The 383,263-nt window shown below is 41.4% G+C and carries 288 protein-coding genes, 1 tRNA gene, 1 other RNA gene and 1 riboswitch (1 of these 291 only partly in view); of the genes, 142 read left to right on the top strand and 148 right to left on the bottom strand.

From position 1 onward, the window contains the following. Positions 1-207: 207 nt before the first annotated feature. From FHW89_RS04475 to FHW89_RS04460, 4 genes are all read right to left on the bottom strand, one after another. Positions 208-2,121, bottom strand: a complete 1,914-nt coding sequence (locus FHW89_RS04475; protein WP_172333774.1) for a long-chain fatty acid--CoA ligase — start codon at positions 2,119-2,121, stop codon at positions 208-210. 256 nt (positions 2,122-2,377) lie between these two features. Then, positions 2,378-2,974, bottom strand: coding sequence for a short chain dehydrogenase (locus FHW89_RS04470; protein WP_172333773.1), 597 nt, complete (start codon positions 2,972-2,974; stop codon positions 2,378-2,380). A 305-nt stretch (positions 2,975-3,279) separates the two neighbouring features. Beyond that, positions 3,280-4,311 (bottom strand): family 43 glycosylhydrolase, encoded by a 1,032-nt coding sequence (locus FHW89_RS04465; RefSeq protein WP_172333772.1) that lies wholly within the window; start codon positions 4,309-4,311, stop codon positions 3,280-3,282. A 19-nt stretch (positions 4,312-4,330) separates the two neighbouring features. Continuing rightward, positions 4,331-8,323, bottom strand: coding sequence for a two-component regulator propeller domain-containing protein (locus tag FHW89_RS04460; RefSeq protein ID WP_216650467.1), 3,993 nt, complete (start codon positions 8,321-8,323; stop codon positions 4,331-4,333). Positions 8,324-8,516: 193 nt separating this feature from the next. Between FHW89_RS04460 and FHW89_RS04455 the strand changes: the two genes are divergently transcribed. The 9 genes from FHW89_RS04455 (at position 8,517) to FHW89_RS04415 (ending at position 22,736) form a co-directional block, all read left to right on the top strand. Then, positions 8,517-11,762, top strand: a complete 3,246-nt coding sequence (locus FHW89_RS04455) for a TonB-dependent receptor (protein ID WP_253952158.1) — start codon at positions 8,517-8,519, stop codon at positions 11,760-11,762. A gap of 24 nt (positions 11,763-11,786) precedes the next feature. Further along, on the top strand, positions 11,787-13,694 hold the full coding sequence (locus FHW89_RS04450; RefSeq protein WP_172333771.1) for a RagB/SusD family nutrient uptake outer membrane protein: 1,908 nt from the start codon (positions 11,787-11,789) through the stop codon (positions 13,692-13,694). Positions 13,695-13,718: 24 nt separating this feature from the next. Continuing rightward, positions 13,719-14,420 (top strand): DUF3823 domain-containing protein, encoded by a 702-nt coding sequence (locus tag FHW89_RS04445; RefSeq protein WP_172333770.1) that lies wholly within the window; start codon positions 13,719-13,721, stop codon positions 14,418-14,420. A gap of 91 nt (positions 14,421-14,511) precedes the next feature. After that, entirely contained in the window at positions 14,512-16,353 is a 1,842-nt protein-coding gene (locus tag FHW89_RS04440; protein ID WP_172333769.1) for a glycoside hydrolase family 2 protein, read from the top strand. A 13-nt stretch (positions 16,354-16,366) separates the two neighbouring features. Further along, positions 16,367-18,439 carry a beta-L-arabinofuranosidase domain-containing protein gene (locus FHW89_RS04435; RefSeq protein WP_172333768.1) on the top strand — a complete coding sequence of 691 codons (2,073 nt, stop codon included), beginning with the start codon at positions 16,367-16,369 and terminating at the stop codon, positions 18,437-18,439. Positions 18,440-18,447: 8 nt separating this feature from the next. After that, complete coding sequence (locus FHW89_RS04430) at positions 18,448-19,482, top strand: family 43 glycosylhydrolase (RefSeq protein WP_172333767.1); 1,035 nt, start codon at positions 18,448-18,450, stop codon at positions 19,480-19,482. A 5-nt stretch (positions 19,483-19,487) separates the two neighbouring features. After that, on the top strand, positions 19,488-20,633 hold the full coding sequence (locus FHW89_RS04425; RefSeq protein WP_172333766.1) for a sialidase family protein: 1,146 nt from the start codon (positions 19,488-19,490) through the stop codon (positions 20,631-20,633). A 6-nt stretch (positions 20,634-20,639) separates the two neighbouring features. Next, positions 20,640-21,716 (top strand): cellulase family glycosylhydrolase, encoded by a 1,077-nt coding sequence (locus tag FHW89_RS04420; protein WP_172333765.1) that lies wholly within the window; start codon positions 20,640-20,642, stop codon positions 21,714-21,716. A 33-nt stretch (positions 21,717-21,749) separates the two neighbouring features. Continuing rightward, complete coding sequence (locus tag FHW89_RS04415) at positions 21,750-22,736, top strand: glycoside hydrolase family 43 protein (RefSeq protein ID WP_172333764.1); 987 nt, start codon at positions 21,750-21,752, stop codon at positions 22,734-22,736. A 92-nt stretch (positions 22,737-22,828) separates the two neighbouring features. On the opposite strand, the gene FHW89_RS04410 is transcribed toward FHW89_RS04415, so the two are convergent. Beyond that, a complete protein-coding gene (locus FHW89_RS04410; RefSeq protein WP_172333763.1) occupies positions 22,829-25,681 on the bottom strand; it encodes a TonB-dependent receptor in 2,853 nt (950 codons plus the stop codon). Between the two features lie 655 nt (positions 25,682-26,336). Between FHW89_RS04410 and pckA the strand changes: the two genes are divergently transcribed. Continuing rightward, on the top strand, positions 26,337-27,935 hold the full coding sequence (gene pckA / locus FHW89_RS04405; RefSeq protein ID WP_172333762.1) for a phosphoenolpyruvate carboxykinase (ATP): 1,599 nt from the start codon (positions 26,337-26,339) through the stop codon (positions 27,933-27,935). 174 nt (positions 27,936-28,109) lie between these two features. Here the strand turns inward: pckA and fbp are convergent, their stop codons facing one another. After that, the gene (gene fbp / locus FHW89_RS04400; protein WP_172333761.1) at positions 28,110-29,144 is read right to left on the bottom strand and encodes a class 1 fructose-bisphosphatase; all 1,035 of its coding nucleotides are present in this window, start codon (positions 29,142-29,144) and stop codon (positions 28,110-28,112) included. 165 nt (positions 29,145-29,309) lie between these two features. Continuing rightward, entirely contained in the window at positions 29,310-31,205 is a 1,896-nt protein-coding gene (locus FHW89_RS04395; RefSeq protein WP_172333760.1) for an AAA domain-containing protein, read from the bottom strand. Between the two features lie 173 nt (positions 31,206-31,378). On the opposite strand from FHW89_RS04395, the gene FHW89_RS04390 reads away from it, so the two are divergent. The 11 genes from FHW89_RS04390 (at position 31,379) to FHW89_RS04340 (ending at position 48,958) form a co-directional block, all read left to right on the top strand. Next, positions 31,379-31,654: a hypothetical protein gene (locus FHW89_RS04390; RefSeq protein WP_172333759.1), complete on the top strand. Its 276-nt coding sequence runs from the start codon at positions 31,379-31,381 to the stop codon at positions 31,652-31,654. A gap of 201 nt (positions 31,655-31,855) precedes the next feature. Beyond that, positions 31,856-32,058, top strand: a riboswitch (cobalamin riboswitch). A 117-nt stretch (positions 32,059-32,175) separates the two neighbouring features. Continuing rightward, complete coding sequence (locus tag FHW89_RS04385) at positions 32,176-34,239, top strand: TonB-dependent siderophore receptor (protein WP_253952157.1); 2,064 nt, start codon at positions 32,176-32,178, stop codon at positions 34,237-34,239. Between the two features lie 9 nt (positions 34,240-34,248). Beyond that, positions 34,249-35,388: a YncE family protein gene (locus FHW89_RS04380; protein ID WP_172333758.1), complete on the top strand. Its 1,140-nt coding sequence runs from the start codon at positions 34,249-34,251 to the stop codon at positions 35,386-35,388. Positions 35,389-35,412: 24 nt separating this feature from the next. Then, positions 35,413-36,369: a cell surface protein gene (locus tag FHW89_RS04375; protein ID WP_172333757.1), complete on the top strand. Its 957-nt coding sequence runs from the start codon at positions 35,413-35,415 to the stop codon at positions 36,367-36,369. A 31-nt stretch (positions 36,370-36,400) separates the two neighbouring features. Further along, positions 36,401-37,546: a DUF5074 domain-containing protein gene (locus tag FHW89_RS04370; protein WP_172333756.1), complete on the top strand. Its 1,146-nt coding sequence runs from the start codon at positions 36,401-36,403 to the stop codon at positions 37,544-37,546. A 24-nt stretch (positions 37,547-37,570) separates the two neighbouring features. After that, positions 37,571-38,671: a DUF5074 domain-containing protein gene (locus tag FHW89_RS04365; protein WP_172333755.1), complete on the top strand. Its 1,101-nt coding sequence runs from the start codon at positions 37,571-37,573 to the stop codon at positions 38,669-38,671. Positions 38,672-38,943: 272 nt separating this feature from the next. After that, on the top strand, positions 38,944-40,926 hold the full coding sequence (locus tag FHW89_RS04360) for a response regulator (RefSeq protein WP_172333754.1): 1,983 nt from the start codon (positions 38,944-38,946) through the stop codon (positions 40,924-40,926). A gap of 127 nt (positions 40,927-41,053) precedes the next feature. Beyond that, on the top strand, positions 41,054-42,265 hold the full coding sequence (locus FHW89_RS04355) for an efflux RND transporter periplasmic adaptor subunit (protein ID WP_253952156.1): 1,212 nt from the start codon (positions 41,054-41,056) through the stop codon (positions 42,263-42,265). A 36-nt stretch (positions 42,266-42,301) separates the two neighbouring features. Beyond that, a complete protein-coding gene (locus tag FHW89_RS04350; protein WP_172333753.1) occupies positions 42,302-45,469 on the top strand; it encodes an efflux RND transporter permease subunit in 3,168 nt (1,055 codons plus the stop codon). 22 nt (positions 45,470-45,491) lie between these two features. After that, positions 45,492-46,898, top strand: a complete 1,407-nt coding sequence (locus FHW89_RS04345) for an efflux transporter outer membrane subunit (protein WP_172333752.1) — start codon at positions 45,492-45,494, stop codon at positions 46,896-46,898. A 383-nt stretch (positions 46,899-47,281) separates the two neighbouring features. Then, entirely contained in the window at positions 47,282-48,958 is a 1,677-nt protein-coding gene (locus FHW89_RS04340; protein WP_172333751.1) for a lectin, read from the top strand. A gap of 233 nt (positions 48,959-49,191) precedes the next feature. Here FHW89_RS04340 and FHW89_RS04335 read toward each other — a convergent pair whose 3' ends face one another. Both FHW89_RS04335 and FHW89_RS04330 read right to left on the bottom strand, forming a co-directional pair. After that, entirely contained in the window at positions 49,192-49,518 is a 327-nt protein-coding gene (locus FHW89_RS04335) for a multidrug efflux SMR transporter (protein WP_172333750.1), read from the bottom strand. A gap of 77 nt (positions 49,519-49,595) precedes the next feature. Continuing rightward, positions 49,596-50,159, bottom strand: coding sequence for a cyclic nucleotide-binding domain-containing protein (locus FHW89_RS04330; RefSeq protein ID WP_172333749.1), 564 nt, complete (start codon positions 50,157-50,159; stop codon positions 49,596-49,598). Positions 50,160-50,362: 203 nt separating this feature from the next. Here FHW89_RS04330 and FHW89_RS04325 point away from each other — a divergent pair, with 203 nt between their 5' ends. Genes FHW89_RS04325 through FHW89_RS04315 form a run of 3 tightly spaced genes read left to right on the top strand, consistent with a single transcriptional unit; the run spans position 50,363 to position 55,145 of the window. Beyond that, complete coding sequence (locus tag FHW89_RS04325) at positions 50,363-51,616, top strand: sugar MFS transporter (RefSeq protein WP_172333748.1); 1,254 nt, start codon at positions 50,363-50,365, stop codon at positions 51,614-51,616. Continuing rightward, a complete protein-coding gene (locus FHW89_RS04320; RefSeq protein ID WP_172333747.1) occupies positions 51,609-52,463 on the top strand; it encodes an ROK family protein in 855 nt (284 codons plus the stop codon). Before FHW89_RS04325 ends, FHW89_RS04320 begins: the two co-directional genes overlap by 8 nt. 15 nt (positions 52,464-52,478) lie before the next feature. Next, on the top strand, positions 52,479-55,145 hold the full coding sequence (locus FHW89_RS04315; RefSeq protein WP_172333746.1) for a glycoside hydrolase family 2 protein: 2,667 nt from the start codon (positions 52,479-52,481) through the stop codon (positions 55,143-55,145). Positions 55,146-55,498: 353 nt separating this feature from the next. Here the strand turns inward: FHW89_RS04315 and FHW89_RS04310 are convergent, their stop codons facing one another. The 4 genes from FHW89_RS04310 to FHW89_RS04295 all read right to left on the bottom strand — a co-directional run bounded on the left by FHW89_RS04310 (position 55,499) and on the right by FHW89_RS04295 (position 59,729). After that, the gene (locus FHW89_RS04310) at positions 55,499-56,458 is read right to left on the bottom strand and encodes a zinc-binding alcohol dehydrogenase family protein (protein WP_172333745.1); all 960 of its coding nucleotides are present in this window, start codon (positions 56,456-56,458) and stop codon (positions 55,499-55,501) included. A 110-nt stretch (positions 56,459-56,568) separates the two neighbouring features. Next, complete coding sequence (locus FHW89_RS04305; RefSeq protein ID WP_172333744.1) at positions 56,569-57,138, bottom strand: cyclic nucleotide-binding domain-containing protein; 570 nt, start codon at positions 57,136-57,138, stop codon at positions 56,569-56,571. A 34-nt stretch (positions 57,139-57,172) separates the two neighbouring features. Next, positions 57,173-58,522: a Gfo/Idh/MocA family protein gene (locus FHW89_RS04300; RefSeq protein ID WP_172333743.1), complete on the bottom strand. Its 1,350-nt coding sequence runs from the start codon at positions 58,520-58,522 to the stop codon at positions 57,173-57,175. Between the two features lie 139 nt (positions 58,523-58,661). Further along, the gene (locus FHW89_RS04295) at positions 58,662-59,729 is read right to left on the bottom strand and encodes an aldose epimerase family protein (RefSeq protein WP_172333742.1); all 1,068 of its coding nucleotides are present in this window, start codon (positions 59,727-59,729) and stop codon (positions 58,662-58,664) included. A gap of 352 nt (positions 59,730-60,081) precedes the next feature. Between FHW89_RS04295 and FHW89_RS04290 the strand changes: the two genes are divergently transcribed. Next, complete coding sequence (locus FHW89_RS04290) at positions 60,082-61,164, top strand: phosphotransferase enzyme family protein (RefSeq protein WP_253952155.1); 1,083 nt, start codon at positions 60,082-60,084, stop codon at positions 61,162-61,164. An 83-nt stretch (positions 61,165-61,247) separates the two neighbouring features. Here FHW89_RS04290 and FHW89_RS04285 read toward each other — a convergent pair whose 3' ends face one another. From FHW89_RS04285 to FHW89_RS04270, 4 genes are all read right to left on the bottom strand, one after another. Then, the gene (locus FHW89_RS04285) at positions 61,248-62,810 is read right to left on the bottom strand and encodes a RagB/SusD family nutrient uptake outer membrane protein (RefSeq protein ID WP_172333741.1); all 1,563 of its coding nucleotides are present in this window, start codon (positions 62,808-62,810) and stop codon (positions 61,248-61,250) included. An 18-nt stretch (positions 62,811-62,828) separates the two neighbouring features. After that, positions 62,829-66,221 carry a TonB-dependent receptor gene (locus FHW89_RS04280; RefSeq protein WP_216650466.1) on the bottom strand — a complete coding sequence of 1,131 codons (3,393 nt, stop codon included), beginning with the start codon at positions 66,219-66,221 and terminating at the stop codon, positions 62,829-62,831. A gap of 232 nt (positions 66,222-66,453) precedes the next feature. Then, entirely contained in the window at positions 66,454-67,551 is a 1,098-nt protein-coding gene (locus FHW89_RS04275) for a FecR family protein (protein WP_172333740.1), read from the bottom strand. Between the two features lie 113 nt (positions 67,552-67,664). Continuing rightward, positions 67,665-68,258 (bottom strand): RNA polymerase sigma factor, encoded by a 594-nt coding sequence (locus tag FHW89_RS04270; RefSeq protein ID WP_172333739.1) that lies wholly within the window; start codon positions 68,256-68,258, stop codon positions 67,665-67,667. A 448-nt stretch (positions 68,259-68,706) separates the two neighbouring features. Here FHW89_RS04270 and FHW89_RS04265 point away from each other — a divergent pair, with 448 nt between their 5' ends. Next, positions 68,707-69,453, top strand: a complete 747-nt coding sequence (locus FHW89_RS04265) for a hypothetical protein (protein WP_172333738.1) — start codon at positions 68,707-68,709, stop codon at positions 69,451-69,453. After that, a complete protein-coding gene (locus tag FHW89_RS04260) occupies positions 69,410-69,814 on the top strand; it encodes a hypothetical protein (protein ID WP_172333737.1) in 405 nt (134 codons plus the stop codon). The genes FHW89_RS04265 and FHW89_RS04260 overlap by 44 nt, the downstream gene beginning before the upstream one ends. Positions 69,815-69,895: 81 nt before the next feature. Here FHW89_RS04260 and FHW89_RS04255 read toward each other — a convergent pair whose 3' ends face one another. Beyond that, entirely contained in the window at positions 69,896-70,420 is a 525-nt protein-coding gene (locus tag FHW89_RS04255; RefSeq protein ID WP_172333736.1) for a hypothetical protein, read from the bottom strand. Between the two features lie 172 nt (positions 70,421-70,592). On the opposite strand from FHW89_RS04255, the gene FHW89_RS04250 reads away from it, so the two are divergent. The 3 genes from FHW89_RS04250 to FHW89_RS04240 all read left to right on the top strand — a co-directional run bounded on the left by FHW89_RS04250 (position 70,593) and on the right by FHW89_RS04240 (position 73,596). Continuing rightward, positions 70,593-71,465: a hypothetical protein gene (locus FHW89_RS04250; RefSeq protein ID WP_172333735.1), complete on the top strand. Its 873-nt coding sequence runs from the start codon at positions 70,593-70,595 to the stop codon at positions 71,463-71,465. A 57-nt stretch (positions 71,466-71,522) separates the two neighbouring features. Continuing rightward, positions 71,523-72,863 carry an FAD-binding protein gene (locus FHW89_RS04245; protein WP_172333734.1) on the top strand — a complete coding sequence of 447 codons (1,341 nt, stop codon included), beginning with the start codon at positions 71,523-71,525 and terminating at the stop codon, positions 72,861-72,863. Positions 72,864-73,269: 406 nt separating this feature from the next. Beyond that, the gene (locus tag FHW89_RS04240) at positions 73,270-73,596 is read left to right on the top strand and encodes an HTH domain-containing protein (RefSeq protein WP_172333733.1); all 327 of its coding nucleotides are present in this window, start codon (positions 73,270-73,272) and stop codon (positions 73,594-73,596) included. A 201-nt stretch (positions 73,597-73,797) separates the two neighbouring features. Here the strand turns inward: FHW89_RS04240 and FHW89_RS04235 are convergent, their stop codons facing one another. Then, positions 73,798-74,292 (bottom strand): ester cyclase, encoded by a 495-nt coding sequence (locus FHW89_RS04235; RefSeq protein ID WP_172333732.1) that lies wholly within the window; start codon positions 74,290-74,292, stop codon positions 73,798-73,800. A gap of 314 nt (positions 74,293-74,606) precedes the next feature. Here FHW89_RS04235 and FHW89_RS04230 point away from each other — a divergent pair, with 314 nt between their 5' ends. Together FHW89_RS04230 and FHW89_RS04225 are read left to right on the top strand one after the other, a co-directional pair. Beyond that, positions 74,607-75,557, top strand: a complete 951-nt coding sequence (locus FHW89_RS04230) for a DUF6268 family outer membrane beta-barrel protein (RefSeq protein WP_172333731.1) — start codon at positions 74,607-74,609, stop codon at positions 75,555-75,557. Between the two features lie 43 nt (positions 75,558-75,600). Next, entirely contained in the window at positions 75,601-75,849 is a 249-nt protein-coding gene (locus FHW89_RS04225) for a hypothetical protein (protein WP_216650465.1), read from the top strand. A 66-nt stretch (positions 75,850-75,915) separates the two neighbouring features. On the opposite strand, the gene FHW89_RS04220 is transcribed toward FHW89_RS04225, so the two are convergent. Further along, a complete protein-coding gene (locus FHW89_RS04220; RefSeq protein WP_172333730.1) occupies positions 75,916-76,308 on the bottom strand; it encodes a nuclear transport factor 2 family protein in 393 nt (130 codons plus the stop codon). Positions 76,309-76,545: 237 nt separating this feature from the next. On the opposite strand from FHW89_RS04220, the gene FHW89_RS04215 reads away from it, so the two are divergent. Continuing rightward, complete coding sequence (locus FHW89_RS04215; protein WP_172333729.1) at positions 76,546-77,169, top strand: RNA polymerase sigma-70 factor; 624 nt, start codon at positions 76,546-76,548, stop codon at positions 77,167-77,169. A gap of 5 nt (positions 77,170-77,174) precedes the next feature. Here FHW89_RS04215 and FHW89_RS04210 read toward each other — a convergent pair whose 3' ends face one another. Both FHW89_RS04210 and FHW89_RS04205 read right to left on the bottom strand, forming a co-directional pair. Continuing rightward, positions 77,175-78,404 carry an RNA polymerase sigma factor gene (locus FHW89_RS04210; protein WP_172333728.1) on the bottom strand — a complete coding sequence of 410 codons (1,230 nt, stop codon included), beginning with the start codon at positions 78,402-78,404 and terminating at the stop codon, positions 77,175-77,177. A gap of 221 nt (positions 78,405-78,625) precedes the next feature. Further along, a complete protein-coding gene (locus FHW89_RS04205; RefSeq protein WP_172333727.1) occupies positions 78,626-78,979 on the bottom strand; it encodes a YciI family protein in 354 nt (117 codons plus the stop codon). Positions 78,980-79,135: 156 nt separating this feature from the next. Here FHW89_RS04205 and FHW89_RS04200 point away from each other — a divergent pair, with 156 nt between their 5' ends. From FHW89_RS04200 to FHW89_RS04170, 7 genes are all read left to right on the top strand, one after another. Next, positions 79,136-80,338 (top strand): FecR family protein, encoded by a 1,203-nt coding sequence (locus FHW89_RS04200; RefSeq protein ID WP_172333726.1) that lies wholly within the window; start codon positions 79,136-79,138, stop codon positions 80,336-80,338. A 269-nt stretch (positions 80,339-80,607) separates the two neighbouring features. Then, the gene (locus FHW89_RS04195; protein WP_172333725.1) at positions 80,608-83,466 is read left to right on the top strand and encodes a TonB-dependent receptor domain-containing protein; all 2,859 of its coding nucleotides are present in this window, start codon (positions 80,608-80,610) and stop codon (positions 83,464-83,466) included. Positions 83,467-83,477: 11 nt separating this feature from the next. Next, positions 83,478-84,617: a hypothetical protein gene (locus tag FHW89_RS04190; protein WP_172333724.1), complete on the top strand. Its 1,140-nt coding sequence runs from the start codon at positions 83,478-83,480 to the stop codon at positions 84,615-84,617. Positions 84,618-84,763: 146 nt separating this feature from the next. Further along, entirely contained in the window at positions 84,764-86,230 is a 1,467-nt protein-coding gene (locus tag FHW89_RS04185) for a DNA/RNA non-specific endonuclease (protein WP_253952154.1), read from the top strand. Positions 86,231-86,397: 167 nt separating this feature from the next. Then, positions 86,398-87,567: a glycosyltransferase family 87 protein gene (locus FHW89_RS04180; protein WP_172333723.1), complete on the top strand. Its 1,170-nt coding sequence runs from the start codon at positions 86,398-86,400 to the stop codon at positions 87,565-87,567. A 315-nt stretch (positions 87,568-87,882) separates the two neighbouring features. Further along, on the top strand, positions 87,883-88,860 hold the full coding sequence (locus tag FHW89_RS04175; protein WP_172333722.1) for a glycosyltransferase family 2 protein: 978 nt from the start codon (positions 87,883-87,885) through the stop codon (positions 88,858-88,860). Then, on the top strand, positions 88,841-89,656 hold the full coding sequence (locus tag FHW89_RS04170) for a polysaccharide deacetylase family protein (protein WP_172333721.1): 816 nt from the start codon (positions 88,841-88,843) through the stop codon (positions 89,654-89,656). The genes FHW89_RS04175 and FHW89_RS04170 overlap by 20 nt, the downstream gene beginning before the upstream one ends. 14 nt (positions 89,657-89,670) lie before the next feature. On the opposite strand, the gene FHW89_RS04165 is transcribed toward FHW89_RS04170, so the two are convergent. After that, entirely contained in the window at positions 89,671-91,140 is a 1,470-nt protein-coding gene (locus FHW89_RS04165) for a two-component regulator propeller domain-containing protein (RefSeq protein WP_172333720.1), read from the bottom strand. Between the two features lie 268 nt (positions 91,141-91,408). Between FHW89_RS04165 and FHW89_RS04160 the strand changes: the two genes are divergently transcribed. The 7 genes from FHW89_RS04160 (at position 91,409) to FHW89_RS04130 (ending at position 99,478) form a co-directional block, all read left to right on the top strand. Further along, on the top strand, positions 91,409-92,233 hold the full coding sequence (locus tag FHW89_RS04160; RefSeq protein ID WP_172333719.1) for a hypothetical protein: 825 nt from the start codon (positions 91,409-91,411) through the stop codon (positions 92,231-92,233). A 106-nt stretch (positions 92,234-92,339) separates the two neighbouring features. Beyond that, entirely contained in the window at positions 92,340-93,587 is a 1,248-nt protein-coding gene (locus FHW89_RS04155; RefSeq protein WP_216650464.1) for an MFS transporter, read from the top strand. A gap of 3 nt (positions 93,588-93,590) precedes the next feature. Then, positions 93,591-94,868: an arsenic transporter gene (locus tag FHW89_RS04150; RefSeq protein WP_253952153.1), complete on the top strand. Its 1,278-nt coding sequence runs from the start codon at positions 93,591-93,593 to the stop codon at positions 94,866-94,868. 501 nt (positions 94,869-95,369) lie between these two features. Then, a complete protein-coding gene (locus tag FHW89_RS04145; RefSeq protein WP_172333718.1) occupies positions 95,370-95,924 on the top strand; it encodes a ferritin-like domain-containing protein in 555 nt (184 codons plus the stop codon). Between the two features lie 75 nt (positions 95,925-95,999). Continuing rightward, positions 96,000-96,449, top strand: coding sequence for a PA2169 family four-helix-bundle protein (locus FHW89_RS04140; protein ID WP_172333717.1), 450 nt, complete (start codon positions 96,000-96,002; stop codon positions 96,447-96,449). A 452-nt stretch (positions 96,450-96,901) separates the two neighbouring features. Next, positions 96,902-98,185: a paraquat-inducible protein A gene (locus FHW89_RS04135; RefSeq protein WP_253952152.1), complete on the top strand. Its 1,284-nt coding sequence runs from the start codon at positions 96,902-96,904 to the stop codon at positions 98,183-98,185. Then, complete coding sequence (locus FHW89_RS04130) at positions 98,186-99,478, top strand: paraquat-inducible protein A (RefSeq protein WP_172333716.1); 1,293 nt, start codon at positions 98,186-98,188, stop codon at positions 99,476-99,478. It begins immediately after the preceding gene. Positions 99,479-99,641: 163 nt separating this feature from the next. On the opposite strand, the gene FHW89_RS04125 is transcribed toward FHW89_RS04130, so the two are convergent. Continuing rightward, a complete protein-coding gene (locus FHW89_RS04125) occupies positions 99,642-100,094 on the bottom strand; it encodes a xanthine dehydrogenase family protein molybdopterin-binding subunit (protein ID WP_253952168.1) in 453 nt (150 codons plus the stop codon). A gap of 213 nt (positions 100,095-100,307) precedes the next feature. On the opposite strand from FHW89_RS04125, the gene FHW89_RS04120 reads away from it, so the two are divergent. Next, a complete protein-coding gene (locus tag FHW89_RS04120; RefSeq protein ID WP_172333715.1) occupies positions 100,308-100,676 on the top strand; it encodes a hypothetical protein in 369 nt (122 codons plus the stop codon). A 305-nt stretch (positions 100,677-100,981) separates the two neighbouring features. Next, positions 100,982-101,425 (top strand): RNA polymerase sigma factor, encoded by a 444-nt coding sequence (locus tag FHW89_RS04115; RefSeq protein ID WP_172333714.1) that lies wholly within the window; start codon positions 100,982-100,984, stop codon positions 101,423-101,425. Between the two features lie 645 nt (positions 101,426-102,070). On the opposite strand, the gene FHW89_RS04110 is transcribed toward FHW89_RS04115, so the two are convergent. Continuing rightward, on the bottom strand, positions 102,071-102,346 hold the full coding sequence (locus tag FHW89_RS04110) for a hypothetical protein (RefSeq protein WP_172333713.1): 276 nt from the start codon (positions 102,344-102,346) through the stop codon (positions 102,071-102,073). 74 nt (positions 102,347-102,420) lie between these two features. Beyond that, a complete protein-coding gene (locus tag FHW89_RS04105) occupies positions 102,421-103,173 on the bottom strand; it encodes a hypothetical protein (protein ID WP_172333712.1) in 753 nt (250 codons plus the stop codon). 688 nt (positions 103,174-103,861) lie between these two features. Here FHW89_RS04105 and FHW89_RS04100 point away from each other — a divergent pair. The 7 genes from FHW89_RS04100 (at position 103,862) to FHW89_RS04070 (ending at position 111,690) form a co-directional block, all read left to right on the top strand. Further along, a complete protein-coding gene (locus tag FHW89_RS04100) occupies positions 103,862-104,539 on the top strand; it encodes a hypothetical protein (protein ID WP_172333711.1) in 678 nt (225 codons plus the stop codon). A 680-nt stretch (positions 104,540-105,219) separates the two neighbouring features. After that, entirely contained in the window at positions 105,220-106,476 is a 1,257-nt protein-coding gene (locus tag FHW89_RS04095; RefSeq protein WP_172333710.1) for an ATP/GTP-binding protein, read from the top strand. Continuing rightward, positions 106,457-107,050, top strand: coding sequence for an RloB family protein (locus FHW89_RS04090; protein WP_253952151.1), 594 nt, complete (start codon positions 106,457-106,459; stop codon positions 107,048-107,050). Before FHW89_RS04095 ends, FHW89_RS04090 begins: the two co-directional genes overlap by 20 nt. Before the next feature lie 290 nt (positions 107,051-107,340). Then, positions 107,341-108,582: a hypothetical protein gene (locus tag FHW89_RS04085; RefSeq protein ID WP_172333708.1), complete on the top strand. Its 1,242-nt coding sequence runs from the start codon at positions 107,341-107,343 to the stop codon at positions 108,580-108,582. 7 nt (positions 108,583-108,589) lie between these two features. Next, complete coding sequence (locus FHW89_RS04080; RefSeq protein WP_172333707.1) at positions 108,590-109,798, top strand: HNH endonuclease; 1,209 nt, start codon at positions 108,590-108,592, stop codon at positions 109,796-109,798. Beyond that, on the top strand, positions 109,785-111,125 hold the full coding sequence (locus FHW89_RS04075; RefSeq protein ID WP_172333706.1) for a cyclic GMP-AMP synthase DncV-like nucleotidyltransferase: 1,341 nt from the start codon (positions 109,785-109,787) through the stop codon (positions 111,123-111,125). Before FHW89_RS04080 ends, FHW89_RS04075 begins: the two co-directional genes overlap by 14 nt. A gap of 10 nt (positions 111,126-111,135) precedes the next feature. Continuing rightward, complete coding sequence (locus tag FHW89_RS04070) at positions 111,136-111,690, top strand: mobilome CxxCx(11)CxxC protein (protein WP_172333705.1); 555 nt, start codon at positions 111,136-111,138, stop codon at positions 111,688-111,690. Positions 111,691-112,004: 314 nt separating this feature from the next. Here FHW89_RS04070 and FHW89_RS04065 read toward each other — a convergent pair whose 3' ends face one another. The 7 genes from FHW89_RS04065 to FHW89_RS04035 form a co-directional block, all read right to left on the bottom strand. Then, the gene (locus FHW89_RS04065) at positions 112,005-113,225 is read right to left on the bottom strand and encodes a site-specific integrase (RefSeq protein WP_172333704.1); all 1,221 of its coding nucleotides are present in this window, start codon (positions 113,223-113,225) and stop codon (positions 112,005-112,007) included. Positions 113,226-113,591: 366 nt separating this feature from the next. Beyond that, positions 113,592-113,678: transfer RNA gene (locus FHW89_RS04060), tRNA-Ser, on the bottom strand. A gap of 116 nt (positions 113,679-113,794) precedes the next feature. Beyond that, on the bottom strand, positions 113,795-114,775 hold the full coding sequence (locus FHW89_RS04055) for a YihY/virulence factor BrkB family protein (protein WP_172333703.1): 981 nt from the start codon (positions 114,773-114,775) through the stop codon (positions 113,795-113,797). 10 nt (positions 114,776-114,785) lie between these two features. Further along, the gene (locus FHW89_RS04050) at positions 114,786-115,193 is read right to left on the bottom strand and encodes a thioesterase family protein (RefSeq protein WP_172333702.1); all 408 of its coding nucleotides are present in this window, start codon (positions 115,191-115,193) and stop codon (positions 114,786-114,788) included. After that, positions 115,193-116,248, bottom strand: coding sequence for an endolytic transglycosylase MltG (mltG, locus tag FHW89_RS04045; RefSeq protein ID WP_172333701.1), 1,056 nt, complete (start codon positions 116,246-116,248; stop codon positions 115,193-115,195). Before mltG ends, FHW89_RS04050 begins: the two co-directional genes overlap by 1 nt. 145 nt (positions 116,249-116,393) lie before the next feature. Next, the gene (locus FHW89_RS04040; RefSeq protein ID WP_172333700.1) at positions 116,394-116,699 is read right to left on the bottom strand and encodes a rhodanese-like domain-containing protein; all 306 of its coding nucleotides are present in this window, start codon (positions 116,697-116,699) and stop codon (positions 116,394-116,396) included. After that, positions 116,683-117,474: a PASTA domain-containing protein gene (locus FHW89_RS04035; protein WP_172333699.1), complete on the bottom strand. Its 792-nt coding sequence runs from the start codon at positions 117,472-117,474 to the stop codon at positions 116,683-116,685. The genes FHW89_RS04040 and FHW89_RS04035 overlap by 17 nt, the downstream gene beginning before the upstream one ends. 280 nt (positions 117,475-117,754) lie before the next feature. Between FHW89_RS04035 and FHW89_RS04030 the strand changes: the two genes are divergently transcribed. The 3 genes from FHW89_RS04030 to FHW89_RS04020 all read left to right on the top strand — a co-directional run bounded on the left by FHW89_RS04030 (position 117,755) and on the right by FHW89_RS04020 (position 120,681). Continuing rightward, positions 117,755-118,738 (top strand): D-alanine--D-alanine ligase, encoded by a 984-nt coding sequence (locus FHW89_RS04030; protein WP_172333698.1) that lies wholly within the window; start codon positions 117,755-117,757, stop codon positions 118,736-118,738. Positions 118,739-118,933: 195 nt separating this feature from the next. Then, positions 118,934-119,569, top strand: coding sequence for an ABC transporter ATP-binding protein (locus FHW89_RS04025; protein WP_172333697.1), 636 nt, complete (start codon positions 118,934-118,936; stop codon positions 119,567-119,569). Further along, complete coding sequence (locus FHW89_RS04020; protein WP_172333696.1) at positions 119,569-120,681, top strand: hypothetical protein; 1,113 nt, start codon at positions 119,569-119,571, stop codon at positions 120,679-120,681. The genes FHW89_RS04025 and FHW89_RS04020 overlap by 1 nt, the downstream gene beginning before the upstream one ends. 171 nt (positions 120,682-120,852) lie before the next feature. On the opposite strand, the gene FHW89_RS04015 is transcribed toward FHW89_RS04020, so the two are convergent. Then, complete coding sequence (locus FHW89_RS04015; protein ID WP_172333695.1) at positions 120,853-121,275, bottom strand: thioesterase family protein; 423 nt, start codon at positions 121,273-121,275, stop codon at positions 120,853-120,855. A gap of 367 nt (positions 121,276-121,642) precedes the next feature. On the opposite strand from FHW89_RS04015, the gene rpsO reads away from it, so the two are divergent. From rpsO to FHW89_RS03980, 7 genes are all read left to right on the top strand, one after another. Further along, entirely contained in the window at positions 121,643-121,921 is a 279-nt protein-coding gene (gene rpsO, locus FHW89_RS04010; protein ID WP_166086991.1) for a 30S ribosomal protein S15, read from the top strand. 129 nt (positions 121,922-122,050) lie between these two features. Then, positions 122,051-124,183, top strand: a complete 2,133-nt coding sequence (gene pnp / locus FHW89_RS04005) for a polyribonucleotide nucleotidyltransferase (RefSeq protein WP_172333694.1) — start codon at positions 122,051-122,053, stop codon at positions 124,181-124,183. Positions 124,184-124,351: 168 nt separating this feature from the next. Continuing rightward, complete coding sequence (locus tag FHW89_RS04000; RefSeq protein ID WP_090468044.1) at positions 124,352-124,624, top strand: hypothetical protein; 273 nt, start codon at positions 124,352-124,354, stop codon at positions 124,622-124,624. 260 nt (positions 124,625-124,884) lie between these two features. Next, positions 124,885-125,166 carry a GIY-YIG nuclease family protein gene (locus FHW89_RS03995; protein WP_172333693.1) on the top strand — a complete coding sequence of 94 codons (282 nt, stop codon included), beginning with the start codon at positions 124,885-124,887 and terminating at the stop codon, positions 125,164-125,166. Positions 125,167-125,414: 248 nt separating this feature from the next. Next, positions 125,415-126,083, top strand: coding sequence for a ribulose-phosphate 3-epimerase (gene rpe / locus FHW89_RS03990; protein WP_172333692.1), 669 nt, complete (start codon positions 125,415-125,417; stop codon positions 126,081-126,083). Positions 126,084-126,267: 184 nt separating this feature from the next. Next, positions 126,268-127,335, top strand: coding sequence for a 3-phosphoserine/phosphohydroxythreonine transaminase (gene serC, locus FHW89_RS03985; RefSeq protein ID WP_172333691.1), 1,068 nt, complete (start codon positions 126,268-126,270; stop codon positions 127,333-127,335). 93 nt (positions 127,336-127,428) lie between these two features. Continuing rightward, on the top strand, positions 127,429-128,379 hold the full coding sequence (locus FHW89_RS03980; protein ID WP_172333690.1) for a D-2-hydroxyacid dehydrogenase: 951 nt from the start codon (positions 127,429-127,431) through the stop codon (positions 128,377-128,379). A 301-nt stretch (positions 128,380-128,680) separates the two neighbouring features. Here the strand turns inward: FHW89_RS03980 and FHW89_RS03975 are convergent, their stop codons facing one another. The 5 genes from FHW89_RS03975 to FHW89_RS03955 form a co-directional block, all read right to left on the bottom strand. Further along, complete coding sequence (locus tag FHW89_RS03975) at positions 128,681-129,007, bottom strand: hypothetical protein (protein ID WP_172333689.1); 327 nt, start codon at positions 129,005-129,007, stop codon at positions 128,681-128,683. A 59-nt stretch (positions 129,008-129,066) separates the two neighbouring features. Next, positions 129,067-130,467 (bottom strand): MBL fold metallo-hydrolase, encoded by a 1,401-nt coding sequence (locus tag FHW89_RS03970; protein WP_172333688.1) that lies wholly within the window; start codon positions 130,465-130,467, stop codon positions 129,067-129,069. A 102-nt stretch (positions 130,468-130,569) separates the two neighbouring features. Then, positions 130,570-132,402: an ABC transporter ATP-binding protein gene (locus FHW89_RS03965; protein ID WP_172333687.1), complete on the bottom strand. Its 1,833-nt coding sequence runs from the start codon at positions 132,400-132,402 to the stop codon at positions 130,570-130,572. Between the two features lie 67 nt (positions 132,403-132,469). Then, the gene (locus FHW89_RS03960; protein ID WP_253952150.1) at positions 132,470-132,991 is read right to left on the bottom strand and encodes a hypothetical protein; all 522 of its coding nucleotides are present in this window, start codon (positions 132,989-132,991) and stop codon (positions 132,470-132,472) included. Position 132,992: 1 nt separating this feature from the next. Continuing rightward, positions 132,993-133,769: an S-adenosyl-l-methionine hydroxide adenosyltransferase family protein gene (locus FHW89_RS03955; protein WP_172333686.1), complete on the bottom strand. Its 777-nt coding sequence runs from the start codon at positions 133,767-133,769 to the stop codon at positions 132,993-132,995. A 100-nt stretch (positions 133,770-133,869) separates the two neighbouring features. Between FHW89_RS03955 and FHW89_RS03950 the strand changes: the two genes are divergently transcribed. From FHW89_RS03950 to FHW89_RS03935, 4 genes are all read left to right on the top strand, one after another. Then, positions 133,870-134,829 (top strand): PhoH family protein, encoded by a 960-nt coding sequence (locus FHW89_RS03950; RefSeq protein WP_172333685.1) that lies wholly within the window; start codon positions 133,870-133,872, stop codon positions 134,827-134,829. A gap of 148 nt (positions 134,830-134,977) precedes the next feature. Beyond that, positions 134,978-135,922 (top strand): phosphoribosylaminoimidazolesuccinocarboxamide synthase, encoded by a 945-nt coding sequence (locus FHW89_RS03945; protein WP_172333684.1) that lies wholly within the window; start codon positions 134,978-134,980, stop codon positions 135,920-135,922. Positions 135,923-135,976: 54 nt separating this feature from the next. Next, the gene (locus FHW89_RS03940) at positions 135,977-136,354 is read left to right on the top strand and encodes an STAS domain-containing protein (protein WP_172333683.1); all 378 of its coding nucleotides are present in this window, start codon (positions 135,977-135,979) and stop codon (positions 136,352-136,354) included. A 22-nt stretch (positions 136,355-136,376) separates the two neighbouring features. Then, a complete protein-coding gene (locus FHW89_RS03935) occupies positions 136,377-137,291 on the top strand; it encodes a ribonuclease Z (protein ID WP_172333682.1) in 915 nt (304 codons plus the stop codon). A 215-nt stretch (positions 137,292-137,506) separates the two neighbouring features. On the opposite strand, the gene FHW89_RS03930 is transcribed toward FHW89_RS03935, so the two are convergent. Both FHW89_RS03930 and FHW89_RS03925 read right to left on the bottom strand, forming a co-directional pair. Further along, positions 137,507-138,451 carry an MlaD family protein gene (locus tag FHW89_RS03930; protein WP_172333681.1) on the bottom strand — a complete coding sequence of 315 codons (945 nt, stop codon included), beginning with the start codon at positions 138,449-138,451 and terminating at the stop codon, positions 137,507-137,509. Positions 138,452-138,534: 83 nt separating this feature from the next. Beyond that, positions 138,535-139,446: an N-acetylmuramoyl-L-alanine amidase gene (locus FHW89_RS03925; protein WP_172333680.1), complete on the bottom strand. Its 912-nt coding sequence runs from the start codon at positions 139,444-139,446 to the stop codon at positions 138,535-138,537. 52 nt (positions 139,447-139,498) lie between these two features. Between FHW89_RS03925 and FHW89_RS03920 the strand changes: the two genes are divergently transcribed. Genes FHW89_RS03920 through FHW89_RS03910 form a run of 3 tightly spaced genes read left to right on the top strand, consistent with a single transcriptional unit; the run spans position 139,499 to position 144,985 of the window. Beyond that, a complete protein-coding gene (locus FHW89_RS03920) occupies positions 139,499-142,219 on the top strand; it encodes a putative LPS assembly protein LptD (protein ID WP_172333679.1) in 2,721 nt (906 codons plus the stop codon). A gap of 5 nt (positions 142,220-142,224) precedes the next feature. Further along, positions 142,225-143,460, top strand: coding sequence for a competence/damage-inducible protein A (locus FHW89_RS03915; RefSeq protein WP_172333678.1), 1,236 nt, complete (start codon positions 142,225-142,227; stop codon positions 143,458-143,460). 55 nt (positions 143,461-143,515) lie between these two features. After that, positions 143,516-144,985: a dihydrolipoamide acetyltransferase family protein gene (locus tag FHW89_RS03910; RefSeq protein WP_172333677.1), complete on the top strand. Its 1,470-nt coding sequence runs from the start codon at positions 143,516-143,518 to the stop codon at positions 144,983-144,985. A gap of 60 nt (positions 144,986-145,045) precedes the next feature. Here the strand turns inward: FHW89_RS03910 and FHW89_RS03905 are convergent, their stop codons facing one another. The 6 genes from FHW89_RS03905 to argB form a co-directional block, all read right to left on the bottom strand. Beyond that, positions 145,046-146,392, bottom strand: coding sequence for an ankyrin repeat domain-containing protein (locus FHW89_RS03905; protein WP_172333676.1), 1,347 nt, complete (start codon positions 146,390-146,392; stop codon positions 145,046-145,048). Between the two features lie 26 nt (positions 146,393-146,418). After that, entirely contained in the window at positions 146,419-147,597 is a 1,179-nt protein-coding gene (locus tag FHW89_RS03900) for an ankyrin repeat domain-containing protein (protein WP_172333675.1), read from the bottom strand. A 94-nt stretch (positions 147,598-147,691) separates the two neighbouring features. Then, positions 147,692-150,427, bottom strand: coding sequence for a prolyl oligopeptidase family serine peptidase (locus FHW89_RS03895; RefSeq protein WP_253952149.1), 2,736 nt, complete (start codon positions 150,425-150,427; stop codon positions 147,692-147,694). Positions 150,428-150,901: 474 nt separating this feature from the next. Beyond that, entirely contained in the window at positions 150,902-152,278 is a 1,377-nt protein-coding gene (locus FHW89_RS03890; RefSeq protein WP_172333673.1) for an aspartate kinase, read from the bottom strand. A 187-nt stretch (positions 152,279-152,465) separates the two neighbouring features. After that, on the bottom strand, positions 152,466-153,284 hold the full coding sequence (gene proC / locus FHW89_RS03885; RefSeq protein WP_172333672.1) for a pyrroline-5-carboxylate reductase: 819 nt from the start codon (positions 153,282-153,284) through the stop codon (positions 152,466-152,468). Continuing rightward, entirely contained in the window at positions 153,281-154,126 is an 846-nt protein-coding gene (gene argB / locus FHW89_RS03880) for an acetylglutamate kinase (RefSeq protein ID WP_172333671.1), read from the bottom strand. Before argB ends, proC begins: the two co-directional genes overlap by 4 nt. A gap of 201 nt (positions 154,127-154,327) precedes the next feature. On the opposite strand from argB, the gene FHW89_RS03875 reads away from it, so the two are divergent. After that, entirely contained in the window at positions 154,328-155,632 is a 1,305-nt protein-coding gene (locus FHW89_RS03875; protein WP_172333670.1) for an NAD(P)/FAD-dependent oxidoreductase, read from the top strand. A 33-nt stretch (positions 155,633-155,665) separates the two neighbouring features. On the opposite strand, the gene FHW89_RS03870 is transcribed toward FHW89_RS03875, so the two are convergent. The 12 genes from FHW89_RS03870 to FHW89_RS03815 all read right to left on the bottom strand — a co-directional run bounded on the left by FHW89_RS03870 (position 155,666) and on the right by FHW89_RS03815 (position 165,869). Then, positions 155,666-156,613: an N-acetylornithine carbamoyltransferase gene (locus FHW89_RS03870; protein WP_172333669.1), complete on the bottom strand. Its 948-nt coding sequence runs from the start codon at positions 156,611-156,613 to the stop codon at positions 155,666-155,668. A gap of 23 nt (positions 156,614-156,636) precedes the next feature. Further along, positions 156,637-157,770: an aspartate aminotransferase family protein gene (locus FHW89_RS03865; protein ID WP_172333668.1), complete on the bottom strand. Its 1,134-nt coding sequence runs from the start codon at positions 157,768-157,770 to the stop codon at positions 156,637-156,639. A gap of 61 nt (positions 157,771-157,831) precedes the next feature. Beyond that, positions 157,832-158,830: an N-acetyl-gamma-glutamyl-phosphate reductase gene (gene argC, locus FHW89_RS03860; RefSeq protein ID WP_172333667.1), complete on the bottom strand. Its 999-nt coding sequence runs from the start codon at positions 158,828-158,830 to the stop codon at positions 157,832-157,834. Then, positions 158,808-159,206: a cupin domain-containing protein gene (locus FHW89_RS03855; protein ID WP_172333666.1), complete on the bottom strand. Its 399-nt coding sequence runs from the start codon at positions 159,204-159,206 to the stop codon at positions 158,808-158,810. The genes argC and FHW89_RS03855 overlap by 23 nt, the downstream gene beginning before the upstream one ends. A gap of 10 nt (positions 159,207-159,216) precedes the next feature. Beyond that, entirely contained in the window at positions 159,217-160,437 is a 1,221-nt protein-coding gene (argG, locus tag FHW89_RS03850) for an argininosuccinate synthase (protein WP_172333665.1), read from the bottom strand. 116 nt (positions 160,438-160,553) lie between these two features. Further along, positions 160,554-161,201, bottom strand: a complete 648-nt coding sequence (locus FHW89_RS03845) for a GNAT family N-acetyltransferase (protein ID WP_172333664.1) — start codon at positions 161,199-161,201, stop codon at positions 160,554-160,556. Between the two features lie 697 nt (positions 161,202-161,898). Continuing rightward, a complete protein-coding gene (locus FHW89_RS03840; protein WP_172333663.1) occupies positions 161,899-162,330 on the bottom strand; it encodes a hypothetical protein in 432 nt (143 codons plus the stop codon). A 161-nt stretch (positions 162,331-162,491) separates the two neighbouring features. Continuing rightward, positions 162,492-163,448 carry a YpdA family putative bacillithiol disulfide reductase gene (locus FHW89_RS03835; RefSeq protein ID WP_172333662.1) on the bottom strand — a complete coding sequence of 319 codons (957 nt, stop codon included), beginning with the start codon at positions 163,446-163,448 and terminating at the stop codon, positions 162,492-162,494. A gap of 113 nt (positions 163,449-163,561) precedes the next feature. Further along, positions 163,562-164,035: a PaaI family thioesterase gene (locus FHW89_RS03830; RefSeq protein WP_172333661.1), complete on the bottom strand. Its 474-nt coding sequence runs from the start codon at positions 164,033-164,035 to the stop codon at positions 163,562-163,564. 409 nt (positions 164,036-164,444) lie between these two features. Further along, an RNA gene (ffs, locus tag FHW89_RS03825) (signal recognition particle sRNA small type) lies at positions 164,445-164,543 on the bottom strand. A gap of 113 nt (positions 164,544-164,656) precedes the next feature. After that, the gene (locus FHW89_RS03820; protein WP_172333660.1) at positions 164,657-165,232 is read right to left on the bottom strand and encodes a 2'-5' RNA ligase family protein; all 576 of its coding nucleotides are present in this window, start codon (positions 165,230-165,232) and stop codon (positions 164,657-164,659) included. Positions 165,233-165,242: 10 nt separating this feature from the next. Next, positions 165,243-165,869, bottom strand: coding sequence for a 2'-5' RNA ligase family protein (locus FHW89_RS03815; RefSeq protein ID WP_172333659.1), 627 nt, complete (start codon positions 165,867-165,869; stop codon positions 165,243-165,245). Positions 165,870-165,941: 72 nt separating this feature from the next. On the opposite strand from FHW89_RS03815, the gene dinB reads away from it, so the two are divergent. Next, positions 165,942-167,126 (top strand): DNA polymerase IV, encoded by a 1,185-nt coding sequence (gene dinB / locus FHW89_RS03810; RefSeq protein ID WP_172333658.1) that lies wholly within the window; start codon positions 165,942-165,944, stop codon positions 167,124-167,126. 111 nt (positions 167,127-167,237) lie between these two features. Here the strand turns inward: dinB and FHW89_RS03805 are convergent, their stop codons facing one another. From FHW89_RS03805 to FHW89_RS03795, 3 genes are read right to left on the bottom strand one after another with little or no spacing between them, the layout of a single operon-like run. Then, complete coding sequence (locus FHW89_RS03805; protein ID WP_172333657.1) at positions 167,238-167,525, bottom strand: hypothetical protein; 288 nt, start codon at positions 167,523-167,525, stop codon at positions 167,238-167,240. 4 nt (positions 167,526-167,529) lie between these two features. Then, complete coding sequence (locus FHW89_RS03800) at positions 167,530-167,820, bottom strand: DUF1360 domain-containing protein (RefSeq protein WP_172333656.1); 291 nt, start codon at positions 167,818-167,820, stop codon at positions 167,530-167,532. Then, positions 167,817-170,096: a hypothetical protein gene (locus tag FHW89_RS03795; protein WP_172333655.1), complete on the bottom strand. Its 2,280-nt coding sequence runs from the start codon at positions 170,094-170,096 to the stop codon at positions 167,817-167,819. Before FHW89_RS03795 ends, FHW89_RS03800 begins: the two co-directional genes overlap by 4 nt. Before the next feature lie 363 nt (positions 170,097-170,459). Between FHW89_RS03795 and FHW89_RS03790 the strand changes: the two genes are divergently transcribed. Genes FHW89_RS03790 through FHW89_RS03780 form a run of 3 tightly spaced genes read left to right on the top strand, consistent with a single transcriptional unit; the run spans position 170,460 to position 173,426 of the window. Continuing rightward, positions 170,460-171,680, top strand: coding sequence for an acyltransferase family protein (locus tag FHW89_RS03790; RefSeq protein WP_172333654.1), 1,221 nt, complete (start codon positions 170,460-170,462; stop codon positions 171,678-171,680). 18 nt (positions 171,681-171,698) lie between these two features. After that, positions 171,699-172,724, top strand: coding sequence for a sensor histidine kinase (locus tag FHW89_RS03785; protein ID WP_172333653.1), 1,026 nt, complete (start codon positions 171,699-171,701; stop codon positions 172,722-172,724). Positions 172,725-172,727: 3 nt separating this feature from the next. Further along, positions 172,728-173,426: a LytTR family DNA-binding domain-containing protein gene (locus tag FHW89_RS03780; protein ID WP_172333652.1), complete on the top strand. Its 699-nt coding sequence runs from the start codon at positions 172,728-172,730 to the stop codon at positions 173,424-173,426. A gap of 2 nt (positions 173,427-173,428) precedes the next feature. On the opposite strand, the gene FHW89_RS03775 is transcribed toward FHW89_RS03780, so the two are convergent. Genes FHW89_RS03775 through FHW89_RS03760 form a run of 4 tightly spaced genes read right to left on the bottom strand, consistent with a single transcriptional unit; the run spans position 173,429 to position 175,617 of the window. Continuing rightward, positions 173,429-173,953: a GNAT family N-acetyltransferase gene (locus tag FHW89_RS03775; RefSeq protein ID WP_172333651.1), complete on the bottom strand. Its 525-nt coding sequence runs from the start codon at positions 173,951-173,953 to the stop codon at positions 173,429-173,431. Between the two features lie 17 nt (positions 173,954-173,970). Then, a complete protein-coding gene (locus FHW89_RS03770) occupies positions 173,971-174,561 on the bottom strand; it encodes a hypothetical protein (protein ID WP_076373348.1) in 591 nt (196 codons plus the stop codon). Then, entirely contained in the window at positions 174,548-175,045 is a 498-nt protein-coding gene (locus tag FHW89_RS03765; protein ID WP_166086900.1) for an RNA polymerase sigma factor, read from the bottom strand. Before FHW89_RS03765 ends, FHW89_RS03770 begins: the two co-directional genes overlap by 14 nt. 44 nt (positions 175,046-175,089) lie before the next feature. Beyond that, positions 175,090-175,617 carry a hypothetical protein gene (locus tag FHW89_RS03760; RefSeq protein WP_216650462.1) on the bottom strand — a complete coding sequence of 176 codons (528 nt, stop codon included), beginning with the start codon at positions 175,615-175,617 and terminating at the stop codon, positions 175,090-175,092. 152 nt (positions 175,618-175,769) lie between these two features. Between FHW89_RS03760 and FHW89_RS03755 the strand changes: the two genes are divergently transcribed. The 6 genes from FHW89_RS03755 (at position 175,770) to FHW89_RS03730 (ending at position 179,999) form a co-directional block, all read left to right on the top strand. After that, complete coding sequence (locus FHW89_RS03755) at positions 175,770-177,143, top strand: dicarboxylate/amino acid:cation symporter (protein WP_172333650.1); 1,374 nt, start codon at positions 175,770-175,772, stop codon at positions 177,141-177,143. A gap of 66 nt (positions 177,144-177,209) precedes the next feature. After that, the gene (locus FHW89_RS03750) at positions 177,210-177,593 is read left to right on the top strand and encodes a four helix bundle protein (RefSeq protein WP_172333649.1); all 384 of its coding nucleotides are present in this window, start codon (positions 177,210-177,212) and stop codon (positions 177,591-177,593) included. Positions 177,594-177,633: 40 nt separating this feature from the next. Beyond that, on the top strand, positions 177,634-178,137 hold the full coding sequence (locus FHW89_RS03745) for a hypothetical protein (RefSeq protein WP_172333648.1): 504 nt from the start codon (positions 177,634-177,636) through the stop codon (positions 178,135-178,137). Positions 178,138-178,211: 74 nt separating this feature from the next. Beyond that, complete coding sequence (gene rplU / locus FHW89_RS03740; protein ID WP_090467954.1) at positions 178,212-178,520, top strand: 50S ribosomal protein L21; 309 nt, start codon at positions 178,212-178,214, stop codon at positions 178,518-178,520. A gap of 50 nt (positions 178,521-178,570) precedes the next feature. Then, entirely contained in the window at positions 178,571-179,005 is a 435-nt protein-coding gene (gene rpmA / locus FHW89_RS03735; RefSeq protein ID WP_172333647.1) for a 50S ribosomal protein L27, read from the top strand. A gap of 130 nt (positions 179,006-179,135) precedes the next feature. Next, positions 179,136-179,999, top strand: a complete 864-nt coding sequence (locus FHW89_RS03730; RefSeq protein ID WP_172333646.1) for a DMT family transporter — start codon at positions 179,136-179,138, stop codon at positions 179,997-179,999. Between the two features lie 105 nt (positions 180,000-180,104). On the opposite strand, the gene FHW89_RS03725 is transcribed toward FHW89_RS03730, so the two are convergent. The 5 genes from FHW89_RS03725 to pbpC form a co-directional block, all read right to left on the bottom strand. Beyond that, the gene (locus FHW89_RS03725) at positions 180,105-181,079 is read right to left on the bottom strand and encodes a polyprenyl synthetase family protein (RefSeq protein ID WP_172333645.1); all 975 of its coding nucleotides are present in this window, start codon (positions 181,077-181,079) and stop codon (positions 180,105-180,107) included. Between the two features lie 106 nt (positions 181,080-181,185). After that, positions 181,186-183,321: a ribonuclease R gene (rnr, locus tag FHW89_RS03720; RefSeq protein ID WP_172333644.1), complete on the bottom strand. Its 2,136-nt coding sequence runs from the start codon at positions 183,319-183,321 to the stop codon at positions 181,186-181,188. 188 nt (positions 183,322-183,509) lie between these two features. Next, entirely contained in the window at positions 183,510-185,222 is a 1,713-nt protein-coding gene (locus FHW89_RS03715) for an ABC transporter ATP-binding protein (protein ID WP_172333643.1), read from the bottom strand. Then, positions 185,223-185,939: a 3'-5' exonuclease gene (locus tag FHW89_RS03710; protein ID WP_172333642.1), complete on the bottom strand. Its 717-nt coding sequence runs from the start codon at positions 185,937-185,939 to the stop codon at positions 185,223-185,225. Positions 185,940-186,063: 124 nt separating this feature from the next. Next, entirely contained in the window at positions 186,064-188,457 is a 2,394-nt protein-coding gene (gene pbpC / locus FHW89_RS03705) for a penicillin-binding protein 1C (RefSeq protein WP_172333641.1), read from the bottom strand. A gap of 84 nt (positions 188,458-188,541) precedes the next feature. Between pbpC and FHW89_RS03700 the strand changes: the two genes are divergently transcribed. Continuing rightward, positions 188,542-189,267 (top strand): glycosyltransferase family 2 protein, encoded by a 726-nt coding sequence (locus FHW89_RS03700; RefSeq protein WP_172333640.1) that lies wholly within the window; start codon positions 188,542-188,544, stop codon positions 189,265-189,267. Here FHW89_RS03700 and FHW89_RS03695 read toward each other — a convergent pair. The 5 genes from FHW89_RS03695 to FHW89_RS03675 all read right to left on the bottom strand — a co-directional run bounded on the left by FHW89_RS03695 (position 189,238) and on the right by FHW89_RS03675 (position 202,905). Further along, positions 189,238-190,011: a 4'-phosphopantetheinyl transferase superfamily protein gene (locus tag FHW89_RS03695; protein WP_172333639.1), complete on the bottom strand. Its 774-nt coding sequence runs from the start codon at positions 190,009-190,011 to the stop codon at positions 189,238-189,240. The genes FHW89_RS03700 and FHW89_RS03695 overlap by 30 nt on opposite strands. 7 nt (positions 190,012-190,018) lie before the next feature. Further along, a complete protein-coding gene (locus tag FHW89_RS03690) occupies positions 190,019-194,047 on the bottom strand; it encodes a non-ribosomal peptide synthetase (RefSeq protein ID WP_216650461.1) in 4,029 nt (1,342 codons plus the stop codon). Between the two features lie 2 nt (positions 194,048-194,049). Further along, positions 194,050-200,670 (bottom strand): polyketide synthase, encoded by a 6,621-nt coding sequence (locus FHW89_RS03685; protein ID WP_172333638.1) that lies wholly within the window; start codon positions 200,668-200,670, stop codon positions 194,050-194,052. A gap of 142 nt (positions 200,671-200,812) precedes the next feature. Beyond that, positions 200,813-201,985 carry a glycosyltransferase family 2 protein gene (locus FHW89_RS03680; protein ID WP_172333637.1) on the bottom strand — a complete coding sequence of 391 codons (1,173 nt, stop codon included), beginning with the start codon at positions 201,983-201,985 and terminating at the stop codon, positions 200,813-200,815. Further along, positions 201,982-202,905, bottom strand: a complete 924-nt coding sequence (locus FHW89_RS03675; RefSeq protein WP_172333636.1) for a glycosyltransferase family 2 protein — start codon at positions 202,903-202,905, stop codon at positions 201,982-201,984. Before FHW89_RS03675 ends, FHW89_RS03680 begins: the two co-directional genes overlap by 4 nt. 207 nt (positions 202,906-203,112) lie before the next feature. On the opposite strand from FHW89_RS03675, the gene FHW89_RS03670 reads away from it, so the two are divergent. Then, the gene (locus tag FHW89_RS03670; RefSeq protein ID WP_172333635.1) at positions 203,113-204,252 is read left to right on the top strand and encodes an acyltransferase; all 1,140 of its coding nucleotides are present in this window, start codon (positions 203,113-203,115) and stop codon (positions 204,250-204,252) included. A gap of 46 nt (positions 204,253-204,298) precedes the next feature. Here the strand turns inward: FHW89_RS03670 and FHW89_RS03665 are convergent, their stop codons facing one another. The 12 genes from FHW89_RS03665 to FHW89_RS03610 form a co-directional block, all read right to left on the bottom strand. After that, positions 204,299-206,956 carry an amino acid adenylation domain-containing protein gene (locus FHW89_RS03665; protein WP_172333634.1) on the bottom strand — a complete coding sequence of 886 codons (2,658 nt, stop codon included), beginning with the start codon at positions 206,954-206,956 and terminating at the stop codon, positions 204,299-204,301. A gap of 61 nt (positions 206,957-207,017) precedes the next feature. Then, entirely contained in the window at positions 207,018-208,205 is a 1,188-nt protein-coding gene (locus tag FHW89_RS03660; RefSeq protein ID WP_172333633.1) for a glycosyltransferase family 2 protein, read from the bottom strand. Positions 208,206-208,235: 30 nt separating this feature from the next. Further along, complete coding sequence (locus FHW89_RS03655) at positions 208,236-209,447, bottom strand: glycosyltransferase (protein WP_172333632.1); 1,212 nt, start codon at positions 209,445-209,447, stop codon at positions 208,236-208,238. A 1-nt stretch (position 209,448) separates the two neighbouring features. Next, positions 209,449-210,795, bottom strand: coding sequence for an oligosaccharide flippase family protein (locus FHW89_RS03650; RefSeq protein ID WP_172333631.1), 1,347 nt, complete (start codon positions 210,793-210,795; stop codon positions 209,449-209,451). Positions 210,796-210,798: 3 nt separating this feature from the next. Then, the gene (locus FHW89_RS29050) at positions 210,799-211,413 is read right to left on the bottom strand and encodes a DapH/DapD/GlmU-related protein (protein WP_172333630.1); all 615 of its coding nucleotides are present in this window, start codon (positions 211,411-211,413) and stop codon (positions 210,799-210,801) included. Between the two features lie 4 nt (positions 211,414-211,417). Next, positions 211,418-212,923, bottom strand: coding sequence for an O-antigen ligase (locus FHW89_RS03640; protein ID WP_216650460.1), 1,506 nt, complete (start codon positions 212,921-212,923; stop codon positions 211,418-211,420). Positions 212,924-212,950: 27 nt separating this feature from the next. After that, positions 212,951-213,088: a hypothetical protein gene (locus FHW89_RS03635; protein ID WP_172333628.1), complete on the bottom strand. Its 138-nt coding sequence runs from the start codon at positions 213,086-213,088 to the stop codon at positions 212,951-212,953. 54 nt (positions 213,089-213,142) lie between these two features. Continuing rightward, the gene (locus FHW89_RS03630) at positions 213,143-215,308 is read right to left on the bottom strand and encodes an AAA family ATPase (protein WP_172333627.1); all 2,166 of its coding nucleotides are present in this window, start codon (positions 215,306-215,308) and stop codon (positions 213,143-213,145) included. 2 nt (positions 215,309-215,310) lie between these two features. Beyond that, the gene (locus FHW89_RS03625; protein ID WP_172333626.1) at positions 215,311-215,991 is read right to left on the bottom strand and encodes a TolC family protein; all 681 of its coding nucleotides are present in this window, start codon (positions 215,989-215,991) and stop codon (positions 215,311-215,313) included. 5 nt (positions 215,992-215,996) lie between these two features. Next, entirely contained in the window at positions 215,997-217,085 is a 1,089-nt protein-coding gene (locus FHW89_RS03620; RefSeq protein WP_172333625.1) for a sugar transferase, read from the bottom strand. Next, positions 217,066-217,452 (bottom strand): response regulator, encoded by a 387-nt coding sequence (locus tag FHW89_RS03615; protein WP_172333624.1) that lies wholly within the window; start codon positions 217,450-217,452, stop codon positions 217,066-217,068. Before FHW89_RS03615 ends, FHW89_RS03620 begins: the two co-directional genes overlap by 20 nt. Positions 217,453-217,819: 367 nt before the next feature. After that, positions 217,820-218,212 carry a VOC family protein gene (locus FHW89_RS03610; RefSeq protein ID WP_172333623.1) on the bottom strand — a complete coding sequence of 131 codons (393 nt, stop codon included), beginning with the start codon at positions 218,210-218,212 and terminating at the stop codon, positions 217,820-217,822. Positions 218,213-218,461: 249 nt separating this feature from the next. On the opposite strand from FHW89_RS03610, the gene FHW89_RS03605 reads away from it, so the two are divergent. Further along, on the top strand, positions 218,462-219,160 hold the full coding sequence (locus tag FHW89_RS03605; protein WP_172333622.1) for a uracil-DNA glycosylase family protein: 699 nt from the start codon (positions 218,462-218,464) through the stop codon (positions 219,158-219,160). Positions 219,161-219,172: 12 nt separating this feature from the next. On the opposite strand, the gene FHW89_RS03600 is transcribed toward FHW89_RS03605, so the two are convergent. After that, positions 219,173-219,472: a hypothetical protein gene (locus tag FHW89_RS03600; RefSeq protein ID WP_172333621.1), complete on the bottom strand. Its 300-nt coding sequence runs from the start codon at positions 219,470-219,472 to the stop codon at positions 219,173-219,175. 223 nt (positions 219,473-219,695) lie between these two features. Between FHW89_RS03600 and FHW89_RS03595 the strand changes: the two genes are divergently transcribed. Beyond that, positions 219,696-220,373 carry an MgtC/SapB family protein gene (locus FHW89_RS03595; protein ID WP_172333620.1) on the top strand — a complete coding sequence of 226 codons (678 nt, stop codon included), beginning with the start codon at positions 219,696-219,698 and terminating at the stop codon, positions 220,371-220,373. Positions 220,374-220,606: 233 nt separating this feature from the next. Here FHW89_RS03595 and FHW89_RS03590 read toward each other — a convergent pair whose 3' ends face one another. From FHW89_RS03590 to FHW89_RS03575, 4 genes are all read right to left on the bottom strand, one after another. Beyond that, the gene (locus tag FHW89_RS03590; protein ID WP_216650459.1) at positions 220,607-222,775 is read right to left on the bottom strand and encodes a glycoside hydrolase family 3 N-terminal domain-containing protein; all 2,169 of its coding nucleotides are present in this window, start codon (positions 222,773-222,775) and stop codon (positions 220,607-220,609) included. Positions 222,776-222,796: 21 nt separating this feature from the next. Beyond that, positions 222,797-226,114, bottom strand: coding sequence for a SusC/RagA family TonB-linked outer membrane protein (locus FHW89_RS03585; RefSeq protein ID WP_256367749.1), 3,318 nt, complete (start codon positions 226,112-226,114; stop codon positions 222,797-222,799). Positions 226,115-226,328: 214 nt separating this feature from the next. Then, complete coding sequence (locus tag FHW89_RS03580; RefSeq protein WP_172333618.1) at positions 226,329-227,411, bottom strand: FecR family protein; 1,083 nt, start codon at positions 227,409-227,411, stop codon at positions 226,329-226,331. Positions 227,412-227,462: 51 nt separating this feature from the next. After that, the gene (locus FHW89_RS03575; protein WP_172333617.1) at positions 227,463-228,110 is read right to left on the bottom strand and encodes an RNA polymerase sigma-70 factor; all 648 of its coding nucleotides are present in this window, start codon (positions 228,108-228,110) and stop codon (positions 227,463-227,465) included. A 179-nt stretch (positions 228,111-228,289) separates the two neighbouring features. On the opposite strand from FHW89_RS03575, the gene FHW89_RS03570 reads away from it, so the two are divergent. Further along, on the top strand, positions 228,290-229,720 hold the full coding sequence (locus FHW89_RS03570; protein ID WP_172333616.1) for an alpha-L-fucosidase: 1,431 nt from the start codon (positions 228,290-228,292) through the stop codon (positions 229,718-229,720). Between the two features lie 137 nt (positions 229,721-229,857). On the opposite strand, the gene FHW89_RS29095 is transcribed toward FHW89_RS03570, so the two are convergent. Further along, positions 229,858-229,905, bottom strand: a complete 48-nt coding sequence (locus FHW89_RS29095; protein ID WP_371742421.1) for an SEC-C metal-binding domain-containing protein — start codon at positions 229,903-229,905, stop codon at positions 229,858-229,860. On the opposite strand from FHW89_RS29095, the gene FHW89_RS03565 reads away from it, so the two are divergent. From FHW89_RS03565 to FHW89_RS03550, 4 genes are all read left to right on the top strand, one after another. Continuing rightward, positions 229,891-232,482 (top strand): glycoside hydrolase family 2 TIM barrel-domain containing protein, encoded by a 2,592-nt coding sequence (locus tag FHW89_RS03565; protein ID WP_371742420.1) that lies wholly within the window; start codon positions 229,891-229,893, stop codon positions 232,480-232,482. The genes FHW89_RS29095 and FHW89_RS03565 overlap by 15 nt on opposite strands. Positions 232,483-232,495: 13 nt before the next feature. After that, entirely contained in the window at positions 232,496-234,790 is a 2,295-nt protein-coding gene (locus tag FHW89_RS03560; protein ID WP_172333614.1) for a family 20 glycosylhydrolase, read from the top strand. Between the two features lie 9 nt (positions 234,791-234,799). After that, positions 234,800-236,902 carry an alpha-L-fucosidase gene (locus FHW89_RS03555; RefSeq protein WP_172333613.1) on the top strand — a complete coding sequence of 701 codons (2,103 nt, stop codon included), beginning with the start codon at positions 234,800-234,802 and terminating at the stop codon, positions 236,900-236,902. 73 nt (positions 236,903-236,975) lie between these two features. After that, a complete protein-coding gene (locus FHW89_RS03550) occupies positions 236,976-239,249 on the top strand; it encodes a GH92 family glycosyl hydrolase (RefSeq protein ID WP_172333612.1) in 2,274 nt (757 codons plus the stop codon). 85 nt (positions 239,250-239,334) lie between these two features. Here FHW89_RS03550 and FHW89_RS03545 read toward each other — a convergent pair whose 3' ends face one another. The 6 genes from FHW89_RS03545 to FHW89_RS03520 all read right to left on the bottom strand — a co-directional run bounded on the left by FHW89_RS03545 (position 239,335) and on the right by FHW89_RS03520 (position 252,512). Further along, the gene (locus tag FHW89_RS03545) at positions 239,335-240,885 is read right to left on the bottom strand and encodes a VCBS repeat-containing protein (RefSeq protein ID WP_172333611.1); all 1,551 of its coding nucleotides are present in this window, start codon (positions 240,883-240,885) and stop codon (positions 239,335-239,337) included. A gap of 5 nt (positions 240,886-240,890) precedes the next feature. Then, a complete protein-coding gene (locus tag FHW89_RS03540; RefSeq protein WP_172333610.1) occupies positions 240,891-242,228 on the bottom strand; it encodes a vanadium-dependent haloperoxidase in 1,338 nt (445 codons plus the stop codon). Further along, a complete protein-coding gene (locus FHW89_RS03535) occupies positions 242,228-245,536 on the bottom strand; it encodes a VCBS repeat-containing protein (protein WP_216650458.1) in 3,309 nt (1,102 codons plus the stop codon). Before FHW89_RS03535 ends, FHW89_RS03540 begins: the two co-directional genes overlap by 1 nt. Positions 245,537-245,660: 124 nt before the next feature. Continuing rightward, the gene (locus FHW89_RS03530) at positions 245,661-247,250 is read right to left on the bottom strand and encodes a SusD/RagB family nutrient-binding outer membrane lipoprotein (protein WP_172333609.1); all 1,590 of its coding nucleotides are present in this window, start codon (positions 247,248-247,250) and stop codon (positions 245,661-245,663) included. Positions 247,251-247,255: 5 nt separating this feature from the next. After that, on the bottom strand, positions 247,256-250,453 hold the full coding sequence (locus FHW89_RS03525; protein ID WP_216650457.1) for a SusC/RagA family TonB-linked outer membrane protein: 3,198 nt from the start codon (positions 250,451-250,453) through the stop codon (positions 247,256-247,258). Between the two features lie 397 nt (positions 250,454-250,850). Next, positions 250,851-252,512 (bottom strand): murein L,D-transpeptidase, encoded by a 1,662-nt coding sequence (locus FHW89_RS03520; RefSeq protein WP_172333608.1) that lies wholly within the window; start codon positions 252,510-252,512, stop codon positions 250,851-250,853. Positions 252,513-252,926: 414 nt separating this feature from the next. Between FHW89_RS03520 and FHW89_RS03515 the strand changes: the two genes are divergently transcribed. From FHW89_RS03515 to FHW89_RS03505, 3 genes are all read left to right on the top strand, one after another. Continuing rightward, the gene (locus tag FHW89_RS03515) at positions 252,927-253,574 is read left to right on the top strand and encodes a redoxin domain-containing protein (protein WP_172333607.1); all 648 of its coding nucleotides are present in this window, start codon (positions 252,927-252,929) and stop codon (positions 253,572-253,574) included. A gap of 25 nt (positions 253,575-253,599) precedes the next feature. Further along, positions 253,600-254,217, top strand: a complete 618-nt coding sequence (locus tag FHW89_RS03510; protein WP_172333606.1) for a carbonic anhydrase — start codon at positions 253,600-253,602, stop codon at positions 254,215-254,217. Positions 254,218-254,308: 91 nt separating this feature from the next. Then, positions 254,309-255,751 carry an NAD(P)/FAD-dependent oxidoreductase gene (locus FHW89_RS03505; RefSeq protein ID WP_172333605.1) on the top strand — a complete coding sequence of 481 codons (1,443 nt, stop codon included), beginning with the start codon at positions 254,309-254,311 and terminating at the stop codon, positions 255,749-255,751. Positions 255,752-255,862: 111 nt separating this feature from the next. On the opposite strand, the gene FHW89_RS03500 is transcribed toward FHW89_RS03505, so the two are convergent. Both FHW89_RS03500 and FHW89_RS03495 read right to left on the bottom strand, forming a co-directional pair. Next, positions 255,863-257,413, bottom strand: coding sequence for an alpha-N-arabinofuranosidase (locus tag FHW89_RS03500; protein ID WP_172333604.1), 1,551 nt, complete (start codon positions 257,411-257,413; stop codon positions 255,863-255,865). A gap of 139 nt (positions 257,414-257,552) precedes the next feature. Beyond that, the gene (locus tag FHW89_RS03495; RefSeq protein WP_172333603.1) at positions 257,553-258,140 is read right to left on the bottom strand and encodes a TlpA disulfide reductase family protein; all 588 of its coding nucleotides are present in this window, start codon (positions 258,138-258,140) and stop codon (positions 257,553-257,555) included. Between the two features lie 107 nt (positions 258,141-258,247). On the opposite strand from FHW89_RS03495, the gene FHW89_RS03490 reads away from it, so the two are divergent. Continuing rightward, positions 258,248-258,823: a sugar O-acetyltransferase gene (locus tag FHW89_RS03490; RefSeq protein ID WP_216650456.1), complete on the top strand. Its 576-nt coding sequence runs from the start codon at positions 258,248-258,250 to the stop codon at positions 258,821-258,823. Between the two features lie 36 nt (positions 258,824-258,859). On the opposite strand, the gene FHW89_RS03485 is transcribed toward FHW89_RS03490, so the two are convergent. Next, positions 258,860-259,270 (bottom strand): DUF6691 family protein, encoded by a 411-nt coding sequence (locus FHW89_RS03485; protein WP_172333602.1) that lies wholly within the window; start codon positions 259,268-259,270, stop codon positions 258,860-258,862. A gap of 1 nt (position 259,271) precedes the next feature. Continuing rightward, positions 259,272-259,931, bottom strand: coding sequence for a YeeE/YedE family protein (locus tag FHW89_RS03480; protein ID WP_253952148.1), 660 nt, complete (start codon positions 259,929-259,931; stop codon positions 259,272-259,274). Positions 259,932-260,074: 143 nt separating this feature from the next. On the opposite strand from FHW89_RS03480, the gene FHW89_RS03475 reads away from it, so the two are divergent. The 11 genes from FHW89_RS03475 (at position 260,075) to eutC (ending at position 274,567) form a co-directional block, all read left to right on the top strand. Next, the gene (locus tag FHW89_RS03475) at positions 260,075-261,010 is read left to right on the top strand and encodes a hypothetical protein (RefSeq protein ID WP_216650455.1); all 936 of its coding nucleotides are present in this window, start codon (positions 260,075-260,077) and stop codon (positions 261,008-261,010) included. Between the two features lie 27 nt (positions 261,011-261,037). After that, on the top strand, positions 261,038-262,591 hold the full coding sequence (locus FHW89_RS03470; protein ID WP_172333601.1) for a phosphatase PAP2 family protein: 1,554 nt from the start codon (positions 261,038-261,040) through the stop codon (positions 262,589-262,591). Positions 262,592-262,711: 120 nt separating this feature from the next. Next, positions 262,712-263,527 (top strand): hypothetical protein, encoded by an 816-nt coding sequence (locus tag FHW89_RS03465; RefSeq protein ID WP_172333600.1) that lies wholly within the window; start codon positions 262,712-262,714, stop codon positions 263,525-263,527. A 100-nt stretch (positions 263,528-263,627) separates the two neighbouring features. After that, a complete protein-coding gene (locus FHW89_RS03460) occupies positions 263,628-264,092 on the top strand; it encodes a RidA family protein (RefSeq protein WP_172333599.1) in 465 nt (154 codons plus the stop codon). 121 nt (positions 264,093-264,213) lie between these two features. After that, the gene (locus FHW89_RS03455) at positions 264,214-265,410 is read left to right on the top strand and encodes a D-TA family PLP-dependent enzyme (protein WP_253952147.1); all 1,197 of its coding nucleotides are present in this window, start codon (positions 264,214-264,216) and stop codon (positions 265,408-265,410) included. Between the two features lies 1 nt (position 265,411). Continuing rightward, entirely contained in the window at positions 265,412-266,485 is a 1,074-nt protein-coding gene (locus tag FHW89_RS03450; RefSeq protein WP_172333598.1) for a dipeptidase, read from the top strand. 401 nt (positions 266,486-266,886) lie between these two features. Beyond that, complete coding sequence (locus FHW89_RS03445) at positions 266,887-269,484, top strand: glucosidase (protein WP_172333597.1); 2,598 nt, start codon at positions 266,887-266,889, stop codon at positions 269,482-269,484. A gap of 473 nt (positions 269,485-269,957) precedes the next feature. Continuing rightward, entirely contained in the window at positions 269,958-270,890 is a 933-nt protein-coding gene (locus FHW89_RS03440; RefSeq protein ID WP_172333596.1) for a sugar phosphate isomerase/epimerase, read from the top strand. 166 nt (positions 270,891-271,056) lie between these two features. Next, positions 271,057-272,403, top strand: a complete 1,347-nt coding sequence (eat, locus tag FHW89_RS03435; RefSeq protein ID WP_172333595.1) for an ethanolamine permease — start codon at positions 271,057-271,059, stop codon at positions 272,401-272,403. Positions 272,404-272,427: 24 nt separating this feature from the next. Then, on the top strand, positions 272,428-273,810 hold the full coding sequence (locus FHW89_RS03430) for an ethanolamine ammonia-lyase subunit EutB (protein WP_172333594.1): 1,383 nt from the start codon (positions 272,428-272,430) through the stop codon (positions 273,808-273,810). A gap of 1 nt (position 273,811) precedes the next feature. Beyond that, positions 273,812-274,567, top strand: coding sequence for an ethanolamine ammonia-lyase subunit EutC (eutC, locus tag FHW89_RS03425; protein ID WP_172333593.1), 756 nt, complete (start codon positions 273,812-273,814; stop codon positions 274,565-274,567). Between the two features lie 117 nt (positions 274,568-274,684). Here the strand turns inward: eutC and FHW89_RS03420 are convergent, their stop codons facing one another. The 10 genes from FHW89_RS03420 to FHW89_RS03375 all read right to left on the bottom strand — a co-directional run bounded on the left by FHW89_RS03420 (position 274,685) and on the right by FHW89_RS03375 (position 286,091). Beyond that, a complete protein-coding gene (locus FHW89_RS03420) occupies positions 274,685-275,206 on the bottom strand; it encodes a DUF4251 domain-containing protein (protein ID WP_172333592.1) in 522 nt (173 codons plus the stop codon). Positions 275,207-275,346: 140 nt separating this feature from the next. Beyond that, positions 275,347-275,958, bottom strand: coding sequence for a YdeI family protein (locus FHW89_RS03415; RefSeq protein ID WP_172333591.1), 612 nt, complete (start codon positions 275,956-275,958; stop codon positions 275,347-275,349). 115 nt (positions 275,959-276,073) lie between these two features. Further along, a complete protein-coding gene (gene htpG / locus FHW89_RS03410; protein WP_172333590.1) occupies positions 276,074-277,957 on the bottom strand; it encodes a molecular chaperone HtpG in 1,884 nt (627 codons plus the stop codon). Positions 277,958-278,408: 451 nt separating this feature from the next. Further along, the gene (locus FHW89_RS03405; protein WP_172333589.1) at positions 278,409-278,987 is read right to left on the bottom strand and encodes a thioredoxin family protein; all 579 of its coding nucleotides are present in this window, start codon (positions 278,985-278,987) and stop codon (positions 278,409-278,411) included. Between the two features lie 10 nt (positions 278,988-278,997). Continuing rightward, the gene (locus FHW89_RS03400; protein ID WP_172333588.1) at positions 278,998-279,576 is read right to left on the bottom strand and encodes an NADPH-dependent FMN reductase; all 579 of its coding nucleotides are present in this window, start codon (positions 279,574-279,576) and stop codon (positions 278,998-279,000) included. Positions 279,577-279,707: 131 nt separating this feature from the next. After that, positions 279,708-280,919 (bottom strand): MFS transporter, encoded by a 1,212-nt coding sequence (locus tag FHW89_RS03395; protein ID WP_253952146.1) that lies wholly within the window; start codon positions 280,917-280,919, stop codon positions 279,708-279,710. A gap of 149 nt (positions 280,920-281,068) precedes the next feature. Further along, the gene (locus FHW89_RS03390; RefSeq protein ID WP_253952145.1) at positions 281,069-281,545 is read right to left on the bottom strand and encodes a GNAT family N-acetyltransferase; all 477 of its coding nucleotides are present in this window, start codon (positions 281,543-281,545) and stop codon (positions 281,069-281,071) included. A 128-nt stretch (positions 281,546-281,673) separates the two neighbouring features. Continuing rightward, a complete protein-coding gene (locus tag FHW89_RS03385) occupies positions 281,674-283,080 on the bottom strand; it encodes a PLP-dependent aminotransferase family protein (RefSeq protein WP_172333586.1) in 1,407 nt (468 codons plus the stop codon). Between the two features lie 316 nt (positions 283,081-283,396). Then, on the bottom strand, positions 283,397-284,746 hold the full coding sequence (locus tag FHW89_RS03380) for a PAS domain-containing sensor histidine kinase (RefSeq protein WP_172333585.1): 1,350 nt from the start codon (positions 284,744-284,746) through the stop codon (positions 283,397-283,399). Beyond that, positions 284,736-286,091, bottom strand: coding sequence for a sigma-54 dependent transcriptional regulator (locus FHW89_RS03375; RefSeq protein WP_172333584.1), 1,356 nt, complete (start codon positions 286,089-286,091; stop codon positions 284,736-284,738). Before FHW89_RS03375 ends, FHW89_RS03380 begins: the two co-directional genes overlap by 11 nt. A 339-nt stretch (positions 286,092-286,430) precedes the next feature. On the opposite strand from FHW89_RS03375, the gene FHW89_RS29090 reads away from it, so the two are divergent. The 19 genes from FHW89_RS29090 to FHW89_RS03280 all read left to right on the top strand — a co-directional run bounded on the left by FHW89_RS29090 (position 286,431) and on the right by FHW89_RS03280 (position 323,293). Further along, the gene (locus FHW89_RS29090) at positions 286,431-287,684 is read left to right on the top strand and encodes an HlyD family efflux transporter periplasmic adaptor subunit (RefSeq protein ID WP_172333583.1); all 1,254 of its coding nucleotides are present in this window, start codon (positions 286,431-286,433) and stop codon (positions 287,682-287,684) included. A 119-nt stretch (positions 287,685-287,803) separates the two neighbouring features. Beyond that, entirely contained in the window at positions 287,804-288,481 is a 678-nt protein-coding gene (locus tag FHW89_RS03365; RefSeq protein WP_172333582.1) for an ABC transporter ATP-binding protein, read from the top strand. A gap of 221 nt (positions 288,482-288,702) precedes the next feature. Then, on the top strand, positions 288,703-291,132 hold the full coding sequence (locus tag FHW89_RS03360; RefSeq protein ID WP_172333581.1) for an ABC transporter permease: 2,430 nt from the start codon (positions 288,703-288,705) through the stop codon (positions 291,130-291,132). A gap of 53 nt (positions 291,133-291,185) precedes the next feature. After that, on the top strand, positions 291,186-293,585 hold the full coding sequence (locus FHW89_RS03355) for an ABC transporter permease (RefSeq protein WP_172333580.1): 2,400 nt from the start codon (positions 291,186-291,188) through the stop codon (positions 293,583-293,585). Between the two features lie 24 nt (positions 293,586-293,609). After that, positions 293,610-295,976, top strand: a complete 2,367-nt coding sequence (locus tag FHW89_RS03350; protein ID WP_172333579.1) for an ABC transporter permease — start codon at positions 293,610-293,612, stop codon at positions 295,974-295,976. Positions 295,977-296,052: 76 nt separating this feature from the next. After that, a complete protein-coding gene (locus FHW89_RS03345; RefSeq protein ID WP_172333578.1) occupies positions 296,053-298,413 on the top strand; it encodes an ABC transporter permease in 2,361 nt (786 codons plus the stop codon). Between the two features lie 95 nt (positions 298,414-298,508). Continuing rightward, positions 298,509-300,932 carry an ABC transporter permease gene (locus tag FHW89_RS03340; protein WP_172333577.1) on the top strand — a complete coding sequence of 808 codons (2,424 nt, stop codon included), beginning with the start codon at positions 298,509-298,511 and terminating at the stop codon, positions 300,930-300,932. A 91-nt stretch (positions 300,933-301,023) separates the two neighbouring features. Further along, a complete protein-coding gene (locus tag FHW89_RS03335; protein WP_172333576.1) occupies positions 301,024-302,058 on the top strand; it encodes a DUF4097 family beta strand repeat-containing protein in 1,035 nt (344 codons plus the stop codon). 231 nt (positions 302,059-302,289) lie between these two features. Beyond that, positions 302,290-304,713, top strand: a complete 2,424-nt coding sequence (locus FHW89_RS03330; RefSeq protein ID WP_172333575.1) for an ABC transporter permease — start codon at positions 302,290-302,292, stop codon at positions 304,711-304,713. A gap of 59 nt (positions 304,714-304,772) precedes the next feature. After that, positions 304,773-307,250, top strand: a complete 2,478-nt coding sequence (locus tag FHW89_RS03325) for an ABC transporter permease (RefSeq protein WP_172333574.1) — start codon at positions 304,773-304,775, stop codon at positions 307,248-307,250. A gap of 134 nt (positions 307,251-307,384) precedes the next feature. After that, a complete protein-coding gene (locus FHW89_RS03320; protein WP_172333573.1) occupies positions 307,385-307,792 on the top strand; it encodes a GNAT family N-acetyltransferase in 408 nt (135 codons plus the stop codon). 264 nt (positions 307,793-308,056) lie between these two features. Further along, on the top strand, positions 308,057-310,474 hold the full coding sequence (locus tag FHW89_RS03315) for an ABC transporter permease (protein ID WP_172333572.1): 2,418 nt from the start codon (positions 308,057-308,059) through the stop codon (positions 310,472-310,474). Between the two features lie 15 nt (positions 310,475-310,489). Next, positions 310,490-312,844: an ABC transporter permease gene (locus FHW89_RS03310; RefSeq protein ID WP_172333571.1), complete on the top strand. Its 2,355-nt coding sequence runs from the start codon at positions 310,490-310,492 to the stop codon at positions 312,842-312,844. Positions 312,845-312,889: 45 nt separating this feature from the next. After that, entirely contained in the window at positions 312,890-315,283 is a 2,394-nt protein-coding gene (locus tag FHW89_RS03305; RefSeq protein ID WP_172333570.1) for an ABC transporter permease, read from the top strand. Between the two features lie 59 nt (positions 315,284-315,342). Continuing rightward, positions 315,343-317,721, top strand: a complete 2,379-nt coding sequence (locus FHW89_RS03300) for an ABC transporter permease (protein ID WP_172333569.1) — start codon at positions 315,343-315,345, stop codon at positions 317,719-317,721. 42 nt (positions 317,722-317,763) lie between these two features. Continuing rightward, complete coding sequence (locus FHW89_RS03295; protein WP_172333568.1) at positions 317,764-320,136, top strand: ABC transporter permease; 2,373 nt, start codon at positions 317,764-317,766, stop codon at positions 320,134-320,136. Positions 320,137-320,383: 247 nt separating this feature from the next. Then, a complete protein-coding gene (locus FHW89_RS03290; RefSeq protein WP_172333567.1) occupies positions 320,384-321,061 on the top strand; it encodes an ABC transporter ATP-binding protein in 678 nt (225 codons plus the stop codon). A gap of 10 nt (positions 321,062-321,071) precedes the next feature. Further along, complete coding sequence (locus tag FHW89_RS03285) at positions 321,072-322,505, top strand: TolC family protein (protein ID WP_172333566.1); 1,434 nt, start codon at positions 321,072-321,074, stop codon at positions 322,503-322,505. Between the two features lie 185 nt (positions 322,506-322,690). Then, the gene (locus FHW89_RS03280) at positions 322,691-323,293 is read left to right on the top strand and encodes a porin family protein (protein WP_172333565.1); all 603 of its coding nucleotides are present in this window, start codon (positions 322,691-322,693) and stop codon (positions 323,291-323,293) included. 293 nt (positions 323,294-323,586) lie between these two features. Here the strand turns inward: FHW89_RS03280 and FHW89_RS03275 are convergent, their stop codons facing one another. The 6 genes from FHW89_RS03275 to FHW89_RS03250 all read right to left on the bottom strand — a co-directional run bounded on the left by FHW89_RS03275 (position 323,587) and on the right by FHW89_RS03250 (position 335,020). Further along, positions 323,587-329,187: an alpha-2-macroglobulin gene (locus FHW89_RS03275; protein WP_172333564.1), complete on the bottom strand. Its 5,601-nt coding sequence runs from the start codon at positions 329,185-329,187 to the stop codon at positions 323,587-323,589. An 81-nt stretch (positions 329,188-329,268) separates the two neighbouring features. Next, complete coding sequence (locus tag FHW89_RS03270; RefSeq protein WP_172333563.1) at positions 329,269-329,673, bottom strand: hypothetical protein; 405 nt, start codon at positions 329,671-329,673, stop codon at positions 329,269-329,271. Between the two features lie 96 nt (positions 329,674-329,769). Then, positions 329,770-332,157, bottom strand: coding sequence for a type I DNA topoisomerase (gene topA, locus FHW89_RS03265; RefSeq protein WP_172333562.1), 2,388 nt, complete (start codon positions 332,155-332,157; stop codon positions 329,770-329,772). A 196-nt stretch (positions 332,158-332,353) separates the two neighbouring features. Then, positions 332,354-333,442 carry a tRNA 2-thiouridine(34) synthase MnmA gene (mnmA, locus tag FHW89_RS03260; RefSeq protein WP_172333561.1) on the bottom strand — a complete coding sequence of 363 codons (1,089 nt, stop codon included), beginning with the start codon at positions 333,440-333,442 and terminating at the stop codon, positions 332,354-332,356. A 285-nt stretch (positions 333,443-333,727) separates the two neighbouring features. Further along, positions 333,728-334,591 carry a DUF3800 domain-containing protein gene (locus FHW89_RS03255; RefSeq protein ID WP_172333560.1) on the bottom strand — a complete coding sequence of 288 codons (864 nt, stop codon included), beginning with the start codon at positions 334,589-334,591 and terminating at the stop codon, positions 333,728-333,730. Positions 334,592-334,600: 9 nt separating this feature from the next. Next, complete coding sequence (locus FHW89_RS03250; RefSeq protein ID WP_172333559.1) at positions 334,601-335,020, bottom strand: hypothetical protein; 420 nt, start codon at positions 335,018-335,020, stop codon at positions 334,601-334,603. Between the two features lie 27 nt (positions 335,021-335,047). On the opposite strand from FHW89_RS03250, the gene FHW89_RS03245 reads away from it, so the two are divergent. After that, complete coding sequence (locus FHW89_RS03245) at positions 335,048-335,209, top strand: hypothetical protein (protein WP_172333558.1); 162 nt, start codon at positions 335,048-335,050, stop codon at positions 335,207-335,209. Between the two features lies 1 nt (position 335,210). Here the strand turns inward: FHW89_RS03245 and FHW89_RS03240 are convergent, their stop codons facing one another. Together FHW89_RS03240 and FHW89_RS03235 are read right to left on the bottom strand one after the other, a co-directional pair. Beyond that, the gene (locus FHW89_RS03240; protein WP_172333557.1) at positions 335,211-335,507 is read right to left on the bottom strand and encodes a DUF2622 domain-containing protein; all 297 of its coding nucleotides are present in this window, start codon (positions 335,505-335,507) and stop codon (positions 335,211-335,213) included. Between the two features lie 60 nt (positions 335,508-335,567). Next, the gene (locus tag FHW89_RS03235; RefSeq protein ID WP_172333556.1) at positions 335,568-336,293 is read right to left on the bottom strand and encodes a hypothetical protein; all 726 of its coding nucleotides are present in this window, start codon (positions 336,291-336,293) and stop codon (positions 335,568-335,570) included. Positions 336,294-336,441: 148 nt separating this feature from the next. Between FHW89_RS03235 and FHW89_RS28930 the strand changes: the two genes are divergently transcribed. After that, the gene (locus FHW89_RS28930; RefSeq protein ID WP_256367748.1) at positions 336,442-336,570 is read left to right on the top strand and encodes a hypothetical protein; all 129 of its coding nucleotides are present in this window, start codon (positions 336,442-336,444) and stop codon (positions 336,568-336,570) included. Positions 336,571-336,806: 236 nt separating this feature from the next. Here the strand turns inward: FHW89_RS28930 and FHW89_RS03230 are convergent, their stop codons facing one another. Together FHW89_RS03230 and FHW89_RS03225 are read right to left on the bottom strand one after the other, a co-directional pair. Beyond that, positions 336,807-337,862 carry an IS110 family transposase gene (locus FHW89_RS03230; RefSeq protein WP_172333555.1) on the bottom strand — a complete coding sequence of 352 codons (1,056 nt, stop codon included), beginning with the start codon at positions 337,860-337,862 and terminating at the stop codon, positions 336,807-336,809. Between the two features lie 328 nt (positions 337,863-338,190). Beyond that, on the bottom strand, positions 338,191-339,021 hold the full coding sequence (locus FHW89_RS03225) for a hypothetical protein (protein WP_172333554.1): 831 nt from the start codon (positions 339,019-339,021) through the stop codon (positions 338,191-338,193). A gap of 105 nt (positions 339,022-339,126) precedes the next feature. Here FHW89_RS03225 and FHW89_RS03220 point away from each other — a divergent pair, with 105 nt between their 5' ends. Next, a complete protein-coding gene (locus FHW89_RS03220; protein ID WP_172333553.1) occupies positions 339,127-339,342 on the top strand; it encodes a helix-turn-helix transcriptional regulator in 216 nt (71 codons plus the stop codon). Between the two features lie 13 nt (positions 339,343-339,355). Next, positions 339,356-339,895, top strand: coding sequence for a hypothetical protein (locus FHW89_RS03215; RefSeq protein ID WP_172333552.1), 540 nt, complete (start codon positions 339,356-339,358; stop codon positions 339,893-339,895). Here the strand turns inward: FHW89_RS03215 and FHW89_RS03210 are convergent. Continuing rightward, the gene (locus FHW89_RS03210) at positions 339,870-340,166 is read right to left on the bottom strand and encodes a SusD/RagB family nutrient-binding outer membrane lipoprotein (RefSeq protein ID WP_172333551.1); all 297 of its coding nucleotides are present in this window, start codon (positions 340,164-340,166) and stop codon (positions 339,870-339,872) included. The genes FHW89_RS03215 and FHW89_RS03210 overlap by 26 nt on opposite strands. Positions 340,167-340,619: 453 nt before the next feature. Here FHW89_RS03210 and FHW89_RS03205 point away from each other — a divergent pair, with 453 nt between their 5' ends. Continuing rightward, on the top strand, positions 340,620-341,540 hold the full coding sequence (locus tag FHW89_RS03205; protein WP_172333550.1) for an IS982 family transposase: 921 nt from the start codon (positions 340,620-340,622) through the stop codon (positions 341,538-341,540). Between the two features lie 780 nt (positions 341,541-342,320). Here the strand turns inward: FHW89_RS03205 and FHW89_RS03200 are convergent. Both FHW89_RS03200 and proB read right to left on the bottom strand, forming a co-directional pair. After that, the gene (locus tag FHW89_RS03200; protein ID WP_172333549.1) at positions 342,321-343,568 is read right to left on the bottom strand and encodes a glutamate-5-semialdehyde dehydrogenase; all 1,248 of its coding nucleotides are present in this window, start codon (positions 343,566-343,568) and stop codon (positions 342,321-342,323) included. Between the two features lie 5 nt (positions 343,569-343,573). Beyond that, on the bottom strand, positions 343,574-344,653 hold the full coding sequence (gene proB, locus FHW89_RS03195; protein WP_172333548.1) for a glutamate 5-kinase: 1,080 nt from the start codon (positions 344,651-344,653) through the stop codon (positions 343,574-343,576). A gap of 716 nt (positions 344,654-345,369) precedes the next feature. On the opposite strand from proB, the gene FHW89_RS03190 reads away from it, so the two are divergent. Further along, entirely contained in the window at positions 345,370-348,324 is a 2,955-nt protein-coding gene (locus FHW89_RS03190) for a TonB-dependent receptor (RefSeq protein ID WP_172333547.1), read from the top strand. 312 nt (positions 348,325-348,636) lie between these two features. Here FHW89_RS03190 and FHW89_RS03185 read toward each other — a convergent pair whose 3' ends face one another. The 8 genes from FHW89_RS03185 to FHW89_RS03150 form a co-directional block, all read right to left on the bottom strand. Further along, complete coding sequence (locus tag FHW89_RS03185) at positions 348,637-349,347, bottom strand: phosphoadenylyl-sulfate reductase (protein ID WP_172333546.1); 711 nt, start codon at positions 349,345-349,347, stop codon at positions 348,637-348,639. 1 nt (position 349,348) lies between these two features. Further along, on the bottom strand, positions 349,349-350,857 hold the full coding sequence (locus tag FHW89_RS03180) for a TSUP family transporter (RefSeq protein ID WP_172333545.1): 1,509 nt from the start codon (positions 350,855-350,857) through the stop codon (positions 349,349-349,351). Positions 350,858-350,881: 24 nt separating this feature from the next. Beyond that, on the bottom strand, positions 350,882-352,972 hold the full coding sequence (locus FHW89_RS03175) for a nitrite/sulfite reductase (protein WP_172333544.1): 2,091 nt from the start codon (positions 352,970-352,972) through the stop codon (positions 350,882-350,884). Positions 352,973-353,249: 277 nt separating this feature from the next. Then, positions 353,250-354,743, bottom strand: a complete 1,494-nt coding sequence (locus FHW89_RS03170) for a hypothetical protein (protein WP_172333543.1) — start codon at positions 354,741-354,743, stop codon at positions 353,250-353,252. Between the two features lie 99 nt (positions 354,744-354,842). Next, entirely contained in the window at positions 354,843-355,277 is a 435-nt protein-coding gene (locus FHW89_RS03165) for an Rrf2 family transcriptional regulator (RefSeq protein WP_172333542.1), read from the bottom strand. A gap of 137 nt (positions 355,278-355,414) precedes the next feature. Then, the gene (locus tag FHW89_RS03160; RefSeq protein WP_172333541.1) at positions 355,415-355,726 is read right to left on the bottom strand and encodes a SelT/SelW/SelH family protein; all 312 of its coding nucleotides are present in this window, start codon (positions 355,724-355,726) and stop codon (positions 355,415-355,417) included. Further along, entirely contained in the window at positions 355,723-356,127 is a 405-nt protein-coding gene (locus FHW89_RS03155) for a VOC family protein (protein WP_172333540.1), read from the bottom strand. The genes FHW89_RS03160 and FHW89_RS03155 overlap by 4 nt, the downstream gene beginning before the upstream one ends. Next, entirely contained in the window at positions 356,124-356,954 is an 831-nt protein-coding gene (locus tag FHW89_RS03150) for an MOSC domain-containing protein (RefSeq protein WP_172333539.1), read from the bottom strand. Before FHW89_RS03150 ends, FHW89_RS03155 begins: the two co-directional genes overlap by 4 nt. Positions 356,955-357,181: 227 nt before the next feature. On the opposite strand from FHW89_RS03150, the gene FHW89_RS03145 reads away from it, so the two are divergent. Together FHW89_RS03145 and FHW89_RS03140 are read left to right on the top strand one after the other, a co-directional pair. Further along, positions 357,182-358,891 (top strand): GMC oxidoreductase, encoded by a 1,710-nt coding sequence (locus FHW89_RS03145; RefSeq protein WP_172333538.1) that lies wholly within the window; start codon positions 357,182-357,184, stop codon positions 358,889-358,891. A 157-nt stretch (positions 358,892-359,048) separates the two neighbouring features. Next, positions 359,049-359,762 (top strand): ThuA domain-containing protein, encoded by a 714-nt coding sequence (locus FHW89_RS03140; RefSeq protein WP_172333537.1) that lies wholly within the window; start codon positions 359,049-359,051, stop codon positions 359,760-359,762. 102 nt (positions 359,763-359,864) lie between these two features. Here the strand turns inward: FHW89_RS03140 and FHW89_RS03135 are convergent, their stop codons facing one another. The 4 genes from FHW89_RS03135 to FHW89_RS03120 all read right to left on the bottom strand — a co-directional run bounded on the left by FHW89_RS03135 (position 359,865) and on the right by FHW89_RS03120 (position 363,799). Further along, positions 359,865-361,124: a nucleoside permease gene (locus FHW89_RS03135; protein ID WP_172333536.1), complete on the bottom strand. Its 1,260-nt coding sequence runs from the start codon at positions 361,122-361,124 to the stop codon at positions 359,865-359,867. A gap of 182 nt (positions 361,125-361,306) precedes the next feature. Next, positions 361,307-361,909 carry a bifunctional nuclease family protein gene (locus tag FHW89_RS03130; protein ID WP_172333535.1) on the bottom strand — a complete coding sequence of 201 codons (603 nt, stop codon included), beginning with the start codon at positions 361,907-361,909 and terminating at the stop codon, positions 361,307-361,309. A 26-nt stretch (positions 361,910-361,935) separates the two neighbouring features. Continuing rightward, entirely contained in the window at positions 361,936-362,913 is a 978-nt protein-coding gene (locus tag FHW89_RS03125; RefSeq protein ID WP_172333534.1) for an electron transfer flavoprotein subunit alpha/FixB family protein, read from the bottom strand. A gap of 148 nt (positions 362,914-363,061) precedes the next feature. Continuing rightward, the gene (locus tag FHW89_RS03120) at positions 363,062-363,799 is read right to left on the bottom strand and encodes an electron transfer flavoprotein subunit beta/FixA family protein (protein ID WP_172333533.1); all 738 of its coding nucleotides are present in this window, start codon (positions 363,797-363,799) and stop codon (positions 363,062-363,064) included. A gap of 60 nt (positions 363,800-363,859) precedes the next feature. On the opposite strand from FHW89_RS03120, the gene FHW89_RS03115 reads away from it, so the two are divergent. Further along, positions 363,860-364,186: a tetratricopeptide repeat protein gene (locus tag FHW89_RS03115; RefSeq protein WP_371742419.1), complete on the top strand. Its 327-nt coding sequence runs from the start codon at positions 363,860-363,862 to the stop codon at positions 364,184-364,186. Between the two features lie 175 nt (positions 364,187-364,361). Next, entirely contained in the window at positions 364,362-365,561 is a 1,200-nt protein-coding gene (gene chrA / locus FHW89_RS03110; RefSeq protein ID WP_172333531.1) for a chromate efflux transporter, read from the top strand. A gap of 106 nt (positions 365,562-365,667) precedes the next feature. On the opposite strand, the gene dnaB is transcribed toward chrA, so the two are convergent. Beyond that, positions 365,668-367,233 carry a replicative DNA helicase gene (dnaB, locus tag FHW89_RS03105; protein WP_172333530.1) on the bottom strand — a complete coding sequence of 522 codons (1,566 nt, stop codon included), beginning with the start codon at positions 367,231-367,233 and terminating at the stop codon, positions 365,668-365,670. 308 nt (positions 367,234-367,541) lie between these two features. On the opposite strand from dnaB, the gene rlmB reads away from it, so the two are divergent. Then, positions 367,542-368,309: a 23S rRNA (guanosine(2251)-2'-O)-methyltransferase RlmB gene (gene rlmB, locus FHW89_RS03100; protein ID WP_172333529.1), complete on the top strand. Its 768-nt coding sequence runs from the start codon at positions 367,542-367,544 to the stop codon at positions 368,307-368,309. Positions 368,310-368,421: 112 nt separating this feature from the next. Here the strand turns inward: rlmB and FHW89_RS03095 are convergent, their stop codons facing one another. Next, positions 368,422-369,507 (bottom strand): mannose-1-phosphate guanylyltransferase, encoded by a 1,086-nt coding sequence (locus tag FHW89_RS03095; RefSeq protein ID WP_172333528.1) that lies wholly within the window; start codon positions 369,505-369,507, stop codon positions 368,422-368,424. 246 nt (positions 369,508-369,753) lie between these two features. Between FHW89_RS03095 and recQ the strand changes: the two genes are divergently transcribed. Continuing rightward, positions 369,754-371,946, top strand: a complete 2,193-nt coding sequence (gene recQ, locus FHW89_RS03090) for a DNA helicase RecQ (protein WP_172333814.1) — start codon at positions 369,754-369,756, stop codon at positions 371,944-371,946. Between the two features lie 63 nt (positions 371,947-372,009). Here recQ and FHW89_RS03085 read toward each other — a convergent pair whose 3' ends face one another. Both FHW89_RS03085 and FHW89_RS03080 read right to left on the bottom strand, forming a co-directional pair. Next, on the bottom strand, positions 372,010-373,911 hold the full coding sequence (locus tag FHW89_RS03085; RefSeq protein WP_172333527.1) for an OmpA family protein: 1,902 nt from the start codon (positions 373,909-373,911) through the stop codon (positions 372,010-372,012). 39 nt (positions 373,912-373,950) lie between these two features. After that, positions 373,951-374,574, bottom strand: a complete 624-nt coding sequence (locus tag FHW89_RS03080) for a 7-carboxy-7-deazaguanine synthase QueE (protein WP_172333526.1) — start codon at positions 374,572-374,574, stop codon at positions 373,951-373,953. Positions 374,575-374,770: 196 nt separating this feature from the next. Between FHW89_RS03080 and FHW89_RS03075 the strand changes: the two genes are divergently transcribed. From FHW89_RS03075 to FHW89_RS03065, 3 genes are read left to right on the top strand one after another with little or no spacing between them, the layout of a single operon-like run. Then, complete coding sequence (locus FHW89_RS03075) at positions 374,771-375,535, top strand: hypothetical protein (protein ID WP_172333525.1); 765 nt, start codon at positions 374,771-374,773, stop codon at positions 375,533-375,535. 31 nt (positions 375,536-375,566) lie between these two features. Next, positions 375,567-375,896, top strand: coding sequence for a Rieske (2Fe-2S) protein (locus tag FHW89_RS03070; RefSeq protein WP_172333524.1), 330 nt, complete (start codon positions 375,567-375,569; stop codon positions 375,894-375,896). Between the two features lie 46 nt (positions 375,897-375,942). Then, a complete protein-coding gene (locus tag FHW89_RS03065) occupies positions 375,943-377,547 on the top strand; it encodes a Na+/H+ antiporter (RefSeq protein WP_172333523.1) in 1,605 nt (534 codons plus the stop codon). 88 nt (positions 377,548-377,635) lie between these two features. On the opposite strand, the gene FHW89_RS03060 is transcribed toward FHW89_RS03065, so the two are convergent. The 5 genes from FHW89_RS03060 to FHW89_RS03040 form a co-directional block, all read right to left on the bottom strand. Further along, positions 377,636-378,517, bottom strand: a complete 882-nt coding sequence (locus FHW89_RS03060) for a bifunctional 5,10-methylenetetrahydrofolate dehydrogenase/5,10-methenyltetrahydrofolate cyclohydrolase (RefSeq protein WP_166086643.1) — start codon at positions 378,515-378,517, stop codon at positions 377,636-377,638. 103 nt (positions 378,518-378,620) lie between these two features. Then, entirely contained in the window at positions 378,621-380,408 is a 1,788-nt protein-coding gene (gene lepA / locus FHW89_RS03055) for a translation elongation factor 4 (protein WP_172333522.1), read from the bottom strand. Positions 380,409-380,454: 46 nt separating this feature from the next. Beyond that, positions 380,455-382,101: a hypothetical protein gene (locus FHW89_RS03050; protein WP_172333521.1), complete on the bottom strand. Its 1,647-nt coding sequence runs from the start codon at positions 382,099-382,101 to the stop codon at positions 380,455-380,457. Positions 382,102-382,312: 211 nt separating this feature from the next. Beyond that, on the bottom strand, positions 382,313-382,774 hold the full coding sequence (locus FHW89_RS03045; RefSeq protein WP_172333520.1) for a hypothetical protein: 462 nt from the start codon (positions 382,772-382,774) through the stop codon (positions 382,313-382,315). 100 nt (positions 382,775-382,874) lie between these two features. After that, positions 382,875-383,263, bottom strand: the final stretch of a protein-coding gene (locus tag FHW89_RS03040) for a sigma-54 dependent transcriptional regulator (protein WP_172333519.1). 991 nt of this gene lie beyond the right edge of the window; only the last 389 of its 1,380 coding nucleotides appear in the window; its start codon lies off the right edge, out of view; it ends in the stop codon at positions 382,875-382,877.

Raw genomic sequence — 383,263 nt, 5'->3', positions numbered from 1 at the left:
ACCAAGGTATCGGCGGAAAGAAACCTATCGATATGGTCGCCCTAAACAACAAAAAATAATAGCTAATTCTGTTACCGAATTACCTAACCCTTACAGCAATGACGTAGTGGGTAAACAAAAAGAGACACATGTTATGTGTCTCTACAAATAATATCATTAAATGATTATTTAATCAACGCCATCAGCGTAATCAAAAAAATCAGCGGTTTAGTCAGCTTCTGTTTCCTGCAAATACATTTCGTCAATATCTGCGGCGTATTTCTTTTCGATCACTTTGCGCTTGGCTTTCATGGTTGGGGTTATCTCGCCATCGTCCATGCTGAAGGGGTTACGTTTTACTTTAAATGCCTTGATGCGTTCAAACTTGGCGAGTTCGTTGCTTAGCTTGCGCAGATCCTGGCCAATCCAATCAACCAGTTCCTTATCTTCAATAAACACATCCCGCTGTTCAAAAAACGCGTCCTTGAGGCCAAAAGTTTCCTGCATGGTTTCGCGCGATGGTACAATGATGGCAGTGATATATTCGCGTTTATCGCCCACTAAAAATATCTGTTCAATTTTAGGGCTTTTCAGATAGGTGTTCTCAACCGGGGTAGGGTAAATATTTTTGCCATAGGCATTCACAAGCATGTTCTTCAAACGATCGGTTATCTGCAGGTTGCCACGATAAAACCTGCCGATATCGCCGGTATGGAACCAGCCATCCTTATCAATCACGGTGGCGGTTTCCTCGGGTTTGTTCCAGTAACCTTTCATTACACAATGCCCGCGCACAATGATCTCGCCTTCTTCCGATTGCAGGTCTTCCTTAAAGTTTTCGTGCGTTTGTATGGTATAAATATGCTGCGTTTCTACATTTTGAATAGCCACCTCAATACCCGGAATAATACGGCCTACGGTGCCATATATTACGCGGTGATATTCGGTAACGGCCATAACCGGCGATGTTTCTGTTAAGCCAAAACCTTCCAGTATCACAATACCCAGGTCGCCAAAAAACTCGCCAATATTGCGCGGCAATGCGCCGCCGCCTGATACCATAAATTTCAACCGACCGCCGGTTTTTTCCTTGATCTTGCTGAATACCAGCTTTTCTGCAATTTTATGCTGATTTTTTAAAACGATACCTGGCTTTTTACCGGCTTCCTGAACCAGGCGGTATTTTTTACCTATCTCCAGTGCCCAAAGGAATATCTTTGATTTTACGCCTCCGGCAGATGTACCGTTTTTGATGGCCTTATCATGTATGCGTTCCAACAGTCGGGGCACGCAACATAGTACGGTTGGTTTAACCTCGGCCATATTTTTGGCCAATAGTTCCAGGCTTTGCGCAAAGGCTATGGTGCAACCTTTCGACAGACAAATATGATAAGTAGCCGTCCGCTCAAACACGTGTGATAGTGGCAGGAACGACAGGAACAGGTCTGTTTTTTCGATATACGGGATCTGGATCAAACTGTTGATCACGTTTTGGGTAAGGTTATGATGCGTCAGCATAACCCCCTTAGGGATACCCGTAGTTCCCGAAGTATAGATCAAACAGGAAATATCGGTAGTTAAAATGGCTTCGCGTGCTGCTGCTATAGCGTGTTTGTATTGCTCAACCAACGCCAGGCCTTCCTGTATCACCTGGTCAAAGCCAACAACGCCGGCATTCAGGCTTACTTTATCGCTGTGTTTTTCAAAATCCTCAAAAGCCGGTATAATGCGGATCAGCGACTCGCAGTTATTAGCCACTCTTAAAACTTTGCGCAACAGGAAAGGGTTGCCCACCAAAATGGTTTTTGCACCCGAATCATTCAGGATATACTCAATCTCGCTTTCGCTAAGTGTAGGGTAGATGGAGGTATTTACGGCACCTATTTGTTGCAGAGCCTGATCATAATAAACATAATCCGGCCCGTTCTCAATAATGAGCGACAGCCGGTCGCCTTTTTTTACACCCATATGCAGGAACCAGGCGGATATAGCGTCAATCTTTTCTAATGCCTGTCTGTAGGTGATTTCAACCCAGGTATCTTTTACCTTATGCATTAAAAAAGTATGACTATCCGGATGTACATTGGCTACAACGTTGCGTATAAAGCCGGGAACAGTTGACGATGTAATTAACTGGCTCATTAAATTAAAAAGGATTTACAGACATCAAACTTATGTTTTTTAAACCTAAAACTCAAATGAAATGCTGCATATCCCCACTTTTGGGGAGAGGGGAAATACTTAATACGTCATTGCGCAGCGTGGACAACCGACCAATGGGAGCTCATTAATGCCTCAAAAAAACAATTAGAAACATTAATAATCTCCTCGCGTTCTCATGGATAGGAATAGCTACGCGATTGCCACATCGTTCCTTCTCGCAATGACATATGTTATTTTACCAAACCTGTATCACCTGCCCGGTTAAAGCGCCAAATACGCTTTTGTAATACGCGTTGGATACTTTATCCATAGTTACGGGGATATGGCCCGGGAAATAAGGGAAATAGCCTGGAGCGTCTTCCACCACACCAGCACTGATGGCGTTGATGCGTACGTTATTTTCCAATTCAATGGCGGCAGATTTGACAAAAGAATTGATGGCCCCGTTCACTGCGCTTAGGTTGGCGCCAAGCACAATAGGATCATCGGCCAGTATACCTGAGGTTAACGTGAACGATCCTTTGGGATTGATATGATGCTGACCGATAAGCACCAGGTTTACCTGTCCCAGTAATTTGTTTTGCAAACCGATGTCAAAATCTTTGGCAGTCATGGTTTTAAGCGGACCGAAATGCGCGCTGCCGGTAACACTCACCAAGGCGTCGAAACTGCCTGTTTGTTTGTAAAAGGCTTCGATAGATTCGCTGCTGGTGATATCCACCTGTATATCGCCGCTTTTGGAGCCCGCGGTAATGATCTCATTTTCGCCGCGAAGGGCTTCTGTTACTTTTTTGCCTATAGTGCCGCTGGCACCTACAATAATTATTTTCATACAGGATGATGTGTTTGTTTTTAAGAATTAGCGGTTTGGGTTTAAATATAAAATACTGCAGTTTAAGGATAAAGTTTGAAAGAAAAATGATAGGTGTGTCAAAAAAATAAACTGATAAAAAATAACGTCATTGCGTAGCGTGGTAATCCCCAATTAGCAGGTGCGCTCTGTAAGTAGGGGATTGCCACGTCGTTACTCCTCAGCAATGACGCGCGGATGGAGGTGTATTGTAGGAGAAAAAGGGGTGGCCTCTGGCTAAGCGTGGGCCGGGTGAGAGAGATGTGACTTAACCTTATAAAAAGTTTTTACTCGGCAGGCACAGGTAGAGGTTCTCCCGTTTTTAGGGGCACACCAAGATTTGGCAAACCATCTTTATTCCAGGTAAATTTTTGCGCCCGCGGCGAGCGGTCGTGCCCGCAGCCCTGACCGGGTTTGGAGTTGGCATGGTATAAGATCCAGTCCTCTTTACCATTTGGCGATTTGAAAAAAGAATTGTGTCCCGGTGCGTAAACCCCATTCTCTGGCGATTGTTTAAAAACCGGCTCCGGCGATTTTTTCCAGGAGTCGGCATCAAGCAAATTACTGTTGGCACTCGTACTGAGCATGCCCAGGGCGTAGTAGTCTGTCCAACAACCGCTTGCTGAGTATATCAGGAACAGTTTGTTGCCATGTTTGAGTATTTCGGGACCCTCGTTTACGTTTACATGGGCTGGATTTTTATCATCGTGCAGGTCACCATATTTTTCCCAGGGATACTGGGGACTTGATATTTTGACCCTTTGACTGCTTACGGTACAAGGATCTTTCATTTTGGCTATATAAATGTTCTGCTGACCGTTGGTATCGCCTTCCCATCCGGCCCAGATCAGGTAAAGCTGCCCCTTGTTCTCAAACACAGAACCATCGATGGCCCATTTGTTGGTACTGTCGCCAATTTGGCCTTTAAATGTCCATTCGCCCTGTAGCGGGTCGGAAGAGGCATTTTCCAATACATACAGGCGGTGATGGTTGTTGTCGCCATCGTCAGCAGCAAAATACATGTACCATTTGCCCTGTAAAAAATGGAGCTCGGGAGCCCATAGTTCTTTAGAATGTGTTGTGCCTGTGGGCGGTGTCCAGATCACTTTTTTCTCGGCTTTGTTCAAATCCGGCATACGTTTAGTTTTCCAGATCACCAGGTTGTCCCCGGTTGAATTGGTATAGTAATAATAACCATTGTGGTAAATAACCCACGGATCGGCACCGGATGGTAGCAGCGGATTAGTAAAAGTATTTTGAGCCATACAGGCCGATATACTAAGTATGAAAAGACAAAAAGTAAAGGATAACTTTTTCATATATAATAAGATGCAATGTTTAATTAACCGACCTGGTTTTAAGGTTTTTTTTGTTTTGCTGATATTCGGTAGGGGTGGTGCCAAATTGTTTCAGGAAGTTACGCCCCAGGTGCGATTGCGAACTGTAACCCACCATGGCAGCTACTTCGTATATCTTGTAATCGCCGTCTTCCAGTAGTTTGGCCGCGGCTTTTAACCGGGTAATGTTGATGAGCTCATTGATGGTTAAGTTTGATATGGCTTTTACTTTACGATATAGGGTGGGTTTGCTCATGTTCATTAAACCTGCAATTTGCTCTACATCAAGTTCGGGGTTTTGGATGTTTTTGATGATGGCTGCGTTAAGCCTGTCCAGGAAGCTTTCGTCTGGTTTGGAGTAAGCCATAGTATTGATACCAGCCAGCGGTGAGCTTGCAAAATGTTCCCGTATCTTATTGCGATTAATGAGCAAATTAGCCACCTGCACCTGCAAATGTTCGGGCGAAAAAGGCTTTTCGATATAGGCATCGGCACCTACTTCGAGTCCTTCTATCTTGCTTTGCAGGGTGTTTTTGGCTGTGAGCAGGATGATGGGGATATGGCTATGGTCAAAGTTGGTTTTTATTCTCTTGCATAGCTCAAAGCCATCCATCACTGGCATCATCACATCACTAATGATAAGCTGAATGCTCTCAATTTCGATCATATCCAGCGCTTCCTGACCGTTCAGTGCTTTGATTACCGAATATTTCTCGCTCAGGTCGTCCGAAATAAAATCAAGTATTTCGGGGTTATCATCGACTAAAAGTATAATTGGTTTCATAAAATCAAGATCCTCCTCTCTGGTTTTATCAGTTAGTTCATAATCATCGGGTATATTGTACAGGTCAAACTCCTCGTCCTGGTGTACGGGCAGGGTGAGCAAAAATGTGTTCAGATCATCTACTGGTTTGCTGAGCACCAATACGCCTTTATGCAGCTCGGCAAGTGAGCGCGAAAGAGAGAGGCCGATACCGGTACCGATCTGCTTTTCAGACTCCTTAAGACGGAAGAATGGCTCAAATATTTTCTCGCGCATCTCATATGGAACTATGTGGCCGTTATTACTGATCTCGAGCGAAAAAGTGCTTTCATCGGGTTGCAGGTCAAATAACTCTATTTCGACCACTGAACGACCGTACTTGATAGCGTTATTAATGAGGTTGCTTATTATTTTGGTAAAGGCCTCGATGTCAACATAAGCATATAGATTTTTTACCGGATGTTTAAATTCATACTGAATACTCTTTTGTTCGGCCATTGGTTTAAACCGCAAAAAAGTATCGGCAAGCAACTCGGTGATATCAGCTTTAACAAAACTAAGACTGAAGCCGTTGGTCTCGGTTTTCCGGAAATCCAACAGTTGATTGGTCAATTCCAGCAAACGATCGGTGTTTTTTTCCATGATCTGCAGGTTGTTCTGTATCTCCGGAACGCTGCCAGCTTTTTTAATTACCTTTTCCATTGGCCCTTTAATGAGGGTAAGCGGAGTACGTATTTCATGAGCAACATTCGTGAAAAATTCAATTTTGGCATTGTATATCTGTTTTTCCTTATCGTTCTCCAATATTTCGATAAGCCGTTTATTCTTGTCGCGGGTTTTAATGTGATACTGTCTCAATATGTAATACATGGCCAACAGTATCAATAACATATAAATCATATAAGCCCAGATACTTTCCCAAAATGGTGGAGTTATGGTGATATCGAGTCTGGTTTCTTTGGCCAGCCATTGCCCGCTGTTATTGGCCGCTTTAATAATAAAGGTGTAACGCCCGGGCTGTAATTGCGTGAAGTATACTTTGCGGTTGGTTTTCAGGAGGGTCCAGCCTTTATCAAGTCCCTTCATCATATACTTATATTGGGTCATCTCTGGCGAAGGGTAGCTCAAAGCCGCGAAATCAATACTGAATGATGATTGGTTATGGTTAAGATTGAGTTGTTTGGTGCAGATGATTGACCGGTGAAGTAAAGAATCGCTGCCGTTAACAGAGATTTCCTGGTTGTGTATCTGTATCCCGGTGATATATACAGGCGCTACAAAATCGTTCTTTTTAAACTGCGATGGATTAAAGCTAACCATACCTTTTACACAGCCAAAATACATGGTGCCATCGGTATCTTTAAAAGCCGAGTTGTAGTTAAACTGATCGCTTAATAAACCGCTGGCCTTGGTATATATCTTGATGCCTTTAGTAGGGATATTTAAACATACTAACCCCCGAGTGGTGCTTATCCATAGGTTTTTATGATCATCTTCCAATATCCGGAACGCGTAATTGCTGGGGAAGCCGTTGCTGAGATCGTAAAATTTAAAGGTTTTTTGTGTAAGGTTATAGTTCCATAAGCCCAAGCCTTCCGTTGCGAACCAGAGTTGATGATCGCTGTCTTCAAAAATACCGTTGACGGTGCTGTTGTTCAGCGCATTGGTTACGCCTTGTGCATCTTTTAGTTTGTAACCTGAATTTTTGTCCGGATCATAAAAATAAACACCATCATGTACTGTGCCCACCCATATTTTTCCATTATGATCCTCGGTAATACTGTAAATAAAATCATGAGTTGGTACCCCGCTGATCTGTGTAAAGTCTTTGGTAAGGGTATTATACCTGTAGAGCCCCTGGGTTGTACCCACCAGGATAAGTCCTGAGCGTGTTTTACAGAAGGTAATAACGAAATTACTTTTGAGCATGTTTGCTGCATTGCCTGCCAGGTAATACCTGATCACCTTACCGCTGGGGATATCCATAATATTTAATCCTCGTTCCAGCGTACCAATAAAAAGCTCGTTATCATTAGCTATTAAGCCATGTATATTGGTGTTTGATATAGTGTTTTTACCGCCGGGATAATAATGTGTCCAGGTATGTTTATCAGGGCTTAACTTGTTTAACCCATTGTCTTCCGTACCCATCCACAGGTTGCCATATTGATCTTTTGTTATTTCGCGTACTACATTGCCCTGCAGGCCTGTTTCGTCAGATCCGGGATAGAACTTGTTGAATGTGGAGTATTGTTTAGGATAATAATTTACCCCGCCAAAATATGTTCCTGCCCAAAGACCACCTTCTGAGTCTTTGTAAACCGTATAAACAGCATTATCAGAAATGGAGTAGGGATCATTAAATTGTTTTTTCAGGTTGGTAAAGGTATTTTTTAGGTCGTCATAAATAAATATCCCCGATTCTGTGGCTATCCAGAATTCATGATCATTATACTTTATAAAATCACGTACATATATTTCGGTTTTATTAGCGTTGTAGGTTAACAGGTCGCGGTACGTGCCATTTGTACAATCAAATTGTTTAATGCCCTGATTGGTAGTGCCGATAAATATTTTGTTGCCCGACCCATATATTTTCTCGATAAATTTTGAAGCAACGGGCGGCGAGTTTTTGAATACACTATAACTACTGAAAGAGCCTGTGACAGTATCCAATTTTTCCAGGCTGCCTGCTGTGGATGACACCCAAACATCACCAGATTCATTAACAGCCACAGAAGTAGCGTCAAAATGTTGAAATAGCTTGTAATCAATTATTTTACCTGTGTTTTTATCATACTTCATCAACGCCGACCGGGAAACAAACCAACAGTTATAAAACCTGTCTTTTGCTATGTATCTGATAGCGTTGTTGTTTGATGTGAGATGTATAAAACTTTCTGTTTGAGGATTGTATTTATCGAGGCCATGATCTGTACCTACCCAGAAACTGCCATCCTTATCCAGGCAAAGGGTATGCACCATATTGCCCGAAATGCTTTTTTTATCCTTAACATCATGCCTGAATGTTTTGAAAGTATAGCCGTCAAAGCGGTTGAGCCCGTCCTTGGTTCCAAACCACAGAAAGCCGCGTTTGTCCTGCGTAATGCAGTAAACGGTGTTGTTTGATAACCCCTGTTCTACCTGGTAATGCCTGAAATAATATGATTGTGCACAGCAGATATTAAACGAAAGGAGTAATAATAAAGAAGCTAAAAATACAGGTTTCAAAATCGTTCAGTAAGCAAATATAACCATTCTCGGCAAGCGTTTTCATTGTGGTAGAAAATGATACGTTTTGACTAATAATTGATATGATTTGGTTAATAGATGCGGGCTAAAATGCTTTTTCTTTACAGTATGATTTAAATATGTCAAACCTACATTTTAAATCAAAACACTTAACCAATTAAATAAATCATTTATGAGAAAATTTTTACTACTCAAACAAGTAGAGTACTTCCGCTTGCAATGGCCACCCAGTAAATGGGGCCTACAATTGGCATTAGTTGCTTTTTTCTTTATGTTTTACCTGCTTGTCCCATCTTCTGCATCGGCGCAGAATAAGTTCAAGGTGATAGGTACAGTAACAGATACCACGGGCGAAGTGCTTACGGGTGTTGCTATCCGCGTTCAGGGAACGCAAGTGGGGACAACTACCGATATCAAAGGAAAGTTTACCCTTAATGTTCCTGATGCTAACGGTACTTTAGTGCTGAGCTACATAGGCTTTGTATCAACAGAGGTGCCGATAAACGGTCGTTCTGTTATTAATGTAAAACTTAAAGCAAATAACGCAGCCTTACAAGAAGTGGTAGTAACCGGTTACGGCACGCAGAAAAGAGCATCTATAACAGGCTCAATAGCCAGCGTTACCAGTAAAGACATTGAAAGGGTACACGGCGGTTCAACCGTTAGTACTGGTTTAGCCGGTAAAATACCCGGCGTAACCTTTAAGCAGGCCGAAGGACGCCCCGGGGCCAGCGCCAGTGTTCAGATCCGTAATTTGGGTGCCCCCTTGTATGTAATTGACGGAATTCAACAGGATGAAGGTCAGTTTAATAACCTGGCGCCAAATGATGTGGAAAGTATTTCGGTGTTAAAGGATGCATCAGCTGCTATTTATGGTGTGCGCGCCGGTAATGGTGTTGTGGTTGTAACTACCAAAAGGGGTTCTGGCGAAGGCCGTATCAATGTCGACTCCTACCTGGGTTTTCAATCCTGGGACAGATTCCCCAACGTACTCACCAACTCTTATGACTATATGAAAGCCCTGGCCGCGGCACAGGTAATTACCAATGGCAGCACCTCCATCACCGATGCCGAGTTGGCAAAATACAAAGCAGGTACTGAGCCAGGATATCAGAGTTTTAACTGGAAACCGTTTGTATTAGCAAATTCGGGTGCACCACTAAACTCTTTCCATGCCGATTTTACCGGTGCTGGTGATAGAGTAACGTATTATGTGGCTGGTACCCACCTTACCCAAAATTCGCCCGCCGGTGCCGAATATCTTTTCAGGCGTACCAATATCCAGTCAAACGTAAAGGCAAGGGTAGCTGCCGGCCTTTCGGTAAGTATGAATATTAACGGCAGGATAGAAACACGTGAAAATCCAGGTGTTCCGGGTGGCGATGACTATGTACTGGCCAAACTGGGTATATTGGAAAATACGCCTTTGGATCGTCCTTATGCCAATGATAATCCTGCTTATTTAAGAGATAATGGTCCGCATACCGAGGCCAATTACGCGTTTTTAAATGATAAGCTTTCCGGTATCTGGCACCAGGACTGGCGCGTATTACAGACCAACTTTGAGGCCGAGTATATCATTCCGGGCATCAAGGGCCTTACCGCAAAGTATGACTATTCTTATTACTATGCTGATGAGTTACTCAACAACCATGAGTACACTTACAATGCCTATACCTATAATCAACAAACCGGTAACTATGATATAACCCACGCCGTTACCAATCCATGGCGTGAGCGTGAGCAACGTAAAGAGCTCAATACTACCACTCAGCTGCAGTTAAGCTATAATAACACTTTTGGTAAAAGCACCATTGGTGCAACATTGGTTAACGAGCGTATCCACAAAGAGCACCTGAGGAACTGGCTGCACGCTAACCCTATCTCCAATAACCTGCCATTGATCTATTTCCCAACCATGGATCAGTACCAGGATAGTGATGATTCTGAGGCTCGTATAGGTTATGTGGCCCGTTTTAATTATAACTATGACAATCGCTATTATTTAGAAGCATTGGGCAGAAGAGATGCATCATACCTGTTTGACCCTGCTCATCGTGTAGGTTATTTCCCGGGCGTATCCGTTGGATGGAGAATCACCAACGAGGGTTTTATGAAAAAGCTGCTGGGTGATAATAGCGTGCTGAATGATTTGAAGTTCCGTGCATCATATGGTGTATTGGGTGACGACAGAAGCCCGTATGACGCAAGTGGAAATACGCCTATTGTAACTCCATATGCTTATTTACCAGGTTATAACTATGCAAATGGGGCTGCTGGTAATGTGGCCATATTGGATGGTAATCCGGTTTCCACCTCAATTAATAAAGGCGTGCCGATCACTAACGTATCCTGGATGAAAAGTAAAATATTTAACGTAGGTGCCGATTTTAGTCTCTTGAACAATAGGTTAACCGGTGCGGTAGAGTATTTTAAAAGATCACGTACCGGCATTGTTGGAACCGATTATAGTGTGGTTCTGCCGGTGGAGGTGGGCTTTGGTTTGCCAGGCATCAATGAAAACAGCGACTCACAGCGCGGAGCTGAGATCTCCCTGGCTTACAACAATAAAATTGGTGAAGTAAGCTACAACATCAGCGGAAACTTTTCTTACAGCCGTAAAAAAACAGGTATTTATGCTGATACTCCTTTTGGCAACTCGCTTGATGAGTATTTCCGTTCACAAAATAATCGTACGGCCAATATTTTTTGGGGATACCAGGTTATAGGACAATTTACATCGGCCGAACAGATCAATGGTTACAAAGTGAATGAGGACGGAAAAGGTAACAGCACCGTATTGCCGGGCGATTTAATCTATAAAGATCAGAATGGTGATGGTAAAATTGACGGTAACGATGCCCGCCCAATTGGTTATGGCTTAGGATCGCAGCCTAATACGAACTTTGGTTTCTCACTGGGACTTGGTTATAAAGGATTTGACTTTCACGCCGACTTTTCTGGTGGTTCTGGCTATTCCTGGAACCAGAACTGGGAATCAAGATGGGCCTTCCAGAATAATGGTAACTTAAACACCATTTTCCAGGATAGCTGGCACCTGAGCAACCCTAACGACGTGAACAGTGCCTGGGTGCCTGGTAAATATCCGGTAAACCGGAACAACGTAGGCTTTACTCATTATGATTATGGCGATGGTCAAAATGCGGTTAATTCAACTTTTTGGCTGCATAATGTAAAATACTTAAGAGCACGGACAATTGAAATAGGTTACTCTTTACCCAAAGACCTGTTAGCGAAGGTGAAAATTAAAAGGGCGAGATTTTATGCCAATGTGTACAACCTGTTTTCTATAGACAACCTGCGCCAATACGGAGTTGACCCGGAAGTTAATGACGATAATGGTTTGCAAACACCCCAAAGCAGGGTTTACAATTTTGGTGTTAACCTAACCTTTTAATACAAACATTAAGTAAAATATTCAATGAAAAAGATATTCACGATAGCTATGATCTCTGTACTGATAGGTGCTGAGTCATGCAAAAAAGATAGCGATTTTTTAAATGTGCCGCCAAAATCGGTGGTCACCACTGATGTGGTTTTTTCTGATCCGGCGCTGGTATTATCTGTATTGGGCGATCTGTATAACAGAGTGCTTGATTTTTCGAGCCTGGATGCCGGCTGGACAACTTTTGCCGATTTTGGAGAATCATTCCCCTCAGATAATGGTTTTTACAACATTGTTCAAAACAGGAGCTGGGGTTACGGCACATGGGGTACCTGGGACTACGGATATGTTCGCGATTTGAACTTGTTTATTGAAAACGTAACCGCTTCAACCAAACTACTAGCTGCTGATAAAAGCAGATTTTTGGCCGAAGGCCGTTTTTTACGTGCCAGTTATTATTTTGAAATGGTTAAGCGAATGGGTGGTGTGCCTTTGATTACACAATCGCTTTCTTATGATAACAGTGGTAATGTAAGTTCTTTACAATTTCCAAGAGCAAAGGAGTCAGATATTTATGATTTTGTGATCAGCGAAGCCGAAGCCATCAAAGGTTTGTTGCCATCTGATCCGACCGAAAAATCAAGAGCAACCAAGGCTGCTGCACTGGCTATGGAAGCAAGAGCTGCATTATATGCAGGTTCTATAGCAAAATATGGCGCTTCAACACCGCAGGTTTCGCTTTCAGGCGGTGAGGTAGGTATTCCATCAGGCATGGCTACAGGCTATTATACCAAAGCTCTGGCAGCAGCTAAAGAGATCATCAACGGTTCGGCCGGATCATACAAACTTTACCAGGTATTGCCCAATCTTTCAGATAATTTTGCAGCTATATTTCTGGATAAAAGTAGCGTAAACCAGGAATCAATATGGGTTGAGGATTTTAAAGCATTGGCCGGTAAGGTACATTCATTTACCACCAATGATCAGCCTTATTCTGTATCAGACGAGGCTTCAGACGCTGGTCGTTTAGATCCTTCCTTGAACTTGGTACAATCATTTGAAAAGCTGGATAACACCTTTGCTCCGATAGCCACTAAAGACGGTTCCGGAAACCCGATCTATTATGCAGATCAGCAGGATCCGTTTGCAGGCAGGGATGCCCGATTGGCAGGTACCGTAATGCTGCCACATTATTTCTGGAAAACTGCTTATATCGATATTTGGGGTGGATATTTGCTGTCTAATGGCAATATCATCAGCAGCGATGATGCTACACACTATGCCGCATTGCCTGGTACAACAACACCAATACAGGTAGTTGGTAAAGATGGTCCTACACCTACCGGTGAACCACTTCGTACCCAAACCGGATTTTATGTCCGCAAATATCTTGATCCGGCAACAGGTTCGGGCCGTAGAGGTCGTCAAAGTGATGTTAACTTTATCCGGTACCGCTATGCCGAGGTGTTATTAAATGCCGCTGAAGCTGCTGCCGAACTGGGTGATTTCGCCACAGCATCAACCTATATGAACCAGGTACGCTCAAGGGCGGGTTTAACAACGCCTATCGTTTTAAACGCGTCTAATTATTTTGATAGGGTAGTGCATGAGCGCCGTGCCGAACTTTCATTTGAGGGCCATGTGCTTTTTGATATGAAACGCTGGAGAATAGCCACCAAAGTTTGGGACGGAAATCCACAAAGTTTGGCAGATCTGACCAGTAATATTGGCTCTGCAACCAAGAGAAATACGCAGCCATGGGGCCTGTATCCGTACAAATATTACAGCCCAGGTAGCCCGAACGATGGTAAATGGGTATTCAGGGAAGTATTGCCATCGCCGGTAACGGGTGTACTTACTTTCAAATTGGGTAATTATTATTCGCAGATCAGTGATGCTATCATTTCTGCTAATCCAAAGATCAAGAGACAGCCAAATCAATAAGCATATTATTATAATTCAAAGATCATGAAAATTAAATTTCATCACATAGCTATGTTTATCCTCATGCTTTCGGCGGCAGGCTGTAAGCTGGATAATGTTAAACCTCCTTCAATTAAGCTTACCGGGCAGTTAATGTACAAAGGCTCGCCCATTGGGGTTGAGTACAACCAGGTTCCTTTTCAGCTTTATCAAACAGGGTATAAAGGCAATACACCCATTACCGGTACATTTGACCAGGATGGTGCCTACTCCGTATTGACCTTTAGTGGTAATTATAAATTTACCATTCAGCCGGGGCAGGGGCCTTTTCAATGGAAAGAGCTCCCGTCAGGTGGAAGGGATACGATCAATATTGCGCTCACTGGTGATCAGACTGTAAATATCGAAGTAACGCCTTACTACATGGTCAGGAATGCACAAATAGTAGCGGCTAATGGTAAAATAAACGCCAACTTCAGTATCGAAAAAATAATTACCGATGCCACGGCTAAAAACATACAAACGGTGAGTTTATTTGTAAATAAAACACAGTTTGTATCACCAAGTGATAATGCTGCAAAAGTTGATTTGGATGGTGGTGCTATCACCGATCTGTCAAACTTGTCATTAAGCGTAAATATACCTTCATTTCCGGTAACACAGAATTATGTTTATGCCCGCGTAGGCATCAGGATAGCTGGGGTAGAGGATATGATATTTTCGCCGGTAGTTAAAGTATCTTATTAATTACAATTTAAAGGGGCCAAACATTGTGGTGGCCCCCTTATATTTATAAAATAAATCTTAGTTCTATATACCATACATCTGCTTATCCCTGATGAAAAAACTGAATTTTTGCGCATCTTTTTTAATTTTAACCTCCCTCTCGGCCGGAGCACAACAAAACGACTGGCACCTCATCAAAGACAGGATCACCACGCCCTGGGCCGAAAAGGTTGACCCAAAAGCACCATTACCGGAGTATCCGCGACCTCAATTGGTACGCCCCAACTGGCAAAATCTGAATGGCCTGTGGGACTATGCCATAGTACCCAAAGCAACTACAGGGCCGGCTAAATATGAAGGCAAAATACTGGTTCCTTTTGCTGTGGAATCGGCATTATCAGGTGTAGGCAAAACGGTAGGCAAGGATAGCATGTTATGGTATAAAACAAACATTACCCTCGATAAAACCCTCAGAGGGAAAGATGTTTTACTGCATTTTGGCGCTGTCGATTGGCGTACCGAAGTATTTGTAAACGGTAAAAGCGCCGGTGTGCACGAAGGAGGTTTCGATCCTTTTACCTTCAATATAACCCCTTATTTAAAAGGCGGTTCAACGCAAGAAATTAAAGTAAGTGTTTGGGATCCTACGGATGATGGTCCGCAGCCGCGTGGCAAACAAGTTAAAAAACCCGAAGGTATCTGGTACACCCCGGTTACTGGTATCTGGCAAACCGTTTGGCTGGAAGGTGTAGCCAAAACGCATATCGACGCTACCAAACAAACACCCAATATTGATGAGCACACCCTTTCGGTTTCGGCCCAAGTTTCCAACAGTCAGCCTGGCGACAAATTAAAGATCAGTGCCTGGGATGGCCAGACACAGGTTGATGAAAAGATAGTAGATGCCGGTGCAACCGCAGTATTGGATATTAAAAATGAAAAATTATGGTCGACTACCGATCCTTTTCTATACGATCTGCGCGTAGCCGTTATCCGTAACAATAAACCGGTTGATGAAGTAAAAAGCTATTTCGGCATGCGCAAAATATCATTAGGCCCCGATGCCAATGGCGTACAGCGTATGTTGTTAAACAACAAATTTGTATTTGAATACGGTCCGCTTGATCAGGGTTGGTGGCCAGATGGTTTATATACCCCGCCAACTTACGAGGCTATGAGCTTTGATATTAATAAGCTAAAAGCCATGGGTTTTAACATGATCCGTAAACATATTAAAGTAGAGCCCGCCCGTTATTATGCCTATTGCGATAAAACCGGCATGCTGCTTTGGCAGGATATGCCGAGCGGTGATTTGGGTAACCATTGGGAAAACCGCCCGGGTGTTTATGACAGGGCAACCGATCAGCAGCGCACGCCGGAGTCTGAAGGCTATTACCGCAAAGAATGGAATGCTATTATCAATGCCTTATACAACTACCCATGCATCGTAGTGTGGACGCCGTTTAATGAAGCCTGGGGGCAGTTTAAAACAGTAGAGATCACCGAGTGGACAATGAAAAAAGACCCATCGCGCCTGGTGAACAGCGCCAGCGGTGGCAATTTTTATGCTACCGGTAATATTGTCGATCTGCATAACTATCCTCATCCGGCTATGCCTCGTGCCGAGATCTTCGGTAAAACGCAGGCCGTGGTATTGGGTGAGTTTGGCGGCTTGGGTTGGCCGGTAGAAGGTCATACCTGGCAAGCCAATAAAAATTGGGGTTACCAGAATTTTAAAAATGGCGATGATCTGTTTAAAAAATACGCCACGTTTACCGATAGATTACAGGAGCTGATCAAATTAGGCTTATCAGCTGCGGTATATACTCAAACCACCGATGTGGAGGGGGAAGTAAACGGCTTTATGACCTATGACCGCAAAGTGATCAAAATGCCGGTGGAGTCGCTGCAAAAAGTAAATAGCAAGTTGTACGATCCATCTTTAGTAAAATAAATAACCGCTGATTATGCGCTTTAAAAACAAAATAAACGCTGTTAAAAAAGGATTTTATTTCACCACTGCGCTTGTATGCTCGGGTATAGTAGCAACGGCCCAAACAGGTGTGAAAGCGACTGCAGTAGCCAAAGTTGATAATGGACAAGTCAATGCTTTTTACATCAATAACCGCGCACCGCTGCAAAAGCAATATTTTACCAAATTACCCGTTGGGAGCATCAAAGCAGGAGGCTGGCTAAAGAAAGCGCTGGAGCTGCAGCGAGACGGCCTCACGGGCAATCTGGGCGAGATCAGTATCTGGCTATCCAAAACCAATAATGCCTGGCTCAATAAAGAGGGTAAAGGTGAGTATGGTTGGGAGGAACTTCCGTACTGGTTAAAAGGCTATGCCGATATCGGTTATATGCTGAACGATAAAAAGATGATTGCCGAGGCCAAATTCTGGATAGACGCGGTACTGAACAATCAACGGGATAACGGCGATTTCGGTCCGGCGAGGACAAACAAGGGCAACCGTGATCTGTGGACAAACATGCCGATGCTCTGGTGCCTGCAATCATACTATGAATACAGCAAGGATCCGCGGGTTATCCCGTTCATGACCAAATATTTCAAATATGAGCTGTCGATTCCGGATGATCATTTTTTAGAAGATTATTGGGAAAATAGCCGCGGCGGTGATAATATGCTTAGCGTATACTGGTTGTATAACCGTACCGGCGATAAATTCCTGCTCGACCTGGCTACCAAGCTCGACAGGAACACTGCCAATTGGCGGCAGACTAACACCCTGCCCAACTGGCACAATGTAAACGTGGCTCAGTGTTTCCGTGAACCGGCTACCTATTATCTGCAAAGCCATGACCCTAAGGATCTGAATGCCACCTATAACGACTTTAAACTCATCCGCACCATCTACGGACAGGTACCCGGCGGTATGTTTGGCGCCGATGAAAACGCCCGTAAAGGCTATGACGATCCGCGCCAGGCGATAGAGACCTGCGGTATGGTGGAGCAAATGACATCAGACCAAATGTTGCTGGGTTCAACCGGCGATACTTTCTGGGCGGAGAATTGCGAAGATGTAGCTTTTAATACTTTCTCTGCGGCTTTCATGCCCGACTACCGTTCGCTACGCTACTTAACTGCACCGAATATGGTGGTGAGTGATAGCAAAGACCACCACCCTGGCATATCTAACGAGGGGCCTTTTTTAATGATGAACCCCTTTAGTAGCCGCTGCTGCCAGCATAACCATGCGGCAGGCTGGGTTTATTACGCCGAAAACAGCTGGATGGCCACTCCGGATAACGGTCTTGCCGCACAGCTGTATACGCAAGGAGAGGTAAACGCTAAAGTAGGTAACGGTACACAAGTAAGCTTGACAGAAACCACCAGGTATCCATTTCAAGATCAGGTGGATTTTGCAGTTACTACGTCTAAACCAGTAAGTTTTCCATTGTACCTGCGCGTTCCTGAATGGAGCAAGGGCGCAAGCGTAAAAGTAAATGGCGTTGCCGTACCTGTAAACGCTGTTGCCGGGAATTATATAAAGATCAATAAAGCCTGGAAAAACGGCGATAAAATAACCCTGCATTTACCTATGCAACTCAAAGTTCGCGAGTGGGCGGCCAATAAGAACAGTGTGAGCATAAATTATGGGCCGCTTACTTATTCACTCAAAATTGACGAGCAGTATACCAAACAAGATGGCCGGAAATCAACCCAGGGCGATTCGCACTGGCAAGCCAGTGCCGATCCGCAGAAATGGCCCTCGTATGAAATTCATCCGGCATCAGCCTGGAACTACGGCTTGGTGATCGATGAACAGCACCCGGAAAAATCTATCGAGATCGTCCATCGTAGCTGGCCGAAGGACAATAATCCTTTTACCAATGCCAACGCGCCTATTGAACTGAAGGCAAAGGGACGTCAAATTTCGGGTTGGACGATAGACCAGTATGGATTGTGTGGCGTGTTGCCTCAAAGTCCGATAAAAACGGATAAGCCAGTATCTGAATTAACGCTGGTGCCTATGGGTGGCGCAAGGTTAAGGATTTCATCATTCCCGGTTGTAGAATAGTTGACAAAATGAAGTTAAAAGGCCTTCTGATATTAACAGTCCTGACTTTGTTATCGATTGATAGTAAGGCCCAGAATAACCCGGCTATAACTCATCAGCCGCCATCACCGCTTTACCGTGACCCGGTATATGACGGTGCTGCCGACCCAGTATTGGCTTATAACCATACCGAGAAGGAATGGACGATGCTGTATACCCAACGTAGGGCCAATGTGGAGTCGCCGGGTGTGGCCTTTTGTTATGGTACGGCCATCGGAGTAGCTACTTCTAAAGATCACGGTCATATCTGGGTTTATAAAGGCGCGTTAAATCTGGAGTTTGAACAAGGGCAAAATACCTTTTGGGCTCCGGATGTGGTTTATGAAAACGGCACCTATCATATGTTTGTGGTTTATATCCGGGGCGTTTACAGTCAATGGGGCGGCGATTCGCACCTGGTGCATTATACTAGCAAGAATTTGTGGGACTGGAAATATGTTGGACTATTGAATCTGCCCGATCATAACATTATCGACCCTACACTTATCAAATTACCCGATGGTAAATGGCACATGTGGTATAAAGATCAGAAGCTGGGCAGCATTACCATGACGGCCGAAAGCACCGATCTGGTCAACTGGAAAGCTGACGATAAACCGGCCATTGGAGGTAAAGCACATGAGGGACCTAAAATTTTCCAATTCAAAAACTATTACTGGATGATCACCGACGAATGGCATGGTCAGCGGGTTTATCGTTCCAATGATGCGAAAACCTGGGAGCGACAGGGGCTCGTGCTGGATACACCGGGACATCGCCAGGAGGATACACCTACCGGCGCCCATGCCGATGTAGTGATATCCAATGATCATGCTTACATTATTTATTTTACCCATCCCGGCCGGAAAATGCACCAGGATGATGGAGGGTTCGATAAGGACGGAACATATTCCTATTCATCCAAACGAACTTCAATACATGCCGCAGAACTTGAATTTACCAATGGCACGCTTACCTGTGATAGGGATAAACCATTTAATTTTTGGCTCGACGATATCAAATAATGATCATGAAACAAACATTCGCCTGGTTGATTTTGCTGTTTATCCCGTTGGTGTCGATGGGGCAGATGGGCCTCGTGTGGGATCAGTCGACGCTAAAACAAGTGGCACCGCTATCTGGTAACAAGAGCGCCAACTATGCCCGTATGATACAGCTGCATAATGGTAACCTCCTGTGCGTGTATGAAAGCGATGGCGGCGTGGAGTGTACGCAAAGTCATGATCTGGGTAAAACCTGGCTTAAACCGGTGATTATAGCTTCCACAATTAGCGGTGTAAGTATGGCTGTGCCGGAGATATTGGAATTAAAAGATCATTCGTTGCTGGTGTCTTATAATCCGCGCCCTCATAAAATAAATGATAGTTGGGATACCACTAAACATTTTGCCATCCGCACCAAAAAAAGCTACGACGAGGGCAAAACCTGGCGCGATGAACGGTTGATATACCAGGCCAGCTATCAGTTCGAGGATGGCTGCTGGGAACCAGTGCAAATACAGCTGCCCAACGGCGAAATTCAATTGTACTTCTCTAATGAGGGGGTTTATACACATTCCAACGAACAAAATATATCTATTTTCCGGTCATCTGATAATGGCTTAACGTGGACTCAAAAACCAGAGATAGTTTCCTTTACGCCGGGTCACAGGGATGGTATGCCCGTGCCCATTATACTAAAAGGGACAAAAGAAATCTTGTTTTCCATTGAAGACAATGCAGATCGCCAGTTTAAGCCATCCATTATCCGTAATAGTTTTAGCCAAAACTGGCAAAAAACGGTAGGCGCTAACGATCCTGAACGTACTTATGCCTTAACACCCAGGCTACCCGATACCGTTTATGCCGGGGCGCCATATCTGCGTCAATTACCAGGCGGCCAAACGGTTTTATCCTACCAGAGCACTTTTGGCAGGAACGGCAACTGGGAGTTGGCCTGCATGCAGGTAGCTGTAGGCAATAGTGAGGGCAGGGATTTTTTGAATACAGCTACCCCATTTAACGTCCCACTAAATAAACGTGGATTATGGAATTCATTATGTGTACTTAACGATGGCAGCATTATCGCCCTTACCTCAACCGATGCTTATAATAATTATACAGCTATTTGGATGATCAAAGGACATTTAATCAATAAAAAAGCACTTATTAAATAATAACACATGCAAAACAAACTGAAATTACTGGTCATCGCATCGATCATCCTGCTCCATGTGGCGGCTTCGGCACAGCAAAAGACTCCGGCACAGGTATGGTCGGCACAAAAGGCAAAAACATGGTACGCGAAACATCAATGGTTGGTGGGTAGCGATTTTATACCCAGCACAGCCATCAATCAGTTGGAAATGTGGCAGGCCGATACTTTTGATCCCAATACCATCGACAAAGAGTTGGGCTACGCGCAAGGTATAGGTATGAATGTAATGCGTGTGTTTTTACACCACCTGGCCTGGCAGCAGGATCCCGAGGGCTTTAAAAAACGCATGGATCAATACCTGGCTATTTCCAGCAAGCACGGTATTCAAACCATGTTTGTATTTTTTGATGATTGCTGGAATAAGGAACCCAAAATAGGGAAACAACCCGAGCCAAAGCCGGGTATCCATAATTCAGGTTGGATGCAGGATCCTGGTCAGCCGGCTTCTGAGGATGCCGCCAATTTTCCCGCGCTCGAAAAATATGTAAAAGACGTGTTGAAACGTTTTGCAGCCGATAAACGCATATTACTATGGGATCTGTATAACGAACCCGGCAACTCTGGCAAAGGCGATAAATCCTTACCCTTATTAAAATCTGTTTTTAAATGGGCAAGAGCTATAAATCCAAGCCAGCCGGTAAGCGCGGGTGTATGGAGCTGGGGGTTGGAAACCCTGAACCAGTACCAGGTAGCCAATTCGGATGTGATCACCTATCATGATTATACTCCAGAGGCTGATCATTTAAAAACAGTGCAGTTTTTGAAAATGTATGGTCGCCCGTTGATCTGTACCGAGTATATGGCGCGTCCGCGCAATAGTTTGTTCAGCACGGTATTGCCCATGTTGAAGAAAGAAAATGTTGGGGCTATTAACTGGGGTTTTGTATCGGGCAAAACCAATACCATTTATGCCTGGGATACGCCGATACCGGATGGCAGTGAACCCAAACTATGGTTCCATGATATTTTTCGCAAGGATGGATCGCCTTACAAGCCGGAAGAAACCGAACTGATTAAAAACCTGACGGGGAGAGGGAAGTGATTTGTGGATGTGTAGATTACAGATGTGCAGATTATGATGAAAATAAAGCTTAAATACCTATTCCTTTTATTAACCGTAGTTTGCTTGTATACGAGGGGGTATGCACAGCAAACAACTGCAAGTAAAATTCATGTAGTATTGGATCGGGATTTTCCCGATCCAACGGTTATTCGCGTTGGGTATACCTATTATGCTTATGCTACCCAAGGGATGAGCAATGGCAAAATGATGAATATACAGGTAGCTTCCTCGGCCGATCATGAGCATTGGAAATATGAGGGTGATGCATTACCGCAGAAACCTAAATGGGCGTCAAACACACAAAGCTTTTGGGCGCCTGATGTGTTTTTTGATGCCCGGCTAAAAAAGTTTGTCATGATCTTTTCTGCTGATCCCGATGAACTGACCGGTAAATGCCTTGCTGTTGCCTATGCTGACAACCCGCTGGGCCCATTTACAGATAAGGGTGAACCGCTGCTGCGCGGATCGAGTTTTCATTGTATAGACCCCAAAGGTTTTGTCGACCCAAAAACGGGTAAGCACTTTTTGTACTGGGGCTCGGATTTTGAACCTTTACGTGTTCAGGAAATGACGGATGATTGGTCGGCTTTTAAACCGGGCACGAACGCCACCGCCATTGTATACCCGGGTAAGGACAAAACCTACAGTAACCTGGTTGAAGGTTCCTGGCTCGATTATGATAAGGGCACTTATTACCTGTATTACTCCGGCGATAATTGCTGCGGTGCCAAAGCCAATTATGCAGTTATGATTGCCAAAGCCGATAAACCAGAAGGCCCTTTTATCCGCCTGGGAGAAAGTAACGGATCTCTGAACAGTGTAATACTGGAAAAAGACGAAGTCTATACCGCGCCGGGCCACAACTCTATATTTCAGGACGAAAAAGGTAAAAGTTTTATAGCTTATCACGCTATTGAAATAGCCCATAAAGAAAAAGGCCGGGTCATGTGTATCAGTCCGGTTCAATATCGAAATGGCTGGCCTGTGGTGGGGAAATAATGGGGAAATGAAAAGAGACGCAAATATGCGTCTCTACAGAAAAGAAAATGTAGAGACGCATATTTGTGTCTCCAGAATGTGTCTTTATTCTGCTAAAAAGTATAAACCACCTTGCCAGATAAAAACCTGCCGTTGAAACCAAATTGGGATACGGCGCGGCTATACACAAAGTGACCGTTTGACGTATTATCACGACCATTGGTGTAATTCTTTGTGGGATCGCCGCTTAGGTTGTGCTCATTATCGCGTGGGTCTATATAGTTTTTATCCGGGTAAACATCAAACAGGTTGTTGGCGCTTATGGTAACCCCCAATTGTTTGATCACTTTATAACTTATCGCCAGATCTGTCACCCATTTGCCGGAGTAGGTTTGATCCATCTGTAAAGGCAGGTTATTGGTCGGAATGGTCGGATCAACCGAATTGAGGTAGGTTACCTTGCCGAAATAAACCGATCTTAACGAAAAATCGAACTTTTTGATGTTATACAAAGCGCTCAGATTGATCTTACTGGCCGGTACCGACGATTCAAAACGCGAGCGCTCCGTACGGTCGAACAGTTTGCCCTTTAAGGCCGCATTACCCTCTATAATGTCCGAACCTTGTATCGAACGTACTTTGGTCTGGTTAAAGTTAGCCGCTGCCGAAAGTGTTAAAGTGCTGGCCGAATTGATGCTGATCCTGTCGGCCAAAACAATATCCAAACCTTTGGTACGGGTGGAGATAGCATTGGTGAAAAACTGTACGCTGTTGATCTGGCCGTTAGGGTCAACTGTATTCAATATCTCGGCCACGGCGGGTGTAGCCCGGGTAAACTGGCTCGAGAACACGATACGGTCTCGGATATCTATCTGGTAAGCATCTATCGTAAATGTAAACCCAGATGTAATCTTACCGGCCAAGCCTAAGCTATACGATTTTGATTTTTCAGGTTTCAATGATCCCACGCCAAATTTCCGCACAATGGGATTGTCGTTATTCACGGTTAATACCTGGGTAGGGTTGCCGCTCACAAACTGTGTACTCTCATTATTAAAATACCGCTGGGCTAATGACGGAGCCCTGAAACCTGTGGCGATGGCACCACGGATGGACAATTGATCGATCACTTTTACTTTACCGGTGAATTTATAAGAGAAGTTTGAACCAAAGTCGCTATAGTGCTCATAACGGCCTGCGGCTTCTAACATTACACGCGGGCCAAATTCTGCCTCGTAGTCGGCATATAAACTTTGGTTATTTCTTGATTTGTCTATAGCATTGCTGGGCTTAAAGCCTGGAAATACCTGTGCGCCCGCAGCAGCCGGAGTAGTACCCACTAATCTGCCCGGGATGCCCTTTGAAGGCTGACCGAAGGAATAAGATAATTCCTCACCGGGTTTTATTTCATAATTGTCAATGCGGTACTCGGCACCGTAAGCCATATTTAATGAGGTAAGGAAACCGGTAAAATCGTACTTGCGCGAAACATCAAGGTTAACCGTGTTTTGCTTAAAGATCAGTTCACCCGCTTTGAATGAAGTAGGGCTGGTGCCTATCGGTAATGAGGCATTCAGGGTATGATCAATGGTGTAGCTCAGGTTGTTTTCGCCAAAGGTATTGCTCAGGTCATAGGTCCAGTTGCTGAGTTTTCCTTTAATTCCACCACTTGCCGAGATATCATTGATAGAAGTATTGATAAAGGGCAAAAAACCATCGGGATAAATAGTAGCGTCGATCTGGGTAAACTGGTTTGGTAGACGAATAAATCCTGCTGCCGACCCTGTTTTATGTGTGTAACCCGTTGCGAGGTAAACACTGGCCCAATCGGCTACACTATATTGGGCGTTGGCAAAGCTTCCGAAATTTTTGGAGTGGGAGTTCCCAACCATCATATTATCGCGGTTAAAGCCATCAGCTTTAGCTTTGGCGTCATCGGCGGCTTTAATGCCCGCAAAACGGGTTTCAAAATCGGCCTCAGACTCATTGGCTCCTTTAGTAGGCAATGCCGAATAGATCAAAGGGTGGGTGTCCAGGCCTCCGCGATTGGTTGCCCCACGATCGAGGTATTGGGCGGCTACGTTCACAAAACCTTTCCCGTTCAAGTCCCAGCCTTTGCTGCCGTCTATCTGGTAGGTTTTGCCATCGGTATAGGTATTTCCATTTGTTGATGTGGCCGACTGTCCGTAGCTGGACGATATCACCAATGGAGTAACTTTCTTCAATACAATATTGATCACCCCGGCAATAGCGTCCGATCCGTATTGGGCGGCCGCACCATCGCGCAAAACCTCTATGTGGTCAATAGCAGCGAGTGGGATAGAATTCATATCGGTACCAACGGTACCACGGCCAAAGGTGCCATTGATATTTACCAAAGCGGTGGTATGGCGCCGTTTGCCATTCACCAGTAACAATACCTGGTCGGGCCCCAGACCCCTTAACGATGCCGGGTCGATGTGGTCGGTACCATCAGCCACGGTTTGCCGGTTGGAGCTGAAGGAGGGGGCTATATAATTTAATACCTGGGTAATATCCGTTTGCGGAAAGCTGCGCATCTCTTTTGCCGAAATCACATCTACCGGTACCGGCGATTCGATATTGGTGCGCGGTTTGGTTGATCGTGAACCAACTACCGCCACCTCATTAAGCGCGTTGCTCAAAGGTTTGAGGCTAAAATCAAGTGTCTGGGTACCACTGGTAATGGTTACATTGGTGGTTTGGGTTTCGTACCCGATGAAGGAAACTTTAAGCTGATAACTGCCCTGTGATATTTTGAGGGAGTATTCACCTTTTTCGTTTGACGAAGTACCTTGCGAAGTGCCCACAACCGAAACACTTACACCCGGCATGGTTGCGCCGTTTGCCGCATCGGTTATTTTTCCTTTAATGCCCTGGCCAAATAATATATTAGTGCTGGCCAATAACACCAATAATAATGAAGTTTTAATGTACAGAATTTTCATAGTTAATAAGATTTGCGTTTAATATAGCGATTTGTATCAAAAAAATACATTATAGTTATGGTTAATTAATTATAAATCAATTTTATTGTTGCTGTTTGTAATAATTATTATTAAATAGTACAGGTATAGAAGATAGATAAGGCTGTACCAGATATGTTGTTTGCTGTGAGGGATTTATAACACGTTTATACCCAAAATACCTCGTTCCTGTACTTTATTTTTTTGTTGCGGATAGATTTTGCTGCTTTGGGTAATAAATAAAAGCCAAATTGAAAAAAAAGCTATCTCTATCCCTTTATTGGAAATGCCAGCTCATCGGCTGGTCGGTGGCTGCGTTGTATTGGGGGTATACTGGTATCACCGGGACGCTCGCCGTTATTATAGCTCAAGCGATGACGTATGAACTAGCTTATAAAAAGGACGGAAATATTAAAAATTCACGAAAATGGCCATTTTTGACCTATTTCTGTCAATATTACATGTATAAATATTTCGGAAATAATTCCTTGCTGAATTTGCTGATAACCCCCTGATTAGTAGGTTGAATTATCTTAGTGTATTGAATACAACTATTTGATTATCAGCTATTATATATTTTGAATTGCGTCTTTGTAGTCTTAGTTTTGCCCCAAACCAATAACAAAATTAATGTGATATGGGACAAATCACTGATAAAAAAACAAGCTTACAAACGGAATTTCCTGAGCTGAACAAGGCCCAGGAAATTCACTATCAATTATCACCGGATGATTTGATAAAAGTCGCCCTGGAACGCAAAGAAGGCTATTTAACTGATCATGAAGTGTTAGCTATCGACACCGGTGAGTTTACCGGCCGCTCGCCAAAAGATCGTTTTATTGTAATGGACAGTGTGACAAAAGATACCGTTTGGTGGGGTGATATTAATATCTCGGTGGATGTGGAAGTGTTTGATAGTCTGTACACTAAGGTGATGGCTTACCTGTATAACAAACCTGTTTTTGTACGTGATGCTATGGTCTGTGCCGAAAAAGATAGTCGCCTTACCTTACGCGTGATTACCGAAACAGCCAGTCAAAATCTGTTTGCCTATAACCTGTTCCTGCGTCCGGATGGGGTTATTAATCCGGAATGGACGATCGTGTCAGCGCCTGGCTTTAAGGCCGATCCGGCTGTGGATGGTACCCGTCAGCATAATTTTTCAATCATCAACTTTACCCGAAAAATTATCCTGATAGGAGGGACGGGTTACACCGGCGAGATCAAAAAAGCGGTATTTGCCGTGTTGAATTTCCTTTTACCTCGCCAAAACATTTTGCCCATGCATTGTGCCGCTAATAAAGGTGTGGATGGTGATACGGCCATCTTTTTTGGTTTATCGGGTACCGGGAAAACCACACTCTCTGCTGATCCTGACCGACAGCTGATTGGCGATGATGAGCATGGCTGGGGCGAAAATTCGGTATTTAACTTTGAAGGGGGCTGTTATGCTAAAATAGCCGGACTGACCGCCGAAAAAGAGCCGCAGATATATCATGCGATGCAGTCTGGCGCGCTTCTGGAAAATATTTGTTTTAAACCCTGGTCAAAAACGGTTGACTTTGATAACCTGTCCAAGACAGAGAATATCCGTCTTTCGTATCCGATGCATTTTATCAGCAACGCGATAGAACCGGCAATCGGTGATATCCCGAAGAATATATTTTTCCTTACGGCCGATGCTTTTGGCGAGCTGCCTCCAATTTCTAAATTGACTAAGGAGCAGGCCATGTATTATTTTCTTTCGGGCTATACGGCTAAAATTGCCGGAACAGAATATGGTATTAATGAGCCCGAGGCTACTTTCTCTGCTTGTTTTGGCAGGGCATTTCTGCCCTTACATCCCACTAAATACGCCGAAATGCTGGGCGAAAAACTGGATAAGTACCCACTGAATGTTTGGCTGGTGAATACCGGCTGGACAGGAGGATCATACGGTACAGGCGAACGTATTAAGCTGAGTTATACTCGCGCTATGATCAAGGCCGCACTCAAAGGTCAACTGAATGACGTAAGTTATCAAAAGCTACCCATTTTTGATCTAATGATACCGGAAAGCTGTCCCGGTGTGCCATCGCAGATACTGAACCCCGCAAATACCTGGGCCGACTCTTATGATTACGAGGAAACAGCTAGTCACCTGGCTGAACTTTTCCGTAAAAACTGCAGCCAGTATAAGGGCTTTTCTGATGGAATGCTTTGCTCTGTTGGTCCCAACATTACAGCTGTTGGATAATAAATAATTGTGTTTCGTTTTTCAAATAACAAAGACCCGGCAAATTGCCGGGTCTTTTGGTTTAATGTTTCTCTTTAATATGGTTTGTCATCCTGAGCGCAGCGAAGGATCTATTCAGCGGCATTTCTATCGTATAATAGATTCTTCGCTGCGCTCAGAATGACAATTTTTTACTTACCCCGCCAAATCCATACTTATTTCCTCTTCCACGGCATCGGCCATAAACTCTTCGGCCTTGAGCACCATTTGCTCGGAGCCTATAAAAATAGGGGTACGCTGGTGCAGGGAAGTGACATCCAGTTCCATGATGCGGTTTTTACCATCTGTGGCCCTGCCACCAGCTTGTTCAATAACAAACGACATGGGGTTGCATTCGTAAACCAGTCGTAATTTACCGCCTGGGGTAGCCGCTGTAACCGGGTAAATGAATATACCACCCTTGATCACGCTGCGGTGCAGATCAGCTATCATAGAACCCACATAACGTGAACTGTAGGGGCGGTGAGTAGCTTCATCCTCTACCTGGCAATATTTGATGTATGATTTTACTCCTTGCGGGAAGTGCACATAGTAACCCTCGTTGATAGAGTAGATAATACCCGTTTTAGGTATTTTCATATCCGGGTGCGACAGGCAGAATTCGCCTATGGATGGATCCAGCGTAAAGCCGTTAACGCCCTTGCCTGTGGTATAAACCAGCATGGTTGAAGTACCGTAGATCACATAACCCGCGGCAACCTGGTTTACGCCTTTTTGTAAAACATCCGTCAGCGTTGCCCGGCCGCTGGTGCTTTGCCTGCGGTATATAGAAAAAATAGTACCCACTGATACGTTTACATCAATATTAGACGAACCATCCAATGGGTCAATAGCTACAATATATTTGGCATCCAGGGATACATCGGTATCCAGCATTACAATCTCTTCATTCTCTTCCGATGCTACAATGCAGCACTCCCCGCCACTTTTAAGGGCTGTTATAAATTGCTCATTGGCGTAAATATCCAATTTTTGCTGACTTTCGCCCTGTACGTTGGTACTGCCTGCTTCTCCCTGCATATCCATTAAACCTGCTTTGTTTACCTCGCGGTTAACAATTTTTGCCGCGATACCTATATCGCGCAGCAAACGCGAAAGCTCACCTTTAGCGTACGGAAAATCCGCTTGTTTTTCAATGATAAATTGCCCTAATGTTTTTGCTTGTGCCATAGGCTTAGTGTAATTTTTACGTATTAATTTGTTGTTGGTTTGCTGACAAGATAATCATAAAAAAGCCTAAAATGAAACAATTTGGCAATATTTATCGTCGATAACGATTGCGTAACTGGATTTGATAGTGTAAAAATGGCTACTAAAAGGTGTTAGCAAGGTGTATTATTCACCGGCATATGTCCAGGCACTTTCATAGGCATCCAGGCGTTCGGTATAGTCGATAAGATCGGCATAAAATGGCAGCCTGGTAAGGGTGGAACTGTCCCCTATAACTACCAGTTTCTTCCGGGCGCGGGTCAAGGCTACGTTCATCCGGCGGATATCTGAAAGGAAACCGATCTCGCCTTCGGAATTACTCCGCGTCATGCTGATATAAACCACATCGCGTTCCTGTCCCTGGAAACTATCCACCGTGTTTACCGAAATATAACTGCTGTAAGGAAGTAAATCAGGATGGGCAGCCAGCAACTCATTCAGCACCCTGATCTGTTCTTTATAAGGCGCGATAATAGCAATAGAAGGGAAATTGTCGGTGCTATTTAAATTGCTAACCAGCTTATTAAGGTGCTTTAATAAAAACACGGCCTCTTCGGGGTTGGCTACGCTGGTGCCCTGCTGCTGTTCATCAAAACCACAGCCCGCGGTATCTACAAAAGATACAGGCATATCTCCGGGGAAAAGCAAACGCTGCGCTACAGAAGTATGTGCTTTCAGTTTGCTCTGGTAAAACTCTGCTGATGAAAAGCCCATGATATCCTGATGCATACGGTATTGTTCTTCCAGTAATACTACAGCTTCTGGATGCAGGGATGCACATTTTTCGAGCAGGGTAGTGCTCAGTCCATTTTTGGCCGCCTCTGCCGATTTGATCGTCGGTGGTAGCTGGCAATGGTCACCCGTCAGTATTACTTTTTGCGCTTTTAGTATAGGGATCCAGCAGGCGGGTTCCAATGCCTGACCGGCTTCGTCAATCACTACGGTATCAAACCTTACATCGCGTATGGTATAGTGATTTGCGCCCACCAGTGTAGCGGTGATCACCTGGGCTTTACTCACCAAATCGTCAACTATGTGCTGCTCGGAGGCGGCCACATCCTTCATGATCTTATGCGCTTCATTAAACAAGGCCTTGCGTTGGTCGCGCTCTGCTTTGCCAAAGCTGCGTTTGTATTTGTGGGCCATGTCCTTGTAAGCACTGGCCTGTTTTTTGAGTTTTTTGATCTCTTTGTTATCGTCATGTTCGGCAATCTTGCTGTCGAGCGTTAAGGACAACAGTTTTTCGGATACCCGGGCCGGATTACCGATGCGCAATACATTTAGCCCCTCGGCTGTTAGTTTCTCGCTGAGCAGATCAACCGCGGTATTACTTGGAGCCACAACCAAAACCTGTTTTTTATTTTGCCCGATAAGCGCTTTAATAGCCTGTACCAGAGTAGTGGTTTTACCCGTGCCCGGCGGCCCGTGAATAACGGCCAGGTCTTGCGCCGAAACTATTTTATTAACCGCCTCTGTCTGCGACTCGTTTAAGCGTGGAGCGGAAACAGGGGCGGTAGTATTAAATACAGGAGCTTTCTCGCCCGTAAGGATCTGGATCAAGCGTCCTTCCTGTGGCTTTACGGCTATGGCCGAAGCCTGTTTAAGGGCATTCTGCATTTCGTCGTAACTATTGTTATCAAAAAGCAGATCGATGCCGAGTTTGCCGTCGCGGGTCCAATCTGGCAGTTCGTCGGTATATAGGGTGATTTTTAGGCGGTCGCCGCCCTGGTAGGTGATGGTGCCTTCCGCACGGTCGGTCTTTGGATCGTGATTGGAGAACAGGGCTGCAGGTACTCCAAAACGCAACTGGTGAGCCAGGTCCTTATGTGTAGTTCGTTCAACCTCTACATTGATATAATCGCCCCGGCCGGGCTCGGTTCCACGAATGGCTATAGGATACCAGCTAAGTCCTTGTGCCCGGCGGTCGGCAGCTGATGAGTTTTCGGTTAGTTTAAGATAAGCGTTACGGTCCTCCTCTTTTTCTTTATTCAGCAGATCAAGGAGCCTTTTGAAATAATCCATTGCCTGCAAAGGTAGAGATTTTTGGGAGTAAGGATTTGGGGAACTTTCGGGAGCAAAGAGCAAGGATTTTGCGAATAACGATTCTTGGAGTAAGAAACTATTTTCAAAAATTGTAAGGGACTGTTATGCAGAACGACTAACTCTATAGTATAAATCTAAAATAGGGGAGGAATATGGATGAATTGACAAAAATAGCGTACAACTGTCGCAAAGCCACTCGTTTAATTGAGAAGAAGCTGATTGACCACTTAACACTTCGCGAAAAGCTGGAATTGAAGATCCACCTGGCCGGCTGCTCGGTATGCAGGGTGTTTGAACAGCAAAGCTCCATGATCAATAAAATGGTGTGCGAGCTGTTCCATCCGGCAAAGATCAGCGAATTGAAGCTGGATGATGAGTACAAAAAGCAATTGCAAAAACGTATTGAAGAAAAACTGAACAAGCATTGAGATAAAAATTTACAAAATAAAAAATTTAGATAATTAATATAAGCTATAGATTTTCAACTATATAAATTTTATAATTGAATGAAAGCTTTATTGTTTTGCTCCGCATGATTTTCGTTGATGAATTAGGTATGGTATCCTGTTTGAAAATTATGCTATCTATGCGGCATACCAAAACATCAAAGTCCTTGTGCTTTTTATTTCTATATTTGCCTCGCTTTTGGTTCCCCAGGCCTTTATGATTTGGGGATTAAAAGGGAATCCGGTGTAATTCCGGAACTGTCCCGCAGCTGTAAGCTCTGTTAACCGCTATCCATTCTATAGCCACTGTTTCGATATGATCGCGACGGGAAGGCCGGGTAAGCGGGGAGTAAGTCAGAAGACCTGCCATTGCATGATATGTATTCATAGCTTTCGGGGATTGAAGCTGGAATGAAGATACCTCACGTTGTTGCGTATTTCCATTGATGGTACCCTGTTGGCTGTTTGTTTAATTTTTTCACGAACAGAACGTATTGCAACACTTGTACAAATATTTGTGCTTCCCGATTTTTTTTATTTGCCTTACAGCGGTATGGGGCCTGTTTTGCGGTAATGCTAAGGCGCAGGTGGCGGATACCAGTCGCCATAAACCTGCAGCAGATACTGTCAAAAGTCGCCATCTGAAAGAGGTTTCCGTTCGTGCAGGCCGGATTTCTTCGCGTAATACTTCGGCAACACCACTGCAAATACTCAAAGGAGCGGAGCTGGAAAAGCTGAATAGCTTTTCGGTGGCCGATGCCATCCGTTATTTCTCAGGTGTGCAATTGAAGGATTACGGCGGCGTAGGCGGTCTCAAAACCATTAATGTGCGCAGTCTGGGTAGTAATCATGTAGGTGTTTTTTATGATGGTGTCGAATTTGGCAATTCCCAAAATGGCCAGGTTGACCTGGGTAAGTTTTCGCTGGATAACATTGATGAAATAGCCCTTTACAATGCGCAAAAGGGTACCATATTTCAGTCGGCCAAGGGCTTTGCCTCCGGGAGCGCTATTTACCTTACCTCGCGTCAGCCGCATTTTGAGGATAGTAGCCGTTCTGCTGGTAAAGTGAGTTTTAAAACCGGTTCATCAGGTTTGGTTAATCCGTCATTCTTTTGGCAGTATAAGCTGAGTGATAATACCTACAGTACCTTCAGTACAGAGTTTGTACATGCCAATGGCCGCTACAAATTCCGTTATACTAATGGTGTTTATGATACTACAGCCGTGCGGCAAAACAGCGATATCACCGCGCAACGGGTAGAGCTCGGGCTAAATGGAAAGCTGCCGGATAGTAGTAAATGGGCAGTTAAAGGGTATCTGTATAATTCGGCAAGGGGATTACCGGCCGCCATTGTATCCAATAAATTTGATTCGGATGAGCGCTTGTGGAACAGGGATATCTTTATGCAATCTACCTACAACAAAAATTTTGGCGACAGGTACAGTCTGATGCTTAGTGGTAAGTATGCCAATACTTTCAGCCATTATACCAATCCCGATATCACCACAACTACCGGGCTGTTAAATGATCGTTATTATGAACATGAACTTTACTTTTCGGTAGCTAATAAATACAAGATCAATAAGTTTTGGGATGTGGCGGCCTCGGCAGATTATGAGTGGAGTACCTTGCACATCACCGAGAATGATTCGGCTAAATATAAGTTTGCACCGCCTATTCGTAATCAACTGTTAACGGCCTTGGCCACCGAATTGCATTTTACCCGGTTTAACTTACAGGCTAATGTGCTGGGTACTTTTGTTCGGGACAAAGTTCCGGTTGAGGCTAATTCAGATAATAAAACCGAGTATACACCCGCATTATTGTTTTCATGGCAACCCACAGAAAGCCCTGATTTTAGGTTGCGTGGTTTTTATAAGAGCATTTTCAGGCTGCCAACTTTTAATGACCTGTATTACACTTTTGTAGGTTACGCTACGGTAAGGCCAGAATTTAACAAGCAGTATGATCTGGGCTTTACTTATAACCGTACACTGCATCAGCAAACGCTGGTCTACTTCGCGATACAGGCCGATGCTTATTACAACCAGGTAAGGGATAAAATAGTGGCGGTACCGGGAGCCGATCTGGGTCGGTGGTCTATCATTAACCTGGGTAAAGTACATATTAAGGGGGCCGAGGTAAACGCGCAGGCTACGTGGCAATTATGGGGTAGTGTGCTATTGAATACCGGCATTTCATACACCTATCAACAATCGGTGGATGTAACTGATAAAACTGATCTCAACTATAATCAGCAAATACCTTATACCCCTGTAAACAGCGGTTCGGTACTGATAGGCGCTGAGTGGCATAAACTGGCCTTCACCTATAGCTATATCTATACCGGCGAAAGATATAATCAAAAATATCATGAAGCGGCCAATTATATGCCGCCGTGGTACACGCACGACATAGGGTTTACCTATGCCACAAAGCTCAATAGCCACAAGCTTAAACTTACTGCCGAAATCAATAACCTGCTTAATCAATATTACGACGTGATATACAATTTTCCCTTGCCGGGGCGCAACTATCGCTTCACCATAAGTTCAACATTTTAAGCATTTGCCATGAAGAAAATAAATCACATGAAATATCTGCTGCTCGGATGCATTATTCTGAGCTACAGCGCCTGCCGGAAAGATGCTAAACCCATCCCAGAGCAGGATAAGTCCTTGTTGCCCCCCGATCCCACAGCTGTGGTTAAAGGCTTCTATTTGCTTAATGAGGGTAATATGAATATTAATAAGGCTTCGCTTGACTACCTGGATTATACTAGCGGGCAGTATCGCCGTAATATTTACAATCAAACCAACCCGGATGTTACCAAAGGTTTGGGCGATGTGGGTAATGATATTGGCATTTACGGTTCAAAGGTATATGTAGTGGTTAACGTATCCAACAAGGTGGAGATTTTGAACGCGAAAACCGGTAAACGGATCTCGCTCATCAATATCGATAACTGCCGTTACGTAACCTTTCATAATGGCAAAGCCTATGTGAGTGCTTACCTGGGTAAAGTAGGCGATCCCAAAGCGCCGAATGGCGCTGTTAATGAGATAGATACTTCTACACTTCAGATCACACGCAAGGTTACCGTTGGCCGCCAACCCGAAGAGATGGCCATAGTAGGCGAAAAGCTGTATGTAGCTAACTCAGGCGGTTATAGTCCGCCAAATTATGAGCGTACGGTTTCTGTTATCGACCTGCCTTCATTTAAGGAGTTGAAACGCATAGATGTGGCCATCAACCTGGATAGGGTAAAGGCTGATAAATACGGCGATATCTATGTAACCTCCCGCGGCGATTATTATAGCATTCCCTCCAAGTTATTTGTAATTGACACCAAAACAGACCAGGTTAAAAAGCAATTTGATTTTGGCGTAAGTAACCTTTGGATTGATGGTGATATCGCCTATATGTATGGTTACGAATATAATTACAACACCAACTCAAATACCACCACCTATTCCATGCTTAATGTAAAAGATGAAACCGTATTGAATACGAAGTTTATTACCGATGGCACCGAAACCCAGATCAAGGTTCCCTACGGTATAGCTGTAAACCCGGTAACTAAAGAAGTATTGGTTACTGATGCTAAAGATTACGTTACACCGGGAACGCTGTATTGCTTCGATCCGTCGGGAAAGAAAAAATGGTCGGTAGTGGCCGGGGATATACCGGCCCATTTTGCATTCGCTTATTAATACTTACATAAACTGATCAATAAAATGAAATTGAACCTTAATCTTTACCAAGTTTTTCTCCTGTCGGTCATCATTGGTGTCGCCCTGCTGTCATCCTGTAAAAAGGATGTACAAATAGTTGAGAAACTGCGGGTTGATACAGTTATTAAACGCGATACTGTAGCTCCACCCGAGCCTCCGGGCTCACCTATCAGGCCTGTAACGGCTTCCAGTAACCCCTATGTAACCGCACTTTTTGATTTTAAGCCCGCTCCGGGCCAATTTATCAATACCACTCTTGGCGATTCAACAGCTGCCAAAGGGGTATTAAGAGGTACTCAGGGGCTGGTTTCATTAGGAGCCTGGGGCGGTTATATTGTACTGGGATTTGACCATACCGTTTTGAATGTACCCAATGCCAATGACCTGATTGTTTTTGGTAATCCTATACCTAACATATTTGCCGAGCCCGGCGTGATATGGGTGATGGATGATAAAAATGGTAACGGCAAACCGGATGATACCTGGTATGAACTGAAAGGCAGCCAATTTGATCATGACGGATATGTGCGCAATTACCAGGTAACTTATACCCGCCCGGCAAATGATGCTGATGACATACCATGGACAGACAATCAGGGCGGTGCCGGCTTTGTAAAAAGGAACCAATATAACACGCAGCCCACTTATTTCCCGGGATGGGTAAATGGCAGAACGCTTACTGTAACCGGAACTTTGTTACCCTCAACTAATATTGACGATAGCAACCCGCAATATATCACAAGCAGGCCTTTTGATTTTGGCTATTCTGACAGTACTTATGGCGGCGATAAGGTTGATATTTCCAACGCTATTGATAAGGACGGAAAAAGAGTGAAGCTGAAAGGTATCGATTTTATCAAAGTGCAAACCGGGGTGCTATATGATATGGGGTGGCTTGGAGAACAATCAACCGAAGTTTGCGGTGCCGCCGACCTTAGCATAGTGAAATTAGATCAATAAACAATCTGTATAAATAACCAATCAACACACCATGAAAACAAAAAGATCTACCCTTATTAAGTTGCTACCCTATATTGTCCCTGTATTATTGATGGGAATGGTAAACTCCTGTAAAAAAGATGCGGCGAACATTACACCAAATACTAATCAGGTAAACAGCAAATTGCAAGTGCGTGGCACAGGTAAATATGATAACGGCTTTTTCCTGATCAATGAAGGATGGTATGCACACGGTACTGGAACGGTAAGCTTTTACGATTTTGGTACTGGCGTGCTCAGCGACAGTCTGTTTACCAAAGAAAACCCGGGTAAGAACCTGAACCCAACCAGCAGCACCTTACAGTACGGTACTATTTTTAACGACAGATTATACCTGGTAAGTAAAGTTGGAGGCCCCCTGGTAGTGGTCAATCCGCATACTTTACAGGAAATAAACCGTATTGCCGCCAAAAGTGGTAATGACTTCAGGGCTTTTGTGGGTATTGATGCTAACAATGGCCTGGTGAGTACCAATTCGGGTATTTTTCCTATCAATCTGCAAACATTGGCTTTGGGTACCAAATTAAATGGCGTAACCGGTCAGGTGGGCGATATGATCAAAGCCGGTAATTATGTTTTTGTACTATCAGCATCAAGCGGAGTGATCGTATTGAATGCTTCTAATAATTCGGTGGTTACATCTACCTCTGTTGCTGGCATGTTATGCGCGTTTGCCAAAACCCCTGACGGTGCTGTTTGGTCCGCCGGTGGCACACAACTGGTGCGCATTGATCCAGCTACTTTGGTTATACAAACCATTACTGTGCCGTTTTCCATATACGGCTCATGGGCGGCCTGGCATCCGGGTTCTATCGCTGCTTCTACTACCGAAAACGCCATCTTTATAGCCAAAAACGCTACATTTTCTGGTGGTACACAGATTTATAAGTATACCTCAAACAACAGCGCTTCATTTACTACGCCATTTATCACCGTGCCAACAGGCAGAGAGTTGTATGGTTCGGGTGTAGGTTATGATCCTGCACATAACCAGGTTATTGTTAATACGGTACACTCCGGTTTTACCACTAACTATGGCTTTAATGACCTATGCTTTTATAATGCCTCAACAGGAGCATTGATCAATGATATCGCTTATACAGGATATTTCTTTCCTTCTATAGCGGTATTTCATTAATTCTTTATATCACAAACAATAAGCATGAAAAATAAACTCACCATAAAAAAGCTATCAACATATCTTATTCCGGTATTGTTAATGGCCACTATCGCTTCCTGTAAAAAGGATCACGATGTTAAAATAGCGCCTCCGGGTAAATATGAAAACGGTTTCTTTATAGTAAATGAGGGCTGGTATGGTCACGGTACGGGTTCCGTAAGCTTTTTCGATTACGCAAAAGGGACTTTAACCGATAGCATATTTACCAAAGAAAACCCCGGTAAAACACTTCTGCCAGCTACTTCATCATTGGAGTTCGGTACGGTTTATAATCATAAATTGTACCTGTTATCAAAAGCAGGCGGTCCCCTGGTGGTAACTGATGATATGTCGCTTAAAGAAACGGGCCGTATAGATTCTGCTGGTAGTAACGATTGGCGGGCGTTTGTCGGCATCGATAATAATACCGGTTTAGTGAGTACAGGTGATGGTATTTATCAGCTTAATCTGCAAACGGTTAAACTGGGTACAAAGATCAGCGGTGTGAGCGGCGAGGTAGGTGACCTGATCAAAGCAGGTAATTATGTATTCGCGCTATCACAATCGGCCGGGGTAGTGGTACTAAACGCCTCTAACTATACCATTGCTAAAACTATTCCTGGCTTAGAAGTAGCATTCGCCCGTAGCAAAGATGGTGCTATATGGGCGGCAGGCGGCAACCAGTTGGTGCGTATAGACCCCGCAACGCTTGATGTACAAAATATCACTGTGCCATTTACTGTTAATGGTTCATGGGGTGCTTGGCATCCAGGCTCCATTGCAGCCTCTACCACCGAGAATACTATTTTCCTGGCTAAAAATGGCCCATATAGCGGTGGTACCGAAATCTATAAATATACCCCAGGCAATAGTACTTCATTTACCACTCCTTTTATAACCGTACCAGCCGGCAAGGAATTGTATGGCGCAGGTTTGGCTTTTAATGCCAAATTGAATCAGTTGGTAGTGAGTACGGTAAAATCCGGGTATGGTATTAACTACAGTGTAAACGACCTGTTTTTTTATGATGCATCAAGCGGATCTCAAACTAAGGATATCCCCTATACAGGCTATTATTTCCCGGCTACCTTCGTATTTCATTAATATTTAAATAAGTATAGTTCTGTTTATAAAAGAAGGCCACCGGTAGGAGGCCTTCTTTGGTTTTGTGTTTATAGATTTGCCTGTTAATAGCAGGTTTTTATAGTGAATAAAATGAACTGTTCTGTAATTTATGAATAGAAATAACAATTTAGTTTAAATTACTTTTAGAGGTTAAAACATGGAACGCTTATCACGGCATGCAGTCATTCTTTTTAGTGAAGTGGTTTAGGGATATTCCGATCGCGAAGAAATTATATTTTACTATAGGTATAATGGCTTTTCTGATTATAATAGAGTTATTTACGCTTAGTTTTGCCATAAAAACACTCTCGGCAGTTAGGTCATATGTTGGCGGGGAGGGGCTTTGGTCAAAGGCGCAAAAAGATGCTTTATCCCATTTAAAAGTCTACGCTTATTCACACAATGAACAGGATTATCAGGCTTTTCAGCAATTTTTAAAAGTTCCACTGGGGGATGGTGCAGCTCGTACTGCCCTTGAAAGAATGCCTCCAGATTACGATGCAGCCCGATTAGGTTTCCTGGAAGGTCGTAATCATCCGAATGATATTGACGGTATGATTAAATTAATGCTGCGGTTTAATCAGGTGAAATATCTAAAGCAGACCATTTTTTATTGGAAAAAGGCCGAGGGAGTATTGATAAAGCTGATCCCCGTGAGCAAGCAACTACATGATAAAGTGCTATCCGGAACTACAACTGCATTAGAAACTCAACAGTTTTTAGAATACATTTCTGCAATCGATGCCGAGTTTACGCCAATGGAAGATGGCTTTTCCTATAGTTTAGGTGAAGGGTCGCGATGGTTTGAAAGCCTTGTACTTAAAATTCTAATTGGTTTGGCATTTACTGTTGAACTAACGGGGATACTGATCGCTATATCTATAAGCAATGGTATGCAAAAAGGCATTAAAGAAATTATCTCCGGGGCTAAAAAAGTGTCAGAAGAGGAGTTTGATACCCGGGTAAAAGTTTATTCAAAGGATGAAATTGGTATTTTGGCAACCGCCTTTAACCAAATGACCGATAAATTGGAGCATACTATATACGAGTTGAAAAACGCCAAGGTTAAAGAGCGCCGGCAACTGGAAAGGGCAGAGGCATCTGAAAAAATTAAGCAGGTGTTCATTGCCAATATGAACCATGAAATTTTAACGCCGATGAATGCTATTATGGGTTTTGCCGGCTTGTTGCAAGAATCAGAAATGAATACCGAGCAAAAAGAGTATATCAGGGCTATTATGAAATCGGGTGAGTTTTTAAAAGGTTTGCTTAATAATATTCTTGACCTATCGAAGATTGGATCTGGCAACGTACAATTGGAAAAGCAGCCTGTAAGCATTCGTGATGTAGTGCACAACGCGGTGGCTATGTTAAAACCGGAAGTTAATAAAAAAGCGCTGGCAATAAATTATCGCATTGATACAGACGTTCCGTACCTGGTTTTGGGCGATGAGATGCGTTTAAGCCATATATTATTAAACCTGCTTTCCAACGCGGTGAAATTTACCACTAAAGGTTCTGTTTTGGTGGAGACATACGTTATTGACGATACCGAGGATGTGATTTGGATAGGTTTCAGTATTCAGGACACCGGTATAGGTATCCCCGCAGAAAAGCAGGATAAAATATTTGAAAGCCTTGACCAATTCAGGCAAAATAAGGGGTTAGGCGGTATTGGCCTTGGATTGAGCATGGCCAAACACCTGGTCGACCTGCATGGCGGGGATATATTTATCAAAACCAGTACACCCGAAGGCTCCGATTTCAGGTTTTTGCTTCCTTTTGACAAATATGCGGTAATTGCTGAACAATCAATAACTCATAATACACCGGATAGCTGCATACCGGAAAATGAAACGAAAAATACCCGGGTACTGGTTGCAGATGATAATCATTTGAATCAGTTGCTGATCATTAAAGTATTGGAAAAGCGTGGTTATTTTGTTGATGCTGTTGATAATGGAAAACAGGCATTGGAGAAATTACAGCAGAATCATTACGATATTATACTGATGGATCTGGATATGCCCCAATTAAATGGCTATGAGGCAACCGCGGCGATCAGAGGCGAGGATAATGGCAAAAATACTATTCCCATTATTGCGATAACCGCCCATGCCACCCGGGAAGTAATGGAAAAGTGTATCGATCATGGCATGAACGATTTTGTGGCAAAGCCTTTTGACGCGCATGATCTTGACCAAAAAATAAAAGCCATTTTAATCGACGTCTGATCTTTACATCTGCGCGATTTTAAAATAAGCTGTAACATTAACTATATTTAACAGTCAAAAAACCTAATTAATGCCGTATTTAGCGGCGTAAATCCTTACGCGCTATATTTTCACGATTATTTTACTTATGATGCTTTTAAAACCTTTCTGCAAAACTTACTATGTACTTTCGCCTCAGAATAGGGCTGTATTTTTTACCGCTGCCTTACTGGCAGCTATATTTAGTTCCTGCGGGAATAAAAACAAACAGGCAGCCGGCGGGCAGGAAGGAGCACAGGTGTTGGATTATAAAGTACTTACCCTTCAGCCACGGTCGGCTACTTTAAATGTGGATTACCCGGCAAGTATCCAGGGGCAACAGAATATCGAGATCAGACCCAAAGTAGATGGTTACGTAGAAAAAATATACGTAGACGAAGGTTCTATCGTAAAAAAGGGCCAATTGCTTTTTAAGATCAATGCCCCGCAATATGAGCAGGATGTACGTACCGCGCAAGCAGGTATTAAAACAGCGGAGGCCGATCTGAGCCTGGCCAAAATGCAGGTAAATAAAGTAAAACCCCTGGTTGAAAAAGATATCATCAGTCATTACGAGCTGGAATCGGCAGAATATACACAGCAGTCAAAAGCAGCCGCTTTAGCACAAGCAAAGGCTGCGTTGGTAAACGCGCAGGTTAATTTGGGATATACTACCATAACCAGTCCGGTAAATGGCGTTATTGGTTCGCTGCCTTATAAATTGGGTAGTTTGATAACCAGTACCACAACAGATCCTTTAACTACAGTTTATAACACCTCCAATATTTACGCCTATTTCGCGCTGAACGAAAAACAATTACTTGATTTTAGCAAGGATAGCGCAGGTACAACCTCCTTCAAATCAAAATTAAGCAAACTACCCAATGTGCTGCTTATACTTCCTGATGGTACTACTTACGAGCATACAGGCCGTGTTGAAACGGTGAACGGATTAATTAATACCGCTACAGGCGCTGCCAATGTACGTGCCGATTTTGTAAATCCACGGGGTATTATCCGTAGTGGCAGTAGCGCTTCGGTTAGAATCCCCAACACGATTAAATCGGGTTTGCTGGTACCACAAAGAGCCACTTATGAACTGCAGGATAAACGCTTTGTTTACTTGGTTGATAAACAGAACAAGATCAAGAACGTAGCTATTCAGGTGATGGATAACACCGCTGGTCAGTTTTACGTAGTTACCGACGGTTTGCATGCCGGCGATAAAATAGTGCTGGAAAGCGCCAATAATTTGCCGGATGGAACCACCATAAAAGTCAATCCGGTTAGTGAGGCATCTGTTTATGGCAACCTTAAATAGTGGAGTTTAATTTATCAATCCTGTTAAAGCAATTGTATGCTTAAAAAATTCATAGAACGCCCGGTATTATCAACTGTTATATCCGTTTTACTGCTGATACTGGGTATACTGGGCCTTATTAACTTGCCAATTTCACAATACCCGGATATAGCGCCGCCAACGGTAAACGTGTCTGCTTTTTATAATGGCGCTAATGCCGATGTGGTACTTAAAAGCGTGATCATCCCGATGGAAGAGCAGATCAATGGGGTGGAGAACATGACCTACATGACTTCGTCTGCCTCTAATGATGGCTCTGCATCGATCACGGTATACTTTAAAGTAGGTACCAATCCTGATCTGGCCGCGGTGAACGTGCAGAACAGGGTATCAAGGGCAACCAGTTTATTGCCGCTGGTTGTTACGCAATCGGGTGTTACGGTGGCCAAAAGCCAGAGCAGCAACCTGGTTATTTTTTCCTTATACAGTGACAATAAAACGTACGACGAAACCTTTTTGCAAAACTATGCCAAGATAAACCTGGTGCCGCAAATACAACGTGTAACCGGTGTGGGTACCGCTGAAGTGTTTGGCTCCCGGGATTATTCCATGCGTATCTGGCTAAAACCGGATGTGATGTCGCGATATGGTTTAGTGCCTGATGATATTACCGATGTGCTTAACGAGCAGAATATAGAAGCTGCGCCAGGTAAATTCGGCGAAAACAGCAATCAATCTTTTCAATATGTGATCAGGTACAAAGGGCGTTTACAATCTGCCGCTGAGTTTGGCAACATGATCATTAAATCGGTGGGCAATGGGCAATTGCTGCGGTTGAATGATGTGGCCCGGGTTGAATTAGGCTCGCTGGATTATTCGTTTCATATCATTACTGATGGTAAACCATCAGTAGGTGTGGCCATTAGCCAAACGGCGGGATCAAACGCCCGCGATGTGATCAATGAATCAAAAAAGATCCTGGATGCGGCTGCCGAAACCTTTCCTAAAGGAATGAAGATCGCTTACCTGGTTGATGCCAATGAGGTTTTGGATGCCTCGATAGAAAAAGTGATCAGCACACTCATTGAAGCATTTATATTGGTATTTATCGTAGTGTTTGTGTTCCTGCAGGATTTCCGGTCTACACTGATCCCGGCTATTGCGGTTCCGGTAGCTATTGTGGGTACTTTCTTTTTCCTCAACTTATTTGGCTTTACTATTAACCTGCTCACCTTATTCGCATTGGTGCTGGCCATCGGTATTGTGGTGGATGACGCCATTGTGGTGGTGGAAGCCGTACACGCTAAACTCGATATAGGCTATAAGTCGGCCCGAAAAGCATCTATTGATGCGATGAGCGAGATATCAGGCGCTATAGTTTCCATTACATTGGTGATGTCGGCAGTGTTTCTACCGGTAACTTTCATATCTGGCTCTACCGGTGTATTTTATAAGCAATTTGGTATTACGCTGGCAGTAGCTATTATGTTATCGGCCATCAACGCCTTAACGCTTAGTCCGGCTTTGTGCGCCCTGTTCTTAAAACCGCACGAAAAAGGCACCAAGAAGCATGGTTTTATCAATCATTTCTACGTGATATTTAATACCGCTTTTGATGCGGTAAGCGGTAAGTATAAAAAGTCGGTAGGGTTCCTGGCGCATAAAAAGTGGATAGCGGTAGCCGCCATAGCCGTATTTGCTTCTGTTCTTATTTACCTGATCAAAACCACGCCATCCAGTTTTGTGCCTAATGAAGACCAGGGCGTTGTATTCGCGGCTATTAGTCTGCCCCCGGCATCGTCCATGGAACGCACAGATGCGGTTGCCAATAAGATCGATAGCATTGGACATACCTTTCCGGCTGTGGTGAGTACCTTGAAACTGGTTGGGTTTAACTTTATTGCAGGTAATGGCAGCGCTTACGCCATGGTGATCATGAAACTGAAAACCTGGGATAAGCGTAAATCAAAAAGCGACAGCCAGGAAGGTATTATTGGTCAGCTTTATGGCAAAACCAGTGGAATGCGGGAAGCTAATGTGTTTTATTTTTCGCCACCAACCTTAAATGGCTTTGGTAACAGTGATGGTTTTGAGTTTCAGCTGCAGGATAAAGGCGGGCATACCGTGAATGAATTGTTTAAAGTAAGTAACGACTTTATAGCGGCCCTTAGCAAGCGCCCCGAAATTCAAAGCCTTAATTCATCCTTCAACCCCAATTTTCCTCAATACCAGGTTGATGTTAATGTAGCCAAATGTAAAGAAGCCGGTGTAACGGTAAATTCGGTATTGAATACGCTGCAGGGGTACTATGGCGGTTTATATGCTTCTAACTTTAATCAATTTGGTAAACAATACCGTGTAATGGTGCAGGCCGATTATGATTACCGGGCTACGGAGGCAGGTTTAAGCAAAATATTTGTACGCAACAGCGCGGGTACGATGGCGCCTATAACTTCCTTTATTTCATTGAAAAGAGTATTTGGGCCTGAGTCTATTTCACGATTTAACCTGTTTACGGCCATATCCGTTTCGGGCCAACCTAAGCCGGGTTTTAGTACGGGCGATGCCATCAAGGCCATTAAAGAGGTTGCTTTGGAGAGCCTGCCTGCGGGTTATGGTTATGAATTTTCCGGTTTAACGCGGGAAGAGTTAACCGCAGGCACGCAATCGGCTTATATATTTATGCTTTGCCTGGTGTTTGTGTACTTTTTATTAAGCGCCCAATATGAAAGCTATATTCTGCCTTTCGCGGTATTGCTCTCCTTGCCTGTCGGTTTGTCGGGAACTTACCTGTTTGCCAAGATATTCGGTATCGAAAGTAACATTTACCTGCAGATCTCCCTTATCATGCTCATTGGTTTGCTGGCCAAAAATGCCATCCTGATTGTTGAGTTTGCTTTGGAAAGACGACGAGCGGGTATGGAACTGATACCAGCAGCTATTGCAGGTGCCGAAGCCCGTTTACGCCCCATCCTGATGACCTCCTTTGCTTTTATATTTGGTATTATGCCTTTGATGTTTTCAACAGGAGCAGGGGCTAATGGCAATAAATCTATAGGTACAGGGGCAGTGGGTGGTATGTTTGTAGGAACCATATTTGGGGTGTTTGTGATCCCGGTGTTGTTTATCATCTTCCAGCATTTGCAGGAAAGGGTAAGCGGCCCACCGAAACAAGATAATGACGACGATGAGGATGAAGCGGTTGAACTCAAACCCGCTCATTGATCCATCAATTAAAAACATCGCCATGAACAAAAATTGTTTAAAATATATATTACTATTTGTCTCGCTTTCGGGAGTGCTGCTGTCCTGCCGCGTTACCAAAAGCTATAAACGCCCGGATGTAAATACTGAAGGTCTTTATCGCGGTAGCCAGTCGACTGATACGACCACCATGGCCTCGATGCCCTGGCAAAACCTTTTTGCGGATACTGTATTGAGATCATTGATACAGGAAGGCTTGAACAATAACCTCGATCTGAAAACCGCGGTACAAAAGATATTGGAAGCGCAGGCAACCCTGCGCCAAAGCAAAGCCGCCTTTCTCCCCAGCTTAAGTGGCAATGTGAGCGTTACCCGGTCAAAACAATCGCAAGCCGGGTTGAATTTCCCGGAAGGTATCGACATCAATACCCTCACTACCACCTATCAGGCCAATTTAAGTACTTCGTGGGAGGCCGATATTTGGGGTAAACTAAGCAGCACCAAAAGAGCCGCCCTGGCCAGTTTTTTACAAAGTGATGCCGCCAAAAGAGCGGTGCAAACCCAGCTGATAGCGGATATTGCCAATAACTATTTCAGCCTGTTGGCTCTGGATAAGCAATTGGAAATTACTCAGCAAACGCTTAAAAACCGGATTCAGGATGTGGAGACCATGAAGGAGCTCAAAAAAGGGGCCGTGGTTAATGGCGCGGCTGTGGTGCAGAGCGAGGCTAACCGTTATGCCGCCGAAGTATCTATTCCTGACATTAAACGCAGCATTCGCGAGACGGAGAACGCACTGGATATTTTACTTTCGAGGGGCCCGGGCCCAATTACCCGCAGTACATTAGCCGATCAAAAGGTAACCACCGAACTGCAAACGGGTATCCCTACACAATTGCTAACCAACCGCCCGGATGTGCAGCAAAGTGAATATGCTTTCAGGGCGGCCTTTGAGAATACCAACCTGGCGCGGACTTATTTTTACCCGTCATTTACCATAACCGCTTCCGGAGGTCTCTCAAGCTTGACTTTGAAAGATTTTTTTGACAAATCAATATTTTATAACGCAGTGGCTGGTATAGCGCAACCTATTTTTAACCAGGGTATCAATAAAGCCAGATTACGTACCGCCCAGGCACAACAGCAGGAGGCTCTGAATAGTTTCCAGAAAACATTGTTGGTAGCCGGACAGGAAGTTTCCAACGCGCTTTATGCTCATGAAACCGCTGTTGAAAAACAGGATTCCCGCAGTAAACAAATCATCGCACTGCAAAAATCGGTTGACTATACACAGGAGTTATTACGTTACAGCTCAGCAACAAACTATACCGATGTATTAACCTCCGAACAAAACTTATTGGCAGCGCAACTTAGTGGCGTGAGCGACAGGTTGCAGGAATTGCAAGCCATTGTGAATTTGTACCGTGCTTTGGGTGGTGGATGGCGGTAATGTAAACTGCTGTTTTCTAAAAAAAAATAAAAGGCCAGGCTTTATAAAGTCTGGCCTTTTTTATGGGTAATTATTGAGTGCTTATTATATTTTACTTTTCATATATATAGCTTATAGGTTTCTTAATAAGCTATATAAAATTCCTTTAACTTAATTAATAATCTATAATAGTTTAAAAATTAAGTATTTATTAAGCTTTTTTTAATATCCTTCCGCTTATTTTATGCTGATAACCAATTTATACCGGTATGCTTTTTCTAGAAGTTTCCGGTTTATTTAACCTTAATATCTATGAAAAAATACGTTTTTATGCCCCCTTAGGGATGGCTATGTCTAATTACAACTATTAACTACTATCAAACCAATTATTAAACACGTAAATTATGAAACTAAAAAATATTAAAGCTATATTTTTATTGGCCTTATTTGGCATTATAAGCTTAAGCAGCTGTAAAAAAGGTTTAGACAGAAACTCAGCTAGTGCATTGGCTGGAAAAAACAAAAGTACATTTGCCTCACCTGTTGGTGATGTGGTTGGGAAGATCACTGTAGGCTACCAGGGATGGTTTGCCGCTATTGGCGACGGTTCGCCTATTAATATTTGGTGGCATTGGGCACCGAATGCGGGCCAGGCGCCATCAACAAACAATATCGGTATCAAATCATGGCCTGATATGCGCGAGTATACCAGCTCTTATCAAACTGGTTTTGCCAATTTAAATAATGGAACACCCGCAAAATTATTCTCATCCTTTAATGACCAAACTGTAAATGTACAGTTTCAATGGATGCAGCAAAATAATATTGATTGCGCCGCGCTGCAACGTTTTAATCCAACAGGTGGGGAAGGCCCGGTTCGTGACGCGATAACGGCTAAGGTAAGAACTGCCGCTGAAGCTACTGGTCGCAAATTTTATATCATGTATGATATCACCGGCTGGACAAACATGCAATCAGAGATCAAAACCGACTGGACAAATAAAATGTCGGCGTATACTTCGTCATCGGCCTATGCCAAACAAAACGGCAAACCGGTAGTATGTATCTGGGGATTGGGTTTTATGGATGCTAACCACCCATTTTCTTCGGCTGTTTGTTTGGATGTGATCAATTGGTTTAAAGGCCAGGGCTGCTACGTAATAGGTGGTGTACCAGCTTCATGGCGAGATACCAATGCTACCGATATCCAGCCCAACTTTTTACCAACCGCTACCGCGTTGAACATGATATCGCCATGGATGATCGGTAAAATAGGTAATATCAGTGAAGCCAATAACTTCTATAACGATCATCAGGTGGGCGATCAGGCTTATTGTAATGCCAATGGTATCGATTATCAACCATGTGTATTGCCGGGCGACCTGCAATTACGTCAGCGCGCACACGGCGACCTGATGTGGACCCAGTTTTATAACCTGATCCGTGGTGGCGCACAGGGTCTGTACATTTCGATGTTTGATGAATACAATGAAGGTAACCAGATTGCTAAAACAACAGAAAATTCATCCTTTGTTCCGGCCGGTTCCAACTTTTTATCATTGGATGAAGATGGTACCGTATGCTCTGCCGATTACTACCTGCGTTTAACGGGCGATGGTGGCAGGATGTTGAAAGGACAAATTCCTCTTACCTCAATACGCCCGACAGCGCCTGTTGTAGGTGGTAGCAATCCGGTTACGCCTCCCTTTGGGCAAACAGTAACCATTAAAGGTTCAAACAATCAATATGTAAGTTCTGAAAACGGTACACAGGCTATGAATTGTAACCGCCCTGCGGCACAAGGCTGGGAGCAGTTTACTATTGTTAATGCGGGCAACGGAAAGGTTGTTTTGCAAAATTCAAGCAAATATGTGTCCTCAGAAAACGGTACTCAAGCTATCAACTGTAATCGTACCGTTATTGGCCCATGGGAGCAGTTTGATTGGGTTGTGAACTCAAACGGTACTATTTCTTTTAGAGGCAACAACGGCGCTTATATTTCAAGCGAGGGAGGCACTGCGGCCATGACCTGCACCCGTACAACTATAACCGCAACAGAGCAGTTCCGGATAAACCAATAAGGTTCATAAAACTCCAACTGTCATTTAGAACGAACGGCATTGCACAAAGCGATGGGGTGAGGAGAAATCTTATACAACATGTTTCTGAATGGCTTATCGTATAAGATTTTTCGCTGCGCTCAAGAGATAGTTTCTCCTCGTACCTCGTTCGAAATGATAATCTGATTTTCTTATCCCAACCCATAAGAAAACAAAACCGGCGACCATATCAGGTCGCCGGTTTTGTTTTATGCTTACTCGGCAACAAATTTAAGCCCGATTACGGAGATGATGAGGGTGCTCATGAAAAACAAGCGCCAAAAGTTGGTTGGGTCTTTAAATACCAGGATTCCTACCAATACTGTACCTACAGCACCGATGCCCGTCCAAACAGCATAGGCTGTACCTATAGGTAAGGTTTGTATGGCTTTGATAAGGAGTACCATGCTCAGGGTCATGGTGATAAAAAATCCGGTATACCAAAGGTACATTTCGGTACCTGTTGTTACTTTGGCTTTGCTTAAACATGAGGCAAAACCCACTTCGCAAAGACCTGCGATGATTAATATGATCCAATTCATTTTATCTTATATTTATTTCGACTGTAAAGTTCCGGAGTATAAACAGCCTAAAAATTAACATAGGATAAATAATATAGTTACCTGATTTTGGATCTTATACGGCTTAAACTCACCTGTGTAATGCCCAAATAAGAGGCTATATGACACAATTGCACCCTTTGCACAAGATCGGGATTGTGGGTGATTAGCTCCTGGTATCTGTCGGCTGCCATGCTGAATTGGCGGGAGATCAATCTTTCTTCTACCTTGATCAGTTCGGTTTCGGCAAAGCGGCGGCCCCAGTTGGCAATGTGAATATCCTCGGCAAACAGTTTTCGTAGATCACTGGTTTTGATGCGGTATAAATCACAATCTTCCAAAAGCTCAATATTTTCGTAACCGGGTTTATTATCTACATAATTTTTCATCGAGATAATGGTATCACCTTCCCGGCCAAACCAGAAGGTAACCTCGGTGTCGTGCTGAAATAAATAAGCACGTACGATACCTTTTTTTAAAAAATAAACGTTCCGACTGATTTTATCAACCTCAAATAAAATGCGCCCTTTAGGTAAAGTGATTTCCTCAACCAACTGTTTCAGCTTCTGCGCGGAGGTTTCAGGTACAGGATAAATTTGATTGATAATTTGTTCAATGCTCACTTTAGCAATTATTAATTATAAATATTAACCTTAGGCTTGAGGGTATTTGCCCCTACAATTGTCCTTCTTATGCCGTTAAAAACCAAACGGAACTTTTATTATAAAAGAATATCAATAACATTGTCCAGAGCCATCGATCCTGTTTATATAATAGTTTGTAAATTTTAAAAACGTAATTATAACAAAACCTTTATTCTTAACCAATGAAACGTAACTACTACATTGTAGCCCTGATCATGCTCATCTTTTTTGTGATCTCCTTTTTAACCAATGTGATCGGTCCGCTGATTCCGGATATCATCAAAGTATTCCATCTAAGTTACACATTGGCGGGTGTACTTCCTCTGGCATTTTTTATAGCCTATGGCGTAATGTCGGTACCATCGGCTATTATGCTCGAAACATTTAAGGAGAAAAAGATCATGGTGGCGGCATTTGTGGTGGCTTTTTTAGGTTCGCTTTTGCTGGCTATGGAGCCTAATTACCTCAGCGCTATTATTTCCTTGTTCCTGATTGGCTGTGGTATGGCTATGCTGCAGGTGGTGATCAATCCGCTGCTCCGAACATCTGGTGGCGAGGAGAATTACGCCTTTACCTCGGTATTGGCACAATTGATATTTGGGCTCGCTTCTTTTCTGAGCCCGCTGGTTTATTCTTATATGGTTAAAGCTTTAAAAGAAAACAATAGCGGCGGTATCGTGGGCTTGTTACATTCGTTGGTGCCTGAAAACCTACCCTGGATCTCTTTGTATTGGCTTTTTACAGTGATATGCCTGGCGATGGTTATTCTGCTGATATTAACCAAATTCCCCAAGGTTGAACTGAAAGAAGATGAGCAGGTAGGCTCCTTGCAAACGCATTTTGACCTATTTAAGCAACCTATCGTTATCCTGTTTTTGGTAGCCATGTTCTGCTATGTGGGCACGGAGCAGGGCATCGCTAACTGGATCTCCCAGTTTCTGAAAACCTATCACGATCTTGACCCTCAAACCAAAGGAGCAGATACCGTAGCCTATTTCTGGGGACTGATGACGGCAGGCGGCATCCTGGGCCTGTTTCTGTTGAAGATAATGGACAGCCGTAAAGTGCTCATCAGTTTTACCATACTGGCGTTAGTATGTTTAACTGCGGCTTTGTTTGGGCCAACCGGTGTGGCTTTGATCGCCTTTCCGCTGGTAGGTTTCTTTGCTTCGGTGATGTATCCTATTATATTTTCACTGGCACTTAATTCTATCAATAAAGATCACGGTTCTTTTGCAGGCTTGCTGGTTACGGCCATTATCGGCGGAGCTATTATACCACCTGTTATCGGTTTGCTGGGTGATGCTTTTGGCTTGCGCGCTGGTATGTTCTTTTTGTACATCACCCTTGGTTATATATTAAGCGTAGGCTTTTGGGCAAAACCGCTCATTACCAATAAAACCATCGACATCAAAAAGAAAACTACTCATGAATAATATCAAAGTAATAGGGATAGACCTGGGGGCTACCAATATCCGCGGAGCAATTGTAAATGATAACTCCTTGTCGGCTATCGTATCGCAAAAAATAAAAAGCGATGGTTCTGTTGAAGATGTGATGAATGATATATACCAGGTGGTTGACACTCTGTTAAAAAACGATCAGGTAGCCGCCATTGGTATTGGTGTACCCAGCGTGGTTGACGTTGCTGAAGGTATTGTATATGATGTGCAATACATTCCATCGTGGAAGGAAGTGCATTTAAAACAGTTGATGGAAACACGTTATGGCATACCTGTGTATGTAAATAACGATGCCAATTGCTTTGCTGTAGGCGAATATTATTTTGGCAAAGGGGGCAATGTAGATTCGATGATCGGTTTAACGCTGGGTACGGGTTTAGGCGCTGGTATCATGATCAACAAACGATTGTACCCTGGTTTTAACTGCGGAGCTGGTGAATTTGGTTTGTTTCCGTACCTGGATAACATACTGGAATATTATTGCAGCGGCTCGTTCTTTAGCAATGTGTATGGCTTAGATGGCGTGCAGGTTTTTGAGGATGCCAAAAAGGGGGATGAGCAGGCATTAAAACTATATGCAGAGTTAGGTAAACATATTGGCCATGCTATAAAACAAGTGATGTATGCTTATGATCCGCAGCTAATTGTACTGGGTGGTTCTGTACGGTATGCCCATGCGTTTTTTCAGCAAACGATGTGGGAAGAGATCAGAACATTCGCCTATACCAAAACTGCCGAACGGATCAGGGTAGAGGTATCGGGACTGGAAAACAGCGGCATCATAGGTGCCGCGGCTTTGTATTACGATAATCAACAATAAACTATACTTCTTATCATGAAAAAATTCATACTTACGCTCATTTTACCCTTGTGCTTTCAACAGGCATTCAGCCAGGCCAGACAGGAAAGTTTTCAGCTTATACTGAAGGACGACTGGAAAATGCAATCAGCAGTGACCGATGTGGCACCGGCCGACAAAATCTCCAAAGAAAATTACGATACCCAAAACTGGTATAAAGTAAGCGTGCCTACTACCATCATAGCCGGCTTACTGGCCAATAAAGTTTATGATTTTGACCCATTTATGGGACGCAACTTAAAAAAGCTCAATGATCCTAAACTGGATAAACCCTGGTGGTTTCGCCGGGAGTTTACCTTGCCTGCTGCCGAAAACGGTAAAAATGTAATCCTGCGATTGCATGGCATCAATTACAAGGCAAACGTATGGCTAAATGGTGTAAAAATTGCCGATTCGACCCAAACCAAAGGGCCTTTCCGCATCATTCAGCTGGATGTAACCAAACACATCAATTATACCGGCAACAATGTGCTGGCCCTGCAAATAACGCGACCATTTACACCCAACAAAGCCAAAGGTGACCTGGCCATTGATTATGCCGACTGGATCCCTTATCCACCCGATTATAACGGTGGTATTGTGAACAATGTGGAGATCAAAACCTATGATAAAGTAGGGGTGCAGTACCCACTGGTAACCACTCGTTTTGATTTGCCGTCATTGGCCGTAGCGCATTTATATGTGGATGCTCAGGTAACCAATTATACCAATACCGCGCAGGATGCCGTGATTAAAGGGCAGATCAACAGTGACGTAAGCTTTGAACAAAAAGTACACCTGCTGCCTCACGAATCAAAAAACGTGAACTTTAGTCCGGAGGTGTATAAACAGCTCAATATCAAAAATCCGCGTATCTGGTGGCCCTGGCAATATGGTAAGGCCGAACTGAATAGGGTTGAATTATCCGCAGAGGTAGGAGGTAAGGTAAGTAACAGCCTTTGGGAGAAATTCGGCATCCGCCAGATGGATTCTAAACTGATCGACAATGAATCGCGTGAGTTTATTGTGAACGGTAAACCTATTCTGATCCGCGGTGCGGCATGGTCGCCGGATATTTTTCAGCGCCGTTCGCCTGAAAGGCAAGAGCAGGAAGTGAGGCTTGTGCGGGATATGAATATGAATATCATCCGCTCCGAAGGTAAAATGGAAGATGATAATTTTTATGATCTGTGTGATCAGTACGGTATGCTGGTGATGACCGGCTGGATGTGCTGTGGCGTATGGCAACACCCCGAGCACTGGGACACAGCCGAACGCAAGGTAGCCATGGCATCTGACAGCAGCGTAATGTACTGGCTGCGCAACAAAGCCAGCCTCATGGTGTGGCTCAATGGCAGCGATATGCCGCCAACCGATACCTCTGTAGAGCGTGATTACCTGAAGATTGAGAAAACGTTGAAGTGGCCAAATCCGACATTATCTACGGCTAATGAAACCAAATCGAAAGTATCCGGCTATAGTGGTGTAAAAATGGCTGGCCCTTATGAATGGGTACCACCTATATACTGGGAAACCGATGCTACGCACAAATTTGGAGGCACCTGGAGTTTTGCTACAGAAATATCACCGGGCCCGTCTATCCCTCCGTATGAAAGTTTGATCAAGTTTATCCCTAAAGACTCCCTGTCGACCAGTTCGCCGGCGTGGTTATACCATTGTGGTACAGGGTCATTTGGCACTACGAAAGTGTTTGATAAGGCGCTTTCAAACCGTTATGGAGAATCTACATCAATCAAAAACTACATAGCCAAGGCACAAGCGCAAAACTATGAGGCACACCGCGCCATGATGGAGGCCTATGGTTTTAAAAAATACAATACCGCCACAGGAGTAGTGCAATGGATGCTGGCCAACCCGTGGCCCGGGTTGATTTGGCATACTTATGATTATTACCTGTACCCGGCAGGCACCTACTTCGGCATGAAAAAATCTATGGAGCCATTGCATGTGATGTATTCCTACAAATCAAATGAGGTAGGTGTTATCAACTCTTACCCGGAAAAAATCACAGGTTTACAAGTAAAAGCTACGATTTACAATATTGATGGTACGGTAAAGTTTACCAAAACCGCCCCGGTAAGTATTGAAGCTGATGCCTCGAAAGTGGTATTTGCCCTGCCCGCTATTACCGGATTGTCACCTGCTTATTTTGTGCGTTTGCAGTTAAGTGATAGTCAGGGTAAGGTAGAAAGTATTAACTGGTACTGGCTATCGCAAAAACAGGAAGTACTGAACTGGAAAAAATCAAACTGGTACACCACGCCGGAATCTGCCTATGCCGATTATACTGCTTTACAACAGATTCCGAAAACGGCACTTAAACTGGGCCATGTTCAGGAAGCTGCCCAAGGCGATAGTACCACGCATTCGGTTACCATAACCAATAACGGCAAAGCAGTGGCCTTTTTTGTGCATCTGCGCGCTTTGAAAGGTAAGGATGGTGATGATATACTGCCGGTGATATTCAGTGATAACTATATTTCGCTGGCGCCGGGCGAAACAAGGGTGATCAAATGCACTTACAGCAATAAAGATGCGGCGGGTAAAGCGCCCCACTTCCTGACCTCGGCCTGGAATATCGATACCGGTAAGAGTAAGGGTGATGAACAGGTTGGTTTTGAGGAAGGCTTGCCGGTAAATTAGTTTTAACAACATAGTTTGTCATTCTGAGGGTAGCGAAGAATAATCTATCGGCTAGCGGTTAGGTCGTAGGATAGGTCTTCGTTCCTCAGGATGACAAGTTAATGAATATCCCACCTTGCGCTCGTTTGTAACGAGTGCTTAACCTGGGTTTGCGTTTAAAACGCAAGAGCGATGCAATTGCTGCTCCACAATAAGCACTCGTTACAAACGAGTGCAAGTAGATAAAAAGAGTGTAAGTAGAAAATATAAAATTTGTCATTCTGAACGGAGTGAAGAATCTATTGACCAGCGGTAAGGTCGTAGAACAGATCCTTCGTTCCTCAGGATGACAAATTGAATGGACTGGACAAAAATCACATCGTAATCACTACCCGTTTACCCTGCGCATCCTGCTGCCAGGCTTCGGCTACATCTTTTAAAGGTATGGCCAGCGTATCGATAGATAGTTTTCCTTCCGCGGCCAGCTTGAATACTTCGGGTAGTATCTCGGTTTGGATCTTGACGATGATCTCTTGTGAAACGCTTCCACCACCAGCACCGGTAAGCTCAATAGCGGTGCTACGCAGGATAGAGGCAGGAAGATTAATAGCAGGGCCGGCCATTTCGCCAACCTGCACATAACGGGTGATATGATCAACCGTGGCATTCAAATCGTGCCCGGCCAAAGTGCCTAACAGCAGCTCGGCGGGTTTACCCCATAGGTAGTCGATAACTACATCAAACGGACTTTTAGCTGCTTCTGCTTTAATAGCTTGTTTAACGTCGTCGTCAGGTTGGTTGAGGGAGATGGTTGCATCAGCACTTAGATTATCTAAAGCCCGTTGATTACGACCAATGGCGATAATCCTGCCCGCACCTAAATGGCGGGCTATCTGCACGGCCAGTTTTCCGGTAATGCCGGTGGCGCCTAATATCAATACGGTATCACCTTTCTTTAATTTGCCTTTGTATGCTAATGATAACCATGCTGATATGGCCGGGTTAGGTATAGCTGCCGCGGTAATGTTATCCAGTTTATCGGGTACCGGAACGTACCAATTTTTGTTAATCAGCGCTTTTTCGCTCATCATACCTGTGGCCGATCCAGCGTATACACGAGTGCCGTTTGCTAACACACCTACACCGTCAACCCCAACTATTACCGGGTAGTTCTCGTGCTTATCATAATGCGTGCCCTTGGCTCGTGCTTTATCCAGATTTTTGATACTGGCGGCTTTAATTTCAATAATTTGTTCGTGTTCGGAGGGGATGGGCTCTGCAAAATTTGCATATTGAGGAGTTTCTCCTGCCCGATATAATACTGCTGCTTTCATTTCATTTGTTATTTGTTCAACAAATTTCGGCAGCCAGCTGTGGGCCTGCGATAACATTTGTTAATAAATGAAAAGGTGCTTTTTGATTCAGTAATTCACTAATTCAATAATTACCTAATGACTGCGTTACGGATGCGGCTTAGCGAAACCGAGGTAATACCCAGGTAGGAGGCGATGTAATGTTGTGGTATGCGCTTAATGATATGTGGTTTTTCTTTGAGCAGGGTGAGGTAGCGTTCCTTGGGCGTGTATTTGATGAACGACATGAAATGGGTCATGTAATTGATTTGCCTGTCCAGCATCACATCGGCCAATCGTTCCCGCACCTCCGGAATGGCATTGAGCTCGCTCATCATCTCGTTATAATCCTTTTTGTGGATCCAGTGAAGTATGCAGGGCTCTATAGTTTCCAGCGTGACCAGGCTTGGCGTGCCTTTCCGGAAACTTTCAATAGATGATACCGCTTCCTGTTCAAAAAAGAACTGGAAGGTTACATCCTTACCTTTATTGTTGAACCATACCCGCAAGCAGCCCTTTTCAATATAATAGGCTTTTTTGGATACATCCCCCTCGTGCAAAAGGATAGTTTTTGCAGGAACTTCAAGGCGATGGTAAAGCTTCTCATACTTTTCCCATGAGCCTTGAAGTTGTGGTAATAATTTTTTAAGCTGATCAAACACAGCTCAAATTACTGAATTTTTTATGAAAACAAGCTTAAAAGCCGCTATCGTCTAAAGCGAATGTGTTTTTACGGTCTTTCCATTTACCTTTTGTAAAATCGGGGAACTCCAAAGTCTTGCCCTCTTTTACCGATTGGGTTGATAGGGGAGCTATTACGCTCATAGTAACCGAATCGTACACATCAATAGGCGTTTGGCGTTTGTGTTTTATCGATTCGATAAAGGCATTAAATACAAACCAGTCCATACCGCCATGCCCGGCGCCTGCGGCTTCGGCATCGTGTTTTTTCCATAACGGGTGATCATATTTTTCAAACCACTCTTTCGCCGGATCCCAGCTATCATCCTCTTTTGATTTATGATCGATATAGATGGATCTGTTTACATCCATCCAGATACCTTTAGTACCCTGCACCCGGAAACCAAGCGAATAAGGACGAGGTAAATGTGTATCGTGCGATAACAGAACGGTTTCGCCATTGGCACAGTTGATCATGGTGGTGGTTACGTCGCCATTTTTGTAGTTGATCTTGGCATTTGGATGGCCCGGCGAAAGCTCCTCTACATAAGCAGCCAAACCACGCGCCTTTGAACTGAATGAAACCAGGCTGGTAAAACGGTTACCGCTGTTAATATCAATATAATGCATTACAGGGCCGGCGCCGTGGGTAGGGTACAGGTCGCCGTCACGGTCGATGTTAAACTGGGTGCGCCATTGGGCTTCGCTTAGTGCTTTTGTGCCGTATTCCACACCTTTACCACCATAGCGGCCTTTACCATCATTAAACAACACATCGCGCAGGTTGTGTTGATAACCGCCTTCCAGGTGCACCAGTTCGCCAAATAAACCCTGCCTAACCATGTTTAAAGCGGCCATTACATCCCGGCGGTAGCATACGTTCTCCAATGTCATGTAAGGGATACCTGTTTTTTCGGATGTTTTAACAATGGCCCAGTGCTCATCAACAGTTAAACCGGCAATTACTTCGCAACCTACATATTTGCCTGCTTTCATGGCATCAATAGATTGCTGGTAGTGAAACTGCCATGGTGTAGCTATAATTACCGCGTCAATATCATTCCTTTCCAGTAGTTTTTTGTAAGCATCCAAACCGCCGGTGTACTCTTTAGCTGCGGGCCGGCCTTTTTTGGCCAAAAAGTCCCGGCAGATACTTAGTGAATGTTCCTGGATATCGCATATGGCAACAATCTCTACATCGTCGCGCAGGGCGCCTTCAGAAATATGGCTCATGCCGCGGGCACCTACACCAATATAACCAAGCCGTACTTTGCCGTTATCCTTGGCAAATAAACTACCTGTTGGCAGTATGGTAAACCCGGCGGCAGCTATCGCGCTGCTTTTTACAAATGTTCTTCTGTCCATTTATGTTATTGTTTGATAATGATTTATTAATGTGAACTAATGGTTTGGTTACCACCATCTATCGGGATTGAAGTTATTGATCATATTTCTAAAAACAACAGATCACACACCTCAAATACGCCGCAAACGTTTGATAAGCTTAGCTATTTATCCCAAATTCAAAAATAGTACGACTCTTAAACTCTTCGCCCGGATTTAACTGCGTACTGGGGAAATGGTGTTTGTTTGGTGCATCCGGATAATGCTGGGTTTCCAGGCATAATCCGCTTCTGAACGGATAGCTGCTATTTTGTTTACCGATAATGGTTTCGTCTAAAAAATTACCTGTATAAATGTGTATGGCAGGTTCGGTAGTAAAAACGTTTAATGTTCTTTTGCTGCCAGATTCAAAAACGGTTGCCGCTAATTTTAACTCATCGGAGTCCTGCTTTTTTACCACCCAGGAATGATCATATCCACGGCTTAATACCAGCTGGGCGTTATCCTCATTAATGCGCTTGCCAATAGCAGTTGGTTCTGTAAAATCAAAGGGTGTGCCGCTTACCGGGGTAAGTGTGCCCTCGGGTACCTGCATGGCATTTACGGGCAGGTAATCTGTTAAAGGCAACATGAGTTGATGATCCAGGATAGACCCGGCATCGTGTCCGGCTAAATTAAAATAAGCGTGTTGTGTTAAATTGATCAGGGTTGATTGATCGGTTTTGGCTGCAAAATCAACTATAAGCTGGTTTTGGTTATTTAGCGTATAGGTAACTAAAGTAGTGAGATTGCCCGGGAAGCCTTCCTCGCCATCGATGCTCAGATATTCCAGTATCACACCAACTCCATCTTCATTAGTGAAAGATTTTGATTGCCATACTTTTTTATTAAAGCCCACCTTGCCGCCATGATGATGGAAACCGCCGTCTTTAACTGTAAGTTGATATGATGTACCGTTTATTTCTACTTTACCACCGGCTATCCGGTTAGCAAAGCGGCCTACCACAGTGCCAATATAAAACTGATCGTCGATATAGCCCTGCAGATCATCATATCCCAGTACAACATCGGCCATATTGCCCTGATTATCCGGAACGGATAAAGACTGTATAGCAGCACCAAAATTGGTTATGGACGCTTTTATGCCGTTATCATTGCTTAGTTCGTAAAGGAATATCTGGTGACCGTTATACTCGCCCCAATTTTTTTGGCTGATGGTGTATTTCATGTGATCATATGTTTAAATAGAATAATGGAAATTAGTGTTTTCATAGGTAGGGCAGCACAGAAAATTGCACAAAATACTACGCAAACGTTTGCAATAGGCACATCATACCAAATGTTCGCATCGGTTCTGTCTTTTTTGATGTGAGCGATGAAAATAATACTTCATCCTGTACTGTTAATTCTTCTGAATAACGTTAACCGGTAATATTTTATCATATTGTCGTTATGAATATTGTTGCTTTTTGTAATGACCTTTTGTTAAGGTGATTAGCTTGTGTAAAATAAAGAAGCACAAACGTTTGCGCATGTTTTTTCATCAGTAATTAATTACGTTTGACTAAAATTTGCCTTAAATGATGCTTAACCAGATCCTGGAACTATACGGACTCGATGCCAATAACTATATTATAAAAAGCTTTGGTGCGGGGTTGATTAACCATACCTGGAAGGTTAGCGGGCCAAAAAATTATATCCTTCAGCGTATTAATCCGTACGTTTTTAAAAATCCGGAAGCCATTGCAGAAAATATGGCTCTGTTGGCAGATCATCTTAAACAAACTGCACCCGATTACCTTTTTGTGGCGCCAATACCCACCCTGACAGGCGATCGTTTGGTTGAAATAAATAACAAAAAGGAGTATTACCGGCTTTTTCCTTTTATTGATAACTCGGTAACCATAACCGAAATTAAAAATCAGCAGGAAGCCTTTGAGGCCGCCCACCAGTTTGGGAAATTTACCTATTTGCTGCGTGGTTTTGACTTGGATAAACTGCATTATACTTTGCCCCGGTTTCATGATCTTAAATTACGGTTCGACCAATTTAAAGAGGCTTGCTCCACTGCAGGGGCCGATAAATTGGCTGTAGCCGCTGCTGCTATTAATGATATTTATAAGTACCAAGGTATATTATTTACCTATATGCAACTGATCGACCGCCAGTTGCTGCCCTTGCGGGTGATACATCATGATACCAAGATCAGTAATGTGTTGTTTGATCAGGATCATAACGGTTTGTGTGTGATCGACCTGGATACGGTGATGCCGGGGTACTTTTTGAGCGATGTTGGTGATATGCTGCGTACCTACCTTTCGCCAGCCAACGAAGAGGAACGTGATTTTTCAAAGATCCAGATCAACGAAGAATGTTTTTATGCTATTTATAAAGGATATATTTCGGCTATGGGTTCAGCCCTGACTCCTGTGGAGAAGGAATATTTTACTTACTCGGGCAAATACATGATCTATATGCAGGTGCTCCGGTTCCTGACCGATTTTTTAAATGACGATATCTATTATCACACCACCTATCCATTGCAAAACCTGGTAAGGGCGCAAAATCAGTTGGCCCTGTTAGAGCAATTCATCAAATCGGAAAAACGGTTCAAGAAATTTATTGAGTACTTTAGCTTTAAGCACAATAATATCGTGAACTGATGCCGCGACTAATTATCGCATAGCAAAAGAGGCTGTTCCCAAAAATGGAAACAGCCTCTTTTATTTTGATCTGTGATTTTGGATTAATGATAACCCGGATTTTGATCTTGTGGTGTTATTTCGGTATTCAGCTTTAACTCAGTGTCTGGTATTGGATAAAGCGCGTTAAATGCCTGGATGGTTCCGGATTGGGCCGTCCATTTATTATATTTTTTAACACGGTCAACAAAAGTACCTGTACGGAGTAAATCAATACGACGCCAGCATTCCGCGAAAAGTTCACGGGTACGCTCGTCCATGATATTGGTACGGAAATCGGCCTGCGACATTGCGCCCCATGCTTTATCGCCCGGCAGTGTACCGCCCCAGGCGCGTGCCCGTACCTGGTTAACCACGGTAACAGCTTCGCCTGTTCTGTTCAGCTCATTTAAACATTCGGCATAGCATAATTTAATATCGGCTAAACGCAGTATGGGCATATCTTTACCTGAGTTGTACATGTTGTTGTACCCCAGACCGCTATGGGTATCGGTACGGAAATCCTCATATTTTTTTATGTGCGGTTTTAGCTCATCAAAATCATTGCCCAAACCTTCCCATGAAATAATGTCGAGCGTTGGCGTAACGCCATAATAAGTAAAATCATAACGGATGCTTTCGTTACGGCGCACATCGCCATCTTCCCATATACCACCATTGGCAACGGTTTCATAGGCATGTATTGTTGGAACTATCTTGTCGTAGCCCGAGTAATAACAGCCATCGCCAAAGGTGTTCTGTACCGCGCGCGAGCCTATCTGGAATTGTACTTTATTATTGTTGGGAGATACCGGGCTATATTGAAATTCGAATATCGATTCGGCCGTGTTGGGTTTGTTATAGTCCCACAGATCGGCATAAGGTACCAGGCTGTATCTGCCCATCATTTTTTCAAAGCAGTCACGGGCTTTGTCAAAATCGCGCAAGCCGGTTGACACCGGAGCCGACATGTAAGCTTTACCCAGCATAGCCAGGGCTGCCCCGCTTGTTGCCCTGCCTGCGGCATTTTTGTCCGGACAAAAAGCCGCGGCCTTAGTTAAATCGGCGATAATAAATGTCCATACATCTTTAAGCGGCTGGCGTTTAAAACCCAGTTGCGATTCGCGGCTCAGGTCCCTGATGGGTATTTCGCCCCAGTACATGGCCAGCTCATAGTCAATAAAGCCACGGATGAAACTGGCTTCACCTACAATGCCTGCTTCTACAGAGCCTGCCTGCAGTGTAGGTTTATCAACCCCGTTAATGATTTTGGCTGCCTCATTCACCAGGGGCCAGCGAAGGTTCCACTGAGTTGTTACCTGGCCTTGCAGCGAGTTCAGGTTGCCGTCGTACCTGTCCAATCCACCTTTGGAGGCATCGCTTTTCATTTGATAGGCACCTTGTTGGGTTTCGTCGGTACCCATCATCAAAACGGTTCCCTGCTCATCTACACGGTTATTTAACCAGCTGGCATATACGCCTTTCAAGCTGGTTTGTACCAGGCCTATATCTGAGTATACCTTACTTTCGTCCAGTTTGGTTAAACTATCCTCTTTCAGGAATTTTTTGCAGGAAGCCGAACATATTACTGTTCCTGCAATGCATATATTTATAATGGTTTTTTTCATGATCTTTTGCATTGAAGTTTAAAATCCAAAATTTACCCCAAGAACAAATGTCCGTACCGGTGGATAACCGTAATCGCCGGTTTCCGGATCAAGGCCTTTGTATTTTGTAATACAGAACAGGTTTGAACCTGTAGCATAAATCCGTACGCGGTTGGCATGCCAGCTGTTTAGTAGTTTTTGAGGCAGGTTATAGCCTAAAGTCAATGCCGATAAACGCAGATACGAGGCATCCTGAATGGCATAGTCCAGATCGGACGGGTTGTACCGGTTGTAACTGGTATTGTCAATTACGCGGGGAATATTGGTATTGGTGTTGGTTGGTGTCCAGCGGTTTAACAGATCGGTTGAAGCCATGCTTGAACCCACGCTGTTGATCAGACCTTCATAATAACCGCTGATCTTTTTGGCGCCATGCGAGTAAACAAACACCGCGTTTAAAGTTATCCCCTTGTAAGAAACATCGGTTGCAAAGCCACCGTAGTATTTCGGATCTTCGTTACCAACAATCTGGAGGTCGTACTGGTTAACAATACCATCTTTAACACCATTAGGGCCCGAAACATCCAGCGCGAACAAATCGCCCAGACCTACTGTTTTACCATTGTAGTTAAGGCCCTGCCACTCAGCGCGGTTTGATTCCTGCGCTATACCGCCCGAACGAAGGGTATAGATACCGTGCAGCGGCTGGTTAACAAATAAATTGCCTTCACGCTGTATGGTGCTGCCAGATATGTTATAGATCTGCTGGGCATTACCATATAATTGTTTTACCGTGTTTTTGGCAAAAGATATATTGCCGGATAATGACCAGTTCCAATCTTTACTTTTAACTACCTGACCGCTTAATGAAAGATCGACGCCTTTGTTATTTACACGACCCACGTTTTGCAACTGATGCGTATAGCCGGTAGTGGTGGCCAGTTGACGATCAAGCAGCAAGTTATCATTATTGATGTAAAACGCGTCGGCAGTAACAGACAGGCGCGAGTTCAGGAAAGCCATATCCAGGCCAAGGTTGGCTTGTTTTTGCCGTTCCCAGGTCAGATCTGGATTGCCCTTCAAACCATCGTTAGCTAACAGCGCGTTGTTGTTGTTAACTTTTGAACCATACAACGTCTGGAAAGCATAATTGGTTATATCCTGGTTACCCACAACGCCATAACCCACACGCAGAGCCAATTGGTTAAATATTTTCTGCTGTTTCATGAAATCTTCTTTAACAACATCCCATTTTACCGAAGCTGATGGGAAAATACCATACTGATGTCCCGGCGCAAACCTGGATGAACCGTCATCACGTGCGGTAGCAGTCACGAAATACTTATCATCAAAGCTGTAGGTAAAACGAGCGATCACCGAAAAGATGGAGTAAGCGTAAAAGGTTGATCCTATGGTTGTTTTGTCCTGGGCGGCCGCACCATTCAGGTCATAGTATAACAGGTCGTTGCTGGCGAAACGGTCGCCTTGCGCCAAAGTATAATCGGAGGTGCGTTTGCTGGCACTTGTACCCAACAACGCGGTGATGCGGTGCCTGGAATTAAAGGTTTTGGTATAAGTAGCGGTATTATCCCATTGCCAGTACAGGTCATTCCAGCGTTCGGCTTTGGCCCGTGCATCGCCATTGTAATTCCGGATAGCTTCCTGGATGTTGTTTGGTGTAAACGTAGAGTAGCTTTGCTGCCCGTAATCAACAGAAAAGGTTGAACGTATATCCAAACCCGGTATCGGGTTTACATTGATAAAGTTTGATGTTGACAGGCGGTTGCGGTTTTGCCTGCGGGTAATATCAAGCGCGTTGAACGGGTTAAAACTATTGTTGCTGTTTTGACCAAGCGCACGGTAATACACGGTTAAGTAATTAGGCGTATATCTGGTAGCTGCAGCACGGTACGGATCATAATTTAAAAGTGGGTTGGCATTAATGGCCTGGTTGTACGCATCGTCATCGGGCAGATGATCGTCAGTACGGGTAAAGCCGGTATTGGTGCCAATTTTTAACCATTTTTTAACCAGGTAATCCGCATTAAAACGACCACTATATTTGTTTTGAGTTAAGGTTTGTATAATCCCTTTTGTACCGGCATAGCCCAAACTCAGGTAAAATGAGCCTCTTTCGGTACCACCTGCAAAGCTTAAAGCATGGTTTTGCTGATAGCCGGTCTGCGAAATAGCTTTAAGCCAGTCGTAGGTTTTACCGCTGTTATAAGTATCAAATTCTTGTTGTGAGAAAGCTAAGTTGGTTTTAAGCAAGGTATTGTTAATGTAATCCTGTCTGTTGGCGTTAGGATTATCTTTGATGTAACCGTTAGCATAGGCATCCACGCGTAAATCAAATAACTGTTGGGCACTCATGGTTTCGGGCCTGTTGGCATAGTTAGAGAAGCCGGCCCAGGCATCATAGCTAATGGTACCATCGCCAGGTGATTTTTTGCCTTTTTTGGTGGTGATAACCACAACACCATTGGCACCACGCGAACCGTAAAGGGCAGTAGCCGAAGCGTCTTTCAATATGGATACCGTTTCCACATCGTTCATGTTGATGGAATTAAAGCCACCAAGGTTGTTTTCCATGATCAAACCGTCTACTACATAAATAGGGGTTGAGCCGGAGTTGATGGTGTTGGTACCACGGATCTTGATCACGGGGTCGTCGCTTGGTTTGGAGCCGCCACCTATAAATACGCCAGCCACACGACCCTGCAAGGCGCTGCTAACATTGGTAACTGTGCGTTCCTGTAACGTTTTGGAATCTACGTTACTTACAGAGCCGGTAAGGTCGCCTTTTTTGAAGGTTGTACCTACCACTACGATTTCGGCAAGGCTGTTATTCGATGTTACCAGGGTAATTTTCAGAGGCTCGGTTGTGGCAAGTACTTCTTTGGTTTCAAAACCTATAGCGGTGAAAACCAATGCTGTGCCCGGGCTTACATTTAGTGAAAAGTTACCATTAATATCTGTAACGGTTCCGGTTCTGGTACCCTTAATGGTTACCGTAACACCAGGAACTGCCAAACCTTTATCATCCTTAACATTACCCGTAACAGGAGCCTGGTTCATATCCAGGTCGGCTCGTTTGTTAACCACTGTGGGAGGGTTGTTTTTGATGATGATCACGTCGCCCGAAACTTCATAAGCCAGGTTAAGCGGCGTAAACAGATCGGTTAACACGTTGCCTAAGGTTTTTTCTGTAAACGAGGCGTTAACCTTTTGATTATCATTGATCAGTGCCGGGCTAAACACAAAGTTAATATGGTATTTTTCTTCCAGCCTTTTAATTACTGTTTTTAACGCGGTGTTATTTTCGCTTACCGTGATCTTTGTATTTAAAATAGCCTGTGCCTTACTATCTTTTGCAATTGCGCTTCCTAATAATGAGAGACTTAATGTTAACTGTAAAAATGTGATCTTCATTATTTTTACGAGTATAGGTTTATATTTCATAAATTTGGTTAGAGTTAATGATTCGTTAATAACTTGACAAAAAAGCCCCGCTCAACCTTTGCAAGAGGTTACAGTAAATGAGTATCCATCATTTGTGGGGCTAAACATTTGGACCGGCAGTACCGCAAATATTGCCGGTTTGTTTTTTAGGTGGGTTTAAGTATTTCTTTCTCTCATCATATTCAATAGGTTTAATAATAGGTTAATTGGTTGGTATAGGGTTTGGGTTTTGACCGTTGATAATAATGCGGCCATCAATAAATTGGCAGGTGGCATTAATAGCCTTGCATATCAGTTTAACTTTTTCGTCAAGCGGCCTGTCAGAAATAGATATGGTAAGGCTGATGCTGCCCAATTTGGCTTTATCGTATTCAATGTTTACATCGTAATCCTTATTTATCCGGTCGATAACTGCTGATAAGGGAGCGTTATCGAATGTAAATTCTTTTTGCGCCATTTCTTTTGACAGGGTCAATGGAATAGCGAGTGTTTCTTTTTTAAAGCTTAACTGTTTATCAGCAACGGTTACCTGTTGGTTTGGCGTAAGAATAACCTCATGTTGGCGTTTACCCTCTTTGGTTACTTCCTTTTGATTGTAAACCAATACTTTGCCGGTATTTACCACCACTTTAAAATTTTGGTTGTTGCGCCTGCTTGTTACGGTAAAGCTGGTACCCAATACCTGCACTACCATATCGTGGCTATGCACCCGGAAAGGCATCTGTGGATTTTTGTGTATCTCAAAAAAGGCTTCTCCATCTAAAAAAACCTCTCTTTTATCATGAAATGAGCGCAGGTATTTTAATCCGGAGCCTGGTTTTAAAACGGCAAGACTGCCATCACTCATGCGCACCAGTTTTGATTTTGGGGTATGATTGATCACCTGTAAAAACGGATCGGCTTGAGAGGAAACAGGTTGACGATACTTCTTAAAAAACAAAAAGCCTGCACCGGCAACCAATATCACCGTAGCTGCAACACGAAACCAACCGGTTTGGTAAAACCGTTGTTTGATCACAGCGGGCTCATATTGTTCAATAGCTTGCTGGTAAATGTTTGTTGCCATAGCGTTTACCTCGGCATTAGTCAGCTCTTCCGTTAAAGGGTTAACCCTTATAGCCAGGATAATGGCGCGTGCCTGATCGACGGTCTTCTTTCTGCCGGGGTTTTCAGCAAGCCATTGCTCCCAGAAAGCCTGGTGGTGTGGCTGGTTTTTTAAAACCCAGTCAATAAAAAAATCGTCATGCAAAAAGTCTTCGACTTCGTAATTCGTATAGTTGGTCACCTGGAACAGATTCAATTGGTTATTACCCTATATATTCCGAAAAGGCTGAATATTACCCTCCTAAGGGATAAAAAAATGGAAGTTTTTTGTGAATTTGTTATAACTGTCTGATAAACAATTGTATAATTTTACAAATTCAGGTTCGAAAAGGCGATGATCAGCACAACCCATTCGGCCCTGAAGTTTTTATAGGCCTTTTGCAACAGGTTATGAACCGATTGTTTGCTGATTTCCATGATCTGTGCGATGTTATCAAAGTCAAGGTTCTCATAAAAACGTAAGTACATGATCTCGCGCTGGCGCGGGGGCAGGGCGTTTAGTACCTGTTGAATCCTGGAGCTTAAGGTTATGGTTTCCAGGTCGATTATCATTTTTGATTCGATATTGAATTCAACCAGGAACTCATAGCTTTCGTCGAGTGCCTCGCTCCGGTTCCATTTAGATTGTTCGCGGAATATCCTGAGGCGGATGGCTTTAAATAAATACCATTTTACAGCAGGCGTGGGGCTGATGCGCAGCCTTCGGTTCCATAACTCCAGGAACACATCCTGGATACAATCTTTTAGAAAATCTTTGTCCTGATAAATGCGGTAGCCGTAGTTAAAAAGAGGCTTGGAATATTTTTGTATAAGCTGGGTATAGGCCACTTCATCGCCATCCCTAAACAGATCCCAAAGCTCGGAATCATCAGCAGTAAATAGCTTATCGTTATTGGGGGCCATTTTGGTTATACACTTATAAAAGCATCTTCAATTTACACAATTCAGTTTAAACCGAAGATGAAAATAAAGGCAAAGTTATTCAAAAGTTAATTAACCCTAAGGTTTTGAAGCTTAAACCCGTGAAAAAAATGTTCAAACAAATAAACCAAGACCCAAAAACAACCTGTAGGTTTAAACTTAATCAAAGGTTTAAAAATACAGGCATCTACACACTAACCATTTTATCAAAATAATATCTAAATTATCGCACCCAAACTCTACCCTTTATCATGACTACAACTATTGCCGAACCCGTTTACTGGTCAGCCCAAAAAAAAGCCGGATTTCGCTTTGTGTTAATCTTTCTTCTAAGTTTTTTTTTTTTAATCCTAACGGAGCTTATCCAAATCCGGTTGTTGGACTGCTTACGGAAACTCAGCACAGTTTTATCATCTGGTTTGCAAAACATGTGCTTAACCTGGCCAGACCGATCACCGCATTTACGGATGGCAGCGGCGATACACGGTATGATTATATTATGCTGCTGTTGATATTTACCTTGTCAGTAATAGCCGCCATTATATGGACCTTGTTGGATAGAAAAGCACGCAACTACAGTAAACTGTATTACTGGCTTACCGTAATTGTACGTTTTTATTTAGGCATCATGATGCTGGAGTACGGCTTTGTTAAAGTTATTAAATTGCAATTTCCAACACCCTCCCTCGTCAGATTATCGCAACCTTACGGTGATTCATCCCCTATGGGATTAGCCTGGACGTACATTGGTTACTCTACCGGCTTTAATTACTTTGCTGGCATAGCCGAGGTTACTTGCGGTTTATTGTTGTTTTTTAGACGCACATCGCTTTTTGGGGCGCTTTTAGGGGTGGTGGTAGCTGGTAATATCATGGTTATCAATTATTGTTTTGATGTGCCGGTTAAGCTGTTATCAACCGCGTTGGTCGTGATGAGTATATTTCTGCTGCTGAGTGATGCGGAGCGTCTTATCAATGTTTTCTTTTTAAATAAAACAGCCTTACCCGCCAGTCTTTCGCCACACCGGTTTAAAAAACGATGGAAAAATATTAGCCTTATTGTAATTAAATACCTGATCATCATCTACGTACTTGCCGGAAATATTACCAATGATATAAAGATGGCATCCTTGTATGGCGAAAAAGCCAAAAAAACCGCTGCTTTATGGTATTTATAACGTGGAAAGTTTTATACGCAATCAGGATACCGTGGCTCCGCTTGCCACTGATACTACCCGGTGGAAACGGCTGATTATCAGCAACAGCAATAGCGCGCAGATTAAATTAATGAACGATACCAACAGGTATGTGGGTTTTAAAGTAGATACTCAAATACATTATGTTGTTATCAACACCGTTACCGATACATCGGATAAGTTTTACTTCACCTATACACAACCGCGCCCCGGTGTTTTGCTGTTAAAAGGAAAATGGATGGAAGACTCTTTGAAAATTAAACTTAACCGTTTTGACGAAAAGCAGTTTATGCTGATGCGCAGAGGATTTCACTGGATAAACGAATATCCGTTTAATAAGTAAATGTATGGTTCCATTACCTATTACCCGGATATCCGTGTGTAAACTATCTTGCGTATTTCAAATTCGAGTTAATTGCGGGGCTTAATGAGTTGGCTCGCCTGCCGATAAAAGGATACCTTCATGCGCATTCTCTACACCATTGGCAAAACCATTGTGATTGATGAACATCTTTTCGTTCTCGATCATAAAATGAGCGCCATCAACCTTAAAATTACCTTTGATGGTGATTACCGCGTCGGGATGTTGTACGCCAATTTCGTTAACTATATGACTGCCTAAACCATGAAATTCATGCTCATTTAACTGGTATACATCCAAAACCGGCTCATGATGTCCTGTTTGAAACACCCAAACCCGGTTAGCATCCGTTTCCACATGCACAGTTGATGGGCCACTTTCCAGCCTGTTGCCGCTTATTTTGATGACTTCGCCGGATAGGGTAGTGATATTGGCATCGATAACGAGCGATTGATCTTCCGAGCCCCGTTCGTGCTTATAAAATGAGAGTACCTTTAAAAATTCGGTGCTTTTATCACCGTCTGTGTAGGTCAGGGTGTTTTGGCGGCTTAAAAATATGCTGGTGCCAAAAATAAATGCATGTTTCATAATGGTAACTTGGTTTAATTTTGATTACTTACTTAACGTATGCTGCAGCTCAAATGTTTTAATAATGAGTAACTTATATATGAGCTTTATGGCAAAGTAAAATTGAGCTTCCTACCAAAACTCCTACCTTCTTTATTGTACAATTTTGCCTGTATATTTTACACTCATTAGCATGGATTTTATTCAAAAAATATTGCAATACTATCATACCGAATCAAGGCATGGCTTTACCGGCGCGGCATTTGGCGTATTACTAATAATAGTCGGGTTATTGTTTTGGCGTTTTTCCAAACCGCTATCTTTATTAAAGGGAATATCACTGCCTTTGCTTGTTATTGGTCTGGTGATGGGCATCGGTGGTTTTGGCGATGGTTACGTAACCCAGAAAGCGCTGCCCCAAAAGTTGCGTTTATACCGGGAGAACAAACAAGCTTTTTTTAAAGAAGAGGTTCCGAAGGTTGAACGCACCCACCATTCCTGGCTGCGTATCAGGATAGTTTGGAGTGTGCTGGCATTTGCAGGTGCCTTATTGCTTTTTACGGTGAAAAAGAGTTATTGGATAGGCGTGGGTCTGGGGGCTTTGCTCATGGGCATTATCGGGAACGTGGAAGAGGCTATTTCCATGCGCTTTAACGAACGTTATTACCGGGAAGTATTGCAAGCCGCCAAACCTCAGATGATCACACAGATACAGAAAACAGAACCCCGCGCACTTATACTTATACAGGTTCAACCCCTGGCAAACAAACAAAATGTCACTGTTAAAACCGGGCAAAACGAACAGCCAAAAATAGAAAGAGATACGTTGATGCACTTGCAGTCTCCTTTAGTGAGAGATATCATTGCCCTAAGCAGATCATTTGAAAGATCGACTGAGGTTTTAGACATCAATGTGATAACTGATCATGCAAAAGAATTTGACGAGGGAGAAGCCACTAAGCCGGGGAAAAAGAAAAAGCTACTCGATTACTACCGTTCCGATCTTATCCGGGCGAATAATGTATCAGCAAAACATTGCTGGTTGGGCAAAAAGTATCTTGATTGAAATGCTATTGATTCTTGATTTTTAGGGGTACATTGTGGTAACCAATTATGCCGCGCTATGAAAAGAAAAACATTTATTCAATTAAGCACTACCTTAATGGCTACACCGTTACTATCATCATTGGAGGGCTGGGCTCAGGCTCCGCGATTAAAAAACTGGGCTGGTAACCTAACCTACAGCACCAATCATGTATTTTACCCCAAATCGGTTCAGGAAGTTCAGCAACTGGTTAAAAAATACGATAAACTGAAGGTGCTGGGTACCAGGCATTGTTTTAATACCATTGCAGATAGTAAGGACAACCTGCTCTCGACCAAAGAGCTCAACAAAGTGATAAGTCTGGATAAAAAAGCCCATACTGTTACCGTTGAAGGAGGCATCAAATACGGCGAACTGGCACCATACCTGCATAAAGAGGGTTTTGCACTGAATAACCTGGCCTCTTTGCCGCATATTTCTGTGGCGGGATCAATCACCACAGCTACGCATGGCTCGGGTGTAAAAAATGGTAATCTATCCAGCGCGGTTACCGCCCTGGAAATTGTAAAGGCCGATGGCAGTATTGTTCACTTATCTAAAGCAGCGAATCCTGAAAAACTGAACGCTGCCGTGGTAGGTCTTGGTGCGCTCGGGGTGGTTACCAAAGTTACCTTACAGATAGAGCCCACCTTTATGATGCAGCAGCGGGTGTTTACCCAAATGCCCATGGCGCAGGTTAAGCAAAACTTTGAAAAAATAGTATCTGCCGGTTATAGCGTGAGTTTATTTACCGACTGGCAGCACGACAGCATCAACGAGGTTTGGATAAAAAGCCGTATCGGTAGGGATAAAGATCATAACGGCCCCGAATTTTATGGCGCCAAAGCCGCCACCAAAAATGTGCACCCCATTATCGCGCTCTCTGCCGAAAACTGTACCGAGCAAATGGGCGTTCCCGGACCCTGGTATGAGCGCTTGCCACACTTTAAAATGGGTTTTACCCCCAGCAGCGGTAAGGAACTGCAATCTGAATACTTTGTGCCGATGAATCACGCAGTAGAAGCCATAACCGCTATAGCGCGTTTAGGTAAGCAGATAGGGCCGCATTTGTTTATCACCGAGATCCGTACCATTGCTGCCGACCAGCTGTGGATGAGCCCCTGCCATAATCAAACCTCAGTTACCATTCACTTTACCTGGAAACAGGAAACAGCGGCCGTGATGAAACTATTACCACTGATTGAAAAGGAACTTTCGCCGTTTAACGCCCGTCCACACTGGGGCAAAATATTTACCATGGCGCCCAAAGTACTGGAATCGCGCTATGAAAAGCTCAATGATTTTAAAAAGCTGGTGGCCGAGTTTGATCCAAAAGGAAAGTTCAGGAACGACTTCTTGAGTAAGGAGATATACGGGTAGGGGGAAGATGACAATAAAGGGGTGTCATGCTGAGCTTGTCGAAGCATGGTGGGAAGGCCTCTGCGCACGACCCTTCGGCAAGCTCAGGGTGATAGGCCACTTTTGTTCCCTTAGGGTCTCCTGAAAGGGACCCTGAGGTTCGCCGTCTGGCAATTCAAAACACAGGGTCCTCTCCGAGAGGCCCTGTGGGGACATTAAAGAGATTTGGAGTTAAGACTTTTGGAGTAAGGATAAAAGGAATAAGGAGCAAGGATCTTTTCTTTGTTCCCAAAATCCTTTTTCCTCAAAGTCCTTATTCCCCAAAGTCCTACAATCCCCAAAGTCCCATAGTCCCCCAGTTCTAAAAATCCTGCTGACATACTGCTGTCACGGCGCTGCACCAGTTTTGTATAGCAATACAAACCAAATGAACAGGACAGACAGGTTATTGGAGGTACTGGCCGTTTTACAAACCCAAAAGGTGGTAACGGTTGATTACTTAAAAGAAAAGTTCCGCATCAGCACGCGTACGCTTTACCGCGATATCCAATTGCTTACCGAACTTCGGATAACTGTGCAATATGAAAACGAAAAAGGTTGTTTTATCCTGAAAGGTTACCGCGAGCCAACGCGGGAAATGCCTGTTGGCATCCGGGATATGGGCCAGGTTTCCCAAAGCATCATCCTGATACCCGATCATTTGAAAAATGATGTTTTAGCTTTATTGTCGGTCAGCAAGAATGACGCAAAATAGCAGAGCAAAAATCAACTGCTTTTTGTTTAAGTGGATTTCAAAATTTAATACTTTTTAAAATTTAAAAACGCATCAAAATCGCCTTGAAATTTGTTAAAAGCGTTAAACTTGGACTTTTTTGAGTGATTTTTAATCTTTTTTAGCCCGTTTTTGAGCGGAAATTTGTTAAAATTTAAGGTTTAAAAAGTTTTTTGACGCACTTTATTTGACCACCCCGAGTTGTTTCATCATGGCCAGCTCGTCGGTTACCCGCCAGTGTTCTGTGATCTTTCCGTTCTCAATTTTTTCAATGTTGATCTGATTAACTTCTACATGCTTCCCGGTAGGCGCTATCCCGAATAAGGTGCCTGTTTGGGTTCCGGTCATAACTACACGCGCAACGGCTCTGTTGTTGGTTACAATAATGTCTTTTATTTCATAATGCAAGTCCGGAAATCCCGCACGTATGGCCGTAATTATAGGTTTTAATCCTGCAGGGCCTTTCGGAGGGTTAGGTGTTGATGGGGTGTGGTTGATATAATTCTTGCTTAAAATACTGTCCAGCACGTTCAACCGGCCCTTGTTCCATGCCTCGTTAAAATAGGTTTGGATGATCTGTTTGTTCCTGTTCTCAGTTGTACGATCGGTTACTGAAGTGGTCTGGGTACAAGCCGCGAACAATAAGGGTAGTAGTATGGAAAATCGATAATGTTTCATAGCTTATTTAAAATAAAACACAAAGGAATAAACTACTCACCAAAAATTTATGAATGTAGTTTCATGGTTTTTTGAATCTGCCTAGATCATAGAAATGTCATTTACGGAAAATAATTTACATATAGGCTAAGGGTAAAGGGGAAATAGCCTGACTGTATATCAGAATAATTTTCATGAAGAGTAAGGGTAAATGTACCTAAGCGTGTTTCAAGAGAAATATGAATTAAAAAACAACATCAAACTGTATGCAGGGAAGGATCCACCAGGTAGCCAGTTTGGCAAACAAATCATTTAAAATAACCCCATAACAACTCATGAAAACTAAGATCTTGTCTTTAATTGCGATAACTACAGTATCATTCTCCCTATCGACGCAGGCACAGCAAAGCACACCCGTAGAAGAGGGTGTGTCAGCACCCATAACTACGGTTCCGAATTTGGGTTCCTTTGAAGCCGACTATACCTATTCTCCCTTTAAAATCAATGGTAAAGACCTGAATATACAGCAAGTAAACGGAAATCTTACTTTGCCCTTATACAGCAAAATGCAAAACGGAAAAGTTGATTTTTTACTAGCAGGAGTAGGGTATAGCGGCCTGTTTCTTTCTGGCATGGGCAATCAGTTTGGCGGCGATAATTTTCATGCCATTTCGGTTCCCCTTACTTTTCAAAAGGCATTTTCGCCAAAATATGCCTTGCTCATTTCAGCGGTACCAACACTATCTTCTGATCTGAAGGATATCTCTGGTGATGATATGCTTTATACCGGAGTGGCAATGTTAAAGATCAGGAAATCAGCTAAATTTACTTACTCAATAGGGGTAGTTTATTCAAAACAGTTCTTTGGTTCAGTGCTTGTTCCGGTATTTGGCATCGACTGGAACATTTCCGACAAACTAAGCTTATCAGGAACAATCCCGGTTTCTGAAAAATTGAACTATAAGCTATCCAAAAAAAGTAATCTCGGCTTCAGCGGCGATTTTGGCATCGGTGGAGGTACTTACCGTTTGTCAAAAAAGATGAACTCCGATTACTTCCAGGCACAGCAATTCAAGGCTTCGCTATACTACAATTATGCGCTGGCCAAGAATTTCTCGGTAGAGGTGAGTGCCGGGTATAATGTTGTCCAAAAGCTCGATCTGTATGATAAAGATCAAAAAGTTAACTGGGTACCGTTTAACAATCTCGACAAACGGGGAGCTCCTTTAACCGAATTAAAGAAAACAGGTGTGGCGGTATCAACAGGTATTAATTACCGGTTTTAAAAACTATCCCTCAAACTATACAATTTATCCTAAAAATAAAGGAATGATGATTAAACAGGCATATGCACCAAGAATGACAGATACTATGGTAGAAGTTTTTAAAACAGATGTTCAAAATGTTGATCAATCGGTTAAGCTTATCCGCAAACTCAGGCAATATATTCCAGGTATCGAAATAAACTTTGATCTGGAAGATTGTGATCGCGTTTTACGAATTGAGGGGGAGCATGTCCCAGTGCCCAGAGTCATCAAACTGATGAATAATAACGGATATTATTGCGAGCTTTTATAAGCAGATCATTTATATATAAAATCCACCCGGTTGTTTGGGTGGATTTTATTGCTTTGTACCGACTGATCAATGCCGTGATCCCAGATCACTGTCTTTCGGGTCACCGCTTATTTGGCGGGTAAGTTCGTTGCAATAATTTATCTGCCCATCCTGAATGTGAAATTCAGCTATCACCTGAACCTCGCCTGTATTACCTTCTTTAGTAGTCGCCTTCACCCGGTGATTGGTGAAAACAATATCATTATCCTGGGCCATGGAATCAAAAACTAAAGTCATGGATGCTATGGCCTCTTTAAGTACTTTAATATGTTTGATGAACTCATTAAAGTGCAGCGTTTTACCGTCTACATATTGTACGTAATCAGTACTAAAATAGCGCTTTACGATCGTTTCGTCATAACCCGGTTTCTCAAAAATGTTTTGAAATATTTCCTGAATTAACTTTTTATAATCTTTCATTAACTTGTTGTTTTATAGTGCAAATCAACAGCAAAAGTCCTTGTAATGAAATGGAAGATAGCGGGGAACTATTGGATTATACACGGTGATTTCTACATCGATGGTGCAGTTTTATTTAAAGTTTGCAACTGAAAAGTTACCGTAATGAAACTATTTATTAACCCGAATTTAACTTAAATTGAACACGTAAAGTTCAACTTTGAACCGGGTATTTATGATGAGCCAGTAATGGCGTAAATGATGCTCATAAATTATTTCTGCAACGGATGGATGAGTATTGTAAAAGGAATATTTACGCACAAAAGTGAGTCGGTTGGATCGATTGAAGAAATAGATCTGGATGTTCTTTTTAAAGAGCATTATGACAGGCTGGTATATTTTTCTTTTCAATTGGTTAAGGATAAAGATCATGCGGAAGATATTGTCCAGGATGCATTTATAAAATATTGGCACCACCGTGATACGGTAATGCAGGACAATATAGCCGTTAAGAATTTCCTGTACAGCACCGTTCGTAATGCAAGCCTTAACAGCATCAGGCATAATAAAGTGGTGGAGGGTTACATACAATACTACGGAAATACGGAGCCCGAAGAACCACCTGTAATTGAAGCCATCATCACCGCCGAGGCTATGGCCGAGATCCACGCCGCTATCCATGCGTTACCGGATAGCCATCGATCCATATCTATCATGGGTTATTTTGATGGTAAAAAGAACCAGGAAATAGCCGATGAGCTCAATATGTCTATCAATACGGTAAAAAAGCAGAAACAAAGGGCCCTGGAACTGCTCCGGGTAAAACTTTCGCCCGAGTTATTTACCTGGTTTACATTAGCCCTGCTTACTTTCAGGAAATAATCTTACTACTGTAACTGTTCAAGCTTTTTCTGGATCACTTGTTTACTGGCTACGGTTCTGGCAATAGACAAAGCCGTCTCAAAATTGGCTTTTGCTTGATCATTATCAATACCAGTATAAAGCTCACCCAATAGGGTAAAATAAAATTGGTTATCTGTTAGCTTTAGTTTTTCGGCTTCCACAATCGCCTCGGCTTTACTGTTGGCTTTTGATAAGGCAAATGTGCGGTTGAGCGCGGCAATGGGGGAGTAGGCTACTTGTAATAAACGGTTATACAACTGCAGTACCTTTTCCCATTTTTCTTTGGTATCGTTCTTTTGAGTGCTCCAATAAGCTATGCTAGCTTCAATATGGTATTTGGAAAGGGTGTTGCCGGTTGTGGCGCATTTTAAAAAATAAGCGCCTTTACTAATCAGTTCCGCGTTCCAAAGATCAACATCCTGATCATCGTATAAAATATGTTCACCATTCTCACCCTCGCGGGCATCAAAACGTGAAGCATGAAAACACATTAAAGATAGCAGGGCATTTACCGGTGGTTTGTTGGTACTACTGTTCTCGATCAGCATATAACATAAACGCATAGCCTCAAGGCAAAGCTCTTTACGTAAGGTTTGATGTTGACTAACGGAATAATAACCCTCACTAAATAACAGGTATATAGTTGTTAATACATTTTCAAGTCGCTCATCAATTTCGGCAGGGGCAGGTAGTTCAATTTTTATTTTTTCGGTCCTGATTTTTTCTTTAGCTCTGAATAAGCGTTTGTTGATGGTTTCCTTATTGGTTAAAAAAGCCTCGGCAATTTCGTCAATGCCAAAACCGCAAAGAATACGCAACGATAAGCCAATCTGCGCTTCGGGAGATATGGCCGGGTGGCAAATGGCAAACATCATCTGTAACTGGCTATCGTTGATGTTTTGTGGCGACAGATCGATGTCCAACTCATGAAATTCAGGAGCAGCAGTTCTTACTTCTGGCGATACCTTGCTTTCAAAAACGGTATTGCGCTGCAGATGATTTTTAGACTTGTTTTTGGCCACATTGTATAACCATGCAGTTGGATTGGGCGGAACGCCATGAAAACTCCAGGTTTGTGCCGCTGCTAAAAAGGTATCGCTGGTAATATCTTCGGCAGTTTCCATTTGGTCAAAGCCAAACCGGCGGCAAAGTACAGCTACTATTTTCCGGTATTCGGTTCTGAACAAGTGTGGTATGAGTTCCTGTTTTTGCATGGTAAGATGAGCGTTGGATTGACTCAATTAACCCAAAAGTGGGTTTACACAATTTTCTTAAAAAAATTCATAACTAATTTATTATCAATTATATAAGTCAATGTTAATCGTAAATTGTGTAAACCCATGTAAACCCACTTTTTGCATAAATATCACCGGCTTAACCTCAATGCGTAGGTGATGCAAAACCAGTAACGGTTTGATAATTTGGCCTCAATAATTTAATGGATACCGTCGCGCCGGGCTATCCTGCGCACCTCTACACTATTACCATCACCTTGTAATACCGGGCTGCCTTTAGCAAACTCTACCGCTTCTTCCACAGAATCGGCTTTTACAATAATGTATCCTCCGATGGTTTCCTTGATCTCGCCGAAAGGGCCATTAGTAACCACATTATTGTGCCAAACTACCCTGGCGTCATCAAAAGGTAAACCGGTGCCGCTGCTGAATTTATTTTGTGCCGCGATGCCACCTATCCAGTCCATCGTTTGTTTCATCCAAACCTCAATCTGCTCAGGTGAAGCTACTTTACTACCATCCTCGTGCCTGAAAATTAAAATGAATTCGTCCATTGTTTCAAATTTTAATCGTTAATAAATATATGAATTACACCTGCATATCAAGCGAATAGACCCAAATTGGACACCAGGTAAAAAATAAATAAATTTTTTTGATGACCTCTTTATCCTTTTTAAAAACAAGGGTGTCTTTATATACGAAACGGAAATATGAATAATTACCAACCCTATTTTGATCTGGGTAAGCTGATCGCGAAATATCTGCGAAAGGAGCTTACCACCGAGGAGAAAGACCAACTGGAGCAATGGCTTCAAGCAGATACACGCAACCAGGAATTATTCAGAAAACTAACCGATGAAGTTACAATTGATTCGGAATTGGAAACCTTTGAAGCAAACGATAAGGATAAAGCGTGGCAAAATATTGTAAAAAAAACGGGGTTTAAAAATATCACCCGTAAAAAAACTGCCGCCAAATTGTGGCCCTACGCGGCAGCTATAATCGTATTAATAGCTTCAGCTATTACATTAACCAGATATTTTAATACATCAGGTGAGCAGAAGATGGCTATTAAGCCGCAGAAAGACCTTCCGCCCGGAAGCAATAAAGCTATTCTGACATTGGCCGATGGATCAAAGGTTGTTTTGGATGATTCCAAACAGGGAAAAATAGCCAATCAGCAAAATATTATCATTACTAAAGATAAAAGCGGAGAGTTGGTTTATCAGGCTGCTGAATCCGCTAAACCAAAAGAATTACCGCAATTTGAAAAAGTAGTGATGAATATGCTGGCCACACCACGCGGTGGTCAGTATCAAATTGTTTTACCTGATGGTACCAGGGTTTGGCTAAACTCGGCCTCGTCGTTAAAATATCCTGCAGCATTTGTTTGTAATGAACGTAGGGTTGAACTTAACGGAGAAGCCTATTTTGAAGTAAGTAAAGATCCCTCAAAACCTTTTTATGTAAAAACCGCTACTCAAACGGTCATGGTTTTAGGTACGCATTTCAATATTAACAGCTATACCGATGAAGCGGCTACCAAAACAACACTGCTGGAAGGTAGTGTAAAAGTTACCGGGAATGCAACCGGAGCAAGCGCCAAACTTAAACCAGGAGAACAGGCGGTAAATACAATAAACGCTATTGAAGTAAAGGAAAATGCAGATATAGATGAGGCGGTGGCCTGGAAAAACGGCAAATTCCTTTTCCGTAATACCGATCTGCATACCATTATGCGCCAATTATCCAGGTGGTATGATGTAGATGTGGAATACCAGGGCAATGTGGTACAAAAACATTACCGGGGCCGTATTTCGCGGAATGTACCGGTGTCAGAGATATTTCAAATATTAAAAACAAGCGGCATAAACTTCACAATTGACGGGAGGAAGATTATAGTAAGATCATAAAGCCTGATAACGGCAGCCGGCAAGGTCGGTTAACCGGGTTAGGTCCATAAAAAAAGCCGGAAAGTGTTACGAGCACCTCCGGCCGGAGTAATGGGCTGACCATATAAAATCATATTGACTAAATACACTTTTTACTAAACAACCCAAACAAAAGTATGGATTTTTCTACATTTCCTGCGCCCGTATGTGAAGGCACGCGGGTAAATAAAATTAATAAGATTACCAATTGTTTTTCCCGGATAAATCCGGCTACAAAAAGGAAATTTATTATGCGGATTAAACTTATCACAGCTTTACTTTTTGCCGTATGCCTTCATCTGAGCGCCGCGAGCTTTAGCCAAAGCATTACCCTTTCCGAAAAGAATGCCAGTATCGAGAGCATCTTAAATAAAATAGAGCAGCAAAGCGGCTATGATATTTTTATGCAAACAGAATTGGTAGCCAACAGCAACAAAGTATCACTTAGCGTGAAAAACCTGGCGTTAACCGCGGTATTGGATAAGGTGTTCAAAGGCCAGCCAATTACCTATGCTATAGTTGGTCACACCATTGTTGTTAAAGAAAAGCAATCGGGCAAACCAGTATCAGCGGCTAATCAAGCTATGTTAGCCTCTGTGTATACGGGTAAAGTAGTTGATGCCGACACCAAAGAACCGCTTATCGGTGCCTCTGTTGGTGTAAAAGGCGGCGGCAAAGCCACCTCAACCGGCCTTAATGGTGATTTTAAGCTAAAATTAGGTGATGACGATACTAAAATACTGGTGATTTCCTACATCGGCTATGTCACACAAGAAGTGCCAATTACCGGTAAAAATGATCTGGGCCTGATCTTACTAAAATCCAGTGCCAATGCCATGAAAGAGGTTGTAGTAACCGGCGATCTGGCTATTGATCGTAAAACACCAATAGCGGTATCAAGCATCAATCAACAATATATTGAAGAAAAATTGGGCGGCCGTGATATTCCGCAATTGTTGCAAAGTACACCAGGCATAATGGCTACAGCGCAGGGTGGTGGTTATGGCGATTCTCGTATCAGTATCCGTGGTTTTTCAAGTGGTTCCAAGAAAGGTAACGTTGCCCTAACCATTAACGGTATTCCTGTTAATGACATGGAAAACGGTTCTATCTTTTGGTCAAACTGGTCAGGTCTTACCGATGTAACCAACTCTGTGCAGGTACAACGTGGTTTAGGGGCTTCAAAAATTATCGTTCCGTCATTTGGCGGTACCATTAATATCACCACACGTACAACAGACGCAGAAAAGGGTGGATATATTTCACAAACTATTGGTACCAATAATTACGAAAAAACAGCAGTGTTGGTATCAACCGGTTTAAATGCCAATGGTTGGGCCGCTACTTTTCAGGGTAGCAGAACCAAAGGGGATGGCTATGCTGATGGATTGAATTTTTTAGGTTACAATTACTTCTTTAACCTGTCAAAAGTATTAACTCCGAGTCAAACCTTATCTTTTACAGTGATGGGTGCAACTCAAACCCATGGTCAGCGTCCAGAACGTCCATTAACTGATTACGCTGGTGCTCCACAGGGAGTTAAATGGAATTATGACCTGGGTGTAAAAGATGGTAAAAAAATAAATCCTTATAACAACTTTTTCAGCAAACCGGTATTTTCATTAAACCATAACTGGGTTATCAACGAAAAGTCGAGCCTGTCTACCGTATTATACGCAACATATGGTACTGGTGGTGGTGGTGCAATAGGGGCGTCTGCCACCGGTACCGCTGTACCCCCAAGAGTGAGTAATTTTTACTCTCCTTTTGATTTTGATGCCGTGCAGAAAAGTAATGCCGCTAACCCGGATGGTTCTGCCTCAACATATTTGTATGCGGCACATAATGATCATGCCTGGTATGGTTTAAGAAGTACTTACACCACTACATTTGGTAATTATTTGAACCTTTCTGCCGGTTTAGATTTAAGATATTATAAAGGCACCCACTACGAGGAAGTTAAAGATCTGTTAGGTGCTGATTACGTGTATGATCCATATACTGCAAGCCAGGCAGCCGGTAGCCGATCTGGGGATATTAACAATCCAAATCATCGTGCAGTAGTTGGTGATAAAATTGATTACTACAACAAGGACTATGTGATGTCTGGAGGGGCGTATGCACAAGCAGAGTATGCAAAAGACGACTTTTCGGCATTTATAACCCTATCGGGTTCAGGAACCGGCGATAAGAGGGTTGACTTATACAACTATCTGAACAGCGACCCCGCACAATCAAGCCGGTATGTTAACTTCCTGAGTTATCAGGCCAAAGCTGGAGCAAATTACAACCTGAACGATCAGATGAACGTGTTTGCTAACATTGGTTACATTACCAAGCCACCTTACTTTGATAACGTATTCCAAAAATTCACTAATTCCATTAACACCGGAACTGTAGATGAAAAATTATTCAGCTACGAATTAGGCTACCAGTTTAAAACATCGGGCTTTTTAGCTAAGTTGAACCTGTACCGTAGTGCATATAAGGATGAGGCTTTTTCATCTTCGTTTACCGATAATGCTACTAACCTGATATATAGTGTTAACATATCCGGGGTTAGTGAAATGCACCAGGGAGCTGAACTGGAATTATCATATCAGCCAATTAAGGCAATAACGTTGCATGGTATGTTCTCTTACGGCGATTGGTACTACACCAAAAACGCAGGTCCGGCTACCGTATTTAATAACCAGCAAAAGGCTATCGGTACCGTTAAGGAAGTATTAATAAAAGGAATTAAAGTAGGTGATGCAGCGCAAACCACAGCGGCGTTTGGCTTAGATATTAAAGTTTTACCTGATTTAAAACTGGGTACAAACTATTACTTCTACGGTAATTACTATTCAAGTTTCAATTTTGCCAATATTACCAGCCCGGGAGTACAACCATATAAAATACCAAACTATTCTTTATGGGACCTTAACGCTTCCTTTAAGTTTAAGATTGCTGGTTTAGATGCTTCATTAAATGGTAATGTAAATAACCTGTTAAACACCAAGTATATAGCCGATGGATATGACGCAGCTGCTACCGGCTCACCAGCTAATCTGAGCGTGTATTATGGTTTGCTCAGAACATTTACTACTGGTATAAAAGTTAAATTTTAAAAAGAAACTTCATGAAAAAGATATATAGTTTAATTGCTTTTATAGCTGTAGTACTAACAGCTTGCCAAAAGCAGCCAAACATAAGCCCCGCAACATATACCAAGGCCATGAGCCTTACCCTGGCACAAGCAGATTATAAGTTGTTGGATACATCAAAATATCCTTCTAAATCATATAATTTTAAGTCAATTGCCGACGCAAATACCTATATCCCACAGATTTTAAATGCAAAAGAGCCTCAATTGGGCAATGGTTCAACTGCAATTGTTACTTTTACACTTGCTCCATTATCTATTGTTTTAGCCGATTCAACCAACGCGAATACAGCTTATACGCTTACTAAGGACGACTACACTCTGTTACCAGGCAACAAGTTTACCGACTTCAGCACAGCTCAAATACTAAGCTGGCTCCCTTACAAGTATACAAGTCCGGTAGCTAATCAATTGGCGGTATTGAGTTATACCTATTTTGAGTCGGGCGCTACTCCAAGTTCAGGTGTGCCAGCTACGGATGCATTTTTATATTTGAATGGCGCATGGCAAAAAATTTATCGTGTTTCTGCAGCTCAATATGCATCTGTGGGGCGAGGAAACAATAATTGGTTTATTGCTTCAGACTTAGGTAACAACACTATCCCATCTTATATCAATACCTTTTTAAAGGCTGATCCGCTAGTTTCAACAACGGTTAAAAAAGGCGATGTTAAATATGTGAACTATCGCTATTTAACTACTTATCAAAAGGTTATAGCACTTACTTATGATGGTGCAAATTGGGTAATAAATGCTACACAATCAACTGCATCATTTCTGAAAAACAATGGCGCATGGATACCAGATCCTACGGTATATTTGACCCTATCATCCGCTGATTATACCTTTATAGGAACCACAACCGCCGGCACCGCAGCAGCGAGGGCAAACGTAGCACAATATAAAGATTTCAATATCAGTGCTTCTACAGATGCTACATATTGGAGCGATACAGACCTAAATAACGCATTTATAGCTCTATTAGCAAATAAATACACCAGCCCTATCAAGGATCAGATATTTAACGTTACTTATGCGGTTTATAAATTTGGTGCTATATCAAATGCCACCAAAACATTTACCTACAATGGATCTGCTTTTGTAATTAAAAGCTAAAATATACTGGCAATTATACTTCAGGAGCATGGTTTACACATGCTCCTGATTTTACTCCTCTATTCATATCACTCTTAGTATAATTTTTTCATGGGCATCTATGTCATGGCCATGCTTTGCTATTATCTATCACACAAAAACAAATAATGATGAAAATTCAAAACTTACTGCTGGGCTTTACTTTGGTATTAACCATGGCAAGCTGCTCAAAAAAATCAACAGACATGCCGCCCACCACCTCGGGCGATACAACAAAAACTACACCTCCACCACCTGTAATTCCGTCTTATAGTATCACTGAAACCTTTGAGCAGGGTAAGAAGACCGCTTATGCCGCCGCTGATATAACTTTACTTACCGGCAGCTGGAATTTTAACGATGCATTGATTGGGAATACGGCACCCGATGTAAAAGATGGTCTTGCATCTGTACGTCTGCGTGCCGGAGATATTGCCATGAATTTTGATATTAATGGTATTGATACCTTGCTTATTAAACATGCCAAGTACGGTTCTGATCCTGTTTCTGTATGGCAATTATTAATGTCTGCTGATGGCGGCAAAACTTATACGCAGATTGGAAAGGATATCAATGAAAACAATACAAAATTGGTTACTGATACTTTCAAAGTAACAGTAACCGGTAAAGTACGTTTTGAAATCAAGAGAACGGGAACCACCACAAATAACCGTGTCAATATTGACGATATTACCTTTAAAGGTGAAGGCGACCCAGGGATTGTTGTAGGTACCCCCGATAACGGTGGTGATGACGGCGGTGGTTCACCAACAGCACCTGCATCTACTCCAAGGGACGTAACAGCGGGTACAGACGCTCCGCCGTCAACCGGCGACAATAGCGATCTGCTATTTGGTAACCCCTCAAACGCGCAAAGCAGTACATCGTCTATGGATAACTACCTTATCGATCAGAAATATTATACCGAATCATACAATGCCACCAAAGGCGAGCCGAATTGGGTGAGCTGGCATTTGGATGCTACAAATATCACTGGTGCTTCAGATCGGTTGAATAATTTCGCGGGCTGGGCCAGCTTGCCTGCAAATTGGTATATGGTTAATGATAATGCCTATTCTGGCAGCGGGTTTGACAGGGGGCATAATTGTCCTTCGGCTGATCGTACCAGTTCGGCTAATGCTAATTCGGCTACTTTCCTGATGACTAATATGATACCGCAGGCGCCAAATAACAATCAGCATACCTGGGCCAATCTGGAGAATTATCTTCGAGAGCAGGTAGTTTTAGGTAACGAGGTATATATCATTATGGGCAGCTATGGTACCGGGGGGGCCGGCTCAAACGGTTCGGCTACTACCATAAACAATGGCCATGTTAATGTGCCAAGTAATGTATGGAAGGTGGCGGTTATTATACCAGTTGGTGATAATGATTTGGGCAGGGTAACCAGTTCAACAAGGGTTATCGCTGTAAATACACCTAATATTAACACTACCAATAGCGACTGGACAAAATATATCGTAACCGTGAAAGATATAGAACTGGCAACGGGTTACGCTTTATTATCAAGCTTGCCGGCAAATGTACGGGCAGCCTTGGAAGTAAAATTAGATGCAGGTACTCCTGGGTCTTGATATTTTACCAATTAATAACAGGAGCCACTCTAAATGGGTGGCTTTTTTTGTTAATTGTAAATTTAATTCTTTGTAAAATATAAATGTAATGAGAGTTTCGTCAAATCAAACATAAAGTACGAGTAATGTGGTTGTTTTGTATATTCGCAACCCAATACCCCTGTTTTATGCAAAAAATAACTAAACTTATCTACAATAAGCCCTTTGTGTTTTCTTTATGGTTCGGGTTAAGTTTCCTGATCGTCCTTAAAGGAATTTTAACCCACCAGGTATTTAATAACTATTTGGTATTCAAATACAATTTTATAAATACTATTCATCAGCATAATCTTTATACCTATCAACCAGAACATTTTTACGATCTTAATCATTATGGTCCTGTATTTTCTATAATAATCGCACCATTCGCGTTGATGCCCGATAGTATAGGTGTTTTGCTGTGGGTAATGTTTAATGCTTTTATATTGTTTAAAGCCATACAACGGTTACCCATTAAAGAAAATCAGTATGTAATTATTTTGCTGATCTGCGCACATGAATTAATGACAGCATCTGCTAATGTGCAAAGTAACCCCATGATAGCCGGGTTAATTATTTTAAGTTTTAGTTTTATCAAAAGGAAACAGGACTTTTGGGCCGCCCTGATGATAGCTATTGGAACCTTTGTGAAGTTATATGGGATAGTAGGGCTTGCCTTCTTTTTCTTTTCAGAAAATAAACTAAAATTTATTGGAAGTTTTCTTTTTTGGTCGGTAGTGTTATTTGTATTACCTATGCTTATTTCATCGCCAACCTTTATCATTCAAACCTATCATGACTGGTACAATGATCTGGTGGCCAAAAATGCCCATAACCAGGGATCTGATCTTCAGGAAATATGCGTTATGGGATTGATCAGAAATATATTTAATTATCAAGGACTAAAGAATATATATGTTATAGCGCCAGGGCTGATGCTCTTTATGCTCTCTTATTTAAGGCTTAAAAGCTTTAAATTGCGACAATATCAATTACTTATCCTTTCGTCTGCCTTAATATTCGCTGTTATTTTCAGCAGCTCATCAGAGTCATCAACTTATATTATCGCTTTTACTGGTGTTGCTATCTGGTACATAAATTTAAATAGGCCAGTTACCCGGTATGAGGTATTTCTATTGATCTTTGCTATTATACTAACCAGCTTTTCCCCATCAGATCTTTTTCCACGATTTATCAGAACGGAGTATGTTGCCCCATACAAACTCAAGGCTCTGCCATGTTTCCTGATCTGGCTAAAAATAGTTTATGAAACCTTAACAAGGGACTTTTCAAAGCCAGAACAGCTTAAATCTGTATAAGCTGTTGACATTGTGGTACATCAGAGCTCTGGTGAATGTTAATATGTTTACAATTCTATGGCTAATTGTAGATGATTTTATGGTTAAATCATTATTAATTATTTATGTTTGTAACAGCAAAGTTACACCCGTAAAGTAAGAGTATTTTCTTTTTTTAATGTGTTATACTTTTTATTCAAATGGAGTTGTAGCATTGTTGCTTATTTCTTCGTATCATGTTTGTTACAGAAGGATTGATTAAAAAATTATAAGAGTAAACCTGACCAATATAGTATTTAGTTACCTGTCACAATTTAAAGCCCCTATTAAAATAACATGACATTCGTTATAAAAAAGAAAATATCGGTAATTATACCATCCCACAATGAAGAAAAAAATATAAGTTATTTAATTGAACAGATCAATGAAACATTGAGTCACTCAAATTATGACTATGAATTAATTTTTGTTGATGATGGGAGCCGTGATAATACCTTAAATGAGATAAAATTTAATGCTCAACTGCATACTAATGTTTTTTATATAGAGCTTTCAAAAAACTTCGGGAAAGATCATGCGCTTAAGGCGGGTATTGCAATGGCTCACGGTGATGCCGTAATAACCATGGATGCCGATCTGCAGCATCCCCCGCAGTTAATATTAAAAATGTTAAAATATTGGGAAAATGGTTATGACATTATATACACTTATAGGCAAAACAGTAACCCGCACGCTAAAGCTTATCAGAAAGCCACTTCAAAGCTGTTTTATAAAGGCATAAATATGCTTTCAGATATCAAACTGGAAAATGGCACCGCCGATTTCCGGTTAATGGATGAGAAAGTGGTAAAGCAGTTAAAACTGATTGATGAATATGAAATATTTTTCAGAGGGATAATCAAATGGGCTGGTTTCAAACAGATTGGTATTCCTTATACACCATCTAAAAGGCATACCGGCGAAGCCAGTTACTCTTTCTTTAAACTCGTTAAACTTGCAGTAGGCAGTATTATGGCGTTTAGCGCCCGCCCCTTATATTTAGTTACAGGTATAGGTTTGTTTTTTTCGGCTATGGCTATATTATACATTCCGTATGTATTGTTTAGCTACTTTGCCGGATATGCCGTTTCTGGCTGGGCTTCGGTAATAGCCACTGTAGCTTTTTTTGGTGGTTTGCAACTATTGGTATTAGGCATAATAGGGGTTTATGTGGGTAAAATATTTATGCAGTCAAAACACCGCCCTAATTATATTATTCGTTCAACAAATCTTCTAACCGTCAAAAATGTAAATAATGATTTTATTGGGGTTTGACGTTGAGGAATTTGATTTGCCTTTAGAATTCGGTCGGTCAATATCTTTTGATGAGCAACTATCGATCTCTACTAATGGCACAAATTCAATTTTGGAGTTACTCAGATCCGCAAACATACGGGCTACCTTTTTTTGTACCGCGAATTACGCGCTTCACAAACCAGATGTGATTGCTAAAATTGTAAACGAGGGGCATGAAATAGCATCACATGGCTATTATCATTCCGATTTTAAACCAGAGCATTTAAAACAATCCAAAGAGGTACTCGAGGATATTTCGGGTGTTGAAGTAAGTGGCTTCCGTATGGCAAGGATGATGCCTGTAGATGAAGCTGAGATAAAGAACGCCGGATATATTTACAATTCATCTATTAACCCTACCTGGCTACCCGGGCGTTATAATAATTTTGATAAGCCACGTACCTGGTTTTATGACAATGATGTTTTACAAATTCCGGCTTCGGTATCACCATTGATCCGTTTTCCGCTTTTTTGGTTAAGTTTCCATAATTTACCTTTGCCGTTGATCAAGCTAATGAGCGCAGCCACGCACCGTAAAGATGGGTATCTGAACCTTTATTTCCATCCATGGGAGTTTACCAATCTGTATCATAAAGAAAAATATGGTTTGCCACGCTATATATCCAGAAACTCCGGAGAGCCATTTATAAATCGGATAAAAAATTTTATAGCGTGGGCACAATTAAAAGGATATGAGTTTTCCAGAACGGATAACTTTGTATCTTCGATAGCAAATAAACATGCCGTTATAAAAAAGCTTACACCGGCGTCATAACAGCCCGCACGCTTTTATCTCCTCTTTTTGATCCTTAGTAAACCATTAGCTGTAGCCGCGTAGAGAACACCTTTGGAATCCTGGGCCAATTTATTTATGGTATAACCAGGCATAGGCGTATTATTGTTGTGATAGTTTTCCCAGCCATCTTTCAAATTAAACCTTACCAGTCCCGATTGCTCAGTAGCGATCCACAAAACATGTTCATACTTGTCATACAACATGTCGTTAACGTGGTTTGATGGCAAGCCGGAATTTTTATCCGTATAATGAAGCCAGGTTCCATTGGGCCTCAGCACTGCTATGCCTTCTTTGTCATCATCGCCCGGAGTTGCGTTGCAAGCGGTTAATGAGAAATACAAATTACCCGACTCATCTTCCGTAGCATTAGAAATATAGGTGTTTTTCAGAGGAGTGTTGGAGGTGTTATAAGTAGTTGGCACATTGTGATCAAGCATGATGCAACCCTTTGATGTGCCTATCCACAAACGTTTCCTGCTATCTTCATAAACATAATTAACATTGTTAGAGGGTAATAGCGGAATTGTTTTTTTATTCAGCACAACAACCTTATCCTGTCTTAAAACAACTAATCCGGCTTCTGTAGTGAAAAGAAGGTCACCGTGGCGGTTGTTTAAGATACGGATAGCTCCCGGAGTTACAAACTTCTTAAAATCAAAGATCTGCCACCCTGCATCACTGTACTTGTACATCTTATTATCAACGTATACCCATTTGTTATTATCCTTATCTACATTGATATCCATTACCGCTGTTTCGGCAGTAAATGGGGAGTTGAATTCGTTGATCGGATTAAAGCTTTGACCATCAAAGCGTGTCAACCCCTTAATGGTAGTATACCATAACACATCAGTTTTATCTACAATGCAGGTTTTGCTGATGTTATCCGGCAGCGGAGAGTTATACTTGGTCCAGGTGGTGAATTCATAAGAGTTCAAAGATGGATTGGTATAAGCAACTGTTTTGTTATAAATAGTTGGATCACCTGGTGGCTTTAGTTCGCTTAAATCCATTCTTTGCATTTGAGCAGATATTCTCCCGTTCGCAAATCGGAAGATCACGTTAACTGATGCGGAAACAGTCTTGCCATTTACTTTGGCGGCTCGCCATATATTACCATTCAGATACCTGATCAGTTCTGCTGTTAAAGGGCCGTTTGTAACATCGGTATGGCTCAATACACAACTGAAACCAGATGGCTCAACCAATACCTGGAAAGAGATTGATCCAAAAGCATCTTTCAAAATATATTTACGATTGATTTGATCACATATATAATCAAGTGTAAACTGATCACAGGTTGCTTTGGGATCGCCACAATCCATGCAAAAATTGGCCGCATTACATATATCTATTTTTTCTAAAAACAGATTTTGCGCAAAGAGCGGTACCGGTGCAAGTAAAATAAACAGGGTGATAAAGGATAACTTTCTAATTTTAAGTGGGTATAAGAATGCCAGCATTATGTTATAAATTAAAGAAAGCAAACTCAAACCACCAAATAAATATTAGTTAAATTATGTTAAACAAAAATATGAGGCGGTTAATGTTTTACAAACGTATAACAGCACACAGGCAGAAAAAGTATTTTGAACACATTTAATGACTTAAACATATTAGAAAATATTGCTAATTTTAGTGCCATTCATCATAACCTGTAAAGCTTCTGATAGTGGTTTTTTAAACAAAATCAATCATTAAGCCTTGGGTTATCTCAATACTTGTTTCTATATGAAAAGATACGTTTTATTATTCCTTTTACTCAGCTCTTTTTCTGTGTATGCTCAAAATACTATCAACAATTATAAATATGTTGTAGTGCCTGAGAAGTTTAGCTTTCTGAAACAAAAAGATCAGTATGGGTTAAACACTCTGACCAAAGGTCTTTTAGCGGAGAAAGGCTTTACTGTTTATTTTGATAATGCAGAATTGCCAAGTGAAATAGCAAATAATAAATGCCAGGCACTGAATGTTGACCTGTTAGAAAAAAATACCATGTTTACTACCAGTGTTACGCTTTTATTAAAAGATTGCCAGGGTAATATAGTTTTTAAGTGCAAAGAGGGTAAAAGCCGAGAAAAGGAATACCGGGTTTCTTATAATCTGGCCCTAAGAGAATCCTTTACATCATTAGATGCAGTATCATATGCTTATAACGGTGGCGTTAATACACCAGTGACACAGTCAACAGCTACCACAGCTGCTCCTTCGTTAACGGCTGTAAACACAACTACCCAGCCAGCAATTGCTGCATCACCTGCAGTTGTTTCAACTGTTGCTGCAACTGCTAATGCAACTACCGCAGCAAAACCGGCACAAGCAGAAACAAATCAGCCCACCGGAACTTTATATGCCCAGGCTATAGCCAACGGATATCAATTAATTGATACTACACCCAAAATAGTTTTAACCCTTACTAAAACTTCAGTTCAGGATTATTTTATAGCAAGCAATGGAACTTCTAACGGCGTGGTACTAAAAAAGAACGATAGCTGGTTCTTTGAATACTATAAAGATGGCAAGCTTGTTTCAGAAAAACTGCTGGTTAAATTTTAGCCCATCTTAATTGAAGAACACTTCATAAGGGGAATAGCCATCGATGTTTTGTTTAATATAATTTAAACCCAAACATTGATGATCAAATGCTGTTGAAACTTGCAGCATGAACAAACAGTCCTCCCGCTATATTGATAAAAAAGTTATTCCGGCACTCCAGGCCCTTAATTTTTTTATGGCTGATATGCAGGCCGGTATTGGCCCTTTCTTGGGTATATTTTTATTAGCCCATGGATGGAAAAGCGGTTTAATAGGCTCTGTAATGACCATAGGCGGCGTTGCCGGCATGTTAATGACTGCGCCTGCAGGTGCACTGATCGATGCGACAAAACGTAAGCGCATGTACGTTGTTATCCCTGGTGTTTTTACCATTATTGCTTCCGGAGTAATTTTAATATCTCAAAATTTCTGGCTGATAAGTATATCTCAGGTAGCTACCGCTATAGCAGGAGCGGCAATTGGGCCTGCAGTAATTGGCATTACACTGGGTATTGTAAAACAATCCGGGTTCAATCGTCAAAATGGCTATAATCAGGCTTTTAACCATGCAGGTAATGTAGTAGGGGCCGGATTATCGGGTTATTTGGGTATGAAGTTTGGCATGCCTGCAGTGTTTGGACTCGCAGCCATCTTCGGAATGTTATCTATTATATCTATATCGTTGATACCTGCTAAAACAATTGATAATGATGCCGCCCGGGGTTTAAGAAAGGAAACAGCAATGGCTGAAAAAGCCAGTGGCCTTAAAACCCTGCTTACTTGCAAACCTCTTTTAATCCTCGCCGGGGCGCTTGCGGCATTCCATTTAGGCAATGGGGCAATGCTGCCTCTCTACGGAATGGCGGCTGCGGTAAACAATCAGGGAAATCCTATTATGTTTGTAGCTATGACTATTGTTATTGCACAATTATCCATGATTGGAATGTCGGTGATAGCGATGCGAATGGCAGCTAAAAACGGTTATTGGTTAGTAATGTTAATCTCTTTTTTAGCGCTTCCGGTTCGCGGTTTTATCGCGGCCCATATGATTAGTCATGTGGGGTTATATCCGGTACAAATACTGGATGGCGTTGGCGCAGGTTTACAAAGTGTGGCAGTACCAGGTCTGGTGGCTCATATTTTGAATGGTACGGGGCGTATAAATATTGGACAGGGCGCTGTAATGACTATCCAGGGACTTGGCGCCTCGCTTAGCCCTGCCATAGGTGGATGGATAGCTCAAAGTATGAACTTTAGCGCGGCTTTCCTGGTTTTGGGGAGTTTTGCGGTAATGTCTATATTTTTATGGCTGATGTTCTCTAAAATAATAAGAAAGGCTTGTGTTGTTAAACCTGTTATTGCAGCCAGCCTTTAAAACATGATTACATTTGTCGGCAAAACACACGCTCTTATGGCTCATTATATTATCTGGATTGTTACTTTTTTAGCTATATCGGGCGTTATTATCCGACCATTTAAAATACCGGAAGCTGTTTGGGCTGTATCTGGTGCTGTTCTGCTGGTTGTACTACAGCTCATTTCACCCGCGGATGCTTTTTTAGGAATTACCAAAGGTACCGACGTTTATTTGTTTTTAATGGGTATGATGCTATTAGCCGAAACAGCCCGGGAGGAAAAACTTTTTGACTGGCTGGCTGCCCATGCCACGCAGATGGCTAAAGGATCATCAACCCGCCTTTTTTTTTTAATTTACCTGGTTGGCATTGTTGTTACCACGTTTTTATCCAATGATGCTACGGCTGTGGTATTAACACCTGCAGTAGCTGCTGCGGTAAAGGCGGCTAAGGTTCAAAAGCCACTTCCTTATCTTTTAATTTGCGCCTTCATTGCCAACGCCGCTTCTTTTGTGCTGCCCATATCAAATCCTGCCAACCTGGTTATTTACGGAGATCATATGCCGCCATTACTACTGTGGCTGTCACAATATATTATACCTTCGATAGTTGCTATAGGCATAACATATCTGATGCTTTACTTGACTCAGCGAAACGCCCTAAAGCAGAAAATTGAAACCAATATTCTAATACCCATACTCTCGGAAGGTGGTAGAACAGCGATTTTTGGTATTGTTGGTACTGCTGTGATCCTTCTGGTAGCTTCGGCCTTAAATATTCAGTTGGGATTCCCTACAGCGGTTACTGGAATAATCACCTCAGGTATTGTGATCATCAGGGCCAGGAAAAATCCATGGATAGTTGTAAAAGATGTGTCCTGGAGTGTACTTCCATTGGTAGCGGGACTTTTTGTACTGGTTGAAGCCCTCAGCAAAACGGGTGTAATTCAAGTGTTGAATATTCTGTTGCACCAAAATGCACAAAATGCAGTTAACCAAACCGCCTGGGGAACTGGTATTGTTATTGCCTTTGCCTGCAACCTGATGAATAATTTGCCTGTGGGGCTTATAACGGGTAGTGTTATACAGGGCGGTCATATACCTGACATCATCAAAAGTTCTGCTTTAATCGGTGTCGATTTGGGTCCTAATCTTTCGATAACCGGCTCCCTCGCTACGATCTTATGGCTGGTAGCCCTGCGTAGGGAAGGGCAAAGCGTGAGCGCCTGGGCTTTCCTGAAACTTGGATTTTTGATCATGACCGTAGCGTTATTGTTTACCCTGGCATCGCTATGGATATGATCTTTAAGCTCTAATGTTTATGGGATGAGTTGTATTTACTTTTTCGGCGACAGGATGCCTGGGTAAAGAATACCATCGGTTTTTAACTTAAGGTTGATTAGGGGTGCTATATCTTCCAGCCCCATTAATGGCAATATCGTTCCTGGTTTTATTCCCCGGCCAAACGCTACAAAACCAGTCTGGATTTTCGGGCTGCATGTATCAATACTTCATTTAAATCAACCATCATCATTTGATTTTAAGTTTTACTCATTGCCCCGTAGCTGAGCAACACCATAAACGGCAAACCATCGGTACTATAGATTTCAATCTTTTCATAAATTTTAATATAGCAGCTTACTGGGCGGGACGGGATTTATTTACTACAAAGAAATGAACCTTAATGTTTGATTATTTAATTAAAAAATAAATAATTTACTAATTAATAAAAAAATAACAACTCAATTAAAACTTTAGTCTGTTATTAAGGTTGTTAAAGAACATCTTATAAAACAACATCCTATGACAACTTTAACAGAAAACAACGGCACAAAGACCACGATTGGCAAAAACGGAAAAATGAAGAACTCAGAATTTCATGAATTCTTTGTAGACGAACTGAAAGATATTTACTGGGCCGAAAAACACCTGGTCAAGGCGTTACCAAAAATGAAAAAGGCGGCTACAAGCCCAGAACTGGCCGCAGCTTTTGATAAGCATACACAGGAGACCCAAACGCATGTAGACACTTTGGAAAAAGTATTTGGATTACTAGGTGAAAAAGCGGTAGCAAAAAAATGTGATGCTATGGCAGGTTTAATTGAAGAAGCTAATGGCATAGTAGAAGATACGGAAGCAGGAACCCTGATTCGCGATGCAGGTCTGATCCTGGCCGCACAAAAAGTGGAGCATTATGAGATCGCTACCTATGGAACACTTAAAGCTTTCGCCGGTAGTATGGGACATACGGAAGTGGCGGCATTATTAGGTAAAACACTGGAAAATGAAAAAACGACGGATCATGCATTGACCGGGCTTGCAGAAACCTCCATCAATGAACAGGCCGTCTCTGAATAGGATCAACCATCGCGCTTAGAGATAATAAGATAATAGATAACATAAATGATGATCAATAATAATTAATAAACACTCATGGAAACTACAGAGAAAACAACCGACATATTAAATGACTTGATTGAGATCAACAATGACCGCGCCGCAGGATTTGAAAAAGCTGCTGCAGATCTGAATGATGAAAACATTGATCTAAAAGCTACTTTCGATCAATTGGCACAGCAGAGCCGTACAAACGTAACCGAACTGGCAGCCGCGGTAGGTAGAAATAATGGCGACCCGGAAACAGGCACCAGTGTGTCAGGCTCATTACACCGTGCCTGGATCGACGTAAAAGCTTTATTTGGTGGCAGTGATCGTAAAAGCATACTTGAAGAATGTGAACGTGGTGAAGATGCTATAAAAAAAGCCTACCGTGATGCACTGACAGAAACTGAACTGGAGCCAGAAGCTCGTCAGTTAATACAAACTCAGGGACAAAGTATTAACGCAAGTCATGATACGATTAAAGGTTTAAGGGATATGTAAATCCTACAAATCATCAATTTGAGTAAAAGCCGCGCCTTGAACAGTGCGGCTTTTTGAAAAATAAGTAAATATAAATGCCTGAACATGTGTAGTTCAAACTTATTGCGCATAAAGGATACAATTTTCTTTAAATCCTCGCTATCAGAAAGGTATATTATATAACTATTCTTGGAAAGAGTTTACGGAAACGTTCCATTCCGCGAACCTGTAAATCTTGTCCGAAAAAAAATACAGAAAGAGCAATTAACGTTCCTTTTCATTCATGAAAAGGCAATGGCATGATATTGTATGATAGGTAATTAAACCTAATAGTATGGAACCATTTTTTTCTATTCAGGCATCTTTGCTATTGAAAACGCAAATTGACAATCGCTTTAAAAGCGACGCGGCCGGACGGTATAGTTACAAAAATTAGTCGCCTGATTTATCACATTTTGAAAACACAAAATCGTTTGCCAAAACTACTTTTAATCCTGGGTCTTACTGTTTTGCTGGGCCTGGAAGGTTTTTTTAGCTGGCGGCTACATGAGCTATCGGCAAAGCAGGAAACCATCAAGTTCGACCATTCCACCGTTAATAATATATCCTACGGTTTATTGTCTGTAGATCAATGGCGCGACGAAGTAGCGGGCATCGTGAACCGGCAGGTAAAACATTTCCAATTGACATCCAAACAAAAAAAGGAGCTGCAGACTGAAGTTGAATCTGTGCTTTACGCCCTCATTAATAAAGCCGAAGCTATGGTGGAGAAAAAACCTCAAAGCCTGGTCGGAAAAATTCGCAAGGCTGCCATAAAAACCTTCGTTAAAACAGATAAGATCAAGGCGCAGGTTCCTGATTTAGCCCGATCGATCATCACCAAGGCAGACAATCCCAACCAAAAGACCAAACTGAGCAACCTGGCGATGGGTAAATTTACCCAGTTGCAGCATACCGAAAGCATAGACAGTACATTGCGGGCCAATCATGCCCTGTTTGATAACATGTACCATAAATATGGGGTGCACTCTAAAGAACAGCTGAATCAAAAACTGGATGACTTACTACAGGCTGTCCGTGTGGAAATGTACCGTTATTGCTTTTTTATGCTAGCCTGCATACTGGCTGTTCTGGTACTGTGGTGGGTATTGCGTAAGCGTACCGAACTGCACGGCACGCTGTTTATACTTTCGTTATTATTTGCATTTGTATTACTGGCAGTAGGGCTGAGCGCTTCGATGATTGAGGTGGATTGCCGTATTAAAACGCTTGATTTTGTGTTGCTTGGCGAGCACGTTTCCTTTAAAGATCAGGTATTGTTTTACGAAAGTAAGAGCATTTTGGGTGTAGTAGAAGTATTGGTGAAACAACCGGCCATTGATTCTATTGCGGTAGGTATACTTATCCTTTGTTTTAGTATCCTCTTCCCGGTCATGAAACTTAGTTCCACGGGTATCCATTTGCTTAGCAAAAGAAAGCTGGCCGAGAACCGCGTGATCAAATATTTTGCTTTTCAATCCGGAAAATGGAGCATGGCCGATGTTATCGTTATCGCTATATTAATGACTTATATCGGTTTGAACGGCTTGTTAGACAAACAACTCGCTATGCTCAATATTCGCGGTGATGACCTGACGCTCATCACGACCAATAACACGGCATTGCAGCCTGGATATATCATTTTTATCAGCTTTGTATTGTACGGGTTGATCTTATCTACTATTCTGAAATATATAACACCCTATAATGCTCACTAAATGAAGTACACCATTTTAAATATAATTGTACTTATCGGGCTTAGCCTTTTGTTAAGTGGTGCGGTTTATTCGGGCTATCGCCTGGCAGGGGTTTCTGCCGAGCGGGAACAGGTTAAGGAAGATTATAGCTTATCCAATAGTGTTTCATTCGGCTTATTTTCTATAGATCAGTGGCGAGACCGTATTACCGATGTGCTAAGCAGCCAGATACAGGATTTTCATATAACAAAAGCGCAGCAAAAAGATCTGCTGGTGATGGTGGAAAAGCAAATGCATGAACTGATTAGCAAAACCGTAGCTGAGATCAATCAGCCTCAGAAGGGGCTAGGGGGCAAGTTGAAAAAACTGGCCTTCAATACGCTGGTCGACTCGGCCGAATTACAAGCGCAGGTAAAGCCCTTCGCTAAAACCGTTGTTGCTAAAATAAGCAGCCCTGAAAGCGAAAAGCGGCTGAAAAACATTGCCGGAAGCAAGGTTAACCAGTTGACTAAACAGATCTATGACAGTGTTAGTGTAGCCAATTACACTGTTACTAAATATGTGTACAAAAAATATAAGGTATCTAATCCGGTTGCTTTTAACCAGCGTATAGATCAAAGGCTTTCTGCGTTGAAAATACAGCTTATACAATATGTATGTATCATGCTGGGTTGTGTATTATTGGCTCTATTACTGTGGTTTAGTTTGCGAAAGCAGGTGCATATGCAAACGCCATTATTTGTTTTCGCGTTGATTTTTGCCATGGTGATGTTGATAACAGGTAGCCTGCTGCCTGTAATAGAGGTGGATGCGCGTATCCAATCGCTGGATCTGGGGCTGCTAAATGGTAAGGTGGAATTTAAAAACCAGGTGCTGTTTTATCAAAGCAAAAGTATCCTGGGGGTGGTTGAAACATTAATCGCTCAGTCCAAACCAGATGCTATCGTTGTTGGTATACTTATTCTGCTGTTTATCCTCATTCTACCCCTCCTGAGGCTTATCGCCAAAGGGATTTATGTGCTTAGTCCCCAAAAGTTTGGCGGCAATGGCATAGTTCGTTACCTCACATTCGAATTGGGTAAATGGGATATGTCAGATGTAATGATAGTTGGTATGTTAATGACTTATATCGGTTTAAATGGTATTTTAAAAAGCCAGCTGTCGAACCTCAATATTCACAGCGAATCGTTAAATGTAATAACCTCAAATGGAACCTCGTTACAGCCGGGCTATTTTATTTTCGCAGGCTACGTTTTTTTCGCAGCCCTGCTATCTTATATTTTAAAACGTGTTTCACCCCATGATGGGTTATGAATTAATTTCGATAACAAAAGCCCGCAACCCGGCTGTTTTTCCATTCCGAAATTCCCACACGCCGCAGTAAGCATAGTGTTTAATATTACCCTTTTGTCCTTTCGGTGTCAGGCAGCTCCATAGACTTGTATAATCATATTGACTTCCTTCATCGGTCAATACTTCATACTAATTTATCTGGCGTCAATGGCAAGTCTCTTAATCTTTTCCCCGTTGCATTGAATACGGCATTGGCAATCGCTGCTGATACACCTGTGATACCAATCTCCTCGGCACCCCCTGCTCCAATGGGTGAAATATGCGGGTCGGGTTTGCCAATAAAATGCACATCGATTAGCGGAACATCCAGATGAACAGGGATGTGATAATCCGCCAGGGTGCGTACCACCGGGTTGCCCCAAAGTTTATCATATTCTGTCGCTTCCATCAAAGCCGCGCCTATTCCAAAAATTACACTCCCAATGATCTGCGAACACGCCGTCTTTTCATTCATGATGCGGCCCACATCCATTACGCTGGTAAAGCGTTTTACGCGAATTGTTCCAAAATCCTGATCCACCCATACTTCGGCAAACTGCGCGCCGAAAGATTGAAATGTATATTGTTTAACATCCAGTGCAGGTACAAGGATAAATCTTCAACTACAATCGCCCTCAAAAGTTAGCGTATTCCTCTCGATACAGATAAGGTACTATAGAGAATATCTTTAATAAGATGCCCTTCAAGCTTTATCAATAAATATTTTAAAATTATTTCATTTTTATCTGGGCCATAGGTTAGACTCAGCGGTCTATATCTTTTACAAGGAAATTTCAGTGCTTTTCCAATTATGACCAAAGAGCAAATAAAAGCCATATTACTAAAATATGAGTCGGGAACCTGTACAAAAAGTGAAAAGGCCTTGCCCAAAACCTGGTTTTTAAAACAATGGGTAGAAAATCTGCCTACATCCGATGAGGTGGAGGATGATCGTGACGCCATTGGAGCCGCATTGAATAAAAAAGTTCAGCCTCATATCTGCGGCCTTACTTTACCTTGTATTGTTGCTGTAGCCCCGATCATTTTGTGCTTATCCTTCGGCCGTTATTTCGTGTTGCAGAAACCTGTTAAGGCAAAGTGTTTTAGACTAACCAGCACAAGCAATTATAGCGTATTGAGCTCAATGTCAAGCTTTTCAGAAATAAATGCTGTGAAATAGAAAAGGTAAAATATAAAAATAAAACCGAGAGATGAAGGATTTATGCTTTCGGTTCAAAGAGATAATCAAAGGGGAATCTTGATTATAATAGGTTATAATGGTTAAGGAGCCCCGAAGGGGCTCCTTTTTAAGCAATAAGCAACTGGGCTTATCCTGAAACAGTGGCTGGTAGTGTAAAATATCTTCTTAATAGATGTTGTTGGATTTTTAAAGGCGAAAACTGATACGGATAATGAACAAGAATCAGGGATAGTCGGCCTGATGTGCAATTTATTGCTATTTGATTTTTATAAATTATTAATTAGGTGAGGCACAGTTTTTTAACAGACGAAGAATTATTATCTCTCTTAAAGGGTGGCGATCAGTTTGCGTACACCGAAATTTATAACCGACATTATAATGTTGTTTTTCGTTTTGTTCGTAAATACTTAAGATCATCCGAATTGGCCGCCGATATTAGCCAGAATGTTTTTTTAAAATGCTGGGAACAAAGAGAGCAATCTGTACTTATCAGGGAGCCTGCCTCATGGTTGCTTACCATTGCCAAAAGGCAGGCCATCGATTTCCTTAGACGGGCATCGGTAGAACAGACAGCATTAAGCACAATTCTGGCCAGTTATCCAACTCATCAGAATAAAGCAGAAGAGGATCAGTTCAGTCTTGATTATTGCGATTCGAATTTTGAACTACCTGATCCAACTTCACACACATATCCACTAACGTATACATTGTTTTCCTGGTCAACTTAGACAAATAATTCACTTGGTCTTCTTAGATGATGCTCCTGATTAAATATAATAAATTCCTCTACCTTTTTCGGGTTCTTTCGGACCAGAAACGCGGTTTTTATTTTGAACAAAACTGCCACGATTTTGCCACGACCTTTTGAATATTTTTGTTGTTTTTGAGCAATTGATGAAAATAAAAAACCCTGTAAATCACTGATTACAGGGTTTTCCTCATTTTTGATGAAGTATTCAGCGGAGAGCTAGGGTTCAGAACCATGTGCCTCTACGCGCTGGAAATGCGGTTTTTAGTGTCTTTTTTTGAAAAGACTCTACGAATGACGCAGTTCCTTTTGTTCTATTCCCTCAACTCCAAACAGGGTTTTTGAACCTTGTTTTTTATGTGCTGATAGTCAGTACGTTACATTTCTCAAGTGTTCCTTACTCTACGTATAACGCATTAGCAAGTTACTCTAATTGTTAAGTCTAAGATAAAAACATTTTTTTTGATTTTAAAATCATTTTCAATTTCAAACGACTTAGTGTAGGCATCATTATTTCTGACGCAGGTTTTGAAAGTGTTGCCCATTTAGCTCATATGTTCAAAGAAAATACAAAATTTCGCCGGTGACGCTGAAAGCCGCAAAACCGGTTAAGCGGAAGTGTAAGTCACATACGGCGATAGGTCTTTCCTGTTATAATATTACTTAGGCGTTTCAGGTTTGAAATGCATAATTGCTTTCCGATGGCCGCGACGTCGTGGCCATCACTTGCAAGTGCGCGAATTTTCGTCACCTGTTCTTTGGATAAAGCATTAGCTCTGTTACCAACAGATTTTGCATAGAATTGATCGTCCTGCCACAGCTTTTTAATGTATGGGTTGTTTATACCTTTGCGTGAAATATTGCCGAAATAAGAAACCTGGAAACCACGACAGGTCTTCATTCCTTCTCGGGCGCCTTCCGGCAGCTTAAATACTCCCAGTTCCTCGAGCCCTTTAAAGCCCCCGGGGATGGTATTTAAAGAGTTATTCCCATAATATATTTATCCACCATCCATTCTTCCCATTGCATAGCCCCTTCGTGGGTATGGTTTAAAGCAAGTAGTTCGGAATTTAACATGACGTGCGCATCACCCTGGTATTTTCGCCATTCCTGGTGGAATTTATTTTTACTTTCTTTTTCGCTTTTTCGGAAATGCTCAGCCATCCGCTTTAACCATCCGCGTTTGGTAATACCGCAATAGTACAGTTCATGTCGGTCTAAAGGCATCCCGTCAGGACCTAAAAAAGTGATAAAATGACTGTAGCATTGATAGCCGTCTGTAGGATCGCCGAAGCCAGGCATGACTGCTTGTAGCGGAATGTGAACTGCCCAGGTGGTGCCAAATTTATTTTTAACTACGATATGTAAAACCACACGCCGATCTTCATATGGTCGCTCCACTTCATTTTCAGCAGTATAGTCCAGCATGGTTATGGAAAGGTTTTGCTTTTCAGCGTCTACGTCCATACGAAAATCAGTATCGATCTTTGCGAATTCACTAGTTTGCCAGTCTCTGTTCAATGAGACGTTATGCATCAGTAAATCCACTGGAAGCGTATAACCTTCTTCACAGAGATGGTTGAGGTAATTATCGAGAAATTTAGTGAGGCGTGTTGAGTTGATTGGTAAGTTTTTTCCGAGCAGGGCAAGTACGTAACTCTCCTTGATAAACTTCATATACCCCATAACATTACTTTTTTGATGTCCTGATAGTTTATTTGTTTCCAAATCCTAATTAAAGCATTGCAGGTTTAACGACCATCTTGTGGAGTTCTTTTTTGCGTAGATTTTACACGACAATGCATACCCCGCCTATATCCCTGCAAGTAGTTATTTGTCTTCCATAAAATGGGAGCATCGACTAACTCAAACAAAGATTAAAACAGAAAAAAACGGCAAAACTCAAAAAAAGCGCGGAAAATGTGTGAACAGTGTTCCCAAAACGACGAAAACGCCCGTCAAAAAACATTTTTTTAAAATTTTGGCGATTTTTTCTGTGTAGCCTGTATACCGGGACCCTGCACTTGGACTTTCCCAAGACGGATAAAGTAGTCAATCTCCGTTTTTCCCCGGCCCGCGATTTTTCGTTTTCGCTTGCATCTGTCGTGAGTTGTTTATGGCGGTAGTCAGCGCTCACACTGTTGGCGGTTTATATAGACTTTTTACGTGTTGTTTTTGCTTCGGCTCCCGCCGCTATGCTATTGCCTTTTCAACACAGAAAACAAAAGGCGAATTAGTTGACGATTCAACCTCATAAAGATACATCACGTAATTTTATAATACTAATTATGTTAGTAATTAACGTGGATGTTAATAAAATGCAATAAAAAACCACGTTTATTCTTTGTATCTTTATGTATATTAAAAAACTAATTATGAATTAGTTAAGTTGTTTAAATCAGTAAATTTATAAATAATGATAAATAAATTAGCATTAAAGAAATTAGTGGAGTTCGGAAGGCTCTCGGAAAAAAGACAGGCCAACTTCGCTAGTCAACTTAAAATACCAAAAATTGCCGCACCAACCGATGGCGGAGGTGATTATTGGAAAAGGAGCACGAGTGGCTTAAGTAATGCTTTTAAGGACAATGATAATGCAAGAATTGCTGAAAAAATTGAGGCTGTCGTGAGTGTATATCAATCAGCGACTAATAGGCTGACCAAGAAGATGTACGAAAGAAACCTCGAAATACTGCATAATTATACGAATTTCGATTTTACAAAATTGCGCCCTGCGGGTGACCTGAATTTTTTGACCAAATCAAAGGAGCTTTTAACGATAGATGATGTGCCTTTACAAATTTTACCCCACCACGTTTTTACTTTTGGCAAAGGTGAGACTGTCAAAGTAGGGGCAATTTGGTTTGTTGCCTGGCTTGAAAAGTTCAGTAAAGAAGATTTGGGAATTTATGCCGAGGCCCAATTTAATTATTTATCGAAGGTCTATGCTAAGCAGTATGAAATAGATCCGCGTTATTGTTTAACCGTCGATATTTTAACCATGGAAGCGGTAAGCTATAATGATATCCTACAAGGAGAAATCAAATCGCGGCTGCAATCCTCGGTCGATTCGCTAAACAAATATTTGAATTGACCAATCATATGAGGGAGTAATATCCGTTTGACGCATTTCTGCCTTCTTTAGATTGTTTATGCTACGGTTGAATAATAATTTAATTTCAGTTGTTGAGGGATTGGGCTGATCTACCGTTGTTTGTGGATATTCAAACTGTAGTTTTTTCTATCTGTAGAATTTACCTAGTGCCAAGTATTCAGAAAGTTGGCGTTCTGTCGCACTAGGATGTCTTTAAATTCGCCCATTACTAAATAAAATTAATTGCCAAGAACTCGCTCTTGCCAGGTCAAAACGAGCAATCATCGAAAATAATTTCAGTAAAAATGTCGGTCACAGCTATCTTTCAAATGCATGTCAACAATGCCACACCTAGTTATTTTTTGCATCTTTTAATTGTTTATTTATATGTAAATATTTGAAAATTAATTATTTATGATTTAACGATCAATTTTTGTCACTAAATTTTTATAACATTTAAAAGATAATTAGACACTAACAAAAAACGCGTTTAAAGCTTTTTAAGACATTAAATCACTAAAATAACAGATTAAAAATATAAATTTGCTTTTTTTAGGTAAATAATATATTTATTTCGGATTTATTGCTTTGAATTGTCGATTCTTTTTCGTAATTTTGAAAAAAAATTAATCATGTTAATATCATTCGCAGTAACCAATTTCAGATCCATCAGCACACGTATGGAAATGACCACGCTCAAAACAGGGTTGAAAGGGTTAGAATCGAATTACTTTAAAAGCCATAGTAAAAAGAGCCTGCTTAAGTCGGCTGTGATCTATGGCCCAAATGCTTCCGGCAAGACCGGCTTTTTAACTGCACTGAATGCTTTGAACTTTTTGGTACTTAAATCAGCGAGCTTTAAGGCCGACGAGGACATGGGTGCCTACGAGCCGCACTTATTGGATAAGCATTATGCCAGTCTGCCTGTAACTTTTGAATTGAGTTTTGTTAATCAATTGCAGTATGACTATATCGTTTCTTTCAATGAACATCAAGTAGTTCAGGAAGAGCTTTACTATTATCCTGCGAATTCCCGCAGTTTGCTTTTCGCCCGTCAGGCCGGAAAGGATATCAAGTTTGGGGACTATTATAAAGGGCCTAAAAAAGCCCTTGAAAAGCTTTTGATGCCTAATCAGTTGTTTCTTTCCAAGGCTGTCGAAAACAATGCAGATGATATCTTATTAAAGGCATTTCGCTTCTTTACATTGGGGTTACGTGTCTTTCCGATGATTGAAGCTTATCACGAGCATAATTTGACCATGCTTTATGCAAAACGACTTGCAGAGGACAAGGATAAAAAATTCAGGGATCGCTTTAATGCTATGATCTGTGCGTTGGATACGGGTATAAGTTCGGTTACGGTAGAAGAGGTAGACTGGAATGATTTCAAATTCCCTGGTAATATGCCGGAGGATGTAAAAAAACAATTCCAAGAAGACTACAAATATGATGTCCGTACACAGCATATGGTGTTCGAAAACAAGGAAAGGGTCGGATTCGATTCTTTTGATATGCGACAGGAGTCAGCGGGTACTAAGAGTCTTTTTGTAATGGGTGGGATTATCTTGGATGCATTGGCTACGGGGCGTGTATTAGTGGTTGATGAGTTTGAAAAAAACCTTCACCCGAACATTACCGGTTTCCTGATTCAGTTATTTCATAATCCGGCAATCAACAAAAAGAACGCACAATTGATCTTTGCCACACATGATATCTCTCAGCTGTCCAACGACCGCTTCCGCAGGGATCAGGTATGGTTCAGTCAAAAAGACGAATACGGGAGTACCGAATTGATACGGTGTTCAGATATTCCAGGAATTCGTTTAAGTGCGCCGTTGGATAAATGGTATGCTACCGGTCGTTTAGGGGGTACGCCGATTATCAACGACGTAGATTTTTTAATTGAAATGCAGGGGGATGACGAGACTGAAAGTTAATAAAAGGATCTTGATCTTATGTGAAGGGATGACGGAGTACATTTATGCCCGTGCCCTTCAGAAGGAACTGCCACGCAATTTGCAGCGCTCAGTTGCTATTGAGATTTTTTATCAATCCCAGAATGATCCCAAAAGCCTGACAACGGAAGCGCGTAAAAGGGTTAAGCTGGCCGCTAAAGACCGAAATAATTATGATGCGGTCTGGTTGTTCTTTGATAACGACCGCTGGCCTCAGTTAGCGGAAGCGTTCGGAGTCATCCGGAAAGACGGTTTTCACATCGCCTACACATCGATCTGTATCGAACACTGGTTCATCTTACATTTCGAAAATTGTGGCAGAGCGTTCCAAAATGGCGAAGAAGCGAGGCAATATTTGATTAGGTTATGGCCAGGTTATCACAAGACCCGCAGCAATGCCTATGAAGAGCTAAAAGCAAACTTGCCCGCCGCGATTGAGCGGGCAAACCGGATCAACCAAAACCAGGAGGAAGGGATAGCAATTCATGAGCGTAATCCTTACTTCACGATGCAATACTTGATCAGCTATTTCGAACAATTAAAAGCGGAAGAATAAAATGAAATAAGTTAATAAAATAGAAAGATAATATCAGGTTTGACCTATCATAAAAGAGCCCGGGAGTGTGGTAGCCCCGAGCCTTTTAAAATTGATAGATCATTCGCACAAGGTGAATTGAAACGAATGAAAGAGGTCTAGCGTCCTCAGCTTGTATTTTAACGCACAAAAGTAGAAAAAGTTACTTTTAAAGCAAGTAAATTCAATAATTCCTTCTTTTTTCTTGTGACGGTGTCCGGGCGGCTGATTCCCGGTGACGTAAGTAACACAGTTAAAAAGGAGGAATTTTTATGTCCGAAAGATTTACACAAAAACCGGTCATCATGGATGATGCCCTGAGCACCGGAAAACTTAAAGTAAGCCAGTTGATGACACTGGTTGAAAACCATCCCTATTGTGCAGCAATCGCCGATATTTTTAAAACGGAGGATGCCAAAGACGAATGGATCATTGTTGATCATATAGACACCGTTTTCAAGCGGTTGAAATACATCAATGAGCATTTTGAGCGTTTTGCGATCAAAGCGCAAACTAAACACATCAGTATCCGGGAAAGCGCTACACCCGTGGCTGACCTGAGCAATCCGCACCCGTTGATCTTCAATTTTGATGAGTATATCTTGGGTAAGGATATGAATAACGATCTGGATTGCTTTGCGATCTACGATGCTAAAAACAGTTATTTCGATAACTATGATATGGCTAAATATGCTAACAAGTTATACAAGATCGGGCTTGGGGCTCTAGCGCAATATAATTTGGGCTATTTTAAGGATCTGGCCACGAATGACCGCCGCTATAACAAATTGAAAAGTTACCGTTTAGTTAGTAACAACGGCCAGCTATTTCTGAGAGGAATTACCTCAGTAGATAAATATTTCGAATACGGGGTCGATTTTACGTTCGTAGTTGCCATGCTAACTCTACATAGAGATATGCAGCAACATACAGGTAATGAATACCAAATTACCAGCGCCGGGGTTTCTGAATCGAAACTGGAGTTGTTTGTGGCTGATAAGTTTACGAAAGATGCCGGCGAGTTCGGCAAAGTCGGATCAGCGCTGGCCATTTCAACCAATGATCTTGGACAGGGATCGCTTAATTTTACCAAAATCTTTCGCGTAGGCGGACGGTTGCATAACGGCATCTACTTATTCCCGAATAAGGAAAAGACCCGAAAGCATAAGCTGCAAATATCACACTCGACAGGTGTACAAAAAGTACTGACTTATTTACATGAGGTCGGCTTAATGTTGAACGATACCGATGAAACCATCGACGAACTGAAAAATATTAAAGGCATTAAAACGCCGGATGAGCTGCGCGCTCATATCGAGCGAAAGATTACCAGTCCTAATAGCGCTTTTAAGAGCGTACAAGCACTCAAAGATATTTTCAAGCCGAAGATCGATAATCAGGTCAAAGGTTTTGTAAAGCTGCTGGAGATGTGTAACAAAGCCGAAGAATTGGATATTGATTATGATCTGAAGGAAAAATTGCGCTACATCATTTCTGACATTCTATTAAAATAATATGGAGATGGCTGAACTAGAAGAAGATCAGATAACCTTAACAAACTATACGGTATCGAAACGCCCGTCTATTAAGATCGAAGACCGCTTTAGGCTTTGGGTTCGTTCGGGTGGCCGTTGCGCGATCTGCAACAAATACCTCTTAGATCTGACTTATGAGGTAAACGTCGGGGAAATGGCCCACATCGTTGGCTGGAGTAAGGCTAAAAACTCACCGCGCGGTGAGGCTAAAACGCCGTTGGACGAGCGTAATGATGTCAATAACCTCGTATTACTGTGCGCTGAACATCATAAAATCGTTGATACAAAAGCACTGTTGGAAGAGTTTACGATTGAACGCCTGATTATGCAAAAGGTCAAGCATGAACAGCGAATATTTCATTTGACAAGTCTAAATGCCGATGCCGAAAGTGTTGTTTTGCGTATGCTAGGTGGTATCCGCGGCGTAAACGTAGAAGTCAGTAAAAAGCATGTCCGCGATGTCGTATTCAAGAGTGAAGAAAAATTTGCGATGTATATGGATAGTTTCGATCGTCATGGCATTGAGATCGACCTGCATACTCTTGGCGAGCCAGAGGAAGCCTGGGATGCTTATTGGCAGATGGGGCAAACGATCATAGACAGAAGCTTGAGGCCGTTAACGGATGGGATCCAAAAAGGCACTATCCGACACTTATCAGTATTTGCACTAAGCCGGATACCATTACTGACTTACTTGGGATACAAATTGGGTGACAAAGTGCCTGCATCATTCTATCAGAAACAACGCGGAACCTCGGAAACATGGGCATGGTCAACAGATGAACCGGAGGTGCAGTTCGAAATCAATTATCTGAAGAAACACGAATCAAATAAGCTAAGCTTAGTACTTTCGATTAGTGGCAGTATTCCATTAGCCGATTTACCAGAAGCCTCAAAGTCGGGTAGTAATATCTATGAGATTCGCCCAATCGGAGTGACGCCTCACCGCGACATTTTTACTAATCGCAAGTCACTGGAGAATTTTACTGTGGTTTATCATCGGTTTTTAAGTGAACTGGAAAAAGACCATAAGGCCTCCCGCAACATTGATTTCTTCCCGGCAATCCCGGTAACTGCTGCCATCGCTTGTGGCAGAGGGCTTATGCGTGATGTACATCCCGCCATCACTATTTACGACCGAACTGCCAATGGCTATCGGTCATCACTGAAAATTAATAATAATGAAATTAATTGAGTACTTTAAAAATTTCTTGGATAAGGAAGTAAATTTAAATAGCAGCAGGATTTCTATTCTTGACGATCGTACAGAAGCCATTACCAAGGTTCTGCAGGACAGTGAGCTTTTAGAAGATCACTTCCTGGACGTAATTCCGCAAGGTTCTTATGCGCACAAAACGATCATCAAGCCTGTTAGGGTAACAGATGAATTCGATGCGGATGTTTTGTTTTACATGGAAGAATTTTCTGACTGGGAAGCCTGCGATTACGTTGAAAAACTCTATCAATTATTCCGGGATAACAGCACCTATCGCGACAAGGTTGGCCGGAAGACTCGTTGCGTAACGATTGACTACGCCAACGATTTTCATATTGATGTGGTGCCATTTTTAGAGCGCCACGGAAAAAAATATGTGACTAATAGGAGAGATAATACTTTTGAACTAACTGATCCAGAAAAATATACAGAATGGCTGGACGAACGCAACCGCATCACCAAACATCATTTTGTTAAAGTGATTCGTTTGATCAAATATTTAAGGGATTATAAGCGTACATTCTCCATTAAGTCGATCGTTCTGAACGCACTTTTGGGAGAACAGGTAAATGATGCCGCGCTGCTGCAAGATCCTAATTGCTATAATGATATACCAACCACGCTGTACACCATCATGAGGAAACTCAAAGCGTACGTTGAAAGCTACCCCACGATGCCGACCATTAATGATCCCGGAGAAACCGGTGAGAATTTTGGTGACCGCTGGGATCAAGATGGCTGGGCCAACTTCCGTACGAAAATGATCTATTATAGTGATAAAATAACTGATGCCTACGAAGAGGCCGACAAAGAAAAAAGCCTTCAAAAGTGGCAACTCATCTTTGGTACAGAGTTTAAAAAACCTGAGCAAAAGGTCGATGCCAGCGTTCAAAATAACAACCGTGGTTTAGTAAGCTTCAATAATACCGAACAACAAATTGCAGACCTTGGTTTTCCGCTCCGTATCAATCCTGTATACAAACTTCGTATGATGGGCCGCGTCGGAAAAAAAGCAGGCCATCGTCATTATGATCTGCCCACCCAGGGAAATCGGGTAGGTAAGCAACGCGATCTTTTTTTTGCGATCAAACAATGCACAGTGCCGCTGCCATATCAAATTTATTGGAAAGTGCTTAACCGTGGTGACGAGGCATTGAAGCTTAATAATGTTCGTGGGCAGATACACGAAGGTAAAGACAGTCACTATGAAGTCACCCAGTTCCGCGGCAACCACTTCGTCGAATGTTATATTGTTAAAGACGTCATCTGCGTTGCCAAAGACCGCCAGTCAGTGATCATTATCTAAATATTTAAACATGAATGTAAAAATTGAACAAACTAAAATAAATGCATTGTCCGCCAAAATTCTTCACCGAAAAAGCAAGGGTAAACTGGAAGGACTGAATAACTTTTTCCTGATATTGACAGTAATTGTGCCTATATTGTTTATAGTAGCTTTATATGTGTCCAAAGGTACCAGCTATGAAAACCTGATTAACATAGTCAGTTTTGCTTTGTCCGTTGTTCTAATTGCGGTAGCCGTTTTATCATTGATTTGGGGAGTAAGCGATAAGATTGTCGTACACAAATTGGGAATGAAAAACAATATTTACATTGCCAACGAATGCGATAATGTTGCACAATCTACAGAAGCTGAGCTTACTTGGTTTTTCAGATACGTCTCTGAAATGGACTTGCAGGATAATGATACCTTTTCAAAAATCTCCGATGATGAACGTCAAACAACTTACCGGGAAGCATTAAAAGAATTTGACCCAGGTAATTATTCTATTGTCTGCCCGGTTTGTAAAAGCTCACCTTGGGAATTTAAGAAAGGTAATTGTCAACTTTGCGGAAATACTAAAAAATAATTACATGATACAAAAATTTTTACTTTGGTACAACGCCCTAACAGAGGCGCAACAAAAAGAGATATTAGATTATATCTTCAACAATCAGATTAAATCCCTTAATGAAGGTCTATATACAGGCCCTTCGACAAGATTGGAAAAAGGTCTATTTACCGGGCCTTTGAGTTCACAAAATGGATGCCCTACTTGTAAAAGACCTTTTTAATAAAATATCATTAATATTCTAGGATGACAGTCAAGTGTAGACAAGTAAAGCGCAACCTTGCACTTTACTTGTTTACTAAACGAGCCATTACCAAAAAGTAATAACTAATTTAAACCTTCTCCAACTTCCTTTTCAATAATTTCATATCCTTACTGATTTTCACATCAAGGACTTTGGCATAATGCTGTGTCTGTTTTAGTGACTTATGTCCCAGCATTTTTGATACTGTTTCCATTGGTACGCCGTTGGTGAGAGTGACAGTAGTGGCAAAAGTATGTCTGGCAGTATGGAAAGTTAGCTTTTTATATATACCAGTCACATCAGCAATCTCCTTTAAGTAAGAATTCATTTTCTGATTAGTTAAGATGGGTAGAAGAGTGCCCGTGGTTAAGCATTTGGGATGATTGTTGTATTTATCAAGAATAGCCAGCGCATTCGGAAGTAATGGAAGTCTTGTGCTCGATTTAGTTTTTTGCCTAGTTGTGATGATCCATTTATCGCCATCTATACCAATCACAATATCGGTAATGCGAAGTTTGTAAACATCACTATATGCTAGACCGGTATAACAACTAAAAAGGAATATGTCCCGTACATGTTTTAGCCTTTGCGTGTCGAATTGTTTATTCCTTATCCTGATCAACTCATCTCCGGTTAAGACTACTGGTACCACCTCATCTCGTTTTGTTCTAAAACCTAAAAACGGATCTTTGGCTAGCAACCCTTTTTGTTGACACTCCAAGATTATTTTTTTGAAATTCCCTAGGTATTTGACAGCAGTGTTATTTGCACAATTCCTCTCCGTTTTAAGCCAGAATAGAAATTGGGAGATGAAATCGTAGTCTAAACTTTTAAGCTCCAGGTCTTCTTTTTTATACTTCCATTTGATGAAGTTTTGTACATGGTCGCAGGCTGTTCTGTAGCGGGTTAATGTGGCGGGAGCAATCTCCCGGCCTACTAAAGCTTTAATTTGCTTATTATGGCGCACAAAGGCTTCTACAATGAAATACTTTTTTTCATTGTTTCCAGTCAATACATCTTTAATGTTGTCGGCGGTTAATGCTTTATTACTTTCCAGTAGTATGGATTTCGCCCGATAAACCTTAACAGAAATCAAATCTAAATAAGAATTCAATTCTTTCGCTTCTTCGCTGATACCAGTTGTCCTGCTTAATTGTGCGTTCCATTGATCAGGTATCCATTGTCTTTTGGTTGATATTTCCCGACGCTCTCCGTCTACCGTGATCCGTAGATAAATATATCTGTTTTCATTTTTTCGATTTTTGGTTTGCTTTAAATAATAAAGCAAACCGAAGCTTTTTTCTAACATGTGTTCTTTTTAAATGTCCGCAAATTTGTCAAGGGTTATATTGAATTAAAAGAACAGGTATTTTACATTTCTTAAATCTCAATTCATGGATACTAATTGAGATATGAGGGACACTTTATTTAATCAGTTTTGCTATTGTAAATAGACTTGGTGCGTCATTTTTGGGGCTAAAAAACGCTCCAAAAGACGCTCATGAGTTTTGGGATTTTATACGAGTTTTGTTATTCTCTAACAAACTCTAAAAACAAAAAACCTCTAATTAGCGAAATTAGAGGGTTTTTGTTTTCTCAAAGTTAGGTTCGATATCAATGCATGTAATTGAAAAAGCCCTGTAAATTATTGATTTACAGGGCTTTTTATTTTCAGCGGAGAGCTAGGGATTCGAACCCCAGGAACCTTTCACAGTTCAACAGTTTTCAAGACTGCCGCAATCGACCACTCTGCCAGCTCTCCGGCGACAAAAGTACAAATCTGAAGCGGATTGCCAAATCTGAAAATGATTTTTTTTCATTTTATTTACATATCCTTAATAAGCTTTTGATAGCCAGTTTATTAATTTTATAAATTGCTTATAAATTGCCTGTTTTTTTGCTTCGGAAGGTGTTATAACGCGGTTTTTCGATGCGAATGTTGCGTTTTGAAAGCTCAATACTGGCGTTTAATTCAAATCCGATGAGCAAAATTAGCGAATTGAGGTACATCCAGATCATCACTACGATGATGGTTCCGATGGAGCCATACACTTTATTGTATGATGAAAAATGGTTTATATAATAGGAGAACCCTATTGAAGTTAATATGGCTAAGCCTGTTGCCAGAACAGAGCCCGGGTTAATGAACTTCCATCTTTTTTTGTGAGCTGGCCCATATCGGTATAAAATGGATACCGTTACAAAAAATATGATGATGATCACTACCCAGCTCAACAGCAAACCGAGTAAGGAGTACAGCCAGATAATGCTTTTACTAATTAAATGCCGCCTAATGAATTTGATGGCTGTTTGCCCGGCTACAAGTATACCTATGGCTATAACAAGGGCAAAACTGATAGCAATGGTAAGCAGTAGCGCCACGCCTCGTCTTTTTATCCAGCTGCGCCTGTCTTTGAGCAGCGATGATTTATTAAAAGCCTTCATCAGGTTGGTTACCCCATTGGTGGCAAAATACAGCGTAGATAGGAAGCCTAAGGATAATAATTTGCCATTCTGGTTCTTGATGATATCGATGAGGGTGTCCCTGAATGCCAGATAGGCGTTGGTAGGTAAAATGGTGGATAATATCCGCAATAACTCAACCTGGAAGTGATCTATAGGTATGTAAGGTATCAGCGTACACAAAAATATCGTTGCCGGAAATATAGCTAACATAAAGCTATAAGCCAATGAAGAGGCGCGGTTAACCAGCGAACTGTTGGCGATCTCTTTGTAAAAAAAGACAATAACCGTATACAGTGGCAAAGGACGAAAACCTGGCAGGATGATAACTTTTGTCCAGTCAACAAAGTACCTGTAAAAACCAAACCGGAGCAAAAAATGATGCAGCCATCTCATTAAACCAAATCTACTTAAAAAACGGTACTAATTTATCAATGAAATCCTGCGGTGGTAAGCAGGGGCGGTTTGTTTTCATGTTGATGAATACCAGCAATGTTTCGCCCTGGTTGATCAGTTCGTCTTTGGGATTACTCAATTCATACCGGAAATGGATACGGATACCCGGCATTTTATCCATGATCACCTTTATGCTGATTTCTTCATCATATAGGGCTGGTTTAAGGTACTTGCATTTTAGCTCCAGTACGGGCATCATAATGCCCGACTCTTCCATACCCCGGTAGGTTAAACCCAGGCTGCGCAGCATTTCTACACGGCCAACCTCATAAAACTCGGCATAGTTGCCATAATACATATAGCCCATCTGGTCGGTTTCGCCGTACCTGACACGTATTTTAGTGGTATGCTCAAACATTAGCGCTTGATATTTCGCTCGTTAAGGGCTTGCTGAAATTTACGCGCGTTCACCAAATGGTCGCTTACATTGGTAGCAAAAGCATGATAGCCCGAAAAATCGGCCTTGGCGCACATATAGATATAATCACTTTTTTGATAGTTCAGCACTGCTTTTACTGCAGCAACAGATGGCATCATGATAGGGCCGGGAGGCAAACCATTATGCAGATACGTATTGTATGGTGAGTTGTATGACAGATACCTGGTGAGTACCCGCTTGATAGTAAAATCGTTTAAAGCGAAGATAACTGTAGGGTCGGCTTCCAGTTTCATGCCTTTTTTTAGCCTGTTCAGGTACAAACCGGCTACGGCTGGCATTTCGTCATCATGCAGGGCTTCAGCGTCAACAATAGAAGCTAAAATAGACACTTCGGGCAGGCTTAAATTAAGTGCGGCGGCCTGTTGTTTACGCTCCGGAGTCCAGAATTTTTGATAATTCGCGTACATCTTTTCGAAGAACTTATCGGGTGATGTATTCCAATACAACTGATAGGAATTGGGCATAAACATGGCGTACACATTATCAGTAGTAAAACCATATTTAGACACGTAGCTGGCAGAATCCAGCAGGTTGATGATAGCTGTTGAATCGGGCTCGATCTTTTTAGATACAAAACCGGCAAACTGCTCTTTTTGCCTTAAACCGTGAAACTCCAGCTGTACAGGTTCCTGTGTACCAGATGCCAGCATATTGATGAGCTTGCGATTGCCCATACCCTGGCGCAGGTGGTAACGACCCGGTTTTACGCGTTTAGGATAGTTCATGTTTACCGCCGCCCAATTAAATGAGGCGGTGTCTTTCACCAGATCCTGCTCTTGTATGGTTTTTAATACCTGATCATAAGTGGCGCCGGTATGTATATACAGGTATTCCTGTTTGCCCGTAACGTTGGGGCCAAAGTACTTCAGATAATAATTGAAACCGGTAAAGCCCAGCAGTACAATAATAACGAGCACCAGGGCTATGATGAATTTTTTGAGTATACCCTTTGACGGCGCTTTCTGTTCAGTCATGATAAATAGATTTTTATTGAGTCAAGATATAATTATAGAGTCAAGATACAAGAGTCAGGAATCAAGATAAAAAAACTTTCTGGTTGTAATATTCCTATCGAAAACAAATTGATTTTATTAATTATTGACTCTTGTATCTTGATTCTTACTTTTTTAGTTTTTGGAGGGCTATCAATCCGCCGCTTAAATTTTTAACATCAAGATAACCATTTTGCTGCAATATAGTTTGTGCCGTTTTGCTGCGCAAACCAACTTTGCAGATAACGATAATCTCGTCTGTTTTGTTGTAGTCCCAATCCTGAATGCTTTGCTCCAGCCGGGGTAATGGTATATTGAGGCCACCTATATTATAGGTATGATATTCCATTGCCCCGCGTACATCTACCAGGTTCAGATGCTCGCCATTATTTAGGCGAGCCAACAACTCGGTGGCATTAATTTGTTGGGGCATCGGGTGTTTTGGTGCCTTGTGTTACCGTTAAGTTAATGCGTGTACCAATGCTGGCTTTACTGGCCGAATCGGTTTTCATAGGATACTGCGATACCACAACCACGTTAGTGGAGTCGGTAATGGTTCCCTGGTAAGTAATGGTACCAATAGTAAGACCGGCACCTTTAATGGCAAAGCGTGCGGCATCCAGATCAAGTTTAACCAGCTCCGGAATCTCCACTTCGCTGGCGCCTTCACCATCGCCCAAAACCAGGTCGATGCGTGAGCCTTTTGGTATTTTGGCGCCGGCTTTGATCACCTGGCCACCAAAACGAACTTCCAGGATACGATCACGCGCGATATCGGAGCGATAAGTAGTATCGCCAATTTTCAGGCCATAGTTTGACAAGGTTGCTACCGCTTCGCGATAACTGCTTTGTTCCAGATCGGGCAGTGAAATATTAGGGGCCTGCAGGGTAACCATGGTCAGGTAAATAACCCTGCCTTCTTTTACGTTTGTGCCCGCGTCAGGATCTTGCTCTACAATGGTTCCGGGGGCTACATCCTGCACATAAACCGAGTCGATCTTATAATCAAAACCTTGCTCTTTTAATGTGGCTGTGGCCCTGTCTATCAGCAACCCCTTGAGTTTTGGTACAGGTATGCCTGCTCCATGGTGGGTATAATATCCGAGGCTGTAGAATGCTATTAAAACGATGACTATTACCGAAATAATAGCCATGATGATGTTATTGCGAAATGATTTTGTTTTTAAGTAAGCCCCAAACTTGCTCATTGGTATTTGCTTCAAATTAAGTATCAAACATAGTAATAATTTCGGATTTGGCTATGTAGAAAGTCCGAAAGTCGGGAAGACCGCGAAGTCAGGAAGTTTTATAGGAACAGATTATTAGTCATGGAATTCAGTGATTTTTATAAAAATTGTGGTTCATTATTTAATTATTTAGTTTAAAGATTTTACTTTCGGGCATTACTGATTTTTCGATTCTACATTACGTTAAACATTTTACTTTCGGACTTACGGTCTTTTCCGACTTCCGGACTAACAAGCAATTATGACAACTAAAAATATAGCCCTTTTGGCCGGTGGTTTTACCGGTGAATATGAAGTATCTATCAATAGCGCCAGGAACATAGCGAGCACTTTGCCAGCCGAAAAATATAGGATTTATACTTTATTGATCAAGCGTGACAGGTGGTTTTATGAATCGGAAAATGGCCCGGTTGATGTAGATAAGAACGATTTTACCATTACGCTGAATGGCGAAAAGATCAAATTTGATTTCGCGTTTATTACCATACACGGCACCCCCGGCGAAGATGGTAAACTACAGGGCTATTTTGATATGCTGCGCATACCTTATAATACTTGTGATGCCACCACATCGGCCATCACCATGAATAAGGCTTATACCAAAACATTGGTAAACGGGATACATGGCCTGCATACAGCTCATTCGATGCGTTTGTTTGAAAAGGATATGCATGATGTGGCTATTATTGCCGCTACACTGAAGTTTCCATTGTTCATTAAACCCAATAATGGTGGCAGCAGTGTGGGTATGAGCAAGGTTTATAATGTAGCCGGTTTACCCGATGCATTAAAAAAAGCTTTTCATGAAGATCAGCAGATATTGGTGGAAGAATTTATCAAAGGGCGTGAGTTTAGCATTGGCATAGCCCGTCTGCATGGTAAAATAACAGTTCTGCCTGCCACAGAAATCATTACTTCCAAAGACTTCTTTGACTATGAGGCTAAGTATACCTCGGGCGTAACGGAAGAAATAACCCCGGCCGACCTTACCGCGGAGCAAAACGAACGGATAGCCAATATTGTGACCGAAGTATATAGCAGGCTGAATTGTAAAGGCATGGTACGCATAGATTTTATTTTACTGGAAGGATCAAACGATTTTTATTTTATCGAAGTAAATACAACTCCCGGCCAATCAGCTGCCAGTCTGATCCCGCAGCAGGTAAGAGCTGCCGGTATGGATTTGGGTGAGTTTTATAGCGCTTTGATAGAAGGAGCGATTTAAGAGATTTCGGAACTCGGATGTTCGATTTGGGATTTATTCGGGGATGATTAAAAAAAGAATATTCTAAATCTTCAAATCATTGAATTTTTAAATCCGAAATCGAACATCCGAATTCCGAAAGTAAAAATATAGTAGAGACGCATATTTGCGTCTCTTTTTTGTAACAAAGGTTCATGATTCATTATCAAATCACCAATGTTAAAGTTCCAAAATTTCAAAAAACTATACGGAGGTTTCCCGGCATTGAAGGTTGATGAACTCGCCATCGAACCAGGTATTTACTGGATAAAAGGCGTAAATGGCTCGGGTAAAAGTACTTTGCTCAAATCCATAGCTGGTACATTATCCTTTGAGGGCGATATATTGCTCGATAACAGCATCAGCATCAAAAAGCAACCCGTGGAATACCGGAAACTGGTAAACTTTGCAGAGGCCGAACCCGTATTTCCGGAGTTCTTAACGGGTAAAGAGTTGATCGCTTTATTTGCTCAAGCCAAGGACGCGCAAGCAGGGCAGGAGCAGCATTATATCGATACTATGCAGATGCGGGCTTATGTAAACCGGCCGGTCGGTACATATTCCAGTGGGATGCTCAAAAAGTTATCGCTGGTGCTGGCTTTTATGGGGCGACCCAAGCTCATTTTGTTGGATGAGCCATTGATCACCATTGACACCGAATCCTTAAAAATACTCAATACCTGGATAGCCGAACGCTATAAGCAGGAAGGAACGAGCTTCCTGCTATCATCGCACCAGGCACTTGAATATGCCGAACTACCCAAAGCCCGCGAATTATTGGTAGAAGACCAAACCCTTAAATTTATAGCCTGATGCAACAACCATTGACCAAAGTACTGCTCAAAGTATTTGCCGGTGGTTTTTACCAGGTGCATGCCGGGATATTGTTTGTTGTGTTTTTTATCATGGTGGGTACAGTGCCAGGCAATATGCTCATCACTTACCATAAATCGTTAATGCTGGCCATGACCAGTAGCCCGGTGATGCTGGCTTTGGTAATAGGGGTCTGGCTCATCTATATTTTTAAAAGCTGGCATTACGTTGGTACACAGATTTTTGCACCTGATAAACAATTCCTGTTTTATAGTAGTACTTCATTGAGCAGATCAGAACAGCGTAAAAGCTGGTATTATACACAAGCTGGCATTTTAACCCCAGTTATTATTTACGCGTTGCTGGCCGTTGGGGTAGGGTTGGCGCATCGTTTTTATATACTACCCTCGGTGATCTTATTATTTTTAACCGTTATGATCTGGTTCAGCGCGGTGATATATACCCGCTTGATAAATGGAATGATTGATGGCAGCAAACAATCGTTTTTGCTCAGATGGAGCAGTAAATGGCGCAAACCTTATTTCAGCCTGTATATCTATCATGTTTTTGATGATAAAAAGGTGCCTTACTTTATTACCAAAGGTTTATCATGGCTTATTATTAGCGGGGTATTTTATTTGTTTGCCGATGTAAGTACCGATACCAGGGTGGCAGGTATAGCTATACTGGCAGTGATCACCGCTCATGCTGTGCTGATATTTGAAGAACGTCGCTTTGAAGAAACCAAACTAAGCTTTACACGCAATTTACCCTATAGCCGGTTCTGGTTATTCTTAAACTTTGCGGGTGTTTATTTCTTTTTGCTGCTGCCCGAAAGTGTTTGGCTTTTCAGTCGGTTTCAACCGCTAATGGCTGTTGAGCTATTGCTGGCTGGTTTAAGCACAGCCCTGCTGTTTCATAGCCTGCTTTATTGGTTTGGCCTCAATATGGATAAATATCTGCAATGGATCCTGGGCCTGTTCATAGTACTGTTCTGGGTAATTATGTTCCGCCTGCTTTGGGTGCTGATCCCGCTGAATCTGATCATCGCTTACTTGTTTTTCTACAATAACTATTATAGATATGAAGGAGTCGTGAGTCGTGAGTCGTGAGTCGTGAGTCGTGAGTCGTGAGTCGTGAGTCGTGAGTCGTGAGTCGTGAGTCGTGAGTCGTGAGTCGTGGTAAAATTGATGAACAATTTAGTAAAAAATCCGGTAACCCTTTAATTAGGTGAATCAAGGTTCAGACAAAAACTCACCGCTATCCACTCACTATTCACAATATTATATCAAATAGTGCTCAATCACATCCTGCGGGATCTTAGCTCCTCGGCCTGTAGCCATATCAATCATCACGTAATCAAAATAGCCGTCGCAGCTTATTTTGCCGGTACTTTTATTAGTAATAGTGAATTGCACCCGGCAGCCTTTTTCGTTAATAGATTCAATGCCTGTTTTTACAACAAAATAGTCGCCCATAGCCAGGGGGCGTTTATAATCTACATGGGCAATGCGTATCACCCAGCCAAAACCCCGTTCCATGAATTTTTCCATGGCCATACCGTAGCAGCGTTCCATCTGATCGTACCGGGCAGCCAGCACATAATCAAAATATTTGCTGTTATGCACATGCTGAAACATGTCAATATCATCAGGGCGTACGCGAAGTTCTGTTTCAAAGGTGCTATATTGGGCAGGAGTATTCATTAGGCAAATATAGTTGATTAGGTTGATTGAGTTGAATTGCTGGTTTCTTAATTACCCCCATTCACGCTTAGGGATTGCAGCGGATACCGGCCGAACCTAAGGCCCGCAGGCGTATGAGCGGAAAGCCCGGGCCGCAGGCAACGCACCTGGTAGGTCAAAAGTTAAAATTCAAAAATCAAAAGCTTTGCCCGGAAAAATATAAAGGCGACCTTTTGAATTCATTACCCTGGTAAGAAAAAATTAAAACCTTTGTTGTTAGAAAAATATAAAAATAGCCTTTTGAATTTTGAATTTTAACTTTTGAATTTAATACCTATCTTTGCACCCACAATTAATTAATCATTCACGCTTTAATATTATTCAAGTAATGTATTTAGGTAAAGAAGCAAAGGCAGAGATCTTTGCAAAACACGGTAAATCAGCTACAGACACAGGTTCTGCAGAAGGACAGGTAGCCTTATTCACCACCCGTATCGCTCACTTAACCGGGCACTTAAAAAATAACAAAAAAGACTTCTCTACTCAATTATCACTTCAAAAATTGGTAGGTAAACGCCGTGCATTGCTGGCATACCTTTACAATAAGGATATTGAAAGGTACCGTGCTATCATCAAAGCGTTACAGCTTAGGGATATCATCAAATAAGTTTTTCAAGTTTTTCATAAAAAGCCGTCCGCAATATTCGGATGGCTTTTTTACTTTTGAACAAATATTATACACACATAAAAACCGATGCGTTCCGAAAGATGAAAAGCGCATCACAACAAAAACAAGATGAGTTTAAACGTAATTAAAAAGGTTATCGATTTAGGTGACGGCCGCACCATTGAGATCGAAACCGGTAAATTGGCCAAACAAGCTGATGGTTCTGTAGTAATTAAAATGGGTGATACCATGTTATTGGCTACCGTAGTATCATCGCCGGAAGCGAAAGAGGGAGTTGATTTTTTACCCCTTTCTGTTGACTACCAAGAAAAATACGCTGCCACTGGTCGTATACCAGGTGGTTTTTTACGCCGCGAGGCTCGTTTATCAGATTATGAGGTGTTAATCTCCCGTTTGGTCGACCGTGCTTTGCGTCCTTTATTTCCCGAAGATTATCATGCTGATACCCAGGTGATGATCACGTTAATATCTGCCGATAAAGATATTATGCCAGATGCTTTAGCTGGTTTAGCAGCATCTGCAGCTTTATCTGTTTCTGATATCCCTTTTAATGGCCCTATCTCTGAAGTTCGTGTAGCTAAAATTGATGGGCAGTTAGTAATCAACCCAACCCTGAGCCAATTAGAAAACGCGACTTTAGAATTTATCGTTGCTGGTTCTGAGCATGACATCAACATGGTTGAAGGTGAATCAAAAGAAATTCAGGAAGCTGAATTGGTTGAAGCCATCAAATTTGCGCACACTGCTATTAAATTACAATGTTTAGCTCAAAAAGAGTTAACCGCCGAAGTTGGTAAAACTGTAAAACGTACTTACAGCCATGAGCATAGCAACGAAGACTTGAAAAAAGCTATCTACGCCGCTACTTACGACCAGGTTTACACTATCGCTTCTTCTGCATCTGCAAAAGACGAGCGCGGTGTTAAATTTAAAGAAGTTCGCGATGCTTATATCGAAACCTTAGGTGAGATTGATGACGTTACTAAGTTCCTGGCCAAAAAATACTACCACGATGTAGAGTATGATGCTATCCGTAACCTGGTATTAGACGAAGGTAAACGTTTAGACGGTCGTACAACTACCCAGATCCGTCCGATATGGAGCGAAGTTGGTTATTTACCATCTGCTCACGGTTCGGCTGTATTTACCCGTGGCGAAACCCAATCATTAACTACCGTTACCTTAGGTGCTAAGGATGATGAGCAAATGATTGATGGTGCGTTTATCAACGGCTACCAGAAATTCCTGTTACACTACAATTTCCCTGGTTTCTCAACTGGTGAGGTTCGTCCTAACCGTGGTGCTGGTCGCCGCGAAATTGGTCACGGTAACCTGGCTATGCGTTCATTAAAACAAGTATTGCCTTCTGAAGACGAAAACCCATACACTATCCGTATCGTTTCTGATATCCTGGAGTCAAACGGTTCGTCGTCAATGGCAACAGTTTGTGCCGGTACATTGGCGCTGATGGATGCTGGTGTAAAAATTAAAGAGCCTGTATCAGGCATCGCGATGGGATTGATCACCAATGAAATGGGTACTAAATACGCTATCCTTTCTGATATTTTGGGTGATGAAGACCACTTAGGTGATATGGACTTTAAAGTAACCGGTACTAAAAACGGTATCGTTGCTGTACAAATGGACTTGAAGATCAACGGCTTGTCATACGAAGTGTTAACCAACGCTTTGAACCAGGCTAAAGATGGTCGTTTACATATCCTTGGCGAAATGGCTAAAACCATTACCCAGCCACGTGAGGATTACAAACCACACGCTCCGCGTATTGTTACCATTAAAATCGACAAAGAATTTATTGGTGCAGTTATCGGGCCCGGTGGTAAAATCATCCAGGAAATGCAGCGCGAAACAGGTGCAACTATTTCTATTGAAGAAAAAGACAACCAGGGTATCGTTCAGGTATTTGCCGATAACAAGGCTTCTATCGATGCCGCTCTGTCACGTATCCGCGCTATCGCTTCAAAACCAGAAGTGGGCGAGATATATGAAGGTAAAGTAAAATCAATTATGCCGTTTGGTGCATTTGTTGAAATTATGCCGGGTAAAGATGGTTTATTGCACATTTCTGAGATCGATCATCGTCGTATCGAAACGATGGATGGTATATTCCAGATTGGCGATGAGGTAAGAGTTAAATTGCTTGATGTTGATAAGCAAGGAAAACTAAAACTTTCCAGAAAAGTATTATTGCCGAAACCAGAAGCCCCAAAGGCTAATTAATTATTGAATTGAATAACAAAACCCTCGTAACGAGGGTTTTGTTATTTAGCCTGTTTTGTTTATGATTTTTTTGAAAAAAAATTAAAACAAAACAGGCTAATTTGAACTTTAGTAAAGTTGAGAGATTGCTGATAACACCATTAAGTCCGATCCTGCTTGAGAGAAAACATGACTTCTTCTACTAATGATCCTTTAGATTTTCTAAATAACAATCCGCATGGGATACAGTCGGGCGCACAGACCGATCTTGTGCAGTTGTTGTTATATGAGATCATCAGGGTAAAAGATCTCATCGTATATTACGACTCTATTCCCAATGGAGGCGGTCAATTAGGTTCATCTATCCTTAACGAACTGGTATCCGAAGCCTACAGCTCCCTGGTTAATTACGATACCGTGCTCATGAAGAAATACTACGACCTGTTGCTTAACTGCGATTAAGCCGCCCGGGCTTCCTGAAGGGGGAGTTTTTGAATTACATTTTTTTTCTTAACCTTTTTGTCATTCTGAACGCAGTGAAGAATCTATTCTATACCTTTTCTTCCGGCTTGCCTAGTTCGCTAATAGATCCTTCGTTCCTCAGGATGACAAACTTTTAGAGTTGTAATCTAAAAATATCCTTGTCATTCTGAACGCAGTGAAGAATATATTGTACGCCATATTTCTTTAAATAAGTGCAAATTTGTAGATTCATCTGCAAGATGCGCCAGTATAACTTTTTTACTTACATCCTTACAAATTATAATAAAACGGTATTATACACTGGTGTAACTAATGATTTAAATCAAAGATTATACGAACATTATTTTGGCATTGATCAAGCTGAAAGTTTCACCTCAAAGTATAAATGTTATTATCTCGTATGGTTTGAGCGACACCAATTTATAAATCATGCAATTGAACGTGAAAAGGAGATTAAAGGCTGGACGAGGGAAAAAAAGATAAAATTAATTGCCCAAGAGAACCCGAACTGGACTTTTTGAACGAGGAAATTATGGAATGGCCTCCTGTATTTATTGGCTAAACTATAACCTAAAAAATTTTTGTCATTCTAAGCGCAGCGAAGAATCTATTCTACGCTTTTCCTGTGGTTTGCATGGTTTGTTAATTGATCCTTCGGTGCGCAGGATGACAACTGGAGAGAATATTCCCTCTGTTCCCTCCCCAAAAAACTTTACATAAATTTTATAACTCTCCCTTTTGAGGGCCGTGGGGATTATTATATTTGCATATGAACCATCTGATAGCACCATCAATTTTAGCTGCCGATTTTGCCAACCTGCAACGCGATCTGGAAATGATCAATAAAAGCGATGCTGATTGGGTGCATGTTGATATTATGGATGGTATGTTTGTACCCAACATATCATTTGGTTTCCCGGTGGTTAGCGCTACCAAAAAACATGCCACCAAGTCACTGGATGTTCACTTGATGATTGTGGAGCCCGATCGTTATCTAAAAGCTTTTAAAGATGCCGGCGCCGATGGCATCACGGTACATTATGAAGCTTGTCAGCATTTGCACCGCACCGTGCAGGCTATTAAAGAGCTTGGCTGCAGGGCAGGAGTGGCCCTTAACCCACATACCCCGGTTACTTTGCTGCAGGACATCATTGCCGATCTTGATCTGGTACTCATCATGTCTGTAAACCCCGGTTTTGGTGGGCAAAAATTTATCGACAATACCTACAAAAAACTCCACGACCTGAAAGCGCTGAGCCGCGATAAAAATCCAAACCTGTTTATTGAGGTTGACGGTGGTGTTGATCAGCATAACATCCAAAAACTGGTTGATGCAGGTGCCAACGCGCTGGTTGCAGGCAGTTCTGTGTTTTCGTCGGCCGACCCGTCGGCTGCCATATCTCACCTTAAATATCCCGAAAAGTTATTACAATCGTAATAAATTCTACGAACCCGGTAGGATAAATTACAAATTTGCAATCAAAAGGCCTTTTGTTGATTAATTGTATATTTTTTCAAAAAATGCAAATAATCTCTATATATTTTGTCAAATTAATTAACTTCGGCCCAACTAAATACGAAGTTCCTAATCGTGTATTCAGAACCTACAATTTGTTAACTATATGAAACATAATTTTGGTGCCGGACCCGGCATTTTACCTCAGGAAGTTTTAAAACAAGCTGCTGAGGCAGTAATTGATTTAAATGGTATAGGATTGTCATTATTGGAGATCTCACACCGTTCAAAAGAATTTGAAGCAGTTTTAGATGAAGCTGTTAGTTTGGTGAAAGAGTTATTCAGCGTTCCTGAGGGTTATTCGGTTCTGTTTTTACAGGGAGGTGCCAGCACACAGTTTGCTTTGGTTCCTTATAACCTGTTGCCGTCAACCGGTAAAGCCGCCTACCTGGAAACAGGTGTTTGGGCAAATAAAGCTTTAAAAGAGGCTAAATACTTTGGCGAGGTTGAAATTGTAGCTACTTCAAAAGAGAGCAACTTTACTTACATTCCTAAGAATTATACTATTCCTGCGGATGCCGCTTATTTCCACATTACTTCAAACAATACCATTTACGGTACGCAATTACAGGAGTTCCCTAAATCGCCTATCCCGTTGGTTTGTGATATGTCGTCAGATATTTTCAGCCGCAAAGTTAACGTTGCTGATTTTGGTTTGATCTACGCCGGTGCTCAGAAAAACATGGGTCCGGCCGGTGTAACCCTGGTGATTGTAAAAGATGATATTTTAGGCAAGGTTGATCGCAAGATCCCGTCTATGTTTAACTACCAAACACAAATTGAAGGTGGTTCTATGTACAATACGCCTCCATGCTTTGCCATCTATGTTTCAATGTTAACCTTAAGGTGGTTAAAAGGTAAAGGCGGTGTTGCTGCCATTGAGCAGGAAAACATCACCAAAGCACGCGTATTGTATGATGCTATCGATGCTAACCCGCTGTTTAAAGCAGTGGCTGCTCCGGAAGATCGCTCTAACATGAACGTATGCTTTGTAATGGAGAATCCTGAGCTGGAAAAACCTTTCCTGAAATTATGCGACGAAAGAGGCATAGTAGGCATCAAAGGTCACCGCAGTGTAGGTGGTTTCCGTGCTTCCATTTATAATGCATTGCCATTAAGCAGCATTTTGGTGCTGATTGATGTAATGAACGAGTTTGCAGAAAGTAATAAATAATTTAGTGAATGGTGAGTGGAGAATGGTGAGCAGTTTACCGCTATTCAACCATTCACCGCTCACTACTCACCACTCACCACTCACACAAAAGACATGATCAAAATATTAGCTAACGATGGTATAGATCCAATTGGAAAAAAAATGCTGGAAGATGCAGGATTTTTTGTTGATACCAACAATATACCTCAGGATGAATTGCCTGAAAAATTAAAAAATTACGATGCCATCACCGTGCGTAGCGCAACCAAGGTACGCAAGGCATTAATTGACGCTACTCCAAACCTGAAACTGATTGGTCGCGGTGGTGTTGGTGTTGATAACATTGATGTTGACTATGCCAAAGAAAAAGGCATCGGCGTGTATAACACTCCCGCTTCATCTTCATTATCAGTAGCCGAATTGGTGTTTTCAAGCCTGTTTGGCGGCGTTCGTTTTCTGTATGACAGCAACCGCAAAATGCCGGTTGAAGGTGGTACCAAATTCAACGATCTGAAAAAAGCTTATGCGAAAGGTATCGAACTACGTGGTAAAACATTAGGTATTGTAGGTTTTGGCCGTATCGGTCGCGAGGTAGCCAAAATTGCTATCGGCGTAGGTATGGAAGTGTTGGCTTATGACCTTTTTGAATTTAACTCCGAGCTTGACATCGTTTTGGGTGGTGGTACAACCGTAAAGGTTTCTGTAAAAAAAGCTACACTTGACGAAGTGATCAAAACAGCTGATTTTATTACGCTGCATACCCCATTTATTGACAAAGCCCTTTTAGGCGCCGAAGAACTGGCTCAAACCAAAAAAGGTGTAGGTCTGGTGAACATTTCACGTGGCGGCTTAATTGACGAGCTGGCCCTGATCGACGCCTTAAACAGCGGACAGGTTTCATTCGCGGCATTAGACGTATTTGACAATGAACCAACTCCGCGCGAAGAAATACTGAAACACCCTAAAATTTCCCTTACCCCGCACATTGGCGCCGCCACCAACGAGGCTCAGGAACGCATAGGTGTTGAATTGGCCAGTTTGATTATTGACCATTTCAAAAAATAAAAAGTAAATACGAGGTTTACTGTTTAACGCAAATAGCCGGGATCAGCAATGGTTCCGGCTATTTTGTTTTTATGGCCGATTGAAGACGGGGCATTTCGATAGAGCATGAAGGGGTGAGAGTGAGGATGAAAGAGAAATCTTCTGCAGTAAATTAATACTTTTTAAAATTTTAAAAGCCGCCCAAAATCGTGTGAAAATTTGTTTAAAAGTGTTAAACTCGGGGGTTTGAAACAATTTTTGAATGTTTTACCTCGTTTTTGAGCAGAAAAGTGTTAAAATTTAAGGTTTAAAAAGTAAAGATTTAATTTCCAACCCCAACGTATTTGATAAACTCAACGGGATGTTTTCGGGAAACCAGGAGCCGTATTTTGGAGTCGACTTTTAAGCTGTCGGTATTACTTAAAGAGAAATGATTGTTGATTATTTGCCCATCATAATCATATTGAACATCTATTTCCGTTCTGTCGATCTTGGGGTGCTGAAAACCGGTAACTTTTGCAACAACAAGTATGCTGTCTTTGAATGCTTTTTCCTGTCTTAAATAACCGTAAGCAACTATAATAAAGGCAAGGCAAAAAATAACCCGGCTCAGTTGCATTTTGTTCTTAAAGTTTGATAAGGGTGCCATAGTTTATTGGGCTTATCTATGAAAATAGTTTGATGATCAATAATACGTATTTCCCTGGCTTAAAGTGTATAAACCACGTTTTTCTCTGGTATTGTTACAATATAGCCATTCTGCTCCAGGTCGTTAGCCAGTAACTGCATACTTTCGGTTTCTCCATGTACCAGGAAAACGTTTTTGAGTTTCGATTTGTCCTGTTGTTTTACGTTCTCCATCAGGTCGTTATGATCGCCGTGGGCGCTCAGTACGTCGGTTTGTTTGATGGTGGCATAAACGGCCAGTTCGCGATCTTTTATGTGTACTATGGAGTCGCCACGCAGCAAACGGTGCCCTAAAGTACCTTTGGCACAGTAGCCTATAAAAAGGATGGTGCAGTAATAATTCTGGACATTATAAAACAGGTGATCCTGGATACGGCCGCCCTCCAGCATACCAGCAGAAGAAATGATGATGCAGGGCTCATAATAATTGGATATCTGGCGACTATCTTTCAAATTCTCTACATAAGTAAGGTTTTCGAACTCAAATTCATCGCCCTTGTCCTTGTAAAAATCCTGGGCATCCTGATTAACCAGGCTATGGTACTTTCTGAAAATGCCGGTTGCCATGGTGGCCATTGGACTATCCACAAACACTTTAACCGGTGGTAGCAAGCCTTCGCTGAAGATCTTGTTGAGGGAGTACACCAATGATTGGGTACGGCCGATACTGAACGCAGGAATGATCAACCGCCCTTGTTCTTTGACACAGGCTTTATCAATAACCTCTATGAGGGTTTGCTCAACCGACTTGTCTTTAGTGTGGTAGCGGCCTCCATAGGTCGATTCTGTGACCAGGTAATCAACCGGTGGCAACTCCTGTGGATCATTTAATACCGGGTAGTTTTTGCGACCGATATCCCCGGTGAAGGCAATGGATTTTTCTTCACCATTTTCTGTAACACGCAGGACCGCTGCTGCTGCACCTAGTAAATGTCCAACAGGTATAAAAGTAAGCTCAATATTGCCATTGATACGGAAAGGCCGGTTAAAGCCGATGGTCACAAAACGGTCTACAGTATCCATCACGTGCTTTTGTAGGTAAAGTGGCTGTGGACCTCCGCCGGTATTGAATTTGCCCTTGCCGCGTTTCCTGTAGCCTTTGCTGGCCTTATTCATGAAGATACTAACAGAATCGAGCAGTAATAATTCGGTGAGGTCGGCGGTAGGCGGGGTACACAGGATCTGGCCGTTAAAGCCCATTCTGATGAGTGTAGGCAGATTGCCCGAGTGATCGATATGCGCGTGGGTTAATATCACCACGTCGATCTCTTCAGGGCGAAAAGGGAAATTCTCGTTATCTTGTATGTTGCGGTCTTTCTCGTAATCTAACCCGCAATCCACTAAAATCTTATATCGGTCAACCTCCAGCAAATGCATGCTGCCGGTTACCTGACGGGCTGCCCCGTGTATGGTTAATTTCATTTTTATAGGTCGATGGACTATGGACGATAGACCATAGTCTCTGCAATTCTTTACTGTTGTAATATATTAAAATAATCGCTATGGTCTATGGACTATCGACCATTAACCATTCTGCGCGTCAAATTGTAATTGGTTCAGGTAGCGGTACAAACCCTGCTCATTGCTGATGAGTTCCAGGTGATTACCACATTCAATGATCTCGCCTTTTTCCAGTACAATGATCTTATCAGCTTCACGAATGGTTGATAAGCGGTGAGCTATGATGATGGACGTACGATCCTTCATTAATTCCTCCAGAGCTTCCTGTACCAGGCGTTCTGATTCGGAATCCAATGATGAGGTAGCCTCGTCCAGGATCAATATTGAAGGATTTTTAAGCAACGCCCGGGCTATAGCGATACGTTGGCGCTGACCACCCGATAATTTAACACCACGTTCGCCCACCACGGTTTCGTAGCCTTCGGGGAAAGAGGTAATAAACTGGTGAGCATTAGCACGTTTGGCAGCTTGGATAATATCTTCTTTAGATGCACTCAATCGGCCATAAGCAATGTTTTCTGATATCGTTCCGCCAAAAAGCATCACATCCTGGGGAACTATGGCTACCTGGTTACGGATATCAGTGATAGAAAAATCTGAAGCTGGGCGACCATCAAACAAAATATTTCCACTTTGTGGATGATAGAATTGCAGTATCAAGGATGCCATGGTTGATTTACCCGAACCACTCGGCCCAACAATAGCCACTTTTTGACCAGCCGCCGCATCAAAGGAAATGCCCTTTAAAACGGTAAGCTCCGAACGGGAAGGGTAGGCGAACACCACGTTGTCAAAAGCAAGATTGCCTTTGATTTTTTGATCTACCTGGTTGTTATTTTCAATCATTTGTATGTTTTCGCCTTGTTCGGCCAGTATTTCCAGTACGCGTTCGCTTGCGCCAACAGCTTTCTGTAAATTGGCATAAAGGTCTGGAAAAGTGCCCATAGCGGCGCCTACGAATATAGAGTACATGATAAACGTAGTCAAATCACCCACCAGGATCTCATGGTTGCTCACCAGTACCGATCCATACCATATCACACCTACGAAGGTGCCGAACAAACAAAACACGATAAAGGATGCAAATATCCCGCGAAATTTGGCACCTTTTACGGCTATATTCACAACTATACGCAAAATTTTGTCATAGCGGGTAGCTTCATAAGCTTCGTTCACAAAAGCTTTTACGTTGGCGATGCCTTGCAGGGTTTCTTCAACAATGGTATTTGATTCAGCCAGCCTGTCCTGCGCCTGGCGTGATAGTTTGCGGATATATCTTCCGAAAAACACAGCAAAACCTACCAGGAAGGGGAGGATAGCCAGTAAAGCCAGGGTTAATTTTATCGATACCACCGCTAATAAAATAACACTGCCTACCATGATCACCAATTGCCTGATGATCTCGGCAAAAGTAGTGGTTAAAGTATCCTGGATCTGTGACAGATCGGCTGAGATGCGGCTGTTCAGTTCACCAACACGGCGATTGGCGAAAAAGTTCATGGGCAGCGTGATCAGCTTAAAATAGGTATCACGACGGATATCGGCCAATGATTTTTCGGCGACCTGTACAAACCAAACTACCCGGAAAAAGGAAACAAAAGCCTGACCGAATAGCAACACAAAACCAGCAATGGCGATGGCATTAAGACTATGGGGTAAATAACTGTTTGGGTATTTACCTTGCGCGGCATCTATTAAAGCGCCCAGAATTTTAGGAAATGCAAGGCCCACCAGGCTGGATATGAACAAAAATATCAATCCTGCTATAAATTTGCCCCGGTAAGGTTTAATGTAATTGAGTAGCTTACGGATGTTTTGTATGCTCTGCCTGTTTATTTTTGCTTTGGGTAATTCTGCTTCTGCTTTAGCGCCACTATTCAGCCGTCCTCTTGCCATGTATGTATTTAAATTCTAAACTCTAAGTTCTAAACCCGGGATAAAGTACCGGCTCCAATCCGCAAAATTACACCTTAACTTTACTTTTTCTGCTTATCAGAAATAAAATTGACGCAATCATGAGAACAATGATCAAAATATAGATGCGTTGCATGGTGGCAGCTCGCTGAGCATCTGCTTTTAACGCTACATTTTGCTGCCTTAATTTGCTGATCAGGTTAACGTAGTTCTGGTTAATGGTTTCGGCCTCTTTGGAGTGATTCTGGATCTGCCTTTGCTGAAAGGCGCGGTATTCCAACAGGATCTTTAACTCTTTGTAAATGTTATCATCGGTCTTCACAATATCCATCAAAATATCATTCGACCGGCGGATATCCCCCTTGGTTTGAAAGCCAAATATCCCGGTATGCTCACTAAGGCTTTGGCTGTACTGGCCAAACCGTACTTTGCGCATATCCAGCATGCTGTTTATTTTTTTTCGCTGTAGCTGATAAGCGATGGAATCGGCACTGATCTGTGTATTGGTTTGCGCCACTAAATCAGTAAACAAAAAAAGGACAATGCAGAGCGACAGGATTTGTTTCATCATACTATTGAAATTCAATGATTACCTTATCATTCAAATTTAAACCCAGCAAACCACTGGCATTGCCCTTATTAATGGCTATCTCCAGGTGATCGCTTATCCCAAACAGACACAACTTTTCGCCAACAGGCACTTCATTATAATGCCAGCTCAGGTGATTGATGGTTTCGTTGCGTTTAAAGTTCAATACAAATTTTCGCCCCTGTTGTACGCTATTGAAAAATTCCTTGGTAATGTTGGTGATCACGTTTTGAAATGAATCAATATAGATCACCACGCCCTTGATCAGGTTTTTTTCGATAACCGGTTGCAGGTTCATCTTATTTTCGATATCCTGTACCGGGATACCTATCTCGCTGAGCTTGCCGCCTTTGGCCAGGTGGCATGCTGCTTTTACAAAAATATCGGCCAGTGGAAAATGCAAAAATTTAAGATCCTGCATAATGTTTATTTCCACGATCTCTTCGGGCGTTTCCTTAAACATCAATGAAAAAATGCCATTATCGGCCCCCACAAAATAGTGGTTTTTATATTTTACAGCCAAAAATTTGGTGTGGTCGTTATAAACGGTATCGATACCAATAAGGTGCACCGTACCATCGGGAAAGTAGTAAAAACTGTTTTTCAGGATAAAGGCCGCTTGCTGCACATCAAACGCGGCAACGTTATTGGTAATGTCAACAATATTCACTGTAGGCAACAATTTGTAGATGCTGCCTTTTAATGCAGCCTGGTAAATATCTTTATCGCCCAAATCAGTAGTTAATGTTATTATTGCCATTAATTTTATAATATTTATTGCTAATCTTGTAGTAGCATTTGAAGCTACAAATATTCAATTTTTAATTCATAAAAATCCGTAACTAAAAATCAAATTAGTATTGAACGAGCTAAAGCTATCTATTGAAAATGTAAATCCGGCAGTATTGTGGGGGCCAAATAATGATCATTTTGAGATCATTAAGAAACAATATCCTAAGCTTAAAATAGTTGCACGTGGCAGCGAAGTTAAAATTCTGGGTGATGATCACGAACTGAATATTTTTCAGGAAAAATTCGATCACCTGCTACAACACGTAGAGAAGTTCGAAAACCTGAATATTACCGACCTGGAGCGCATCCTGGGTTCCAAAAATACTAACGCGCCAGCGGCTGATCCGTCGGCGGATAAATTTGCCAGCGGCGAAGTGATCGTTTTTGGACCCAACGGCGTAATGGTTAAAGCCCGTACAGCTAATCAGCGCAAAATGGTTGATTGCATCAATAAAAGCGATATACTTTTTGCCATAGGGCCCGCCGGTACCGGTAAAACCTATACAGCTGTAGCTTTGGCGGTAAGGGCACTCAAAAACAAGGAGATAAAAAGGATAATCCTGACCAGACCTGCGGTTGAAGCAGGGGAGAACCTTGGATTTTTACCGGGCGACCTGAAAGAAAAGATAGATCCGTATCTGCGACCTTTGTACGATGCGCTTGATGATATGATTCCGGCCGAGAAACTGAAGTTTTACCTGGAGAACCGTACCATCGAGATAGCACCGCTGGCATTTATGCGTGGCCGTACACTTGACAATTGCTTTGTGATATTGGACGAGGCACAGAACGCTACCGATATGCAGCTCAAGATGTTTTTAACCCGTATGGGGCCATCGGCCAAGTTTATTGTTACCGGCGACGTTACCCAGATTGACTTGCCTAAAAAACAACAGTCGGGCTTGCATACCGCCCTGCGCATATTAACAGATATTAAAGGAATAGAGATTGTTTACCTGAGCGGCGAAGACGTAGTAAGGCACAAACTGGTACGTAAAATACTGGAAGCTTACGGGGATATACAATAAGGTTTTAGTATCAAGTAGTTTAGTTGGTATCAAGTAACTAGTATCAAGTATCAAGATTTTTGATCCCTGTATTGATTATTTGAAGCTGAAGTTAAACGCAAGCAATGTACTTGCTACTTGATACTAGTTACTTGATACTAAAAAAAGAATGAACGCGATAAAAGAAACACATTTTAACTTACCCGGCCAAACTAACTACTACAAAGGCAAGGTTCGTGATGTTTATACGATTGATAATAAATTCCTGGCTATGGTGGTTACCGACCGCATATCAGCTTTTGATGTGGTGCTGCCAGAGCCTATCCCTTACAAAGGACAAGTACTTAACCAGATAGCGGCCCGATTTTTAGAAGCTACTGCTGATATTGTACCCAACTGGGTAATAGCTGTACCCGATCCGAGTGTTACCATCGGACGCATTTGTGAGCCTTTTAAAGTAGAAATGGTCATCCGTGGTTATTTGGCAGGCCATGCCTGGCGCGAATACAGCGCGGGTAAAAGACAGGTTTGCGGCGAAAGTTTACCCGAAGGCTTAAAGGAGAACGATATACTGCCTGAGCCCATCATAACACCAACCACGAAGGCATCTGTTGGTCATGATGAGGATATATCCAGGGCCGAGATCTTGAAGCAAAACATTGTTTCGGCTGATGACTACGCCCAACTAGAAGCATATACCAAGGCTTTGTTCAAACGCGGAACCGAAATAGCTGCTAAGCAAGGACTGATATTGGTTGATACCAAATATGAGTTTGGAAAAGTTGATGGCCAGATATACCTGATCGATGAGATACATACACCCGATTCCTCACGATACTTTTATAAAGAAGGTTATGAAGAGCGCCAGCAGAAAGGAGAGGCCCAGAAACAGCTTTCAAAAGAATTTGTGAGAAAATGGCTGATTGAGAATGGTTTTCAGGGTAAAGATGGCCAGGTAGTGCCGGTTATGACCCCTGAAATTGTAAAATCAATCTCAGAACGGTATATTGAACTATATGAGCAGATTATTGGTGAAGTATTTGTAAAGTCTGACAATGACAGCGTGCTTAACCGGGTTGAAACCAACATTAAAGCCGCTTTAACAAATTTGTAGTTTTTTAATTACCCGTAAAATTATCATATCTTAGCTTTCTAATTATTAATAAGAATGAAATTTACTGTCGATAAGCACGAGAAATATATTTTAGTGAAGCTTAATGAGTCAAAATTGAACTCATTGGTTACACCTCAATTGAAATCCGAGTTGATATTGATCAATACTGAAGGTCAGCGAAATATAATTCTTGATCTTTCACAGGTAAAATTTGCAGATTCTTCTGGCTTAAGCAGCTTGCTGGTAGGTCACCGCTTATGTAAAAATGCTACGGGATTATTTATCCTGGCAGGCTTAAATGACGCGGTATCCCGTTTGGTAACCATATCGCAATTGGATAATGTACTGAACATTGTGCCTACAGCCGAAGAAGGTATCGATCTTATTTTTATGGAAGAGATTGAAAAAGAGCTGAAAAAGGAAGCGAGATAAGGTGTATGATTGTTTACCCTGTATGAAATTTGAGGTAACAATATTGGGTAGCAGCTCAGCGACCCCTATTTTTAACAGAAATCCTACTTCACAGGCGCTCAATATCAACGAGCGCCTGTATTTAATTGATTGCGGCGAAGGTACCCAACAGCAAATGTTACGTTTTGATGTTAAGGCGAGCCGTATTGATCATATATTCATCAGTCATCTTCACGGCGATCATTACTTGGGATTGATAGGCTTACTATCGTCTATGCACTTGAATGGTCGTAAAAAAGCCTTGTATCTTTTCGGCCCAGCTCACTTAAAAGAGATTATTGACCTGCAGTTTAAGTATTCAGAAACAGTACTGCAGTTTCCGCTGGAGTTTACAGCAATTGACGCTCAGAAATCTGAAGTGATCGTCGATAATAGCGATGTTGTTGTAGAAACTATTCCGCTGGATCATCGTATTGCCTGTACCGGTTTTCTTTTTAAAGAAAAGAAGCGTTTACGTAAATTAATAAAGGAAAAAATTGAGGCTTTGAGTATACCCGTGGAGTATTATTCGGCCCTTAAAAGGGGAAATGATTATACATCGGCAAGCGGTGAAGTATATAAAAATGAAAGCCTGACCATCGATTCCCAGATCCCAAAATCATACGCGTATTGCTCAGATACATTATATAACGAGCAGTATTTTGAACAGATCAGCAACGTTACGATGCTTTATCACGAGGCTACCTTTTTAAATGATATGTTGGATAGGGCTAAAGATACCCACCATACCACAGCTTTACAGGCAGCAGAAATCGCCTTAAAAACCAAAGCTAAAAAACTGCTGATCGGACACTTTTCTGCCCGGTATAAAACCCTGAACGAGTTGCTTGACGAGGCCAGAAGTGTTTTCCCGGAAACAGAACTGGCTATTGAAGGGAAAACATTCCCGATAGAATAAGAGGCAAGATATCAGCGTCAGGAATCAAGCCTGGATATAGCAAAAAAGTGGGTTTACATGTAAACCCACTTTTTTGTATGTTTTTTATATTAACGCATTGATTATCAATTATATATATATAGATGTAAACCCTAAAAAGTGTAAACCATGTAAACCCACTTTTTAGCGCATATTTGCCGTCTTGATTCCTGAATCTAACTTTTTGATTCAAAAACTTAATCTTTTTTACCGCCAAAAACCGAGAAGCTTACATAACGTTTTGGATGTGCTTTCAGGTCGATGAACAGATTGTTGAGGTTATTGGATGCATCGGTAAGGTTTTTATACATCTTGTCGTCGTTCATCAGTAAACCTAATGATCCCTGACCATTGTTAATCTTAGCAATGGTAGCCTGTAGGTCGGCCATGGCCTTATTGGCATTATCTAATGTTTGTTTGATGTTGGCAGATGCAATATCATTGCTCACCTTTTCAAAATTGGCGGTCATGCCGTTTAAGTGGGTGGTGCTGGTTTTCAGGCTTCCTGATACCACTTCGGCATTAGTCAGGATACCATTAATATGGCCAGATTGAGAAGCTACCAGGTTATCAATCTTTTTAGTAGTACCTTCCAGCGTTTGCAGCGAATTAGCAATGCTCATAAAGCTGCGATCAACGTTTTTCTGGAAGTTAGGGTTTAATATTTTATTGATAGCCGCTAATGATGAGTCCATTTTTGTGATCAGCATTTCGGCTTTTTTCTGTATAGGCTGCAGGCTTTCGGCCAGGCTTCCTTGTATGTCGGCTTTTAAGGTGTCTTTATCTTCTGCAGCAACTTTACTGTTTCCTAGCTCAAAAACAATGGCTTTACTACCCAAAAGATCGGTACTGGATAATTTAGCCAGGGTATTGTTGGGTATAACATAATCCGGGTCGATCTTAAACTCTACGATAGTATGCCCATCTGGCTGCAATTTCATGCTTGAAACACGTCCAATCTGAAAACCGTTAACTAACACAGGCTTTGCCAAAGCAAGACCTTCCACACTTCTGTAAACGGCGTAATATTTATTAGAACCCGAAAAAACATCGTTGCCACGCAAAAAACTATATCCTAATATCAGTATAGTAATAGCTATGGCTGTAAGAGCTCCTATTTTTGTTTCGTTTGAGATTTTCATTAAGTAGTTGTTTTCGGGTTAATTTGTTTCTTCTATTTTAGATCGTTGATGTGATGTTATATAACAGGTAAAGCTAAACTATATTATTTTGAAACCTGCTCAACCTCGTTTTTAAAATTTGTTAAGGCCCGTACAATCGAGTTAACAATAGCATTTTGCCCATCCTCCGAATTTAGATATGCCTCGTCATCAGGGTTATTAATATACCCGGTTTCTACCAAAACAGATGGCATGGAACTATGACATAATACATAAATACTTTGGTCTCTTATACCTTCGCTCGGTCTGCCGTCTGTTTCAACAAATTCTTTGTTGAGTAATGTTGCCAGATTGATACTTTGCTGCCTGAATTTTCTTTTATACTCGTTTGTTAAAATAATAGTTATGGGGTCGTTGGGATCTAAAGCTCCTCCATCAAGTTCAGATTCACCCTCAACCTGATTCTTTTTGATCTCATTTTCTGCCTCTCTTGTGCGTTTTAATGCATAAACCAATAATAACACACCTTTACCAGAACGATCGGGAACCAAACTTGTTTTATAAACCGGTTTATGATGTTTAGTACCTACTCTTCTGCTTACGCGTCTATCCGATAAAGAATTACAATGTATCGAAATAAAAACATCACCTTTATTTTCATTGGCAATTTCGGCACGCCGCTCAAATGAAACATCATCTTCGGTGCTGCGTGTAAGTACTCCTTTTACACCTGGTATATCTTTTTCTACCGCTTTTTGCAATTTTAACGCGATGGCAAGCGTTACATTCCTTTCAGTAGAATATTCGCCTGATGCGCCATGTGAAAAGTGACCTACATTACTGGAAGGTTTACCCCCGTGGCCGGCATCAATAATAATAGTTTTGAGTTTAAAACCAGTGTTATTTATAACCGTATCTTTTTTTATGAAACCATAAGATGTGACCGGAAAATATGAAAGGAGTGCCAGCAATACCGATAAACTATAAATCAATCTTTTCAATGCCCTATTTTTCATTATTTTTGAACGCTGTTAACTTTATCTGCAAAAATACTATTCATAATCAATTTTGAAATCCACAACCTTCTTTTTTCTGCTTGCGATTATTTTAACGGTGAGTGTATTTTCTGCCGAAAGCAAAAATACATATAAAGGCTATAGCAGCAAACCTGTTATCGATACTATTATAAAACTGGATACCATTAAGGACAAGAAATTGCTTAAAGGCAAAAAGAACACACGCAACTCATCATCCAAAAATACCCCTGCTAAAACTGATACCACTCAAAAGAAAGCTGATATAGAGTCTGAGGTAAAAGCTGTTGCGGAAGATTCTACCCATGTAGATAATGAACACAATATTTTATATTTATATGGCCGTGCCCGGGTTACTTATGAGGACTTTGAACTTGATGCCGATTTTATCCGCGTTGACCAAAAAAACCACATCATATTCGCCCGTGGAAGTATTGACCCTCGTACGCACCGTTATGTAGGCCGACCTATCTCCAAGCAAAAGACAGAAAAGCCAGTGTCATCTGATTCGTTGTTATTCAATTACGAAACCAAAAAAGGAAAGCTATATAACCCGGCTTCAGAACAGGAGGGTAATTTTATATCCGGCGGGCAGGCAAAAAAGTTAAATGAAACTGAAGTGGCCTATCGTAATGTGATATTCAGTACCTGTGATCTCCCATATCCGGAAACCCATTTTGGTGTGGTGATAACCCGGGGTATTGGCGAGAAAAACAGGATCATCTCGGGCCCGGCATATCTGGAGATCGAGGGAATACCTTTGCCTCTGGCTATTCCGTTTGGATTTTTTCCAAAGCCCAACCAACGAACATCGGGTGTCATATTGCCTACTTTTGGCGAAGATCAGCAACTTGGATTTAAGCTCTCCAACTTCGGATATTATTTAGGGTTTAATGATTATATAGACCTTACCACCACAGCTACCGTGTATTCTAAAGGATCGTACGAATTAAATAGCGTTATGCGTTATTTAAAACGATATAAGTACACAGGAAACCTGGCATTAAGCTTTGGATCACACAACTATGGCTTGCCAGGTGACCCTGCCACAAAAGACATTCATATTGACTGGACGCATTCCCAGGATCCTAACGCTAACCCGGGTTCTACTTTTAGCGCATCTGTAAACGCGGGTACTTCCGGATTTTTCAGGAATACAAGGGGAACTGTTAACGTAAATACCATAGCAACGAGCAGCTTGCGTTCAAGTATATCCTATGGTAAAACATGGGCGGGTACACCATTCAACTTAAGTGTTGGATTATCGCACAGCCAGGATATTGCTAATAAAACAATTACTTTAGAGTTGCCAACAGTTGCCTTTGGAATGTCGTCCATAAATCCGTTTGATTCCAAGGATAGGGTTGGCGAGCAAAAATGGTATCAGAAAATTACGGTGAGCTATAACATGACAGCCACCAATAAGGTAAATAATATACCTGAGGCTGAGCTTTTCAAAAGCGAGACCCTTTCAAAGCGTCTGCAAAATGGTTTCCAGCACCAAATACCTGTTAGTTTAGGTCTTAACGTATTGAAATACTTTCAGTTTAATAGTAGCATTAACTATACAGAACGCTGGTATTTTCAAAGTATCACCAAAAGATTTGAACGGGGGAGCATCAGTAATTCAGATCAGCTGATTACTGATACCATCCCCGGTTTTAAACGCTCTGGCGAATACAGTATTAGTACGGGCTTATCTACCAAATTATATGGGCAGATCAATTTTAAACATGGTAATTTAAAGGCAATAAGGCACGTTATGACGCCTTCTATAAGTTTTGGTTACCGTCCCGATTTTTCAGACCCAAGTTTTGGGTATTATAAAACCGCAGTGAGTAATGCTACCATACCTTATCCATACGCGTCGCAAAAATATTCTATTTTTGATGGCGCTGTTTATGGAGGACCTTCTCCGGGTAAGCAAGCTGGGCTTAATTTTAGTCTCGATAATACGATAGAAGCCAAAGTAAAGGCTAAAAGTACCGATACATCCGGTACAGACAGGAAGATCACCATTTTGCAAGGTTTATCTTTCTCCACCTTTTACAATTTCGCAGCGGATACCATGAAGCTTTCGCCCATAACCTTTTCCGGGCATACCGCTATCTTTAATCAAAAATTGAGCATTAGTTTTCAGGGTACCTTTAATCCATACGTAACCGTAGTTCGCGACTCTATTCAAAATAATAACATAGTAAGATATAGTCAGCTTATCAACCGTTATAGCTGGCAAGACGGTAAGTTTCCGCAATTGGCAAACGTGGGTATATCTATGAGCGGTAGTTTAAATTCAACAAAGGCGGCAGCACGTGGTACCCCGGGCGCAGTGAATGGCCTGGCTAACCTTACGCCAACGCAGTCCCAGCGTTTGGCCTTAGTTAACAGTGACCCGAATGCTTATGTTGATTTTAATGTGCCTTGGAATATTAATTTCAACTATAGTTACAGTTACACCAACTCGTTAAATACGGTTAGTACAAGTAACACCGTTCAGATAAGTGGAGACGTTAATGTTTCGCCTAAGTGGAAGGTGCAGTATTCAACCAATTATGATATTAAAGCGGGTAAATTGGGAAGCGCAACATCATTTTCGATCTATCGCGACCTGCATTGCTGGGATCTTTCCATACAATGGATCCCTTTTGGTTATTTGAAATCATATAATGTTACCTTGAAGGTAAAATCAACTATATTGCAGGATCTGAAACTGAGTAAGCGAAATGATTATACCAACAGTGGAACTTTTTACTAATTGAAATGCTGGCAGAAATTATAACTATAGGCGACGAAATACTTATAGGTCAAATTGTAGATACCAATTCGGCCTGGATGGCTACAGAATTAAATAAGATAGGAATACGCGTAAAACAAATATCATCGGTATCTGATGATCGCGAACATATCCTTAAAGCATTAGCTGAGGCTGCAAATCGTGTAGACATTGTTTTTATTACAGGAGGTCTGGGGCCAACCAAGGATGATATAACCAAAAAAACTTTAGCCGAATATTTTGGTGTTGAACTGATAGAAGATCCTGATACACTTGAACATGTGAAGGGGATTTTTGCCCGGTTTAACAGGCCTATGATTGAGGTGAATAGATTACAGGCTTATGTACCGGCGAATTGCAAAGTGATCTTTAATCAGAATGGTACTGCGCCAGGTATGTGGTTTTATGAAAATAAGGTCACCTATATATCTATGCCGGGTGTACCTTTCGAGATGATGTACATGATGACAGAGCGGGTACTGCCACAGATAAAAGAGCTTTTTCAACTGCCTGTTATTATTCATAAAACTATTTTAACCGTTGGGGTAGGGGAATCTTTTTTAGCTGAACAGATCGCTGATATTGAAAACGACTTACCGCCACACATCAAATTAGCCTATTTGCCTAAATTAGGCATAGTACGCCTGCGCCTGAGCGCCTTTGCTGATCATGAGGCCGGTTTGCAGGAGCAGGTTGATCAGTTTGCCAAACGGATCATTGAACGTATTGGTGACGCCTATGTAATAGATCAGGATATTACCCTCGAAAAATCTATCTTGAATAAAATGGAAGCCAAGGGGCTTACCTTATCTGTGGCCGAAAGTTGCACTGGTGGATATCTTTCACATTTGTTCACGCAACATCCCGGTTCATCGACTGTGTTTTTGGGTGGTGGGGTAACCTATGCTTATGAACTAAAGGAAAGTGTTTTGGGGGTAAAGCACCAAACGCTCCTTGATTTTGGCGCGGTAAGCGAGCAAACGGTAAAAGAAATGGTTGAAGGCGCATTAAAAAATTTTAAATCGGATTTTGCGATTGCCATAACCGGCATTGCGGGGCCAGATGGAGGTACCGAAACTAAACCTGTTGGTACTGTGTGGATTGCGGTTGCGGGCAAACAAAAAATGTTGATAAAGAAATACACATTCGGAAATAAACGCATTCAAAACATCGAAAGAAGCGCTATAACAGCGTTATCAATGTTGAATACTTTACTCACATAAATTGTAAATTACTGATCGAAATCCCTAATTTTGGAAAAGAAACTATAATTTTAGCATGGCCAAATACCAACTGTTATTGCCAAAAATGGGTGAAAGTGTTGCAGAAGCAACTATAATTAAATGGACAAAAAATCCAGGAGATCATATAGACGCGGATGAAGCAGTAATGGAGATAGCAACAGATAAAGTTGACTCAGACGTTCCATCTCCTGTGGCTGGCAAACTTGTTGAACAGCTCTATAAAGAAAACGATGTTGTTCAGGTAGGATCAGTAATCGCGATTATTGAAACTGACGAAGCTAATTCAAGTGAGCCGGTAGTTCCGGCAACTACGCAACCTTTAGAAGAAACCAAACCAATCGAAGAAACGGCACCAACCCAGCTTGCCGCCCCAATAGCCGAGACAGCAGAACAGCCTGCTGCAGAAGCCGAGATTGCTTCTATACCTGGTTTGGATCAATTAACTAAAGCCAATGCTGCTACAGAGCCTACCGTATTTAAAAGTGAAGGTCGCTTTTACTCACCTTTGGTAAGAAATATTGCCAGCCAGGAAGGTATCAGTACCGACGAGCTGGATAAAATACCCGGAAGTGGTTCAGAAGGCCGTTTAACAAAAGATGATCTTTTGAATTATCTCCAGCATAAACAAAAATCAGCTCCTGCTCAAAAAACAGAAGAACCGGTACAACAACAGGCTCCGGTATCAGTTAGTGCTCCTGTAACAGCAAGTGCTTATACACCTCCTCCTGTAGCGGCACCAGTTGCGCAACCGGTTAAAGGAGAAGAACAACAAAGACCAGCTGCATCTGTATCGGGTGCTGATGAGGTTATTGAAATGGATAGGATGCGTCGTTTAATTGCCGATCATATGGTGATGAGCAAGCAAACCTCTCCTCATGTTACTTCATTTGTTGAGGCCGATGTTACCAACCTTGTGTTGTGGCGCGAGAAGGTAAAAAACAGCTTTGAAAAACGCGAAGGGGAAAAAATAACCTTTACACCAATCTTTATCGAAGCTGTTGCAAAAGCCATTAAAGATTTCCCGATGATCAACATTACCGTAAATGGTACCCAGATTATCAAAAAAGCAGCTATTAACATCAGTATGGCTACTGCTTTACCAAGTGGTAACCTAATAGTTCCTGTAATTAAAAAAGCCGATGAGCTAAATCTGCTGGGTATTACCAAAGCGGTAAATGATCTGGCCAACCGTGCCCGTGTTGGTAAGCTGCAACCCGATGATGTAAAAGATGGTACTTTTACCATTACCAATGTGGGTTCATTTGGCAATGTAATGGGCACACCTATTATTAATCAGCCACAGGTTGCAATTCTGGCTGTAGGCGCTATCAGGAAGAAGCCTGCTGTGATCGAAACAAAAGAAGGAGATATGATTGCTATCCGTCACATGATGTTCCTGTCGTTATCATATGATCACCGTGTGGTTGACGGTGCTTTGGGCGGGTCATTTGTACGCCGTGTGGCCGACTATCTCGAACAGTGGGATCCGAACAGAGCGATATAATTTAATTTATATAAACGCAAAAAGCCGGGTATTGCCCGGCTTTTTGCGTTTATTGGAGAATCATCCCTTTAATATTTTAGCCTTTTCGCCGTCGAACTCTTCCTGCGAAAGAATTCCTGCATCCAATAGTTCTTTTAAATCCAAAAGAGCTTGTTTTTTACCCGCCATATCATTTTTAGGGGCGGCCTGAATCGGCTCTGTCGCCTTAGCAAAATCTGAATTTGTGCCATTGGCCGGACTTGCCTTTAATAAAAGTTCCGTTATTTCATTGTAACCTTTAATGTTGGAGTAATCAATTGCCTTTTGCTCTTTGGCATTTACTATAGAAGCATCTGCATTGTTTTCGAGCAATAGCTTCACCATATCTTTTTTGCCGTTTGCCGCAGCATAATGCAATGCACTATTCCCACTTTCATCCTGCACATTAATTTGAGCGCCCTTATCCAGCAGTAACTTGATCATGCTTATATGACCACTTTTTGCTGCCACATGAATTAAGCTTTCGCCCCCGTAATTGTAGGTGTTACTTAGTGAAAAATTACTGTCAGAAGCCAGGTTGTTGGCGGTTTCAACCCAATCAAGGTAGGAGTACATCGAGTCGGTAGTGTCATTTACCGGTTTTGCATAATTAACATCAACGCCGTTGTTTAAAAACAGTTCAACGATCTCTTTTTGATTATTTGAGCAAGCATACCAAATTGGCGATAGTCCATTTTTTGAAGCCACAAAAACATTCGCACCTCTATCTACCAATAATTTAGTGAGCATGCGGTTGCTATCGTAACAACTTATTAAAAGGGCCGATTCGCCTGCATGGTTCACGTGGTTAATATCTGCTCCATTATCAAGCAAAAGCTCTACTATGGGGATGTTTTTTGATTTGGCCGCATACAACAGTGGTGAATTCCCTAATTTATCAGTCGTATTTATATTGGCTCCCTTGCTCAATAAAAGCTTTACAATTTCGCGGTTACGCCAGCCAGCAGCCACTAGTAATGGTGTTTCTGCCTCATTATTTTCTATATCTACATCGGTTGCTGTTTCTAAAAGTTTCTCTAAAATCTCAATCTGCGCATTGAGGGCGGTTAAATGTAACAGACTATTGCCTTTAAAATCTTTAATTGACGTATTTGCACCCTTATTTAAAAGGTACAAGGCTGTTTGTTTCTGCTTCTGTAATAGGGCAAAATAAAAAGGAGTTTCCCCGGCATGATCTTCATAATCCAGCACAGCGCCTTCATCAATTAATATTTTAACCAGATCCAAAAAGCCTTGGTGTGCCGCGTAATGCAGCGCCGTACGGCCTTTTTCGTCGGTATATTTTACATCAACTTCTTTGTTTTGTAATAAGAGCTCAGCAATTTTTCTTTTCCCGCTTTCGCAGGCTATGATAAAAGACATGGACATATTTAGGTAGATTTAATAGTTCAAGATTAAGCATTCTGCTCGTTTTTCATCAGGAGTTCAACCGTTTTAATCTTCAGGTTATCGTCAGATGCAAGCATTAAAGCGGTTTGATCTTTATTATTGGTGATACTGGCATCTGCGCCATTCTCCAATAGTAATTTTACTTTTCTATAGGTTTCTTTAGCTTTTCGCTCCTCATAGTTAACATTATAGGCGCAAACTTTATGCAGCAGGGTATTACCCTCATTATCCTGCCGGTTAATGTCTAAAACTCCGGTATCAATAATGGTTTCTAAAACTGCAGGATCTTTTTCGGCAATCAGGTTAACAGGGGTAGCAGGATTTTGGTAATACAGACTTTCCTGGTACAAATCGGCTCCGTCATGGATCAATTTGGATAATAATTCAAGCGTGCTTTCTGATGGGCCGGTTATCATCCTCATGTATTCAAACAGCAAACTTACCTGGTTTTTATTCAACAAATCAAACTGTGGACTATCGTATTCGCGCAGTTGATTATACAAACCTAAATTTTGCTGATGGACCACAGCATAGAAAAAAGCGGTATTGCCATCTTTATCTATATGATTCGGATCCGCGCCATTTTGCAATAACAGGTCGATGTATTCCTTCCTGTTGCGTTCAATGGCGGCTATCAATGGCGTTTTCTTAACAATATTGGCATCATTGATATCCAAACCTTCATTAATAAGCAAAGACAAATAGGATAATGAAAGCTCAGGATACCGTGAATAAGTATTAATAACCTGGTGGAGCAAATTTTCCTCCGCGTTATTTTTAAAGTTTATATTGCAACCGGCCTCGATCAAAATTTTGATGTGCTCCAGTTTGGCGAAATTTTCAAAGAAATAACTCAATAGCGTTTTAGTCGAAACCTCATCATTTATACTATCGAATTTGGTCATGAAATTCCTGAGAAAATAGCTGGACTCACTATCGTCAGATAAATTGCGAATTATGCTTGCAAAGATGCTTTTATCGAAACTATCATACTCATAAATGTCTGTTTCTATGGTTTTATCTTTTACAAAATAGTTCAGTATTTCAAATTGTTTGTCCCGAAGCAGTTTGTCGAAAATTTGGGATTTATTAAAGTCGAAGATCGTTTTTGGGAGTTTTTCACCGTTTTTTATGGATTCCAGGGCAGAGGCATAGTCGCCAGATTGAAGCAGTTGTTCCAGCATAAATTAAGTTTTCTGCCATAGCCTCAACATTTATACCAAATTACCATTGTTAGCCAACAGTAATTTGATAGTATGTTAAAGTGGAAAAGACAATTTATTTTACCAGTTCAAAACCCCAGTCTTTTCCTTTGTCGACAGCAGGTACACCTTTAGCCATCCAAACAGGCAGTGGAGCACCTTTTAAAAAGTGGTCAAAAAACTGCTGCTCGCGTATGGTGATGTCTTTGCGATTTTGTCTTAGCACCAGGTTATGCGCTTCGCCATTGTATTGTAAAAGCCAAACAGGTTTACCGAGGCGGCGTAAGGCCGTAAACATTTCTATACCCTGGTACCACGGCACGGCGCCATCTGCGTCATTGCTCATGATCATTACCGGTGTTTGCACTTTAGGGAGCTGAAATAATGGTGAGTTTTCGATATATAATTCCGGCTTTTCCCACAGTGTCGCGCCAATGCGACTTTGGGTTTTTTCATATTGAAATTGCCTGTTTACACCCGATTCCCAGCGTATACCACCGTAGGCCGATGTCATATTAGCTACGGGAGCGCCTGCCCATGCGGCTGCATACATATTGGTTTGTGTTATCAGGTAGGCTACCTGGTAACCTCCCCAGCTTTGCCCCTGAATACCGATATGGGCCGCATCCACCCAAGAATTCTTTTTAAGTGCTTCTACGCCCGAATTGATATATTCAACCGCTGATGCGCCGGGGTGACCGGTTTGATAGCTGATATCAGGTGCGAAAACCAAATAGCCATTACTCACAAAGTAGGATATCGGCAAACGGGAAGGAGTAGGGGCCGGAGCGATGTAGTTAAAAAGACCCTCCGATAGTTTTTCATAAAAATATACGATCATCGGGTACTTTTTTGCCGGATCAAAATCTTCGGGCTTATACAAAATACCCTCAGATTTGAATCCCTTTGGAGTTGTCCATTTCACCAGTGAAGCCGTTCCCCAGTTGTATTCCGATTGTTGGGGGTTGATATCGCTTAGTTTAGTTTCTTTTTTCAGATCGGTTGATACATACAGATCCGGTGGAAGCTCATAACTGGCTTTGGTGTAAATGTAGGCGTTGGCATTTTTAGCTTTCAACAGATCACCATAACTTACCGGGTTCATATTAACCTTTTCAGGAATAGCATTACTCTCGGGGTATTTGGTATAATAACCCCATTGTTTATTTACTTCATTTTGGGTTTGCAGCCACATCTGTTGCTTTAACGGAATATACTTTTGTTCAGGGTCTGTAGCGTCGTATCGGATGATCAATTTGTTTTTACGACCTATACCGTTGGTGAAGCTGGTTACAGCCCCTGTAGCCGGATCTATCTTCCAGATATCATATCGGTCGTATATCAAAAATGCTTTGTCGCCCTGCAGCCAACCGGCCATCCCATAATCCGGTGCAAAATCGGGAACGTCATTCAGTTCATCGCCCATTTTTGTGCCGATGGTGGCCGTGAGATTGCTTTTTTGTCCGTTAGCAATAGTATAACAAAACCAGTTTTGCTGTTCCAGATCAAACCAGATCACATATTTACCGTCGGGGGATATGCGGTACCTCGCCCTCGAACCCGCGTTGATGAGGCGTTTGTTACCACTTTTGGTATCAATCAAAATAGCCTGTTGTTTGGTGCCGCCTTGCCATTGTGCTTGTATGCGGGCTCCTGTATCAGTTACGCCCAAAACATAGCGGGCATCTTTATTTTCGGCCACCAGTACTTCCTGCACGGCCTTACTGCCCAATTGTAAGAGTTTTGGCTCAGCCTCATTGGGTTTTATTACCGCCAGATAGCTGCGTTTTAATTCTGTTTGCAGGTTTTTTAGCTGCTGTGGCTGCAGATAATCGTCTTTATAATTCCAGATATCCAGCTTCGCTACTTCAAAATCAACAATAGTAGTATCGGCAGGTTTGGGAATTGGGGCAGTTCCAAAAAATAAATTACCGCCGCTTTTGCTGAAATAAACCTTGCCATCGCCGCTTACCACCCAATGCTCTGGAATGCCTTTTGCCCCGGCCTCTGCTACAACCGCCGCGCTGTCGCGGGTACTGGTATAATAATAGAGTTTAAATGGTTTAACCAGTGCTTTTTCCGGATTCTTTTCAGCTGTGAAAGCCAGCTGTTTTCCTTCATCATCAATCGTAATATTGCGGTAATTACCCCGACCAGTACTAATAGCCTTAAGTGCGTTTTTATCAATATCATACACATACATACCCGATTTAACATCTTTCTGCTTTGCAGGCGCGGTTACGGCAAATGCCAATAACTTTCCGTTTTTGCTTAACTGGTAATCGGTGGCGTATTTGAATGTACGTGTTGTACCAGCGCCCCCCAATTTACTCACTGTTAAATCGGAGCCTTCATGTGTTGTGGGGGCAATAGTTGCACTTACAGCCTTCTTTGAAGTATCATTAGGCAGTGGTTTCTTAACTGTATCAGCGCTGGCCAGATAAGCTACAACAGCGGCATTTGCCGATAATTTAAACGATCGGATAGCCGGTACTTTGGTTATGGATTGTGAACCGAGTGTAATAATACCCATCGTATCCTTTGGAAAATCGGCCTGTTTTTTCTTCTTGATTTTAGCTTCGCGAATAGATTTATAAAAAGGTCTGATCAGGAAAGTAACAAACCTGGAGTCGCTACTAAAAGTGGCTGTATCGGCACGTGGTACCCTTATTTTAGCGGTATTAGTTGTATTGGTGATCACCAGTTCGGCATCGCCCTGTTGTGGTTTTATGACGTAAAATATCCATTTGCCATTATTGCTGATGTGCTGGTTGCTGATGCTTTGCCATCCATCAAAAACAGAATTGTCCAAAGGTTTTTTTGCAGCTTTTTGGGCGGATACACTAAGAAAACAAAAAGATGAAAATAACAGGAGTAGGGCTTTACGCATAGGAAACTTAAGTAAGAGTTAAATATGCTAAAAACAGGGCATTTATAAAAATTCAGCCACAGGAAAGTTACAATAGGATTTGAAAATAAGGTTGGTAAAAGCCCGGATCCATTAATTATAATGCTTGTTAGGTGAGTTATTTTGTGATAAAAAGTGGGTTTACACGGTTTACACTTTTTTATGGTTAACATGAAGTTAAATATTTGATAATCAATTTATTGTTTTGAATTTATATCGAATAATGCCTTAAAAGTGTAAACCCACTTTTATAACAAAAGGGGGGCTTCGGGAGACCACAAGGTGACTGTGAAATATAAAAAAAGAGACACATATGACGTGTCTCTTTAACCTGCCTTAAATGTAGAGACGCGTCGCATGCGCCTCTTAATAGGTAGCTTATATCATTGCTTTATTTAAAGCTTTAATGGCTTCTTTAAAGTCTTCGCGGGCTACCAGGAACTGGATGTTAACCTTGCGCAGGGCAAAACCACAGCTCTTAATATTGATACCTTTTTGAGCCAATGCTGTAGCCGATTTAGCCAGTAAACCCGGCTGATCCATATTGGAGCCAATAAGGCAAACCATAGCCATTTTTTCTACAGTTACTTTCTCATAGTCGTTTTCAAGATCCTGTATCAGTTTTTTATTAAAATCCTTATCCCATATCACTATCGAGATACTATTGGCGCTGGTGGCCTTAAAAGTGTAGCTCACGCCAAATTTATAGAACAGCTGCATGATATGGAAGTCGGTACCCACATTACCCACCATCGATGGGTCATAAATATCGATCATCAGCACGCGCTCGGTACCTGTAATTACTTCAACCCGTTTTTTGTCGCAAATGTACTCGCGGGTTATGAGTGTACCAGGGTGCTCTGGCTGGAAGGTGTTTTTGATCCTGAGGTCGATATCATGAATTTCCAGGGGTTTTGATGCCTTGGGGTGGATGGCTTCCATGCCCACATCTGCCAGCTGATCGGCCACATCATAGTTGGTATTACCTACGGGGAAGCAATTTTCCACACCAACCAGTTCAGGATCGGCCGTGCATAAATGATATTCTTTATGGATAATGGCCTCCTCCGGTTTAACGGCCACCGCTATTTTGCTAAAAGTAACCTCCGAGTATCCGCGGTCAAATTCGCGCATGATACCTTCGGTGCCTTTGGTGTAACCGGTTACAATAGTGATGGTATTCTCAAAATCAATATGTTGCAGGTCTTTCTTTATGCGTTGGTCGATGGTGAACGAGCGGTGGTCATGAAAGCCGCTCAGATCAACAAACGTGGCATTGATACCCATATTTTGCAGGATATTGGTAAAGTTAAATGCTGAGTGGCTTTCGCCGATTGATGCCAGGATCTCGCGGGCAGCCAGCAAAACGTCGTCTTTATTTACATAGCCCGAAGCCAGGATGTTGGCTATGTTTTCCAGATAAGTCTGCGCGTCTTTAAGGCGTTGCTCAATAAATTTATCGGCCTCGGCAATGTTTAATCCAAGGCTTTCATAACTTTTATTGATCTGCTTTAACTTTACTATAAGGGCCTTAAGCGGCTTATGAAAATCTTTATAAGTCGCCAGTTTATGGTAAACACCCGGCGCACCGGTTTTTTTGTTTTCGAGCAGGAGATTGGTTACCCCTGAAAAGGCCGATACGACAAAGATGCGGTTGTACAATTGTTGTCCGGAACGTTCAAATAGGATGATGTTTTTGATCACATCATTTAAGGCGGTCATAGAGGTACCACCGATTTTTTCGACTGTTAACATTTTTATAAATAAACGCTTTTAGCGCATGGGTGCCAAAACTGTACCATCGGTAAAATAATGGCTTTTTAGTTGATATGGCGCGTTCAAAGAATTGTTTTTTAGATGGTTATATTTTCTGTGCTAATTAAGCAGATATATCATATTGATACACCTGTTATCAAAATAAAAGATATTTTTTACGATATAATTATTCATCCTTCTTGTAAAGGTCGCCTGCCTTTTCGGCCGAAAGCTTAATGCCTTTGATCATGGCCGAGCTGAAGCCATTGTGCTCCATTTCATTTAAACCTGCAATGGTACATCCACTTGGCGAAGTAACCTTATCAATTTCCTGCTCGGGGTGTGATGCCAGCTGCAGCAGCAGATCGGCAGCGCCCTTAGCTGTTTGAGCGGCCATTTTTAAAGCATCATGTGCATGGAAGCCTATTTCGGTACCACCTTGCGATGCCGCACGGATAGAACGCAGGAAAAATGCTATACCACAGGCACAAAGCGCGGTTGCAGATGTCATCAGTTCCTCGTTGATCTGGATGCTCATTCCCACAGTATCAAAAAGCGACTTTACCAGGTTTATATTTTTATTGGTACCATTATCGGTAGCTATACAGGTCATGGAATGGCCAATAGCTATGGCTGTATTCGGCATGGCCCTGATTACCTGTACGTTCAGATCGAGCTGCTGGCGAATATCATTACAGGTAACCCCGGATATTACGGAAATGATCAATTGCTTTTCGGCTTTTATAGCAGGCTTTATTTCATCCAGTAGTTTGTTAAGTTGTTGGGGGAGTACGGCCAACACAATAATGTCTGCCTTTTTTACCGCTTTGATATTATTGTCGGTAGTGTGATATCCTAATTGAGCGTAATCAGCCAGGGCCGATACATTACGACGGGTGAGTGAAATTTGCTGGGATTTGCAAATATTTGCTTTGACCAATCCTTTGGCTAATGACAGCCCTATGTTACCAGAGCCTAAAATGGCTAAATGCTGTGATGAATTCATGCGTTTTTACTTAAACGTGTTCCAAATGGTTTATTTTCTTTTAATTGTCCCAGGTCGTCAGATTTACCTATGATCACTGCCTTAACACCGCATGCAATGGCGGTAAAAGCGTTATCAAGTTTGGGCAACATGCCGCTGTGTATAATGCGCTGGATCTTTAATTCTTCGTAACGTATCGGATCAATTTCCCTGATTAGCGAATCTTCATCATCAATATCCTGAAGTACACCCTTTTTCTCGAAGCAATAAATAAGTGTGGTTTCGTACAATGATGACAGTGATACGGCAAGTGCCGAGGCAATGGTATCGGCATTGGTATTTAATAATTGCCCTTCGCCATCATGCGTCAGCGCACAAAAAACGGGAGTGAAGCCAGCCTGCATTAAGCGACTTATATTTTCGGGGTTGATGGAATTTTCATCAATATCGCCTACAAAGCCATAATCAATGGTTTTTACCGGGCGTTTTTTGGCCTTGATAAAATTACCGTCGGCACCTGTTAAACCGATAGCGTTATTGCCAAAACGCTGTAGTTGTGCCACAATGTTCTTATTGATCAGGCCGCCGTATACCATGGTTACCACTCTTAGGGTTTCAATATCGGTAATACGCCTGCCATCAACCATTCTGGCTTCGATGCCTAACTCTTCGGCAATTTGGGTAGCAACTTTGCCTCCACCATGCACTAATATTTTAAAACCATCCAGCCCTTCAAAATCTTTCAGAAAATGATACAGATTTTCGGAATTATCAATTACGTTTCCTCCAATTTTTATGATGTACAGGCTTTTATTGCCTTGTAACTGGGCAGAATTTGTTGAAACTGTATCAATTTTGTCCATTATAATAGTAATATAACCCTCTTGATGTTAAATTCCTATTAAATCAAACAGGAATCTGCTAAAAATATGAATTTATAGCGTATTTTATTCAAAAAATGTTAAAAAATGATTAATCCATTATCAGTGTAACTTTACAATTTGATTATGAAATAATTAGTAATATTGAGATTTTAAGGCATTAAACTTGCTTAAAGCTTTTATATGGATCAAAAAAAAGGTACTAAACCCCGTGTGGTTATTATAGGTGGCGGATTTGGTGGGTTGGAATTAGCCAAAAATCTTAAAAAAGCACCGGTAGACGTGCTTTTACTGGATAAGCATAATTATCACACTTTTCAGCCTTTATTGTACCAGGTGGCTGCGGGAGGTATTGCTGCTGATTCGATAGGTTTCCCTATTCGCCGGATATTTACAAGACAGAATAACTTCAGGTTTGCCCTGGCCGAAGTGGAGCGCGTAAATCCGGAAAATAATACATTGACTACCAATATTGGTACTATTTACTTTGATTACCTGATCATCGCAACGGGTTCAAACACCAACTTTTTTGGAAATAAGGAAATAGAGCATTTTGCTATGCCGATGAAAAATATCCCGGAAGCATTGAACCTGCGCAGCTTGATTCTGCAAAACCTGGAAATGTCGTTAATAGCCAAAGATCCCGAGGAGAAAGCTGCTTTAATGACATTTGTGGTGGTAGGAGGTGGCCCGACAGGTGTTGAACTTTCAGGTGCTTTGGCCGAAATGCGTCAGTTGATACTCATGAAAGATTATCATGGCCTGCGTAAACACAGCATGAAAGTTTACCTGGTTGAGGGCAAGCCCGAATTGCTGGCCGCGTTTTCGCCGGGCGCATCTGCAAAGGCCAAGAAGTTTTTGTTGGATATGGATGTAACCATTTTTAATAGTGTACACGTGCAAAGCTATAATGGTACAGAGCTTAAGATTGATGATGGTACCACCATACTCACCAAAAATGTATTATGGGCAGCAGGTGTAAAAGGGGAGGTGCCACAGGGAGTGCCTGAAACGTCTATCACCAAAGGCAATCGTATCCAAACAGATGGAATTGGTAGAGTGAATGGTTATGTTAATATTTTTGCGATAGGTGATGTATCAGCAGTAATTACTACGGATACACCAAACGGACATCCGGGCGTGGCACAGGTAGCTATACAGCAGGGGAGGCATCTGGCTAAAAATTTAACCCGTATTATTAATGGCAATGGAGAAACTACTGTACCGTTTAAGTATAATGATAAAGGGTCACTGGCTACTATTGGCCGGAATAAGGCCGTAGCTGATATCGGCAGCATTCACTTGCAGGGATTTATTGCCTGGGTAATATGGGGAGTGGTGCACATTATGTCATTGGCGGGCTTTACCAACAAGGGTACCATATTTTTTAGCTGGGCTATATCCTATTTTACCAAGAATAGCGACAACCGCTTGATCATCCGTTATTTTGATATTGAAACCCGGGCCATTGATCCAGAGCCTAAGTAAATCAATACCAAAATAAAACAAATGCCGGAAAGCTTATAAACTTTCCAGCATTTGCTTTAATACAGCCTGTGCAGCCCAAACGCGGTTGCCGGCTTCGTGTACCACTACGGAGTTTGGTCCGTCCAATATTTCATCCGAAAGCTCCAGATTACGGCGTACGGGTAAGCAGTGCATTACCTTAGCATCATTGGTGATCTTTAACTTTTCGTTGGTCAGCATCCATTCCTCGTGCTTACCCAGGATGTTGCCATAAGGCTCATAAGCCGACCAGTTTTTGACATAGATAAAATCCGCTCCTTTTAATGCTTCGTCCTGGTCATAAGCAATGTTTGCGCCCTGGGTAAAGTCGGTACAAAGTTCATAGCCTTTGGGCTGTACGATGGTAAAATCAACATCAGCTTTGCACATCCACTCAGCGAATGAATTAGGTACGGCCTGTGGTAGTGGCTTGATATGCGGTGCCCAGGTTAATACCACTTTTGGGCGCGCCGTAGTTTTTAATTCTTCGATAGTGATGAGGTCGGCCAGGCTTTGTAACGGGTGACGCGTGGCCGACTCCAGACTTACCACCGGTACTTTACAAAACTGTACGAACTTGTTGAATATCATTTCACTATAATCCTCTTCGCGGTTCCTTAAACCAGGGAACGAACGTACACCGATAATGTCTGCATACTGCCCCATAACGCCCGCGGCTTCGCGGATATGCTCTACCGTGCTGCCATCCATGATCACGCCGTCACGAAGCTCTAAAGCCCATCCTTCCTTATCGATATTAAGCACCATCACATTCATGCCCAGGTTAAGAGCTGCCTTCTGCGTGCTCATGCGGGTACGCAAACTTGGATTGAGGAATACCAGTGCCAGGGTTTTGTTTTTACCCAGATCCTGGTTGGCATACGGATCTTGTTTTAGCTGCAAAGCTTGCTTTACAAGTGCATTGATATCGGTAACATCATTTACAGAAGAGAATAGTTTCATTAGCCCGGATATTTAATAGCGAATTATTGGTTTAAAACATTTACAAAAGCCTCTAAAAATCTGTCGGCGTGTGCTTTGGTCAAATTTAAAGCAGGTAATAACCGTACTACGTTTGGTTTAGCTTCACCTGTGAAGATGTGGTGCTTGAACAGCAAATCCTTGCGTGCGTTTGATAGCTCCTCAGGTAATTCGATACCGATCATCAGGCCCCTGCCACGTACTTCTTTAACCTGCTCCAGTTTCTTAAGTTCCTTGATCAGGTATTCGCCAATGGTTGAAGCGTTTTGTAACAGGTTATCCTCTTCTATTACTTCCAGTACGGCTAAACCTGCGGCACACGCCAGGTGATTTCCGCCAAAAGTGGTGCCCAGCATACCATAAGCCGGTTGTATTTTTGGTGAAATAATGATACCACCCACAGGGAAGCCATTACCCATACCTTTAGCCATGCTATAGATATCGGCATTTACACCGGCAAAATCCTGTGAGAAAAATTTACCTGTACGCCCGTAACCACATTGAACCGAATCGGCAATGAAAACAGCGTTATGCTGATCGCACAATGAACGGATCTTTTGCAGAAAACTTTCGGGTGCTACCTGTATGCCGCCAACACCTTGTATGCCTTCAATAATAACAGATGATATTTCATTTCCATGACCGGCAAAGGCTTGTTCTAATGCAGCTTCATCCGCCCATGGTAAAAATATTACGTTATCTGTTTCATTAATTGGGGCTACGATCTTAGGATTGTCGGTAACGGCGACCGCCAAAGAGGTACGACCATGGAACGCTTTGGTAAAAGCGATCACTTTTTTCTTGCCATTATAAAACGAAGCCAGTTTTAAAGCGTTCTCGTTGGCTTCGGCACCGGAATTACACATAAACAATTGGTAATCATCCTTGCCGGATACTTTACCTAATTTAGCTGCTAATTCTTTTTGGATAGGGATTTCGATAGAGTTAGAGTAAAAACCCAGTTGGTGTAACTGATCCTCCAAACGTTTTACATAATGCGGATGGGTATGACCGATAGATATTACGGCATGACCGCCATACATATCCAGATATTCAGTACCATGATTATCATAAACCAGGCTGCCCTGGCCTTTTACTATATTGATTGGGTTAACAGGATATACGTCGAATAAATTCATTTTTGAAAAAGATAATAGATTAAAAACTTAAATTAAACAGTGCTGTAATTGTGGCGAAAGCTTAAAAAGCGGTCGCCTTAAGTCGTAGCCCTGCGCGCTCATCTAAGCCAAATAACAAATTCATGTTTTGCACTGCCTGGCCCGAGGCGCCTTTAAGTAAATTATCCAGTATGCTGATGATTAATAGTTTACCCTCGTGTTTGCTCACTTGAATAAAGCACTTGTTGGTATTTACAATCTGTTTCAGATCGATGTTTTTATTGGTTACATGGGTAAAGGGATGGCCTTCATAATAGCTTTTATACAATTCCAACGCTTTTTCCTCACTCAGATCGCTATCAGTATAAATAGAGGCTATAATACCACGGGTAAAATCGCCACGATAAGGTATAAAGTTGATGGCTTTGTTAAAATCGCCCTGTAATTGCTTTAACGATTGACCGATCTCATTTAAATGCTGATGGTTAAATGCCTTATAAACAGACAGGTTATCATTACGCCAGGTAAAGTGCGATGTAGGCGCCAAACTCTGACCGGCACCGGTTGAGCCGGTTGTGGCTGCTACGTGTACCTCGCTATTTAATAAACCTTTTGAGGCCAGGGGTAACAAGCCTAATTGTAAACAGGTAGCAAAGCAACCTGGATTAGCAATGTTATCGGCGGTTTTTATGGCTTCACGGTTTAATTCCGGTAATCCATACACAAAGCTTTTATTTTTGAATTTTGAGCTTTGAGTCAATCTAAAATCCTGACTCAGGTCGATTATTTTGATGTGATCAGGAATAACGGTTGATTCCAAAAACTTCTTAGCATCACCATGGCCAACACACAGGAAAAGCACATCTATAGCAAACGACAATTCGCCGGTGAAACGCAGGTTGGTATCGCCAAAAAGGTCGGTATGAACTTCATGAACATAGTTACCTGCGTTGCTATTGCTATTTACAAAAGCTATCTCTACATCGGGGTGGTTGATGAGTATACGCAGCATTTCGCCACCTGTATATCCCGCACCGCCGATAATGCCCGCGCGTACCTTATTTGATGTTGATCCTGTCATTGTTGGTTGATGGATAAGAGTATAAAATAAATTCCAGATCGCTCCGGTCGTTATTACTGATAAAATGCTTTTGACCGGGTAATATCTCTATTCCCTGTTCTGGTTTTAATTCGGTAACGTTACCATCTATATTGAAAGTAGCCCGCCCTTTTAAAATAAAGAATACCTGTGTAGCTTTTTCGTGGTAATGCAATTGCTCGGCAGTATCCGGTGGCATTAATTCCTGCTTAACAGACAATGCTTCGGTGTCAATAAAAGTCCAGCCGTGGCAATCATCACCCCAATTATAATGCTCAAGGCATTCGCCCTTAGAGAAAGCCCCCCGACCCCCTAAAGGGGAAGTTTGATCAACTGTTTTATTTTGAGTACTGTCCATTTATATTTTGTTAAGCATTATTTGCTCCCCCTTCAGGGGGCTGGGGGGCATTAACTTTATGATAGATCATAACCTGGTTGCCGAATATTTTCGAGAATCCTTTAACATCCTCGCCAGACCATGAATTATTCATTTCGCCATAGCTGCCAAATTTGTTTGACATCAGATCGTGATCTGACTCGATACCTACTACCTGGAAGCGATACGGGTGCAATTGTACAAATACCTTGCCGCTTACGTTTTGCTGGGTATCTGTTAAAAATGCCTCCATGTTACGCATGATAGGATCGTGGAACTGTCCTTCGTGTAGCCAGTTACCATAGAAAGCAGACAACTGATCTTTCCAGGTCAGCTGCCACTTGGTCAACACATGCTTCTCTAAAGTATGGTGCGCTTTGATGATCACCATTGGAGCGGCGGCTTCAAAACCTACGCGACCTTTAATACCGATAATGGTATCACCTACGTGAATGTCTCTGCCAATACCATAGGGCTGGGCAATAGCTTGTAAAGCCTGGATAGCTTTTGTTGGGTGATCATATCTTTCCTTGTCGATGCCAATCAACTCACCTTTTTCAAAAACAAGTTCCAGGTTTTTTACTTCCGATTCGGTAACCTGGGTAGGCCAGGCCTCTTCAGGTAATCCTAAATTAGAGGTAAGGGTTTCTTTACCACCTACCGATGTTCCCCAGATGCCTTTGTTGATAGAATATTTGGCTTTTTCAAAGTTCATATCAACACCATGTTTTTTCAGGTATTCAATCTCTTCCTCGCGGCTGAGTTTCAAATCGCGGATAGGGGTGATGATCTGTACTTCGGGAACCAGGATGTTGAAGATCATGTCAAAACGTACCTGATCGTTACCGGCACCAGTACTGCCATGCGCTACAAATTCGGCACCTATTTCTTTGGCGTAGTTAGCAATAGCAGTTGCCTGGCTTACACGCTCGGCACTTACCGAAAGGGGATAAGTGTTATTTTTTAAAACATTACCATAAATCAAAAAGCGAACACAGGTATTGTAAAAGTTTTTGGTTTCATCAACCACATGGTGCGAGGTAACCCCCATTTTGTAGGCACGTTCTTCTACTCCTTTTAATTCCTCGTTGCTAAAGCCACCGGTATTTACAATAACGGAGTGAACTTCGTAACCAAGATCCTGTGTTAAATATATGCAGCAAAATGAGGTGTCTAATCCGCCGCTATACGCTAATACTACTTTTTTCTTCATCGTTTTTTGAGCTTAAAGCTAAAAGCGGAAGGCTTAAAGCTTTTTCTTTTCAATTTATGTGTATTTGTTATTATAAATTCATTTTGCTTTAGGTATTTCACCCTTCGCCTTTTACCTTAATCGTTATCGTGATGGATCCTTTTCTTAATGGCATTTTCAATACGCTCAAGCAAGGTAGCCTTGTGGGTGATCCTTTTCATTTTCTCCTCATCCTGTTTTTGTTTTTCGGCAGGATCAAACAGCATAGCGGTGCACATGCAGTTTTTACGCTCTTTGCTCATCAAAATATCGTAATTGACACAACTTTTGCAGCCTGCCCAAAAGTTCTCGTCCTGGGTAAGTTCAGAGTAGGTAACCGGTTCATAGCCTAATTCGGAGTTAATCTTCATTACGGCCAAACCTGTGGTTAAACCGAATATTTTAGCTTCCGGGTATTTAGTTCTGGAAAGCTGGAAAATGCGGTGTTTAATAGCTTTGGCTAATCCTGCTTTACGGAATTGTGGATTAACAATAAGCCCCGAATTAGCCACAAAATCGCCGTGGCTCCAGGTTTCAATATAGCAAAAACCTGCCCAGGTGCCATCCTTATGCAGGGCTATAACTGCTTTGCCTTCCAGCATTTTATTAGCAACATATTCGGGCGAGCGTTGGGCTATACCAGTGCCCCTGGCTTTGGCCGATTCGGCCATTTCAACACATATTTGAGGCGCATAATCTACATGTTGTGCAGTAGCAACCTGAATATCAAAATCTTGTATGGTCATTAAAATAGATATTACCGTTAAATTAATTGGCTTTTTAAGCCTTAATAATTAGATGGTTTTTAAAAGAATAAGTTTAAATACTTTATTCTTTAGCGGTGGTTTTGTTACAGGGAATTAATTCAAACCCGTGGCATATAGGGCCTTCGTCGGGGAGGGCAGCATAAAAAAACAGTTGAAACCAAAGCAGCGGCAGCCGGAGCAAATGTTGCTCTTATTGCGGGCTTATTTAAGCTTTGTAGATTCATTTTTTTGTGGTATTACTGTGTTTTTAATTTGGGTGCAAATTATTGCATAAAATTTTACTTATGCAAGAAAAAAATGATTTAATAACGTTAAGATTATATTCGGTTTTTTGAGGTGGCGGTTTCAGCCTTTAAAGACCAATGATTCGATGGCATACCCACCAACTTTTTAAACCTCAGATTTTAACATTTTTTTGATCAAAAACAGGGCGAAAAACCTCAAAAATCTTTGAAAAAATATAGAAGCTAACACTTTTAACAAATTTTTAGACACTTTTCGCGGCTTTTTAAAACTTTAAAAAGTTTTAAAAAATTAGTCTAATATTTAGGTCGACTTTCTTTTAACTCAACGGCCCGGTTCTCCTTATTGGAGAACCGGGCCGTTGGCAGGTACAAGAATGCGTTGGTTTTCGCTCAGAAGAAGGGGAGCAGATAGTTTTGACGGCTCCTATCATTTACTTTTTCTCTTCAAACTTATCCAACACAAATCTTAACTTCTTATTGGAGTCATCTACTCTTTCGGCAGTTAGGGTAACTTTTCCGTCTTTACCTTCAATGGTGAGGATGTAGTCTTTTTCGCCGTTTCCATCTTCATCACTGATGGTGGTTTTGATCACTGATTTGCCCTCCTTAAATGGTGTTTTCCAGTCACAGGTGTTTGATTTGATAGTCCCGGTAAGCGTTTGTTTCCCGTTTTCGATATTAACGGAAATGTTTTTGTCGATTATTTCAATAACCGTTTGCTCATCGACAGCCCTCTCCAGGTTGTTACTGCCATCCAGATGTTCGGTTTTTGAGGTTACCAGATTTAATTTCTTGTCGCATTGTGCCAGGCAAGCGGCACTGCCCGCTAATAGCAACAGCAGGGCGATAATGGTTGATTTCATGGTTTTTGCTTTATTTAATTTGAAACTTAAATAAAGATAGGTGTTTTAAATAGTATTATGCAATACATAGTACTATTTTATGAAAATAAAATTCTTAATTATTTGATAATGAATAAGTAAATTATTTAATTGAAGTGTATAGTTAAAAAATAAACGCCTGATTAACGCTTAGCCACGATATCATTGATGATCATATCGGCGTGGATACGCGAATTTTCGATAAACCATAGATGAGTATCTAAGCCGCCGCAAACTACACCGGCAAGATACAGGCCCGGCAGGTTGGTTTCCATAGTTTCGGAGTTGTACCGCGGAATGAATTTATCATCAGACAATACAATCCCCAGTTTCCGGAGGAAATCAAAATTGGGTTTATAGCCCGTCATGGCCATTACATAATCATTGGGAACGGTTACCAGTCCGTCGGGTGTCTGGATATCTACTTCGTGCTGGCGAATGGCCTGAAGGTTGGAATTAAAATATGCCTTGATGCTGCCTTCCTTAATGCGGTTAATGATATCGGGCCGTACCCAGTATTTTACCCGGCTGCTTACTTCGCTGCCACGGATCACCAGGGTAACTTCGGCGCCTTTACGATAGGTTTCGAGCGCTACATCAATAGCCGAGTTGCTGGAACCTACCACCACCACTTTTTGCAGGGTGTAGAAATGCGGATCCTGGTAATAGTGTTTTACCTTGGGCAAATCTTCGCCCGGGATATCCAGGTTAACTGCGATATCATAAAAACCGGTGGATAGGATTACCCTTTTTGCCTGATAGGTAGCTTTGCTGGTGGTTATGGTATAAGAGCCGTTGTGTAGGGTAACATTGGTTACTTCCTCAAATAGGTTAATGGGCAGGTGATTGGAAAGCGCTACGCGGCGATAATACTCCAAAGCATCGGCGCGGGTTGGTTTGTTGTGCACGGTTACAAAAGGTACCCCACCGATCTCCAGTTTTTCTGAGGTAGAAAAGAAGGTCATGGTTGATGGATAGTTGTACAATGAGTTAACCAGGCAGCCTTTTTCGACAATAACAAAACTTAAACCGGCTTTTTGAGCAGCCAAACCGCAAGCCAAACCAATGGGGCCGCCACCTATAATGAGTATATCGAGCATGTTGCGAAGATAGGCAGTTTGAGGTTTTGCAGGAAGTAATATCGAATAATGAATTTTGAATGACGGATATCGAAGTAATTATACCAGCGTGCTGCGGTGATAACCCCCATCAATTAGCGCCCTGCTGCCTTATCCTCGTAAAGTGTCATCACGGTGCTTGTGGCCATGGCTACCACCTTGTCTTCTTCGTTTTTTACTTCACATTTATAATGGGTTATGGTTTTACCGCTTTGTAAAGGTGTAGCGGTTGCCCTTAATTTCGATTTCCATACAGGCCGGTAAAAGTTTATTTTTAACTCTATGGTGGTAAAGGACTGACCTTCTTTCATCAGGGTGGAGTGCGCTGTGCCGATGGCAGCATCGGTCAGTTCGCAGATCAATCCGCCGTGGACTGTGCCTTGCTGGTTGCCATGGATCAAGGTATCGGCGTCAATCTCAACGGTGGCGGTTCCATGATCTACAGCTGCTATACGGATAGCTAATGTTTGCGATATGGCTGTGGGGTACCTCACAATAGTTTCCATATCGGGGGTAAGGGTACCAGCTAACAGGTGTTTTAAGTATTCTAAAACTGGAATCTTAGGCATGATGTAATTTTGTATTGGTGAGCAAAACTAATTACAATACGGCTCAATTAAAATATACGGTTTGTCAGGATTTGGCCATAATAGATAGGGGGAGAATAATGAATAATGAATAATGAATGTTAAATGTTGAAGGGGAAATCATTATTCTGTTTAGCTAAACGTAAAAGATCTCTCCTGACGCCTCGTTCGGGATGACAGTTGATTATAATACAATAGTTAAATCCCTTTTGTCATGCTGAACGGAGTGAAGTATCTATATTACAACTAACATAGTGAAGAAGATCCTTCGTTCCTCAGGATGACAATTGATTTTAGAAAGAAGTGGGGATGGTTCGACATTAGGTATTGGATGCTCTATATTTATCGAACCGGGAATATATGGAGGTTTTTCCAAAAATTAGGGCACAAAAAAGGGTAAGCTACTTTTATCGCGCCGCTCAACTCTCTACCCTTGCTGTGTTCCCACCCTGGGGGAGTTCAAGAGGAGCTGGCCGTAAAAGACTTACCCCGGCGCAAATATAGAAAAAGGTTTGTTTATGGTTAATAAATTGTTAAAAAAGATAACTGATTATCGTTTAGGTAATTATCCCCCAATGTGCCACTAATTGATCCCGACAGCGGCTAAGCCGCCAGAGGTTTTTTGCGAAAAGGGATCGTTTTATGCACTTTATACCGATCATTTTTGTTGTCGATTTCCTTTTCCAGTATAGTTAAACAATCAGCTAAAAAGGTATCCAGATATTCCATTTCCTGAAAATAGGGCCATAATTTGTTAAATGAAGCTACCGGTATATTCCGGGCTATGGTAAGATGAGGGGTGATTCTCCTGGTTTTCATTCTTAAAGCACCTTTAACCTGGTTAAACCAGTCCTCGGTTATTTTATCCAAATCTACTTTGGCGTATATGGTTCGGAAATGGGGACCGTGCTTAAAAAAGTCAAATCCATTAATTTTAAGCTTATGCTGTGGTATGGTTCGCACCTTAAAGCCCACCATTTCATAGAAAGGAGTGAGGAGCAAGGGTTTTAATGTAAGCTGATGAACCTCGTCCCTAAAAGATTCGATGGTGATGTGTGCCCGCGCGTACATCCCCGGAAACTTCCCGATGCGTTTAACACATTCCTGTTTAAATAAGCCAACTTTTTTATCCACGTGCTCTGGAGGGGAAATAACGGTAAGATAATCTCTGTTGTTCATGACTATGTGTTTAAAAAAGGTTTATCTGATCTATTTGGTTATCGGCTGCTGCCTGTCGGCTCATAATAGCTTCGGCGGTATTGGCTGCGGCTTTTTTGTTTTTAAATTCAAAAATTTTAAACGGCCGCCATTGTGGCTCATGGGCAAATGTTTCGCGTTTAAGCATAACCAGCTCATTTACCCAAAAAGGTTCCACCAGCTTTTTATGACGGAAATTTGGCCATAAGCGTTCAAAATCGGACCCGGCAACGTCGCGGACTACTGTTATGTGGGGTACGATAGCTTTGCGGATGCTCAGCTTTCTTTTAAGCTGGGTTAGCCATTCGTCAACAGCAGGGGTGATCCTGATGTGGGCGTAAATGGTCATGCGGTTATGCAGATGCTGGAAAACCTTAAAACCATCTACATGCAATAAAGCGGGCGGCAGCTCATTCAGGCTTTTCTCCATCCGGATTAAATTGGTTTCGGCCATAAAGGGCTTTTGCCTCTCCAGGTGGTGAACCGAAATGTGTGCCGGTGAATCCATGCTTTTATAATTGCCAATTAATTTAGCGGAGGCTTTTTTATAGCGGGCAATTTCGTGCTTTATAGCCTCTGGAGGCGAAAGCAGGAATAAATAGTCTTCATACATGTACATGGCAGCTGGTTTTGATGAAACAAAAATGCTAATATTTTTAGTAAAATACTAAATTTATTTTCATATTTGTGCATGGATGTTAAGCGGCATATTGTACATATCGACCTTGATTCCTTCTTTGTATCCGTAGAGCGCAAGTTTGACCCCAGCCTGATAGGTAAGGCGGTGATCATTGGCGGCTCGGTGGACAGGGGAGTGGTATCCTCATGCAGCTATGAAGCGCGGGCTTATGGTGTACACTCGGCCATGCCTACCCGGCAGGCGGTAAAGCTTTGTCCGCATGCTATTGTGCTTCATGGCAGCCATGGTCGCTATTCAGAAGCCTCACGCGAGGTTACCCAGATCATCCATGACTCGGTACCGCTTTATCAAAAAACATCTGTTGATGAGTTCTACATCGATTTAACGGGTATGGAGCGTTTTCATGATTGTTACCAGATTGCCAGCAACCTGCGCCAAAAAGTGATCCGCGAAACCGGTTTGCCTATTTCTTTTGGAATGGCATCGGGTAAAACCGTAGCCAAAATGGCCACCAACCAGGCCAAACCCAACGGACAGCTATATATAAAGCATGGCGAAGAGCTGGCATTTTTGGCACCACTGCCTATCGGTAAAATACCGGGCCTGGGCGAAAGCACTTGTCAAAAAATGTATCAATATGGTATTGAAAAGATCGGCGACCTGCAGCGTACCAATATCCGTTTTCTGGAGGCTGTTTTTGGTAAGGCTGGAAAATATTTATGGGAAAAGGCCCATGGGATTGATCATAGTGAGATCGTTCCGCATAGCGACCGTAAATCGATATCAACAGAACATACCTTCGGCAACAATGTGAACGATCCGCGTACGTTGGAAAATATTCTGGTATCTATGACCGAGGAGTTATCCGGCAAATTGCGCCGGGAAAATAAGCTATCCTCCTGCATGGCCATCAAGATCCGCTATGCCAATTTCGAAACCCACACACAGCAGCAAAAGATACCGCTTACTGCTGCCGAGCATATCCTGATCCCAGGCGTTAAAAACCTACTCAAAAAAGCCTGGAACCAACATCGCCCCGTGAGGTTGATAGGCGTGAGACTAAGCGACCTGTGTACCGGGAGTTACCAGATCAATTTATTTGAGGACAACGAAGAGCAGATCAGACTTTACCAGGCTATGGACAAGATTAATTTTAAGTTTGGCGATAAAACCGTTTGCCGCGCCGCCGGCATGGAAATAGGCACACGTAATTTTAACCCATTTATGAGAGGGTGATAATGAGAACCAAGATATTAGAGTCAAGAACCAAGAAAATTATAACCTGCGATAGCTTTAGAGGCATTTATGCACATCAACAATAAATGTTTTTTGCCTTGATTCTTGACTCTAATATCTTGATTCTTGATCAGGACTCGTGACTTTGAGCTCCCTTTCGGCCATAAAGGCAAAAGAATCGCGGTAGTCAACAGATAGCTTATCGCCTTTGAATTTAAAGTGGTATGGAGTCCCGGTGCCAATGCCTTTAATGGTTAACTGGTTGTTGCCCGTATACTCAAACCAGCGGGAGGGTTGATCTGTAATTGCACTTGATGTATGCACTTCTGCTTTGGGTGAGCTTTGAACGGTTTTTTCTTCCCTGAGCCAGGCTTGTCTTTTTTTTCCGCAGCAATTCATGTTGTTATTGGTTTTTATCGGTTAATTTAAACAGGAGGCACGCTGCGCCCGAGAGCGCCAGCCAAACGATGATACCTTGCAACCATTGGTTACTCAGTAGTACAGCAAAAGGGATGGCCACCCACATGCTGAGGCAATAAAAGCAGTCGAGCAGGTCTCCGAAGAAACCCTGCCCGAAAAGCTTTCTGAATTTGATCACGATATCAAATGGCCCATCTTCCTGCGAAAACAGGTGCGAGATGCGCCAAATGGCCAGCGTGCAAATTATAAAACCGGTGACGTTAACATCTGTCATGGATTAAGGCGCTCCATCATAATTTGTGAATAAGCATTGTATGGCCCCGAATTACCTGTATTATAACCATTGGTGACCCTTTGACTAGCAGTTAAACCAAAGGAATATATGGTAAAGTATTCTCCGGTTTTGATCCAGCCATCGCCAACGGGCCGTGGTTGTATCTGTGCGCTCACCAGGCCGGGATTACTGTAATCGTCTTGTGTACCTTTGTAACCAGGGCAGGCATCATGAACATTTGATGGATTTGATCCTCCTGGAAATGTATGTGAGCCGATAATGGTAAAATCGCCCTCGATATTGGCATTCAGATCAAGCTCTGTTCCCGGGCATCTTCCCATGGTTAAGCTGTAAGTATCCACAAAGCCATACGGATCATTGGCTTCAAATGAAAATACCATAGGTGTTTTTAGCTGTGCGTCGGTAAGGCGATACAATCCGCAGCCACCGCTTACAATAGTATTGTCATTCAATATGGCGCCAGTCATCTGGAATTGCAGACCTTTATTATGGATATACAGCGCGATCAGGTCGGTAGCGTTGGTTACGTGAGCGCCAGCGGCATCATAGCCATCTACCCGTACATAAAATGTACCAGGTGTGGTTATACCCGCTATCACATCATAAAGTGCGGTATTGAGCTGCATGTACCTGTCGAAATTGGAAAACTCCCAGTCAACGCCATCTACAAATATTTGCCGCTGGATGTTCATATAAGCCGGAACCGCGCCATTTAAAGTTCCGCCCACAGCTGGATAAAACGGACCTACATCGTCGCCGATATAATTGGGCTGGTTACGTTTGGAGAATTTTGGATGCTTATAATTCTGACTTACATAAGTCCATCCCGATGTTCCGGCGCGGTTAACACGGATAGTGTACCATCTGATTTTGTTATCAATGGCGCTTTTGGTAGCATCATACATACAACCCCGCATATCGATAGTGCCGTTCCAGGCGGCGCACTCTACATGAAAGCCAGCAAGGGAACTATTAACCGATATTACCCCGTTTGATTCCAGGTAATTGGAATCCCCATAACGGCGCAGTGAAGCTGTGGATGTGGAAGCCAGAGTATTCTGGTTACCACCAATGAAAACATTACCTAAGCTGCCGATGAGGTTGCCATTAAAGCAGGCCGATGAAACATGTACCGTTGATTCCGGTAAACACAGGTCTATCCTGCGCAGGTTTTGAATATTGTAGTAAGGTGCGCTTTCATACAATACCTGGTATGGCGAATAGCCTGTTACTTTTACGATAATATCTGGGTACAATACCGTGTTGATATCTTCGCCCGGGCCTACGTCCGATGCATCTTCCAAACCTGGGAAGGTCATATCAAAACTAAAGCGGAAGATATAATTCCCGTTCATGTCGGTAATGGTATCGCCAAGTAAACGTCTGTCGCCGGTCCCGGTATAGGCACCACCGAGCAGTTCGGAACCGGTACGGTCATACTCCTCAAAGGTGAGGGTTAAATTGGAACCCGGGCCGCTTAGGCAATACCTGTACAAGCCACCGATATTTTTAGCCAGTGAAATGTTTTCTGCCGACTGTGCCAATATTTGTTTGGAAGCTACAGCAGGAGTAGAAGAGACCAACTGAAAATTACTGGCCGCGAATGCAGAAACGCTTTCGTCTGCTGCTTTTAGATTCCTTTTTGTTTCCACAGGAGCACTCCTGGTATACTGTAACGCGGTATTAGCTTGTGTGGCTTCGTTGGTTAGGTCAAAAACTATCGGTTTAAAGTATGGCGCCGGATCGGGTGGATTAACCGGGCCGGGTATACGCTCAGGATAATACTTATTGATATAATCCTTGAGCAGCGGGTTCTTTAATGCCTGTAACAGTCCCGGATAGGTATCGATCACATATGGGAACCTGCGGCAAGGATTAAAGATGCATGAGCCGCTGTAAAGTGTTACATTACCGTAAACAATAAAATCGTTGATGTTTACCGGGGCTGAACAGGTGAGCACCAGGTCGTCAAAATCGGTATCGTTACCCGCATCGTTCGATTGAATATCAAAAACATAGTTACTCCCTACCTGGTGCGGAAAGGTGAGTTTGGTTTCTGATGCCTGGAACCCTGTACCCGGATCGTTTTGAATAATAATAGACCATTGGCTCCCGGTTACAAAAACAGAGGTACCTGGTGTGCCCGGATGAGTGCCATTGGCTGATGTAGCGCCTTGTACCACAAAACGCTGTGGAAAAGCGGCCCCTTTTGATTTTACGGTAACTGTCCAGTTACCTTGCATTGCAATTATCATAGCTATTGGTTTTAATTGAGCTTACTCTTGGTTCGGATTTTCGGCTTACTCCACTGCTTATTACTAATTGGTACTGAAGCGACAGGGATGCTGTTAGGGCCGGCATTCGCTTGCGGTTGTATTATTATTCATAAAATGTTAATACACTTAGGCTGATGTAAAATTAGGTGCACGCTACAAGAATCAGGTTAGTATTTATACGTAATATGGCGAGTAGTTTTACCCGAAATACGTGCGGTATCAACGTCAAAGAAGTGAGGTGTTCTCGTCTTTTTTACCATTGGTCAAAGGGTAAATACCATTTGTCAAACTGATTTTATTACGTAGTTGGAGAGGGCTTTCTTTGAATAAAAAAGAAACAAGATGGAAACCACACAACGTCAAACCTACCTGGATTGGTTAAGGATTTTATCCATTGCCGGGGTATTATTCTTTCATTCGGCTATGCCCTTTGTTAGTGAAGATGGCTGGCATATCAAAAACGCGGAAACCAGTAACCTACTCATGGAGTCGAACCATTTTTTACACCTTTTTCGTATGCCGCTGCTCTTTTTTATATCAGGTACGGTGAGTTACTATATGATGCAGCGGCGGTCGACCTTAAGTTTTATTGGTTTACGTTTTCGCAGGTTGTTTATTCCGCTGCTGGTAGGCATATTTATCATTGTTCCACCGCAGATCTACATGGAACGCTTGGCGCATGGTTATAAAGGCAGTTTTTGGGATTGGTACCCGAGTGTATTTAATTTTGTACCCTATCCAAAGGGCGGTAGTTTCAGCTGGCATCACCTGTGGTTTATTGCCTACCTGTTTATTTATGACCTCATATTTGCTCCTGTATTTGCCTGGATGATATCGCCTAAAAGCGATGTATTTAAACAAAAGCTTGCCGTGTTGGCCAAAGGTAAATGGGCATACCTGTTAATGCTGCCTGGTATAATCTGGTTTACTTTTACCAGTTGGGACTATCCCGAAACAAACGATCTGATACATGATGGCAGTTATTTTGTTTATTGGTTGTTTTTTCTGCTGGCTGGCTTTGTTTGCAAATTACAACCTAAACTAATGGACAGTTTGGAGCGTAACCGCCGGTTTGCTTTAACCATAGGTTTTTTAACCCTGGTGATGTGGGAGGTTATGAGGTGGAATAAAATAGAACCGCAGCATGAAGAAAACTGGCCATTTCATCATATACTGTTTTCTTATGCTTTTACCGCGCTAAGGCCTATAATAGCATGGGGTTGGGTTTTGGCATTAGTTGGTTATGGTAAACATTATTTTAACCGCAGCCATAAGGTGTTAAATTACTTAAACCAGGCTGTATATCCATTTTACATACTACACCAAACAGTAATTGTTCTGATTGTTTATTATATTGTACAGCTACGAAATGAAAGTATCTTGTCCAAATATATTTATACTGTAGGCATCACCTTTTTTGTAAGTGTGTTAATTTATCATTTACTGATAAGGCCCTTTGCTTTAATGCGGTTCCTGTTTGGCATGAAACCCAAGGATAAACCCAAACCTGTAACAGAGGTGCCTATAGGGGAAATAAGATCAGCCGCAACAATTTCTGCCTGAAATTTATAACTTAACGATATGAAATTTTTCCGGAAATATATTTTCCCTGCGTTGTATGGTTTGCTCATATATTTTACGATCAGGGCGCTGAATGATATTGTGATTGACATTGAGTTCTGGAAACGTTCATGGGCTCTGAATTCACTTGAGATAAGCCTGAGCATATTAGTGGGATATTTGGGGATTGCTCTTTTTGAATGGTTGTTTCGTTATTTTGATAAAAAAGGAAGTGTTCAGTTAAGTTATAAAAGTTTGGTACGGGAACTGCTCATTTTTGTACTGGCTAATCTGATATTGATAAACTTGATATTTACCCCTATGGCTGCTTTTACTGATGACGGCCTTTCATGGGCAGATGCGGTAGATATCAACTTAATCCCCACGCTATATGCCATAATTTATTACGGAATAACGCGTACTAACACCTGGTTAAGGGCCTATGTAAATAATCAAATGCAATTGGAAAAACTAACCAATGATCACCTGGAAACCGAGCTGAAGTTTCTGAAAGCGCAGTATCATCCTCATTTTTTATTCAATGCCCTGAACACCATTTACTTTCAGATGGATGAGGATGTTGCCGGAGCTAAAAAAAGTACGGAGCTGCTATCGAGCTTGCTGCGGTACCAGCTTTACGATCAGCAACAACTGGTACCCATAAAACAAGAGTTGGAATACCTGCAAAACTACATCGAACTACAGAAGATAAGGGCAAGCCAAAAAATGCGTTTGAGCGTGTTTTTTGACGAAGAGCTTGCCGATCAGCTGGTATACCCTTTACTTTTGCTGCCGCTGGTAGAGAACGCTTTTAAATATATTGGTGGTGATTATAAAATTGATATTTCGGCTACTACCATTGAAAAAGGAATGCTATTTAAAGTATATAATGATGTACCTGCAACCATGAAGATAGCGGATAACTATAGTGGCATCGGGCACGAAAATTTAAAACGCCGGTTGGAGCTCCTTTATCCAAACAAACACCGGTTGATAGCCGGTGGTAAGGCCGGTAGTTATATTGCACAATTAGAATTAGAATTTTAGAACATGAGCCAGATCAGTTGTATTATTACCGATGATGAACCTTTTGCGCGGAAAGGTTTAGAAGGTTATGTGAAAAAAGCAGGCTTTTTTGACCTGAAAGCCCAATGCGAGGATGCCATGGAACTGGGGGCTGTACTGGCTCAGCAACCGGTGGATCTTTTATTTCTGGATATACAAATGCCGCACCTGACTGGTGTAGACTTTATCAAATCGTTACCCGACCCACCTAAAGTGATCTTCACTACGGCTTTTAAAGAGTACGCTACCGATGGCTTTGACCTGGACGTACTTGATTATTTGCTGAAACCTATACCATTTGAACGCTTTATGAAAGCTGCTTACAAGGCAAAGGATTATTTTGAATTGCGCAACAGCAATATCAAAAAAGCTGATTACCTGTTTGTAAAAAGCGAGGGTAAACTGGAGAAGGTGATATTTAACGATATATTGTATATCAAAGGGTTGGAGAACTATGTAGAGATCCATTTCCCCGGCCGGAGGATCATTACCCATAGCACACTAAAAGCATTGATGGAAAAACTACCTCAACAGGTGTTCTTACAAACACATAAATCGTTTATTGTATCCACCCCAAAAATTACGGCTATTGAGGGTAATATGTTGCATATCAACCAGCATCAGGTGCCTATAAGCAGGCAATTGCGGGAGCAGGTGATGTTCTCGCTGGTTAACCAACGATAAGGCTATAACTCCTTCTTCATGAGCAGGTCGGTTTGCTTGTCGCTGCCTAACATAAAAGGGTGACTGCCAAATACTTTAAAGCCGTGTTTTTCATAAAAGCTTAAAGCTTTTTGATTGTGCTCCCAAACGCCCAGCCAAACGTATTGTAAGTATTTATCCTTTGCCATCTGAAAAGCGAAATTCAATAATTCGTGGCCTATCTTTTTGCCATGGTATTCGGCTAAAACATAAATGCGTTCTACTTCAAGAGCCTTGCCGTCTTGCAGTTCTGTTTGTGCGGCATCCAGGTTTATTTTGATATATCCGGCAATGTTTCCGTTAAGCAAGGCAAAATAAAAGAGCGAACCCGGATTGTTCAATTCGGCCTTTACCCGTTTTGGTGTAAATGCATTCGAAGCATAAGCCTGCATATTCTCCGGCGTATTCAGATGCGCAAAAGAATCAAAAAAGGTCTTTCTGCTGAGTGCCAGTAGGGTATCAGCATCAGCTATGGTAGCTTTTTGTATAATGATATTATGGTCTGTCATCAAATTCAATAAGAGTCTTAATCAAATTGCTCCTTCAAACGCACCAGCCGATCAATCATTAGGTTAAGCTTCTCTTCTTCATTTTTAAACATGCGCGGTTTTAAATAAAACGTGGTAAATAAAAACCAGATAATTATGGAACCGTAAGTGATGAGTTTAAAAAGGAGGGAGGAGGTTGATAGTACTTCGGCGAAGTAGAGTGCGAGGCCGGCGCTGATGAGCAGTATGTAAATGTAATAGAACCAGCCGATGATTTTTGTTCTTGTTTTTTGGTAGGCTTTAAGGCTGTCAAGGTACTCCGAGGGATTTTGAGTAGCATCGCGCTTGCTCAAAATATGATAGTGCCTTACTACGAGCGACAGGTACATCAACATAGTGACCAGCACTATCAGAATACCCACGGTGGTAATCCACGATTTAAAGGCCAGGAAAAAGGTAACAATAAATGCAAACGCTGCTATAGCCACCATGGCCACAATGGTCCAGTATAACTTGGTAGTTATGCTTCGGATCCCCTTCTTTACCTGTTTCAGCACATCATCCACTGAAAGTTGATCTGGTTTTGGCTGTCCCTGCCAAACCGACATCAGATGATCAAAGTCTTTCATACTGGTTAAATAATTCTGTTAATTTTTGTTTTATACGATAAATCTTCACTCTCAGGTTTCCCTCTGATATACCCGAAATATCCGCTATTTCGGGGTATGGCACTTCATCAAGCACCATGGTTATTATAATTCTTTCCGACTCCTCCAGCTTTGAAATACACTTGTACAGCAAAGCTACCTGCTCGTTTTTATCCGATAGTTCTTCCCTTTTTGTTTCGGCTATTTGAGGGGTTAACTCGTCTTTAGCCTGTCTTTTTTCTGATCGTAAATAGGTTAAACAAGTGTTTACAGCAATGCGGTATATCCAGGTTGAAATCATGGCCTGGTTGCGAAACTTCTCTAAATTTTGCCAAACTTTTAAAAATGTTTCCTGTAGCAGGTCATTCGCGGCATCATCATCGCCGGTGTAACCATAGCATAAATGGAATATCTTTTTAGAATTAGCTTCATATATTTGCTTGAATGCTGCTTCTTTGTTGGCCACGCGTTAATAGATTTTTATTGTTAGATTAATGTAAAGGCTATATGTTACAACTGATAATCATTCTTTTTAAACCAAACCAGTTTTTTTTCGGCATCATCAAGCAGGGTGTTATAACTGTCCAGGTAATCAAACTGCAGATCTTCGTGTAGTTTTCCAATCAATCCGCGTATCTTTTCTACCTGCCGGGTTAATATCAGTCTGATAGGTTTGTAGGTGGTACGCCTATCGGCATATTCCAGGTAGTTCACACAAAAGTTCAGGAGCAATTCTATCTCTACTTCTTTTGAACCTGCAAACTTGGTGTACTTGCTCAGCAATCTCAAAATTTTACGCATACCCTTTGCCGCATGATAGCTCAGTGCTGATAGCTGACTGAACATAAAACCTGCTTCGCCTTTTACTTTTTCAACAAAAGCTGCCTCATCATAGGCCTCAAATAATAAGTAAGCCAGCAACTCTTTATTTTCCTTTTTATAACGTGCCAAACGGAGCAAAAGCTCCGATAGCTGCTCCTGCGAAAGGTGCTGAGTCTCTTTTTTTATATGCTGTAAACCGTATGTGGTAATACTCATAATAATTTATTATCAAGTAGTTAGTATCAAGTATCAAGATTTATATAAGTAATCGTAAAAGGAGCTTTATTCCTGTCTTGATACTTGATACTAACTACTTGATACTTTTAAAATTATTAATTTTTGTAGTTTAGCGCCCTGCAATTTGTTATATGCCAAAAAATAACCTGACTCTCTACATCTTTATCGCCCTTGTTTTAGGTGTAATAACCGGCTACATTTATAATGTAAGCGTAATTAATGCCATCAATGTAAAAATTAATACGGCCGATGTTAATATTAAAACTATTAACACCAAATTGGCTTTATTAAATGACACTACTGCTGCCGAGCACATAGCCTTGAGGGCGCAAAAAGTACAACAAACAAAGATCAGTAAAGATAATAATTCTATTCGCGAGGATAAACTGGAAGGTTTTTCTATTTTAAGTGAGATATTTTTACGACTGATCAAAATGATCGTGGCCCCCCTTGTTTTTACTACGCTGGTAGTTGGTGTGGCCAAAGTAGGGGATATTAAAGCTGTTGGCCGTATAGGTGGTAAAACAATGCTTTGGTTCTTAAGTGCCACGCTGGTTTCCCTGTTGTTAGGCATGCTGCTGGTTAACCTGTTTCAGCCGGGTAAAGCTATGCACCTACCACTGCCTGATAGTCACTTAAGTACCGGTATCAAGAAAACAGCCCTGTCATTTATTGACTTTGTGGGTCACGTTTTCCCACGGAGTATTTTTGAGGCTATGGCCAATAACGAGATCTTGCAGATCGTGGTATTCGCTATGTTTTTTGGTGTGGCAACCGCTGCCATTGGCGAGCAGGGTAAAATCGTGATCAAAGCCATGGATGCTTTTGCACACGTGATCTTAAAAATCACAGGTTATGTAATGAAAGCTGCCCCACTGGCTGTTTTTGGAGCTATTACGGCTGTAATTGCCAAGCAGGGGCTGGGCGTGCTATCTACCTACGGTATTTTTATAAGCGAGTTCTATTTTTCATTGGTCATGCTTTGGCTAATCATTATTCTGGTTGGTTTTATCGTATTAAAGAAGCCGGTGTTTAAACTGATAGGACGCATAAAGGATGCTATGCTGATAGCTTTCAGTACATCAACCAGTGAGGCGGCTTATCCTAAAGTATTGCTTGAGCTGGAAAATTTTGGCTGCAGCAATAAAATTGTAAGTTTTGTATTGCCATTGGGCTATTCATTTAACCTGGATGGCTCCATGATGTATATGACCTTTGCTTCTTTATTCCTGGCGCAATCATATGATATTCATTTATCTTTCGGCCATCAATTATCGATGTTGCTGGTGCTTATGCTTACCAGCAAGGGTGTGGCTGGTGTCCCCAGAGCGTCGCTGGTAGTAATTGCCGCCACATTATCTATGTTCAATATACCTGAGGCTGGCTTATTTTTATTAATCGGTATTGATCCTTTACTGGATATGGGCCGCTCAGCAACCAACGTTTTAGGCAATGCCATGGCAGCTGCAGTAGTAAGTAAATGGGAGGGAGAGCTTGATAATTAGTGAATTATTGATTTAGTGAATTAGTGATTTTAAGTGGTTTTTTAATTATTGATTGATTAAATAATAATGGAAGATAATAGCAAAGCAGCCTTTGCGGAGATATTCAGACAGCGAACTAAAAAGTTTGTTGTAGATAATATTAAATTTTTTAGAACTTTGCCGCCGACGGAGGAGGCTAAAATCATAGGCAGGCAATTGTTAAGATCATCTTCATCCGTTGGAGCTAACTATCGGGCTGCCTGTAGAGCACGATCACAAGCTGAGTTTCATGCTAAACTTTCTATTGTTGTAGAGGAAGCAGATGAAGCTTTGTTTTGGATGGAGGTTCTGATAGATGCAGGAGTAGTAGTAGCATCAAGTTTATCGGCATTGGCAGATGAAGCAAGCCAAATTCTTAAAATAGCTTCCGCATCAAGAAAAACAGTATCAAAAAATAACGATGTTAAATAATTCACTAACTCGCTAATTCACTAACTCACTAATTAATCCCATGTCCGATCGTTCCAAGAAAATATTTTTTGCGTGTACTATTATAGTACCTTTTATAGTGTATTGTGTTTATTACTATGGTATGATGATCAAGAATGCGCCATACCGCTTCTCTGATTTTGATTCCATGACAATACAATTCGGTCCTGTTGATAGCCTGATCAATAAATATGATTCCAAAACAGGTGATTATCAATATGTAAATAAGCAAGACTCTTTGGTAAAAATGCATTTGCGTTTAACCAGCGATGATCTACTTTATCTGCACCACAAGGCTGCCGACCTGGGTTTCTGGGATTTTCCGGTAAAAGAACTGGCCGATAGTACCAAGGGCAAAAACAAATCGATACGCTACATTATCGAGTTTAAGTATAAGAAGAAAAGTAAGCGCGTAGTATACGATAGTGGCTTTGTAGGTGACGTTAGGTTGATTGATGCCAATAAAACCCTGATCAAGGAAATAGAGCAGAGTTTATATACTGCCGAAGAAAGATTGAAGAAATAAAATAGATGGTATTGTTTATTTAATAATCAATCCCTATATTTGCACCTCGAATTTTAAAACAATAATTAACAAACATGTACGCAATAGTAAGTATAGCCGGACAGCAATTCAAAGTTGCAAAAGACCAGCAGATCTTTGTACACAGATTACAAGGGGATGAGGGCGCTAGTATTGAATTTGACAGTGTATTGTTAGCAGAAAACGAAGGTAAATTCAAATTAGGTTCTGATTTGAAAGGTGCTAAAGTATCGGCTAAGATCGTGTCTCATTTAAAAGGTGATAAAGTAATTATCTTCAAAAAGAAAAGAAGAAAAGGTTACAAAAAGAAAAACGGTCACCGTCAGCAATTTACCAAGATCGAGATCACTGGTATTACATTATAATTAAAGTTTAAACCTGGAGTTGTTTATCAATTCCATAAAAATATTAAGAAATGGCACACAAAAAAGGGGCCGGTAGTTCCAGAAACGGCCGTGAGTCGCATAGCAAACGCTTAGGTATCAAAATATTCGGTGGTCAGCCAGCAATTGCAGGTAACATCATCGTACGTCAGCGTGGTACCCAACACAATCCTGGTGTTAACGTAGGTATTGGTAAAGATCATACTCTATTTGCTTTAGCTGATGGACACGTAGTGTTCAGAAAAAAAGCTGATAACCGTTCATACGTTTCTGTAGTTCCGGTTGAAGCAGCACCGGTTGCTGAAGTTGCAGCTCCTGCACCAAAAGCAAAAGCAGAAAAGAAAGTAGTTGAAGCACCAGTAGCCGAAGTTGAAACTGCTGAAGCAGCACCAAAAGCAAAAAAAGCAGCAGCACCAAAAGCAAAAAAAGCTGATACAGAAGCAACTGAAGAAGCCGTAGCTGAGTAATTAGCTAAGCTAACAGATATAGAAAATCCCTGATCAACTTGATCAGGGATTTTTTTATGCATTATGAACTTACATAGGTTTGACATCGTTGCAGGCCAAATCTTTTACTTTTATCACTAAGCATTTTTAAATGAAGAATAAGAAGGGTTTCGAAATCCCGGCAGTACCTGCGGTGTTATTATCTATTATAAGTGTTCAGGGCGGTGCGGCAATTGCAAAGGGTATCTTCCCAGTATTAGGCGCTGCTTCAACTTCCGCGTTGAGAATTTTTTTTTCTGCCATTATCCTGTTTATTTTTAATCGCCCTAATTTAAAAAGTCTGTCCAATACACAATGGAAAGCGGTCGCCGGGTATGGGTTAACATTAGGAGCGATGAATCTTGTTTTTTACATGGCTATTGCGCGCATACCTCTTGCGCTGGGTGTTGCCTTGGAGTTTATTGGGCCCCTGGTACTTGCCATGACCGGTTCTAAAAGAGTTATAGATTTTTTATGGATAATTCTGGCAGCAGCCGGAATAGCTCTGATAGCACCATGGAGCAATAATGGATTAGATGTTATCGGCGTGCTCCTGGCCTTGTTAGCCGGTGCATTGTGGGCTGGTTACATTGTTTTGGGCGGACGAATCTCCAAAATAACGGATGGTGGCAAAGCCGTAAGTATCGGTATGCTCTTCGCTTCTGCGGTGGTATTACCGGTGGCAATAGGGAATGGGTTATTAATTCATTTCAGACCTGGTATGCTGTTGTCTGGCTTTCTGTTAGCCTTACTCTCAAGTGCGATACCTTTTACATTGGAGATGAGTGCATTGCGAAGAATTCCTGCAAAAACATTCAGCATCCTAATGAGCCTGGAGCCTGCAGTCGCGGCGCTTTCGGGTCTTGTTTTTCTTCATGAATATCTTTCTTTGAATGAATGGATAGCTGTAGCACTGATCGTTATAGCAAGCGCGGGCGCTACCATGAAAGCAAAAAATCCTGTGCCGGAATCCTGATACAAAAAGGCCTGATCAATTTGATCAGGCCTTTTTCGTTATGCGTTCCCTTCATTTGTTGCAGATGCCACCGGTAGCATGGCCAAATGTGGTAATAATGTTGAATCAATACTCTCTTACCAATAAACTATCGGCAAACTGACGCAGGTATTGGCGGCGCTCCTCGGGAAGATTGATATTGTCCAATGCCTTGAATGCTTTGTCGGCAAAGGTGTGCATAGCTTCTTCGGCGTATTTCCTTATCTGCAGCTCGTTATAAATACCAGTAACAGCGGTTACTTTCTCAGGTATGTCAAACAGTTGCATGGCGAGCCAGTTATTCAATTCATGTGCCTGATTACCTTTAGCCAACTCAAGTGCTTTGATAAGCAGGTACGTTTTTTTGTTGGAGATGATATCGCCGCCAACCTGTTTCCCAAATTTGTCGGGATCGCCATAAACATCCAGTATATCATCCTGTAATTGGAAGGCTACCCCGAGGTTCACACCAAAATCATATAATAGCTGGGCATCTGTTAACGATGCTCCACCTATAATAGCGCCAATTTTAAGTGTACCACCTAATAGCACAGCGGTTTTGAGGCGTATCATGTTCAGGTATTCGTCGATGATCACGTTGCTGCGTTGCTCAAAGCTCATATCGATTTCCTGACCTTCGCATACACCGGTAGCGGTTTCATTAAAAACATCCATTACCGGGCGTAAAATAGCATCCGGAACCCGCATCATCAGTTTGTTGGATTCTACCATCATGGCATCACCAGAAAGGATAGCCACATTGGCATTCCACTTTTCGTGTACGGTTATCTGGCCCCGGCGCAGTGGTGCATTATCCATAATGTCGTCATGCATCAGCGTGAAATTATGGAAAACCTCTATAGCTAAAGCTGGTTGAACAGCACTTTCTACATCGCCGCCAAAAAGGTCACAGGCCATAAGCAAAAGGGCCGGCCGCAGGCGTTTACCTCCAAGAGTCAGTATATAACTTATAGGTTCATATAAGTCTGCAGGGTGTTGAGGGAACTCAAGCTTGTCAATAGCTTCAGTTATCAATGCCTGCAAATCAGTAAGTTGTTTCATTCTTTATTGATTCATTGGTTCACTGGTTCAGTAGTTCATTGGTGTTTTATAGTGGATAGGTATTAAACAAACCACTAATGAACCAGTGAACTAATGAACCGATGAACTAATCTTGTACTAATGAAAAGTCAATTTGTTTTTTAGTCAGGTCGACATTTTTTACCCTGATCTGTACTTCATCGCCTAATTGGTATATCTTCTTTTTGCGCTGACCAATAATGGCGAAGTTTTTCTCGTCCAACGTATAAAAATCATCAGATATATCGCGTAAGCGGATCATGCCCTCACACTTATTCTCAATGATCTCTACATACATACCCCATTCGGTAACACCCGATATGATACCGATAAACATATTACCAACCTGGTCTTTCAGATACTCGGCCTGTTTATATTTCACCGAAGCACGTTCCGCGTCCGCAGCTTTCTTCTCCATTTGCGAACTGTGCGAACATAGTTTTTCATAATGTTCGGCATTGGCTGATTGACCTCCGTGCAAATAATGAAACAAAAGCCGGTGCACCATAACATCGGGATAGCGGCGGATAGGAGAGGTGAAATGGGTATAATGATCAAATGCCAGTCCGTAATGGCTGCTGGTTTTAGTAGTATAAATAGCTTTCGCCATCGATCGGATAGCCAGCTGGGTAAGCACATTCTGCTCTTTTTTACCCTCCACATCTTCCATCAAAAAGTTAAGGGATTTAGCCGTTTCCTTGTCCGATTTTGTATTTACCTTGTAACCAAAACGTGCGGCAAATTGCGCAAAGTTGGCCAGGGCGTCGGGCTTAGGAGAATCGTGGGCACGGTACACAAAAGTGTATTTATGTTTACCTTTACCCAATTTGCTCACATATTCAGCCACCTTGCGGTTAGCCAGCAGCATAAAATCTTCAATAAGTTTATGGGCATCTTTGCGCTCCTTTACATAAACACCTGTTGGCTTACCATGTTCATCCAGCTTAAATTTAATTTCGGTAGCTTCAAAACTGATGGCACCATTTTTGAATTTACGTTCACGTAGTTTATAGGCCAGGGCGTTAAGCTTTAAAATCTCATCTACAAAATCGCCTGCTTTATTTTCGATCACTTCCTGAACTTCTTCGTAAGTGAAGCGCCTATCGGAGTAAATGACGGTTTTACCGTACCATTCATTAATTACATAAGCATTTTCGTCCAGTTCAAACACGGCCGAAAAGCATAATTTTTCTTCCTTAGGCCGCAAAGAGCAAAGCCCGTTTGATAAACGCTCAGGTAACATAGGTATAACACGGTCGACCAGGTAAACCGAGGTAGCACGTTCCAATGCTTCTTTATCTAAGGCAGAGTCGGGTTCTATATAATGTGATACGTCGGCAATGTGAACACCAACTTCATAGTTGCCATTGTCTAACTGTTTGAATGACAACGCATCATCAAAGTCTTTGGCGTCAAAAGGGTCGATAGTGAATGTGGTGATGTTTCTGAAATCGCGCCTTTTGGCTATTTCGTGCTCCGAGATAACATCAGATATGGCTTCGGCCTCATGTTCTACTTCGGCAGGGAAAGATAGCGGAAAACCATACTCAGCAAGTATAGCATTCATTTCCGTATCATTTTCACCTTGTGCACCCAGTACATGCTTGATCCTGCCGATAGGGTTTTTTGCTTCGGTTGGCCAGTCGGTAATCTCGGCAACTGCTTTTATTCCATTCTTAGCACCATTCAACTCGCTGATGGGTATAAAAATGTCGTGCATCATTTTACGATCATCAGGAATAAAGAACGCGAAACGCTCCGACAGTTTTACTACACCGGTAAATTCCATTTTAGCCCTTTGGATGATCTCAATTACTTCACCCTCTTTACGTTTTCCTTTGCTTTTGGCATATACGTATACTTTAACACGGTCGCCATTCAGGGCGTTGCGCAGTTTACGGGGAGCTATAAAAATATCGCTTTCAAATTCATCATCAGTAACAATAAAAGCCGAGCCATCATTGGTTAGATCAACTTTACCTTCAATAAACGTTTTTAACTCCAGAAGTTGGAATTTACCGGGCGAAAGTTCTTTGAGTACTGATTTTTTGGCTTCGTCTTTTAATATATCAAATATGATCTCGCGCGCTTCGGGGTCGCGAACATTTAGTTTAGCAGAAACTTGTTTGTAATTTAACGGTGTATTACCGTTTTGTTCAAATACATCAAGCACCATTTGAGTGAGTACCTGAACTATTGAAGAGTTATTTTTCTTTTTAGACATACATAAGTATTTGGTCAAAGATACGGAATTTGGGCATTAGCGGATGGGGGAGTTTTTGAGGAACAAGGACATTTGGAACAAAGAACAAGGACAGGAAAAACAAAAGAGTTTCTGGGATGATGATTGTTGGTGTAAAAGAATATAGAAAAAATCCTTATTCTTTGCTCCAAACATCCTTGTTCACTGAATTATCCCTGCGGGATGGATGCTATCAGACGTTTGGTATAATCTTGCTGCGGGCGATAATAAATATCATCGGGGTAACCTGTTTCGACGATCTCGCCTTTGTTCATCACCACCATACGATCAGATATATGCTTGATAACGGCCAGATCATGTGAAATAAAAATGTAGGTAAGCTTAAACTCCTGCTGTAACTCACGGATGAGATTCAATACCTGCGCCTGTACGGATACATCCAAAGCGGAAACTGATTCATCGCAAATAATAAATTTAGGTTGCAGAGCCAAAGCGCGGGCTATAACAATACGTTGCCTTTGCCCACCCGAAAACTCATGCGGGTAGCGGTTAAAATGTTCAGGCAAAAGATTTACCCGTTGCAGCAGTTCCAGTACTTTTTGCTTACGTTGCGTGTCGTTGCTATAAAATTGGTGTACCTGTAAAGGCTCCATTAATGACTGCCCAACAGTTAGCCGTGGATTTAAAGAGGAGTAGGGATCTTGGAAAATAATCTGGATATCCCTACGAATTTCGCGTAAGGCATCTTTTTTTAAACTGCCCAGATCCGTTCCTTCAAAACTTACAGTGCCATGAGTAGGTTCAATGAGGCGCAAAATAGTTCGGCCAAGGGTAGTTTTGCCGCAACCGGATTCACCAACGAGACCAAGCGTTTCGCCTGGATAGACCTCCAGGTTCACATTGTTTACGGCTTTTACCACTTGCCCTGACGGGCCCAGCAAACCCGGATTAATGGGGAACCAGGTAGATAGTTTATCAATTTTTAAAAGAGGTTGCTGTTCATAAAGCGCTTTTTTACGATTGGCGACTTCTGTTTCAGTATAACTGTATCTGGCGCGGATGCTCTCGATAGTTGTTGATTGAGTATCCGGGGAACCATCAGCATTAAAAAAGTCGGCTATAACAGGTAGTTTTTTTAAGTGCTGATCAGGGGAGGGCCTGCAGGCTAAAAGTCCTTTGGTGTAGGCATGTTGTGGATTATTGAACAAGTCAGCTACAGAAGCTTCTTCCACAATTTGTCCTTTATACATCACCAAAACCCGGTCGGCAATTTCTTTGATCACGCCCAGATCATGCGATATAAATATAAGGCTGCGGCAACGTGTACTTTTGAGATTTAACAACAGATCGATAATGGCCTTTTGAACCGTTACGTCCAGCGCTGTCGTTGGTTCATCGGCTATCAATATCTCGGGATTGCAGGAAAGAGCCATGGCTATCATTACCCTTTGTTTTTGCCCGCCGGATATTTGATGTGGGTAGCTGTCGAATATAGTTTCAGGTCGCGGTAACTGAACTTCGTTAAATAATTCGATGGTCTTCTTTTTGGCTTCAGCATTACTCAGCCCTAAATGGAGTTTTATAGCTTCGGTAAGCTGAAAGCCACAGGTAAGCACGGGGTTTAGCGAGGTCATAGGTTCCTGAAAGATCATGGCCATCCGGTTACCACGAATGTGGCGCATATCAGCCTCAGGTAGTTCAAATAGCTTGGTATCATTCAATAATACTTCTCCATTAACTACCGTTTGATCGGTATTGAGTAAACGCATCAGGGCAAGCGACGTCACTGACTTTCCAGAACCCGATTCGCCCACAATACCTACTGTTTCGCCTTTTTTTAAAGTGAAAGATATATTTTTTACCGCTTTGAATAAACCATTAGCTGTTTTAAAATTAACCGAAAGATCGCTTATCTGTAACATTTATTGGCCTATTATGGTAACCAGTTCATCTTTTATCAGTTCTTCACCACGGTAGCGTCTTAACAGCTGTGCCGTTGCTACAACATCTTTTTGGCAGTAGGTGCATATACGCTCGAGTTGGTTCAGGTTCCAGTAAACATCGCCAACCATGCTGCCATCAATATCGTCTTTTGGGGTGGGGATGTCAAATATGGCAGTAAGCAGGTTGAGTGAGGTGTAGTTTTTATAATCGCCAAATTTCCAGAGTTCCATGGTGTCGATATGTACAATTTCCCATGGTTTTTTCCCGGCTAATTGTAGCTGAGGTGGAAATGGCAACCCATTGATCAGTAACCTGCGACAGATGTAAGGGAAATCAAACTCTTTACCATTATGCGCGCATAAAACCAAGTTAGGCGCCTGACCGAACAACAGGGCCGAAAACCGGGCAAGCACGTCCTTTTCATCATGGCCCGCGAATGATTTTATTCTCAACCCGATGTCCTTATCTTTGCTGCCTGTAAATATCCCCACCGATATACAAATGATCTTACCAAACTCGGCCCAGATGCCAGCGCTTTTATAAAAATTTTCGGCGCTTTCATCCTTGCGGAGGTTTTGGCTTTTAAGTTCCCAAAGCTTTTGCAAATGTTCCGGTACCTGATCATGTGAACTGTATTGAGGCACGGTTTCGATATCAATTACCATTAAATTATGCAGGTCATACTGTTCGAGCATTGGAATTACATTTTTGTGATGCCAATATAATGAATGTTTGGACTTTGAACGGTTCTATGTTTTAAGTTATATAGCCAACAATTGATTTTTTGACACTTAACTTATTACATATTATGTGAATCCATTATTTACTCAATATTTCAAAGCCTATGTTAATGGTATTTCCATTTCCGTCAACCAGGGTAAGTATATGTTTGCCTGGAGGCGGATTAAGGGCCATCTGGTGAAAATCCTGTGTTTCGCCAACGTACTGATCATCCAGGTGCCAGAATATTTTCATGCCCGGAACCCGGTGAGCAGCATTACAGATCATCCGGCCCCGGCTACCATCGGCTTCAAGAGGTACATATATTTTGGCGTCATCTTTTGGGTATATAACCTCCATGGCATTACCATTCTCTGCCTGAATACAACCCGCGCGAAAAGGCGGTAATACATGATACTGATAATCTCTGGCTTTATAATAGTACTCCATAGAAGGGGGGAGTACAAACCACTTTTTATTGATCATATTATCCGGCGATTCGCAATTCCCGTTTACCTGATACCGCCCATCGGCCGAGAGATGTATCAATTTATGATAGGGGCAAACGGGTGCTTTAAGTCCTGATTTAGGAACCAGCATATCGTCGGTGTTATCACAATACTGCCCGGCGCGGTAACCACTTTGATGGCATACCTTTATTTTGACCATTTCGCCGGTTGGCATTTCAAACCAATCGCGCGATACAGGTAATAACCGGAAGATCTCAAACAGCGCGGGTGCCGCGGTATTAATACCTGTTAACCCGGGCCGGCCTTCGCCATCAGTGTTGCCCACCCATACACCAACCACATATCGTGGAGTAACACCTATTGCCCAGCCATCGCGAAAGCCAAAGCTGGTGCCCGTTTTCCAGGCCACACGCTGGGTGGAGCTGAACTGCTGCCAAAGCATTTCTTCACCTGGTCTCATAACCTCTTCCATCGCCTGGAATGTATAATATATGGATGCTGCATCCAGTAAGCCCGTTTTTTCCAGGTTAGGTTTTACTACTTTTTGTGGTATACTATAAACGGGGCTATGATAATCTGCCGGGTTATACTGACCATGATACCGGTCATAATGATTAAGCACCCGGGCCATATCAGCATAAGCTCCGCTTAGCTCCCATAGCGTATTTTCGCCACCGCCTAATATCAGCGACAATCCATAATGATCTGCCGGTTTGGTTAAAGTAGTGATACCTGCCTTTTGCAAAAAGTCATAAAAACGTTCGTATTTAAATTGCTGCAACATTTTTACAGCGGGTACATTTAAGGAGCGGGATAATGCCCGTGATGCTGGCACAGCGCCATCATATCCCAAATCAAAGTTTTCCGGGTGATAACCTGCTATCAGTGTAGGTACATCAGGCAACAGGCTGTTAGGTAATATCAAACCGTTATGCAACATGGAGGCATATAATAGAGGTTTTAGGGTACTACCCGGGCTGCGTGGAGCGTCAATCACATCCACATCACTTTCCATCTGCGGGTCTTCCCTGTGTGCTATATTACCCGCATAAGCCAGCGTAGCACCCGTTTCTACATCTAAAACAATGGCGGCAATGTTATTAATATCATTAGCTTTCAGAAGCTGATGGTGCTGTTCCAGGATATCATTAACCTGCTCTTGCAAGGCGGAGTTTATACTTGTTTGTAGCCGGGTATCGCCGTCAGGGTGGTGCTGCTGATCGTTTTTAAACCGCTGAAGTAGGTGAGGAGCCTGCTGTGGTAAAGGTACCGGGCGATCTGGCACAGGTTCCAGTTCAGCCAAAGCTCTTGTTGTACTGTCAATGACACCTGCCTTGTAGAGACGCTGAAGCAATAAGTTTCGTTTTTTGAGTAATATAAGCCTGTTTCTGCCGGGATGCACTAATGATGGTGAGTTTGGCAGAACGGCCATCGCCGCCATCTCTCCCCAGGATAATTTGCTAGGATCGCGCCCAAAATACCGCCATGAAGCGGCATCCAAACCGATTACATTGGTGCCAAATGGAGCATTGCTGGCATAAAGTGCTAAAACTTCGTTCTTACTATGAGTAAACTCCAACCGCAGAGCCATAAATATCTCTAAAAATTTATTCCAGATATTGCGTTTGTGCTTAGTTGCAAGCCTAATGACCTGCATGGTTATAGTGCTGCCACCACTGGTTACTTTTTTTGATGAGATATTTTGTTTCAAGGCCCTGCCAAAGGCTAAAGGATCAAAACCGGGATGGTGCTCAAAGCGTTTATCTTCAAAGGCGATGATACATTGCTTAAACTTATAGGGCACGCTGTCATTATAGGGAAAGCGCCATTGACCATCGATAGCAATAGATGCACCTAATAATTGTCCATTACTATCATCAATAACATATGATGTTGGACTTTTAAATAACGGATTGGGCAAACAAAACCAAAACAACAGGGTTAAAACAGTCAGAAATATGAGTATAAATATTACTTTTGGTTTTTTTAAGTAAATTTTGACGTGTTTTAGTACGGCTTGCATTAAAATATTTTCAATAAAGATATAATAAGCTTATACCGAAGTATAAATATAAAACAATTGCATAGTTTGACCACAAAAACAATAATGACAATACAAAAATTATCCATTATCATCCCCGCTTATAACGAAGGTAATACGATACATTTAATTTTGGATAAAATTAAAGAGGTAAACCTTGTCAATGATATTCAAAAAGAGATCATTATTGTGAATGATTGTTCAAAGGACAATACAGAACTGGCCATTGCCACATATCAACAGGCTAATCCCGATATTAATATACAATACTTTAAGCATGAAGTAAACAAGGGTAAAGGGGCGGCCCTGCATACAGGTATATCAAAGGCAACAGGGGAGTATCTTATTATTCAGGATGCCGACCTGGAATATGATCCTGCCGAATATAATGACCTGCTAAAACCGGTAGTATCTGGTTTTGCCGATGTGGTTTATGGTTCAAGATTTATGGGAAGCAACCCGCATCGGATATTGTTTTTCTGGCATACCATAGGAAACAGATGGCTTACTTTTGCTTCAAATATGTTCTCCAATCTGAATCTTACAGATATGGAAACCTGCTATAAATTGTTTAACACGCAGATGATACAGGGAATTCCGCTAACAGAAAAACGATTTGGCTTTGAGCCCGAGGTAACCATCAAGATTTCGCGCATCCCGAAAATCAGGATCTATGAGGTGGGCATTTCTTATTATGGCCGAACCTATGAAGAGGGGAAAAAGATAGGGTGGAAAGATGGTGTAAGGGCCATATTCTGTATATTAAAGTACGGGTTGTTTAAAGCCCGGTAAAAAGTTTTCAAAGTTAACATCCCAATACATTGTTTGCCCGGCTGTTATTTCGGTAGCCAGGCTGGCCATATTATTTTCGTCGGGCTTAAAACTGTTCATTTTCCAGTTACCGGATGAGGCAAGTATACCTCCATCCAATTCATGATCGCCGTTTAGGCTGGGGATATATTTCAGGTTATTATCTAAACCAATTGCGGTTGCTTTGGTTAATGCTTCTTTACGTGTCCAAAGTAAGTAAAAGCTGTTAATAGAGCCCTGATGGGCAATATAATGAATCTCGTCTTTACTAAAATAATCGGCAAGAATCTCTTTATAACTAAAAGAAGGATCCATCTCTTCAGTATCTACGCCAACTTCTGTGTTTGATATAGCAATTAAAACCCAATCGCCTGCATGAGACACGTTGTATTTTAAGTTTTGCTCGTATATGTATGGCTTTTTGTTGGCACTGATAACAAATTTAATGGTAGTAGCAGGCTGATTGGTATACTTGCTTAGTAAACAACGCAATGCTCCTCGGCTTAATACAAACCGAAGCTTGTCTTTTTTTTGTACATAACGGTTAGCTCTTATTATTTCATCAGGTAATAATACTTTAAAAAAGTCATCAATAAATGTCAGATTTGAACTGATCCTGATACGCCAAACATCAACCTGGCCATCATTTAACTTATAATCACAACTCACGCCATTTTGCCAATTAATATCATCTTGGTATTTGATATGAACTTTAATTAAACACATAATATGGTTATTTTGGGGCGACTTTGTTTAGGCAGCTTTGTAATATACTTGCAAATATTTTATCATTAGGGGCCTTAAAAATAGAATTATGTCCGCCAGGTATTTTATGTACGTTAACTCCTTTTAATGCATATGGTTTCCAGCCAAGATATTCAAAATCGTCCATGTAAAAAGTACGATCCTCGGCTCTGAACAATTCAATAGTAATATTTCGGGCCTCTAATTTATAATGTTTTTCGGCAAGTATATTCATTTCATCTATTTTATTGGCATAACCAAAAAAACCTTCTTGCTTTTCGTCCTTGAATATCTTCCAAAATAATTTGGTAAAACCACGTTTGGCTACCTTACCCGTATGTACCACTGTGCTCGCGAAACCATTAGGGAATGATAAATTATATATCAATTTACGTAAAAAAAACTTACCCCGTTTTGTTTGCGTTATGATCCATGGATCAAAATAAGGTGAACGATAAGCGTATGTATCAAACATGGCCAGCATTTTTACCTGTTTGCCTTGTTCTTCGAGCTGTTTGGCCATTTCAAAAGCAATGATACCTCCAAAAGAATAGCCTGCCAATGCATAAGGGCCTGTAGGGTTTTGGGCCATGATGGCCGCATTATAATGCGCCGCGATATCAACAATGTTATTTAATGGCTCATCTATACCGTTAAGGCCCTTGGCCTGCAGACCATATACTGGTTGGTCGGCATCCATGCCTGATGCCAGGGTGTTGAATAGCAATACATTAAGCCCAGCTCCGTGCACAATATATAAAGGCATTTTATTGCCCGAAGGCTTAACAGGCACCAATGAATCCCATACGATTGATTTGCCATCCATCTCCAGCATTAAAGCCAATTTTTCAATAGTGGAGTTTTCAAAGAGAGCAGCGAGGGGTAGGCGTTTACCGGTAAGTTTTTCAATGCGGGTCATTACCTGTACTGCAATAAGGGAGTGACCACCGAGCTCAAAAAAATTATCGTAAATACTGATGTTTTTGATCTCCAGGAATTCCGACCAAACATCGGCTACCAGTTTTTCCACATCTGTTCTTGGAGCTATGAATAGATGAATGTTTTCGGCTAAGTTGCCGTGCTGATCAGCCAACGCTTTTTTATCAACCTTACCATTAGGTGTTAAAGGCATAGCTGGCACAATGATCAGGTTATCAGGAACCATATAGTCCGGCAGTGCCGATCTTAATGCAATTTTCCAATCTTTTACCTGATCGGTTTCAGATTCGGCTTTATAGTTATCTCCTGTAACCACATAGGCCATCAATTTATCGATACCATTATTATCGGGCCGAGCCAAAACCACCGCTTCTTTAATGTTATATTGATTAACCAGGTGATACTCTATTTCGCCGGTTTCAATGCGGTATCCCCGTATTTTTATTTGCGAATCTATCCGGCCCAGGCATTCGATTTCGCCGTTGCTGAGAAATTTACCCATATCACCGGTACGGTACATTTTACTACCGGCGACTTTTGAAAAGGGATCGGCAACAAACTTTTCGCTTGTTAAAACAGGTTGATTTAAATAACCTTTAGCAACACCATCACCACTAATATATATTTCTCCTGCTGTTCCAGCTGGCAAAGGGTTAAGATATTTATCTAAAATATAAATGGCTGTATTGTCAATGGGTTTGCCAATGGTGATAAGTGCATCATCGGCTTTTATCTGTTTTACGGTTGACCACACAGTTGTTTCCGTTGGGCCATATACATTCCACAAACTTTCCGCCCGGGCTACTATTTTTTCGGCTAGTTCTTTTGGTAATGCCTCACCACCGCAGATAACCTTTAGCGGAGTTGCGGTATCCCAGCCAGCCTCAAGCATAATGCGCCAGGTATATGGTGTGGCTTGCATAATGGTAATGCCTTCTTTTTGGATGATTTCAAGTAGTGCACGTCCGTCTTTCGCTTCCTGGCTGTTGGCTATGATTACCTGTGCACCACTGATCAATGGTAAAAATAATTCCAGGCCTGATATATCAAAACTTACCGTGGTTACCGCCAGCAGTTTGTCTGCGGCCGTAATACCTGGTGTTTTTTGCATACTGTACAAAAAGTTAATTAAGTTATGGTGAGCTATTTGTACGCCCTTTGGCAATCCTGTTGAGCCAGAGGTATATAGTATATAAACCAGATCGTCGCCTTGTACCTCAACTTCTATATCACTTGCAGCGTACTGATCAAGTGTAGGCCATATATTGTCTATCAGCAATTCTTTTGCAATTGCTGGATAACGTTCTTTATAATTTTCGGATGTAATGAGCAGAACCGAACCGGAATCAGTAAGCATGTGGTTGATACGGTTTAAGGGGAATTGCGGATCTACAGGTACATACACCGCGCCTGTTTTCATGATGGCCAGCATTACCACTACCAAATTCGCCGAACGATCAAGCACAAATGCTACTTTATCACTTTTTTTTACGCCCTCGCTGATTAGCAATGATGCCAGCTGATTGGCGTTTTCATTTAACTGTTTATAGGTAATCGATTGATCACCAAATTTTACGGCTACATGATCGCTAAATTCTTTTGCCCGTTGGCTGATCAATTGATGAAGACCTGTATCTTTCGGGTAAGCAGAGAAGGTATTATTCCAGCTATTTAGTTGATCGATAAGCTCTCCGGAGTTTTTAGGCGGAATATCGGCAATGAGTATATCGGGGTTATTTACCAGTTGTTTCAATAAAAATTCGAAATCATCCATCATACCGCGGATAGTTGATGCTTTGAATAATTGGGTATTGTATGACCATTCCAGGGTAAGTGCCTCATCACGTCCGGATATATTTACAAATAGTTCGAAACTTTCATATTCGCGGGGATTACTTATTAGCTGATGTTGTAATCCGTTAAAATTAACATCATCATCAAGCCCCATATCAATATTAAACATGACTGGCGCCAGGGGTATGCGCGAAGCATCGCGGGGGATATTTAGGTTTTTGAGCAGGCTGCCGAAAGTATATTGCTGATGCTCATACGCATCTAAAATAGCCGAAGTACGTTGTTTTAGATAAGTCCTGAATGAAAGTTCGCCCTTTGGATAACTTCTGAGTGCAAGCAGATTAACGCAATGCCCAACTAAACCGTAATTGCCTGTAGCCGACTGCCCCGCAGCAGGCAAGCCCAAAGTGATCTCGTCCTGACCAGTTAAGCGTTGCAAAAAAATCTCAAAAGCCACCAATAGTGTAGTAACGAAGCTACTGTTGTTACTTTTAGCCAGTTTTTTTAAAGAAGAAGTCAGTTCGCTGTCTAAATTAAAATCATCGCGGTGGCTTTTATAGGTGCGTATGGCTGGGCGTGGCAGATCGGTAGGAATATTTAAGGCGTGGGTACTGCCTTTGAATTGTTCAAGCCAATAAACTTCTGTGTTTCTATATTCCGGAGTCTGCTCAAATGCCAATTGTTCAGCAGCATAATCACTGAAGAGGGGAGCAGGGGATAGTTGCGGCTGTTCATTATTGCTATAGGCATTATATAGTTTTCCGAGGTCTTGCATCATAATGCCTATCGACCATCCATCGCAAACTATATGATGGGCAATGAAGGTTAACAAGTGTTTATCACTGGCTAATTTGATCAGTGATATTTTAAACAGAGGGCCCGTGAGCAGATTAAACGGTGTTAAAGCATTTTGCTGATTTTGCTCATCGATAAGTGTTTGTTGTTCTTCGGCTGAGCGATCAGTAATATCCTGGTAATTGATTTTGAAGGCCAACTCTTTATAAATGCATATATACTTGCCATCGGCGCTAAAACATGATCTGAGCGCTTCATGCCGGTTAGTCAGATCCTGTAGCGCTCTTAACATAGCCTTATGATCTAATATGCCTGAGAGTAATAATGAAAATGATTCGTTATAAGCACAATTGGCCTCATCGCCGCCAATAAGACAAGAAGCCCAGATTTCCAATTGCGATTCTGTAGAATGGGCTATGCCTTGTAATTCAGGTCCGGCAAAAGGATCAAATTCAACCGGAGTAGTATTATATGTGTAGACGGCTTCCAAAATCAGTTGTTGCTAACTTTTACCTGTAAATATTGTCCTGGATTGTTTTCGTCACTGATAAACCAACCCGGATTACCGTCTTTATCACGCCCAAGTTTTGCACCAGGTACAGGCGGGGTTGTAGCTAAGCCATTTTGCATAACATGAGTTTGTTGCTGTTTTTCTGATGGCATAAACCCTGAGGCTATTAGTTCTGCAACACTTTCCTTGAATTTGCTGATGATCAGATCTACTTCCTCATCCGTATGGGAAGCGGTTAAAAAACAAGGGAAAAGATCCCAGATATGAATGCTCTTAAGGCGTAGGAGTGTAAACAGTAATTCGCCGTAAGCCAGTTCATATTTGAATTTTATTTTCCAAAGCGAACCAAAATAGGGTACGTAAACAGGAATGCCATTTTGCTCACAAATAACGTTTAAGGCATCGGCTAATCGTTTAGTTCGTGCGTTCAGATCTTCCTGCAATGATGGGCCCTGCTCTTTCATATACAGCAACGTAGCCTTCCCGGCTGCCAACGCTAAAGGGTGACGAACAAAGGTGCCCGCGAAGTAAGTAACCCCAGCCTCAGGGGTAGAGTCGTTGCCATATTGCCAGTTGCCACCATCCAAAGCATCCATATATTTGCTGATACCGGCTATAGCGCCAATGGGCATGCCACCACCGATAACTTTACCATAAGTGCCCAGGTCAGCCTTGATACCGAACAGGGCCTGCGCACCACCCGGATGCATCCGGAAACCCGTTATTACTTCATCAAATATTAAAACAGTTTCTGATTGCTGGGTTATCTCTCTTACTTTCTTTAGAAATGCTACGGGTTGAAATTCCGGTCTGCGGCTTTGTACAGGTTCAACCAGTACAGCCGCCAGCTCGTGGGCGCGTTCAGCTATTATTTTTAAAGATTCTTCGGTGCCGTAATCCAGTATCAGCATATTTTGCACTACTTCGGGCATAATGCCGGGAGCGGCTGGTACCGTCTTCAATTTTTTAGTCCCGCGAACAATCACTTCATCATTAATGCCATGATAAGAGCCGCTAAAAGCCACAATAAGCGATCTGCCTGTAACCGTACGAGCAATACGCATGGCACCTAAAACGGCCTCGGATCCGGTATTGCAAAGGGCTGCCCGATCAAAATTGGTAAACTCGGTGATCAGCTTACAAACGTCGCCTGCCAGTTCATGCTGCGGACCTATTTCATAGCCTTTTTCAACCTGCTCCAGAACGGCTTTTTTAAGTTGATCTGTTTGATAACCTAAAAAGTTTGATCCAAATCCATTCAACGCATCAATATATTCGTTGCCATCGATATCCCATACATGACTGCCTTTGGAGCGGTTAACCACCAAAGGATATACAATTTCTTTAGTCAATGGCCTGAAACCACTTACCACACGGGGATCGGCCATGTATGGACGATCTTTTTGTGTTTGTGCTTTACTGGCGCTGGTTTTTGTATTGTACTGGGCGGTCAGTTCTTTTAAAAACGCCGCTTGTTTGTTGTTGAGTTCCAGTGTTTGCTTTTCGATACGAGCCGTCGCGCCAAATGGTTTTTTTAATTCTACTTGTTCTTCGGGACTGAGTTCGTATGTTATTGAAGGCTTTGCAGGTGCTATAACAGGAGCGGGGATACTATTATTTTGGATAGTAGTGCCTTGTTGAATACCATTGCCGTTTTGTAAAAGCGCAAGCTGGTTGGTAAGCAACTGCAATTGTTGCGATATTAACCCAATGATCAGATCGTTATTTCCTGCACTGGTGTTTATAGTTGGTGGTATAAATGCCTGTTGCTGTGCTACTACCGGTGCCGGTGCAACTGCTTCCGGCTTCAAAACATCGGCAGGGAGATTGGCATCCAGATAAGATGCCAGCAGGTTTAAGCTGTTATACTCTTCAAATAATTTCCTAAAAGTAATCGGCACATTGAATGTTTTTTTAAGATTAGTAGCTATTTGTGTGAGCGAAAGAGAATCGAACCCTATTTCCATAAAACTCAGCCCTGTATTAGCCGCTTCTATTTCAATGCCGGCAGCATCTTCAAATATTTCTTTCAGTTTAGTAATTAAAATATCTTTTCTCATTGGTATGGTTTGCGTGATCGGGTTTTCTGTTTGTTGAACAAAAGCATCAGCTATTGTTTCAATTTTATGAGTAATAGCTGCAGGTTCGAGCCAGTATCGTTTATGATCAAATGCATAAGTAGGGAGATCGATCCTTTTCCTGTTCTGGCCTTGATAAACAACATCCCAATTAAGTTCTAATCCGCTTAACCAAAGTTGTCCCTGTGCTTTAAGAACAGAATAACATTCATCATTGGTTTCGGTTTTCTCAAATCCTGATATAACCGTTGCTTTCCTGCCTGCTTCATGCTGGCGTGTTAAGGTAGCTAATATATTTCCGGGGCCAACCTCCAGGAAAAGCCTGTTTTCATCCTGCAGTAAAGTATCCAAGCCATCGGCAAAACGAACAGTTCTGCGCAGATGTTGCGCCCAATAGGCCGGGTCGGTGGCTTCTGCTTCGCTCATCCAGTTACCGGTTACGGTTGATATTAATGGTTTTACCGGTGCATTTAATTTTATGGATCTTACTGCCGCCTCAAACGGGGCAATAACCTCATCCATCATGGATGAATGAAAAGCGTGACTGGTTACCAGTAAGCGGCTGGGTATGCTTTTTTCGGATAGATCAGCAGCGAATTTATTAATAAGATCATCCGGTCCGGCTACTACACACAATTTACGGCTATTGATAGCTGCTATAGATAAGCCATTTGGTAATAACGCTATAAGCTGATCTGCCGTTAAGCGCACTGATAGCATGCTGCCAGTTGGTACGCTATTGATCAGCCTTGCTCTTTCGGGTACTAAAAACAACGCATCTTTTAACGTAAATACGCCTGCTAAATGGGCCGCTACAAATTCGCCAATGCTATGGCCAATTAAAACCTCAGGCTGTATACCCCAGCTCATCCATAATTTGGCCATGGCATATTCCAGGATAAATATGGCGGGTTGTGCGTTTATGGTTTGTTTTATTTTTTCGTGTGATTGTTCATCCTCTGTTTCTGGATATAATATTTGCAGTAATTCCTCATGTATAGTTCCTTGCAAAAGGGCTATACATTCATTCACTGCATTGGCAAAAACGGGCTCGGTTTGATACAGATCGGCGCCCATTTTGGCATACTGCGAGCCTTGACCTGGAAACATGAAAACTATACCGCTAATGTCTGTTTTTAAGTTTTTTGAAGCGGACGGTTCTCCAGGTGTGTTTAATTTAGATATCAATTCTCCATTATTGGTCGCTAATACAAACCTGCGAACATTAAATTCCGCCCTGGTGGAGTGCAGGGTGTAGGCAATATCATTCAGATTGACTGTGGGGTACTTTGAAATATAGTTGCCAAGGTTTTGAGCATACTGATTTAAACTACTTTCTGTTTTTGCCGACCAGCAGATCAATTTCCACGGCTTATCAATTCCCGGAGGAGTTGTTTTCTCTTCAAATTCCTCCAATACCACATGTACATTGGTACCACCCACACCAAATGAACTCACACCGGCACGCCTGATATCATCTGTTTCCCATGGGTTTAATTGCTCGTTCACATAAAATGGACTATTGGAAATATCAATGTTCGGGTTGATATGCTGATAAAATAGTGATGGCGGTATTTGCCGGTTACGCAAAGCCAAAACCGTTTTGATTAATCCGGCAACCCCTGAAGCCGCTGTTAGGTGGCCCATATTACTCTTTACCGAGCCAATAGCGCAATACTGCTTTTTGTCCTGTTCGCCAAAAGCTAGATTTAAACCTTCTATTTCAATAGGATCGCCAAGAGGGGTGGCCGTTCCATGCGCCTCTATATAGCTTATAGATGAAGCCTCGATTCCGGCATCATCAATAGCCATAGCGATAGCACCAGCCTGACCTTGAGCACTTGGCCCGCTAAAACTACTTTTAACCGAACCGTCATTATTAACGCCAACACCTTTGATAACACTGTAAATGGTATCGCCATCTTGCAGCGCATCTTCCAGATTTTTTAGTAAAACAACGCCTGCGCCATCGCTAAAAACGGTTCCTGTTGCCAATTCGTCAAACGGGCGGCAATGGCCATCATTGCTCATGATGGCCCCTTCTTCGTAAAGATGCCCGCTTTTTACAGGCGAAGTGATGGATGCTGCGCCCGCAATGGCCACGGAACATTGTCCGTCGCGTATACTGTTTACGGCTTGAGCCACTGCCAATAAAGATGTCGAACATGCGGCATAAACGGCTACTGCAGGGCCTTGCAGATTTAATTGATAGGCTGTTCTGGTAGCTATATAATCTTTTTCATTTAAGAGCCGCACCTGGAAATGACCTATCTTTTCTACTATATCCGGATTGGTTAAAACATTGTTATCGTAATAAGTATTGTACCCACACCCGGCAAAAACACCAACAGTTCCCATGTATTTTTTAGGCAGGTGTCCGGTTTTTTCCAATACTTCCCAGGCTATTTCCAGGAATATACGTTGCTGGGGATCCATTAATTCGGCCGATCGCGGGTTGAAGCCAAAAAATTCAGCATCAAATTTGTCGGCTCCATCAATAATACCACGTGCTTTTACATAAGCAGGATTGTTTTTTATTGCAGTTGGAATATGTTTGTCTATTTCATCAACACTAAAAAAACTGGTTGTTTCACGTCCTTCGGTTAAAAGTTCCCAAAACTCATCGATATTATTGGCTCCTGGGAACCGGCCAGCCATGCCGATAACAGCTACATCGCGGTTAGCATTATTCTCTTTGTTTTTTTTGCGGATTGAAAACTGTTTTGTTTCGTTTGTGCCGTTTAATAAACCTTCTAAACCCGCTATGGTAGGATATTGGTAAAGCTTAGTGATGGGTATAACATAATTGTATTGCTGTTTTAACTCACTTACTGTTTTTAAAGCCAGTAACGAGTTACCTCCCAATTGAAAAAAATTATCATCCAAACCAATCTTGTCCAACTGCAATAAATTCATCCATACAGTGGTGATATTTTTCTCTGTTATTGTAGATGGTGCTTTGTATGAGGTAGAAAGTTCTGGTCTTTGCAAATTGGGCTGTGGTAAAGCCTTACGATCTACTTTGCCACTGGTGGTTTTAGGTAGCTCATTTAACCATATATAAGCAGAAGGCAACATAAAATCGGGTAAATGCTTTTCTAAATGCTGACGTACCTTATCTGTATTTTGCGATTTATCGGATGCGACAAGATATGCCAACAGTCGTTTTTGCCCTGCGGCATCTTCGCCAGCAATAACCACGGCCTGCCTGATGTTTTCTAACTGATTTAACAATACCTCTATCTCGCCTAATTCCACGCGGTTACCTCTGATCTTTACCTGGGTATCTTTACGGCCTAAATATTCAATATTACCATCCGGTAAATAACGGGCCAGGTCGCCGGTATGGTAAATGCGCGTGGTTTTATTTTCTGTTTCTGACCAGCTAACGAATCTTTCGATGGTTAGTTCGGGTTTATTTAAATAGCCTTCAGCTAAGCTTATACCAGCAACGCAAAGTTCCCCCGTTTCTCCCTCAGGTACTTGATGAAACAATTCATCCAATATAATGATGTCGGTATTATCAATCGGTATACCAATATTCGGTAAAAATGGCCAGAGCGATGGATCGCCATCCAACTTTAGTTGTGTTACTACATGGGTCTCAGTTGGGCCATATTGATTATATAATGTACAGCCTGGCAGTGCTTTAAAAAAACTACCGATCTGGGGAGTTATTTTCAATTGCTCACCTGCGGTCATAATCTCCTTTAGACAGGTAGGAAAAAGATCATTGCTAACGGCAGCTTCGGTTAAATACTGAAGCACCACGAATGGTAAAAATATCCGGTTTATCGATTGTGACTCAATATATTGTAAAAGTTGAACAGGATCTATTCGCAATTCGTCATTTATTAGCACCAGCGTGCCGCCGGTAGTAAGGGTAGCGAAGATCTCCTGAAAAGACACATCAAAAGTAAGCGGAGCAAATTGCAGGGTGCGCGAACCCGATGCGGATGTAGAATGATCTTTTTGCCATAGTAATAAGTTTACTAATGCCAAGTGGCCCATCAGAACGCCTTTGGGTTTACCGGTTGATCCTGAGGTGTAAAGAACGTATGCACCCCGGTCTGTCGTTGAAGGTAACGGATTCACTTCGGGATAAACATGATCATTCAACAGAATATTAAGTGGCAGCTCTTCGAAAAAATACTCCTGAGCTTTAGGTGTTATACAGGTATCGATACCAGAGTCGGCTATGATCTGCTCAAGCCTGTCTTTGGGATATCCCGTGTCAAGAGGTAAATATGCCTTGCCTGCTTTAAGTATGGCTAAAACGCTGATGATGGTTTCAATGCACCGATAGGTATTGACGCCAATTATTACTGAATTTGGTGACGTTGAAATAATAGCGGCTGCCAGGTTATTGGAGAGCTGATCTAAACGGGCATAAGTAATACTTTCGCCATTATAAACAACGGCGACGGCATCAGGCGTTTTATTTAGCTGACGCTCAAATAACCCTTGGAGCAGAAGCGTATGATCTGTATCCTTTGACGATGTGATGCCGTTGTTATTATTCATAAGTTGACAAGGATAACTATCTGAACTGATCAGACCATTTATTAATTGGGTTTTAAAGTTAGTTGCAGGAACTTTAAACCAGGTCAGGATAGCGATTTTATACTTTTATATATTTAATATTTTAATTGTTATTAAGCACCGGTTATTGTTTGCGCTGTACTTTTTCCCAAACAGCACTTTGTTTGCCTGTAAAATATCTGATAATGCCAGCCAAAACTGCATAATTCATCACACAAAAATAATATGGTATAAACAATATTTTTATGCGAAGTTGTTTCTTCTCCATAATAAACCCTAATACCGCAAGCGTATAAAACAATATTTGAGCCAATAAAAGTAATTGGTATCCAGTAGCCCCAGGTTCAAGAGCCAATATAATATTGAGTACAAATGATAATATCAATAAAAAAGGGGTAATAGTCCATCGCAGAACGCGGTGACTGATGTATTGAAATGAGAGAACTGGGTAAACAAAAGGATAGAATAAGCTTTTTAACCGTAAAATAGATTGTATGCCTCCGGCTGCTATCCTTACCTTTCTTTTTAACTCTTCTGATACGTTTTCTGATGCAGTTTCTGTGGCATAAGCTTCGGGTTCGTATACAATCCGATATCCCTTTTTGGCTATCAGCATAGATATCATAAAGTCGTCCAGTACGGTATCTGCCGGAACGGGCTGATAAAGATGACGCCTTACACTAAACAATTCACCAGCCGCGCCAACAACCGAATACAGTTCAGAATCCCATTTTTTTAATGCTGATTCATACTTCCAATAAAAGCCTTCACCCGCGGCGCTGGCATCGGCATTTTCATCAAAGTGTACACGTTTTTCCCCGGCTACCGCCCCAACTGTGGCATCGATATAATGCCTGCAGATTTTTATCAGTGCATCTTTATTCAAAAATGTATTGGCGTCGGTAAATACAACTGCATCGGTATGTACAAATTCCATAGCACGATGTACTGCTGCTATTTTACCGTTCCGTTGCGATTGATGCAATAATTGGATCTGTGAATATTGTGCTATGATGTTTGGTGTATCGTCTGATGATCCATCAGTTACAAAAAGCAGGTTCAATTTCCCTGCAGGGTAATTTAATAAAAGAGTATTAGCTATTTTATCTTTTATAAACCCTTCCTCGTTATAGGCTGCTACAACCAGTGTGCAAGTGGGTAGGTTATCCAGATCTTCTGTTATTACTTTGGTACCCCTGAATATTCTTTTGATACGTATGATGGCATATAGAAGTATCCCATAACCCGCAAAGGTGTAAAATACAATAAGGAGGCTTATGGCTAATGTAATTTTCATTTGATGGTGCTAATAGGATAACCTAAATTGTTGCTATTTTTTGAATGGGTGAAATTCCACCAGATGGCTTTAAAAAGTACAGGTATAAAATTGCTGTTACCCGCTTTAAGATAAGCTATTAAATTCCGGGGCACTACAAAAAGTAAAAAATAAACGTAAAAGATCAGCATTTTACCAAATGGCGCGTTACGCCGTATAAACAACATGCGGTTGCGGTTCATGAAATACTCTTTTAGTTTACTTTTTTTACCTACTGACACCGATTCTTTATGGTAGATCAATGCATCAGTACAAATCCAGACCTTATACCCGGCGTTCATGATATGTTCGCACCAATCCACTTCTTCGTAGTATAAAAAATAATTTTCGCTCATTAACCCGGCTTTGTCTACAGCTTCTTTTCTGATCATCATAGACGCACCATGACAATAGGCGGTAGGGCCCGTGATATGATCATACTGGCCAGTGTCCTTTTGCTTAAAGCCAATGCAACTGTTACGGCAGGTATAATAATTCATGGGTGTATATCCTGCGTATTGTATCAACTGCTTGTCGCTGTAATACTTGATCATAGGCGATACCATCCCCACTTCATCTTTGGTATCCATAACCTGAACCAGTTTTTCGACCAGGCCAGGGGTAAATTCAGTATCATTATTGACCAGGAAAAGATAATCGCCGGTTGCTTCTTTAATCCCCAGGTTATTTCCACCTGCAAAACCAAGGTTGACCTCGGAGCGTATAAAAGTTACATGCGGATATTTTAAAGACCACTCTGGTAGGGGATTTGCTATACTTGCATTATCAACTACAATAATTTGAATGTTTTTGTAGCTGTTCAATTTTTCTATTGATTCCAACAAATCTTCAGTAACTGCCGGCTGATTAAAATTTACTGTAACAATAGAAACTTTTTTCATGTATAATGATTAAGACAGAAGTGATACGTTTACGAATTAATATTATCAAAAGTTAAGCCATAGCGAGGTGAAGCGCATAGTCAGAAGTGTGCCAGGCGTGAGTTGGAGTGTTGTAACATAAGGTTGTATTGATACATAAGTATTTATAGTGTTATTTCTTAATCAGAAAAGATTATCTAAAAGTTAAAATCGTAATATAAAATAGCTATGGATGATGGAACGAAGCAAGTTTCATTGAGTAAAAATCGCCCCAAATTGCATTTCCCCAATTTAAACGGGATCAGGGCCTTGGCCGCCCTGATGGTGGTTATAGCGCATATTGAATTACACAAAGGCAATTTTAACATACCACGTATACCGCATTTTGATGTGCTTAATTTAGGCAAGATCGGTGTAACGGTTTTCTTTTCATTAAGCGGATTTTTAATAACCTATTTATTACTGGAAGAAAAGAAAAATTTTGGAGCAGTTAATTTTAAAGCTTTTTATATGCGAAGGCTTTTGAGAATATGGCCTTTATACTTTCTGGTGGTTTTATTTGGTTTTTTTATTTATCCGGGTGGGGCAGATAAAGCGTTATGGCTTTCGGTATTGTTTTTACCCAACCTGGCATTTTGTCTCAACCTGTTACCGGCTATTATGGATCCAATCTGGTCAATTGGTACCGAAGAGCAGTTTTATATTTTTCACCCTCATTTTTTCAGGCTCAAAAAGCTGAACCATATTCTTTATGCATTATTACTTTTTATCGTTTTTATCATCGCGATACAGGTAATATTTGGCAGGATTGCCAATGAGAGCTCAGCTTACCACATACTACATATATTTTTGTATTACGCCCGCTATGATAATATGATGATAGGGGCGGTGATTGCCGTTATTTATTACAATACCAAGCACCCGGAATTTGATTTTAAATTTCAACGTCTATTTAATGTGATCTTTAAAAGATGGTTTCAGGCCATATTAATGATGATTTATATTATTTATCTTGGGTTGTATATCAACTATGATATTCCGCATGGTGATGTTTTGATAGCATTTATGTCGTCGTTACTTATTGTAAACCTTTGCGAGGCTGGTACAAGCATCTATTCATTAAATCACAGATATCTGGATTATATCGGCCAAATTTCATACGGGATATATTTACTGCATAAATTTGTTTTATTCCTGGTGTTATTCCTGGTTAAAAAGTATTTGATCTCCCTGGGGATATTTATCGAAAACATCCTGATCTATACAGTGACAACAGGGGGGACTATAGCCTTGGCTTCGGCTTCGTATTATGGTTATGAAAAACCTTTTTTGAAGATCAAAAAGCGATTCCAAAAAATTACCCAGTGATAATTTATATCACCGGGCAATCAGTTAGTTAATTATATAGAGGATATTAATTCTTGGATACCTGATCAAGGCAATTTTGCAGCACCACGGCAAATTCCTTATCGTTTGGTGGAGCAAATATGGTATTATGCTCACCAGGGATATCATGCACATGAACGCCTTTTTGCGCAAATGGACGCCAGCCCAGGAATTTAAAATCGGCCATGTAAAAAGTGCGTTTCTTAGCTCTGAATAATTCAATGGCTATCGGTAATGGTTTCAGAATATAATTGCGCAATGCTTTTTCACTTGCTTCGTCTATCTCGTTATCATAAGCAAAAAAGCCTTCTTTCTTCTCGTCCTTGCCCGGAGCTATTTTCCAGAAAAGTTTAATGATCTTCCTTTTAATGATCAGACTCTTATATTCAATGGTGCGTTTAGGATCTTCTGCGAGCAATACCAAACTATAGCCGATCTGTTTTAAAACCAAAGTAGCTTTATTAAATATCTTTTTTAGTAAAGGATCATTAATAGTTGACAGATCTGCATAGGTATCAAACATGGCCAGCATTTTCACCTCTTTACCTGCGGCCATTAATTGATTGGCCATTTCATAGGCAATAATGCCACCTAAGGAGTACCCTGCAAGGGCGTAGGGGCCTTCCGGATTCTTTGCTACAATTTCGGCTATGTAATTAGCAGCTATCTCTTCCATAACATCCAATGGGTCATCAATACCATTCAATCCTTTGGCCTGAAGACCATAAACTGGTTGCTCAGCATCCATATTCATAGCCAAGGCATTGAATAATAATACATTCAAACCAGCGCCGTGTACAATATAAAGCGGCATTTTTGTGCCATTAGGTTTTATCGGAACTAAGGATTCCCAGGTGATAGAGGTCGCATCAACTTCAAGGCGGGCAGCCAATTTTTCTACTGTAGCATGTTCAAAAAGCGTGGCCAACGGCAAGCGTTTACCAGTTTCCTGTTCCAGGCGAGCCATAATTTTAACTGCTACCAGGGAACGACCACCCAGTTCAAAGAAATTGTCAAAAATACTAATGGTTTCCAAGCCCATTAACTCTTTCCATACATCGGCTACCAGTTTTTCATTGCTGGTGCGTGGCGCTACAATCTCGCCGGTACGTTGTATGTTGCTATAGTTTGGTTTTGGCAAGGCCTTACGGTCTATTTTACCATTAGGCGTAATCGGGATGGTTTCCATGATCACAAAATCATCGGGTACCATATATTCCGGTAATACCTCCAATAGGCCCCGTTGCCAGGTATCAAATTGCGCGCGCAGATCGTTATCACTTTTTTGATCATGGATGATCACGTAACCTACTAACCGCGGGTTTCCGGGAGTATCTTCACGGGCAATAACAACGGCTTGTTTTACATTGTCTTGTTTTAACAGATTTTGTTCTATCTCTTCCAGTTCAATACGATAACCACGTACTTTTACCTGGTGATCAATACGACCAAGGCAAACGACCTCTCCATCTTCACGTATTTTACCTAAATCACCGGTACGGTACATTTTGCTTCCGGGAATGCCCGAAAATATATCATTCACAAAACGCTCGTTTGTAAGCTCAGGGCGATTTAAATAGCCCTTGGCAACACCATCGCCACCAATATATATTTCGCCAATGGTTCCGTCTGTAAAGTTGTTCAGCTTTTCGTCAAGAATGTAAATCTGCGTGTTATCTACGGGTTTGCCGATCGAAATATCTTCGTTGCTGGTAATCTGTTTTACTGTCGACCATACCGTAGTTTCAGTCGGGCCATACATATTCCAAAGTTCGGAGCAACGGGCAAGGAGTTTATTGATCAGATCCTTAGGGAGGGCCTCACCTCCACAAAGTATCCGGAGCGGGAATTTGGTTTCCCAGCCCGCTTCCAGCATTACCCGCCAGGTATAAGGGGTAGCCTGCATTACGGTTATCTGATGATCAGTAACCAAATCGATCAGCGCGCGACCATCTTTAGCAGTAATCGCATCAGTAATGATCAGTTTAGCACCGGTTAACAGCGGCAAAAACATTTCGAGCCCGGCAATGTCAAAGGAAATAGTGGTTACAGCAAGCAGATTATTGCCGGTTTTTAATCCGGGTTTTTTTTGCATGCTGAGCAGAAAATTGACCAGATTATGATGTTTGATCTGTACACCTTTGGGTTTACCGGTTGAGCCTGATGTAAATAGCACGTAGGCAAGGTCATCTCCTGTAACTATAGTTTCTGGTTCTTCGCTACTATAGCTATCAAATTTAGCTATCGCATCTTCAATCAAAACCTCCTGTGCTACTGAAACAAAATGCCCCTTAAATTTTTGAGAAGTGAGCAATATTTTGGCAGCCGAATCTTCCATCATGAACTCTACCCGGTCTTTCGGATATTCAGGATCAAGAGGTACATAAGCCGCACCGGTTTTTAAGATGGCTAACAATGCGATAAGCATTTCGGGAGAGCGATCAACCGATAGACCAATAATATCACCTGTTTGTATGTTGAATGTGAGCAGGTGCCTAGCCAGTTTATTTGCCGCTTCGTTTACCTGTTTAAAAGTAAGTGTGCGGTTTTCAAATACAACGGCAACCTCATCGGGTAGTTGAGCGGCACGATCTGCAATTAAATGATGAAGCGCTTTATCTCTGGGATAATCAGCCTGTGTATTGTTCAATGTATTTATAGCGTCTGTATTTACTGGATTGGACATTGTGAGACAATTATTTATCCGGTTAACATCTTTATGCCCTCGTCAATTCTTCTGTGCGTAATTACGCGGCAGTGTGATCGTGAGGGGTGTGAATAAATTTTTTATTGGCACCTTTTAATTTAAATAGCAACAATAACATGGTGAAAAATATCAGTGGCAGTTTTAGTGCCGCGTTGAACAGATTCCTGTTAAAGAACTGTCTGGGTATAGCAACAACAATACCAATGTAACAACAAAGCGTGGCTGCGAGCCATAGTTGCCAGTGAGGGCCTATGCCTGGAAGTAGGAAGGACATCAGCAACATAAAAGGCATCAATCCCAACATCAGTACCCGCGGTAATATTGACATTTGATATATTTCGTTAAAATAGTCAAAGTTTCCATGTAAAAATAGTTGCCCCAAGCCGCTGCTGCCATACTTTCGCAACAGATTAAATTGGGCCGACAGCCACCTTTTACGTTGTTTTTTAAATACTTCTGGGTTGCTTACTTTTTCATCATAAACCAAAGCTTTTTCGGCGTAGGCTACTCTTATTTTTTGGCGGGTAAGTATCAATCCCATCTCTTTATCAAAACCACCTACGGCGTCTATTTTACCCATGGTTTCCTTAAAGAGTTTGTATTCCAAAGCCATTCCAGAACCAATTATAGCTGCAGATAGTTTAAATAACCATTGCGAGTGTCTGAAAATGTGATTGTTAACTTCTTCGCTTATGGCATCAAGCACCGCTACCTGGGTATTGGTATTTTTGGCTACCCGGTGTCCCTGTATCACCCGTTCGCCCATTTGTAGCCAGTTGTTGATCTGGTGCAGATAGTCGGAGGCTGCTACATTATCAATATCAAAAACGATGGCCGCGTCGAAGCCATCAGCTGTATTTTCAATGGCTTTATTTAAGGCTTTTGATTTGGTGCTGTTCTCAAAAAAAACCTCCAATACCTGCAAGGGCATCTGTTTTAATTTTTCAATAGTTTCGGGTTTAAGGGAATCCGCAATAATGCAAACATGAAACAGATCTTTAGGATAATCAATAGTTAAGGCACTTGCGGCAGAGTTTAATAAAATCTCATCTTCTTTATAAGCACAGATATAAATTACAAACCGACTTAACGTAGAAGCAACCGGAGGTTGTTTAATGGGTATTAATTTCCCCGCAACTGAGAAAATAAATAGATAAATGCTGTATACACCCAGGTATATAAAAAGCACATCCATAATTATTGTTGCTATTAGTTTTATAATATCCATGTTTGTTATCTGAAAGGCGTTTTATATAAGTTAGCTATTAAGCTTTCTGTCTAAATTTAATGCCAATAAGTTTTTGATCTCCAGGATCCGATGCTCCCAAGTGTTTCCGGCCGCCACTTCAAGTCGTTTTTGCTGAAGATTGGGGCGGTCATTTAACGCTGTGTTTAAGGCATTGGAGAACTCGGTGGCATTGCTGCAATAGCTTACGGTATTGCCGGTAAATTCATGCAGATCGGTATTAAAATCCGTTGATACTACAGGTCGCCCCGAACCCAGGTATTCAAATAATTTTAAAGGAAATATGGAATTACTTACTTCGTCTTTTTTAAAAGGAATAATAGCCACATCAAAGCCTTTTAGAACAGCGGGCATCTGCTCATAAGGTACAGCACCTTTTAACAGTAGATTAGATGCCTTAAATACCGGATGCTCTAAGTAATCCTCATCAATAGGACCTACAAAAACAAAGTTTTTATCAGGGTTTTGCTGTAATACTTCGGCAAGCAGGTCATAATCAATACGGCGTTCTATGTTTCCAAAGTACCCGATCACCGGTTTCTTGATGTCTGATAAAATATTGGCCACCGGTAATTGAGGATCAAGTGCCTTTTGACTATGGGCTATATTTGCTGCATTAGGAATAAAAAATGAGTTACTGTTTATCTTTTTTTTGCTATCCCGTAGCTGTTTACTGGTACAGATCACCATATCTACACTTTTTACTACAATATCTTCAGATATAAGCCCATGCCTTATTTGATATTCTTCAACCAAGGGATCAACACAATGATAAACGGTTAATAATGGTTTTATGAGTTGATGAAAAGTGGGATAGGTATAGTTGTAGGAATTGATGTAGATGTAATCCTTGATATTCAGGTTTTTAATTACCTTTTTTAGTCGTCTGGCAACAATTCCTTCATTGAATTTAACAGCTGCGCGGTACAAACGACCCTCGGGAAGCATATTGATTGATGGTACCGGAGGCGAAATAATGATCTTGAGATTGGGAATATCTGTTTGAATGTAACTGTTGGATGCCGAAAAAAAGTGTGGTTTACGAACACGATATTCTTTGGTATCTTTAAACTTAATATAATCCTTCCAGGTAAAAGGACGATCGACATAATACACAAAATTGTCTTTGGCCAAATGCTTGGCCATGGTATAGTTGGTCGACTCCAGGCGGCCGTCAAACTGCATCTGTGAAAAAATAATGATATGCCTGTTTTTGAGCTCCATATCAATTTTGTTCAGGCTCTTTTTTAAGCACTTTTTGATATACAATGCCTAATAATTCCACTAATTCAATATAGCCTAGTTTAAATATATCACCAAGCTTAAATTCCAGGTGTTTCTTTAGGGCCCAGTAACCAAATATAGCCCCGGAAAAGAATGTGAAAATGGATGCAATTGCTACGCCATAAAGATTATGGAAAATAAATATGCCCGCAAAATCGCCGGCTACATTTACGGCAAGCATAATAAACACCTTAATCATGTTAAGCTGTGGTTTGCCTATGATATCGAGCGTAATACCAAAAAACCTATCGATAGGCAACAACATCACAAAACACATGAATATACGGAAGATATTGCCTGCATCTGAGTGCTGATATTTGCCGCCAAAAAGTAAACCTATGACCAGATCGGCAGCTATAAATGAAACTATAGCAATAGGTATCAACGCTATGGTGAGCATGCCGGCATACTTTTTCATGATATAGGAAACATACCTCTTATCCTCACGATGAACTGCACCTGACATTACCGGAAGCGCTGTAGCTATAAAAGCCCGCAGCGGTATCTCAAATATTTCCATAAGGCGCTGCGGGATGTAATAAACTGCCAGTAGTTCAGATGGAAACATCATTTTAATAATAAAAGTATCAGAACTGCGCAGCAAGTACGAGCTGATGGAGGTACCTACACTAAACTTGCCAAAATGAGCCAGTTCTTTGATGGATGCCCAGCTTTTACTGCCGATAGTTTTTACTTTTGACCAGCCAATAATAACTGTAATTAAACTGCTTAATATATTATTAATTAGATAACTATATAACGCGTTCTGAAAGCTGGCTTTCTGAAAAATGATCAATAGCAGTATACATATAAAAAATCCACCCTGATTGATGAGCTGTAGTAAGAACAATTTGTCAAAGCGTTCCTCGGCCTGCAGTATCCACATGGCTATGGCAGATGGGAGTGTACAAAGAAATATCAAGCTGAACCATTTGATGATCATCGCCATATTAAAGTTATTGCCGAAGTAGAAAAAATACATCAGCAAATTACCTACCCCAAATGCCAGTACTATCATAAAACCCAGATACCAGGCTGAGCCTGCTATATTAGCCGCGCGTGTTTTATCGGTACCTGCGTAAAACTTAATAAGTGAGGTTTGCATAAAGCCAGTACGAAAGGTATCGGCCAGGGTAAATACGATCAGGAAAAATATATAATCACCGAAGTCAGCTTTGGAAAGATAGCGGGCCATCAGCGATAGTATAGCCATGCCCAACACCGGCATAATGGCATTACTGGCTAAAGAAAGCGTGTGTTTATTGATAACTTTTTTAAGCAAACCCATGTATTATGCCTTTTCCCAGCTCTTAGTTGTGAAATTATATTTCTTGATCACCTTTGCGGGGTTGCCAACTGCTACGCTATATTCAGGTATATCTTTGGTAACCACACTGCCGGCGCCAATAATAGCATGTTTGCCAATGGTAACGCCAGCTGTAACCACGCTGTTGGCGCCTATCCAAACGTTATCGGCAATGATGATTTGTTTGGTGGTTACTTTTTGTAAACGGGGGGGAGTAGTGACATCCTCGTAGCCGTGGTTAAGCCCCGAAAGTACAATGTTTTGGGCCAGCATAACGTAATTACCCAGAGTCACGGGGCCTATCAATACATTACCGATCCCGATGCCACAATTATTTCCGATAATAACATCGCCAACTCCGTTATTAATGGTTGCCAGATCTTCTATAATACTATTGCTGCCCAAAGAGAAATTATTGAAGGGGAATATGTCCATTCGTGCCTTGAACCTGACAACAGACCGCTTGCCTCGTTTGTGAAAAAATGGATTGACAAACCAGCGTACCCACAACCTGGGTTTAGCCTCACCGCTGCGAACAATAAGCCAGTGTACAAAGCGCTTTAATCCAGGGTTTGATTTTATGGTTAATATTAGTGCCATTTAGTTAACTCCATTTTTGTAGTTTCTGCTCGTTTACCAACGGTTTTGCCAGGGCCTTTTCCTGTTCGTCATTATCCAGGCGCATGCAGGCCACGATTATAGCAATGGCTAAATAAAACATGATATTGCTGGGGTATTGTACCAAGGCCTGCTGGGGGAAATTACCTACATTGAAAGCAAATATGACGAGTATCATACCCATGCAATAGTTCTTAAGTTCGGGGTTTTTGATCCTGTAGTAATAGTTAATGCCGTTATAAAGAGCAATGTACATGAGTGTACAAAAAAGGATTAGTCCAATCCAGCCCATTTCTACAGCAACACGTACGTAACCGCTATCGGGAGGGAACTTTGATAACTCGGAATTTGGCGAAAACCGGCGCCCCCAAACACCAACCGAGCCGAGACCACCGCCTATTGGGTGCGATAAAATATATGGTTTTATACGTTTTTGATTCTCTGCCCGTACATTGTATGATGGGTCGCTCGAGGGGTTAAATGCTGTTTGGAACCGTTTGATCAATGGGTTGGAGGTAGGCATTACAATCAGAAAGCCGAGCATTAAACCTGCTGTAACAGCGAAGATCATTACCTTTTTATTGAAATTCAATACGGCAAGCATGAGTAATGATGCAGGGACGAGGACGTATGCTGCTCTTGTGCCTGAATAAAGCATCACAAAAAGAAAAAATGCTGCCATAAAGCCCAAGGCTATTTTTTTACGCAAGCTATGGTTACCCATAATTAAAGCGATGCACAGTAAAGCAGCAACAACCATGTTGTATGAAAAAGTAACCGGATCAGGAAAAATGCCGAATTTGCGCATATGCCCGTTTATAAAAAGCAGGCTAACCCTTAAGGGATCGGCATATAGGTAGTCTTTTTCGAACCAAAAGAAACCAATGTTTTCCTGCTGAAATGCAGATATTGCGGCAATACATGAAAAAGCCAGCCATAGCTTCAGCAAAAACTTGATGAAATCAACAGATCTGATGTGATATACAAATACAAAGTACATCAGCATAATAAAACCAACGGTACGTACCGTGTAAACCCAGGCAAGCCTTGATGTTGCCCAGGGATTGGCAACCTCTAACAGGTTATAGGCCAGCCAGATTAAGATAATATAACTGATGGGGTTTTTAAAACGCGACCAATCATGTTCTTTTCTCTGCTTGATGAAAAATCCCAGGATCAGCAAATATGTTATGGCGTCAAGCAGAGTTCCGATAGGGGCAATTTCCGGAACTATCTCTGATACATAATTCACAAAAAAGGAAGCAAATATTAGTATAGTGATGCCGAATTTAGGATAGGCTACAATGCCATATAAGATGGGAATACCTACAAGCAAGGTTAAAACAATGCTGCCTCCAATGATCCCGAATTTATAAACTATATAGCTGAAGAATAACGAAATCAATAACAAAAATAATATTACCACCTTATTGGATAGCTTTTGTGCGAGCACGCTTTTCCAAAGTGATAACTTTGTTTCATTATGATTCATGTTATTCAGCATTTGCTGTTTATCTGATTAAAAAAATAAAATTTTAACAACCCAGGCAAATGAACCAATAAACGCTACGATAACAGCAGCCTTACGAGATTTTTTTTGAACAGGACTTAAGCTTTCAAACGGGTCGAGTTTCTTTTTCTCTGGTTCTAACCTCATAATTAATATGATTTTAATTAATTATAGACCTTTATAGCGATAAGGAGATGCGGCTTATGACACCGAATCTTTTTTCTGATTAAAATCGGTTTTGTTAAGTATCCAGCCGGCAAATTTTGTATTAAGGCTGCGCAAATAGGCCACATTCGGTTTTTGCGTATTGGTAATGCTTTTACCCGATTCAAAAACAGCAATGATCTTATTGGCAAATAATAACCACTCCTTTGATTTGTTTAAAGACGTTAGCGGTGCTGTATCGATAATAACAATATCATACTTTGTTTTGAGATCATCAAAGCGTGTTTTCAAAAATGCTTCATCTCCAATTTCAAATAAGGTAACGTCTCCGCCATGGTTGCCAAGTACGGTTGCGGTACTGCTATTTACTTCCTGGGTATTAAGCGGGTTATTTTTAAAATAATCCTCCAGGTAAACGCCAGGCATAGCTGTTTTACTAACAGTAGGGTTGTCAAAATTTCCATCAATTAGCAATACCTTCTTATTGATCATGGAATAAGAATAAGCCAAACTAATAGCTAATAATGTTTTGCCTTCTGCCGCATCCAAACTGGTTATAGCAATGATTTTATCACCCTGAAGCTCCTGGTCTATCTCAAACCGCACAGATCTGATCAATTCTTTAAATTGCTTCATTTTATCCCGGTGTTCTACATCCCAAAGCTTTTTCAAGTCAAGGTTTTCGCCTTTAATAGGGGGGAGATAACCCAACAGGGGCAATTGCGTTCTGTTAACCAGGTCTGATGGGTCCTGGATACTTCTATCCAAATAAAACAGTACAAATAACCCAAGTAGGCAGGCAAATACGCTTAATATTACACTAAGAGCAATCAGTAGTAGTTTTTTTGAAGGTTGTGCTACATCAGGTGCAGCAATTTCAACTTGCCTCAGGTTGATGGAGAAGTTTGATTTCAGGTTGGTTTCGTTATACCGGTTTAAAACATCCAGATATTCCTTACCGGCAATATCAATGTCAAAATCATAGGTTTTTACGGTGGCGTCAAACGGTACCAGGCGCGAAAATTTGCCATTCAGATTGGCAAGCTCGTTATCGATAGATTTTACACTGTATTTAGCCAGGTCTCTTGAAATTTCGAGCGTCAGTTTTTGATGGATCAGATCGTCTTTGGCCACTAATGGATTAGTAACGTACTTATCTGACGACTGATTTATCTGTGTCGTAAGCAAGTTTTGGACAGAGTCTATCGTGTTTTTATAGCGTGGATTAAATCCACTGCGAACATATCTGTCTTCCAGGATATGTAACTGATCCTGAGTTGTAGTGATGGCTTGATTATACTTACTTACGGAAGCTTCTACATACTTTCTGTCGCCAGGCTCAAATTTACTGTTGATCGCGTTAATGGCGCCATCATAGGAAACGATGTCTTTTTCGGCCTGTAACTTTTTATCGTTATAAACCATGATCTGGCCAAAAATAGCCTTTGATTGCTCATCAAGACTTAATACACCGTTTTGTATCTTGTATTTCTGCAGTTCTTCTGTTTTTTTATCTAAAGCGTTCTTTTTTTCTTCAAGAAGTTTCGATAAGAAATTCACAGCATTAGTTTCGTTCTGCCTTACATTTTGGGTATAGTAAGCGATGAATTGGTTACACAAAGTATTTACTATAAATGCAGATAATTGTGGATTTTCTGAATCAAAAGTAACCGTAATGAAATCGCTGTCCTCATCTCGTGCTATAACAAGCTCTTTCATTATGGAACGCTCATCATATTTCATGGATATGAGGATGTCATTTAATTTATCTTCCTCTTTATCATACAACGATAAAGGTTCCATTCTTTGGAATTTGTTTTTAAATAAAGCTAAAGCTCTATCGCGTTCATAGGGGTGTAAAGCAGTTAGTTCTTTACTGAATTTACGAAACGGTACAGGATTACTCAGGTCGTGTATCATGAGTTGATAAGAAACCTGATTAATCAGCTTCTTGAGCTTCATAATGGCGATAAGATTACTAAACTCACGAAAAACCTGCTGCTCTTGGGCATTTATATTATCATCCTTATCCAATAGGTGTCTGGACGCATCAACAATACCAGTAGCAATCTGCGCATGTGATATATAGCTGTTGGGTAGGTTTTTAACAAGAAAAAAAGAACCGATTATCGTTACCAGCGGTACGATGATGAGTGTAGTGCGATATTTACGTAAAAGCTTAAAAAACTTGGCTATCTCCATTATTATTTAATCTCTTCTAATTTAGTACCCAATAATTCTTCAAGATTGGTTTTAGCTGTAAATGTGGCCAATTCAGCTTGTACTTTGAATGAGTTTTGATTGTAAAGGCTATTTAATTGCTCGTTATAGATCTGAAAAGTGGTTTCTCCTTTTTGAAAAGCGTACTTTAATTGTTTAACCGCACCTTCGGCATCAAGTACCGCATTTGAGCGCAATCTGAGTTCGGCCTGAGCTTCCAGGTAGGCAAAATAAAAGCGTTTTACCTGAGCTTCCAGGCTTAACAAATATTCGCTTTGCTGATACTCTGCTACTTTATACGTTTCCCTGGCTGCATTGGTTGTGGCTGGATTTTTAAGTAGTTGGCCTATGTTTAAAGATATAGACAATTGATATCCCTTAAAAATAGTCGGGGTAGCAAGATTGATAGAATTTTGGGGACTGTAAATATAAGATGCGGTTAAGCCATCGAGCCAGGCGAATTTGGTTGCATTGTAATTGCTTTTTGCGGCATTTACCTGGCTTTGTCTTAATTTAACTTCCGGATAGTTTTTCTTTGCTGTGGCTATCAGTTTTTCCAGATATGGGTAGGATATATCCTTAATAAAAGATTCCTGTGCATAGGTATTATTTGTGAAAACGATAAAGATTAATAGAAGGGAAAGCTTTATAATATTTTTGCTCATTAGTGTTATACTTTTTCTTTTTGAAACAATGCAGGTATGGTTCCCATAATAATCCTTAAATCTAACCAAATAGAATATTTTTGAGCATAAAAATTATCTAATTTTTTTCTTTCCCGTTCAGACATGTCTTCTTTGCCTCTTTTACTGATCTGCCAAAGCCCTGTTAAACCCGCTGGACCCAGAAAACGCATCGACCATTCGTTTGAGGTTAGCATTTCAGCTTCATAAACTGGCAGTGGCCTATTTCCTACTACAGACATATCGCCCACAAGGATATTAAATAATTGAGGCAGCTCATCAAGACTTGAATTGCGTAAAAATTGCCCCAGTTTAGTAATACGCGGGTCGTTTTTAATCTTAACAAATGCGGCTTTATTAGTTCCTGCTTCAGTTGCATACTGATTGTTTTCTGTTGAGAGCTTTGCCAGCAATTGATCGGCATCGGTGCGCATCGATCTGAATTTATAAAAATCAAATACTTTATATCCTGTACCTACCCGCTTACTTTTATAAAATACAGGGCCCTTTGAATCTAACCTGATCAATATGGCAATAATCAAAAATACCGGGGATAGCACAAATAGCATGCTGCAAGATATCAATAAATCAATTAAGCGCTTACCAATCGGCATTTTATAAGTTGTATCAACTTCTTTAGATAGCTCAAGCAATTTTGGTTTGATGAGTTTAAAGGTAACCAGGAAGTTAAGGCGCTCCCGCAGGTTATCAATAGGAAACGGAACGCTATAAAAATCGTGAACCTTTAGCTGCATGGCCCTTTGTTTAAGGCTTTTATCGTTATTAGATGATAAAAGAACAATGATAGACCCGTGAAGCAAAAAGCTTTTTTTGATCTCTTCAACTATTTTAAAACATTGGCCATCGGTATCAACCTCCATTAAAATAATATCAGGAACGGTTAGGATGGATTGATTACCCAGATACTCTTCAAGGTCGGCAAAAGAATCATTATATATTACTTTGAAATTACCATTAATACCGGTTGAGACCAATTCTTTTAATGCCGAACCAGCATACGCGATCTTAACATGAGAACCCGAGCTCTCGTTCCAATCAGATGTTTGTTGACTCATAACTTTCTAAAAGTTGGTTAATTGCGTTTTTTAATTCGGTTGGTTTAAAAGGCTTTTGAATATAGGTCTCGACTTTAAATGGCATTTTCCCTACCTGTTCATCAAGATCATGTGCCGCAGAAAGAAGGATCACCGGAAGATCACGGTAGAAACCACTGATCTTAACATTTTTTACAAATGATTGTCCGTCAAAATAAGGCATTTGAAGATCAGAAATAATCAGCTCAGGCATGTTACCATCCTCAAGCCAACCAAAGGCATCAATACCATTGTTTTTAACCACTATATCGTAATCCTTTGAAAGGATGAAGTTGAGTAATTTTAAAATACTTAAATCGTCATCAACAATAAGTAGGGTTTTTTTCATTCCAGAAGATTTATAAAACCTGGTTAATTAAGTTGTAAACATATTTTAATTGAGAAACTAAAACAAGCTCAAGTAATCTTGTAGCTAATTCTTCAATTTCTGATGTACATTCAATTACTATACCGAAAGAATACAGAATGTACAGGTACGCATTTTATGAGCGCCTTTATTTGGTAATAAGCTCATATTATGTAAAAAGAGCGTAACAGAGGCATTAATTTCCCTTTTTAATAGCATATCTCTTTTGCCTGGACGTAGATAAAGTGAGGAATTTATTCCCGGTTAGGGAATAAATTTACTATGAGTTGATGTGATATGTAAGCAATAATTACGCTTTTGTATTAAAAAGAAAAAGCGATACAGCGAATTACGATTTTTCGATAATGGATAAAATATTACCCGCGGGGTCATTAAACCACGCAATTGTGGGGCCGCGATCATCGCCGTAAAGTATACCTTTTTCGTTGGTTTTAAAGTGCTCGTCATCATAAACTATAAATTTCACTCCCCGTTTTGTTAGCTCATCAACCGTTTTTTCAACATTATTTACTGTGAAATTAAGTATAGTGAAGGTGGCAGGCTGATGATTTGGTTTGGGGTAGATGAGGATAATATTCTCATCGTTTAATTGAAGGTTCAACAGGTTGGGCATCTCTTTATCTTCCTCAACGTTCAATCCTAATATATTGCCATAAAATTCTTTTGCTTTGGGTAAATCGTTCACTGAAAAACCACTAAAGGCGGTGTTGTATTTTAGCATGAGTTAATTGTATTTATTAATTAATAATTAAATCTGTTGATTTTTGTTTTATTTTTTAATATTTAATTCTTTAAAACTATTTACAGATCAAATTTACCCACATAAAACAGGGCGCGAAAGGGGAGAATATGACACATTAGTGGGGTAATTATGACATAATGCCAAGACCTGATAATAGATCCCGGTTACCAATTGGAGCTGGGATTTTATTTTTTGTGTCCATTCTTTTTGAATAAGTTAGCGCTCAATATGAACACATTTGCCGATAGAATAATTGCCTTTAACCAACAGCTTGAGTTTACCGGAGCCTTGCCTCCAGGTATCAGTATTATGAATCCGTTTAAAGAGAGCGGGCCAGCTATGCAGGTTTCGAGCCAGTTTTACCGTAAGTATTATAGCGATGAGCATCCGCGGCATTTGATATTGGGTATTAACCCGGGCAGGTTTGGCTCGGGTATGACGGGGGTATCATTTACCGATCCTAAAAGAATGATAAACCAATGCCAGATAGCTTTTCCCGGGGCTATGACACATGAACCTTCATCAGAGTACGTTTACGCAATGATAAATGCGTTTGGAGGTATAGCGGAGTTTTATCAACAGTTTTATATTCATTCTGTTTGCCCGCTGGGTTTTACTATTACGGGCGATAATGGCAAGGAAACCAATTACAATTATTACGATACCCCTGCATTACAGAAGGCGGTATATCCGTTTATTGTTGAAAATATACAGAAGCAAATAGATATAGGTTTTGAAACAGACGTTTGTTTTTGCTTTGGAACTGGCAAGAATGAGGCCTTTTTGAAAAAACTAAATGATGAGAAACAGTTTTTTAAACAAATAGTGGCGCTGGAGCACCCTCGGTATATTATGCAATACAAGGCCAAATCAAAACAAGATTATATTGCTAAGTATATCCGGGAGTTTAGTAAAGTTCTTTTGTAACTCGATCACAGATCACTTGGTGGTGATATCCCGGTTATGGTCATCAAATTCTTTCCCGGTAGCTCTGTAACCACGTATAAAATCTGCCAACTGTTTCAGCTCGAAGTCGGTAAGCTCGGTACCTCCGGCATAATGGTAGCTATTGTCGGTACCATCCAAGGATATGGCACCAAGATATCCTTTATCAAAGTTTTTGGCGCTATCGGTATCCCGGTATAATTTATAAGCGCCTGAATTTATAGGATCAATGGCAATATTAATTTGAGTGCCATCTTGTTTATTTATTCCGATTGTAACGCCGCTGGTAATCATGATGTGTTGATTTAAATTTATAGACAAAAGGTGTATGGAATTGTTTTTAGAAAATTAATAAGATCTGGAATGCCTTGAATCAAGGTTACCACTGCAAATTCAATTTACAACAAAAATGAACCTTTTTTAAGCAATTATGCTTATCAGAAATCTTTCATTTTAAAACCCATCCAACTTTATCTTTTGTGACAAACATTTTAATGTTCATGTTTATTTGAATAATATGATAAGTACTTATGATATGCTTTTACGGCTGTTAGTAGCCGCGCTATTGGGCAGTATAATTGGATGGGAGCGGGAACGCAGGCAATGGACAGCCGGTTTACGAACCCATATGATGGTTGGTCTTGGATCGGCACTTGTGATGTTGGTTTCTACCTATGGTTTTAATGACGTTGTAGGTAAACCTGGTATAGCGCTCGATCCTTCGAGAGTTGCCGCCCAGGTAGTAAGTGGTATCGGTTTCCTGGGTGCCGGAACTATATTTTTTCTGCGCAACGAGATTGTGAAAGGTTTGACTACCGCGGCAGGTCTTTGGACGGTTGCCGCTATTGGTCTGGCTGTGGGTGGTGGTTTATACATTGAAGCGGTGAGCGCCACATTTATCGCGTTGATTATTCTTGCTGTTTTTAAGCCTTTTGAAAACAGGTTTTTCAAAAAAAACAGGTATCGAAATATCAGAATGACCTTGGAACAGAAACATGTAGATTTTGAAGCTATAGAAGCGGTTCTGAAAGCGAACAATATTCCGTTCAGGGAAATCAGTTTGTTTGCCGGTGATGGCAATGATGAGATCAAGATCACTATACAAAAACAATTCAATCAGCAGGAAACGGTGCTGACTGTGATTGCTGAACTGAAAAAGATCAAGGGTGTGAATGGGGTTGACTTTTTAAGCTGATGACAAAAAATGGAGATATAAAGTTACATTGAACCGCGAACCTCAGTATATTAATAGGTTTATGGAAAAAAGGATTTGTAGAACCGCTCACCTATATTACAAATTTAACAAGGTAAAGATGGATTTGGCATTGCAAGCTGGCTAAATCCTGAGATGGGAATAATAAAAGCGACGGTATCTGTAAATGAAAGTAGATATCCTGAGCTATTTTGGATATCTACTTTCATTATATTTTACCTAGATACATTAAAATCAACACTTGCTTTTTCATCGGCAGAATTACTACCGAGCACTAATTTATATTTGCCAGGATATAGTTTCCACTGATGGGCATCCAAATCCCATTTTTGCAGATCCTGAACAGGAACCATTAATGTGACCGATCCTTCGCTGCCTTTTTTCAAGTTAATACGCTTAAAGCTTTTTAATTCTTTAACGGGCATTCGTTCAAGCTTAGGGTATTCAACATATGCCTGGACAACCTCATCACCATCCATTTTGCCAGTGTTTTTTACATTCACTGTTACGGACAAAATATCAGTCTTTTTGTAGGCGCTTTTAAGTTTGGTATCCAGGGTATAGGCAAATGAGGTATAACTTAAACCAAAGCCGAACGGATACTCAACCGGGCCATTATAATACCGATAGGTGCGGCTTTTCATATTATAATCCTGGTAAGGAGGCAGATTGCTCATGTCTTTGTAAAAAGTAAGTGGTAAATGGCCAGAAGGAGATACGTCGCCAAATATCAGATCGGCCAGAGCATTGCCACCTTGTTCGCCCGGATACCAGGCAAATATAACCGCATCAACATATGGCTCAATAGCCGAAACATCAACATCACTACCGGCTGTGATAACCGCAATGATAGGTTTGGTTTTAACACCATTTCTCAATGCTTTAATGAAAGCTATCTCACTTGCAGGCAAACTCAGATCTTTTTTGTCGCCACCGCTATTTGATAAAAACGCGTCGCCTGCTTCACCTTCTAACACTGGAGATAGTCCAATCACCGCTATGGTAACATCGGCATTGCCAGCGGCCCATGTGCCACCAAAATGCGTCGTATCTTTGTAATCACATCCCAAATCATACTCAACTCTTGTTGATTTACTCACTGCGGCAGTTATACCCTCAACAAAGTTGATCACCTTGCTGCTTGTGCCATGATAGTTAGCTACCATCGCGTCAAGAGACGCGGCGTTGGGCCCAACAACCATAATACTGGATACATTGCTTTTGCTCAATGGTAAAATATTTTTATCGTTTTTAAGCAACACCATACTTTGCTGGGCTACTTTACGGGCAAGAGCTATATGTTGTGTATTGTGAATACTATCTGCTCCATAATTATGATAAGGGTTGAGTGAAGGATCATCATAAAAACCGAGTTTAAATTCAGTTCTTAAAATAGCACTTAAAGCCAAATCTATATCTTTTTCGGTCAACAGCTTTTGCTGAATAGCTTTTAATCCATCGTTTTGTAAAATGGATGAGCAATCCAGGTTTACACCAGCCTTTAACGCTGCTGCTGCAACCTCAACCGCGGTTGGCAGGGTTTTGTGAGTTAGGTAAACATCATCAAGGGCGCCACAATCAGTAACTACATGTCCTTTAAATCCCCATTCCTTACGTAAAATATCGGTAAGCAATACTTTGTTAATAGAATTGGGCACACCGTTTACCCGGTTATAAGCGCTCATTACCGATTCCACTCCGGCATCTACCAGTTCATGGAAAGCATATAAATAAGTTTCACGAAGATCTTTTTCATCTACCTTAGCATCAAAATGATCACGCTCTGCCTCTGGACCGCTATGCACCGCGAAGTGTTTGGCTGTAGCGGAGGCTTTCAGGTATCTGGGATCGTCGCCTTGTAACCCCTTAACAAATGCCGAGCCCATACGGCCGGTTAAAAATGGATCCTCTCCATAAGTTTCCTGCCCACGGCCCCAGCGTGGATCGCGAAAGATGTTGATATTGGGTGTCCAAAAGGTAAGGCCCATGTATTGCAGGTGCCTGTCCTGTGCTATGGCCAGGTTATATTTAGCACGGGCTTCTGTTGATATGGCGGTTGATACCTGTTTTAAAAGATCATCATTGAATGTTGCCGACATACCTATAGCCTGTGGAAATATGGTAGCCTCTCCGGCACGGGCTACGCCATGCAAGGCTTCGTTCCACCAGTTATATGCTGGTATCCCCAAACGTGGAACTGCCTGGCTGCGATAACCCAGAAGAGATACTTTTTCTTCCAGCGTAAGCCTGGATAAAAGATCTTTTACCCTAATCTCAATCGATTGCGAAGGGTCTTTATAAAAAAGCTTTTGCTGCGCTTTGGTAGCAACAGTAATAAATAATATAGCCGTCATAATGACTGACGATTTGATAAGAATTTTCATGGTTGGAGCCATTTTTTGAGATTATTTTTTAAGTTTAATATTAAGGTTAATTCCATAGGTATGAGTAGGGGGCAAACTCGCGCCTTCAATACCTGCATATTTGATGTCGGGTGAAAAACCCGATTCAGGATCAATATTGTCTGAGTGTTTCATAATTGTCCAAAGATTACGACCCACTAAAGATACGGTTATACCTTCAATTGGAGAACTTCTTAAAAGACCTTTTGAAAAAGTATATCCAAGAGTAACCTGTCGCAATTTGATGAAACTACCATCCAGTACATTGAGTGCCGATATGTTTCGGGCTAGGGCCTGGTAATAATTTTCGGCGGGAACAGACACCGTATTTTTAGCCCCGCTTAATGTTACACCATCGCCAACAACCCCGTCTTCGCGACCAACAAGCGTTAATTTGTTCAATCCCCGATAAATGCTATTGTAATTGGTAGCTGATAATATTTTATTGCCAAACCGGTAATCGACCAGGAAGGAAAGGTTCAGGTTTTTATAAGTGAAATTATTATTAAAACCGCCATAAATTTTGGGTACAACACTTCCCATAGGTATACGCGGCCCAGCTACAGGTAATCCGTTGGTATCAAATATGATCTGCCCGTTTGTATTACGCAAATAGTCGTTAGCCATAATTTGAGGTCCTGGCAAACCTTTAACCAGGGCTGTAGCAGCATTCAATGGCCGATAAGTGCCAAAACTTATATTTGCCGATTGTGGAGTACCATCTGTTTGCAGGATCTTATTTTGTACAAACGTAAAATTAAAAGAAGGCCCCCATACAAAATTGGCTGTTTTAAAAGGAGTGCCGTTTAATTCTATTTCGATACCATTATTTTGAGTTGAACCTGTACCGATAAACCTTGTGGTAAATCCCGACGATATGTCCAGATCGCCCTTAATTATTTCATTTCTGGTTTTTCGATGAAAAAAAGCTGCGTCTAAACCTAATCGTCCATTCAGAAATTTAAGATCGATACCAATTTCAGATTCGGTTAAGGTATAAGGTTTTAAAAATAAATTAGGAAGGGTATTTGAAAACCCAGCCGTAGGAACTCCATTAACAGAATTATTAATGGTATAATACTGAGATGTGATATATGTGTCGGAGGGTTCTCCACTAGTTTGGGCATAAGAAACACGAAGTTTGCCAAAATCAAGTGCCGGTATATGTGTAAGCTCTGAGAATATAAAACTGGCGGATACTGATGGCGTAAATATGCCCCGGTGCCCCTGTGGCAAAGTAGAGTAAACATCAAATCTACCCGTATTATTAATGGTGATGTATTTCTTGATGGAGAAATCGGCAGTATAATAAGCTGAATGTGTTTCGCTGCTTTTATAACTGTAAAGGCTGTTTTTTACAGTTAGATTCTCATAACTATAGAAATAGGGGATAATAAAGGGCCCTCCAAAAAGCTTGGTATATTCATAGCTATTTTTACGCAAACTAGCCCCGCCGGATATATCAAAACTGAGCAGATTTTTTACGATGTCATGTTTAGCTCCAACAAGTACGTCCGTATTCAGCTCAGATCGTTGTGTTTCTGATTGTTCGTCGATATCTCCCGCGCCTCCAGGGCTAAAAGCGGTACCCGTGGGTATAACAGATAATCTTTTATCATATAAAACATCATTACCAAGTCTTCCTTGTATGTATAGCCAGCTATTGAAATTGTACTTTGTTACTATAGCGGCAATAAGCCGTTGGCGACTGATATTGTTGACGAATTTATATACAGCAAAATATGGATTAGTTACATAAGAGTCGTTATTCCAGCGTAGTTCTGAACCATCGGCATTGGTACCAGGAGCTAGTGCAGCCTGGTTTACATTAGCGGCAAGATATTGTATATTATTGGCATTCATCGGTCCATCGCTTAAATTGGGTTTAAGGTTTGATGATTCTTGAATGTAATTGGCAACAATATTTAAACTGAGCTTTGCCGATACATTTTGATTAGCAGTAAGATTTACAGTTTTACGTGACAAACCACTGTTGCGAACAATAGAGTTATTGCTAAGATTGGAGAGCGAAAGCCTAAATCCTCCATTCTCTCCGCCTCCGTTGAATGCTATTGTATTTGTGTTGGATGATCCGGTACGGTAAAACTTATTAATATTGTCATTTACAGCGGAGTATGGATAATATTTGCCATCAAACTGAATAGTCGGTTTACCATCTAACTTCTCACCCCAACCTAAATTACCTGTCGAGATTGCGGTGTTTACATTTTGTGGCCGCAGACCATACTCTCCCTGCCCATAAACAGTTTGATAATCAAAAGTATTAACTGCTTTATCTAACTGGTAATTGCTATTTAGCTCAACTCCAAAACCAGAGTTTTTTTTGCTGCTTTTTGTGGTGATCAAAATAACTCCATTGGCAGCTCTTGCTCCATACAAGGCAGATGCGGATTGTCCTTTTAAAACTGTCAGGCTCTCCACGTCATCCGGGTTGATATTGCTAATCCCGTCGCCAAAATCAGCGCCGCCCCATTCATTTGCAGAGCCTCTTTGCGTATTATCAATCGGTATACCATTGATAATGAACAGGGGGGATGCCGCGCCGAAACTGGTTACACCCCTTAATAAAATGCGTGCCGATGAACCAGGTCCACCGTTCACGCCGTTGATACTTAAACCCGCAACCCGCCCTTCAAGCGAATAAGCAATATTGGTTTCTTTGGCCTTATCAAGTAAATCACCGTTAATGGTACTCACTGAGTATCCGACTTTTTTTTCATCTTTTTTTATGCCAAGAGCTGTAACAACCACCTCATTAAGTATGTTGCTAACGGATAATTGTATGACGCAGGGTGTAGTTCCTGATGCTCTTATCTCTCTTGTTTGATAACCCACGTAACTAACCTTTAGGATGGATTGCTCCGGGGCTTCAAATGAAAAAAAACCTTCCGTGTCTGTAGGGGTACCGGCCGTGGAACCCTTTACCATGACCGTAGCACCAGCTAATGGTTCGCCCTTTTCACCAATTACATGGCCACTGATTTTAATTACATTAATAATCTCCGCGGTAGGAGCTATAACAACAAGGTGATTGGCCAGCTCGGTGTAAGCAAAGCCTGAGTTTAATAAAATTTTATCTAGTACCGTTGTAACTTCTTCATTTTTTGCATCAATGGTTACTTTTTTCATTACAGGTACCTTGCGTTCACTGTAAACAAAGTGGTAACTGCTTTGGTGTTCAATTATAGATAATACCTTCCTAAAATCGGCAGATTGAAGATTGAGGGTTACACGTGTTTGGGCATGAGAACTTAAAACCAGAAAATTAAAGAATATTATTAAAGTACAAGTTAATTTCATTTATCAATAAGGACATTATAGTCAATATTTGCCGTTACACCATTGTTGTGTATTAAATTTACATAAATTTATAAGGAATAGATAGATCTGCCAGACCAGTACAGATAGGGGTAATTATATAAAAAAAATGTAACAATTGTTCGTTTTTCAGAATTTTGTTACATCAGAGGCAGATTCTTTAAAGGGTTAAGTAAACTTTAATTTCATAGGCAATTTAATAGATATAAATGGTTGAATTTTTAATCTTGTAATTAAAATTTTCGGTCATGCGCAATGCATCAAGAGCCTGATTTATGGTTTCCTTCTCAAAAACACCACTAAAGCGGTATTGCTTTAATGCATCATTTTTAAATTTGATGTCTACACCGTACCATCTTTCCATACGATCTGATAGCGTTGCGAAGTTTTCATCCCGGAAAATGAATTTATTTTGAGTCCATGAGGTTTCAACAACGGTGCTATCACCCTGCTGCAAACGGGTGAAAGTAGTAAGTACATAGCGCATACCTGAACCTGCATCAGCCGGATTAAGCTTAGTGTTTCGGCGCGTGGTTTTAAACGAACCATTTTTTACAATAAGTTTTTCGCTAGGTTTTAATATAATACGGTCAGAAGGCCTGTCGTCAAGTGTAACTTCTATGGTGCCTCTGATAAGGGTAGTTTCACTTTGCGGGTCATTGGGATAAGACTTTACATTGAAAGCAGTACCCAGTACCTTAATGTTCATTTTTTCAGTATGAATAATGAAGGGATGTTCATGATCTTTATGCACATCAAAAAAAGCCTCGCCACTAAGATAAACCTCACGGGTTTTACCCGTAAATACTGTAGGGTATTTTAATGTGCTTTGCGAGTTTAAAGTGATCCGGGTACCATCAGTAAGGACAATAGTCGACTTTTCGCGCTTTACCGTATTTTTATTTTGCCATGCATGGGGAGTGGTAGTAAGCAGGTTAATCCTTTTACTAACAAATCGGGAATAAAAAAACCAGGAGCAAGCTGTAAGTAAAATAACGGCTGCAGCGGCGCGCCAAACATAAGTATATGACTTTTTTAAATTAGGGATTGTAGCGGTATCTGCTTCCTGACTTTGGATCTTTGTTTTTATTTTTTGAAATGCCAAAGCATTATCCGCAAATTCGGTATCATTACTATTCCAGTAAATATTCAGGAACTCGAAATCGCGGCGATTTATTTCGTCGGAGTTTAAGCAATGTTGAAGCTCTTCGCTTTCTTCTGAGCTGATCTCATTGGTTAATTTTTTACTAACCAGCTCTATAAATCTATCATTGCCCATTTCTGATATTTCGTGCTTTTTATAGGTGGACAACTATTCTTGATAAAATACCTACAAGTTTATAAAAAATAGTTGCATAATACCAATAACCACACTTAGTGCCTTGAATAAATTGTTCGTATGCGTTTCGGGGTTGTTAAGTTTATTATAATTACTTAAAACAACACTTAACTTTTTAACAGCCCTAAAAAGCTGTGTTTGTACAGTACGTGGTGATATATTTAAAATTTCGGCAACTTCTTTATATTTCATTCCGTCCTCTTTGATCAACCTGAATACAATACGGCATTGCTGGGGAAGGGCGGTAATGGCTTTATCCATTCTGAAGATCAGTTCTTTATTTTCAATTTCCTTTTGTGGGTTGTAAGTGTTTACAAATTCAACGGAGTTGGTTTCTTCGATCTGTACCAGATGGATACTGGAATATTTTTTAATGTGATTTAGAGATTGGTTTTTTACAGCTACAAACAGGTAGGTTTCCGGGTTAAGTATTTCGGTTAAGTTTTTTCGGTTTAACCAGCATTTAACAAACACATCAGATACGATCTCTTCTGCTATTTCCCGTTGATTAACATACAGAATACAAAATTTAGTAAGTGAGTTATTTAACAAATGAAAGAAAAGCTCAAAAGCTTTTTCATCATCATTGCTGCAAATGAGTTTCCACAAGTTTAGTGTATCAACTTTTCTGTCTTTCAAAACCCGGGAATTTTAGTTAATCACGTAAATTTAAATCTTAATATCGGTATAACAATAATAAAACATTAATTGCTAAAATGGAAATTTTATTGGCAAAGTTTCAATAATTATTAAAAAAATTTAAAAAGTGTAGGCAATACACCTATTATTGTTGTCAGTTATATTAAATGCCATTTTACATGAAAAAAATTATTACGTTTCTTGTTTTAAGCTCTTTTAGCGCATTTCTGATGGCGCAAAAACACAATGTGTCCAAGCAGTACGTTGCCCCCGGTGATCCATTGGTGGAAAAGAAACTAGCCGAATGGCAAGATTTGAAATTCGGGCTTTTTATGCATTGGGGAACTTACAGCCAATGGGGGGTAGTTGAAAGCTGGAGCATTTGCCCCGAAGATGAAGGCTGGACCCAGCGTCGCGGCCCGTACGGAGCTACATATAATGGCTATAAAACAGCTTACGAAAATCTGCAAACTACATTTAATCCGGTTAAGTTTAATCCTGAAAAATGGGTGCAGGCTGCAAAGGATGCCGGTATGAAATATGTGATATTTACAACAAAGCACCATGATGGTTTTTGCATGTTTGATACTAAAGAAACCGATTATAAAATTACCAGCGCAAAAACACCATTTTCAACTAATCCCCGGAGTAATGTTACTAAGGAAGTATTTAACGCCTTTCGTAAAGAAAACTTTATGATAGGGGCCTATTTTTCAAAACCTGATTGGCACACCGAGAATTATTGGTGGCCATACTTTCCACCAAAAGACAGAAACGTAAACTATGATCCTAAAAAGCATCCTGAACGGTGGCAAAAGTTTAAAGATTTTACTTACAATCAGATTGGTGAGTTGATGACCGGATATGGGAAAGTAGATATTCTTTGGCTCGATGGTGGATGGGTTCGTCCTAAAAGTAGTATTGATACCACTGTTGAGTGGCAACGGGGTATTCAATATGATCAGGATATTGATATGCCTAAAATTGCCGCTATGGGAAGACAAAAGCAACCCGGTTTGATCGTTGTCGATCGTACGGTATCCGGCCAATATGAAAACTATACAACACCAGAACAAGAGGTACCCGAGGTGCCGCTTGACCATCCATGGGAAAGTTGCATTACCATGGGTAATTCCTGGAGCTATGTACCCGGAGATCATTATAAATCGGTACAGCAAATTGTACAATTATTGGTTAAAATAGTATCGCGTGGAGGTAATTTGTTGATGAATATTGGCCCTGGCCCTGATGGTGATTGGGATCCTGTTGCGTATGAGCGATTAAAAGGTATAAGCGCCTGGATAAAGATCAATGGCGAAGGTATTTATAACTCCAAATCGGTAGCTCCATATTCAACCGGTAATGTTTTTTACACAAAAGCAAAAAATGATAATGCCATATATGCTTTTATGTTATCCGATCAGGAGAAAGTAACCTTACCTGCAACTGTTTCTGTTAAAGCCCCTAAACCTAAAAAAATAATACTATTGGGCAGTAAGCAAAGCCTGAAATGGAAGCAACAAAGTGATGAAATAGTGATCAGTATCCCTACAACCCTGCAACAAAACACTGGTTTAACTGAGGCAGCCTGTTTTAAATTGGCATATTAATAATAAGATAAAAAACCACATCAAATTACCAAACAAGTATAACTCTGCGTTCATTGCAGTACTTAATTTTGAAACCATTACCCCACCACATAATGAAAAAAAATTACCCGGTAGTCAGCCTCGTATCTTATAAATTTTCAATAACAACATTGTTCATACTCTGTATTACTTTGGCAAATGCACAAAGTAAGTATGAGCTAAACGAAGGTTGGAAGTGTGCCCCGGTAAGCAAGGTAAAAGACGCGGGAATAGCCATTTCTCATACAACTTATAATACAAGTTCATGGATGCCAGCTGTTGTGCCAGGCACGGTATTAACCAGCCTGATAGCCGCTCATAAAATGCCCGACCCGTTTTACGGAATGAATAATGAGCAGATCCCTGATATTTATAGGACTGGTCGTGATTACTACACTTATTGGTTTGTAAAGGATTTTAAAGAGGCGCAACTCAGGAGCACTGATCAGGTCTATCTGAATTTCAGAGGTGTAAATTATAGCTGTGATGTGTTTTTGAATGGTCGTAAATTAAATGACCAGCTTCATAAGGGTATGTTTTTACGTCAGTCATACAACATTACCAAATGGATGGCTAAAGATGGTAATAACAGGCTCGCCGTTATTGTATATCCTCCAGATGTAGTAGGCAATCCAAACGGAGGCCAGGGTGGTGATGGTACCATAGCGCGTAATGTGGGTATTCAATATACCGCAGGCTGGGATTGGATACAGCCAATCAAAGATCGCAATGCCGGTATATGGGACAAGGTGACTATAGAAAAAACAGGAGCGGTAAGGATTATTGACCCACATGTAGTAACTCTTGTACCAGGTGTAAGACAATCAGAGGGCCCGCAGCAATCAGCTATTATTCAAGTGTCCGCAGATTTACAAAACGCAAGCAGCCTGCCTGTTAGCGGCGAGCTAAAATATACTTTGGATGGCAACGCGGTTTCAAAAAAAGTTACACTCAAAGCGAATTCGACACAAACCATACAACTCAATGATTATTCCTTAAAAAATCCAAAGCTTTGGTGGCCGAGCGGGTATGGTGCACAGCATCTTTATCCAATGGATTTGCAGTTTGTAACCGCCGACAACAAAATATCTGACAAGGACGAAATAAAAGTTGGGGTTCGGCAGATCACCACGGAGTGGAACACTCGTACCGAGAGCAGACAGATCAACATCAACGGACAAAAGATATTTATTAAAGGAGGCAACTGGATAGTATCTGATGAAATGTTACGTTTTTCGGATGCTCGTTATGATGCCGAAGTTCGCTTTCACCGGGATATGAACCTGAACCTGATCAGGGTTTGGGGAGGTGCACTGATTGAACGTCCTGAGTTTTATGAAGCTTGTGACCGATATGGTATGCTGGTCTTTCAGGATATGTGGGGTTCTGGTGATTGTAACGGTCGTTGGACGGATCCGATGAAACTGGATGATCAATGGACGCGCAGAAAATACCCTGACGATCATGGCTTATATCTTAAATCAATTGAAGACCAGGTAAAATTGGTACGTAATTATCCTTCATTGGCTATTTGGTGTGGAGGTAATGAAATAACCCCACCCGAGGATATGTTGATAGCCCTGCGTGATAGTATCATGCCTAAACTGGATAATACCCGTTGGTTTATCCCTTATTCTAATTCAGAGGAGATGTCACGTAACGCCCTGGGCGGCAATGGAGATGGGCCTTATGGTATCCAGCCCTTGTCGACTTTTTGGGCGCATAAAACTTACCCTTTCAACTCTGAAGTAGGTTCGGTAGGGGTAAGCGATTACGAGTCGCTCAAAAGATTCATTCCGGCCAAAAATATGGTATTACCCGAGTATGATGAAGCAACTGGCAAGACTAAAACCGATTCTGTTTGGGATTATCATAAGTATATTGGCTATGATGGTTTTATTGATAAATATGGCAAAGCAAAAGATGTAGAGGATTTTGCAACCAAAGCCCAATTGGTCAATTATGATCAATATCGCGGCCTGATGGAAGGTTTTAGTTCACATATGTGGGAGTGGTACACAGGCACTATTATCTGGAAAACCCAGAATCCGTGGACAGCCATGCGCGGCCAGATGTATGATTACTACCTTGACCCTAATGCTTGCCTGTATGGCCTGCACAATGGCAGCGAACCACTACACATTATGTATGATCCAACCGATGGTATGGTGATGGTAGCCAACAATACATTTAAGAGCCATACCAATATGATGCTGGTAGCTAAAGCTTATGATATGGATGGTAAAGAAAAAGTGCTTACCCAGGTATTTTCTGATGTAACGCCAACCACGGTTAAGCGTTATTTATCGTTAAAAGGTGAAATGAATAAATTGGCCAAAGACAAAGGAGCCTTCCTTTGTCTGCAGTTATTGGACAAAGATAAAAAGATCCTCAGCGAAAATATTTACTGGATGCCAGATGAAAAAGGAAACTATTCTGGCTTACAAAACATGCCTAAAGGGAACTTAAGCGCCTCGGCTAAATATCTAAGTGCTGACAAAGTAGAAGTGACTTTAGTTAATACAAGTAACGGCCCTTTGGCATTTTTCAACCGGCTGTCATTAACAGATGCAGATACTAAGCAAAGGGTATTGCCAGCTTTTTACAGTGATAATTATATAACCGTTTTGCCTGGCGAAGAAAAGAAAGTGATCATTGATTATAAAAACTCAGCCAAAAAGAACCTCACTGTAACTATGGGTGGCTGGAATGTAGTTGAACGGACAATATCAATCAACAAATAACAAAAAGAAAAGAATGAAGACCATTTCAAAATATTTGTTGGCAGCGGCATTTATTTTTACCTGCGCTGATGCTATAAACGCGCAGGAAACAGCCACCCGGTTTCCCTTGATCCCATATCCAGCACAATTGGTAGCCGGCAAGGGTGCTTTTACTATAAGCAATAAAACCAGCATCACAACCGCAAAGCAATTTATTGACGAAGCCAATCAACTCAATCAGCTATTGCAAAAAGGATTAGGTAAAAAACTAACAATAATTAAAGGCAGTAAAGCCAATGCCATCAATTTGGTATATGATGTTTCTCTAACTGCACCAGAGGCCTATAAATTGACTATTAACAAGCAGCAGGTAATTATTACGGCTAAAGATCCGGCAGGTATGTTCCATGCAATTGAAACTATTCGCCAATTGTTGCCGGTTTCTATTGAAAAAGGTAGAGTAGGTAAAACTTTACTATTACCAGCTTTAACTATTCAGGATCAACCAGCCTATGCCTGGCGTGGTATGCATCTGGATGTTTCCCGGCATTTTTTCTCGATAAGCTACCTGAAAAAGTTTATTGACAGGATGGCGCTTTACAAAATGAACAAACTTCACCTGCACCTGACAGATGATCAGGGTTGGCGTATAGAGATCAAAAAATATCCCAAGCTAACCGAAGAAGGTGCCTGGCGTATATTTAATAATCAGGATTCAGCCTGTATGAAAAAGGCTAAAGACAATCCTGATTTTGTTATCGACAAAGAACACATTATTCAGCGCGACGGAAAAACCATGTACGGCGGTTTTTATACCCAACAGGAAATGAAAGGCGTGGTAGCTTATGCCGCGGCTCGTCATGTCGACATTATACCCGAAATTGATATGCCCGGTCATATGATGGCTGCCATTAACTCTTATCCTTTTTTAACCTGTAACGGTGAAAATTCATGGGGTAAACTGTTTACCAAACCTATTTGTCCGGGTTTAGAAACCACTTATGAATTTGCTCAAAATGTGTTTAGCGAGATCATGGATATTTTCCCGTCACAATACATCCATATTGGTGGTGATGAAGTTGACCGTACTGATTGGGGTAAATCTGCAGATTGTAAAGCCTTGATGGAGCGCGAAGGGATCAAAGATCTGCCCGCCCTGCAAAGCTACTTTATCAATCGCATGGAGAAATTCTTCAATTCCAAAGGTCGTAAGCTGATTGGTTGGGATGAGATTATTGAAGGCGGTATCAGTCCAACGGCTATCATTATGTACTGGCGTACCTGGGTGCCCGACGCTCCGGTGAAAGCAGTAAAAAATGGCAACACCGTCATCATGACTCCCGGGGAACCCTTATATTTTGATTATCAGCCAGATCAATACTCTATCGATAAAGTATACCATTTTAACCCTATCCCTAAGGTTCTAAATGCCGAAGAAGCTAAATCTATCATCGGTGCGCAAGCCAATATCTGGACAGAAATGATACCTTCTGAAAAAAGGGCTGATTATATGTATATGCCCCGCCTTACTGCCCTGGCCGAAATGCTGTGGACAAATCAACCTGGTAAATATGATTCATATCAGAAACGCCTGGTGAAACAGTATAGCCGCATGGATGCTATGAATATCAATTATCGCTTACCCGATCTTCCAGGATTATTGAATAATTATGTATTTATCGATGAGGGAAGTTTAAGCATCAGCAAGCCTTTGCCTTCTTTAATTATCCGTTATACTACTGATGGTTCTTTGCCCGATGCAAAATCACGGGAGTTACCAGAAGCTTTAAGTATAACTAATAATGAAACAGTTCGGGTTGCAGCATTCACCGCAAATGGTACACGCGGCGATGTTTATAATTTGAATTATAGCAAGCAATATATGCTTGGCCCGGTAAAAGTGAAGAGTACAAAACCTGGGTTAGATTGTAAATATTATAAAGCTTCCTTCAAACAAACCTCCCTGATGAAGAAAGCCAGGGTTGACAGTACGTTTACAACCACTGCTATCGAAGTACCATCAACGGTAAAAGCCCCATCATTCGGTATTGCCTACAAAGGGTTCATTAATGTACCTACTGATGATATTTATAGTTTTTATTTAACTGCCGATGATGGTGCCGTATTAAAAATAGGCCCAACAACAGTAGTTGATAATGATGGTAACCACTCTGCCCAGGAAAGGAGCGGACAGATAGCATTGAAAATGGGCTTACATCCATTTGCACTTGACTTTATAGAAGGTGGCGGTGGTTTTACCCTTAAACTCCAATATAGTGTAAATGGTTCGGCCCGTCAGGATATCCCTGCAGAATGGTTTAAAAATTAAATATCAGCAATGAAAAAAATTATTGGTTTACTATTACTGTTTATTATTAGCGTACAGGGCTTTTGTCAGGCTCCTCCTAAACCTTTTGGGCCTTTGCCAACTCAGGGACAACTCAATTGGCAGGAAACGGAAATGTATTGCATTATTCATTATGGTTTGGATACCTATACCAACAAGGAGTGGGGTTATGGCGACGAAGATCCTAAATTGCTTAATCCGTCGCAGTTTAGTGCCTTGCAGATAGTTGCGGCAGCCAAAGCAGGGGGATTTAAAGGTGTTGTGGTGGTAGCAAAACATCACGATGGTTTTTGCCTTTGGCCAACTAAAACAACAGAACACAACATATCACAAAGCCCATATAAAAATGGTAAAGGCGATATACTTCAAGAATATCGTGAGGCCTGTGATAAATTAGGTATGAAACTGGGCGTTTACTGCTCGCCCTGGGATAGGAATAACCCAAACTACGGTACTCCCGAATACTTAAAAATATACCAGGAGCAATTGCGGGAACTATATACACATTATGGCCCGCTGTTTATCTCCTGGCACGATGGTGCCAATGGCGGTGATGGATACTATGGCGGTAAGCGCGAAATACGTAAGATAGATCGCTCAACCTATTATGACTGGAAAAACACCTGGGGCATTACCCGCAAACTACAACCCAATGCGGTTATATTTGGCGATGTAGGTCCGGATGTACGCTGGGTAGGTAACGAGGAAGGCCATGCCGGTGAAACTTGCTGGGCCACATACACGCCTCATGCTCCGGATGAGGGTAAAGAACCTGGCAATGGATATGTAAAGGATTATGAGGGCACAGAAGGTACCCGTGATGGTAAATACTGGATGCCTGCTGAATGTGATGTATCATTAAGACCAGGATGGTTTTATCATAAAACACAAGATGGCGGCGTAAAATCACCTTATACTTTGCTTGATCTATATTACAAAAGTGTTGGTCGCGGCGCTGCACTTGATCTGGGTTTATCGCCTGATCAGCGTGGGATTGTTAATGAGATAGATGTAAAATCGCTTACCGAGTTTGGTCAGTTGCTAAAACAAATCTTTGCGGTAAATCTGGCAAAAGGAGCAACGCTTACAGCAAGTAACGTACGCGGTAAGAATACTGTTAAATACGGTCCGCAGTTTTTATTGGATAACGATCGCTATAGTTATTGGGCTACAGACGATAAAGTAACTACGCCTCAATTAACTATTGATCTGCATATCCCTAAAACATTTAATGTAATCAGGGTGCGTGAAAACATCAAATTAGGGCAACGCATCGATTCGCTCGCTGTTGACGCCTTTACCAATGGCAAATGGCAGCAAATTGCTTCGGCAACCAGTATAGGAGGGAACCGGCTTATCCGTTTAACACAAAATATTACAGCATCTAAATTAAGATTACGTATAACTGGTTCACAAGCTGCTATAGCTTTAAGTGATTTTGGTATTTATAAAGAGCCGGTTCATTTAACCGCTCCGAAGATCAGCAGGAACAAAAGTGGTGAAATAAGCATCAGTACCGAAGCTCCCGTAAATTCTATTCACTACACTTTAAATGGGCAAGAGCCAACCTTGAAGTCACCGCTATATAAAGGTCCTTTTACTATAACTGACGATGCAGTAATAAAAGCACGTAGTTTTGAAGGAAAAGATCAGCAAAGTGAGACTGCTTTTGTTTCATTAGGATATGCTAAGGCTGACTGGAAGGTTATTGATGCCAGTAATAATAACCGGGCCGAAAACGCTATTGACGAAAACAGCCATTCCATTTACAGTACTTTAAAACAAGAAAATACATCTTTTCCGCAACAAATAAGCATTGATCTGGGTAGCATTAAAGAAATAAAGGCTTTTGGCTATTTACCCCGTCAGGATAAACAATTTGATGGAATTGTTGATAGCTATGTATTCTACATTAGTAATGATGGTAAAGAATGGCAAAAAGTAGCTTCGGGCGAATTTTCTAACATTAAAGCAAGTTTGATAGAGCAACCGGTTATTTTGAAAGAGCCTGTTAAAGCCAGGTATTTTAAATTTGAGGCAACGCATGTAATTTCGGGAAATGGTATTACTGTTGCTGAATTAAGCGTTTATTAATAAACTATTAAGTATTGGGTTTATGTTTGTATCGAATTATAAACCCAATACTATTTCTATATCAAATCATTCAATGAAAAAACAGATCTGTTTAGCCGGGTTACTGGCATTATTTTGTTCAAATTCGTTTGGCCAGGCGCATAAACCGGATGCGGCAAAGCAAGGTAGTTTAACTCAATATGTCGACCCTTACATTGGTACGGGGTTTCACGGTCACGTTTTTGTAGGTGCCAGCGTACCTTTTGGCGCGGTTCAATTGGGGCCAACCAATATTTCCGAAGGCTGGGACTGGTGCTCGGGATATCATATATCCGATTCAACTATCATCGGTTTTCAGCATACGCATTTGAGTGGTACCGGTATAGGCGATCTGGGCGATATTTCCTTTATGCCAACTACCGGACCTGTTAAAGTAACCAAAGGCACAATAAAAGATCTGCAAAGCGGATATACATCACTATTCAGTCATCAGGACGAGGTTGTAAAACCTGGTTATTATAAAGTTAAGCTAAAACGTTATAGTATAGGTGTAGAGCTTACCGCAAGTACAAGAGTTGGTATGCACAAATATACTTTCCCAGCTGCAAAAGATGCTCATATAGTGATCGATCTGAAGGAAGGTATCGGCTGGGACAAATCAATGGAAACCTACATCAAACAGGTTGATAAAAATACCATTGTTGGTTACCGTTTTTCAAAAGGTTGGGCGGTTGATCAGCGTATATACTTTACCGCGATATTCTCTAAACCCATCAGCAAATTCGAGGTTTATGACAATACGACACTTGCTTCTGGAACAGAGTTAAAAAGCGAGAAGACTAAAGGCGTGATCAGTTTTGCTACAACCAAAGGCGAGGTAGTTTATGCCAAAGTAGGTATATCACCGGTAAGTTCCGAAAATGCGATGCTGAACATCAAAACGGAGATACCAGGCTGGGATTTTAATAAGGTAGTTGCCGATGCTGATAAAGCCTGGAATAATCAACTTCAAAAGATCACTATTAAAGCCGATTCATTATCACAACTTAAAAAGTTCTATACAGCTTTTTATCACACCATGATAGCTCCATCTATATTTAACGATGTGAACGGGGAGTATTGGGGAACAGATAAAAAAGTGCATAAGAATCAGGGCTTCAATAACGTAACTACCTTCTCTTTGTGGGATACTTACCGGGCTAATAATCCGCTATCGACCATTATTCATCCGGAGCATACCAATGACATGATCAACTCTATGCTGGCTATTTACCAGCAGCAGGGTAGCTTACCAGTATGGCATTTAATGGCCAACGAAACCAATTGTATGGTAGGTTACAGTGCGGTGCCTGTTGTGGCCGATGCTTTGTTAAAAGGTTACAAAGGTTTTGACGCTAACCTGGCTTATGAGGCTATGAAAACAACCGCCATGCAGGATACCCGTGGTATTAAGTTTGTAAAAAGCCTGGGTTATATTCCTGCTGATAGTACTGCAGAATCCGTATCGATGGGTATGGAATATGCTATCGATGATTGGTGTATTGCACAGGTTGCCAAAAAATTAGGCAAACAAGCCGATTATGATTATTTCAGCAAGCGCGGTCAGTATTATAAAAATTATTATGATCCTAAAGTTGGATTTATGCGTGGCCGTTTGTCAGAAAACTCATGGCGCACACCTTATAGCCCATTCATTTCTATACATGAGCATGGCGATTTTACAGAGGGCAATGGCTGGCAGTATACTTTCCTGGTACCTCAGGATGTGGAGGGTTTGATAAACCTGTTAGGCGGCGAAGCAAAATTCAACACCAAACTCGACTCGCTATTTATCGCAAAGGGTGATATGGGTAAATTTAAATCGCCGGATGTATCTGGTCTGATCGGTCAGTATGCCCATGGTAATGAGCCAAGCCATCCGATGAGTTATTTTTATGATTATTCTGGCCAGCCCTGGAAAACTGCCGAAAAAGTAAGGTATATCCTTGATGATTTTTATACCGATAAACCAGATGGTATTATTGGTAACGAAGATGTTGGTCAGATGTCGGCCTGGTATGTATTATCGGCGCTTGGATTTTATTCGGCCAATCCGGCAAACGGACTGTATGTTTTCGGTAGTCCCGTTATTAACGAAGCTACTTTAAAATTGCAAGGCAATAAAACTTTCCATATCGTGGTAAAAAACAACGGCCCGCAAAATAAATACATTAATGCGATGCTGCTAAATGGCAAGGTTTACAACAAAACCTATTTTGCATACAAAGACATCATCAACGGAGGTGAATTGGTAATTACCATGGGCAACAAACCAGGAACAGTCTGGGGAGTAGGTGATGCTAATAAAGCGGTATCGGTATTGAAATAAACCCCAATAGTTTGTCATCCTGAACGTAGTGAAGGATCTATTAACCACGCGATAGGTTCTTCGCTATGCTCAGAATGACAAAATTTTATTTTTTGCTTTTATAAAGCTGATTATAAAAAATACTCAAACCATATTTAGCCGATTTCCATTTCTGGTCAAGATCGGCAGGAGCGGGGCCGGGGCTTTGAGCAAAGTTACCTGTGATAATATCCAGATCACCATCGCTATCGACATCTGCAGCTTCAAGCGTCAGTGTTTTTATTGGGACTTCACTCTTCTGCGTATATGATTTAAAGGTAAATTTCCCCTGGTCTGTATTATCCAGGTATACAAATGATTCATCAACCAGTTTCCCAAATTCAGGGAAGAAAGCTGTGGCCGCAAAATCAATATCCCCGTCTTTATCAAAATCCTCGGCTACTACTTTGGTAACACCATAAATCGGGTAAAAGAATTTCTCCTGAAATATATTGTTTCCCTGGTTGATGTTAAGACGGATACCGTGATAGGCTTTCAGAATATTAGAGTAATCGGCATTATCGCCATGTACAGTTACAATATCTGTAAGCCCGTCGTGATTATAATCAACCAAAACCATATCTGTTGTACCATAATTGGGCGGAAAACGTAAAACCCGCTTTGCTTTAAATTTGAGTTTATCCTTCTGATAAAAGATCCACACGCTTTCGTCCCCTTGCGAAAATAGAGCAACAATGTCTTTTTTTCCATCGCCATCCATATCCTTAATGTAACATTTGATAGCTCCGGCCTGGGGCATTAATACATCTTCAGAGTATTGTCCGGATCTATTCTTTTTAAACAGCGACAGAGAACCAATCTTGTTGCCGAAGTTGCAAACCACAATCTCGGGTATGCCATCATTATCCAAATCCTCGATTTCAGCGTGAACGGGCCGATGTAAGGCCGTAATTAATGGTGTGCGTTCACTATCCTTCAATTGCGAATAAGATCCCGTGCTGAGCTCCGTAGGAAATAGTTTGCCTATCTCCGTGAAATACGTATCGCCTTTATAAAAATTAAAATCAACTACGGGGGTGTTACTATTAAAAATTTTGGTTACGCCTTTACCATATTGCCAGTTATACACCTTTTTATAAAAATCACCTATCCAAAGGGTATTGGTAATAGAATTATATTCCAGGCCTGTTATTAATGATGGTGTAGTTTCTGCTATTGGCACATCCTCACGTAGAAATTGTTGTAGTGGACTGTTACGTGTCAGCCTTTTTTCATCTAACGATATACTATCGGGGGCATTAATGAGTATATAATTTATAATTTTGCTATATTCTTCATTAGTTAAAATAGGTTCGTCTGGAATGATGCGCGCCTTTTTTACGATCTCCCGTTCCTCTTCGCTTAAGCCCCTTAATGGATCATAATTAGGGTAGATGATACCCATGCGGCTTGCCATAACAGGCAATACGTGGTTTTGCCAAATCCTCTTAGTTAAACTCGCCGGATCGGGGGCCATATGGCAGTTGGTACAATATCTGTCGAAAAGCATTTTGCCTTCGTCGTTAGCCGGCAAATATCTTTTGGCAGTAAATGAATTGAGGCAAATAAGAGCGGTTAAAACAAAAAGCCCGGTTAAAATAAATGCTCTTATTTTCATACGAATCAATTTTGCCTGGTGATTTTTGCAGCTTTTATTTTTTCTATAACCTTAGCTGCCACCAACCGGCCTTGTTTGTTGCCAAAAACGATAGCATCCTTAAAGTGGATGCCTCCGTAAAAACGGGATATGGAAGCTTCTTCGGCTGCTTCATAGAAAGATTTGAAACTGCGCGGGCCAACGCCGTATGGCACTTCCGAATCATCGGTATAACCAAATTTATCGCCCAACAGGTACGTTAAAACCCCTGCGGATGCATTGGAAAGTACCGCATGCCCGCTTGGATATTCGGGGAATGGCGGGGTTTGCAAATAAGGCGTCCAGGTAATGTCGATATACTTGTTGATATAAGTTTCCGGGCGGATCCCGTTACTGCGGTATTTCTCGTCCCAGCAGCTAATAAAGGCATCCATGAGGGTTACAGCTTCAAGTGTGAGTACAGTTACCGAACGATCAAAGCTTAAATTAGCTTTTTTACATACAATACCGGCGATGTTCATCCAATGCCCTCCCGGACTGATCTTCTTAAAACCGATCATCATGTGACCAGATGTGGTAACCGCGAATGGGTTACAATCCCAAAAATTGGCGATAGTCACCTGCTCCATCGGGGGATTTTTGGAAACCTTATAAACATCATAAGCCTGCTTATAAAATTCACTCGTGCTATCGGTACTGAATGGCGTTGGCCGTACCGGTACAAATTCATTGGATGAGTCGATAAGCATCGGTCTTATCGTTTTCCAGTTCGGCTCCACAGCCTCCATATAGGTTGGGGGAGTAGGATACCAATTTTTACCGCCCTTTATAGGGGTATATCTTAACCTGCCGCTTAGTTTATTGTAATTATCACCTTTGGAGTACTTGATCACTTTGGCAGTCATTTCTGTGGCCGCAGCAATAGATTGCTTGATGATATCATCACCTATTTTATTATCTTTTAGCAAAGCAACATATTTATCCTCAGCATCCTGCAGCATAAAGCCAGATGGAAGCATCTGTTTACCTGTTTCAAGCATGCAGTATATCGCGGCAATTTGATAATTGTATTTATCTTTTTCAATGCTCAGTTGGTTATCATCCTTATAGCTTTTTATAAAATCGGCAAGCGGCACTATCTCTTTGTTATTTAAAGCCGTAAGGTTGTAAGCGCCCAACATCACGTAGTTATAATAACGGGCAGCTGCCGGTGGATTCACCACATCATGTATCATTACTGCCGATATCGCCTTGACCGTATTATCCAGCTGTAAATAATCGGGTAACAATTTTTTATTCTTTTGAGCATAGCTCGGAATTGCACTGCACAATACCAGCAAAAAGATGAATATATTTTTGATCATTAGTTTTCCTTATAAAATTGTAATGGCTGGCCAGATATGCCTATCAAAATATATTTTGAGCCGTTTATTTTTGTTTCTACCGCTGATTTTACATCTCCGGTAACCGAAAGTCCAGATGATAGCTGTGTTTCATATTTGAAACCACCTTTACCATCTCCGGTTAAGAGGCAGCCATAATTGGCATCAAAGCTCCCTAGTTTTAAGCGGTTGTCGGAATGATTGCCTAACAGCAGAAGATCTGGTTTGCCATCATGGTTAAAGTCGGCGGTGATTATTTGGGTTACCATCGAAAACCGGGCTTCAATCGGTAGTTGCGCTTTTACGAATTTGCCATTCCTGTTTAAAAAACAGCTGGTTTGCACGTCGTTAACGATAAGTTTCGTAGCCTTAGCCAAATCATCCGGACTAAAAATATCCTTCATTGTAGCATCACAGTAAGCTTTGTAGGAGTTGAATTTTTTACGCATGGGGTATATCTGATCGTTCAACTCATCGCGGCTTACAAATGGATAGCTCACTCCCTGGATATAAAAATTAAAGAACGGGTCGATAGAGCCATTGCCATCAAAATCGGCATAATACATTTCGGCAGGCTCGGTAATTGAGGCATGTATTTGCGTATTGGTACCCAGGTTGCCCGCTATAATGTCTGCTTTGCCATCACCATCTATATCGGTAATAGTCAAAGTATTCCAAAAGCCATTTTCCTGGTGATCAAAGTATTTGGCGGTTTCATCTACAAAGCCGTTTGTAGTATTGATATAAACCAGGATAGGCATAAATTCACCACAAATAACCAGGTCTTTACGGCCATCATTATTTAAGTCAACCCATTGGGCGTCTTTTACCATACCACAAGCTGCAAATGGTACGTCGGTTGTAACAAAACGACCCTCACCTGCATTAGTTAACAGGTAGCTTTTGGGCGTTACAGGGTACTGGCCGGGAATAACATTAGCGCCTACAAAAAGATCTATTTTACCATCGTTGTTATAATCGCAGGGGCGTATACATGATTTACTACCGGTATTTAGTTGTGGCAGAGAGGTGGTTGATAAAGTGAAATTCCCCTTGCCGTCATTAAAATATAGCTTATCCTGTAAGTCGGGAGTGTTGGGCTCTACTAATGAATATCCTCCCTTAGCCACATACAAATCCGGTAAACCGTCGCCGTTGGCGTCAAAAAATACGGCCGCGGAGGTATTTTTATGGTTCAGATCTGACACTTCACTTGTATTAAATGTACCGCCTGGCTTTTGAATATATATTTTACCCGGGGTATTTTGGTCGCCACCAATAAATAGATCTTCGAGACCATCTTTGTTTACATCGGCCTTGGCTATAACCGGCCCTGTTTTGGAGCTCATAAAGAGCATCAGCAATTGACGCTTAAAATCGTTTATAGTAGTTTCGGTATGTTTATAGTCAATAATGGGTTTGGTTTGCGTTAGGATACTTTTACTTCCCCTGACTGCTGGTTTATAAACTACTAAGCCTGCTTTATAGGCAACATTTAAACGCTGATTAGCCTTCACATCAGTCAATAATTGTGAAGTTTGATCGGGCCATATTATCCGTATAGAATCAATTTTACTTTGATCGCCAAGACCAAAGTTGAGAACGGTAGATACGCAGGATAGGTAACCTCTATTCGGGTTAACCTCCTGGTATTGTACCTGTTTGTTGTTGTATACAAATACCTTAGCGCCTATGGCGTTTACATTTGGGCCGTCTTGTTTTAAGTTGACGGCCAGATAACTTTTTTTAGAAGTTTCCATCGTCATGTTTTGATAGATGGATGCTTCACTGTTGATGTTGTTGGTAACCAGGTCAAGGTCACCATCATTATCCAGATCGGCATAAACTGCTCCGCTTGATATGCCTGGTTTATTGATACCCCAATCCTGTTTCTTTTCGGTGAAAGTAAGGTCGTGATTGTTTTGAAAAACATAATTCGAGAGGGCAGTGGATGGCATAGCTTTTACCAGGTCCATTAACAGGTATGGTTCTTTGTCCATGGCTTTCTTAAGCTTATAATCGCCCCAGTACCGTAAAAAATCCTTGTTGGTATAATCCCTGAAATAACCGTTGGATATGAAGATGTCTTTATACCCATCATTGTCAAAGTCGGCCATAAGTGGACACCAGCTCCAATCGGTATTAGAAACACCCGCCAGCTGACCGATCTCACTAAAAGTACCATCACCATTGTTAAGCTGCAACATGTTACGCATGTATTGCTTATACAGATCCTGCTGTAGCATTAATTCAAATGATTCGTAATTTTCCTGCAGCTGCAAAAGTTTTTGACGACGATTGTCTGGTGGCAGCATATCAAGGGTCATGATATCCGGCAAACCGTCATTATTTATGTCGGCAATATCCACCCCCATTGAAAACTGCGAAAGATGCCTTAAACTTTGTTTGCTTTTATCAGTAAAAGTTCCATCCCCGTTATTGATATACATGTAATCGGGTTCGTTATAATCATTGGTTACGTAAATATCCTGAAAACCATCTTTATTGATATCAGCAATGGCAACGCCTAAGCCAAAAGTAAGTGGGTTTTGTATAATACCAGCTTTTTTTGAAACGTCAATAAAATGTCCTCCCTGGTTTTCAAAAAGTTTATTGCTGGCCAGTTCGTCGGTTTCTTTTTTGTTTTGAGCAAATTCCAGATTGCTTATCTTTTTTACATTATGATTAAGCAGAAACATGTCCAACTTGCCATCATTGTTATAATCAAAAAATGCGGCCTGAGTACTATAACCAGGATCGTCCAGGCCATATTCTTTGGCCTGATCTATAAATTTATTATTGCCTTTATTAATGAATAATTGATTGCGGCGTTTGCTGTTATCGCCAAGGCCCGAGTAGCATACGTAAATATCTAAAAGACCATCGCCATTTACATCGGCCATGGTAACGCCTGTTTTCCAATTACCTGTACGACCGGCCAGTCCGGTACCGGCTTCTTTGGTTATATCTTTAAATTTTAAATTGCCCAGGTTAAGGTAAAGCTTATTAGGGCCAAGATTACTGGTGAAGAAGATATCTTCGAGCCCATCGTTATTGATGTCACCTACAGCCACTCCGCCACCATTGTATAAATATTCGTATGATAATACATTCAGATGTTCATCCTCTATAAGATCGTTTTTAAAAGTTATGCTTGTTTGCTCAGGAGGTAGCAGTTTAAAAAGTGTTTGCTGTGCATGCAAGTGAGTGCAGGTAAAACATAGCACTGCGATAATTATCATGAAAGGTCTGATGCCGCCTTTAGGAGTGAATAATTTAAAAACAGACATAATAGGTTTATTTAAAACACAAATCGGTTAGGCACACTGCTGTTCTAAAAATAAGGTTTATAAAGCGTATAAAGCAAACAGGGAGACAAATAATGTCTCCCTGTTTGCTTAGAAAAAAAGTATGCTATTTATCCCACCATACCTTGGCTGTGAAGGTATCACCTCCAGTAAGCCTGGCAACAGCCGCTGCATAATTAGCAGCATTTGTTGATGGTAATCCAAGTGGATAAGGAATCCTTCTCGGAATAGTGGTAGCAAATTGGTTGGGATAAGAAACTGCTGTTAGAGCAGGATATCCTGACCGTCTCCAGTTTGACCAGGTTTCGTTGAAGTTAAATGTTGTTGATGTTGTAACGAAATACTCCATATTGATCTGTTGTAAAGCTGTAGCCGCAACCAAAGGATGAGCTGCTACATAGGTCGTAATGCTTGCTGCGGGTACAGATGTTGTACCAAACTGAGCTAAGGTTGCCATATCAGCAGTAAGAGCATTTGCATAGTGTGTGGCAGCAGTACCTGTATTCCAACCTCTTGTAGCCGCTTCGGCAAATAAAAGCTCACTTTCGCCGTAAGTCATCAGAAAATTATAGCGGTTGCGATCATCATATACTGCAAACTGAGGGCGGGAATATTTACCATCAGGAGCAGCGGCATCACCTGTAACCGCCGGATTAGCAGGGCTTGTGCCTGGATAGCCTGGAGCGTTTGAGATGTCAGTAGCACCACCTTTTAGGTCATAACCATTCGGCATACCTACCTGTAGGCTTGCTGTATTGATACCAACTATCTGGGTTTCATTAGCTTTTTTTCCAGTGCCGGTTGATATTTCGGCAATAGCGCTAATGCGTGGATCGGCGGTTAGTTTCATATAATCTATCAGGGTTTTTGACCATCGTACTTCCCTGAAATCATCTGTAACCAGTAATGCATTGGCGTCGCTGTTAGCATTTCCGTTTGTATTGTCGGCTTTTACTTTTGCATTATCATCAATAGATGCCATGGCTCCGCCCTTGTATGCCATTTCTGCATATTTCTGAGCGGTTACCGCGTCAACTTTAGTTAAACGCATAGCTGCCCTTAGCATTAGCGAATAGCCCAATTTTTTCCATTTGGAAACATCGCCTCCATAAAAAAGATCAGAAGTGGGCCCGGCTTTTGATGCATCAAGAGCTGTTGTTGCTTTATCCAATTGATCAAGCATCGAGGTATAAATGCTTTGCTGAGTATCAAAAACAGGTGTAACTATACCTTCTTTGGCTTGTCCCTCCTGCGAAAATGGCACATCGCCATAAGCATCAGTGATGCGTTGCAATATCATCATCCGCAGGATGGTTCCGCAATTGTCAAGGTTAGAAAGAGCCGCATTACCCTTAATAACATTCTTCATTTCATCAATTAAAGTAGATGAACCATAGCTGGTATTCCACGTTCTTGAGAAATAATCGCGTCCACTGCCAGCATAAATATATTTATCGCCATTTCCGTAGTAATCATAAGTAGATGCTAATGATTGCACCCACATACTTTGAAAAAGTAATTGATCATATCCGGAGTTTGAGAATTTAATTTGAGCTTGTGACATCAAAAATGGTGCAGTAACCAAAGTTGGGGCTACTTTAGTAGGATCTGTATTGATCTGGTCGAAATTTTTAGTACAACCCGCTATAAAGGTGGCACCCATAAGCAGGCAACTATATATCAGTTGTTTTTTCATCTCTGTTATTTTTTAAATTTAAAGTTCACATTTAACCCATATGTCCTGACAGGAGGTACGCTTGTACCTTCAATACCGGCATAATTGATGCCTGGCGCAAAATTTGATTCAGGGTCAATGTTGTCTGTGTGTTTCATGATTGTCCAAAGATTTCTACCAACTAATGAAACGGTGATAGAGTTGAAAGGACTGTTGCCTAAAATATTTTTGGGGATACTGTAACCAAACGAAACCTGGCGCAGTTTAATAAAGCTGCCATCCAAAACATTTAAGGCAGAAACGTTGCGTGCCAGCGTTTGATAATATGTTTCGGCAGGTACATTAACTGTGTTTTTTGCACCACTTTCGGTTACACCAACACCAACCACGCCTGTTTCACGGCCTTCAAGAGTCATTTTGTTTAAACCGCGGAAAATGCTGTAATAATTAGTTGCCGATAATACCTTGTTGCCAAAACGATAGTCAACCAGGAAACCCAGGTTAAAGTTTTTATAGGTAAAATCGTTATTAAAGCCACCGTAAAATTTAGGTACAACGCTTCCCATAGGTATGCGTGCAGTAGTTTCGGCATTACCTGTAGCATCAAATATAATATTGCCACTGCCGTCACGTTTGTAATCATTAGCCATAATTTGCGGGCCCGGAAGACCTTTAACAAAAGCGGTAGTTGCATTTAACGGACGATAAGTGCCTAAGCCTAAATTTGCACCTGCAAGATCGGTTTCTAATACTTTGTTTTTAATATAAGTAAAGTTAAAAGAAGGCGACCAGGTAAATGTACTTGTTTTTACAGGTGTGCCATGTATTTCAACTTCTATACCTTTATTGCCAACAGATGCTGATGGAATATAATAGTTAGTGTATCCGGTTGACCAATCAAGAGTACCGCTAACGATCTCATTTTTAGTTTTTCTGTCAAAATAAGCTACATCCAATCCTAAACGATCATTCAAAAACTTTAACTCGGTACCAATTTCAAACTCGGTTAAAGTAAATGGTTTTAGATTAACATTGGGTAATTGAGAAGAAAAGGTAGCCGCAGGAACACCATTAATTGAATTAGCCACGCTATAGTAAACCTGGTTTGTAAATGGAACCGCTGGATTACTTGTTTTTGCGTATGAAACCCGCAGCTTTCCAAAATCAAGACCATTGATATGCGTAAGATCAGAGAATATAAAACTTGCAGAAACAGAAGGTGTGAAAAGACCAGGACCTAAAGCTTTTGATATACTGCTATAATAATCATAGCGTCCGGATGTACTTAAAACCAAAAAGTTTTTCACGGCAAAATCAGCAGTATAATAGGCTGAGTTCACCTGCTGTCTTTTAGGGTCATCATCTAAAGTACCAGAATCAGAGCCAATATTTCCAGCGAGTCTTTGCGCGCCGTTTGAAAGGTCATAGAAGTAAGGAAGGATAAGGTTGTTGGCATTGATATAAGTACCGTCATAATTACTTTTACGAATATTGCCACCCACAGACATGTCAAGGTTAAGGAAATCCTTAATCAAATCGTGCTTGGCGCTTAATAATACATCCGCGTTAAATTCGGTTGTTTGTGTTTGTTGTGTTTTTAAATTACCATTGCTGCCGCTCACATATGCTGTTCCGGTTGGCTCTACCCTAAAACGCTTGTCATGGATCTGATCATAACCTATACGGCCTTGCACATATGCCCAGGGAGTTAAGCTATATTTGGCCGATATCGAAGATATTAAGCGCTCCCTGTTTGAGTTGGTTATAAAATTATAAGCTGCAAAATAAGGATTGGTTACATATATATCATTGGTAAATGATTGTTCAGAACCATCGGCTTTTGTTCCCGGCGCTAAAGTGCTTTGGGCCTGGTTGGGTGCCAAAAACTGTACGTTGTTGGGGTTTCCTGGTCCATCACTTAAACCAGAGCGGTTTTTCTCGTTATCCAATATGTAATTGGCAACCAGATTAATGTCCAGATTTTTCATTACGGTTTGTGAACCGTTGAAGTTAAAGGTTTTCCTGTTAAGCCCGCTGTTTGGTGTAATAGCGTGATTGTTCATGTCTGACAACGACAAGCGGAAAGCACCGGTTTCATTACCACCTGTTAAAGCTACAGTATTGGTAAAAGTGTTTCCGGTTTTGTAAAATTTGGTATAATCGTCGCTGGTTTTTGAATATGGATGAGTTTTACCATCGATCTGAATTACCTGTGAACCATCAAGTTTAGGTCCCCATGCCAGGCTACCTGTACTTAAAGCTGCGGCAAGATTGGCTGGTTTAACACCCAACTCACCTTGTCCGTATTGGGTTTGGAAATCGGTATTGTCATAAATTTTATCCATCTGGTAATTGGTGTTGTATTCTACGCCAAAACCTGAATTTTTCTTACCCGATTTGGTGGTAATCAAAATAACGCCACCTGTTGCGCGGGTACCATAAAGCGCAGATGCTGATTGACCTTTCAATACCGTCATAGTTTCAATATCATCGGGGTTAATGTTGGCAATACCATCACCATAATCTGCACCGCCCCACTCGCCCGATTGGCCTCTTTGGGTGTTGTCCATTGGAACGCCATTAATAACAAATAGAGGACCCTGAGTAGAGCTGGTACTGGTAACCCCGCGTAATAATATACGGGCTGATGAACCTGCGCCACCACTGGTACCACTAATACTTAAACCAGCTACCCGGCCTTCTAAGGAATACGCTACGTTTGTTTCCTTCGCTTTATCAAGAAGGTCTCCCTTTACTGTCGTAAGGGCATATCCTAATTTTTTCTGTTCTTTTTTTATGCCCAAAGCAGTAACCACTACCTCATTGAGGTTGGTGTTTGCTATCAGCGTGATAGTTAATGAAGTTCTGTTGCCTACTGCTATTTCCTGGGTGGTAAAACCAATATAGCTAACTACCAATACAGTCTTGCTATCGCCTTCAATGCTAAAATTACCATTTGCGTCTGTTTGCGCGCCTGCATTTGAGCCTTTTATTCTGATACTTACACCAATCAGTGGCTGTCCTTTATCATCAACTACTTTACCGCTGATCTTTGCGATATTGTTGCTGATATTAAAATTTAAATTGTGGGTTAATTTAGGTGTTGCGTGTGCCGCTGTTTGCGTATTTATGAGAACTATACCAGCAAGGGCTAACTTACATAAGGGCAAAGATTTTGATATCCACGGCCTATGTACACCCATGGGGTGTTTGAAAAATTTCATATTTTACTGAATTTAAAGGGAGTTAATAACAAGGTACTATTGCAGTACCTGCATTTATAAACATTCAAAAATCATGGTGTCGGGCAGCAATTTCCCGCCGGGTAATTGTGCTTTGTGTAGGGTTAGTAAGCGTTTTTTACATAGGCCTATTTTTTCGGGTTTTTTAATTAATGTTGGTGTTAAATGCACACTTAATCGCCCGGGATTGCATCGGGCGTATAAAGTGATTTAATAAGGGACAATTAAATTTTAAGTATTGCCTACAAACCCAAGAAAAATATTTTGTTTTTTTAATTTATCAATATTATAAACCTTCAAATGATATAACGGCAAATTTTATTGTCAAAATGACAAATAAAAAGATCTATTTGCGATATAGAAAACAGGCCTGTAGTGTTTAATAACTACCTGTGCCGGATAAGACCATTGATGCCAGCTGTTCATCACGGTTGTATATATCCTTACGGAAATTAAGCTTGTTATTACGATCGGTAAAAGCAGTAAAATAGGCTATAAATACGGGTGTTTTATGTTTAAGTGTTATCTGTTGCTCCTTACCCAGGTGCATGGCCTTGTTGATGCGACTGGAAGTCCAGGTGGTATCGTATTTTAATAAAAATGAAGCCAATTTGGCTGGTTCGCCAACACGAATACAGCCGTGGCTGAAAGCCCTTGATGATTCGCCAAATAGCGATTTGGAAGGTGTATCATGCAAGTAAATGCTGTAACTATTTGGGAAAAGAAATTTAACCAAACCCAGAGAGTTTGCAGGGCCCGGCTTTTGTTTAATCACCGGTAAGCCATTTTCTTTCCCGGTGATGATCATATTGTGCTCGTTAACGTAGTTAGGGTTTCTTTTTATCTCGGGCAGTACCTCATTCCGGATAATACTTTCGGGCAGGTTCCAGTACGGACTAAAAACAATATACTGCATCTCTCCATAAAATATCACGGTTTGATGTACTTTTTGACCTACAACCACGTTGCAGCTCCATAATAAACTGTCGGCATGATAAACATGAAGTTTGAACTCGGGTATATTCACAGCCAGATAATCTGTATTCAGGCTTACTGGCAACCATCTGCAGCGCTCCATATTTACGATGATCTGCCGTATCCGGGTTTTCAAAGGAACGTTTAATTCGGCTATAGTACCAGCGCCTGCAATGCCATCCGCAGTAAGGCCATGCCTCAGCTGAAACTGCTTAAAGGCGTCTTTCAATTCATCATTGTAAACATTGCTTGTCGTATCTCCGCTAAAATCTTCCAGCTTGTAAAGTCGCTTTTTGATCTGGGCTATTACAGCGCTGGAGTCGCCGGGTTTTAACTTTTTTTCGATAACTATGGGTTGCCATTTATCTGTAGTATCCAAGTGGCGATATTTGGCCAGGAAGTTTTTCAGCAGGTCATATTGGCGATAAACAGGTTCAGATAAAGTTTCGCCTGGTTTACCCCGTTTTTTTAGCAAACTATCCAGGTAATCGTTATAGGATACTTTTTTACGTGGCAGATACCAGTTTACAGCGCGGGTAACCGAATCGCTCATGCCTTGAAAAGCCAGTTTCGAAAAGACGAAATATTGCGCGGTAAGCATCAGCTCGGTGGTGATATTTATTTTAGCCTTAACCTTGGTTGTTTTTGGGTGCGCGTCAAATACCAGCGAATCCAATGACTTTGGGTAGGGGATGGCCTTATATACACCCTCGTTTTGTAAATTGTTTAATCTATCAACAAGGTTGCCAGCTTGTTCTATTAATATACCTTTTTCATACCAGGCATAAGCAAACTTGCGCTTGTTATAAAACAGGTTAATATCCTTAGCATAGGGGGCAAAGGCGGGGTACTTTTTCAGGAAAATATTTATTTGTGTACTATCAAAAACAGACTGGGTTTGATCGCTAAAGCTTCCGGGGATGGTTTTATTCCATTCTTTTACGATCTTCTTTTTTATGGAATCAGCTTTTGATATCCTGTGTTTGGGATTTTGTTTACAGCTAAACAGAATAGAAATACCGGTGATTATAAGTAGAATATATTGTTTTAATGGTCTGTTTAGCATAGGGAATTATTTGTGTGAAAGATAGAAAACAAAAGGAGAAAAAATAATTTATAAAAATGTATACTAAATATATAGATATTATAGTATATTTGAACTTCAGAACATTCAAAATCATGTCGGGCAGTAAATTCATATTAAATACACACTTCGTTTTGCATCGTGCCGATGGCACAATGGTCATGTGTTGCTGTTGTTGAGCAACAGTTTCTGCCTCTCCCGCCTAATATCATATTTTACTGATCTCATTATTTAACATACATTTTATGAACGCTTACCTGGTAAATCAATTAAACAAGCCCGCAGTTGCCCGGCTATTAGCTGACTACCCTGTAGTTTACGGATTGTGCAGTTGTTGACGCTCAACTATTACCGTATCAATCAAATTCAATTCGTTTAATCTTACGCTATAAAAAAATGTTAACTACAAATAATAATACCAAATATCCATTTTTTGACCTGTCAGAGATCGTTGCCGATGCTGATCTTCCGTTTAAGCCATACCAGCCTTTGAAGCCTGTTAAAGCCGGCAATTATATACCAGATCTAAAATTCTATAGTACTTACAACCGCTGGCAACAGTTTTTTAACGGTGCCGAAGTGCACGGCCCTGTTTCATTAAGACATCTTTTAAATAAACCACTGGTAATTGCTTTTTACTCACATCACTGGCGCGATCATGGTTTTACCTTGCTTAAACAGCTTAACAATATCCATAATGAAATAAAGGCCAGCGGCGGAAATCTGTTGATCATCAGCGATGAACGCACCGAGGAATTGGAAAAAAGAGCCTGGGAGCACAGTTTTACCCTTAATTTTTATTACGACGAGCAAAAGGAACTGGCACAGGCATTCAGGGTATTCTCTGACGAAGATCCGGTTTGGAACAGGTTTTCAGGTATCGACGTAAATGCGCCGCTATTGGCTACTTACATTGTCGACCCATCCAAACAGATTGTATACAGCCATATTGATTTTGACTTCCTGGGTACATTTTCTGCCGATGATGTTATTGCTTCGGTTTATGAATCGGCATTGATCAACCACAGCAGAAAATCTGCCTGATCATCATCTTAAATAAAGAGATACCATGTCAAACGTAATTGATCCATTGCAAAAAATAAAGTCGAAAGTTCACCAACAGGTACTTTCGGCTAATCAGGAATATGTAAAACACTTTGGCGACAAAGGCGAATTAACCATACCACCAGCGCGGCAGTTTGCTATTTTAACCTGTATGGATGCCCGGCTTGATCCTGCCCAGTATGCAGGTTTGGCCGAAGGCGATGCCCATGTGATCCGTAATGCCGGTGGCAGGGCGAGTGATGATGCCATTCGTTCGCTGGTGATATCGCACAAACTGTTGGGTACCAAAGAATGGTTCGTGATCCATCATACCGATTGCGGTATGGCCTTGTTTACCGATGATATTATCCGCGATTTGCTGGCTAAAAGTTTGAAAACCGCCACTGTTGATGAACATGGATGGCGAAATACCGAAGAAAGCGGCGGATCAAACGAAGCGCGGCACATCGCTTTCCTTACTTTTAAAAATCTGGAGGCAAGTGTTGTAGAAGATGTGCAGCGCATCAGGCAGCATCCGCTGGTGGCCGGCAACATCCCGATTTACGGTTACATTTATGATGTACGTTCCGGTAAACTGATCGAGGTGCCCGAAGCTACCCACGCAGGCGAGGTATTGAATTGATCCTGAAAATGCAGCTGTGTTTTTAAAATCATTAAGGTAAAAAGCCTTTATTTAAATACCTTAGTGAGCTTTTAAACATCAGCCTTTATACATGAAGCCCGAAAAACGCGATTATGATGCCGTAATTGTAGGCTCCGGACCTAACGGTTTGGCGGCCTCCATTTTATTACAACAAAACGGTTTATCTGTATTATTGATAGAAGGTAAAAAGGAGATAGGAGGAGGGCTGCGTTCGGCTGAATTGACATTGCCGGGTTACCTTCATGATATATGTTCGGCTATACATCCCCTGGCAGCAGCGTCACCCTTTTTTGAAACATTACCACTGCAACAGCACGGGTTAGAATATATTTATCCAGAAATAGCGGCCGCGCACCCCTTTGATGATGGCACGGCCGCTATTTTAACCCAATCAATCGAACAAACCGCCAGCTTGTTAGGTGCCGATGAACAGGCATACCTCAAACTCATCAAACCCGTTGTACAAAACTGGCCGCTCATAGCACCCGATGCTTTAGGTCCGCTGCATTTTCCCAAGCACCCGTTGGCTATGGCCCAATTTGGCCTTGATGGCTTAACCTCGGCCAGCTTTTTAGAGAAACGTTTTAAAACCCAAGCCGCGAAAGGCTTATTTGCCGGGATGGCAGCACATGCCATACAGCCCTTAAGCAATTTAGCTACATCAGCCATTGGCCTGGTACTGATGGCGCAGGGGCATTTAAAAGGCTGGCCTGTACCAAAGGGCGGGTCAAAACAAATAGCTAATGCCTTAGGTTCTTATTTTATTTCGATAGGAGGGCAAATAGAAACCGACCGGTACATTGAGTCATTAAACCAGCTGCCATCTGCACACGCTGTATTGTTTGATATCACGCCCAAACAACTTCTGAAAATAGCAGGGCACCGGTTTTCATCCCTGTATAAATGGCAATTGGAGCGCTATCGTTACGGAATGGGCGTATTTAAGATAGATTGGGCTCTTAACGCGCCAATACCCTTTAAAGCCGAACAGGTTAAACAGGCCGGAACTGTACACATAGGCAATACATTTGAAGAGATAGCCATTGGCGAGGAACGTATTTGGAAAGGTGAACACCCCGAAAAACCGTTTGTGTTATTAGCACAGCAAAGCCAGTTTGATTCGTCACGTGCGCCAGAAGGCAAACAAACGGCCTGGGCTTATTGCCATGTACCCAATGGTTCGGAGAAAGACATGACAACTATTATTGAGCAACAGGTTGAGCGTTTTGCACCAGGTTTCAGGGATACTATATTAGCCAGGCACACTTTCAATACCACACAAATGGAGCAATATAACCCTAACTATATTGGTGGGGACATCAATGGCGGGGTTATCGATATTGGGCAGCTGTTTACCAGACCTGCATTGCGCTGGTCGCCTTATAAAACATCAGCTAAGGGGCTTTATATCTGCTCGTCATCCACACCACCAGGTGGCGGCGTACATGGCATGTGTGGTTATCATGCCGCTAAAAAAGCGTTGAGTGATATTTGGGGGATTAAGGTGAAGTAGCCTCAACAGAACAATTTGTCATCCTGAGCGTAGCGAAGGATCTGCTCTTCGATATGCCTATCTGTTAATAGATCCTTCGCTACGCTCAGGATGACACTGTGTAGACAAGTATTAATTCAACTCCAAAGTCACTATTGATTTAGCTGGTAATGTAACCACCAGTTTATCACCATCCTTTTTCGCCCCGGTAAAATTACTCAGGTGTATTTTGTTGGGATCAGCGAAAGTGTTGATATTGGTTACATTGGCCGAAGTGAGTATCTGACCGCTTACTGCCGACCATTTGATATCCTGCAAACCCGTTGTAATGGTTATCGGGTGATGAATATCCAGGTTAACCAATGAGATATGTACCTTGCCCGCGGCATCCTGTGAAGCCGAAGCATTTACAGCCGCTATCTTTTTACCATCAACTTCATAATCAGTAACATCTAATTTTATAGGCAGGTATTTGGCATCCTGGTGAACTTTGTACATGTCAAATACATGATAGGTAGGGGTAAGCACCATTTTTTCTTTATCGGTTAAAATGAGTGACTGTAAAACGTTAACTGTTTGTGCCAGCGCGGCCATTTTTACCCGGTCGCTGTGATTGTTGAAAATATTTAGCGTGGTGCCTGCTATCAGCGCATCACGAAGGCTGTTTTGCTGATACAGGAAACCAGGGTTAGTGCCGGGTTCAGGATCTGTCCAAACGCCCCATTCATCAACTACGAGGGCTACTTTTTTCTCCGGATCATATTTATCCATAATAGCCGAGTGTTTGGTTACCAACTCCTCCATTTTAAGGCAGTTTACCATGGTATTGAAATATTCGCTTTCACTAAATGAGGTAGCTGAACCTTTTTTACCCCAGTTACCGGTTGGTATAGTGTAGTAGTGAAGCGACAGGCCGTAAAGCATATGCAGCGGGATGTTTTTCATGCATACTTCTGTCCAGTTATAATCATCGGCATTGGGGCCGCTGGCTATTTTTTTAAGCCTTGCGCCCGGATAATCCTTAGCAAAAGAGGCATAGCGTTTAAATTGGTTTACATAATACTCGGGTGTCATATTGCCACCGCAACCCCAGCTTTCATTACCCACACCCCAAAAAGTAACTTTATATGGTTCCGGGTGACCGTTTTTGGCTCTTTCCTTAACGACTGTGCTTGTACTGTTGGAATTTAAGTATTCAATCCATTTAGACATTTCTTCCACTGTGCCGCTGCCCACATTGCCTGCTACATAGGGCTCACACTTCAATAAACTGCAAAGTTCCAGGAATTCATGGGTACCAAAGCTGTTATCCTCGGTTACACCGCCCCAATTGGTGTTCACCATACGCGGGCGTTGTGCCGCCGGACCTATACCATCGCGCCAATGATATTCATCAGCAAAACAACCGCCGGGCCAGCGCAGATTCGGGATCTTTATTTTCTTTAATGCTTCAACAACATCAAGCCTGATACGATCCTGCTTTTTTACAGGAAGGCTCTTATCAACCCAAAAACCCCCATATATTCCATGACCAAGGTGCTCGGCAAATTGCCCGTAGATATTCTTATCAATGGTGGTTTTTGAATTATCACTAATGGTAATCGTTCCGGTTTGGCTAAAAGCTGTAGCCGAACCAAAACACAGTAAGCAAGTAAAGAGATGGGTAAGTGTTTTCTTTTTCATTGAATGAGGTTTTGATATTGGAATTGTAAAGAAAAGAAAAAAAATTAATAAGTGTTAAAATAACAACAATTAATTTAATTAAAATCATGTTTAATTGATAAGGCATATTTTGTGTTCAGAAAACAATTAATTGAAGTAGCTACTTATTGTTTAATAGGGTAGTGAAATAATCTGTAAATCCCGCGCTGTTGTAATTAGCAGTATTAGTATGTCTAAATACCAGTTCGCCTTTTTTATTAAATACCAGGGTAGTTGGGATTGTTCCGTCCATGATGTCTTCCGGTATATTACTGGCTAATGTATACACAGGTAAAACGTAATGATGTTTTTTCATAAACTCGTTGGCTTTTGTATAGTTGTTATCTACATCGGCCAGTATGAAAACCACATTGGGAGCATTTTTATACTGCTTATAGAACCCATTAAGGGTAGGCATTTCCGCGATACAAGGCGGACACCATGTGGCCCAAAAATTTACAAATATCACTTTACCTTTTAAATCGGCTGTATTTAAAATCCTTCCTGTGCTATCCCTGAAAGAGATATTAAAGGGGTCGGCTAAAGCTTTTTTCGATACCTGAACAGGGATGTCGGGCTTAAAAAAACCAATACCAATCAAACCTCGTATCAATAAAGCTTTCGCTGTTGGGTTTACCAGCATAATAACTATAATAGCCGCCGACAGCAGATAGGTAATATTACCAGCAGTTAATTTTTTCTTTTCCATTATTGGGTAAAGTCTTTGGTTAAAAATATAATTTCCCCGAGACTTCTATTACTAACTTTACTTCGATGAGAGGGGAAGGCAATTATAAGCTAAAAAAGTAACAAATAATGAATGACGATAACACCAGGATAATTTACAGAAGAACACCAGAGTCGGCGGCCATGGTGGCAAACGTAAAACAGGCGATGGAGATTACCACAAAACTTAACCGATTGACATTTAATGATGCTGATGAAATTCGAGCCCTATTCAGCGAGCTTATTGGCAAAGATGTGGATGAACGCTTTTCGCTGATCCCCCCATTCTATACCGCTGGTGGGAACGAGATCCGTATAGGGCGTAATGTCTTTATTAATCAGAACTGTACTTTCTATGATCTTGGCGGGCTCGACATAGGAGATGATGTGATGATTGGGCCGAATGTAAGTATTATTACCACTGGACATCCCCTTGATCCATCGCAACGTCGTTCCGTTACCATCGGAAAGCCTATTGTAATCGAAAGAAACGTTTGGATCGCCGCCGGTGCAATTATCATCGGTGGCGTAACAATAGGCAAAAACTCGGTTGTAGCCGCAGGTTCTGTAGTTACTAAGAATGTCCCACCGAATACCCTTGTAGGAGGAAACCCGGCGCGGGTTATTCGTTCAATTAGCGATGTACAGGATGCTGGTGGAAATTAAAACTGAAACAAATCATAGTTTATCATCGACAGTAAATCAGTGCGGAAGCTTGTCCCTGAGCAGGCCATAAACCCAGGTACCGGCTATGGCGCTCAGTAGCGTAACTATAATTACAAAGAAACCACTGCCTATCTGAGCAAACAGCGGACCCGGGCATGCTCCTGTTATAGCCCAGCCCAGCCCAAATATCAAGCCACCATAAACATTACCCCAGTGGAATTTTTTAACCGGGATAACGATAGGTTCTCCGGATATGGTTTTGGCCTGAAAACGCCTGATCAGTAATACAGAGATAAGACCAACTACAATGGCGCTGCCGATAATGCCGTACATATGAAATGATTGCAGCCGGAACATTTCCTGTATCCGGAACCAGGATATCACTTCCGATTTAACCAGCACAATCCCAAAAAGCATTCCGATGATGAGATATTTAATGTTAGGCATATTACAAGCTAATAAGATAAGGCAAAATAAACCAGGTCATGACAAGGCCACCCGCCATGAAGCAGCATGTGGCTACAACAGATGGCCATTGTAAAGTTGAGATACCCATAATGGCGTGCCCCGATGTGCAACCGCCTGCATACCGGGTGCCAAAGCCCACCAGAAAGCCACCAATAACCATGAAAATGAATCCCCTTAGTGTGAGCAATTGATTAAAGTTAAATACATCATGCGGCAGGAGGCCGCTAAAATCGGTTATACCTTGCTGTTTAAGTAGGGTAGTGGTTTGTGGATTAATATTAACCGGATGATTACCCGATAAATATTGTGTGGCTATAAAACCACCCAGCACAATACCTGCAACAAAAAACAGGTTCCAGCTTTCCTTTTTCCATTCGTATTTAAAAAAGGGAATATTTGCGGGTAAACAAGCCGCGCAGATATGCCTCAATGAGGATGATATACCGAAGGCCTTATTGCCTGCCAATAAAAGAGCCGGAACCACAAGGCCAATCAATGGGCCAGCTACATACCAGGGCCAGGGTTGTTTTAAAATATCCATCATGATAATTATATTATTGTAAATATATTTATTGTGTCCATAATCCTGTAAACTAAATAGATCTGAGCCGCCGGTTGCCATGCCTATCTGGTTGATCATAGACTGAAAAGTATTTCATCTGCTTGTAAGCATAATTCAGTTATTGATTGTCTTTAGTATTGCCGATTGATTATAAAGAGGTTAGCAATATGCGTTAACCTCGTTGCCGATTGATTTGTTTACCTCACCCTAATTTGTAATATATGATAAAAACCTTACCTGAACTTTTCTGCAGATGCTGTTTAGTTATCTCATTTAGTCTTATTCTATCCCCATTTGCCAAAGCACAAACAGATGCTGATGCATTGATGATTCCCAAAGATTATTTCTGTGCCGCCGGTATGTATACTCACAGTAGCTGGGATCATTATTGGGAAGGCACTTTTAAACGCGACAACCTTAACCTGGGCACTGTAAGCTCCAATACTTATAGCCTGGGTGGAAACTATGGTCTGTCAAATCGGATTAATTTATTGTTTATGGTGCCTTATGTAACTACCCATGCCACAGCAGGTACGCTAAGGGGCGAGCACAATTTTCAGGACCTGACAGCCTCAGTTAAATGGATGGCCCTAAAAGAGGAAATAGGCAAGGGCTTGTTCAGCTTTCATGCTATACTCTCCGGAACGATACCGCTAAGTAATTACCGGGCCGACTATTTACCCTTATCCATAGGGCTGCACAGTAAAAATGTGGCCCTACGTGGTTTACTGAACTATCAGGTAGGCCGCTTTTTTGTAGCTGGTGCGGGTCAATATATCCGCCGCAGCAATATTACTATCGACAGAAATTCGTACTACACAACCGAACTGCATTATACCAACGAGGTGCAAATGCCTAATCTGACCAATTTCCTGGTAAGCTCCGGCTACCGAAGTCTAAAATTTAATGCCGAAGCTGTATTGACCAAAATAACCACGCTTGGAGGTTTTGATATCCGTAAAAATGATATGCCTTTCCCCAGTAATAAAATGAACTCGACACTGGCTGGGGTAATATTAAAATACAGCCTGCAATCCATTAGCGGACTGGAGTTTACCGCCGGTGGTAATTATGTTTTAAGCGGACGTAACGTTGGGCAAACCCGCACATTTTATGGAGGAGTTTATTACGTTTTTAGTACCAAAAAACAAAAATAAGCAGGTTAATACTTAAAGATGATCAATATGAAAAAAACATTACGCTATATAATCCCAGTCCTTGTTTCAGGTGTTGCTTTTTTGAGCTCATGTAAAAAGGATATTAATGATCGCACCGCAGCTTACCCAGCGCTGGCACCAACCAATATCGATTTGAATGCCGATACCTGGAAACCGGTGTTGGTAACCGATTTTAGTGTGTTGAATGTTGCCGCTCCGGATGCTTTAACTTCACCAGCTTATGTGGCCGATATTAACGAGATCAAAGCATTGCAGCGCAGCCTTAACGATGATCAAAAAGCGACCATCAAATACTGGAGCGCCGGCTCAGTGTTGCGGTGGAACGAGATCCTGCGCGATCTGGTAGCTAAACATAATGTGCCACCTTATCAAAACCCGGATGGTACCTACCCGGCGCCAAATTCGGCTAATCCTTTCAATTATCCGGAGTTTCCGTTCTCTAACCCACCATATGCGGCAAGGGCCTATGCCTACGTGAGTGCGAGCCAATACGATGCCCTAAGAGCTGCCTGGCATTTTAAAAACGTGTACAAACGTACCGCTCCATATAAAAACGACTCGGCTATAAAGCCACTGGTACCTACTTCCGATCTGCCATCATATCCAAGCGAAGATGCTGTTATTGCCGGAACTACTGTGGAGATCATGAAGCTATTATTTCCTACAGAGATCGCTTATATACAACAAAAGGCCGATGAAGAAAAACTATACCGTATCATGGCCGGCGCCAATACCCGCGGCGAACTTAACGCGGGCGAAGCATTGGGTAAGCAGGTGGCTGCCATATTTGCTAACCGTGCACGTAACGACCGTGCTGGCAAAGCTATTGGCACACCTGATATCTGGAAAGGATTTGAAACAACGGCTACTGCCAAAGGCGAGCAGTTTTGGGTGAGCCTCGAAACCCCCAAAAGACCACCTATGCTGCCTTTGTTTTCAAAAGTTACTCCCTTTTTATTTGATTCGCTTACCGTGATTGCTTTAAGACCAGGTCCCCCTTATTTAACCAATTCACCTGAGTTTAAAAAAGAAACGGAAGAGGTATTATCCTTCAGTAAAGACCATTCACGTGCACATGAGGAGCAGGTTGCTTTTTGGGCTGATGGCGCGGGCACCTATACGCCTACAGGCCATTGGAACGCTATTGCTGCCGATGAATTTGTAAAGCAGAACTATAGTGAGATACGCTGGGCGCGCAACTTCGCCCTGCTGAACATGGCCGAAATGGATGCCGCTATTGTATGCTGGGATACCAAGTATTTTTATTTCAACCAGCGCCCGTCTCAGGCCAATCCAAACATTAAAACGCTGACCGGGATACCTAACTTTCCGGCATATACCTCGGGCCACTCCAATTTTAGCGCGGCGGCAGCGGCGGTATTGACCTATTTGCTGCCCGATAGAGGTAGCAAGTTTACTGATCTGGCTCATGATGCTGCCATGTCGCGGTTATACGGCGCCATACATTATCGCAGCGATTGTGAAGTGGGCCTGCAAACCGGAGCAAAAGTTGGTCAATACGCCGTGCTTAGAGGAAAAGCAGATGGAGCGGATAAATAGAGTATTGGGACCTTCTGACTATGAGACTAAAGGATTTTTGGATAAAGGATTAAAAAAAATGATCCATACAATTTCTTTTGTCCCAAAATCTCATAGTCTCATAATCTTTAATCAAAATAAATGTTACGTTTAACTACCGATCAAAAAATTTACTTCACACTAAGATTGGCCTGCGCCATGTGCTTTATAGGGCATGGTGCATTTGGTATTATCACCAAACCTATATGGTGCAACTATTTCGCGGTGGTAGGAATTGGTCATGATGCGGCGTACCACCTGATGCCGATTGTAGGCTCTGTAGATATTTTGTTGGGCATATCCATGCTCGTTTATCCTACGCGTGCCATTGCGGGTTGGCTGGTGATATGGGGCCTTGTTACCGCTACTATGCGTCCCTTATCCGGCGAACCATTTGCGGAGTTTATTGAACGTGCTGGTAATTTTGGTGCCCCGTTGGCATTATTAATCGTACAGGGTGGCATTAAAATGCCGTTAAAGCAATGGTTTGCCCGCATGAACGATCAGGTAGTTATTGAGTCACCGGTATTAAAAACAGTTGTAAACAGCTTAAGAGTTATCGCATTTTTATTGCTATTGGGGCATGGCTGGCTTAACCTGATACAAAAAGCCGGACTGCTGAAACAATACCAGTCACTGGGTTTTCATGATCCGGTCAAAACAGCGCTGATCGTTGGTGGTTTTGAAATATTGTCGGCTCTTTCTATACTCATCCGGCCATTTCAAAACCTGTTGCTGGTATTTATTATCTGGAAAATAGGCAGCGAATTATTTTACCCGCATTACGAATTGTTTGAATGGGTAGAACGCGGCGGTAGTTATGGTGTATTGCTGGCATTATGGTTCGCGGTAAAAAAGGCTCCCTCTGGTTTTCCAGCCTTTCCCCTGAGAAAGACCAATAATTTACAATGGAGTTAAATTTAAACGGAATACCATACAGTTAATTAATCAAAGCCGAGGATAAGATCCCCGGCTTTTTTGTTGTTAATTATTGCTTAAACTTTATAATTTTACCGTTATGAACACTCCCGAAGAAAACTTCGCGGCGTTGGGTTTAAACCTGCCGCCCGCACCAAAGCCACTTGGCGTTTATAAACCATGTTTAGTTGATGGAAAATATCTTTACCTATCGGGCCACGGCCCGGTGCAGGACGATGCTTCCCTCATCATCGGTCGTATTGGCGATACCGTTTCGCAGGAAGATGGTAAGCTGGCCGCTCAGCAGGTTGGTTTAACCATGCTGGCTACCATTAAGGCCAACATTGGCAGTTTCAACAAAATTAAAAGAGTGATCAAGGTATTGGGTATGGTAAATTGTACCCCCGAGTTTGAAAAACACCCTTTTATTATCAATGGCGCCAGTGAGCTTTTTGCCAAAATATGGGGCGAAGAAAATGGCATAGGCGTACGCAGCGCAGTAGGCATGGGGTCGTTACCAGACAATATCCCGGTTGAGATCGAGGCCCTGTTTGAATTATTTTAGTGAATAGTGAGTGGTGAATAGTGAGTGGAAATCACAATAAAGATTCAGGTATTAAATAATTAATCCTGGTAATCCTGGTAATCCTTAAATCCTAAAAACGGCGAAGCCTTCTTGAACACCAATGAAAAATAGACAAAAGGTGAAAAATCAGGGTTCAGACAAAAAACTTACCATTCACTCCTCACCACTAACCAACTCTCCACCCATGACTCAAAACTGGTACACCATTGGCGATATAGAAAAGCTGGATACCCCGGCTTTGGTAGTTTACCCGGATAGGGTAAAGGCCAATATCGATCTGCTTAAAACCATGATCGATGATGCGGCCAGGTTACGTCCGCACGTAAAAACATACAAGAATAAAGAGGTTACGCAGTTGCTGCTCGAAGCCGGCATCCGCAAGTTCAAATGCGCTACCATTGCCGAGGCCGAATTATTGGCTATATGCAAAGCGCCCGATGTGTTGCTGGCCTATCAGCCGGTTGGGCCAAAGCTTTACCGTTTCATTAAGCTGGTGCATGCTTACCCGGCTACCAAATTCTCTTGCCTGGTTGATAATGCCGCTGCTGCGAGCGAAATATCGCAAGTGGCCGAAAAATACAAGCTGCGTGTAGATGTTTATCTCGATATTAACGTTGGTATGAACCGTACCGGTATCAAAGCCGGTTTTGAGGCGTTGCAATTATACATGGATTGTGCCGTATTACCGGGATTAAACCCTGTAGGCTTGCACGCTTATGATGGTCATATCCATGATGCCGATCTGGCTACCCGTGCCGAGCGTTGCAATACCAGCTTTGAGCCTGTTTTAAAATTGCAGGAAGATATCAAAAAGCGTGGTTATGCCGAACCGGTGATTGTAGCCGGTGGATCGCCTACCTTCCCCATTCACGCCAAAAGAGGAGTGGTAGAATGCAGTCCCGGTACTTTTGTTTATTGGGATAAAGGCTATCAGCTGGGCATGGCCGAACAAGGTTTTTTACCCGCTGCGCTGGTTATTTCCAGGGTAATATCCCTGCCGGGAGCCACCAAACTTTGCCTGGATGTGGGCCATAAATCTGTATCAGCCGAGAATGAATTAAGCAAACGGATCTATTTTTTAAATGCGCCCGAACTGGTACCTGTAGGCCAAAGCGAAGAGCATTTGGTGGTAGAGGCAGGCGAAGGTCACACTTATCATATAGGTGATGTATTGTACGGTATACCGCATCATATATGCCCAACTGTTGCTTTATATGAGCGAGTATATACTATTGAAAATAATGCACTTAAAGGCGAATGGCTAAATGCTGCGCGCGACAGAAAAATAACTATCTGATATGTTTATAATTGATGCCCATTTAGACCTGAGCATGAACGCGCTTGAGTGGAACCGCGACCTTACCCGTCCGCTGGCCGAAGTTAATCAACGTGAACAAGGCCTCACTGATAAGCCTGATCGTGCCAAAGCTGTGGTTACCTTGCCCGAGCTGCGTAAAGGCAATATTGGCCTGGTAGTAGCTACGCAGATAGGGCGTTATGTAGCGCCAGACAACCCGTTGCCGGGCTGGCATTCGCCAGAGCAGGCATGGGCGCAAACCCAGGGCCAGGTAGCCTGGTACAAAGCCATGGAAGATGCCGGCGAAATGGTGCAGATAACCGATCTGCCATCGCTGGAGAAACACCTCGCGCTTTGGAACGATGGCCAATCGACAGCAAACAAACCCGTGGGTTATATTTTAAGTCTGGAAGGCGCCGATTCTTTCGTTACTGTACATCACCTGGAGCGTGCTTATAATTACGGATTACGTGCCGTAGGTCCTGCGCATTACGGCCCCGGTCGTTACGCTCAAGGGACCGATGCTACAGGCTATATGGGGCCGAAAGGACATGAGCTACTGAAAGAAATGGAACGCCTCAACGTTATCCTGGATGCCACCCATTTATGCGATGATAGTTTTTGGGAAGCCCTTGATCATTTTAACGGCCATGTTTGGGCCAGTCATAACAATTGCCGCGTGCTGGTGAACCACAATCGCCAGTACAGCGATGAGATGATCAAAGCCCTTATTGATCGTGGCGCGGTTATTGGTGCCGCGCTGGATGCCTGGATGATGGTACCCAACTGGGTGAGGGGACAGTCGACCCCTAAAGGTATGAACTGCAACCTGGAAGTAATGGTTGATCATATCGATCACATCTGCCAGATAGCCGGCAATGCGCTGCACATCGGCATGGGCTCCGACCTTGATGGTGCTTTCGGTCGCGAGCAATGCCCGTATGACCTGGAAACCATTGCCGATTTGCAAAAAGTACCCGCAATGCTCAAAAAACGTGGCTATACCGACCTGGATATCGAAAACATGATGCACGGCAACTGGCTGAGGTTTTTAAGGAAAGCCTGGGCTGAATAAAATAATAGAATTTGTCATCCTGAGCGCAGCGAAGGATCTGTTTGCCAATTTGCATATTGAATAATAGATGCTTCACTCCGTTCAGCATGACAAAAATTCTTTCCCCCTCTTTCCGGCGAAGCCGAAGAGAGGGGGCTCGAGCGAGGCAACGGGCGGGTGAGTCAAATTATCATCCTGATAACAGCATGGCTGTAAAGCCTCACCCCAGCCCTCTCCAAAGGAGAGGGAGTAAAATGTGCTATGTAAAGTCCTCTCCAAAGGAGAGGATTATTACATGAGAGCTTCGCCATTTAGGTGAGGCTTCCTCATCCCCGTGTAAAACAAACCATTCCATCCTATTATCTTTCCTTAATTAAGCCTAATTTGCAAACACTTGCTTCAAAAAAGCATTATCATCTATCATGAATGCAGAACAATCAAGGTTAAAAGATACTACCTGGAAAAAATGGGGCCCGTACGTAAGCGACCGTCAGTGGGGTACAGTACGCGAAGATTATAGCGCCAATGGCGATGCCTGGAGCTTTATAACACATGACATGGCCCGCAGCAAAACCTATCGTTGGGGCGAAGAAGGAATAGCCGGTATTTGCGACAGACAGCAAAACCTCTGCTTTGCCATAGCGCTTTGGAATAAAAAAGACCCCATCATTAAAGAACGTTATTTCGGTCTGAGTAACCCCGAGGGCAATCATGGCGAGGATGTAAAGGAGATCTATTATTACCTGGACAGTACTCCCACGCATTCCTACATGAAAGCGCTGTACAAATATCCGCAGCAGGTTTTTCCGTATGAATGGCTGGTAGCCGAAAACAAACGCCGTACACGTAAAGACCCTGAATTTGAGATCATCGACACCGGGATATTTGACAACGACGCTTACTTTGATGTATTTACCGAATATGCCAAAAGCGCTCAGGACGATATCCTGATCAAAATATCCGTTCACAACCGCGGTGATCAGGACGCCGCGTTGAATATCATGCCTACCATTTGGTTTCGCAATACCTGGGCCTGGGGTTATAATGACTATAAACCCCGTTTGACGGCCAATGGAGCAGGTAGGATAGAGGTATCGCACAAGGACCTTGATCAGCTATGGCTGCACACCGAAGGCTCGCCTGAGCTGTTATTTTGCGAAAACGAGACCAATACCCGCCGGCTTTACAATTATGATAACGGCATCAAATATCCCAAGGATGGCATCAATGATCATATTGTACATGGTTCGGATACTATCAATCCTAAAAATACAGGTACAAAGGCTGCTATTAACTATGATATTACTGTAGCCGCAAAACAAAGTATTACTATACGACTGCGTTTATCGCCCGATGCTAACTATAGTTTTGAAGATTTTGACCAGATATTTAAAACCCGCCTTACCGAGGCCGACCAGTTTTATAACGACATATACAGCAATAAAAATGATACTGACAGGAGTTTGATTCAACGACAAGCCTTTGGCGGTATGATGTGGAACAAACAGTTTTACTATTGCGATATCCGCCATTGGCTGCGCGGCGACCCGGCGCAACCCGCTCCGCCCGAGCAGCGCAAAACCGCCCGCAACAGCAAATGGATGCACCTGAATACCCGCGATATTGTATCCATGCCCGATAAATGGGAGTACCCCTGGTTTGCAGCCTGGGACCTCGCTTTCCATTGCCTTGCCTTGGCCCGCATTGATATGGCCTTTGCTAAAAATCAGCTTATCCTGCTTACCCGCGACTGGTACATGCATCCCAACGGGCAATTACCGGCCTATGAATGGGATTTTGGCGATGGCAACCCTCCGGTACATGCTATGGTGGCCTGGAGCATTTACAAAACCGATAAGGAAGCCAATAACGGCAAAGGTGATACTTACTTTCTGGAAAGAATATTTCACAAGCTAATGCTCAACTTTACCTGGTGGGTAAACCGTAAGGATGCATCGGGTAATAATGTGTTTGAAGGTGGTTTTTTAGGTTTGGATAATATTGGCGTTTTTGACCGGAATATGCCTCTGCCTTCGGGTCAGCACCTGGAACAGGCTGATGGAACCAGTTGGATGGCCATGTATTCGTTGAATTTACTGCGCATAGCTACAGAATTGGCCGCTGATGATAATGCCTATGCGGATATTGCCTCTAAGTTTTTTGAGCACTTTATTTATATTGTAGGGGCAATGTCAAACCTGGGCGAAAACAATGAAGGGCTTTGGGATGATGAGGATGGCTTTTTCTATGATCAGATTAGCTTCCCGGATGATGGCTCGATTAAAATGAGGGTACGCAGTATAGTAGGGTTGATCCCCTTATTTGCAACTGAGGTGTTGAATGAAAGTGATATCAGCGATAGCCCCATATTCCGCGACCGGATGAAATGGTTTGCCGAAAACCGGCCTGACCTGGCTTCGCTGGTTTCGCGCTGGAACGAGAAAGGTCCAAATGGTAAACATCTCATCAGTTTACTGCGAGGGTTCCGGATGAAATCGATCCTGAAATACATGCTGGATGAAAAGGAGTTCCTGAGCGATTATGGCATCCGCTCCCTCTCCAAATATCACCAGGACAAACCTTTCCATGTGGCCGTAAACGGTGTCGACTTTGGCATAGGCTATATACCTGCCGAGAGTGACAGCGGCCTGTTTGGCGGCAACAGCAACTGGCGTGGCCCCATCTGGATACCTATCAATTACCTCATCATCGATAGCCTACATCGTTTTTACGAGTATTATGGTGACGATTTTAAGGTAGAGTGCCCAACCGGCTCCGGCAATTATGTAAATCTCAAGGAAGTAGCCAATGAGCTTTATCGTCGCGTATCAAATCTCTTCCTGCGTGATGAAAACGGCAACCGCCCCGTATTTGGCCAATACCACAAAATGCAAACCGATCCGAACTTTAAAGATTACATCCTCTTTTACGAATATTTTGATGGTGACAACGGTCGTGGAGCCGGCGCAGCCCACCAAACCGGCTGGACAGGACTGATAGCCAATTGCCTGTATATCTAACGCTATATATTGATAGTCTGACGGTTTTTCTGTACCTTTATATCAATAGCAGCCCGGATCTCTTTTTGTAAGAGATCCGGGCTGTTTTAGTTAAAGAGAAAATAAACCTAAAAGCGATTGTTTGGTATTTAGTTATTTATTAATTAGATAATTAATACTTTTTAAACCTTTCAAAACACCTCAATAATTTGTTAAAAAGTGTTAAAATGGCCGCGAAGCTTAATTAAACGATCAAAAAACAATTCCTTTTGCTCCGAAATTTGTTAAAAAGCGTTAAAATTCAAGGTTTAAAAAGTTTTTGACCCAGACAAAGCATCGAAAATACCCCTGTTTTTACTGTCAATTTATTGGAAAAATCTGGGAAAAAACATTCACCAAAATTTTATTGTGTAAAAAAGACACAATAAAATTTTGATCGATACAAAAATTATTTAGTTTTACTGTACCACTTATAAAAACTAAAAATTATCAGTATGAATTACAACAGGCGAAAGTTTATCCAAAGCGCTGGTGCACTGGCTCTTAGTGTCGTGGCTTTATCCAGCAAAGCAGGTTCATTATTCCATAATGTAAAAGGCGAACACGCGGTTGGCTTACAACTATTCACATTTTTTGGAGTTATTGATGAAGATGTAAAAGGAACGCTAACCAAAATAGCGGGTTTAGGCTATAAGGAGCTGGAATCGGCTTTTAGCAAAAAGGGCGGCTATTATGGTATGAATCCAAAAGAGTTCAAAACTATGGTTAACGACCTGGGTATGGCCTGGACGTCGCACCACGTGCTTGGGGCCCCATTTAAACTTCCTCCCGGAGCCAAAATGCCTGTAGGGGCCGATGGCAAGCCGCTGGTGATACCACCCATGAAAAACCTGCGCGAAAATATGCAGCAACTGGTTGATGAGGCTGCCGAAGGAGGGGTTAAATACCTGGTTTGCGCCAATTCGCCTACAGCTACGTTGGATGAGATCAAATCGACTATAGATGTACTGAACAAAACAGGGGAGGCCGCTAAAAAAGTAGGTATACAATTCGCCTATCATAATCACGATATGGAGTTTCACCCGGTTGATGGAAAAGTGCCTTATGATCTCCTCCTTAGCGAAACCGACGCCAAAAATGTAAAAATGGAGCTCGATCTGGCCTGGGCTATCAAAGGCGGTAAAAATCCGGTTGAAATGTTTAAACAACACCCTGGCCGCTTCCCGCTGTGGCATGTAAAAGATCTGGATGCTAAACGTGAAACCATATTACCGGTAGGTAGTGGCACCATTAATTTTAAACCCATTTTCGCCGCTGCGGCATCGGCCGGTATGAAACATTTTTTTGTAGAGCACGATATGACCAAAGATCCACTGGCCAGTATAACAAGCAGTATTGGGTATTTGAAGAATACTTTGAAGGTTTAAATATCATTAAGTCATTTACTTCGCGTCATTAAGTCATTGAATAAATATAAATGACTTAATGACTCAATGATTTCAATGAAATATTGCCCTTAACAATTCCATAATATACTGTCATTTTGATTTAACAGCGGCTTTAAGTATCTTAAAGCCGCATTAAATAAATCATATGGCAGCATCCTCGGCAGAGCAGTTAAAACGAGTATTAAAACCTGTTCACCTGTGGGCAATAGCTGTGGGGCTGGTGATATCCGGTGAGTATTTTGGCTGGAACCTGGGCTGGGCCGTATCGGGAACTATTGGATTTCTGATAGCTACTTTGTTGATCACGGTAATGTATATCACCTTCATTTTTAGCTATACAGAGCTTACCACTTCCATTCCACATGCAGGCGGTGCGTTTGCTTATGCGTATAGGGCCATGGGACCTATTGGTGGCCTTGTTGCCGGTTACGCCACATTGATCGATTTTTTATTGGCGTCGCCAGCTATAGCTATTTCATTGGGAAGCTATCTACACTTTTTATACCCGGCTATACCCGTTATGCAGTCGGCTATGTTATTTAATGCGGCGTTTATCGTACTAAACATATCGGGGGTAAAGGAATCAGCCACATTTTCGGTATTCATTACCTTATTAGCTGTAGCCGAACTATTGCTATATATGGGTGTCGTATCGCCTCATTTTAAAATGGACAATTACCTGAGCAATCCGATGCCTTTTGGTTGGGCCGGGGTATTCGCTGCATTGCCTTTCGCGGTTTGGTTTTACCTGGCTATTGAGGGTGTAGCCATGGTTGCCGAAGAAGTTAAGGAACCTAAGAAAAACATCCCAAGGGGTTATATATCAGCACTGGCTACTTTGGTTGCATTAGCTCTGGGGGTTATGATATTAACCGGAGGTATAGCTGATTGGCGTAAACTCAGCAACCTGGATTACCCGCTACCAGAAGCTATAGGGATTGTTTTAGGTAAAGCAAATGGTATCACTAAAATATTTGCCAGTATTGGTCTGTTTGGATTGATCGCATCGCTGCATGGAACTATTCTGGCATCGTCAAGGCAGGTATTTGCTATGGCTCGCAGTGGTTATTTGCCACGGGGGCTGGCTGGCATCAACCACCGGTTCAAAACACCTCACTGGGCACTTATGGCTGGTGGGGTAGTGAGCTTTATAGCTATTTATAGCGGCACTACAGCGCAGATCATCGTACTTTCGGTACTTGGGGCAATTGTGATGTATTTGATGAGCATGCTGAGCCTTTTTATCCTGCGTAAAAAAGAACCAAATCTTGAGCGACCATTTGCCTCGCCGTTTTACCCGGTGTTTCCGGCAACGGCTCTGATTATATCAACCGTATGCCTTTTCGCCATCATTTGGTTTAATTTACAGGTGAGCGGTATATTCTTTGGAAGCTTGATTGTAGTGATCGCGATTTTTATATGGATAGGAAAACATAAAATAGCGCTAACCGATGAAATGATGGCCGCACCTGAATTTACAGAAGCGGGGTAGAAACACCAATGAACAATTGAACTAATGAGCGCTTACAGGCACACTATACGCAACAAGGTTTATAAGTTTCCGGATCTGAAAACTTTGCTGGGAAAGGCATCGCCTTACCGGTCTGGCGATGAACTGGCCGGTGTAACTGCCGAAAGCTATGAGGAACGCGTGGCAGCTCAAATAACGCTGGCTGATGTGTCTTTGAAAACCTTTCTCAACGAGGCAGTGATACCTTACGAGCAGGATGAAATAACCAGATTGATTATTGATAGTCATGATATTACAAGTTTTAGCTTTATAAGTCATTTAACAGTGGGAGAGTTGCGCGACTGGTTGTTGAGCGATGAAACCGATACCGCCACCTTAACTCGTGTAGCTGCTGGTATTACGCCCGAAATGGCCGCGGCGGTATCCAAGCTAATGGGTAATCAGGATCTGATAGCTGTTGGAAAGAAGTGCGAAGTAATCACTATTTTCCGGAATACTATCGGCTTAAAAGGGCACTTTAGTACTCGTTTACAACCTAATCACCCAATCGATGATCCAAAAGGTGTAGCTGCCAGCATTATTGATGGTTTACTGCATTGCAGTGGTGATGCCTGTATAGGTATCAATCCGGCTACGGATAGCCCTACAGCGGTAAATAACCTGCTTAAACTGATGGATAATATTCGCTATCAGTTTGAGATACCTACACAAAGTTGTGTGTTAAGTCATATCACTACCACTTTAGAACTAATTAACCAGGGCGCTCCTGTTGATCTCTGTTTTCAGTCGATAGCCGGAACAGAGCAAGCCAATAGCAGTTTCGGTATTAACCTGAATATAATTGAGGAAGCATACCAGGCCACCCTATCCTTAAATCGAGGAACAATAGGTCAGAACGTGATGTATTTTGAAACAGGACAGGGTAGTGCACTATCTGCCAATGCCAATTTGGGGGTAGATCAGCAAACCTGTGAAGTAAGGGCGTATGCCCTTGCTCGAAAATTTAAGCCATTGCTGGTCAATACCGTTGTTGGGTTTATCGGGCCCGAATATTTATATGATGGCAAGCAAATTATCCGTGCTGCTTTGGAAGATCATTTTTGTGGTAAATTGCTCGGTTTGCCTATGGGCGTTGATGTTTGCTATACCAATCACACCCAGGCCGATCAGGATGATATGGATAATCTGCTTACCTTATTGGGTGTAGCAGGGTGTAATTTTATCATGGGTATACCTGGGGCTGATGATATTATGCTTAATTACCAGTCAACTTCGTTCCATGATGCGCTTTATTTGCGTAAAGTACTTGATTTAAAACCTACGCCTGAGTTTGAAAAATGGCTCATTAAACAGGGGATAGTAGATAGTGGGGGAAATATGCTGCCGGCAAATCAATCACACGGTTTATTGAAAGCTATGATTAAATAACATGAAAAGGAATGTCCCTCAGGAGATACAGTCATTAAGGGCACTGAAAGAGTTTACCACGGCAAGGATAGCTATCGGCAGGGTGGGTACCAGTATTCCTTTAAAACAGTTCTTAGAGTTTAAACTGGCTCACGCTCATGCACGCGATGCTGTATATTCTGAATTAGATATCAGTAGTTTAACGGATTTACTTAAATTGTTTACTTTGCCAGTTTTACACTTGCAAAGTAAGGTGAGCTACCGGGAACAATATCTGCAAAGGCCAGATATGGGGCGAAGGTTAAACGATGAATCCATTCAACTGCTTAAGGAATATCATAGCGAAACAGATATCGCTATTATTATAGCGGACGGCTTATCGGCAACTGCTGTTAATCAAAATTCCCTGGGGTTATTGCAAATACTCATACCACAGCTAACAGCGGCAGGTTTTAAGTTGGCTCCCATTAGCCTGGTTGAACAGGGGCGTGTTGCCATTGGTGATGATATTGGTCATGGACTAAATGCAAAACTATCCATGGTATTGATAGGCGAGCGGCCAGGGCTTAGTTCGGCAGACAGCCTTGGCGTTTATCTCACATACAGCCCTAAACCCGGTCTTACAGATGAAACACGTAATTGTGTATCTAACATCAGACCTGGCGGTTTATCCTATGCAAAGGCAACAAAAAAAATATTCTACCTCATTAATGAGGCTTTCAAACGGAAATCATCCGGCGTAATGCTTAAGGATAATGCAGGCCTACTGGAAAGCTGAGAAAGCAAAGAGCTTAAGATTTTAAACCTTAAGCTTCTGATTATATGTTATATTTAACTAACTCTCTGTATATTAGCACAAAGGAATGCTTTGAGCATTTTTACTTTCCTCTTTTTGCTACTTTCCCCGTTTTTCTATAGTGCCATTAAAAGAGATCGGATCGCGGTTACTGCTGGTAACTTGCAATGAAGCATAACCATCGGAAGAAATGTCAAGTCTTAAGGTTTGCACGTCGCGCCAGTCGCTGATATTTTTGTCCTTACCTGTTGGCTTTATAACAACGGCCCAGCCACCTTTTTTACCTGGTTTTGAGGTGTAAGTAAAATGGGTATTGGTAAATTTAATACCACCTTCTGTAGCGTTGTATGGAGCAGTATAGGCTCTGCCAAAGTATGGTAAGAATGCGGATATGGTATCTTTAGATACGGTTAGATCATAATCAGAGGTTAATGATCTGCTTATGCCCCGCATAGGCATTACGTAATTGGCCTTAAATACATAGTTTTGAGCCTCCACCAGGGTTTTTATGGCCAAAGCACGAGCGGCCTTTTTGTCTTTACTGGTACTTTGAGCATTAGCTATATTTATACCGATAAAAGTCAATAAAAGCAACACTGATATATTCTTTAATAGTTTCATAGTTAAGTATTTATTCGTTAGACAATAAAGTGATACTTAGGTTTAATTACTATTAAAGTTAAGCATTATTTAAATAACAAAACCACCCGTTTCTGTGGATGGCTTGCAAATTTGATGACCTTGTTTTTTATCGATCGGACTTACTTTTCATACTGCCAAAACCTGCCTTTTCCTTCGGCTATCCATTCTAAGGACTGTTCTATTCTTTTTTGTCTTGTGGCTTCAGTTTTTGCATCTGTTATCCAAACTAAATAGTCCTTGCGAAAAGAGGGAGATTTATTTTCAAAAATTTCTTTTACCAATGGATTAGCTATAAGTACTTTATTAAAATAATCAGGCACTTCAATTACTTTTGGTTTTTCAGATACAGGTTTCGCTTTTTTTACACCATTTTCATTTAAAACCATAGCTTCTTTGATATAAGCTACCAATGCTTCCTTGGCTGGCAGGTCTGATAAAGATTTTATCTTATCCATATATCCCATCTTTTGGCCTGCCTTTACGCTCTCTATTATTCTTTTATCACTCATCAACTCCGCTTTATAAAGGCTGAAAGAACAATGGTGCTTATAACCAGCGAGTATGCACATCATATCGCCCTTGTAATCAAAATGTGGATTCCCCCATTTAATGATTTCCTCAACCTCAGGACATGTTTCGTGAATTATCTGCCGTAAATACGTCATGATCGGCCTGGCAAAATCGGCAGATTTTGCGATATACTCATCAAACTGGGGATTAAATTTTGACATTTTAACGCGTTTTATTAATTGATTGATAACTGTTTAAATCAAATCTAAAAAATAATTAAAAATAAAAAGCCACCCGTTTTGTACGGGTGGCTTTTTATTTTTAATTATCTCGAAACTATATCAAATTAACGCTACGGTTAACAAATTCGGTAAGCTCAGCACCTGTTAATAAGCCTTGAGATAGCAGGGCCAGATCAAATGCTTGTTTTGACAATTGGGCTCTAACTTCTTCATTCTCTTCCTGTAATATACGACCGATCAGTTTATGATTACCGTTTACAATTACTTTATAATTATCAGGCATATTACCATAAAAACTCATACCGCCACCCATTGCAGCCATATCTTTCATCCGGCGCATAAACTCGTCCATGGTAACAGTAACAGGCAATTCATCTGGATTAAGACTTTCTATTTGAACATTATAGGCTGGTTTATTGATGGCTTTATTAAAGATGTCTTTTACCAGGGTTGATTGTTCTTCGGTCAAAACTGTTTCCGGCGCATCGTCTTTTTTGATCAGCTTATCCGCAACATCAGCATCAACACGTTTGAGTGACGTTTTTTCCAGTTTTTGCTCTAATTGACTAATGAAGTGATTATCGATAGGAGAGTTCATCACCAGTACATCGTAACCTTTTTTACCAGCAGATTGGATAAAAGCATCCTGTTTAGCAGGGTCATTGGTGTAAATATAAACCAGCTGACTATCCTTGTCGGTTTGAACAGCTTCAACCTTATCTTTATATTCTGGTAAGGTGAAGTTTTCGTTTTTAGTATTGGTTACCAAAACAAAATCTTTGGCTTTATCATAGAATTTGTCTTCGCTAACCATACCGTATTTTACGAACAAGCCAATATCTGCCCATTTTTCTTCATATGCTTTACGATCGGCTTTAAATAGTTCTGACAATTTATCAGCTACTTTCTTAGTGATATAGCTGTTGATCTTTTTAACGTTGCTATCGGCTTGTAAAAAGCTGCGGGATACGTTCAACGGGATATCAGGCGAATCGATAACACCATGCAGCAGCATCAGGAACTCAGGCACAATGTCTTTAACCTCATCGGTAATAAATACCTGGCGGCTGAATAATTTGATTTTGTTTTTTTGTACTTCAAAATCATTTTTCAGTTTAGGAAAATACAATACGCCGGTCAGATTAAAAGGATAATCTACATTGAGGTGGATCCAGAACAGCGGGTCTTCGCTAAATGGGTAAAGCGTTTTGTAGAAGTTAAGGTAATCCTCATCTTTTAATTCTGACGGTGCTTTTGTCCAGATAGGATTGGTTTCATTGATGATGTTATCATGCTGAACCTCAATGTATTTTGGTTTGCCTTCTTCATCAACACCATCATCTTCACGATCAGTTTTGGTGCCAAATTTAATAGGTACAGGTAAAAATTTACAGTATTTATCCAGTATTTCCTGAAGCTTGTGCTCGCTTAAAAACTCTTCAGATTCGCTGTTGATGTATAGGGTAATTTCGGTACCACGTTCTTCCAGTACGCCTTCGCCAATCTCAAACTCGGTGCTGCCATCGCAAACCCAGTAAGCAGGTTCGGCACCATCCTGGTATGAAAGTGTTTGAATTTCAACCTTATCCGCAACCATGAAAGCTGAGTAGAAACCTAAACCAAAACGACCGATGATCTCATTGGCATCCTTGGCCTCTTTAAATTTCTCCATAAACTCAGTAGCGCCTGAAAATGCGATCTGGTTGATGTATTTCTTGATCTCTTCGGCGGTCATACCCAGGCCGTTATCAGATATAGTGATCGTTTTCTTATCCTTATCAAAAGCCACTTCAACACGCAGATCACCCAGTTCGCCATTGTATTGGCCCAGGGAAGCCAGGCGTTTGATCTTTTGGGTAGCATCTACCGCGTTGGATACCAATTCGCGCAGAAATATCTCATTATCAGAGTAAAGGAATTTTTTAATGATCGGAAAAATGTTCTCGGTGTGAATCGAAATGCTGCCTTTTTCTTGCATAATATTTTTGTATGATTGATTTAATATGATTTTCAATGGGGAACTATCAATGCCTGTTCCAAAGAACGGGATATTGTCAAATTGGCAGTAAGATTTTTAAGATATGATGCCTTGAAATTATTGAAATTTTGCACCATGAGACTTTTTAAACCTTTGATTTTAACAAATTTCAACCCAAAAACGGGTCAAAAAGGTGCCCGTTTTGCCCATTTTAACTAAATTTTAACGCCATTTTAACACTTTTTAACAAATTTTTGACGGGTTTTGAAAACTTTAAAAAGTATTAAATATTTGATAAAATAATGAAATAAAAATCCGTGGGGTTTCGGCTGGTTTTTGTTATTTACTAAACAGCCCGGCTCTCTTTTATTCAGAGAGAGCCGGGCGGCTAATGATATTCATATACGAAATTTCCGGGGCACTGTCAAATGCCAGTTAAGATTACCAGTTACTAATTTGTACCTGCTGGCTTTGCAGCCGGAGCAGGTTGATTAAGCGCAAAACGTTTGCCTATAACGGCCAATTCAGCATCACTTAATTTGGAGGTTGACTTTAACAGTTCAACAAAATAGGCTACTTCGCTTTCACTGGCTGGGCAGCCTACATTATCACCATAAGTATCCAGTGAAGCCCCTTTTGGCCGCACCTGGCTATCGCCCAAAACTTTTCCTTTTTCATCCAGGATCAACCAAAATGGTAAGCCGGCTTTTTCACCATGAAATTTTGTTAGCGCTTCTGTTGATCCGGGGTTTTCCAGGTTTTTCTTAGCGGGTTGTTCCAGTACATCCAATGTAGCTATCACATAGTTGTTATCGATCATTTGTTTGCAGGATGGGTCGTTCAGCGAAGCTTCCATTTTTTTGCACCAGCCGCACCACGAGGCATGGAATATCAGCATTACCTTTTTATGCTCTTTGGCAGCCTGCGTATAAGCTTGTTTTAATACCGCATCGGCAGATGGATTAGCAGTTTGCGCTCGGCTGCTCAAGCCAATCGCCAGTGCAAAGAATAACAAAATGATCTTTTTCATGGGGCTAAATCTATTGAAGTGAATTTGTTACTAAAGTTAAAAAATTATGCATCAATATATTTAAGCTTTCTTCGGTCTCCTGATGAATGATCTGGCCTTCCGCGTTTATTTTGGAGCGGATAAAGGAAATAAGCAACGCAGCACCATCAACAACATGACTATTAAGCGCGCCCAATGTAAGCAGGAGCGAGGCGTGGGCATGTTCGCCACCCAGGGAGGCGGTGATGAGGGCTACCGGCTTTTCGACCAGCGAACTGCTGGATACCAGCCAATCCAGCATGTTTTTAAGCTGACCGGGCACACCAAATGCGTATTCCGGGGTGCAGATAATCAAGCCATCGGCATTGGTTAAAAGCCCGCGTAAACGCACTACAGCATCCGGAGGAGTATCGTTATCCAAACCGGGATCAAATGGCGGTATCAGCGCCAGCTCATCGTATATGATGTAATTGATATCAGTTGGAACCTGCGTACCCAGGTATTTCAGGATATGATGGTTGGATGAGCCGGAACGCAGGCTGCCGGATATGGCAAGAAGCCGTATTCCCCTTAAATTAAGCGTAGCGGTTGTCTGAGCTTTTTTATTCATTATGGCATTCAAAGGTGCAATTCCAATTATGTTCATAAGCCGGATTTGCAATTCAAATATAGCTGTTCTTTTTATAGCGGCAGAAGATGAAGTAATAGCCATCTCCAGCTGATCGCTTAAGTTTTGTTTGTTTATTTTTCATTTTTAAAATTGCTTACAGCGATACCGGCCACAACTATAGCAACTATGCCGAATAACCGGAAAGTTTGGTTTAGCCCTATATTTACGATCAGGCTAAAAATCAGGCTTCCAAAGCCATAACCCATGAAAAGGAAGAAGGCGAACAAACCGGTGGCTGCACCTTTTTTGGGTGAAAGAGTTGTAATGATAGCCGCATATAAAGGCTGGGTTAGATCAAACCCTAAGGATAAAGTGGCGATAGCTATACAGGATATGGCCAGTGAATAATTTATACTCAGTGTTATTGCAGACAAGGCACCCACTAAAATTCCTATCGGGATAATTTTATTGCGTCCAAATTTATCGGCAAGCTTGCCAAGCATCGGCCCGAATAACAAGCCGGGTATTCCGTATCCTAATAAAGCCAGGCCGATCTCCCGTTCATGAAGGTTATAATTTTTGTAAAAGAAATAACCAGTCCAGGCGAAAACCCCGCTGTGAAACATGCCATTAAACAGCACAAACAGGTAAGTTCGCCAGCCCCGCGGTAAACAAAATATTTCTTTTGTAGACTGGTACATCATCCGGAAGCCGCCGGCATGTTTAGTGTTTCTCTGTAAAAAATGTTTAGCGTTAGCTATCAACACCAATAATATACAAGCGCCTACCGTTGCTGCTACCCAAAACATCATCTGCCAGCCTAAGCGGGCGGTTAGCAGCGCTCCCGCACTGGAGCCAAAAGCCATTCCCCCGGCCATAAATCCGAAGAGAATCCCCAAAGCGTGCCCCCGTTTGGCATAGGGGAAATTATCACCTATCCATCCAATGGTAATTGGAGCCACACCACCGGCGCCTAAACCCGTTAATAAGCGAAGTATGATCATCTGCGTGATGGAATGGCAAAAGCCCGTGCACGCGGTTAACACGATAAAACAGGTTAATGAAAACAGGATGATTGGAAAGCGGCCATATTTATCTGATAAGGGCGCGTAAACCAGGGTAACAAAGCCATATCCCAATAAATAGGCAGGCTCAATAAAACTTACGTGACGAACGGATACGTGAAACAACATGGCCAATTTGGGTAAAATCGGCGCGACCATAAATCCCTGGAAAAAGATGATGAAAGTACCCAGTGATAAAATAATGACCAGGAACATGGGTGGTGCAATAATATCTGTAACTGACGGTGGATTGGCAGTTAACGGTTGATCTGATTTCATTTTTGATATATTTTGATGAGGAGATAAGCCACAGTTTTCCATACACGTGATCTTGCATTCAGGGATGATAAAAAACGTTTTGCTTTTACCGATATAAAAGGCATGACGAAAACTGCTGAGTGTTTTTAAGGGAGAGCGATACTTGCTGATCAATAACCAGATTGCTTTATCAGACAAACAGAGGGCAATGGGAGTTCATCCAGCCTGTATTCTTCATTTTGTTTGATAAAACCCTGGGATTCAAAAAAGCTGATGAAGGGATTTTCTGCATATTCATTGATCCAGGTTGCTTGGTAGGACTTGCAAACGGATAAGCATTTATCAAATAATGATTGACAGATGGCGGGCTCAGTGTATGCCGTAAGTATACCAAAATCAGCAATCCGGATAACACGGTTCTGTACTATAGCTTTTGGCTTTTCTCCTTTGGACGTAATCCGTGCAAAGCCTGCTGGTTTATCATTGGCATAAACCACCAACCATTGATTAGACATGCTGTTGACTTCAACCATCAACGCCTTTTCACTAAAGTTTTCTGAAAGATAATTCTCTATTTGTTCTGGTGGGAGCAGGGGCGAAAATTTTTCCCGGGCGATAGTTTGGGTGAGGTATAATAACGTATCCATGCCTTGTTGGGTAGCGATGGTAAATTTGGTTATGATTACTGAATTCATTTTGACATTTTATGGTGTCAAAACTAAAAGCAATGCCACTATCGATACAGATACAGATTACGTAAAAATAACCAGTACAGTTATACTGATATAGCTTCACCTAAAAGTTCCAATGCTTTGACTTTTAGGGAAGAATATTGATCTGCGAATACAATTCTGAAATTATTTGGAAACATGCCTGAAAAAGAAAAAGTATAACCCGGCGTAAATTTAATGCCTATTCGCTCGCACTGATGGTAAAAATTATGCATATCCATATGAGAGGGCATCTTTACCCATAAATTGTAACCACCAGAAGGCGGTACAATAAATGTACCTTTAGGAAAATGCGCCGATAGAAGGTTGATGGTAAAGTGTGCGTTTTTTGCCAATCGTGTTCTGAACGCGCGGATATGGCGGTCATAACTGTTTGTTTCTAATAAACGATTGACGGTTTCCTGATAGACCGGTGAAACGGTACTACCCATTGAAAATTTAATTTGCTCGGCCCGCTTCAGAAACTTGCCTGTCGATAACCAACCTAAACGGATGCCCGGGGCGAGCGTTTTGGCATATGATGAGTAGGTGATAACCAATCCGCTTTCATCATAACTTTTGAGCGTAGACGGGCGCTTACCGCTAAAGTTTAAATCGCCATAAATGTCATTTTCAATAGCGGCAATATCGTATTGCTGTATTACATTAACGAGTTCTTTTTTAAGCTCATCAGCAAGCAATAGGCCTGTAGGATTATGAAAATTGGGCGTAATGACAACCGCTTTTATTTTGTTTTTCTGGCAGGCCTTTTTTAAAAAATCGACATCAAAACCATTCACCAGATCAACCGGTACTTCGATCACCTTAAGGTTAAGTACCCTGATCACCTCCAGTATAGAAAAAACGCAGGGACTTTCTACCGCAACTATATCACCCGCATTACATACTGCCGACAGGGCAATATAAAGCGCCTGCAATGCGCCATCGGTAATCAATAATTCCTTTGGATTGATCCGTGTCTGGTACCCGGCAGCATGTTTTATAATGTTGGTCTTTAAATCTTCGGAACCATTGGTAGGATAATATCTTAGCAGGCCCGCGCCTTTTTCCCGTATCACTTGCTGCATGGTTCTCAGCAATAGTTTTTGCGATATCATCAGATCGCCAGGTGTTGCTACATTAAATTCTGCTATTTTTTTTTCGCCCCGGGATGCGGTTATGAGTTCCATATTTCTTTCAAAAATGGCATCTCTGACTACGGGATTATCTTGCAATGTGTTTTTTTGCTTTGGATTTGAAGGCGTTGCTACATAATAGCCAGACTTGGGAATGCTGGTTACTAAACCCAGTATGATTAAGTACTCATAACCATTTTGAATAGTGCTAATGCTGGTATGATATTGTTTTTTTAAGTGGCGTACAGAAGGAAGTTTATGACCCGGCTTATAAATTTCATCGCGGATATTCTTCTCAATATCGGAAGTGAATGCCTCAAATTTATAGGTTTTCATATACTGTACTGCCTCTATTTATAAAAAGATATTCTGTATCAAAGGTAATAGTTGCTTTTTAAATGAGGCAAATAAAGGGTAAAAGTATGTGCATGGTGCTTCCCATATATAGGAGGGGGATACAATTTGGTTGAAAATTTCCGCAAACCCCATAGGGGTTAAAGCTTTGTAGAAAAAAGTTGATTCCAATTTAGTGCCGTAGGTACTGTACTCCTGTTGCATACCTACGGCATGCTAAATACATATTTTTTGTTTTCTACAAAGCTTTTACTCCTGCGGAGTATCCTCAACTTGATGATATTTGAAGTCGGGGGCCCTACGGTATAAACTGCAAAATAAATGATGATCCCTTACCTTCGGTTGATTGTACCTGTATGTTACCCTTGTGTAGCAGCATGATCTGTTTGCATAAGCTGAGACCAATACCACTGCCGGTTTTACGGGTACTGAAGAAAGGTATAAAAATCTTATCGAGTAATTCAGGGGGCATACCTAAACCGTTGTCGGTTACTTTTACGAGGGTTTTGCTGTTGTTCTGTAACTCTCCTGATAGTATTAAGCGCGGCTCCTCGCGGTCTTTTACAGCTTCTATGGCATTTACCAGCAGGTTGATCATTACCTGCTCTATGAGGTTAATATCGGCCTGTATGGCCAGGGTAGGATCGCGCAGGATGATCTCCAGTTCGATATGTTTTTTCTCCAACGTTGGCCGCATCAGGCTGGCCAGGTTTTCGAACAGATCGCGCACCAGGATCTTATTCAGATCGAGCTTGGTGATCTTGTTAAGGCTGCGATAGCTTTCGGTAAATTTGAGCAAGCCCTCGCTGCGTCTTTTGATGGTATCGATACCCAGTTCCAGATCTTCCAGTTCGCTGCTTTGAATGGCCCCGGTGATCTCTGGACTTTGCAATCTGTTTTTTAACGTATCGGCTAAGGATGATATAGGGGCAACCGAATTCATGATCTCATGGGTCATTACGTTGAGCAATTTCGACCATGCTTTTGATTCGGTTTCATCCAGCGCCTCGCTTACGTTCTGAAAGGCTATCAGCTTATATAGTATATCATCGCTGCGCATAACACTGGCCGTGATGAGCATTTTTACCAATTGCTGGTTGCGGGTCATGGTGATGATCTTACTATCGCCGGGCTTTACTTTAATCAATTCCAGATACAAGGCCGGATCTCGTTTTTCAAGCGAGTGCACAGTTTTAAGATAGGGGATACCTATAAGGTTCTTAAAGGCCTCATTGATCCAGCTGATGTTGCCTGTTTCTTCCTCGAATGAGAGGATGCCTGTATCAACCAATTCCAGGATCTTTTGCAGATAGTGATACTGGGTTTCGCGCTCGCGGCTGATGAGTTTAAAGGTAGTATTGATATCATTGAAACCTTTACGCAGCGGTTTCAATTCATTAGGTGCCCGGCGAACGTCAAAATGCCGTGAAAAATCGCGGTAATGTATCGATTCCACAAACTGGTTTACCTCATCCTGCGCTTTTTTCTGAAAACGGATCATTTCAATAACCGCGTATACGATAAGCGGTACAAAAATTACCAGGTAAAGTGGTTTACCGCTAACAATAACAAAGGCGGCGGCAACCAGCGCCAGGAACATCAGGAATACGCGCAGCAACAGCCGCCATTCATATCGGTTAAATATCATATTTGCTTAATCTGCGGTATAGGGCTGTGCGGGTTAATCCCAATTCTTTTGCGGCCCGTGTTATGTTGCCATTGTGTTTTTCAATAACCCTTAGTATGGCATTCTTCTCCAAAGTACTCAGCTGGATATTGTCGTCATCAATAACAGTTTCAGGTGCTGTTTCCAGAATCGAAAATATCAGGTCGTCTGGCCGCAATATGTTTTCGTCGGCCATGATCACTGCCCGCTCAATGGTGTATTGCAGCTCGCGTACGTTGCCCGGATAATTGTATGATTTTAATTTTTGTAAAGCTGCGGCATCAAAATCTACCGAAGGTTTAAGGTATTTACCGGCATACAATTTAGCAAAGTGGCGGGCCAATATGGTAATATCTTCATTACGCCTGCGTAACGGCGGCATATTGATCTCGACGGTATTGATACGGTAGATCAAATCCTTCCGGAAGCGGTTCTCATTAGCCAGTTCCTGCATGGGTACGTTGGTAGCGCAGATTAACCTGATGTCAATATCAACAGCTTTATTAGTACCCAGGCGTGTTACCTGCCGGTTTTGCAGTACGGTAAGCAGCTTTGCCTGTTGCTGCAGGCTAATGTTACCTATCTCATCCAGGAACAGGGTACCGCCCTGCGCGTCTTCAAAACGACCGGTACGATCTTCCCGGGCATCTGTAAAAGCACCTTTTTTATGACCAAAAAGCTCACTCTCGAACAAAGTATCGGTGAGGGCACCCACATCCACTTTGATAAATGGTTTATCTGCACGCAGCGAACGCTCGTGTATGGCTTTGGCCATTAGATCTTTGCCGGTTCCGTTCTCGCCCAGCAGCAGGATATTGGCATCTGTAGGGGCAATTTTATTCACCTTGTAAAAAATATCCTGCATCACTTCCGATTCGCCCAGGATGGAAGTATCACCGGCGGTGCTTTTTACAGCGGTTTTGGTAGTTTTTACGCCCTCTTTTTTATCCAGGAGTTCTTTTATGGTGGTGATTAATTTTTCGTTGTGCCAAGGCTTCACAATAAAATCGTTGGCACCTTCTTTTAAGGAACGTACCGCCAGGTCAATATCGCCATAAGCGGTAATCATGATCACACATACATTGGGTTTCCAATCCTTTACCTTGCGTAACCAATATAAACCCTCATTACCTGTATTTATAGCGCTGTTAAAATTCATATCCAGCAACACCAGGTCAACCTCATTGCGCTGCAGCAACCAGTTTAAATTTTCCGGGTTTTTCTCGGTAATTACTTCCTGAGCCTCTGTTTTTAGTAAAAGCTTAACAGCGGTAAGCACGTCCGGATCGTCGTCGACAATTAAAATAGTAGCCTTTTTTAGTATCATGTTTTTGCGTTGTTCATTAGTTCACGGATTCAATTGTTCATTGTGCCGTTGCTTATATTGACAAATATAACAGACTATTGCTACCAACGAACTAATGAGCCAATGAACTACTGAACTAAATTGCTTAAATTTCATACCAGTTATTATAATACAAGTATTAAACTGTAAATCAATAATGAAGGATTACGGCAAAATCAACCCACTGTATCATAACCGGACACTTGCTGTAACAGAAGCGTACGCTTTAATTGGCTATTTACTGTTTAATGAACTGAATTACAGTAATTTAATTTGTGGCATATCTTTTTGTTATGACTTATCAAAATATAATAAACTACAGTGGACAGAAAAATTGAAAAGAAGACCTGGAACAATAAGCGAATACTCACAATTGCGGGCATAACAGGCCTTGCTTTATTGATAGGAGGGGTTATTTATGGTACATCGGGTAAAAGTAAGCTTGATGTAGATACCGAACGTATAACTATTAGTACCATTACCAAAGGCCCATTTCAGGAATTTATTCCGGTTAATGGGGTAGTGATGCCGCTAACCACCATATATCTTGATGCAACAGAAGGCGGGGTAGTAGAACAGAAATATGTTGAAGACGGTGCTAACTTGAAAAAGGGCGATCCAATTTTAAAACTTTCCAATACCGATCTGGAACTGAGCCTGGCTAACCAGGAAACTGCTGTATATGCCGAGCAAACCCAGATGCAGATATCGCATAATAACGCTCAGCAAAATACTATTACTAAGCTAAATACTATGGCTGATGTAGAGAACGCCTACAAAGAAGCCGAAAGGGTATATAAGCTGGACAAACATCTTTACGATCAAAAAGCTATCGGTTTGCAACAATATCAATCTGATAAAAACATGTACGATTATCAGGTTAACCGTTATAAATTAGCCAAGAAAATATTATCGCAGGATACGGCACTGGTTAAACAACAGGCATCGCAATCACAGGAACAATATGCGCACATGAAAACCACATTGGAGCTGATGCGTAAAAAAGTAGCAAGCCTTACTTTAAGAGCCCCTGTTGATGGTCAGCTCACCTCTATGGATGCGGAAGTTGGTCAGAATAAGAAGCAAGGTGAGCACCTGGGACAGATTGATGTTCAGTCGGGATTTAAGGCAAGGGTTGATATTGACGAGCATTACCTTTCACGTGTGTATACCGGTTTAAAAGGTGATTTTCAGTTTGCTGATAAAACTTATAATCTGGTGATCAAAAAGGTTTTTACCACCATAACTGCCGGCAGGTTCCAGGTTGATATGCAATTTGTAGGTACAGTGCCAAAAGGTATCAGGAAAGGCCAAACACTACAGGTAAGACTGGCTTTAAGCGATGAGACCACAGCTGTATTATTACCTAAAGGTGGCTTTTACCAGCAAACCGGCGGTAACTGGATATTTAAAGTAAGTGAGGACGGTACAAAAGCATATAAGGTAGATATACACCTTGACAGACAAAGCCCGGATTACTTTGTGGTAACCGATGGCCTGAAACCTGGCGATAAGGTAATTACCTCAAGCTATGAAACTTATGGCGATATACAAGAGCTGGTATTGAAAAAATAAATAGGTATAACTGCAACGAAAAGCAGTTCAAAAACATCATATATAAAACTAATTAACTTAACGAAACATAAAAAAATAAATCTATCTGCCATGTGGCAGAAATGATGCAGGAGGCACCAATGATAAAAATTACTAATCTTGAGAAATTCTACCGTACCGAAGAGGTAGAGACCATAGCTTTAAATAAGCTATCGATTGAAATTGCTACCGGCGAATTTGTGGCCATTATGGGTCCATCCGGTTGCGGTAAATCAACATTGCTTAATATTTTAGGCATGTTGGATGATCCGGATGCTGGCAGCTATATTTTTAACGATATCGAGGTAGCTCATTTTACTGAACGTAAACGTGCCGACCTACGCAAACACAATATTGGCTTTGTATTCCAGAGCTTTAACCTGATCGACGAATTAACCGTATTTGAAAACGTTGAACTGCCATTAATATACACCGGCGTGGCATCGGCCGATAGGGTAAAAAGGGTGGAAGAGGTGTTGGATAAAATGCAGATCATGCATCGTCGCAATCACTATCCGCAGCAGTTATCAGGTGGTCAGCAACAGCGTGTGGCTATTGCCCGCGCGGTAGTTAACAAGCCTAAATTAATACTAGCGGATGAGCCCACCGGTAACCTGGACAGCAGCAACGGTAACGATGTAATGGAACTGCTTACCGATCTTAACGAACAGGGAACCACCATTATCATGGTTACACACTCTGAGCACGATGCCCGTTATAGCCACCGTATCATTCGCCTGCTTGACGGTCAAAGCGTTATGGAAAACATAATGGTTTAAGCCAAGCCTTATCACAAGCCTAAAAATAGTTTATATAAGTTAGTAAGTGCCTCGCTTCCCTTCCCCTAATGGGGAGGGGATAGCCTGAGTTTTATGTTTTGATTCCACAGGGATAGTTCAAAATATCCTTCAATTTTTAAGAAAGCATGAAATAAGCCTTTGGTTTTTAAGAAGATAGGGAAATGGTGTTTTATAATGGTAAATATTTAACGCTTAAGTAAATGATCAAAAATTATATAAAAACAGCTTTCCGCGGTCTTCAAAAAAACAAAGGGTTTACTGCTATTAATATCCTGGGCTTAGCTTTAGGATTGGCAACCTGCCTGCTCATCATATTATACGTAATTGATGAATTGAGCTACGACCGGTATAACACCCAGGCCAGCAGAATTTTCCGGGTAAATGAAGATCTTAAACTGGGCGACAACAGCGTACAATATGCTGTATGTATGCCGCCCCTGGCCAAAACCCTAAAAGCAGAATATCCCTACGTTGAAAATGCTGTCCGCTTAAAGAATGCCGGTAGTTGGCACGTTAAAAAAGGCAATTCCACTATACTGGAGAATAGACTGGCTTATGCCGATCCTTCATTGTTTGCTATTTTTACCTTACCGATGATCAACGGAAGCCCGTCATCGGCCCTTACCGAACCCAACAGCGTTGTAATTACCGAAACTACAGCCAAAAAATATTTTAACAGCATTAATGTTGTAGGCCAAACACTGCTGTTAAATGATAATACCCCGTTTAAAGTTACCGGTGTAATTCGTGATGTACCGAAGCAGTCGCATTTTAATTTTGATTTCTTCATTTCCATGTCTACCTGGCCAGATAGTCGTTCCAATGAATGGTTGCGAAGCGACTATAATACTTATGTTTTATTAAAAGACCGTACCGACGCCAAAAAATTGGAAGCCAGTTTTCCGGCATTATTAAAGAAATTCAGTGGCGCCCAAATGCAGGCTCAGGTAAATATGAGCATTGAAGCTTTTGAAAAAAGTGGTAGTTTTTTCAAAATGAACCTCATTCCCTTGACTGATATTCACCTAAAATCTAATCTGAGCGGTGAGTTAAGTCCAAATAGCACTACGCAATACATCTATATATTTTCGGCAATAGCCATTTTTATTCTTTTAATAGCCTGTGTAAACTTCATGAATCTTTCTACCGCGCGTTCGTCAAACCGGGCACGTGAGGTTGGGGTGCGTAAAGTTTTAGGCTCTGATCGTAAACAGTTAATCGCCCAGTTTTTAACCGAATCGGTACTGGTTACATTTGTAGCAACCCTGTTAGCGTTCGTAGCGGCTTTGTTTTTATTGCCGGTGTTCAATCAGTTATCAGGTAAAGAATTGCTCATTAACGGCCAGTCATTGGTGTGGATAGTTCCGTCGTTATTACTCATCTCTTTAATTGTAGGTGGAATTGCAGGCTCATATCCTGCTTTTTACCTGTCGGCATTTCAACCGGTTGAAGTTTTAAAAGGCAAATTAGCTACTGGGTTTAAAGGCAGCGGGCTCAGGAGTTTCCTGGTGGTATTTCAATTCTCCATATCTATTTTTCTGATCATTGGTACGTTGGTGATCTATAACCAGCTGAATTACATTCAAACAAAAAACCTAGGCTACAACCGTAACCAGGTACTCATTGTTCAAAACGTTTTTGAACTTAACCGGCAGGCCAAAACGTTTAAACAGGAGGTAAAAGAAATTCCAGGTGTTATTAATGCTACTATGACAGGCTTTCTGCCTACTTCCAACTGGAAAAACACCTCGATCTATTATAAAGATGCCACCCTTGATCAAAAAAAATCGCTATTCCCGCAAAGCTGGGAAATTGACGAGGATTATATCAAAACACTTGACATGAAGATGGTGTTAGGACGCAGCTTCTCCAAGGATATGCCTACCGATTCTAACGGCATTATACTGAATGAGTCGGCCGCTAAGTTTCTGGGGCTTAATGATGGGATAAACAAAACCCTGTATAGAAGCCAGGGGGGCAAACATTCGTTAGATAATGTAAAGCAATATCATATAGTTGGGATAGTAAAGGATTTTAATTTCAATTCCCTGCGCGAAAGCGTTAGCCCGGTTGTGATGACGCTTGCCGAAAATACCGGGGCCTTAAGTATCAGGGTTGATACAAAAAACCTGCCGGCGTTGCTATCCCAAATAAAAGACAGATGGAAGGAACTATCACCTAATGTGCAGGTCAACTACTCATTCATGGATCAGGAGTTTGATGCTTCGTACCGTATGGAGCGGCGTACCGGGCAAATATTTATCGTATTTACCTCGTTGGCTATAATCATTGCCTGTTTGGGCTTATTCGGCCTGGCCGCGTATGCTGCCGAGCAGCGCACCAAAGAAATAGGGATACGCAAGGTATTGGGCGCCAGTGTATCGGCTATTGCAGGCATGCTGTCTAAAGATTTTATTAAGCTCGTATTCATTTCTATTGTAATAGCCTCGCCCATAGCGTGGTACCTGATGAATAAATGGTTACAGGAGTTTGCTTACAGAATAAATATTCAATGGTGGGTTTTGGTACTGGCTGGTGTAGCGGCTTTACTTATCGCTGTTGTTACCGTAAGTTTTCAATCGATCAAGGCTGCAATCGCCAATCCGGTTGAGAGCTTGAAAAATGAATAAAGGAACTGGAAGCAGAGAGCGATTTAGCGTTTAAAATTTGAATTTCAATTATTATGATCAAAAATTTTATAAAAATAGCCTGGCGTAATCTTATTACCAATAAACTTTTCACCTCGCTTAATATGGTGGGATTGGCCATTGGTATGTGCGTTTGTATAACACTGTTTGCCTGCATTTCTTACGAGTTGAGTTTTGACCGTATGTATAAAAACTCGAAAAATGTTTACCGGGTGAATATGCAAACAACTGCTCAATATAACTATAAGGTTTGGGCAGAGTTACCCAACTCCGTCGGCCCGGCTATAGTTCAAAACATTCCACAGGTTAAAAGTATGGCCAGGTTGGTTAAACATGATTTTGGCGCGTCGGTATCACTGAAAACAGGGGATAAAAATTTTGCCGAAAAAGGTTTATACCTGGCCGATTCAACGGTATTTAACCTCTTTGATATGAAGTTTGTTGAGGGTAATGCGCAAAACGCTTTTGCCCAGCCAAAATCTATTGTGCTTTCACAATCGGCCAAACAAAGGTTGTATGGGTCTGAGTCTGCCTTCGGAAAGATCATTTATGTAAATAATAGCGATACACTACATGTATCTGGCGTTTACGCCGATTTGCCCGCTAATAGTACCATCGATTGTGATATGATCTATAATATTAAGGATTCATGGATGGGAAAAAATGTATACTGGAGCAATGCCAGTTACGAAACCTATTGCCTGCTGCAACCCGGCGCTAATGTTGCCAAGGTGCAGGCATCTGCCACCGGGCTTATTGATAAGAATGTAAAAAAGGAAAATAAATATTTTACCAATTTTATATTCCAGCCTTTGGCCGATATCCATCTTTACTCGGCTGATATACGTGATGGTTACTCCGGCAGGATAGGCAGTATCAGTACCGTAAAATCGCTGATATTTTTATCACTGCTGGTATTGATAATTGCCTGTATCAACTACATGAACCTGGCTACGGCCCGTTCGCAAAAACGCTCAAAGGGAATAGGTGTTAATAAAGTATTAGGTGCCGATAAACGTCACTTGCTGCTGCTTTTTTATACCGAAACTGCCTTGCTCTCGCTTATGGCTATCTTCGTGGGCTATTTGCTTGCTTTGGTTGTAAAACCCTGGTTCCAAAACATTACCGGTATTGAGTTGAGTTCATCGGCATTTTTAGAGCCACAGATTTTGTTGGGTTTGGTTGCAACCTGGGGTTTTGTAACGTTGGTAGCCGGCAGCTATCCCGCATTTTCGCTGTCGCGCATTTCACCGCTGGTGCTCATGAACAAATTGAAATTGAAAAACTCCTTTGCAAATCTCATCCGCCGGGGGTTGGTGGTATTTCAGTTTGCATCATCTATTATTTTAATCATCTCGGTTATTGTTATACTTCAGCAGATCCGGTATATCAGGAGCCGGGATCTTGGTTATAATCCAAACGGTATTATCGCAATTAATGTAAAATCGGCCCAAAATCAACAACAACTAACGGCATTAATGAATGATTTGAGAGGCATGGCGGCTGTTGAAAGCTTTTCGGCTGTTCAGTCTGTTCCAGGCGATGTAGAAAGTGGCCGAAGTGTTCGGAAACTGATTACCGACAAGGAAGGCCTGCCTGTAAAAACCTGCCATACCGATGGTTCCATAGTGAAAACTATGCAATTAAAACTACTTGCGGGCAGTTCACTTCCCCAAACATTAGCCGAAGGAGATACCTCTTGTTATGTGCTGATCAATGAAGCTGTTATGAAATATCTTGGCTTCAAATCGCCCCAGGATGCTGTTGGAAAACCGATAGATACGGAGATGTTAGACAAATCTATCATCAGTGGTGTGGTAAAGGACTTCAATTATCAATCACTTAAAGCCGAGATAGGGGGCTATGTATATTACGAAATGAACAAAGCACCAGAATCATTAAGAACACTGCTTATCAGGTATAACACCAAAGATCTGCCGCGTTTTATGCAGCAGTTACAGGGTAGTTTTAAAACCAATATGCCCAACTCAAGCTTTGATTACGAATTTCTGGACAGCCATATTCAAAGCTTATATGTTTCTGAACAGCACACCGCCCAAACCGTAACGGTATTTTCATTACTGGCCATATTGGTAGCTTGTCTTGGTTTGTTTGGATTAGCTGCATTTATTGCGGAGCAACGGACAAAGGAGATCGGTATCCGCAAAGTACTTGGAGCAAGCGTATCTGGAATTACCAGCTTATTAACCAAAGATTTTTTAAAACCGGTATTAATATCATTTTTAATAGCCTCGCCCATAGCCTGGTACCTGATGAATAAATGGCTGCAGGATTTTGCTTATCGCATCAATATCCAGTGGTGGGTTTTGGTACTGGCTGGTTTAACTGCCTTGTTTATCGCGGTTATTACCATCAGTTTTCAATCGATCAAGGCCGCGGTTGCTAATCCTGTTGATAGCCTCAAAAACGAATAGAATAGTAGATTTAAGTTAAAACCCATGTTAAGAAATTACTTTAAAATAGCCTGGCGAAGTTTAGTGAAGAATAAACTATACTCGGCTATTAATATTGGTGGATTAGGCGCGGGGATGGCCGTAAGCTTCATACTGCTGATATATGTATACAATGAAGTTACGTTTGACAGTTTTCACGAGAAGAAGGACAGGATATACAAGGTAATGAAAAATCAGCCGATCGATAACGGAATCGGTACCGGCGATGCAACACCCGTACAGCTTGCCGGCGTATTACAAAAAGATTACCCGGAAATAGAAACCACCGCACGTACCAATTGGGCTTACGATCAATTGTTTAACTATAACAATAAGCCGCTCAAGTTTAACGTGATGTCGGCCGATGCTTCTTACCTGGATATATTTACGCTTAATTTTGTGAAGGGTAACAAGCGGGATGCATTTAAAGATATATCGTCGGTGATTATGACCGAATCGGCCGTGAAAGCTCTGTTTGGCGATAAAGACCCGATGGGGCAAACAGTAAAGTTAAATGGCACCCAACTGGTAAAAGTGAGCGCGGTAATAAAAGACCTGCCTCAAAATTCAACCTTCCGGTTTAAAGCGCTTATATCCTGGAAACTTTTTGAAAGTACACAACCCTGGGTCAAAAATTCAGGCTGGGGAAATTATTCCTTTATGACCTATGTACTGGTTAAACCGGGTGTAGATGCTGATGCACTCAGCGGTAAAATAAAAAAGCTTGTAGCCCGCTATAATGCAGATAATAAGGAGAATAAATTGTTTTTATTCCCCTTTACTAGCTGGCATTTGCACAGCGATTTCAAGAATGGGGTAAATACCGGCGGCAGTATTGAATATGTACGCCTCTTTTTGCTATTAGCCATAGGGATCTTACTGATAGCCTGCATCAATTTCATGAATCTTTCAACCGCACGCTCTGAACGCCGCTCGCGCGAAGTGGGTATCCGCAAAGTTGTGGGGGCAAGACGCGCCGCTATCATACAGCAATTTTTAGGCGAATCCATACTTACAGCTTTCCTTGCTTTTGTATTCGCGCTTTTGCTGATGTCGGCTCTATTACCATCGTTCAACGAACTTATCGGCAGGCAGTTAACTATACCGTACACTAATTACTGGGCATGGGTTGCAGCCATAGCCGTAACCCTGGTAACTGGCTTGCTGGCAGGTAGTTATCCGGCTCTGTTTTTGTCGTCATTTAAACCTGTAAAAGTACTAAAAGGTGTAAATAGTACCGGCAAAACAATATGGCACACCCGGCAGATATTGGTGATAACACAATTTGTATTTGCTACCTGTTTGATCATTTCAAGCATCCTGATCTATAAGCAGATCAGCTTTATCAAAAACAGGCCGGTTGGCTATTTACAGCAGGGGCTGGTAGAGTTTGACCTGGAAGGTAATATGATCAAACAGTTTGATAACTTCAGGAGAGATGCCATCAGTTCGGGTGCAATAACAGATGCCGCGGCTACATCGGGTAGTATTGCCCACACTAATGGCAATACCTGGGGCGTAACATGGCCCGGACAGCTTGCCGGCGAGGATAAGATACCTATTGACCAGATAGCTGTATCCTATCATTTTACATCAACCTTTGGCTTGCATGTTTTACAGGGAAGGGATTTTGATGAAAGCCGCACTGGCGATACATCAACGCTAATGCTTAACGAAGCGGCTGTGAAAATGATGCGGTTAAAACAGCCATTAGGCCAAATTGTAAAATGGCAGGGAAAACAATGCACGGTAATAGGCGTGGTTAAAAATTTTGTTTGGGCATCACCTTATGAACCGGTAAAACCCGTAATCATTGGGTTTGATAAAAGCTGGGCTGGGCAAGTGGGTATGCGTTTAAACCCCAAGGCTCCTGTATCACAAAGTCTTGCAAAACTGGAAGCGATATATAAAAAATATAATCCAGAGTACCCATTTCAATACAAATTTGTTGACGAAAGCTTTAATGGGAAATTTCAGACGGAAAAATTACTGGGCACGCTATCAACTTCGTTCACCATACTGGCTATCGTGATATCGTGTTTAGGTTTGTTCGGACTTGCATCATTCGCAGCCGAACAGCGTAAGAAGGAAATAAGTATCCGCAAGGTGTTAGGCGCGAGTATCAGCCACCTTTGGTTCAGTCTGTCAAAAGAATTCCTTCAATTGGTTATTATTTCGTTTGTGATTGGTTCGGCTATCAGCTGGTATTACATGAATCGCTGGTTGGCCCATTATACTTACCGCACAGATGTAAGCTGGTGGGTATTTATAGCCACCATAAGTATAAGCATAGTTGTGTGTATGCTTACAGTAAGCTGGCAGGCTATAAAAGCAGCTTTGAGCAACCCGGTGAAAAGCTTGAAGAATGAGTAGAGGGGCTAAAAGCAGAAAGCTATTTAGAATTTATTTTTTAGATAAATAGAGTTTAGAAATTAGAATTTCAATCATTATGATCAAGAACTTCATAAAAATAGCCTGGCGGAATTTATTACGCCATAAATCATTTTCGCTGATAAACATAGCTGGTTTGGCGATTGGCATGGCAAGTGCTGCCCTCATTTTATTTTGGATCCAGAATGAAGTGAGCTACGATCAGTTCCACGCCAATAAATCGCGATTATATCTGGCTTATAACCGTGCGGTTTTTGATGGTAAACTTTGGTGCTGGCCAACCACACCTAAGGTAATGGCTAAAACCCTAAAGCAGGAATATCCGGGGGTAGAAGATGTGGCCAGAACTACATCAGCTAACTTTTTGTTTACCGTAGGCGATAAACACTTAAATGTTCCTGGTTATTTTACTGATCCGGGTTTCCTGACCATGTTTAGCTTTCCTTTGTTAAAAGGTAATTCAAAAACGGCGCTAAATACAATAAGTTCTATCGTGATCACTGAGCAGCTTTCCAAAAAACTGTTTGGCAATGAGAATGCCATCGGCAAAACAGTTAGAATTGATAGTGTTGACAATTTTACGGTTACCGCCGTTATGAAAGCACTGCCCAATAATACTCGTTTTAATTTTGAATACCTGATACCCTGGAGCTACCTGATAAAAACAGAGCATGAGGATGAGAAAAATTGGGGTAACAATTCAGTACAAACCTGGGTGCTGACTAAGCCTAATGTTACTGAAACAGCGTTGAATAAACAGGTTTTAAATATCACCAGATCACACTCCGACCAAAAAGACGATGATGTATTTATGCATCCAGCCAGCAAATGGCGGTTATACTCAGAATTTGAAAATGGCAAAGTGGTTGGTGGCCGTATCAATACGGTAAAGTTATTTGGGGTGATAGCCATGTTTATTTTACTCATTGCTTGCATTAACTTCATGAATTTGAGTACGGCACGCAGTGAGCGGCGGGCCCGGGAAGTAGGTATACGGAAAGTGGTTGGCGCTCAAAAAGGTTCGCTCATAGGCCAGTTCCTTGGCGAATCTATATTACTGGCCTTTATTGCCGGTATAGTAGCCCTCATTATAGTACAGATCAGCATTTCTGGTTTTAATCAATTAACAGATAAACAGCTGTTTATACCATTTGGCAATATTAGCTTTTGGCTTGTGTTTCTAATGTTTGTAGTGCTAACCGGTTCTATAGCGGGCAGTTATCCCGCTTTCTATTTATCATCATTTAGGCCGGTAAGTGTTTTAAAAGGCACGTTTAAGGCGGCCAACGCTTTAGTTACCCCGCGTAAACTACTGGTAGTTATACAGTTTACTTTTGCTATTGTGCTTATCATTTGTACCATTATTGTGCGTAACCAAATGCAGTATGCGCAGGATAGAGAATTAGGTTATAAAAAGGATAATCTGGTTTATACGATGATGATGGGTAGTATTGAAAAGAACTACAAATTGATCAGGAGCGAACTAATTAGCAGTGGGGCTGCTATGTCGGTAACCAAAACAAGTTCGCCTATTACGCAGCGCTGGAGTGACAGCTGGGGCTATGACTGGAAAGGAAAGGATCAGAGTCAGAAAATTGACTTTATTGTTTACAATACCGATGGCGATTTTGCGAAGACAATAGGTTTAAAAATTGTAGCAGGTCGGGATATTGATGTTGCTACTTATCCAACCGACTCAACAGCAATGGTGCTGAATGAAGCAGCCGCCAAGGTTATGGGATTTAAAAATCCAATAGGTCAGATCGTGAAAAACGGCGATAACCGTAATTGGCATATTATCGGTGTGGTCAAAGATTTTATCATCGAATCGCCGTATGAACCTGTTAGGCCAATGCTTGTACAGGGCCCAAAATCATGGTTTAATGTGATACACTATAAATTAAACCCAGCAAATAGTACTGCCGAAAACCTGAAACGTGCCGAAGGCGTGTTTAAAAAATACAATTCAGAATATCCCTTTGAGTATCATTTTGCCGACGATGAGTATGCCCGTAAGTTTAACGACGAAAAGCGAACAGGTACGTTGGCAACCTTATTTGCTGGCCTAACCATATTTATATCGTGCCTTGGTTTATTTGGCTTAGCGGCTTATATGGCCCAAAATCGTCAAAAGGAGATCAGTGTTCGCAAAGTTTTAGGCGCATCAGTTTCTAGTTTGACCACCTTGTTATCTAAAGATTTTTTAACGCTTGTGATCATTTCGTTTTTGATAGCATCACCCATAGCGTGGTATGGCATGCATGTTTGGTTACAAAACTATACCTACCGTATAAATATCCAGGTTTGGGTATTTATAGCTGCAGGTTTACTAACAATAATCATTGCTTTGGCAACAGTTAGTTTTCAATCAATAAAGGCCGCGTTGACTAACCCGATAAAAAGTTTAAGAAGCGAATAGGGGGAGTTGTGCTTTGAATTGTATGTTTTGTAGATAACGCATTTTAGAAAAGTGGGATTGAGTTTTAGTAAAGAATATTTTAATATTTCAAGATCATGCTAAAAAATTATATCAAAACTGCCATTCGCGGTCTGCGAAAAAACATTGGCTTCACCGCTATTAATATTTTAGGCTTGTCTGTTGGTTTAGCCACCTGTTTGCTGATTGTTTTTTATGTGATTGATGAACTGAGCTACGATAAATTCAATAAAAAAGCCGACCGCATAGTACGCGTGAATTTTGAAATAAAATTTGGCGGTAATCATTCCATATATGCCCAAACCATGGCTCCTTTGGCCCAGGTTTTAAAAAGTGAATTTCCTGATGTTGAAAATACGGTGCGATTTCAGGCAAGAGGAGGCGTGCGCGTAAAAAAAGATAATCAGAACATCCAGGAAAACATGATGATCTATAGCGATCCTGGCTTGTTTGATATTTTTACCCTACCCATGATCAATGGAAATCCGACAACTGCATTAGTGGAACCCAATAGTGCCGTAATTACAGAAAGTGTAGCTAAAAAGTATTTTAACAGCACCGATGTAGTTGGTAAAACATTGCTATTTAATGATAAGGATAATTATAAAATTACTGGCGTTATCAAAGACATTCCTAAACAATCACATTTTAATTACGACTTTTTTCTTTCCATGTCATCATTCCCTGAAAGCAGAGAAACAACCTGGTTAAGCAATAACTTTAACACTTATGTTTTACTAAAACCTGGGGCTGATTATAAAAGACTGAATGCTCAACTCCCGGCTTTTTTGCGCAGGCATGTCAATATCGAGTTGCAAAGCATGGTACACTTAACCATCGATGAGTTTGAAAAGGCAGGTAATTATTTTAAAATGAGTTTAATACCTCTTAAAGATATCCACTTGCACTCTAACCGGATAGGCGAGTTGGGGCGCAATGGGAGCATCCAGTATGTATATATACTTTCGGCAATTGCTTTGTTTATTCTGCTCATAGCCTGTGTCAATTTTATGAATCTTTCTACCGCGCGTTCCTCCAACCGGGCACGTGAAGTTGGGGTGCGTAAAGTTTTGGGCTCGGGGCGTGGTTCATTGGTCACTCAATTCTTAACAGAGTCAATTTTAGTAACATTTGTATCTACGCTTATTGCCGTGGCGCTAGCATGGGTTATGCTGCCTTTCTTTAATCAAATGGCTAATAAGGAACTGGCTATAACCTCGCAATCAATGTTTTGGCTACTGCCGGTTATCGTAGCTATATCATTAACTATAGGGGCTTTAGCTGGTTTTTACCCGGCTTTTTTCCTTTCAGCGTTTCAGCCCGTTGATGTGCTTAAAGGTAAATTGTCAGCCGGTTTTAAAGGTGGCAGGCTCCGGAGTTTCCTGGTAGTTTTCCAGTTTTCTATATCCATTATCCTGATCATCGGTACACTGGTTATTTATAATCAGCTTAACTATATACAACATAAAAACCTGGGATATGATCGTAACCAGGTAGTCATTGTAAAAAACATAGGCGCAATGGGTAACCAGGCGAAAATTTTCAAACAGGAGATCAAACAGTTATCGGGTGTAGTTAATGCTACCATGACCGGATATTTACCAACTGCCGATGACAGAAATACCTCGGCCTTGTTCCAGGATCCTACTCTCGACCAAAAGCGGGCCATTTTACCTCAGATATGGTCGGTTGATGAGGATTATATCAATACTCTTGGTATTAAACTGATCAATGGCCGTAACTTTTCTGCAGATATGCTAACCGATTCTTCTTCCATGATCATCAATGAAACAGCCGCACGTTTACTCGGACTTACTTCACCCTTAAACAAGCCAATTTACCGGCCTATGGATAGTTCTGGTAAAAACATCAAAAAACTTAATATCATCGGTGTTATTAAGGATTTCCATTTCAGCTCCTTACGGGATAATATTTCGCCGGTTACTTTGTTTCTGGAAGAAGACCGTGGCGCTTTAAGTATACGGGTACAAACACAAAATCTGCCAACTTTGCTCGCTCAGATAAAAACCAAATGGGAATCATTGGTTCCTAATCAGCATTTTGCTTATTCCTTTATGGATCAGGATTTTGAAGCCACTTATCGGTCAGAAGAACGTGTTGGAAAAATATTTGTGGTTTTTACCTCGCTGGCTATTGCTATTGCTTGCTTAGGCTTATTTGGCTTAGCCGCATATGCCGCAGAACAGCGTACCAAAGAGATTGGCATACGCAAGGTATTAGGAGCTGATGTTACCGTTATAGTAACCATGCTTACTAAAGATTTTATTAAACTGGTATTTATAGCCATACTCATCTCATCGCCATTGGCCTGGTACTTTATGCACAAATGGTTACAAGGTTTTGCCTATCGGGTTAACTTTCAATGGTGGATAGTACTATTAGCCGGCACAGGTGCTATTGTGATTGCCTTCTTAACCATCAGCTTCCAGTCTATTAAATCGGCATTGGCTAACCCTGTAAAAAGCTTAAAAAGCGAATAACCACAGAAGAAAATCATTTATAAGATATATTTTTAACGGGATGCAACCATAATCTTCGGATATTGGTCTTATGTGTACAAACTAAACAATCATGAAAAAATATTTACTGTTATTACTTATCTCCGGCCAAAGTTGGATTGCCTTTGCCCAACGTGATGGACAGGCTCCTTATATGACAAAATTATTAAAAGAATCTGCCATCAGATCCGTTGTCGTGAAAACATCGGGCGGCAGTATTACGGTGAGTGGTGCCGGAAATGGGGATCCGCGGGTTGAAGTATATATCAGCGGTAATAATGGTATCGGCAATATTTCGAATGATGAAATAAAAAAGCGCTTAGAGAATTATGTACTGGATATAACCGTTAACAACGGCGAGGTGCAGGCTATAGCCAAAGGCAAAAGCAAGGGCCTTTTTAACTGGAATAATTCGCTGAACATATCGTTTAAAGTTTTTGTACCAAAGCAAGTAACTACTGATCTGAATACCAGCGGAGGCAGTATCCATCTGGACAATTTAACCGGTAAACAAACTTTTGAAACCAGTGGTGGCAGTTTGCATATGGATAGGCTAACGGGCGCTATTCGAGGCAGAACATCAGGCGGCAGTATTCATGTAAGTAATTCAGGTCAGGATATTGATCTGTCAACCAGCGGAGGGAGCATCACTGCTGCTAATTGCATTGGGCATATCAGGTTGGAAACTTCCGGAGGGTCATTACAACTGGAAGGACTTCAGGGTAATATAGATGCAACCACAAGCGGTGGCAGTATTCGTGGTAACAGCATTAACGGCGAGCTGATAACAGGTACAAGCGGCGGCAGTATTAATCTTACCCAATTATCATGTGCACTGGAAGCTTCAACCAGTTCGGGTAGTTTTCATGCGCAATTTAACAGCGTAGGTAAATATGTTAAAATAGATGTAAGCTCAGGGCATATTGACCTGGATCTGCCGTCAAAACAAGGTGTAGATCTGGATCTGCGTGGCGACAAGGTGGAAACTAATTTTACAGGAAATTTTGAGGGTACCAAAGAAAAGGAAAAGGTTCAGGGTAAACTCAATGGGGGAGGCGCACTGGTGCAGGTAAGAGGGAACGGTCGTGTTAATTTGAATGTGAACTAGTTAGCTATTAATCATATATAAAAGCCTGTTGGGGAATTAGCCCGATGGGCTTTTTGCTTTTTACTGTATCATAACCGGACACCAACTGTTACGCCTGCGAACAGTTAGGATATCAATTTAAATGTAATTTGCTGTTTATTAATATTTTACATAATTGGTACATATTTTAACCTTCCTTTTATAAGAATAGTTGGGGAGGATGTCTGGTTTTAAAATTTAATAATTACAAGCATGTTAAAGAATTATTTACGCAGTGCCATACGCAATGTAACACGACATAAATTTATTTCGTTCATCAATATTTTTGGATTAACTATCGGTTTAACCTGCTGTATGCTTATCCTGATTTATATCGTAAATGAACTGAGTTATGATAAGTATAACACCAACGCCAAAGATGTTTATAGGGTAACCCGAAGTTTCAACACCGCAGACGGGGTTCAAACCCTTTTCTTGGGATCGATAGCTCCGCCATTTGCTCCCTTATTAAAGAATGAATTTCCTGACATTAAGAAAATAACCCGGCTGCGTGGAAATGGTGTCGTTTCCATGCGTTATAAGGATAAATTACTTAATGAAAACGGGTCATATTTTGCCGATGAAAATTTTGTAGACGTTTTTACTGTAAAAACTATCCAGGGTGATCCAAAAACCGCTCTTTCTGATCCGTTTACGGTAATGATGACCGAAGACATGGCCCGTAAATATTTTGGTAACGAGGATCCGATGAATAAGGAGATCAGGCTGGCTAATCAATTCAATTTTAAGGTTACCGGTATTTATAAACCATTTCCGGCTAATGCGCACCTGCATCCCGAAATGCTTTTATCATTTATTACTTTAAAAGATAGTACGCTGTATGGTGATAAACAGCTACATACCAATTGGGGCAATAATGATTTTTATACTTATATGCTTTTACCGCCTAATTATAATGTGGAGCATATGGAATCATTATTCCCTGGCTTTTTAGATAAATATGTTCATTTCCCAGGTCAGCCAGGCAACTACCAGGAATCAAAAAACAGCAAACTGCATATTCAAAAGTTACTGGATATACACCTGCATTCGCACCTGGATTCTGAAATAGAAAGCAATGGCGATATTAAACGGGTGTATATATTTTCGGCAATTGCTTTGTTTATCTTACTGATAGCCTGTATTAATTATATGAACCTTTCAACCGCGCGTTCGGCATTAAGAGCTCGTGAAATTGGTATCAGAAAAGTGATTGGTGCACAACGGAAAGAAATAATTACCCAGTTTTTAAGCGAATCGGTATTGATCACTTTCTTTTCGCTGGTACTGGCATTAGTACTTACCTGGTTATTGATACCGTTTATCAATAGTTTATCAAAGCTTGGCTTAAGTTTCAGCAGTTTGTATCAGCCCGGATTACTACTGGTCATATTGATATTGCCATTTTTTATAGGCATCCTCAGCGGAATTTACCCAGCCTTGTTTATGTCATCATTTAAACCTGTAAAGGTGCTGAAGGGAATATTAAAAATAGGGTCAGGGGGAGTATCATTTCGTAAAGTGCTGGTAGTTGTGCAATTTTCTGTTTCTATTGTACTTATAGTCGCTACAACCATCGTATTTCAGCAGTTGAGGTATATTCAGCAAAAATCATTGGGGTTTGATAAGGATCATGTGCTCACCATGAGCAACCCATTCAGTAATAGCGAGTTCGAAACGTTTAAAAATGAGGTAACTAAAAATGCCGGGATTAAAGAGCTGGCACGCTCATCACGCATTCCATCTGGCAGGTTATTGGATGATCAGGGAATATCTGTTTTTGAAGGAAGTAAATCTCAGCCTGTTAAAGCAGACGTTAAATATGTAAATACAGATTACGGCTTTATACCTACTTTTGGTATGAAGATGGCTGCCGGGCGCAATTTTTCGCGTGATTTTGGTACTGATAGCAATAATTACGTTATCAACGCTGCTGCTGCAAAAGTGCTCGGCTGGAAAACCTCAGAAAATGCTATAGGAAAAGATCTCACCTATGGCGGAGTAAGGGGCAAAGTGATTGGTGTGGTAAACGATTTTCATTTTGAGTCGCTGCACCAAAGCATTATCCCATTGTTATTCAGGATGCCAGGCAGGGATAATTATGGCAGATTATCTATAAAAATCGAGGGTAATAATATAAATTCATCCATTAACGCTATTCAGCAAGCCTGGCAAAAGTTACAACCCGAAACCCCGTTTGAGTATACCTTTCTGGATGAACGGTTTCAAAAGCTATATGACAGCGAAAAACAGCAAGGCAACTTGTTCACCATATTTTCTTTTATAGCCATATTTATAGCCTGCCTTGGTCTGTTTGGTTTGTCGGCATTTACTATTAGCCAACGTGTTAAAGAGATAGGCGTACGTAAGGTGCTTGGAGCGAGCATCCCACAGATTGTAACCGAATTATCTAAGGATTTTTTAAAGTTGGTACTTATCGCTTCTATTATTGCTTTGCCAATGGCCTGGTATGCCATGAGTAAATGGCTGCTTGATTTTGCTTTCCGTATCAGTATACAGTGGTGGGTGTTTGTGATGGCGGGTGTTATTGCCCTTGTGATCGCTTTTGTAACTATCAGTTTTCAATCTATCAAAGCAGCTATGGCCAACCCGGTAAAAAGTTTACGTAGCGAATAAAAGCCAAAACCCAAGGTTGTTTAGTGTTTAGATATTAGTTTCTTAGAATTTATACCATTATGATCAAAAATTATTTCAAGATCGCTTTACGTAATTTTAGTAAGCATAAGCTTTTTACCCTGATCAATATCATCGGGTTATCCATTGGTATAAGCGCCGCGTTGGTAATCTATTTGATCGTACATTTTGATTTTACCTTCAATCAATCCTTCACAGAGGGCGACCGCATATACCGTATAGTTTCTAATTACACATTCTCTGGTGAGGCGACTAGCAACAGGGGAGTTACCGGCGCGTTGCCCGGAGCAATGAAATCTGTGAGCGGGGTGGCTATCTCGGCTCCATTCTTCACGCTTAATCAACCTAATGTGTTGATTCCTGCAAAATCAGGCGTTCCTGTTAAATTTAAGTTACAAGACAATATTGTGCTGGCTGACGGTCATTACTTTGAGCTGTTTAATTATACCTGGAAGGCCGGTTCGGCCAAGACCGCGTTAAATGCGCCTAATCAGGTTGTATTGACCACCGATCAGGCTAAAAAATATTTTCCATCCTTGTCTTATAACCAGATGTTGGGGCGTACAGTTACTTACGATACGCTAATCACATCTGTTAGCGGTATTGTTGAAACATTAAAAGATAATAATGATTTTACTTTTCATGATTTTATATCTGCTGCTTCAGCAAATTCAAATTTAGCTCTTCAAAATGAATTAAGACCAACAAACTGGGGCGGTACAACATCTGCTTCCCAGCTTTTCATCAGGTTATCACCCCACACTACTGTTGCTAATATCGAGAAACAGTTAAATGAAATATTAAAGAAAAATAATCCGCCAAAGCCTCAGGATAAAGGCAACACCAGGAACTTCTCCCTGCAACCCTTAAGTGATCTGCATTTTAATGGCACATATGGAATTTTTGATACAGGGGGCGATCGCACCGCCAATAAAACAACTTTGTATGGTTTGTTGATGATCGCTTTGTTCCTGTTATTATTAGGTTGCATCAACTTTGTGAATTTAACTACCGCACAGGCTACACAGAGGGCTAAAGAAATAGGTATACGCAAAACCATGGGCAGCAGCCGGGTGCAACTTATTATCCAGTTTTTAAGCGAGACATTTTTAATCACCTTAATTGCTGTAATTGCTTCCGTAGCCATAGCCCCGGTGATCCTAAAGCTTTTTGCCGATTTTATTCCGCAGGGTGTTAAAGTGGATATTTTGGGACATCCGGATCTGATCCTTTTTTTGTTCATATTAACAATCGTGGTCAGTATTTTATCCGGATTTTATCCTGCCGTTTTGTTATCAGGGTATAAACCTGCCTTAGTACTTAAAAACCAGACCGCTTCAAATAGTCATAAAACACGTAACGCTACGCTGCGTAAATCGTTAACAGTTTTACAGTTTGTAATTGCCCAGTTTTTTATCATGGCAACAGTGTTGGTGGGCAAACAAATATATTACGCACTGCATAAGGACCTTGGTTTTAAAAAGGATGCTATTATAATTATCAACTCTCCCTGGAAAAATCGTACGGTTAGCCGTAATCAGGTATTTATGAACAAACTAAAAGCTATACCTCAAATAGAGATGATAGCTATGGGTAAGGATGCGCCTTCTTCCAGCTCGAGCAACTCCACAGAAGCAACCTATAAAGACGGGAAAAAGGAGATCAAAATAAATCTGGAAGAAAAATATGGCGATGAAAATTATATTAATGTATATAAAATCAAACTACTTGCCGGGCGCAACCTGCAAGCCGCAGACACAACCAAAGGTTTTTTAATTAATACTACCTGCGCAAAAGTATTTGGATTTAAAAATCCTAAAGATGCAGTAGGTAAGCTGATAAATAATTTCAACGGCGATACCCGGATGGAGATCATTGGCGTAGTTGCCGATTTTTATCATGAATCCCTGCATTCGCCAATCAGACCTTTGGCTATTTTAACCAGTAAAGGTAATGAACACTATAATAACGGCACATTCCATATCGCGTTAAAATCACAATCAGCCGGCGGAAATGAATGGAAAAAGGCCATTTCGGCTATGGAATCGGCTTGGAAAGAGATCTATCCGGAAGACGATTTTGAATATCATTTCTTTGATGAGAATATTGCCAAATTTTATGATGCGGAGCAACATACATCAACGTTATTAACCTGGGCTACTGGCTTGTCTGTATTTATCAGTTGCCTTGGTTTGCTTGGTTTAGCCATGTACACAACTAATTTACGAACCAAAGAGATAGGAGTAAGGAAAGTATTAGGTGCCTCTGTTACCCAAATAGTCGCTTTATTATCAACTGAATTGGTGCTGCTTATTGTGCTGGCTTTTGTTTTGGTTACGCCTCTGGCCTGGTATGCCATGCATAAATGGATGGAAAGCTTTGCCGATCGTACCTCCATCAGCTGGTGGATATTTGTTTTGAGTGGTGCCGGCATGTTGCTGGCTGCTTTGTGTACCCTAAGCTTTCAAACAATTAAGGCAGCTATTGCTAACCCGATTAAAAGTTTACGCAATGAGTGACATGTGAAAATTATGTAAAATTAAAACAACAACTGTAAACTAAGTTTACATAGTTTACTGTCTTTTCGTTTATCAAGAAATATTCATATAGATTGTGCTATTGTACCGAATTTCATCGTATAAATTACATCCTTATGAAACAAAAAATTCTTGATTTAGTGAGTCAATTAATCAATGATGGCAGCGGCATATTTGAACTTGATGACTTAAATACTTACGTTAATAAACTTATTGAAAAGGCCTGCATTATTATTGTGGTTGAGCAAGATGTTTTACAAGGTTTTTTAGCGTATTATGCTAATGATCATGTAAACAAAATTGGGTTTATATCTATGCTCATAGTTTCTCCCTCGGTGTGGAGAATGGGATATGGCAGAAGATTAGTTGAGTTTTCTTTGAAAGACCTGGTCCTTAAAGGATTTAGGAAATGTTGCACAGAGGTAAAAGAAGATAATATAAAAGCACTAAACATGTGTAAAAGATTAGGTTTTTTTTCTGTCGGCACAAAGGGTAAATATTTAGTCTTGGAGAAAGTGCTTTAATGGTTGATTAACCTCTTTGAATTTGTAACATTAATTTAACAGGTATTATCTTAATGCTTGACCGGTTATCCTAAAAAAGTAAAACACCTACTTAAGTAATCCCTCCAGCCAAGTAATTAGCTCCTACTCACTGTATCATAATCGTACAGGTGTTGTTACACTTACGAACACTTTATTCTTAAATAATTGTATAATTTATTGATATACAGCTATTTTGTGTTTTGGTATGTGTTTTAATCTCTAATGCTGATTAAATTACAGAAAATGCTAAAAAACTATTTTAAGATAGCCTGGAGAAACATCATTCGTCATAAAGGGTATTCTGCCATAAATATAGCCGGGTTAACATTGGGTATTTCTGCCTGTTTGCTGATCTTCATTATCATTCGTTACGAGATGAGTTTTGACGCAAGCCAACCCAATTTTAAAAATATTTACCACATTGTGCTTAAGCAAATCCATGAAGATGGGTTTAGTTACACTCCAGGTTTGCCAGCTCCAGCCACGGATGCTTTACGGGTTGACTTTCCGCAAGCCAAAATAGCCGCTTTGAATTCCAGCTATGGCAGTCAGTTCACGGTTCGGGATCTGAGTGCAGGGAAAAACACAGGTGATAAAAAGTTCACGGAAAGCGTAGGGGTTGTATTTATCGAGCCTCAATTTTTTGATATTTTCAGTTTTAAATGGATTGCAGGATCGCCCTCTGTTTTAACAGAACCTAATACCGTAGTAATCAGCAAGAGTACTGCTGTGAAATATTTTGGTGACTGGACTAACATCATCGGTAAAACCCTGAAAATGGACAACCTGATTGATCTTAAAGTAGCGGGTGTTACTGAAGACCAATCAGCGAATACGGATTTCCCATTTAAAATAATGGTATCGTATATTACCTGGAAACAGCATCCCAAAGAGTATTATTATGAAAATGAATGGGGCGCCATAAGCAGCAACCATCAGGTATTCATGTTATTTCCTAATACCTCTATTAATAATATAGATAACCAGCTTATATCTTTTACGAAAAAGCATTATGAAAGCGGCACCAAGAAGAAGCTTATTTTTGCTCAGCCATTGTCGCTATTACATTTTGATACGCGTTTTGGTAATACGCTTGGTGATCATATCATGAGCAAAGCCACACTGCGTACATTATCATTTATTGCCATACTCATCATCGTTATGGCTTCTATTAACTTTATAAACCTATCTACTGCACAATCAGTTGGGCGGTCAAAAGAGGTAGGTATACGTAAAGTATTAGGAAGTACCCGGAAACAACTGATCATGCAGATTATAGGTGAAACAACCTTAATTGTTATCGGATCAGTTTTACTGGCGCTTGTTGTGGCTAAATTGGCTATTCCTTACTTAAAACACATTGCCAGTGTACCAGAAAGCATCGGACTTTTCACTCCGGATAATATCTTATTTGCGGCAATTGTAATGATCGGTGTTATCCTGCTATCGGGTATATATCCCGCTTTGGTAGTTTCCGGCTTTAAGCCCGTTTTGGCTTTAAAAAATAAGATCACTGCCGCTTCTATAGGAGGCATACCTTTGCGCAGGGCCCTGGTAGTTGCTCAATTCGCCATATCGCAATTGCTCATTATTGGCACCATTGTGGCAGTAAGTCAAATGGATTTTGTTAACAGAGCCGATCTGGGTTTTAATAAAAATGCAGTATTGATCATACCGGGATACACTGACAGCTTGAGTCTGCGTAAAATGGATTCGTTTAAACAGCGGTTATTGCAAAATGCACAAGTAGAATCGGTAAGCTTTTCTTCAGATGCGCCATCGTCTGAAAACAACGCAGCAACTAATTTTTATTTTAATCACTCCGTTAAAGATCCGGGCTTTAGCACTTTCTTAAAGTATGGCGATGCCGATTATTTCAAAACTTTTGAATTGCATTTTGCTGCTGGCAGAGGTTTTGATGTAAGTGATACCGCAAGGCAGGTTGTTGTTAATGAAACCTTTATTCATAAACTGGGTGTTCAAAATGCCGAAGATGCATTGGGTAAAACAGTGCGCTTGGGTACAGGCGCAACTCTCCCCATTATTGGAGTGGTTAAGGATTTTAAGACCAACTCATTACGCGAAACAGTAAAACCTATAGTTATATCGGCCCATAAAGAATATGAATCACAGGTGGCTATAAAGATTAAGACTTCAAATCTGAGCCAAACAATCGCACAGCTGCAAAAAATGTGGGAAGCCACCTATCCCGAATATGCTTATAATGGATATTTCCTTGATCAAAATATAGCGGAGTTCTATCAGCAAGAAAACCAAATGGCCCTGGTGTATAAAATATTCGCCGGTATAGCCATTTTTATTTCGTGCCTTGGTTTGTATGGCTTGGTGTCATTTATGGCGGTGCAACGTACCAAAGAGGTTGGTATACGCAAGGTATTGGGGGCGTCGGTAAGCAGTATCATTTACCTGTTCTCTAAAGAATTTATGGTACTAATAGCCATTTCATTTGTTATCGCTATGCCAACGGCCTGGTACCTGATGAGTGGTTGGCTGCAAAACTTTGCTTACAGGATATCTTTAAGTATTTGGGTATTTATACTGGCTATTGTATCTTCTGTTCTGATAGCCTGGCTTACTGTGGGTTATAAGGCCATGAAGGCCGCGTTGGTAAACCCGGTTAAGAGTTTAAGAAACGAGTAACATAAAACTATTGCCATGATAGGAAACTATTTTAAAACCACGCTTCGCAGCCTGCTTAAAAACCGGGCTTATAGTTTTTTAAATATCGCGGGTTTAGCTACAGGTATAGCCTGCGCTTCGCTTATATTTTTGTGGGTTCAGGATGAGCTGACGTTTAATCACAATTTCGAAAAGCGAAACAATCTGTATACCATTTATGAAAATCAGACCTATGATGGTAAGATGTCTACTTTTATTGCCACCCCCGGCCCAATGGCCAAGGCTTTGAAAATGGAAATCCCTGAAATAAAAGCTATTGCGCGAACAGCCGGATCGGATCAGCTTTTATTTTCGCTGGGCGAAAAGGCTATTACCGAAGATGGTAGCTATGCCGATCCCGAAATATTCTCCATGTTAAAACTATCATTTGTAAAAGGAGATATTTCAAACGTGTTTAAGGAATTGCATTCTGTTGTTATTAATGCTACAATGGCTAAAAAGTTTTTCGGAACGGCAGATGCTGTAGGTAAAACATTGAAGATAAATAATGAACAGGAATATACCGTCACCGGTGTTTTTAATGATCTGCCTAAAAATTCAACATTCCAATTTCATTGGCTGGCCCCAATAGCCAATATTGATCATAAATTTCCATGGATGCAAAGTTGGGGCGCTAATTGGGCGATTACCTATGTTGAATTGATACCATCCGCAAACCTTGCGGGAGTTAATAAAAAGCTACAACATTACCTAACCAGCAAAAATAGCGGTACCAAAACAGAATGCTTTCTCTTTGGTATGAATGACTGGAACCTGCACAATAATTTCACAAACGGCAAAATGGATGGCGGACGTATTGAGTATGTCCGTTTATTCTCCATCATCGGTTTTATTATTTTAATTATTGCCTGCATAAACTTTATGAACCTTTCAACAGCGCGGTCAGAGAAACGGGCAAAAGAGGTAGGTGTACGTAAAGTAATGGGGGCGGGAAAAGGAAAGTTGATAGCCCAATTTATTGGTGAAGCTATTGTAATGGCATTTATTTCGGTATTTATAGCCGTTGGACTTATATATATAGCCCTTCCCTCATTTAATAACCTGGTTCAAAAAGAGCTGTTTATTAATATTTTTGAACCAATTCATCTTATTTATCTGTTGCTGATCGGCACTGTTACTGGTTTATTGGCTGGTAGCTATCCGGCATTTTATCTTTCCTCGTTCAATCCGGTTGCTGTACTCAAAAATATAAAACTACCGTCCGGCGCTGGTTTCATCAGGCAAAGTTTGGTGATCATTCAGTTTTCTATCTCTATAGTACTCATTATTGGTACTATCATTATTTACCAGCAAATACAGCACGTAAAAAACAGAGACTTGGGCTATAACAAAAGTAATTTGATCTATGTAACTACCCAGGGCAAACTAACTGATCATTTTGCGAGTGTTTACCAGCAACTAAAACAAAGTGGTGTAGTTGAGAATGCATCGTTAAGCGATTTTCCTGTAATACAGGTATGGAAGAACACCGATAATTATTCGTGGACGGGGAAAGCGCCGTCACAAAACCCGTTGATATCATTTGAGGATGTAAGTCCGCAATTTGTTCAGACTATGGGTATGAAACTGCTATCGGGCAGAGATTTTTACACCAATTCGTCTTTGGATAGCAATAGCGTAATTATTAATGAGGCCATGGCGAAGCAAATGGGCAAAGAGGGTCGTGTAGGCGGGATTCTGAGAGATGTAGGCAAAAAAGAGTTTGAAATAGCGGGTATAGTAAAAGACTTTCTCTATAATGACATGTACGCTGTGAGCACACCACTTGTATTATATAATAAGATAACCGGAACTAATGTATTAAGCATACGCATTAAAAGCAATGTAAATTTATCAGAAGCGCTGGCGAAAGTAGGAGCGGTCATGAAGATTAATAACCCGGCTTATCCTTTTGAGTACAAATTTATGGATGACGATTTTGACCAGCTGTTTAAAACAGAGACATTAACCGGAAAGCTTGCAGGCGTATTTGCATCGCTTGCTATTTTCATATCGTGCTTAGGATTATTTGGTTTAGCAGCATATACAGCAGAGCGGAGGATCAAAGAAATTGGGATCAGAAAGGTGTTGGGCGCTTCCGTTGCCGGATTAACAGGTTTGTTGTCAAAAGATTTTTTAAAACTGGTGGGTATTTCCTGCCTGATCGCTTTCCCGGTAGCCTGGTGGGCATTGACCAATTGGCTGCAAGGTTATCAGTACAGGATAACTATAAACTGGATGGTTTTTGCGATAGCCGGGGTAGTGGCCATGTTAATAGCGTTGGCAACCGTTAGTTTTCAGGCTATTAAAGCAGCATTATCCAATCCGGTGGATAGTTTGAGAAATGAATAAGCTGATTTCGTATTTAAGGTTTAAAACTTAGAGATTTTAAAAATTATGATCAAGAACTATCTGAAAATTGCCTGGCGAAATATCGTCAACAATAAAATTTACAGCGCCATTAACATATTAGGATTGGCAGCCGGTATGGCGGTTGCGCTGATTATTGGATTATGGGTAGTGAATGAATACTCCTATGATAAATTCTTGCCCAATTATAAGCAATTATACCAGGTTCAGTTAAATTTCACCACCCAACACGATGGGGAGCATACACAAACAGCATTGGCTATACCTTTGGCCGATGTGTTACGAAAAGACATACCTGGTATAAAGTATGTTGCCGAAACAGATTGGGTGGGCTGGCAATGGCATTCCTTATTGGTTGGCGATAAAAAACTATATCTGAATGGTGGCGCCGCGGCTCCGGACTTTTTAAAGATATTTCAATATCCCTTTGTAAAAGGTAATGCGAATAATGCTTTGACTGACCCTTACTCCATTATTTTAAATGAATCGACAGCTAAGGCCTTATTTGGTGATACCGATCCTATCAATAAATTTATTCGTATTGATAATCAACAAAATTTAAAAGTAACTGGTGTAATAAAAGATATCCCTAAAAACGCTACCAAACAGTTCACTTTTTTAACTCCGTTTAGTTTTAAGGAGCAAACAGAAGGTTGGATGAAAACGGCCCGCACTACCTGGACAAACAACTCATTCAATGCTTTTGTAGAGTTACAGACAGGGGTAACCCTTGAACAAATTGCACCTAAGATCAAGAACCTGGTGTATGAGCATAGTCCTCAAATGCGACCAGGAAAACCTGAGGTGATCCTGCATCCTTTAAAAGATTGGCACCTGTACTCTGATTTTAAAAACGGTAAAGCTGTTGGTGGTTTTATTGATTATGTTAGGATGTTTAGCATTATTGGGATCCTCGTTTTACTTATTGCTTGTATCAATTTCATGAATCTTTCAACCGCCCGTTCCGAGCGAAGGGCAAGAGAAGTTGGTGTACGTAAAGCAATAGGCTCGCAACGCAAAGACCTGATCATACAGTTTTTAGCCGAATCTATCCTCATTACTTTTATTGCCTTTTTATTTTCAATACTGTTTGTACAATTGGCTTTGCCATATTTTAATTCCTTAGTTAATAGTGCTATTAGTATACCATATGCAAATCCAATATTTTGGATTGCTATGTTGATGTATGTGCTGTTGACCGGTTTATTAGCTGGCAGCAGACCAGCATTTTATCTGTCGTCATTTAACCCTGTGAAGGTTTTAAAAGGTTCGATCAAGGAAGGCAAGTCGGCATCCCTGCCTCGTAAAATATTAGTGGTAACCCAGTTTAGTTGTTCTATCGCATTAATCATCAGTACGATTATCGTATACCAGCAGATACAACACGCTAAGGACAGGCCAACCGGTTATAATTCGGCCAGATTAATGATGACCGACATGAGCGGAGATCTGAATACAAAATATGATGCTTTAAAAAATGATCTGCTGGCTAGTGGATATGTAGAAAGCGTGGCAGCAGCTTCAAGCCCGGTTACCAGTATATACAGTCATATGTCACTTGATAAATGGCCCGGCAAAAGCGCCAATGAAGAGTCCGTGAACATCGCAGCTATTTTTGTATCAAATGATTATTTTAAAACCCTGGGGATGACTCTGAAAGAAGGAAGGGATTTTACCCATAGCTGGACGGCAGACTCAACCAGTGTTATACTTAATGAAGCCGCAGTAAAAAGAATAGGTTTAAAAAATCCAATAAACCAATTAATCACCTGGAATGGGAACTCTTCTGTTCCGGTACGTGTAATTGGAGTAGTAAAAGATGCCTTAATGGAATCGCCTTTTACACCGGTTCAACCAGCTATTTTCAGCCATGGGCATGTAGCCAATAATGTCATGTATCGCTTGTCGCCTAACGCCAATACACAGGATGCTATCAAAAAACTTACAAAAATATTTGATTCCTATAATCCCGCTTATCCGTATATATACCAGTTTGTTGACGAGGAATACAACCATAAATTTAATCTGGAAGTACTGGTTGGGAAATTAGCTGGAATATTTGCCGGTCTGGCTATTTTGATTTCCTGCCTGGGACTCTTTGGCCTGGCCGCGTACGTTGCAGAACAACGGACAAAGGAAATAGGTATCCGTAAAGTATTAGGCGCGTCGGTAAGCCAGGTATGGCTGTTGTTATCAAAGGATTTTATCTTACTGGTAGGTATAAGCTGTGTTATCGCATCGCCTGTGGCCTTCTACTTTTTACAAAACTGGCTACAAAAGTATGATTATCGTATAACTATAGGCCCCGGTGTATTCTTGTTATCGGCATCAGCTGCCATAATTATCACCTTAGTAACTATTAGTTTTCAAGCGGTAAAAGCGGCACTAACAAACCCGGTGAAAAGCTTACGAAGCGAGTAACCGGGAGTAATAATTTATTGAAGTAAGATTTAAAAATCAGCATATAGAATTTAACCTTTATGATCAAAAATTATATTAAAATTGCCTGGCGTAATTTAAAACGTAACAAGGCATACGCGTTTATCAGTGTAATAGGCCTGGCTTTAGGTATCACCTGCGGTATTTTAATTTTTACACTGATTAGTTATCATCTCAGCTTTGATAATTTCCACAAAAATCCAGACAGGATTTATCGATTGTATACAGAATGGCATGATGATGGTATTGGTCGGTCGCAGGGAGTGCCTCAGCCCTTAGGGAAAACGTTTCGTAACGATTTTGCGTTGGCCGAGCAAACAGCTCGTGTGATCAGCTTTCATGATAATCTGATCAGTTTTACCGAAGGCAACCAGGTTAAAAAATTTAATGAGGAAGATGGGGTTGCATTTACTGAGCCCGGATTTTTTAATATCTTAAATTTCCCCCTTTTAAAAGGTGATAAAAAAACAATCCTGGTAAAACCCGGCGAAGCGATATTGACCGAAAAAACAGCACGTAAGTATTTTGGCGATACTGATCCTATTGGAAAAGTTTTCCGCCTGGATAATAAGGTTAACTTTACCATTACTGGTGTACTAAAAGATCTGCCAGCCAATACCGACCGTAAACAACAAGTATATGTTTCGTACGGCAACATGGATGAATATACCGATAAACGGCGAGAAGAAAATTGGGGAGGTGTTTTTAGCGGAAGCGAAGTATTTACCTTATTAAAACCATCTACCACTATGGCAAGTGCCAATAATGCGATGGCCGATATTGTAAGCAAGCATTATAAAGGGCGCGATTTAAAGGTATGGAAGTTTAAACTGCAACCTCTTTCGGACATTCACTTCAATGCCGATCTGGACGGTTATGCCGACAAGAAGTATCTGTGGGCCTTATTTTTTATAGGCTTATTTCTGATCATTACTGCATGTGTAAACTTTGTTAACCTGGCCACAGCGCAGGCATTGAACCGAGCCAAAGAAATAGGCGTGCGGAAAGTATTGGGCAGTCTTCCACGTCAATTATTTTGGCAATTTATTGCCGAAACTGCTCTGATCACTTTTGTAGCTGTTATAGTAGCCATAGGTTTATCATTCCTTGCCTTACCGGTAATAAATAATTTGTTTCACTCACAGATGGCCTTTAAACTTTCGCAGTATACGACTTTTGTTGTTCTGATAAGCGTACTGGTTGTGTTTTTATCCGGATCATACCCAGGTTTGGTATTAGCACGTTTTCAGCCTATACTGGCGCTTAAAAGCAAACTTTCACAAAAACATGTGGGTGGATTTTCATTACGCCGCATATTGGTGGTTACTCAGTTTTCTATTTCTCAGATATTGATCATAGGCGCAATAATTATTGTTTCGCAATTGCATTATTCTCAAAACACTGATCTGGGTTTTAATAAAGATGCTGTTGTATTGTTGCCTGTACCAAAAAATGATAAGGTTAAATTGAGCACCATGCGCAATCGTATTAATGAAGTGCAAGGTGTCGAAAAAACATCCTATTGCTATAAGGCTCCTGCGGCGCAATCCAATAACAGTACCGATGTTCGTTTTAATCAAAGGGCCGAAGATGAGCATTGGGGCATCAATACAAAACCGGGCGATGAAAATTTCCTTGCTACCTTTGGGGTAAAGTTAGTTGCCGGGCGTAACTTTTTCCCTTCCGATACTACGCGCGAGTTTTTAGTCAATGAAACCTTTGTAAAAAAGCTCAATCTTAAACCACAGGATGTAATAGGTAAAACACTTTCTGTAGATGGAAGATCAGTTACTGCACCTATAGTCGGGGTTGTAAAAGATTTTTACAATTATTCATTCCATACTGAAATATCACCCATTTGTATCATGCCCGACTATCGGTCATACTCTACATTGGCCGTTAAAATTAATATGCGTAATGCTAAAACAACATTACCCGCTCTTGAAAAAATATGGAACGACACTTTTCCTGAGGAGCTCTATTCATATCAATTTCTTGATGACAGCGTTGGGAAATTTTATGAAATGGATAATATACAGTTAAAGTTAGTAGAGGCATTTGCTGGTATAGCTATCCTAATTGGCTGCCTGGGATTATATGGCCTGGTATCCTTTATGGCTGTTCGAAAAACCAAAGAAATAGGGGTGCGTAAGGTATTGGGGGCAGATACCCAGCACATTTTATGGTTGTTTGGCAAAGAATTTACTTATTTGTTACTTATAGCTTTTGTAATTGCCGCACCTCTTGCCTGGTGGGTTATGCACAATTACCTGCAGGACTTTAAATACCGCATAACTATTGGTCCTGGTATTTTTCTGGCATCAATACTATCAACATTTATCATTGCTGCTATAACTGTAGGGTACCGATCGGTTATTGCCGCGACCGCTAACCCTGTTAAGAGTTTACGGAGTGAGTAAGGCGCAATTTGCTGCAATTAAAGTTTTCCAATTTAAAGCATCATGATCAAAAACTATTTTAAAATAGCCTGGAGAAATTTAGTAAACAATAAGGTTTACAGCGCCATTAATATTTTAGGGCTTGCAGGTGGAATGGCCGTTGCGTTACTTATTGCCCTTTGGGTAAATAATGAATATTCATACGATAAGTTTCTTCCGAATTATGGACAACTTTATCAGGTTTGGCGCAACTTTAACAGCAATGGTGAAACACTTACTTTCAGCAGTACATCTTTAAAACTTGCCGACGCGCTTAGAAACAATTTTCCAGAAATAGAATACGCGGCCGAGACTGACGGCAACGGCTCTCATGGTTTAATGGTAGGTGAAAAAAAGTTTTATCTTAATGGTTCGCAAGTAGGCAGCGATTTTTTAAAAATGTTTCAATACCCCATGTTACAGGGAAATATGAAAGACGCGCTGAAAGATCCATATTCTATAGTGTTAACAAAAGCTACTGCTATAGCCTTATTTGGTTCTGTTAACGTTATAAATAAAACGGTACGGATTGATAACAAGAATGATTTAAAGGTAACCGGTGTGCTTGACGATTTGCCAGGTAATTCGTCTCTTCAATTCAAATACCTGATACCTTTTGCTTATATGGAAGCAACTCAAGCTTATGTAAAACAGGCGCGTAGCGGAAGTTTTGGGGCTAATGCTTTTTTGATATATGTGAAACTAAAGTCAGGGGTTTCGTATAGTCAGTTAGCTCCGAAGATAAAAAATATGGAAAAGGGTGAAAATAACATCAATGCTAAAAACTCCGAAGTTATTTTACACCCTATGCGCGACTGGCACCTGTATAACAGCTGGAAAAATGGGGTGGCTAGCGGAGGATTTATTGAATATGTAAGGATTTTTAGTATAATTGGAGTTTTGGTTTTATTGATTGCCTGCATTAACTTTATCAATCTAACAACTGCACGATCTGAAAAACGAGCCAGAGAAGTTGGTATCCGGAAGGCCATAGGCTCTCAACGCAAGCAGCTGATTTTTCAATTTTTGACAGAATCAACCATAATTACATTTATAGCATTTTTGTTTTCATTACTATTTGTACAAATAGCATTGACACCTTTTAATGCGCTTACGGGTACAACAATTGGTATTCCTGTCCAAAGCGCTCCATTTTGGTTAATAACGATCAGTTGCGTGTTGTTTACCGCACTTATTGCAGGCAGTAAGCCCGCATTTTATCTGTCATCGTTTAATCCGGTTAAAGTTTTAAAAGGGACAATACAGATAGGACGTTCTGCATCTTATTCAAGAAAAATACTAGTAGTAACGCAATTTAGCTGCTCAATAGCGCTGATCATAGGTACGATAGTAATTTACAGACAGATTCAATACGCCAAAAACCGGCCCCCCGGATACGATATTAATCGTTTACTGACTACTAGTTCTAATAGCGACCTGGGCAAAAATTATCAGGCATTAAAAGACGAATTACTACAAAGCGGTGCTGTGCAAAGTATCACTCAAGCTTCCAGTCCGGCTACTGATATTTACCTTCACAACAATATAGATCAGTGGCCAGGCAAGTTCGGCGGCGAGACCATTGAAATGGGAGTAGTTTATATTACAGGTGATTATTTTAAAACCCTGGGCATGCAAGTTAAACAAGGGAGGGAATACACAGGTATTGCTGCAGATACCTTAAACCTGGTGTTTAATGAGTCCGCTATTAAACGCTTAAGATTAAAAGAACCTCTAAGTCAACCAATACAGTATAATGGGAATAAAATGAAAATTGTTGGGGTGATGAAAGATGCTCTAATGACTTCACCGTTTGCCAAAGCCGATCCGACAATGTTTGTTTATAGTACTTATCCGCAAGATAATTTGATATATCGTTTGGCTCCAAATGTAAATCCGCATAGCGCAATTGAAAAAATCAGTTCAATATTTGCTAAATATAATCCAGCCTATCCTTTCACCTATAAATTTGTTGATGATGATTATAATCAAAAATTTAGTCAGGAAGTATTAATAGGTAAGCTATCTGGTGTTTTCGCCGCATTGGCTATATGTATCTCCTGTCTTGGCTTATTTGGGCTTGCAGCTTATATAGCAGAACAACGAACAAAAGAAATAGGTGTACGTAAGGTATTAGGTGCTACGGTGAGCCAGCTATGGTTTTTGCTATCCAAAGATTTCGTAATGTTAGTTATCATTAGTTGTATAATAGCTTCGCCTATTGCGCATTACCTCCTGCAAAATTGGTTACAGAAATATGATTACCGGATAACTATAGGGCCAGGTGTGTTCCTTGTCTCGACATTTGTGGCAATTATAATTACACTTTTAACCATTAGTTTTCAGGCCGTCAAAGCAGCGATAGCTAATCCGGTTAAAAGTTTAAGAAGCGAATAACCGAAAAGTCGAAAGTTTATTAAAAGAGGGCCTTTGGCCTTCTGAATTAAACTTTCGGCTTTTTCATTGTATCATAACCGTACGCTTCCTGTTACATAAGCGAACAGTATTTATAGCGCTTATATGATATAATGAATTGATTTATAGGTTATTAATATTTTGGTATGTTATTGATACTTGATTGGCAGAATTGAATTGATATTTTTAAACAAAAACTAATATACACCAGTCAAAATAAATACTAAAAATGCTATCACTCCAACATATCTCGAAATATTACCAGGTAAGCGGACTTAAAAATTTTGTTCTTAATGACCTTAGCCTTGAAATTGATGAGGGCGAGTTTGTATCCATCATGGGGCCATCGGGTTCTGGTAAATCATCGCTGCTTAATATCGTCGGTATGCTTGATGAACCATCCGAAGGCTATCATTACTTTGCCGGTCATGCAGTACATCAGTTGAAAGAAAAACAGCGCTCCGCTTTATATAAACAATATATTGGCTTTGTTTTTCAGGCTTACCACTTGATTGATGAGCTTACCGTTTATGAAAATATCGAAACACCGCTAATTTATCAGGATTTCAAAGGCGCTGAGCGCAAAGCCATGGTGGCCGACATATTGGATCGCTTCAACATTGTGGGCAAAAAAGATCTTTTTCCGGCACAATTATCTGGTGGACAGCAACAATTGGTGGGTATAGCCCGTGCACTGATAGCCAAACCCAAATTGCTGCTGGCAGATGAGCCTACCGGTAACCTGAATTCCAAACAAGGAGAGGAGATCATGGAGCTATTTCGTAAGCTAAATAAAGAAGATGGAGTTACTATTATCCAGGTAACGCATTCTGAAAAAAATGCTGAATACGGTTCGCGTATCATTAACCTTTTAGATGGTAAAATCGAATCATCAAAACAACTCTGATCATATCATAATGCGATACTTTAAATTTATATTTTTCGGTTTAATGGTGTTATCAGCCATCAATGTACACGCTCAAACAGATACATTAACTACCATAAGGCAATGCATAGATATTGCTATAAAAAACAACCTGGTAGTACAACAAAATGACCTTCAAATGCAGCGTCTGGGCGTGAATTATAAACAGGCTAAAGATAATTTGCTGCCAACATTAAACGGCCAGGTTGATCATAGTCTTAACAGCGGGCGTAGTATCAACGTATTTACAAACAGTTATGTAACTCAATCATATACATCGGGTAATTACAACTTAAACGCCGGCTTAACCCTGTTCAGCGGCTTGCAAAATCTGAATGCTATTAAACAAACCTCATTAGCTTACCAGGCTGGTAAAATGGATTTTCAACAGGCCAAGGACCAGGTTACTATTAACGTGATAACCGCTTATCTTTTGGTTTTGGATAATACCGAGTTATTAGCCCAGGCCTATAATCAGCTTGATGTATCCAAAAAGCAAGTTGAAAGATTGGAAATACTGGAAAAAGATGGTGCTAATAAACTACCTTCTGATTTGTATGATTTAAAAGGTACTTATGGTGATAATGAACTTAATTTGGTAACTACTAAAAATAACCTGGAAGCATCAAAATTAAACCTGATGCAGATATTAAACATTCCTTATAACAGAAACATTAAACTGGAACCTATAAGCGTACAGGATGTTGCTAAACAAACAAGTGAAAATGCCGATCAGATATTTAATACCGCTTTACAACAGCTGGCTTATATAAAGGCAGCCGAACTAAGACGGCAAAGTGCCGAAAGGGGAGTAAAAGTAGCCAAAGGGGCTTTATCACCCACTGTTTCCCTATTTGGAGGAATAACCACAAACTATTCAAGCGCCGCACAAAATTCTACAGTTATCGATTCCTCTATTGTGCAAACCAAGCAGTTTGTTAAGACTCCCACAGGAGGCGAAAGTCCAGTTTATGCAACGCAGTATAAAAACAGTTATCAAAACATAGGTTATTATGATCAGTTTAAAAATAACTATAGTACACAGTTTGGTGTTAGATTAACAGTGCCGATTTTAAATTATTTCCAAAACAGAAATAAGGTGAAGCTTGCTAAAATTGATCTGCAGGAATCAAAATATATTGAGGAAAACACTAAGAATGTATTGCGTCAGAATGTTGAACAAGCTTATGTGAACATGACGCTGGCTTATAACAGGTACAATGTATTAGTGGAGCAGGTTAAAGCATACAAAGAATCATTCAGAACAGCCGAGATCCGTTTCAATGCAGGAGTACTTACATCAGTTGATTTTGTGGTAGCCAAAAATAACTTTGATAAGGCCAACATCAATCTCATTAACGCCCGGTACGATTGCTATATCTATAACAAAGTGCTTGATTACTATATGGGACGCCTGTCCTGGTAAATTGAATTACAGTGATTCTGTAAAAAATTTATACTTTTATTCTCAGATTTTAAATCCTGATATCCGGCGTATAACGTTTTGTGTAAAATTATAAAACATTATACGCCGGATATTGCTAATTATAAAACTGTTATTTTAAAGCAGCTTTAATTTAGATCGCTTCACCTTAAAAACAACGCTCAAACATGAAAAAAACAATTATCTTAACTTTAAGTATCTGCTTATTCACTATCGGTATGGCCTCTGCCCAGATAATACCGAACTTTTCCTTTGGTGTAAAGGGCGGTTTAAATTACACTGCATTCCCGTCAAACGGCGTTTTTAATAATAGTAACCGTGCGGGTTACCTGGCGGGTGTCTGGGCAAGGGTAGGCGGTTTGGGCTTTAATTTTCAGCCAGAACTTTATGTTACCGGTAAAAACATCAAAGTAAAAGACGATCAGAACAATGAAAATACGGCTAAATTCACCAGTATCGATGTGCCTTTATTATTAGGTGGTAAAATCGGTGCATTTGGCTTGGGTGGCCGGTTTTATGGTGGCCCGGTAGTTTCGTTTGCTGTTAATAAGGATCAAAGTATTGATGATGCTGCCAACAAAGCAACCCATTTAGATTATAAAAGTGCCAACTATGGTTTTCAGATAGGTGCCGGTGTAGATATCAGCAGTTTTTCAGTTGATTTGCGCTACGAAGGTGGTTTAAATAAGATTGCCTATGGCAACGATAATTCTCATACACGGGTAAACGTTTTTAGCCTTGCATTGGCATATAAGTTATTTTCCTTATAAGGAAAACCACCCTTTATAAAAAAGAGGCTGTATCATCAATCATGATCAGCCTCTTTTTTATTTGATCTATCAGGATACTCAATCGAAAATTTGATGTAAAGCCTTGGGTTGGATTGACTCAATTAACCAAAAAGTGGGTTTACATGATTTACATACTTTATGGTTAAAACCGACTTATATTACTGATAATCAATTAGTTAATTAATTTTATCAAAAAAAAGTGTAAACCCACTTTTTGCATAAACATTATCGGTTAAATTTCAATTTACGGGCAACTCAACAGTTAATCCAACTTATTTTACCACATCATCCCATTGTCCTTTGATCAAGCTATTGATGGAGTTGTTGTACATAGCCTCGCAATATACTGCGGGTAAATAGTAATGTCCCGCGTAAGCCGCATTCAGCATTACATAATAGGTTACTTCTTTACCCTCAACCAAACTAAAATAAGTGTTTACCCTGTCGTCCCGTACATCTCGATAGTCAGATGGAGATGATTTGAATACCTCATCGTTATTCAGCATCCGGCTGTTTAATATTTCCCAACCCGACGGGAATATCTGCGTAAGGGCCAGGTTATCATATCTGCCACGTCTGCCCGGATTTTTGATATTTACCTGGGCCACAAAGTCGGTGCCTTGTTTTAAGGTTGTAGGATCAATAGGCTTACCATTCATGGTAAAATAACCCACTCTCATTTCCATCACCTGCGGGTCAATAAAGGTTTTTACAGCAAGCCCGGATGATGGCTGGCCTTTTTGTATCAATCTTATATATAGCTTGTTGCTACCATTGTTCTTAACCATTACTTTCCCACCGTTGACGGCTAAAGCTGCCTGCCACATATAGGAAGCCGAACTGATATTGCCTTTTGATACCCCGCCGTCATAGCTAAAAGTAAGCTTACTGCCTGCTTTGTTTTGTCCACAATATTGCGCAATGGCAATAAGTGAGTAAGCTGTGGTTTGCGTACTATACCAATCATCCTGGGATAATCTCGAAGCAACAGTACGTAATAATCCGGCTGCTTTTTGCTGTTGACCCAATAGGGTAAGTGTTTCCAGGATCATCGCCTCATCACGCAGATCGGATCCATAAGTTCCATACATCGTATAATATGGTTTTATGGTAGTTGGCAAATTAGTGATCATCCGTAAACCCGCCTCGGGTTGCCCGGCAAGTTTATAAGCAGCTGCCAGGCGCCATCTGGCCTCGATACTTATATATTTAAACTCCCTGAGCCGGTTCATAGCACCTAATTCGGGAGCACCAGCTAAGGCTAGCAGATACAGACGATAGGCCTGGTTCAGATCATCGCCATAAAATTTATGCGGATCAGGAGCCCAGGTTTGCGCTTTTTGCTTTTGATATTTTTTCCACTGCTCAATAAAACCAATAGGCATGCTGTAACCTTTAGCCTGGGCTGCCAGCATAAAATGGCCCGCATAGTTGGTTCCCCATTCGTCAGCGTCGCCATAGCCTGGCCAGTAGCTCAATCCGCCGCCCTGTATCTGGAACCCATTGAGCCTGCTGATGGTGGCTTTGATATTACGTTCGGCCTCAGCCTTTTGAATAGGTGAGAGGTCAAGCAGTTGCCCCAAATACAATTGCGGAAACGCCGAAGATGTGGTTTGCTCTACACAACCATGCGGGTAAGCTATCAGGTAATCAAGCCGCTTACTCAGATTTAAAGAGGGAATAGATGCAATTTCGAGCGTATTTTTATTGGTACCGCTGATACCAATAGCCTGATATGCCGTATTCCAGATCTCACCCGGTTTAAGTTCCTTTTCCAATACACGGGTTACTGGTGGATTAGGGTTGCGTACATTCAGCTCCACATCATACGCAGCGGTTTCTGAACCACTTTTGGCTATGATCTTTACATTACCTACACCTACAAAATCCTTAACATCCAAATCAAACGTAACCAGCTGATCCCCTGTTTTAGCAAAGGTTATCGTTTTGGAATTATTACCAGCCAGATTACTGAATGCGTTTGATTGAACAGATACGGTAACCGTTTTAATGTTAGGCTCCATCGCGAATACAGTAACAGGTAACTGCACTTTTTCTGTAGGGCCAAGTACACGCGGTAATGTGGCCAATATCATCAATGGTTTTTTCACGGCTACAGCCTTGTCAGCAAAGCCATAGCTGCCATCGTGCCCGGCAATTACCATAGCCTTAACAGAACCTACGTATTGAGGCAGTTTAAAGGGTGTGGTTTGCTTTTCGCCTTTGCCAAGGTGAAATGGCCCAAGGAATTTTACAACAGGCTTAAAACGGTTTACAGATACGTTTTTGTTGGTGCCCAGGTTTCCATCACCACCGATGCTTAAAATTCGTTCCAAACCGCCGCCGAACGCGCCTATCACATAATCAAACAGATCCCAAGTTTTTACGCCCAGTGCCTCCCGGGCATAAAATGCTTCATGTGGGTTAGGCGTTTTATAATTGGTGATATCCAGTAAACCCTCATCAACAATGGCAATGGTATAGGTCATTTCCTTGCCAGATGCCTCGGATACGGTAATAGCCGACTGTGTTTCGGGGCGGATCTTATCGGGCATACTGATCACCGGTTTCAGGATGGTTTCCGGGTTATCAACCTGTAAGGGAATAGCGCCATACATACGGATTGGCAGATCGTTAACTGTTTGCGAGTGTCTTTGTAATAAAGTAACATTCACAAATACATTCGGGGCCATGGTTTCATCAACCGTAAATCGATACTGAGTTTGCCCTTTTTTAGTATCTATCCAAGTGGTTCTTAAAACCTTGCTGCCATTTTCAAAGCTGATCAATGCGCGACCAGCAGCTGCGGTTGGTATAGTTAACGTGGCCTGCTCGCCAACGTTATAGCTGGTTTTGTCGGATGTGAACGATAGCATAGCTGCTTCGGTAGGGTTGGTTTGCTGTAACCTTTCCGACCAGTTTGGCCAGTCCATATAAATGAATTTTCCGGTAGAGTGTCCGGTTTGCTCATCCTTCACCTTGACCAGGTAACGGCCCCAATCGGCTTTAGGTACACGTAACGTCCATTTACCATGTCCATTGGTAACCTGCACGGATGCAGCTTTGATGAGTTTATTATATTTATCCTGCGTAAACTTGCTTGTCTCATTGCCGGTTTGATCCCACCACCAACGCCATTGTACTTTGTACAGTTCCAACTGCACAGTACGGGTACCGGCCAGCGCGTTACCGTGTACATCTACATCCGCAATATCAATCTGGTGATCCTTATCCGTAACCAACATCCCCGAAAGCTCGCTGCCCTGGGGTGTTTTTATGCCTACATAGCCTGAGTATACGTTATAGGGTAATGTTGTTTGCTGTATGCTGAAATTTCCTCCCGGCTCAAATACTTTAACCAGGAAATTGGCCCTTAACTGTCCCGGGGCCTGTTTTTCTACGTTGATATTGGCATCTACATTTGCCACACCATCGGCACTGAGTTTGCCATCAAATACAGTTTGAGTTTGTGTATTAAAGGCCAGTGTCGGATCGTCAAAAACATAATCTTCGTATTTTTTGAAGCTGGTGGTTTGCGGCGTTAAAAACGCGTCGACCTTGGCTTTGAGGTTTTGTGCAGCCCCTCCAAACAACCATTGCGCACTTAGCTTGCCATTGGCATTATTGCCTTTGGTTAGCTCCGCAGCTCCGCCAAATGAAAGACTTAGCTTCATTCGGTTAGGCATAATGGTCTCTACCTTGATCTTCTTTTCAAACAAAGCGCCGCCAACTTTTACCTTGGCTGTCCAGTTGCCGGTAGGCGAGGAGGTTTCTGTAGCGGTATGGAAACTGTAAAAACCATCCAAAGCAGTTGTTTTGGTAATACGTTTGTATAACTTGCCATTGGGATCATATAACTCAAACTGAACCGGATGATCTGGCGGCAATGTTTTTAGTTTATCTTCCAGTATAAAGGATGTATATATGGAGTCGCCAGGACGCCATACACCACGGTCGCCATAAATAAAACCTTTAAGGCCGCTTTGAATCTCTTCGCCACCTACATTAAAACGGGCGAGTGGGAGGGAACTACCATCATCCAGTTTCAGGTAACCACGTTGAGCGCCTTTTTTAGCCACCAGCAAATAAGGTTTACGTTTAAGATCAAACTTTACTATACCATCTCCACCCGATGTGGTTTTGTAAATCACTTGTTTTTGATAATCCAGTAATTCCATATCCACGCCACTCATAGGCTGGGCGCTTAAAATATCGGTTACCGCCACCAGCATGCTATTGTTAGTGCCGCGTTTAGCAATAAGGCCAATGTTTGATGCTATAATGTTGCGCGTTGCCCAACGCTCTTTGGTGAAGTAGGATGGGGTACAAGGATTGTTCCTGTCCTGCCAGTTATAACCTTCAGGATAAAAATTATCATACCGCGACCAAAAGTCGTCATCCTCGTCGTTTACCTTGCTATTATCGTTGTAATATTCGCTTTCGTTATATACATCTTCGTCGCTGCTATTACTTTTTACGCCTGCTGATGGGACACTACAGTTATACAAAGAGTATTCTTTCCTGAAACCGATCACGACACGGTAGATCGCACCTGGTTCTGTGCGGATCATCTGGTCGAGATCCAGCATAAAGCGATTCTTCTTATTCAGATTAAGTGCTTTATCATTATCAAGCCTGATGGTTTTTTGAACTATAGGTTTACCTACCTGGCGTAGTTCCTGCCCTCCATCAAAGCCATTGCTCTGAAAATACTGGGGTACGTTGCTTTCATATATTTTAATGATGCTAACATCAACAGCATTCAGATTCACGGCCTCAAAAGGCATCATTAATTTTCCGGAATCGGGGAGGATAACACCTTTGCCAGGTATGGTTATATCCGGTAGCCTGTTCTCAAAAAACACACTGGCAGTATAGGTTTTCGTGATTTTTTTGTGTGATATATTTTCAATACCCTCATTTACAAAAATGCTGTAATTACCCTGAAGACTCTCGGGCGAATAAACTTTCACGGTACTACCGTCAATGGTATAAGCTGGGTCGGTAATGTTATTGATACCTATCAAACCATTCAACTCCTGTCCAACCAATATATTATCGGAAAATTGCACCAATACATATTGATCATTATCCTGTACGGCGCGTATATCCAATACTCTGAAATCGCCTATCGCCGGCACATCAAAATGTTGGTTACCTTTTTTATCAACATTAAGGCTACCGCCATCCCAATTGATAGTGACTGCAGTTACCTTATTCGCCTGTCTTTTTAATCCTGTTATTTTAAAATGATGAGCTTTGGTTCCCGTATTATGTTCCCAGCTTATTTTAACAGGAAATTCATAATTAACCGTTACCAATTTTTCAACAAGGGCCGGATCTTCTGTATCAGCAGTCTGAATGGTACCATCCAGTTTCATTTCATCGATAGAGGTATTTGTGGCGGTTGTTAAACCAGCAAAACTTACGTTAAAGTCGGGTTTCACTACCTGAAAACCGAACTTGAAATGGTCAAACTGATGTGGTACCTCGATCAATTTACCCAGATCAAAATCTACCGTGTATGTTTTTTCGGGATCAAGTTTATCAGTAGGCTTAAATTCAATAGTACGTGCGTCGACCCAATGGGCTTTACCTTTTACAGAGGGCGAGAGATCAAAAAGACCATCGCTTAGTTGTTCATTTTGTTGATGGGTAACCTGTACTTGCCCGGCCAAACGAATGCGAATGGTGCTTTCTTTTGAGATAACCCCGGTAGTATATGATTCAATATATTTACTAAATGCAGGATCTACAGTCGTTTTTTTACGACCGATAGCAATTAAGTAAACAACTAATAAGATGAGTGCAAGTGATGCACCTAAGGTAATGATGCTTTTACGCCTGCGGAATCTGGTATATCCGTTCTCCATGGAATAGGTTTATTTATGGTCATGTAAATTATGAAATTTATGAGAATAAATAATTTAAACGGAAACTTATTTTATGCAGGATTATCGTATCATAACACCTGGTTTATTCAAAACCGGCAGCTTGATGAAATTCATTTCGACTATACTTTCGGGCAAAAAAATGAATTTTTTATCGTAGATGTTTTTACCAATATAATAACTGAGCCAATACTCATTATTAAGGCCAAAGGTTTGTTCGTCAATGGGTTCAATAAGCTTAAATGCCTGCCCGGGAACTTCCGGGAACATGTGTCTTAGTGTTGACGTTTTTACCTGTACACCGTCCTTTTCACCATAACCTTTGGATGTAACCAGCACATTTTCAATAGGCTCATTCTTGAGGTTGATGAGATATACATACCATACTTTGCTTTCTATATTCTCACTTTCCAAGGCAACCGCAACTGCAATATCCTGTACGTTATTTTCGGGGAGGTCTTTTATCATGTTTAGTTTATTGGGTGAATGGTTGATTAGGTGAGTAGTTAAATAAAATGATAAAAAAACTATTCACTTAATCAACGTAATAAACCATTCACTAAATTATTTCTTTTTTGCTGCCGCTTTTTTCTTTGCCGGTGCTTTAGCCGCCGGTTTTGCTGCCGACGCTTTACCAAAACGCCCTTTTTTTGCATCTTTCGGTGTAGCATCAGCCAGGGCCTTGCAATCTTCGTAGGTAAGCGTCAATGGATCTTTATCCTTGGGGATCTTCACATTGAGCTTTCCAAATTCAATATAAGGGCCCCAACGGCCATTAAGCACCTTAACCTCGGGATCTTCGTCAAAAGATTTGATCAGTTTCTCGGCATCTTTTTTACGTTTGGCATTGATCAGTTCTATGGCCTGTCCTTCGGTAACGTCCAGTGGATCAATTTCCTTGGGTAAAGAAACAAACGCACTGTTATGGCTGATATAAGGCCCGAAACGACCGATAGCCACTTTCATCACCTTGCCTTCATACTCACCAACAACTTTTGGTAATTTAAACAACTCCAGTGCTTCATCAAGGCTGATAGTTTCTATACTCTGGCCATTTCTTAAACTCGCGTAAAGTGGCTTTTCTTCGTTTTCTTCCGTAGCACTGTCACCTACCTGTACAAAGGGGCCGTAACGACCGATGCGTACGGATATTTTTTTGCCACTTTCCGGATGCACGCCTAATTCACGCTCACCGGTAGCTTTATCTGCGGTTTCAATGGTGCTTTGAACTTCTTTATGAAAAGGGTTATAAAAATCATGGAGCATGTCTGTCCATTCCTTTAAACCCTGTGCTATTTCATCAAATTGTTTTTCAACGCTTGCCGTAAAGTTAAAATCAACAATACCTTTAAAATACTGAACCAGAAAATCATTCACTACAGCACCAATATCGGTAGGGAAAAGTTTGCCTCGTTCTGCGCCTGTATTTTCTGTTTTATTCTCTTTTAGGATCGCATCGCCCTTTAATGTCAATACCCTGAAGTTGCGTGTTTTTCCTTCACGCTCTTCCTTAACCACATAACCACGGTTCTGGATAGTTGAAATAGTAGGGGCGTACGTTGATGGACGACCGATACCTAACTCTTCCAGCTTTTTAACCAAACTGGCCTCTGTATAACGTGCTGGTGGACGAGAGAAACGTTCGGTTGCCGACATTTCCTGTAATGCCAAGCGCTGGCCTTTTGTTAATGGCGGAAGCATAACGTTCTCACCATCCTGTTGTGTATCATCTTCCTCGTCTTCCGATTCCAGATACACTTTCAGGAAACCATCAAACTTCATTACTTCGCCATTGGCGGTCAGTTCTTCTTTGCGGCTGGAGATGCTGATCTTCGCGGTTGTTTTTTCAAACTGCGCCTCACTCATCTGCGAAGCAATAGCGCGTTTCCAGATCAGCTCATACAAGCGTTTTTCGGATGAATCGCCATCAATGGTATGATTATTAAAATAAGTTGGCCTTATTGCCTCGTGCGCTTCCTGGGCACTGGCATTTTTGGTTTTATATTTACGGTGCTGGTGATATTTTTCACCATAAGCCGAAACGATCTCTTGCTGAGCAGCATTCAAAGCGGTTTCTGACAAGTTAACCGAGTCGGTACGCATATAGGTAATATTACCTGATTCGTATAGCTTTTGAGCAACCTGCATGGTACGGGCTACCGAATAGCCCAATTTTCTGCTGGCTTCCTGTTGTAACGTAGAGGTTGTGAACGGCGCCGCGGGTGAGCGTTTTGCCGGTTTCGTTTCTAACGACCGAACATCAAAATCGGCCGCGATACAATCAGCCAGGAACTTTTCGGCATCTTCCTGCTGGCTAAAACGTTCGGGAAGTTCGGCTTTAAATGCTTCTTTACCTTTACCAAATATGGCTACTATTTTAAAAGCAGCTTCTGACTTAAACTTATTGATCTCTCTTTCGCGATCAACGATAAGCCTTACAGCTACAGATTGTACGCGACCAGCAGACAAAGACGGTTTTACTTTTTTCCATAAAACGGGGGAGAGCTCAAAACCCACCAATCTGTCCAATACACGACGGGCTTGCTGGGCATTAACCAGGTTGTAATCAATTTTACGTGGTGTATCAATAGCTTTTAAAATAGCTGGCTTGGTTATCTCATGAAAAACAATGCGCTTGGTTGTGGCATCTTTTAAACCCAGTGTTTCAAATAAATGCCAGGATATGGCTTCACCCTCGCGGTCCTCGTCCGATGCGAGCCAAACCATTTCGGCTTCTTTAGCTAATTTCTTTAATTCGCTGACAACTTGCTTTTTATCGGCCGGTACTTCATATTTCTGGGTGAAGTTATTAGCAATATCTATTGCGTCTTCAGACTTTACCAGGTCACGGATATGACCATAGCTCGATTTAACCGTAAAGTCTTTCCCAAGATATCCTTCGATGGTTTTGGCTTTCGCCGGAGATTCAACTATGAGTAGGTTTTTGGCCATTTAAGCAGTTATTTTTTTGCAAATAAAACATAAAGAAAGTGAAACGCAAATTTGTTTTGGTAAAAGCTTATAAGCTTTTACGGCTAAACGTATAAATAGTTGGAATGCAGGATTATTCGTAAAGCGGAGTTTTAAGGCGTTTTGGCAATTAAAAGCATACGGCAACAAGATGCCATTAGCAAGCAATATAGAAGGCCTACATTAGGAAGCCACCACCCAAAAGATCATTTCCTTCATAAAAGACAGCCGACTGTCCCGGTGCTATGCCTGAAACGTTATGATGGAAATCAACTTTCATATGTTCGCCCATTTGTACAATGCTGCTTTGCATACCCGCATCTTTGTAGCGTATTTTGGTAATAGCTTCTAAAGGCTCATTGATAGTGGCATATTTAACCAGATTAAGGTTTTTAACCCAGGCTTGTTTGCGTTCCAGTTCATCTGCCGTACCTAAAACAACAGTATTAGTATGTGGATCTATAGCCGTAACAAACATTGGATGTCCCAAAGCTATGCCCAAACCTTTACGTTGCCCTATAGTGTAAAACGGATAGCCCTGATGTTTGCCCACTACAGTGCCATTGGTGAGCGTAAAGTTACCCGGGCCTATACGATCATCCAGATCTTCTACTTTGTGTCTTAAAAAGGCTCTATAGTCGTTATCGGGTACAAAACATATCTCATAGCTTTCGCTTTTGCCGGCAAGTTCAATCTGTCCCATATCCAAGGCCATTTGTCTGATCTCGGGCTTAGAAAAACTGCCTAAAGGGAATTTTGTACGTGCAAGGTTCTGCTGAGATACACCCCATAATACATATGATTGATCTTTATTTTCGTCTTTTCCCTTTGATATCACATAGCGGCCATTATCCTGCAAACGGATATTAGCGTAGTGGCCTGTAGCAATAAATTCACAGTCGAGTTTATCGGCACGCTTTAAAAGCGCATCCCATTTGATGTGGGTGTTGCAAAGCACACATGGGTTAGGGGTACGGCCTGCCAGATACTCATCCACAAAGTTGTCGATCACAAAATCGCCAAATTCACTTCTGATATCTAATATATAATGAGGGAAGCCATAACCCACTGCCAGTGCACGGGCATCATTGATGCTGTCAAGGCTGCAGCAGCCGGTTTCCTTTGAGCTACCACCAGATGAGGCATAGTCCCAGGTTTTCATAGTAAGGCCAATAACTTCATAGCCCTGTTCATGCAACATCACTGCCGCTACCGAACTATCAACCCCCCCGCTCATTGCCACTAAGATCCTGCCATGCTTACTCATAATTTTGCAAAGATACCTTTTTGATCTTGATGTCAATACTTTATTGGTCAGCCGAGGGTAAAATGGAGAAACCTATTAAATCTCAATAACCCGTTGGCGGAATTAATTTGCCGCCCTAAATGCCAATATAGTGTATAAATGAAAAAATGCAAGTTGGCTATAAAAGAAAAGCGGATATGTTTTTTTACATTCCAATGGCTCTTTTAGCTTAAAAGTAACCTATAAATTTATGGCATTTATTTAACTGCCTCTCGCTAATAACGAGAGGCTTTATTATCTTAGGTTTTATACTGAGCGAACTCTATCGTTAATTGATTCAAGTTGAATGAGTTTTTCAGTAAGTGACTTTCTCCATAAATGATTTTGTGGAACTTCTCTTATACCGTATCCTTGAATAGCACCACTGTAACTTCTTCTTAAATTATCGTGGACACTATCAAAATACATTCTTATACCGTCCATATAATTACCGGTATCATCTGATTTTAGAATCGCACTAAAACTACCAGAAATGTAATCGGCTAACTGTATTCCAACCGAATGATGGGAGTTTTCAATATTCAAACTATCTTTTATATGTCCATATTTAACATAATCGCCACTTTCGAATAGTTCATAATATAATTGTCTAAGGTATTCGTTTTTTTCATCATTTACAGGGTCTAAAAATAGAACCGCTAAATTGTCCCCATTTTTCAATTCCATTTCAATTCGTTGCATATGCTCTTGCAAATGGAATGATAACATAGATTTTTCATTTGTTTTTGGGGCTTTTAAGTTATCAGTGTAAGTTATAATTATCTTTTTTTCCCTTAGTTGATTAATTAGCCCCAAAGCATCCCCAACAAATGAAATAAGTAATTTGTATCCTAAATTCTCAAAAGGCTTTATATCATGCTTATCTGGAATTACTTTATTTCTATCCTCATGAAATTTTAAACTCCATAAGTAAGCCCACTTTAGCTCAAAGTTTAGTGGGATACCGTATTTTTTCTTTAGCTCTTTAAAATTTATGCTTAACAGTTTCCATTCATCCGAATTTATTATTAGTGTACTTCGAACATAAAATGGATGACGAGCTGCTTGCTTCGAAGACATTTCAGCCTTGTAATCACCACATTCATCACTAAAACCAAAATAAGTAGCCATAATTAGAACTTAACTTACATAATAGGTGAAAAACAGAGTTTCGACAATAGTAAGAAGAATTGATAAAAATGATAAAAGATTTGTTTTATGGATATGCTTACCATATTTATCAATTGAGTCTGATGTGAATTTTCCATAATTTGATTCCGACCTGCTCTTTTCCATTAATCTGTAATCAATTAAGATTAAGAGAAAAAAATTAAGCATCGGAATAAATAGTATTGTTCTTGGAACATCATGTTTAAAGGCTATTAGGGCCAAATAACCACCTATTAATATACTGTTAACAGAAAATAATTTATCATGTATCCTATCAAAATATTTGATAGTTTCTTCAATTCCTTTTTCCTCCTTCCGCTCTATTTTCTCACCGAGCTTTTTAGCGTAATCATCGTATTCTTCTATGTTGAAATTTTCTGAATTGCTCATATTTTAAATTGCTAAGTATTTATGAATATGGATGAAAGTGAAAAAATAAAACAAGAAAGTACAGAAAGAGGCGTGCCTCCTAAAGTGGAAAAAGAAAAATTTGCAAAATGGATATTAACACAAGAAACTATTGTTCCATATTGTGAAAGAACAGATTGGCGTGCGAATTATGGCGATGGGCACGAGTAAGCTATTTTACTGGCTCCAAGTTATGCCAGTATCTTCTCCCGTCTGCCTTCGTGACTAAAACGCTAAAAGTTTTATTAGTGCGGGCGGCAGCTTTTTTTGCTAATTCTAAAATCTGTTCAGTGGAAAGCGTATCGCTGCTTTTATTATATTCAGCAGTTGGAAGATGATATATTACTGATTCGCTATCAAGTCTAATTGTACGGGAAAAGCCCTCTTTCTCCATTTCAGTGTGAAGGGTTTTGTAATCTTCTGAAGTGGCATTTTTATGCAATTCTACTCTTGTTGTAAATAAACTCATGATGTGATAATAGTTTGGTTTGAACTAATATACAAATTATTATCACTTTAAAGAATTTGATTATAACGTTCCAATGTCTATATCTAAGCAATCACTACTTTTATTTTTATCAATCATAATTCCTTTAAGTGGTGGATATCTCATACTTGTACCATAATCACCATTCATTGTGTAGCCCTGTTGTTTTAATAAACTTTCAATTTGTGACGCTATTAAATTTCCATTACTATTGTTGACCATTGTAATTGCAAAGCATTTAGGGTTAAAATTGTATTTCTTCTTAGTTGTTTCTATGAAATTTAATAACGCAATCTTATCATTTTCTGATAGTCGCTTCTCTTGATTAATATTAACATCCCCATTAATGCCACTATTAGGACCATTAACAATATGTCCGTTATCCCCAATGTTACCAGAGTTCGTTCCTGTATTTACATTTTTAGCCTGTATAATTGGTAGAGTGGTTTTAACTGTATCATTGGTTTTCGATAAGTCTTTATGATGCAATTTTTTTGCAATAAATGGTTGTTTTGAGAATTTTTCCTTTTCCGTATTTCGAAATATTGAATCAGGCTCTACTTTACTTGTTTTTAGGATTGTATCTGGATGCTCCTTGGGGATGTTATACTCTAACCCAAAAAGCTTAACATGCTCCCCTTTATTTATCTTTATAAATGTAATTGTCGATAAAACGACAACAATTAAAAGCACAATAAAAGCTAATGTTCTGATAGCTATTTTTATTACCTTGTCTTCAAAAACTTTGTTCCAGTTAGTTTCATTCATTACTTAATTCTTGTATTTAAACCAAAAATACGACTACATGTTAGTAATTTTTTTGAGTTGTTAATAACTTGGGGCTTTGTTAGTAATTATCATTAGGATACTAAAGTTAATAGCATCAACTTTATATCATAATTTAAAAAATAAGTATATGTCAGTAGTAAGAAAAGTCGGTAGAGATTCCGGCAATGGTCAATTTGTCCCAATCAAGGAAACTGTAAAGCATCCTCGGACAACAGAAGTTGAAAAGATAAAATATCCTTCTCCAAAAAAGAAGTAACAGATATTCTAATTTTTAAACTAAAGATTTATGGAATTTATTTAACTGCCTCTCGCTAATAACGAGGGGCTTTATTTTTAAAGAAAGCAGCAAGTAACTTTTTCCATCAATTGGTCTTTAACCATGAGGTCGCTTAGTTCTGCTTGCTGCTAATAAACAACGTATTATAAAATATATCAGCGAATAGGTCATTATCCTTTGATTATCCATATCCCTTGATGTTGTTTATTATTTCTTCACTTCTCCAGAGGCTCAGTATTATCAAAAATTAATTCGTTAACTGGCTTTATGTATTCCTTTTCAAAACATCTATCTTGATTTACACAAGTAAAAATCCTCAATACCAATTTGTTTCTTACAGCATTTAATACTGCCATCTTAGGTTTGCCCTCTATTTTTGTTTTCCTTTTATAATACTCTTTCAATTCAGGAAAACATCTAATCGCTCCAAGTGCACATGTGTGTAATAAAGCTTTCATTTTTTTATTAGCCATTGACGACACTCTGGCTTTTCCTGTTATTAAGCCCGATTCTCTTTTAAATGGTGCCACTCCAGCATAACATGCAAATTTCTTAGGATCAGAAATATCTTTAAATTCATTGGTAGATATGATGATTTGGATAGCCGTAACCGGCCCAACACACGGAACAGATGTAATAATTGTAAACAGACGCTTTATCAAATCATCACTATTTACTATCTCCATGATACTTTCATCAATTCTTACTATATCTGTTTTGATTGATATTATACTATCCTTACATAAAGCCGATGTTTGTCTATTAATTCCTTTATTGATAAATGTAATTTGCTCTTTTATTGGGGTTTCCAAGGCCTTACTGATACTTATTAGTCTATTTCTTAGTGAAGACAAATGGGCTAACTTTTCTATAATCATCCTTTTAGGAACGTAGAATTTGACATTGTCTCGATTTTTATGAACATACTGAGCGATACGTATGGCATCAATTTTATCATGCTTACCACGTATATTTCCCAATGACATTCTAATATGCAACGCATTTTCAAGTACGATATTTGCCTTAATCTTCTTTAAAGAATTGAGTAGATGGTTGGAATAAAAGCCTGTTTGCTCCATTCCAAATATGGCCTTACTTACTGTGAATTTGGGCAACTGCTTTAATTCAATTATTAATGCTTGAATGTCATCAGTTATGTTTTTAATTTCTCTATGAAAAAGGAAATTATTCGCTTGCATTACAGCAAAGTCAAGTTTATTGCGGGAAACGTCAATTCCGATAAAGTAAGTGTAGTTTTTTGTTTTAGGCATAGATAATAGCGGCATTAGGCAGCATGGATTATATCGAGAATTAAGCCTAACCTACGGCTTTGCATGATGCGTCATGCTGCTGATCTTTTGTTGTTAATGTTAAAACGACTGAGATTGAATCAGCAATCAGGTCTTGAACCTATGATTTCGCATAATTCGCTCAGTCGTTTATATTTTAAAAAAACAGCAAGTAATTTTTTCATACTATGGGTCTTGAATCCAAAAAGGGTCTAATTCTTCTCGCTGTCTATTTTTTAATTAGCTATAGATGTACCCCTAATCAGTATATCTCCCAATTTTATAAATAACTTTTTCATATTCGTATTGTTTAGTTTTTCTTCAAGACATATTCTTTATTTGCTGGTGCTTCGTTTAATTCGGTGAAATCTCTTTTTTGTGTAGAAGAACGATATAATCCAAGCCAGCGAAAAAGCATAGACGTGCCCTTAACGCTAATTGTAGCAATAGGTATAGTTTTTGAATATTTGGCTTCGTCTTGAGGTTTAATAGCATTGGACTCCGATACTCCAGCAAAATACAAGCTGTAATTATTTTCGGAGGTTTTATTTAGTGTTACATCTATAAACGTTTGACCAAATAGATTTAAAGTCGCTTCGCCATTTTTAAGTGTGAATGAATTTTCGTCATCAGAATTGAACCCATTCATAATTCTATAGTGACCATCCATTTTTGCCAGTTCCTTTTTATCAGACTTCTTTTCGATATAATTGGGGATAACCATTATTGAATACGGTTGTGTACCGTCTTTTTCAAATGGTCTTATCATTATCTGCTTATGATACTCTATTTTAATGTAATTGTGTGTGCCAGCATCGTACTTATAAAGTCCGCTTTCTTTTATTGATTTGATGTAATTGTCAAATTGACCTTTTGTGGGAGGGTAAATTGTAAGTAAGCGAACCAAACTATTTTCGAAATAGGCGAAGAAAACCCGATCACTCAAATCTGTATTTGAGATAAATACAAACTGTCTACTTTCAGAATTACTAAGCTTTTTGTTCAAGTGATAACCTCTTTCCCTCATATCATTGATAACTTGATACTCTTGTGAGTTTAGTAAGTCTTCAATCTTTTTGACTTGGCTGTAAGATGCGCGACTGAAAAACAATAGTAAGATTATCAATAGATATTTTTTCATATAGGTACATGTGATTCTATGATGCGAAAATAAATAAAGGTTCTGTAAAATACAACCGATACGTTGTATTGATATTAAAAGAGTTGGGTTACAATTATACTTCCAATGGAAAAGGAAGTATTACTCAAAAAGCTTGGCGAAAGAATCCGGGAAATCCGAAAGGAAAAGGGTATTACACAGGTGCAACTTGCCCATTCCATTGGTAAAGATCAGCAGTCAGTTCAGAGGCTGGAAGCAGGTAATATAAATCCATCGTATTACTATCTCTACGAGATAGCTGAAGGATTAAATGTATCTTTAGAACAATTAACCAAACCTTAAATAATATAAGTTTATGTCCTTAATTGAAGTTAGCGTTCCATCAAGAGCATCTGGTGATCAACTTGAATGTTATTCCGTAGCTACAACCGATTTTGATTCTTATGAAATACCTAAACCTGTAAGTGGATTCAGAGGTGGCACTAACGATGATGTATTAATTTATTTTGAAGATTTAGAAGAAATGACCGATTACATTTCTAAATTAGGATTTGAAAGAAATGTATCCAATTCAACCGAATGTAGAACTTTGAAACTTCAGAGAATTATAGCTTCGATTGGATTAGTATCTCCCCTCGAAGAAATGAAAGCTACTTTCTTTGGAAAATCTTTTATTGAAACGAACAGTAATCATTCTTACAGGTTTACAAATGATACATTGAACATAGATGGTAATCCTTCTTCAAAATATAGAATCATCAAAAAAGATGACGGGTTTTATTTAGAAAGTGAATTGGATAATGTTCCGTTATTCATAGACAACATTGATTTGTATGAAATCAAATTAATTAACAAAGATAATGGAAAGATTAGAGCAAATCTTCGACCGGAATAGGTGCTAAATAATAAGTAAGAGCTATTCCCATACCCCAAAAACTGGGTATTTTTTGCCAATAAAAATCATTTGTACTTGGATTTCCAAGTTTATTCCATTCTATTAAATCTTGCTTACTCAAGAGTGATGCACCATATCCATCCATGCTATTAGAGGTATATTTATTTATAGCTTTTTGTAAATCATTTATTAGTGTTTTGTAAATTCTTTTTTGCTTCTTGAATTGTTTCTCGTCAATTATAATACCTTCATATATTTCTCTTGTTTTCATACGGCTTTATTTACAAATATCATCCAAAATCTTTTTGAAGTAAATGCTATAAAGAAAATCTCAATATTTTATCCAGTTTGAGCGATAAAGTTTATTATATATCTCGACTATACTTTCCTCTTAAAAACTTCCAATTAGAAATAATATTCTGAAATTTTCTAATTAGTATTTTTATTTATAGATTTTTTGTCAATAAATAAAATATTATTCTGTTTTATAAAACAATAATACATCTTTTCGGTTGAAACGGCATTTATAATAATATAGATAGGGAGAAACTATGTAAAACGGAATATAACAGGAGAGTTGGCAATTAAATGAGATTGCCAGAAGAATAGATTTATTAACAAAACTAAAAGCCCCATCAAGTTTGGCGACCGAGGGGGCTTTTAGAAGAAAAACAAAGCGTTAACCATATTTTCCTCACGTGCAAAGTAAGGAAAGTTTTGGCTATTGGCAAAATTTTCAGTGCACCATATAAAGAATACATTTGATAAAATAAACGGCACCCTAAATGAAATTTTAAGGGAGGAATCTTCTTTGCTCAAAAAGAAAGTCCGCCCCGGCCCAAGACATAGATTCACAGATACTGATGCCATAGCTCTTAGTTTAGCTGCCGACTTTTTAGGATTGAATAGCGAGAACTACTTGTTTGCATCTTTAAATTCTGATTACAAAGATTGCTTTCCTAACCTGCTAAGTAGAAGGCAATACAATGATAGGCGTAAAAGATTAGCAAATGAGATTAATCAGCTCAGAAACATAATAAGTGACAAGATGAATAAAACACGTAAAACTCAAGACATCTACGTGGTTGACTCTATGCCATTAAGAATATGTAAAATAGCGAGGAAGCACCGCAGTACAATTTGCAAAGACGATACTACTTTAATACCCAAAGTAGCGTGGTGTGCAGCTCAAGACGAATGGTATTATGGTTTAAAGCTAAATGTTGTGTGCACTGGAGAAGGGATTATAAAAGCTTTTAAAATTGCCGACCCGACAATACATGATGTTCATTATTTGGACGAAATAGGCAAGGACTTTAGGGGTTGTAGAATAGTGGGTGATAAAGGCTATATAAGCAAAGGGCGAAAACAAGAATTGCTAAATGATTACAACGTTCATCTGGAAACACCACCAAAGAAAAATCAAAAGAACCAAAAACCATTTGTCTATGGTAAAGTGAGGAAAAAGATAGAGACCCTTTTTTCTCAATTAAATGGTCAATTCAATACCCAGCGTAATTTTGCAAAGACAATAAGGGGATACGTGTCTCGGCTTTACTCAAAGTTGTGTACCATAACATTACTCCAATACATCAATAAGAGTGGCGGCAAACCAATAGGGCGGGTGCAATATGCCTTAATGTGATTTTCCCATCTGGCGGCAACCTGTTTTTTAACTTGTAAAGTTTTCTTTGTATCTCTTAAATTCACTAAGAAATCGGCTTGCGCTTGAGCTAAAATATGTGGCTAAAATGGTCGGAAACGATGATTTTAAAAGACCATTAATTTAAAGGAAAATATCTCCGCCAACGGGTTCAATAGATTAACTATTAATTAATAATTACTGATAATCAATTTATTATAAAATTTACATTAAGTTATAATTCATGATGATTATACAGTTTCTTTAGAAAGAAAATTGCTTCCCAGAAGATAATAACAGCTAAAATCAGGATATACTATGTTTGTATATTTAAGATTAAAAAAAATGCCCGATTATAAAAATTATCTAAAAAATGCTTTTTACTTAATCATAGAGCATAAAATTTAACACTTTAATAGTGTGTAGTCTCTACACAAATTTTAATAGTGCAAGCTTTTTTTTGCGATTATTTTAACGAATAAATGTACTGGTGACCATTGTAAAAAGCATGTAAGTTTTTTGTTAAAAAAAATGCAAAAGTGTATTACGCTCTTGTGACATCCGGTTTACATTTTAAATTTGCTATACCCTAATTAATTTAAAATGATAAGCCAGTTAACATTAGAGCAAAAACTGCAAGGAGTGATTTTAGTGATTATTTGTTTTGTTGCTATAGCAAATTACCTGATTAAATAACTACACAGACCGAACAGTGAGGAAAAATTTAAGGCGCTTTTTCAAGCGCCTTTTTTTTGCAACAAAGTATAGGTATTAGGTTTATAATTATGGATTTCGGGTTTGACCATCGCCTTTAACCAACCATTTATAACTGGTCAGTTCTTCAAGCCCCATAGGGCCGCGGGCGTGTAGTTTTTGTGTACTGATGCCTATTTCAGCGCCCAGACCAAATTGGGCTCCATCAGTAAATGCGGTTGAAACATTGACATATACCGCGGCTGCATCTACATCATTTAAGAATGTAGCTATATGTTCGGCATCTTCGGTAATAATAGCCTCACTATGCTTTGAACCATTTATGGCGATATGCTCAAGCGCCTGTTTAAAGCTATCTACTGTTTTTATGGCCATTTTCATAGACAAAAATTCAGTGCCGAAATGTTCCGGAGCGGCTCTATTCAGCAGGTTATCCGGATAATTACCCTTTAATGCCTCGTAGGCAGTTTCATCGGCAAATAATTCTACCTGCTTTTCCTTTAATATGTAGGTAAGTCCCGGCAGATCAGTAACGCGTGATGAGTGGATAATTAAACAATCAAGCGCGTTACAAACGCTTACCCGGCGTGTTTTGGCATTGGCTATAATTTGAGCACCTTTTTCCAGGTCGCCCGATTCATCAAAATAGGTGTGAACAATACCTGCCCCGGTTTCAATTACGGGTACTTTACTGTTATCCCTCACAAAATTAATCAATGACTGGCTGCCTCGCGGTATCAATACATCCACAAAGCCAACGGCATTTAGCAAGGCTGCAGTAACTTCACGATCAGCAGGTAATAAGGTAACTATATCGGTGTCCAGCTGATGTTTACGCAGTATTTTATGTATAACCGAGATAATGGCCCGGTTTGAGAAATCGGCATCACTACCGCCTTTTAAAATACTGACATTGCCTGTTTTAAAGCAAAGGGCAAATACATCAAATGTAACGTTGGGTCGGGCTTCGTAAATAACACCTACAACACCCAGCGGAACCCTAACCTTTGTTATGGATAAACCGTTGGGCATATTGGTTTGCGAAAGCTGTTTACCCAGAGGGCTATCTAAAAGGGCCACATTCACCATATCACCCGCTATGGCTTCAATGCGAGCGGCGGTAAGTTTCAACCGGTCGTATTTAGGATCGGTGCTATCCATCCGGTCAAGGTCTTTCTGGTTCTCGGTCAGCAGGTAATCGGTTTGGGCAATTGCTTCGGATGCCACATCCTGCAATACCTGATTAATCAATGCAGGAGCAAGGGTAGGCTTTCTACCCGCTACAAGGGCTTTTTGAAAATAATTATCGTATCCCATCGCTGTTAACCTTGTAAATAAAGATAATCGTAATGCACCAGGGGCTTTTGGTTTTTCTGTCCAACGCGCTCCCGAGCTCTATCAGCACCATATTCGGCTATACCTAAGCCTACTTGCTTGTTTTTTTCGTCAACCAGTTTAATAATATCGCCTTTTTTAAAATCGCTTACTACCTGTACTATGCCTATCGGTAATAAACTTGTGGCTTTGTTAGATGTTAACGCAAGCCTTGCGCCATCATTAACCTGAACGATGCCGGTTGCCGATTTTTCGGAATGCGCTATCCATTTCTTTTTGCCTGATGCTTTTTTAGTAGGGATAAAGCGGGTATGTATCACTTTATTTTCCAGAACATCGGTCAAAATATTTTCACGTGTGCCATTAGCGATATGCACGGCTATGCCCAGCTGTGCCGTTTTTTGCGACATGGTTGATTTGGTGATCATACCTCCACGGCCAAATTGCGAACGGCCCGAAGAAACAAACTCAGAGAAATCAACCACAGAACCATTAACTTCTTCAATTACAGAAGATCCCGGCGCGCTTGGATTGCCATTATATATACCATCAACATTGGTTAGCACGATAAGGGCCTCAGCATTTAGCATAGAGGCTATAAGACCGGCAAGCTCATCATTATCCGTAAACATCAATTCTGTTACTGATACCACATCATTTTCATTCACCACAGGTATTACCTGGTGCTGTAGCAACAATTCCAGGCAGTTTTTCATGTTCAGGTAATGCATCCTGTCCCTGAAATCTTCCTTGGTGACCAGCACTTGCGAGCAAAGGATATCAAAGCGTTCGAAAAGACTGGAGTAGGTATTGATCAGCTTTACCTGACCAATGGAAGCCAATAACTGCCTTGCGGCAATGGCATCATATTTTTCGGAAATAGTGATCAAACTGCGACCAGAAGCCACTGCTCCTGAGGATACCAGGATTACTTCCTTGCCTTGTTTTTTGATCGCCGCTATCTGTTCAACCAGGTGTTCTATACGTTGCAGGTTGGGTAAGCCATTTTCCTGGGTAAAAACGTTAGAGCCTATTTTGATAATGATGCGCTGATAGTTGAAGGCCATTTCCTGCTGATCGTATTTTGATCCAAAAATAGCATTTTTTGATTGATATTAATTCGCTTTAAGGTATAAATTAACCATTTTGAACAAAAAATTATCATTTTACTATAAAATACAGCCATTATGGCTCTTGTATTTATTATTTACATTAGTTTATGGGCAAAAATTAATAATTTTTAATAAATTATTGTTGATTATGCCTTTATATGCATATAAACTATTAATTATTGTGTAATTAATTACCAAGTATATCTGCCGAAATGTAGTTGAAAGGAGGAGGGAGGAAGGCCCCTCCGGAAAGGACGCTGTCTAAATTATCTAGTTACGCCGAAACTTTTTAAACTTTAAATTTTAACATTTTTTAATCAAAAGCGGGGCAAAATGGGATGCTTTTAGGCCAGTTTAACTAAATTTTAACGCCATTTTAACACTTTTTAACAAATTTTTGAGGCGTTTTAAAAGGTTTAAAAAGTATTTGATCACTGGCTTGATAAAGCAGACTCAAAATTAAAATAGAAAAAAAATTTGTTAAACCTATTTTTTTTCTATTTTTGTCGACTAATTCTATAGACAATGTATCATTATTATAAAATTACGTTAATGCCCTTTGTAAATATGCAGTGCTCTACTGCCTGTTGTTGATGCTTTTGATCTCTACATCTATCAAAAACATTTAATCAACCCAAATTTTAGTTTCCACCACCACCCAACCTTACTACATGAAAAAAATCTTTACAAATTCGTTAAGACTTATTGTACTTTTTCTTTTGCTTACACCAGCCATCAGTTATGCACAGCTCAATGGCTCGTATATTTTAAGCGGACAGGTAAAAGATGATCACGGACAACCTTTAGTAGGCACCACCGTTAGTATAAAAGGTACTACCAACAAAACGGCTACAGACAGTACCGGTAAATTCGCCTTAACTACAAGTGCTAAATTACCATACACACTGATTTTTAGCGCTGTGGGTTTTCAACCACAGGAGTTTTACATTAAGAATGCCAATAGCGCTTTAAATATTCAGCTTACCTCACAATCATTACTCATCAACGAGGTGGTGGTTACCGCATCCCGTAAGGAAGAAAAACTGTTACGCTCGCCGGTAGCTATCGAAAAACTGAGCATCAACGCGCTGAAACAATCGCCTGGGCCAAGTTTTTATGACGCGCTGGAGAACGTGAAAGGCGTACAGATGACCACCACGAGTATCACCCTTAAGGTACCTAATACCCGCGGTTTTAACAGCCCCAACAACTTCAGGTTCATGCAACTGGTTGATGGGGTTGATATGCAATCGGCTACTTTAGGTGTACCGCTGGGTAATGCCATTGGCCCAACCGAGCTGGATATCGCCAGCATCGAAATCACTCCGGGTGCGGCCGCAGCTTTGTATGGCACCAATGCCATCAACGGTTTATCGAACCTGTTTACCAAAGACCCTTTTAAATACCAGGGATTGAGCTTCTACCATCGCCAGGCTTTAAACCACGTGGGTAATGATGCTTTGGGTGCGAGTTCATTAACCGAAGATGCTTTAAGGTTTGCGAAGGCTTTTAATGATAAATTCGCTTTCAAAGTAAACTTTAGCTATTTGCAGGGAACCGACTGGCAATCAAACACCCAGAAAGATCAAAACCCGACAAACTTAAAAACCGCCAACCCGGCGTATCCCGAACTGACAGGTACCAGCAACGCTGCTTATGACGGCTGGAACAAATATGGCGATGACGCGCTTGCCGGTAGTAATACGGTTGTAATTAAAGGTATTACTGTTGATGGTGTGGCCCGTCCCAACCTTAATGTGGCCCGTACCGGCTATAATGAGGTGGACCTGGTTGATCCGCATGTAACCAACTTAAAACTGGATGGTACATTGGCCTACAAAATAACGCCGAATACCATTTTATCATATACATACCGTTATGGCCGCATGGATGGTGTTTTTCAGCGTGGTAACAAGATATCGCTCGATGGTGCTACCGTACAGAACCATAAAGTGGAGTTAAAGGGAAAAGAGTTCCTGGTTCGCGCATATGAGTCTATCGAGAATACAGGTAATTCATTCAACGTAAAGCCATTGGCTGATAATCTCGACCTGAACCACGCCAGCAACTCGGCCTGGGCCACTTTATACGGTAACGCGCTTAAATCATATGCAGGTGGTAAATTAACATCGGCTAACCTGGCCGCAGCGGAACAATTTGCCAGGGCCGCCGCCGATAAGGGCAGGGTAGAGCCAGGCACACAGGCCTTTAATGATCTGCGTAAAACCATCATAGGTATCAACAACTGGGACATTAAATCGAGCCAGATCCCGAATGCACCAGTGACCGGTGGCGCCGCCCTTGTACAAAAAAGCCACATGTATAATGCCGAGGCCCAATGGGACCTGAGCCGGTATGCCAAGGTAATCGACCTGTTGGTTGGCGGTGATGTTCGCGTATATTCCATCATACCTGATGGAAATAACTTTGTTGACTTTACCCGTCCTATTGCTGATCGTAATACACCTTTGGCCAACGGAAGTTTTGGTAAAGATGTGATCTACAAAAAATATGGCGCGTTTACCCAGGTAACCAAAACTTTTTTTGACGAGAAGCTGAAATTATTCGGATCTATCCGCTGGGATTACAACCCTTACTTCGATCCTAAATTTACACCACGTTTAGCTGCCGTTTATACGGTGAATGAAAACCATAACTTCAGGTTCACTTTCCAGAACGGGTACCGTTTTCCATCATTGTTTGAAGCTTTGTCATACGTAAACAATGGTAGGGTGAAACGTGTAGGTAGTTTACCATTTATAAATGATGGATTAGGTTACCTGGGCAACAGCTACACGCAAACATCGGTAACCAATTTTAACGCTGCTGTAAACGCAGCACCGGGAGGTAGCACAGATGCGAATGCCCTGGCTAACAGGAACCTGCTGAAAGTAGCCGATTTGCCACCAGCACGTCCGGAGCAGATCACCTCGTACGAGATTGGTTACAAAGGCATTGTTGCCGATAACAAAGTATTCATCGACATAGATGCCTATACTAACCGTTATGACGGCTTTTTAGGGCAGGTGCAGGTGTTTGTACCCAATGGAACCACTGTGGGCACAGACGCGGCCGTATTATCCATGCTTGACATTAACCGCGACCCAACTTCTGCAACTTCAACCAATGCAGCCAGCCAGGGGCAAAGCAGGTACCGGGTGTACACCAACGCCAAAAACATTTATCACAACTACGGTTCATCGGCAGGTATTACCTATAATTTTTATAAAAGATATACCATATCAGGCAACGTAAGCTTTAACAAGTTAAAAGCTCAAACGGCCTCTGATATTTTTGTAACGGGCTTTAATACACCGGAATGGTCGGGCAACGTATCATTTGGTAATCGTGAAGTGGTTAAAAACTTTGGCTTCAACGTAGTTTACAAATGGCAGGAGTCATTCCTGTGGGAAAGCCCGCTGGTTACCGGTACCGTACCCGCTATTGGCACTGTTGATGCGCAGGTTACCTACCGCGTACCCGTATACTATGCCACCTTTAAGTTAGGCGCAAGCAATATTTTCAACAAGCGGTACATTCAGTATGCCGGCGGCCCAACTATTGGCGGTCTGTACTATGTATCGGTTACCCTCGATGGCTTGTTAAGCGGCCAACAACCTAAATAAGCTTTTTTTTAATACGTTTTATATAGTTTTTAAGGCGGATGGGCAGCAATGCTCATTCGCTTTTTTGTGGGATTGAATTTCCACCCGCTGTCATTTCGAACGATAGTGAGAAATCTTTTACGCGCGGATAAGCCCGGAGCAGAAGATTTCTCCTCGTTCCTCGTTCGAAATGACAACGTTGGGGAGTATTAAAAATCACGTCATTGCGAGGCACGAAGCAATGACGCGGTTATTATATTCCTAAAACAAAAAAACCGGATGATCTGATGACCATACCGGCTTTGAGTGTATAATTCAAAAAAGCGTCTTTGTTTAATGCTGTTTCACTTCGTGCAGTCCGCATTCCTTTTTAGACTGATCTTCCCACCACCAGCGGCCGGCGCGGAAGTCCTCGCCTTCGGCAACAGCACGTGTACAAGGCATACAGCCAATGCTGGGAAAGCCTTTATCATGCAGGGAGTTATAGGGAATGTTATATTGTTTGATATAGGCTTTAACATCATCTAATGTCCAGCTAAAAATAGGGTGGAACTTGGCCAGCAGGTTTTGCTCGTCCCACTCTACGTTTTCCATATCATGGCGGTTGGCAGATTGATCGGCACGGATACCGGTGATCCATAATTTATTGCCTTTAAGCGCGCGTTTCAAGGGCTCTATCTTTCGGATACCGCAGCACTCTTTACGGTTCTCTACAGACTCATAAAAGCTGTTGGGGCCCTTTTTGTTTACCATTTCTTCCAGCAGATCGCGGTCGGGATAATAGGCGTGTATGGGTTGTTTATACCTGTCCATAGTGCTGCTCCAAACAGAGTAGGTTTCGCGGAAAAGGCGGCCGGTTTCAAGGGTAAAAACTTTAATTGGCAAGTTATTGGCAAATATCATGTGGCTGATGGCCTGATCTTCCCAACCAAAACTGGTAGAGAACACGATTTCGCCGGGAAATAGCTCGGCGAGTTCGCGCAGGGCCTCAACAGGGTCGAGACCTGCAATTACTTTTTGTATATGTTTAACTACTTCACTCATGTTACAAAACTTTGGTAATAAAGGCGACTATCGATTTGATACTTACCAGTATTACGATAATACCTACAGAAACCATAATGGTTTTGGTGGATATTTTATTAGAGATACGGGCCGCTATAGGCGATGCCAATGCGCTACCCAATATTAAACCAGCTACTGCAGGCCAATGATCGCTGGTTACCAAACTAATAAAGGTAATAGAACCGGCTATAGCAACAAAAAAACGTGCTAATTTTACAGTACCTAATGAAAATATAGGACTACGGCCACCAGCTATCAAAGTTGACAATACGATTGATCCCCAACCGCCGCCGCCAACCGCGTCAATAAAGCCGCCACCTAAACCTAATAACGAAATGCGCTTTACTTTATCGGTCGATTTTTTACGCTTGATATTAAAAGCTTTTGACAGGATAACCCATCCAAGTATTAATGTATATAAAGACACTACCGGCTTGGTATACATGCTATAATGCTCCAATGATGATAATAACGTAGCACCTGTAATAGCTCCGATAATGCCGGGTATTACCAATAATTTAAAAAGCTTCCAGTTGATATTACCCATACGAAAATGCATCCAGCCGGCTATACCACAACTCAATATCTCTGACAGGTGGACACCCATACTGGCAGATGCAGGAGGGATACCCATTGAGAGGGAGAAACTGGTAGAAGTAACGCCATATGACATACCTATAGCGCCATCAACCAGTGCAAACAGGAAACCAGCCCCCAAAAAGTAATAAAACTGTGGAGGTACACCCTCTATAAATGATTTAAACTGAGGTTCCCTGTAATACAAAGCGGAAATAACAACCGCCAGGGAAATGATAATGGTTGACCAGATAAGCCAGATAAAATTTTTATTAACGGTAATTTTAGGCTCAACCAGTACCGAGGTTACTTTATTTAAAGTTTTAACCTTGTCGGCAAAATCACCGGCGAGGGTATTGCGCAGTTCGCTCATTTGCTGCAGAGTGGTATCCAACTCGTCAGGGATACTTTCGTTGAGCACTTCCTTTAAGCGTTTGGCTATGGTTGGCGATTTACCGTTGGTGGATATCGCCAGCTTCAAATCGCCTTTTTGAACGATGGATGCGAGGTAAAAATCGCAAAGCTCAGGTTTATCAGCCACGTTGATCAGCAATTTGCGGTCATGTGCTGCCTGGCGGATATATTTGTTCAGATCGCTATCGTTAGTAGCGGCTATCACTACTTCGGCATCATTCAGATCATCATCGGTAAAGGATTTCTGAATAACGGTTAAGCCGTCATATTGAGCAGCCAGTTCGTGTATTTCCGTTAAAAACTCACGGGATATCACGGTTACTTTGGCATGGGTGCTGTTATTTAAAATAGCGGTCAGTTTTTCCAACCCAACATTACCTCCGCCTACCAGTACGGTATGCAGGTCGTTCAGCTTTAAAAACACGGGAAACAATTGATTGCCCCCAGTATCCTGGTTCTGAACCTTGGTTATGCTGCTATCTTTGGGCAATAATGACATGCTTACTATTCTTTAACAATTTTATTATTGTACCAAAGCCTCTCTTTTTGCTTTACTTTTTTCTAAAAACGCGGTTGCCTGCGCTAAGTAAGCTGTAGCAAACTCTTGAGAAGGTTCATGTTGGTTGATCTGTAAAACCAGGTCGTTAAAGCTGCCTTCGATATCAAATTCGCCTTTTTCTACATAATTGGCATCAAATTCACGAATAACAGCGGCCTGCGTACTGGTGTTTATACTTTTATCAAGTAACAACGCTTTAGCTGAGCTTAGCAGTGTATTATAGGAATGATAAATGGCATCAGACCATGCACCGGCCTGGAATGATTGCTTGGCCCAGCCCAGTTTTTCTTCTGACTCATACAACAGCGTTGCTACCAGGTCGATGATCACACCGGCACATTCACCAACGCCAATGGCGGTAACAAAAGTTTCCTGGTGACCCCAGTCAACAAATTCGTCATCGGTTAAGTTGGTTAGGTCGGCCAGTGGTTTCAGCAAGCGGTAAAAATAGTCTTTGCCTTGCCTGTCGTAATAATCGTTGTACAATTCGCCTTCTGTTGAAAGTGCTTTATAATCATCAAGCAGGGTACGTAAAACATCGGTTGCCCTTTTTGATGGTACCTTGATCACCCTATCAGCAGCACGACCAACGCCGTCGCCAACGGTACCGCCGCCAAGCATCACCTGTACAGATGGTAACACCTTGGTACCCGCTTTAAGCGAACTCCCATGAAAACCAATATGCGCCAAACCATGCTGACCGCAGGAGTTCATACAGCCGCTTATTTTTATCTTGATATCTCGGTTATAAATAAAATCTTCGTATTCGTTGTAGATCAGGTCTTCCAGCACCCGGGCCATGGTCATGCTGTTGGAGATGCCCAGGTTGCAGGTATCGGTACCAGGGCAGGTGGTTACATCAGCCACGCTGTCAAAACCAGGCGCAGCCAGTTCCAGCTTAGCCAAGCCTTGGTACAGGGCTGGTAACGCCTCTTTGCGGGCAAATTTCAACAGTAATCCCTGGTTTTGGGTAACGCGGATCTCGTCGGCAACCAATGGCCGTAATACTTTTACCAGTTCACGGGCGGTATCTGAGGAGATATCACCAACGGGAACTTTAATGTATACGCCATAAAAGCCTTTTTGCTTTTGTTCAAACACGTTGGTAGCCAACCATTGCTCATAGCGGAAAGGGTTGCTGATGCTTACTTCGGCAAAAGCGGTTTCTTCCGGAACGGCAGGTTGTGGAACCGCATCACGGTCGATAGTATAACTTTTTACTTTGATGGCCGTTCTTTCGATAGCCGCTAAACGTAAAACTTCCTGTAATCCAAGTTTTTGAATGAGGTATTTCAAACGGGCCTTGTTACGGTTATTGCGTTCGCCATAACGATCGAACACCCGGATGATGGCCTCGATATAAGGGATGAGTTGATCTTCGGGTAAAAACTCTTCTACAATGCTGGCTAACAGCGGTTGGGCGCCTAAACCACCGCCTAAAAGCACTTTAAAGCCACGCTCGCCATTGGCCTTCAGTTTCGGGATAACGCCGATATCATGGATATATGAAAACGCGGTGTCCGCATCGCTTGATGAAAAAGAGATTTTGAATTTACGCCCCATTTCCTGGCATACCGGGTTGCGTAAAAAATACTCGAAAGTAGCATGCGCATATGGCGAAACATCAAATGGTTCCTGCGGATCGATACCCGAAGCGGGGGAGGCGGTAACGTTTCTGACGGTATTACCGCAAGCTTCGCGCAGGGTAATATCATCCTGCTCCAGTTTGGCCCAAAGTTCAGGTGTACGTTCCAGGCTCACATAATGGATCTGGATATCCTGGCGGGTGGTTAAGTGCAGGTTACGGCTTCCGTATTCGTCAGATATCTCGGCAATACGCAGCAGCTGTTTGAAAGTAACTTTACCAAATGGCAACTTGATACGCACCATTTGCACACCCGGCTGGCGCTGACCATAAATGCCGCGTGCCAAACGTAAGCTCCTGAACTTTTCGTCGTGAATTTTACCTTCACGAAAAGCCCTTATCTTTTTTTCAAGATCAATAATATCTTTTTCAACTATCGGGTTCTCCAGTTCCGTTCTGAAGCTCTGCATATCTTATCGTTTAATCAATTATAAAAAAGCCTCTTTGGCTTAGGCTAAAGAGGCGTATATGGTTAATACAAAAATTATAGCCTGGCCTTATTGTCTCTCACGCAATAACACATCAGATTTTTGTAGTAAATATTCCTGTTGAAGGTATTCATTCCCCAAATATATACATACTATAGGGAAATGGTAGAATTTAATTGAAAAAAATTACCATTTGACAGTTTGGTGAGATTATAAGAAGCGCGTATCCAGAATTAGATTGAAATAATTATACTGTTGCTTACTCGATAAAGATCTTTGTGAGATACATATCGGTTTCCTTTTTCCGGAGTAAATAAATTACTTGCCTTTTATTTTTGTCCCGGAAAACAGAACCCGGAAAAATGGCGTCCGTATCTGATTTTGGTGGTTTATTAATCAGTATATTTCTTTGCACCTTACCGCTATCTATTGTTGCGTAAATAACCACAGTTTCATCAGTTTTTGAAGAGTTTACCTTCTTCATTTCATCTGGTGGGCATTGTAAGTTTCGGGGGAGCTCGTTATAAAGGAAATAACTTTTTCCCTTATAAGTTAAAGGCGCGTATCCGGTAAACTGAAATTTTTCTTCGTTGGTATGCTGCTTTTTCTTTATACGGTTAATTTGTTTTGCAACGTAATTGCTATCAACATCAACAGTAATAATATCGCCAATATCAAACTCATTTTGGAGTTTAATACCATAATAGGTTGTGGTGGTTCTGAGCCTGCTTTCAAATACGATCCGTAATCCATTATTGGCTGTAGTAATAATTTGCATGGGGATACATGACGACAAAGAAAAATCATCATTATCGGCATTATCACTGTCACCACTACTGCCGGTTTTAAATGGAATGGCCACTTCTTTTACCAACTTATAGCTTTTTGTATCTATCTGTACAATATATGCTCCCACCGCATTTTTATCCGAAGACGGAGTTGTATAAGGTAATAATAAATTAATCTGGTCATGATCATCGACGTAGGACATGCCTCTGCCCGACAGGGAAATAGTATCTTTTGAGAGTTGCTTCAGTTCGATGATTTGCGGAGTATTGGACGAAGGAGAGTAGACTATAACGTTCCATTTAACATTTTTGTTCCTTAACCTACTTCTGGTTAAGCGATACAGATCCCATTTATCATCAAACGCCGAATAAACTTCATATCCGGGGTCTTTGCCCAATGAGATATTCTGTGTTCGGGTTTTGGTTCCTGTATAATCAAAGTGATTGATGTTGATATATGTGCTATCTTTTACGGTTTTATACCCGTATGAAAGAAACTCTTTAGCTGCTTTGCTATTAAGGATAGAAAAACTGCCAGCTTTCCGCGCATTTTTTCCGCCTGAAGTATCTATCAGTTTAGCTGCACCTATTTTTTCTCCATTTCTTTTAAAGTTCAACATTTCTAACTTTTTGCATAAGTTTTTTTCGTCGAAATAGGAGTAGAATACACTGAAGTTATCTTTGAAAACAAAAAGATTTTCAAAACTGTACTGGATCGAATCTTTAGGTGGGAGAGGAACTTTTATATGAGCCTCGTTCTTTAAGAGCTCTTTCTCATAAATGTCTAAGAAATAATCCTTTTTATCATAACGGATGGCATACAGCGACGTGCTGTCCTGCTCAAACATACGAAATGACATGCTATCATAATCAGGAATCTTTGCTCCGCTATAAAAATGTACAGTCTGCGCGGAAATATTGACAACCGAAGCAATGCAAAACAGGGGTATAAGCAAATATTTCATTTTTGGATATGAAGTGATAAGGCGCCCCGGTTTACAAGTTTCCGAAAAGCAATGCAATTTAAGGATTATCTTAAATTTTAACAGCGGTCAATAAGCTTTTTAAGTATGAATAAGCGTTTGCTCCCGCGAGATGATATCAGCGATGCTGGTCTCACTTAATATTTTTAACGTGGCATCACGAACATCAACAAATACATCGCGGATGCCACAGGTAGTTTCCTGGTGACACTCATCGCATTTGTGATAAAAGTTAAGACTGGCGCAAGGCACCATAGCAATAGGGCCATCCGTGATACGCATAATACTTACGAGGAATATCTCTTTAGGATCACGATTTAAGCTGTAACCACCACCTGCACCTTTTTTGCTGTACAGGAAACCTGCATTCCGTAAATCGAGCAGTATTTGCTCCAGGAATTTCTTGGGGATACGTTCGGCCTCAGCGATCTTTGAAATTTGCATTGGCGGCTGATCCATGTTCTTACCCAGGATCACTAATGCCTTAATTGCGTATTTAGTTTTTTTAGATAGCATTTTTTAAAATAAAACTAACAAAGGTACACAATTATAAATAAAAATATCCAGTAATACTATAGGATACTTGTATAGGGTATAGAATCAAGAGATAAGAGCCAGGAATCAGGACAAGGGATTAAATTAATCGATTACTATTATTCTTCCTGATTCTTGATTCTTATTTCTTGCCTCTCTTTTTCCGAGTGCCCTAAGTTTTTATCCGGGTTAACCTGATCACGAACCAGCTGTTTTAACTCTTTGATCTCCGGGAAGCGCCCCTGTTCTTTTCTGTCGAACAATACCTTATCATTAACACTGATGGTATATTTGCCACTTGTTTCGCTTGGGTGCAGGGTTACGCCATAAACATCATCAGTAAAAGTAGTCAGCAGTTCCTGGGCCATGTAAGCGGCGCGCATCATCCAGTTACATTTGGGGCAGTATTCAATGGTAATAGTTGGTTTCATGTTGTTTGTTTATCGGAAGGTTGCATCAGGTCCCACAAATTACCGTAAAGATCTTCAAAAACCGCTACTATACCATAATTCTCGGTAACCGGCTGCCGCACAAAATTGATCCCTTGAGCAGTCATGGCCTTATGATCGCGCCAAAAATTGTCGGTATACAAAAACAGGAATACGCGCTTGCCCGATTGATTGCCAATAGCTTGTTTTTGTTCATCACCCGCAGCCTTCGCCAGCAGAATAGAACATTGTGCATCTTTATCCGGCGCTATTAAAACCCATCTCTTTGTTTCGCTTAAAATGGTGTCTTCTATCAATACAAAGCCAAGCTTTTGGGTATAAAAAGCAATGGCCTCATCATAATCGGCTATCACCAGGGTAATATGGGCAATATGTCTTTTCATTTATAAGGCACCAGGAATCTTTCTTCGGTGTGGGTACTTAATACATTCAGGGTATCGCCAATGGTAATGATGCCTGTACCTTCATGAACCAGATTTTGCCCAAACATTATTTTCTTGTCCATCAGCCGGTATTGCGCCAATGTTTTTAAAGGCTCTTTAGCCTTTACCGCCGTAAGCTGATCGATAGTAGTGAGCACACAACGTGCGCAAAGCTTGGCTCCATAAACGTTGATACCGGCTACTTGTATATGGTTCATCAGGTCTTCTGCAAAAGGCTCACCGCCGGTAAAAACAATGTTAGGCCTGAACCGGTTCATGGGTAATGGTTCGGCAAGGCGACTATTCAGATCATTAAGCGAAGCCTGACCTATCAGTAAAAAAGGATAACCATCGGCAAAAGAAGTGATCATACCCGGTGATGCATACCGCTGGTCAACCTCCCTATGCGTGTCTTCGGGCATGTGCACCAGTCGGCATTTTATACCTAGTGCAGCGCTAAACCAATTGTCCAGTTCCGAATCCACAAATACGCCCGCACAGGTATCATCCCAGATAGCCACTTCCTGTTTGCCCTGGTTATGTTGCTCAAATGGTATGGCAACCGATCCGTTCAGGTGATGGGTAACTAACAGTCCGTCGTTTTCAACCTGCACTTTTAGCAACGCCATTTGCGGATATTCTCGCTGGGTTAGGAAACGGTTTTGTTCATCAACCAGCATCCAGCGACGATCATATTTTAAACCACGGTCGGTAACCTCGGCGTTGGATAATGATATGCCTCCTAATGATTTGATAGGATAAATATATAATTCACTTACAGTAAGCATGGCAGTAGGGGTATAATATGTAAAAGTAGAAAAACTACCGTTGTTTTGCGAGAGGCGTTTACAGGAATATGATTATATGTGATCTGTATGATACTTTATTCTGACCTGTTTGTAACTTATAAATTACAATCGATTGTTTTTTTATTGACAGTTCATTGCTTTGTTTGGTTTTAATTGATATTATTGTTTATCCAATTGCAAAACCAACCTTTAATTTTATTGAAATTATGCCATTAAACAATGTAAACGGCAAGGCTAAAACCGCCAATACTTATGACGCTATAGTTATTGGCTCGGGCATTAGCGGCGGCTGGGCGGCTAAAGAATTAACCGAAAAAGGTCTGAAAACCATTATGCTGGAACGCGGCCGTAATTTTGAACACATCAAAGATTATAAAACCGCCAATAACAATCCCTGGGATATGCCGCACCGTGGCAGTCCAACACAGGCTCAACGCAAAGTCAGACCGGTAATATCACGTGGCTGGGGGGCTTATGAGCCCATCATGGATTATTGGGTTAATGAGCAGGAAGCGCCTTATACCGAAATTAAACCCTTTAACTGGTGGCGATCATACCAGTTGGGTGGCCGCTCTATTTTATGGGGCAGGCAAAGCTACCGCTGGAGCGATCATGATTTTGAAGCTAATGCCAAAGACGGCTGGGCAATTGACTGGCCTATCCGTTATAAAGACCTGGCACCCTGGTATGATCATGTAGAGAAGTTTGCCGGCATAAGCGGTTCATTAGAAGGTTTGGAGCAATTACCCGATGGGCATTACCTGCCACCAATGGATATGAACTGGGTGGAGAAAGATGTAGCTGCCCGGCTGAAAAAGAATTATAATGGCACCAGGCATATGATCATCGGTCGTTCGGCTAATCTTACAGCGGCCATTCCTGGTCGTACCAAGTGCCAGTTCCGTAACCGTTGCTGGGAAGGATGTCCTTTTGGTGGATATTTCAGCACGCAATCTTCAACTTTACCTGCGGCTTTGGCTACCGGGAACCTAACGGTTAGGCCATACTCCATAGTTACTAAAATATTGTACGATAAGGATACGCAAAAAGCTACCGGAGTTGAAGTACTTGATGCCGAAACTAACCAAACCTATGAGTATTATGCCAAGATCGTATTTCTGAATGCCTCGGCTTTAAACAGTGCCTGGGTGTTGATGAATTCGGCAACGGATGTATGGCCCGACGGACTGGGCAGCAGCAGCGGCGAACTGGGGCATAATATCATGGATCATCATTATAACCTGGGCGCATCTGGACATGTAGAAGGTTTTGAGGATAAATATTATTATGGTCGCCGTGCCAATGGCATTTATGTGGTACGATTTGCCAATTTATTTGGCGATAAACGCGATTACCTGCGTGGTTTTGGCTACCAGGGTGGTGCAAGCAGAACAGGTTGGAGCCGCGAGATTGCCGAACTGAACATTGGCGCGCAATATAAAGACGCGATAACCGAACCGGGCGACTGGGAGATTGGCATAGGCGGTTTTGGCGAATTACTGCCTTACCATGATAACAAGATCACCCTGGATAAAAACCGCACGGATAAATGGGGCTTACCTGTTTTAGCCATGGATGCCATTATCAGGGACAACGAAAAGAAAATGCGCATCGATATCGTAAAAGAAGCCAAAGAGATGCTGGAAAGTGCCGGCGTTAAAAATGTAAAAACGCACGACAGGGGCCACAACGTTGGTGACGGCATACACGAAATGGGCACCGCCCGCATGGGGCTTGACCCTAAAACATCTGTTCTGAATGCGCATAATCAGGTATGGGATGCCAAAAATGTGTTCTGTACTGATGGTGCAGCGATGACATCGTCCGCCTGCCAAAACCCTTCATTAACTTATATGGCATTAACCGCTCGTGCAGCCGATTTTGCAGTTGGAGAATTGAAGAAGGGAAATATATAAAAGGATCATAGATAAATAGAGCAAAGAACAAGGATAAAATAAACATACACGTCATCCCGAATTTATTTCGGGATCCCACAAGCAAGGTTGATCATACAATGTAGATCTTCTTGTAGGATGCTGAAACAACTTCAGTACGACATAAACTTAATCAACTATGAAAAAACTACTTTTTATTTGTTTGCTTTTCAGCACAACACTGCTTTATGCAAAATCGAAACCCAAAGTGCTCATTTTTTGCAAAACCGCGGGTTTTCATCATAACTCCATAGCGGTTGGTGTTCCGGCTATTATAAAACTGGGACAGGAGAATAATTTTGATGTGGATAGCACCACCAACGCTGCAAAATTTACACCCGACAACCTCAAACAATACGCCGCGGTGATATTTTTAAGCACCACTGGTAATGTTTTGGATGATACCCAACAAACTGCCTTTGAGCAATACATAAAAGCAGGTGGCGGCTTTGTAGGCGTGCATGCGGCTACTGATACGGAGTATGACTGGCCCTGGTATGGCAAACTGGTGGGTGCTTACTTTAAAAGTCACCCCAAACAACAGGAAGCTACGCTGAATGTGGTCGACCGCAATTTTATAGCCACCAAACATTTGCCCGAAACCTGGAAACGCTGGGATGAGTGGTACAACTATAAATGGATAGCCGACGATTTGCATGTACTGATCAAAATAGACGAAAAAAGCTATACCGGCGGCGAAAATGGTGATAATCACCCCATGGCCTGGTATCACAGTTTTGATGGCGGCAGAGCCTTTTATACCGAGCTGGGCCATACCGATGAATCATATGCCGATCCCTTATACCTGAAACATCTTTTGGGCGGCATACAATACGCCATAGGCAAGAAATAGTTGCCTGAATCAGAATTTACAGAATTTAAGGATTTTCAGAATAATCGAGTAACATTCTGTTAATTTTCAAATTCTATAAATTCTGATTCAGATAATATTGCTTTATGCATGTGCAATAGCATGTTTTAATGCCGCGTTATGCTTATATCTGAATATAAAAGGAAAAATAATCGCTATCACCAGGGCATAAGCTGCAAAAGTTAGCCAGATGCCGTGCCAGTTTTTACTATGATCGGCATGGGTGAAGAACTTATCAATAATGTAGCCGCTGCCTATGCTGCCAAAAAAGGCACCAAAGCCATTCACCATCATCATGAAAAGGCCCTGGGCGCTGGCCCTGATTTCGGGTGTTGCCTGCGTTTCGACAAATAATGAACCCGAAATATTAAAGAAGTCAAAGGCCATACCATAAACGATACAGGAACCAATGATCATCCAAAGTCCGCTGGCCGGATCGCCGAAAGCAAACAGACCAAATCGTAACACCCAGGCCAGCATACTAAACAGCATCACATACTTGATACCGAACTTACGCAGGAAGAAAGGGATAGCCAGGATAAACAACGTTTCGGAGATCTGGGATATGGACATGATAATGGCAGGATACTTTACTGCTATGGTATCTTTATAAGCCGGCACAGTAGCAAAATCGTGGATATAGGTATCGCCATAGGCGTTGGTCAACTGTAAGGCAGCGCCTAACAAAAGTGAGAATGCAAAAAATATAGCAAACTTAGGTACTTTAAATAGAGTAAAAGCTTTTAAACCCAATTGCTCTACAAATGATTTATGAGCAACTTTACCCATAAGGGGAGGAGCTTTAGGCAATGTAAAAGAATATAAACCTAATACAAGGGCCATCGCCGATGAGATATAAAATTGATTGGCCGAGGTTTCGTTATGGGTAAGACTCACCGTCCACAATGCAGCAATAAAGCCGATAGTTCCCCATATCCGTATAGGCGGGTAATCTTTTACAATATCCTTATCACTGTTTTTTAACGCCGAATAGGCCACGGTTATGGATAATGATAGGGTTGGCATATAAAACACCATATTCAGCAACATCACCCAAAAAAACGTGATCGGATTGGTAACAAGCGGTAAACAAAATAAGGTCATTGCTCCTAAAATGTGCATTACCCCGTAAAGCTTTTCGGCATTTATGAAGCGGTCGGCAATAATACCGGTAAGGGCGGGCATAAAGATAGCCGAGATGCCCATGGTTGAAAAAATAGCACCAAAGTGCTCACCCGACCATTGTTTATTTTGAAACCAGTATACCCCTATAGTTAGCAGCCATGAACCCCATATAAAAAACTGCATAAAATTCATCACTATTAAGCGAAACTTAATATTCATACAACGCCGGGTTTAAATAATAAAATCAGTATTAAATTAAAAAGGGAAAGTAGTGAAATTAATGTGAATCAGGAAATTTGAGAATTCATCTGAACCCTGATTTACCTGATTAAAGGATTAAATAATTTTTTCATTAAAATCGAGGTAATCATATAATCCTTTAATCAAGGTTCAGACAATCTCTACGATGCTTTGCGTTTGTTTAACTCATCGCGTATTTTGGCTGCCTTTTCATATGATTCTTCGGCAAGCGCTTCTTGTAATTTGGTTTTAAGTTCGTCTATACTCAATGAGGCAAATCCGCTGCCTACGGTTGCGCCTACTGTTTTCTCTTCCTGGGTTTCGTTGATGTTTTCGAGATAAACAAAATCATTGCCTTCAATAACTATACCTGCGGTAGACAGGATGAACTCGTAAGTAAAAATAGGGCAGTCGAACCGTACAGCTACCGCAATAGCATCTGATGTGCGGGCATCAATCTCGATGGATCGTTTACCATCGCTACAAATCAATTTGGAGTAAAATATACCGTCGACCAGGTTATAAATAATGATCTCCTGCACCTCGATCTGATAAGCTTGTGCAAAGCTCTTAAACAGATCGTGCGTAAGCGGGCGGCTCGGGGTCATTTTTTCTATCTCGATAGCTATGGCCTGTGCTTCAAAGCTGCCGATAATGATAGGGAGCCGTCGCCGGCCGCTTACCTCGCCTAAAACTAATGCGTAAGCGCCCGATTGTGTCTGACTGTACGATAACCCTACTATATCCAGCTTAATTTTTTTCATGTTATTACCCATCGCACCTATATAATTTATGCTGAAGCTTTATATTCTTTAACGGCCGCTATTAATTGAGGCACAACTTCAAAGGCGTCGCCAACAATTCCGTAATCTGCCACTTTGAAAAAAGGAGCTTCCGGATCTTTATTGATCACCACAATAACTTTTGAAGAACTGATACCCGCCAGGTGCTGTATAGCACCTGAAATTCCTATCGCAATATACAAATTTGGACTGACAGCGATCCCCGTTTGACCAACGTGTTCGCTGTGTGGGCGCCAACCCGCGTCTGATACTGGTTTAGAGCATGCTGTGGCCGCGCCAAGCAGTTCGGCGAGCTCTTCTACCATGCCCCAGTTTTCGGGCCCTTTGAGGCCACGACCGGCAGAAACAACAATTTCCGCATCAGGCAGGGATATTTTATCGGTAGAGCGAACGATCTCTTTGATCACGGCTCTAAAATCGGATTCTTTGGTTTCGGCAGCAAAATCTTCTACCTGGGCAGTCCCCCCGGTTTCCACCACCTTATAAGAGTTAGGCACCAGGGCGATAACCTTATTGGCTGATGTTAACTCTACAATAGCAAATGCTTTGCCCGAGAAAGCAGTTTTTTTGATAGTGAATTTACCACCATTTTGCTCTGGCAGCGCTACGGCACCGTCAGCAACACCGGCCTGTAGTTTCACACCCAAACGTGGCGCTAAACCACGGCCAGAGAATGTATTGGATAATACCACAATATCGGCGCTTTGCTTTTTTGCGGCTTCGGCAATGATAGAGGCATAAGCCTGGTTGATAAAATTCTTGAGCTTATCGCCAGATACGTTCAGCACTTTTTCGGCACCGTATTTACCTAACGCGGCTAATTCATCTTTGCTGACATCGCCAATGGAGATAGCCACAAGATTGGTTTTATTTTGATCGGCAATGGCACGGGCATAGGTAACAGCTTCAAAAATTGACTTTTTGAATTTACCACCGGCATTTTCCGCATATATTAAAACTGACATATATTAAAATGAGTTATGGTTTTAGGAAATAAGAATCAAGAGACAAGAATCAAGAAAAAATATATCGCTATGTTGAATTATATTTTTTAAATCTCCCATCTTCTGAATTTCTTATCTTGATTCTTGGCTCTTGATTCTTGTTTCTTTTTTAAATAACGCGTGCTTCGGTATGCAAAAGCTCAACCAATTTCGCTGTATCATCAGCAGGAACTAGTTTTACTTGTCCACGAGGGGCAGGAGTTTCATAGCTCAATACTTCCGAATAAGTCTTTACTTCAACTGGTTCAACCACCGCTAAGGGTTTGGTACGGGCCGACATGATACCGCGCATATTGGGTATTTTAGGTTCAGCAACGCCTTCAGCAGTACCGGCCACAAAAGGGTAGGGAATGGTCAGGAGCTCTTTACCGCCCTCTATCTCGCGTTCAACGGTAGCTTCTTTATCAGCAGCATCCAGTTTTTTGATGATAGATACCGAAGGCAGATCAAGCAACTCGCCAAGCATACCGGCAATTTTTGAGCCGTTATAATCGATAGACTCGCGGCCCGTCAAAATAAGGTCGAACGGATTGGCTTTCACGTACTCAGCTATCTGGTAAGCCACATACCAGGCATCGTGAGGTTTAGCGTTTATACGCACCGCGTCTGTAGCGCCAATAGCCAGCGCTTTACGGATAGTAGCTTCTGTATTTACTTCACCAACGTTGATAACCGTTACCGCCCCTTTACCGCCATCGGTTAACTCAATAGCACGCGAAAGCGCTATCTCATCATATGGGTTTAGTATAAATTGAACACCATTTGTATTAAATTGGGTGTTATTATCAGTAAAGGTTATTTTTGTGGTGGTATCAGGAACATTACTTACACATACCAGGATCTTCATATCAATAGGTTTTTGCAAATTTAATTAAAAAAGATAGAGTTTAAAATGGAGTTGAGCAGATTGGATAAGCTATTAGAATTTATAAAGAACGAACCCGAAGACGAATTTTTAAAATACGCCCTCGCCACAGAATATCTACGTCTGAATCAGGCAGATAAGGCTTTAACTTATTATGAGGACCTGGTGACAAATCACCCGGGTTATGTGGGCACTTATTATCATTTAGGCAAATTATATGAAGCCCTGAACCGCAAACCTGACGCTATTACTACCTACGAAAACGGCATGGCCATAGCCAAACAAAAGCGCGACAACCATGCTTTTTCAGAGCTGCAGGCTGTTTACCGCCAGGCCAAAGGCATTGAAGAAGATGACGACGATTATTAAATAGTTCATTTGTTTGCTGGTTCATTAGTTCATTGGGACCTATGCTAATCAGAATTTAAGAATTAAGGAGATTTTACTAATCTTACAAAAGTTTAACAACCGTGTAATGACGATTTGTTTAATAAGGTTTGGCTCGATACCGATGAACCAGTGAACTAATGAACCAGTGAGCTAAATGAAAAAACGGGAACTTCTATTTCTTCGTGATGTATTGATCTATACGTTTACGGCTTTCGGTGGCCCGCAAGCGCATATAGCTGTTTTACTGCGTGAGTTTGTGGAAAAACGGCATTATATTACCGAAGATGAATTAATGGAGCTCAATGCTTTATCGCAAGTGTTGCCCGGCCCGTCATCAACCCAAACATTGGTCGGTATAGCCTGGAAGGTAGGCGGATTAAGGCTGGCTTTGATCACCTTCCTGATATGGATACTGCCGTCTGCTGCAATTATGGCTACCGCTGCTATCAGCTATAAAATGTTTGCCAACCGTGCTAAATTTGCACACATTATCACTTATATACAACCCTTGGCTGTAGGTATTGTGGCTTATGCTACCTATAGTTTTGCGCACAGGTTCCTGAAAACGCGGGTGAGCACCATGCTGGCTATAGCATCGTTCATAGCAACACTTATTCTCCAAAATGCCTATGCTTTCCCATTATTGGTTTTATTAGGTGGGATTATATCATCGGCTATGGAAACCCAGCCGCAGGAAAACGAATTGAGGGTTAAACTATACTCTAACGTAAACCCTAATAAAGTGGCTTATTTTATTGGGATTCTGTTGTTCTTTGCGGCACTGGGTGCCATCATCAATCAAACGTCACCGTTTAGCTTACCTATTCGTTTATTTGAGAACTTTTACCGTAACGGTATCCTGATATTTGGTGGCGGACAGGTTATGGTGCCGCTCATGTACACAGAATTTGTAGAAGTTAAACATTACCTCAGCAATTCGGAATTCCTTTCCGGATACGCCTTACAACAGGCGCTTCCGGGGCCAACATTTTCTTTTACATCCTTTTTAGGCGGTATCACTTTAGGGAACAAGGGATACGGCATTGGTGGGCAGATCATAGGCAGCATTGTGGCGGTTATTGGGGTAAACACACCCGGCTTGATACTGATCCTGTTTATTGTGCCGTTTTGGGAAGATCTTAAAAAGATAACCCGTATTAAAAATTCCTTAAGTGGTATCAGCGCGGTAGCGGTAGGTTTTATGGCTACGGCTTTTATTTTATTGGTACGGCCATTTGGGGGCAACTGGATAGCTTATGGGCTTATGGCGGGCACTTTTTTACTGTTGCACTTCACCAAAATAAAAACCCCGGTAATTATTATCATCGGGGTGTTACTGGGGATATTTTTTTGATTTGGGATTTCGGATGTTCGATTTCGGAATTACTATGATTTAAGATTTCTTGTTTAGTTCAATCCACAATAAAAATAAATCCGAATCAAAATTCCCAAATCCGATATTAAAACGGTGGTTCATCATCAATATCGTCCATTCGCGATGGGCGGATGATGAAGTTACTTTGTTTTTCAAAATCCTGCGATGGCGCCAGGCCCGAGAATGCGCTGCCCGCAGCAGGAGGGAAGCCATCCATGCTCTCTTCCAGGTTAGCGAATTTTACGTATTTACCCACAAACTTCAATCGTACCGTACCCGTTTCACCGTTACGGTGTTTGGCTATAATAACTTCACCCACATTGTTGGTTGGGTTACCGTCTTCATCTTCTGTTAAGCCATAGTATTCAGGGCGGTAAAGGAAAAGCACCATATCCGCGTCCTGCTCAATAGATCCCGACTCACGCAAATCCGATAGCATTGGTCTTTTGGAGTTACCCGGCCTGGTTTCAACCGCTCGACTTAATTGTGACAGCGCGATCACAGGTACGTTCAATTCTTTGGCTACCGATTTCAAGGCCCTTGATATACTACCAATTTCCTGCTCACGGTTACCGCCCCCGCCTTTACCTTCAGCCTTACCATGCATCAACTGCAAGTAGTCAATAATGATCAGTTGAATATCATGCTGTGATTTTAAACGGCGGCATTTGGCCCTGAATTCAAATATATTCAATGCCGGGGTATCATCGATGATCAGTGTGGCTTGTTCCAGCCTGCCAATCTTAGAGTGGATCTGTTGCCATTCCCATTCCTCCAAAGTTCCCTTACGTATCTTTTCCTGTTCAATTTCGGTTTCGCCGGATATTAAACGGTTAACCAACTGAACCGAGGACATTTCCAGCGAGAACACCACAACCGGTTTATCAAAGTCGACCGCGGCGTTACGGGCACAACTCAGTACGAAAGCCGTTTTACCCATCGCCGGGCGGGCAGCTATAATCACCAGGTCGGATTTTTGCCAGCCCGAGGTCATCCGGTCGAGCGCTGTAAAGCCAGAGGCTACACCGGTAAGACCATCTTTTTTATCTTTTAACGCCTCAATATCTTTTAAAGCTTCATGCACCAGGTCATCCATTTTACGGGCATCGCGGCGCAAGTTACTTTGTGCAATTTCAAAAAGGTTCTTCTCAGCCCGGTCTAACAGGTCCAGTACGTCAGATGTGTCCTCATAAGCGCTTTGAATAACATCCGTAGATATGCGGATCAGTTCGCGTTGAATGAACTTCTGAATGATAATACGGGCGTGAAATTCAATATTGGCTGCAGAAGCCACACGACTGGTCAGTTCTGTAATGTAGTAGGCCCCACCAATCATTTCCAGTTCGCCTTGCCTGCGTAGTTCGGCTGTAACTGTCAGGATATCAACCGGTGACGATTTTTCAAACAGCTGTTTTATAGCCGCAAATATTTTCTGGTGATTATCACGATAAAAAACTTCGGGATTTAAAACATCAATAACCGACGAAAGGGCGTCTTTTTCGAGCATTAACGCTCCTAAAACAGCCTCCTCCAGATCGGTAGCCTGGGGCGGAAGTTTCCCCAGTCCGCTGTAGGGTGTCGGGGTAGTGATGCGGCTCCGGCGGTCGTTAGTATTCGGCTTGTTCTGCAGGTTATCGTTCTCGAAATTCATAAGTCGACAAAAATATACAAAAAATGTTTTTTTGAAGCTACATTTCCATCAACATAGTGTATCGAGATTTTAAAACAATCATACCCAGTGTTATAATTTAAAGCTTTTTAATTAACACACCTATGTTGATAACTTTATAATAAAGTTTTAGTTGCCCTGATTTACAAACATTTAAACCTATGTTAATAAAGTTTTATAATGTTAACTATTATTGACCTGTGTTTTTAAAAAACCGAAAAGGGTTATCAGTTCAATAAGTGCTTAATCAATTAATATAGCTACTTTTGCAGAAAAACAGATCATTACAAATGGCATTTAATTCAAGACCTCAGCGCGAAAGTAACCAAATGGTTTTTGGTATCAGGGCGATCATGGAGGCCATCACTTCGGGCAAGGAAATTGAAGCATTATATATCCAGAGAGGAGGCGCAGGTAGCCTGTCGCATGAGCTAAAAGCTTTGCTTACAGAATATAACATCACCGCCCAGCAGGTGCCCGTTGAAAAACTGAATCGCCTTACCCAAAAAAATCACCAGGGTGCGGTAGCTTTTATTTCGCCGATAACTTATCAGAAGATTGAAAATATAATTCCCGAAGTATTTGAAAAAGGAGAGGTACCATTGGTGCTTGTTCTGGATTCTATTACCGATGTGCGCAATATGGGCGCTATTGCCCGTACCGCCGAATGTGCCGGGGTGCATGCCATTGTTATCCCTGCTAAAGGTTCGGCGCAGATAAATCCTGATGCTATTAAAACATCAGCGGGAGCATTGTACAAAATACCGGTTTGCCGTCATGATAACTTTATGCAAACCGTTCGTTTTTTACAGGAATCGGGCTTACAATTGGTTTGTTGTACCGAAAAAACACAGGACGATATTTACAAGCCCGATTATACCGCCCCAACAGCCATTATCATGGGATCCGAGGAGGATGGCATCCGCAACGAGATCATCCGCATATCAGACCACTTAGCTAAAATCCCCATGTTTGGTGAGATCGAATCATTGAACGTATCCGTATCAACCGGAGTAATATTGTATGAGGCGATAAGGCAACGCGTTGCGGTTAAGTAGTTGATTGGGTGAGTGGTTGATTGAGTCTATTAAGTGAGTAATTGGATTATATTAGAAATTATAACGATCCGCTTTAATGAGCACCATTAACTTAATCAACCACTCACCAACCCTAAATAAATTTCGTTCCAAATTTGGCTTTCACATCAGCCACTACCTGTTTTACATTCTGTTCCTGATCGCGCGGGCAAATCAACAGCGTGTTGTTGGATTCTACCACGATAAAATCATGCAGTCCCTGTAGTATCACCAGTTTCTCACCCGGTACATTTACCATGCAGTTGGATGAATCATACATGATCACTTTTTCTGACGGGATCACCACGTTGCCTACATAATCTTTCTCGGCCAGGTCATAGATCGAGGCCCAGGTGCCCAGATCACTCCAGCCAAAGGCCGATGGCAGTACATACACATTATCCGCCTTTTCCATGATCCCGTAATCGATCGAGATATTGATGCATTGCTGATAAGCTTTGTGCACATAGCTCTTCTCGTCCCCGGTATTGTACACCGGACGTGCTTCCGCGAAGATCTCATGCATCTCTGGCAAATGACGACCAAAAGCATTCACTATGGCTTTGGCCGACCATACAAAGATACCCGCGTTCCATAGGAAGTCGCCGCTCTGGATAAACGTTTTGGCTATTTCCAGCGTGGGTTTTTCGGTAAACGTTTTTACTTTATGAAAATCCTGGTTAATGGCCTGGTCGGTATACTGGATATATCCGTAACCTGTATCCGGGCGCGATGGCTTAATCCCAAGGGTGATCAAACTATCGGTTGAGGCTGCGGTCTCCAGTGATTTTTCAATCGCTGTCACAAAAGCCTCCTCATCCAGGATCTGCTGATCTGAGGGGGCTACCACGATAACCGCCTCGGGGTTCAGGCTTTCAATCTTGAAACAGCCATAAGCCACGCAGGGGGCCGTGTTGCGCATCACCGGTTCGGTCAGGATTTGCCCATCGGCCATTTCCGGTAATTGTTGTTTCACCAGTTTGGTATAATTCTCGTTGGTCACCACGTAGATGTTTTCTTTGGGGCATACTTTCAGAAAACGTTCGTATGTATTTTGGATCAGGGTTTTGCCCGTGCCCAGGATATCTATAAATTGTTTGGGATGCGATGACCGGCTTATGGGCCAAAAACGGCTCCCGATGCCGCCTGCCATGATGATCGCATAATTGTTTTTATTCATATGGTAAAAAGAGTTTTTATTTTGCGTAGCCAGCGCAAAAGTGTACAATAATCTGTTAAATATGGGTTAAATAAAACTAAATAATTGGATAGCGAATTTGTCCGCAATTTAAATGCGCCAAATGAACAAATTGTTTTTCATTTAATAATCATATTTGTATAAAATTAAATAGTAAATCCATCGTTTATTCATTAAATTTTGTTACTTTAAACTTTTAAATACAATTCAAGATCACGTTAAACAATGATAGAAACTAAGAAGTCGCTATTTGATAATCTCCAGAATTTTTTCGGATTCGACAACTTTAAGGGGGAGCAGGAAGCGATTATAACAAACATACTGGCGGGTAATGACACCTTTGTGATCATGCCTACCGGTGGTGGCAAATCCATGTGTTACCAGTTGCCGGCATTAATGAGCGACGGCACTGCGATAGTAATTTCACCGCTGATAGCCCTGATGAAAAATCAGGTAGATCAGTTGAGAGCTTTTGGAGGATCGGACAGTATAGCTCATTTCTTAAACTCATCACTTACCAAATCAGACATAGCCCGCGTTAAAGAAGACGTGCTGGCCGGAAAAACCAAACTTTTATATGTTGCTCCCGAGTCACTGACCAAACAGGAGAATATCGACTTTTTAAAACTTAATCATGTATCATTTGTAGCGGTTGACGAGGCCCACTGTATATCGGAGTGGGGGCATGACTTCAGACCCGAATACCGCAAGATACGCCAGGTGATCAGCAATATCGGCGAAAATATACCCATCATTGCCTTAACGGCTACCGCTACACCAAAAGTTCAGCAGGATATACAGAAAAACCTGCAGATGAACAATGCAACGGTATATAAATCATCATTCAACCGTTCAAACCTGTTTTATGAAGTTCGTGCCAAACGCAATGTGATCAAAGAGATCGTAAAGTTTGTAAAGCAAAACCAGGGTAAATCGGGCATCATTTATTGCCTTAGCCGTAAAAAGGTTGAGGAAGTTGCCGAAGCGCTCAATCTGAATGGTGTGAGGGCATTACCATATCACGCCGGCCTGGATCCCAAGGTACGTGCCGATACTCAAGACAAATTCCTGATGGAAGATGTGGAGGTGATTGTAGCCACCATTGCTTTTGGTATGGGTATCGACAAACCGGATGTTCGTTATGTGATACATCATGATGTGCCTAAAAGCATGGAGGGGTATTATCAGGAAACAGGCAGGGCTGGTCGCGACGGCGGTGAAGGTGTTTGTGTGGCTTTTTATTCTGAAAAAGATATTGATAAGCTTCAGAAATTCATGAAGGATAAACCGGTTTCTGAACGTGAAATTGGTACCCAGATATTGAAAGAAGTAATTGATTATTGCGAATCTTCTGTATGCCGTCGTAAACAACTGCTGCATTATTTTGGAGAAAACTTTAATGAAGCGGGCTGTAATAACATGTGCGATAACTGCTGCGGCCATAAAGACCATTTTGATGGCGAGGAGCATTTGCATAAAGCGCTAAGCCTGATCAAACACATTGGGGAGAAGTTTGATGATCAGCATATCATCAGCATATTGATGGGAACTGAAAACGCCCAGGTAAAGAGCTATGAACATGATACTCTTGACTATTATGGATCAGGTAAGGAGCAAGGTGAAAACCTGTGGAACTCATTGCTGAGACAAGCTTTGTTAAACAATTATCTTTCCAAAGATATTGATCAATATGGCTTGCTGCGCTTAACCAAAACCGGTAACAGCTTTATTGATAACCCGCACAGCATCCGTTTTATCCTCAATAAGGTGATGGAGGCTACGGATGATGACGATGACGCTGACGGCCCTAAACAAGGCGGTGGCGCATTGGATACCCAGCTATTGCAAATGCTTAAAGACTTGCGTAAAAAGCTGGCTAAGCAAAAGGGCTTGCCTCCATTTGTGATATTCCAGGATCCATCATTAGAGGAAATGTGCACGCATTATCCAATCACTACTGAAGAATTAAAACAGATCTCAGGAGTAGGAGCAGGTAAAGCCCTGAAATTCGGTAAACCATTTACTGATCTGATACAAAAATATGTAGAAGATAACGATATCGATCGCCCGGTTGATATGGTGATTAAGAGCGCGGCTAATAAATCGGCACTCAAAGTATTTATTATCCAGAATATCGATCGTCACCTGAATCTGGATGACATTGCGGCCTCCAAAGGGCTCACCTACGAAGAGATATTGAAAGAAGTAGAAACTATAGTGAACTCAGGCACAAAACTTAACCTGAACTATTATATTGATGAAGTAATAGATGAGGACAAGCAGGAAGAGGTATTTGATTACTTCCGCACCGCCGAAGTTGACTCCATCGATGATGCGTTAAGCGAATTAGGAAACGATGATTATACCCGTGAAGAGGTGCAATTAATGCGCATTAAATTCATATCAGAAATGGGTAACTAATAACAAATAAAAAAGCTTTTAGTAATTTGCTAAAAGCTTTTTTTATGTTCAATTACTATCCTCTTATTTAGAAATAATTTTAAACTCGGTGCGGCGGTTCTTTGCCCGATTTTCATCGGTATCATTAGGCGCTATCGGTTGCATTTTACCATAACCTTTATATACCAGGCGAGTGGCACTAATGCCATTACCAATTAAATACTGATACACAGATTTGGCCCGGTTTTCGGAAAGAGTCTGGTTAATCTGATCCGGGCCTACATCATCTGTATGGCCTGATATTTCAATATGTACCGTTGGATTTACGGTTAAAAATTCGATCAGTTTCACCAACTCCGCCTTTGATTCCAATTCGAGATCGAATTTATTGGTATCAAAGAATATGTTCTTCAGGATCACTTTATTGCCAACATCTATAGGCGACAATGAAACAGAAATGTTAAACGGATTCCTGGTTTTATAACCCACCAGCGAGAAATTCTCGGAATAGAACATATACCCGCTTTTCGAGATATTCAAACCATAGTTTTTACCCGAAGTAATGGTAGCCAAAAAGCTACCTTCGTCATCACTGCTATAATCCTGGTAAACCGGTTGATTGCTTTGCAAATCAATGATCTCGATAGCGGCTTCCAGCGGATGATTGCTTTTAGCGTCATGTACATTGCCTTTTACATAGGTTACTACGCGTGGCCGTACATTTACCGGTAACTCAAATGTGTAAATATCATAACCGCCATAACCATTTAGATTATCCGAAGCGAAAAACGCGATGTTACCGTTCGCGGTTAAGGTCAGTCCATTTTCATCTCCGTTGGAATTAATAGGGTAGCCCAGGTTTTCGGGCTTTTGCCATTTGCCATCTTTACCCAAACGGCTTACAAAAAGATCTTTATTACCCAAACCCGGCCATCCATTGGAGCTAAAGTAAAGCGTACTATCATCGGCATGGATAAAAGGCGATTGCTCATTATAAGCCGTATTGATATTTGGCCCCAAATTTTCTGCAGGCCCCCAACCTTTGCTGTTCAGGGTTGACTTCCATATGTCGTATCCGCCATAACCACCTGCCCGGTTGCTTACAAAATAAAGTGTACGCCCATCAGCGCTTATGGATGGCTGTGATTCCCATCCGGAGGTATTTACCGGCGGACTTAAGTCAACAGGTTTACCCCAATCCTCGCCTTTTTTTTGAGCAATATAAATATCACATCTACCCAAACCATCGGGACGGTTACATCCCGTGAAAAACAAGTATTTACCATCCTGGGAAATAGACTGCGCGCCTTCGTTGTACTGGGCTGTATTGATCTGATCGCTCAGATAACTGGCCGTTTGCCATTTCCCGTCAATATTGGCGCTTTTGTAAAAATCTTCATTATTGTTCACCTTCCGGGTAAATATCAATAAGGCTTCGTCGGCGGTGGCAACAGGCAGGTATTCATCATTGGCCGTATTTATTTCGGGACCTATATTCACAGGCTTAAACGCTACCGGATGCTGCATCGCCTGGATACTGAATTTAGCATCGGCAATAAGCTTTTGCGCATATAACTTATTAGCAGGAGTGATATCTGGATAGCTTAAATATTTTTCCAGGTGCTGCTGAGCCTGCGGGTATTTTGCTTCCGTTATTTCGGCCTCACCGATTTTGAGATAAACTGAACGGTTAAAATCGGGATTAATGGTTATAACCCTCAAATATTCATCAATGGCTTGTTTGTATAGATGTCTCAATCGAAATACATCTGCAAGCTGGGCATGTGCTTCTACAAATTTGGAATCTTCATTGATAGCCTTTTGAAGGCTGGCAATAGCTTCGTCATATAAATGCTCATCGAGATTTTTGTTGGCTTCGGCAAAATACTTTATGGCTTCCTTTTTAGTGGTAGTGTATTGGTTTTGCTGAGCCAAAGCAATAACAGGAAGAAAAATTGATAAAATCAGGATGATTACAATCTTCATCTGTTTTGATACGATAAATGTTATCGTAAGTTACAAATATTAAGGAATATTCAAATACTTATGCGTTTGCAATGATATTTCCCATTGCGGGTTATTCATCACATAATCAACTATAAGCGGAGTCATTTCCTTTGATTTTGACCATTCTGGCTGTAGATACAATTTGCAATCGGGCGATACCATTTTGGCGTGATACTCGGCCCATTCAAAATCCGATTTGTTAAACACGATCACCTTTAGTTCATGCGCGTTTTCGGCCACATGGGGCATAGGTGCTTTGAATTTTTTGGGTGACAGGCAGATCCAATCCCAATCCCCCGAAAGCGGATAGGCGCCCGATGTTTCAATAAAAGTTTTAATGCCCCGGTCATGCAGCTGGGCGGTCAGATAATCTAAATTGTAGATTAATGGCTCACCACCTGTTACCACAACAGCTTTTGAAGGATGCACAGACGCATTGGCCACTATTTGATCGGCAGCGGTTAAAGGATGTAATTCAGCATCCCAACTCTCTTTAACATCACACCAATGACAGCCTACATCACAACCACCAAGGCGTATAAAATAAGCCGCTTTGCCTGTGTTGTATCCTTCGCCCTGTATCGTGTAGAATTCTTCCATTAAAGGAAGCAGCGTGCCGTCGTCTGGAATCTGGTGTGCCATAATTTTTGCAAAGGTATCTATTTTATACCGAAAGCGTAAGGGCGAATAGTAAACGTAGCGTAAACGTTTTAGCTATTTATTCTTTTTATTATGGTTAATAATATTTATTATTACTTCAGTTTTAACAACCCGGTTAAATTAACCTGGATTTAACTTAACTGATATGAAATCCTCGTAAACCTAAAACCATAAGCCGATGAAAAAATTCTACCTACCCCTAATTTTTCTGGCCATTTTATGTTTAAGCTCCTGTGTAGATATTGAAGAGCAATACGATTTTAAAGCCGATGGCAGCTGTAATGTGGTATATGGCTTTGATATGAGCAAAGCTGTATCCGTATTGGTGAACCTGATGTCTGATTCGGTAAAGGAAACGCCGCAGTTTAGTTTGGTTAAGGACACCACACTGAATTTTTACAGCGCGATGCCCGACAGTACTCAGCAGAAAATGAGCATCGAGGAAAGTAATATGGCTAAAACCAGCGACCTTTCCATTAACATGAACCTCAAAAAGAGCATCATGAAAGTGAATATCACGCATGTAGCCAAAAACGCTGCCGACTTACAGTATTATCTTCAAAATCTTTCAAAAATAGCCCTGAACAGCCGTATCAATGCATTTACAAGCGCCGATAAAGCCAGCAAAAGTTTTGATGCCCGCCAAATGGTAGCCGGTCAGGATTATTATTCGTATGATATCACCCCGCATAAATTTTACCGCATAATCGACAAGGCCAAATTCAACGCCTTTTTAAAGAAAACCCAATCTACATTTATGATGGCCAAAGCCATGTTGATAGATATGCCTTATAAGGTGATCCTGAAATTTGCCAAACCTGTTAAAAAATTAAATAATTCTAAAGCCGTACTCTCTGCCGACAGACGCAGCGTAACGCTGGTTACAAGTATGGACGAGGTAATCAAAAACCCATCGGTAATGAATCTGAAGATCGATTTTTGATATTATATTTATCTTCGGCTTTTACTTTTTTATGAAGTGGCATAAGATCAATATGGCCTATACATCAGCGCCATTTATTACCAAAACTAAAATTGGCCGCAAAAGCATTTGCATAGTTGGCTTTGAGGGTAGTTTGTATGCCCTGTCGGCCGTTTGCCCTCATGCCGGAGCCGATCTGAGCGAGGGGTTATGCGTGAAAGGTAAAATTGTTTGCCCGTATCACCGGTATACCTACAATCTTGAAACCGGCAAAGGTGGAGAGGGCCAAAATGATTTTGTAGCCACATATCCCGTTGAAATGAGAGCAGACGGTATTTATATAGGCATAAAATCTTTTTGGGAACGGTTAAGTGGAAAGTGAAACTGATCAAACTTTCATAAACTACGATTGATTTTTATCTTTAGCCATGCATTATTCCCTGCTGCAATTTCTGATCTTGCTTTTTGCCGCCTTCATGCTCATCATGCTGGCCAAAAAGTTAAACATCGCATATCCTATATTTTTGGTTCTGGCTGGCCTGGTTATCGGTTATATCCCTGGTATGCCGATAATAGCTATCGACCCCGATCTCATATTCCTGATATTTTTACCACCATTACTTTATGAAGCAGCCTGGTACACCTCATGGAATGATTTCTGGAAATGGAAACGACCGATAAGTTTACTGGCATTTGGGCTGGTTATTTTTACGTCAACTATTATCGCTTTTTTCGCCACGGCGGTTATACCCGGCTTTACCTTGCCTATGGGCTTTTTATTGGGTGGCATTATATCCCCACCAGATGCGGTAGCGGCCACTTCGGTTTTAAAAAATGTTAAGATCCCCAAAAGAATAATCACTATTTTAGAAGGTGAGAGCCTGATTAACGATGCCTCCAGTTTAATTGTACTGCGTTTTGCTTTGGCCGCTGTGCTAACAGGCAAATTTTCCCTGCATGAAGCCACTACAGAGTTTTTTGTGGTTACCTTGATGGGCATAGTGATAGGAGTGGTGGTGGCTCATGTAATGTATGCCATACATCGTTTTTTACCTACCACGGCAAGTATTGATTCGGCATTAACGCTCATATCTCCCTATTTTATGTACCTGGCAGCCGAGCAATTTCATTATTCGGGTGTGATGGCTGTAGTAAGCGGAGGGTTATTCTTATCCTACCGATCGCATGAAATATTTACCGATGGGCAAAGCCGATTACAAGCGATTAATGTTTGGGCAACGGTAGTTATTATCCTCAATGGTCTTGTTTTTATTTTGATCGGGTTAGAGTTACCGGTGATCATGAAAGGGTTGGAGGGCTATTCATTGGCAGAAGCATGGAAATACGGACTGATCATCAGTGGAATAGTTATCCTGATCAGGTTGATCTGGATATATCCCGGCACTTTTGTCCCTCGCTGGCTCTTTAAAAGTATCCGCACTACAGAACCAAATCCCGGTTGGAAAAATCCGTTTATTGTTGGTTGGGCGGGTATGCGTGGCGTAGTTTCGCTGGCAGCAGCGCTCTCATTGCCTTTAATAACCCATACCGGGCAGGCGTTTCCGCATCGAAACCTTATTATTTTTATCACCTTCGTGGTGATATTGGTAACGTTGGTATTTCAGGGATTTACACTACCTATCCTCATTAAATTGATGAAGATAAAAGACATTGATCAGGTGGTACCCGAAGATCAGCAGGAAATGACCATCAAGATCAGGCTTACAGAAGTGGCCCTGAAAAGACTTGATGAACATTATTTAGATGAAATTGAACACAACCACTTACTACAAGTATTAAAAACCGAACTGCAAAATAACGCGGAACACGCAGCGGCACGCCTTGGATCATTAGAACATGGAGATACCCATCAAACACAAAGAGATGTTTATCGGAAGGCGTTGAAAGATATTTACCAACAACAACGCAAGGAGCTTTATCGCATCCGGAAGGAGAAAAAATTCAGTGAGGAAGCTATCCGCCGGCAAGCTATGCAAGTTGATCTTGCCGAAATGAAAATACTAAGTAAGTAAGGTGAGCGTTGGATTAAGTGAGTAGTTGATTGAGTTAAATGGTTCTAACTTAATCCAACAGAATCAACTACTCACTTAATCAACCAACCTATTGATAAACCTCTTTATTAGCGGAAGCCAGGGTGTTTTTAAGTAAACCAATGATGGTCATTAAGCCAACACCGCCCGGTACCGGGGTTATCCAGGATGATTTTGGAGCAACGTTCTCAAAGTCAACATCGCCGTATAGTTTATAGCCTGATTTGGTTAGGGCAGAGGTTTCGCGGTTCATACCCACGTCAACCACAACAACACCATCTTTTACCATATCGGCAGTAATGAAATTCTTTTTGCCTATGGCCACGATCAAAATATCGGCTTGTAAGGTAATGCTTTTAATATCAGGAGTACGGCTGTGGCATATAGTAACTGTGCAATTGCCCGGAGTAGTATTACGAGCCATCAAAATACTCATGGGGGAGCCCACGATATTACTGCGACCCACTACCACACAATGTTTGCCTACAGTATCAATGCCATACTCTTTAAGCATCAGGGTGATACCATAAGGAGTAGCGGGTATAAATGATGGCAGGTTACGCTGCATACGGCCCAGGTTTACCGGGTGAAAGCCATCTACATCTTTACGGTGATCAATACGCTCGGTTACTTTTTCCGGGTCGATATGTTTGGGTAGGGGAAGTTGTACAATGATACCGTCGATGTCTGCATCAGCATTTAATTCCTCCACTTTCTTCAACAATTCTTCTTCGGTCACATCATCCTCATAACGTACCAGGGTTGATTTAAAACCAACCTTTTCGCAGTTTTTCATTTTGCTGGCCACGTAAGTTTCGCTGCCACCGTCATGACCAACCAATACAGCCACCAAATGAGGCTGCCTGCCGGTGCGCTGTAATATTTTAGCCGCTTCTTCGGCTATTTCAACCTTCAATTTTTCCGATACGTATTTTCCGTCTAATAGTTGCATAAAATAAATAAGAATCAAGAAGTAAGAGCCAAGAATCAAGAGTAGCATAAATCAAGAGAAGCTCTTTTGTCTTGCCTCCTGATTCTTATCTCTTGATTCTATATTAATCCAATTTCAAAACAGCCATAAATGCCGATTGTGGTATCTCTACGTTACCAACCTGGCGCATGCGTTTTTTACCTTGTTTTTGTTTCTCTAACAGTTTACGCTTACGGGATATATCACCACCGTAACATTTGGCGGTAACGTCCTTACGTAAGGCCTTCACCGTTTCGCGTGCTATGATCTTAGCACCAATTGATGCTTGTATAATGATCTCGAATTGCTGGCGAGGTAAAAGTTCTTTTAACTTTTCGCAGATCCTTTTACCAAAATCATAAGAATTGCCTCTGAATATCAGGGATGATAAAGCATCCACAGGCTCAGAATTTAAACGGATATCCAGACGAACCAAATCCGACTGGCGGTAACCGATCTGGTGGTAATCAAACGAAGCATAACCTTTGGAAATAGTTTTCAGCTTATCATAAAAGTCAAAAACAATTTCGCCCATCGGCATTTCAAATATGAGCTCAACACGATCTGACGTTAAGTACGACTGATTAACAATACTACCACGTTTTTGGATACAAAGCGACATGACCGGCCCCACAAATTCAGATTTGGTAATGATGGTTGCTTTAATATAAGGTTCTTCCACGTGATCAATCTTACTTGGATCAGGAAGATCTGATGGGTTATTAACTACAATCTCATCACCTTTGGTAGTATAAGCAAGATACGATACGTTGGGAACGGTGGTGATCACCGTCATGTTAAACTCACGCTCCAAACGCTCCTGTATGATCTCCATGTGCAGCATCCCCAGGAAACCGCAACGGAAACCAAAGCCTAATGCCGCAGATGATTCCGGTTCAAAAACCAGTGATGCATCGTTCAGTTGCAGTTTAGCCATCGATTCGCGCAGCTCTTCGTAGTCCTCGGTATCAACCGGGTAAATACCGGCAAATACCATTGGTTTTACTTCTTCAAAACCCTGAATACCTACTTCGCAAGGACGGTCAACCCGGGTTATGGTGTCACCAACCTTAACCTCGCGGGCTTCTTTAATACCAGATATAATGTAGCCTACATCGCCGGTTTTGATCACATCTTTAGCAAGCGGACGAAGCTTCAGCGTACCTACCTCATCAGCCAGATATTGCTTTTCTGTCGCGACAAATTTTACTTTATCACCTTTACGGATCTCGCCGTTCACTACTTTAAAATAAGCAATGATACCACGGAAAGAGTTGAACACCGAATCAAATATCAAAGCCTGTAAAGGTGCTTCAGGATCGCCCACCGGTGCCGGTACACGCTCCACAATGGCACGTAAAATATCATGTACGCCCATACCTGTTTTACCAGATGCGGCCAGAATATCCTCACGTTTGCAACCAATCAAATCAACTATCTGGTCTTTTACCTCCTCGGGCATTGCACCGGGAAGATCCATTTTATTCAGCACTGGGATTATCTCCAGATCGTTTTCTAATGCCAGGTAAAGGTTTGATATGGTTTGCGCCTGTATACCTTGTGCCGCGTCAACGATAAGCAATGCGCCCTCGCAGGCAGCTATAGAGCGGGAAACCTCGTAGGAGAAATCCACGTGGCCCGGGGTGTCTATCAGGTTCAGGGTATATTTCTGCCCGTCAAGCACATAATCCATTTGTATGGCATGGCTTTTTATGGTGATACCCCGTTCGCGTTCCAGGTCCATATCGTCAAGCAATTGTGCCTGCGATTCGCGTTGGGTAATAGTGTTGGTATATTCTAATAACCTATCGGCAAGTGTACTTTTACCGTGGTCGATATGTGCGATGATACAAAAATTACGAATGTGCTCCATTGAACCGCAAAAATAGCTTTTTAAGATGAGATTTTGATATACTGTTTTAATTAGCGGCTTCTACAAACACCGGGGTTTCTGAAACCTTCACCGTTACCTTACCAAGCGTTGTGGAAACCTGGGTTTTAACAGCCACATTTGCACCTGCCTTTAAGGTATAAATATTGGCTTTAGCGGCCAAAAACCCTAAATTGAGCGTATAATTCGCAGTACGGCCTTTTTGATCTGGGATCATTAAAACGTACATTACTTTACCACCCGAAACATATTTATCAACTATTGGATCGGCATTGATAGTGCTTTGGTAGGCATAATTCCCCATCAGTGCATTGGTTTGCAGAATATAATCGGTCGCAGGTCTCGGCTTAGCATCCGTGGCCAAACCAGAAGTAGCATACTGAACATCAACATCGGGAGTATCATCCAGCAATTGATAGTAGAACGTTTTTTTGATGCCATGCCTGATATACAAAAGAGAGGTTCTTAGTATCCAATCGGCTTGCGTTGAAAGAACTGATTTATCGCCAATAGCTATAGCCTTCTGATAACTACCCTGATTTATATCATAACCCGTTTCTGTTACCCAAACCTCGGGTTTTTGAGGTAATGTGTTGGCATACTGCACAAATAAATCGGCAATTTGACCGGCCATAGATAGCTCAGGAGCTACGCCCGTAGTTGCCCTGGCATGGGTAAGTATATTGCCATTATTATTATAAAAATGGAAGTTGATCACATCAAAACACAGGTTTATAGTGCCATCAGCTTTATAACCCCGATTTTTCCGGCACCACTCTACCATCCGTTTAACCCAGTTTACATCGCAGGTAGCTAAACCACCCATCACAACCTGCATAGTAGGGTCAGCGGTTTTTACGCCGGCGTTATTGCCTAACCGGCCTTTATCACCATCATAAAATGCCGACATATTTGCGGCGTATTCCTCCGGAGTTTGCTGAGTAGCGTCACTTTTCCACCACTTATCGCGCTCGTTATCACATTCAATATATTTGATGAGCCCCATGCCTATCTTAACCACATTAAGTGGATCATTAGCCCACCTCGGGCGACTATCAACCTTAACCAGGGCTTTATTTACATTGCCGTTATAGCCATACCTTGCGGCAAACTGAAAAGCAGTACGTGCCTGGTCGGCATAGGTTGCGGGATCACTTTTATTAATTCCATAAGGTGCAGGCACATTTTCATTATCCTGCAAATTAGCAGGGTAGGTGCTTTCCAGCCAGGTTGGGCAATTTTTCAGATCGGCCAAAACCAAAATGCCGTCTTGCTTGCAACGGGTGTATATCAAATCATAATCCCAGCTGCCATTATTAGTAGGATTGTAAGTGTAATCGCCTTTGGTGTTTTCCAGCTTATTCCAGTTCATATAATGCCTTACTGCACTAAAAGACTTGATTACAGCCATATTAGCCTCATAAATATGACTTTTCAAATTAGGGTTTGCCGGATCCTGCAAAAAGTTCCATTCATAGGCATTGATACCGAACATATTTTTTAATGCCACGCTATGAGGAATGAGAGAACCATCAGTTGTTGTATCTTTTGATATTATGGTACCATCGGGCGTTTTCGGACTGTCGGTGGTAGGTTTAAGCTTTTCTGTCCGGCAGTTATTAAAAAATAATACGGTGATTGATATAACAACAGTGAGTTTACAGGACAAAAGCATTTTTGCTGTTTTTGGGGATGGTACGTTCATATGGGGGCACTGCAAAGATAATCAGTTTCTGATCAAATCCTCCACTTACCTTTTTGTGTTATTTTATCCTTAACAAAACAGCCCGATTCTTCTTTCTATTGAAAAAACCGGGCCGTTATTCATTACAAAAACACGAAAATTGCGCGTAAAACTATTACGTGTTGTAATCTGCTTATATCGTTTATCGCAGTTTTACATAGGTTTCAATGATCTCGTGATCAATTTTAAGGCTGTCAATTTTTTCAATGCCTTTTTGGATCAGGGTATCATGTTTAAATTCTACGGTAAATTTAAAATCGCGGTTTTCCCATTCGCGGGCATTGCAGTAAGCCAAATGCTCTGCATAGTTATTACCTTGCAAGGTATAGATACCGCTGCCAGCGCTAAAAACTGGTTTATCAACCTTTCCATTTTTTAAGTCATGGGTAAAGAACGCAAAATCAGTTCCGTTAAATATTTTGACCATTTCCTGATCTTGGGGAGGGGTTGTTACCGCAGTATCGCCTTTGGTAATGCTTTTGCTCGATACTAAATGCCAGGTACCGGTTAAAGGAGAGGCAGGAGCTTTTTCCGTTTCGGCAGGTTTTTGTGTACAGCCAGCGATGGCTAAAATACAAAACGATAGTAAAAATGTGTTTCTCATAACGTGATTGGGTTTATTACAATTGTAAAAAATTTAACCCAATAAAAAAAGTGATTGAGTGTTAAGTTCAGTCACTTTTTAAAATATTTATATAAGTTTATTATTCGCCTCTTTTCAAACCGAATTTTTCGATCTTACTATACAGGTGGCTACGCTGTATATCAATATCATCGGCTGTTTTGGATACGTTCCAGTTATTTTTTTCCAATTTAAATTTGATGTATTCCCGCTCGGCAAAATCCTTGTATTCCTGGAAGTTATTGAACTGATCAAAATCGGTTTGGGCCATACCATTACCTTCGCCGCCCGCAACTGCAGGAGCCGAAGGATTGGCAAATGCCTTCACATCATTATCGGTAATAGTTTTGTCGCTCAGGATGATGAGGCGTTCAACCATGTTCCTGAGCTCGCGGATATTTCCCGTCCATGGCAATGCTTTCAGGGCTTCGAGGGCGGCATCTGATATTTTTTTAACCGGCATGCCATACT

It is taken from the genome of Mucilaginibacter sp. SG564 (assembly GCF_013149275.1).
Taxonomy (GTDB): domain Bacteria; phylum Bacteroidota; class Bacteroidia; order Sphingobacteriales; family Sphingobacteriaceae; genus Mucilaginibacter.
The sequence above is the reverse complement of the archived record's forward strand: the minus strand, read 5'-3'. Positions and strand labels throughout refer to the sequence as shown.

What these genes read in the sequence shown, in the direction of transcription:
- FHW89_RS03680 (WP_172333637.1), bottom strand. Translation starts at nt 201,985, where the DNA reads ATGAAAATTACATTAGCCATAAGCCTCCTTATTGTATTTTACACCTTT.
- FHW89_RS03935 (WP_172333682.1), top strand. Translation starts at nt 136,377, where the DNA reads ATGAAATTTGAGGTAACAATATTGGGTAGCAGCTCAGCGACCCCTATT.
- FHW89_RS03280 (WP_172333565.1), top strand. Translation starts at nt 322,691, where the DNA reads ATGAAAAAAACAATTATCTTAACTTTAAGTATCTGCTTATTCACTATC.
- FHW89_RS04170 (WP_172333721.1), top strand. Translation starts at nt 88,841, where the DNA reads ATGATTTTATTGGGGTTTGACGTTGAGGAATTTGATTTGCCTTTAGAA.
- FHW89_RS04180 (WP_172333723.1), top strand. Translation starts at nt 86,398, where the DNA reads ATGCAAAAAATAACTAAACTTATCTACAATAAGCCCTTTGTGTTTTCT.
- FHW89_RS04425 (WP_172333766.1), top strand. Translation starts at nt 19,488, where the DNA reads ATGAAACAAACATTCGCCTGGTTGATTTTGCTGTTTATCCCGTTGGTG.
- FHW89_RS03180 (WP_172333545.1), bottom strand. Translation starts at nt 350,857, where the DNA reads ATGTCATTATTGCCCAAAGATAGCAGCATAACCAAGGTTCAGAACCAG.
- FHW89_RS04035 (WP_172333699.1), bottom strand. Translation starts at nt 117,474, where the DNA reads ATGAGCAAGTTTGGGGCTTACTTAAAAACAAAATCATTTCGCAATAAC.
- FHW89_RS03120 (WP_172333533.1), bottom strand. Translation starts at nt 363,799, where the DNA reads ATGAAGATCCTGGTATGTGTAAGTAATGTTCCTGATACCACCACAAAA.
- FHW89_RS04155 (WP_216650464.1), top strand. Translation starts at nt 92,340, where the DNA reads ATGAACAAACAGTCCTCCCGCTATATTGATAAAAAAGTTATTCCGGCA.
- FHW89_RS04095 (WP_172333710.1), top strand. Translation starts at nt 105,220, where the DNA reads ATGGAAATGACCACGCTCAAAACAGGGTTGAAAGGGTTAGAATCGAAT.
- FHW89_RS03795 (WP_172333655.1), bottom strand. Translation starts at nt 170,096, where the DNA reads ATGATAATTGCAATGCAAGGTAACTGGACAGTTACCGTAAAATCAAAA.
- FHW89_RS04055 (WP_172333703.1), bottom strand. Translation starts at nt 114,775, where the DNA reads ATGAGATGGCTGCATCATTTTTTGCTCCGGTTTGGTTTTTACAGGTAC.
- eutC (WP_172333593.1), top strand. Translation starts at nt 273,812, where the DNA reads ATGAAAAGGAATGTCCCTCAGGAGATACAGTCATTAAGGGCACTGAAA.
- FHW89_RS04470 (WP_172333773.1), bottom strand. Translation starts at nt 2,974, where the DNA reads ATGAAAATAATTATTGTAGGTGCCAGCGGCACTATAGGCAAAAAAGTA.
- FHW89_RS03465 (WP_172333600.1), top strand. Translation starts at nt 262,712, where the DNA reads ATGTTACGTTTAACTACCGATCAAAAAATTTACTTCACACTAAGATTG.
- FHW89_RS04375 (WP_172333757.1), top strand. Translation starts at nt 35,413, where the DNA reads ATGAAATTGAACCTTAATCTTTACCAAGTTTTTCTCCTGTCGGTCATC.
- FHW89_RS03970 (WP_172333688.1), bottom strand. Translation starts at nt 130,467, where the DNA reads ATGAAATTAACCATACACGGGGCAGCCCGTCAGGTAACCGGCAGCATG.
- FHW89_RS03400 (WP_172333588.1), bottom strand. Translation starts at nt 279,576, where the DNA reads ATGAATAAAAAAGCTCAGACAACCGCTACGCTTAATTTAAGGGGAATA.
- FHW89_RS04150 (WP_253952153.1), top strand. Translation starts at nt 93,591, where the DNA reads ATGATTACATTTGTCGGCAAAACACACGCTCTTATGGCTCATTATATT.
- FHW89_RS04050 (WP_172333702.1), bottom strand. Translation starts at nt 115,193, where the DNA reads ATGTTTGAGCATACCACTAAAATACGTGTCAGGTACGGCGAAACCGAC.
- FHW89_RS04395 (WP_172333760.1), bottom strand. Translation starts at nt 31,205, where the DNA reads ATGGATTATTTCAAAAGGCTCCTTGATCTGCTGAATAAAGAAAAAGAG.
- FHW89_RS03185 (WP_172333546.1), bottom strand. Translation starts at nt 349,347, where the DNA reads ATGAGTGAAGTAGTTAAACATATACAAAAAGTAATTGCAGGTCTCGAC.
- FHW89_RS03630 (WP_172333627.1), bottom strand. Translation starts at nt 215,308, where the DNA reads ATGGAGATAGCCAAGTTTTTTAAGCTTTTACGTAAATATCGCACTACA.
- FHW89_RS03960 (WP_253952150.1), bottom strand. Translation starts at nt 132,991, where the DNA reads ATGATGAAACAAATCCTGTCGCTCTGCATTGTCCTTTTTTTGTTTACT.
- htpG (WP_172333590.1), bottom strand. Translation starts at nt 277,957, where the DNA reads ATGCAAGAAAAAGGCAGCATTTCGATTCACACCGAGAACATTTTTCCG.
- FHW89_RS04410 (WP_172333763.1), bottom strand. Translation starts at nt 25,681, where the DNA reads ATGAAAATTCTGTACATTAAAACTTCATTATTATTGGTGTTATTGGCC.
- FHW89_RS03485 (WP_172333602.1), bottom strand. Translation starts at nt 259,270, where the DNA reads ATGCCTAACATTAAATATCTCATCATCGGAATGCTTTTTGGGATTGTG.
- FHW89_RS03785 (WP_172333653.1), top strand. Translation starts at nt 171,699, where the DNA reads ATGAAATTTTTCCGGAAATATATTTTCCCTGCGTTGTATGGTTTGCTC.
- serC (WP_172333691.1), top strand. Translation starts at nt 126,268, where the DNA reads ATGAAACATAATTTTGGTGCCGGACCCGGCATTTTACCTCAGGAAGTT.
- FHW89_RS03050 (WP_172333521.1), bottom strand. Translation starts at nt 382,101, where the DNA reads ATGCTTTTGTCCTGTAAACTCACTGTTGTTATATCAATCACCGTATTA.
- FHW89_RS04020 (WP_172333696.1), top strand. Translation starts at nt 119,569, where the DNA reads ATGCAACAACCATTGACCAAAGTACTGCTCAAAGTATTTGCCGGTGGT.
- FHW89_RS03365 (WP_172333582.1), top strand. Translation starts at nt 287,804, where the DNA reads ATGATAAAAATTACTAATCTTGAGAAATTCTACCGTACCGAAGAGGTA.
- FHW89_RS03475 (WP_216650455.1), top strand. Translation starts at nt 260,075, where the DNA reads ATGATAAAAACCTTACCTGAACTTTTCTGCAGATGCTGTTTAGTTATC.
- FHW89_RS04320 (WP_172333747.1), top strand. Translation starts at nt 51,609, where the DNA reads ATGAATAATATCAAAGTAATAGGGATAGACCTGGGGGCTACCAATATC.
- FHW89_RS03805 (WP_172333657.1), bottom strand. Translation starts at nt 167,525, where the DNA reads ATGAATTGCTGCGGAAAAAAAAGACAAGCCTGGCTCAGGGAAGAAAAA.
- FHW89_RS04230 (WP_172333731.1), top strand. Translation starts at nt 74,607, where the DNA reads ATGAAAACTAAGATCTTGTCTTTAATTGCGATAACTACAGTATCATTC.
- FHW89_RS03440 (WP_172333596.1), top strand. Translation starts at nt 269,958, where the DNA reads ATGAATTACAACAGGCGAAAGTTTATCCAAAGCGCTGGTGCACTGGCT.
- FHW89_RS04200 (WP_172333726.1), top strand. Translation starts at nt 79,136, where the DNA reads ATGAATAATTACCAACCCTATTTTGATCTGGGTAAGCTGATCGCGAAA.
- FHW89_RS03135 (WP_172333536.1), bottom strand. Translation starts at nt 361,124, where the DNA reads ATGAATATTAAGTTTCGCTTAATAGTGATGAATTTTATGCAGTTTTTT.
- FHW89_RS03845 (WP_172333664.1), bottom strand. Translation starts at nt 161,201, where the DNA reads ATGACCATACAAGATTTTGATATTCAGGTTGCTACTGCACAACATGTA.
- FHW89_RS03670 (WP_172333635.1), top strand. Translation starts at nt 203,113, where the DNA reads ATGGATGATGGAACGAAGCAAGTTTCATTGAGTAAAAATCGCCCCAAA.
- FHW89_RS04175 (WP_172333722.1), top strand. Translation starts at nt 87,883, where the DNA reads ATGACATTCGTTATAAAAAAGAAAATATCGGTAATTATACCATCCCAC.
- FHW89_RS03420 (WP_172333592.1), bottom strand. Translation starts at nt 275,206, where the DNA reads ATGAAACTATTAAAGAATATATCAGTGTTGCTTTTATTGACTTTTATC.
- FHW89_RS03395 (WP_253952146.1), bottom strand. Translation starts at nt 280,919, where the DNA reads ATGAAATCAGATCAACCGTTAACTGCCAATCCACCGTCAGTTACAGAT.
- FHW89_RS04455 (WP_253952158.1), top strand. Translation starts at nt 8,517, where the DNA reads ATGAGAAAATTTTTACTACTCAAACAAGTAGAGTACTTCCGCTTGCAA.
- FHW89_RS04075 (WP_172333706.1), top strand. Translation starts at nt 109,785, where the DNA reads ATGAAATTAATTGAGTACTTTAAAAATTTCTTGGATAAGGAAGTAAAT.
- FHW89_RS03505 (WP_172333605.1), top strand. Translation starts at nt 254,309, where the DNA reads ATGAAGCCCGAAAAACGCGATTATGATGCCGTAATTGTAGGCTCCGGA.
- FHW89_RS03570 (WP_172333616.1), top strand. Translation starts at nt 228,290, where the DNA reads ATGAAAAAAATTATTACGTTTCTTGTTTTAAGCTCTTTTAGCGCATTT.
- FHW89_RS03225 (WP_172333554.1), bottom strand. Translation starts at nt 339,021, where the DNA reads ATGAAAAAATATCTATTGATAATCTTACTATTGTTTTTCAGTCGCGCA.
- fbp (WP_172333761.1), bottom strand. Translation starts at nt 29,144, where the DNA reads ATGGCACAAGCAAAAACATTAGGGCAATTTATCATTGAAAAACAAGCG.
- FHW89_RS03610 (WP_172333623.1), bottom strand. Translation starts at nt 218,212, where the DNA reads ATGCTAAAATACAACACCGCCTTTAGTGGTTTTTCAGTGAACGATTTA.
- FHW89_RS03245 (WP_172333558.1), top strand. Translation starts at nt 335,048, where the DNA reads ATGGATGAAAGTGAAAAAATAAAACAAGAAAGTACAGAAAGAGGCGTG.
- eat (WP_172333595.1), top strand. Translation starts at nt 271,057, where the DNA reads ATGGCAGCATCCTCGGCAGAGCAGTTAAAACGAGTATTAAAACCTGTT.
- FHW89_RS03480 (WP_253952148.1), bottom strand. Translation starts at nt 259,931, where the DNA reads ATGATCAACCAGATAGGCATGGCAACCGGCGGCTCAGATCTATTTAGT.
- FHW89_RS03525 (WP_216650457.1), bottom strand. Translation starts at nt 250,453, where the DNA reads ATGAAATTTTTCAAACACCCCATGGGTGTACATAGGCCGTGGATATCA.
- FHW89_RS03585 (WP_256367749.1), bottom strand. Translation starts at nt 226,114, where the DNA reads ATGAAATTAACTTGTACTTTAATAATATTCTTTAATTTTCTGGTTTTA.
- FHW89_RS03930 (WP_172333681.1), bottom strand. Translation starts at nt 138,451, where the DNA reads ATGAAAATCTCAAACGAAACAAAAATAGGAGCTCTTACAGCCATAGCT.
- rplU (WP_090467954.1), top strand. Translation starts at nt 178,212, where the DNA reads ATGTACGCAATAGTAAGTATAGCCGGACAGCAATTCAAAGTTGCAAAA.
- FHW89_RS03620 (WP_172333625.1), bottom strand. Translation starts at nt 217,085, where the DNA reads ATGAGTCAACAAACATCTGATTGGAACGAGAGCTCGGGTTCTCATGTT.
- FHW89_RS03750 (WP_172333649.1), top strand. Translation starts at nt 177,210, where the DNA reads ATGGAAGATAATAGCAAAGCAGCCTTTGCGGAGATATTCAGACAGCGA.
- FHW89_RS03910 (WP_172333677.1), top strand. Translation starts at nt 143,516, where the DNA reads ATGGCCAAATACCAACTGTTATTGCCAAAAATGGGTGAAAGTGTTGCA.
- FHW89_RS03045 (WP_172333520.1), bottom strand. Translation starts at nt 382,774, where the DNA reads ATGAGAAACACATTTTTACTATCGTTTTGTATTTTAGCCATCGCTGGC.
- FHW89_RS03375 (WP_172333584.1), bottom strand. Translation starts at nt 286,091, where the DNA reads ATGATACTAAAAAAGGCTACTATTTTAATTGTCGACGACGATCCGGAC.
- dinB (WP_172333658.1), top strand. Translation starts at nt 165,942, where the DNA reads ATGGATGTTAAGCGGCATATTGTACATATCGACCTTGATTCCTTCTTT.
- FHW89_RS04025 (WP_172333697.1), top strand. Translation starts at nt 118,934, where the DNA reads ATGTTAAAGTTCCAAAATTTCAAAAAACTATACGGAGGTTTCCCGGCA.
- FHW89_RS03155 (WP_172333540.1), bottom strand. Translation starts at nt 356,127, where the DNA reads ATGAAAAGACATATTGCCCATATTACCCTGGTGATAGCCGATTATGAT.
- FHW89_RS03605 (WP_172333622.1), top strand. Translation starts at nt 218,462, where the DNA reads ATGAACACATTTGCCGATAGAATAATTGCCTTTAACCAACAGCTTGAG.
- FHW89_RS04445 (WP_172333770.1), top strand. Translation starts at nt 13,719, where the DNA reads ATGAAAATTAAATTTCATCACATAGCTATGTTTATCCTCATGCTTTCG.
- FHW89_RS03995 (WP_172333693.1), top strand. Translation starts at nt 124,885, where the DNA reads ATGCGCCAGTATAACTTTTTTACTTACATCCTTACAAATTATAATAAA.
- FHW89_RS03755 (WP_172333650.1), top strand. Translation starts at nt 175,770, where the DNA reads ATGCCAAAAAATAACCTGACTCTCTACATCTTTATCGCCCTTGTTTTA.
- FHW89_RS03305 (WP_172333570.1), top strand. Translation starts at nt 312,890, where the DNA reads ATGATCAAGAACTATCTGAAAATTGCCTGGCGAAATATCGTCAACAAT.
- FHW89_RS04225 (WP_216650465.1), top strand. Translation starts at nt 75,601, where the DNA reads ATGATGATTAAACAGGCATATGCACCAAGAATGACAGATACTATGGTA.
- FHW89_RS03730 (WP_172333646.1), top strand. Translation starts at nt 179,136, where the DNA reads ATGAAGAATAAGAAGGGTTTCGAAATCCCGGCAGTACCTGCGGTGTTA.
- FHW89_RS03230 (WP_172333555.1), bottom strand. Translation starts at nt 337,862, where the DNA reads ATGCCTAAAACAAAAAACTACACTTACTTTATCGGAATTGACGTTTCC.
- FHW89_RS03900 (WP_172333675.1), bottom strand. Translation starts at nt 147,597, where the DNA reads ATGCTGGAACAACTGCTTCAATCTGGCGACTATGCCTCTGCCCTGGAA.
- FHW89_RS03655 (WP_172333632.1), bottom strand. Translation starts at nt 209,447, where the DNA reads ATGGAGCTCAAAAACAGGCATATCATTATTTTTTCACAGATGCAGTTT.
- FHW89_RS04325 (WP_172333748.1), top strand. Translation starts at nt 50,363, where the DNA reads ATGAAACGTAACTACTACATTGTAGCCCTGATCATGCTCATCTTTTTT.
- FHW89_RS03345 (WP_172333578.1), top strand. Translation starts at nt 296,053, where the DNA reads ATGATCAAGAACTTCATAAAAATAGCCTGGCGGAATTTATTACGCCAT.
- pbpC (WP_172333641.1), bottom strand. Translation starts at nt 188,457, where the DNA reads ATGCAAGCCGTACTAAAACACGTCAAAATTTACTTAAAAAAACCAAAA.
- FHW89_RS03300 (WP_172333569.1), top strand. Translation starts at nt 315,343, where the DNA reads ATGATCAAAAATTATATTAAAATTGCCTGGCGTAATTTAAAACGTAAC.
- FHW89_RS04315 (WP_172333746.1), top strand. Translation starts at nt 52,479, where the DNA reads ATGAAAAAATTCATACTTACGCTCATTTTACCCTTGTGCTTTCAACAG.
- FHW89_RS04270 (WP_172333739.1), bottom strand. Translation starts at nt 68,258, where the DNA reads ATGGCCCCCAATAACGATAAGCTATTTACTGCTGATGATTCCGAGCTT.
- FHW89_RS04285 (WP_172333741.1), bottom strand. Translation starts at nt 62,810, where the DNA reads ATGAAAAAAACCATTATAAATATATGCATTGCAGGAACAGTAATATGT.
- FHW89_RS04430 (WP_172333767.1), top strand. Translation starts at nt 18,448, where the DNA reads ATGAAGTTAAAAGGCCTTCTGATATTAACAGTCCTGACTTTGTTATCG.
- FHW89_RS04070 (WP_172333705.1), top strand. Translation starts at nt 111,136, where the DNA reads ATGAATGTAAAAATTGAACAAACTAAAATAAATGCATTGTCCGCCAAA.
- rpe (WP_172333692.1), top strand. Translation starts at nt 125,415, where the DNA reads ATGAACCATCTGATAGCACCATCAATTTTAGCTGCCGATTTTGCCAAC.
- FHW89_RS03445 (WP_172333597.1), top strand. Translation starts at nt 266,887, where the DNA reads ATGAATGCAGAACAATCAAGGTTAAAAGATACTACCTGGAAAAAATGG.
- FHW89_RS03240 (WP_172333557.1), bottom strand. Translation starts at nt 335,507, where the DNA reads ATGAGTTTATTTACAACAAGAGTAGAATTGCATAAAAATGCCACTTCA.
- FHW89_RS04440 (WP_172333769.1), top strand. Translation starts at nt 14,512, where the DNA reads ATGAAAAAACTGAATTTTTGCGCATCTTTTTTAATTTTAACCTCCCTC.
- FHW89_RS03455 (WP_253952147.1), top strand. Translation starts at nt 264,214, where the DNA reads ATGAAAAATAGACAAAAGGTGAAAAATCAGGGTTCAGACAAAAAACTT.
- FHW89_RS03285 (WP_172333566.1), top strand. Translation starts at nt 321,072, where the DNA reads ATGCGATACTTTAAATTTATATTTTTCGGTTTAATGGTGTTATCAGCC.
- FHW89_RS03590 (WP_216650459.1), bottom strand. Translation starts at nt 222,775, where the DNA reads ATGAAAATTCTTATCAAATCGTCAGTCATTATGACGGCTATATTATTT.
- FHW89_RS04000 (WP_090468044.1), top strand. Translation starts at nt 124,352, where the DNA reads ATGACTTCTTCTACTAATGATCCTTTAGATTTTCTAAATAACAATCCG.
- FHW89_RS03360 (WP_172333581.1), top strand. Translation starts at nt 288,703, where the DNA reads ATGATCAAAAATTATATAAAAACAGCTTTCCGCGGTCTTCAAAAAAAC.
- FHW89_RS03390 (WP_253952145.1), bottom strand. Translation starts at nt 281,545, where the DNA reads ATGGATACGTTATTATACCTCACCCAAACTATCGCCCGGGAAAAATTT.
- FHW89_RS03270 (WP_172333563.1), bottom strand. Translation starts at nt 329,673, where the DNA reads ATGATAAAAGACCTCCCCGAAAATAACGTACAGGATATTGCAGTTGCG.
- FHW89_RS04065 (WP_172333704.1), bottom strand. Translation starts at nt 113,225, where the DNA reads ATGTTAGAAAAAAGCTTCGGTTTGCTTTATTATTTAAAGCAAACCAAA.
- FHW89_RS03660 (WP_172333633.1), bottom strand. Translation starts at nt 208,205, where the DNA reads ATGGATATTATAAAACTAATAGCAACAATAATTATGGATGTGCTTTTT.
- FHW89_RS03915 (WP_172333678.1), top strand. Translation starts at nt 142,225, where the DNA reads ATGCTGGCAGAAATTATAACTATAGGCGACGAAATACTTATAGGTCAA.
- FHW89_RS03530 (WP_172333609.1), bottom strand. Translation starts at nt 247,250, where the DNA reads ATGAAAAAACAACTGATATATAGTTGCCTGCTTATGGGTGCCACCTTT.
- FHW89_RS04100 (WP_172333711.1), top strand. Translation starts at nt 103,862, where the DNA reads ATGATAAATAAATTAGCATTAAAGAAATTAGTGGAGTTCGGAAGGCTC.
- FHW89_RS04190 (WP_172333724.1), top strand. Translation starts at nt 83,478, where the DNA reads ATGAAAAAGATATATAGTTTAATTGCTTTTATAGCTGTAGTACTAACA.
- FHW89_RS04220 (WP_172333730.1), bottom strand. Translation starts at nt 76,308, where the DNA reads ATGAAAGATTATAAAAAGTTAATTCAGGAAATATTTCAAAACATTTTT.
- FHW89_RS04340 (WP_172333751.1), top strand. Translation starts at nt 47,282, where the DNA reads ATGAAACTAAAAAATATTAAAGCTATATTTTTATTGGCCTTATTTGGC.
- FHW89_RS04085 (WP_172333708.1), top strand. Translation starts at nt 107,341, where the DNA reads ATGTCCGAAAGATTTACACAAAAACCGGTCATCATGGATGATGCCCTG.
- FHW89_RS03640 (WP_216650460.1), bottom strand. Translation starts at nt 212,923, where the DNA reads ATGAATCATAATGAAACAAAGTTATCACTTTGGAAAAGCGTGCTCGCA.
- FHW89_RS03635 (WP_172333628.1), bottom strand. Translation starts at nt 213,088, where the DNA reads ATGAGGTTAGAACCAGAGAAAAAGAAACTCGACCCGTTTGAAAGCTTA.
- FHW89_RS29050 (WP_172333630.1), bottom strand. Translation starts at nt 211,413, where the DNA reads ATGGCACTAATATTAACCATAAAATCAAACCCTGGATTAAAGCGCTTT.
- FHW89_RS03450 (WP_172333598.1), top strand. Translation starts at nt 265,412, where the DNA reads ATGTTTATAATTGATGCCCATTTAGACCTGAGCATGAACGCGCTTGAG.
- FHW89_RS28930 (WP_256367748.1), top strand. Translation starts at nt 336,442, where the DNA reads ATGTCAGTAGTAAGAAAAGTCGGTAGAGATTCCGGCAATGGTCAATTT.
- mltG (WP_172333701.1), bottom strand. Translation starts at nt 116,248, where the DNA reads ATGACTGAACAGAAAGCGCCGTCAAAGGGTATACTCAAAAAATTCATC.
- FHW89_RS04290 (WP_253952155.1), top strand. Translation starts at nt 60,082, where the DNA reads ATGATGCTTAACCAGATCCTGGAACTATACGGACTCGATGCCAATAAC.
- FHW89_RS03335 (WP_172333576.1), top strand. Translation starts at nt 301,024, where the DNA reads ATGAAAAAATATTTACTGTTATTACTTATCTCCGGCCAAAGTTGGATT.
- argB (WP_172333671.1), bottom strand. Translation starts at nt 154,126, where the DNA reads ATGGACAAAATTGATACAGTTTCAACAAATTCTGCCCAGTTACAAGGC.
- FHW89_RS03075 (WP_172333525.1), top strand. Translation starts at nt 374,771, where the DNA reads ATGAAAAAATTCTACCTACCCCTAATTTTTCTGGCCATTTTATGTTTA.
- FHW89_RS04130 (WP_172333716.1), top strand. Translation starts at nt 98,186, where the DNA reads ATGAAGTACACCATTTTAAATATAATTGTACTTATCGGGCTTAGCCTT.
- FHW89_RS04040 (WP_172333700.1), bottom strand. Translation starts at nt 116,699, where the DNA reads ATGCCCCAACAAATTAATGCCACCGAGTTGTTGGCTCGCCTAAATAAT.
- FHW89_RS03235 (WP_172333556.1), bottom strand. Translation starts at nt 336,293, where the DNA reads ATGAATGAAACTAACTGGAACAAAGTTTTTGAAGACAAGGTAATAAAA.
- FHW89_RS03430 (WP_172333594.1), top strand. Translation starts at nt 272,428, where the DNA reads ATGAGCGCTTACAGGCACACTATACGCAACAAGGTTTATAAGTTTCCG.
- FHW89_RS03220 (WP_172333553.1), top strand. Translation starts at nt 339,127, where the DNA reads ATGGAAAAGGAAGTATTACTCAAAAAGCTTGGCGAAAGAATCCGGGAA.
- FHW89_RS03865 (WP_172333668.1), bottom strand. Translation starts at nt 157,770, where the DNA reads ATGAATTTATTCGACGTATATCCTGTTAACCCAATCAATATAGTAAAA.
- FHW89_RS04370 (WP_172333756.1), top strand. Translation starts at nt 36,401, where the DNA reads ATGAAAACAAAAAGATCTACCCTTATTAAGTTGCTACCCTATATTGTC.
- FHW89_RS03350 (WP_172333579.1), top strand. Translation starts at nt 293,610, where the DNA reads ATGTTAAGAAATTACTTTAAAATAGCCTGGCGAAGTTTAGTGAAGAAT.
- FHW89_RS04110 (WP_172333713.1), bottom strand. Translation starts at nt 102,346, where the DNA reads ATGAAGACCTGTCGTGGTTTCCAGGTTTCTTATTTCGGCAATATTTCA.
- FHW89_RS03275 (WP_172333564.1), bottom strand. Translation starts at nt 329,187, where the DNA reads ATGGAGAACGGATATACCAGATTCCGCAGGCGTAAAAGCATCATTACC.
- FHW89_RS03170 (WP_172333543.1), bottom strand. Translation starts at nt 354,743, where the DNA reads ATGAAATATTTGCTTATACCCCTGTTTTGCATTGCTTCGGTTGTCAAT.
- proB (WP_172333548.1), bottom strand. Translation starts at nt 344,653, where the DNA reads ATGGCCTTCAACTATCAGCGCATCATTATCAAAATAGGCTCTAACGTT.
- FHW89_RS04120 (WP_172333715.1), top strand. Translation starts at nt 100,308, where the DNA reads ATGACCAAAGAGCAAATAAAAGCCATATTACTAAAATATGAGTCGGGA.
- FHW89_RS04195 (WP_172333725.1), top strand. Translation starts at nt 80,608, where the DNA reads ATGCGGATTAAACTTATCACAGCTTTACTTTTTGCCGTATGCCTTCAT.
- FHW89_RS03800 (WP_172333656.1), bottom strand. Translation starts at nt 167,820, where the DNA reads ATGACAGATGTTAACGTCACCGGTTTTATAATTTGCACGCTGGCCATT.
- FHW89_RS04420 (WP_172333765.1), top strand. Translation starts at nt 20,640, where the DNA reads ATGCAAAACAAACTGAAATTACTGGTCATCGCATCGATCATCCTGCTC.
- FHW89_RS03685 (WP_172333638.1), bottom strand. Translation starts at nt 200,670, where the DNA reads ATGAATAATAACAACGGCATCACATCGTCAAAGGATACAGATCATACG.
- FHW89_RS03625 (WP_172333626.1), bottom strand. Translation starts at nt 215,991, where the DNA reads ATGAGCAAAAATATTATAAAGCTTTCCCTTCTATTAATCTTTATCGTT.
- FHW89_RS04350 (WP_172333753.1), top strand. Translation starts at nt 42,302, where the DNA reads ATGCTTAAAAAATTCATAGAACGCCCGGTATTATCAACTGTTATATCC.
- FHW89_RS03080 (WP_172333526.1), bottom strand. Translation starts at nt 374,574, where the DNA reads ATGGCACACCAGATTCCAGACGACGGCACGCTGCTTCCTTTAATGGAA.
- FHW89_RS03495 (WP_172333603.1), bottom strand. Translation starts at nt 258,140, where the DNA reads ATGGAAAAGAAAAAATTAACTGCTGGTAATATTACCTATCTGCTGTCG.
- FHW89_RS03780 (WP_172333652.1), top strand. Translation starts at nt 172,728, where the DNA reads ATGAGCCAGATCAGTTGTATTATTACCGATGATGAACCTTTTGCGCGG.
- FHW89_RS03060 (WP_166086643.1), bottom strand. Translation starts at nt 378,517, where the DNA reads ATGCAACTATTAGACGGAAAATACGTATCGGAAAAATTGAAGGTTGAA.
- FHW89_RS03520 (WP_172333608.1), bottom strand. Translation starts at nt 252,512, where the DNA reads ATGCTAAACAGACCATTAAAACAATATATTCTACTTATAATCACCGGT.
- FHW89_RS03490 (WP_216650456.1), top strand. Translation starts at nt 258,248, where the DNA reads ATGAATGACGATAACACCAGGATAATTTACAGAAGAACACCAGAGTCG.
- FHW89_RS04390 (WP_172333759.1), top strand. Translation starts at nt 31,379, where the DNA reads ATGGATGAATTGACAAAAATAGCGTACAACTGTCGCAAAGCCACTCGT.
- FHW89_RS04260 (WP_172333737.1), top strand. Translation starts at nt 69,410, where the DNA reads ATGGCGAAAAAGCCAAAAAAACCGCTGCTTTATGGTATTTATAACGTG.
- FHW89_RS04450 (WP_172333771.1), top strand. Translation starts at nt 11,787, where the DNA reads ATGAAAAAGATATTCACGATAGCTATGATCTCTGTACTGATAGGTGCT.
- FHW89_RS04255 (WP_172333736.1), bottom strand. Translation starts at nt 70,420, where the DNA reads ATGAAACATGCATTTATTTTTGGCACCAGCATATTTTTAAGCCGCCAA.
- FHW89_RS03715 (WP_172333643.1), bottom strand. Translation starts at nt 185,222, where the DNA reads ATGTTACAGATAAGCGATCTTTCGGTTAATTTTAAAACAGCTAATGGT.
- FHW89_RS03595 (WP_172333620.1), top strand. Translation starts at nt 219,696, where the DNA reads ATGATAAGTACTTATGATATGCTTTTACGGCTGTTAGTAGCCGCGCTA.
- FHW89_RS03890 (WP_172333673.1), bottom strand. Translation starts at nt 152,278, where the DNA reads ATGTTAACAGTCGAAAAAATCGGTGGTACCTCTATGACCGCCTTAAAT.
- FHW89_RS03905 (WP_172333676.1), bottom strand. Translation starts at nt 146,392, where the DNA reads ATGTCCATGTCTTTTATCATAGCCTGCGAAAGCGGGAAAAGAAAAATT.
- FHW89_RS03070 (WP_172333524.1), top strand. Translation starts at nt 375,567, where the DNA reads ATGAAGTGGCATAAGATCAATATGGCCTATACATCAGCGCCATTTATT.
- FHW89_RS04360 (WP_172333754.1), top strand. Translation starts at nt 38,944, where the DNA reads ATGGCTTTTCTGATTATAATAGAGTTATTTACGCTTAGTTTTGCCATA.
- lepA (WP_172333522.1), bottom strand. Translation starts at nt 380,408, where the DNA reads ATGGAGCACATTCGTAATTTTTGTATCATCGCACATATCGACCACGGT.
- FHW89_RS03150 (WP_172333539.1), bottom strand. Translation starts at nt 356,954, where the DNA reads ATGCTTACTGTAAGTGAATTATATATTTATCCTATCAAATCATTAGGA.
- FHW89_RS04235 (WP_172333732.1), bottom strand. Translation starts at nt 74,292, where the DNA reads ATGAAACATTATCGATTTTCCATACTACTACCCTTATTGTTCGCGGCT.
- FHW89_RS04245 (WP_172333734.1), top strand. Translation starts at nt 71,523, where the DNA reads ATGAAAAGAAAAACATTTATTCAATTAAGCACTACCTTAATGGCTACA.
- FHW89_RS03140 (WP_172333537.1), top strand. Translation starts at nt 359,049, where the DNA reads ATGAAAAAACTACTTTTTATTTGTTTGCTTTTCAGCACAACACTGCTT.
- FHW89_RS03340 (WP_172333577.1), top strand. Translation starts at nt 298,509, where the DNA reads ATGCTAAAAAATTATATCAAAACTGCCATTCGCGGTCTGCGAAAAAAC.
- FHW89_RS03870 (WP_172333669.1), bottom strand. Translation starts at nt 156,613, where the DNA reads ATGAAACTATTCTCTTCTGTAAATGATGTTACCGATATCAATGCACTT.
- FHW89_RS04160 (WP_172333719.1), top strand. Translation starts at nt 91,409, where the DNA reads ATGAAAAGATACGTTTTATTATTCCTTTTACTCAGCTCTTTTTCTGTG.
- FHW89_RS03330 (WP_172333575.1), top strand. Translation starts at nt 302,290, where the DNA reads ATGTTAAAGAATTATTTACGCAGTGCCATACGCAATGTAACACGACAT.
- FHW89_RS03760 (WP_216650462.1), bottom strand. Translation starts at nt 175,617, where the DNA reads ATGAGTATTACCACATACGGTTTACAGCATATAAAAAAAGAGACTCAG.
- FHW89_RS04435 (WP_172333768.1), top strand. Translation starts at nt 16,367, where the DNA reads ATGCGCTTTAAAAACAAAATAAACGCTGTTAAAAAAGGATTTTATTTC.
- FHW89_RS03190 (WP_172333547.1), top strand. Translation starts at nt 345,370, where the DNA reads ATGAAAAAAATCTTTACAAATTCGTTAAGACTTATTGTACTTTTTCTT.
- FHW89_RS03315 (WP_172333572.1), top strand. Translation starts at nt 308,057, where the DNA reads ATGCTAAAAAACTATTTTAAGATAGCCTGGAGAAACATCATTCGTCAT.
- FHW89_RS04080 (WP_172333707.1), top strand. Translation starts at nt 108,590, where the DNA reads ATGGCTGAACTAGAAGAAGATCAGATAACCTTAACAAACTATACGGTA.
- FHW89_RS03875 (WP_172333670.1), top strand. Translation starts at nt 154,328, where the DNA reads ATGGATCAAAAAAAAGGTACTAAACCCCGTGTGGTTATTATAGGTGGC.
- rpmA (WP_172333647.1), top strand. Translation starts at nt 178,571, where the DNA reads ATGGCACACAAAAAAGGGGCCGGTAGTTCCAGAAACGGCCGTGAGTCG.
- FHW89_RS03380 (WP_172333585.1), bottom strand. Translation starts at nt 284,746, where the DNA reads ATGATATTTAACCGATATGAATGGCGGCTGTTGCTGCGCGTATTCCTG.
- dnaB (WP_172333530.1), bottom strand. Translation starts at nt 367,233, where the DNA reads ATGAATTTCGAGAACGATAACCTGCAGAACAAGCCGAATACTAACGAC.
- FHW89_RS03725 (WP_172333645.1), bottom strand. Translation starts at nt 181,079, where the DNA reads ATGAAACAACTTACTGATTTGCAGGCATTGATAACTGAAGCTATTGAC.
- FHW89_RS03555 (WP_172333613.1), top strand. Translation starts at nt 234,800, where the DNA reads ATGAAAAAAATTATTGGTTTACTATTACTGTTTATTATTAGCGTACAG.
- FHW89_RS03145 (WP_172333538.1), top strand. Translation starts at nt 357,182, where the DNA reads ATGCCATTAAACAATGTAAACGGCAAGGCTAAAACCGCCAATACTTAT.
- FHW89_RS03980 (WP_172333690.1), top strand. Translation starts at nt 127,429, where the DNA reads ATGATCAAAATATTAGCTAACGATGGTATAGATCCAATTGGAAAAAAA.
- FHW89_RS03405 (WP_172333589.1), bottom strand. Translation starts at nt 278,987, where the DNA reads ATGAAAAAGATCATTTTGTTATTCTTTGCACTGGCGATTGGCTTGAGC.
- FHW89_RS03830 (WP_172333661.1), bottom strand. Translation starts at nt 164,035, where the DNA reads ATGCCTAAGATTCCAGTTTTAGAATACTTAAAACACCTGTTAGCTGGT.
- proC (WP_172333672.1), bottom strand. Translation starts at nt 153,284, where the DNA reads ATGAATTCATCACAGCATTTAGCCATTTTAGGCTCTGGTAACATAGGG.
- FHW89_RS03325 (WP_172333574.1), top strand. Translation starts at nt 304,773, where the DNA reads ATGATCAAAAATTATTTCAAGATCGCTTTACGTAATTTTAGTAAGCAT.
- FHW89_RS03820 (WP_172333660.1), bottom strand. Translation starts at nt 165,232, where the DNA reads ATGAACAACAGAGATTATCTTACCGTTATTTCCCCTCCAGAGCACGTG.
- FHW89_RS03470 (WP_172333601.1), top strand. Translation starts at nt 261,038, where the DNA reads ATGAAAAAAACATTACGCTATATAATCCCAGTCCTTGTTTCAGGTGTT.
- FHW89_RS04030 (WP_172333698.1), top strand. Translation starts at nt 117,755, where the DNA reads ATGACAACTAAAAATATAGCCCTTTTGGCCGGTGGTTTTACCGGTGAA.
- FHW89_RS03710 (WP_172333642.1), bottom strand. Translation starts at nt 185,939, where the DNA reads ATGCTCGAACAGTATGACCTGCATAATTTAATGGTAATTGATATCGAA.
- FHW89_RS03250 (WP_172333559.1), bottom strand. Translation starts at nt 335,020, where the DNA reads ATGAGCAATTCAGAAAATTTCAACATAGAAGAATACGATGATTACGCT.
- FHW89_RS03210 (WP_172333551.1), bottom strand. Translation starts at nt 340,166, where the DNA reads ATGAAAACAAGAGAAATATATGAAGGTATTATAATTGACGAGAAACAA.
- FHW89_RS03940 (WP_172333683.1), top strand. Translation starts at nt 135,977, where the DNA reads ATGAAATTTACTGTCGATAAGCACGAGAAATATATTTTAGTGAAGCTT.
- FHW89_RS03675 (WP_172333636.1), bottom strand. Translation starts at nt 202,905, where the DNA reads ATGAAAAAAGTTTCTATTGTTACAGTAAATTTTAATCAGCCGGCAGTT.
- FHW89_RS04475 (WP_172333774.1), bottom strand. Translation starts at nt 2,121, where the DNA reads ATGAGCCAGTTAATTACATCGTCAACTGTTCCCGGCTTTATACGCAAC.
- FHW89_RS03535 (WP_216650458.1), bottom strand. Translation starts at nt 245,536, where the DNA reads ATGTCTGTTTTTAAATTATTCACTCCTAAAGGCGGCATCAGACCTTTC.
- FHW89_RS03925 (WP_172333680.1), bottom strand. Translation starts at nt 139,446, where the DNA reads ATGAAAAATAGGGCATTGAAAAGATTGATTTATAGTTTATCGGTATTG.
- FHW89_RS03835 (WP_172333662.1), bottom strand. Translation starts at nt 163,448, where the DNA reads ATGCTCGATATACTCATTATAGGTGGCGGCCCCATTGGTTTGGCTTGC.
- FHW89_RS04345 (WP_172333752.1), top strand. Translation starts at nt 45,492, where the DNA reads ATGAACAAAAATTGTTTAAAATATATATTACTATTTGTCTCGCTTTCG.
- FHW89_RS03500 (WP_172333604.1), bottom strand. Translation starts at nt 257,413, where the DNA reads ATGAAAAAGAAAACACTTACCCATCTCTTTACTTGCTTACTGTGTTTT.
- FHW89_RS03255 (WP_172333560.1), bottom strand. Translation starts at nt 334,591, where the DNA reads ATGGCTACTTATTTTGGTTTTAGTGATGAATGTGGTGATTACAAGGCT.
- FHW89_RS04250 (WP_172333735.1), top strand. Translation starts at nt 70,593, where the DNA reads ATGGATTTTATTCAAAAAATATTGCAATACTATCATACCGAATCAAGG.
- FHW89_RS04335 (WP_172333750.1), bottom strand. Translation starts at nt 49,518, where the DNA reads ATGAATTGGATCATATTAATCATCGCAGGTCTTTGCGAAGTGGGTTTT.
- FHW89_RS03415 (WP_172333591.1), bottom strand. Translation starts at nt 275,958, where the DNA reads ATGTCAAAATTTAATCCCCAGTTTGATGAGTATATCGCAAAATCTGCC.
- FHW89_RS03695 (WP_172333639.1), bottom strand. Translation starts at nt 190,011, where the DNA reads ATGTGTTTAATTAAAGTTCATATCAAATACCAAGATGATATTAATTGG.
- FHW89_RS04295 (WP_172333742.1), bottom strand. Translation starts at nt 59,729, where the DNA reads ATGAAATACACCATCAGCCAAAAAAATTGGGGCGAGTATAACGGTCAC.
- FHW89_RS04210 (WP_172333728.1), bottom strand. Translation starts at nt 78,404, where the DNA reads ATGCAAAAACAGGAACTCATACCACACTTGTTCAGAACCGAATACCGG.
- FHW89_RS03775 (WP_172333651.1), bottom strand. Translation starts at nt 173,953, where the DNA reads ATGACAGACCATAATATCATTATACAAAAAGCTACCATAGCTGATGCT.
- FHW89_RS03175 (WP_172333544.1), bottom strand. Translation starts at nt 352,972, where the DNA reads ATGCAGAGCTTCAGAACGGAACTGGAGAACCCGATAGTTGAAAAAGAT.
- FHW89_RS03510 (WP_172333606.1), top strand. Translation starts at nt 253,600, where the DNA reads ATGTCAAACGTAATTGATCCATTGCAAAAAATAAAGTCGAAAGTTCAC.
- pnp (WP_172333694.1), top strand. Translation starts at nt 122,051, where the DNA reads ATGAGTTTAAACGTAATTAAAAAGGTTATCGATTTAGGTGACGGCCGC.
- FHW89_RS03955 (WP_172333686.1), bottom strand. Translation starts at nt 133,769, where the DNA reads ATGGCAATAATAACATTAACTACTGATTTGGGCGATAAAGATATTTAC.
- FHW89_RS04465 (WP_172333772.1), bottom strand. Translation starts at nt 4,311, where the DNA reads ATGAAAAAGTTATCCTTTACTTTTTGTCTTTTCATACTTAGTATATCG.
- FHW89_RS03460 (WP_172333599.1), top strand. Translation starts at nt 263,628, where the DNA reads ATGAACACTCCCGAAGAAAACTTCGCGGCGTTGGGTTTAAACCTGCCG.
- FHW89_RS03355 (WP_172333580.1), top strand. Translation starts at nt 291,186, where the DNA reads ATGATCAAAAATTTTATAAAAATAGCCTGGCGTAATCTTATTACCAAT.
- rpsO (WP_166086991.1), top strand. Translation starts at nt 121,643, where the DNA reads ATGTATTTAGGTAAAGAAGCAAAGGCAGAGATCTTTGCAAAACACGGT.
- topA (WP_172333562.1), bottom strand. Translation starts at nt 332,157, where the DNA reads ATGGCCAAAAACCTACTCATAGTTGAATCTCCGGCGAAAGCCAAAACC.
- FHW89_RS04145 (WP_172333718.1), top strand. Translation starts at nt 95,370, where the DNA reads ATGACAACTTTAACAGAAAACAACGGCACAAAGACCACGATTGGCAAA.
- FHW89_RS03855 (WP_172333666.1), bottom strand. Translation starts at nt 159,206, where the DNA reads ATGGACAGTACTCAAAATAAAACAGTTGATCAAACTTCCCCTTTAGGG.
- FHW89_RS03700 (WP_172333640.1), top strand. Translation starts at nt 188,542, where the DNA reads ATGACAATACAAAAATTATCCATTATCATCCCCGCTTATAACGAAGGT.
- FHW89_RS03295 (WP_172333568.1), top strand. Translation starts at nt 317,764, where the DNA reads ATGATCAAAAACTATTTTAAAATAGCCTGGAGAAATTTAGTAAACAAT.
- FHW89_RS03215 (WP_172333552.1), top strand. Translation starts at nt 339,356, where the DNA reads ATGTCCTTAATTGAAGTTAGCGTTCCATCAAGAGCATCTGGTGATCAA.
- FHW89_RS03085 (WP_172333527.1), bottom strand. Translation starts at nt 373,911, where the DNA reads ATGAAGATTGTAATCATCCTGATTTTATCAATTTTTCTTCCTGTTATT.
- FHW89_RS03650 (WP_172333631.1), bottom strand. Translation starts at nt 210,795, where the DNA reads ATGGGTTTGCTTAAAAAAGTTATCAATAAACACACGCTTTCTTTAGCC.
- FHW89_RS03095 (WP_172333528.1), bottom strand. Translation starts at nt 369,507, where the DNA reads ATGAATAAAAACAATTATGCGATCATCATGGCAGGCGGCATCGGGAGC.
- FHW89_RS04240 (WP_172333733.1), top strand. Translation starts at nt 73,270, where the DNA reads ATGAACAGGACAGACAGGTTATTGGAGGTACTGGCCGTTTTACAAACC.
- FHW89_RS03615 (WP_172333624.1), bottom strand. Translation starts at nt 217,452, where the DNA reads ATGAAAAAAACCCTACTTATTGTTGATGACGATTTAAGTATTTTAAAA.
- FHW89_RS04355 (WP_253952156.1), top strand. Translation starts at nt 41,054, where the DNA reads ATGATGCTTTTAAAACCTTTCTGCAAAACTTACTATGTACTTTCGCCT.
- FHW89_RS04280 (WP_216650466.1), bottom strand. Translation starts at nt 66,221, where the DNA reads ATGAAGATCACATTTTTACAGTTAACATTAAGTCTCTCATTATTAGGA.
- FHW89_RS03580 (WP_172333618.1), bottom strand. Translation starts at nt 227,411, where the DNA reads ATGGGCAATGATAGATTTATAGAGCTGGTTAGTAAAAAATTAACCAAT.
- FHW89_RS04090 (WP_253952151.1), top strand. Translation starts at nt 106,457, where the DNA reads ATGACGAGACTGAAAGTTAATAAAAGGATCTTGATCTTATGTGAAGGG.
- FHW89_RS03385 (WP_172333586.1), bottom strand. Translation starts at nt 283,080, where the DNA reads ATGAAAACCTATAAATTTGAGGCATTCACTTCCGATATTGAGAAGAAT.
- rnr (WP_172333644.1), bottom strand. Translation starts at nt 183,321, where the DNA reads ATGTCTAAAAAGAAAAATAACTCTTCAATAGTTCAGGTACTCACTCAA.
- chrA (WP_172333531.1), top strand. Translation starts at nt 364,362, where the DNA reads ATGAAAAAACGGGAACTTCTATTTCTTCGTGATGTATTGATCTATACG.
- FHW89_RS03200 (WP_172333549.1), bottom strand. Translation starts at nt 343,568, where the DNA reads ATGGGATACGATAATTATTTTCAAAAAGCCCTTGTAGCGGGTAGAAAG.
- FHW89_RS03745 (WP_172333648.1), top strand. Translation starts at nt 177,634, where the DNA reads ATGTCCGATCGTTCCAAGAAAATATTTTTTGCGTGTACTATTATAGTA.
- FHW89_RS03540 (WP_172333610.1), bottom strand. Translation starts at nt 242,228, where the DNA reads ATGATCAAAAATATATTCATCTTTTTGCTGGTATTGTGCAGTGCAATT.
- FHW89_RS03545 (WP_172333611.1), bottom strand. Translation starts at nt 240,885, where the DNA reads ATGAAAATAAGAGCATTTATTTTAACCGGGCTTTTTGTTTTAACCGCT.
- FHW89_RS03165 (WP_172333542.1), bottom strand. Translation starts at nt 355,277, where the DNA reads ATGCTATCTAAAAAAACTAAATACGCAATTAAGGCATTAGTGATCCTG.
- FHW89_RS03125 (WP_172333534.1), bottom strand. Translation starts at nt 362,913, where the DNA reads ATGTCAGTTTTAATATATGCGGAAAATGCCGGTGGTAAATTCAAAAAG.
- rlmB (WP_172333529.1), top strand. Translation starts at nt 367,542, where the DNA reads ATGGCATTTAATTCAAGACCTCAGCGCGAAAGTAACCAAATGGTTTTT.
- FHW89_RS03975 (WP_172333689.1), bottom strand. Translation starts at nt 129,007, where the DNA reads ATGGCACCCTTATCAAACTTTAAGAACAAAATGCAACTGAGCCGGGTT.
- FHW89_RS03550 (WP_172333612.1), top strand. Translation starts at nt 236,976, where the DNA reads ATGAAAAAACAGATCTGTTTAGCCGGGTTACTGGCATTATTTTGTTCA.
- FHW89_RS03515 (WP_172333607.1), top strand. Translation starts at nt 252,927, where the DNA reads ATGTTAACTACAAATAATAATACCAAATATCCATTTTTTGACCTGTCA.
- FHW89_RS04365 (WP_172333755.1), top strand. Translation starts at nt 37,571, where the DNA reads ATGAAAAATAAACTCACCATAAAAAAGCTATCAACATATCTTATTCCG.
- FHW89_RS04380 (WP_172333758.1), top strand. Translation starts at nt 34,249, where the DNA reads ATGAAGAAAATAAATCACATGAAATATCTGCTGCTCGGATGCATTATT.
- FHW89_RS03790 (WP_172333654.1), top strand. Translation starts at nt 170,460, where the DNA reads ATGGAAACCACACAACGTCAAACCTACCTGGATTGGTTAAGGATTTTA.
- FHW89_RS03945 (WP_172333684.1), top strand. Translation starts at nt 134,978, where the DNA reads ATGAACGCGATAAAAGAAACACATTTTAACTTACCCGGCCAAACTAAC.
- FHW89_RS04185 (WP_253952154.1), top strand. Translation starts at nt 84,764, where the DNA reads ATGATGAAAATTCAAAACTTACTGCTGGGCTTTACTTTGGTATTAACC.
- argC (WP_172333667.1), bottom strand. Translation starts at nt 158,830, where the DNA reads ATGACAGGATCAACATCAAATAAGGTACGCGCGGGCATTATCGGCGGT.
- FHW89_RS03065 (WP_172333523.1), top strand. Translation starts at nt 375,943, where the DNA reads ATGCATTATTCCCTGCTGCAATTTCTGATCTTGCTTTTTGCCGCCTTC.
- FHW89_RS04415 (WP_172333764.1), top strand. Translation starts at nt 21,750, where the DNA reads ATGATGAAAATAAAGCTTAAATACCTATTCCTTTTATTAACCGTAGTT.
- FHW89_RS03130 (WP_172333535.1), bottom strand. Translation starts at nt 361,909, where the DNA reads ATGAAAAAAATTAAGCTGGATATAGTAGGGTTATCGTACAGTCAGACA.
- FHW89_RS03965 (WP_172333687.1), bottom strand. Translation starts at nt 132,402, where the DNA reads ATGGCAAGAGGACGGCTGAATAGTGGCGCTAAAGCAGAAGCAGAATTA.
- FHW89_RS03560 (WP_172333614.1), top strand. Translation starts at nt 232,496, where the DNA reads ATGAAGACCATTTCAAAATATTTGTTGGCAGCGGCATTTATTTTTACC.
- mnmA (WP_172333561.1), bottom strand. Translation starts at nt 333,442, where the DNA reads ATGAGTAAGCATGGCAGGATCTTAGTGGCAATGAGCGGGGGGGTTGAT.
- FHW89_RS03665 (WP_172333634.1), bottom strand. Translation starts at nt 206,956, where the DNA reads ATGTCCAATCCAGTAAATACAGACGCTATAAATACATTGAACAATACA.
- FHW89_RS03320 (WP_172333573.1), top strand. Translation starts at nt 307,385, where the DNA reads ATGAAACAAAAAATTCTTGATTTAGTGAGTCAATTAATCAATGATGGC.
- FHW89_RS04205 (WP_172333727.1), bottom strand. Translation starts at nt 78,979, where the DNA reads ATGGACGAATTCATTTTAATTTTCAGGCACGAGGATGGTAGTAAAGTA.
- FHW89_RS03770 (WP_076373348.1), bottom strand. Translation starts at nt 174,561, where the DNA reads ATGAAAGACTTTGATCATCTGATGTCGGTTTGGCAGGGACAGCCAAAA.
- FHW89_RS04300 (WP_172333743.1), bottom strand. Translation starts at nt 58,522, where the DNA reads ATGGACAGAAGAACATTTGTAAAAAGCAGCGCGATAGCTGCCGCCGGG.
- FHW89_RS04140 (WP_172333717.1), top strand. Translation starts at nt 96,000, where the DNA reads ATGGAAACTACAGAGAAAACAACCGACATATTAAATGACTTGATTGAG.
- FHW89_RS03840 (WP_172333663.1), bottom strand. Translation starts at nt 162,330, where the DNA reads ATGAAATCAACCATTATCGCCCTGCTGTTGCTATTAGCGGGCAGTGCC.
- FHW89_RS03310 (WP_172333571.1), top strand. Translation starts at nt 310,490, where the DNA reads ATGATAGGAAACTATTTTAAAACCACGCTTCGCAGCCTGCTTAAAAAC.
- argG (WP_172333665.1), bottom strand. Translation starts at nt 160,437, where the DNA reads ATGAAGAAAAAAGTAGTATTAGCGTATAGCGGCGGATTAGACACCTCA.
- FHW89_RS03290 (WP_172333567.1), top strand. Translation starts at nt 320,384, where the DNA reads ATGCTATCACTCCAACATATCTCGAAATATTACCAGGTAAGCGGACTT.
- FHW89_RS03600 (WP_172333621.1), bottom strand. Translation starts at nt 219,472, where the DNA reads ATGATTACCAGCGGCGTTACAATCGGAATAAATAAACAAGATGGCACT.
- FHW89_RS04165 (WP_172333720.1), bottom strand. Translation starts at nt 91,140, where the DNA reads ATGCTGGCATTCTTATACCCACTTAAAATTAGAAAGTTATCCTTTATC.
- pckA (WP_172333762.1), top strand. Translation starts at nt 26,337, where the DNA reads ATGGGACAAATCACTGATAAAAAAACAAGCTTACAAACGGAATTTCCT.
- FHW89_RS04015 (WP_172333695.1), bottom strand. Translation starts at nt 121,275, where the DNA reads ATGAATACTCCTGCCCAATATAGCACCTTTGAAACAGAACTTCGCGTA.
- FHW89_RS03815 (WP_172333659.1), bottom strand. Translation starts at nt 165,869, where the DNA reads ATGTACATGTATGAAGACTATTTATTCCTGCTTTCGCCTCCAGAGGCT.
- FHW89_RS04215 (WP_172333729.1), top strand. Translation starts at nt 76,546, where the DNA reads ATGATGCTCATAAATTATTTCTGCAACGGATGGATGAGTATTGTAAAA.
- FHW89_RS03160 (WP_172333541.1), bottom strand. Translation starts at nt 355,726, where the DNA reads ATGAAACCAACTATTACCATTGAATACTGCCCCAAATGTAACTGGATG.
- FHW89_RS04310 (WP_172333745.1), bottom strand. Translation starts at nt 56,458, where the DNA reads ATGAAAGCAGCAGTATTATATCGGGCAGGAGAAACTCCTCAATATGCA.